The organism is Haladaptatus sp. CMAA 1909, assembly GCF_043952005.1.
Lineage (GTDB): Archaea > Halobacteriota > Halobacteria > Halobacteriales > Haladaptataceae > Haladaptatus.
In genome coordinates this window covers 110,040-547,998 of the sequence record NZ_JBIOAV010000001.1, presented here as the reverse complement: position 1 = coordinate 547,998, position 437,959 = coordinate 110,040, and the positions used below count along the sequence as shown (strand labels likewise).

At 62.5% G+C, this 437,959-nt stretch carries 479 protein-coding genes, 8 tRNA genes and 2 pseudogenes (1 of these 489 running past the window's edge); 233 read left to right on the top strand and 256 right to left on the bottom strand.

Annotated elements, in window-relative coordinates; translation table 11 throughout:
* Positions 1 to 158: 158 nt before the first annotated feature.
* A complete protein-coding gene (locus ACGYLY_RS03015; protein WP_231182702.1) occupies positions 159 to 410 on the bottom strand; it encodes a DUF5822 domain-containing protein in 252 nt (83 codons plus the stop codon).
* Between the two features lie 104 nt (positions 411 to 514).
* Between ACGYLY_RS03015 and panB the strand changes: the two genes are divergently transcribed.
* Positions 515 to 1,324 (top strand): 3-methyl-2-oxobutanoate hydroxymethyltransferase, encoded by an 810-nt coding sequence (gene panB, locus ACGYLY_RS03010; RefSeq protein ID WP_395283044.1) that lies wholly within the window; start codon positions 515 to 517, stop codon positions 1,322 to 1,324.
* 24 nt (positions 1,325 to 1,348) lie between these two features.
* On the opposite strand, the gene ACGYLY_RS03005 is transcribed toward panB, so the two are convergent.
* Positions 1,349 to 2,125 carry an alpha/beta fold hydrolase gene (locus ACGYLY_RS03005; RefSeq protein WP_395283045.1) on the bottom strand — a complete coding sequence of 259 codons (777 nt, stop codon included), beginning with the start codon at positions 2,123 to 2,125 and terminating at the stop codon, positions 1,349 to 1,351.
* A gap of 184 nt (positions 2,126 to 2,309) precedes the next feature.
* On the opposite strand from ACGYLY_RS03005, the gene ACGYLY_RS03000 reads away from it, so the two are divergent.
* The 3 genes from ACGYLY_RS03000 to ACGYLY_RS02990 all read left to right on the top strand — a co-directional run bounded on the left by ACGYLY_RS03000 (position 2,310) and on the right by ACGYLY_RS02990 (position 5,422).
* The gene (locus ACGYLY_RS03000) at positions 2,310 to 2,552 is read left to right on the top strand and encodes a hypothetical protein (protein ID WP_395283046.1); all 243 of its coding nucleotides are present in this window, start codon (positions 2,310 to 2,312) and stop codon (positions 2,550 to 2,552) included.
* Complete coding sequence (locus ACGYLY_RS02995; RefSeq protein ID WP_395283047.1) at positions 2,549 to 4,810, top strand: CDC48 family AAA ATPase; 2,262 nt, start codon at positions 2,549 to 2,551, stop codon at positions 4,808 to 4,810. Before ACGYLY_RS03000 ends, ACGYLY_RS02995 begins: the two co-directional genes overlap by 4 nt.
* Before the next feature lie 306 nt (positions 4,811 to 5,116).
* Entirely contained in the window at positions 5,117 to 5,422 is a 306-nt protein-coding gene (locus tag ACGYLY_RS02990; protein WP_395284166.1) for a putative quinol monooxygenase, read from the top strand.
* An 11-nt stretch (positions 5,423 to 5,433) separates the two neighbouring features.
* Here ACGYLY_RS02990 and ACGYLY_RS02985 read toward each other — a convergent pair whose 3' ends face one another.
* Positions 5,434 to 6,420 (bottom strand): medium chain dehydrogenase/reductase family protein, encoded by a 987-nt coding sequence (locus tag ACGYLY_RS02985; protein WP_395283048.1) that lies wholly within the window; start codon positions 6,418 to 6,420, stop codon positions 5,434 to 5,436.
* 185 nt (positions 6,421 to 6,605) lie between these two features.
* Between ACGYLY_RS02985 and ACGYLY_RS02980 the strand changes: the two genes are divergently transcribed.
* Complete coding sequence (locus ACGYLY_RS02980; RefSeq protein WP_395283049.1) at positions 6,606 to 7,241, top strand: helix-turn-helix domain-containing protein; 636 nt, start codon at positions 6,606 to 6,608, stop codon at positions 7,239 to 7,241.
* 132 nt (positions 7,242 to 7,373) lie between these two features.
* Here ACGYLY_RS02980 and ACGYLY_RS02975 read toward each other — a convergent pair whose 3' ends face one another.
* From ACGYLY_RS02975 to ACGYLY_RS02965, 3 genes are all read right to left on the bottom strand, one after another.
* The gene (locus tag ACGYLY_RS02975; protein ID WP_395283050.1) at positions 7,374 to 8,258 is read right to left on the bottom strand and encodes a hypothetical protein; all 885 of its coding nucleotides are present in this window, start codon (positions 8,256 to 8,258) and stop codon (positions 7,374 to 7,376) included.
* Positions 8,255 to 9,427: a DNA primase small subunit PriS gene (gene priS / locus ACGYLY_RS02970; protein WP_395284167.1), complete on the bottom strand. Its 1,173-nt coding sequence runs from the start codon at positions 9,425 to 9,427 to the stop codon at positions 8,255 to 8,257. Before priS ends, ACGYLY_RS02975 begins: the two co-directional genes overlap by 4 nt.
* Positions 9,428 to 9,535: 108 nt before the next feature.
* Entirely contained in the window at positions 9,536 to 10,024 is a 489-nt protein-coding gene (locus tag ACGYLY_RS02965) for a GNAT family N-acetyltransferase (RefSeq protein WP_395283051.1), read from the bottom strand.
* A 104-nt stretch (positions 10,025 to 10,128) separates the two neighbouring features.
* On the opposite strand from ACGYLY_RS02965, the gene ACGYLY_RS02960 reads away from it, so the two are divergent.
* From ACGYLY_RS02960 to ACGYLY_RS02950, 3 genes are all read left to right on the top strand, one after another.
* Complete coding sequence (locus ACGYLY_RS02960; protein ID WP_395283052.1) at positions 10,129 to 10,539, top strand: archease; 411 nt, start codon at positions 10,129 to 10,131, stop codon at positions 10,537 to 10,539.
* Between the two features lie 81 nt (positions 10,540 to 10,620).
* Positions 10,621 to 12,117: an RtcB family protein gene (locus ACGYLY_RS02955; protein ID WP_395283054.1), complete on the top strand. Its 1,497-nt coding sequence runs from the start codon at positions 10,621 to 10,623 to the stop codon at positions 12,115 to 12,117.
* Positions 12,118 to 12,211: 94 nt separating this feature from the next.
* Positions 12,212 to 12,751, top strand: a complete 540-nt coding sequence (locus tag ACGYLY_RS02950; RefSeq protein WP_395283055.1) for a hypothetical protein — start codon at positions 12,212 to 12,214, stop codon at positions 12,749 to 12,751.
* On the opposite strand, the gene ACGYLY_RS02945 is transcribed toward ACGYLY_RS02950, so the two are convergent.
* Positions 12,748 to 13,053 (bottom strand): hypothetical protein, encoded by a 306-nt coding sequence (locus ACGYLY_RS02945; protein WP_395283056.1) that lies wholly within the window; start codon positions 13,051 to 13,053, stop codon positions 12,748 to 12,750. The genes ACGYLY_RS02950 and ACGYLY_RS02945 overlap by 4 nt on opposite strands.
* A gap of 118 nt (positions 13,054 to 13,171) precedes the next feature.
* Here ACGYLY_RS02945 and ACGYLY_RS02940 point away from each other — a divergent pair, with 118 nt between their 5' ends.
* The gene (locus ACGYLY_RS02940; protein ID WP_395283057.1) at positions 13,172 to 14,023 is read left to right on the top strand and encodes a translation initiation factor eIF-2B; all 852 of its coding nucleotides are present in this window, start codon (positions 13,172 to 13,174) and stop codon (positions 14,021 to 14,023) included.
* A gap of 10 nt (positions 14,024 to 14,033) precedes the next feature.
* Here the strand turns inward: ACGYLY_RS02940 and ACGYLY_RS02935 are convergent, their stop codons facing one another.
* Positions 14,034 to 15,173: a Gfo/Idh/MocA family protein gene (locus ACGYLY_RS02935; protein ID WP_395283058.1), complete on the bottom strand. Its 1,140-nt coding sequence runs from the start codon at positions 15,171 to 15,173 to the stop codon at positions 14,034 to 14,036.
* Positions 15,174 to 15,264: 91 nt separating this feature from the next.
* Between ACGYLY_RS02935 and ACGYLY_RS02930 the strand changes: the two genes are divergently transcribed.
* On the top strand, positions 15,265 to 16,320 hold the full coding sequence (locus ACGYLY_RS02930; RefSeq protein WP_395283059.1) for a carbohydrate kinase family protein: 1,056 nt from the start codon (positions 15,265 to 15,267) through the stop codon (positions 16,318 to 16,320).
* 31 nt (positions 16,321 to 16,351) lie between these two features.
* Here the strand turns inward: ACGYLY_RS02930 and ACGYLY_RS02925 are convergent, their stop codons facing one another.
* Together ACGYLY_RS02925 and ACGYLY_RS02920 are read right to left on the bottom strand one after the other, a co-directional pair.
* Positions 16,352 to 17,299 (bottom strand): zinc-dependent metalloprotease, encoded by a 948-nt coding sequence (locus ACGYLY_RS02925; protein WP_395283060.1) that lies wholly within the window; start codon positions 17,297 to 17,299, stop codon positions 16,352 to 16,354.
* Positions 17,300 to 17,341: 42 nt separating this feature from the next.
* Positions 17,342 to 17,614: a hypothetical protein gene (locus tag ACGYLY_RS02920; RefSeq protein WP_395283061.1), complete on the bottom strand. Its 273-nt coding sequence runs from the start codon at positions 17,612 to 17,614 to the stop codon at positions 17,342 to 17,344.
* Positions 17,615 to 17,727: 113 nt separating this feature from the next.
* Between ACGYLY_RS02920 and ACGYLY_RS02915 the strand changes: the two genes are divergently transcribed.
* The 5 genes from ACGYLY_RS02915 (at position 17,728) to ACGYLY_RS02895 (ending at position 21,444) form a co-directional block, all read left to right on the top strand.
* On the top strand, positions 17,728 to 18,795 hold the full coding sequence (locus ACGYLY_RS02915; protein ID WP_395283062.1) for a M20/M25/M40 family metallo-hydrolase: 1,068 nt from the start codon (positions 17,728 to 17,730) through the stop codon (positions 18,793 to 18,795).
* Between the two features lie 58 nt (positions 18,796 to 18,853).
* A complete protein-coding gene (locus tag ACGYLY_RS02910) occupies positions 18,854 to 19,036 on the top strand; it encodes an LSM domain-containing protein (RefSeq protein ID WP_007977665.1) in 183 nt (60 codons plus the stop codon).
* The gene (locus tag ACGYLY_RS02905; protein ID WP_395283063.1) at positions 19,033 to 19,209 is read left to right on the top strand and encodes a 50S ribosomal protein L37e; all 177 of its coding nucleotides are present in this window, start codon (positions 19,033 to 19,035) and stop codon (positions 19,207 to 19,209) included. Before ACGYLY_RS02910 ends, ACGYLY_RS02905 begins: the two co-directional genes overlap by 4 nt.
* A 162-nt stretch (positions 19,210 to 19,371) precedes the next feature.
* Positions 19,372 to 20,835, top strand: coding sequence for an amidophosphoribosyltransferase (purF, locus tag ACGYLY_RS02900; RefSeq protein ID WP_395283064.1), 1,464 nt, complete (start codon positions 19,372 to 19,374; stop codon positions 20,833 to 20,835).
* 57 nt (positions 20,836 to 20,892) lie between these two features.
* Positions 20,893 to 21,444: a hypothetical protein gene (locus ACGYLY_RS02895; RefSeq protein ID WP_395283065.1), complete on the top strand. Its 552-nt coding sequence runs from the start codon at positions 20,893 to 20,895 to the stop codon at positions 21,442 to 21,444.
* 32 nt (positions 21,445 to 21,476) lie between these two features.
* Here the strand turns inward: ACGYLY_RS02895 and ACGYLY_RS02890 are convergent, their stop codons facing one another.
* Positions 21,477 to 21,653 carry a hypothetical protein gene (locus ACGYLY_RS02890; RefSeq protein ID WP_395283066.1) on the bottom strand — a complete coding sequence of 59 codons (177 nt, stop codon included), beginning with the start codon at positions 21,651 to 21,653 and terminating at the stop codon, positions 21,477 to 21,479.
* Positions 21,654 to 21,754: 101 nt separating this feature from the next.
* Positions 21,755 to 22,315: a DUF420 domain-containing protein gene (locus ACGYLY_RS02885; protein WP_395283067.1), complete on the bottom strand. Its 561-nt coding sequence runs from the start codon at positions 22,313 to 22,315 to the stop codon at positions 21,755 to 21,757.
* Between the two features lie 309 nt (positions 22,316 to 22,624).
* On the opposite strand from ACGYLY_RS02885, the gene ACGYLY_RS02880 reads away from it, so the two are divergent.
* Positions 22,625 to 22,709: transfer RNA gene (locus tag ACGYLY_RS02880), tRNA-Leu, on the top strand.
* 244 nt (positions 22,710 to 22,953) lie between these two features.
* Here the strand turns inward: ACGYLY_RS02880 and ACGYLY_RS02875 are convergent.
* A complete protein-coding gene (locus ACGYLY_RS02875) occupies positions 22,954 to 23,355 on the bottom strand; it encodes an acyl-CoA thioesterase (protein ID WP_395283068.1) in 402 nt (133 codons plus the stop codon).
* A gap of 139 nt (positions 23,356 to 23,494) precedes the next feature.
* Between ACGYLY_RS02875 and ACGYLY_RS02870 the strand changes: the two genes are divergently transcribed.
* On the top strand, positions 23,495 to 23,689 hold the full coding sequence (locus tag ACGYLY_RS02870; RefSeq protein ID WP_395283069.1) for a hypothetical protein: 195 nt from the start codon (positions 23,495 to 23,497) through the stop codon (positions 23,687 to 23,689).
* A gap of 18 nt (positions 23,690 to 23,707) precedes the next feature.
* Here ACGYLY_RS02870 and ACGYLY_RS02865 read toward each other — a convergent pair whose 3' ends face one another.
* Together ACGYLY_RS02865 and ACGYLY_RS02860 are read right to left on the bottom strand one after the other, a co-directional pair.
* On the bottom strand, positions 23,708 to 24,061 hold the full coding sequence (locus ACGYLY_RS02865) for a VOC family protein (RefSeq protein WP_395283070.1): 354 nt from the start codon (positions 24,059 to 24,061) through the stop codon (positions 23,708 to 23,710).
* A 78-nt stretch (positions 24,062 to 24,139) separates the two neighbouring features.
* Positions 24,140 to 24,343 (bottom strand): molybdopterin-binding protein, encoded by a 204-nt coding sequence (locus ACGYLY_RS02860; RefSeq protein ID WP_395283071.1) that lies wholly within the window; start codon positions 24,341 to 24,343, stop codon positions 24,140 to 24,142.
* 108 nt (positions 24,344 to 24,451) lie between these two features.
* On the opposite strand from ACGYLY_RS02860, the gene ACGYLY_RS02855 reads away from it, so the two are divergent.
* On the top strand, positions 24,452 to 24,973 hold the full coding sequence (locus ACGYLY_RS02855; RefSeq protein ID WP_395283072.1) for a multiprotein-bridging factor 1 family protein: 522 nt from the start codon (positions 24,452 to 24,454) through the stop codon (positions 24,971 to 24,973).
* 187 nt (positions 24,974 to 25,160) lie between these two features.
* On the opposite strand, the gene ACGYLY_RS02850 is transcribed toward ACGYLY_RS02855, so the two are convergent.
* On the bottom strand, positions 25,161 to 25,973 hold the full coding sequence (locus ACGYLY_RS02850) for an FkbM family methyltransferase (RefSeq protein ID WP_395283073.1): 813 nt from the start codon (positions 25,971 to 25,973) through the stop codon (positions 25,161 to 25,163).
* 197 nt (positions 25,974 to 26,170) lie between these two features.
* On the opposite strand from ACGYLY_RS02850, the gene ACGYLY_RS02845 reads away from it, so the two are divergent.
* Entirely contained in the window at positions 26,171 to 27,361 is a 1,191-nt protein-coding gene (locus ACGYLY_RS02845) for an alanyl-tRNA editing protein (protein ID WP_395283074.1), read from the top strand.
* On the opposite strand, the gene ACGYLY_RS02840 is transcribed toward ACGYLY_RS02845, so the two are convergent.
* Positions 27,358 to 29,394, bottom strand: coding sequence for a prolyl oligopeptidase family protein (locus ACGYLY_RS02840; RefSeq protein WP_395283075.1), 2,037 nt, complete (start codon positions 29,392 to 29,394; stop codon positions 27,358 to 27,360). The genes ACGYLY_RS02845 and ACGYLY_RS02840 overlap by 4 nt on opposite strands.
* Positions 29,395 to 29,523: 129 nt before the next feature.
* Here ACGYLY_RS02840 and ACGYLY_RS02835 point away from each other — a divergent pair, with 129 nt between their 5' ends.
* Complete coding sequence (locus ACGYLY_RS02835) at positions 29,524 to 32,220, top strand: AAA domain-containing protein (protein ID WP_395283076.1); 2,697 nt, start codon at positions 29,524 to 29,526, stop codon at positions 32,218 to 32,220.
* Positions 32,221 to 32,311: 91 nt separating this feature from the next.
* Here ACGYLY_RS02835 and ACGYLY_RS02830 read toward each other — a convergent pair whose 3' ends face one another.
* From ACGYLY_RS02830 to ACGYLY_RS02815, 4 genes are all read right to left on the bottom strand, one after another.
* Complete coding sequence (locus ACGYLY_RS02830; RefSeq protein WP_395283077.1) at positions 32,312 to 33,949, bottom strand: SLC13 family permease; 1,638 nt, start codon at positions 33,947 to 33,949, stop codon at positions 32,312 to 32,314.
* 493 nt (positions 33,950 to 34,442) lie between these two features.
* Positions 34,443 to 37,169, bottom strand: a complete 2,727-nt coding sequence (locus ACGYLY_RS02825) for an ATP-dependent helicase (RefSeq protein WP_395283079.1) — start codon at positions 37,167 to 37,169, stop codon at positions 34,443 to 34,445.
* A 114-nt stretch (positions 37,170 to 37,283) separates the two neighbouring features.
* A complete protein-coding gene (locus tag ACGYLY_RS02820; protein ID WP_395283080.1) occupies positions 37,284 to 37,694 on the bottom strand; it encodes an SRPBCC family protein in 411 nt (136 codons plus the stop codon).
* Between the two features lie 69 nt (positions 37,695 to 37,763).
* A complete protein-coding gene (locus tag ACGYLY_RS02815; protein WP_395283081.1) occupies positions 37,764 to 38,900 on the bottom strand; it encodes a succinylglutamate desuccinylase/aspartoacylase family protein in 1,137 nt (378 codons plus the stop codon).
* A gap of 443 nt (positions 38,901 to 39,343) precedes the next feature.
* On the opposite strand from ACGYLY_RS02815, the gene ACGYLY_RS02810 reads away from it, so the two are divergent.
* Positions 39,344 to 40,078, top strand: a complete 735-nt coding sequence (locus ACGYLY_RS02810; protein WP_395283082.1) for an MBL fold metallo-hydrolase — start codon at positions 39,344 to 39,346, stop codon at positions 40,076 to 40,078.
* A gap of 40 nt (positions 40,079 to 40,118) precedes the next feature.
* Here the strand turns inward: ACGYLY_RS02810 and ACGYLY_RS02805 are convergent, their stop codons facing one another.
* The 8 genes from ACGYLY_RS02805 to ACGYLY_RS02770 form a co-directional block, all read right to left on the bottom strand.
* Positions 40,119 to 40,658, bottom strand: a complete 540-nt coding sequence (locus ACGYLY_RS02805) for a hypothetical protein (protein WP_395283083.1) — start codon at positions 40,656 to 40,658, stop codon at positions 40,119 to 40,121.
* A 65-nt stretch (positions 40,659 to 40,723) separates the two neighbouring features.
* Positions 40,724 to 41,809 carry an mRNA surveillance protein pelota gene (locus ACGYLY_RS02800; RefSeq protein ID WP_395283084.1) on the bottom strand — a complete coding sequence of 362 codons (1,086 nt, stop codon included), beginning with the start codon at positions 41,807 to 41,809 and terminating at the stop codon, positions 40,724 to 40,726.
* Positions 41,810 to 41,867: 58 nt separating this feature from the next.
* Positions 41,868 to 42,560: a DUF4013 domain-containing protein gene (locus ACGYLY_RS02795; protein WP_395283085.1), complete on the bottom strand. Its 693-nt coding sequence runs from the start codon at positions 42,558 to 42,560 to the stop codon at positions 41,868 to 41,870.
* Between the two features lie 130 nt (positions 42,561 to 42,690).
* Positions 42,691 to 44,772, bottom strand: a complete 2,082-nt coding sequence (rqcH, locus tag ACGYLY_RS02790; RefSeq protein WP_395283086.1) for a ribosome rescue protein RqcH — start codon at positions 44,770 to 44,772, stop codon at positions 42,691 to 42,693.
* A 44-nt stretch (positions 44,773 to 44,816) separates the two neighbouring features.
* The gene (locus tag ACGYLY_RS02785; protein ID WP_395283087.1) at positions 44,817 to 45,230 is read right to left on the bottom strand and encodes a hypothetical protein; all 414 of its coding nucleotides are present in this window, start codon (positions 45,228 to 45,230) and stop codon (positions 44,817 to 44,819) included.
* Between the two features lie 69 nt (positions 45,231 to 45,299).
* Entirely contained in the window at positions 45,300 to 45,743 is a 444-nt protein-coding gene (locus ACGYLY_RS02780) for a VOC family protein (protein WP_395283088.1), read from the bottom strand.
* Between the two features lie 76 nt (positions 45,744 to 45,819).
* Positions 45,820 to 46,059, bottom strand: coding sequence for a hypothetical protein (locus ACGYLY_RS02775; protein ID WP_395283089.1), 240 nt, complete (start codon positions 46,057 to 46,059; stop codon positions 45,820 to 45,822).
* A 121-nt stretch (positions 46,060 to 46,180) separates the two neighbouring features.
* Positions 46,181 to 47,053, bottom strand: a complete 873-nt coding sequence (locus tag ACGYLY_RS02770; RefSeq protein WP_395283090.1) for a universal stress protein — start codon at positions 47,051 to 47,053, stop codon at positions 46,181 to 46,183.
* 195 nt (positions 47,054 to 47,248) lie between these two features.
* Here ACGYLY_RS02770 and ACGYLY_RS02765 point away from each other — a divergent pair, with 195 nt between their 5' ends.
* Together ACGYLY_RS02765 and ACGYLY_RS02760 are read left to right on the top strand one after the other, a co-directional pair.
* Positions 47,249 to 49,084, top strand: a complete 1,836-nt coding sequence (locus ACGYLY_RS02765; protein ID WP_395283091.1) for an SLC13 family permease — start codon at positions 47,249 to 47,251, stop codon at positions 49,082 to 49,084.
* Positions 49,085 to 49,169: 85 nt separating this feature from the next.
* Positions 49,170 to 50,165: a D-2-hydroxyacid dehydrogenase gene (locus ACGYLY_RS02760; RefSeq protein ID WP_395283092.1), complete on the top strand. Its 996-nt coding sequence runs from the start codon at positions 49,170 to 49,172 to the stop codon at positions 50,163 to 50,165.
* 128 nt (positions 50,166 to 50,293) lie between these two features.
* Here ACGYLY_RS02760 and ACGYLY_RS02755 read toward each other — a convergent pair whose 3' ends face one another.
* Positions 50,294 to 50,446: an HVO_A0556 family zinc finger protein gene (locus ACGYLY_RS02755; protein WP_395283093.1), complete on the bottom strand. Its 153-nt coding sequence runs from the start codon at positions 50,444 to 50,446 to the stop codon at positions 50,294 to 50,296.
* Positions 50,447 to 50,552: 106 nt separating this feature from the next.
* Between ACGYLY_RS02755 and msrB the strand changes: the two genes are divergently transcribed.
* The 4 genes from msrB to ACGYLY_RS02735 all read left to right on the top strand — a co-directional run bounded on the left by msrB (position 50,553) and on the right by ACGYLY_RS02735 (position 52,327).
* The gene (gene msrB, locus ACGYLY_RS02750) at positions 50,553 to 50,957 is read left to right on the top strand and encodes a peptide-methionine (R)-S-oxide reductase MsrB (RefSeq protein ID WP_395283094.1); all 405 of its coding nucleotides are present in this window, start codon (positions 50,553 to 50,555) and stop codon (positions 50,955 to 50,957) included.
* Between the two features lie 67 nt (positions 50,958 to 51,024).
* Positions 51,025 to 51,888, top strand: coding sequence for an MBL fold metallo-hydrolase (locus ACGYLY_RS02745; RefSeq protein WP_395283095.1), 864 nt, complete (start codon positions 51,025 to 51,027; stop codon positions 51,886 to 51,888).
* On the top strand, positions 51,885 to 52,040 hold the full coding sequence (locus ACGYLY_RS02740; RefSeq protein ID WP_395283096.1) for a hypothetical protein: 156 nt from the start codon (positions 51,885 to 51,887) through the stop codon (positions 52,038 to 52,040). The genes ACGYLY_RS02745 and ACGYLY_RS02740 overlap by 4 nt, the downstream gene beginning before the upstream one ends.
* A gap of 104 nt (positions 52,041 to 52,144) precedes the next feature.
* Positions 52,145 to 52,327, top strand: coding sequence for a hypothetical protein (locus ACGYLY_RS02735; protein WP_395283097.1), 183 nt, complete (start codon positions 52,145 to 52,147; stop codon positions 52,325 to 52,327).
* Positions 52,328 to 52,399: 72 nt separating this feature from the next.
* Here ACGYLY_RS02735 and ACGYLY_RS02730 read toward each other — a convergent pair whose 3' ends face one another.
* Together ACGYLY_RS02730 and ACGYLY_RS02725 are read right to left on the bottom strand one after the other, a co-directional pair.
* The gene (locus ACGYLY_RS02730; protein WP_395284168.1) at positions 52,400 to 53,602 is read right to left on the bottom strand and encodes an amidohydrolase; all 1,203 of its coding nucleotides are present in this window, start codon (positions 53,600 to 53,602) and stop codon (positions 52,400 to 52,402) included.
* A gap of 93 nt (positions 53,603 to 53,695) precedes the next feature.
* On the bottom strand, positions 53,696 to 54,475 hold the full coding sequence (locus ACGYLY_RS02725) for an enoyl-CoA hydratase/isomerase family protein (RefSeq protein WP_395283098.1): 780 nt from the start codon (positions 54,473 to 54,475) through the stop codon (positions 53,696 to 53,698).
* A gap of 107 nt (positions 54,476 to 54,582) precedes the next feature.
* Between ACGYLY_RS02725 and ACGYLY_RS02720 the strand changes: the two genes are divergently transcribed.
* The 3 genes from ACGYLY_RS02720 (at position 54,583) to ACGYLY_RS02710 (ending at position 57,268) form a co-directional block, all read left to right on the top strand.
* Positions 54,583 to 55,950, top strand: coding sequence for an NAD(P)/FAD-dependent oxidoreductase (locus tag ACGYLY_RS02720; protein ID WP_395283099.1), 1,368 nt, complete (start codon positions 54,583 to 54,585; stop codon positions 55,948 to 55,950).
* Between the two features lie 793 nt (positions 55,951 to 56,743).
* Positions 56,744 to 57,013 carry a type II toxin-antitoxin system HicB family antitoxin gene (locus ACGYLY_RS02715; RefSeq protein WP_395283100.1) on the top strand — a complete coding sequence of 90 codons (270 nt, stop codon included), beginning with the start codon at positions 56,744 to 56,746 and terminating at the stop codon, positions 57,011 to 57,013.
* 3 nt (positions 57,014 to 57,016) lie between these two features.
* Positions 57,017 to 57,268, top strand: coding sequence for a type II toxin-antitoxin system HicA family toxin (locus ACGYLY_RS02710; protein WP_395283101.1), 252 nt, complete (start codon positions 57,017 to 57,019; stop codon positions 57,266 to 57,268).
* A 167-nt stretch (positions 57,269 to 57,435) separates the two neighbouring features.
* Here ACGYLY_RS02710 and ACGYLY_RS02705 read toward each other — a convergent pair whose 3' ends face one another.
* The 3 genes from ACGYLY_RS02705 to ACGYLY_RS02695 all read right to left on the bottom strand — a co-directional run bounded on the left by ACGYLY_RS02705 (position 57,436) and on the right by ACGYLY_RS02695 (position 58,604).
* Positions 57,436 to 57,861, bottom strand: coding sequence for a type II toxin-antitoxin system VapC family toxin (locus tag ACGYLY_RS02705; protein ID WP_395283102.1), 426 nt, complete (start codon positions 57,859 to 57,861; stop codon positions 57,436 to 57,438).
* Positions 57,858 to 58,133, bottom strand: a complete 276-nt coding sequence (locus ACGYLY_RS02700) for a hypothetical protein (RefSeq protein ID WP_231182647.1) — start codon at positions 58,131 to 58,133, stop codon at positions 57,858 to 57,860. Before ACGYLY_RS02700 ends, ACGYLY_RS02705 begins: the two co-directional genes overlap by 4 nt.
* A 138-nt stretch (positions 58,134 to 58,271) precedes the next feature.
* Positions 58,272 to 58,604 (bottom strand): iron transporter, encoded by a 333-nt coding sequence (locus tag ACGYLY_RS02695; protein ID WP_395283103.1) that lies wholly within the window; start codon positions 58,602 to 58,604, stop codon positions 58,272 to 58,274.
* Between the two features lie 95 nt (positions 58,605 to 58,699).
* Between ACGYLY_RS02695 and ACGYLY_RS02690 the strand changes: the two genes are divergently transcribed.
* Positions 58,700 to 59,206 (top strand): hypothetical protein, encoded by a 507-nt coding sequence (locus ACGYLY_RS02690; protein WP_395283104.1) that lies wholly within the window; start codon positions 58,700 to 58,702, stop codon positions 59,204 to 59,206.
* A 27-nt stretch (positions 59,207 to 59,233) separates the two neighbouring features.
* Here ACGYLY_RS02690 and ACGYLY_RS02685 read toward each other — a convergent pair whose 3' ends face one another.
* Positions 59,234 to 59,584 carry a VOC family protein gene (locus ACGYLY_RS02685; protein ID WP_395283105.1) on the bottom strand — a complete coding sequence of 117 codons (351 nt, stop codon included), beginning with the start codon at positions 59,582 to 59,584 and terminating at the stop codon, positions 59,234 to 59,236.
* Positions 59,585 to 59,810: 226 nt separating this feature from the next.
* Between ACGYLY_RS02685 and ACGYLY_RS02680 the strand changes: the two genes are divergently transcribed.
* The 5 genes from ACGYLY_RS02680 (at position 59,811) to hisD (ending at position 64,337) form a co-directional block, all read left to right on the top strand.
* Positions 59,811 to 61,028, top strand: coding sequence for a glycoside hydrolase family 18 protein (locus tag ACGYLY_RS02680; RefSeq protein WP_395283106.1), 1,218 nt, complete (start codon positions 59,811 to 59,813; stop codon positions 61,026 to 61,028).
* 75 nt (positions 61,029 to 61,103) lie between these two features.
* Positions 61,104 to 62,087 carry an alpha/beta hydrolase family esterase gene (locus ACGYLY_RS02675; protein ID WP_395283107.1) on the top strand — a complete coding sequence of 328 codons (984 nt, stop codon included), beginning with the start codon at positions 61,104 to 61,106 and terminating at the stop codon, positions 62,085 to 62,087.
* Complete coding sequence (locus tag ACGYLY_RS02670; RefSeq protein WP_395283108.1) at positions 62,080 to 62,430, top strand: hypothetical protein; 351 nt, start codon at positions 62,080 to 62,082, stop codon at positions 62,428 to 62,430. The genes ACGYLY_RS02675 and ACGYLY_RS02670 overlap by 8 nt, the downstream gene beginning before the upstream one ends.
* Positions 62,431 to 62,535: 105 nt before the next feature.
* Positions 62,536 to 62,973 carry a hypothetical protein gene (locus ACGYLY_RS02665; RefSeq protein ID WP_395283109.1) on the top strand — a complete coding sequence of 146 codons (438 nt, stop codon included), beginning with the start codon at positions 62,536 to 62,538 and terminating at the stop codon, positions 62,971 to 62,973.
* A gap of 92 nt (positions 62,974 to 63,065) precedes the next feature.
* The gene (hisD, locus tag ACGYLY_RS02660) at positions 63,066 to 64,337 is read left to right on the top strand and encodes a histidinol dehydrogenase (protein WP_395283110.1); all 1,272 of its coding nucleotides are present in this window, start codon (positions 63,066 to 63,068) and stop codon (positions 64,335 to 64,337) included.
* A 10-nt stretch (positions 64,338 to 64,347) separates the two neighbouring features.
* Here hisD and ACGYLY_RS02655 read toward each other — a convergent pair whose 3' ends face one another.
* On the bottom strand, positions 64,348 to 64,884 hold the full coding sequence (locus tag ACGYLY_RS02655; RefSeq protein ID WP_395283111.1) for a rhomboid family intramembrane serine protease: 537 nt from the start codon (positions 64,882 to 64,884) through the stop codon (positions 64,348 to 64,350).
* 210 nt (positions 64,885 to 65,094) lie between these two features.
* Here ACGYLY_RS02655 and ACGYLY_RS02650 point away from each other — a divergent pair, with 210 nt between their 5' ends.
* Entirely contained in the window at positions 65,095 to 65,946 is an 852-nt protein-coding gene (locus ACGYLY_RS02650) for a formate/nitrite transporter family protein (protein WP_395283112.1), read from the top strand.
* Positions 65,947 to 65,951: 5 nt separating this feature from the next.
* Here ACGYLY_RS02650 and ACGYLY_RS02645 read toward each other — a convergent pair whose 3' ends face one another.
* A complete protein-coding gene (locus tag ACGYLY_RS02645; protein ID WP_395283113.1) occupies positions 65,952 to 67,133 on the bottom strand; it encodes an ABC transporter substrate-binding protein in 1,182 nt (393 codons plus the stop codon).
* Between the two features lie 280 nt (positions 67,134 to 67,413).
* Positions 67,414 to 68,598 (bottom strand): pyridoxal-phosphate-dependent aminotransferase family protein, encoded by a 1,185-nt coding sequence (locus ACGYLY_RS02640; protein WP_395283114.1) that lies wholly within the window; start codon positions 68,596 to 68,598, stop codon positions 67,414 to 67,416.
* A 192-nt stretch (positions 68,599 to 68,790) separates the two neighbouring features.
* On the opposite strand from ACGYLY_RS02640, the gene ACGYLY_RS02635 reads away from it, so the two are divergent.
* The 6 genes from ACGYLY_RS02635 to ACGYLY_RS02610 all read left to right on the top strand — a co-directional run bounded on the left by ACGYLY_RS02635 (position 68,791) and on the right by ACGYLY_RS02610 (position 73,059).
* Positions 68,791 to 69,507 carry a four-helix bundle copper-binding protein gene (locus tag ACGYLY_RS02635; RefSeq protein WP_395283115.1) on the top strand — a complete coding sequence of 239 codons (717 nt, stop codon included), beginning with the start codon at positions 68,791 to 68,793 and terminating at the stop codon, positions 69,505 to 69,507.
* A 176-nt stretch (positions 69,508 to 69,683) separates the two neighbouring features.
* A complete protein-coding gene (locus ACGYLY_RS02630; protein ID WP_395283116.1) occupies positions 69,684 to 70,367 on the top strand; it encodes a hypothetical protein in 684 nt (227 codons plus the stop codon).
* A 77-nt stretch (positions 70,368 to 70,444) separates the two neighbouring features.
* Entirely contained in the window at positions 70,445 to 71,389 is a 945-nt protein-coding gene (locus ACGYLY_RS02625) for a metal-dependent hydrolase (RefSeq protein ID WP_395283117.1), read from the top strand.
* A 76-nt stretch (positions 71,390 to 71,465) separates the two neighbouring features.
* Entirely contained in the window at positions 71,466 to 72,077 is a 612-nt protein-coding gene (locus ACGYLY_RS02620; RefSeq protein WP_395283118.1) for a hypothetical protein, read from the top strand.
* On the top strand, positions 72,074 to 72,721 hold the full coding sequence (locus tag ACGYLY_RS02615) for a hypothetical protein (protein WP_395283119.1): 648 nt from the start codon (positions 72,074 to 72,076) through the stop codon (positions 72,719 to 72,721). The genes ACGYLY_RS02620 and ACGYLY_RS02615 overlap by 4 nt, the downstream gene beginning before the upstream one ends.
* Positions 72,722 to 72,858: 137 nt before the next feature.
* Positions 72,859 to 73,059: a dodecin gene (locus ACGYLY_RS02610; RefSeq protein WP_395284169.1), complete on the top strand. Its 201-nt coding sequence runs from the start codon at positions 72,859 to 72,861 to the stop codon at positions 73,057 to 73,059.
* Between the two features lie 63 nt (positions 73,060 to 73,122).
* On the opposite strand, the gene ACGYLY_RS02605 is transcribed toward ACGYLY_RS02610, so the two are convergent.
* Positions 73,123 to 73,491 carry a HesB/IscA family protein gene (locus tag ACGYLY_RS02605; protein ID WP_395283120.1) on the bottom strand — a complete coding sequence of 123 codons (369 nt, stop codon included), beginning with the start codon at positions 73,489 to 73,491 and terminating at the stop codon, positions 73,123 to 73,125.
* 642 nt (positions 73,492 to 74,133) lie between these two features.
* Positions 74,134 to 74,218 (bottom strand) — tRNA-Leu (locus ACGYLY_RS02600).
* A gap of 88 nt (positions 74,219 to 74,306) precedes the next feature.
* Here ACGYLY_RS02600 and ACGYLY_RS02595 point away from each other — a divergent pair.
* From ACGYLY_RS02595 to ACGYLY_RS02585, 3 genes are all read left to right on the top strand, one after another.
* Entirely contained in the window at positions 74,307 to 75,113 is an 807-nt protein-coding gene (locus ACGYLY_RS02595; RefSeq protein WP_395283121.1) for an inositol monophosphatase family protein, read from the top strand.
* An 85-nt stretch (positions 75,114 to 75,198) separates the two neighbouring features.
* Positions 75,199 to 75,666: an Lrp/AsnC family transcriptional regulator gene (locus ACGYLY_RS02590; RefSeq protein ID WP_231182628.1), complete on the top strand. Its 468-nt coding sequence runs from the start codon at positions 75,199 to 75,201 to the stop codon at positions 75,664 to 75,666.
* Positions 75,667 to 75,709: 43 nt separating this feature from the next.
* On the top strand, positions 75,710 to 76,843 hold the full coding sequence (locus tag ACGYLY_RS02585; RefSeq protein ID WP_395283122.1) for a DUF63 family protein: 1,134 nt from the start codon (positions 75,710 to 75,712) through the stop codon (positions 76,841 to 76,843).
* On the opposite strand, the gene ACGYLY_RS02580 is transcribed toward ACGYLY_RS02585, so the two are convergent.
* The 4 genes from ACGYLY_RS02580 to ACGYLY_RS02565 all read right to left on the bottom strand — a co-directional run bounded on the left by ACGYLY_RS02580 (position 76,840) and on the right by ACGYLY_RS02565 (position 82,365).
* Positions 76,840 to 77,001, bottom strand: coding sequence for a hypothetical protein (locus ACGYLY_RS02580; RefSeq protein WP_231182626.1), 162 nt, complete (start codon positions 76,999 to 77,001; stop codon positions 76,840 to 76,842). The two genes, ACGYLY_RS02585 and ACGYLY_RS02580, sit on opposite strands and share 4 nt — an antisense overlap.
* A 154-nt stretch (positions 77,002 to 77,155) precedes the next feature.
* Positions 77,156 to 78,880 (bottom strand): YcaO-like family protein, encoded by a 1,725-nt coding sequence (locus ACGYLY_RS02575; protein WP_395283123.1) that lies wholly within the window; start codon positions 78,878 to 78,880, stop codon positions 77,156 to 77,158.
* An 87-nt stretch (positions 78,881 to 78,967) separates the two neighbouring features.
* Positions 78,968 to 79,792 carry a transcriptional regulator TbsP gene (tbsP, locus tag ACGYLY_RS02570; protein ID WP_395283124.1) on the bottom strand — a complete coding sequence of 275 codons (825 nt, stop codon included), beginning with the start codon at positions 79,790 to 79,792 and terminating at the stop codon, positions 78,968 to 78,970.
* Positions 79,793 to 80,268: 476 nt separating this feature from the next.
* Entirely contained in the window at positions 80,269 to 82,365 is a 2,097-nt protein-coding gene (locus ACGYLY_RS02565; RefSeq protein ID WP_395283125.1) for a hypothetical protein, read from the bottom strand.
* A gap of 106 nt (positions 82,366 to 82,471) precedes the next feature.
* On the opposite strand from ACGYLY_RS02565, the gene glyA reads away from it, so the two are divergent.
* From glyA to ACGYLY_RS02545, 4 genes are all read left to right on the top strand, one after another.
* Positions 82,472 to 83,719, top strand: a complete 1,248-nt coding sequence (gene glyA, locus ACGYLY_RS02560; protein WP_395283126.1) for a serine hydroxymethyltransferase — start codon at positions 82,472 to 82,474, stop codon at positions 83,717 to 83,719.
* A 62-nt stretch (positions 83,720 to 83,781) separates the two neighbouring features.
* Complete coding sequence (locus ACGYLY_RS02555; RefSeq protein ID WP_231182621.1) at positions 83,782 to 83,952, top strand: hypothetical protein; 171 nt, start codon at positions 83,782 to 83,784, stop codon at positions 83,950 to 83,952.
* A gap of 5 nt (positions 83,953 to 83,957) precedes the next feature.
* Positions 83,958 to 84,416 (top strand): hypothetical protein, encoded by a 459-nt coding sequence (locus ACGYLY_RS02550; RefSeq protein WP_395283127.1) that lies wholly within the window; start codon positions 83,958 to 83,960, stop codon positions 84,414 to 84,416.
* Between the two features lie 98 nt (positions 84,417 to 84,514).
* The gene (locus ACGYLY_RS02545) at positions 84,515 to 85,408 is read left to right on the top strand and encodes a bifunctional methylenetetrahydrofolate dehydrogenase/methenyltetrahydrofolate cyclohydrolase (protein ID WP_395283128.1); all 894 of its coding nucleotides are present in this window, start codon (positions 84,515 to 84,517) and stop codon (positions 85,406 to 85,408) included.
* Positions 85,409 to 85,432: 24 nt separating this feature from the next.
* Here ACGYLY_RS02545 and ACGYLY_RS02540 read toward each other — a convergent pair whose 3' ends face one another.
* The gene (locus ACGYLY_RS02540) at positions 85,433 to 86,149 is read right to left on the bottom strand and encodes a TFIIB-type zinc ribbon-containing protein (protein ID WP_395283129.1); all 717 of its coding nucleotides are present in this window, start codon (positions 86,147 to 86,149) and stop codon (positions 85,433 to 85,435) included.
* A gap of 294 nt (positions 86,150 to 86,443) precedes the next feature.
* Between ACGYLY_RS02540 and ACGYLY_RS02535 the strand changes: the two genes are divergently transcribed.
* The 3 genes from ACGYLY_RS02535 to ACGYLY_RS02525 all read left to right on the top strand — a co-directional run bounded on the left by ACGYLY_RS02535 (position 86,444) and on the right by ACGYLY_RS02525 (position 88,131).
* The gene (locus ACGYLY_RS02535; RefSeq protein ID WP_395283130.1) at positions 86,444 to 86,860 is read left to right on the top strand and encodes a hypothetical protein; all 417 of its coding nucleotides are present in this window, start codon (positions 86,444 to 86,446) and stop codon (positions 86,858 to 86,860) included.
* A 48-nt stretch (positions 86,861 to 86,908) separates the two neighbouring features.
* Complete coding sequence (locus ACGYLY_RS02530; protein ID WP_395283131.1) at positions 86,909 to 87,895, top strand: DUF1028 domain-containing protein; 987 nt, start codon at positions 86,909 to 86,911, stop codon at positions 87,893 to 87,895.
* A gap of 89 nt (positions 87,896 to 87,984) precedes the next feature.
* Positions 87,985 to 88,131 (top strand): hypothetical protein, encoded by a 147-nt coding sequence (locus ACGYLY_RS02525; RefSeq protein WP_231182616.1) that lies wholly within the window; start codon positions 87,985 to 87,987, stop codon positions 88,129 to 88,131.
* A 366-nt stretch (positions 88,132 to 88,497) separates the two neighbouring features.
* On the opposite strand, the gene ACGYLY_RS02520 is transcribed toward ACGYLY_RS02525, so the two are convergent.
* Together ACGYLY_RS02520 and ACGYLY_RS02515 are read right to left on the bottom strand one after the other, a co-directional pair.
* Entirely contained in the window at positions 88,498 to 90,744 is a 2,247-nt protein-coding gene (locus ACGYLY_RS02520) for a glycoside hydrolase family 3 N-terminal domain-containing protein (RefSeq protein ID WP_395283132.1), read from the bottom strand.
* A gap of 261 nt (positions 90,745 to 91,005) precedes the next feature.
* The gene (locus ACGYLY_RS02515; protein WP_231182614.1) at positions 91,006 to 91,284 is read right to left on the bottom strand and encodes an amphi-Trp domain-containing protein; all 279 of its coding nucleotides are present in this window, start codon (positions 91,282 to 91,284) and stop codon (positions 91,006 to 91,008) included.
* 116 nt (positions 91,285 to 91,400) lie between these two features.
* Here ACGYLY_RS02515 and ACGYLY_RS02510 point away from each other — a divergent pair, with 116 nt between their 5' ends.
* Entirely contained in the window at positions 91,401 to 91,673 is a 273-nt protein-coding gene (locus ACGYLY_RS02510) for a PadR family transcriptional regulator (protein WP_395283133.1), read from the top strand.
* An 8-nt stretch (positions 91,674 to 91,681) separates the two neighbouring features.
* Here the strand turns inward: ACGYLY_RS02510 and ACGYLY_RS02505 are convergent, their stop codons facing one another.
* Positions 91,682 to 92,923 (bottom strand): AI-2E family transporter, encoded by a 1,242-nt coding sequence (locus ACGYLY_RS02505; protein WP_395283134.1) that lies wholly within the window; start codon positions 92,921 to 92,923, stop codon positions 91,682 to 91,684.
* Positions 92,924 to 93,016: 93 nt separating this feature from the next.
* On the opposite strand from ACGYLY_RS02505, the gene ACGYLY_RS02500 reads away from it, so the two are divergent.
* From ACGYLY_RS02500 to ACGYLY_RS02485, 4 genes are read left to right on the top strand one after another with little or no spacing between them, the layout of a single operon-like run.
* Positions 93,017 to 94,288 carry an MgtC/SapB family protein gene (locus ACGYLY_RS02500; protein WP_395283135.1) on the top strand — a complete coding sequence of 424 codons (1,272 nt, stop codon included), beginning with the start codon at positions 93,017 to 93,019 and terminating at the stop codon, positions 94,286 to 94,288.
* 46 nt (positions 94,289 to 94,334) lie between these two features.
* On the top strand, positions 94,335 to 95,666 hold the full coding sequence (locus ACGYLY_RS02495; protein ID WP_395283136.1) for an aminotransferase class III-fold pyridoxal phosphate-dependent enzyme: 1,332 nt from the start codon (positions 94,335 to 94,337) through the stop codon (positions 95,664 to 95,666).
* 30 nt (positions 95,667 to 95,696) lie between these two features.
* Entirely contained in the window at positions 95,697 to 96,359 is a 663-nt protein-coding gene (locus ACGYLY_RS02490) for a helix-turn-helix domain-containing protein (protein WP_395283137.1), read from the top strand.
* 60 nt (positions 96,360 to 96,419) lie between these two features.
* A complete protein-coding gene (locus tag ACGYLY_RS02485) occupies positions 96,420 to 96,782 on the top strand; it encodes a hypothetical protein (RefSeq protein ID WP_395283138.1) in 363 nt (120 codons plus the stop codon).
* On the opposite strand, the gene ACGYLY_RS02480 is transcribed toward ACGYLY_RS02485, so the two are convergent.
* On the bottom strand, positions 96,779 to 97,102 hold the full coding sequence (locus ACGYLY_RS02480) for a hypothetical protein (RefSeq protein WP_231182607.1): 324 nt from the start codon (positions 97,100 to 97,102) through the stop codon (positions 96,779 to 96,781). The genes ACGYLY_RS02485 and ACGYLY_RS02480 overlap by 4 nt on opposite strands.
* Positions 97,103 to 97,141: 39 nt before the next feature.
* Positions 97,142 to 97,417, bottom strand: coding sequence for a hypothetical protein (locus ACGYLY_RS02475; protein ID WP_395283139.1), 276 nt, complete (start codon positions 97,415 to 97,417; stop codon positions 97,142 to 97,144).
* A gap of 146 nt (positions 97,418 to 97,563) precedes the next feature.
* Between ACGYLY_RS02475 and ACGYLY_RS02470 the strand changes: the two genes are divergently transcribed.
* Positions 97,564 to 98,469: an A/G-specific adenine glycosylase gene (locus ACGYLY_RS02470; protein WP_395283140.1), complete on the top strand. Its 906-nt coding sequence runs from the start codon at positions 97,564 to 97,566 to the stop codon at positions 98,467 to 98,469.
* An 11-nt stretch (positions 98,470 to 98,480) separates the two neighbouring features.
* Here the strand turns inward: ACGYLY_RS02470 and ACGYLY_RS02465 are convergent, their stop codons facing one another.
* Positions 98,481 to 99,278, bottom strand: a complete 798-nt coding sequence (locus ACGYLY_RS02465; protein WP_395283141.1) for a hypothetical protein — start codon at positions 99,276 to 99,278, stop codon at positions 98,481 to 98,483.
* A gap of 58 nt (positions 99,279 to 99,336) precedes the next feature.
* On the opposite strand from ACGYLY_RS02465, the gene ACGYLY_RS02460 reads away from it, so the two are divergent.
* The 8 genes from ACGYLY_RS02460 (at position 99,337) to ACGYLY_RS02425 (ending at position 106,272) form a co-directional block, all read left to right on the top strand.
* Positions 99,337 to 99,918, top strand: a complete 582-nt coding sequence (locus tag ACGYLY_RS02460; protein WP_231182603.1) for an NADPH-dependent FMN reductase — start codon at positions 99,337 to 99,339, stop codon at positions 99,916 to 99,918.
* A gap of 41 nt (positions 99,919 to 99,959) precedes the next feature.
* Positions 99,960 to 100,547 (top strand): thymidine kinase, encoded by a 588-nt coding sequence (locus ACGYLY_RS02455; RefSeq protein WP_395283142.1) that lies wholly within the window; start codon positions 99,960 to 99,962, stop codon positions 100,545 to 100,547.
* A gap of 8 nt (positions 100,548 to 100,555) precedes the next feature.
* On the top strand, positions 100,556 to 101,167 hold the full coding sequence (locus ACGYLY_RS02450) for a YIP1 family protein (protein WP_395283143.1): 612 nt from the start codon (positions 100,556 to 100,558) through the stop codon (positions 101,165 to 101,167).
* A gap of 28 nt (positions 101,168 to 101,195) precedes the next feature.
* Entirely contained in the window at positions 101,196 to 101,459 is a 264-nt protein-coding gene (locus tag ACGYLY_RS02445; protein ID WP_231182600.1) for a hypothetical protein, read from the top strand.
* 108 nt (positions 101,460 to 101,567) lie between these two features.
* Positions 101,568 to 101,819: a hypothetical protein gene (locus ACGYLY_RS02440; RefSeq protein WP_395283144.1), complete on the top strand. Its 252-nt coding sequence runs from the start codon at positions 101,568 to 101,570 to the stop codon at positions 101,817 to 101,819.
* 93 nt (positions 101,820 to 101,912) lie between these two features.
* On the top strand, positions 101,913 to 102,080 hold the full coding sequence (locus ACGYLY_RS02435) for a hypothetical protein (RefSeq protein WP_231182598.1): 168 nt from the start codon (positions 101,913 to 101,915) through the stop codon (positions 102,078 to 102,080).
* 301 nt (positions 102,081 to 102,381) lie between these two features.
* Positions 102,382 to 104,493, top strand: coding sequence for a DHH family phosphoesterase (locus tag ACGYLY_RS02430; protein WP_395283145.1), 2,112 nt, complete (start codon positions 102,382 to 102,384; stop codon positions 104,491 to 104,493).
* 117 nt (positions 104,494 to 104,610) lie between these two features.
* Positions 104,611 to 106,272: a tRNA uridine(34) 5-carboxymethylaminomethyl modification radical SAM/GNAT enzyme Elp3 gene (locus tag ACGYLY_RS02425; RefSeq protein WP_395283146.1), complete on the top strand. Its 1,662-nt coding sequence runs from the start codon at positions 104,611 to 104,613 to the stop codon at positions 106,270 to 106,272.
* A gap of 87 nt (positions 106,273 to 106,359) precedes the next feature.
* Here the strand turns inward: ACGYLY_RS02425 and ACGYLY_RS02420 are convergent, their stop codons facing one another.
* The 4 genes from ACGYLY_RS02420 to ACGYLY_RS02405 form a co-directional block, all read right to left on the bottom strand.
* Positions 106,360 to 106,857 carry a ferritin-like domain-containing protein gene (locus tag ACGYLY_RS02420; RefSeq protein WP_395283147.1) on the bottom strand — a complete coding sequence of 166 codons (498 nt, stop codon included), beginning with the start codon at positions 106,855 to 106,857 and terminating at the stop codon, positions 106,360 to 106,362.
* A 490-nt stretch (positions 106,858 to 107,347) separates the two neighbouring features.
* Positions 107,348 to 108,883 carry an aldehyde dehydrogenase family protein gene (locus ACGYLY_RS02415; RefSeq protein WP_395283148.1) on the bottom strand — a complete coding sequence of 512 codons (1,536 nt, stop codon included), beginning with the start codon at positions 108,881 to 108,883 and terminating at the stop codon, positions 107,348 to 107,350.
* Positions 108,884 to 109,071: 188 nt separating this feature from the next.
* Positions 109,072 to 109,581 (bottom strand): cupin domain-containing protein, encoded by a 510-nt coding sequence (locus ACGYLY_RS02410; RefSeq protein ID WP_395283149.1) that lies wholly within the window; start codon positions 109,579 to 109,581, stop codon positions 109,072 to 109,074.
* A gap of 63 nt (positions 109,582 to 109,644) precedes the next feature.
* Positions 109,645 to 110,457, bottom strand: coding sequence for a lipopolysaccharide core heptose(II) kinase RfaY (locus ACGYLY_RS02405; RefSeq protein WP_395283150.1), 813 nt, complete (start codon positions 110,455 to 110,457; stop codon positions 109,645 to 109,647).
* A 314-nt stretch (positions 110,458 to 110,771) separates the two neighbouring features.
* Here ACGYLY_RS02405 and ACGYLY_RS02400 point away from each other — a divergent pair, with 314 nt between their 5' ends.
* The gene (locus tag ACGYLY_RS02400) at positions 110,772 to 111,914 is read left to right on the top strand and encodes an acyl-CoA dehydrogenase family protein (protein ID WP_395283151.1); all 1,143 of its coding nucleotides are present in this window, start codon (positions 110,772 to 110,774) and stop codon (positions 111,912 to 111,914) included.
* A 207-nt stretch (positions 111,915 to 112,121) separates the two neighbouring features.
* Here the strand turns inward: ACGYLY_RS02400 and ACGYLY_RS02395 are convergent, their stop codons facing one another.
* Positions 112,122 to 112,655: a cob(I)yrinic acid a,c-diamide adenosyltransferase gene (locus tag ACGYLY_RS02395; protein WP_395283152.1), complete on the bottom strand. Its 534-nt coding sequence runs from the start codon at positions 112,653 to 112,655 to the stop codon at positions 112,122 to 112,124.
* Positions 112,656 to 112,674: 19 nt separating this feature from the next.
* A complete protein-coding gene (locus ACGYLY_RS02390) occupies positions 112,675 to 112,917 on the bottom strand; it encodes a glutaredoxin family protein (RefSeq protein WP_395283153.1) in 243 nt (80 codons plus the stop codon).
* A gap of 132 nt (positions 112,918 to 113,049) precedes the next feature.
* Between ACGYLY_RS02390 and ACGYLY_RS02385 the strand changes: the two genes are divergently transcribed.
* The 4 genes from ACGYLY_RS02385 (at position 113,050) to ACGYLY_RS02370 (ending at position 117,029) form a co-directional block, all read left to right on the top strand.
* Positions 113,050 to 113,532: a pyridoxamine 5'-phosphate oxidase family protein gene (locus ACGYLY_RS02385; RefSeq protein ID WP_395283154.1), complete on the top strand. Its 483-nt coding sequence runs from the start codon at positions 113,050 to 113,052 to the stop codon at positions 113,530 to 113,532.
* Positions 113,533 to 114,353: 821 nt separating this feature from the next.
* Positions 114,354 to 115,583, top strand: a complete 1,230-nt coding sequence (locus ACGYLY_RS02380; protein ID WP_395283155.1) for a Cdc6/Cdc18 family protein — start codon at positions 114,354 to 114,356, stop codon at positions 115,581 to 115,583.
* A 225-nt stretch (positions 115,584 to 115,808) separates the two neighbouring features.
* Positions 115,809 to 116,813, top strand: coding sequence for a bifunctional oligoribonuclease/PAP phosphatase NrnA (locus ACGYLY_RS02375; protein WP_395283156.1), 1,005 nt, complete (start codon positions 115,809 to 115,811; stop codon positions 116,811 to 116,813).
* Positions 116,814 to 116,861: 48 nt separating this feature from the next.
* Complete coding sequence (locus ACGYLY_RS02370; protein ID WP_395283157.1) at positions 116,862 to 117,029, top strand: hypothetical protein; 168 nt, start codon at positions 116,862 to 116,864, stop codon at positions 117,027 to 117,029.
* Between the two features lie 259 nt (positions 117,030 to 117,288).
* On the opposite strand, the gene ACGYLY_RS02365 is transcribed toward ACGYLY_RS02370, so the two are convergent.
* The 7 genes from ACGYLY_RS02365 to ACGYLY_RS02335 all read right to left on the bottom strand — a co-directional run bounded on the left by ACGYLY_RS02365 (position 117,289) and on the right by ACGYLY_RS02335 (position 123,250).
* Positions 117,289 to 117,762 carry a putative immunity protein gene (locus tag ACGYLY_RS02365; protein WP_395283158.1) on the bottom strand — a complete coding sequence of 158 codons (474 nt, stop codon included), beginning with the start codon at positions 117,760 to 117,762 and terminating at the stop codon, positions 117,289 to 117,291.
* Between the two features lie 123 nt (positions 117,763 to 117,885).
* Entirely contained in the window at positions 117,886 to 118,329 is a 444-nt protein-coding gene (locus ACGYLY_RS02360) for a hypothetical protein (protein ID WP_395283159.1), read from the bottom strand.
* Positions 118,330 to 118,453: 124 nt separating this feature from the next.
* A complete protein-coding gene (gene gcvPB / locus ACGYLY_RS02355; RefSeq protein ID WP_395283160.1) occupies positions 118,454 to 119,875 on the bottom strand; it encodes an aminomethyl-transferring glycine dehydrogenase subunit GcvPB in 1,422 nt (473 codons plus the stop codon).
* Entirely contained in the window at positions 119,875 to 121,263 is a 1,389-nt protein-coding gene (gcvPA, locus tag ACGYLY_RS02350) for an aminomethyl-transferring glycine dehydrogenase subunit GcvPA (RefSeq protein ID WP_395283161.1), read from the bottom strand. The genes gcvPB and gcvPA overlap by 1 nt, the downstream gene beginning before the upstream one ends.
* 253 nt (positions 121,264 to 121,516) lie before the next feature.
* Positions 121,517 to 121,900 carry a glycine cleavage system protein GcvH gene (gene gcvH, locus ACGYLY_RS02345; RefSeq protein WP_231185072.1) on the bottom strand — a complete coding sequence of 128 codons (384 nt, stop codon included), beginning with the start codon at positions 121,898 to 121,900 and terminating at the stop codon, positions 121,517 to 121,519.
* Entirely contained in the window at positions 121,900 to 122,994 is a 1,095-nt protein-coding gene (gene gcvT, locus ACGYLY_RS02340) for a glycine cleavage system aminomethyltransferase GcvT (RefSeq protein ID WP_395283162.1), read from the bottom strand. The genes gcvH and gcvT overlap by 1 nt, the downstream gene beginning before the upstream one ends.
* Positions 122,995 to 123,082: 88 nt before the next feature.
* Positions 123,083 to 123,250: a hypothetical protein gene (locus ACGYLY_RS02335; RefSeq protein ID WP_175424197.1), complete on the bottom strand. Its 168-nt coding sequence runs from the start codon at positions 123,248 to 123,250 to the stop codon at positions 123,083 to 123,085.
* A gap of 73 nt (positions 123,251 to 123,323) precedes the next feature.
* Between ACGYLY_RS02335 and ACGYLY_RS02330 the strand changes: the two genes are divergently transcribed.
* Positions 123,324 to 123,767 carry a hypothetical protein gene (locus ACGYLY_RS02330; RefSeq protein WP_395283163.1) on the top strand — a complete coding sequence of 148 codons (444 nt, stop codon included), beginning with the start codon at positions 123,324 to 123,326 and terminating at the stop codon, positions 123,765 to 123,767.
* Here ACGYLY_RS02330 and ACGYLY_RS02325 read toward each other — a convergent pair.
* A complete protein-coding gene (locus ACGYLY_RS02325; RefSeq protein WP_395283164.1) occupies positions 123,743 to 123,937 on the bottom strand; it encodes a hypothetical protein in 195 nt (64 codons plus the stop codon). The genes ACGYLY_RS02330 and ACGYLY_RS02325 overlap by 25 nt on opposite strands.
* A 327-nt stretch (positions 123,938 to 124,264) precedes the next feature.
* Here ACGYLY_RS02325 and ACGYLY_RS02320 point away from each other — a divergent pair, with 327 nt between their 5' ends.
* A complete protein-coding gene (locus tag ACGYLY_RS02320; RefSeq protein WP_395283165.1) occupies positions 124,265 to 125,023 on the top strand; it encodes a plastocyanin/azurin family copper-binding protein in 759 nt (252 codons plus the stop codon).
* Positions 125,024 to 125,077: 54 nt separating this feature from the next.
* Here the strand turns inward: ACGYLY_RS02320 and ACGYLY_RS02315 are convergent, their stop codons facing one another.
* Positions 125,078 to 126,769: a Na+/H+ antiporter gene (locus ACGYLY_RS02315; RefSeq protein ID WP_395283166.1), complete on the bottom strand. Its 1,692-nt coding sequence runs from the start codon at positions 126,767 to 126,769 to the stop codon at positions 125,078 to 125,080.
* A gap of 166 nt (positions 126,770 to 126,935) precedes the next feature.
* Entirely contained in the window at positions 126,936 to 128,528 is a 1,593-nt protein-coding gene (locus tag ACGYLY_RS02310; protein WP_395283167.1) for a S8 family peptidase, read from the bottom strand.
* 212 nt (positions 128,529 to 128,740) lie between these two features.
* Between ACGYLY_RS02310 and ACGYLY_RS02305 the strand changes: the two genes are divergently transcribed.
* The 6 genes from ACGYLY_RS02305 to ACGYLY_RS02280 all read left to right on the top strand — a co-directional run bounded on the left by ACGYLY_RS02305 (position 128,741) and on the right by ACGYLY_RS02280 (position 135,991).
* A complete protein-coding gene (locus ACGYLY_RS02305; RefSeq protein WP_231185079.1) occupies positions 128,741 to 129,223 on the top strand; it encodes an NYN domain-containing protein in 483 nt (160 codons plus the stop codon).
* Positions 129,224 to 129,279: 56 nt separating this feature from the next.
* Complete coding sequence (locus tag ACGYLY_RS02300) at positions 129,280 to 130,128, top strand: TatD family hydrolase (protein WP_395283168.1); 849 nt, start codon at positions 129,280 to 129,282, stop codon at positions 130,126 to 130,128.
* A 215-nt stretch (positions 130,129 to 130,343) separates the two neighbouring features.
* Positions 130,344 to 130,925: a DUF2150 family protein gene (locus ACGYLY_RS02295; RefSeq protein ID WP_231185081.1), complete on the top strand. Its 582-nt coding sequence runs from the start codon at positions 130,344 to 130,346 to the stop codon at positions 130,923 to 130,925.
* 44 nt (positions 130,926 to 130,969) lie between these two features.
* Positions 130,970 to 133,456, top strand: coding sequence for a hypothetical protein (locus tag ACGYLY_RS02290; protein WP_395283169.1), 2,487 nt, complete (start codon positions 130,970 to 130,972; stop codon positions 133,454 to 133,456).
* 81 nt (positions 133,457 to 133,537) lie between these two features.
* On the top strand, positions 133,538 to 134,875 hold the full coding sequence (hmgB, locus tag ACGYLY_RS02285; RefSeq protein ID WP_395284170.1) for a hydroxymethylglutaryl-CoA synthase: 1,338 nt from the start codon (positions 133,538 to 133,540) through the stop codon (positions 134,873 to 134,875).
* A 138-nt stretch (positions 134,876 to 135,013) separates the two neighbouring features.
* A complete protein-coding gene (locus tag ACGYLY_RS02280; RefSeq protein ID WP_395283170.1) occupies positions 135,014 to 135,991 on the top strand; it encodes an ArsR family transcriptional regulator in 978 nt (325 codons plus the stop codon).
* A gap of 704 nt (positions 135,992 to 136,695) precedes the next feature.
* Here the strand turns inward: ACGYLY_RS02280 and ACGYLY_RS02275 are convergent.
* The 5 genes from ACGYLY_RS02275 to ACGYLY_RS02255 form a co-directional block, all read right to left on the bottom strand.
* The gene (locus ACGYLY_RS02275; RefSeq protein ID WP_395283171.1) at positions 136,696 to 137,154 is read right to left on the bottom strand and encodes a hypothetical protein; all 459 of its coding nucleotides are present in this window, start codon (positions 137,152 to 137,154) and stop codon (positions 136,696 to 136,698) included.
* A gap of 142 nt (positions 137,155 to 137,296) precedes the next feature.
* Entirely contained in the window at positions 137,297 to 138,046 is a 750-nt protein-coding gene (locus tag ACGYLY_RS02270) for an archaeal proteasome endopeptidase complex subunit alpha (protein WP_395283172.1), read from the bottom strand.
* Positions 138,043 to 138,660 (bottom strand): proteasome subunit beta, encoded by a 618-nt coding sequence (locus ACGYLY_RS02265; protein ID WP_395283173.1) that lies wholly within the window; start codon positions 138,658 to 138,660, stop codon positions 138,043 to 138,045. Before ACGYLY_RS02265 ends, ACGYLY_RS02270 begins: the two co-directional genes overlap by 4 nt.
* 48 nt (positions 138,661 to 138,708) lie before the next feature.
* On the bottom strand, positions 138,709 to 139,011 hold the full coding sequence (locus ACGYLY_RS02260; RefSeq protein ID WP_395283174.1) for a hypothetical protein: 303 nt from the start codon (positions 139,009 to 139,011) through the stop codon (positions 138,709 to 138,711).
* Positions 139,012 to 139,127: 116 nt separating this feature from the next.
* On the bottom strand, positions 139,128 to 139,835 hold the full coding sequence (locus ACGYLY_RS02255; protein WP_231185087.1) for a helix-turn-helix domain-containing protein: 708 nt from the start codon (positions 139,833 to 139,835) through the stop codon (positions 139,128 to 139,130).
* 268 nt (positions 139,836 to 140,103) lie between these two features.
* Here ACGYLY_RS02255 and ACGYLY_RS02250 point away from each other — a divergent pair, with 268 nt between their 5' ends.
* A complete protein-coding gene (locus ACGYLY_RS02250; protein WP_395283175.1) occupies positions 140,104 to 140,715 on the top strand; it encodes a metal-dependent hydrolase in 612 nt (203 codons plus the stop codon).
* A 24-nt stretch (positions 140,716 to 140,739) separates the two neighbouring features.
* Positions 140,740 to 141,225, top strand: a complete 486-nt coding sequence (locus tag ACGYLY_RS02245; protein WP_395283176.1) for a GNAT family N-acetyltransferase — start codon at positions 140,740 to 140,742, stop codon at positions 141,223 to 141,225.
* 19 nt (positions 141,226 to 141,244) lie between these two features.
* Here ACGYLY_RS02245 and ACGYLY_RS02240 read toward each other — a convergent pair whose 3' ends face one another.
* The 4 genes from ACGYLY_RS02240 to ACGYLY_RS02225 form a co-directional block, all read right to left on the bottom strand.
* Positions 141,245 to 141,853 carry a GNAT family N-acetyltransferase gene (locus tag ACGYLY_RS02240; protein WP_395283177.1) on the bottom strand — a complete coding sequence of 203 codons (609 nt, stop codon included), beginning with the start codon at positions 141,851 to 141,853 and terminating at the stop codon, positions 141,245 to 141,247.
* A 92-nt stretch (positions 141,854 to 141,945) separates the two neighbouring features.
* Entirely contained in the window at positions 141,946 to 142,179 is a 234-nt protein-coding gene (locus ACGYLY_RS02235) for a flagella cluster protein (RefSeq protein WP_231185091.1), read from the bottom strand.
* Positions 142,176 to 142,775, bottom strand: a complete 600-nt coding sequence (locus ACGYLY_RS02230; protein ID WP_395283178.1) for a GNAT family N-acetyltransferase — start codon at positions 142,773 to 142,775, stop codon at positions 142,176 to 142,178. The genes ACGYLY_RS02235 and ACGYLY_RS02230 overlap by 4 nt, the downstream gene beginning before the upstream one ends.
* Positions 142,772 to 143,377, bottom strand: a complete 606-nt coding sequence (locus ACGYLY_RS02225; RefSeq protein WP_395283179.1) for a GNAT family N-acetyltransferase — start codon at positions 143,375 to 143,377, stop codon at positions 142,772 to 142,774. Before ACGYLY_RS02225 ends, ACGYLY_RS02230 begins: the two co-directional genes overlap by 4 nt.
* 141 nt (positions 143,378 to 143,518) lie before the next feature.
* On the opposite strand from ACGYLY_RS02225, the gene ACGYLY_RS02220 reads away from it, so the two are divergent.
* Together ACGYLY_RS02220 and ACGYLY_RS02215 are read left to right on the top strand one after the other, a co-directional pair.
* Positions 143,519 to 144,250 (top strand): bacterio-opsin activator domain-containing protein, encoded by a 732-nt coding sequence (locus ACGYLY_RS02220; RefSeq protein WP_395283180.1) that lies wholly within the window; start codon positions 143,519 to 143,521, stop codon positions 144,248 to 144,250.
* A gap of 130 nt (positions 144,251 to 144,380) precedes the next feature.
* The gene (locus ACGYLY_RS02215; RefSeq protein ID WP_395283181.1) at positions 144,381 to 144,614 is read left to right on the top strand and encodes a HalOD1 output domain-containing protein; all 234 of its coding nucleotides are present in this window, start codon (positions 144,381 to 144,383) and stop codon (positions 144,612 to 144,614) included.
* 114 nt (positions 144,615 to 144,728) lie between these two features.
* Here ACGYLY_RS02215 and ACGYLY_RS02210 read toward each other — a convergent pair whose 3' ends face one another.
* The gene (locus ACGYLY_RS02210; RefSeq protein WP_395283182.1) at positions 144,729 to 145,178 is read right to left on the bottom strand and encodes a pyridoxamine 5'-phosphate oxidase family protein; all 450 of its coding nucleotides are present in this window, start codon (positions 145,176 to 145,178) and stop codon (positions 144,729 to 144,731) included.
* Between the two features lie 90 nt (positions 145,179 to 145,268).
* Here ACGYLY_RS02210 and ACGYLY_RS02205 point away from each other — a divergent pair, with 90 nt between their 5' ends.
* Positions 145,269 to 146,156 carry a PhzF family phenazine biosynthesis protein gene (locus ACGYLY_RS02205; RefSeq protein ID WP_395283183.1) on the top strand — a complete coding sequence of 296 codons (888 nt, stop codon included), beginning with the start codon at positions 145,269 to 145,271 and terminating at the stop codon, positions 146,154 to 146,156.
* Positions 146,157 to 146,273: 117 nt separating this feature from the next.
* A complete protein-coding gene (locus ACGYLY_RS02200) occupies positions 146,274 to 147,764 on the top strand; it encodes a replication factor C large subunit (protein ID WP_395283184.1) in 1,491 nt (496 codons plus the stop codon).
* A gap of 81 nt (positions 147,765 to 147,845) precedes the next feature.
* Here ACGYLY_RS02200 and ACGYLY_RS02195 read toward each other — a convergent pair whose 3' ends face one another.
* Positions 147,846 to 148,391, bottom strand: coding sequence for a GNAT family N-acetyltransferase (locus tag ACGYLY_RS02195; RefSeq protein ID WP_395283185.1), 546 nt, complete (start codon positions 148,389 to 148,391; stop codon positions 147,846 to 147,848).
* Positions 148,392 to 148,454: 63 nt separating this feature from the next.
* Positions 148,455 to 150,122, bottom strand: coding sequence for a Na+/H+ antiporter NhaC family protein (locus ACGYLY_RS02190; protein WP_395283186.1), 1,668 nt, complete (start codon positions 150,120 to 150,122; stop codon positions 148,455 to 148,457).
* A 126-nt stretch (positions 150,123 to 150,248) separates the two neighbouring features.
* On the opposite strand from ACGYLY_RS02190, the gene ACGYLY_RS02185 reads away from it, so the two are divergent.
* Complete coding sequence (locus ACGYLY_RS02185) at positions 150,249 to 150,647, top strand: GNAT family N-acetyltransferase (RefSeq protein WP_395283187.1); 399 nt, start codon at positions 150,249 to 150,251, stop codon at positions 150,645 to 150,647.
* A gap of 99 nt (positions 150,648 to 150,746) precedes the next feature.
* Here the strand turns inward: ACGYLY_RS02185 and ACGYLY_RS02180 are convergent, their stop codons facing one another.
* The 4 genes from ACGYLY_RS02180 to ACGYLY_RS02165 all read right to left on the bottom strand — a co-directional run bounded on the left by ACGYLY_RS02180 (position 150,747) and on the right by ACGYLY_RS02165 (position 153,891).
* A complete protein-coding gene (locus tag ACGYLY_RS02180) occupies positions 150,747 to 151,553 on the bottom strand; it encodes an amino acid ABC transporter ATP-binding protein (RefSeq protein WP_395283188.1) in 807 nt (268 codons plus the stop codon).
* Entirely contained in the window at positions 151,535 to 152,365 is an 831-nt protein-coding gene (locus ACGYLY_RS02175; RefSeq protein ID WP_395283189.1) for an amino acid ABC transporter permease, read from the bottom strand. The genes ACGYLY_RS02180 and ACGYLY_RS02175 overlap by 19 nt, the downstream gene beginning before the upstream one ends.
* Before the next feature lie 18 nt (positions 152,366 to 152,383).
* Complete coding sequence (locus ACGYLY_RS02170; protein WP_395283190.1) at positions 152,384 to 153,211, bottom strand: basic amino acid ABC transporter substrate-binding protein; 828 nt, start codon at positions 153,209 to 153,211, stop codon at positions 152,384 to 152,386.
* A gap of 200 nt (positions 153,212 to 153,411) precedes the next feature.
* Entirely contained in the window at positions 153,412 to 153,891 is a 480-nt protein-coding gene (locus ACGYLY_RS02165; protein ID WP_231185103.1) for a COX15/CtaA family protein, read from the bottom strand.
* A gap of 335 nt (positions 153,892 to 154,226) precedes the next feature.
* On the opposite strand from ACGYLY_RS02165, the gene ACGYLY_RS02160 reads away from it, so the two are divergent.
* Entirely contained in the window at positions 154,227 to 155,306 is a 1,080-nt protein-coding gene (locus ACGYLY_RS02160) for a M24 family metallopeptidase (RefSeq protein ID WP_395283191.1), read from the top strand.
* A gap of 72 nt (positions 155,307 to 155,378) precedes the next feature.
* A complete protein-coding gene (locus ACGYLY_RS02155; protein ID WP_395283192.1) occupies positions 155,379 to 157,634 on the top strand; it encodes an NADP-dependent malic enzyme in 2,256 nt (751 codons plus the stop codon).
* Positions 157,635 to 157,861: 227 nt separating this feature from the next.
* Here ACGYLY_RS02155 and ACGYLY_RS02150 read toward each other — a convergent pair whose 3' ends face one another.
* Positions 157,862 to 158,254 (bottom strand): hypothetical protein, encoded by a 393-nt coding sequence (locus ACGYLY_RS02150; RefSeq protein WP_395291132.1) that lies wholly within the window; start codon positions 158,252 to 158,254, stop codon positions 157,862 to 157,864.
* Positions 158,255 to 158,474: 220 nt separating this feature from the next.
* On the bottom strand, positions 158,475 to 159,110 hold the full coding sequence (locus tag ACGYLY_RS02145) for a reverse transcriptase-like protein (RefSeq protein WP_231185107.1): 636 nt from the start codon (positions 159,108 to 159,110) through the stop codon (positions 158,475 to 158,477).
* A 130-nt stretch (positions 159,111 to 159,240) separates the two neighbouring features.
* On the opposite strand from ACGYLY_RS02145, the gene ACGYLY_RS02140 reads away from it, so the two are divergent.
* From ACGYLY_RS02140 to ACGYLY_RS02115, 6 genes are all read left to right on the top strand, one after another.
* Positions 159,241 to 160,866, top strand: a complete 1,626-nt coding sequence (locus ACGYLY_RS02140) for an ABC transporter substrate-binding protein (RefSeq protein WP_395283194.1) — start codon at positions 159,241 to 159,243, stop codon at positions 160,864 to 160,866.
* A gap of 30 nt (positions 160,867 to 160,896) precedes the next feature.
* Complete coding sequence (locus tag ACGYLY_RS02135) at positions 160,897 to 161,883, top strand: ABC transporter permease (protein WP_231185109.1); 987 nt, start codon at positions 160,897 to 160,899, stop codon at positions 161,881 to 161,883.
* Entirely contained in the window at positions 161,883 to 162,941 is a 1,059-nt protein-coding gene (locus ACGYLY_RS02130; protein WP_395284171.1) for an ABC transporter permease, read from the top strand. The genes ACGYLY_RS02135 and ACGYLY_RS02130 overlap by 1 nt, the downstream gene beginning before the upstream one ends.
* Entirely contained in the window at positions 162,938 to 164,125 is a 1,188-nt protein-coding gene (locus ACGYLY_RS02125) for an ABC transporter ATP-binding protein (protein WP_395283195.1), read from the top strand. The genes ACGYLY_RS02130 and ACGYLY_RS02125 overlap by 4 nt, the downstream gene beginning before the upstream one ends.
* The gene (locus ACGYLY_RS02120) at positions 164,122 to 165,441 is read left to right on the top strand and encodes an ABC transporter ATP-binding protein (RefSeq protein WP_395291131.1); all 1,320 of its coding nucleotides are present in this window, start codon (positions 164,122 to 164,124) and stop codon (positions 165,439 to 165,441) included. Before ACGYLY_RS02125 ends, ACGYLY_RS02120 begins: the two co-directional genes overlap by 4 nt.
* Before the next feature lie 95 nt (positions 165,442 to 165,536).
* The gene (locus ACGYLY_RS02115; protein WP_395283869.1) at positions 165,537 to 166,199 is read left to right on the top strand and encodes an HAD family hydrolase; all 663 of its coding nucleotides are present in this window, start codon (positions 165,537 to 165,539) and stop codon (positions 166,197 to 166,199) included.
* Here ACGYLY_RS02115 and ACGYLY_RS02110 read toward each other — a convergent pair.
* Both ACGYLY_RS02110 and glp read right to left on the bottom strand, forming a co-directional pair.
* Positions 166,158 to 168,110 carry a molybdopterin biosynthesis protein gene (locus ACGYLY_RS02110; RefSeq protein WP_395283868.1) on the bottom strand — a complete coding sequence of 651 codons (1,953 nt, stop codon included), beginning with the start codon at positions 168,108 to 168,110 and terminating at the stop codon, positions 166,158 to 166,160. The genes ACGYLY_RS02115 and ACGYLY_RS02110 overlap by 42 nt on opposite strands.
* A 55-nt stretch (positions 168,111 to 168,165) precedes the next feature.
* Positions 168,166 to 169,389, bottom strand: coding sequence for a gephyrin-like molybdotransferase Glp (gene glp / locus ACGYLY_RS02105; protein WP_395283867.1), 1,224 nt, complete (start codon positions 169,387 to 169,389; stop codon positions 168,166 to 168,168).
* 73 nt (positions 169,390 to 169,462) lie between these two features.
* Between glp and ACGYLY_RS02100 the strand changes: the two genes are divergently transcribed.
* The 5 genes from ACGYLY_RS02100 to ACGYLY_RS02080 all read left to right on the top strand — a co-directional run bounded on the left by ACGYLY_RS02100 (position 169,463) and on the right by ACGYLY_RS02080 (position 173,059).
* The gene (locus ACGYLY_RS02100) at positions 169,463 to 170,236 is read left to right on the top strand and encodes a GIDE domain-containing protein (RefSeq protein ID WP_395283866.1); all 774 of its coding nucleotides are present in this window, start codon (positions 169,463 to 169,465) and stop codon (positions 170,234 to 170,236) included.
* Between the two features lie 52 nt (positions 170,237 to 170,288).
* Positions 170,289 to 170,645: an Hsp20/alpha crystallin family protein gene (locus tag ACGYLY_RS02095; RefSeq protein ID WP_231185117.1), complete on the top strand. Its 357-nt coding sequence runs from the start codon at positions 170,289 to 170,291 to the stop codon at positions 170,643 to 170,645.
* Positions 170,646 to 170,651: 6 nt separating this feature from the next.
* Positions 170,652 to 172,322, top strand: coding sequence for an ABC1 kinase family protein (locus tag ACGYLY_RS02090; protein ID WP_395283865.1), 1,671 nt, complete (start codon positions 170,652 to 170,654; stop codon positions 172,320 to 172,322).
* Between the two features lie 59 nt (positions 172,323 to 172,381).
* Positions 172,382 to 172,756, top strand: coding sequence for a hypothetical protein (locus tag ACGYLY_RS02085; protein ID WP_395283864.1), 375 nt, complete (start codon positions 172,382 to 172,384; stop codon positions 172,754 to 172,756).
* 90 nt (positions 172,757 to 172,846) lie between these two features.
* Positions 172,847 to 173,059, top strand: a complete 213-nt coding sequence (locus ACGYLY_RS02080) for a hypothetical protein (RefSeq protein WP_395291130.1) — start codon at positions 172,847 to 172,849, stop codon at positions 173,057 to 173,059.
* A 128-nt stretch (positions 173,060 to 173,187) separates the two neighbouring features.
* Here ACGYLY_RS02080 and ACGYLY_RS02075 read toward each other — a convergent pair whose 3' ends face one another.
* Positions 173,188 to 173,418 (bottom strand): hypothetical protein, encoded by a 231-nt coding sequence (locus ACGYLY_RS02075; protein ID WP_395283863.1) that lies wholly within the window; start codon positions 173,416 to 173,418, stop codon positions 173,188 to 173,190.
* Between the two features lie 211 nt (positions 173,419 to 173,629).
* On the opposite strand from ACGYLY_RS02075, the gene ACGYLY_RS02070 reads away from it, so the two are divergent.
* The 3 genes from ACGYLY_RS02070 (at position 173,630) to ACGYLY_RS02060 (ending at position 175,999) form a co-directional block, all read left to right on the top strand.
* Positions 173,630 to 174,355 (top strand): helix-turn-helix domain-containing protein, encoded by a 726-nt coding sequence (locus tag ACGYLY_RS02070; protein WP_395283862.1) that lies wholly within the window; start codon positions 173,630 to 173,632, stop codon positions 174,353 to 174,355.
* A 73-nt stretch (positions 174,356 to 174,428) separates the two neighbouring features.
* A complete protein-coding gene (locus tag ACGYLY_RS02065; RefSeq protein WP_395283861.1) occupies positions 174,429 to 175,628 on the top strand; it encodes an acyl-CoA dehydrogenase family protein in 1,200 nt (399 codons plus the stop codon).
* Positions 175,619 to 175,999, top strand: coding sequence for a tautomerase family protein (locus ACGYLY_RS02060; RefSeq protein WP_395283860.1), 381 nt, complete (start codon positions 175,619 to 175,621; stop codon positions 175,997 to 175,999). Before ACGYLY_RS02065 ends, ACGYLY_RS02060 begins: the two co-directional genes overlap by 10 nt.
* 188 nt (positions 176,000 to 176,187) lie before the next feature.
* Here ACGYLY_RS02060 and ACGYLY_RS02055 read toward each other — a convergent pair whose 3' ends face one another.
* Both ACGYLY_RS02055 and ACGYLY_RS02050 read right to left on the bottom strand, forming a co-directional pair.
* Entirely contained in the window at positions 176,188 to 176,442 is a 255-nt protein-coding gene (locus ACGYLY_RS02055) for a hypothetical protein (protein ID WP_395283859.1), read from the bottom strand.
* Positions 176,443 to 176,720 (bottom strand): annotated as a pseudogene (locus ACGYLY_RS02050) (hypothetical protein).
* Positions 176,721 to 176,903: 183 nt separating this feature from the next.
* Here ACGYLY_RS02050 and ACGYLY_RS02045 point away from each other — a divergent pair.
* Complete coding sequence (locus tag ACGYLY_RS02045; RefSeq protein ID WP_395283858.1) at positions 176,904 to 177,971, top strand: aminotransferase class I/II-fold pyridoxal phosphate-dependent enzyme; 1,068 nt, start codon at positions 176,904 to 176,906, stop codon at positions 177,969 to 177,971.
* A 78-nt stretch (positions 177,972 to 178,049) separates the two neighbouring features.
* On the opposite strand, the gene ACGYLY_RS02040 is transcribed toward ACGYLY_RS02045, so the two are convergent.
* Positions 178,050 to 178,529, bottom strand: coding sequence for a DUF5518 domain-containing protein (locus ACGYLY_RS02040; protein ID WP_395283857.1), 480 nt, complete (start codon positions 178,527 to 178,529; stop codon positions 178,050 to 178,052).
* Positions 178,530 to 178,572: 43 nt separating this feature from the next.
* The gene (locus ACGYLY_RS02035) at positions 178,573 to 179,202 is read right to left on the bottom strand and encodes an RNA ligase partner protein (protein WP_395283856.1); all 630 of its coding nucleotides are present in this window, start codon (positions 179,200 to 179,202) and stop codon (positions 178,573 to 178,575) included.
* A gap of 455 nt (positions 179,203 to 179,657) precedes the next feature.
* On the opposite strand from ACGYLY_RS02035, the gene ACGYLY_RS02030 reads away from it, so the two are divergent.
* The 4 genes from ACGYLY_RS02030 (at position 179,658) to ACGYLY_RS02015 (ending at position 183,464) form a co-directional block, all read left to right on the top strand.
* Entirely contained in the window at positions 179,658 to 180,038 is a 381-nt protein-coding gene (locus ACGYLY_RS02030; protein ID WP_395283855.1) for a translation initiation factor IF-5A, read from the top strand.
* Complete coding sequence (gene speB / locus ACGYLY_RS02025) at positions 180,039 to 180,848, top strand: agmatinase (RefSeq protein WP_395283854.1); 810 nt, start codon at positions 180,039 to 180,041, stop codon at positions 180,846 to 180,848.
* A gap of 336 nt (positions 180,849 to 181,184) precedes the next feature.
* Positions 181,185 to 181,955 (top strand): Nif3-like dinuclear metal center hexameric protein, encoded by a 771-nt coding sequence (locus ACGYLY_RS02020; protein WP_395283853.1) that lies wholly within the window; start codon positions 181,185 to 181,187, stop codon positions 181,953 to 181,955.
* Positions 181,956 to 182,339: 384 nt separating this feature from the next.
* Entirely contained in the window at positions 182,340 to 183,464 is a 1,125-nt protein-coding gene (locus tag ACGYLY_RS02015) for a deoxyhypusine synthase (protein ID WP_395283852.1), read from the top strand.
* A 23-nt stretch (positions 183,465 to 183,487) separates the two neighbouring features.
* On the opposite strand, the gene ACGYLY_RS02010 is transcribed toward ACGYLY_RS02015, so the two are convergent.
* On the bottom strand, positions 183,488 to 183,877 hold the full coding sequence (locus tag ACGYLY_RS02010; RefSeq protein WP_395283851.1) for a pyridoxamine 5'-phosphate oxidase family protein: 390 nt from the start codon (positions 183,875 to 183,877) through the stop codon (positions 183,488 to 183,490).
* Positions 183,878 to 184,231: 354 nt separating this feature from the next.
* Between ACGYLY_RS02010 and ACGYLY_RS02005 the strand changes: the two genes are divergently transcribed.
* Entirely contained in the window at positions 184,232 to 184,555 is a 324-nt protein-coding gene (locus ACGYLY_RS02005) for a hypothetical protein (RefSeq protein WP_395283850.1), read from the top strand.
* 68 nt (positions 184,556 to 184,623) lie between these two features.
* Here the strand turns inward: ACGYLY_RS02005 and ACGYLY_RS02000 are convergent, their stop codons facing one another.
* Entirely contained in the window at positions 184,624 to 186,249 is a 1,626-nt protein-coding gene (locus ACGYLY_RS02000; protein ID WP_395283849.1) for an NAD(P)/FAD-dependent oxidoreductase, read from the bottom strand.
* A gap of 185 nt (positions 186,250 to 186,434) precedes the next feature.
* Between ACGYLY_RS02000 and ACGYLY_RS01995 the strand changes: the two genes are divergently transcribed.
* Positions 186,435 to 187,214, top strand: a complete 780-nt coding sequence (locus tag ACGYLY_RS01995; RefSeq protein WP_395283848.1) for a helix-turn-helix transcriptional regulator — start codon at positions 186,435 to 186,437, stop codon at positions 187,212 to 187,214.
* 43 nt (positions 187,215 to 187,257) lie between these two features.
* Here ACGYLY_RS01995 and ACGYLY_RS01990 read toward each other — a convergent pair.
* Positions 187,258 to 188,922: pseudogene (locus ACGYLY_RS01990) on the bottom strand (MFS transporter).
* A 149-nt stretch (positions 188,923 to 189,071) separates the two neighbouring features.
* Complete coding sequence (locus ACGYLY_RS01985) at positions 189,072 to 190,082, bottom strand: intradiol ring-cleavage dioxygenase (protein ID WP_395283847.1); 1,011 nt, start codon at positions 190,080 to 190,082, stop codon at positions 189,072 to 189,074.
* A 353-nt stretch (positions 190,083 to 190,435) separates the two neighbouring features.
* Between ACGYLY_RS01985 and ACGYLY_RS01980 the strand changes: the two genes are divergently transcribed.
* Positions 190,436 to 196,438 carry a PGF-pre-PGF domain-containing protein gene (locus ACGYLY_RS01980; protein WP_395283846.1) on the top strand — a complete coding sequence of 2,001 codons (6,003 nt, stop codon included), beginning with the start codon at positions 190,436 to 190,438 and terminating at the stop codon, positions 196,436 to 196,438.
* Between the two features lie 278 nt (positions 196,439 to 196,716).
* Positions 196,717 to 196,911 carry a cold-shock protein gene (locus ACGYLY_RS01975; protein ID WP_007977946.1) on the top strand — a complete coding sequence of 65 codons (195 nt, stop codon included), beginning with the start codon at positions 196,717 to 196,719 and terminating at the stop codon, positions 196,909 to 196,911.
* A 96-nt stretch (positions 196,912 to 197,007) separates the two neighbouring features.
* Here ACGYLY_RS01975 and ACGYLY_RS01970 read toward each other — a convergent pair whose 3' ends face one another.
* Complete coding sequence (locus ACGYLY_RS01970; protein ID WP_395283845.1) at positions 197,008 to 197,262, bottom strand: rhodanese-like domain-containing protein; 255 nt, start codon at positions 197,260 to 197,262, stop codon at positions 197,008 to 197,010.
* Positions 197,263 to 197,389: 127 nt separating this feature from the next.
* Positions 197,390 to 197,674, bottom strand: a complete 285-nt coding sequence (eif1A, locus tag ACGYLY_RS01965) for a translation initiation factor eIF-1A (RefSeq protein ID WP_342765871.1) — start codon at positions 197,672 to 197,674, stop codon at positions 197,390 to 197,392.
* Between the two features lie 250 nt (positions 197,675 to 197,924).
* Here eif1A and ACGYLY_RS01960 point away from each other — a divergent pair, with 250 nt between their 5' ends.
* Positions 197,925 to 199,433, top strand: a complete 1,509-nt coding sequence (locus ACGYLY_RS01960) for a phosphoenolpyruvate carboxykinase (ATP) (RefSeq protein WP_395283844.1) — start codon at positions 197,925 to 197,927, stop codon at positions 199,431 to 199,433.
* Positions 199,434 to 199,466: 33 nt separating this feature from the next.
* On the opposite strand, the gene ACGYLY_RS01955 is transcribed toward ACGYLY_RS01960, so the two are convergent.
* The 3 genes from ACGYLY_RS01955 to ACGYLY_RS01945 form a co-directional block, all read right to left on the bottom strand.
* Complete coding sequence (locus ACGYLY_RS01955; protein ID WP_395283843.1) at positions 199,467 to 199,919, bottom strand: ester cyclase; 453 nt, start codon at positions 199,917 to 199,919, stop codon at positions 199,467 to 199,469.
* A 74-nt stretch (positions 199,920 to 199,993) separates the two neighbouring features.
* Entirely contained in the window at positions 199,994 to 200,212 is a 219-nt protein-coding gene (locus ACGYLY_RS01950) for a hypothetical protein (protein WP_395283842.1), read from the bottom strand.
* A gap of 114 nt (positions 200,213 to 200,326) precedes the next feature.
* Positions 200,327 to 201,274 (bottom strand): SipW-dependent-type signal peptide-containing protein, encoded by a 948-nt coding sequence (locus ACGYLY_RS01945; protein ID WP_395283841.1) that lies wholly within the window; start codon positions 201,272 to 201,274, stop codon positions 200,327 to 200,329.
* A gap of 433 nt (positions 201,275 to 201,707) precedes the next feature.
* Here ACGYLY_RS01945 and ACGYLY_RS01940 point away from each other — a divergent pair, with 433 nt between their 5' ends.
* The 4 genes from ACGYLY_RS01940 to ACGYLY_RS01925 all read left to right on the top strand — a co-directional run bounded on the left by ACGYLY_RS01940 (position 201,708) and on the right by ACGYLY_RS01925 (position 204,180).
* Complete coding sequence (locus tag ACGYLY_RS01940) at positions 201,708 to 202,304, top strand: hypothetical protein (protein ID WP_395283840.1); 597 nt, start codon at positions 201,708 to 201,710, stop codon at positions 202,302 to 202,304.
* Positions 202,301 to 202,918, top strand: a complete 618-nt coding sequence (locus ACGYLY_RS01935; protein WP_395283839.1) for a signal peptidase I — start codon at positions 202,301 to 202,303, stop codon at positions 202,916 to 202,918. Before ACGYLY_RS01940 ends, ACGYLY_RS01935 begins: the two co-directional genes overlap by 4 nt.
* Positions 202,915 to 203,196 (top strand): hypothetical protein, encoded by a 282-nt coding sequence (locus tag ACGYLY_RS01930; protein WP_395283838.1) that lies wholly within the window; start codon positions 202,915 to 202,917, stop codon positions 203,194 to 203,196. Before ACGYLY_RS01935 ends, ACGYLY_RS01930 begins: the two co-directional genes overlap by 4 nt.
* A gap of 144 nt (positions 203,197 to 203,340) precedes the next feature.
* Positions 203,341 to 204,180 carry a fructosamine kinase family protein gene (locus ACGYLY_RS01925; RefSeq protein ID WP_395283837.1) on the top strand — a complete coding sequence of 280 codons (840 nt, stop codon included), beginning with the start codon at positions 203,341 to 203,343 and terminating at the stop codon, positions 204,178 to 204,180.
* A gap of 17 nt (positions 204,181 to 204,197) precedes the next feature.
* Here ACGYLY_RS01925 and ACGYLY_RS01920 read toward each other — a convergent pair whose 3' ends face one another.
* Entirely contained in the window at positions 204,198 to 204,848 is a 651-nt protein-coding gene (locus tag ACGYLY_RS01920) for an HAD family hydrolase (RefSeq protein ID WP_395283836.1), read from the bottom strand.
* A gap of 30 nt (positions 204,849 to 204,878) precedes the next feature.
* Between ACGYLY_RS01920 and ACGYLY_RS01915 the strand changes: the two genes are divergently transcribed.
* Both ACGYLY_RS01915 and ACGYLY_RS01910 read left to right on the top strand, forming a co-directional pair.
* The gene (locus ACGYLY_RS01915) at positions 204,879 to 205,181 is read left to right on the top strand and encodes a hypothetical protein (protein WP_395283835.1); all 303 of its coding nucleotides are present in this window, start codon (positions 204,879 to 204,881) and stop codon (positions 205,179 to 205,181) included.
* Positions 205,182 to 205,428: 247 nt separating this feature from the next.
* Positions 205,429 to 206,349 (top strand): TSUP family transporter, encoded by a 921-nt coding sequence (locus tag ACGYLY_RS01910; RefSeq protein WP_395284187.1) that lies wholly within the window; start codon positions 205,429 to 205,431, stop codon positions 206,347 to 206,349.
* A gap of 5 nt (positions 206,350 to 206,354) precedes the next feature.
* Here ACGYLY_RS01910 and ACGYLY_RS01905 read toward each other — a convergent pair whose 3' ends face one another.
* From ACGYLY_RS01905 to ACGYLY_RS01895, 3 genes are all read right to left on the bottom strand, one after another.
* Positions 206,355 to 206,666, bottom strand: a complete 312-nt coding sequence (locus ACGYLY_RS01905; RefSeq protein WP_395283834.1) for a hypothetical protein — start codon at positions 206,664 to 206,666, stop codon at positions 206,355 to 206,357.
* A 56-nt stretch (positions 206,667 to 206,722) separates the two neighbouring features.
* Positions 206,723 to 207,034, bottom strand: coding sequence for a hypothetical protein (locus ACGYLY_RS01900; RefSeq protein ID WP_395283833.1), 312 nt, complete (start codon positions 207,032 to 207,034; stop codon positions 206,723 to 206,725).
* Between the two features lie 62 nt (positions 207,035 to 207,096).
* A complete protein-coding gene (locus ACGYLY_RS01895; RefSeq protein WP_395283832.1) occupies positions 207,097 to 207,519 on the bottom strand; it encodes a pyridoxamine 5'-phosphate oxidase family protein in 423 nt (140 codons plus the stop codon).
* Positions 207,520 to 207,642: 123 nt separating this feature from the next.
* On the opposite strand from ACGYLY_RS01895, the gene ACGYLY_RS01890 reads away from it, so the two are divergent.
* The gene (locus ACGYLY_RS01890) at positions 207,643 to 208,221 is read left to right on the top strand and encodes a DUF6663 family protein (protein ID WP_395283831.1); all 579 of its coding nucleotides are present in this window, start codon (positions 207,643 to 207,645) and stop codon (positions 208,219 to 208,221) included.
* Positions 208,222 to 208,330: 109 nt separating this feature from the next.
* On the opposite strand, the gene ACGYLY_RS01885 is transcribed toward ACGYLY_RS01890, so the two are convergent.
* Positions 208,331 to 210,178 carry a S9 family peptidase gene (locus tag ACGYLY_RS01885; RefSeq protein WP_395283830.1) on the bottom strand — a complete coding sequence of 616 codons (1,848 nt, stop codon included), beginning with the start codon at positions 210,176 to 210,178 and terminating at the stop codon, positions 208,331 to 208,333.
* A 223-nt stretch (positions 210,179 to 210,401) separates the two neighbouring features.
* A complete protein-coding gene (locus ACGYLY_RS01880; RefSeq protein ID WP_395283829.1) occupies positions 210,402 to 212,006 on the bottom strand; it encodes an MDR family MFS transporter in 1,605 nt (534 codons plus the stop codon).
* Positions 212,007 to 212,250: 244 nt separating this feature from the next.
* On the opposite strand from ACGYLY_RS01880, the gene ACGYLY_RS01875 reads away from it, so the two are divergent.
* On the top strand, positions 212,251 to 212,373 hold the full coding sequence (locus ACGYLY_RS01875; protein ID WP_395283828.1) for a hypothetical protein: 123 nt from the start codon (positions 212,251 to 212,253) through the stop codon (positions 212,371 to 212,373).
* Positions 212,370 to 212,981 (top strand): TetR/AcrR family transcriptional regulator, encoded by a 612-nt coding sequence (locus ACGYLY_RS01870; RefSeq protein ID WP_395283827.1) that lies wholly within the window; start codon positions 212,370 to 212,372, stop codon positions 212,979 to 212,981. Before ACGYLY_RS01875 ends, ACGYLY_RS01870 begins: the two co-directional genes overlap by 4 nt.
* A 15-nt stretch (positions 212,982 to 212,996) precedes the next feature.
* On the opposite strand, the gene ACGYLY_RS01865 is transcribed toward ACGYLY_RS01870, so the two are convergent.
* The 3 genes from ACGYLY_RS01865 to ACGYLY_RS01855 form a co-directional block, all read right to left on the bottom strand.
* Complete coding sequence (locus ACGYLY_RS01865) at positions 212,997 to 213,425, bottom strand: universal stress protein (protein WP_395283826.1); 429 nt, start codon at positions 213,423 to 213,425, stop codon at positions 212,997 to 212,999.
* Positions 213,426 to 213,493: 68 nt separating this feature from the next.
* Positions 213,494 to 214,963, bottom strand: a complete 1,470-nt coding sequence (locus tag ACGYLY_RS01860; protein WP_395283825.1) for an MATE family efflux transporter — start codon at positions 214,961 to 214,963, stop codon at positions 213,494 to 213,496.
* The gene (locus ACGYLY_RS01855) at positions 214,960 to 215,568 is read right to left on the bottom strand and encodes a TetR/AcrR family transcriptional regulator (protein WP_395283824.1); all 609 of its coding nucleotides are present in this window, start codon (positions 215,566 to 215,568) and stop codon (positions 214,960 to 214,962) included. Before ACGYLY_RS01855 ends, ACGYLY_RS01860 begins: the two co-directional genes overlap by 4 nt.
* Before the next feature lie 163 nt (positions 215,569 to 215,731).
* Between ACGYLY_RS01855 and ACGYLY_RS01850 the strand changes: the two genes are divergently transcribed.
* Positions 215,732 to 216,331, top strand: a complete 600-nt coding sequence (locus ACGYLY_RS01850; protein WP_395283823.1) for a TetR family transcriptional regulator C-terminal domain-containing protein — start codon at positions 215,732 to 215,734, stop codon at positions 216,329 to 216,331.
* 6 nt (positions 216,332 to 216,337) lie between these two features.
* Here ACGYLY_RS01850 and ACGYLY_RS01845 read toward each other — a convergent pair whose 3' ends face one another.
* Positions 216,338 to 217,585, bottom strand: a complete 1,248-nt coding sequence (locus ACGYLY_RS01845) for an ABC transporter permease (RefSeq protein WP_395283822.1) — start codon at positions 217,583 to 217,585, stop codon at positions 216,338 to 216,340.
* Positions 217,582 to 218,325 carry an ABC transporter ATP-binding protein gene (locus tag ACGYLY_RS01840; RefSeq protein WP_395283821.1) on the bottom strand — a complete coding sequence of 248 codons (744 nt, stop codon included), beginning with the start codon at positions 218,323 to 218,325 and terminating at the stop codon, positions 217,582 to 217,584. Before ACGYLY_RS01840 ends, ACGYLY_RS01845 begins: the two co-directional genes overlap by 4 nt.
* A 219-nt stretch (positions 218,326 to 218,544) precedes the next feature.
* On the opposite strand from ACGYLY_RS01840, the gene ACGYLY_RS01835 reads away from it, so the two are divergent.
* Positions 218,545 to 218,688 carry a hypothetical protein gene (locus ACGYLY_RS01835; RefSeq protein ID WP_395283820.1) on the top strand — a complete coding sequence of 48 codons (144 nt, stop codon included), beginning with the start codon at positions 218,545 to 218,547 and terminating at the stop codon, positions 218,686 to 218,688.
* 37 nt (positions 218,689 to 218,725) lie between these two features.
* Entirely contained in the window at positions 218,726 to 219,640 is a 915-nt protein-coding gene (locus tag ACGYLY_RS01830; RefSeq protein ID WP_395283819.1) for an alpha/beta hydrolase, read from the top strand.
* A 9-nt stretch (positions 219,641 to 219,649) separates the two neighbouring features.
* Here the strand turns inward: ACGYLY_RS01830 and ACGYLY_RS01825 are convergent, their stop codons facing one another.
* Positions 219,650 to 220,120 (bottom strand): metal-dependent hydrolase, encoded by a 471-nt coding sequence (locus tag ACGYLY_RS01825; RefSeq protein ID WP_395283818.1) that lies wholly within the window; start codon positions 220,118 to 220,120, stop codon positions 219,650 to 219,652.
* Positions 220,121 to 220,215: 95 nt separating this feature from the next.
* On the opposite strand from ACGYLY_RS01825, the gene ACGYLY_RS01820 reads away from it, so the two are divergent.
* Positions 220,216 to 220,908, top strand: coding sequence for an SDR family NAD(P)-dependent oxidoreductase (locus ACGYLY_RS01820; RefSeq protein ID WP_395283817.1), 693 nt, complete (start codon positions 220,216 to 220,218; stop codon positions 220,906 to 220,908).
* Position 220,909: 1 nt separating this feature from the next.
* On the opposite strand, the gene ACGYLY_RS01815 is transcribed toward ACGYLY_RS01820, so the two are convergent.
* Positions 220,910 to 221,614 (bottom strand): YqjF family protein, encoded by a 705-nt coding sequence (locus tag ACGYLY_RS01815; RefSeq protein ID WP_395283816.1) that lies wholly within the window; start codon positions 221,612 to 221,614, stop codon positions 220,910 to 220,912.
* 2 nt (positions 221,615 to 221,616) lie between these two features.
* The gene (locus ACGYLY_RS01810; protein WP_395283815.1) at positions 221,617 to 221,862 is read right to left on the bottom strand and encodes a hypothetical protein; all 246 of its coding nucleotides are present in this window, start codon (positions 221,860 to 221,862) and stop codon (positions 221,617 to 221,619) included.
* An 85-nt stretch (positions 221,863 to 221,947) separates the two neighbouring features.
* Between ACGYLY_RS01810 and ACGYLY_RS01805 the strand changes: the two genes are divergently transcribed.
* Positions 221,948 to 222,781, top strand: a complete 834-nt coding sequence (locus ACGYLY_RS01805; RefSeq protein ID WP_395283814.1) for a ZIP family metal transporter — start codon at positions 221,948 to 221,950, stop codon at positions 222,779 to 222,781.
* A gap of 12 nt (positions 222,782 to 222,793) precedes the next feature.
* Here ACGYLY_RS01805 and ACGYLY_RS01800 read toward each other — a convergent pair whose 3' ends face one another.
* The 3 genes from ACGYLY_RS01800 to ACGYLY_RS01790 all read right to left on the bottom strand — a co-directional run bounded on the left by ACGYLY_RS01800 (position 222,794) and on the right by ACGYLY_RS01790 (position 225,349).
* Entirely contained in the window at positions 222,794 to 224,017 is a 1,224-nt protein-coding gene (locus ACGYLY_RS01800) for a choice-of-anchor W domain-containing protein (protein ID WP_395283813.1), read from the bottom strand.
* Between the two features lie 123 nt (positions 224,018 to 224,140).
* A complete protein-coding gene (locus tag ACGYLY_RS01795) occupies positions 224,141 to 224,608 on the bottom strand; it encodes a signal peptidase I (RefSeq protein ID WP_395283812.1) in 468 nt (155 codons plus the stop codon).
* 45 nt (positions 224,609 to 224,653) lie between these two features.
* Entirely contained in the window at positions 224,654 to 225,349 is a 696-nt protein-coding gene (locus ACGYLY_RS01790) for a TasA family protein (RefSeq protein ID WP_395283811.1), read from the bottom strand.
* Between the two features lie 287 nt (positions 225,350 to 225,636).
* Here ACGYLY_RS01790 and ACGYLY_RS01785 point away from each other — a divergent pair, with 287 nt between their 5' ends.
* Entirely contained in the window at positions 225,637 to 226,287 is a 651-nt protein-coding gene (locus tag ACGYLY_RS01785; RefSeq protein WP_395283810.1) for a transporter, read from the top strand.
* Positions 226,288 to 226,346: 59 nt separating this feature from the next.
* Here ACGYLY_RS01785 and ACGYLY_RS01780 read toward each other — a convergent pair whose 3' ends face one another.
* From ACGYLY_RS01780 to ACGYLY_RS01765, 4 genes are all read right to left on the bottom strand, one after another.
* Positions 226,347 to 226,856: a hypothetical protein gene (locus tag ACGYLY_RS01780; protein WP_395283809.1), complete on the bottom strand. Its 510-nt coding sequence runs from the start codon at positions 226,854 to 226,856 to the stop codon at positions 226,347 to 226,349.
* 49 nt (positions 226,857 to 226,905) lie between these two features.
* A complete protein-coding gene (locus ACGYLY_RS01775) occupies positions 226,906 to 227,415 on the bottom strand; it encodes an NUDIX hydrolase (RefSeq protein WP_395283808.1) in 510 nt (169 codons plus the stop codon).
* A gap of 42 nt (positions 227,416 to 227,457) precedes the next feature.
* On the bottom strand, positions 227,458 to 230,133 hold the full coding sequence (gene ppc / locus ACGYLY_RS01770) for a phosphoenolpyruvate carboxylase (protein ID WP_395283807.1): 2,676 nt from the start codon (positions 230,131 to 230,133) through the stop codon (positions 227,458 to 227,460).
* 74 nt (positions 230,134 to 230,207) lie between these two features.
* Entirely contained in the window at positions 230,208 to 230,537 is a 330-nt protein-coding gene (locus ACGYLY_RS01765; protein WP_395283806.1) for a transcription factor S, read from the bottom strand.
* A gap of 199 nt (positions 230,538 to 230,736) precedes the next feature.
* Here ACGYLY_RS01765 and ACGYLY_RS01760 point away from each other — a divergent pair, with 199 nt between their 5' ends.
* Positions 230,737 to 230,949, top strand: a complete 213-nt coding sequence (locus ACGYLY_RS01760) for a hypothetical protein (RefSeq protein WP_395283805.1) — start codon at positions 230,737 to 230,739, stop codon at positions 230,947 to 230,949.
* 216 nt (positions 230,950 to 231,165) lie between these two features.
* Here ACGYLY_RS01760 and ACGYLY_RS01755 read toward each other — a convergent pair whose 3' ends face one another.
* The 8 genes from ACGYLY_RS01755 to ACGYLY_RS01720 all read right to left on the bottom strand — a co-directional run bounded on the left by ACGYLY_RS01755 (position 231,166) and on the right by ACGYLY_RS01720 (position 237,249).
* On the bottom strand, positions 231,166 to 231,477 hold the full coding sequence (locus ACGYLY_RS01755; RefSeq protein ID WP_395283804.1) for a Duffy blood group: 312 nt from the start codon (positions 231,475 to 231,477) through the stop codon (positions 231,166 to 231,168).
* Positions 231,478 to 231,680: 203 nt separating this feature from the next.
* Complete coding sequence (locus ACGYLY_RS01750) at positions 231,681 to 232,082, bottom strand: hypothetical protein (RefSeq protein ID WP_395283803.1); 402 nt, start codon at positions 232,080 to 232,082, stop codon at positions 231,681 to 231,683.
* The gene (locus tag ACGYLY_RS01745) at positions 232,079 to 232,921 is read right to left on the bottom strand and encodes a hypothetical protein (protein WP_395283802.1); all 843 of its coding nucleotides are present in this window, start codon (positions 232,919 to 232,921) and stop codon (positions 232,079 to 232,081) included. The genes ACGYLY_RS01750 and ACGYLY_RS01745 overlap by 4 nt, the downstream gene beginning before the upstream one ends.
* 128 nt (positions 232,922 to 233,049) lie before the next feature.
* Positions 233,050 to 233,886, bottom strand: coding sequence for an RAD55 family ATPase (locus ACGYLY_RS01740; protein WP_395284186.1), 837 nt, complete (start codon positions 233,884 to 233,886; stop codon positions 233,050 to 233,052).
* An 11-nt stretch (positions 233,887 to 233,897) separates the two neighbouring features.
* A complete protein-coding gene (locus ACGYLY_RS01735) occupies positions 233,898 to 234,875 on the bottom strand; it encodes a beta-ribofuranosylaminobenzene 5'-phosphate synthase family protein (RefSeq protein ID WP_395283801.1) in 978 nt (325 codons plus the stop codon).
* A gap of 80 nt (positions 234,876 to 234,955) precedes the next feature.
* The gene (locus ACGYLY_RS01730) at positions 234,956 to 235,912 is read right to left on the bottom strand and encodes a glycosyltransferase (RefSeq protein WP_395283800.1); all 957 of its coding nucleotides are present in this window, start codon (positions 235,910 to 235,912) and stop codon (positions 234,956 to 234,958) included.
* Between the two features lie 163 nt (positions 235,913 to 236,075).
* A tRNA-Pro gene (locus ACGYLY_RS01725) sits at positions 236,076 to 236,146 on the bottom strand.
* 44 nt (positions 236,147 to 236,190) lie between these two features.
* The gene (locus tag ACGYLY_RS01720) at positions 236,191 to 237,249 is read right to left on the bottom strand and encodes a succinylglutamate desuccinylase/aspartoacylase family protein (protein WP_395283799.1); all 1,059 of its coding nucleotides are present in this window, start codon (positions 237,247 to 237,249) and stop codon (positions 236,191 to 236,193) included.
* Positions 237,250 to 237,365: 116 nt separating this feature from the next.
* Between ACGYLY_RS01720 and ACGYLY_RS01715 the strand changes: the two genes are divergently transcribed.
* Positions 237,366 to 237,734: a VOC family protein gene (locus ACGYLY_RS01715; protein ID WP_395283798.1), complete on the top strand. Its 369-nt coding sequence runs from the start codon at positions 237,366 to 237,368 to the stop codon at positions 237,732 to 237,734.
* On the opposite strand, the gene ACGYLY_RS01710 is transcribed toward ACGYLY_RS01715, so the two are convergent.
* The 3 genes from ACGYLY_RS01710 to ACGYLY_RS01700 are packed head-to-tail and all read right to left on the bottom strand — an operon-like array spanning position 237,731 to position 240,135.
* Complete coding sequence (locus ACGYLY_RS01710; protein WP_395283797.1) at positions 237,731 to 238,603, bottom strand: RNA-guided pseudouridylation complex pseudouridine synthase subunit Cbf5; 873 nt, start codon at positions 238,601 to 238,603, stop codon at positions 237,731 to 237,733. The genes ACGYLY_RS01715 and ACGYLY_RS01710 overlap by 4 nt on opposite strands.
* Positions 238,603 to 239,181, bottom strand: a complete 579-nt coding sequence (cmk, locus tag ACGYLY_RS01705; RefSeq protein WP_395283796.1) for a (d)CMP kinase — start codon at positions 239,179 to 239,181, stop codon at positions 238,603 to 238,605. Before cmk ends, ACGYLY_RS01710 begins: the two co-directional genes overlap by 1 nt.
* Positions 239,182 to 239,220: 39 nt before the next feature.
* Entirely contained in the window at positions 239,221 to 240,135 is a 915-nt protein-coding gene (locus tag ACGYLY_RS01700) for a DUF106 domain-containing protein (RefSeq protein ID WP_395283795.1), read from the bottom strand.
* Between the two features lie 145 nt (positions 240,136 to 240,280).
* On the opposite strand from ACGYLY_RS01700, the gene ACGYLY_RS01695 reads away from it, so the two are divergent.
* Positions 240,281 to 240,625 (top strand): SHOCT domain-containing protein, encoded by a 345-nt coding sequence (locus tag ACGYLY_RS01695; RefSeq protein ID WP_395283794.1) that lies wholly within the window; start codon positions 240,281 to 240,283, stop codon positions 240,623 to 240,625.
* Positions 240,626 to 240,632: 7 nt separating this feature from the next.
* Here ACGYLY_RS01695 and ACGYLY_RS01690 read toward each other — a convergent pair whose 3' ends face one another.
* Complete coding sequence (locus ACGYLY_RS01690; RefSeq protein ID WP_395283793.1) at positions 240,633 to 241,250, bottom strand: adenylate kinase; 618 nt, start codon at positions 241,248 to 241,250, stop codon at positions 240,633 to 240,635.
* 86 nt (positions 241,251 to 241,336) lie between these two features.
* Between ACGYLY_RS01690 and ACGYLY_RS01685 the strand changes: the two genes are divergently transcribed.
* From ACGYLY_RS01685 to ACGYLY_RS01675, 3 genes are all read left to right on the top strand, one after another.
* Positions 241,337 to 241,810: a hypothetical protein gene (locus tag ACGYLY_RS01685; protein WP_395283792.1), complete on the top strand. Its 474-nt coding sequence runs from the start codon at positions 241,337 to 241,339 to the stop codon at positions 241,808 to 241,810.
* A gap of 158 nt (positions 241,811 to 241,968) precedes the next feature.
* Positions 241,969 to 242,403 carry a universal stress protein gene (locus ACGYLY_RS01680; RefSeq protein ID WP_395283791.1) on the top strand — a complete coding sequence of 145 codons (435 nt, stop codon included), beginning with the start codon at positions 241,969 to 241,971 and terminating at the stop codon, positions 242,401 to 242,403.
* Complete coding sequence (locus tag ACGYLY_RS01675; RefSeq protein WP_395283790.1) at positions 242,403 to 244,628, top strand: amino acid permease; 2,226 nt, start codon at positions 242,403 to 242,405, stop codon at positions 244,626 to 244,628. The genes ACGYLY_RS01680 and ACGYLY_RS01675 overlap by 1 nt, the downstream gene beginning before the upstream one ends.
* Before the next feature lie 33 nt (positions 244,629 to 244,661).
* On the opposite strand, the gene ACGYLY_RS01670 is transcribed toward ACGYLY_RS01675, so the two are convergent.
* Positions 244,662 to 246,260, bottom strand: a complete 1,599-nt coding sequence (locus ACGYLY_RS01670) for a TrkH family potassium uptake protein (RefSeq protein ID WP_395283789.1) — start codon at positions 246,258 to 246,260, stop codon at positions 244,662 to 244,664.
* Positions 246,257 to 247,597, bottom strand: coding sequence for a Trk system potassium transporter TrkA (gene trkA, locus ACGYLY_RS01665; protein ID WP_395283788.1), 1,341 nt, complete (start codon positions 247,595 to 247,597; stop codon positions 246,257 to 246,259). Before trkA ends, ACGYLY_RS01670 begins: the two co-directional genes overlap by 4 nt.
* Positions 247,598 to 247,886: 289 nt before the next feature.
* Here trkA and ACGYLY_RS01660 point away from each other — a divergent pair, with 289 nt between their 5' ends.
* Complete coding sequence (locus ACGYLY_RS01660; protein ID WP_395283787.1) at positions 247,887 to 248,915, top strand: bifunctional oligoribonuclease/PAP phosphatase NrnA; 1,029 nt, start codon at positions 247,887 to 247,889, stop codon at positions 248,913 to 248,915.
* A gap of 18 nt (positions 248,916 to 248,933) precedes the next feature.
* On the opposite strand, the gene ACGYLY_RS01655 is transcribed toward ACGYLY_RS01660, so the two are convergent.
* From ACGYLY_RS01655 to ACGYLY_RS01645, 3 genes are all read right to left on the bottom strand, one after another.
* Positions 248,934 to 251,351: an amino acid permease gene (locus ACGYLY_RS01655; RefSeq protein WP_395283786.1), complete on the bottom strand. Its 2,418-nt coding sequence runs from the start codon at positions 251,349 to 251,351 to the stop codon at positions 248,934 to 248,936.
* A 157-nt stretch (positions 251,352 to 251,508) separates the two neighbouring features.
* The gene (locus ACGYLY_RS01650; protein ID WP_231185205.1) at positions 251,509 to 251,715 is read right to left on the bottom strand and encodes a hypothetical protein; all 207 of its coding nucleotides are present in this window, start codon (positions 251,713 to 251,715) and stop codon (positions 251,509 to 251,511) included.
* 119 nt (positions 251,716 to 251,834) lie between these two features.
* Positions 251,835 to 252,248 (bottom strand): hypothetical protein, encoded by a 414-nt coding sequence (locus ACGYLY_RS01645; protein WP_395283785.1) that lies wholly within the window; start codon positions 252,246 to 252,248, stop codon positions 251,835 to 251,837.
* 165 nt (positions 252,249 to 252,413) lie between these two features.
* Between ACGYLY_RS01645 and ACGYLY_RS01640 the strand changes: the two genes are divergently transcribed.
* A complete protein-coding gene (locus ACGYLY_RS01640; RefSeq protein ID WP_395283784.1) occupies positions 252,414 to 253,382 on the top strand; it encodes a succinylglutamate desuccinylase/aspartoacylase family protein in 969 nt (322 codons plus the stop codon).
* A gap of 756 nt (positions 253,383 to 254,138) precedes the next feature.
* On the opposite strand, the gene ACGYLY_RS01635 is transcribed toward ACGYLY_RS01640, so the two are convergent.
* On the bottom strand, positions 254,139 to 255,104 hold the full coding sequence (locus ACGYLY_RS01635; RefSeq protein ID WP_395283783.1) for an mRNA cleavage and polyadenylation specificity factor-like protein: 966 nt from the start codon (positions 255,102 to 255,104) through the stop codon (positions 254,139 to 254,141).
* 97 nt (positions 255,105 to 255,201) lie between these two features.
* Positions 255,202 to 255,381, bottom strand: a complete 180-nt coding sequence (locus ACGYLY_RS01630; protein ID WP_395283782.1) for a hypothetical protein — start codon at positions 255,379 to 255,381, stop codon at positions 255,202 to 255,204.
* Between ACGYLY_RS01630 and ACGYLY_RS01625 the strand changes: the two genes are divergently transcribed.
* A complete protein-coding gene (locus ACGYLY_RS01625; protein ID WP_395283781.1) occupies positions 255,380 to 256,084 on the top strand; it encodes a 5-formyltetrahydrofolate cyclo-ligase in 705 nt (234 codons plus the stop codon). The two genes, ACGYLY_RS01630 and ACGYLY_RS01625, sit on opposite strands and share 2 nt — an antisense overlap.
* A gap of 115 nt (positions 256,085 to 256,199) precedes the next feature.
* Complete coding sequence (locus ACGYLY_RS01620; RefSeq protein WP_395283780.1) at positions 256,200 to 257,258, top strand: nitrous oxide reductase family maturation protein NosD; 1,059 nt, start codon at positions 256,200 to 256,202, stop codon at positions 257,256 to 257,258.
* A gap of 61 nt (positions 257,259 to 257,319) precedes the next feature.
* On the opposite strand, the gene ACGYLY_RS01615 is transcribed toward ACGYLY_RS01620, so the two are convergent.
* The 27 genes from ACGYLY_RS01615 to ACGYLY_RS01485 form a co-directional block, all read right to left on the bottom strand.
* Positions 257,320 to 258,315, bottom strand: coding sequence for an AI-2E family transporter (locus tag ACGYLY_RS01615; RefSeq protein ID WP_395283779.1), 996 nt, complete (start codon positions 258,313 to 258,315; stop codon positions 257,320 to 257,322).
* 54 nt (positions 258,316 to 258,369) lie between these two features.
* Positions 258,370 to 261,111: a class I SAM-dependent DNA methyltransferase gene (locus tag ACGYLY_RS01610; protein WP_395283778.1), complete on the bottom strand. Its 2,742-nt coding sequence runs from the start codon at positions 261,109 to 261,111 to the stop codon at positions 258,370 to 258,372.
* Between the two features lie 126 nt (positions 261,112 to 261,237).
* Positions 261,238 to 262,707: a preprotein translocase subunit SecY gene (secY, locus tag ACGYLY_RS01605; RefSeq protein WP_395283777.1), complete on the bottom strand. Its 1,470-nt coding sequence runs from the start codon at positions 262,705 to 262,707 to the stop codon at positions 261,238 to 261,240.
* Positions 262,708 to 262,943: 236 nt separating this feature from the next.
* Positions 262,944 to 263,435: an uL15m family ribosomal protein gene (locus ACGYLY_RS01600; protein WP_395283776.1), complete on the bottom strand. Its 492-nt coding sequence runs from the start codon at positions 263,433 to 263,435 to the stop codon at positions 262,944 to 262,946.
* Positions 263,436 to 263,437: 2 nt separating this feature from the next.
* Positions 263,438 to 263,902, bottom strand: a complete 465-nt coding sequence (gene rpmD, locus ACGYLY_RS01595) for a 50S ribosomal protein L30 (RefSeq protein WP_395283775.1) — start codon at positions 263,900 to 263,902, stop codon at positions 263,438 to 263,440.
* Positions 263,902 to 264,543, bottom strand: a complete 642-nt coding sequence (locus ACGYLY_RS01590) for a 30S ribosomal protein S5 (RefSeq protein ID WP_231185218.1) — start codon at positions 264,541 to 264,543, stop codon at positions 263,902 to 263,904. Before ACGYLY_RS01590 ends, rpmD begins: the two co-directional genes overlap by 1 nt.
* Position 264,544: 1 nt before the next feature.
* Complete coding sequence (locus tag ACGYLY_RS01585; RefSeq protein WP_231185219.1) at positions 264,545 to 265,099, bottom strand: 50S ribosomal protein L18; 555 nt, start codon at positions 265,097 to 265,099, stop codon at positions 264,545 to 264,547.
* A gap of 2 nt (positions 265,100 to 265,101) precedes the next feature.
* The gene (locus ACGYLY_RS01580; RefSeq protein ID WP_231185220.1) at positions 265,102 to 265,542 is read right to left on the bottom strand and encodes a 50S ribosomal protein L19e; all 441 of its coding nucleotides are present in this window, start codon (positions 265,540 to 265,542) and stop codon (positions 265,102 to 265,104) included.
* The gene (locus tag ACGYLY_RS01575) at positions 265,535 to 266,242 is read right to left on the bottom strand and encodes a 50S ribosomal protein L32e (RefSeq protein WP_395283774.1); all 708 of its coding nucleotides are present in this window, start codon (positions 266,240 to 266,242) and stop codon (positions 265,535 to 265,537) included. The genes ACGYLY_RS01580 and ACGYLY_RS01575 overlap by 8 nt, the downstream gene beginning before the upstream one ends.
* A gap of 3 nt (positions 266,243 to 266,245) precedes the next feature.
* Complete coding sequence (locus tag ACGYLY_RS01570) at positions 266,246 to 266,782, bottom strand: 50S ribosomal protein L6 (RefSeq protein ID WP_395283773.1); 537 nt, start codon at positions 266,780 to 266,782, stop codon at positions 266,246 to 266,248.
* 4 nt (positions 266,783 to 266,786) lie between these two features.
* Positions 266,787 to 267,179, bottom strand: a complete 393-nt coding sequence (locus ACGYLY_RS01565) for a 30S ribosomal protein S8 (RefSeq protein WP_231185223.1) — start codon at positions 267,177 to 267,179, stop codon at positions 266,787 to 266,789.
* A gap of 2 nt (positions 267,180 to 267,181) precedes the next feature.
* On the bottom strand, positions 267,182 to 267,358 hold the full coding sequence (locus ACGYLY_RS01560; protein ID WP_007983484.1) for a 30S ribosomal protein S14: 177 nt from the start codon (positions 267,356 to 267,358) through the stop codon (positions 267,182 to 267,184).
* The gene (locus ACGYLY_RS01555; protein WP_395283772.1) at positions 267,355 to 267,873 is read right to left on the bottom strand and encodes a 50S ribosomal protein L5; all 519 of its coding nucleotides are present in this window, start codon (positions 267,871 to 267,873) and stop codon (positions 267,355 to 267,357) included. Before ACGYLY_RS01555 ends, ACGYLY_RS01560 begins: the two co-directional genes overlap by 4 nt.
* Entirely contained in the window at positions 267,870 to 268,613 is a 744-nt protein-coding gene (locus ACGYLY_RS01550; protein ID WP_395283771.1) for a 30S ribosomal protein S4e, read from the bottom strand. The genes ACGYLY_RS01555 and ACGYLY_RS01550 overlap by 4 nt, the downstream gene beginning before the upstream one ends.
* Entirely contained in the window at positions 268,610 to 268,966 is a 357-nt protein-coding gene (rplX, locus tag ACGYLY_RS01545; RefSeq protein ID WP_395283770.1) for a 50S ribosomal protein L24, read from the bottom strand. Before rplX ends, ACGYLY_RS01550 begins: the two co-directional genes overlap by 4 nt.
* Complete coding sequence (locus ACGYLY_RS01540) at positions 268,963 to 269,361, bottom strand: 50S ribosomal protein L14 (RefSeq protein WP_231185227.1); 399 nt, start codon at positions 269,359 to 269,361, stop codon at positions 268,963 to 268,965. Before ACGYLY_RS01540 ends, rplX begins: the two co-directional genes overlap by 4 nt.
* Positions 269,361 to 269,699 (bottom strand): 30S ribosomal protein S17, encoded by a 339-nt coding sequence (locus tag ACGYLY_RS01535; protein ID WP_231185228.1) that lies wholly within the window; start codon positions 269,697 to 269,699, stop codon positions 269,361 to 269,363. Before ACGYLY_RS01535 ends, ACGYLY_RS01540 begins: the two co-directional genes overlap by 1 nt.
* Positions 269,690 to 270,118, bottom strand: coding sequence for a ribonuclease P protein component 1 (locus ACGYLY_RS01530; RefSeq protein WP_395283769.1), 429 nt, complete (start codon positions 270,116 to 270,118; stop codon positions 269,690 to 269,692). Before ACGYLY_RS01530 ends, ACGYLY_RS01535 begins: the two co-directional genes overlap by 10 nt.
* Position 270,119: 1 nt before the next feature.
* Positions 270,120 to 270,326: a 50S ribosomal protein L29 gene (gene rpmC, locus ACGYLY_RS01525; RefSeq protein WP_395283768.1), complete on the bottom strand. Its 207-nt coding sequence runs from the start codon at positions 270,324 to 270,326 to the stop codon at positions 270,120 to 270,122.
* Positions 270,326 to 271,318 carry a 30S ribosomal protein S3 gene (locus ACGYLY_RS01520; RefSeq protein ID WP_395283767.1) on the bottom strand — a complete coding sequence of 331 codons (993 nt, stop codon included), beginning with the start codon at positions 271,316 to 271,318 and terminating at the stop codon, positions 270,326 to 270,328. Before ACGYLY_RS01520 ends, rpmC begins: the two co-directional genes overlap by 1 nt.
* Entirely contained in the window at positions 271,318 to 271,779 is a 462-nt protein-coding gene (locus ACGYLY_RS01515; protein ID WP_395283766.1) for a 50S ribosomal protein L22, read from the bottom strand. Before ACGYLY_RS01515 ends, ACGYLY_RS01520 begins: the two co-directional genes overlap by 1 nt.
* 3 nt (positions 271,780 to 271,782) lie before the next feature.
* A complete protein-coding gene (locus ACGYLY_RS01510; RefSeq protein WP_395283765.1) occupies positions 271,783 to 272,208 on the bottom strand; it encodes a 30S ribosomal protein S19 in 426 nt (141 codons plus the stop codon).
* A complete protein-coding gene (locus ACGYLY_RS01505; RefSeq protein WP_395283764.1) occupies positions 272,205 to 272,927 on the bottom strand; it encodes a 50S ribosomal protein L2 in 723 nt (240 codons plus the stop codon). The genes ACGYLY_RS01510 and ACGYLY_RS01505 overlap by 4 nt, the downstream gene beginning before the upstream one ends.
* Positions 272,928 to 272,929: 2 nt before the next feature.
* A complete protein-coding gene (locus tag ACGYLY_RS01500; RefSeq protein ID WP_395283763.1) occupies positions 272,930 to 273,181 on the bottom strand; it encodes a 50S ribosomal protein L23 in 252 nt (83 codons plus the stop codon).
* The gene (rpl4p, locus tag ACGYLY_RS01495; RefSeq protein ID WP_395283762.1) at positions 273,178 to 273,924 is read right to left on the bottom strand and encodes a 50S ribosomal protein L4; all 747 of its coding nucleotides are present in this window, start codon (positions 273,922 to 273,924) and stop codon (positions 273,178 to 273,180) included. Before rpl4p ends, ACGYLY_RS01500 begins: the two co-directional genes overlap by 4 nt.
* A 3-nt stretch (positions 273,925 to 273,927) precedes the next feature.
* The gene (locus ACGYLY_RS01490) at positions 273,928 to 274,944 is read right to left on the bottom strand and encodes a 50S ribosomal protein L3 (RefSeq protein WP_231185237.1); all 1,017 of its coding nucleotides are present in this window, start codon (positions 274,942 to 274,944) and stop codon (positions 273,928 to 273,930) included.
* Positions 274,945 to 274,948: 4 nt separating this feature from the next.
* The gene (locus ACGYLY_RS01485; RefSeq protein WP_395283761.1) at positions 274,949 to 275,791 is read right to left on the bottom strand and encodes a putative RNA uridine N3 methyltransferase; all 843 of its coding nucleotides are present in this window, start codon (positions 275,789 to 275,791) and stop codon (positions 274,949 to 274,951) included.
* Between the two features lie 213 nt (positions 275,792 to 276,004).
* Between ACGYLY_RS01485 and ACGYLY_RS01480 the strand changes: the two genes are divergently transcribed.
* From ACGYLY_RS01480 to ACGYLY_RS01445, 8 genes are all read left to right on the top strand, one after another.
* A tRNA-Gly gene (locus ACGYLY_RS01480) sits at positions 276,005 to 276,075 on the top strand.
* 1,005 nt (positions 276,076 to 277,080) lie between these two features.
* A tRNA-Gly gene (locus tag ACGYLY_RS01475) sits at positions 277,081 to 277,151 on the top strand.
* Between the two features lie 205 nt (positions 277,152 to 277,356).
* Positions 277,357 to 277,806, top strand: coding sequence for a pyridoxamine 5'-phosphate oxidase family protein (locus ACGYLY_RS01470; protein WP_395283760.1), 450 nt, complete (start codon positions 277,357 to 277,359; stop codon positions 277,804 to 277,806).
* Between the two features lie 73 nt (positions 277,807 to 277,879).
* Positions 277,880 to 278,512, top strand: coding sequence for a DNA starvation/stationary phase protection protein Dps (gene dps, locus ACGYLY_RS01465; protein WP_395283759.1), 633 nt, complete (start codon positions 277,880 to 277,882; stop codon positions 278,510 to 278,512).
* Positions 278,513 to 278,600: 88 nt separating this feature from the next.
* Positions 278,601 to 278,912 carry an MTH1187 family thiamine-binding protein gene (locus ACGYLY_RS01460; protein ID WP_231185241.1) on the top strand — a complete coding sequence of 104 codons (312 nt, stop codon included), beginning with the start codon at positions 278,601 to 278,603 and terminating at the stop codon, positions 278,910 to 278,912.
* A 50-nt stretch (positions 278,913 to 278,962) separates the two neighbouring features.
* Positions 278,963 to 279,895 carry a methenyltetrahydromethanopterin cyclohydrolase gene (gene mch / locus ACGYLY_RS01455; protein ID WP_395283758.1) on the top strand — a complete coding sequence of 311 codons (933 nt, stop codon included), beginning with the start codon at positions 278,963 to 278,965 and terminating at the stop codon, positions 279,893 to 279,895.
* Complete coding sequence (locus ACGYLY_RS01450; protein WP_395283757.1) at positions 279,892 to 280,377, top strand: hypothetical protein; 486 nt, start codon at positions 279,892 to 279,894, stop codon at positions 280,375 to 280,377. Before mch ends, ACGYLY_RS01450 begins: the two co-directional genes overlap by 4 nt.
* Before the next feature lie 169 nt (positions 280,378 to 280,546).
* Positions 280,547 to 281,224: an HAD family hydrolase gene (locus tag ACGYLY_RS01445; protein ID WP_395283756.1), complete on the top strand. Its 678-nt coding sequence runs from the start codon at positions 280,547 to 280,549 to the stop codon at positions 281,222 to 281,224.
* Between the two features lie 214 nt (positions 281,225 to 281,438).
* Here the strand turns inward: ACGYLY_RS01445 and ACGYLY_RS01440 are convergent, their stop codons facing one another.
* From ACGYLY_RS01440 to ACGYLY_RS01415, 6 genes are all read right to left on the bottom strand, one after another.
* Positions 281,439 to 282,005 carry a dihydrofolate reductase family protein gene (locus ACGYLY_RS01440; RefSeq protein WP_395283755.1) on the bottom strand — a complete coding sequence of 189 codons (567 nt, stop codon included), beginning with the start codon at positions 282,003 to 282,005 and terminating at the stop codon, positions 281,439 to 281,441.
* Between the two features lie 102 nt (positions 282,006 to 282,107).
* Complete coding sequence (locus ACGYLY_RS01435; RefSeq protein ID WP_395283754.1) at positions 282,108 to 283,754, bottom strand: GTPBP1 family GTP-binding protein; 1,647 nt, start codon at positions 283,752 to 283,754, stop codon at positions 282,108 to 282,110.
* 90 nt (positions 283,755 to 283,844) lie between these two features.
* The gene (locus tag ACGYLY_RS01430) at positions 283,845 to 284,828 is read right to left on the bottom strand and encodes a restriction endonuclease (RefSeq protein WP_395283753.1); all 984 of its coding nucleotides are present in this window, start codon (positions 284,826 to 284,828) and stop codon (positions 283,845 to 283,847) included.
* Positions 284,829 to 284,895: 67 nt separating this feature from the next.
* A complete protein-coding gene (locus ACGYLY_RS01425; RefSeq protein WP_395283752.1) occupies positions 284,896 to 286,317 on the bottom strand; it encodes a BGTF surface domain-containing protein in 1,422 nt (473 codons plus the stop codon).
* Between the two features lie 164 nt (positions 286,318 to 286,481).
* A complete protein-coding gene (locus ACGYLY_RS01420) occupies positions 286,482 to 287,009 on the bottom strand; it encodes a DnaJ domain-containing protein (protein WP_395283751.1) in 528 nt (175 codons plus the stop codon).
* 80 nt (positions 287,010 to 287,089) lie between these two features.
* Positions 287,090 to 287,596 (bottom strand): GNAT family N-acetyltransferase, encoded by a 507-nt coding sequence (locus tag ACGYLY_RS01415; protein WP_395283750.1) that lies wholly within the window; start codon positions 287,594 to 287,596, stop codon positions 287,090 to 287,092.
* Between the two features lie 133 nt (positions 287,597 to 287,729).
* On the opposite strand from ACGYLY_RS01415, the gene hmgA reads away from it, so the two are divergent.
* Positions 287,730 to 288,941: a hydroxymethylglutaryl-CoA reductase (NADPH) gene (gene hmgA / locus ACGYLY_RS01410; protein ID WP_395283749.1), complete on the top strand. Its 1,212-nt coding sequence runs from the start codon at positions 287,730 to 287,732 to the stop codon at positions 288,939 to 288,941.
* A 115-nt stretch (positions 288,942 to 289,056) separates the two neighbouring features.
* Positions 289,057 to 289,197, top strand: a complete 141-nt coding sequence (locus ACGYLY_RS01405; RefSeq protein WP_395283748.1) for a hypothetical protein — start codon at positions 289,057 to 289,059, stop codon at positions 289,195 to 289,197.
* A 42-nt stretch (positions 289,198 to 289,239) separates the two neighbouring features.
* On the opposite strand, the gene ACGYLY_RS01400 is transcribed toward ACGYLY_RS01405, so the two are convergent.
* Both ACGYLY_RS01400 and ACGYLY_RS01395 read right to left on the bottom strand, forming a co-directional pair.
* Positions 289,240 to 289,761, bottom strand: coding sequence for a DUF5817 domain-containing protein (locus tag ACGYLY_RS01400; protein ID WP_395283747.1), 522 nt, complete (start codon positions 289,759 to 289,761; stop codon positions 289,240 to 289,242).
* Positions 289,762 to 289,786: 25 nt separating this feature from the next.
* Entirely contained in the window at positions 289,787 to 290,368 is a 582-nt protein-coding gene (locus ACGYLY_RS01395) for an NUDIX hydrolase (protein WP_395283746.1), read from the bottom strand.
* Between the two features lie 172 nt (positions 290,369 to 290,540).
* Between ACGYLY_RS01395 and ACGYLY_RS01390 the strand changes: the two genes are divergently transcribed.
* Positions 290,541 to 292,328: a hypothetical protein gene (locus tag ACGYLY_RS01390; RefSeq protein WP_395283745.1), complete on the top strand. Its 1,788-nt coding sequence runs from the start codon at positions 290,541 to 290,543 to the stop codon at positions 292,326 to 292,328.
* A gap of 31 nt (positions 292,329 to 292,359) precedes the next feature.
* On the opposite strand, the gene ACGYLY_RS01385 is transcribed toward ACGYLY_RS01390, so the two are convergent.
* Entirely contained in the window at positions 292,360 to 293,064 is a 705-nt protein-coding gene (locus ACGYLY_RS01385) for an SDR family oxidoreductase (RefSeq protein WP_395283744.1), read from the bottom strand.
* 65 nt (positions 293,065 to 293,129) lie between these two features.
* Positions 293,130 to 293,852: a hypothetical protein gene (locus tag ACGYLY_RS01380; protein WP_395283743.1), complete on the bottom strand. Its 723-nt coding sequence runs from the start codon at positions 293,850 to 293,852 to the stop codon at positions 293,130 to 293,132.
* A gap of 147 nt (positions 293,853 to 293,999) precedes the next feature.
* Between ACGYLY_RS01380 and ACGYLY_RS01375 the strand changes: the two genes are divergently transcribed.
* Positions 294,000 to 294,716: a class I SAM-dependent methyltransferase gene (locus ACGYLY_RS01375; protein ID WP_395291129.1), complete on the top strand. Its 717-nt coding sequence runs from the start codon at positions 294,000 to 294,002 to the stop codon at positions 294,714 to 294,716.
* A 237-nt stretch (positions 294,717 to 294,953) separates the two neighbouring features.
* Here ACGYLY_RS01375 and ACGYLY_RS01370 read toward each other — a convergent pair.
* Together ACGYLY_RS01370 and trmY are read right to left on the bottom strand one after the other, a co-directional pair.
* Positions 294,954 to 295,026: transfer RNA gene (locus ACGYLY_RS01370), tRNA-Pro, on the bottom strand.
* Between the two features lie 50 nt (positions 295,027 to 295,076).
* Positions 295,077 to 295,673, bottom strand: coding sequence for a tRNA (pseudouridine(54)-N(1))-methyltransferase TrmY (trmY, locus tag ACGYLY_RS01365; protein WP_395283741.1), 597 nt, complete (start codon positions 295,671 to 295,673; stop codon positions 295,077 to 295,079).
* A 139-nt stretch (positions 295,674 to 295,812) separates the two neighbouring features.
* On the opposite strand from trmY, the gene ACGYLY_RS01360 reads away from it, so the two are divergent.
* The gene (locus tag ACGYLY_RS01360; protein WP_395283740.1) at positions 295,813 to 296,352 is read left to right on the top strand and encodes a hypothetical protein; all 540 of its coding nucleotides are present in this window, start codon (positions 295,813 to 295,815) and stop codon (positions 296,350 to 296,352) included.
* Between the two features lie 111 nt (positions 296,353 to 296,463).
* On the opposite strand, the gene ACGYLY_RS01355 is transcribed toward ACGYLY_RS01360, so the two are convergent.
* Positions 296,464 to 297,372, bottom strand: a complete 909-nt coding sequence (locus ACGYLY_RS01355) for a glycosyltransferase (RefSeq protein ID WP_395283739.1) — start codon at positions 297,370 to 297,372, stop codon at positions 296,464 to 296,466.
* Positions 297,373 to 297,610: 238 nt separating this feature from the next.
* Here ACGYLY_RS01355 and ACGYLY_RS01350 point away from each other — a divergent pair, with 238 nt between their 5' ends.
* From ACGYLY_RS01350 to rnhB, 3 genes are all read left to right on the top strand, one after another.
* Positions 297,611 to 298,906, top strand: coding sequence for a tRNA pseudouridine(54/55) synthase Pus10 (locus ACGYLY_RS01350; protein WP_395283738.1), 1,296 nt, complete (start codon positions 297,611 to 297,613; stop codon positions 298,904 to 298,906).
* A gap of 164 nt (positions 298,907 to 299,070) precedes the next feature.
* On the top strand, positions 299,071 to 299,280 hold the full coding sequence (locus ACGYLY_RS01345; RefSeq protein ID WP_395283737.1) for a hypothetical protein: 210 nt from the start codon (positions 299,071 to 299,073) through the stop codon (positions 299,278 to 299,280).
* Positions 299,281 to 299,358: 78 nt separating this feature from the next.
* A complete protein-coding gene (rnhB, locus tag ACGYLY_RS01340; protein WP_395283736.1) occupies positions 299,359 to 300,024 on the top strand; it encodes a ribonuclease HII in 666 nt (221 codons plus the stop codon).
* Position 300,025: 1 nt separating this feature from the next.
* Here rnhB and ACGYLY_RS01335 read toward each other — a convergent pair whose 3' ends face one another.
* From ACGYLY_RS01335 to secF, 4 genes are all read right to left on the bottom strand, one after another.
* Entirely contained in the window at positions 300,026 to 301,219 is a 1,194-nt protein-coding gene (locus ACGYLY_RS01335; protein WP_395283735.1) for a carboxylate--amine ligase, read from the bottom strand.
* Complete coding sequence (locus ACGYLY_RS01330; RefSeq protein ID WP_395283734.1) at positions 301,216 to 301,788, bottom strand: low molecular weight protein-tyrosine-phosphatase; 573 nt, start codon at positions 301,786 to 301,788, stop codon at positions 301,216 to 301,218. The genes ACGYLY_RS01335 and ACGYLY_RS01330 overlap by 4 nt, the downstream gene beginning before the upstream one ends.
* 124 nt (positions 301,789 to 301,912) lie before the next feature.
* Positions 301,913 to 303,460, bottom strand: coding sequence for a preprotein translocase subunit SecD (locus tag ACGYLY_RS01325; RefSeq protein ID WP_395283733.1), 1,548 nt, complete (start codon positions 303,458 to 303,460; stop codon positions 301,913 to 301,915).
* The gene (gene secF, locus ACGYLY_RS01320; RefSeq protein WP_395283732.1) at positions 303,457 to 304,317 is read right to left on the bottom strand and encodes a protein translocase subunit SecF; all 861 of its coding nucleotides are present in this window, start codon (positions 304,315 to 304,317) and stop codon (positions 303,457 to 303,459) included. The genes ACGYLY_RS01325 and secF overlap by 4 nt, the downstream gene beginning before the upstream one ends.
* A 131-nt stretch (positions 304,318 to 304,448) precedes the next feature.
* Between secF and ACGYLY_RS01315 the strand changes: the two genes are divergently transcribed.
* Positions 304,449 to 304,802, top strand: coding sequence for a hypothetical protein (locus ACGYLY_RS01315; RefSeq protein WP_395283731.1), 354 nt, complete (start codon positions 304,449 to 304,451; stop codon positions 304,800 to 304,802).
* Here the strand turns inward: ACGYLY_RS01315 and ACGYLY_RS01310 are convergent.
* From ACGYLY_RS01310 to ACGYLY_RS01300, 3 genes are all read right to left on the bottom strand, one after another.
* A complete protein-coding gene (locus ACGYLY_RS01310; protein WP_395283730.1) occupies positions 304,799 to 305,686 on the bottom strand; it encodes a carbohydrate kinase family protein in 888 nt (295 codons plus the stop codon). The genes ACGYLY_RS01315 and ACGYLY_RS01310 overlap by 4 nt on opposite strands.
* 73 nt (positions 305,687 to 305,759) lie before the next feature.
* Positions 305,760 to 306,578 carry a DUF63 family protein gene (locus ACGYLY_RS01305; RefSeq protein ID WP_395283729.1) on the bottom strand — a complete coding sequence of 273 codons (819 nt, stop codon included), beginning with the start codon at positions 306,576 to 306,578 and terminating at the stop codon, positions 305,760 to 305,762.
* Positions 306,579 to 306,677: 99 nt separating this feature from the next.
* Positions 306,678 to 307,637 carry a ribose 1,5-bisphosphate isomerase gene (locus ACGYLY_RS01300; RefSeq protein WP_395283728.1) on the bottom strand — a complete coding sequence of 320 codons (960 nt, stop codon included), beginning with the start codon at positions 307,635 to 307,637 and terminating at the stop codon, positions 306,678 to 306,680.
* On the opposite strand from ACGYLY_RS01300, the gene ACGYLY_RS01295 reads away from it, so the two are divergent.
* Together ACGYLY_RS01295 and deoC are read left to right on the top strand one after the other, a co-directional pair.
* The gene (locus ACGYLY_RS01295; protein ID WP_395283727.1) at positions 307,636 to 308,139 is read left to right on the top strand and encodes a phosphate-starvation-inducible PsiE family protein; all 504 of its coding nucleotides are present in this window, start codon (positions 307,636 to 307,638) and stop codon (positions 308,137 to 308,139) included. The two genes, ACGYLY_RS01300 and ACGYLY_RS01295, sit on opposite strands and share 2 nt — an antisense overlap.
* A 35-nt stretch (positions 308,140 to 308,174) precedes the next feature.
* Entirely contained in the window at positions 308,175 to 308,810 is a 636-nt protein-coding gene (gene deoC, locus ACGYLY_RS01290) for a deoxyribose-phosphate aldolase (protein ID WP_395283726.1), read from the top strand.
* A 28-nt stretch (positions 308,811 to 308,838) separates the two neighbouring features.
* On the opposite strand, the gene ACGYLY_RS01285 is transcribed toward deoC, so the two are convergent.
* Together ACGYLY_RS01285 and ACGYLY_RS01280 are read right to left on the bottom strand one after the other, a co-directional pair.
* On the bottom strand, positions 308,839 to 309,567 hold the full coding sequence (locus ACGYLY_RS01285) for a hypothetical protein (RefSeq protein ID WP_395283725.1): 729 nt from the start codon (positions 309,565 to 309,567) through the stop codon (positions 308,839 to 308,841).
* A gap of 304 nt (positions 309,568 to 309,871) precedes the next feature.
* The gene (locus ACGYLY_RS01280) at positions 309,872 to 311,083 is read right to left on the bottom strand and encodes a PQQ-binding-like beta-propeller repeat protein (RefSeq protein WP_395283724.1); all 1,212 of its coding nucleotides are present in this window, start codon (positions 311,081 to 311,083) and stop codon (positions 309,872 to 309,874) included.
* A 115-nt stretch (positions 311,084 to 311,198) separates the two neighbouring features.
* Here ACGYLY_RS01280 and ACGYLY_RS01275 point away from each other — a divergent pair, with 115 nt between their 5' ends.
* On the top strand, positions 311,199 to 312,452 hold the full coding sequence (locus ACGYLY_RS01275; protein ID WP_395283723.1) for a tRNA (N(6)-L-threonylcarbamoyladenosine(37)-C(2))-methylthiotransferase: 1,254 nt from the start codon (positions 311,199 to 311,201) through the stop codon (positions 312,450 to 312,452).
* A gap of 29 nt (positions 312,453 to 312,481) precedes the next feature.
* Here ACGYLY_RS01275 and ACGYLY_RS01270 read toward each other — a convergent pair whose 3' ends face one another.
* Positions 312,482 to 312,715 (bottom strand): hypothetical protein, encoded by a 234-nt coding sequence (locus tag ACGYLY_RS01270; protein WP_395283722.1) that lies wholly within the window; start codon positions 312,713 to 312,715, stop codon positions 312,482 to 312,484.
* Positions 312,716 to 312,975: 260 nt separating this feature from the next.
* On the opposite strand from ACGYLY_RS01270, the gene ACGYLY_RS01265 reads away from it, so the two are divergent.
* Positions 312,976 to 313,938 carry a hypothetical protein gene (locus ACGYLY_RS01265; protein ID WP_395283721.1) on the top strand — a complete coding sequence of 321 codons (963 nt, stop codon included), beginning with the start codon at positions 312,976 to 312,978 and terminating at the stop codon, positions 313,936 to 313,938.
* 89 nt (positions 313,939 to 314,027) lie between these two features.
* On the opposite strand, the gene ACGYLY_RS01260 is transcribed toward ACGYLY_RS01265, so the two are convergent.
* The 3 genes from ACGYLY_RS01260 to ACGYLY_RS01250 all read right to left on the bottom strand — a co-directional run bounded on the left by ACGYLY_RS01260 (position 314,028) and on the right by ACGYLY_RS01250 (position 316,127).
* Positions 314,028 to 314,498 (bottom strand): plastocyanin/azurin family copper-binding protein, encoded by a 471-nt coding sequence (locus tag ACGYLY_RS01260; RefSeq protein WP_395283720.1) that lies wholly within the window; start codon positions 314,496 to 314,498, stop codon positions 314,028 to 314,030.
* 83 nt (positions 314,499 to 314,581) lie between these two features.
* A complete protein-coding gene (locus ACGYLY_RS01255; protein ID WP_395283719.1) occupies positions 314,582 to 315,535 on the bottom strand; it encodes a cation diffusion facilitator family transporter in 954 nt (317 codons plus the stop codon).
* Between the two features lie 55 nt (positions 315,536 to 315,590).
* A complete protein-coding gene (locus tag ACGYLY_RS01250) occupies positions 315,591 to 316,127 on the bottom strand; it encodes an HIT family protein (protein ID WP_395283718.1) in 537 nt (178 codons plus the stop codon).
* Between the two features lie 51 nt (positions 316,128 to 316,178).
* Between ACGYLY_RS01250 and ACGYLY_RS01245 the strand changes: the two genes are divergently transcribed.
* The 4 genes from ACGYLY_RS01245 to ACGYLY_RS01230 all read left to right on the top strand — a co-directional run bounded on the left by ACGYLY_RS01245 (position 316,179) and on the right by ACGYLY_RS01230 (position 319,142).
* Entirely contained in the window at positions 316,179 to 316,304 is a 126-nt protein-coding gene (locus tag ACGYLY_RS01245; protein WP_395283717.1) for a hypothetical protein, read from the top strand.
* A gap of 79 nt (positions 316,305 to 316,383) precedes the next feature.
* On the top strand, positions 316,384 to 317,061 hold the full coding sequence (locus ACGYLY_RS01240; protein ID WP_395283716.1) for a potassium channel family protein: 678 nt from the start codon (positions 316,384 to 316,386) through the stop codon (positions 317,059 to 317,061).
* Position 317,062: 1 nt separating this feature from the next.
* Positions 317,063 to 318,736, top strand: coding sequence for a TrkH family potassium uptake protein (locus ACGYLY_RS01235; protein ID WP_395283715.1), 1,674 nt, complete (start codon positions 317,063 to 317,065; stop codon positions 318,734 to 318,736).
* A gap of 205 nt (positions 318,737 to 318,941) precedes the next feature.
* Complete coding sequence (locus ACGYLY_RS01230) at positions 318,942 to 319,142, top strand: hypothetical protein (protein WP_395283714.1); 201 nt, start codon at positions 318,942 to 318,944, stop codon at positions 319,140 to 319,142.
* 97 nt (positions 319,143 to 319,239) lie between these two features.
* On the opposite strand, the gene map is transcribed toward ACGYLY_RS01230, so the two are convergent.
* Positions 319,240 to 320,136 (bottom strand): type II methionyl aminopeptidase, encoded by an 897-nt coding sequence (gene map, locus ACGYLY_RS01225; protein WP_395283713.1) that lies wholly within the window; start codon positions 320,134 to 320,136, stop codon positions 319,240 to 319,242.
* A gap of 65 nt (positions 320,137 to 320,201) precedes the next feature.
* Positions 320,202 to 321,101, bottom strand: a complete 900-nt coding sequence (locus tag ACGYLY_RS01220; protein WP_395283712.1) for an isoaspartyl peptidase/L-asparaginase — start codon at positions 321,099 to 321,101, stop codon at positions 320,202 to 320,204.
* A gap of 125 nt (positions 321,102 to 321,226) precedes the next feature.
* Here ACGYLY_RS01220 and ACGYLY_RS01215 point away from each other — a divergent pair, with 125 nt between their 5' ends.
* Both ACGYLY_RS01215 and icd read left to right on the top strand, forming a co-directional pair.
* Entirely contained in the window at positions 321,227 to 321,928 is a 702-nt protein-coding gene (locus ACGYLY_RS01215) for a hypothetical protein (protein WP_395291128.1), read from the top strand.
* Between the two features lie 223 nt (positions 321,929 to 322,151).
* A complete protein-coding gene (gene icd / locus ACGYLY_RS01210; protein WP_395283710.1) occupies positions 322,152 to 323,417 on the top strand; it encodes an isocitrate dehydrogenase (NADP(+)) in 1,266 nt (421 codons plus the stop codon).
* Positions 323,418 to 323,605: 188 nt separating this feature from the next.
* Here icd and ACGYLY_RS01205 read toward each other — a convergent pair whose 3' ends face one another.
* The 5 genes from ACGYLY_RS01205 to ACGYLY_RS01185 all read right to left on the bottom strand — a co-directional run bounded on the left by ACGYLY_RS01205 (position 323,606) and on the right by ACGYLY_RS01185 (position 327,108).
* Complete coding sequence (locus tag ACGYLY_RS01205; RefSeq protein WP_395283709.1) at positions 323,606 to 324,175, bottom strand: hypothetical protein; 570 nt, start codon at positions 324,173 to 324,175, stop codon at positions 323,606 to 323,608.
* A 234-nt stretch (positions 324,176 to 324,409) separates the two neighbouring features.
* Positions 324,410 to 324,670: a lipoyl domain-containing protein gene (locus tag ACGYLY_RS01200; RefSeq protein WP_395283708.1), complete on the bottom strand. Its 261-nt coding sequence runs from the start codon at positions 324,668 to 324,670 to the stop codon at positions 324,410 to 324,412.
* Positions 324,663 to 325,682: an alpha-ketoacid dehydrogenase subunit beta gene (locus ACGYLY_RS01195; RefSeq protein ID WP_395283707.1), complete on the bottom strand. Its 1,020-nt coding sequence runs from the start codon at positions 325,680 to 325,682 to the stop codon at positions 324,663 to 324,665. The genes ACGYLY_RS01200 and ACGYLY_RS01195 overlap by 8 nt, the downstream gene beginning before the upstream one ends.
* Complete coding sequence (locus tag ACGYLY_RS01190; protein WP_395284185.1) at positions 325,682 to 326,677, bottom strand: thiamine pyrophosphate-dependent dehydrogenase E1 component subunit alpha; 996 nt, start codon at positions 326,675 to 326,677, stop codon at positions 325,682 to 325,684. The genes ACGYLY_RS01195 and ACGYLY_RS01190 overlap by 1 nt, the downstream gene beginning before the upstream one ends.
* A 95-nt stretch (positions 326,678 to 326,772) precedes the next feature.
* Positions 326,773 to 327,108, bottom strand: a complete 336-nt coding sequence (locus tag ACGYLY_RS01185; RefSeq protein WP_231185293.1) for a cupin domain-containing protein — start codon at positions 327,106 to 327,108, stop codon at positions 326,773 to 326,775.
* Positions 327,109 to 327,296: 188 nt separating this feature from the next.
* On the opposite strand from ACGYLY_RS01185, the gene tgtA reads away from it, so the two are divergent.
* From tgtA to ACGYLY_RS01165, 4 genes are all read left to right on the top strand, one after another.
* A complete protein-coding gene (tgtA, locus tag ACGYLY_RS01180; RefSeq protein WP_395283706.1) occupies positions 327,297 to 328,769 on the top strand; it encodes a tRNA guanosine(15) transglycosylase TgtA in 1,473 nt (490 codons plus the stop codon).
* Between the two features lie 500 nt (positions 328,770 to 329,269).
* Positions 329,270 to 329,695, top strand: a complete 426-nt coding sequence (locus tag ACGYLY_RS01175; RefSeq protein ID WP_395283705.1) for an SPW repeat protein — start codon at positions 329,270 to 329,272, stop codon at positions 329,693 to 329,695.
* 125 nt (positions 329,696 to 329,820) lie between these two features.
* Entirely contained in the window at positions 329,821 to 331,572 is a 1,752-nt protein-coding gene (gene arcS, locus ACGYLY_RS01170; RefSeq protein WP_395283704.1) for an archaeosine synthase subunit alpha, read from the top strand.
* A gap of 84 nt (positions 331,573 to 331,656) precedes the next feature.
* The gene (locus ACGYLY_RS01165) at positions 331,657 to 332,460 is read left to right on the top strand and encodes a GNAT family N-acetyltransferase (RefSeq protein ID WP_395283703.1); all 804 of its coding nucleotides are present in this window, start codon (positions 331,657 to 331,659) and stop codon (positions 332,458 to 332,460) included.
* A gap of 188 nt (positions 332,461 to 332,648) precedes the next feature.
* Here the strand turns inward: ACGYLY_RS01165 and ACGYLY_RS01160 are convergent, their stop codons facing one another.
* The 3 genes from ACGYLY_RS01160 to ACGYLY_RS01150 are packed head-to-tail and all read right to left on the bottom strand — an operon-like array spanning position 332,649 to position 334,367.
* The gene (locus tag ACGYLY_RS01160; protein WP_395283702.1) at positions 332,649 to 332,813 is read right to left on the bottom strand and encodes a hypothetical protein; all 165 of its coding nucleotides are present in this window, start codon (positions 332,811 to 332,813) and stop codon (positions 332,649 to 332,651) included.
* 48 nt (positions 332,814 to 332,861) lie between these two features.
* On the bottom strand, positions 332,862 to 333,932 hold the full coding sequence (locus ACGYLY_RS01155; protein ID WP_395283701.1) for an archaeosine biosynthesis radical SAM protein RaSEA: 1,071 nt from the start codon (positions 333,930 to 333,932) through the stop codon (positions 332,862 to 332,864).
* 15 nt (positions 333,933 to 333,947) lie between these two features.
* Positions 333,948 to 334,367: a VanZ family protein gene (locus tag ACGYLY_RS01150; RefSeq protein ID WP_395283700.1), complete on the bottom strand. Its 420-nt coding sequence runs from the start codon at positions 334,365 to 334,367 to the stop codon at positions 333,948 to 333,950.
* 392 nt (positions 334,368 to 334,759) lie between these two features.
* On the opposite strand from ACGYLY_RS01150, the gene ACGYLY_RS01145 reads away from it, so the two are divergent.
* Together ACGYLY_RS01145 and ACGYLY_RS01140 are read left to right on the top strand one after the other, a co-directional pair.
* Positions 334,760 to 337,210: a PQQ-binding-like beta-propeller repeat protein gene (locus ACGYLY_RS01145; RefSeq protein ID WP_395283699.1), complete on the top strand. Its 2,451-nt coding sequence runs from the start codon at positions 334,760 to 334,762 to the stop codon at positions 337,208 to 337,210.
* 255 nt (positions 337,211 to 337,465) lie between these two features.
* On the top strand, positions 337,466 to 338,680 hold the full coding sequence (locus tag ACGYLY_RS01140) for a trans-sulfuration enzyme family protein (protein WP_395283698.1): 1,215 nt from the start codon (positions 337,466 to 337,468) through the stop codon (positions 338,678 to 338,680).
* Between the two features lie 3 nt (positions 338,681 to 338,683).
* On the opposite strand, the gene ACGYLY_RS01135 is transcribed toward ACGYLY_RS01140, so the two are convergent.
* The 8 genes from ACGYLY_RS01135 to ACGYLY_RS01100 form a co-directional block, all read right to left on the bottom strand.
* Positions 338,684 to 338,953 carry a hypothetical protein gene (locus ACGYLY_RS01135; protein ID WP_395283697.1) on the bottom strand — a complete coding sequence of 90 codons (270 nt, stop codon included), beginning with the start codon at positions 338,951 to 338,953 and terminating at the stop codon, positions 338,684 to 338,686.
* Positions 338,954 to 339,022: 69 nt separating this feature from the next.
* Positions 339,023 to 339,487 carry a hypothetical protein gene (locus ACGYLY_RS01130; protein ID WP_395283696.1) on the bottom strand — a complete coding sequence of 155 codons (465 nt, stop codon included), beginning with the start codon at positions 339,485 to 339,487 and terminating at the stop codon, positions 339,023 to 339,025.
* The gene (locus ACGYLY_RS01125; RefSeq protein ID WP_395283695.1) at positions 339,484 to 339,654 is read right to left on the bottom strand and encodes a hypothetical protein; all 171 of its coding nucleotides are present in this window, start codon (positions 339,652 to 339,654) and stop codon (positions 339,484 to 339,486) included. Before ACGYLY_RS01125 ends, ACGYLY_RS01130 begins: the two co-directional genes overlap by 4 nt.
* Positions 339,655 to 339,711: 57 nt before the next feature.
* A complete protein-coding gene (locus ACGYLY_RS01120; protein ID WP_395283694.1) occupies positions 339,712 to 340,677 on the bottom strand; it encodes an aldo/keto reductase in 966 nt (321 codons plus the stop codon).
* A 116-nt stretch (positions 340,678 to 340,793) separates the two neighbouring features.
* Positions 340,794 to 341,060 (bottom strand): hypothetical protein, encoded by a 267-nt coding sequence (locus ACGYLY_RS01115; protein WP_231185304.1) that lies wholly within the window; start codon positions 341,058 to 341,060, stop codon positions 340,794 to 340,796.
* A 211-nt stretch (positions 341,061 to 341,271) separates the two neighbouring features.
* Positions 341,272 to 342,078, bottom strand: coding sequence for a ZIP family metal transporter (locus tag ACGYLY_RS01110; RefSeq protein ID WP_395283693.1), 807 nt, complete (start codon positions 342,076 to 342,078; stop codon positions 341,272 to 341,274).
* A 345-nt stretch (positions 342,079 to 342,423) separates the two neighbouring features.
* Positions 342,424 to 342,681, bottom strand: coding sequence for a hypothetical protein (locus ACGYLY_RS01105; RefSeq protein WP_395283692.1), 258 nt, complete (start codon positions 342,679 to 342,681; stop codon positions 342,424 to 342,426).
* Between the two features lie 345 nt (positions 342,682 to 343,026).
* On the bottom strand, positions 343,027 to 343,782 hold the full coding sequence (locus tag ACGYLY_RS01100) for a helix-turn-helix transcriptional regulator (RefSeq protein ID WP_395283691.1): 756 nt from the start codon (positions 343,780 to 343,782) through the stop codon (positions 343,027 to 343,029).
* 282 nt (positions 343,783 to 344,064) lie between these two features.
* Between ACGYLY_RS01100 and ACGYLY_RS01095 the strand changes: the two genes are divergently transcribed.
* Positions 344,065 to 348,894, top strand: coding sequence for a S8 family serine peptidase (locus ACGYLY_RS01095; protein ID WP_395283690.1), 4,830 nt, complete (start codon positions 344,065 to 344,067; stop codon positions 348,892 to 348,894).
* Between the two features lie 568 nt (positions 348,895 to 349,462).
* Here the strand turns inward: ACGYLY_RS01095 and ACGYLY_RS01090 are convergent.
* Complete coding sequence (locus ACGYLY_RS01090; protein ID WP_395283689.1) at positions 349,463 to 350,242, bottom strand: lamin tail domain-containing protein; 780 nt, start codon at positions 350,240 to 350,242, stop codon at positions 349,463 to 349,465.
* Between the two features lie 955 nt (positions 350,243 to 351,197).
* Here ACGYLY_RS01090 and ACGYLY_RS01085 point away from each other — a divergent pair.
* The gene (locus tag ACGYLY_RS01085; protein WP_395283688.1) at positions 351,198 to 351,479 is read left to right on the top strand and encodes a hypothetical protein; all 282 of its coding nucleotides are present in this window, start codon (positions 351,198 to 351,200) and stop codon (positions 351,477 to 351,479) included.
* 787 nt (positions 351,480 to 352,266) lie between these two features.
* On the opposite strand, the gene ACGYLY_RS01080 is transcribed toward ACGYLY_RS01085, so the two are convergent.
* Entirely contained in the window at positions 352,267 to 352,947 is a 681-nt protein-coding gene (locus tag ACGYLY_RS01080; RefSeq protein ID WP_395283687.1) for an IS6 family transposase, read from the bottom strand.
* A gap of 443 nt (positions 352,948 to 353,390) precedes the next feature.
* On the opposite strand from ACGYLY_RS01080, the gene ACGYLY_RS01075 reads away from it, so the two are divergent.
* Entirely contained in the window at positions 353,391 to 353,861 is a 471-nt protein-coding gene (locus ACGYLY_RS01075) for a hypothetical protein (protein ID WP_395283686.1), read from the top strand.
* 257 nt (positions 353,862 to 354,118) lie between these two features.
* Here the strand turns inward: ACGYLY_RS01075 and ACGYLY_RS01070 are convergent.
* Positions 354,119 to 354,270: transfer RNA gene (locus ACGYLY_RS01070), tRNA-Met, on the bottom strand.
* A 202-nt stretch (positions 354,271 to 354,472) separates the two neighbouring features.
* On the opposite strand from ACGYLY_RS01070, the gene ACGYLY_RS01065 reads away from it, so the two are divergent.
* Complete coding sequence (locus ACGYLY_RS01065; protein WP_395283685.1) at positions 354,473 to 355,594, top strand: hypothetical protein; 1,122 nt, start codon at positions 354,473 to 354,475, stop codon at positions 355,592 to 355,594.
* A 12-nt stretch (positions 355,595 to 355,606) separates the two neighbouring features.
* On the opposite strand, the gene ACGYLY_RS01060 is transcribed toward ACGYLY_RS01065, so the two are convergent.
* The gene (locus tag ACGYLY_RS01060) at positions 355,607 to 355,969 is read right to left on the bottom strand and encodes a DUF5830 family protein (RefSeq protein WP_395283684.1); all 363 of its coding nucleotides are present in this window, start codon (positions 355,967 to 355,969) and stop codon (positions 355,607 to 355,609) included.
* A gap of 85 nt (positions 355,970 to 356,054) precedes the next feature.
* Here ACGYLY_RS01060 and ACGYLY_RS01055 point away from each other — a divergent pair, with 85 nt between their 5' ends.
* The gene (locus ACGYLY_RS01055) at positions 356,055 to 356,699 is read left to right on the top strand and encodes a TVP38/TMEM64 family protein (RefSeq protein ID WP_395283683.1); all 645 of its coding nucleotides are present in this window, start codon (positions 356,055 to 356,057) and stop codon (positions 356,697 to 356,699) included.
* On the opposite strand, the gene ACGYLY_RS01050 is transcribed toward ACGYLY_RS01055, so the two are convergent.
* Complete coding sequence (locus tag ACGYLY_RS01050; RefSeq protein WP_256388496.1) at positions 356,696 to 356,818, bottom strand: HVO_2523 family zinc finger protein; 123 nt, start codon at positions 356,816 to 356,818, stop codon at positions 356,696 to 356,698. The two genes, ACGYLY_RS01055 and ACGYLY_RS01050, sit on opposite strands and share 4 nt — an antisense overlap.
* 195 nt (positions 356,819 to 357,013) lie before the next feature.
* Here ACGYLY_RS01050 and ACGYLY_RS01045 point away from each other — a divergent pair, with 195 nt between their 5' ends.
* From ACGYLY_RS01045 to ACGYLY_RS01030, 4 genes are read left to right on the top strand one after another with little or no spacing between them, the layout of a single operon-like run.
* Complete coding sequence (locus tag ACGYLY_RS01045) at positions 357,014 to 357,472, top strand: PGF-CTERM sorting domain-containing protein (RefSeq protein ID WP_395283682.1); 459 nt, start codon at positions 357,014 to 357,016, stop codon at positions 357,470 to 357,472.
* Between the two features lie 3 nt (positions 357,473 to 357,475).
* Positions 357,476 to 358,951: a molybdopterin-dependent oxidoreductase gene (locus ACGYLY_RS01040; protein ID WP_395283681.1), complete on the top strand. Its 1,476-nt coding sequence runs from the start codon at positions 357,476 to 357,478 to the stop codon at positions 358,949 to 358,951.
* A 40-nt stretch (positions 358,952 to 358,991) separates the two neighbouring features.
* Positions 358,992 to 359,267 carry a winged helix-turn-helix domain-containing protein gene (locus tag ACGYLY_RS01035; protein ID WP_395283680.1) on the top strand — a complete coding sequence of 92 codons (276 nt, stop codon included), beginning with the start codon at positions 358,992 to 358,994 and terminating at the stop codon, positions 359,265 to 359,267.
* A complete protein-coding gene (locus ACGYLY_RS01030; RefSeq protein ID WP_231185322.1) occupies positions 359,264 to 359,551 on the top strand; it encodes a hypothetical protein in 288 nt (95 codons plus the stop codon). The genes ACGYLY_RS01035 and ACGYLY_RS01030 overlap by 4 nt, the downstream gene beginning before the upstream one ends.
* An 87-nt stretch (positions 359,552 to 359,638) precedes the next feature.
* Here the strand turns inward: ACGYLY_RS01030 and ACGYLY_RS01025 are convergent, their stop codons facing one another.
* Positions 359,639 to 362,719, bottom strand: coding sequence for an adenosylcobalamin-dependent ribonucleoside-diphosphate reductase (locus ACGYLY_RS01025; RefSeq protein WP_395283679.1), 3,081 nt, complete (start codon positions 362,717 to 362,719; stop codon positions 359,639 to 359,641).
* Between the two features lie 349 nt (positions 362,720 to 363,068).
* Here ACGYLY_RS01025 and ACGYLY_RS01020 point away from each other — a divergent pair, with 349 nt between their 5' ends.
* On the top strand, positions 363,069 to 363,233 hold the full coding sequence (locus tag ACGYLY_RS01020; RefSeq protein WP_231185324.1) for a hypothetical protein: 165 nt from the start codon (positions 363,069 to 363,071) through the stop codon (positions 363,231 to 363,233).
* Here the strand turns inward: ACGYLY_RS01020 and trpG are convergent.
* The 4 genes from trpG to trpD are packed head-to-tail and all read right to left on the bottom strand — an operon-like array spanning position 363,206 to position 367,081.
* Positions 363,206 to 363,826, bottom strand: coding sequence for an anthranilate synthase component II (gene trpG, locus ACGYLY_RS01015; RefSeq protein WP_395283678.1), 621 nt, complete (start codon positions 363,824 to 363,826; stop codon positions 363,206 to 363,208). The genes ACGYLY_RS01020 and trpG overlap by 28 nt on opposite strands.
* Positions 363,823 to 365,445 carry an anthranilate synthase component I gene (gene trpE / locus ACGYLY_RS01010; protein ID WP_395283677.1) on the bottom strand — a complete coding sequence of 541 codons (1,623 nt, stop codon included), beginning with the start codon at positions 365,443 to 365,445 and terminating at the stop codon, positions 363,823 to 363,825. Before trpE ends, trpG begins: the two co-directional genes overlap by 4 nt.
* Positions 365,442 to 366,080, bottom strand: coding sequence for a phosphoribosylanthranilate isomerase (locus ACGYLY_RS01005; protein WP_395283676.1), 639 nt, complete (start codon positions 366,078 to 366,080; stop codon positions 365,442 to 365,444). The genes trpE and ACGYLY_RS01005 overlap by 4 nt, the downstream gene beginning before the upstream one ends.
* Positions 366,077 to 367,081 carry an anthranilate phosphoribosyltransferase gene (gene trpD, locus ACGYLY_RS01000; RefSeq protein WP_395283675.1) on the bottom strand — a complete coding sequence of 335 codons (1,005 nt, stop codon included), beginning with the start codon at positions 367,079 to 367,081 and terminating at the stop codon, positions 366,077 to 366,079. Before trpD ends, ACGYLY_RS01005 begins: the two co-directional genes overlap by 4 nt.
* Positions 367,082 to 367,247: 166 nt before the next feature.
* Here trpD and ACGYLY_RS00995 point away from each other — a divergent pair.
* Positions 367,248 to 367,321: transfer RNA gene (locus ACGYLY_RS00995), tRNA-Val, on the top strand.
* A 206-nt stretch (positions 367,322 to 367,527) separates the two neighbouring features.
* Here the strand turns inward: ACGYLY_RS00995 and ACGYLY_RS00990 are convergent.
* The 5 genes from ACGYLY_RS00990 to ACGYLY_RS00970 all read right to left on the bottom strand — a co-directional run bounded on the left by ACGYLY_RS00990 (position 367,528) and on the right by ACGYLY_RS00970 (position 370,021).
* Positions 367,528 to 367,680, bottom strand: a complete 153-nt coding sequence (locus ACGYLY_RS00990) for a hypothetical protein (protein WP_395283674.1) — start codon at positions 367,678 to 367,680, stop codon at positions 367,528 to 367,530.
* A 159-nt stretch (positions 367,681 to 367,839) separates the two neighbouring features.
* On the bottom strand, positions 367,840 to 368,022 hold the full coding sequence (locus ACGYLY_RS00985; protein ID WP_395283673.1) for a hypothetical protein: 183 nt from the start codon (positions 368,020 to 368,022) through the stop codon (positions 367,840 to 367,842).
* A gap of 1 nt (position 368,023) precedes the next feature.
* On the bottom strand, positions 368,024 to 368,647 hold the full coding sequence (locus tag ACGYLY_RS00980) for a hypothetical protein (protein ID WP_395283672.1): 624 nt from the start codon (positions 368,645 to 368,647) through the stop codon (positions 368,024 to 368,026).
* 228 nt (positions 368,648 to 368,875) lie between these two features.
* The gene (locus tag ACGYLY_RS00975; protein WP_395283671.1) at positions 368,876 to 369,544 is read right to left on the bottom strand and encodes a hypothetical protein; all 669 of its coding nucleotides are present in this window, start codon (positions 369,542 to 369,544) and stop codon (positions 368,876 to 368,878) included.
* 174 nt (positions 369,545 to 369,718) lie between these two features.
* A complete protein-coding gene (locus tag ACGYLY_RS00970) occupies positions 369,719 to 370,021 on the bottom strand; it encodes a lycopene cyclase domain-containing protein (RefSeq protein ID WP_395283670.1) in 303 nt (100 codons plus the stop codon).
* Positions 370,022 to 370,115: 94 nt separating this feature from the next.
* On the opposite strand from ACGYLY_RS00970, the gene ACGYLY_RS00965 reads away from it, so the two are divergent.
* Entirely contained in the window at positions 370,116 to 371,258 is a 1,143-nt protein-coding gene (locus ACGYLY_RS00965) for a CBS domain-containing protein (RefSeq protein WP_395283669.1), read from the top strand.
* Positions 371,259 to 371,377: 119 nt separating this feature from the next.
* Here ACGYLY_RS00965 and radB read toward each other — a convergent pair whose 3' ends face one another.
* On the bottom strand, positions 371,378 to 372,076 hold the full coding sequence (gene radB / locus ACGYLY_RS00960; RefSeq protein ID WP_395283668.1) for a DNA repair and recombination protein RadB: 699 nt from the start codon (positions 372,074 to 372,076) through the stop codon (positions 371,378 to 371,380).
* 87 nt (positions 372,077 to 372,163) lie between these two features.
* Here radB and ACGYLY_RS00955 point away from each other — a divergent pair, with 87 nt between their 5' ends.
* Complete coding sequence (locus tag ACGYLY_RS00955) at positions 372,164 to 372,892, top strand: hypothetical protein (protein ID WP_395284184.1); 729 nt, start codon at positions 372,164 to 372,166, stop codon at positions 372,890 to 372,892.
* A gap of 66 nt (positions 372,893 to 372,958) precedes the next feature.
* Here the strand turns inward: ACGYLY_RS00955 and ACGYLY_RS00950 are convergent, their stop codons facing one another.
* Complete coding sequence (locus ACGYLY_RS00950; protein WP_231185337.1) at positions 372,959 to 373,183, bottom strand: hypothetical protein; 225 nt, start codon at positions 373,181 to 373,183, stop codon at positions 372,959 to 372,961.
* Positions 373,184 to 373,208: 25 nt separating this feature from the next.
* A complete protein-coding gene (larC, locus tag ACGYLY_RS00945) occupies positions 373,209 to 374,591 on the bottom strand; it encodes a nickel pincer cofactor biosynthesis protein LarC (protein WP_395283667.1) in 1,383 nt (460 codons plus the stop codon).
* Between the two features lie 198 nt (positions 374,592 to 374,789).
* Here larC and ACGYLY_RS00940 point away from each other — a divergent pair, with 198 nt between their 5' ends.
* The 3 genes from ACGYLY_RS00940 (at position 374,790) to ACGYLY_RS00930 (ending at position 377,732) form a co-directional block, all read left to right on the top strand.
* The gene (locus tag ACGYLY_RS00940) at positions 374,790 to 377,012 is read left to right on the top strand and encodes a CDC48 family AAA ATPase (RefSeq protein ID WP_231185339.1); all 2,223 of its coding nucleotides are present in this window, start codon (positions 374,790 to 374,792) and stop codon (positions 377,010 to 377,012) included.
* A gap of 269 nt (positions 377,013 to 377,281) precedes the next feature.
* Positions 377,282 to 377,467 (top strand): hypothetical protein, encoded by a 186-nt coding sequence (locus ACGYLY_RS00935; protein WP_395283666.1) that lies wholly within the window; start codon positions 377,282 to 377,284, stop codon positions 377,465 to 377,467.
* Positions 377,468 to 377,555: 88 nt separating this feature from the next.
* Positions 377,556 to 377,732, top strand: a complete 177-nt coding sequence (locus tag ACGYLY_RS00930; RefSeq protein ID WP_395283665.1) for a hypothetical protein — start codon at positions 377,556 to 377,558, stop codon at positions 377,730 to 377,732.
* A gap of 272 nt (positions 377,733 to 378,004) precedes the next feature.
* On the opposite strand, the gene phoU is transcribed toward ACGYLY_RS00930, so the two are convergent.
* From phoU to ACGYLY_RS00905, 5 genes are all read right to left on the bottom strand, one after another.
* Positions 378,005 to 378,682 (bottom strand): phosphate signaling complex protein PhoU, encoded by a 678-nt coding sequence (gene phoU, locus ACGYLY_RS00925; protein WP_231185341.1) that lies wholly within the window; start codon positions 378,680 to 378,682, stop codon positions 378,005 to 378,007.
* 48 nt (positions 378,683 to 378,730) lie between these two features.
* Positions 378,731 to 379,531 (bottom strand): phosphate ABC transporter ATP-binding protein PstB, encoded by an 801-nt coding sequence (gene pstB, locus ACGYLY_RS00920; protein ID WP_395284183.1) that lies wholly within the window; start codon positions 379,529 to 379,531, stop codon positions 378,731 to 378,733.
* An 84-nt stretch (positions 379,532 to 379,615) separates the two neighbouring features.
* The gene (gene pstA, locus ACGYLY_RS00915; RefSeq protein WP_395283664.1) at positions 379,616 to 381,298 is read right to left on the bottom strand and encodes a phosphate ABC transporter permease PstA; all 1,683 of its coding nucleotides are present in this window, start codon (positions 381,296 to 381,298) and stop codon (positions 379,616 to 379,618) included.
* A 1-nt stretch (position 381,299) separates the two neighbouring features.
* Entirely contained in the window at positions 381,300 to 382,256 is a 957-nt protein-coding gene (gene pstC / locus ACGYLY_RS00910; protein ID WP_395283663.1) for a phosphate ABC transporter permease subunit PstC, read from the bottom strand.
* A 54-nt stretch (positions 382,257 to 382,310) separates the two neighbouring features.
* Positions 382,311 to 383,312: a PstS family phosphate ABC transporter substrate-binding protein gene (locus ACGYLY_RS00905; RefSeq protein WP_395283662.1), complete on the bottom strand. Its 1,002-nt coding sequence runs from the start codon at positions 383,310 to 383,312 to the stop codon at positions 382,311 to 382,313.
* A 322-nt stretch (positions 383,313 to 383,634) separates the two neighbouring features.
* Between ACGYLY_RS00905 and ACGYLY_RS00900 the strand changes: the two genes are divergently transcribed.
* Complete coding sequence (locus tag ACGYLY_RS00900) at positions 383,635 to 384,630, top strand: phosphate uptake regulator PhoU (RefSeq protein WP_231185345.1); 996 nt, start codon at positions 383,635 to 383,637, stop codon at positions 384,628 to 384,630.
* 109 nt (positions 384,631 to 384,739) lie between these two features.
* Here the strand turns inward: ACGYLY_RS00900 and ACGYLY_RS00895 are convergent, their stop codons facing one another.
* The gene (locus ACGYLY_RS00895; protein ID WP_395283661.1) at positions 384,740 to 385,117 is read right to left on the bottom strand and encodes a 30S ribosomal protein S8e; all 378 of its coding nucleotides are present in this window, start codon (positions 385,115 to 385,117) and stop codon (positions 384,740 to 384,742) included.
* A 91-nt stretch (positions 385,118 to 385,208) separates the two neighbouring features.
* Here ACGYLY_RS00895 and ACGYLY_RS00890 point away from each other — a divergent pair, with 91 nt between their 5' ends.
* Positions 385,209 to 385,655, top strand: a complete 447-nt coding sequence (locus ACGYLY_RS00890) for a DUF2240 family protein (protein WP_395283660.1) — start codon at positions 385,209 to 385,211, stop codon at positions 385,653 to 385,655.
* Between the two features lie 24 nt (positions 385,656 to 385,679).
* Positions 385,680 to 386,048, top strand: a complete 369-nt coding sequence (locus tag ACGYLY_RS00885; protein ID WP_395283659.1) for a hypothetical protein — start codon at positions 385,680 to 385,682, stop codon at positions 386,046 to 386,048.
* Here the strand turns inward: ACGYLY_RS00885 and ACGYLY_RS00880 are convergent.
* A complete protein-coding gene (locus ACGYLY_RS00880) occupies positions 386,045 to 386,725 on the bottom strand; it encodes an HAD family hydrolase (protein ID WP_395283658.1) in 681 nt (226 codons plus the stop codon). The genes ACGYLY_RS00885 and ACGYLY_RS00880 overlap by 4 nt on opposite strands.
* A gap of 72 nt (positions 386,726 to 386,797) precedes the next feature.
* Here ACGYLY_RS00880 and pyrF point away from each other — a divergent pair, with 72 nt between their 5' ends.
* Positions 386,798 to 387,595 carry an orotidine-5'-phosphate decarboxylase gene (gene pyrF, locus ACGYLY_RS00875; RefSeq protein WP_395284182.1) on the top strand — a complete coding sequence of 266 codons (798 nt, stop codon included), beginning with the start codon at positions 386,798 to 386,800 and terminating at the stop codon, positions 387,593 to 387,595.
* A gap of 45 nt (positions 387,596 to 387,640) precedes the next feature.
* Here the strand turns inward: pyrF and ACGYLY_RS00870 are convergent, their stop codons facing one another.
* Positions 387,641 to 387,970 carry a hypothetical protein gene (locus ACGYLY_RS00870; protein ID WP_395283657.1) on the bottom strand — a complete coding sequence of 110 codons (330 nt, stop codon included), beginning with the start codon at positions 387,968 to 387,970 and terminating at the stop codon, positions 387,641 to 387,643.
* A 6-nt stretch (positions 387,971 to 387,976) separates the two neighbouring features.
* On the opposite strand from ACGYLY_RS00870, the gene ACGYLY_RS00865 reads away from it, so the two are divergent.
* The 7 genes from ACGYLY_RS00865 to ACGYLY_RS00835 all read left to right on the top strand — a co-directional run bounded on the left by ACGYLY_RS00865 (position 387,977) and on the right by ACGYLY_RS00835 (position 394,626).
* Complete coding sequence (locus ACGYLY_RS00865; protein ID WP_395283656.1) at positions 387,977 to 389,548, top strand: amidohydrolase; 1,572 nt, start codon at positions 387,977 to 387,979, stop codon at positions 389,546 to 389,548.
* Between the two features lie 25 nt (positions 389,549 to 389,573).
* Positions 389,574 to 389,762 carry a hypothetical protein gene (locus ACGYLY_RS00860; protein ID WP_395283655.1) on the top strand — a complete coding sequence of 63 codons (189 nt, stop codon included), beginning with the start codon at positions 389,574 to 389,576 and terminating at the stop codon, positions 389,760 to 389,762.
* 155 nt (positions 389,763 to 389,917) lie between these two features.
* On the top strand, positions 389,918 to 391,051 hold the full coding sequence (gene nadA / locus ACGYLY_RS00855) for a quinolinate synthase NadA (protein ID WP_395283654.1): 1,134 nt from the start codon (positions 389,918 to 389,920) through the stop codon (positions 391,049 to 391,051).
* Positions 391,048 to 392,643, top strand: a complete 1,596-nt coding sequence (locus ACGYLY_RS00850) for an L-aspartate oxidase (protein ID WP_395283653.1) — start codon at positions 391,048 to 391,050, stop codon at positions 392,641 to 392,643. The genes nadA and ACGYLY_RS00850 overlap by 4 nt, the downstream gene beginning before the upstream one ends.
* On the top strand, positions 392,633 to 393,439 hold the full coding sequence (nadC, locus tag ACGYLY_RS00845; RefSeq protein WP_395283652.1) for a carboxylating nicotinate-nucleotide diphosphorylase: 807 nt from the start codon (positions 392,633 to 392,635) through the stop codon (positions 393,437 to 393,439). Before ACGYLY_RS00850 ends, nadC begins: the two co-directional genes overlap by 11 nt.
* A gap of 123 nt (positions 393,440 to 393,562) precedes the next feature.
* On the top strand, positions 393,563 to 394,330 hold the full coding sequence (locus ACGYLY_RS00840; RefSeq protein ID WP_395283651.1) for an inositol monophosphatase family protein: 768 nt from the start codon (positions 393,563 to 393,565) through the stop codon (positions 394,328 to 394,330).
* Positions 394,331 to 394,428: 98 nt separating this feature from the next.
* On the top strand, positions 394,429 to 394,626 hold the full coding sequence (locus ACGYLY_RS00835; protein ID WP_395283650.1) for an HVO_0649 family zinc finger protein: 198 nt from the start codon (positions 394,429 to 394,431) through the stop codon (positions 394,624 to 394,626).
* Here the strand turns inward: ACGYLY_RS00835 and gpmI are convergent.
* On the bottom strand, positions 394,623 to 396,143 hold the full coding sequence (gene gpmI, locus ACGYLY_RS00830; RefSeq protein ID WP_395283649.1) for a 2,3-bisphosphoglycerate-independent phosphoglycerate mutase: 1,521 nt from the start codon (positions 396,141 to 396,143) through the stop codon (positions 394,623 to 394,625). The two genes, ACGYLY_RS00835 and gpmI, sit on opposite strands and share 4 nt — an antisense overlap.
* A 165-nt stretch (positions 396,144 to 396,308) precedes the next feature.
* Between gpmI and ACGYLY_RS00825 the strand changes: the two genes are divergently transcribed.
* Entirely contained in the window at positions 396,309 to 396,452 is a 144-nt protein-coding gene (locus ACGYLY_RS00825; protein ID WP_395283648.1) for a hypothetical protein, read from the top strand.
* A 170-nt stretch (positions 396,453 to 396,622) separates the two neighbouring features.
* Positions 396,623 to 397,882 carry a DNA double-strand break repair nuclease NurA gene (locus ACGYLY_RS00820; RefSeq protein ID WP_395283647.1) on the top strand — a complete coding sequence of 420 codons (1,260 nt, stop codon included), beginning with the start codon at positions 396,623 to 396,625 and terminating at the stop codon, positions 397,880 to 397,882.
* Here ACGYLY_RS00820 and ACGYLY_RS00815 read toward each other — a convergent pair.
* On the bottom strand, positions 397,876 to 398,211 hold the full coding sequence (locus ACGYLY_RS00815; protein WP_231185361.1) for a hypothetical protein: 336 nt from the start codon (positions 398,209 to 398,211) through the stop codon (positions 397,876 to 397,878). The two genes, ACGYLY_RS00820 and ACGYLY_RS00815, sit on opposite strands and share 7 nt — an antisense overlap.
* 157 nt (positions 398,212 to 398,368) lie before the next feature.
* Here ACGYLY_RS00815 and ACGYLY_RS00810 point away from each other — a divergent pair, with 157 nt between their 5' ends.
* The gene (locus ACGYLY_RS00810; protein WP_395283646.1) at positions 398,369 to 400,213 is read left to right on the top strand and encodes an ATP-binding protein; all 1,845 of its coding nucleotides are present in this window, start codon (positions 398,369 to 398,371) and stop codon (positions 400,211 to 400,213) included.
* 53 nt (positions 400,214 to 400,266) lie between these two features.
* Positions 400,267 to 400,689 carry a universal stress protein gene (locus tag ACGYLY_RS00805; RefSeq protein ID WP_395283645.1) on the top strand — a complete coding sequence of 141 codons (423 nt, stop codon included), beginning with the start codon at positions 400,267 to 400,269 and terminating at the stop codon, positions 400,687 to 400,689.
* A gap of 232 nt (positions 400,690 to 400,921) precedes the next feature.
* Here ACGYLY_RS00805 and ACGYLY_RS00800 read toward each other — a convergent pair whose 3' ends face one another.
* On the bottom strand, positions 400,922 to 401,353 hold the full coding sequence (locus ACGYLY_RS00800; RefSeq protein ID WP_395283644.1) for a transcriptional regulator: 432 nt from the start codon (positions 401,351 to 401,353) through the stop codon (positions 400,922 to 400,924).
* A gap of 128 nt (positions 401,354 to 401,481) precedes the next feature.
* Here ACGYLY_RS00800 and ACGYLY_RS00795 point away from each other — a divergent pair, with 128 nt between their 5' ends.
* Complete coding sequence (locus ACGYLY_RS00795) at positions 401,482 to 402,069, top strand: hypothetical protein (protein WP_395283643.1); 588 nt, start codon at positions 401,482 to 401,484, stop codon at positions 402,067 to 402,069.
* A 379-nt stretch (positions 402,070 to 402,448) separates the two neighbouring features.
* Here ACGYLY_RS00795 and ACGYLY_RS00790 read toward each other — a convergent pair whose 3' ends face one another.
* Entirely contained in the window at positions 402,449 to 403,582 is a 1,134-nt protein-coding gene (locus ACGYLY_RS00790; RefSeq protein ID WP_395283642.1) for a KaiC domain-containing protein, read from the bottom strand.
* Between the two features lie 167 nt (positions 403,583 to 403,749).
* Between ACGYLY_RS00790 and ACGYLY_RS00785 the strand changes: the two genes are divergently transcribed.
* Together ACGYLY_RS00785 and mptA are read left to right on the top strand one after the other, a co-directional pair.
* Positions 403,750 to 404,574 (top strand): NAD(+)/NADH kinase, encoded by an 825-nt coding sequence (locus ACGYLY_RS00785; RefSeq protein WP_395283641.1) that lies wholly within the window; start codon positions 403,750 to 403,752, stop codon positions 404,572 to 404,574.
* A gap of 48 nt (positions 404,575 to 404,622) precedes the next feature.
* Positions 404,623 to 405,558, top strand: a complete 936-nt coding sequence (mptA, locus tag ACGYLY_RS00780) for a GTP cyclohydrolase MptA (protein WP_395283640.1) — start codon at positions 404,623 to 404,625, stop codon at positions 405,556 to 405,558.
* A 43-nt stretch (positions 405,559 to 405,601) separates the two neighbouring features.
* Here the strand turns inward: mptA and ACGYLY_RS00775 are convergent, their stop codons facing one another.
* Complete coding sequence (locus ACGYLY_RS00775) at positions 405,602 to 405,982, bottom strand: hypothetical protein (protein ID WP_395283639.1); 381 nt, start codon at positions 405,980 to 405,982, stop codon at positions 405,602 to 405,604.
* Between the two features lie 249 nt (positions 405,983 to 406,231).
* Here ACGYLY_RS00775 and ACGYLY_RS00770 point away from each other — a divergent pair, with 249 nt between their 5' ends.
* From ACGYLY_RS00770 to ACGYLY_RS00755, 4 genes are all read left to right on the top strand, one after another.
* Positions 406,232 to 407,605: an NAD(P)/FAD-dependent oxidoreductase gene (locus ACGYLY_RS00770; protein WP_395283638.1), complete on the top strand. Its 1,374-nt coding sequence runs from the start codon at positions 406,232 to 406,234 to the stop codon at positions 407,603 to 407,605.
* Positions 407,606 to 407,671: 66 nt separating this feature from the next.
* Positions 407,672 to 408,841 (top strand): anion permease, encoded by a 1,170-nt coding sequence (locus ACGYLY_RS00765; RefSeq protein ID WP_395283637.1) that lies wholly within the window; start codon positions 407,672 to 407,674, stop codon positions 408,839 to 408,841.
* A gap of 105 nt (positions 408,842 to 408,946) precedes the next feature.
* Positions 408,947 to 409,594, top strand: coding sequence for a DUF5828 family protein (locus tag ACGYLY_RS00760; RefSeq protein WP_395283636.1), 648 nt, complete (start codon positions 408,947 to 408,949; stop codon positions 409,592 to 409,594).
* Between the two features lie 71 nt (positions 409,595 to 409,665).
* Positions 409,666 to 410,106, top strand: coding sequence for a universal stress protein (locus tag ACGYLY_RS00755; RefSeq protein ID WP_395283635.1), 441 nt, complete (start codon positions 409,666 to 409,668; stop codon positions 410,104 to 410,106).
* A 9-nt stretch (positions 410,107 to 410,115) separates the two neighbouring features.
* Here the strand turns inward: ACGYLY_RS00755 and ACGYLY_RS00750 are convergent, their stop codons facing one another.
* Positions 410,116 to 410,700, bottom strand: coding sequence for a DUF6149 family protein (locus ACGYLY_RS00750; protein WP_395283634.1), 585 nt, complete (start codon positions 410,698 to 410,700; stop codon positions 410,116 to 410,118).
* 112 nt (positions 410,701 to 410,812) lie between these two features.
* Here ACGYLY_RS00750 and ACGYLY_RS00745 point away from each other — a divergent pair, with 112 nt between their 5' ends.
* The 4 genes from ACGYLY_RS00745 (at position 410,813) to ACGYLY_RS00730 (ending at position 413,216) form a co-directional block, all read left to right on the top strand.
* Positions 410,813 to 412,060, top strand: coding sequence for an NAD(P)/FAD-dependent oxidoreductase (locus ACGYLY_RS00745; RefSeq protein ID WP_395283633.1), 1,248 nt, complete (start codon positions 410,813 to 410,815; stop codon positions 412,058 to 412,060).
* Between the two features lie 134 nt (positions 412,061 to 412,194).
* The gene (locus tag ACGYLY_RS00740; RefSeq protein WP_231185374.1) at positions 412,195 to 412,404 is read left to right on the top strand and encodes a hypothetical protein; all 210 of its coding nucleotides are present in this window, start codon (positions 412,195 to 412,197) and stop codon (positions 412,402 to 412,404) included.
* Positions 412,405 to 412,478: 74 nt separating this feature from the next.
* Positions 412,479 to 412,736, top strand: coding sequence for a hypothetical protein (locus tag ACGYLY_RS00735; protein ID WP_395283632.1), 258 nt, complete (start codon positions 412,479 to 412,481; stop codon positions 412,734 to 412,736).
* Between the two features lie 66 nt (positions 412,737 to 412,802).
* Complete coding sequence (locus ACGYLY_RS00730) at positions 412,803 to 413,216, top strand: hypothetical protein (protein ID WP_395284181.1); 414 nt, start codon at positions 412,803 to 412,805, stop codon at positions 413,214 to 413,216.
* An 18-nt stretch (positions 413,217 to 413,234) separates the two neighbouring features.
* On the opposite strand, the gene ACGYLY_RS00725 is transcribed toward ACGYLY_RS00730, so the two are convergent.
* Positions 413,235 to 413,474: a hypothetical protein gene (locus tag ACGYLY_RS00725; protein WP_231185377.1), complete on the bottom strand. Its 240-nt coding sequence runs from the start codon at positions 413,472 to 413,474 to the stop codon at positions 413,235 to 413,237.
* Between the two features lie 179 nt (positions 413,475 to 413,653).
* On the opposite strand from ACGYLY_RS00725, the gene ACGYLY_RS00720 reads away from it, so the two are divergent.
* The 3 genes from ACGYLY_RS00720 to ACGYLY_RS00710 all read left to right on the top strand — a co-directional run bounded on the left by ACGYLY_RS00720 (position 413,654) and on the right by ACGYLY_RS00710 (position 415,414).
* Positions 413,654 to 414,187, top strand: coding sequence for a DUF5815 family protein (locus tag ACGYLY_RS00720; RefSeq protein WP_395283631.1), 534 nt, complete (start codon positions 413,654 to 413,656; stop codon positions 414,185 to 414,187).
* 70 nt (positions 414,188 to 414,257) lie between these two features.
* Positions 414,258 to 414,482 (top strand): hypothetical protein, encoded by a 225-nt coding sequence (locus ACGYLY_RS00715; protein ID WP_395283630.1) that lies wholly within the window; start codon positions 414,258 to 414,260, stop codon positions 414,480 to 414,482.
* A 44-nt stretch (positions 414,483 to 414,526) separates the two neighbouring features.
* Positions 414,527 to 415,414 carry a Vms1/Ankzf1 family peptidyl-tRNA hydrolase gene (locus tag ACGYLY_RS00710; RefSeq protein ID WP_395283629.1) on the top strand — a complete coding sequence of 296 codons (888 nt, stop codon included), beginning with the start codon at positions 414,527 to 414,529 and terminating at the stop codon, positions 415,412 to 415,414.
* Positions 415,415 to 415,418: 4 nt separating this feature from the next.
* On the opposite strand, the gene ACGYLY_RS00705 is transcribed toward ACGYLY_RS00710, so the two are convergent.
* Together ACGYLY_RS00705 and ACGYLY_RS00700 are read right to left on the bottom strand one after the other, a co-directional pair.
* Positions 415,419 to 415,625 (bottom strand): hypothetical protein, encoded by a 207-nt coding sequence (locus tag ACGYLY_RS00705; RefSeq protein WP_395283628.1) that lies wholly within the window; start codon positions 415,623 to 415,625, stop codon positions 415,419 to 415,421.
* Between the two features lie 65 nt (positions 415,626 to 415,690).
* Positions 415,691 to 416,572, bottom strand: a complete 882-nt coding sequence (locus ACGYLY_RS00700; RefSeq protein ID WP_395283627.1) for a homoserine kinase — start codon at positions 416,570 to 416,572, stop codon at positions 415,691 to 415,693.
* Positions 416,573 to 416,703: 131 nt separating this feature from the next.
* Between ACGYLY_RS00700 and ACGYLY_RS00695 the strand changes: the two genes are divergently transcribed.
* Entirely contained in the window at positions 416,704 to 417,717 is a 1,014-nt protein-coding gene (locus tag ACGYLY_RS00695; protein WP_395283626.1) for a DUF1611 domain-containing protein, read from the top strand.
* A complete protein-coding gene (locus tag ACGYLY_RS00690) occupies positions 417,714 to 418,751 on the top strand; it encodes a dipeptide epimerase (RefSeq protein ID WP_395283625.1) in 1,038 nt (345 codons plus the stop codon). Before ACGYLY_RS00695 ends, ACGYLY_RS00690 begins: the two co-directional genes overlap by 4 nt.
* Before the next feature lie 4 nt (positions 418,752 to 418,755).
* Here the strand turns inward: ACGYLY_RS00690 and ACGYLY_RS00685 are convergent, their stop codons facing one another.
* The 3 genes from ACGYLY_RS00685 to ACGYLY_RS00675 form a co-directional block, all read right to left on the bottom strand.
* A complete protein-coding gene (locus tag ACGYLY_RS00685; protein ID WP_395283624.1) occupies positions 418,756 to 419,535 on the bottom strand; it encodes a succinylglutamate desuccinylase/aspartoacylase family protein in 780 nt (259 codons plus the stop codon).
* 72 nt (positions 419,536 to 419,607) lie between these two features.
* Positions 419,608 to 419,877: a PRC-barrel domain containing protein gene (locus ACGYLY_RS00680; protein ID WP_395283623.1), complete on the bottom strand. Its 270-nt coding sequence runs from the start codon at positions 419,875 to 419,877 to the stop codon at positions 419,608 to 419,610.
* A 56-nt stretch (positions 419,878 to 419,933) separates the two neighbouring features.
* Positions 419,934 to 420,542: a DJ-1/PfpI family protein gene (locus ACGYLY_RS00675; protein ID WP_395283622.1), complete on the bottom strand. Its 609-nt coding sequence runs from the start codon at positions 420,540 to 420,542 to the stop codon at positions 419,934 to 419,936.
* Positions 420,543 to 420,671: 129 nt separating this feature from the next.
* On the opposite strand from ACGYLY_RS00675, the gene thrS reads away from it, so the two are divergent.
* Positions 420,672 to 422,594: a threonine--tRNA ligase gene (thrS, locus tag ACGYLY_RS00670; protein ID WP_395283621.1), complete on the top strand. Its 1,923-nt coding sequence runs from the start codon at positions 420,672 to 420,674 to the stop codon at positions 422,592 to 422,594.
* A 162-nt stretch (positions 422,595 to 422,756) separates the two neighbouring features.
* Positions 422,757 to 423,164, top strand: a complete 408-nt coding sequence (locus ACGYLY_RS00665; protein WP_395283620.1) for a hypothetical protein — start codon at positions 422,757 to 422,759, stop codon at positions 423,162 to 423,164.
* A 242-nt stretch (positions 423,165 to 423,406) separates the two neighbouring features.
* On the opposite strand, the gene ACGYLY_RS00660 is transcribed toward ACGYLY_RS00665, so the two are convergent.
* The 3 genes from ACGYLY_RS00660 to ACGYLY_RS00650 all read right to left on the bottom strand — a co-directional run bounded on the left by ACGYLY_RS00660 (position 423,407) and on the right by ACGYLY_RS00650 (position 427,409).
* Positions 423,407 to 424,471 (bottom strand): zinc-dependent alcohol dehydrogenase family protein, encoded by a 1,065-nt coding sequence (locus tag ACGYLY_RS00660; RefSeq protein WP_395283619.1) that lies wholly within the window; start codon positions 424,469 to 424,471, stop codon positions 423,407 to 423,409.
* Between the two features lie 881 nt (positions 424,472 to 425,352).
* On the bottom strand, positions 425,353 to 426,393 hold the full coding sequence (locus ACGYLY_RS00655; RefSeq protein WP_395283618.1) for a hypothetical protein: 1,041 nt from the start codon (positions 426,391 to 426,393) through the stop codon (positions 425,353 to 425,355).
* Between the two features lie 143 nt (positions 426,394 to 426,536).
* Positions 426,537 to 427,409 carry a PspA/IM30 family protein gene (locus tag ACGYLY_RS00650; protein WP_395283617.1) on the bottom strand — a complete coding sequence of 291 codons (873 nt, stop codon included), beginning with the start codon at positions 427,407 to 427,409 and terminating at the stop codon, positions 426,537 to 426,539.
* A gap of 54 nt (positions 427,410 to 427,463) precedes the next feature.
* On the opposite strand from ACGYLY_RS00650, the gene ACGYLY_RS00645 reads away from it, so the two are divergent.
* The 5 genes from ACGYLY_RS00645 (at position 427,464) to ACGYLY_RS00625 (ending at position 431,921) form a co-directional block, all read left to right on the top strand.
* Positions 427,464 to 428,060 carry an alpha/beta hydrolase gene (locus ACGYLY_RS00645; protein WP_395283616.1) on the top strand — a complete coding sequence of 199 codons (597 nt, stop codon included), beginning with the start codon at positions 427,464 to 427,466 and terminating at the stop codon, positions 428,058 to 428,060.
* Positions 428,061 to 428,509: 449 nt separating this feature from the next.
* On the top strand, positions 428,510 to 430,156 hold the full coding sequence (locus ACGYLY_RS00640; protein ID WP_395283615.1) for a CTP synthase: 1,647 nt from the start codon (positions 428,510 to 428,512) through the stop codon (positions 430,154 to 430,156).
* Positions 430,156 to 431,073 (top strand): glutamine-hydrolyzing GMP synthase, encoded by a 918-nt coding sequence (gene guaA, locus ACGYLY_RS00635; RefSeq protein ID WP_395283614.1) that lies wholly within the window; start codon positions 430,156 to 430,158, stop codon positions 431,071 to 431,073. The genes ACGYLY_RS00640 and guaA overlap by 1 nt, the downstream gene beginning before the upstream one ends.
* Entirely contained in the window at positions 431,073 to 431,393 is a 321-nt protein-coding gene (locus ACGYLY_RS00630; RefSeq protein ID WP_395283613.1) for a CTP synthetase, read from the top strand. Before guaA ends, ACGYLY_RS00630 begins: the two co-directional genes overlap by 1 nt.
* 123 nt (positions 431,394 to 431,516) lie before the next feature.
* On the top strand, positions 431,517 to 431,921 hold the full coding sequence (locus tag ACGYLY_RS00625; RefSeq protein WP_395283612.1) for a GNAT family N-acetyltransferase: 405 nt from the start codon (positions 431,517 to 431,519) through the stop codon (positions 431,919 to 431,921).
* A 426-nt stretch (positions 431,922 to 432,347) separates the two neighbouring features.
* Here the strand turns inward: ACGYLY_RS00625 and ACGYLY_RS00620 are convergent, their stop codons facing one another.
* Positions 432,348 to 433,019, bottom strand: coding sequence for an MBL fold metallo-hydrolase (locus ACGYLY_RS00620; protein WP_395283611.1), 672 nt, complete (start codon positions 433,017 to 433,019; stop codon positions 432,348 to 432,350).
* A gap of 72 nt (positions 433,020 to 433,091) precedes the next feature.
* Here ACGYLY_RS00620 and ACGYLY_RS00615 point away from each other — a divergent pair, with 72 nt between their 5' ends.
* From ACGYLY_RS00615 to ACGYLY_RS00590, 6 genes are all read left to right on the top strand, one after another.
* On the top strand, positions 433,092 to 433,325 hold the full coding sequence (locus tag ACGYLY_RS00615) for a hypothetical protein (protein ID WP_395283610.1): 234 nt from the start codon (positions 433,092 to 433,094) through the stop codon (positions 433,323 to 433,325).
* A gap of 1 nt (position 433,326) precedes the next feature.
* Positions 433,327 to 433,638 carry a cupin domain-containing protein gene (locus tag ACGYLY_RS00610; RefSeq protein WP_395283609.1) on the top strand — a complete coding sequence of 104 codons (312 nt, stop codon included), beginning with the start codon at positions 433,327 to 433,329 and terminating at the stop codon, positions 433,636 to 433,638.
* 70 nt (positions 433,639 to 433,708) lie between these two features.
* On the top strand, positions 433,709 to 433,909 hold the full coding sequence (locus ACGYLY_RS00605) for a hypothetical protein (RefSeq protein ID WP_231185401.1): 201 nt from the start codon (positions 433,709 to 433,711) through the stop codon (positions 433,907 to 433,909).
* Positions 433,910 to 434,015: 106 nt separating this feature from the next.
* Complete coding sequence (pdhA, locus tag ACGYLY_RS00600; RefSeq protein WP_395283608.1) at positions 434,016 to 435,062, top strand: pyruvate dehydrogenase (acetyl-transferring) E1 component subunit alpha; 1,047 nt, start codon at positions 434,016 to 434,018, stop codon at positions 435,060 to 435,062.
* Between the two features lie 153 nt (positions 435,063 to 435,215).
* Entirely contained in the window at positions 435,216 to 435,563 is a 348-nt protein-coding gene (locus tag ACGYLY_RS00595) for an ArsR/SmtB family transcription factor (RefSeq protein ID WP_395283607.1), read from the top strand.
* A complete protein-coding gene (locus ACGYLY_RS00590; protein ID WP_395283606.1) occupies positions 435,560 to 436,213 on the top strand; it encodes a hypothetical protein in 654 nt (217 codons plus the stop codon). The genes ACGYLY_RS00595 and ACGYLY_RS00590 overlap by 4 nt, the downstream gene beginning before the upstream one ends.
* 5 nt (positions 436,214 to 436,218) lie before the next feature.
* Here the strand turns inward: ACGYLY_RS00590 and ACGYLY_RS00585 are convergent, their stop codons facing one another.
* Positions 436,219 to 436,974, bottom strand: coding sequence for a sensor domain-containing protein (locus tag ACGYLY_RS00585; RefSeq protein WP_395283605.1), 756 nt, complete (start codon positions 436,972 to 436,974; stop codon positions 436,219 to 436,221).
* Between the two features lie 237 nt (positions 436,975 to 437,211).
* On the opposite strand from ACGYLY_RS00585, the gene ACGYLY_RS00580 reads away from it, so the two are divergent.
* Positions 437,212 to 437,808 (top strand): halocyanin domain-containing protein, encoded by a 597-nt coding sequence (locus ACGYLY_RS00580; RefSeq protein ID WP_395283604.1) that lies wholly within the window; start codon positions 437,212 to 437,214, stop codon positions 437,806 to 437,808.
* 2 nt (positions 437,809 to 437,810) lie between these two features.
* Positions 437,811 to 437,959, top strand: partial view of a hypothetical protein gene (locus ACGYLY_RS00575; RefSeq protein ID WP_395283603.1) — the start only. 490 nt of this gene lie beyond the right edge of the window; 149 of the gene's 639 nt are visible here — the first part of the coding sequence; the start codon lies at positions 437,811 to 437,813; its stop codon lies off the right edge, out of view.

The window sequence follows — 437,959 nt, the reverse complement described above, 5'->3', positions numbered from 1 at the left end:
ATTGGCCGCGAGATTATAGATACGAAATCTTATGGATGAGGGAATCGCCGACGCAAGCCGAGATGTGCGAGAACATGTCCGAGAAAGTACTGATCGAGAAATTCGCAGAAAAAGCGCCGTTTCGTTTGGAAACATGTATCAGTGTACGTTTTTGATTACTATCCTTTCTCCGGGGTCTGGTGGGTACGAGCGTAGAGAAATACGCCGATCGCCGTGAGGAACCACACTATCGCACCGACTCGAACGGCAAACGACACGCGCGATGCCCACGTCGGAAGCGACACTCCCGAGAAGAGCGCCAGAAACGCGACGATCGGCGCGCCGATGAGAATCGTGGTGACGAACGTGACCTGCATTACCCATCCGTAATCGATGCCGTCGGGAGTGTGGGTTTCGACTGGCTCGGGCACGGGTTAACCCGCGAACCGGACGGGCTTAAGCGTTGTCAGGTCCGATTCCGGTACTCGAATCACCGACCGGGTACGTTAAGCCGCAGGACCGTAGAGTTCGACGTATGCCAACGGTGAGGGACATCCGCGCCAAGGCGGGCAAAGAGCCGATTACAATGTTGACGGCCTACGATGCGCCGACAGCGGCCGTCGTGGACGAGGCCGGTGTCGATATGGTACTCGTGGGCGATAGCATGGGGAACACGGCCCTCGGATACGACTCGACGCTGCCGGTAACGGTGGACGAGATCGCCAGTCGAACCGGTGCGGTCGTCCGGGGGACCGAAGACGCCCTCGTCGTCGCCGACCTGCCCTTCCTCGGCTTCGGCTACGACGAGAAAAGCGCCGTCGAGAACGCGGGGCGAATGTTGAAGGAGGAGGGCGCGAACGCCGTCAAAATCGAGAGCGGACCGCACACCGTCGAACTGACGGAGACGCTTTCGAACCTCGGCATCCCGGTGATGGCTCACCTCGGACTCACCCCGCAGAAGGTCAACCAGTTGGGCCACCTTCGACAGGGTACGTCGCGGGAGGACGCCGACGAAATCCTCGAACTCGCACGGAAACACGAGGATGCGGGGGCGTTTTCGCTCGTCCTCGAACACGTCCCGGCGAACCTCGCGGCGTCGGTCACGGACGAACTCGACATTCCGACCATCGGTATCGGCGCGGGACCGGACACCGACGGACAGGTCCTCGTGATCAACGATGCGGTCGGATTGGGAGACTGGAGTCCGCCGTTCTCGAAGCAGTTCGGCGACGTTCGAGGCGAGATGAAGCGCGCGGTGTCGGCCTTCCGCGACGAGGTCGAGTCCGGCGAGTTCCCGGCCGAGGAACACAGCCACGTCGAAGAGGAACTGGACGACGTCTACTGAACGGCCAGCCGCTATTTTCCGGTCCTATCGACGCTCCGCGAGGAACTCCACGAGCGTCTCGTTGAACGCGTCGGGCGTTTCGAGCATGGCGAGGTGAGCCGCGTCTTCCAGTTCCGCGTACTCCCCGTCCCGTACGTTCTCGGCCAAAAATTCGTGGTACCACGGCGGCGTGAGCATGTCGTGTTCGCCGACGACGGCGAGCGTCGGCGCGGCGATGTCGTCCAACCGATCGCGCACGTCGAACGTGTGACAGGAGTGGAAATCCCGGCTCGTCACCCGTTGCCCGACGGCATACATGGATTCCTTCGAGAGTTGGACGTAGCGGTCGTCCGGATCGTGAAAGAGGCGGTCGGGGTCGTGGAGGAACTCGACAGCCCGGTCGAAATCCCCTTCCAACCAAGTGAGCATGTCGTCCAGAACCGAGAGCCGTGCGCCCGTTCCGGCGAGGACGAGCGCGTCGGGGTCGAATCCCCGGTCGAGAACGAGATGCATCGCGACCGCGCCGCCGAGCGAGTTGCCAACGAGCGTTTGCGCACCGGTCTCCTCGGCGACCGCCAATACGTCGCTCGCGTAGGCGGAGAGGGTACTCCATCCCGGGTCCGCGGCAACGTCGTCGGATTCGCCGTGGCCGCTCAAATCGACGGCGACGACGGGAAACTCGGACGCGAGGCGGGCGAGTTGCGCCTTCCAGATCTCGTGGGTTCCGCCGCTTCCGTGAACGAACAGGACGGGGTCCTCCTCGCCACCGCGGTCGGCGACGCGGTACGCGGTCGTCCGTCCCTGATGTGTGACTGACTCCATGTGTGTTTCATTCTCGTGCGCGAAGCATAAAGTTCGACCTCGGACTTCCGGCTACGATCGGGGGCGAAATCGAACCGTTCTTCGTGAACCGCATTTCGTTCCTAATTCAGGAATCGATGTACAGCGCCACCCTAATATACGAAAGGTTTATATACTATTGTAACTAACTACAGGTTAGCTAAAGATGACGCTCGAACGAATATCACAACACGAAGACAGTATTGCTCGCCACTACGAGTACGGTGACGAAGAGCTCATCGTCGCGGATTTCGGCATCGCCGACGTGTCGGTGGACGTGCTGGACGACGCGGCAATCGTCGTCGTGGAGCGCGACGGCGAGAGTTTCCAGAGTGAAATCGAACTACCGGAGGGTGACGCGCAAGCGTTTATCAACAACGGTGTCCTCACTATCGAGGTGGGACAATGAAACTTACAGTCAAACCGCTCAAGCAGAAGGACGCGGGTCGCGGACTCGCGGCGGTTGACCGACGCTCCATGGAGGAGCTCGGCGTGGAGAACGGCGACTACATTGTCATCGAGGGACGTGGGCAAGATCGTGCCGTCGCGCGGGTTTGGCCCGGCTACCCCGAGGACGAGGGTCGCGGCATCATCCGCATCGACGGGAAACTCCGTCAGGAGGCCGGCGTCGGCATCGACGACAAGGTCGGCATCGAGAAGGCCGACGTGAGCCCCGCGAACCGGGTGACGATCGCTCTCCCGCAGAACCTCCAGATTCGCGGGAACATCGCGCCCCACATCCGCGACAAGCTCAGCGGACAGGCCATCACGCAGGGGCAAGCGATCCCCTTCGGGTTTGGCCTGATGGGCATGGGCTCGGGACAGTCCATCCCGCTCAAGGTCGCGGAAACCGACCCCGACGGAACGGTCGTCGTCACCGACGCCACCGAAATTCAGATCAGCGAACGCCCCGCCGAGGAGGTAGCGTCCGGCGGCGGTGCCGGCGGGCAAGCGCGCCCCGACGTGACCTACGAGGACATCGGCGGTCTGGAGCGCGAACTCGAACAGGTTCGGGAGATGATCGAACTCCCGATGCGCCACCCGGAGCTGTTCAGTCGCCTCGGCATCGACCCGCCGAAGGGCGTCCTGCTCCACGGCCCACCGGGAACCGGGAAGACCCTGATGGCGAAGGCCGTCGCCAACGAGATCGACGCCTACTTCCGGACCATCTCCGGCCCGGAGATCATGTCGAAGTACTACGGCGAGTCCGAAGAGCAACTTCGTGAGGTGTTCGAGGAGGCCGAACAGAACTCCCCGGCCATCATCTTCATCGACGAACTCGACTCCATCGCGCCCAAGCGCGAGGAAGCGGGCGGAGACGTGGAACGCCGCGTCGTCGCACAACTGCTCTCGCTGATGGACGGGTTGGAAGAGCGCGGCGAGGTGATCGTCATCGCGGCGACCAACCGCGTCGACGCCGTCGACCCCGCGCTTCGCCGTGGCGGTCGCTTCGACCGCGAAATCGAAATCGGCGTGCCGGACCGTGACGGTCGCCTCGAAATCCTGCAGGTCCACACCCGCGGGATGCCGCTCGCCGACGGCGTGAACTTGGAGGAGTACGCCGACAACACCCACGGGTTCGTCGGTGCCGACCTCGAATCGTTGGCTCGCGAAGCCGCGATGAACGCGCTCCGACGCGTGCGCCCGGAACTCGATCTCGATTCGGACGAGATTCCGGCGGACGTACTGGAGTCGCTGAAGGTGACGGAGGCGGACTTCAAGGAGTCGCTGAAGGGCATCGAACCCTCGGCGCTCCGCGAGGTGTTCGTCGAAGTTCCCGACGTGACGTGGCAGGACGTCGGTGGCTTGGAGAACACCAAGGAACGTCTCCGCGAGACCATCCAATGGCCGCTCGACTACCCCGAGGTGTTCCAGGCGCTCGACATGGAGGCCGCGAAAGGCGTCCTGATGTACGGGCCGCCCGGAACCGGGAAGACCCTGATGGCGAAGGCCGTCGCCAACGAAAGCGACAGCAACTTCATCTCGATCAAGGGTCCCGAACTGCTGTCGAAGTGGGTCGGGGAAAGCGAGAAAGGCGTGCGTGAAGTGTTCAGCAAGGCCCGCGAGAACGCCCCGACCGTGGTGTTCTTCGACGAAATCGACTCCATCGCCACGGAGCGCGGCCGCGACGGCGGCGGTGGCACGCAGGTCAGCGAGCGCGTCGTCTCGCAACTCCTGACCGAACTCGACGGCCTCGAAGAACTCGAAGACGTCGTGGTTATCGCCACCTCTAACCGCCCCGACCTCATCGACGCCGCGCTCCTGCGTCCGGGACGGCTGGACCGCCACGTCCACGTTCCCGTGCCGGACGAGGAGGCGCGCCACGCCATCTTCGAGGTTCACACCCGCCACAAGCCGTTGGCCGACGACGTCGACCTCGAAGCCCTCGCGGAACAAACCGAGGGCTACGTCGGTGCCGACATCGAGGCCGTCTGCCGCGAGGCCGCCATGGCCGCGAGCCGCGAGTTCATCGACAGCGTCTCTGTCGAAGACATCGCCGACAGCGTCGGCAACGTCCGCATCACGGCCGAACACTTCGAGGACGCCATCGGCGAGGTGACGCCCAGCGTCACCGACGAGACCCGCGAACGCTACGCGGAGATCCAAGAGCGCTTCGACAGCGCGGAACCCGAACCGGAAGAACAGTTGGGCCGGACGTTCCAATAGAACCTTTTACGACGGTCGCGGTCAGGGACGACAGCCGTCGTCCCTGACGGCTTTCTGTAAAAGGTTCATCAAAAGCACTCCTCCTTCACTTTGACGAACGACTCGCTGAGCGAGTCGTTCGTCTCCATTCAGTCGTCGGCCCGGAAAATCGGAGATTTTCCGGAAGAGTTGCTAGTGACTGGTGGTTGCGTGGATAGCCTATCGCGCTGCTGTCAGCGGATCACGTGAACTGTAATTCACCGAACTGTTTTATCGAATCCGTTCATCGTGATGACTTGATGATAATCGTCCAGACGAGTATCCCCCATCGACCCCGAACGACGAGCGGACGCCTTGGAGACGATACGGACCGTCACCGAACGATCTCAAACGGAGGACGGCGTGGTCAACTACTGGGCGACGACCGACGTTCAGAATCCGAACCGGGTCCGATTCTTCGAACAGTACGAGAGCGTCGAAGCGGTGGAGAAACACGTCGAGACGGACCACTACGCACAGTTCAACGACGAACTTGCGGACTACGTCGATGGCGAGATGGAGACGATTCAGGCCCGCGTGGAGGACGTAGATACGGTCCAGTTCGGTGTCGAGGAGCTTCTGGCACAGGGGTAGCGGAAGGGCCGTTATTCGCCGTCCGGAACCAACACGACTTTTCCGGTGACCTCGCCGGAATCCAGTTTCTCGAGCGCCTCGCTCGCACGGGAGAGCGGAACCCGTTCATCGATGGTTGCCTTCAGTTCTCCCTCCGAAAGGAGTTCGAACAGTCGCATGACGTCCCCGCGAAAATACCTCGGCCAGCGGTTCACGTAGTAGAACGTCGCGTTGCGACCGTTCGGAAGAGCCTTCCAACACAGCAGTCGGGCGAAAACCGGAACGAACGGGCGCAGTCGGTGGCCCGTGGCGTCGAGCGTTCCGGCAACGCCGTACGAAACGAGCGTGCCGTCGGGACCGAGCATCCGCCACGAATCGACCAGACCGGGACCGCCGACGTGGTCGAACACGGCATCGACCCCATCGGGTGCGATTTCCGCGACCCGCGCGGGAACGTCGTCGTCCCGATAATCGAGCGCGATTGCCCCGAGTTCCCGCACCGCGTCCTGTTTTCCAGCCGACGCCGTTCCGATGACGCGAACATCGGAGAGTCTGGCGAGTTGCGTGAGCAGCGTCCCGACGCCGCCGGACGCGCCGTGAACGAGGACCGTATCCCCCCTCTGCACCTTCGCGACGCGGTGGAGCATCTGCCACGCCGTCACACCGTTCGTCACGACGGCGACGATCGCCGCGGGGTCAAGCCCGTCGGGAACAGGAGCCAGCGTTTCCATCGGGAGGAGGACTCGGTCGGCCCACGCGCCGGTTTCGGTGATTGCCGCGACCCGTTGGCCGACGTTCACGTCGGAGACGTTTTCACCGACTGCCGTCACCGTGCCGACGAGGTCGTAACCGGGAACGAAGGGAAACGTCGGCTGGTTGAAATACCGTCCTCGAAGCATCTGCACCTCCGCGAAGGAGACGCCGGTGGCTTCGACGCGGATGAGCGCTTCGTCGTCCTCAGGAGGGGGCAACGTTCGGTGCTGCGTGGTCAACACGTCGGCGGTTCCTACCCGTGACATCACGATTTCGGTGGATTTCACCGGCGTTCGATCAGTTCGTTTCGTAGTACCTCTCCTTCCCCTTTCCCGTCGCGTGTTCGTCGTCATGCATCAGTTGCTACGACGAGAGCGTGATTCATCCCTCGTCTAAACATGTTAAGGGATATATGGAGCGGTTGATTACCGCTCCCGGCCGAGGTGTAGTCATGGTCACTGTCCGACTGGAAATCACGCCGCCTCGACGGGAATGGTTCGCTCGGCTCTCCACCGAGTGCCCCGACGACGAGTTCACTCTTCTGACGGTGACGAGCGCACGCGACGGTCAGTTCGGCGTGTTCGAAGTCGAAACGGACGACCTCCCAGCAGTTCGCTCCACGCTCGACGGCATCGAGGAAATCACGTCCTACGAGGTGGTACACGCGGACGAACGAATCGCGGTCGTTCAATACACGACGACCGAATCCATCGTTCATCGAGCGACGGTCGATGCGGGCGTCGTCCCGGTGTGTCCAGTCACCGTCGTAGATGGGAAGATGGTCGCCGAGGCGACGGTCTCGCACGAACACCTCTCCCGACTCGGAGACAGCCTCCGGGATGTCGGCGCGACGTTCGAAGTCCTCTCGCTCACACAGTCGTTCGACGGCGACGAAGGGGTCCTCACGGACTCTCAACGGAAGTTCGTGGTCAAAGCCGTCGAGCGGGGCTACTACGACACCCCTCGGCGCTGTACGCTGACCCAGTTGGCAGCGGAACTCGGTATCACGACTGGTGCGGCGAGCGGCATGGCACACCGCACGGAAGAACGAATTATCAAGGGGTTCGTGAGCGAAGCGCTACCGTGAATTCGGCAAGTCACGAGCTCGGAACGAGTTATAGCACACCTGTGCCGAAGGTTGGATTTTTATGGTGTCGATTCTGAATGAGTTCCGTAAGTTGGGACTTTGACAAGAATCGATAGTTCGAAAAATCCGAACTCAATCGATCTGTTCCGCCGCGTCACGCTCGATGAGCGGCCCGGCGTTTTCGGCCGGGAGCGCGACCACGTCCTCGGCTTCGAGGTCGTATTCGCGCTCGTCCACGCCGAGAATCGAGCCGATATCGCGGGTGATCCGCACCGTCGTCCGGTCCGCTTCGAGGTCCGAACCGGACGCCCGAGCGGCATCGGAGTCTTCCGGTGCCGTGCCCGCGTCGCGGTCCGAATTTTCCGACGCCGTCCCGACCGACGCCGTCTCCGCCGGTGGATCCGGTTCCCGAGCGGTCCCCTCGTCGGGCGGCGACGGTTCGGGAGGTGTCGATTCGTCGGGGGACGATGCATCGTCTGCATAGTCGGCATCGTTTTCTCCCGCAATCGCGGCCGCTTCGTCGATCGGTCGGTCGTCGTCCGAAGCGGGTTGGGCGGAATCAGTTTCGGCGTTCGAAACCGGATTCGCGTCGCTCGCCGGTTCGTTAGCCGTCGATTCGACGCTCCCCTCGTCACCCGACAACACGTCGAGAACGGTCGTCTTGTTCGATTCGATACGTTCGACGAGGTCCGAAAACAGCTGTTGTTCCTCGCTCGTCAGTCCCTCCTCGTCGGCCGGAATCCCGGCCGCGGAGAGGCTTGCACGTTTGACGACCTTCCCGACACGGCGTTCGTACACCGCCTCGACCACTTCCTCCGCGGTCTTGATTTCGTCGGTGAGTTGGTTGACTTCCTCGGAATCGAATGGGTCGTCCGCCCGTTCGGCGGCCCGCTCGCGCTCCTCGCGAAGGCCGCGGATGTAGCTCCCGACGTCCGCGTAGAAGGACTCACGCAGATGCTGTAGGCTGTCCTTCGAGCGCTCCTTGCTCTGTACGCTGCGGAGTTCGTCGAGATTCATTCTTTCCCCTTTTCTGCCCGGTCACGCACCATGAGAAAGATGGCGACGTATTCGGGAATAGATACATTGCCTGCGGGGAGCCTAAAGCTTTCGCCGCCGAGCGAAAGTTCCGTCTCCGACGGCAGTTCGACCGTCACCTCGTGTGACGTGAACGTCTCAGGAATCGCATCACGGAGCGGGTCGAACTCGGACAACTCGTCGCGGGGAATCCGTTTCACTTCGAGTCCGCTGCCGCCGTGAAGGCTCTCCGGCAGGCGAATCAAGCGATGCGTGTCGGTCGTGACGGGTTCGTCCACCGACGCGCTTTGGGCCGCGAACACCTCGTCGGCCAGAATCCGCGCGAGTTGGTAGAACGCGGGATGCACGTCCACGTTCCCGCGGTCTATCTCCCGGCGGTTGTTCGTCGCGGCGTTGTACGCGCCCTTCGCCTTTCCCGACCCGATGCCGTCGAACTCCTGCAACCGTTCGAGGGCGTCATCTTCCTCCATCGACAGGAGTTCGTCCACGAACGAACTGACGTGCGCGTGAACCCGACCGCCCCATCCGCCGCTGGTGGGGAGGGTCCGTTTCTGCGTCGGATTCTTCAGGCCGAGTCCGGCGACCGTCTCCGTCTGCACCAGCGACTCGAACTCCACGTCACCCGCCCGAACGTAATCGACGATTTCCCGCCGTCCCTCGCGGTCCAATCCCTTGACCGCCTCGTCCCGGACGTGGACGTGGTAGCCCCGTCCCCCCGAGAAGACGATCGTCATGTCCTCGAAACCGAAATCCCGGTCGAGGATGTCGAGCAGGTCGAGCAGTTCGTCCTTACACCGCGCCAGCATCTCGGCGTACGGTGTTTCGGGCGTCACGCCCGGCAGGTGGTCCGCGTCCAAGTCGAACACGAGGTCGGCGCTCTGCCAGTCCTTCGCCTCCATCGTCCCTGCGCCGGGGTCGCGGTAGCGTCCGGCGGAGAAGTAGACGTGTCGCGGTCGCTCGCGTTCGAGAAAGCCGCCGAGGGTGCCGAGGTCGAGGAGCGAGTGGTGTCGAACCATCGTCGTTCCGGGCCCGGCAGTCCACGGGATGTACCCCCACTCGCGCTCGTCGGCGTCCGGCGGGAGCGCCGGCGCTACCGTTCGGTAGTGGTCCCGGAACCGGCCTCGAAGATACGCACGCGTCCGCTCTTCCATCTGTACGTTCATGAAACACCCGACTGATTAAAGCGTTGTTTCTTCGGATTTAGCGAACGCTGTTCGGAATACTATCGTTACACGCACGGATTCGCAAGCGAGCGTGAGTTAGCCGCGCATGAAATCGGAGAGGCGTTTAGCGATACCTTCCTCCTCGCCCAATCGGAGGTAGTAGGCACCGCCACCGTCCTCGTAGTAGTTGTCGATACGGCGCTCGACGTGGAAGCCGAGGTGTCGGTAAAATTCGAGCGCGTTTTCGTTCGTCGAGCGGGCGTGGCAGGTGACGGAAGCGTGATTGTCGGCGACCTTCGCCACGAGTCGTTGACCGAACCCTTCGCCCCGGAACTCGGGGGCGACGGCGAGAAAGAGGATGTACCCGTCCCGTCGAGCCGCCGCGAATCCGACGAGTCGCTCGCCGTCTTCACCCTCCGTGATGTAACAGTAAACCGTCGACCGCCGGTACGCGTCGGTGAAAAACCCCCGTCGTTGTTTCAGCACGCCTTCACGTTGCCGGATACGCTCTTTCAGTTGCCACGCCTCCTCGACGTAGCGACTGTCGCCCGGCCCGACGACGCGCGTGTCTATGTTTACGCTCACTGCGAGTGAGTAGCAGGCAGACAAATATAATTCCACCGGCATACGAATGCAGCGTGATTCAGGGAGTAGCAAGCCTAAAACCGGTAGCCAGCGTGTATCGAACGATGCACTACACGCTCCGAGAACACACCGCCGACATCGGAGTCGAGGCGACTGGAGAGACGATTTCAGCCGCGTTCGCCGCCGTTGCGGACGGCATGGCAGCGGCGATGTGCGACGACATTCCGACGGGTGGAACTCGCTTCGACATCGCCCTGCGCGCGGAAAGCCGGGAGGCGCTCCTCTTCGACTATCTGGACGAACTCATCTACCAGCGCGACGTCCGTGCCGTACTCCCCGTCGAAAACGAGGCGAACGTCACCGAGGAGGGACGGGAATGGTACGTCCGCGGAAGCGCACGTGGGGTCCCGCTCAGGAAACTCATGGCGCGGGAGATAAAGGCCGTCACCTACTCCGAGATGGCGATCGAGGAAACGGACGACGGGTGGCGCGCCTACGTCGTCTTCGACGTGTGAACCGGCGAGACGACTTCGAGGTCCACGACGCCGTGCCCGACCCCCGAAACGCCTTCCACCGCGTGCGTCGAAGTAGCACGCATGACGACGTACACAGCGGGGGACATCACCCTCGAACGGGTTCGTAAGTACGTGTGGGAGATTCCACGGGAAGGGGAGATGGGGACGCCCGCCCGCGTCCTCGCCAGCGAGGAGCTTCTCGACCAAATCGCGGAGGACAAAACGCTCCAGCAGTTGCGGAACGCGACCCAGTTGCCGGGCGTGACGAAATACGCGGTCTGCATGCCGGACGGCCATCAGGGGTACGGATTCCCCGTCGGCGGCGTCGCGGGAATCGATGCCGAGAACGGATGTATTTCGCCGGGAGCGGTGGGCTACGACATCAACTGCGGCGTCAGGATGATGCGGACCGACCTGACGATGGACGACGTGCGCGGCCACGAGGAGGAACTCGTGGCCGCGTTGTTCGACGCCATCCCGTCCGGGTTGGGCGGCGGCGGGGTCGTCGAAACGGACGTCGATACCGTCGAGGAGGTGTTGGACCGCGGAATGGCGTGGGCGCTGGAGAACGGGTACGCGACGGACGCGGACCTCGCACACTGCGAGGACGAGGGGGTTCGGGAGGAAAGCGATCCGACGGCCGTCTCGGAGAAGGCGAAAAACAGGGGCAGAGGCCAACTCGGGAGCCTCGGCAGCGGCAACCACTTCCTCGAAGTCCAGCGCGTGACGGACGTGTTTCGGGAGGAAGTCGCCGACGCGTACGGACTGTCGGAGGGACAAGTCGTCGTCCTCATCCACTGTGGTAGCCGCGGATTGGGCCATCAGGTCTGCACGGACTACCTCCGCAAAATCGAGAAGGAACACGCCGACCTGCTGTCGAAACTTCCGGACAGGGAACTCGCCGCTGCCCCCGCCGGGAGTCGACTGGCCGAGGAGTACTACGCGGCGATGGGAGCGGCGATCAACTTCGCGTGGGTGAATCGGCAACTCGTCATGCACAGAACGCGCGAGGTGTTCGAGGAGGTGTTCGACCGCTCGTGGCGAGCGATGGGGATGGAACTGCTGTACGACGTGGCACACAACATCGCCAAGAAGGAGGTTCATACGGTCGGGCCGAAGGGCCGACCCGAAGGGGATCGCGACGCCGTCGACCGCGAGGAGCGAGAACTGTTCGTCCATCGAAAGGGTGCGACGCGTGCGTTTCCGGCGGGCCATCCGGAAGTTCCCGGCGCGTATTTCGAGGTGGGGCAACCCGTCATCATTCCCGGCAGCATGGGGTCGGGAAGTTACGTGCTCCGCGGGGGCGAGGCGTCGATGGAACTCGGGTTCGGTTCGACCGCACACGGTGCGGGTCGAGTGATGAGTCGCACGCAAGCGAAGCGGGATTACTGGGGCGAGGACGTGCGAGACGAGTTGGAACGCGAACGGATTTTCGTCAAAGCCCGAAGCGGCGCGACGGTCGCGGAGGAGGCACCGGGCGTCTACAAGGACGTTGACGAGGTGGTTCGGGTTTCCGACGCGCTCGGGATCGGGGACACGGTCGCACGGACGTTCCCGGTTTGTAATATCAAGGGTTGAGTCGTCGTCTCGGGGGAATTTCGCCGTCCCGGAAATGCCCAATATTCCGTTTACTAATCAAAAGATTTTGATACCATCGTCACGAAACGACCGTATGCGACGACGAGCGTTGCTCGGTGCGATGGGAACGAGTGTAATCGGGGGCTGTCTCGGTGACGTTTTCCGCTTCTCGCGCGGCGAGCCGCGTTTCTCCATCGAGAACGACCCCGTTCCCGCGGGCCTCACGGCGACGCTCTCCGCGAAACTCATCTCCCCCGAAACGACGAATCGTCCGCCTCGGATTCGAGTTACGTTCGAGTACACGGGCGAGGAAGACGGCACGGTCGGATTCACCTATCCGGGGCCGTTCGCGGACACGGTCGCGGCGGGTTCCGACGGTGCGAAACTCGTACTCAAATACGAGGCCACCGCGGACGACCATCACGACGACTGCTGGTGGGCGACGGACACCTACGGGCACGGTGTGACCGAGCGTCGGCGGTTCGGTCCGGGAGACGATGCGGACGTCGAATGGGAGGTTCTGACGCACGAGGAGTCGGACGCCTGCTACCCGTCCGGAAGTTATCGGTTCTCCGACCGCTATCGAACGGACGAGAACGCGTACGAATGGGGATTTCGGCTTCGGATACGCTAAGTCCGGAAATCGAAGTTCGGCGCGTCCTCCGGTCGGAGCGGGACCTCCGGGTCGAGTTCTTCACCCTCCTCGTAGCGCACGAAGTTGAGGTAGTACAGTTCGCCACAGCCGTCGCCGTCGGTTTCGCTCGCGCCGCAGACGAGTTCCACGCCGTCCGCGTCCTCGAACTCGTCGTATGCGTTTGCGTACTCCCACCCGTCGAGCGGGTCGGGCGTGACAGATTTGTCGGCCAGACGGGCATCGCGTTGCAGCGTCGCGATGGCGCCGCAGTGAGGGCAGTAGTAGCGAACGGGAACGGTCATAATCCACGGTAAGCGTCGGGAGGAGGTAAACCGTTTGTCGCTTTCCGTCGCGCGGGAGTCGGCGAAACGGAACCCGAAACCCAGAACAATCTTGTAGCCCGGCGGACTTCGTTAGCCCATGATAGACGAGACTGTCGAGGAGATACAGGAGATGCAAACGCACAGCTCCTCGACCGTCGCGGTCAAGGCGGCGAGAGCGCTCTCCGACCTCGTGGACCGCGATTTCGAAACCGTCGAGGAGTTCGAGCGCGCGCTCGACCACAACAGCAGCGTGCTTCGCCGCGCGAATCCGTCCCACGCCTCGCTCGTCACGACCCAGCGCGCCATCGTCACGATGGTCACGGAGGCGGACAACGGGTCGGTCGAAGCCGCCAAAGAGCACACTCAGGAGGCCATCGACAGCGTCGTCGAACAGGTGGTCACAGCCAAACGCCGCGCCGCCGAGAACGCCGCGCCGCTGTTCGAGGACGGCATGACGATCATGACCCACGATTACTCCTCGACCGTGCTGGAAGCCGTCGAAACGGCCGTCGCGGACGGCGCGTACCTCGACGTGTACGTCATGGAGGCCCGGCCGCGCTACCTCGGACGCAAGACCGCCCGCGTGCTGGGCGAAATCGACCAAGTGGACGTGACGCTCATCATCGACAGCGCTTCGGGACACTACCTGCCCGAGTGTGACCGCGTGTTCACCGGAATGGACTGCATCGTGGACGAAACCCTCTACAATCGCGTCGGCACGTTCCCCCTCGTCGCCACCGCGAACGAGGTCGATGTCCCCGTTACGTCCGTCGGTTCCAGCGCGAAAATCGTCGGCGAGGCGTTTCGGTTCGAGAACGACTTCCGATCGCCGAGCGAGGTGATTCGTGAGCCAGCGGAGGGCTTTGCGGTCTGTAACCCGGCCTACGACGCCACGCCGACCGATCTCCTCGACTCCGTCGTGACGGACGAGGGGACGTGGGAGTACTGACGCTGACTCCTTATTCGACTTCCACCCACTCGCCGCTCTCGTCGCTTCGCTCGATGGCGTCCAACGTTTTCTGCACTTCCAACCCGTCCGCGAAGTTCGGGTGGTACTCGCCTCCGTTCTCCACAGCGGACAGGAACTCGTAGTTCTCGTGGACGAACGTGTGTTCCCACCCGATGACGTGGCCCGGCGGCCACCAGTGGTCGACGTACGGGTCGGACTCGTCGGTGACGAGAACCGTCTCGTAGCCGCGGTCGTCGCCGCGTAGGACTTCGAGTTCGTTGAGGCGTTCGAGCGAGAACTTCAGGCTCCCCTCGGAGCCGTGAATCTCGATGGCGTGGTCGTTCTTGTGGCCGTTCGCGAACCGCGAGGCTTCGAACGTCGCCATCACGTCGTCGTCCAACTCGGCCTGCGCGGAGTAGGCGTCGTCCACCGTGACCGGCTTGGTTTCGTGTCCGGCGGTTTCACCGCCTCCCGGAGACTCCTCCGGAGTCTCCCCCTCCACCGGGCGCTCGTCCACGAACGTCCGGAGGTGGCCCGAAACGCGCTCCACGTCGCCCACGAGGAACCGCGCGAGGTCGATGGTGTGTGCTCCGAGGTCACCGAGCGCGCCGCTTCCCGCCAGTTCCTCGTCGTTGCGCCACGACCACAGCGCGTCGGGATCGACCAACCAATCCTGGAGGTAGCGGCCTCGGAACTGGTGAATTTCGCCGAGGACGCCGTCGTCGATGAGTCCCTTCGCGTACTGGATGGCTGGGATGTACCGGTAGTTGAACGCCGTGGCGGTCGGCACGGCCGCCGATTCCGCGGCGTCGGCCATCCGCTCCGCGTTGGGGAGGTCCGCCGCGAGGGGTTTTTCACAGAGGACGGGAACGCCCGCCTCCAGCGCGGCGATGGACGGGTCCGCGTGGACGAAGTTCGGACCGAGGTTGTAGAACACGTCCACCTCGTCTACGACGTCCTCCCAGTCCGTACTCGTCTCGGCGAAGCCGAGTCGGTCCGCGGCCTCCGCGAGCGCCTCCTCGTCCCGCCCGATGAGCGTGTGTCGTTCCACGTCCGGTGCGTCCGGGAAGAACATCGGCAACCGCGCCAGCGCGTTCGCGTGGGCTTTTCCCATGAACCGATACCCCAGCACGCCGATTTTCAGCGTCATGATTGTCTTCACGTTCTCCGGGAAGGGATTTAGTCGTTGGTGACGGCGACCCCGCCGACCGCTTTTTCGTGACCGCGGCCGAACGGTCCGTGTGGCGTACGCCGAACTCCACGCGAAGCTATCGGAAAGACCGTCCCCGACCATCGTGACGTTCCCGGACGGGAGCGTCGATTCGTATTCGAGGAGTCGCTCCGAACGCGGCCGCTTGGATTCGATACGCGAACTTTCACGCGAAATGGCGCGCGGAAAGCGATCGTTCCACCTCGAACCGGAATCGCGCGAGAATGGCGGACAGGCCGTGAACATGGCGACGCAGGTCCACGCGCTGGGCGGCCGCGCCGAACTGTACGGCCATCTGGACGACCCGCTGTTCGAAGACCTCCCGTTTCGGACCGTCTCGATGGGCGATCCGGCGGCCGTGTCCGTCCTGGAACTCGGGGACGACGGCCTCCTCTTCGCGACGGAGTCGGACGATATTCGCGACTGGACGGCGGACGAACTGCGAACCGCGATGGGTGGCGACTTCGCGCCGATACGCGACGCCGACGGGGCGTGCTGCGGGAACATCGCATCGTTTCCGGCCCTCCTCGACGTGATGCGGTCGCTCGCCGGAGACGGTGGCAGCGAAGAGGGTGGCGCGTTCGTCCTCGATCCCGGCGACCTAACGGACGTGACGAGCGGGACGATAGCGGACTACTTTTCGGCGCTCTCGGACCTCGACGACGGCTTCGAAGTCGTCCTGAGCGTGAACGACGTCGAACTGGCCAGACTCCGTGATGCGGTCGGTGAGTCGGACAGGGGAGCGTCGAATAGCGAGGAAACCGAGGCGGACGGAGACGAATCGAAACCCGACTCGCTCGAACGGATTCGGGGCGAAGCGGGCGTCTCCGCGGTCGTATTCCACGGCAAGGAACGGGCGATCGCGGCGACCCGCGAGGGGACGTACTCCGTTCCCAACCTAACGGTTTCGACAGTCGAACGGACGACGGGTGCGGGCGACCGGTTCTCCGGCGGACTGACGTTCGGCCGTGCGAGCGGATGGGACTGGAAGCCGACGCTGACGCTGGCGAACGTCTGCACCTCGCGGTACGTCGAGACGGCGACCACCGTCGATACGGAGACGGTGCTGAGCGAGGAGTGGAAGTAAAACAGCGCCGTCCACGCGAACGAATCGCAGATTACACGCGGGCCAACCAGCGTTCGGGGTGGTCGAGTTCGTCGTCGGTCGGCAACATGTCCGGGCCTTCCCACACGCGGGTCGCCGTTTTCACGTCGCGCGCCGAGACAACGTGTTGGAAGAAGTCCTTGCCGCGCTCGTACTGTCGTCGTTTCATGCCCAATCCGAGCATGTGTCGGACGAGTTTCGACAGCGGGTTCATTCCCCTCCGTCGCGCCTCTATCTTCTCGCGGAGGTCGGAGTACTCGTCGTCGAACGCCTCGTCCATGAGGAGTTCCGCGTAGCCCTCGACGGCCGTCATGGCCGTGTCGAGTTGCTTGAACGCCTTTCGGTCCACTTCGCCGTGGGCGAGCGCCTCGATTCCCGTCTCCATCTCGTGTTCGAGGTAGTCGGAGAGCCACGGTGCCGCGCCGAACTCCGCGGCGTGAGTCACTTCGTGGAATGCTATCCAGCGGCGGAAGCGCGCGGAGTCGACCTCCAGTTCCTCGGCGATACGGCTGATGTTCGGGTGGACGAAGTACAGCGCATGGTCGTCGCCCTCGGCGAGGAGAAGCGGGTCGTACTGCCCGAGGACGTTGTTTCCGAGGAGGGCGAGCATGAACGACATCGTCCCGGTGTTGAGAACGCGGGCGACACCGGGGAGCACGTCCGGTCCGTACTCCTCGATGGGTTCCATCACGCGCTCGAACGTGGCGATGTTCGCGTCTATCCAGTGGTGCCGGTTCTGGATTTCGACGGTGCTCGGCACGTCGAAGGAGACGCCGGATACCTCCCGGACGCGGGTTCGGGCGTCGCGGACGTCGGTCGCATAGCCTGTCTGTTCCGCCGGAGAGAGGTCTATCGACCCGGGGTCCGTCGCCGCCTTCGCCGCGTCGGCCACCGCGGTCCAGTCGATGGGGCCGCTGCCGGACGCGCCGGTGACGGCACGGACGCTACGATAGAGATTCACACCGCTATGTTGGACTCACGCCGACAAAATCCTTCTGACTGCTCACTCCCGCCGTCGTTTCATCCGTTTCGCCAGCGCGACGACGATGATGAGGACGAGGAGCGGCCCGAGTTTTCCGGCGATGGATGGCGCTTCCTCCTCGTGTTCGCCGTGTTTTTCGTGTTTTCCGTGTTTGCCATGCTTTCCGTGCTTGCCGTGCTTTCCGTGTTTATGCCCCGACTTCAGCTTTCCTCGACCGAATCCGTCGGTCGATTTCGTCTCGCCAGTATTGAGCGTGAAGTCCGGTTCGTGAAGATGCAGTTCCAGAAACCCCATGCACACTCACTCAACGCTCGTCCTCTTATGCATTCTGGGAGAAATTATCGAAAAATCTAATTTTCATCGGCAGCTTCGAGAGATTGAAGGGACACGGCAGTACCAGTCCAACTATGGACGAGAACCGACGCACGTTTTTGAAAACGCTGCTGACGACGCCCAGTCCGTCCGGGTTCGAAGTGCCGGGCCAGCGCGTCTGGGTCGACTACGTATCCGAGTTCGCCGACGAGGTTCGAACCGACGAGTACGGAAACGCCGTCGCCGTCGTGGAGGGCGACGGCCCCGACATCGCGTTCGCGGGCCACGCCGACCAGATCGGTCTCATCGTCGCCGGAATCGACGAGGACGGCTTCATCCGAATCGACCGCATCGGCGGGACGGACCGCACCGTGACCAAGGGACAACAGGTCGTGATTCACACCGACGACGGCACCGTCAACGGGGTCGTCGGTCAGCGGGCGATTCACCTGCGCGACACCGCGGAGGACGAGTTCGAGGACATCGTCGAACAGCACGTGGACATCGGTGTCGACAGCGAGGCGGAGGCGGCCGAACTGGTCGACGTGGGCGACCCGATAACGTACACGGCGACCATCGAGGACCTGCAAGGAACGCGACTGGCCGGGCCGGGAATCGACAATCGCGTCGGGACGTGGGTCGCCGCCGAGGCGCTCCGCCGCGCGGCCGAACGGGATGTTGACGCGACGGTCTATGCCGTGAGTACGGTGCAGGAGGAAGTCGGTTTGCAGGGCGCGAAGATGGTCGGTTTCGACCTCGACCCAGACGCCATCGTCGCCATCGACGTGACGCACGCCATGGACAGCCCCGACGTGGACGGCGAGGAGCGCTTTTCCGACCTCACCATCGACCTCGGCGGCGGTCCGGTCGTGGCCCGCGGCAGCGCGAACCACCCCGAAGTCGTCGCGGCGGTGCGCGAGGCGGCGGACGAGGCCGGAATTCCCGTTCAACTGCAGGCGGCGGGCATCTACACCGGCACGGACGCCGACGCCTTCTTCACAGCCCGCGGCGGCACGCCGTCGCTCAACCTCGGACTCCCGAACCGATACATGCACACGCCCGTCGAAGTCATCGACACGGACGACTTGGACGCGTCCGCGGACCTCCTCGCGGAGTTCGCGGCGCGAGCAAGCGACCGGGACGGATTCGCGGTCGACATCTGACTGGAAACCCGGCTATCGTTCCGGTACGTTTATCAGCACAAACACTGGGTTTGTTGATATGAGCGGACGACCACTCGACGTTCTCGAAGCGTCGCTGAACTCGGCGGTGACCGTGCAGTTGAAAGGTGGGGAAGAGTACACCGGCACGCTGACCGGCTACGACCAACACATGAACCTCGTCATCGAAGACGAAGACACAACCATTATACGCGGCGATAACGTCGTTTCGATCACTCCATGACTGGTGCAGGAACTCCAAGCCAGGGTAAGAAGAACAAAACGACGCACGTGAAATGCCGCCGTTGCGGCGAGAAATCCTATCACGTGAGAAAAAGCGTTTGCTCGTCGTGCGGCTTCGGTAAGTCGAGCAAACGACGCGACTACGAGTGGCAGAGTAAAGCGGGCGACAACTAAGCGCCGGCTGCGGATTTTCTACCTCTCGATACCTCCCTTTCGACCAGCCGTCGGCCATTTCAAATCCCCGATACACATGGTCGTGCATATTTCTACGAAGATGGCGGGAGAATACGGCACGATAACGAGGGTTTTTACTACCGTCCCGCGCTACGGACAGCTATGTCATGTGGCCGGGACGGAGACCTCGGCGGACCGACCGAGAAATGTGGCGTCGTCGGCGCGTCACTCGCGGGTCGGGACGCGGCACGCCCACTCTACTACTCGCTGTACGCCCTCCAGCACCGCGGGCAGGAGTCGGCAGGCATCGTAACACACGACGGCTTCCAACAACACGACCACGTTTCGATGGGCCTCGTCGGGGACGCCTTCAGCAAGGAGGACATCGACGGCCTGAAGGGAAGCGCCGGAATCGGCCACGTCCGCTATCCGACCGCCGGAAGCGTGGACAAAAGCTGTGCCCAACCGTTCACCGTCTCGTTCAAGAGCGGGTCGCTCGCGCTGTCGCACAACGGCAACCTCGTCAACTCCGAGGAGATACGCGACGAACTCGCCGGAAAGGGCCACGCGTTTACGTCCGACGGCGACACGGAGGTCATCGCCCACGACCTCGCGCGCAACCTCCTCGAAGAGGACCTCGTTCGCGCCGTTAAACGGACGATGAGCCGACTTCACGGCTCTTACTCCCTCGCCATCATGCACGACGAGACGGTCCTCGGCGTGCGCGACCCGGAGGGCAACCGCCCGCTCGTCATCGGCGAAGTCGAGGACGGCTACGTCCTCGCCTCCGAGTCTTCTGCCATCGACACCATCGACGGCGAACTCGTCCGCGACGTGCGACCCGGCGAACTCGTCGTCCTCCGACCGAACGGGGCCGGCTACGACACCTACCAACTCGTCGAGCGCGACGAACCCGCCCACTGCTTCTTCGAACACGTCTACTTCGCCCGCCCGGACAGCATCATCGACGGCAACCTCGTCTACGAGGTTCGCCGCGAGTTGGGGAGAAAGCTCTGGGAGGAGAGCGGCATCGAGAGCGACGTCGTGATGCCCGTCCCCGACTCCGGGCGCGCGTTCGCGTCGGGATATGCGGAGGCCGCACAGGAGGACGGTTCGAACGTGGAGTTCGCGGAAGGGCTGATGAAGAACCGCTACGTCGGCCGGACGTTCATCATGCCGACGCAGGACGAGCGTGAACGGGCGGTTCGTCTGAAACTCAACCCCATCAAATCCACCGTCGAGGGACGAACCGTCACCATCATCGACGACAGCATCGTCCGCGGGACCACCTCGACGCAACTCGTCCAACTCCTCAAGGACTGCGGCGCGGAGGAGGTCCACATGCGCATCGGCGCGCCGCCCATCGTCGCCCCCTGCTACATGGGCATCAACATGGCCACCCGTGAGGAACTCATCGCCTCCGACAAATCCGTCGAGGAGATTCGGGAAGCCATCTCTGCCGACAGCCTCGGCTACCTCTCGAAGGAAGCCATCGCGGAGGCGCTTTCGGTCTCCCGATCCGAACTCTGTCTCGGCTGTGTTACGGGCGACTATCCCTACGACATCGACGGCGAGGAGACGGACCGCGACGTGACGCGTCCGGTCATCGAAGGCGCGAGCGACTGATTTCCCGGTACGGACGGACCGTAGTTTTAGGGTGCTTCGAGTGTAATCTCCCGTTCTATGCCGAGTTCGTCCGGCAGGGACGACCATCCCTGTCGCTCGACGCGTGCCGCCCGTAGCAATCGTCGGGGAAGTTGGTTCGGGCACGGACAGATAGCGACGACCGAAAAGAGCGGTTTCGGGCGATTTCTCGACGATCTCGTCTACGCCTTCGCGGACGTTTCGGTTCCGCTCATCCCCGCCCTTTTTTTCGTGAGCGTCGCCACTCCGAACCGGTTTTTCGGCCTGAAAACCTCCGCGTTGGTCGCGTGGACGACGATGGTTCTCGTTGCCGCCCTGATTCGCGGCGGGTGGCTCCCGCCGCTAGCGACGGAGACGCGAGGCTGGGTATCGTTGGCTCCCGCCCTGTTGCTGTTTCGAGTCGCCTACTTCAATGCCCTCCTCGCCGTCGCGACGTACGGCGGTGGAACGGTGGCGACTACGCTGGCGTTGCCACTCGTGTCCATCGGGGTTTCCCTGGTTGCGGCGGGCATCGGAATCGCCGCCTTCCCACGGCTTGCAGAGCTGTTCTGTGACCGATTCCTCGTTTCAGGGGTTCGTCCGAGCGACTAACGGCGTCCGCTACCGAACTCGTTTGTGCGACGTCATTCCTCGTGTAACAACCGCTCGATATCCGCATCGTTCAGCACGTCGAGTAGGCTCGCTCCGTTCTCGTACTCACGCCACTGGCGGGGTGTCAGGGAGGCCTCACCGTCGAGTGCTTCGAGTCGCTCCGCGAGCAGTTCGTCCAAATCGTCCGGGTCGTATCCCGGTATTGGCATGGGATAAAGCGTACGGCTTCGGTGCGCAAATATCGTGTGGCTAGAAACGGTTATTTCGCATTTAGAAGGCTTGTAACAGGACAATACGGTCGTTGAGGGAATCAATATACGACGTACAACAACGCGTAGACCACCACGCCGAGCGCGAAGGAGGTGAGCCACAGCGACGCCGCGATGCGTCCGACGCGGGGGTGGTTCGTCTTCGGGAGGTCGCGTACCGGGTGGGAAAGCGCGAGCAACAGCACGTAGTACAGCAGGGGAATGCACACCATCGCGAGGACCATGTGAATCGCCAGAACCGGCAGGTAGACGTACTGCTTTACGGTTTTCGGACCGGTAAACTCCGTCGGGCCTTCCAGCGAGACGCGGTAGAGGTAGAGTCCGAGGAAGCAGACGAACAGGACGATACCGGTCAGCATCCCGGCGCGGTGGCGTACGAGGTGGCCGTGTTGAATCGCGTGCCACGCGGTGCCGATGACGGTGATCGCGGCGACGCTGATGACGGCGTTGAGGTGTGGAATCGCTTCCAGAAACCAAGCGGGTGCGCGCGGAATCGCGTCCTCGGGGACGACGCCCAACACGGCACCGAACACGAGCGCGAGCGAGACGATGCTTAAAAGCGCGGTCAGCGCCGGAACGTTGTTTCGAACGGAGGTTTCCATGTTCGGTCTTGATGCTGGGTCAGTAAACCAGTTACTTCACGATTTTGTAGAGTCGGTCACATTCACAGGCCGGACATCGGTCGAACGGCAGGTCGAACGCACGGGCGCACTCGGGACAAACGTAGTCGACACGCGTATTTTTTAGGCGGGCGATGAGACCAAGCGACATCAATTCAGGATGGTATCCACGAATAATTAGCGTATTGGACGGACCTTGTCATGTCCGTGCGAACGCCTGCCTCCGCCGCGGAAAATGAAAGGCCTTTTATTATCCGGCCATCTACGATTGAGTGCAGACAGACGCAGCGAGCGTGGGTAGCCAAGCTAGGCCAACGGCGCAGCGTTGAGGGCGCTGTCCCGTAGGGGTCCGCCGGTTCAAATCCGGTCCCACGCATCGCACGCGCGGCTTCGCCGCGACATCAACGATGCAGGTGATCTCCTTCGTGGACATCACCCACGCACAATCCTACTGAAACAACACTCATCAGCAGTGGCTGGTTCGTTTCTATTCGACGTTTTTTCGGACAGTAACGGCGCTGACTCATAGGGGTCCGCCGGTGAGCGGTCGTCCAAACGTGAGATACGGTTTGCATGCCCGAGAGGTGATTTCGGCCGAAAAATCGGATCCGGTTCGTCGGCTATAAGCCTTCGTGTGTGGCGATTCGGTCGCGCCACTCGCTCGGAATCTCGGTGGGTTCGTCCGTCTCGCCGTCGAACACGACTTGCACGATTTCGGCGGTGGCGGCCACCTCGTCCCCGGTGAGAATCTCGTACTCCATGGTGAAACTGGTGTTCCCGAGTTCAGTGATTCCCATCCCGATGGTTACATCATCTTCGGCGGTTATCGACCGGTGGTAGTCGATTTCGAGGTGTGCGATGACGCCCCGAACGTCGTCCATCGTGAGGCCGAGGTGGTCCCGGAAGTAGTCCATCCGCGCCTGTTCGAGGTACGTCGCGTACACCGCGTTGTTCACGTGACCCATCGTATCGAGATCGCGATAGCGCACCTCGATGTCGGTCGTGTGGCCGAATTCGTCCATGAAACTCATAGCGGAAAGCGGCTAAACCATCTGTCGGTTCCGTCCCGAGAGGGTCGCGGCCCGGAGGTCGATGCGAACAGCCCCGAGGAACGGGTGTTCGACAGGCATGTATTTATCAGTTCGACTACTGCAACTAAACATGTCCTCAGAGTTCAAGGAATCGTACGTCATCTGGGGAATCGTCGCCGTCGCGGTTCTCACGCTCCTGTACAGTGTCTTGCTCGCCGGGCGCTTCCTCTCGTGGTTCGGCATCGCCCTTCCGCTCCTCGGACTGTACCTGTTCTGGCGGTTCGTTCGCGCCGTCGAACGAATTGCCGACGAAATGGAGCGATGATCAGGCCCCGCCCGGACGCTATCGACCCGACCCGGTTCCGCGGTCGAACGACTGCACTTCGACGGAGCGGCCCTCCGGGTCCTCGGCGAAGAAGTGGTAGATGTCGTACTTCGGATTCTCCTCCGGCGGGTCGCGTGCCCGGTCGGCGAGTTCGTCGTACAACGCGTCCACGCCATCCCGGTCGTCGGTGACGAACGTGAGGATGCCGTCGGTGTCCGCCGACTCGCGCTCGCAGAAGCCAAAGCGCAGGTTGTCGTACTGCAACACCGTACAGTCGGTCTGTTCGAGCCACACCTCTGCGCCGAGGCGGTCGGTGTAGAACGGGACGGTTTCGGCGTGGGATTCGCTGGCGAAGAAGACGATGCCGCTCATACGCGAGACGACGCGGCGGGTCGAAAAACCGGTTTCGACCCGTTCAGTCCGACCGCACCGGTCGATTCGACCGGCGCGTCAATCCGACCGGAGCATCACGTCGGTCGCCTTGACCACCGCGGTCAACTCCATCCCCTCCTCGATTTCCAAGTTCTCCGCCGATTCGCGGGTGATGACGGCCGCGACTTCTTCGCCGTTCACGTCGAGCACCACCTCTGCGGTCACGTCGCCCGTTTCCACTTCCACTACCACCCCGTCGAGTCTGTTTCGTGCGCTTAACATCCGAGTTCCCCCGGAGCGAACACGACGACACCGAGAATAAGCGTTCGGGCGGACTTTGCTCCGGTGAATAAACGCGATATTGAAATGTAGCCCCTTCCTAACGGGGGTATGGCAAAATATTCGACGGGGAACTCGTCCGGCGGCGGCAGCGGCGGTTCCTGTGAACTCTGCGGGAAGGCGTCCGACTCGCTGACCGAAGCGAGCGTCGCGGGCGCGACGTTACAGGTCTGTGATAGCTGTGCGAGCCACAATGACGCCGCCCAACCGACGAAATCGAAGCGCGGCAACGACGGGAACGCCATGAGCGAGCAGGACCGACGGCGCAGGGCGGCCCAACGAACGGCGAGGATGGACGACGCCCGAAAGGGCGATGCGCGCCATTGGGAGGAGGAGGGAACGAGTTACGACAGCGACCCGCTCCCCTATCTCGTCTCCGACTACGGCGACCGCGTCATCGACGCGCGACAGGAGGAAGGTCTCCAGCGCGGCGAACTCGCCGAGGAACTCGGGGTTCAGGAGAACGACCTCCTCGCCGTCGAACAGAACCGGGCGAACCGCGCGAGCGTCGGTGGGTCGGTCATCGAATCGTTAGAGGAGCGCCTCGGCGTTACGCTCTCGGAGTCGGCGTAGCGTTTCGTCCGCCCGTTTCGGAGAACGGGGTATGACCAGCGCGCCGACAGAACCGTATCACGTGACGGCCGTGACCCGCTCGGAGCGTGAGCCAATCGACCAGCAGGGGTACGCTCGGAGATCCGTATCGCGTGCGCTCGGAAGCGCCAAGACGATGGGATGGTGGTTTCGGAGCGGTGTTTTCGATCTACTGCGACTCCTTTTCCGCCCGGATGATGTACTCCTGTCCGCGGGTGTGTATCGTTTCGACCGTGAACCCGCACGCTTCGAGCCCCGTCAGGACCTCCTCCTCGGTCGAATCGAACTCGTCGAGGAACGTCGGATGGACTTCACAGTACACCAATCGGCAGTCGGGGCGTGAAAGCGTCGCTTCCATACCACGTATCACTTTGGCTTCCACTCCCTCGACGTCGATTTTCACGACCGTCGGGGCCGGCACCGAACCCCGTTCGACCAACCGGTCGCCGCGTTCGAGCGACACCCGTTGTGGCCCGGACTCCGAAAGTCGAGCACTCGCGGAGATCGCCGTTTCGCCCGCTTCGTCCGAGAGCGCCACTCGTCGAACGTCCGCCTGCAAGTCGTTTCGAGAGAGATTCGCCTCGATTTCGACCGCGTGGTTCGCTCGCGGTTCGAAGCTGACGACCTGCCCGTCCGTGAGGTGGGTAGCGGCCAAGCAGGTGTAGCTTCCGATGTATGCCCCGACGTCGTAAAATACGTCGTCCGTGTCCAGTCGAGAGAGCAAGTCGGCGATGACGGGGCGCTCGCCGACTAAGGTGTGATAGTGGCGAAAACTGCTCACCGACGAAGCGTGGAACGTCGTGCTGACATCTCCGACCTGTTGGGTGTACTCACCGCCGCTCGCACGATATAGCAACCACCAGTACGACCGTGAAAGGGTCGATTTCAGCCCGAGTCTATCGATGATACCCATGATCGGCCGCGTAGTGAGCACCGCTCGCCCCGCCCGGATCACGTTCATCTTGAGATTTGACGCAGGCATTCTTTGAAAGATGATTATTTTCCGACTATAAAAAACATCGGATCGATGAGATGAACCTCAACCGCCACGGTCGTCGGTGGCATCTCGAATCCCGTAGCAGCACGGGAGACGGAGCTGACGTTCGCGATGGTGGACCTACCGCGCTCGGTATCGAAGTCGGCGTAGCGTTTTTGTCCGCCCGTTTCGGAGAACGGGGTATGACCAGCGCGCCAACAGAGCCATATCGGACGAGTTTCGACGCGACGGTTGCGGCAATCGACGGGACGGACGTCGTTCTCACGGACACGTATTTTTACGCCGAGAGCGGCGGCCAACCGGCCGACAGGGGTACGCTCGGTGGGAGTTCCGTCGTGGACGTACAGAAGCGCGACGGCGACGTCGTTCACACGCTCGAAACCGACCCCGAGTTCGAGGAGGGCGACGAAATCGTCGGACGGGTGGACGAGGAGTTCCGCACCTACTGCATGCGGTCGCATACGGCGAGCCACGTCCTCTACGGCGCGGGGCGACAGATACTGGACGACCTCGGCTACGGCGGGTTCGACATCGGCGAGGGGAAGGTGCGCGTCGATTTCCAAACCTCGACGGACATCGACGACGACGTGCTGACGGAACTCGAACGCCTGACGAACCGCGCGGTGTGGGATTCGATGGCCGTCTCGTGGGAGGAGGTCCCGAAGGAGGACGCGCTGGCACGCGAGGACATCGCGTTCAACGCGAAGACGGAGGAGGGCGTGCTGAGCGGGTCGGACACGGTTCGCGTCGTGGACATCGACGGGTGGGACGTGGCGGCATGCGGCGGCACACACGTCGAGAACACCCGCGAAATCGGGCCGGTGACGATACTCGACCGGTCGAACCCCGGCGAGGGCATGACGCGCGTGGAGTTCGCTGTGGGGCCGCCGGCCATCCGCACGCGAGCAGCGGAGAAACGGAGCGCGCTGGACGCCGCGCGAATCGCCGGAACCGGAGTCGAGGACTTGCCGAACGAGGTGTCCCGCCTCACGGACGAACTCGACGCGTTGGAAGCCGAGTTGGCGGACGCGAAGTCGCAACTCCTCGGTGCGACCATCGAGGAACTCGCGGACGAGACGGTCGCCCGAAACGGCAACGAATGGCTCGTCGGCGCGGTGGAGGGCGTCGGCCCGAACGAACTCGGAGACACGGTGCGCGAACTCGCGGGCCAGACGGCCGACGTGATTGCCCTGACCGGGAGAGACGGTGCCACCTTCCTCGTGGTCGGCACCGACGGGGACGTCGAAGCGGGCGACGTGGTGGACGAGGTAACGGCGGAGTTCGGCGGCGGCGGTGGCGGCAGTCCGACGTTCGCGCAGGGCGGCGGCCTGTCGGCGGACCCGGACGACGTGGTCGCGTATCTGCGGAATTAGCGTTCGACGCCCAACTGCTCGAAGACGAACGTCCACTCGTCCAACTTCTCCCGAACGACCATCTCCCTCGGCTTGCCGACGCCGTGGCCCGTGTTTCGCTCCTCGCAGAGGAGAATGGGGGCGTCGCCGGTGTGTTTCTCCTGCATTTTAGCGGCCATCTTCCGCGCGTGGGCCGGATGAACCCGAGTATCCCCCTCGGCGGTTTTGAACAGCACGGCGGGATACGACTCCTCCACCACGTTGTGGTACGGCGAATAGTCGCGGATATACTCGAACGCCTCCGGGTCGTCGGGTGAACCGTACTCCGCGGTCCACGACGTGCCGAGAAGGAACCGATGGAACCGGAGCATGTCGAGGAGCGGCACCACGCAGAGGCAGGCGGCGAACAGGTCCGGGCGCTGTGTGATGCCCGCGCCGACGGTCAACCCGCCGTTGCTCCGCCCGTCGATAGCAAGGCGACTGGAACTCGTGTAGCCGCGCTCGATGAGGTGTTCGGCCGCCGCGACGAAGTCGTCGAAGGTGTTCTGCTTGTTCTCCTTTCGGGCCGCGTGGTGCCACTCCTCGCCGAACTCGCCGCCGCCGCGGACGTTCGCGACGGCGAAGACGCCACCGTGTTCGAGGAAGGGCAACGCGTAGCGCCGGAACGCGGGGGTCTGGCTGAGTTCGAACCCGCCGTAAGCGTACAGCAACGTCGGGTTGTCGCCGTCCCGTTCGACGCCGGCGTGAACCACGAAGAGCGGAACTTCGGTGCCGTCGGCCGATTCGTACCACTCCTGTTCGATCTGTAGGTCGGTTTCGATGTGGACCTCGGGCGCGTCGATTTCCGTCGCCCCTTCGCCGACGGCGTAGCGATAGACGGTCGGCGGGTGGTCGAACGACTGGAAGCGGAAGAAGCACTCGTCGTCGTCCCGCGACCCGTGGAGACTTCCCTCGTCTATCGACCCCATCTCGGGGAGCGAAACGTCCTCGACGTGCGTTCCATCGAGTTCGAAGGTGGCGAGTTCCGAGACGGCATCGCGTTCGTACTGGACGACTATGTGATCGCCGGCGAGAACGAACTCCCGGAGAATCGCGTCGTTTCGCTCCGGGACGACGCTTTCGAACTCCTCGGGCGAGTCGAACCCGTCGGGAGCGCCGACCGATTCGAGGTCCGCCGCGACGATTCGGTAGTTGGGCGCGTCGAAACTCGTCAGGAAGAACACCCTGTCGTCGCGCAAGTGCGGTTCGAAGATGGCCGCCTCGTCGGTCACGAGCGGTTCGAACTCGCCGTCCCGCTCCGTGTAGATGTCCGTCCACTCCCACCTGCGAGTGAGTTCGACCACGAGAAAGTCGCTCTCCGGGTCGGTGTGCAGGCCCGCCCATGTCTGTTCGTCGAGTTCGATTGGAAGTTCAGCGTCCTCGTCGCCCGCGTCGTCTTCCTCCAGTCGGTGATACGCGAGCGACTTGTCGAGTTGCCCGCCGTCTTCGAGCGCGCCGGTTCGGCCGTAGTAAAATCCCCCGTCGGTCCACGCGAACGATCGCTGGTCCGTTCGGCCCGTTTCGCGGAGTTCGTCCACGAGATCCCCCGTTTCCGCGTCCACGACGCGAACGTCGTACTGCTCCGTGTCGCCCTCCATGACGCCGTAGGCGACGAGCGACCCGTCCGGCGAGGGGACGAACCAGTCGAGGGTCTCCGTGGCGTCGTCGCGCCAGTCGTTCGGGTCCGCGAGGACGCGTCGCTCGCCGTCGAGTTCGTCCCGAACCGTCAACAGCGGAAGGTCCTCGTCGGCGGGCGTGTACCGCTGGAAGTAGCCGTTCGACGTCGGGACGATGGGAAAGTAGGTCGCGGTGTTCGCCAGCGCTTGGAACCGCGGTTCGAGTCCGTCGCGCGTCTCCCCGTGCAGGAACGATTCCGCGTACTCGTTCTGTGCGGCGACCCACTCTGACACGTCCTCGTCGTCGCCCTCCAACCAGCGGTACGGGTCGCGAATCTCCTCGCCGTGGAGCGTTTCGACGGTCTCACGCGCTTCGGTCGGTGGGGGAGTCCGTGGCATACTCGAAATAGTCGAAGGTCCGCCAAATATCTTGTCTGGAATCGATAACGCGACGAGAGGGACGTCGAGAGAGGAAGGTTCGCGGAGTAATCGACAGTATTTTTCCGTGAGAGCGGGTACGAACGGTCCGTGAATATACGGGGGACGGTAAGCGAACCGGGCGAGGCGCGAACCGTGAGTACGCAGTACGGGGAACGCGACCTCGCGGAGATACGCGTGCAACCGGACGACGACGTGCCGCGGACCGTGACGCTGTGGGGAAAGTGGGCGGAAACCGCAGAGTACCTCGAAGAAGGGATGGAACTGCTGGTAACGGACGCCGAGGAAACCGAGTACGACGGCGAGACGACGTACGCGACGGGAAAGGACTCGTACGTCGTGGTCGAACCCTCGTTCCTCGTGAACGTGACCGACGTTCGCTCGTGGGTGCAGTGTCCCCGGATGTACTACCTGAACAAACTGTCCGCGATTCCGCTGAACTACCCCGTCGTGAAGGGGACCATCGTCCACGAGGTGTTCGGCGACCTGCTCCGCGGCCGTGATTTGGACGACTCCATCGAGGAGCGCGTGGAGGAAGTCGGCCTCCAACTCGGCCTGCTCGGACGCGAGGCGGACGAGGTGGCGGGCGAGGTGCGACAGAACGCCCGCGCCATCGAAGGCTGGTTGGAACAGGGCGTCCTCGACGACACGGACGACTGGCGGAGCGAGTACACGCTCATCAGCGAGCAGTTCGGCATCAAGGGGCGCTGTGACGCACTCCGGCGCGGGATGCCGGTCGAACTGAAGACGGGGAAGAACACGAACCGCGACCCGCGCTTTCAGGACAAGATTCAGGCGGCCTGTTACGCTCTCCTCCTGCAGGAGCGCGGCGTTCCGGCGAACACGGGAACCCTGCTCTACACGAAGAACTCCGCGCTGGACCGCACGGAGGAGACGGGCGACCTTTCGCCCGCAAAGGAGTTCTCCATCGGAAAGGGCCTCCTCGAATTCGTCGTCAGGACCCGAAACGAAATCGCCGCGGCGGAGTTCGACATGGACGTGCCGACGGGGTACGAGGCGAACGCCAAGTGCGAGTACTGCTTCGAGAAGGACACCTGCATGGTCGTCTCCGGCCGCCTGGATCAGGAGTCCAAGGCGGGCCAAATCGGACGGCCGATTCCGGAGGAAGAGCGCGAGTACTTCCGCGAGAAGTACGAGCAGATAGAACGGGAACGCCGAGCGACCCACCGCGAGTACGCCAAACTGTGGGAGCAGACGGCACAGGAACGGGCGGACGACGACCGGGCGCTCATCGGCTTGGAACCGGCGGGACAAACGCAAATCGAGGGCGGGCGGTGGGAACTCCGCGCCCGCCGGACCGACGACGCCGTGTCGAAGATTCGGGAGGGAGACGTCGTTCTCGCCAGCAAGGGCAATCCCGTCAGCGGCCACGCGGAACTGGCGCGAGTACGGAAACTGGGCGATGAAATCGTCGTCACGACGGACGAACCCATCGAACTCCGACGATTGGACGTGTATCCTTCGGAGTTCTCCGCCGACGGAATGTTGACCGCGCTCCACGACGCCCTGCTCAAGGGCGACCAACGACGGAAGGACGTGCTGTTCAGACGTCAGGACCCCGATTTCGAGTCCGAAGAGCGGACGTTCATCGGGAACAACGACGCGCAGAACGCGGCGGTCAACCTCGCGGTGAACGCGAAGGACTGTGCGCTCATCCACGGCCCGCCCGGCACCGGGAAGACCTACACCATCGCGCGGACCATCCGCGCGCTCGTGGACGACGGCAACCGTGTCCTCCTCTCAGCGTTCACGAACCGCGCCGTGGACAACGCGCTCGAAGCGTTACGCGAGCAGAGCTTCGAAGACATACTCCGCGTCGGCACCGAAAGCGGCGTCCGCGAGGACATGCAGGACATCCGGTTGGAGCGGGGCGGCGACCCCGGTGAGCGCGTCGCCGAACTCGAAGGTGCGGGCGTCGTGGCGGCAACGACGGCGACCTGTGGCTCCCGAATCATGCGCGAACAGGCGTTCGACGTGGCGCTGGTGGACGAGGCCTCGCAGTTGACCGAGCCGGCCACGCAGGCGGCCATCAACCTCGCCGAGCGGTTCGTCCTCGTCGGCGACCACCACCAACTGCCGCCGGTCGTCCAAGCGACCGACGCGGAATCGGACTCCGAGGAAAATACGGACGGTGACGCCGTGGGGGGCGACCTCTCGACTTCCCTCTTCCAGCGACTCGTGGAACTGTACCCCGACGCGTCCGTGATGCTCGACCGCCAGTACCGGATGGCCCAACGGATTCAGGCGTTCTCCTCCCGCGAGTTTTACGACGGCGCGCTTCGCCCGGCGAGCGGCGAGGTCGCTGCCCAGAAGATAGACGACTTACCGACGGTCGACGCCGACTCCCTGCCGCCCGAACTCCGGCCCGGCGTCGCCTTCGTTGACCCCGACGGGAAGACCGCTGGCAACACGAACCCGGTCGAAGCCGAACGCGTCACGGAACTCGTCTCCCGGTTCGTGGAGGCGGGCGTCGCCCGCGAGGATATCGGCGTCATCGCGCCGTTCCGCGCGCAAGTCGCCGAGATTTCCCGGCGCGTCCACGACGCCGTCGCCGTCGATACGGTTGACCGGTTCCAAGGGTCGAGCAAGGAGGTCATCGTCGTCTCGTTCGTCGCCACGGGGGACTTGGACAGTCCGATATTCGACGACTACCGGCGCGTGAACGTCGCGCTGACCCGTGCGAAAAAGTCGCTCGTCCTCGTCGGTGACGAGCGGGCGCTTCGCTCCTCGCCGCTCTACGACCGGATGGTCGAGTGGGCGTCCTAGCGACGTGTTAGTCGTTCCGAACGAGTGTGATACGCCGCTAGTGCGACCGGACTGAAAACGAATCTGCCGACTGTACCGACCAGTGGTACCGTTACCAGAGGACGTGCGGCCAGACGAACTGGAACAGTAGCCAGATGAGGCCGGTGAGGACGACGGTCATTATCAGGTTCAACACGACGCCGGCGCGCATCATCTGTTCCTGTTTCAGGTACCCGCTCCCGAAGACGATGGCGTTCGGCGGGGTAGCGACGGGAAGCGCGAAGGCGAAACTCGCGGCGATGGCTCCGGAGACGGAAAGGAAGACGGCGGCGGCGACGTCGGTGAGGCCGAGCGTGGCCGCGAAGACGCTCCCGATGCTGATGAGGATGGGGACGATGATGGTCGCCGTCGCGGTGTTCGAGGTCATCTCCGTCAGGAAGATGACGAGGAGGACGACGATGCCCACGACGAGAACGATGGGCGCACCGGTGAGCGATTTGAACACGGAGTCGGCTATCCACTTCGTCGCGCCGGTGGTCGCCAGCGCGTCCGCGAGAGCGATGCCGCCGCCGAACAGGAGAATGGTTCCCCAGTCGATGTCCACCAAATCGTCCCACTCCATCGTGTCCGCCAGCACGAGGGCGGGAACCGAAGCGAGGCCGACGACGACGTAGTAGAGAGTTCCCTGATGGCCGTCGACGCCGAAGACGCTCGTTCCCTCGCCGCCGTACAGGGTCGTGAACCACGCGTCCGAAAGCGGAAGGTAGCCGTTGTCGATGAGATATTTTACGCCATCGCCCAACCCGCCGACCACCCACAGGAGAGCGGTGCCGGTGAAGATGAGCGCGACGCGCTTTCCGCGCGGACTCAACTCCCCTTCCTCTTCGAGGTACTGGCGAGCCATCTCGCGTGCGTCGCTCACGTCGTCGATTTGCGGCGGATAGAGGAGGTACGTGAGGACGTACCAGACGAGCGGAAGGGTGATGGCGACTATCGGAATTCCGATGAGCAGCCACTGGGCGAAGCCGATTTCGTAGCCCAGAATCTCGTTCAGTTGCGAGGCCAACACCGCGTTCGGCGGCGTTCCGATGAGTGTTCCGACGCCGCCGACGCTAGCCGCGTAGGCGGTTCCGAGGAGCATCGAAACGTGGAGGTTGGAGAACGCTTCGTCGTCTGCGGCGACGGTGCCGCCGTCGGGAGCGGGCGACGAATCACCCGTGTCGGCGGTGTCAGTCGTCTTCGCCGCTTCCACCGTTTCCTTGCCCAACACCTGCGAGAGGACGCCCAGCGCGATGGGCGTCATCATGGCCGCCGTCGCCGTGTTCGACACCCACATCGAGAGGAACGCCGTCGCCAGCATGACCGCGAGGACGAGACGGCGCGGCGACGACCCCATCACGGACATCAACCAGAGGGCGATTCGCCGGTCAATGTCGTACTTCTGGAGCGCGTTCGCCAGCATGAACCCGGCGATGAACAGGAAGATGAGGTGGTCGGCAAAGCCCGTGAGCGCCGCGTCGAGGTCGGCGTACACGCCGAATATCGTGAGAAGGACGGGTATCGACAGTGCCGTCACCGCCAGCGGGAGCGCCCCCGTGACCCAGAGAAAGCCCGCGAAGAACATCGTGGCGAACGCGAACTGCCCCCGGACGGAGAGGCCGCTTGGCGTCGGTGCGCCCGCGATAATCGCCGTTCCGACGAGCGCGAGAACGAAAAGTAAGAGTCGTTTGCGTGGATTCGTCTGTGCCATTGGTAGACATAGCCATGTAACACCAAGGATTAATCCTTTCGATTTTGGATAGATATTATAGTTGAAACACAAAAATATTCCGTTATTTCAATTTTTTCGTCCGGCTCGAAAATCAGTTCGCGGTTGTAGGGTTCTCGTTCGTTACCGAGTCCGTGACGTCGCCGTGGGATTCACCGGAGTTGCTAGCTCGCTCCGGTCACGAACAGTGTACTAAACGAAACGGCCTGCGTACCACATACACGGAGTGAAAACTGATATTGCTGGATAAGAGCGATATTTGCCATGGAAAGAAAAGCGAACAATAGCGCCCGAGATGAAATGTGGAGGGGCATCGGCGTGGGTCTCTCGCTCGGAACCGTAGTTGGAATCCTCTCCGGGGGCTTGGCCGTGTGGATGGCAATCGGGTCAGCAGTCGGTATCGCACTCGGCTCCGTCCTGAGTCGGAAACGTTGAGAAGTCGCCATCGGTACCGCTTCCGAGAAAACGCGGCGTCTTATTCCGACACCGTGGGCTCTTGCCCTGAAATGGAGTCCATGACGCGCTCGTGAAACTCCTGCAATACCGCGCTCTCGTCCTCCGCCAACACGACATCGCTCGCCATCAGCGTCGCCAGTCCGAACGCCCGTGGCGTCGGCGATTTTACGCGGTGTTGAACCACGTCGATGTCGCCCGCTCGCACCTTTTTCAGAACTTCCTCGACCGGTTCGAGCGCGAGTTTGTCCTCCACGATTTCGCGGTAGGTTTCCTCCATGACGGCGAACTCGTCCAGTTCGTCCGCGAACCCGAGCAGCATCTCGCTCGACACCTGCTGTTCGCTGGCCGACTTCTCGTAGCCCTTGTAGCGTTTCAGTATCATCAGCGAGCGCGTCGCGTTGATTCGGAAGTACCGCTGGAGGAGGTCCGTCTCCGAGAGCGCGGCGCGCAAATCCTCGCGCACGTCGTCCGGGTCGATATCGGCGAGGATTCCGGGAACGTCCACCTTGCGGTTGAGCGGCATCGAGACGGTGAAGCCGTTGTCCGCGACGGCGACGCCGACGTTCGTGTTGGCCGCCTGCGCACAGCGGTAGGCGACGACCCGCGAGAGGCCGTCGTTGAACCGTCGTCCGTAGTTCGAGTGGACGTAGTACCGGCGCTCGTACTCGTCGCGGTCCATCTCGATTTCGACCGTCAGTCGCTCGTCCGTGCTGACGCTCCCTTCCCCGGCGTAGCGGACCTGCTCGTCGAACATCCGCGCGATGGCCCGAATGCTGTTCTCGTCCAACGGGAACTCCCGAAGCCACACCCGAACCGCAGGTTTCCCCCGGTCGGTCAATCGCGAGAGGAGTTCGCCCTGAAACGCGGCGATTTCTCGCCCCAAATCGTAGGAGAGCGGCAGGCGCTCGGAGAACCACGACGGGACCGTCGGGCGGGCGCTGGTTTGGTCCGCGTACACCTTCGACCCGCGTCGGTAGCGGTACTCGAAGTGCTGCCCGCCGAGGACGAACACGTCGCCCTTTTCCAACGTGTCGAGGTAGCTCTCGTCCAAATCTCCGACCCACTCGTTGTCCGCGCGGGTGAACACGTCGCAGGTGAACGAGTCGGGAATCGTCCCGATGTTGGTCATGTAGATGACGCGGGCCAACCGTCCGCGTTTTCCCATCAAGGGTTCGCCGACGGGGAAATCGGGATAGTGGTACTCCCCGTCGGGCGGGTCGTTCTCGTCGTGCCACACCTTGGCGTAGACGTTTCTGTCCTCCATCCCGTCGTAGTCCGCCGTGAGATACCGGAGGAGGGAGTCCCACTTTTCGTCCGAGTAGTTCCGATAGGGGTAGGCCCGCCGGAGCGTCGCCTTCACGTCCTCCGCCGGGCGAACCTCGTTTATCGCCATTCCGTACACCTGTTGGGCCGCCACGTCCTGTGCGTTCTCGGGGACGAACACGCGGTCCACGAAGCCCTCCTCGGCCTTCTTCAGCATGACCGCACACTCGACCAGTTCGTCCCGGTCGAGCGCGATGACGCGGCCGGTGACGGTTTGCCCGAGGCGGTGGCCCGCACGTCCGACGCGCTGGAGCAGGGATGCCACGCTCTTCGGCGACCCCACCTGCACGACCAAATCGACGTGCGGCATGTCGATGCCGAGTTCGAGGCTGGTCGACGTCGTCACCACGTCCACCTCGCCGTTCTTCAGGCGCTCCTCGATTCGGTGGCGGGATTCCTTCGAGAGACTGCCGTGATGACACCCGGAGTTCTCCTCGTCGTAGTCGGAGAATTTCTCGCGGAGATTCTGGAGGACTCGCTCGGCCCCGGAGCGCGTGTTCGTAAAGACGAGCGTGTTCGTGTGGTCCCCGATCAGGTCGTGGAGTTGGTCGTAAAACCGCTCCTGGACGACGCCCCGCGGCGTGTGAACGAGGTCGTCGGTCGGACAGAACAGTTCGAGGTCGAACTCCCGGACGAATCGCGTGTCCACGATTTCGTACGGGCGACTCCCCCCGCCGGGTTCCTCCCTGCCGACGAGGAACTCCGCGATGTCCGAGAGCGGTTCGACCGTCGCGGAACACCCGATTCTCGTCGGCGAGGAGTCGACGATGGTTTCGAGGCGTTCGAGGCTGACCGACAGGTGGGTTCCGCGCTTCCCGTCCGCGAGGCTGTGGATTTCGTCCACGATGACGTACTCGACGCTCCGGAGTTTGTCGCGGAACTTCGGCGAGTTGAGCAGGATTGCCAACGTCTCGGGGGTCGTGTTGAGGATGTGCGGCGTCTCCTTCAACATCTTCTGTCTCGCCGTCTTGTCCGTATCCCCGTGTCTGATGGCGTGACGAACCTCGCTCACGTCGTCCATCCGCTCCCGTATCCCGGACAGCGGCAGTTCTAGGTTGCGATGGATGTCGTTGGCGAGCGATTTCAGCGGCGAGACGTACAAGCAGTACACCGAGTTCTCCAATCCCGTCTCCTGTTCCCGCCGAAACAGCTCGTTGAGAATCGCGGTGAACGACGCGAGCGTCTTTCCGCTCCCCGTCGGCGACGCGATGAGGGCGTTGTCGTGGCCGTGAATCAGCGGAATGGCCTCGCGCTGTGGCGGCGTGAAAAATCCGCCGTTCTCCGGGACGAACGCGCCGAACTGTTCGGCCCACCATTCGCGCACCGCGGGTTCGAGGAGGTCCAATGTCGCTTCGTCCTCGATTTCGACCGTCTCGGGGTCGAAATCGAACTCCTCGCGGGCCAACAGCCCTCTCGCGTCCATTTGTTCCGCGTTGGTGGCGGGCGGCAAAGAGGGTTATGCCAGCGGAGTGAAAGTGAACGGGCGTGCGGACGGTGAGGGCCATCGGATACGCCGAACTGCTCCCGTCTTCACTTATCAACCTTCGGCGGCGAGACGGTCCACGGTTTCGAGCGCCCGCCGACAGACGGGGACGTAACCGGCCGCCAGGAGCGGGAGTTCGAAGACGATTCGACTCCCCGTTTCGAGCGCTTCGACGCGATGGCCGGTCGCCGGAACGCCCGCGACGGACCACGTCCATCGAAACGCCTCGCAGGCCGTGATTTCGAAGGGCACCCAGATGCCGAACGGCGTCCGGACCCGCCCCGTGGAACCGACTCGAATCACGCGGTCGGTACACTCGACATCGGTTACTGACGGCCCCCACGTCGGCCATTCGGACGTATCGGTCAGCACCGACCAGACGCGATCCGGCGGGGCGGCGGTCGGTCGCGAGACGGCGATGTGACGGCCGGTCGGTCCGCGCTCGACTCGAACGTCGCTTGCCATACCCGCAAAACGAGGTGATGGACGAAATCGGTACTGCCTGCGTCCCCAACCGAGCACCGTCGAACGGCGTCAGCCGAGGAGCTGTCGCACGAGGGTCGCCCAGTCGGCGTCCTCGTTCTCTTCGAGGTACTCGTTGATCCGCTCTCGGTCGCTCGCGGCGGGGTCGTTCGACCCTCCGTCGTCGGAGCCACTGGAATCTTCACCGTCCGAGTCATCGTCGCTGGAACTCTCGTCGTCGGACGACCCGTCGCTCGACGAATCGTCAGACGAGGAACCATCATCGGAGGAATCGTCGCTGGACGAGTCGTCGTTCGAGTCGCCGCCATCGGACGACCCGTCGTCCGAACTGCTATCGTCGGACGAGTCCTCGCCGGACCCGTCCGAGGACGTGCCCGAGGTGCGGTCGATGGAGTACTGGCTGAGGAGGTACTCCACGATTTCGAGTTCCCAGTTGACGCGCGTTTCCAACGACGTTCCGTACCGCGTCGTTTCGACGATGAAGCCGGGCTTTTCGAGGTCTGAATTCACCTTGTGAATCAACAGCGGTCGGTCGCCGTCTATCATGTTACCGCGCTTGAATTCGTAGTAGTCCTCCCGGTCGCCGAGATGGTTCTCGTTCATGTACTCCGCGGCGTTCGTCGCGTTCCGTGCGGCGTCGTCTATCGTCGTCGGGTAGATGGCCTGACCGACGCCATCGGGGCCGACGTCCTTCTTGTAGATGCCCTTGGAGCTGTGTAGGTTGAACACGACGTCGGCATCGTGGTCGGTGATGACGTCCCAGATCGCTCGCGCGAGCGGCGTTTTCGGCTCCTCTCCCGGCGGGAACTGCCTGTTGAGGTTTCCGCTGTCGGTCGTGTAGGTGTCGTTCTCCAGCGCGGTCGGGTTCGACTTCGGTATCAGGACGAGTTTCCCTTCGTCTATCGACCAATCTCGCATCTTCGCGGCGGCCTTGTAGCCCGCCGGTTCGTTGCCGTGCATCCCACCGACGACGACGGCCGTCGGCCCCGACGTCCCCGAGTCGATGACGACGACCTCCGATTCGTCCTCCGTGCCTTCGCGAATCTTGTACGTATCCGACGATTGTGCGCTTCCGAGCCCCGTCGCCGAAACGCCGAGCGTCGTCGCCGCAACGGCGGCCGTTCCGGCTTGCAGGAACGTTCGCCGACTCGTCTGACTTTCCGAACTATCGTTCGTAAATTCCTTCATGAGCCGTCCATATCTACACCCCTATTGACATTTTGTTATAGGCATCCTTCGGGGATAATCCCCCAAGAAGGGAGCCATAAACGTTCGACGGCGGAAAACGGATTTCGTCATAACGACCGCTGGAATCGTCGTGTCGTCGGAGTTGATTCGTACTAAGCATCACCTGATGTGAACATCCGAAACGGTTCGATAGTCGCACCGAGAGCGCCGACGGGAGGGAGTACGACGACCCATCACCCCAGCGGATACATCTATCAGTAATATATGGTGTGTCAACGATTCGAGCGCGTGCAAACAACACGGAACCGACACCGCTCGGACGAAGCCTGAAAACGGGTTAGATGCCGTATTTCACCGCGTTCGACACGGAAATCGAACCGACGTACTCCGCCACCACACCGCACGACTGAACCTTTTTCACCCTCCCGCACTCGGGATTACACATGCGAATCACGTTTCTCGGTACGGGAAGCGCGATGCCCACCGGCAGTCGGTTCCAGACCGGTATCCTCGTCGAGGACGACGACCGTCGTGTTCTCGTGGACTGCGGCAGCGGCGTCCTCCACCGCCTTCAGCAGTCGGGCGTGGGATACGAAAACGTCTCGACGGTCCTCCTCACCCACCACCACGTGGACCACGTGTCCGACCTCATGCCCCTCCTGAAGGCCCGTTGGCTCGCCGGGGAAGAACAACTCGAAGTCGTCGGTCCGACCGGGACGAAAGCCCTCCTCGACGGACTGCTCTCCGTCCACGACTACCTCGACGGACGGGTGGATCTCCAAGTTCGAGAGATCACCGCCGGAGAGGAGTTCTCCGTCGCGGACTTCAGCGTCGAGGGGTTCGAGACGCGCCACTCGATGCAGTGTCTCGCCTACCGGTTCGAGGACGAGTTCACGTTCAGCGGCGACAGCGAGGCGTTCGAAGGGTTGGCGAACTTCGCGGACGGGTGCGACGTGCTCGTCCACGACTGTTCGTTCCCCGACGAGGTGGACGTGGCGAACCACCCGACGCCGTCGCAACTCGGCGAAGCGCTGTCGGGAACGGACATCGGCCGCGTCTATCTCACGCACCTCTATCCGCACACGGACGGTAACCACGAGGCGATGTTGAACTCCATCGCGGAACAGTACGACGGCGACGTGGGATTCGCGGAGGACCTCCTGTCGGTCGAACTCTGACGGCGTATTCCCGTCTCGCGCCGCTGCTCTGCTCGTCGTTCTATCCGTCCGTCGCCGCTTTTTCCGCAGTCTCACGCGTTTCGACCGACACCGACTTTTCGGGAAGCGAGAAGGTGGCGACACCGAGCGGTAGTTCCCGTCCCCGAATCGTGAACACCCGGCGCAGTCGTAACTCCCCGTCTATCCACAGGTCGCCGTCGCCATCGATACAGTGTTCGAGTCGGAGGGGTCCCTCCCCACCCCTTTCGATTTTCGTCGCCTCGACGTTCTTCGGCGGAGCATCGAAGTGGTCCGTCCAGACGAACGTGCAGGCGGTTTCGCCGTCCTTCGTGTGGCCCAATCGAACGCTCCCCCCGACGACGTGCGCGTCGAGAGTGCTGTCGTTGTCCAGCGTCAGTTCGACGGACACCGACTTTCCCGACCGTTCCGCGGTCAGGTCCCCGACCGAGAGGTCGTCCACCAACGGCCCGAACACCTGCTGTTCGTACCGATTCGAGAGTTTCAAACCGACGACGGGAACGAGACGAACGAGATAGTAAACGGCCACGATGGCCAACTTCGCAGTCAGATACAGAAACATCCGTCCGATATTTCGAGGAGGGTGCTGGTAAACGTTCTTGCCGAGCGAGAAAATTCAGCCGGAGCTCAGTTCAGTCGATAGCGCAGGAGCGCGGCGATGCCGCCGAGGTTCGACAACTGCTCGCCCGGCGCGAACTCGTGGGAGAAGACGGTCACGTCGCCGCCCTTCCGCTCCACGTCGGTGATGATTTCGTTCACGTCGATCTCCCACTCGCCGCCCGCTTCGTCCTCGCCGAGCGCGCCGCGTTCCTTGCGGAGTCGCTCGTCCAACACGAGCAGTCGCTCTACCGCGCCGAAGTCCGTCGCTTGCTTGACCTCCTCGATACCGTAGGCGGCTTTCGCGCCCTCGCCGATTCGTTTCATCAGGTCGTCGATGAGTTCGGCCTCCTCGGCGATGCGCGTTTCCGCTTGAACGTCGTCCACGGCCCCGCGTTTCAGCACCTCGTGGACGCCCCTGTCGCCGGTGGAACTCACGTCCACCGTCGTTATCATCCCGGTCAGGTCGGGATACTCCTCGGCGATGTGGTCGTAGGCGTCCTGTTTCGTGAATCCCGGCCCGGCGAGGATGATGGCGTCCACGTCGAGGTGAGAGAGCGCGGATCCCAACTGGTCGAACAGTTCGGTTCGCCCGCCGGCGTACTCGCCCTTTCCGGTCGTTCCGGTGAAGGACGTGTACTCGTCCGCCCCGTACTGGGCCACGGTGTGAATGTAGGCTTCGCCTTCCTCCACGGTGGCGATGGCTACGTCCGGGTTGTCCGTCGCTTCGACCGCGTCGTCGAGTCGGTCGAGTTGGTCGCGTTTCCACTCCTTCTCGATGGTTAGCTTCTCGCGCTCCTCGACGTTGAGCGTGTGGTGGAGGCCCAGTTGATCCTCCCGCGAGCAGTCGGTGATGACCCCGCCGACGCGAACGCGGTTGGCGAACCGATGGAACTCCACGTCCTCCACCCGCAGCGTGATGTGCATGTGCTCGCGCTCGCCGCCCGTGTCGCGCATCTGGTCGTCGGCCCGCTGGATGCGGCGGGTCGTGTCGCCCGACACGTCGTCGCCCGGTTCGAGGAGATACGTGAGATGCCAGAGGTCGTCCAGACTCTCGGGGACGAGCGTGATGCGCTCGCGGGTCCCGTCGATGGACGTACGGTCGTGTATCTGCATGGGTAGGAGTGTGACGTCCGGCGGTAAGTGCCCTGCTATTCGGGCGTTCGAAAAAGGATTAGACCGCCGGTCTGCTGTCTTCCACTTCGGGACCTTCGCGCAACCTGTGTTCGTCCGCTTCCGCGTAGGCGCGGCCGTAGATGTACGACGCCGTGACGTGGGCGTAGAAGCCGAGGAACACGCCGACCAGCCATCCGAGGAGCGGTATGACGGCGATGGCGCTCACGATGATACCGGTCACGACGACGACCGCCAGCGCGATGAGCCATCCCGTCGCGTACTCGCGATCGCGCAGGATGGGGAGGTACGACTCGTACTCGAACGCCGACCCCATGGTGTTCTTCTCCGCGAACCGCACGAGCGCGGCAGGAAGCGCGTACCAGACCGCGAGGCCCGACACGAACGTCAACAATGCCCCGAGGGCCATGACGAGGCCGCCCAGAACGCCGGAGTTGTTCGAGAGCGCCGCCCCACCGCCGATGAACACGGCGGCGAAGATGGCCGGTACGAGCAGGTAGACGAACGCGATGACCAGCGCTTTCAGTCCGTCCACGAACAGTTCAGTCCATTCGTCGAACTTCGGGGCCTCCGTATCACCCTCCGAAACCCGACGCAGGACGCGAATCATGTACCCTTCCACGACGATGGCCGGTATGATGAGGAACCCGAAGATGACGAGCAGACCGCCGACGAGTACCGTCGTCGCGGCGTCGTCACTGTCCTTCAGATACCGGATGCTTTCGTTGAACATTGATTTCCCCCTCGGGTCGAACCCACGGCTCGCCCGATACAGCCGAACAGACGGCGTCTGAGGGCTTAATCGTTTGCGCAGGAAAGTGGACGTGTCAGACCGGAGATTGCATTTTCGAACGAAAACTAATTCAATCCGTCATCCGACTGCCGCCCGCGGGCAGGAACTCCTGAATCAGGTCGGGACTCGCCACCTTGCGGACGAACGAGGTATCCTCGAACCGCTCGCGGAACTCGCGGTAGAGTCGCTTCGCGGCGTCGTTCTGGGCGTACTGGCCCGGTTCGACTTCGATGACGGTCTCGGCTTGCTTCTCGATGGCGGACGGCGGACCGCCGATGACGCGGGTGTTGGGTTCGACGGTGATGCCGACGGCCACTCCCACCGGCGTGTCCTCGAAGTATGTTCGGTCGCCGCGGATGGCGAAGCCACCCTTCTCCAGATATTCGCCGCTCTCGGGCGTCTTCGACACCTGATCCGGCGTGACCATGTAGGCGTCACCCGCGAAGCGTCCGTCCTTCCACACGGACGAGTAGGAGACGGCGAACTGGGCCGCCTCCCGTTTGCTCTGCTCGGGCACGTCCACGTCCGTCGACGGTTCGCTCGGGTCGGAGGTCTTCAGGATGGTGATGGGACCGCCGTGCGCCTGCGAGTGGAAGAACAGGTCGTTTCGATCCATGTACTTCTTGACCAGTTCCTCGTTCTCGTCGGCGTTGCGCCCGCCGAGGACGAGGAAGCCGTCGGAGGTGCGGAACCAGCGGAACCGCTCGTACCACTGTTCCTGTTTCCGAACCGGAATCGACGCCCGCGACAACCAGTCGATGTTCTCGGGTTCCGTCCGCTCCTCCTCGGGTTCTTCTTCCCACTCCTCGGCGCGCCGTTTGACTTCCTCCAACTCCTCGCGGGTGTCCTCGATGGCGGCCAGCGCGCCCTCCTTTTTCTCCTCGATTCGCTTGGCCTCCTGATAGAGGCGGTTGGCGTTCTTCTCGACGCCGTCGTCGGGAAAGAGCGTGACGTCGGTGTCGTCGATTTCGACCGTGACGGTCCCCTCGCTCGGATCGATTCCCTGCACCGCTTCCGCCGCCTCGATGCCGCGTTCCGCACCCTCCTCGAATCGGGCTTCGATGTCGTCCCACGGCGTGTCCTCGGCGCGGGCGTTTCGAACCGTGGCGAGGATTTCGTCCACGAACCCGTAGTTGGCGTAGAGGAGTTCCGCCTTCTCGCGCTCGGCGTCGGCTTGCCGTTCGAAGCCCTCGATAGCGCCCTCCTGTTGCTCGATGATGCGCTGTTGTTTCTCGATTTGGGCTTGGAAGTCGGGTTTCTGCGGTTCGCCCGCGTCCTCGTTTTCGGACACATCGAGGTTGGTGAAGTAGTCGTCCGCCGCCGCGTTGAACGAGTCGAACGCCTCCGAATCCCTGTCCTCGTACTCCTCGAGCGGGAACGGCGTCACGTCCGTTCGAACGTCGTCCTCGTAGTAGACCCGCGGGTCGAAGTCGCCGGTTTCCAGCGGTTCGCGGAGGCGTTCGATGGCGGCATAGAGACGCTCGTACTCGTCTTCACCGGCGTCCGTGATGTCCATGGCCTTCTCGACGCCGGCGCGGGTGCAGACCTCCTCGGCGTACAGGCCGCCGAAGTTGAGTTGCGTTGCCAGCGTCCGAACGACGTCGGTGTCCGAGTCGTTCATCCGGTACTCGAACTCCTCGTAGTCGATTTCGAGCGGGTTCACGCGCGAACTGGGAAACTCGTACTGGGACCCCGGCGCGACGGTTCTGGACTTGAGCCGAACGGTGTCGAGGCAGTCGATGACCTCGTTGTTCTCGTCCAACACTGCGACGTTGCCCTGTCCGAACAGCTCCGCGACGATGGTCGTATCGCCGTCCTCGCGCTTGAAGTGGAACTGGAGGATGCGGTCGAACTCGAACTGTTCGACGCCCGCGAAGTCCGCCCCCGAGAGGCGGTTGCGGAGCATCATGGCGAAGTTCGGCGGCCGACCCGGTGCGGGCGGGACGTGTTCCGGTGCGACGGTGTGGGCGCGCTTCACTTCGCCCACTTCCACGAGCAGTTCGAGCCGACCGCGGTCGAAATCGCGCATCTTCAGACGCAACAGGTCGTCGCCGTAGAGATACGCCTTATCGACCTTCGCGCCCTCGAAGGAACCGAGTTCCCGCGAGATGGCGGCGAGGTCGATGCTCGAAAGCTCTCGCTTTCTATCCATAATCGTCGTTTTCTCGGGCGAGAGGAAAGGCGTGTCGTTCGACGTCACCGCGGCGGGACGGTTCGCCGCGCGATCGCACCGGCGAGATAGGCCGGAACGCCGACCGCCAGCCCCCACGCGATCCCAGTTCCGACGCCCCACGTCAACGTCGGGGTCGGGAACACCGCGTCGAACGCGGCGATGGAGACGAAAAACGCCAGCGTCGGAGCCGTCGCGAGGGCGAGGCTCACGAGAATCCCGTCGTTCCAGTAGGCGACCAGCAGCGGCGGAATCGCCGCCAGCACGAAGAGGATTCGAAGGTCGAACCCGAACGTGAACGTCACGGGGAAAACCCGCGGCGGCGTGTGGACGAGAAACGTGAGGAGGAACAGACCGACCGCGACCGCGAGCAGTCGCTTCGAGAGGCGCGTATCCCGCCCCAGAACGATTTCACCGGGTCCGTGTTTCTCGGTCGTCACGACCGGAGTGTCTCGCGGTTCGGGATAAGCTTTCAGGTGAAACGGCGGTGTTCGGGTGCCGAACGTTTCTTACGCGTCGGACGACCCCATGACGTCCTCGAAACTGCGGTCCGTTTCGGCGCGCTCGGAGAACACGAGTTCGTAGCCGTCCGAGTCTCGAACCGTCGTTTCCCGCGTGTTCCACCCGGTTTCGTGCGGCGGAGTGACCACGTCAGCATCGTTTTCCTCGGCCCGCTCTGCTACGTCGTCGACGGCTTCGTCCTCAACCGTGAGGTAGATGGCGACGCCATTTTCTCGGGGAGGTTCCGCGTCCGTCTCCCCTTCGGTCTCGTCGGCAACGAGCATGACGTCCGCGTACTTTCGGTAGCGGACGTGGGCCATCGCTGGCGTCGAGTAGATGACGTCGAAGCCCAGCGCCTCGTACCACGCCGTCGATTCCTCGACCGAAGATACGGTCAACTGGGGAAAGAGCGGCATCGGATAGATATCGTGGTCGGAGTCGAACTCGGACATGATGAATCGACGGTCTCTGCAACGGGGGATAAGGATTGCCCGACCGAGAGGGGCGATAACACATCACAACCGTTCGTCACCGTCCCGGGACGGCGTACGGTCCGCCACGCCGCCGATTCCGTTTCCGCAGGTAGAACGCGTAGACGAGTATCGCCCCGATGAGCGGAGGAACGAAAAATCCGATGAAGGTTCCGACGGCCCACATGTCGGCGGTGTCCATATCTCGGTCTTTCGCGTCTCGATATATCCACACGGCACAGAGCGCGGCGAGCGGAATCGCGAGGAACCACTGAATGACGATTTGAATGCCTGCCATGGCGGGGGTTCAGACGACGCGAGCAAGTATCTTGTCGTCACGGTCCCGTTTCGTGTAGCCATCGACTCGTCATTCCTCTTCGGCCTCGAATTCGCCACGTTCGACCGACTCCTCCGCGTTCTCAGCCCGACTCCTCGCCCAAATCCCGCACCGTAAGCACCGGTTTCTCGGAGCGGCGAATCACCTTCTCGGCCACGCTTCCCATCACGAACCGATCGATTCCGGTCCTGCCGTGGGTTCCCGTCGAAATCAGGTCGATGTCGTGTTCGTCGGCGTAGTCGAGGAGTCGTTCGGCGGGTCGCCCACGGAGGAGTTCCTGTCTGGTTTGCACGCCCTCGCCCTGCACTCGCGAGACGGCGTCCTTACACGCCCGCTTTCCGTCGTCCTCCATCAGTTTCAGCAGCGACCCCGAACGGGCGATGCGCGAGTCGACGACGTAGACGACGTGAACGAAAGCGTCGTACTCGGCGGCGAGCGCGCCGCACTCCTCGACTGCACGCTCGGAACCCGGCGTCCCGTCGGTCGCCAAGAGGACGTTTTCGTACTCCGTCGCGGGGATTTCGTCACCGCCGCGAACCGTCAGCACGGGGCAGTCGGACAGTCGGTTGACTTTTCGCGCCGTACTCCCCACGACGTAGGTTTCGAGGCGACTGCGGTCCCCCGTCCCCATCGAAATCAGGTCGATGTCGTGTCCGTCCGCGTAGTCGAGGATTTCCCGGAACGGGACCCCCGACTCCATCGCCTCCGTCGCCGGAACGTCGTACTCGCGCGCTCGCTCGGCGACCGACGCGGTCGCTTCTTTTCCCTCCTCTTCGAGTACGTCCACCAACGTCGAAAGCCCTTCGTCGGCGTTGCCGATGCGTAGTTGCGGCAGGTCGATGACGTACAGCGCATGGACCGTCGCGCCGGTTTTCCGGGCGATTCGAAGACCGTGTTCTATCGCACCCGCCGTGGCGTCCCCTCCGTCCGTCGGAATCAGTATCGAATCGAACATCCTCCCCGTCCCATTCGACGGGCACGGACTTCAATGGATTTCCCCGCGTCGGCCAACGGAAAGATGTGACAACGAAATCACGGGATGGTTTTTCGCATGGCGATATGAACAATTGAGATAGCCATTTGTCAGTCTCCGACGAATGGACTGTGGGGTGGCACGTGAGCAACGCGACGCGTGACCACAGGGGTGCAAATGCTGATACCGCTTCAAACAGGTGTAACTATTCCACCGGTAACGGACAGTATGCTCGTCGTCCTCGGAATCATCCTCGTCGCGTTCATCCTGTTCGTGACGGAACTGTTTCCCGTGGACGTGACGGCACTCATCGTCCTCGTCCTCCTCATGATTCTCGGGCCGTGGACGAACGTGTCGCCGACGGACGGGCTTTCGGGCTTTTCGAACGAGGCGACCATCACGGTCCTCGCCATGCTCATCCTGAGCGAGAGCGTTCGGCGGACGGGCGCGGTCCAACTGCTCGGCCATCGCGTCACGGCGCTCGTCGGCGACAGCCAGTTCAAACAGATACTCGCGACGGTCGGCATCGCCGGGTCCGTGTCGGGATTTATCAACGATACACCCGTCGTCGCGTTGTTGGTTCCCTTCGCGTCCGACCTCGCCCATCGGGGCAACACCTCGCCGTCGAAACTGATGATTCCGCTCTCCTACGCCGCCATGCTCGGCGGCACCCTCACGCTCATCGGCACCTCGACGAACCTGCTCGCGAGCGGCCTCGCACAGCAACTGCTCGGGCGCTCGCTCGGCGTCTTCCAGTTCACGCCCGTCGGCGTCGTCGTCCTCATCACTGGCCTCCTCTACCTCGTCTTCGTCGCACCGCGGTTGCTTCCGGAGCGTGTTCGACCGCGGGAGACGCTCCTCGAAGAGTACGAAGTCGAGGAGTATCTGGCCGAACTGGTCGCTCCCGAGGCGTCGCCGCTCGTCGGGACGCCCATCGCCGACATCCCGGTCGAGGCCGGATTCGGCGGCGAAGTGAAGGAGGTTATTCGCGAGGACACCGTGCTGTCGCCCTTCTCCGAGGAACCGGTGGAACCGAACGACACGTTCCTCATCACGGCGAGTCGTGCCGGCCTCACCTCGCTCATCGAGAACGAAGCCCTGAACCCCCTTCCGACGGTCGGGCGCGAACCGGCGGTCACCGAGGAGGCGAGGAAGGACTCGGAGACCGTCCTCATCGAAGTGGTCGTCCCGACCGATTCGGCGCTCATCGGCGACACCATCGAGACGAGCACGATACTCGAACGCTACGACGCGACGCTCGTCGCACTCCAACGCGGCGACGTTCGACTGCCCCGAATCCGCGAAGCCGAGTTCACCGTCGGCGACCTGCTGTTGCTCCAACTGCCCGCCGACGAACTAGAGCGGGTGGCCGAGACGCGTGACCTCATCGTCGCCCGCGAAATCCCCCGCGAGGACTATCGGTACGACAAGATTCCGGTCGCAATCGCCATCCTCGCGGCCGTCGTCGGGTCCGCGGCGCTCGGGTTCCTCGAAATTCAGGTCGCCGCCTTGGCGGGCGTCGTGGCGATGGTCCTCTCGGGGACGCTCTCGCCGACGGAACTCTACGAGGGCGTGGACTGGACCGTCATCTTCCTCCTCGCGGGCGTGATTCCGCTCGGCATCGCGATGGAGAACACGGGGACTGCGGCCCTCCTCGGCGCGCTCGTCGCCACCTCGGCGCAGTACCTCCCGACCGTCGGCGTCCTCGCCGTGTTCTACGCGTCGACGGTGATTCTCACCAACATCATCAGCAACAACGCCACCGTCGCGCTCATGGTCCCCGTCGCCATCAACGCCGCCCGCGAAATCGGGGCGAACCCGCTCGCCTTCCTGCTAGCCGTGATGTTCGCCGCCAGCGCTGCGTTCATGAGTCCCGTCGGCTATCAGACCAACCTCTTCGTCTACCGGCCGGGGGGCTACCGCTTCACCGACTTCGCCCGCGTCGGTGCCCTCCTCCAGGTGATACTCGCCATCGTCACGCCGCTCGCGATTGCGGTCTACTTCGGACTCTGACGGGGTTGGCGACGAAGTCGGGACGACCACCCGGCGAACTGCCTCAACGGCCACCTCTATTTCCCTCCGCCGAGAACCCCGACGTATGACCGACCGCGCGACCGATTCGAACGAGAAGCAGACGACCGATTCCCCGACGGTTCTCGTCCTTCGGCGGGGCACTCACGGCATGCCGGTGTCCGATTACGCCGACGAACTCCGCGAGCGCCTGCCGAATCACGAAATCCGGCACGCGAGGACTCCCGACGAGGAACGCGAATACATCGCCGACGCCGGAATCGTTACCGGGATGACCATCGACGAGTCCCTCCTCGCCCACGCCGAGAACATGGAACTGTTCGCGTGTGCCTACGCCGGAACTGGCCACCTGCCGCTCGACGCCCTCGAATCGCGGGACGTCGCGGTGACGAACGCGTCCGGAGTACACGGGCCGAACATCGCGGAACACGTCCTCGGCGCGATGTTGACCTTCACGCGGAGGTTCCTCCGCGCCGGACGACAGCAGTCACGCCGCGAGTGGCGGCACTTTCAGGCCCACGAACTGCAAGGCAGTACCGTGACGGTGGTGGGATTGGGTGCAATCGGGGAAACGATCGTGGAGCGGTTGGACGCGTTCGGCGTCGAAACGGTCGGCGTCCGATACTCGCCCGAGAAGGGCGGTCCGACGGACGAGGTGGTCGGGTTCGACGACCTGCACGACGCGCTCGCCCGGACGGACTACCTCGTGCTGGCCTGTCCGCTGACCGAGGACACGCGCGGCCTGCTCGACGCCGCCGCGTTCCACACCCTGCCGTCCCACGCCGTGCTGGTGAACATCGCCCGCGGTGGGGTGGTTCGGACGGACGCGCTCGTTTCCGCGCTCCGGGGCAACCACATCCGCGGCGCGGCGCTGGACGTGACCGACCCCGAACCCCTGCCGGAGGACCACACGCTGTGGAACTTCGATAACGTCCTCATCACGCCGCACATGGCGGGTCACACGCCGGAGTACTACGCCCGTTTGGCGGACATCGTGGCGGAAAACGTCGAACACGTCACCGCGACGGGGTCGTACGACGACCTTCGAAATCAGGTTCAGTAAGTCCGTTTCGCCGACGAAATCGGGTCGCTTTCACTCACGGCTCCGATTCATCGGCCGCAAAAAAGTGGCAAAAGCGGAGTCCACATCGAACCACGGGTGCGGAGCGGTCCGCGGCGGTTCGTGCGGAACTACCAGATCTGGGCGGCGGGCGTCTCGCAGGTGTCGCAGACGACCGCCTCGTTTCCTTTGTAGGTGTCCCGTACCAGCGTGCCGTCGGGACACCACTGGCAGTCTTCTCCTTCGAGGCATCCGATGACGCCCTGTTCGGTCGTCAGACTCATATCGTCCCCACGTTCCACCCCTCGCGCTATGAATTTGGTGGCCTCCCGTATGGGAAATGCCCATTCGTGCAAGCGGTTTATCCCCCAGCAGTCACTACGTACTCTCATGAGCGAACAGTCGAATTCCGACCTCCCGAAGAGCGACGACGAGTGGCGCGAACGCCTGTCGGACGAGGAGTACCGCGTCCTCCGCGAGCGAGGCACCGAGCGACCGAACACCGGGGAGCATCTGGACCGAAAGGACGACGGAACCTACGTCTGTGCCGGATGTGGCGCGGAGCTGTTCGATTCGGACACGAAGTACGATTCGCACTGCGGGTGGCCGAGCTTCTACGACGTACCCACGGACAACGTCGAGACGCGACAGGACACCAGCCACGGCATGATCCGAACGGAAGTCGTCTGTGCCAACTGCGGCGGCCACCTCGGACACGTCTTCGACGACGGCCCGGAACCGACCGGGAAACGCTACTGCATCAACAGCGTCTCGCTCGACTTCGAGGACGAGTAGACGGCGGCAGCGACAGAGGAATCTGCCGAACCGCGGCTCTTTTCGTGGCGTTCGCTGACGTACCGCCATGGAGCTAACGCTGCTCGGGTCAGGCGGGAACTTCCCGACGCCGATGCCCACGTGCGACTGTCGGGTGTGCTGCGAAGCGCGGGAGAAGGGCGTTCCGTACTCGCGGGCGGGCAACGCCACGTTCGTCCACGACGCCGACGCGCTCGTGGACGCCCCGGAAGCCGTGTGGGGGATGCTGAACCGCGAGGAAATCCCCGACGTGGAGTACGTCTTCGTTTCACACCACCACAGCGACCACGTCCGAGGTTTGCGGGTCGTACAGGCGCTCGGCCGCGAGGGCTACCCGAAGAGCGACTGGGAAAAATCCGACCCGCCGACCATCGTCGTGAGCGAGAACACCTACGAACTGTTCGAGCGGGCGCACGGCGTCCTCGCCGAGTACGAAAACTGGGGCGTCGCCGAGTTCGAGTTCCTGAACGACGGCGAAACGCTCGCCCTCGGCGGCGTCGACGTCACCTGTTTCGGATGGGAAATCGAGCCCGGCGAGGGAACCCTCATCTTCGGCTTCCTGTTCGACGATGGCGAGTCGAAGACGCTCGTCACGCCGGACGAGACGAAGTTCCTCGACACCGCCCGCCTCCCGGACGACATCGACCTGTGGATTCGGGAGTGCGGCCTGTTCCGCGCCGACCCGCGGGGGAACCCGATTTTCACCGACGACCTCTGGGCGGAGGAGACGGAACTGGAAATCACGTTCGAGGAGACCGTCGAGCAGGTTCGGGAAGTGGGAGCAGAGCGGACGGTGCTCACCGAAATAGAGGAACTGTTTCAGCGAAGCCACGACGACTTCCGCGAACTGGAACGCGAGTACGAGGACCTCGATCTTCGGTTCGGCTACGACGGGATGGACCTGTCCGTGTGAGACGGACGGTCAGCGTGGCGCGCGCTGACGAGACGGTGAGACCAGCGGTCGGCCGAACCGTCTCGGTGAGCCGTGCGAGGGACGACCGACGGAGCGAAGCGGGGGAGGGAGTCGGTTGGGGAGGGTGTGGCCGCTGCGATGCGGTCGTGTGACGTCTGTATTCGTAGTCATCGAGAAACGACGGCCAGCGTCTCCGGAAGCGCCAGCGGTAATCAGCACGAAGAAAGTATTTGTAGTTTCTTCAACTAGAGCTGGCATGGATTTAGGGACGTATCTCAAGTGGAATGCTATCGTCGGAGGCGTTCTCTTGGTTCTGATACTGCTCAGCGGATTCGTACTGAACAGCCCCGTCCTCGCCGGCATCGTCGTTCTCGTGCTGGCGGTCGTTGCGTATCGATACTACCGTAAGATGGCGTATTTCGAGGGATACGACGACTGAACACGATCGTCCGTCATCCTCACACTGCGACGCTACTCGTGCGAGAAACTCCGAAATCTCCCTTCTACTTGCTCACCACGCGTACTCGTCGCGCGGGTCTCGGTCATCGCGGTCCGAGTCATAGGCGTGAATCCCGTCCACGAAGACGTGTTCGGCGTCGGACGCGATATCGAACGGTTCGCCGTCCCAGACGACCACGTCCGCGTCCGTTCCCTCCTCCAGCGTTCCGACGCGGTCCTCGATACCCAAAATCTCGGCCGGGTTGCGCGTGACGGTTCGAAGGGCGGATTCCTTCGGCAGGCCTTCGCGAATCGCCAGTCCCACACACACGTCCAGATGCTCCTGCGGGAGGACGGGGGCATCGGTCTGGATGGCGACCGTGACGCCCGCGTCGTGGAGGATTCCGGCCGTCTCGAAGGTAATGTTCGAGAGTTCGTACTTCGCGCCGGAGTACAGCGACGGGCCGACGATTGCGGGCACGTCACGCTTCGCGAACTCTTCCGCGATGGCGTGGCCCTCGGTTGCGTGTTCGATGGAGAGGTCGGAGATTTCGAACTCGTCCGCGATGCGAAACACGGTAGCGATGTCGTCGGCGCGGTGGGCGTGCACGCGAAGCGGGAGGTCGCCCTCCACGACGCGGGCGAGGTTTTCCATACCCAAGTCGCGGTCGAAGGGGTCGCCGTCCTCCCGCGCTTTCGCGCGCCGAGCGACGTAATCCTCGGCGTCCATGAGCGCCTGTCGGAGGGTCGCCGCGATGCCGGGACGGGTCGTGGGTTCGCGGTCCTTCTGGTCGCCGTGGAACCGCTTCGGGTTCTCGCCCATCGCGGCCTTCATCCCGTCCTCCTGAATCAGCATCTCGTCGGCGATGGTTCCGTAGGTCTTCATCGAGCAGATGATGCCGCCGACCACGTTCGCGCTCCCCATCCGGGCGCTGACTGTCGTCACCCCGCCCTGATAGGCGTGGCGCAGTTGCTCGTCACGGGGGTGGAAACCGTCCAGTGCGTTGACGTGTGGCGTCACCGGGTCGGAGAGTTCGTTCACGTCGCCGTCCTCGGGTTCGCCCCACTCGCCCATCCCGGCGTGGCTGTGCGCCTCGACGAGGCCCGGCGTCACCGGCTTTCCGCCCGCGTCGATGACCGCCGTGTCGTCCGGAACGTCCACCTCGTCCGCCGCGCCGACGGCCACGATTTCGCCGTCCTCGAACAGCACGGTTCCGCCCTCGATGACGCCCGCATCGGCGACGGTGTGAACCTCACCATTGGTAATTGCCTGCATGGCACAACCGTTTTCGAGCGGGAGGATGAGCATTTCGGTTCGAAGCATCGGTCGTCGTGGTCCGAGTGGGGAACCGATTCGTGCGGGAGACAGCTACTTCCCTTCGAACTGGGGGTCCTCGTCGCCGAAGAAGCACTCCAGTCCGCGCTCGTAATCCTCCGTCGTGGTCATTTTGGCGATGGAGTCGGTTTCGGCGGCCATCTGCGCCGAGAGGTCGCGGCCGGGACTGCGGTTGAACAGGCGCTTCGTCGCGCCGTAGGCCTTCGTCGGCCCGTCCGCGAGTTTTGCGGCCAGTTCGGTCAACCTGTCGTCGAAGTCGGGAGCGACTTCCGTCGCGAGTCCCATATCGACGGCCTTCGCCGGGGAAATCGGGTCGTCCAACAGGGCGATTTCCTTGGCCCGCCGTAGGCCGACGAGTTTCGGGAGGAAGAACGTCGACCCGCCATCGCCCGTCAACCCGACGCGCGGGTAGGCGAACTCCATCCGAGCGTCCTCGGCGAGGAGGACGATGTCGCCCGCCAACGCGAGGCCGAATCCGCCTCCGGCCGCGACGCCGTTGACGCCGGTGACGACGGGTTTCGGCGCACGCGAGAGGTTTTCGATGGCGCGGTGGAGCGAGGAGGCGATGCTCCTGAGCGCCCTGCCGTCACTCGCGTCGCCCGAGAGGACGGACAGGTCCGCGCCGGTGTTGAACACGCCGTCGGTTCCGGTGAGCACGATACACCGCGAATCGTCCTCGTACAGGTCGGCCGTGACCGTGCGCAGTTCGGACGCCATCGCGGCGTCCATCGCGTTGTGCGTTTCCGGGCGGGCCATCGTCACGTACGCCACGTCGTCGGTTCGCTCCACGTCGAGATGTTCGAACGCTGCCATACGATTCCTGCGGACGGGACCGACAAAACGATACCGCGACGGGGCGGAACAGATTCCCACGGCGGAAGGTTAAGAATTTAGTATCCCTCCTTGAGTAGCGTAGGAACATGGAGCGATTCGACGTTGCGATCGTGGGCGGGGGTCCCGCTGGGATGGCGGCCGGAGAACGGGCCGGAACGCACGGCGCGAGCGCCGTCGTCCTTGAACAGGGCGTCCCGCGCGAGGACCGCGAGTTCCTCGGCCCGGATTCGACCGACGCCGCCGGGATGCTCGACTACTGGGTGGACATCATGGACGAGGACTATCGGGAGATTCCCGACCACGTCATCCTGCAGGAACTCGACGGCGTGGACTTCCTCGGCCCGAACGAGTCCGCGACCCTCCGCGGTACCGGTATCGACTCGTCGTACCCGGAGATGGGCTTTACGTTCAATCGCGCCAGAATGGACGACTGGTTGCGGGAGCGCGTCGAGGACGCGGGAACGGAGTACCGCGTCGGCGTCGGCGTCAAACGCGCCGAAACCGACCTCGACGCGGAGTACCGCCATACCCTCCGACTCGCCGACGGCGAAGACATCAAGGCGAAATACCTCATTCTCGCCGACGGGCCACAGCGGCGGGTCACGCTCGGAACGCTCGACCAGTTCATGCCCGAGGGCAGTTCCGTGAGCGACTACCTCAGCCCACCCACGGCGAACCACATCGCGTATCAGGAGTACCGCGAGTTCCCCGAGGAGGTCTTCGAGAAGTCCCTGCTCAAGTTCTGGTGGGGCGTCATCCCCGGCGAGACGGCCTACCCGTGGGTCTTTCCGAACGACGGCACGGTGGCTCGCGTCGGCCTCACGATGCCCATCGGGATGACGTTGGACGACGTGGACGACCCCGAATCGTACGCCCTCCTCCGCTCCGACGACGAGGGCCTCCCCCGCGCCGGGGAGTTCATCCGCCGCCTCCTCGAACGCGAGTACGGCGACGAGTACGACATCGAGACGGACTTCCCGCTCGTGGAGGACCGCGGCAAGTCGAAGGGTACCGAAACCTACCCCATCTCCTCGACGCGGCCCATCGATTCGCCCGTCGAAGCGGGCATCGCCGTCGCCGGCGGCGCGATGGGTACGACCAGCGCGTTCCACGAGGGCGGCTACCACGTCGCGGTTCGGTCGGGGAAGATCGCCGGCGAACTCGCCGCGACCGACGACATCGAATCGTACAACGCCGAGTGGAAGGACGCCATCGGCCAAGAACTCCTGCGCAACATCGCGTTCGCCGATATCGTCGCGGAGTACGGCCCGGATGACTGGGACAGGACGTTTTCCATGGTGGATAACCTCCTCGGCGAGGACGGCAAGGGCCTGAACCGATCGAGTTTCTCCTCCGGTGTCCGCGGCGCGAAACTCGTCGCCCGCTACAAGAAGGCCAAATTCGGCTATCGGAAGGGCTACGTGCAAGTCGCGGAATCCGACTACGTCTACTGACCGTTCATCCCTGCTCTTTTCGTCTTCTCGCTTCTTTCTTCTCTTTTCGTCTTCTCGGTTCCTCTCCCGTTTTCATCTCTTCTCTCCCGTTTCCTTCTTCTCTCGTTTGCGCTTCGTTTCGTCCTCCTACCACTCCCCTCGAACCCGGAAGGCCCTTATCCGCCGTCCGTCTACTGTTTCGTGCGCACCTTAGTCCCCGCCGTAGTACTCCCACTTCGGGAGCGATGACCGCGCGGAGAACCCGGGTGTGCGACAGTACGAGTTGGTGAACTCCAAAATCACCACCGTGAGCCAGGGACCGCTGGTTCGGAAGTCGGTCGCAGTTACTGACGCGACCCGCTTCGACGGTTCAGCCGTCAAAAGTTGGCGATTCTATCGCTCGCCCGGCACGAGGGTTTGCCAGCCGACACGGCACGCCGCCAAGGGATGAGGCTGGATGTTAGTGTTCCGGGCGTACATCGACCTTTTACAGCGCTCGCTACGCTCGCTTGCAAAAGCACTCCTTCTTCACTCCACTTCGTTCCGCTCAGTCGTCGGCCTCGCTCACGTTCGTTCGAGTTAGTGAACCGACGACCTACCGGGACCTTCGGATCGCTCGGTTGCCGAACGATTGTCTTCTGTCCATCGACCAACCCTACTAGTAGAAGCTCGGACGGTAGTGTTCCGGACGTACATTTACTCCGTAGTGACAGGTGCGCAGTCGATCTCGAATCGTTCGCGGACCTAATTGGACACGTGTCCATCGTCCACTGGCCGAACGTTTATGCGAGGTGCCCCGCTATCTATCGGTAGAATGGCTAGTTCGAGCAGAGACAGGGGAAGTCATAGTGACGAGATTCGACTATGGCGCGAAGGTGATTCGTGGATTGCCAAGGATATCGAGACAGGGGTGACGACACAGGGGGAGTCCCGAAGGGATGCACTGGAAAACCTCGACGAAGCGGTTGCCCTCCACAACGACGAGATTGGGAGCAAACCAACCGAAGAAGATCTCCGTGAGATGGGCATCGATCCGGCCGACAATACGACCGGTGAGCAGGAACCACCGGAAGAACTCGAATGATCGATGGGCAGACGGACGTTTTCGGGTCAGGAAGTAGTGAAAGTACTGGTTAATGCCGGTGGATTCGAGTGGCGACGAACGACCGGAGACCACGCACAGTTGTATTACGAACATCCGACGAATGAAGACGATCGACGACGTGTTACCGTTCCGTTACACGACGAACTCCGAACGGGAACGCTCCGCGAAATCGCAGACAGTGCAGGTTCGAAGGAGTTCGATGCGTTCTGCGAGTGGCTCGACCGGAACTCGTAGCCGTGTATGATTCGTGCCGATTTTTGGCGTCTTCGAACAAATCCCACATCTCCAAAGTCTTTTGGACATATATTCCACTAATTCCTCGCAGTTCCCTTCTATCGAGTACTAGTAGAAATTCGTCCGGTAGCGTTCCGGGCGTACATCCTCACACCGGTAGTGTTCACTCAGCGATTCGGTGTGACTCGCTCGATGAGGCCGTTGAAGTCGTCGAAGCTCAACACCGCATCGATGCCGCGAGACTCACACAGACAAATACTGGTCGCGTCCGTGAAACCGAGGTTTTGGTCGTTGTATCTGCGAAACGTCTCCAGTGAAGCTCTCACTTCGTCAGGTTCGACGTGGATCAGTTCCAGAACATTTGGGAACGGGTCCTCACCGAGAATCCGACTGGCAACAGTGTCCGCGGCTTCGAACGAGTCCGTTCGAACTCTCGTGAGTGTCACCGTCTCGTCCAGCACGTAGTCGCTGGTGTACGGTTGTCCATACGCACCGTCCAGCAGTTCGTCGAACGCAGCAACCGCTTGCTCGTGGCGCTCTGCGTCCGTATCGTGATGCGCAAAGAGGACGCCGGTGTCGACGAAGACGCTCATCCGTACAGCACATCGTCGATGTCTTCTTCGGATGTGGTGACGTCGGACGAGACCATTCCCCCGTGAAACGTCTCTCGTTCGGCTTGGGAGACGGGAACGCGTTCTTCTCGGAACGAATCTACGAGATCCCATTTCGATTCGATGGCATTCTCGACGAGTCGTGCTAATATCTCCTGCTGAGTCACTTTGTTCCCCGTTTTCAGCCGAATTTCGGCCTGTAACCGTTCGAGACGGGATTTAGTGTCGTCGTCCATCTTCACCGACGTTGCCATAGTTATCGGTAGAATCTTCTACTGATAACGTTTGCTACCGAAATATCACCCGGACCGGTCGCTTCCGTTTTACGAGTAGGTTCTTCCCCGGTAGTGTTCCGGACACAGGACGATCAAATGGCGGACGATTTCTGTAGCTCAGTCCTGTCCGGTCTCGATATCGATCGCTTCGAACGTGACCTCCACCGTTTCGCCGTACCGGTCGCCGTTCTGCTTGTCGTGGCGGTGGAACTCGGGCGGTTCGATCGTCACGTGCATATCGTAGGTTCCGTCGGTCGGCACGGTGACGTTCCCGCCGTAGTGGTACACACCCGGGTGCCACAGGAACGAGAGGTCGAAGGGACCGAACTGTTCGCCGTCGCGCTCGAGCACGACCGAAACCCCGCAGTAGGGAACGAATCGGTGGTCCTCGCGGTCGGCGACGACCACCTCGAGGTGACAGTTCTCTACCGTCGTGTTCCACCCCGTCAAAATCGAGGGCGAATTTTCGACGTACCGTTGTGAATGAGTGAGATCCTCGTTTGACAGCGCTCGGTTTTATATCACCAAAAGGATATGGTTACACAATGGACGAATCGTTCGGACGGAGAACAGTACTCCGGACGATTTGCGGAGTCGTCACGGGAACCGGTGCGGGATGTGTGAGTCGGCCCTCCGGTGAGCGGAAACGATCGCCGACGCCCACCCCGTCTAGCACCGATGAGAAAGAACGGAACCGACGGAAAAATTGCCAGCCGGTGCCCGATTCCGATGGCGCTCCAAAGCCGTGGTTCGACCCCGACAGTTCGGTGGATATCGAGATCGGCAACGGCGTGCAGTCGGATATCGAAGCGACGCTAACGATCGACGACTCTCGGAGAGAAATATCGATCCCTGCCGAAGACCGGTGGCTTTCCGAGGACATAATCGACGACGGGGAGCGTCCGACGATCACCGTCGCCACGGAAAACCTCGAAGCGCGGCTCCAGTGGAAAGGCGAGCGGAACAACTCGGGAATCGCGGTTTTCGTCGTTCGAGAGAACCGTATCGACGCGACTTTTACCCGCAAATTCTGCTCGAAGTTCACCTCCTAATTCACCTCCTAAGGCCGACTGCGGGAGTTATCTCGTCCCGAACTCGATGGAAAACCCGCCCGGCGCTTCGACGTAGAAATCGTAGGTATTGTGGCGGGTTTTCACATCCGTCACGTCGTAGCCGTTCCCCTTCAACTGTCGGTGCTTCTCGTCCACGGACGACTCGCTATCGACGAAGAAACCGATGTGGAAACTGCTCGGATATTCGATTTCCTCCCCTTCCCGCCCCTGCATCAGGGTCAGGACGGTTCCGGTTTCGTCCGAGAGAATCGTGATGGCCGGGCTTCCGCCCCGCTTTTCCAACTCGAAATACTCCTGTAGGAAGTCCGCCGTTGCCTCGACGTCCGCCACCGTGAGGTTCGTGTGGTTCAGTTTCATGGCTGAAATCCGCGGGCGTGTGGTCGGCTTCGATCGCCGATTTTCGCCCGAATCCGCGTGAATATACGGGGCGAGTCGGGTTTATTCCTACGGGCCGTTTCCGCGGACTATGATTCGAATCGCGGCCCGCTGCTCGTGCGGTACCGCGGAATATGACCTTCGAAATGGAGATGGAATTACAAAACTAGGGTATGTATTTATTTATCATTCAATTATTACTACGGCTGTGAAATCCCAAAATAACGGCGTGGGACGGCGGCGATACCTTCGAGGCGCGGGCGCACTGACGACGGTGGCATTGTTCGGAAACACGGCCGAAGCAAGCGAACGGGGTCGCCGTGGACACCACCATCACGGGCGAGGGGACGGCCACCATCATCACGGACGGCGACCCGGCAAACGAATCGTCGGCTACTATCCGTCGTGGGCGGACGACTACACGCCCCACGACGTGCCGTACCACAAGCTGACGCACCTGAATTACGCCTTCCTCGAAACGGAGGCCAACGGCGAGGTCAAACTCGCCGTCACCGGGGATTCGGCTCCCGAGGTGCTCTCGGAGTTCGAGACGATAACGCACGAGCAGCATCGCACGTCGTTCATGCTCTCCATCGCCGACTTCGGGAGCAACATGTCCGCCGTCGCCGCGAGCGCCGACGCCCGCGAGCGGTTCGCGCGAACGGCCGTCGAACAGCTCCGACGGTACAACTTCGACGGCATCGACATCGACTGGGAGTATCCCGACGGGTCGGTTCGGGAGGACGATCCGGAGAACTTCACGTTGCTGTTGGAAGAGCTTCGCGGAAAGCTGGACGAAGCGGGGGAGGCCGACGGCCAGCGCTACGAACTCAGCATGGCGGCGGCGCCGATTCCGTCGAACATCGACCCGCTGGAAGTGGGGAAAATCGCCGACTACCTGGACTTCGTCAACGTGATGAACTACAACTTCTACGGGAGTTGGAGTTCCGCGACGAACTTCAACGCGCCGCTGTACGCGCCCTACGAGGACCCGACGTACTGGCAACGGCTCCTGACGGTGGACCACGCGATGCGGTACTGGGCCGACCAGCCGATTGCGCGGGACAAACTCGTCCTCGGCACGCCGTTTTACGGCTTCGCCTTCGAGAACGTCGGAAGCGAGAACGAGGGCCTCTTTCAACCGTTCGACGGCGCGGACACCAAGTCGTACGACGACATCCGGCAGCTCAAGGCGAAATCGCAGTACGAGTATCACTGGCATCACGACGCGCGCGTCCCGTGGCTGTACTCCGAGGCGGACGACGTCTTCGTCACGTACGACGACAGGCACTCGGTCATGGAGAAGTCGCGCTACGTCCGGGACAACGATTTCGGCGGAATGATGTGTTGGGAACTCTCCCACGACCCGAGCAACACGCTCATCAGCGCGATTCACGCCGCACTCCGCTGCTCGCATCATCGATAATTTCGACCTCTTCGATCTATATTTACATATTAACCTAGTATTAGATTTTGTTCGACCGAATTGGTACGTCATAGCATGAAAACTGACAGGCGAACGCTCCTTCGTTCCGTGGGTGGAACGCTCGCGACGGCGGGCGTACTGGGAACCGCGGCGGCGGCGGGTAGCTACACGAACCACTACTACGACGGCTTCGACTACTGGAAGTACGTTCCGGACTCGGCGGGGTCGAATCCCCCGCTCGTGGTGATGCTCCACGGCTGTTCACAGAGCGCGGACCAGTTCCGGCGGGAAACGCGGATGAACGACGTGACCGACCGGGATGGGTTCGTCGTCATCTATCCCGACCAGTACGACGCGCGGAACGCGGCCCGGTGCTGGAACTGGTTTTACGACGCGAACACGACCCGGGGCTACGGCGAGGCGGCCGTCATCGCCGGAATGACGGAAACGACCATCGACGCCGAGAACTGCGACCCCGAACGCGTCTACGTCGCCGGACTTTCGGCGGGCGCGGCGATGGTCCCGAACCTCCTCGCTGAGTACGCCGATATCTACGCGGCGGGCGGGATTCACTCGGGCTTGGAGTACGACGCCGCGGACACCGCGACGGGCGGGACGGCGGCCATGAGTTACGGCGGTCCGGACCCCTACGAGAAGGGCATCGACGCCTACGACGCGATGAAATCCTACGGCACCACGAGCGACCTGCCGACCATCGTCCTCCACGGCACGGCCGACACCACCGTTTATCCGATAAACGGCGAACAGGCGAAGATACAGGCGATTCAGACCAACGACCTCGCCCCGGACGGGGCGAACGACGGCGACGTGGACACGACCGCGGACAGCACGTACAGCGGTCAGGGACCGAGTTTGGACTACTCCGTCGCCGAATATCACGACGAGTCCGGAGACTCGCTCGTCGAGTACTGGCAGGTGGACGGCATGGACCACGCGTGGTCCGGTGGCGCTTCGGGCGGCGAGTTCACCGCGCCGGGAGGTCCGGACGCCAGCCGGATCATCTGGGAGTTCGTCTCGGATTACACGAAGGATGAGTGAGCAGGAACCTGAAGCGGCGCACGCTCCTGAAGTCCGTCGCCGCGACCGTAACCCACGATTACGCGTCGTCCGGCACGTATACGGCCACGCTAACCGGCACCGACGACGGCGCGACGGAGAGACGGGAACCGATTCCGTGTCCGTCACGCTCGGGGACAGCTTTTCCGACGACTATGGCACGGGCTATAACTACGAACACGCGGATGCAGGCCGCGCCTATCGGGACACCTCGACGGGCACCTACTACGCCGTCGGCTCGAACGACTACCTCTACTTCCCGGCCTCCACCAGCACGCGGAAGGAAACTTCCGAGGGCTACTACGAAGCCGTCAGTTCGTGTTGACGAGGAGCGGTGACGGCGCAACTGTCGTCGTTCGTCGGGTTCGGTTCTCTACCGGGGAAATCGGCCGACACAAAACCTATTTCGTCCGAAATCGACGTGTCTACGATGACAGTTCCCTCGAAGCCGTTGCTCTTCGGTCGAAGTCGGCACGTATCCCGGCGGTTCATCACGCTCGCTGGAATCGTCTGCCTGGGGGTCGCCGCGGTCCTCTGCCTCTTTGCAGTCGCCGGTTTCGCGTTCGATTGGTACACGGAATCGGTCCGAGCGGCGCTTCTCTACGGAATCGGCGCGATAGCGCTCGCCGGTGCGATAGGCAACGCGTATCTCAACGACGGGCTCGTCGTCAGCGTGTTGATCACGCTCGCAATCGCGCTCGGCTACGGACTCGCGGCCGCCATCCTCGTGAGCGCGAACGTGTTCGTCACCGACTCACCGCCGACGCTGCTCTTCGTCTATTTCGCCGCCGGTGCCGCCATCGTCGGGGTGGGAGCGTTCGCCTTCGGGGTCGGCATCCGGGAAGTCACGAAGAGCGTGCGTACCTGATAGCCGCGAGACGTCCGCGGATCTCGTTTTCTACCGAGGGAACATCGGCCGAGAGCGCAACGTGTTTTTCCGCGCGCTTCGAAACCCCGAGCATGAATCCGAAGCCGATAGCCGACCTCGGGCCGGACGAGCGGCGGGCGCTGTTCGACCGCGACGCCGGAATCGAGGGCGTGCGGAGCGACGTGCGCGACATCATCGACCGAGTTCGAGAGGAAGGCGACGTCGCGGTCCGGAATTTCTGCCGCGAATTCGACGGCGTGGAGGTGGGCAACATCGACATCACGGACGACGCCGAGCGCGCCTACGAGGAGATAGACGACGAGGTGCGCGAGGCCATCGAGGATGCGGCGGCGAACGTCCGCGAGTTCCACGAGGCGCAACTGCCCGAGGACTGGCGAGCGGACTTCGACGGGCGCGAACTCGGACGCCGATTCCGTCCCATCGAGCGCGTCGGGGTGTACGCACCCGGCGGGACCGCGGCGTACCCCTCCAGCGCGCTGATGGGCGTCATCCCGGCGAAGGTGACCGGCGTGGAACAGGTCGCCGTCGCCACGCCGCCCGGCGAACCGCAGAACGACATCACACTGGCCGCGATTCACGCCGCGGGAGCGGACCGCGTGTACCGCGTCGGCGGCGCACAGGCGATCGCCGCGATGGCCTACGGAACCGAGCAGATAGACCGCGTGCAGAAGGTCGTCGGCCCCGGCAACAAGTGGGTCACGGCGGCGAAAGCGGAGGTGCAGGGCGACGTAGCTATCGATTTCCTCGCCGGGCCGAGCGAACTGCTCGTTCTGGCCGACGAATCGGCCGACCCGGCGTTCGTCGCCAGCGACGTCGTCGCGCAGGCGGAACACGACGAGAACGCCTCGTCCGTCGCGGTGACGGACGACGGGGAGTTCGCCGAGGTCGTCGCGGAGGAAATCGAAAAGCAGGCGGGTGAACGCGAACGCGAGGACGTGATCCGGGCGGCGCTCGACAACGACGCCAGCGGGGTGTTCGTCGCCCGGTCGATGAGCGAAGCACTCCTCTTCGCCGAGGAGTACGCGGCGGAACACCTGTCGATTCAGGCCGAGGACGACGAGGACCTCCTCTCGCGCATCGACAGCGCCGGGAGCGTCTTCCTCGGTCCGTACACGCCCGTCGCGGCGGGCGATTACGCCTCCGGGACGAACCACGTCCTGCCGACCACGGGATTGGCGAAAATCACGGGCGGCCTGTCGGTCGATACGTTCCTCCGCTCGACCACCGTTCAGCGGTTGGACGGGGACGCGCTCGACTCCATCGCGGAGACGATTACCACGCTGGCGGAATCCGAAGGCTTGGACGCCCACGCGGAAAGCGTCCGGAAGCGATTCGAGAAGTAACGCATCGAAATCAGTTCCGTTCCCGCCACAGTAGCATAGCGCCGAGACACGCTCCGAAGAGAAGCGGTGGTCCGTGAATGTCGTGCAGGAGGGTGAGGAGGACGCCGACCGCTAGCCAGATCGGACCCCAGACCCGAACGCCGAGCGGCACCGAGTTTCCACGCCACAGGAGCCACACGGAGAGGCCACCGAGCAGTCCCGCACCCGCAACCGAGGCGCCCGACCCGTGGGGTTGCCACGCGTATCCGGCGAGTTCTCCGACGACCCCGCCGCCGAAGTACAGCGCTAACCAGTCGCGGTGACCGTAGGTTCGCTCGACTGCGACGCCGACGACGAAGATGCCGACGAACACGGAGAGCGTCGCCCACCACGGATCGGCTTGGACGAACAGCGGGGTGAAAAGCCGCCACCATTCGTCCGTCGAAAGGGCGTCCGGGTTCCGTCGGAGTGCGGGAAGCAGTCCGGGAACGACCGCGTGCAGAGCGGTCACGAAGACCGTGATTACGAGGACGACGATGGTTACGACCGGGAGGGAGGCGTCCGACATGGACCGTCGATTCGACACGATGGATGACGCCTACGAAGGGCCGGGGTAAATAGGGTGGCGACGACGGACCGAAATCGTCCGCCCGCTGTCGGTCTTCGAATGGATGGTGCTCGACGAACGGGCGAAACAGACCGACATTTGACGGGTAGGCACGGAGTGGCCACAATCGCTTTTGTCCGTTACCCCTTTCGGGGGACACAGCTTCATCTCATGGTCCCTTCCACATCCTCCGACGGTCAAACGGACGGATTGAAATCGTACGAGAACATCCTCGTCGAACAGATAAACATCGGCCTCGCGGAGCTACAGCGTCCGGCGAGCGGTCTCTTTCTGTCCGGGCTCTCGGCGGGATTGGACATCGGCTTCGGGCCGTTGCTCATGGCGGTGATGACCGGATTGATGAGCGGGTCCCTCCCGAAACCGGCCACGGAACTGCTCATGGCGAACATGTACTCCATCGGGTTCATCTTCGTGATTCTCGGCCGGTCGGAACTGTTCACCGAACACACGACGCTCGCGGTGCTCCCCGTCCTCGACAAGCGAGCGTCCCTCACGTCGCTCGGGCGGTTGTGGGTCGTCGTTTTCGCGGCGAACGTCCTCGGCGGCGCGCTCTTCGCCGCGTTCGCCGTCACGATAGCACCCCAACTCGGCATCGCGCACGCGGCGGCGTTCACCGAAATCGCGAAGACGCTGGTCAAACACGACTTCTGGATTCTCGTCGGGAGCGGCGTCTTCGCGGGCTGGCTCATGGGATTGCTGTCGTGGCTCGTCACCGCCGCACGGGACACCGTCAGCAGGGTGTTGATAATCTGGATCGTCACGACGGCCATCGGCCTCGCCCACCTGCCACACTCCATCGCCGGAAACGTGGAAGTGCTGATGGGACTGTTCCTCTCGCCCGAAATCACCGCGTTCGACTACGGACGGTTCCTCCTCGCGGCGACCATCGGGAACGCAGTCGGCGGGGTGTTCTTCGTCGCGCTCCTGAAATACGGCCACGTCACGCGGAACACGGACGAAGAGGAGATGGAAACCGCGCCGAACCCGGTCGAATCGGAGTGAGGAGATCAGAAGTCGCCGTTGACGATGTCCACGACGCGCTTGCTGTCGTATAGTTGTTTATCGACGCCGTACAGCAGTTTGGCGGTTCGTTGGGTGAGGACGAGGTTCGTGATGGGGCCTTGGTACAGGCCGCCCGCGCGATACACGTCGCCGTTCTCGACGGCGGTGAGTTTGCTGGCCGTGTTGTCGTTTTGGAGGAAGTCGATGACCGAGTTCTTGAACTCCTTCCGGGTCTTGTCCTCGTAGCCGCGAAGCAGGAGGACTTCCGGATCCACTTTCAGCAGCGTTTCGAGGTCGATGGCACCGCGGCTTCCGTGGAAGTCCTTGACGTCGGTATTCGCGAGCGCGTCGGAGACCCCGAGGTCGTTCAGGTGTTTGAACCCGGTTCCCTTCCCGATGATGTAGGGATAGTACTTCGTCGGCTCGTCGCCGACGCCCCAGACGACGGCGGCCGACGGACGCTCGCTTTTCTTGGGAACGACGCCGGAGACGTTGGACTGGAAGTCGGCGTGGAGGTCCGCGAACGCCTCGTAGCGGTCGTGTCGCTTGAACACCTTCGACAGCCTTTCGAAGCCCTCCATGAGGGTGTAGTATCGGTAGCTGTCGTGCCACGTGTAGTGCTGTGCGTAGATGCAGTTGCCGAACAGCGGCGCGATGTTCTGCGTGAGTTCGTCTACGTCCTCCTGTTTCCAGCCCTTGAATCGGTTCATCAGGAAGTTGGGGTCCATCACGTGGACGTCGGCGTCGAGTTGATAGAACAACTCCTTGCTCACTCCGTCCTGATACAGCGACACCATGTCGCTTTTGTCGACCGAGAGGCCGTCGATGGCGTCGTAGTACTGCGTGTGGTACCGGCCGGTGAGCCAGACGGCTTTCGGCGGTTCGAGGCCGAGCGCGATGCCCATATCGGCCCAACTACCGTTGTTGGCGACCCACTTCTTCGGGACGCTCTCGAACTCCACTTCGCCGACGGGAGCCATCGAGACGGAGTACGGGCCGTCCGTCGTCGTCGACTCCTCGGTGGTCGCGGACTCACTCGACGTGGTTCCCTCCGACGTCCCCGTCGTTTCCGACGGCGAAGACTCCGAGTCCCCACCGCTGGTACAACCGGCGAGGAGACCTCCTCCGAGAACCGCACCTGTACTCTTGATGATCGTACGTCGCGTACGTCCTTCGTTTCCGTTCATGGTTTTAGGCTCGCCTAAATCAATATAGTAGTTTCGAAATTTCGGTCGGCCTAGATTATATCGGCCGGCATTCAAAATCGTTTATGAACGATTTTTGTTTTATTAGTGGGGGATTCGGCGGCGAAGATGATTTGTATTATATTCGCACTCGATCATATCTGCTCACAACAAAGTTCGAGCAGGACGTCACCGACGACATCCTACGGAGAGATACCCATGTTCGGACGTGAGGCGGGATTTTCGTTTCGGTCGCACCATCGGAAACCCCGATAATCGCCGCCTATCGCCCGAGCGCGTCGCTCGTCGCCGCGAGTCCGGCCTCCACGTCCACGTCCGCGCCGTGCTCTCGGAGCGCATCGCCGAGCGCGCTCACGAGATACGAAACGGTTTCCGGGCGGGCGGAGTAACCCATACAGCCGATGCGGAAGATTTCGCCGTCCAAATCGCCGAGACCGGTGGCGATTTCGAGGTCGTACTGGTCGAGGAGATAGCTCGTGATGTCCGTGTCCGTGACGCCCTCGGGGACGCGAACGGCGTTGAGGCTGGGAAGCCAGTACTCCTCCGGCGCGTTCATTTCGAGTCCCATCGCCTCGACACCCGCCTTGAGCGCGCCCGCCACCTCTCGATGGCGCTCCCAGCGCGCTTCGATTCCCTCCTCGCTGACGAGACGAAGCGCCTCGCGGAGCGCGTAGACGTTCGTGATAGGTGCCGTGTGGTGATACGCCCGGTCGTCGCCCCAATACCCTTCGAGGAGTGAGAGGTCGAGATACCACGAACGCGGGGCTTCCTCGCGGGAGAGCACCTTCTCCATCGCGCGGTCGTTGAGCGTCAACGGACTCGCTCCCGGCGGACACGAGAGGCACTTCTGTGGGCCGGAGTAGGCCACGTCGATGTCCCACTCGTCCACCTTCAACTCGACGCCGCCGAGCGATGTCACCGAGTCGGCGATAACGTAGGCGTCGTAGTCGTGGGCGATACTCGTCAGTTCGGAAACCGACGGTTGAACCACGCCGGTGCTCGTCTCCGCGTGAATAAATCCGAAGACGTCCGGTCGGTGTTCCTCGAAGGCGGCCTGCACGTCGGCGGGGTCGAGCGGTTCGCCCCACGGTGCATCGACGTGGACGACGTCCCCGCCCGCTCGCTTCGCCATCGACTCCATTCGACCGCCGAAGTAGCCGTTAGTCGGAACCAACATCGTGTCGCCGGGTTCCACCAGATTGCCGATAGCGGCCTCCATGGAGGCGGAGCCAGTTCCGGAGACGGGAATGGTCCATTGATTCTCCGTTCTGAACGCGTATCGGAGGAGGTCTTGAACCTCGTTCATGACCTCGATGAACGACGGGTCTAAATGGCCGACCAACGGCGTACTCATCGCTCGGAGGACGCGAGGATGCACTTCGCTCGGGCCGGGACCCATCAGGGTTCTGTCGGGCGGTGTCAACTCGCCTACCGTGGGGTTTTCCATGCGTGGCCGTAGCACTCGGGGTGACAAAAATCCCGTCGTCTCGGCATTCGACGTCCAACGGATCGTTGATTCGCACAACGCGGCGTTTCTCGGGGCGAACGGTTTTTAAACGGTCGAAACGGTCGGTCCGGTTTATTCGGGTTATGGGTGTAAGACGGGATACCCCAGCACGGTGCTGGGTGGAGGAATACAATGACACAACAGGGACCCATGCAGCACTCGCAGGCGGGAATCGGAGGCGACCAGTACGGCCAATCACAGGGCTACGGGCAGACGAACGTCGGCCAGCAGGGCGGAATTCCGCACGGCGGCCGACGGGAGTCTCAACAGGAGTACGGCCAACAAGGGATGGAGTACGGCCAGCAGGGAACCGGCCAGCAGATGGGCCGACAAGAGATCGGCCAACAAGGCCAGATCGGTGGCCAACAAGGCCAGACCGGTGGCCAAGGAATGGGCCAAACTGGCGGCCAGCAACTGACACAACCGGGCGGCCAGTTCGACGACCAGTTGCCGGGCGAGATGCGCGTCGCGCTCGAAGACTTCGAGAAGGCCGCGAAGGTCTGTGATTGGTGTGCCGACAAGTGCATCGATGAGGGCCCGCAGATGGCCGAATGCATTCGGCTCTGTCGGGACGTCTCCGATCTCGGAACGCTGAACGCGAAACTCATCGCCCGAGATTCGGTCTTCGGGCCGGAACTCGCGGAAGTGTTCGCCAACGCGGCCGAGGAATGTGCGAGCGAGTGTATGCGACACCAGAACCCGCACTGTCAGGAATGTGCGTCGGTTCTTTCCCGGGCCGTCGGTTCTACCTACCGATTGCTCGACCAACTGCAGACGATGGAGCAGGGGACGACGATGCAGCAGGGAGGAACCCAGCAAGGGATTCCCGGTCAGCAATCGCAGTTCTAACCGCCGAACTTTTTCCGCACGTCGTAAGAGACCGTTCTCGCACCGAAACGACCCATATCCGGCATCGGCTACGTCTTTCATCCGAACGCTCCTACGGTTTCCGTTCGAACGGTCTGCCTCGTTTATGCCGACGACGAGCGAAGGGCACCTGCTCCAGCGAGGAGCGGAGAAGAACCATGACACAACGGTATCAGCAACCGCGAGAGCGATCGTTCGGACGGGAAGCCGAAACTGGACAGGAAACCCACGGACGACGAACGCCACAGTCACGGCAGGGGATGGACCAGCAGCCACGAACGGGACGGAAAGTCGGCGGACAGTCGCCGATGGGCGGGCAGCAAATCGGTGAGCAACCGTCGATGCGGGGACAGGGGATGCAACAGCCGATGAGTCAGCGAGGGGGAACGCAGGAACGACAGCAGGTCGGCGGACAGCAGTCGATGGGTCAACAACCTCAAGTCGGACGGACGGAGGAGGAAGTCGGTGCCAAGCCGAAGTTCGAAGACCACCTTTCGAGCGACGTGATGTTGGTGTTGGCGGACTTCCAGCGTCTCGAAACCACGGCCGAGTGGTGTGCGGACCAGTGCGTCGAACGCGGCCCGGAGTTGGGAACGTGCGCGAGGACGTGTCGGGACGTCGCCGACATCGCGCACCTCGGCGTCCAACTGATGTCGCGCAACCCGTACCGCCGCATCGACGTGGGCGAAGTGATGCTGAACACCTTCCTCGACGCTCGGGAGGAGTTGGGTCAGTACCGGTATCCGCCCGTGATGGATACCGTTCAGGTACTCGACCGGGCCATCGAGTCGCTCTCGAAGGGAATCGAGACGGCACGACACCAGGGCGTCGGCGTCCAGTAGACGTACCGACTCGGACGACACGAGTCAGCATATCGCTGGGACGAAGTTTATGAGGACCGAACGCGAAGAGGAGTTCCATGATGGTCGGCCACGCGCTGCTCGCCTTCGGGGTGGCGGCGCTCGTCGCCCAGCGATTTTGGTCCGCGGAGCGCGCGCTCGCGTTCGGGGTCGTCGCGGGCGTCTTCGCTACGATACCGGACGTCGATATGACCTACGCGGTCATTGGTCTCGCACAGGCCGGGTTCGGCGGTGTGTGGCACATGACGGCCGCGTTTTGGGGGAGTTCACAACTCGTCCATCGTGCCGTAACCCACTCGCTCGTCGTCGCCGCCGTCGCCGGCCCCGCGTTCGTCTTGGCCACGGGGAATTGGCCGCGCAAGATGGTTTCTGCCGGACTCCTGGCGGTGCTCGTCTGGGTCGCCCTCGGAACGAGCGGCCTCCTCGGCGCGGGTGTCATGCTCGTCTTCGTCGTCGTCGGAACGGTCGCCGCGCTCATCGCCGACTCGAACACCGACCTCGGGCCGCGGGCGTTGTTGCTCGCCGCCGTCTTCGGCCTCGCATCACACCCCTTCGGTGACGTGTTCACGGGGTCGCCGCCGCGGTTTTTCTACCCGTTCGACGTGACGCTGCTTCATTCACGACTCGCCCTTCTCTCCGACCCGACGCTGAACCTCCTCGCCATCTTCGGTTTGGAACTGGGACTCGCGTGGTTCGCCGCCGTCGTCTACTTCAGTCTCCGTGCCGGGAACGCTCGGCGGGAGTTGCGTGAACACGTCCACCCGCGTGCCGCGCTCGGCGTCGGCTACGCCTTGGCCGCGCTGGTGATTCCCGCACCGACGCTCTCGGTGTCCTACCAGTTCGTGTTTTCCGTACTCGCGGTCGGTGCCATCGGCGTCGGGCCGCAACTCCACCCCGAACGCCCGTTCCGTCCCGTTCGGAGCCCCACCGCATGGATGTGTACCGGCATGGCCGCGGTAACGCTCGCGGTCATCGCGTACGCCGGGATGTACGCTTTCTCCTGATTTTCACATTCGTCGATAGCTTCTCGGCGGTTGCGTTACCTACCCATTCTTACCGTTCCCGCCCATATTCGCTAGCATGGCACAGCGGGTCAGCCAGTTGGACGCGCTCGTCGAGGACAAGCGAGTCAACGCCGGACTGGCGTGGCTACTCATCGGATTTCTGCTCGTCGTTGCTATCGGCAGTCTGTTGCAGGACGACCTCCTGTGGATGCTGTTGGCCGCAACGGTCGCGGCCCTCGCGCTCGTTCCGCCCATCGCGTATCGAAACACCGAAGCGATGCTTCCGTGGGAGGTCCTCGTTCTCGCCGCACTCCCCATTCTCGGGCGGGAACTCGCGACGCTCGCGCTCACCACGCGAGTCGCGACGTACCTTTCCGTCGCCGCGCTCGCACTCATCGTGGCCGTCGAACTGCACGTCTTCACGCCGGTTCGGATGACGCACTGGTTCGCCGTCCTGTTCGTCGTCGTGACCACGATTGCGACGGCGGGCGTCTGGGCGGTCGTCCAGTGGCTTTCCGACGTCTACCTCGGAACCGAGTTCCTCGGCAGCGAGTATCAGTTGATGTGGGACTTCGTCTACGCGACGGCCGTCGGCGTCTTCGCCGGAATCATCTTCGAATGGTACTTCCGGCGGGTCATCCCGGCGGAAGAACGCCTCCCGGTCGAGATACAGGAGCACCTGCAATGAAGATCCGCGAGCGACTCGGAATCTCCGAGCACAGGCAGCGGCAGTTGACGCGGGTGATGGAGTTGAGCCTCATCGGAATCTTCTTCATCGGGATGGATCGAGGAAACCTCGGCATCATGATCAACAGCGCGCTGGCGTTCGCCATCATGCACGTCCCCGCCGTGCTCAAACGCGACTATCAGATTCCGATGGACGCGGGTCTGACGCTGTGGATCACCACCGCCGTCTTCCTGCACGCCGTCGGGACGCTCGGCCCCTACCAAAACGTCTGGTGGTGGGACCACGTGACCCACATGCTCTCCGCGTCCCTCGTCGCGGGGGTTGGCTATGCGACCGTGCGCGCACTTGACGCGCACAACCCCGACGTGTACCTTCCGCCTCGGTTCATGTTCGTGTTCATCCTCATGTTCGTCGTGGCCTTCGGCGTCATCTGGGAAGTGACCGAGTTCGCGGTGAGCGGACTGGGCAGCATCCTCGGCGGAAGCGCCGTCCTCACCCAATACGGACTCGAAGACACGATGCTCGACCTGCTGTTCGACACCGCTGGCGGCCTCATTACCGCGATTTGGGGTACCGCGTATCTCACCGACGTGACCGGTGCCCTCGCCGACCGTCTCGACACCCAAATGCAAGGCTCGGAGTAAAACGAACTCGGTACGATGGCCGGTTGCTGACCGCCTCCCGTTCGAACGCCGCGGCGGATAAGCCCGTGACACGGACCCCGAAAACCGTCACTGCGGCCGATGCGATTTTCACCACCGACGGAGAATCATACGACGTCATGGTGTTCAAGAAGATCACCCTCATCGGGACGAGCGACGAGAGTTTCGAGGAAGCCGCCGATACCGCCATCGACCGGGCGGAGGAAACCATCGACAACGTCAAATGGGTCGAAGTGGACACCCTCGGTGTCGAAGTCGCCTCGGTCGAAGGACGCGAGTATCAAGCGGAAGTGACCGTCGCGTTCGAACTGGACGAGTAACGCGAATCGAAAAACGAAGGATCGCCGACGAGACTGACGAAAACGGATATTTTTCGCGTCGAATCAGGTTCGGAAGCTCTCGCCACAGCCACACTCGGAAACCACGTTCGGGTTCTCGACGTGGAAGCCCGCACCTTGCAGGCCGGTTTCGTAATCAACGACGCTCCCCTCGATGTAGTTCATGCTCGCCGGGTCCACGAATACGCGCAGGCCGTAGTGGGTAAAAATCGTGTCGTCGGACTCGGGTTCGTCGTCGAATCGCATTCCGTAGGAGAGGCCGGCACAGCCACCCTGTTGGACGAACAGGCGAAGTCCGGCGACCGAATGGTCGAGTCCCTCGCCGTCCAACAGGGACAGCGCTTGCTCGGCCGCATCCTCCGTCACCTCGATTTGCGGGACATCCTCGCCGTTCGGCGCGGCATCGGTACTCATGCGTATGGATAGCCGTCCGAGCCTCATTAACGTTGGCCTGCTTGCAAAGAGTCGGTGGGGGCGAGAGTGATGGCGTGCTCGAAAGAGATCAGATCATCCGGCACGGTGTGATAGTGGGAGCTATACGAATAGAATCACTGGAATGAGGTTCCTAAAAACCCTCGCCAGATACTCCGAGTTATGTTTCGTATTTCGAGGCCGAAATTACTGCGACTAAGACCCTGAAAGCCCCCGACCGCTCACGGTCGCTGTGCGGGATATCCGCGCTCCCTCCACAACTCGCGCGGATAGTGGCCCACACGGTCGACTATGTGAACGCGACCGGACGGCCCCTTTCAATTCCACCCAACCGTCACCACACTGCGCCACATCCTCCCCAGCCGACTCCTTCGCATTCACTCAGTCGTCCCTCGCACGCTATCAGCGGGCGGCTCGGACGACTGCTATCCTCGCCGCCCTGCCAGCGCGCACCACACGAAAACCCGGGATGTACGAAGCTGAACAAATATCCTACCCGTTCCAGAGTTATCACTTTTCGATTCGGGGTACGTCGTTAGAAGTGTTGCGAGAGCCTGTGATTGGCCCCTTCGAGTTGTTGCGAGGGAAGAACGCTCTGCTGCGGTCTTCCCGCACTCGTGTGAGTGCGAGGGAAGGGAGTTGAACCCTTGGACCTCTACAGGAGCGGATCTTGAGTCCGCCGCCGTTGGCCGGGCTTGGCTACCCTCGCACGCAGTTCGTAATGCATCGTGGGGGTGTTAAAACGTTGCGAATCGAGAAACGACACTCCTTTTCCATGTCGCCCCGGCACTCGAACCATGACGAACGCCGAAAATCGCCTCGAATCGGCCGTCCGCGCCGCGAGAGCGGGAAGCGAAATCGCCGCCGAGGGCTTCCGCGAGGAGTTCGCCGTCGAGACGAAATCGAACAAGACGGACGTGGTGACGGAGTTCGACCGACGAAGTCAGCGCCGCGTCATCGAGGAGATACGGGACGAGTTCCCGGACGACACAATCGTCGGCGAGGAGGAGGACGCACTGAAGGAGGTCCCGGCGGAGGGCGACGTCTGGATCATCGATCCGATCGACGGGACAAACAACTTCGTGCGCGGGATTCCGCTGTGGGCGACCAGCGTCGCAGCGGTACGGGACGGGGAAACCGTCGCGGCCGCGAACGTCTGCCCGGCGTTGGGCGACACGTACACCGCGGACGCGAACGGGGCGTCCTTGAACGGCGAGGAGATGACGGTCAGCGACCGAACCGACCCCGAGACGTTCACCGTCTGCCCGACGATGTGGTGGGACTTCGACCGCAGGGAGGAGTACGCCGCGACGGTCGAAGGCATCGTGAAGCGATTCGGCGACATGCGCCGGTACGGGTGTGCCCAAATCGTCCTCGGAATGGTCGCGAACGGCGCGCTGGACGGCACCGTGACGAACATCGTCCCGAACCCGTGGGATACGGTCGCGGGCGTGTTCATGATTCGGCAGGCGGGCGGGACGGTCACGGACATCCACGGCGAACGGTGGACGACACGGAGTCGAGGGTTGGTCGCCTCGAACGGTGAGGCGCACGACGAAGTCCTCGCGGCGGCCCGCGGCGCCGAACCATATTTCGATAAATAGATTGTTAGAATTTATCATCGAAGTACCGTACGTTGACCGAGTTCAGGTGTACAATTATTTAGCAGTGGGGCTTCACGGTAGCGATATGAACCTGGATGACACGGACCGTGCCATTTTGAAAGCCCTCCAAGCGAACGCTCGAACGCCGTTCAGCGAAATCGCGCGACAGATCGACATGTCCAGTGCGACGGTACACGACCGCGTTAACCGGATGGAAGAAGCGGGCGTCATCACCGGCTATCACGCGACGGTGAACCCGAAAGAAGTCTCGCTCGGCATCTCCGCGTTCGTCGGCCTTCGCGTGGAACAGGGCCGCGAGAAGGACACACTCAAACGCCTCGAAAGAATCGAGGGGATTCAGGAAGTCCACCTCACGACCGGTTCGTGGGACGTTTTAGCGCGAGTGTACGCCGAAAACGCGGATAGCCTCCGCGAACTGATGTTCGACAACATCGCCCAGATGGACGGATTCGCCCGCTCACAGACGATGGTCGTCCTCGGGTCGCCCTACGAGAGCGAGGAACTCCCCCTCGAGATGAACATCGACGAGTGACGAGACCGGAACCCTAAAACCCGCTCGCTCCGGTTCGTGCGATATGGACACAGCAAGCGAGGAACCCGACAACGAGCGACTGTGGCTGGGGGCCGTCGCCGCCGCCATCGTCGCGCTGGTCGGCGGCGCGCTCGCGTTTCCGAAACGAGTGTACGACGGCTTCATCTGGCACTACTTTTGGGGCCCCGTACTGGCCGACGCGAAGAACGCATCGTGTGCCGTCCGCGTGGACGGCGCGACGAAGTACATCTACGACGCCGGAACCTGCGCGACGGCCCCGGGTCCGGTCGCGGAACCCGGCTACACCCTCGTCTCGGAGGTCGGCTACGCCGTCACGCTTATCATCGCGCTGATCGGCGTGGTCTATCTCCTCCGCCGTCTGGACGTCGGACAGGAGCGAGACCTCTTCTACGCGCTCTTTCCGTTCATGCTCTTCGGCGGCGCGCTGCGCGTCGTGGAGGACGCGAACGATGCCCTCGCACAGGCGGGCCAAAGTCCGATTCCGTTCCCGTGGAACACGCTCATCATCAGCCCCATCATCTATTTCACCGTCTTCGGCGTCACGCTCGCGGCCCTCGTCGTGAGCGTCGCGCTCGCCCGTAGCGGCGTCGTGGAGGACTACGAGTACCCGCTCGCGGGAATCGGAACGCTCGTCCTCGCCGCCACGATCGGGTATCTGGTCTTCTTGACGGCGACGACCGATCGCCTGACGTTCTATCCGCAGGTGCTCGTCGTCGTCCTCGGGGGCGCGACGCTCGTCACCGCTATCGTCTGGTGGGCGGTGAACCGATACGCTCCCGAAATCAACGCGGGAACGGCCGCGATGGGTGCGGTCGTCATCTGGGGGCATGCGGTCGACGGCGTCGCAAACGTCGCCGTTCTCGACTGGTCGGGCGCGCTCGGACTCGGCGGAGCGTATACCGCAAAACACCCCGTCAACCGCGCCATCATCGACATCACGACGAGCGTGTTCCCCGCCTCGGTAACGAGCGTTATCGGAACGGCGTGGCCGTTCCTCCTCGTCAAAATCGTCGCCGCGGTCGCCGTCGTCTGGGTGTTCGACGAACAGATATTCGAGGAGAGCCCCCGCTATGCCATCCTGCTCCTCATCGCAATCGTCGCGGTCGGACTCGGACCGGGAACCCGCGACATGCTCCGGGCGACGTTCGGAATCTAATCCAGTCGTCGCAACGTCGATTCGGGGAAATACCGGTCGCCACAGTTCCCGCACACCGCCGCTTCGACGTTCCGTGCGTTCAAGTGGTCCACGGAGACGGTTCGCTTCGACAACGGCGACCCACACGTGGCACACGAGAGGTCGAACTCGGTCGTCATACTGTCACTCCAACGAACGTATTTAGTATATTATGCATTATTGATACTTTCCTCTGATAGGCGTTACGGCCGAGTACAATATAAATCCATGTGCCATATTGTCACGGTTGGGATGGCGGTTTTCTCGCTAATTCGCCGCGCGCTGTCAACCAATTCAGGGATACGGATGCGGTTTCCGGTCGAGACGGGCCTCGAATCCGAGTTCCGCGGGGACCGTTCGCGCACGCTCGCCGAAAAACGCCTCCCCGGTGAACAGCGGTTGTGCCTCCGGTGCGAGGACGCGGACCGCCTCGAACCCGAGCGATGCCACGTCGCGCGTCGTCACCCGAGCGCCGTACACCGAAAACGCCTCGCTCGCCAGCGACACGACGGCTTCCAACTCTTTTTCCCCGTTCCGAATCCCCGAACCGACGCTTTCGCTCGGAATCGTCGTTTCCGGCGAGACGAATTCGCGGGCCGCTTCCGGGAACGACGCGTACTCGGCAATCGACCCCTCCGCCTCCGCCGCGTCGTCTCTCCCCATCAGGTTCAGTTCCGTCCAGTTCTGGAGGGCTTCCGCGAGGGCGGAACGGGCCGCCGCGTCCGGGTCCAGATCGGCACCGGACCCGACCGCGAACTTCGGCCACTCCCCGTCCCGATGGACCACCACCGCGACCACCGGAACGTCGATGTCCTGTGTGACGAGGAGTGCCGTCACGTCCAACCCCTCCGCGCGTGCTCGCTTAGTCAGCGTCTCGAAGCCGTCGTCCTCGACGTGCAGGCCGAGCGGTTCGAACGACGAGTACCACGCAAGCATCGTCGCGTCGCGCTCGATGACCTCGTACAACCCGGACGTCAGCGCCTCCGCCGTCGAGTTGCCCAACCCTAACCCGGTCGTTATGGACGGCTTGAACCGCGCCGACGGCGGCGGGAAATGGACGAATTCGGCCGGGAGGTGGACGAGTTCACCCGTCGTCAGGTTTCGACCCGACACCCACTGGAGTTTGTCGTCGTTCGGATCCGGCCACCCCGCCGGTCGAACGAACTCGGCGGGCGAAACCGCGTTCCCGAGGGCGGAGGGTCGCGCCGTCGCGAACTCCGATTCCCGATACACGCCCGCGCAGTAGCGCTCCATTCCCTCGCCCAGCGCCTTCATCAGCGCCTCGTCCCAGCCGTCCGCGACGCCCGCGGACTGCCCCGGTGCGCGAACGTCGCTGAATCCGCTCGTGTCCGTAACGGTCGCCAGATAGTACGGCACCGGAAACGACGACACCTCGCCGAGCGACTGGATGACGCCGAGGCGCTCGTCCAACCCCAGTTCGGCGCTCGAAATCGCCTCGTCCAGCGTCCGCTCCTCGTACCCGATACCGAGCGTTCTGTCCCGCGTTTTTCCGCACGTCGGACAGTTTGGGACCGGAAGCAGTCGTCGCTCCGCGTGGGGAACCTCCACGACGCCGCCGAGGATTTCCGACCCGTCCCCCGCCGCGAGCGCCGCCGCTTCCCGTCCCGCGACCGCACCCGCGAATCGCTCGGTGACCGAATCGTATCCGTCGTTTTCGGTGTCCGTCGTGCCGTCGTTACTCCCTTCCGCGTTGGCCGCTACGCGTGCGCGCAAGCAATCGAAACAGGGTGTTTTCGGCGAAAAACCCGAAACCGCGGCGTCGACGCCGGGAATCGACCGGCCGCCGATGCCGCCGAGTTCGACCCCGATCCACGGGACGTCCGCCCGATTCGCGCGTTCGAAGACGGACGCACCCACCTCGTCGATGACGACTGCGAGGTCCGCATCGTCGATGCCATCGACGGCGAGTTCCGTGACGGTTCCGTCCACGTCCGACAGCGCCGTTTCGACCGCATCGGCACCGGGGCCCCGACCGATAACGCCCAGCAGGGTGTTCATGAACGGGACGAGACGCGCGGGTAGCAAAAATACGGCGGATGGCTACCGCTCGCGGGGAGTAAAAAAACGGAAAGGAGTCGTGCTGAATCAGTTCAGCATGCTCTGTGCGACGCCGGCGAGCTGGTCGGTGTCCGCGTTCTGAAGGTCGTCGTTGGCGAGCTTCAGGCGGAGACGGGGACGGCCGACGTCGATGGGGACCTTCTCCGTGCCGATGAGGCCCATGTCTTCGAGCTTGGTCTTCGTTCGGGAGAACGTCGCCTTGCTCGCGATGCCGACGTCCTCGCCCCACTTGCTGATGTCGTAGAGGAGCGCCTCGTTTTTCGCCGCGACGAGGAGGCTGATGGTCACTTCGTCCAGTCCGTCGCCGTCACCGCGAGCGGTTTCGAGCGAGGAGAGGACGCTGTTGAAGTCGTCTTCCGCTTCGGGACTGATCTCCTCGCCGAGCGTCTCGCGGACGCGCGTGATCGGGGGCGTGCGGAGCGAGAAGTCGCTTGCGTCGTCCCAGAAGTTCGTGTAGGTGCCGTAGGCGGCGTCCACGAAGTCATCGTCGTCGGAGGTCAGACCCCCGACGCGGTCGCCCGCCGTCACGAGTGCAATGACGACGTCCTCGGTGACGAGGAGCGAGTTACCGGAGGAGTCCTCCGTCGTGCGCAGCGTGAGCGCGCCCTCGTCGATGAGGTCCGCGGCGTTGCTGGCGATGATGAAGTCCTCCATCACGTCTTTCAGAGTCCCTTCGTCCGCGAGCATGCGCATCTCGGGGAGGTCTCCGTCGTACTCGGTTGCGGCATCGATGAGGTCTTCGATGGCGCTGGCGGATGGGTTCACGACGAGCATCACGTCGGGACCCTGGTCGATAACCGTCTGCAGGATTTCGTGGACGCTTTGGTTCAAGAGGTTCGATTTTGTTTCCATGGCGGGACGGAAGAGATTCATCTATTTAATTTTAACGCTCGAAACCAACGGAAATCATAGGTTATGTAGCATGAACAATTAGTCAACGTCGTAATTACAACCGGCAATTTTGTATAATACCACCCTGATTGCCCAAATCTCTTCAATAGAATTGAATTTTAGTGTATGGCCGCGAGAGTGTTCAGAAGGCGTAATATCGCAATATTTTCCGGACGTCAAGCGTCGCTGACCGACGATAATCGCATAATTCCACCGAGTAATTGCTAATTACCAATTCCATATTGCGCGAACAGTCCGAAAGAATGAAGGTATGATGTGATGTATCAACATGCGTCATGCGAGGTAAAATTGAGGGTTGGATGATGGAGCATCCGTGGACAATCAACGCGGCATTCGGTCTTATGTTCGCGACCGTTATCCTTTCGGACTGGGGAATTTCTCCCTTGGAGAGTGCAGCGGGCACTCATGGGCCGTAATCACAGTATAGACTCCAATTCAGCGGACCAGTACAGTTCCCCATTGAAAATTATCGGTATTTTTGCCCGTGTGAGGAGCGATATGAGTTCAGCGCGGGTTAACGTGAACGTCGGAACGTTTCCACTGAGATACATCTCGTTCACTCCTTTTATATATGGCTGGTAATTGCTCCCGGGGTGTTGTTCGGTTACCAGCTGGTAGGAGAGTTCGAATTCGGAGGCACTGACGGCGGTCAGATCACCGACAGCTGGGAACGTGTTGTCACACTGTGTTAGTTGGTGCGTTCCGTCGCCGACGACGGCGTAATCCTTGTTCATCATGATCCGCCGGCGCGCCAGTTGTAACGCCCGCTGAATGCTGAACCCGTTTATCACCAACTGTGCGAACGAGACGCCGACCTTCCCGGCCTGTTTGTTGAGGACCTTGTTGAACGTCACGGCACCCGCCACGCTTCCCTTCTTGACCAACTCCATGCCTTGCTGGTAGGAACCGCAGGCGTTCAGGAAGAAGGTCTGAGCGTTGCTTTCATCGATACTCGATACCGAGAGGTGACCGTCCGTACATCGCAGTCCCGAGTCCTCGCAGTGGCCGATGTAGTGAATGAAATCACAGGGTTGTTCGAGCGTCTCGGCGAGTTCCCCTCGTGAAAGGTGCTGGCGAACCGTAACGTCGATGGGGAGGTCCTCCGACCGCTCCAGGTATATCTCCGCGACGTCCTCGTGTTCGTCGCCCATCAGATCATCGTTCAGTATCAACGTCACCGAGATGTCGCCGCTCGACCGGTCGAAGTACTTGAATCGGTTTTCGTAGGCGCTCGGATCCGCTTTGAACACGTCGATGGGAACCCCATCTGCAAGCCAGCCGTGAACTTGGCCCTTCTGTAACACCGGTTTCACCCGCTCGATCGTGGAGACGCCCTCCGTCGCCCGAGACGTATCCCGCTCGGCATTCCCCTGCGACGCCGGTGTCCGAGGGTTATCGCGGTAGAAATCGCCGAGCGATACGTCGAGGAGTTCGTCCTGTTCGAGCGGGGACGATTCCGGGAGATAGATGGCACTCAGGTTCGAGAGGAGGTACGGGAGCGCCGAAACGTTGTCCACCGATGGCTCGACGTACATGGACAGGTGCCATTCGGGGAGTCTCTCGTCGATGCGCTCGAAGTCGAGGAGGTCGTACTCGACGAACTGCTGACCGGGAGTCGCCTCGTACGTCGCTTCCGGGTCGATGTCGAGTTCGTCCAACAGGGACAATTCCGCGAGGTCCCAACTGTGCGGTCCCTCGTTCCGAACCAGACAGTCCAGAAAGAACACCCGCCGCAACATGGACGCGACCTCCGTTTGATACGACGGGAGCGGGTTGAAATCGTACGTGAAGTTGGCTTCGGGGACGACGAGCAGGGGAGCATCACACTCCTCCACGTGAACGTCCGCCTGTAGATAGTACGCGAGCGGCGCGGTGACGAACAGCGTCTCCAAGTCGTCGGGAACCCGTATTTCGATCCCGGAGTTCTTTTTCTGCTGTCGTACCGGTTCCGGGATGTTCAACTCCGCCCCTACCTCGAACCGCGGCGGATGGCCGCGGAGGGTCGGATATGACCGGTCCGGACCGGTCGTCTTGTGCGAGGAGGAAGCGTAGGAGATGGCCGTCGCCACGCCCTCGGCCGTCGGTGGGACGGTTATCGTATCCACGGGAATCTTGTGATGGCTTCGAAAGCCGAGCGTAACCGGGATTTTCCGCGGGAAATCGATGATTAACGAGCCGAAGTCGTCGGTCTTTCGAATGATCGCCGGCCCGGAAAAACGGAGATACGTCTTGATGTTTCCGTGGATGTTCGCCAGATATTGGCCGTCGGACAGTTCGAGGGGTTCGGTGTCGTTACCGTGTTCGTAGCGGGCACCCGTTTCGACTTCAGTGACGCTGACGAGGCTTGGCGGGAGGGACAGTTTCGAGGCACGGCCCGAGACGGATTCGTCGATCGGGCGGTTGATGGCTTCCGCCCCCGCTACCGTCTCCCAATCGGGCGCACGTACGGTAACGCCGGTTTTCGTCCGGTCGAACGCACGAACCCCGGATCCCGTTTCCTCCCACTCTATCATACCGGTAATAGAATCGTTATCTCACTGTTAGTTTATATTTCTGTCGGGGACGTATCCGTATTGCACGAAAGGTAAACTTATACGCCGTGGTGTCCGGGTGTTTCACATGGAGTACGATACCATCCGGGCGGTCGACCCGGACGTCGCCGACGCGCTCGAAGCGGAAGTCGAACGCGAACGCGACACGTTGGAAATGATAGCCAGCGAGAACTTCGTCAGCGAAGCGGTACTCGAAGCGCAGGGGAGTACGCTGACGAACAAGTACGCGGAAGGCTATCCAGGCGAGCGGTACTACGGCGGCTGTGAGCACATCGATACGGTCGAGAGCCTCGCCATCGAGCGCGCGAAGGAACTGTGGGGAGCGGAACACGTCAACGTCCAACCGCACAGCGGGTCCCAAGCGAACATGGGCGTCTACCTCTCCGTCCTCGAACCGGGCGACAAAATCCTCTCGCTGGACCTGACCCACGGCGGCCACCTCAGCCACGGACACAAGGTGAACTTCGCCGGGAAACTCTACGAGGTCGAACAGTACGAGGTGGACCCCGAAACCGGCTATCTCGACTACGACGAGATATACGCCCACGCGGAGGAGTTCGACCCCGACATCATCGTTTCCGGGTACTCCGCCTACCCGCGGCAGGTCGAATGGGAGCGGATTCAGGAGGCCGCCGACGCGGCGGACGCGTACCACCTCGCCGACATCGCCCACATCACGGGCCTCGTGGCGGCGGGCGAGCACCCCTCGCCGGTCGGCATTGCCGACTTCGTCACTGGGTCGACGCACAAGACCATCCGCTCGGGCCGCGGCGGCATCATCATGTGCGACGAGGAGTACGCCGACGCCGTCGATACGGCGGTCATTCCCGGCATGCAGGGCGGCCCCCTCATGCACAACATCGCGGGCAAAGCGGTCGGATTCCAGGAGGCCCTCGAACCCGAGTTCGAGGAGTACGCCGCCCGAACCGTCGAGAACGCGAAGGTCCTCGCGGAGACGTTCCAGGACCACGGCTTCGGCCTCGTTTCCGGTGGAACGGACACCCATCTCGTACTCGTCGACCTGCGCGAATCTCACGAGGACGTGACGGGCAAAGACGCCGAAGAGGCGCTGGAAGACGTGGGAATCGTCCTCAACGCCAACACTGTTCCGGGCGAGACGCGTTCCCCCTTCGTCGCCAGCGGCATCCGCGCCGGGACGCCCGCGCTGACGACCCGCGGGTTCGACGCTGACGACACCAAACGCGTCGGCGAACTCATCGCGCGTACGATCAATCATATAGGGGACGAAGACGTGAAGGCCGAAGTCGCGGAGGAAGTGCAGGCGCTCTGCGACGCGAACCCCCTGTACGAGTAATCGACTCCCGATTTTTTCCTTCGAGACGACACACCTAATTCGGCACGCCGTGAGTCACTACCATGCCGGAACAGCTAGCGGGCTTCAAGCGTGCCGACATCGTGTTCACCGACGGAACGTCCCTCGCGGACGTAACCGTCGCTATCTATCCGGGGTGGATTCGAATCCAGACCGAATCGGCAAACCAGTTCCATCCGCGCGAACAGGTCGATAGGATTCAGTCGAGTCGGTGATACCGATGACCGACGATTCGGACGTTCTTCGGGTGACGATACATGTGGAGGACGAGAGCGTCGAGTACGTCGAACGTGATGACCTAGTTCGCTTTCCGCGTGTTCGATCCGGCGATGAAACACTGGAGTACGGCACGATGCCAGTCGAGAGATGGGTCGAATTTCGGGCTGCCGAGGCCGCGAAGGATGCCGTCTGGGAAGAACTGGAGAAGCGAGTGAACGAAGAAATTTCCGGAGTCGCTATCGGGGTCGGCTCTACCGATGACGGTGCTACGACGGCCGTGAAAATGTACCACCAACGATGGCGGAACACCGACGGCACCGTTACGGAACCGTCGGTTTCGTTCGACCGGTTGAAAGAACTCACGCCGGAGAAAATCGCCGTAACCGCGAAATACCGCGACGAGACGTATTCGTGTTCGGTTCCCGTCGAATTGGACAGCGTGGTAGCGGAGTTCCTCTGACCCTCAATAGACACAATCGTGCATATATTCAGATTTTAAATCCCAGAAATGCGCACGAACCCGAATGTTGAAGGGGCTTCGAGTCACATTCTTCGGTAATGACGGACATCATCGACGGACGCGCGGTGGCGGAGGGCATTCGAACGGACCTCGGCGAGAGCATCGAGACGCTGAAGGACGAGGGTGTAACGCCCGGATTGGCGACGGTCCTCATGAGCGACGACCCCGCGAGCGAGACGTACGTGTCGATGAAACAGCGCGACTGCGAGGAGGTCGGTATCAACGGGATTCATATCGAAATCGACCCCGACGCTCCCGCCGAGGAACTGTACGACACCATCGACGACCTGAACGAGGACCCCGAAGTACACGGCATTCTCGTCCAGATGCCGGTTCCCGATCACGTAGATTCGAGGCAGGTCCTCCGCGCCATCGATCCGAAGAAGGACGCCGACGGCTTCCACCCGGAGAACGTCGGAATGCTCGTCGCGGGGCACCCGCGGTTCAAACCCTGCACGCCGCACGGGGTCCAGAAACTCCTCGAATCGGCGGACGTGGACCCGGAAGGGAAGGACGTCGTCATCGTCGGCCGGTCGAACATCGTCGGCAAACCGCTGGCGAACCTCCTCATTCAGAAAGCCGACGGCGGCAACGCGACGGTGACGGTGTGTCACTCCCGCACCGACGACCTCGCCGCGAAGACCCGCGATGCGGACGTCGTCGTCGCGGCCTGCGGCGTCCCCGAACTCATCGACGAGTCGATGCTCTCGGACGGCGTGACCGTCATCGACGTCGGCGTCAACCGGGTGGACGCGGACAACGAGAAGGGCTACGAACTCGTCGGCGACGTGGACTTCGACAGCGCGAAGGAGAAGGCGAGCGCCATCACGCCCGTTCCGGGCGGCGTCGGCCCGATGACCCGAGCGATGTTGCTCTACAACACGGTGAAAGCCGCCGGAGAACAGGAGGGCGTCGAGGTCGAACTACCGTAGTCGTCCGGTCGTCCGCGACTGCGACTACGCCAACCGCGAGAGCGTGTCCCGACTGCTCGCGAGTGCGTCCAAATCGCCTTCGTCGAAGTACCGCGCCAAATCGCGCGCCGCGGAGACGAGGGCTTCGGCTCTGTCGATGTCGATGCCGCCTTCGAGCGCCTGGGCGCGGCGGACGTGTTCACCAAAGGTTTCGAGCGTGTTTCTCCCCTCCCGGTCCACGTCGTGTTCCCTCGCCCACTCGCCCATCTCGCCGTGGTACTCCTTGAGCGACTCCGCGTCCGCCAGCCCCCGAATCTCGTAAATCGACTCGGGGAGGTCACGGGCGTCTGGTCGTTCGCCCTCGTCGGCCCCGCGGAGGAGCGAGAAGAAGTATATCTCCTCGTCGTCCGTCATCCGCATCGAGCGACTGAACAGTTCCCCGGCGTGCCGAAGTTCGCCCGCCGCGAGGTACGTGTCGTCCAACGGGAGGAGTTCGCCGCCGCTGATGAACCCGCGTTTTCTGCGGTACTCGCTCGCCGCTTCCGCCGCGCCGGTCGCGACTTCGCGAACGGGTTCCCTGTCGAGTGCGTCGCGTACGTCGGCCAGTTCGAGCGTCGCCGGACTGTCGGTGTGTTGCATCCGGTCCTCGTCCAAGCCGACGCTCTGCATGCTCTCGCAGTTCGGACAGGTGACGCTCCCCGTCTCGTAGTACGACCACTGGGTCCCACAGTTCTTGCACTCGCGGGTTCCGCGGACTTTCATGTCCCACGATTGCGCTTCCGGGGTAAAAACTCTCACGCGCGACGGACGTGAATCGGTAGCGCCGCGGACGCGAGCACGGACCACCCCGTAGATTTATCAGCGGTCACGAACTACGTGAAGGTACTATGTCGAGTGAAACACGCTCGGAGGATAGAGTAAGTCGCCTCGTGGCGGCTGGTCGAGAAATTCTCGGCCACGTGTCGCACTGCTGATTCTGCGGAGTATTCGGTCGGATCGGACGACTCGCTCGTTACCGAGGAGACGCGGGTCTCCGCCGAGAACTCGGACGACGGCGTGTCGCTGACCGTTTCCGGCGAGACGTACGACCTGACCAGACGCGAGGCCGACCGGTTGCGCGAAGCGCTGGGACGAGCACTGACCGAACGCCGCGAGTTCTTCCGCACGGCGGGCGAGTACAGGGATGACGGGAGTTACGTCGTCTCGCGCCGCGGCGCCGACTCCGCCGGGCATCGAAAGGTGTTCGAGCGGTTCGACGCGCTGGTGGACCTGTACGAACGACTGCCGGGGACGTTCACCGCGGAGGAGGTGGGCGAGCGCGGATTGACCGGCGGGCGACGCCACATACTCGTCCACCACCTCGCGGAACACCCCGATTTCGACTGCGAACTCGTCTCGCATCAACCGCTCACGGGACGGAAGGCGGACGAGGGAACGACGAGCTCCACGGAGGGAAGCGACACCGAGAACTGAGTTACCGAGTGGTGAACGCTTTTCGCGATGGACTCCCTCGTCCCGCGTATGACACGACCAGCAACGCCGCGACCGTCCACGTTCTCCATCGTCGCGCGCGACCCCGAACAGGACGCCGTCGGCGTCGCCGTCCAATCGAAGTTCATCAGCGTCGGGAGCGTCGTCCCGTTCGTCAGCGCGGACGCGGGGGCAATCGCCACGCAGAGCTTCGCCAACGTCGCGTACGGCCCGGACGGGCACGAACTCCTCCGACGAGGGAAGTCCGCGAAGGAGGTCGTGATGGAACTCACCGGCGCGGACCCGGAGTTCGAATCGCGACAACTCGGCGTCGTGAAATCGCCGGTCGCCATGCGCGACCAAGGTATCACCGAAGGGGCGGACGAAGCGGGCGAAACCATCGCCGCCTTCACCGGGACGGACTGCTTCGACTACGCGGGCGACATCCAAGGCGACCACTACACCGTACAGGGAAACATCCTCGAAAACCGCGAAACGCTCGAAGCGATGGCGGAGGGTTTCGAGGAAACCGAAGGCGGTCTGCCAGAACGACTCATCGCTTCGCTTCACGCGGGCAACGACGCCGGTGGCGACAAACGCGGCGAGCAGAGCGCCGCGCTGTACATCGCCAAGCCGGAGGGCGGGTACGAAGGACGAAACGACCGCTGGGTGGACGTTCGCGTGGACGACCACGGGAAGCCGATCGACGAACTGGAACGAATCTTCAAAATCTACGACGTGACCCTGCTGGAACGCGAGGAAGCCGACGAAACGCGGGAATTGACCGGCGACACGGCGGAACGTGTGTCCGAAACGCTGGTCGAACTCGGACTGTTCGACGGCACGCCGTCGGCGACGTTCGGCGAGGACGAACGCGGCGCGCTCGAAGACTTCCGCGGCATGAACAACTTCGAGAACCACTCGATCCCCGTGCTGGAGGACGCCCTCGCTCGCGGATGGGACGACGCCGACGGGGACGGCGAGGAGCGGATGGTCGATGCGCTCTGGCATGGCTTGTCCCGCCTCGACCGAAAGTAGTGGGCGAAGTCGACCGACCGCCGGAGATTCAGCTTACGCCCATACTCGCGCCGACATACATAACCCACAGAATCACGAACCGATACGATATGCGCGACGAAGAGGAGATACGAGAGCAGTACGAGTTCCTCAAAGAACAGCTCGAAAGCGACGAAATGAACCATCAGGGAATCCGCGAGATGTTCACGCATTACAAGCGGGCGTTGGGGTGGACGCTGGAGGAGGAGTACATCTGACTTTTTTCCAGCCAGTCAACGGCAGTTATCGAAATCGTTACCTTTAAGTCATTACACCGTATTGTTGCAGTTGACGCTTCGCTTTGGAGGGCCGAAGCGTCAGCGGGGACCAATTCAGGGCGGCAAGCGGTACGCGGGGTCTTTTCGCCCCCGCGTGTTCCGCTTTCCTTTCGAAAATCAATCGACGAGCGACTGCTTTCTGTAAGGCGACAAGCGCACGCGCAGTGTTTAATAATGCCCATTCCACTTTCCATACCCATCCTACTTGCCCCACGCGATGCGTCGCTATCGAATGACGGGTCGGACGCGAACCGACGAGAAGACGGGAAATGACGGGAGTCTACTGCTGGACGCCGGACCGGCCGGTCAGACGATCGAGAGCGATTCGGTCATGTCGCCGACCGAAAGCCAGTAGTCGCCGGTATCGACGACCAGTTCGCCGCGGGAGAACACGTCGCCGAGAACGTTGGCGAGCGGGAGCACTGTCGAGCGAACGTCGACACGGGCCGTCTCACTGGCGTCGAGGGAAACGCGCTCGAAACCGACGACGACTTCCTGCGGATACATGACTTCTCCGTGTTCGCGACCGCCGTAAACCGGGACGACCGTCTCGCCCGCCGTATCGCCCGTGTTCTGCACCGTAACGGAGACCGTGACGTCGTCCGTCGCCGCCTTCTGTGGCAGTTCCGTCGGGCTGATTTCGATGTCGCTGTACTCGAACTCGGTGTAACTCATCCCGTGTCCGAACGGGAACAGCGGCGTCTCGTGCGACCGTGGCGGGTCGGTGTTGCCCTCTGCGTTGAACTCGTCCGGCGGGAAATTGTTGTGGACGTTGGGGAGTTGCCCGGTCCCCTTTGGCCACGTGAACGGCAACCGACCGCTCGGGTTGGCGTCGCCGAACAGCGTCGCGGCGACCGCTGGCCCCGCCGCGGTTCCCGGAAGGTAGGCCATTAGCGACGCCGAGAGGTGATCGAACACCGACGTCCCGCGCGGACGCCCGGCCATGATGACGCCCACCGTCGGGGTGTCCGTCTCCGCCACCGTCTTTACGAGTCGCCGTTGTGCGTCCGGAAGGGCGAGCGTGTCGGTGTCGCCCTGTTCCTCCGCGTACGGTCCCTCGCCGAGGACCGCCACGACCACGTCGGCGCATTCCGCCGCGTCGCGGACCGCCTCCTCGTTCGAGAACTCGTGGAGGCCGGTCGGAACGTGCGTGACGGACGCCCCGGACGCTGCCTCGGAAATGCCGTCGAGAACCGTGGTCGCCGGTGGCTCCGTGTCACCGACGCCCTGCCACCCGAGCGACCAGCCGCCCATCTGGTTCGCCACGCTGTCGGCGCTCGGTCCGGTGACGAGAATCGACCCCGCGTCGGACCCGAGCGGAAGCGTTCCGTCGTTGGTGAGCAGGGTCATCGATTCCGTCGCCACCTCCCGCGCGAGGTCACGACCTTCGGAGACGACGTCTTCGACCTTCGAGGGTTCGGCGTAGGGGTCCTCGAACAATCCGAGATTCTCCTTGAACGCGAGGACGTTCGTCACCGCGTCGTCGATGCGTTCCATCGAGACGCTCCCCTCGTCCACGAGTTCGATGAGTCGTTGCTGGTAGCCCTCGGCGTCGTCGCCCTCGATGCCCGCCGCCGGGACCATGTACATGTCGATACCCGCGTCGATGCCCAATCGGGTCGCCTCCTTCAGGTCCTCCGCGAACCCGTGGACCTTTATCATCCGATAGAAGTCGTGCCAGTCGGTGACGACCATCCCCTCGAAGCCGAGTTGGTCGCGGAGGATGTCCGTGAGGAGTTCCTTCGACGCGTGTGCGGGAACGCCGTTCAACGATCCACTGTTGACCATCACCGTCTCCGCTCCCGCCGTGATTCCCGCGCCGTACGGAGGGAGGAACGTGCTCACGAACGTCCGGTACGGCAACAGGGCCGAGGTCCTGTCGTTCCCGTTCTCCGGTGCCGAGTATCCGGCGAAGTGTTTGACGCTGGCCCCGGTTCGCTTGTAGCCGTTCGTCTCCTCCTCGTAGCCGCGGACCTTCGAGGCGACCAACCGGGACGCCAGATACGGGTCCTCGCTGAATCCCTCGTAAAAGCGACCCCAACGCGGATCGCGCTGGAGGTCCGCGACGGGAGAGAAGTTCCAGTGGGTCCCCGTGACCCGCATCGTTCGACTCGTTATCGACGCCATCTCCTCGGCGGCGTCCGCGTCCCACGTCGCCCCGACGCCGTGGTTGTGCGGGAAGATGGTCGCTCCCTCGATGTTGTTGTTCCCGTGGACCGAGTCGATACCGTAGACGAACGGAACTCCGAGGCGAGTGTCCTCGACCATCGCTTTCTGCCGCACGTCGCTCTCGCGTGCGACCTCCTCGGGATCGAACGAGGGCAGGTACATCAGCGACCCAGGCTTGTACTTCCGGAGCGCCTCGGCCGGATTTTCGCTCGAAACCTCGCTCGCGGCCATCTGTGTCATCTGTCCGACCTTCTCTTCGAGCGTCATCTCGTCGACGAGGTTCGTCACCCGGTCGCTGGGGGTCGTCTGCGCCGTCGCGATGGCCGATTCGCCGAGGTAGCTAGCGAGCGCCGCCGTCAGCGCGATTCCACCCGACTGTTGCATGAAATCACGCCGCGATGAACCGCTTGTGGTATCCTTTCGCATGCCCCAAAGTCTGAGAAAAGGAAGGGGTTAAGATTTTTTCTCTATCCAATATACATTATTATTGAATGGGCCTAAATTTGAAATGGGTTCGGTCGGTCTGCAAGTCATCGTAGAACGCGAAAAACGATTTTCGAGGGTACTGACGCGACAGCGTGGCCGGACGGGTGTTCCCAGCGACCCTGATGAGCGCCGAGCCGGACGAACACGGCGGATTTCGAACTATTCGATTTCGAGCGTTCCGTCCGTGTCGTCTTGGCCTTCCTTCCATTCGAGTTCGAACTCGACGCTGAGTTCGTTTCGACCGGACGACGAACTCTCGCGTTCCGCCTTCACCTCGAACGACGGACGGTTCGGTGGGTCGAGCGTCACCGACTGACTCCCCGCATTCAGCGTTATCGACTCGCCTTCGTCGAGTTTGTCTGCGACGGCACGAAGGTAGTTGGCGATTTCGCTACGGCTTCGATCTTCTTCGGTTTCGAACAGGACTTCTTCGGGCATGTCACTAGAAACGACGCGGACGGTGATAAGTACGAGGCACCGCGGAGACGAGATACCCGTCGAAACTGTCGGAACCAATATTCTTATTGCAATCATACACGTCAACGATATTAATCATGCACGAGTTGACGGGATTTCAGCGGGACATACTGTACGTCATCGCCGGGCACGGCGAACCACACGGACTCGCGATTCAGGAGGATCTCGAGAACTACTACGACACGGAGGTACATCACGGGCGACTCTACACCAACCTCGATGCACTCGTCGACGAGGGACTCGTGGAGAAAGGCAAACGTGACGAGCGAACGAACTACTACACATTGACCGCGCACGGCGAAAAACACATCGAGGAACGCCGCGCGTGGGAAGCACGGTTCATCGATTGAACGGGTCGTCAGTCGGCGTCGTCGCCGTCGGTCGGTGTCGGGGACCGAACGGTCATCTCCTCGTCCGGAACCGGCGAGGTTGCATCGACCGATCCCGCTGATTCCGCCGATTCCGTCGGGTCGTGCGGCGGTTGCGGATACTCCGTTCCGTTCCGTAGATACGTCGGGTCGACCGCCCACGGTTCGATGGGGTTCCCGGTGATGAGTTCCGGCAGCACGATTTTCACGAAGTGAACGACGAGGACGAGTATCATCGGCCCGAGGAAGATTCCGTACCACCCGAACAACAGGGGGCCGAAGATGTACGCGAGCATGACCATCCCGACGTGGAGATTGCGCCCCGAAACGTACGGCCGTAAAACGAGGTCCGGGATGGTGTCCACGATCACGAGCGAAACGAGCGCGAATACCACGGGGAACCAGAGGATGCTGGGGTCGCGGGTCATCAAGGCCTCCGCGCCGATGACGCCGGTCACGGGGAAGTAGACGAGTTTCATCCCGACGACCGGAATCAGGCTGGCAACGCCCGTCAGCAGTCCGACGACCGTCGGATACGGGATTCCCAGTCCGGGCGGAGCGATCATGTCGAGGAGGTTGTAGGAGACGGCCCCGATGGTCCCCGTCATGAACGCGTTGAGGATGTTGCCGAAGAAGATGCTGTTGAAGTCCGAATCGACGCGATGGACGTACGCTTCGAGGACGCCGCCGCTGTCGGCGAACGTCCGGTGAAACCACCGCGAGAGTTTGTGGTCGTCGCGGAGGAGGTAGAACGCGATGGCGATCATCACGAACAGGTGGAGGGCTCCGTTCCCGACGAAGGCGAGGTATTTGAACGTCGAACCGAACGCCTGTTCGATGAGCTTCGTGTTGACCCCGTTTTCGAGGAGTCGTTCGGGGTTCTGGACGAGTTGGGAGAAGTCCCCGTACTGCTGTATCGGCTCTGGAAGTGTACCGAGATTGGCCGTCTGTGCGACCGTCGTGAGTTCGTGAAACGCGATGAGGAGCGTGTACGAGACGAGCAAAATCGCGGGGAGGGCGAGGACGAGTAACGCGACGGCGGCGGCGAGGCTTCGCGGGCGAATCCGCCGCTGAAGCCGACGGTAGACAGGCCGCGTCGCATAGTAGAGAAACAGACCGAAGACGAACGTCCCGATGAACGAATAAATAACGAACAGCGCCACGAGGCCGAGCATCCCGCCACCGGCCCACCACGCTGCCCGTGATTTGTCAATGTTCAATCCGGAGACCATACATCAGAAGTTTGCGGGCTGGGCTTAAAGATTTCGCGCCTGAGAGACAGATAGCAACAACCCTTTTAACCGACTACCGCCGTAGTAGGTGGAGTGCCCGGAGTAGATTCCATCCTCGCGTCGGCCACGTTGGAAAGCGATGTCGCCCGTATCGCGGTCGCCGGAGCGCTCGGTCTCTTCCTCGGATTGGAGCGCGAATGGTCCCAGAAATCCGCCGGGATTCGAACGTTCACGCTCATCAGCCTGCTCGGCGCGGCGTTCACCATCATCGACAAGGACGTGTTGCTCGCCTTGGGTGGTCTGCTCGTCATCGTCCAAGGAATTTTGCTCGCGGTGCAGGGCCTGATGGACGACGACGAGGACACCGGTCTCTCGCTCACCACGTCCGTCTCGATGCTCGTGACGTTTGGCGTCGGCGTGCTGGTCGCGGAGGGCTACATCCTCGTCGGCGTCACCGTCGCCGTCGTCTCGTCGCTCCTCCTCGTGTTGAAGCGCGAACTACACTCGTTCGCGTGGGGACTATCCCGGGAGGAACTGCGGTCCGCCGGGGAGTTCGCCATCCTCGCGTTCGTCATTTACCCGCTTCTCCCGCGCGGCGAAGTCACCTTCGGCGGCATCACGTTGAGTCCACGGCTCATCTGGCTGATGGTCGTGACCGTCGCCGCAATCGGCATCGCGAACTACGCGGTCGTCGAGACGTACGGCGGACGAGGGATCGCAGTCACCGGCTTTTTCGGTGGATTGGCTTCCTCGACTGCCGTGGTCGGAACGATGCTCGATCACGTTCGCCAGCAACCCGAGGCCGCGAGTTACGGCGTCGCCGCCATCCTCCTCGCCGACGCCGCGATGGCGCTCCGAAACCTCGTCATCGCGTTGGCGTTCACCGTCGGCAACCCGGACAAGACGCTCTACGGAGCCATCATCCCGCTGGGAACCATCATCGTCGGCAGCGTCGCAATCGCAGCCTACTCCGCCGACTGGTCCCAACAGATGGACATCGACCTCGAAAGCCCGTTTTCGCTCCGAAACGCCCTCGGGTTCGGCGTCATCTTCCTCCTCGTCGTGGTCGGCGGCGCGGTGGCGAAGAGCCAGTTCGGCCAGACGGGATTCTACGTCACCGCGCTCCTCTCGGGACTCGTTTCGAGCGCGGGCGTGACGGCGTCCGCGGTGACGCTCTACAGCGGCGGCAACGTGAGCCAACAGACCGCCGTCTTCGGTATCCTGCTCGCGACGGCATCGAGCATCCTCGTCAAAGCGGCGCTGACGATTTCCGCACCGAACAGGAAGTTCGCCTACCGAATCGCGGTTTGGAGTACGGTCCTGCTCGCCGCGTCGGGGGTCGCCGCGCTCTTCGCCGTGATGTGAGGTACTATAACGAATTTTTTAAAGCGGGGCTATCCGTACCCGCTACATGGACCGAGAAACGGCGGAGCCACGGGTCCGGGAGATGCCGGGCCAAAAAGCACGGGAATGGGCAGACTATCACCACCAGTTCGCCGCCCCGACGACCTACGTATACGATTTCGTGTGGGACCTGACCGAGGACGCGGAAGGTCCGTTTTGTACCGACGTCGACGGCAACGTTCTCCTCGATTTCACCAGCCACGTCGCCGCCGCCCCGCTGGGATACAACAACCCCAAAATCAAGGACAAACTCGACGAGTTTCCCCTCCCCGATCCGACGAAAATCGCCGGACAGGACTTCTACGCGGCGGGCGGATGGCCGCCCGAGGACCCCGAGTTCCCCGGCCCGACGCAACTGATGGAACGACTCGTGGACGTGACGAGCCACTACGACATGGACACGGTCTTCCTGTCGAACTCCGGCGCGGAGGCCATCGAGAACGCCATCAAAATCAGTTACAACCGCGGCGGCCACCGCGCGTTCAACTTCGACGGCGCGTTCCACGGGCGGACGCTCGGCGCACTCTCGCTCAATCGCTCGAAAGTCGCCCATCGCAAGGGCTATCCCGAGATTCCGGGCATCGTGAGCGTTCCCTACTGTTCCTGTGCGGGCGAGTGCAACTGCGGGTGGAAGACGAACGGTCCCGGCGGCAACGTAATCGCCGACAAACTCGACCCCGATCAAGGCGTCATCGACCCCGAAGAAGTCTCCTACATCATCCTCGAACCCGTGCAGGGAGAGGGTGGCTACCGCGTCCCGAACGACGAGTTCATCCGTGACATCGGCGAGATTCAGGACACCTACGATATCACGATTATCGCGGACGAAATCCAGTCCGGCATGGGTAGGACGGGCGAGATGTGGGCGGTGGATCACTTCGACCTGCAACCCGACGTCATCACCAGCGCGAAAGCCCTCCGCGTCGGCGCGACCATCTCGCGCTCGGACGTGTTCCCCGAGGAGAAGGGCCGACTCTCCTCGACGTGGGGCGCAGGCGACGTTCTCTCGTCGCTCCAGGGCGTACTCACCATCGACGCGATTCACGAACACGACCTCCTCTCGAACGCCGAGGAGCGCGGCCGGCAGGCGCGCGAACTCATCGCCGACGCCTCGCCGAAGTCGCTCGTGGACGTTCGCGGCCGGGGACTGATGCTCGCCGTCGAGTTCGATACGAAGGACCGACGCGAAGCTGTCGTGGACGCCGCACTCGAACGCGGCCTCCTCACGCTCGGCTGTGGCTACAAGACGCTCCGTCTCCTCCCGCCGCTCGACGTGACCGAGCGCGAGATCGACCTCGGCGTCAACCTCCTCCTCGACGCCATCGAGGACGTCGCGTAACGCTATATCCGTCCGCGACGTTTTCCTAGCATGAGCGTCACGGCCGACCTGTCGATCTCCGGTGACGAGTTCGTTCTCGGAACTGCCCTCCGTACCGACGCCGATGTTCACGTCGAACTGGAGCGTGTTGTTCCGTCCTCACGACAGGTCCTCCCCTTCTTCTGGGCTATCGGATCCGACTCCGAGACGTTCGAGGCGGACGTACGTGGAAATCCCAACGTGCAGAACCTCGTCGCGTTGGATCGAATGAAGGGACGCGTTCTCTACCGAGTCGAGTGGAGCGAGGAGGTCGAGAGTTTCATTCACGGAATCGCGGCGGTCGGTGCGACCATCCTCGAAGCCACGGGCGACAGACTCTGGCGGTTTCGACTTCGCTTTCCCGATCACGGCGCACTGTCCGAGTTTCACGACTACTGCGTGGCCCACGACATCCGCTATACCCTGGACCGAGTCGCGACCGAGATCGGGGCGGAGCGAGAGGAGTTCGGACTGACGCCGGAACAACGCGAAACGCTCGTGTTGGCGCTCGAAAAGGGTTATTTCGACGTGCCACGCGGCGTGACGCTGACCGAACTCGCCGACGAAATCGGCGTCACACAACAATCGGTGTCCGAGCGCGTCAGGCGCGGGACGGGAAGCGTCCTCGAAGCGGTACTCCTCGAAGCGGACGGGAACGAACCCGGAGTACCGTAAAAGTGGTCTGTAATAACAGGCAGTATTCCTATTCTCACAACACCGTTGTTCGAGGATACGATGGTGGAAACGAACGATAGACGACGGCCGGGAAAGGCAACAGCGACACCGAAACCGAAACCGCCGATGGCGACGTTCGATGATGCGGCGAGGACCTTTGGATTGGGGGTTCTCCTTCGTATCCCACCCGAGCTGCACGAGGCGCTTTCGTCCGACGCACGCCGGGAGGTCCTCGCGTACCTGTACGAAATCGACGGAGGAGTCACCGTCACCGAACTGGCTGACTACCTCGCTGCGACAGGTATCGAACACGACAGGGACCGCGCGGAAACGGCCCTCTATCATATACACCTCCCGAAGCTCGACGCGCTCGGAGCGGTTCGATGGAATCGGGACGACGGGACGGTCCGACTCGCCCGTTAGAACTGATATCGGCGCTCGTCGTCGCGCTGCGGGAACTGATCTGCACCCGTCATCTCCTCGAACGTCATGCCCGAGAGGAACTCGTCGTAGGTCACGTCGTACCCGCTCCTGAGGTGGAAGTCGAGGTTCCCGGAGTCCACCGTCGTCCGAAAGAGCAGGTGGACCGCACGACGGACTATCTCCTCGGGGTCGTCGGTGTCGAATGCGGTTCCCAACATGGCGAGTTCGTTGCGCGTTTCGCGGTCGAGCGAGACGGAAAATTCCTCGTCGAGCGACGAATAAGTGGCCTGTACGTCCTCCGTCAAATCATCTAAACTCATTGCCGTGAGGTCGGCCGGGAGTCGGAAACCGCTTTCGTTCTAGAACCGCTCGCCGCAGGTTCGGCACACGTCTCTGCTGGCAAAGTTGCGGACATCACAGGTCGGACAGATAATGTAGTGATACGAGTCGGGACTCGACTCACACGCAGACCGATTCCCACGACTCTCCTGGAGCGACCGACCGATGCCGGCGAGCATGAACGCACCACCCAGCGCCAGCCACACCGACGGCCCGCGGGCGAAGACGAGCGGTGCCGCCGGAACGACGATGATGACGACGCCGATGAGGAACAAGGTGGAGGGCCGTACGTGCATCTTGCGAACATTGAAACGACCGTGCAATAAGCCTTCAGATTGCACTCCGCTGTGCTAAATATTGTCGTGAAACGCATGACAGCGGTGGGACCGGTTCGTTTTCCGAAACCGCTATTCGTAAACCTCCGCCGTCCGAATCGTCACCGATGACCGACACGGCGTGGTCGATTTCCGACATCGACGCGGTACGCGACGCACTCGTTTCGTGGTACGAGTCGGACCACCGGACGTTCCCGTGGCGCGAGACTGACGACCCCTACGCCATCCTCGTCTCCGAGGTGATGAGCCAGCAGACACAACTCGGGCGCGTGGTCACGGCGTGGGAGGCGTTCCTCGACCGGTGGCCGGACGCCGCTGCACTGGCCGAGGCGGACCGCTCGGACGTCGTCGGGTTCTGGACCGGTCACAGTTTGGGCTACAACAACCGCGCGAAGTACCTCCACGAGGCGGCGAACCAAGTCGTCTCCGAGTACGACGGCGCGTTCCCGGAGACGCCCGAGGAACTCCAGAACTTGCAGGGCGTCGGACCGTACACCGCGAACGCCGTCGCCTCCTTCGCGTTCAACAACGGGAACGCCGTGGTCGATACCAACGTCAAGCGCGTCCTGTATCGCGCGTTCGACATGCCCGACGACGATGCCGCCTTCGAGGCGGCCGCGAGCGAACTCATGCCCGAGGGGGAATCGCGCGTCTGGAACAACGCCGTCATGGAACTCGGCGGGGTGGCCTGCGAGAAGACGCCCTCCTGTGACACCGCCGGGTGCCCGTGGCGCGAGTGGTGTCACGCCTACGAGACGGGGGATTTCACGGCCCCGGACGTTCCCACGCAACCCAAATTCGAAGGGTCGCGGCGACAGATGCGCGGGCGCGTCATCTCGATTCTGAAGGAGTACGACGAACTCCCGCTCTCGAAACTCGGCCCGCGCGTGCGAATCGATTACGGCGGCGATTTCGGCGAGGAGTGGCTCCGCGAGTTGTGTTCGGATTTGGAGGGGGATGGGTTGGTGGAGTTGGAGGAGCGAGACGAGTGGGTCGCAGGACTCCGGCGGTAGAGCCGCGTTTATCAGGCGACAGGGTCGCGCTTATCGATGATTTCCCGGAGAACCGACCGAATCTTCCGAAAGGTTCGCTCGTCCTCGAACTCTAGCTGTTCGGGTGGATTGTACACCAGAGACATCGCACCCATCAACACCCGTCCGACGAGACCCGGTATCGGGTCGGGACGCCACACGAGTGAGAGGGTCCGTGTCGTCTCGTTCCCGTGCACGGCATCGAGGTTCGCCAATCCGTAACAATCGCTGGTTCGAAGACGCCCGCTTTCGACACAGAGCGACGTGCCCGAGATGGAATAGTTTCGGCCATCTCGTCTCCATTCGACGCTCGTTCCCTCCGGTAGAACGCAGGCTCGTTGACTCGCTAGCGCGTCGTCAACGTCGCCGATGAAGACCCCTCCCGAGTCACGGAGCCAACAGTAGGTGTGATGCGGGACGGCGTAAAACAGCCACCTGTCTTCGTCGTGGAGTGCGATTTCGTTGACGAAGTGGGCACCGCACAGACCGTCGGAAAGCGACCACAACCGCTCGAATTCGCCCGCAGTTTCGGGACAGTCGCCGCGATACCACGCATCTCCTTGGGCATCCTCCGCCCACGAAAGTGAATCGCGAACCGCCTTCCACGTCTCCCGACAGCGCGGGGTGTCTTCGAACGTTTCTTCCAACTGATCGTGCTCGATTCGGACGAAACCCGTGGATGCACGGCGAAGTACGAGCGACAAAATCGTAGCGGTCGCCTCGTGATACGCTGCGGACTTCGCGAGCAGTTCGTGCGTGATCGGAAACGCCTCGAAGTCGGGGGCGGACATCGTTACGGCAGACTGTCAGTTGCGCAGCTATATTCGCGTTCCGCACTCATGTCAACCCATGACGAACCGACCACGCGTCGTAGCGATCTGCGGCAGTCTCGGCGAGGAGAGCACCACGCGGTTCGCGCTGGAAACCGCGCTCGTCGGCGTGGAGGAGGCCGGCGGGACGGGCGAACTCCTCGACTTGCGCGAGTTCGATTTGCCGATGTTCGACCCCAGTGACCGGAGCGCGGGCGACTCCCTCGAACTGAAACGTCGCGTGCGCGAGGCGGACGCGGTGCTTCTCGGGACGCCAGTGTATCACGGGTCGTACTCCTCGCCGCTGAAGACGGCGCTCGACTACTGTGGCTTCGACGAGTTCGAGGGAAAGACGGTGGGTCTCCTCGCGGTGGCGGGCGGCAGGTTTCCGGTCACGGCGATGGACCACCTCCGGTCGGTCTGTCGGTCGCTCGACGCGTGGGTGCTCCCCTACGAGGCCGCGGTGCCGAGTTCGCACAGCGCGGTGATGAACGGCGCGTTCACGGACGCGGAGTTGGAAGCCCGCGTCGTGGCGCTCGGGCGGCAGATCGTCCGGTATTCGCACATCGAAGCCTGCCCGGCGAGTTTCGAAAGCGGGGAAAATATCGGCGCAGTCGATTGAATGAGCAACCCTTTTGCCGTCGGATTGAGCGCCATTCGAGCATGCACAAAATAACGAACAGCGGGTGGGTCGAGGTCATCACCGGCTGTATGTTCTCCGGGAAGACCGAGGAACTGCTTCGACGGCTTCGGCGCGCGGAGATCGCGGGGCAAGAGGTGGCGGTGTTCAAACCCGCGCTGGACGACCGATACGGCGACGACACCGTCGGTTCGCACGACGGCAGTTCGTGGGAAGCGATCGTCGTCGAACCGGACGACGACGGCGTGTGGGAAATCCCGAGGGGGCTGAACGGCGAGCAGGTCGTCGCCATCGACGAGGCCAACTTCTTCTCCGCAGAACTCGTCGAGGTCTGTGAGTTCCTCGCGGAGGACGGACGACGCGTCGTCGTCAGCGGCACCGACCAGACGTTCCGCGGCGAACCGTTCGACCCGGTTCCGCAACTCGTCGCGTTGTCCGAGTACGTCGAGAAGCTACAGGCAATCTGTGCCACGTGCGGCGAACCCGCGACGCGAAACCAGCGACTCATCGACGGCGAACCCGCGCACGCGGACGACCCGACGATTCTGGTCGGGGCACAGGAGTCCTACGAAGCGCGATGTCGGAACTGTCATACCCTCCGGAGTGACTAGGGGAAACCGTGACGCAGTGGGTCGAAGATCCGACTGGTGGGCGCAACCGGGGACCGCAGGCCATCGTCCGCGCGTGGGTTGAAATCCTCGTGCGGCCGCGCCGCTTCTTCCGAACTGGCGTCGCACCGGGCGACCAAGCGCCGGGAATGGTGTTCGGCGTCCTCGTGACGCTGATCGAAGTCGCCACGCGAATGGCGACCGGCGGCTTGGACGTGGGCACCGTCGCGGGAGGTCCGCTCCTCACGGAACTCCTCGCACTGGTACTGGTCGGACTGTTCGTCGCGCCCGCCGTCCTCCACCTGACGGCGGCGCTCCAGACGGTCATCCTGATGTTGCTCGTTCCCGGCCGTGGCGGTATCAGCGAGACGGTGCAGGTCATCGGCTACGCCGTCGCACCGTGCCTGCTCGCCGGACTGCCGTTCCCGGCGTTGCGGGCGGTCTGTACGGTGTACGGTGCGGTGTTGCTCGTCATCGGCATACACGAAGTTCACGAGACCTCCTATCTCCGCGCAGCGGTCGTGGGCGCGCTTCCGGCCGCCCTCGTGTTCGGATACGGCTTCGGCGGGTTCGGTGCCCTCGTGGCGACGGTTCCGGGATTGGCGAGCGCCGTCCCGTGGTAATTAAGGGACGGACGCCGTATCGAAGGGTATGCTCAACCTCCGATTGGACGATTTTATGGTCGAACTGAAGGACGGTTCGTTGAAGAACGTCGGGCCTACGAACAAGAAAGCGACGGCGAAACTGTTCGACGTGGAATCGGCGGAGGCGCGCGAGTTCGGTGACAAGCGCGTCAAACTGGTCTTCGAGGACGAGGACGGCAACGAAGTGCAAGTCTCGTTGTTCCCCGAGGACGTCAGGAAGATAATGACGGATATCGAACGACTCGAAGACGACAGTCCGGTCTTCGAATAGCGACGGAAGGGACTGCCATCCGTCGTCCCGCCGAACCGTACGGACTCTTTTCCGTTCGTTATGTGACCAATAATAATATCGTGATACATTGTATCATGGGGTGAAGAGATGTCCACCCTCACCGACCCAAACGAGATGGACGGTTCGGAGGACGACGAGACGCGTCTCTCGTCTTCCTTCTCGTTCGTCTCCTCGATTCGCTTCATCGGCTTCTGGACGGCCGTTGTACTGCCGTTCCTTTACGTTCCCCTCCTCGCCAATGGACTCGAAACGCCCGGTCAGTTACAGACGTTTTTGCTTCTCTTGGCTGCGAACATCGTGGCCCTCCTCTTCGGTCACCACCACCGAAAACGGACGTAACGTGTTCGTCGTTCTTTACCGCCTGTTATCAGACGTCACATGTATCCGATTAGCGAGAGTATAACTATGCCGTCCCCAACCGAAGTCGTGACCATGTCCCAGTCAGCCATGAGCATTGGTTGCCCGCACTGTGGCTCGGCAGCGCACGTGGAGATCAGCCGTCGAAAACGAATCGAAGGGAGTTCCGACGACGACCAGTTGAAGGGGAAACTCGTTCACTGCCATCACTGCGGCGATGAGTTCTCGTTCTACTACTACTGATTCGCGCTCGGCGTGTCCTCCATCGGGGCGAACTGTCGGTTCGGCGCGCGTTCGGCGCGTCTCGTCCACTCGGGGGAAGAATGTAGAATGGTGAAGAAAACAACGAATATGATGATCGGTGATTCGCTGTTCGTATTCTTTCGTGAAAGTTGATTTTATCTACAATTTCGATCGCTGAGGAGATATTTATTCGTGTTTCATAGACGGGAATGATCGGGTGGTCATTCCGACCTGACGCGCCGAAAACGGCGTCGGTAATTCGACAACCGTTTTAGGCCGGGACTATTCTTTGCCAGTATAAATGGGTAACTGCGTCATTTGCGGGACGCCTGCTGACGGGCCGATTTGTTCGAGCCACGAGCAGGACGTTCTCTTTGAATTCCACGGTAGCAGCCCTGAACAGCTCACTCCCGGTCGATTTTACAAAGGCACCGTCGACGGTTTCGCCGATTTCGGCGTCTTCATCGACATCGGTGACCGCGTAACCGGCCTGCTTCACAAAAGCGAGTTGGACAGCAGGCTCGAAAGTCTGGATTGGGACCAAGGCGACACCGTGTACGTCGAAGTCATCGGCGTGCGCGACAACGGCAACATCGACCTCAGTTGGTCCATCCGCCAGTCCGAACGCGAGTTCCGCGGCAAACTCATCCAAGACGGAACCGACGTTCACCTGCCGAACGAGGACGCCGAGAGCGAAGAACCGGAGACGGAAGAACCGGAAACCGAAGGATCGTCCGCGGCCGACGACTCGGAATCCGATTCGAACGACGACTCCGCGTCGGAATCGACCTCCGAACCGAAATCCGAACCCACGCCCGAACGCACGTCGGACCCGTCGGCGACGACCGACGGGTCTGGTAACGCGGTCGGAAGCGCCACGGTTTCCGCCCAGACCGAGATACCGGAGCGAGTCACCGTCGAGACGCTCGGCGACCGAGTTGGCGATCGCGTCCGTATCGAGGGCGAAATCGTCAGCACGAGCCAGACGAGCGGTCCGACGGTGTTCGAACTCCGCGACGAAACGGCCGTCGTGGACTGTGCGGCCTTCAAGGAGGCCGGCGTCCGCGCCTACCCCGAAGTCGATACGGGCGACATCGCCCGACTGACCGGGGAAGTCGAACTCCGAAACAACGAACTCCAAGTCGAGACGGAGCAACTCGACGCCCTGACCGAAGAGGAGAAAACGACCGTCGAAAACCGACTGGCACAGGCGCTCGAAGACGAGGCCCGCCCCGCCGACGTCGACCTCCTCGGCGACGATTCGGCCGTCGAAGCGATTCGGGACGACATCCGTGACGCCGCCGGTGCGATTCGGCGCGCCGTCATCGAATCTCGCCCCATCATCGTCCGACACAACGCCAATGCGGAAGGCTACGTCGCCGGAGCGGCCATCGAACGCGCCGTCCTCCCGCTCGTGCGCGACGAACACGCACGAAGCGATGCCCAGTACCACTACTTCGATCGCCGACCGCTCGAAGACGGTTGCTACGACATGGAGGACGCGACGAAGGACGCGACCATCATGCTCGACAACCGCGAGCGCCACGAGGAGAAACTCCCCCTCTTCGTGCTCGTGGACGCCGGAAGCACCGTCGAATCGAGCGACGGTCTCTCGCTCCTCGACATCTACGGCGCACCCCACGTGGTCGTCGACACACACTACCCGGACACCGACGTCGCCGACACCGCGGACAGCGTCGTGAACCCGTTCCTCGGCGAATCGGGCGACGACGTGACCGTCGGCGTTCTCGGCGCGAACGTCGCGGCCCACGTCAACGCCGACGTGCGCGACGACGTCTCCCACCTCCCGGCAGTCAGCTACTGGGAGGACACGCCGAGCGAATACGTCGAACTCGCCGACGACGCGGGCTACGACGAGAATCACGTCACCGCGCTCCGCGAGGCGGTCGCGCTGGAAGCCTACTACCAGTCCTACGAGGACAAGCGCGAACTCATCACCGACCTCCTCTTCGAACACGCGAAGCGTGACCTCGCCGAACACGTTAGCGAGCAGTTCCGCACGAAGCTCGAAAACGAACTCGACACCGCCGAACCGAACCTCACGGTCCGCGGCGCGAACGGCGTCACCTTCACCGTCCTCGATACGGACGCCTACACTCATCGCTTCGACTTCCCGTCCACGGCGGTCCTCCTCGACGCGCTTCACCGCCACGACATGACCGGCCAGGCCGGTAGCCAGAACGTCACCCTCGGCCTCGCCGAGGACGAAGTTCACATCCGAAGCGACGGCGACATCAACGTCCGCGACATCGCGGATTCGGTTCGCGACCGCGCGCCGGAAGCCGGAATCATCCCGGTCGGTACGAAGGACGGCAAGTTCGAGTTCCTCCGCGGCGAGCGCAACGAGGCACTCGACGCCGTCATCGAAGCCGTCAGCGTAGAGTTGAACTGAGCTCGCCGGTTCACGGATCCTTTTTCATTTTCCCCCGGTTCGTCCCTCCCCATCATTCCTCGCGGAATCGGTCGTAGACGACACGCTTATCCGCCCGAACCAACCAAATATCACGTAATGAGTACCGAGACGCCGGACGCCACGGAGACGGAGGCGTTCGAGCAGGTTTGCGAGGAACTGATAGACCGTATCCTCGCGGGCGACGTGGAGCGCGACGACGTTGAGAGCGCCAAACTCGACGCCTGTTCGGAGTTCTCGTCGCCGAAAGTGCCGAAGAACTCCGAGATTCTCGATTTCGCTCCGGACGAGCGACGCGAGGAGCTGGAGGCGGTCCTCCGGCGCAAACCCGTCAGAACCGCGTCGGGCGTCTCTCCCATCGCGATCATGACCAGCCCCGAGCAGTGTCCGCACGGAAAATGTCTCTACTGTCCCGGCGGCCCCGCATCGGAGTTCTCCTCCTCGCAGAGCTACACGGGTCACGAACCGGCGGCGGCGCGCGGCGTGCAGAACGACTACGACCCGTACGGACAGGTCACGCTCCGTCTCGAACAACTGCGCCAAATCGGCCACCCAGTCGACAAGGTCGAACTCATCCTGATGGGCGGGACGATGACCGCCCGGAGCCACGACTATCAGGAGTGGTTCGTCAAGCGCGCGTTGGAGGCGATGAACGACTACGACGTGAACAAGGAACCCGAACCCGCAGAAGGCGAGAGTTTCGCCCAATCGCCCGACGAACACGAATTCCGGTATCTGGAGGACGTCATCGCCGAGAACGAGACGGGCGACATCCGCAACATCGGGACGACGTTCGAGACGAAACCCGACTGGTGTGACCCCGAGCAAATAAACCGGATGCTCGACCTGGGCGGCACGAAGGTCGAAGTCGGGGTCCAGACGACGTTCGAGCGAATCAACCGCGAGATGCACCGCGGCCACGGCGCACAGGCGTCCATCGAGGCGAATCAGCGCCTTCGGGACTCGGCGTTCAAGGTCGGGTTTCACATGATGCCCGGTCAACCCGGCATGTCGAAGGAGATGTGCGTCGAGGACTTCCGCCGAATCTTCGAGGACGAGAAGTGGAAGCCGGACTACCTCAAAATCTATCCCACGCTCGTCGTCCGCGGAACCGCGACCTACGACTGGTGGTACAAGGGCGAGTACGAACCGCTCCGCAACGAGGAGGCCGCGGAACTCGTCGCCGAAATCAAGTCGATGATTCCCAAGTACGTCCGCCTCCAGCGCGTCCAGCGCGACATTCCGGCGGACTTCATCGACGGCGGCGTCTGGAAGTCCAACCTCAGGCAACTTGCACGCCAGCGGATGGAAGAACACGGCTGGACGTGCGACTGCATCCGCTGCCGCGAAGTCGGCATGAACGACGAGGAACCCGAGAACGTCGAACTCGACGTGCTGACCTACGAGGCGGCGGGCGGCACGGAACACTTCATCAGCTTCGAAGATTTTGATAAAGACTTGCTTCTCGGCTTCTGTCGGCTTCGGTTCCCCGGCGACCCGGTCCGACACGAACTCGACGCCGCCGCCGTCGTCCGCGAACTCCACGTTTACGGCAGCGAGGTAACTGTCGGAGCGGCGAGCGAGGACACCCAACACCAACACCGCGGCTACGGACGAAAGCTGATGGCGAAGGCCGAAGAGATAGCCGCCGACGCGGGCTACGACAAGGTGAGCGTCATCTCCGGCATCGGCGCGCGGGAGTACTACAGGAACAAGTTGGGGTATCACCAGGACGGGCCGTACGTGAGCAAGCAGGTGTGACGACCGCGAGCGACGAAAGGCGCGAAGCGCCTCGCCAAACCCTCATCGTTTCGAGTGTACGAAGAAAAGCGGAAGACTGGGCGTCCGTCAGCCCTGCATCGGAACCGATTCCACGTCGTACTGCTCGCTGATGGATTTCAACTCGTCCAGCGCGTTCTCCTCCTCGCGGAGGTTTTCTTCGAGCAGGTCGGCGGCCTCGTCGTGACCGAGTTTGTCGGCCATGAAGGCCAAATTGCCGTAGGCCGCGATTTCGAGGTGTTCGGACTTCTCCGCTGCCGCCTTGTCGAACAGGTTCAGTACCTCCTGTTCGGGGTTTTCGTCCGTGAACTCATCGTGGTCCTCGATGAGTCCGTCGAGCGCGTACAGCTGTTTTTGCTCGGCGGCCACTCCGATGTGGTCGAACACGCTTTCGAGACGGTCCACGTGGTCCCTGGTTTCGCTCCGGTGTTCTTCGAACGCGTTCTGGAGATCCCCGTGGTCGACTTCGGTCGCCAGTTCGTCCAGCGCGTCGAAGAGTTCGTTTTCGACGTAGTACATCTCCTTCAATCCGGCCTGAAACAGGTCGTTCAGTGTCTCTCCACTCATAATGAATCAGCATGAGGATACACCGGCGGAGTTTCCCTAAGCGACCCTGTTGCACGTGCAACGGATTTATCAGGTCGTCGGGAGTGCTCTCGCCGTTTGTCCATCGTCGAGGAGGCCGAGTAAAAACCGACGCAAGTTGCACAGATTTATTACCGAGAAGGCAAAATGGATGAACGCCAGTGTACGACGCTTTTCTCGTCGTGTGTTGGCAACAACAACTGGGACTGTGCGCTTCGTTCCGTGGGAACTGGTCGGACCCACATCGGCTTCCGGAAGCCACCACCCACCCGTCCCGTCTCTCCGTCGTCTTCCACCTTTGCGAACCAAAATCGAAACACCGTCTTCTTCGAGAGACCTATTTTCGGAATCGTACGTGAATCGGGTGCGGCACGTGACCGTAGAAATCCCGTAGACGTGTCTCACCGGCGCGTTCCAAAGAAAGTTCGAACGGTCGATTGTGACGTCGTGACGACGAACGGTAGACGGGGGTTTACTCGTCCTCGGTCTTAATGTCCGCCGAGAGACCCTGTGCCATCTGGATGTCCTTCGAGTTGTTGAGCGTCCATGCCGTCCGCTCGGTGACTGCCTCGATGGCTTCGCGGGCGCTCGGGTAGCCGTTGCCGGACTTCTTCACGCCGCCGAAGGGCAACTGAACTTCCGCGCCGATGCACGGGAGGTTGCCGTAGGCGAGGCCGATCTCCGCGTTGTCGCGGAAGTAGTTGACTTGTCGGTAGTCCTCGCTGATGATCGCGCCGGCCAGTCCGTAGGGCGTGTCGTTGTGGATTTCGACCGCCTCTTCGATGTCGCCCGAGTAGCTCATCAGGGCGACGTGCGGGCCGAACACTTCCTCGTGGATGCAGCGCAGGTCGGGGCTGTAGTCAACCTCGTAGACGAACGGACCGACCCAGTAGCCGTCCTCGAAGCCGTCCGGAATCTCGTCGTCGTCGAGTTCCTCGCGGTCCACGAGCACCTCGGCACCCTCGTCCTTGGCGAGTTGGTTGTACTTGCCGAACTTCACGACCTGTTCCTCGTTGACCATCGGCCCCATGAAGGTGTCCTCGTCGAGCGGGTCGCCGACGGAGACTTCCTTCGCGGTTTCGACGTAGCGCTCCTTGAACTCGTCGTAGACGTCCTCGTGGACGATGAGGCGCTCGGAGGAGACACAGCGCTGGCCCGTCGTCTTGAACGAGGACATGATGGCGCTGTGGACCGCGACGTCGAGGTCCGCCTCATCGGTGATGACGATGCCGTTCTTGCCGCCCATCTCGCAGGCCGCGAGTTTTCCGGGTTCGCCGCCGACCTTGCCCGCGATTTTGTGACCGACTTCCGAGGACCCGGTGAACAGCACCGTGTCCACGCGCTCGTCCTCGACGATGGCGTTACCGGCGTCGCCGAAGCCTTGGATCATGTTGAACACGCCGTCCGGGATGCCCGCGTCCTCGAACATCTCGGCGATGATCTGCCCGCACCACGGCGTCTGCTCCGCCGGTTTCCAGACGACAGTGTTCCCTTCGACCAACGCGAGGGCCATGTGCCAGAACGGGATGGCGACCGGGAAGTTCCACGGGGTGATACAACCGATGATGCCCCGCGGCTTGCGGCGCATGTAGGCGTCCTTGCTCGGAATCTCGCTCGGGACGAGATCGCCGTGCGGGTGCCGGGCGTTACCCGCGGCCCACTCGACCATGTGCGCAGCCTCAACGACGTCCGCTTTCCCCTCCGAAATCTCCTTCCCACATTCCTTCGTGATGACTTCGCCGAGTTCGTCCGTTCGCTCTCGGAGTTCGTGGTAGATGTCCCAAAGGTACTCCGCTCGGTTGATGTACGAAAGTTCGCGCCATTCCTCTTTTGCCTCCTCCGCGGCGTCGAGGGCGGCTTGGACGTCCTCGGGTGTCCCGCGCTGGAACTCGCCGAGCGACTCCTTCGTCGCCGGGTTGACGCTCTCGAACGTTTCGTCGCCCGCGCCGTCGCGCCACTCGCCACCGATGTAGTGGCTGTAAACTTGCTCGCTGGCTTGTTGACTCATATCTTCGAGCAGAACTCGGACGGGTACGCTAAAAAAGACTCCCAATTCCTATCGAACGAGGTCAATTTTACCGGGCGTGGACGATGAAAATAGGGAGATATTTCCTCTGGCCGCACCGTTCGTTCTTCCACGCCTTCTTTTTACGCTTCCTCGTCACTCTCATCCTACGCTTCTTCGTCACTCTCATCCTACGCATCCTCGTCCTCCTCATCCCAGTACCCCACCTCGGCGGTAAGCGGGAAGTAACCGCCCAAGGTTCTCCCGGCGTGGTCACCCGGTGCCGACCCCGCGAAGACACCGATCTTCCCCGAATCGGGATACACCGAGACGTCCGGGTTGCGCATGGTCGAAAAACAGAGGTACCGAAGCGCCCCCTCGGAGTCGTTGACGACTCGTCGGGCGTACCGTTCCCCGACCGGAAGCGCGACGTAATCGCCCGCTTCGAGGTCCAGTTCGCCGGCCTCGGTTCGAAGCGTTCCCGCTCCATCGAGGACGAAAATCGCCTCTTCGTTACCGGTGTGGTAGTGATACGGCCACGATTTTTTGCCCGGCGGAAGTTCGTAAAGACTGCATCCCAGCCGTTCGCCGCCGGCCATCCCTCCGAGTTGTTTCCGCCGAATCGCAAAATCGGAGCCGTGTGATTCTTCGTCCCAGTCGAGGTTCGACTCGCTGATGATTCGCGGTCGCTCGTCGTTCATATCGTGACAGTCACCGACCGGAACGAAGAGCGTTCCGGTGATGTGAAATTTCCGTCAAGAACCTCAGTTTCCCCCTTCCGCGTCGGCGAGCTTTTCGATTTCGCCTTTGACGCTCACGGCGTCGAAGTCGTGGTCCGGGCGCATGTTCACGAAGTCGAGGAACTCGCGGGCGGCGAGGAGTTCCTCGGACGAGTAATGCTCCCGGGCGGCCACCACCGCGTCACGGGCACCGATGAGCGGCGTGAGCGACGCCAGCGCACAGGCGAGGTCGTACGACCGCGCTTCGTCGATTCGCTCCTCGTTTACGCTCGTCGCGTCGATGAAGTATATCTCCTCGTCGGCGACGAGGATGTTTTCGCCGCGCAGGTCGCCGTGCGCTAGATTGTTCTCGTGCATTCGAGACAGCGCCGCGAAGAGGTTCGTGGCGTACGCACGCACCTCCGCTTCGGGCATCTGCTCGAACGTCTCGAAGTCCGGGAGGTACTCCATCACCAGTACGCCGAGGTTGTCGTACTCGAACGACTCTATCGGTGCCGGGACGTTCAGCCCGATTTCGCGCATCTTCCGTGTGGCTTCGAGTTCGTGTTCGGCCATCTCGTCCGGTCCGGCGAAGTGTTCGAAAAAGCCCTCGGTGCCGCTACTGAACGCACCGAGGTTTCGAACACTGGTGAACAACGCGTGGACGAGTGAGTTCTGATCGGTGGTTATCTTGACGAACCACTCGTCGTCCACGACGCACGGCGTCGAGAGCCAGTTGTCGGCGTCGATGAACTCGACGCGAACCTCCTCGCGATCGTATCGTTCCGCGATTTCTCGAATGACCGCCTCGATACGCGGCCACTCTATCGTGCCGCGAACCAGTCGCCGAATACCCATCGAAGGTTGGTTAGTCTCCCCTATTGATAAAGACTCTCGCTGGCGAGGATAGTTCAGTTAGCGGATGGTGATTTCGGAGTTCGCGAGTGAGACGAGCGGAGGCTTGCAACGGCGTTGCTGCTGCGGTGTCCTCGTGAGCGAAGCGAACGAGGGCTCGCGACAACGGAGTTGTTGCGGTGGTCCCGTGAACGGAGTGAGCGGGACCTCGAAGCAACGTACGTTGCTTCGGTGTCTTCAGGAGCAGAGCGACTGAAGGCTCGCCATGTCGAAGACATGGCGGTGTCTTTATAGCGAAACCCGCGCAAAAATTGCACATGGATTTCAACCTTCCCGGCGAACACAAGATGGTGCGGGACACCGTTCGGGAGTTCTGCGACGAGGAGATAGAGCCGATCGCGCAGGAGATAGAGACCGAACACCGATTCCCCGCGGAGATTTTCGACGAACTCGCCGACCTCGACATGATGGGCGTTCCCATCACCGAGGAGTACGGCGGATTGGGTGGCGACCAGTTGATGTACGCCCTCGTCACCGAGGAATTGGGCCGGGTGTCCGGGTCCATCGGTCTCTCGTATGCTGCACACATCTCGCTGGCGTCGAAACCCATCGAGATGTTCGGCACGGAAGAACAGAAGGAGAGGTGGCTCACGCCGCTCGCGGAGGGAGAGTATCTCGGTTCGTGGGCGCTCACGGAACCGGGTTCCGGATCCGACGCCAGCGACATGGACACCACCGCGGTGAAGGAGGGTGACGAGTGGGTTCTCGACGGCACGAAGCAGTTCATCACCAACGCCAGCGAGGCGGGAAGCGTCCTCGTGAAAGCCGTCACCGACTCCGACGCGGGCTACGGCGGCATCTCGACGTTCATCGTCGACCCCGAGGAGGACGACGGGTTCGAGGTCACGACCATATGGGACAAGATGGGACTCAACGCCTCGCCGACCTGTGAAATCCAGTTCACCGACTGCCGGATTCCGGAGGACCGCCTGCTCGGCGAGGAAGGCGACGGTTGGGAGCAGACGAAGAAAACACTCGACGGGGGGCGCATCTCCATCGCCGCACTCTCGACCGGAATCGCGCAAGGTGCCTACGAAGCGGCCCACCGATACAGTCTGGAGCGCGAGCAGTTCGGCAAGCCCATCTCGAAGTTCGACGCCATCCGCAACAAAATCGTGGACATGGACCGCAAAATCGAGCGCTCGCGCCTGCTGACCCACAAGGCGGCGTGCAAGTACGACGAAGGTTACTCCGTCTCCCACGAGAGCGCGCTGGCGAAACTCGACGCCAGCGAATCGGCACGGAAAGTCTCCGAGGACGCCGTGCAGGTTCTCGGCGGATACGGGTACACCGAAGACTTCGCCCCGCAGCGGTTCCTGCGGGACGCCAAACTGATGGAAATCGGCGAAGGGACCAGCGAGATTCAGCATTTGGTTATCGGGCGCGAACTGGGACTGTAAGCCGAGAAACAAATCTTCGTCGGGAGCTGTTTTATCCTCTCACAAGAATCCCGACGTGAGCATCTACCAGACGCCAACGACGAGAATGATGAGCGAGAGCACTCGCTGCATCATGATGCGAGTGTTACTGAATTCGATGTTACCTTTCGCACCGTATCGCATTCGCATCTGGTATCGTGCCATCGTACGCAGTTTCAAGAGATGTCGTCAGTACGTCGGACTCTCTTCTTGCTCCCCGTCGCGCTTGTTGACCACGCGGGCAAAAACGAACAGCGCGTCGGAGAGTCGATTCAGGTAGGTAACGGCATCCTCGTTGATGCCCTCCTCGCTCGCCAGCGCGACTGCGCGGCGCTCGGCGCGGCGGCAGACGGCGCGGGCGTGGTGGAGGTTCGCCCCCGCTTCGCTTCCGCCGGGAAGGATGAAGGAGGTGAGCGGGTCCAACTCCTCGTCGTAGGCGTCCATCCACGATTCGAGGAGGTCGGCGTGTTCTCCGGTTACTTGCGGGTCGTCCTCGTCCGGGTCCGGGTTGGCGAAGTCGGCCTGCACGATGTGAAGGTGATTTTGGATTTCGCGGAGGTTCTCGTCCACGTCGTCGTGACCCGTCGGTCGGCAGCGTCCGATGAGGGCGTTCACCTCGTCCACCGTTCCGTAGGCTTCGATTCGCGGACTGGCCTTCGAGACGCGAGACATGTTTTGTAGGTCGGTCTGCCCCGAATCGCCGCGTCCTGTGTAGATTTTCATGCGAGTGAGTTCTCCATTTTTATTCGAGCGACTGCTGCACGTATTCGACGATCTTGTCGCTCTCGGCCATCGTGACCCCCGAATCCTGGTTCACGAGGACCGGGACGCCGCGTTGACCGCTAACGCGTTTGACCTCGTTCCGCTCGGAGTGGAGCGCTTCGACCCACTCCGTCTCGTATTCGATGTCGGCGTCGTCGAGCGCGTCGTGGACTTTTTCGCAGTACGGACACCCGTCGAGTGAGTAGAGGGTTATCGAACTCATACACGAGCAATGGGACGCGAGCGTAAAGTAAGCTACCGTCCCGGAACGGCTAGCTGCCGTCTACCGTCCTGGGATGGTTGCCGTTGCGGGGTAGTGGATACCTCTTTGCGTTCTCGCGTCGTACGCTCCTCGATGGTGGGGAACGACGTCGCGGAATTCGATTCGCTTCGAAGTCGACCGGAAACCGAACAGAGCTACGGAATCACCGAGGAGGCCGGAATGCTCTCGTGGACGTTCGTACGCGAGCAGATGGCGAGCGACGAGTACTACTGGATCTGTACGACGCGACCGAACGGCCATCCACACGCCCGTCCAGTGTGGGGCGTCTGGGTCGATGACACGCTTCACTGTGGCGGCGGAGAGCGTACCCGCTGGGTTCGAAACTTGCAGGTCGATTCCAGAGTCGTCGTCCATCGAGAGAGTGGCGAAGCGGTCGTCATCATCGAAGGTGCCGCAGAGCGCGTCACCGACACAGACCTCCAAGAACGACTCGATTCCGCCTACCAAGGAAAGTACGGAATTCACCACGAAACGCCCTTCTTCGCGGTGCGCCCGGAAACCGTCTTCGCGTGGAATGACTACCCGAACGATGCGACGAGATGGCAGTTCGAGTAATGCCGAAACGGTCTGATTCAGAGAAATCTGTCTGACACCCCATGTTGCCGCTGTAAGATCGGGGTAGAGGAGTTGAAGGCGGAGGAATCATCGAATGGTGTTGGCAAGCGTGTTTTTGAATCCAGAGAGAAATGTTTGCCAGTCGTCATATGGTTGAAACGGATGGTAAAATGATGACGAAGGAACATAATCAACGATAATTCGAAGACGAACGATTGATACACCTATGTCGAAGCAGTAGAATTAAATATCCGATCCGTTAACTGCTCCATAGGAGAGTCGCAAACCAACGATAGCGACTCGGTCGCGTCTTGATTCCAGTAGAAGTCCCCATTGCTCGTAAGGACGCTTTCGACGTTCAGCATCGGAAAAACGGAGTTTTCTTCGTCGAATTCCCCGACACACGGTTCCGCATACCCCACTACATTTTACCGTTATCCTATTTTCGCCCACGTCCCATCTCCGCTTCATCCCCACTTCAGCTCTACTTCGTCTCCACTCTCGTCCCAGCTACTCTTCCCCCAACCCCATCTTCACCCTCCTTTCCCCTCCACCACACCCCCAACTTACAACGGCAACCCGGAGTGTCCCAACTACAAAATCAAATCCACACGTATTTAAACGACGCTGACCGTTACAACGGCAACACGGTGTCCGTTCGACGCCATTCGACTGACGTTACAGCGGCAATCCGGTGTCGTTACAACGGCAATGAGGTGTCAGAAAACGGTGTTAGAGATCCCCTATCGTTTGTTTCTTATATTTACAACGGCATTGTGGAGGTAGTTTTATATGGCCCCTCCCGACATACGTGTCTATAGATGTCCGAGTCAGTGGATTATTTTGGCGACGATACGGCTATCTTCAACGATAAGGAACTCTTGCAGGTCTCACACCTCCCCGACGGCGACCGAATCATCGGACGGGAAGACGAACTCCGACGGCTCGGAACGGCGCTTCGACCAGCACTGAACGGCAACACCCCGAACAACATCTTTCTCTACGGGAAAACCGGCACCGGAAAGTCCCTCTGTACGAAGTTCATCAGCCGTCAGATGATGCAGCGTGCCGGTCGGAACGACGTCAACGCCGGGTTCGCCTACATCGATTGTCTACAGGATTCGACGGAAACACAAGTCGTCCAATCCATCGCCGCCCAACTCAACGACGAGGAGCGAAGCGGTACGACCATCCCGGAGCAGGGAATCAGCACCTCGATGTACTACAACCGACTGTGGACGGTCCTCGAACAGATGTACGACGTCGCCATCATCATCCTCGACGAGGTGGACAAACTCGAAGGAATCGGCGACAAAAGCGGTGACACCGCCGGGGACAACCTCCTGATGAACCTCTCGCGCGCGAACGAGGCCGGAAAAATCGACGAGTGTAACCTCGGTGTCATCGGCATCTCGAACAAGATCCGGTACAAAGACGAGTTGAACGAGCGCGTGAAGAGCAGCCTCTGTGAGCGTGATTACGTCTTCCCGCCGTACGACGCGACGCAACTCCGAGAAATCCTCGAATCACGGCGCGACGCCTTCGTGGACGGCGTTCTCGAAACCGACGTGATTCCGAAGGTCGCCGCGCTGGCAGCACGCGAACACGGCGACGCCCGCAAGGCGATAGACGTGCTTCGGTTCGCGGGCGAAGTCGCAGAGGAGGAGCGAAAATCCGTCGTTCGAGACGAACACGTCGACGTCGCACAGGACCGCGAAGGGGCGAACCGCATCTCAGAACTCATCTCCAAGCAACCACCGCACGCGCGCTACGTGCTGCTCGCGCTCGCCTCGCGGGTCCAACAGTCGAACGAGGAGGACCCCGAGATTCCGAACAAAGTCGTCCAGCACTCCTACCACCAAATCTGCGAACAGATGGACTCCGAACCCCTGAAGGAACGACGTGTTAGGGATTTGCTCACCGAATTGGAGTTTCTCGACCTCATCAAACAGGACCAGCGAGGGCGCGGAAGGGGAAAGGGAAAGCACACGGTCAACAGCCTGTACGACGAGCCAAAACTAGTCATTCAAGCGTGCCAGAACGACTTTTGAGACACAGCAACCGGCAGAGAGCCGAGAACCGAAGAGAGCGGCCCAGCGAGTGACCCGGCGACTTTCCGAAGAGGGAGCACCAGTCCCCAGCGAGTGTGATCGGAGCTTCACCAAACCCGTTTTCATTCCCCATCCTGATTTCGTATCGCAACATGTAGTTTATTTCCCAAAATCCCGTCGGATACCCAGCCACGCTTTGATGCTTTCTCGGGTCGAACAGCCAACATGACCCGCGCCCAGGAGTTAGTCGAGTACCTCGCGGGGGTCGAATCGCTCGCGGTCGTTTGCCACGATAACCCCGACCCGGATTGTATCGCTAGCGCGCTCGCGCTCTCGGTCATCGCCGAATCCGTCGGTGTGGAAAACGTGGAACTGTTCTACGGGGGAGCGATCTCCCACCAACAGAACCGAGCGTTCGTCAACCTCCTTCACGTCGAGTTGGACCATCTCGATACGTTCGACCCCGAGGAGTTCGAACGTGTCGCGTTCGTCGACCATTCGACACCTGCGGGCCACACGGAGCTCGACTCGGTAAAACCGGACATCATCATCGACCATCACTCCACGGAGGAACCATCGGCCGAATTCGTAGACGTACGCAAGGATTACGGCGCGACAGCGACCATTCTCGTCGAATATCTACAGGATCTCGGCATCGAGGTGAACGTCCAACTCGGGTCGGCGTTGTTGTTCGCGCTCCATCGCGAACGGATCGACTTCATTCGTAATCCGACGCCACACGATTACGAGGCCGCACTCTACGTCTGCCGGCACGCCGACCTCGAACTGCTGGAAGAGCTGTACGGCGCGGCGTTTTCCCCGGCGACGGTGGACGCCATCGGCGAGGCGATTCGAAACCGCGTCCAGCGGGGGGCGACGCTCGCCACCTCGGCCGGGCGAACGACCGAACGCGACGCGCTCGCGCAGGCGGCCGACTACCTCCTGAACGTCGAAGGCGTGGATACGGTGCTCGTCTTTGGCGTCGTCAACGGGTCCGTGGAGATGAGTGCGCGGTCCATCGACCCCCGGGTTCACGCGGGCAACGTCCTCCGACAGGCGTTCGGCGACGTCGGAAGCGCGGGGGGACACGCCGATATGGCCGGTGCACAGATTCCGCTCGGTCTGTTCGCCGACGCGGACGCCGACGACGAGGAACTCGTTCAGTTCGCGTCCCGGCGCGTGTTACACCGGTTTTTCGACTCGCTCCATCTCGAACGAGGCGAGGAGTAGCCGGGAGAAACCAGTATCTTCAACTTCGTCAGACACGGAGAGACAGACATGAGTCTCGAAATTCAACACGAATGCCCCGATTGCGAGGGCGAACAGACGTTTTGGCGCAGTGCGAGTACGAATCTCCACCTCGGTGAGAAGACGAAGTGGCAGTGCTCCGAATGTGATTACGCACTGGTTCGAATCAACGGCGACATCGACTCCGCGTCGGCATAACCTCGATTTTCGGCTTCTTCCGTCCGTTTTATCACTCAGTGACCACGTTTCACCGCTCAGTGACGACGCTCCCTGTCGCGCCGCACACCTACATAAATCAAATTCAGATATGTGAAATACGGTATCGCGTGATAGTGATACAGTTTCGGAGGATGGACTGTTTCAACGGTTGTTTCACGCAGACAGTGGTGTCCTCGTTTTTTGATGCAACCAGCAGGCCAAAATTTGGACGTATTATAACAACTCGGTGGTAAGCTGCTTAATCTTCGTTAGCAATGACGACGAATTGGAGCTGTTCCGAAAGCTGTTCGGACTGCCACTCTACTTCGGTATCCTCAGCGTCGGTGTCGGTCGGATTCGCGTCGATAACCGCTTTAATCGCGTAGATCGCAGCTCCTCTGGAATGGGCGTCAACGTGCGCAGTTGCGATAGCGTGCCCAGCAGCACGAGCGGCTTCACGGGTAGCAGTGTCCGTAGCTTCACGAGCTGCTGCGTGGGTTTCACGGGAAATATCTACGGCCTCACCCACTGTCACTTCACCGCGCGTCCATGCACGGGCCGCTTCGATCGCCTTCCGAGGACGGGGGTCGTCCGGACGCTCCTTCTCGAAGTGATGTAGAACATGCTCAGCACAATCAGCTGCCCAGAGGGCCAGGGCTTTCTGCGTTTCTTCGTCCACGCTATTGTACCCATCCCACTCGGGGCCCATTTTCCAACGCTCGGGTAATGCCATACTCGCTGGTGGAGTCGCCGAATTATAAGAACATACTCCAATCATGACACGCACTTACCGTACTCACGTTCCCGAAACATCTCCGATGACCTGAAATTCCGTAGATGCCCGAAAAAGGGTTCGTTACCGCTCACAGACGACGGACGCGTCATACCGTGCGACCTGCGTTCCGTTGTCGTGGAGTTCGACGTGCAGTCGCCCGGCGAACGGAGCGGTTCCGACGGGGCGGCCGAACCCGCTCACGTTCTCCCCGGCGAATACCGATGACTGCACGTCGAACAGTCGGTTCCCGTCCAACGTCACGTCGAGTTTCGAGACGTTCGTGTCCGAACGCCACTGCGTCGAGATGATGACTTCCCGCTCGCTACCGTGTATCGTCGGCCGAACGTCGATGAGGGCACCCTCCTTCGTTTCGTTCGTGACGGCACAGGCTTCCGACTGAAGTGTCGTCGTAGTCTGGGTGGTGCTAGATTGAGTGGTGCTAGATTCTTCTATCGCGGTGCCTGTCGTAGTTTGATCAGGAGTAGGGTGGGTCGACGTCGTCATCGTCGTTGCCGAATCGAACATCGAACCGTTACATCCAGCGAGGAACAGGTGGAGGACGAGAAGAGCGGTTTCAGGATTTGTTTCACCTCTCGGCAGAGGTAGAAATGAACGATATGTGTTGTGATACGAAACGACGTCGAGCGGATTAATCGTCCAGCGCGTGCCACGAAAGCCGCAGGTTCCGTGCCGCGCTCGCTTGGTCGATACGCTTTGCAGCCGTCGTTTGCGGTGCTGCTTCGAGCGTCTCGTCGTCCTCCTCGATGACGGCGTTGAACGCGTCGGCGAGTTCGTCCAGCGTCTTTCGATTCTCGATTTCCGTCGGTTCGGTCATCAGGGCCTCGGAAACGATTTCGGGCCACTTCGTCGTCGGCGGGTGGACGCCGTAATCGAGCATCCGTTTGGCCACGTCGGCCGCGTCCTGGTCGCCTGCGCTGGCGACGAACTCGTGGTGGAAGGGCGAGAACGGGACCTCGTAGTCGATTTGGGAGGCGAGGTAGTTCGCGTTGAGAACGGCTTTCGCGCTGGCGTCCGAGAGGCCTTCGTCGCCCAGTCGGGCGATGTAGGCGTATGCCTTGACCAACACGAGCCAGTTGCCCGTGAAACCGTGAACCTTGCCGATGGTGCGTTCGGGGTCGAATCGCTCGTACGTTCCGTTCGTCTTTTCGACCCGCGGGGCGGGCAGGAACTCGGCCAGTTTCTCGCCGACGCCGATGGGGCCGGCACCGGGGCCGCCGCCGCCGTGCGGCGTGGCGAACGTCTTGTGGACGTTGTAGTGCATGATGTCGAAGCCCATGTCGCCGGGTCGGGCGCGGCCGAGGAGGGCGTTCAGGTTCGCGCCGTCGTAGTAGAGCAGGCCGCCCGCACCGTGGACGATCTCCGCGATTTGCTCGATGTCGCGCTCGAACAGGCCGAGCGTGTTCGGGTTGGTGAGCATGAACAGCGCCGTGCTGTCGCCGGTCGCCGCTTCGAGCGCTTCGATATCGACGCGGCCGTCGTCCGCGCTGGGAAGTTCGACCACGTCGTACCCACCGAGCGCCGCGCTGGCGGGGTTGGTTCCGTGAGCGCTGTCGGGGACGATGATTTCCGTCCGCTGGTCGCCCTGTCCGTTCGCCTCGTGGAAGGCCTTCGCGACGAGGATTCCGGTGAACTCGCCCGCCGCTCCCGCGGGGGGTTGGAGGCTGACCGCGTCCATTCCGCCGATTCGGCCGAGGTAGTCCTGCAAGCCGTACAGGAGTTCGAGGGTTCCCTGGACGCTCCCCTCCGAACGGTCGGGGTGGACGCTCGCACCGGGGAGCGCCGCCACGTCCTCGGTGAACTTCGGGTTGTACTTCATCGTACAGGAACCGAGCGGGTACGGGCCGCTGTCGATGCCGTAGTTCATCTGGCTCAGTCGGGTGTAGTGGCGGGCCAACTCGGGTTCGGACAGTTCGGGCAGATCGAGGCTATCACGGGTCAACTCGTCGGGGAGCGACGACTCGATTTCGACCTCTTTTCCGTCCTTCTCGGACAGGAGCGGTTCGTACAGGTCCTCGTCGTCGTGTTCCCACTTCGCTTGCGTGTATTGCATTACTTCGCCACCTCCGCGAACAGCGTGACGAACTCGCCGACGGCGTGTTCGTTCACGTCGGTCACACAGACCTGTACTTCGTGTTCGCCGACCTCGTGGACCGCGAAGCCGCGTTCCTCCAAGTCGGCGACGATGGGCGGCGCGGGTTGGTCGGTGTGGGCGACGAACTCGCGGAAATGGTGGCGGTCGTTCACCGGCGCTTGCACGCCACTGATGTCGTCGAGTCGCTCGGCGAGGTCGTCGGCCAGCGTGACGCATTTCTCGGCCAACTCGACCAACCCGGACGACCCGAGATACGCGATGTGCATCGCGGTTCGGAGGGCGACCCACGCCTGATTCGTGCAGATGTTCGATGTCGCACGTTCCCGGCGGATGTGCTGTTCGCGCGTCTGGAGGGTGAGGGTGTAGGCGCGGTTGCCTCGCGCTTCGGAGGCGTCGCCGCCTTCGTCCCGTTGCGCCGTCGGCGCAACGCTTTCTTCACTGACGCCGACGAGCCGCCCCGGAACCTGCCGGACGAACTCCTCGCGGGTGGCGAACAGGCCGAGTCCCATCCCGTAACTCGTCGGCAGGCCGAGCGTCGCGGCGTCGCCGACGACCACGTCGGCACCCACCGCGGCGGGTTCCTGCAATAGCGCGAGCGCGACGGGGTCGGTACCGAGACAGAACAGGGCGTCGTTCTCGTGTGCGAGGGCACCGATATCCGTGAGGTTCTCCTCGATGGTCCCGCGCGTCGTCGGGTTCTCGGCGTAGACGAGAACCGTCTCCTCGTCTATCGATTCGGCGAGCGAGTCGAGATCCACGTTCCCGTCGTCCATCGCGTACTCGTCCACGATGAGTCCCGGCCCGTCGGTGTAGTTTTCGAGGACGCTCCGTCGTTCGGGGAGGAGCGAATCGGGAACGAGAACACGGTTCCCGCTGGTCTGCCGCACGCGTGCAGCGAGGAGTGCCGATTCTGCCAGCGCCGTCGCGTGGTCATACATCGAGGCGTTGGCGATCTCGAGGCCGGTCAGCTCGACCAGCATCGACTGGTACTCGAACAGCGCCTGCAGGAATCCCTGCGTGACCTCGGGTTGGTACTGGGTGTACGAGGTTAGGAATTCCGACCTGTCGGCGAGGTGGTCGACCAGCGAGGGGACGTAGTGGCTGTAGTGGCCGCGCCCCAGAAATTCCGTCAGATTACGGTTCTCGCCGAGCGTTCGCTGCAACTCGCGGTATGTCGCCTGTTCGGTACGTTTTTCGATGTCGAACTCGCCGTCGAAACGGACCGAGTCCGGGATGTCGAACAGTTCTTCTTCGCTTTCGACCCCAACCGCGTCGAGCATCGCGGCAGTCTCCTCGGCCGTGTGCGGTGCGTACGGGCTTCCCGTACTCGCGTTGCCTCCGGTCATTGATTCCGGCTAGGGAGCGCACCCTTTTAATATGCGAGGAAAGCGACCGCGCGAGTTGCACGATTGTGTATACATTCGTACTGTCGTCGCCGTGGAAGGCGGTAAAGTATGCACGGAAACGCAAACGAAGGGGGAATCTTCCCGGTCAGTCATTCGGATTCTATCGCGGGCAACGACGACGTCCGACCGTCCGCGGTCGCTCGGCTATCGTCGTGACGTCGGGCGAAAAAGCGAGTGACTCGGTCGGAGAGCGTTACTCTATCTGCTCGCGGTACTCGTCCGCGGAGAGGAGGTCGTCCAGTTCGCCCTCGTCGTCGAGTTCGACTTCGAGCATCCATCCGTCGCCGAATGGGTCCTCGTTGACGAGTTCCGGGGTGCTCTCCAACTCGTCGTTGACGGCCGTGACGGTTCCGGAAACGGGCGAGTAGAGGTCCGAAACGGCTTTGATGCTCTCGACGACGCCGAGGTCGCCTTCCTGTTCGAGTTCGTCACCTTCGGAGGGAAGTTCGACGAACACGACGTCGCCCAGTTCGTCCTGTGCGAAATCGGTGATGCCGATTTTTCCGGTTCCGTCGTTTACTTCCACCCATTCGTGCGATTCAAGATACTTGCGGTTTTCTGGTACTTCGAAGCTCATTATTTGTCTTTCAGAAACGGTGTGCTCTCAACCTTTGCCTTTTTCGACTGTCCGCGCACCATCACGCGGATGACGGTTCCGGGGTCCGCGTAGTCCGTCGGAACGTATCCCAGACCGATGGGTTCGCCGAGCGTCGGACTCATCGTCCCGCTCGTGACCGTCCCGATGATGGTGTCTTCGGTGCTCGTGATGTCGTAGCCGTGTCGGGGAACGCCCCTGTCCACGAGTCGGAATCCGACGAACGTCTCCTCGACGCCCTCCTCTTTCGCCCGTTCGAGCGCATCGCGGCCCACGAACTCCGTATCGAGTTTCACCGTGAAACCTACTTTGGCCTCGTACGGGTTCCGCGGGTCGTCTTCGTAGTCGAAATCCTGCCCCGAGAGGAGATAGCCCATCTCGGTTCGGAGCGTGTCGCGCGCGCCGAGCCCGCAGGGCTGACAGTCGAAGGCGTCCCAGACGGTTTCGGCCTCGTCCGACGGCAGGATGAGTTCGTATCCGTCTTCGCCCGTGTAGCCGGTGCGGGCGACCCAGCACCGAACGCCCGCGACGTTCGCGTACTCCGCTTCGAACTTCGAGAGGTCGGCGAGCGACTCGTCCGCGGCCTCGTTTACCGCATCGGCTGCGTCGGGGCCTTGGACCGCGTACATCGCGTAGTCGTCCGTCGCGTTGCGGATTTCCGCGTCCAGATCCCACTCGCTACGGAACCGCTTCCAGCGGTCGTGCATCATCTCGTCGTGGCCGGCGTTGGGGATGAACAGGAACTCCGCGTCGTCCTCCTCCGGCAGCCGGTAGAGAACGGTGTCGTCCATGATGATGCCGTCCTCGTCGGTTATCATCGCGTACTGGGAGTCGCCGGGCGACAGTTGGGTTACGTCGTTGGTCGTCAGTCGTTGCATGAGACGCCCGGCATCGGGTCCGCTGACCTCTATTTCCCCCATGTGGGAGACGTCGAAGATGCCGACGGAGTGCCGGACGCTCTCGTGTTCTTGCTTTATCGAATCGAATTCGACCGGCATATCCCAGCCGCCGAACTCGGTGAACGTCGCGCCCCGCTCGTCGTGTCGGTCGCGCAACGGCGGTTTCCGAAGGGGCATACCCGAACCCTCGAAGCGTAGTAAGTAATGTTTTGTTTTCTCCCCCGCGACTGCCGGGGTCGATTCGAGACCGTTGTCTCCTGCCTTCTCACGCCGGTTCGACGACGATTTGCCCGTCCCGCTTCTTGAACACGAGTCGGTCACCCTCTTTCACTTCCTCGCCCGCCTCTTCGAACTCCTCTCGAACCGCCTTGATGAGGCTGATTCGCCAGCGCTGTGTTACGGTCGTCGTGCCCAGTATCTGTTCGGACGTCATCTACACCCTCCAAGGTAATCGGTACCGTTATGGATTTGTAGCTATTTCGACTAAATAGTCACATATGACGATAATGACACAACGCCGCGTCCGTCGGATACACAACAGGGAGGCGAGGTGTGTCCTCGTCCGTGGGTGGAAGTCGCCGATCGAACCACTCGATACCGTCGTCGCGTTCGATGCGGGATTCGTCGCGACGTACCGAGGGGATACTCCGAATCTTCCCGTGTACGTCACGACGCCGAAGGAGGACGGGCGAGAACGACGACGATTCGATACGCGAACGCTGTTGGACGCCACCGACTACGTGGCACGGATGCTCTCCGATGGGGTGTTCGACGCCGTTTGGTTTCGCCAACACCCACATTTGGTCGATTGTCTCCATCCGATTCGCGTCGGCGCGCTCGAACGGCGATTGGCCGAGACGGCCGAGGGGTCCGGGGCGACGCTGGTGACGTGGACGGACGAGACGACGCCCGCCAACGACGCGGTTTACGACGACATCGTCGAGTCCTGAAGTCGGTCGAACAGTCGCGTCGGGTCGCCGTCGACGTCGGTACTCCCACAGGCCGGACATTGGACACAGAACGACCAGTCGCACGGCGTCGCGTCGGTGTTCGTGACACGAGCGGCGACGTCGAGAAGCAAGACGAACGAATCGGAGTGTTCACAGTTTTGACAGTTCATGGGTAGCGGACCGACTGGTGGATTCACGTTGTCGGTCGTCCCGGAGTGGTCCCGTTTCGCTACTTGAACGTTCGGGTCGTCTGGGGAGGAGAAGAAATAGGAGAAGTGGGAAGAGTGGGAGGAGAGGAGTAGGAGAAGTGGGAGGAGTGGGAGAAGTGGGAGAAGAGGAGTAGGAGAAGTGGGAGGAGTGGGAGAAGTGGGAGAAGAGGAAGAGTGGAGGAGAAGGTGTAGAGAGGAGAAGGGGAGGAAAACATTCGATTTTCAACAACTGAGAATCGGATACCGGTATTTTTTGCCGCGGACGTGTAGGTAACCCTGTATTTTCGCATGACCCCAAATCACGACAGACGGACGATGATGAAAGCGACCGGCGCGTTGGCACTCGGGACCTCCTTCGGCGGCTGTCTCGTGCTCGGTCAACCCGATTCGAACGGCGACGATTCCGAAGCGGATATCACCGTGATCGTCGGCAGGAACGGAAACCTCGGGTTCGAACCCCGAGACGTCACTGTCCTTCCCGGAACGACGGTGGAGTGGGTGTGGGACTCGGACACCCACAACATCTACGTGGACGACCAACCCGAGGGCGCGAACTGGCAGGGGACGCCCGGTAAAGTATCGAAGCTGTACGACGACGGATATCGCTACGCACATACCTTCGACGTACTGGGCAGGTACGAGTACTACTGCGCCCCGCACAAGGCGGCGGGGGCGACCGGAACGGTTACGGTCGCCGAATCGAAGGACGCCGACGCGGAACCGCCGGAAAACCACGCGACGAAAGCCGACCTTCCGGTCGAAGTCGGTCCCGAGGGGAACCTCGAATTCGCGCCCGGTACGGACCGTCCGCTCGCCGTCCCCGTCGGAACGGAAGTCACCTTCGTCTGGAAGTCGGACGGCAACAATCTCGTCGTCGACGTGCAACCCGACGGCGCGAACTGGCGGGGAACGCCCGGTGGGTCGAGCGGTCTCTACGACGAGGGATACGAGTACGGCCACACCTTCGACGTTCCGGGGTTCTACAAATTCCACAGCGCGCCGTACGAGAGCGCGGGGATGGTCGGCAAAATATACGTCACGGAGTAGCCCTCCGCCGGTTTCCGCCGGTTCCCGCCGATTCCCGCCGTTTCGCCCGTCGCGTCAGTCGTTGCTGGGAGTTGAATCGAGGCCGTATTCGGACGCGCGGGCGCGCCAGAACTCCTCGTAGGCTTCGTTGTCGGGGTCGTCGCGGACGGTGCTTTGGCCGGTGTCGACCCGGTCGAGTTTGAGGTCCACCTCTTGGAGCAGTCGTTCGCCGATGTCGTCGCTGATGACGCCCGAGTGCATGGCGTCCATGATGGCGCTCTTTTCCTGTTTGAGAACGCGGCGTTCTCCGACGAGGAGTTCCTCGCGGCGGAGTCCGGGATTCTCCCGGAGCAGTCGGGAGATGGCGGTGTTCAGGTCGTCCTTTTCGTTTTCGTACTCGCCGCGGAAGTCGTCGTACACGTCGCCCGGAAGGTCACCGCGGTTGTGTAGGCGCTCCGCGGCGTCGAGGGCGGAATCGACCGCCCGTGCGCGTCCGAGGAGGAGTTCGTACAGTTCCTCCGTCTCCGTCCGTGTGATGATTCCGAGGCGGTCGAGGAGGTTGCTCATCGTCAGTCCTTGGACGACGAGGCTGAACGCCGCGACGCCGAACACCATCGAGCGGAGTTCACCGATGTGCGGGAAGTCGCTCGGAAGTCCAAGCACCAGCGCGATGGGAATCGAGGCGTGCAGGCCGCCCCAGATCATCACGTGCTGGTAGGAGAACGGGATGTCGCGCCGACTGAATCGATTGACCGCAGCGGTGAAGGGATAGACGGTGACGGCGCGGACGAAGATAGTGAGAACGATGGCGATGGCGATGAGTTGCCAGTTGTTCACCATCTGGTGGATGGGCGTCTTCGCTCCGATGAGGACGAAGATGAGGGTGTTGACGAGGAACGCGGCGGTGTCCCACGTGTTGAACACCGAAATCTTCGTCTGTGGGCTCATGGCGTACTCCGCACCGCGATTGCCGATGAGCAGTCCCGCGGTGACGGTGGCGATGACGCCGCTGACGTGGAGGTAGTGTTCCGCGAGCAGGAAACTGCCGTAGGCGAGGATGAGCGTGAGGACGATTTCGGTCATGTGCTCGTCCAGATTGACCATGACGCGGTAGATGAAGTAGCCGGCGGCGAGGCCGACTATCAAGCCGCCGAGACTGGCGACGATGATTTCGAGTCCCGTTTCGGCGATGACCTCCGGCGAGATGAGTTCCGAGAGGTCCGTGTTCGGCGGCGTCTGAGTGACCAGCGTGAACAGGGCAGAGAAGACGACGACGCCGACGCCGTCGTTGAGCAGGCTCTCCCCTTCGACCAGCACCGACAGTCGTTCGGGTGCCCCCAGTTCCTCGAACAGCGCCAGCACCGACACGGGGTCGGTGGGGAGGATCATCGCGGCGAACAGCGTGGCGAGCAGGAGCGGATAACCGAACGCGTAGTGACCCAACACCCCGAGGACGAGAATCGAGACGATGAGTCCGGGAACGGCGAGTACGAGTATCGGGACGAGGTTCTCGCGGAAGCTATCGAGGTCGGTGGTCGCCGCGCCCTCGAACAGTAACGGCGGAAGGAGGACGAGGAGGATGAGGTCGTGTGTGAGCGTGATGTCGATGTTGAGACCCAGTATCGAGACGGCGAGACCCGCGAGGAGGAGGGCGATCGTGTACGGGAATCGTCCGACCTTGGCGACGAAGATACCAACGCTCGCCGCGATGATGAAGACATCGAGGAGGTTGATGAGTCCGGCAGTGATTCCAGTCGGCGCAACCATGGACGACGATTTGTCGTAACAACGGATAAACCGCGTGGTAGAATCACGGGAAGGATTCGCATTCGGAGTCGCCGTTGGCGGCGGGCGGTGGCCGGATGGCTGACTGTCACCGGCCGGTGATTCCACTCACGGGGAAGCGACGGGAGAAGGGACCAATCGAAGGAGGTTACTGGAATTCCGTGATGGTCATGGTGTAGCTGCCCGACCCGCTGTAGGAATCGACGTCGATTTGGAGATCCGTCGAGGTGTCGGGACTGTCGATGGTGACCGTCTCTTGGCTGTTCGTGCTGGTGGACGAATAGTCGTAGTTGCTCGGGCTCGCGGTGCTCGTCGCACCCGTGTTGAGATAGAGGTCGAAGTCGGCACCGCTCGGGCCGTCGAGTTCCACGACGATTTGACTCGGGTTGCTGTACTCCCACGACCACGTGTAGTCGGCGTAGTCGGCGTAGCCCGATAACGACCCGCTGACCGAATCGGACGTGGAACCGCCTCCGCCGCCATCGCCACCGTCGCCGCCATCGCCACCGCCGCTACCGGGCTGGGTGGTGACGGCGTTGTAGGCGTCGACGCGGCCACTTCCCTGCTTGTTCGAGGAGAGGCCCACATCGACGGCCGTGTTCTTGAGGTGGCTTCGAAGCTCCGAGTTGGTGAGATCCCACTGGGAGAGCGTCAGACCGGCGACGCCGGCGACGACGGGCGTCGCCATCGAGGTACCGGAGAGTTTCTCGTAGGAACCGCGCGCCTCGGTGGTCGTCGAGAGGATGTCCACGCCGGGCGCACAGAGTTCGACCTTGCTACCGTACTGTGAGAAGGAAGCGAGATTGCCGTTCGAGTCGATGGCGGAGACGGCGAGACATTCGCTGTATCCCGCCGGGTACGAGACGCTGCTCGATCCGTTGTTCCCCGCCGCCGCGGCGATGAAGACGCCGTTGTTGGACGCGTAGGTGACCGCGTTCTTCATCGTGCTCGTGTAGCCACCGCCGCCGAGGGACATGTTGATGACGTCGGCACCCTGGTCCGCGGCCCAGCGGATGGCGTCCGCGATGTCGGACGTGGAACCGCTGCCGCCCTCGTCGAGTGCACGGCCGTTGATGAGCGAGGAGTTACTCTGTCCGGCGACGCCGGTCCCGTTGTCGATGACGCCGGCGGCGATGCCGGAAACGTGCGTCGCGTGGTACTCGTTCTGCGGCGCGTCCGGGTACGGGTCGCTGTCGTCGTCGGCGAAGTCCCTGCCGGGATTGGATTTGTAGTTGGCCGCCAAATCCGGATGGTCGTACTGTGCACCAGTGTCGACGACTGCGATGGTGACGTCCGAGCTGCCGAGGGTCGTGTCCCACGCGTCGTCGGAGTTGACCATCTGCGGCGCGTACTGTTGGCCGAATTTGGGGTCGTTCGGCGTGAGGAGCGACTCGTGCGTCGCGTTCTCCTCCGCGTATTTGATGCCGTCACGCTGTTCGATGGCGTCGATGAAGCTCTGTCGAGCGGAGTCGGGCATCGCGCTCGGGAGTTTCACCGCCACGTAGCGCAGGTGTTCGTTCTTGTGAACGACGTTGACGTCCATCGGCGCGTTCTGCCTGACGGCTTGTTCGATGTCGCCGTGGCCGGCCGAGACGCCGACCAGAATCTCGTCTTCTTTCGGACCCGGACTACGACCCGGCGTCGCCACCGTAACGCCGCTGAAGGCCGCCGTCGCACCGACCGCACCGGTTGCTTTGAGGAATGTACGCCTGTCGAATCGCGATATGTTGTCGTCTGCCATACTGCGAATTGACAAAAACAGCATACATATTTAAATTTTATTCATTGTCGTTAATGAAATCTTTTTATTTGAGACAGTAAATAAATACGAATTTCAGGGAAACTAATCATATGAGCAGGTCTTATTACACGGATATAATTCGAGATGGGTCGAAACGCCGAACGCGAGGGCGAATCGCCACCGCTATGTCCCGCTGTCGTTTAGCTCGGTGCATGAGCGGCGGCTTGCGGTCTCTCCACGAGGAAGACGACGACGAACACGACCGAACGGTGGCGCTTTTCGTCGACGGTCCGAACGTCCTTCGGGACGACTTCGACGTCGATTTGGACGACGTTCGAACCGCCGGGCGGCAGCTCGGTCAACTCGCGACGACCCGTCTCTATCTGGACGAACACGCGACACCGGGACTGATTCAGGCGGCGGAAGCGCGCGGGTTCGAGGTCGTCATCACGAGCGGCGACGTCGACGTGAAACTCGCCATCGACGCGACGGAACTCGCGCTCGACGAGCGCGTGGACGTCCTCGCCATCGCATCGCGTGACACGGATTTCAAGCCCGTTCTCGAAAAGGCGGCGCGAAACGGCATCCGAACGGTCGCTATCGCGCCCGGCGAGTACGGGCGGTCCGACGCGCTCCAGAACGCGGCCCACGAGGCGTTCGTCATCGAGGACGAAGAAGCGGAGCAAGACGAGTAGACGACCGACGAGGGGTGAACCACGGGCGTTTTTTCCGTGGAACCCAACGTAGGCGTATGAACGACCTCGGAACGCCGGTACTCGACGACCACCTTCATTTGGACCCCGACCACGGCCGCGGTCTCGAAGCGGTCAAAGATTTCGCGCGGAGCGGCGGCACGCACCTCCTCGTCGTGAACAAGCCCTCGTGGCTGCTCGGCGTCGAGGCGGAGTCGGGCGACGATTTCCGAACGGTCTTCGACACGACGGTCGAGGTCGTGTCGCGCGCGAACGAAATCCTACCGGGACGCGCGTGGCCGGTCCTCGGCGTCCACCCCGGACTCGTCTCGAAACTCGTGGACGAACGTGAATTTTCTCCCGCGGACGCGCGCGACCTAATGCGGGCCGGACTCGAAGTGGCGGCCGAATACGTCGCGGACGGGCGTGCCCTCGCCCTGAAGTCCGGACGGCCACACTACGACGTGACCGACGAGGTCTGGGATGCGTCGAACGCGGTCCTTCGACGCGCGCTGGAACTCGGCGCGGAAACCGGATGCGCCGTCCAACTGCACACCGAGGCGACGGAGGACCTAACCGAAGTGGCGGAGTGGGCACGGGCGGCCGGGTTGGCACCCGAACGTGTCGTCAAACACTACGCTGGCGGCGAACTGGCGGGCGTGACGCCGAGCGTGATGAGCGACAAGGACCGTCTCGAACGCGCCGCCGAGCGCGGAGACCCGTTCCTGATGGAGACGGACTTCGTCGACGACCCCGACCGGCCCGGCGCGGTGATGGGGCCGAAAACGGTGCCACGACGCGTTTCGTGGATGCAGGAACGCGGGTACGACGAAGCGATTCGAACCGCACACGTTTCCACACCCGAACTCGTGTACGGAGTAAATACCGAAGCGACGCTTTCCGACTGAGTCGACTTTTACCAGCGAAGCATCGGTCTCTCTGACATTTCAACGGGAACGGGACGCGACCCGAATCTCGTCCCGTTCGTCCCGAAACGTCCGATATTTCTGATCGAGGGCGTTTCGGTTCCATCGTTCTATCAGCTTTCCCGTCGTTTCAAACCGCCTCGCGCTCCTGGGGCCGCCTCGGAGGATTTATGAATCGTGCTACGCAGGGAAGAGGTATGAGCGCTCCTCCAGAGGAGTTTTACTCCGAAGAACGCTGGCAGAACTGGCTGGACAGAATAAAGGACGAGGACGTCGACCCGGAGAACGAGGATTCCGCGCGTCTCCTGCTCAATCTGCAGGACGACGTGGCCATTGCCGTCGCCAAAATCGTCACCGCGTACGACGACGAGGACATCGACGAGGAGACGGCCCTCTCGGAACTCACCGACATTCGCGAAACCGTCCTCGGCGAGGTCGATTTCGAGGACGAGGAGAAAGCGATGCTCATCGACGGCGTCCAGACGAGCCTCCTGTGCGTGTTCTACGCCGCGGAGGAGTACGTCGCACACGGACCCGCCGATGAGGCACCCGTGGAGGAGTACATCCGCGAAGCGGAAAAAGCCGAATCGGCCGAGGATTTGGACTCGGCGCTCGGTCTCGTCGCGGCGGGCGGAACCCGCGTCTTCGCCGGCGACGAACTCGACATATCAGTGATGGAGGAAATGGAGTACGGCCTCGTTACGGAGTGGGCGAACGGTCTGGACAGCCTTCAGAGCGCGATGAGCGACCCGGAACTCGTCGAGGAAGACGACGAGTGAAAGAGTAACAGGTTTTTTATCCTTTTCCCGTATCTGTCCCATCCATGACGTTCCGGTCCGACGAGCGCGGCGTGACCGTACAGGTGGGAACGGTCCTCCTGTTCGCCACGCTCGTCGTTGCCATGTCGCTGTATCAGGCGACTGCCATCCCGAGCCAAAACGAGGGGGTCGAGTTTCGACACAACGAGCGGGTGCAGGGTCAGATGCAAGACGTGCGCAACGCCGTCCTTCGAACGGGTGCGACCGGAACGAGCCAATCGACGTCCGTAACGCTCGGAACGCAGTATCCGGGACACGTCCTCTTCGTCAATCCGCCGCCCGCGTCCGGGACGCTTCGAACGACCGAACTCGGAACCCTCAGCGTCGAAAACCTCACCGCCATCGACCCGGAGACGAAGGAGTATTTCGATGAAAGCAGGCACTCGTTTTCGACGCGAGCGCTCGTCTACGCGCCGAACTACGACCAGTACGGCAACGCGCCCGACACGGTGTACGAGAACTCCGTCGTCTACAATCGCGGACGGGACGGCAACGCCACGCTGACCGACCAGCAACTGATTCAGGGGAAACGAATTACACTCGTCACGCTCGCCGGAACTCTCTCGCGGTCACGGTCCGGTGCGATAAGCATCGACCCGCGCGCGCTGAGTCCATCGACCGAGACGCGCACGATCTCCGTGCGAACGAACGGGAGCGGCCCGGTGATTCGAGTCCCGACGACGCTCGACGCGGAGAAATGGAAGGACCTCCTCGCGGGACAAGAGTACGTACGAAGCGTCGACCCCGGCACAGGCGATTCGGTCGTGGTGACGCTCAAAGGGCAGGAAAACGGCACGAACGTCACCTACGACCTTCGAATGGCGAAGGTCGGCGTGGGATCGGGCACGACGGAGACGAACGCGACGTACATCACGAACGTCGGTCCGAAGAACGCGAGCGTCGACGGAACGACGACGCTCGTCGCGGAGGTGTGTGACGAGTACAACAACCCCGTCAGCGGCGTCACCGTGACACGAACCGACACCGGGGAAACCGAGACGACGGACGAACGGGGTCGTGTGGAGTTCGAGTACGACGTCACCGAGTCCGGCACGGGGACGGTTACGCTTTCCATCGGTGACAGTAGCCGAGAGCAGGTGTCGTTCGAGATTCACACGGGCGAGGGAACTACCTCGCCATCCGGTTCGTACTACGACGTCGAGTGGCGACCCGACGAGTTCGACGGAAGCGGCGTTTCGGACTGTAACGGAAACGACGCCTGTGTGAACGTAAGCGAGGGAACGACGGTTTCGCTCCCGGTTTCCGTGACGGCGGACGACGGGCCGGTTACGTCGGCGACGGTCGATTACGCCGTGAACGACTCGACGCTGGCGACGGTGACGACGAACGGCGAGACAGCGGCCGACGGGTCCAACGCCACTATGCTTCACGTGGAGGACGCCCGAAACGGCACGGTCACGGTGTACGCCGCGAGCGGCGACGATGTTGACAGCGCCACCATACGACTGATGAAACCGCCCAATTCATCGAACAACGGTAGTGGCGGTGGCGACCCCACGAACCTCAGTTACGTCGTGACGGACAACACGGACATCAGCGGAAACAGCGTTCACTACGAGGTATCGTACGACGTGTCCAACGCCGGGTCGTCGTTCGATTACGTGCGGGTCAACTTCACGAACCTCGACGAACCGGCGTTGACACAAACCAACGTAACGAACGACACCGCGCGGGGAATCATCCGATACGACGCCGGATACGGTCAGGGCGACACGTACAACATCACGATACAGGTGGTCGCAACGAACGGAAGCGTCCTCCGCTCGGCGTCGGTGGTAGACCAAGCCGACAGCACCGATCCGGACGGGAGCGGTTCGCTCGGTGGAGAGTCGAGTCCGGCGCTCGCCGGACGGTGGATAACCGACGAAAGTGACAACGAAGATGGTGGGGTGTATCAAGCCTCGTACAACGTGACGAATCGGAGCACGTTCAGCCATATCGAAATCGAGTTCCGGAACATCGACCACGACTGGGCGACCCAGACCAAGTCGTCGAACGACCCGCGCGGACGGGTATTCTATTCCCGGGGCGGTGCCGACGGTGACGAGTACCAAATCATCTTCAGGATCTACGATACGTCCGGCGTGAAAGTCGACGAGGTGTCCGTTTCCGACGACTCCGATGGCGTCGAACCGGCCGGAAACGAAAAACTCCGGAACGATTCGAGCCCGACGCTGACGAACGTCGCCGTGGACGACCGGAGTTCGCCGTACAACTCCTCGTTCGAAGTAGAGTACGACGTCTCCGACCCGGACGGAACGTTCGGAAGCGTCGAGGTCGAGTTCAACGACCAGACGGCGGACCTGAGCCGTGAGAATCACACGCGCACCACGCCGAGCGGGACGGTTCAACTCGACGAGTACGCGGACCACGGCAACAGCTTCGAAATAATCGTCCGCGTGTACGACGAATCGGGCGCTCTCGTGGACGAACAGCGGGTTTACGACACCGGAGACGGGACGGACCCCTGATTCGGACGCGAGGAGTTTCGACGACCGTCGATACTTTCATCGACAAACACTTATAGCACGTTAGACAACGTGATGGCAAGAATGACAGCCGTCGGTATCGACGCCATCGAAATCTGGACAGGAAAGCTGAAGCTCGACCTCCCTGAAACGGTCGCACCGGTAAAGGACAAGGACCCGGCGTACTACACGAAGGGATTGGGGCTGAACGCCAGTTCGTTCCCCGACGCGTACGAGGACATCGTCACGATGGGCGCGAACGCGGCCAATCGGTTGATGCAGCGCAAGGGACTGACGCCGGACGACATCGGTCGCATCGACGTGGCGACCGAGAGCGCGTTCGACAACTCGAAGCCCGTTTCGACGTACATCGCCGGATGCCTCGAACAGGTGTACGACGGCGACTTCCACCACGCGAACAAGGGCGAGCGCAAGTTCGCCTGCATCGCCGGAACGCAGAGTCTGGACGACGCCTACAACTGGATCAAGGCGGGCCGCAACCGCGGCCGCTCCGCACTCGTCGTCGCCACCGACACCGCGCTGTACGCCCGCGGCGACCCCGGCGAGGCGACGCAGGGTGCCGGTGCCGTGGCGATGCTCATCAGCGAGGACCCGTCCCTCCTCGAACTCTCGACCGAGCAGGGGTACGGCAGCGCCGACGAGACGGACTTCTTGAAGCCCAACCAGCAGTTCCCCAGCGTGGACGGCAAGCGCTCCATGCAGGTCTACCTCGCCCGCATGCGCGAGGCGTTGGAGGACTTCGAGCGCGCCGGCGGGGAGACCCACCCCGGCGATTACGTCTTCGGCCCGTACCACACGCCCTTCCCGGGAATGGTCCGCAAGGCGGGGCTGTTCGCCTTCCGTCACACGATTCGGGACACGGACATCGAGGAGGAACTCGCCGCCGAAATCGGCCGCCAACCACGTGAGCAGGATTACGACGACCGAGAGCAGTTCGAGGAGGCCATCAGCACGTACATGGACGACCTCAAGGCGACCGACCAGTATCAGGAGTGGTACGCGAACACCATCGAACCCACGCTCCGCATCTCGCGCGAGGTCGGGAACTGGTACACCGGGTCGGTCCACATCGCCCGCGCCTCGGCGCTCCAGTACGCCGCCGAAAACGACATGGAGATGGTCGGCAAGAAGCTCCTCGTCGGGTCCTACGGCAGCGGCGCACAGGCCGAAATCCACGCCGAAACCGTCCAAGAGGGCTGGGAGGAGGAAATCGCACAGCTCACTATCGACGAGCAGATTCGGAACCGTTACGATCTGACCTACGACGAGTACGAGCAGGTTCACGACCGGCACAACCACGACAAGCGCGTCGAACTCGACGACTTCACCGAGCCCGAAAACGAGTTCGTGTTCACCGGTCGCGGCGAGATGGACGAGCGAGTGTACGAGTACGTCGAATAAGCCGACGAGGCGCTGTTTTCGTCCCGTTCCGTCTTTCTATTTCCTTCCGGGAGCAAACGACTTATCCGAGTCGCACCCGTCCGTGCGACCGAGGAACACGCGCTCGACGTCGAATTCACGCCGACGGCATCCATCGAAATGACCGAAACAGAGCCCACACAGACAGGGGACGAACTGCCCGAAACCATCGGAATCGAACCCGAAGGGGACGACGACCCGACGGACGCGTTTGCAGTTCTCGGGAACGAAATCCGAATGGCCGCGCTTCGCGCGTTGCTGGACGCCGAGGCGGAGGGCGAGGAGACGCTCGCCTTCTCGGAGTTGTTCGAGGCGACGTCGGCGGACAACACGGCCGGCTTTTCGTATCACCTGCGGCAGTTGACCGACCACTTCGTTCGGAAGACGGAGCGGGGATATACCTTGACCTACGCCGGGCGGGAAATCGCCCGCGCGATTCGCGCCGGGACGTACACCGACAGCGTCGATTTCGACCCCATCGCGGTGGATGACCCGTGTCCGTTCTGCAAAGAAGAGCGACTGGAGGCGCACGGCGAGGACAACTACGTCGTGGTCGAATGCCGGGCGTGCGAACGCCCGACGCTCACGCTACCGTTTCCGCCGGGTGGCCACCGCGCACACGACCACGAGGGGCTTCTCCCGGCGTTCGACCGCCACCAGAGACACCGCCTCTCGCTGATGGCCGACGGCGTCTGTCCGGAGTGTAGCGCCCCCGCGAACGCCCACGTCGGGTATCACGACGCCGACGAGGGCGACGAGGAGGCGGCGAAAGCGGCGGAAGCGACGGAAAACGCCGACCGCCACCGTCGCCCGCAGGTCCGGTTCGACTGCGAGCGCTGTGGCTGTCGCCTTCGGTCACCCGTGACGCTCGCGGTGTTGGAGCATCCGGCGGTCATCTCGTTCTACCATCGCCACGGAATCGACGTGCGTGAGCGTCCCGTCTGGAACGTCGGCGACGAGTGGCGCGAACGCGTCGTCTCCGAGGACCCGTGGTGTGTGCGGGTTTCGACGGAACTCGACGGCGACGTCCTCGCGCTGTTCGTCGCGGAAAATCTGGAGGTCGTGGCGGTGCGCGAGACGGGACGGACGGCGTCCTGAGGGACCTACGGGAGTCTGCGGTTCGTCTTTGTTCGGCCGTGTGAGTCGGAGCTGCGGGTGTGTCCTCAAGAGCACCCTCGATACGAGCGGAAAAGTCGTACTTACATACCGTTCGGTGAAAACCGGTTTTCGATGACGGTACGGACCCTCCGGTGGCGATACTATCTTTACTCCCTCCCTGAGACACAAGGGCTTCTACTATCTGGATCCTCGTACTCCAAGCGCGTGGATTCACATATTCCGATGTTGGATTACTCGGGGCGCTTTACTGGGCGGTCCTCGTACTTGCAGAGGTTCTAGCTGTCACCCGCACGACCCCCGTATGTACGGGGTTTCGGTCATGAATACGATGTTTGCCGTTACACGACCCGAATCGGAGCAGTTTTGCGGACTGGGCTGCGGCCAATCGAACCGGTAGGTATCGAATCCGGGTACCGTGACTCGGATCGTCGTCGGTGTCCCGCGGATCGGATCGCTCGTCCAGTCACGTTCGTAGGCGACATGAAACCGTTTCGAGAATATGATTTGTCCGGACCCGTCTTCGACGCTGAGGTGGAGGCGAAGGGGGGAATGGATGTGGTTCGAAACAGTGACCTCTGCGAGCGGATGATGACCGGTAGGGGGATGCTTGCGACCGCTACATCCGGAGAGGAGTGTCACCGGTCCGATAGCAGCCCGTCGTAGCAGTGTGCGCCGAGTGACTGTCATCGGTACCGTCTCCTCGAATCCGCGGGGATCACTTGTACTCGTGGGTTCTCGACGGGGAAGCAATCCGCCATCGGTTGGACGAAGGCGGTTTCGTGAATGACCTGCCAGCGTCCATCCCCTTGAACCAGACGAATACTGAATATCGACTTCTCCGGTCTTACCTGCGACCGCATCCGTCTCGTCACGAGCACGCCCCCCTCGCCGGTGTCCGCACCGACGCAGTCGAATTCGGCGTTCGTGCTCAGCGTCTCGGCTCCGCTGTCACGCGCTTCACGAAACAAAGCTATGTTCTCCGCTCTGTTCAACGTTGATACCGTCCCGGTTTCGTCGATGTGGACGATTCTTAACTGCTCGTGATAGATGCGGTCGAGTACTTCGACGTCGAACTGACTGCCGTTCTCTATCAATCGCTCGACGGTGTGTTTGACGTCCGGAACGTTCGGTTTTTCGCTCATGATCCGAGGAGAGTACTACTGACGGTCTCCGTTGCGTAAAGGAAGTCCGAGTACTTAACGCGCAAGAAGGAGGAAATTTCCTAGCGTCCCGGTTCTAAAACCGGTTTGCGGGTCCGCTCGAAGAAGAAAACTCGCGGGGAGATTACGACGCCTGCTCGTCCAACAGGTCGAGCGAGTCGAGCGTTTTCCGCCGAGCGTCCGCGTCGAGCGTCTGGTACGTCGGCGCAATCGTCGCAACCGAAACCTCTTCGGGCGCGAGCGGGCCGTCTTCGGCCGCCGCGAGCGCCGAGAGGGCGAGTTCGATTCCGGATTGAACCGAACTCTGGGGGTCGTAGTTCGCTTCGAGGTACTCCCGAACCGTGTCGTCGTTCGCACCGATGGCCGTCGCCCGCCACTCGTGCGGCGTCCCCGATGGGTCGGTTTCGAAGAGGCGCGGTTGCGGGTCCTCTCCTGCCGTCGTCGGGCCGACGCCGCCAACTAGCAGCGCCGCGCCGAACGGGCGCGCGCCGCCCTGCTGAGTGAACTCCTGAACGTGGTCCGTGACGGCCTTGGTGAACGGGTCCACGCCGATCGGTTCGCCGTAGCGCAGACGGTCGGTCTGGGCGCGGCGACGGCCGAAGTCCACGAGGCGGCGGGCGTCGGCGACGTGACCCGCGCTGGCGACGCCGATGTGGTCGTCTATCTTGTGGAGTTTCTCGATGCCCTCGGCTTCGAGGAGGGGCGAGCGGACGTGCTTTCTCGCGGCCAAGACGACGCCGTCCCGAGCGCGGACGCCGACGCTGACGCTGCCGCGGCGAACCGCTTCGCGGGCGTACTCGACCTGATACAGTCTCCCGTCGGGCGAGAAGATGTTCGTCCCGCGGTCGTAGGCCTGCTGTTGCTGTCCGTTCATGCCGCCACCTCCGTGTACTCGTCGTACGCGTGGATTTCGACGCCGTCCGCGGTGACGGTCGCTATCGTCATGCCGTTCCCGCTGGCGGTATCGCGCTGGGTGGCGCTCTCGATCGCGTCGGCCGCTACGCGGCGGGCGTCGTCGATGGAGAGGCCGGATTCGTACTCGCGTTCGAGGACACCGTAGGCCATCGACATCCCGCTTCCACCGGCCACGTACTCGGCTTCCATGACGCCGCCCGCGGGGTCGAGGTCGTAGACGTGTGGACCGGTGGCATCGACGCCACCGAGGGTCGGTTGAGCACCGCGGTACGGACCGTTGCGGAGGAGGTTCCCGGCGAGCGTCGAGAGCGCGGCCATATCGATGGTCCGGTCGCGGCGCGTCTCGTAGAGGGTGGCTTCGGCGCGGAGCGTACGGATGTACGATTGCAGGTCGCCGACGCCACCGGCCATCGTCAGCACGGCGGTGGGGTGAACCTGCTGGACCTTCTGAACGTCCTTGTTCGTGACGAATCGGCCGCCGAGGCTGGCCCGGCGGTCCGCGCCGAGGAGGACGCCCTCCTCGGTCGTCAGCGCAACCGTCGTCGTCCCTGTCTTGACTATCGTATCGGACATGGAGAAAGGAAGGGGGTGAGAGCGGAAAAGTGTTAGCTAAAATATATTTTAGCTCGTGTCGGGCATCTCCCATTCGAGCATCTCGTTGACGTCGCCGGACAGCGGCCCCTCGACGAGCGTCCGAAACGCCCCGCGCCCCGCGAGCGTTCGGAGGTGGGTGACGAACTCCCGCCACTCGGCGGCGCAGTCGGTGTGGAGGAACCAGCGGTTGGCCGTCGGCCGGTGTTCGGGTGGACGGCGGGCGGGCGGCGCGACTTGGACGCAATCAGTCGGATGGGCGATGTTTTCGGCACACCACGGGCACGTAGAGGATTTCATCTCGTCCCTCTCCCGTGATTCATTCGTACTCATTAAACAATATAGACACATCAAAGATGAATCAACCCTGGCCTTCACCACGCCATCCTTTAAGATATCAGCATCTCGTCACAGTCAGCGTTCGGAGATGAATGCTGGAATGACGGAGATCACGGCGCGAGTTCGCGCATTGCGTCCAGCATGGTCTCCTTCTCGCAGTCCGTCACCGCGAGCGAAAAGCCGTCCAGTTGGGCCATCTTCGGCGCGTACTCCCAGAGTTCGTCCGGGTCGATGCCGTGGAGGACGACGGCGTTCGGCGTCGGGGTGACGACGCGCATCGCGACCAGGGGTGATTCCCCCCGCGTGACGTTCGTGAAGACGAGCGCACGGTTCGTGCTCTGGCCGAAGAGTCGATAGAACTCCTCGCTGGAGAGGCGGGAAATCGCCTCGATGCTGTCGATGACGGTGTGTCCGGTGATGCCCGCCGAGGTACCCTGCGCGAGTTCCGTCGCGTCGATGGCGTCGTAAAACTCCGAGAGCGGGACGCTCGTCGGATACTCGCGCAGGTCGTTGACGATGCTGCTGTCGAATCCCGCCGAGAGGACGCGGGCATACTGTCGGATTCGGTCGCCGCCGCGCTGTTCGTCGATGTCGAGGAGCGCCGTGACCGTCCGACGAACGACGCCGATTCCCGGATTTTCGCGGCGACCGCTCTCGTAATCGGAGATGACCGACGAGGAGACGTCGAGGTGGTCGGCGAGTGCCGTCTGGGACACGTCGAAGTCGGTGCGCCATTTGCGGAGCGTCGCTCCGGGGTCGTCGCTCAGCGTGATTTCGCCCGCGATTTGCTCGGCGAGCGTCCGGCGCGCATCTGTCATGCCTTCCGATGTGGGAGAGTCTCCGAAAAGCGTATCGAAACCGACCTTCGACGGGTGTCGAAAAAGTGGCGAGAGGAGAACGTCGAGAGGGAAAGGCACGATGGGCAATCTTGTCGGTTCGGTAATGACGGTATGGGGCGATTCTCATCGAAGAAAGCCGAGTGCCGATAGAGAGCAGTCCGACAGCAGTTGCCATCGGAAAGTACGCCGAGCCTACGGTGAAAGAATCCACCAAACTACTTTCTTGCATGCTGTCGTCCATCGTCCGATGCCATCGACGGTGGTACACGTCGCGGTGGGGGCGTTGCTCGCCACGTCGCTCCTCGCGGAACACTTCGACACGCGGGCGGGGCTCGTGGTACTCGCCGCCGCCGCGTTCCCGGACCTCGACACGCTGCTCGGCCTCTGGATAGAGGGTGGACACAGAGCCGTCTTTCACAACTTCCTCCTGCCGACGGTCGTCGGTATCTTGCTTCTCGCGGACCTGTTCGGGAAGAATCGAATCGGTGGGCGGTGGGGCGCCTACGGCGTTCGTGTGGCGTGGGTGAGCCTCGTCGCGTTCGTCGTCGCGGGAATCGGCCTCGACCTCGTGAAGAATGGCGTGAACGTGTTCTATCCGATTCACGACCAGTTCTACAGCGTTTCGGGGAAGATCAGCGTCTCGAACAAGCACGGACTCGTCCAGACGTTCCTCGAACCGAAGAGCCGAGGAACGACCCATACGACCCACTACGACACCGGATTCGACCTCGCACAGGGTCCCGACCCGCGGAACGAAGAGCGCACGTTCCCCATCGTCCGGAGCGGGCGACAACTGCTCCTCGGCGCGATGAGTTTCGGAATCTTCGGCTTTCGGGTCTGGGACTCACGTAACAAGTAAGCCCCCGTCGCGCCGACGGAACGTATGGAGATTCGACCCTACGAGGAAAGCGATGTCGAGGAGTTCTGGAAACTGAAACGCGCGTTCGAACTCGGTCTCGGTGCGGGTACCGGCGGCGACGACAAGCAGGTGGTGTACGAGGGCAAACTGACCGAGGAGTACCGCGAGCGATACCTCGATTGGGTGGAGCGGTGCGTGGACGAGGACGAACGGTGCGTCATCGTCGCCGACGCGGGTGACGAGTTGGTGGGATACGTCTTCGTTCTGCCCGAGGCGTTCGCGTTCATCTGGGACGCCGCCGTCCTGAACGAGATCTACGTCCGACCGCCCTATCGCGGGACCGGCATCGCCGACGAGTTGATGGACGCCGCCGTCTCGTTCGCGGACGACCAGACGCTTCCGCTCGACCGCCTCGTCCTCGACGTCGACCGCGAAAACGACCGCGCCGGTGCCTTCTACGACCGCCACGGCTTCGAACACTGGGGCGAGATGGTCGCGAAAAAACTGTAAGTCGTCTCCCCACTTCGATTCACGCTCTCCCCCTCTCCGACTCGGGCTTCCCCTCGCGCCACTCCTCGCGGAGGAGGCCGTACTGCACCATGTCGCGGTACGCGCCGTCGACGAACATGTACTTTCGGCGTCGGCCTTCCTCGGTGAAGCCGAGCGATTCGAGCAGGCCGCGGGAGGCGTCGTTGAAGTCGTACGCCTCCGCGCCCACCGCCGGGGCGTCGTACGTCCGAAACGCGTAGTCGATGGCGAGCGAGACGGATTCCGTGCCGTAGCCTTCGCCGTGAACCGTCGGAACCAACCAGTAGCCCAATTCGGGGCGCTTGTAGTCGGCGTCGGTCACGTTCACCTGCCCGATTCGGGTCACGTCGCGTCCGTCGTCCCCGGTAGCGGCCGTTTCGGCGTTCGCGTCGGTGCCGTCCCGTGCCCACTCGTCCTCCAAACAGATCAAAAACCTGTCGGCACCGTTCTCCTCGAGATGGTCCGCGAGTTGCCGTCGATTCATAACCGGATTGCCCATCGGATGGCGAATCTCCCGGTTCGCCAACGCGCGTTGGACGAACGGAACGTCCTCCTTCTCAACCGTTCTGAGCGTGACCCGCTCGCCGTTGGTGATACGTGCGCCCGGCATGCAGTCGAGTTCGAAAATCCAGCGGTTATAGCTTGTGAACGACGGGACGTCGAAGGGCAGGAACGGCGACGGGCGAAACGGCGGAAATCGCGTTAGTCGTGGGTGAACAGCAGCGTTCGGCCGTCCTCGCGTACGACGCAGAAGCGCATCGAACCGGTCGGCTGAAAGCTGTGGGCGCGTTTCTCGGTGGCGAACACCTCCGCGAACGGTTCGTCGCACGCCGGACAGGCGACGGCGTCGCGGTTTTCGAACAGGGAACTGTGTCCAGCATCCGTCTTCAACTTCAGGCGGTGGCGAACGGCGTGAACGTCGAACCCGTCGGTCACGAGTCGACCGCCTCCCGATACTGCTCTCTCGTGATGGTGTAGCGATGCATATCGGCTATTTCGGCGTCCATCGGAACCCAATTTCGGAGCAGGCAATCGTGCTGTCCGCCGTACGTTTCGACGTACTTCTCGATGGCGCGTCGGGACTTCTCGTTGCCCGCGTTGTGACCGACCGTGACGAGTTCCAAATCGAGGCGGTCGAACGCCAGTTCCAGCAACGCGCCGGCGCGCTCGCCGGAGTAACCGCGGCCCCAGAACCGCTTCGCGAGGATGAGGCCGAGACGGGCGCTTCGCTTCTCCCATTCGGGGAAGAGTGACGCCTCCCCCGCAAGTTCACCGGCGTTGGTTTCCCCGTCTCTCGGTCGGATCACGTACTGGGCGGCACTCCCATCTCGCCATCGTTCGTCGGCGTTTCGAATCCTGTCGTATGGCTTTTTCAACGACCGATAGGGAGACTGCGGAACGTGCTCGAACACCCCCTCCGCTTCGGGATCCGAGAACGGGTCGTGCAGTTCGCGGGCCGTGACGTTCTCGGGACGGAGTTGTTCGAGCACCAACCGCTCCGTCTCGATTCGCTCGGGGAAGAGGTTCGTCACGTCGTCTCACCCGCACGGCGTTCCTCCCACTGTTCGCGCGAGACGGTGAACCGGTGGGAGTCACGGACTTCGTCGCCGACCGGGTGCCAGTTTCGGAGGATACCGTCGTACTGTCCGCCGTGCTCTTCGACGTACTTCTCGATGGCGCGCCGCGACTTTTCGTTCCCCGCGAGGTGTTCGATGGCGGCGAGTTCCAAATCAAGACGGTCGAACGCCAGTTCCAGCAACGCGCCGGCGCGCTCGCCGGAGTAACCGCGGCCCCAAAACGGCTTTCGAAGCCACAGGCCGAGGGTTCCGGTTCGCTTCTCCCAATCGACGTGCAAGCCGGTGGTCCCGGCGATTTCGCCAGCGCCGTCCTCGCCCTCTCTGAGTCTGATAACGAACTCCGCACCGGTCGCTTCGTCTCGGTTCTTTTCCGCCCAGTCGATGAACTCCTTCGTCTCCTTCGGGGTGGCGTGCGGGTCCCACGACAGGTGTTCGGTTATCTCGTCGATGTCCGGCGCGTCGTGGCCGACGTACCGATACAGTTCGAACAGGTCCACGTTCTCGTGGGAGATGGCCTCCAGCAGGAGGCGGTCCGTCTCGATTCGCTCGGGGAACATGGTTCGACGGTGACGGCAAATGGAGAAAAGGTTTCGGAGTCCGTGCGTACTGTTCACACAGTCATCCGCCGGTCCGCCCGCCCACGACATGCTCTCACATGTCACGGAGTCTCTAATCGTCTCCGACCCGTACCGTCACCAATGACCCGCCACCAACCGCCCCAAGCGGAAGCGGTCGAATTGGTCCTCTCGCTCCGCGACGAGGGATGTTTCTTCATCGTCGCCTCCGAACGAGTAGGGTGTGAATTCGTCGGCGAGCGGGCGGTTCATCGGTCGGACGGGAACATGCTCGAATTCTTCACCGTTCGCGGCGCGGCACCGGAAACCGTTCTCGATGCAGTCGCCGACCGTCCGTCGGTTCTGGACGCCCGGGTCGTGAGCGAGCACGGGGACGCCGCGTTGATGCAGTTCGTCGTCACCGAACCCTGTCTGGCCACGACGTTGGCGTCCACGGACGCGGTGATACGGGATATTCGAGCCGAGGACGGAGAGGCACGCGTCGTCGCCGACGTTTCACCACACGGCGACGTCAGGGAGGTCGTAAATCGGGTTTCCGACCGTCACGCCGATGTCCGCCTCCTATCCAAGCGAACGCTCGGGGACACCCTTCCAGGGCTCTCAAATATGTCTCAAAGCGAACATCTGACGGCGGGGTTGACGGACAAACAGCTCACGGCGGTCGAAATCGCAACGCGGGAAGGATACCTCTCGTGGCCCCGCGAGAGTACCGCCGCCGAATGTGCGGCGGTGATGGACGTTTCCCAACCGACGTTCAGCCAGCACCTCTGGACGGGACTGGGGAAATTGCTCCGCTCCCTGTTCGGACCGGACGAGGAGGAAGGCAGGGGGACGGTGATGAACGACATCACATGACAAACCGTTCGCCATAGGCGACGCCGTGAGGTGGCTTCGCTTCTCAGGATACAACAGTAGGACCGACACTACCACGCTCCATCTGTCGGTCGATTCAACGATGCATACGTCAGACTCCAACAGAGAACCCATGAACCAACCGCACGGCAACGATTCGATCACCCGAGACGTCGTACGCGAAGTCGCGGCACGAGCGGACGTTCAGCCAAACGAACTCCCGCCGTTGTACGACTTCATCGACCCGGATGCCCTCGACAGGGTGGTCCACAGCACCGATTCCGACTTCGAACTGTCGTTTACGTTCGCCGGATATCGGGTGACTGTCGAGGGTGACGGGTCGGTCCGGGTCCATCAGGACGACTGACCGACCCCATCGCTGCACCGGGCGGAACGACTCGCGCCCGATTCCATTTGTCGTGTCTGTGAGGCGACTGTTTTCCGATACCCATTACGTGTACGGTAACATCCGACGACAGCGTTACGCTTCCGTATGAGCTTCCTTGCGACTCGTGATCCCCTCGGGATGGAGGTGGTAGAACCGGAACGAAACTTCCCGCGAGTCGCGGTCGAACAGGTCCACGAGCGGGATGTCCACCCGTTGCATCCCCTGTGTCACCTCCGAGTCGATCTCCGCCTCCGCCACTTCGTCCAGTTCTCCCGTGACGATGACGCTCCGCCACCCGTCGTCGACGTGGTCGTAGGTGACGAACGTGACCGGGTTCCCGACGACGTCCTCGCGTCCGTCGTCCGGACCGACCGCGAGGCGGAAATAAAAATGCGTTTCGGCGGCGTCGTAGCCGTACGACACCGGCACCGAGTACGGAGATTCGTCCGTCCCGGTCGGGAACGAGATGACCCCCGTTCCGCCGGTCGTGAGAAATTCGTCCCGCTCTTCGTCGTCCATTTGGACGGATTCGATGTCCCCCATGGCAAACGACCTACGTCACGCTGGTCGAAAAAAGTAGGTGGTGGCCGAACCGGGGATACATTCATCCCGTTCGTCGTGTCTCTTTCGGGTATGGCCACCAACCGATTTCACGTGGTGGACGTGTTCGCACAGGAGCAGTACGCCGGCAACCAACTCGCGGTCGTTCACGACGCGGCGTCGCTGACCGACGCGGAGATGCAGGCCATCACCCGCGAGACGAACTTCTCCGAGGCGACGTTCATCGACTCGCCGGAAACGCGAGACTGCGGATACGACGTCCGCATCTTCGACCCGGCCGAGGAGATTCCGTTCGCCGGCCATCCGACCATCGGCACGGCGTTCGTGATTCGCGAGTTCGTCCGCGACGACCGCCCCGACGAACTCACGCTCAACCTCGGCGTGGGACAGATACCCGTCCACGTGGAGCGCGACGATGACGGAAACGAGACCTTCTGGATGCACCAGATTCCGCCGACGTTCGAACGGACCTTCGACCACTCGCTCGCCGCCCGCATCCTCTCGCTCGACGAGGAGGACGTCGACCGACGGTTTCCGGTGCAACTCGTCTCCACCGGCCTGCCGACGCTCGTCGTTCCGCTTCGCTCGCTCGATGCGGTTCGACGGGCCGAGACGAACCGCGACCCGTACTACGAGGACCTCATCGAACCGCACGGGAACATGAACGTCGTCCTCTTCGCGCCGGAAACCGAGGACGGAAACGACCTCCACGCCCGCGTGTTCGCCGACTGCGCGGGCGTCCCCGAGGACCCTGCGACCGGCTCCTCGAACGGCTGTCTGGCCGCGTATCTGGTCGAACACAGCTACTTCGGCTCGGACGATATCGAGGTGTGCGTCGAACAGGGGTACGAGATGGGACGCCCCTCACTCCTCCACCTCCACGCGTCGAAGGAGGGCGACGACATCGACGTCCGGGTCGGCGGGCGCGTGATTCCGGTCGCCGAGGGAAATCTGCTGTAGCGAGCCCGACATCCGTGCCGTCGAACAGCGACCGAAAATACGCCAACCGCGGCCAGTCGACCGTCCGGTACGACAACCGTATCGTTAAGTTCCACGAACGCCGAGTGTTGACCAGTAATGACCGACTGGACGGAGAAATATCGCCCGACCACGCTGTCGGAGGTTCGGGGGAACAACAAGGCCCGGGACGAGCTTCGAAAGTGGGCCGAGACGTGGGAGGACCACGGGGATGCCGTCATCCTCCACGGCAGTCCCGGCGTCGGAAAGACCTCGGCGGCCCACGCGCTGGCGAACGACATGGGCTGGCCGACCATCGAATTGAACGCCAGCGACCAGCGGACCGGCGACGTGGTGAAGCAGATCGCCGGCGAGGCGGCGAAAAGCGGAACCCTCACCGGCGGAGCAGCGGGGCGACGCATCGTCATCATGGACGAGGCGGACAACCTGACGCACAACGCCGACCGCGGCGGGTCGCGGGCCATCACGGACGTGGTAAAGTCGGCGAACCAGCCGCTCATCCTCATCGCGAACGAGTTCTACGACATGTCGAACTCGCTCCGGAATGCCTGTGAGACCGTCGAGTTCCGGAACGTCTCGGCGCGGAGCATCGTCCCCGCCCTCCGCGACATCTGCCGACAGGAGGGCATCGAGTACGAGTCCGAGGCGTTGGAGGCCATCGCGGAGAACGACAGCGGCGACCTGCGCTCGGCGGTGAACGACTTGCAGGCCGTGGCCACCACGGGTGGACGACTGACCCGCGACGACGTGGTGACGGGCGAGCGCGATACGACCAGCGGCATCTTCGACTTCCTCGACGACCTCATCAAGAAACAGGACGCCGAGGGCGCGCTGAAAGCCTCCTACGACGTGGACGAGACGCCCGACAACATGCTGAACTGGATAGAGGACAACCTCCCGAAGGATTACGAGGGGCGGGAACTCGCAGACGCCTACGGCTACATGGCGAACGCGGATCGCTGGTTGGGCCGGGTTCGGGCCACGCAGAACTACAAGTACTGGCGCTACGCGAGCGACAACATGACCGCCGGAGTGGCCGCCGCGCGGCGGGGCGACAAGGGTGGCTGGACACGCTACGGGCCGCCGAGTTACTGGCGCAAACTCGGCAGTTCGCGGGGCAAGCGCAACACCCGCGACTACATCGCCCAGAAGATAGCCGAGGAGAGCGGCATCAGCATGAGTACGGCCCGGCGCGAGGTCATCCCGTTCCTCTCGACGATGACCCACCACTGCAAGAACCGGGAGTTGACGGTGACGATGGCGGCGCAGTACGATTTGGAGGAGAAACACGTCGCGTTCATCACCGGGAGCGGGAAGACCACGAACAAGGTGCAGGGAATCGTCGAGGACGCGGAGGAGTCCAAAGCGGCAGCGGCCGTCGAGAACTCCGGCGGCGCGTTCGAGGAGTTCGTGTCGGAGGGGGACGGGACGGAACCCGACGAATCGAGCGCGGACGACGAAATCGACGAAGTGGTTGCGGACGCGGACGAGACGGAGGTAGACGAGTCGAAGGCGGACGCGGAATCCGAGTCCGCAAGCACGGAGGAACGATCGGACGACGGTCAGTCCGGTCTCGGCGACTTCTTCTGAACGGTCCGTTTCTCGAAGTGGTCGCAACCGTCGAGAAGGGATTCGTTCCCGCGACGAACGGTGCCTGCAGTTTGAACCCGTTCAGGGACGGCACCGCTCCTCACGAAGGAGGCCGTACCGAACCATATCACACCACTCCCCGTCGGCGAAGGACGCGTCCCGTGACACGCCCTCTTCCACGAACCCGACCCGCTTCAGGACCCGCTTCGACGCCTCGTTCGTCGTCAAGGCGGATGCGGTGATTCGATGGAGACCGAGTTCGGAAAAGCCGTACTCGACCATGCACTCGGCGGCGGCGGTGGCGTAGCCGTTCCGCCACTCGTCGGGCGTTATCCAGTAGCCCAGTTCGGTGTCCCGCGTGACGTGCACCCACGGGTGTTCGCGGATGAGGCGGACGAATCCGACGGACGCTCCGTCCACACAGATGAGCAGGCCGATAGAGTCGTCGCTGCGACCCATCGTCCCGCCGAGTCGCCGTCGCGCCCAGTCCTCGTCGGCGGGACGGTGTGCGTGTCGGGTCGCCCGCACGTGCGGGTCGTTTTGATTTTCGTGGAGGAAGGCGATGTCCTCGTCCGTCGCGGGACGAAGCGTGACGGGATCGTTTTCCAGAAAGACGGAGCCGGGCATGACGATCGTGTTGCCATTCTGTAGTTATCAAACTTCCCAAAATTTTCCTTGGACCAACCGAGGTCAGTACGGGAAGATACGGAAGCCCTGCGGGAGGAAGAACCCGAGGAGGAAGAACAACGTCGCCGCGATGGCGGCACAGATGACCGCGTAGGGTATCTGCGTTCTGACGTGGACGAGGTGGTCGCTCCCGCTGGTCGACGACGCCAAAACGGTGGTGTCGCTGATTGGCGAACTGTGGTCGCCGAAGATGCCGCCGCTGAACACCGCACCCATGACGAGCGGGAGGTTCGCGCCGGTGGTGAAGGCGATGGGCATCGCGATGGGGAACATGATGCCGTAGGTGGACCACGAACTGCCGTCCGAGAAACTCACCATGCTGGTGATGAGGAACAGCGAGACGGGGACGAACTCCGGCGGCACGCCGGAGAAGTTGTTCGTGACGAACGAGGAGATGTCGAGGATGGTCACGGCGTTCTGGATGGAACTGGCGAACATGAGGATGACGGCGGCGAGCAGGATGCCCTTGAATCCGCGCGTCATCGCCTCCGTCGCGTCCTTGTTGCTCGGGATGTCTCCCTTCGCGCGGTACAGGACGAACGCGACGACCAACGCGGAGAAAGCCGCGAGGCCGAGGCTTACCCCACCGATGTTGAACGCCCACTTTCCGCCGTTCGGGAGCATGAGCCGATAGCCGCCGACGGAGAACAGCGTGGTCATCGACGGCGCGGTGAGGACGGGACTGCTCCGCCAGAACATCGCGCCGACGCCGACGAGAATCATCGTGGCGATGGGAACCGCGAAGTTGCGCCAGTCGGGGGTGGCCGTCTCGGCCATCTCGTACTCGTCCATCTCGCGGGATATCATCGGGTCGTGGTCGTCGGCGACGACGCCGCCGCCGTTCCGCGCCCGCGACTCCTCGCGGCCCATGCCCATGATGTTGGGAACGACCTGCCACGCGACCAGCGCGGCGAGGATGAGCGCGACCCACGAGTAGAAGCCGAAGAAGATGCTGTTGAAGAAGAGTGGCCATATCTGGTTCGTCACCGCGTGGGCGCTGTCGCCCTGCCCGGCGACGTACTGGCTCATCCCGTCCGGGAGTTTGTCCTGCTTTTGGGCCTGCACGAGCGCCTTGCCAATGAAGCCGATGAGCGCCGCGCCCCACGTCGAGTAGAACGCGAGGCGGGCGGCGGGACTGCCCGCCGAATCGACGTAGTAGGCCAACTTCGCCCGCGAGACGTCGTACTTGTCCGTCAGCGGGCGCATCATCGACCCGACCACCAGGCAGTTGAAGTAGTCGTCGATGTGGATGATGATGCCCGCGAGGAACGCCGCCTTCTCGGCGTCCGCCGCGGAGTCGGTTCGTGCGGTGAGCGCTTCGAGAACCCCGCGAAGCGCCCCGGAGCGAATCATCAGTCCTATCATCCCGCCGATGGCGAAGATGGCGAGCAGGACGTTTTCGACGTACCACGGGTCCGAAAAGAGCGGCGCGGTGGCGATTATCGTCGGGACGTGCTTCAGGCCGAACACGGCGCCGAGAACCGTGCCCGCGGTGCTGCCGACCATACTTCCCGGAACGCCGGCGGAGGCGGGCTTTATCGCCCCGTAGACCACGCCGGCGCTGGCGATACCGCAGAAGAGACCGATTATCGCGTCGCGCGAATACCACGCGAGGCTGATGGCGACCAGCGCCGGAACCACCGACCAGACTCCGGCATGAATCGTATCCATACCCTTGTTCCCGAGCAGTCGAACAAATGAATTTTGGGCGGTTGCGCGACAGACCCGCGACTGGAAGGCGGGGAAATTCGACGGGACCGAGCATCGTTATGACCGAAGAACCCGCAGAACAACGTGATGAGCGGGCTCACCATCCGTCGATACGAACCGTCGGACGACGAGCGAGTACGGGAACTTCACGAGGACGTGATGCGGCAGGAGGGGGCGTACGACGAGAACTTCCCCGACAGGGATCTGGAACGAATCGAGGAGGAGTACCTCTCGAACGGCGAGTTCCTCGTCGGTGAGGTGGACGGGAGAATCGTGGCGATGGGCGCGATACGGCCCGTATCGGAGGCGATGGCCGAACTTCACGAGACGACGGTCGCTCCCGTCGTGGAGCTCAAACGGATGCGGGTGGACCCCGCACAGCGGTTGTACGAGGGGAACGGCTTCGAGTACGAGCGACGCGTCGAACTCGACGCGTTCGGCGGGTCCATCGAGTTGCTTCTCTACCGAAAATCGTTGGCCGACTAACGCGAGCGTTCGCCCTCGGAATCGACGAGACCCCTTTCAAAATAGCGAAGCAAATCCCCCGCGAGTCGTCGCCGGGTCACGAGCGATATCGAATACCCGTCAGTGGACGCGTTCGAGGAACCGTTTAGCGCGGTCGGTCTCCGGGTGAGCGAAGAAGTCGGTGGGCCGCCCCGACTCCACGATTCGTCCCTCCGACATGAGGATGACCCTGTCGCCAACCTCGCGGGCGAATCCCATCTCGTGCGTGACGACGAGCATCGTCATCCCCTCCTCGGCGAGATTGCCCATCACTTCGAGCACCTCGCCGACGAGTTCGGGGTCGAGCGCGCTCGTCACCTCGTCGAAGAGCATGACGCTCGGGTCCATCGCCAGCGCGCGGGCGATGGCGACGCGCTGTTGTTGCCCGCCCGAAAGCTGGTTCGGATACTTCTCGGCTTGGTCCGAGAGACCCACACGGTCCAGCATCGCCGTCGCCCACTTCCTCGCTTCCTCCTCCTCGAATCCCTTGACGACCTGCGGCCCGAGCGCGACGTTCTCCAGCGCGGTCTTGTGCGGGAAGAGGTTGAAGCTCTGGAACACCATGCCGATGTGCTGGCGCAGGTGATTCACGTCCACCTCGGGGTCCGTTATCGACTCGCCCTCGATTCGGATGTCGCCGTCCTGTATCTCCTCCAAGCGGTTCGTACACCGCAACAGGGTGGATTTGCCGCTCCCGCTCGGCCCGATGATGACGACCACCTCGCCGTCGTCCACCGAGAGCGAAACGTCCTTCAGGACGTGCGTCTCGCCGAAGTATTTGTCAACCGACTCGTACTCGACTTCGGGAACGCCGGGGACGCTCTCACGGTCGGGGTCGCCCAGAGTTCCCTCCTCGTCCCCGGGAACGCTCATCGTTCCGTCCCCCACATTGACCGCGATTCCATGGTTCTGACGAGTTTGCCGAGCGGCACCGTGATGACGAGGTATGCGACGGACACCACGACGATGGGCGTCCACGCGTCGAACGTCGCGCTGTTCACGTTCCGGAAGACGCTGATGAGTTCCGGGATCGCCAGTACGGTCAGCAACGAGGTGTCCTTGACGAGGATGATGAGGTCGTTGCCGATGGCCGCGAGCGCGTTCCGCCACGCCTGTGGCAGGATGACGTAGCGCATCGAGTCGATGTACGACATGCCGAGCGACCGCGCCGCCTCGGACTGCCCGCCGGACACGGAGTTGATGCCGCCCTTGACCGCCTCGCCGATGTATGCGGTGTGGTTCAGCGTCAATCCGATGATGGCCGCGGCGAAACTCCAGTTCTCGAGCGGAAACGTGCTGTTCGTCCAGAGCGCCGGTACCCCGAGGTAGACGACGAACAACTGGAACAACAGCGGCGTTCCGCGGAAGAACTCGACGTACAGCGTTGCGATTCGCTGCGTGAATCCCGTCTGGGAGACGCGTCCCAACCCGACCATCACGCCGAAGATGAGCGAGAGGACGGAGGAAATGACGATTATCTGCAGGACGAGGATCAGCGCGTCGACGAACTGCGGCAGAATCGTCACGAGCAACTGGTAATCGACGAACTGCGTCAGAATCAGCAGCAGGAAGAACAGGACGCCGAGCGTGAACGCGCCCGCGATGACGATTCCGAGCCATCGAACCCGTCGGTCCGTCAGCCAACCCTCCTCGCCGTCCGCTGGACGTTCGATACCCCGTTCGGTGTAGGTCTCTGCCATGAGGGACTCCTGCGGCGCTTAGCCGCTGGTCGTGCCCCCTGGCGTCTGGAAGTATTTGTTGTACAGTTCGTCGTACGTCCCGTTCTGTCGGATGGTCGAGAGCGCGTCGTTGACCTGCTTTCTGAGTTGGTTATCGTTCTTGCGGAAGGCGATGCCGTAATCCTCGACGGTGAGCGTGAGATAGGGCGGTGCGTTCTCCTTTCCCTGCCTCTCCGCGGCCCCCTTCCCCTTCAGGAACGTCACTTGATCGTTCTGCTGCGCGAAGGCCGCGTTGACCGTGTTGTCGTTGATGACGGCCGCGGCTTGATTGTTCCCCAGCGCCGAGAAGGCGTCGGGAATCTGGTCGTAGCTGTCGATGGTCAGGTCGCCTCCGAACTGCTTTTTCAGCTGTTGGGCGGCGGCCTCACCCGTCGTTCCCTTCTGGACGGCGACCGTCTGGCCCTTCAAGTCCTGTAGCTTCGTGATACCGCCGTTTTTCAGGACGAGGACGGTCTGATACGCCGTGAAGTACGGGTCCGAGAAATCGACCTGTTTCGCTCGCTCCGGCGTGATGGTCATCGCGCTCATGATGACCCGGAAGTTCCCGTTGTTCAAGCTCGGGATGATGGTGTCGAAGCTCGTTTGAACGAACTCGTAGTTCCTCCCGAGTTGACCCTCGAAAATCGCCTTCGCGATGTCGACGTCGAAGCCGACGAGTTGGCCGGTCGTGGTTCTGTATTCGAACGGGCGATACGGAATGTCGGAACCGATTCTGATGGTGCCGCCGTTCTGTGCGCTCACGTTACCCGCGAAGGTCAGCCCAGCGACAGCTCCGCCGGTTCCCCTGAGAAAGGTCCGTCTGTGCATTGTGGTTCTCCCCCATCCCTACATAGTCAAACAGCCTATAGAAGGCTACTATCGGTTGTTGACTGGATTTCGGTAAAAATTTTCGCGACGGTCCGTTGGTCGTTCTTCCGCGAACCCTTGGTCGTTTGCCGACGGTTCGTTGGTCGTTCGTCGGCGGTTCGTTGGTGGTTTGCCGTTGGGTCGTCGGTAGTTCGCCGCCGTCAGTCGTCCGACGGATAGCCGCCGGGCGAATCCGCGGCGGGGGCCGTCGCCCGGTGCGGTTCCTCGTACGCCCACAGCGTCGCCGCGAGGAGCGACGAGAATATCACCATCGCGGCGGCGTGGTGGGCCGTTTGCACGAGCGGACCGTAGATGAGGACGGTCGCGCCGCCCAGCAGCACCTGCACCGGCAGGACGACCAGCGCGAGGGTCGTCGCGGCGCGGATTCGCGTGCTGTCGTAGTACTTCCACGCGCCGATGGTGGTTCCGAGGATGAAGAATCCGGTCACCATGGCGACGAGTCGGTGGAACCACTCGATGAAATCCGGAATGGTTTGCGGAAGGACGCCCCCACGACAGAACGGCCAGTCCTGACCACACGAAAGTCCCGCACCCATCGCGGCGGTGTACACGCCGAGCAGGATGAGGATGAACGTCAGTGCCGTCGTGAACGCGGCGAAGCGTCGAAATCGAGACCCCATCAGTTACACACCTCGGGTTGGTCGTCTCCTATCACAGTAATCCCCTTTCACGGGAGTTGGAAAGCGGCCTACTTAGGTCTGTCCGACTTTCCCGCGAACTGGGAGCGGGAGAAGAACCGTCCATCGGAACGTCGTTTCGACGAGGAAAGGGCGGAAGCTTTCAGCGGGGACCACGGGGCGGAGAGGACACCACCGCGGGCGAAATCGGGTCGGCTTCCGAACATTTTTGTATGTAAGTAATAAGTTTTGTGGAGGTATAATGTCCCGAGCGAAGCGACAACCACGAACGGATCCCAAGCACGCGTTTAATGGGGTGCGGTCACCATACGTCGCGTATGACGAAACGAGACCGCCTCGATGGCCTGCTTGCAGATCGCGACCTCGAATCAGTCTGGTTCGCACGCCCGAACTCGTTCGCGTGGCTCACGGGCGGGAACAACGTCGTGGACCGCGAGGGCGACGTGGGAGTCGCGGCAGTCGGCTACGACGGCGATACGCTTCGCGTGGTCACGGATTCCATCGAGGCGGGTCGCCTCCGCGAGGAGGAACTCCCCGACGACGTGTCGGTCGAGGAGTATCCGTGGTACGAATCGTCGCTCGGCGAGGCCGTCGCGGAGCACGCGACGACGCCCGCCGCGGCGGACTTCGACGTGCCGGGATTCGAGTCGGTGGACGCCTCGCCGCTCCGGGAACCGCTCACCGACGAGGATGCGGACGACTACCGGGAACTGGGTGCGGAGACGGCCGCCGCGGTCGAAGCCATCTGTCGGGAGTTGGAATCGGACGACACGGAACGGGAGATCGCGTCGGCGGTCCGCGGTGCGCTCTCCGCACGCGGCATCGAGACGCCCGTGGCGCTCGTCGGCGGGAGCGAGCGAGCGCAGAAGTACCGCCACTACACACCGACCGAGGCAAAACTGGGCGATTACGCGCACGTCTCCGTGACCGCGGAGCGGGACGGACTGCACGCGAGTTGTACGCGAACCGTCGCGTTCGACGCGCCGGATTGGCTCGCGGAGCGACATCGGGCCGCGGCGATCGTGGAGACCACGGCGCTCGCGGCGACGCAGCAGATAGCGGCGTTCGACGGGCGTGCCAAGGACGTGTTCGAGGCGATTCGAGCGACCTACGAACACGTCGGATACGAGGGCGAATGGAAGCACCACCATCAGGGCGGCGCGGCGGGGTACGCCGGGCGGGAATGGATAGCCACGCCAACGACGGATGACGAAATTCGACTGCCGATGGCGTACGCGTGGAACCCGACCGTGCAGGGTGCAAAGATCGAGGACACCGTTCTCATTGGGGAAAACGAAATGGAAATCCTCACGGAGACCGGAAACTGGCCGACGGAATCCGTGATGGCGTTCGACTACGAGGGCGCGCTTCCGCGGCCGGCCGTTCTCGAACTTTAATTTCGACGGACGTCGAAGGCAAATTCGACGCATTGGGATACCTTTTTACAGGCGGGCGAAAACGTACCCGGCATGGGACTCGACGAGGATTCACTCGACTACCACCGGAGCGACCCACCGGGGAAGATAGAGATTTCGACGACGAAACCGACGAATACGCAGCGTGATTTGAGTCTCGCTTACTCCCCGGGCGTCGCTGTCCCCTGTAACGAAATCGCCGAGGACGCCGGCAAGGCGTACTCGTACACCGCGAAAGGGAACCTCGTCGCCGTCGTTTCGAACGGCAGCGCCGTTCTCGGTCTCGGGGACATCGGCGCGCAGGCGTCGAAGCCCGTGATGGAGGGGAAAGGCGTCCTCTTCAAGCGGTTCGCCGACATCGACGTGTTCGACATCGAACTCGATCAGCAGGACCCGGACGACATCATTCGGACCGTGAGCGCGATGGAACCCACCTTCGGCGGCGTCAACCTCGAGGACATCAAAGCGCCGGAGTGCTTCGAAATCGAGGAGCGCCTGCGCGAGGAGATGGATATCCCCGTCTTCCACGACGACCAACACGGCACTGCCATCATCAGCGGGGCCGCACTCCTCAACGCCGCGGAGATAACCGACAAGGACCTGAGCGACCTGAAAATCGTCTTCTCCGGCGCCGGCGCGAGCGCCATCGCCAGCGCTCGCTTCTACGTTTCGCTCGGCGCACGAAAGGAGAACATCCTGATGTGTGACTCCTCGGGAATCATCACCGAAAACCGCGTGCGAAACGGAGAGGTCAACGAGTTCAAGACCGAGTTCGCCCGCGACGTGCCGGAAGGCGACCTCGAAACCGCGATGGAGGGGGCGGACGTGTTCGTCGGCCTCTCCGTCGGCGGCATCGTCAGTCAGAACATGGTGCGGTCGATGGCCGCGAACCCCATCATCTTCGCCATGGCGAACCCCGACCCCGAAATCGACTACGAGGACGCCAAGGAGGCCCGCGACGACACGGTCATCGTGGCGACCGGGCGTTCGGACTACCCAAACATGGTCAACAACGTCCTCGGCTTTCCGTTTATCTTCCGCGGCGCGCTCGACGTTCGCGCGAGCGACATCAACGAGAGCATGAAGGTGGCCGCCGCACGCGCGTTGGCGAAACTCGCCAAGAAGGACGTGCCGGACGCCGTCGTCAAAGCCTACGGCGACCAACCGCTCCAGTTCGGCGCGGACTACATCATCCCGAAACCGCTCGACCCGCGCGTGCTGTTCGAAGTCGCGCCCGCCGTCGCGGAGGCGGCGATGGAAACCGGCGTGGCCCGAAGCGAACTCGACCCGAAGGAGTACGTCGAGACGCTCGAAGCGCGCCTCGGCAAATCCCGCGAGATGATGCGCGTCGTCCTGAACAAGGCGAAGAGCGACCCCAAGCGCGTCGCCCTCGCGGAGGGAACGGACAGAAAAATGATTCGCGCGGCGTACCAGATGCGCGAGGAGGGCATCGCGGACCCCGTCCTCATCGGCGACCGCGAGGATATCGGGGCGAACGTGGACGATCTCGGCCTCGATTTCGACCCCAACATCGTGGACCCGGAGAACGGCGACAACGAGGAGTACGCCGACCGACTCTACGAACTCCGCGGCCGGAAGGGCATCACTCGCAGCGAGGCGGGCGAACTCATCGAGAAGGACTCGAACTACTTCGGCAGCGTGATGGTCGAACGGGGCGACGCGGACGCCATGCTGACGGGACTGACCCACCACTATCCGTCGGCGCTCCGCCCGCCGCTGCAAGTCATCGGCACCGCGCCGGACGTGAACTACGCCGCCGGCGTGTACATGCTCACGTTCAAGAACCGCGTCGTCTTCTGCGCCGACGCGACGGTCAATCAGGCACCCGACGAGGACGTGCTGTTCGAAGTGACCAAGCAGACTGCCAAACTCGCCCGGCGGTTCAACGTCGAACCGCGCGCCGCGCTCCTCTCGTACTCCAACTTCGGGAGCGTGGACAACGAGGGGACGCAGAAGCCGCGCAAGGCCTCCAAGATGCTCCGCGAGGACCCCGACGTGGACTTCCCGGTCGACGGCGAGATGCAGGCCGACACGGCGGTCGTCGAGGAAATCCTGAACGGCACCTACGAGTTCTCGGAGTTGGACCAACCCGCGAACGTGCTCGTCTTCCCGAACCTCGAATCGGGCAACATCGGCTACAAACTCCTCCAGCGTCTCGGCGGTGCGGAGGCCATCGGTCCGATGCTCGTCGGCATGGACAAACCCGTCCACGTCCTCCAGCGCGGCGACGAGGTCAAGGACATCGTGAACTTGGCAGGCGTTGCGGTCGTGGACGCACAACAAGAGTAATTACCGCGAGCGACGCGAGGCGCGGAGCGCCTCGAAGTGAACGGCGACGGAACGGAGCCGTGAACCGATCGAGCGACTTTTTGGTCTCTTCGTGAACGACCATCGAGAGTGAACGAATGGCTCGTCAGAGCTCTTCTTTGACGGTCCAGATTTTTTGCGCGAGTGGTACGTGAGAGCCTGCGGCTCTCGCGTTACCCGAGCGTAAAAAAGTGGGAACGAAAGGTGGTTTAGCCGACGCTCGTCTCCGTCATCTCTTTTTCCTCCTCGTCCTCCGAGTACAACCGCTTTACCGGGACGACGGTGTGCATCTTCGCCACGCCGCCCTCGTGTCGTCGCCACTTCGTCGAATCGTGAAGGATGTACTGCCGCGGGGCGCGCGCCTTCAATTCGGCGACCAACTCCGCGAAGCGCTCCGCGTCGAACCGTCCGTCGGGGACGAAATCGGTATCGACGACCAGCGAATCCCGGCGTGGAACCCGGTCGAGTCTGCCCTCGCAGACGCGCTCGAACTCGGACGCCAACGCGGGCAGGTCGGTGTCCAGCGGGAGTTTGACGTACGCCTGCCTGTAGTCCGGTCGATTCGTCTTCCGCTTCCAGTACCGCGAGATCCAATTCGTCATCCGCGTTCCCATTCGCGTGCCACCTTGGATTAACCACTCAAACGGGGATTGTAGTCGTTTCGCTGTCCCTATCTCCCCGATTCGTGAGTAATCCTAGCGACCGACTGAACGAAATCGAGCGGCGAAGTCCCGTCGAGTATCGTACCTCTCGGTCGGGTGACTGATTCCGCTATCGAACCGCCCCGAAGACGGCTCGGAAAACTGGGACGAAACGCGGGCGTTAGCCGCGGGCGTGCCTGTCGGCGCGTGACGGTGGCGGAATCTGCGTCTCGCTCGACCCCGGCGCGTCGGGGAGGAGACATCGCTCGGGTTCGCGGTTGACGTGGGCGTACTGGTCCGGTGCGTTCGCCAGCGGATGCGCGGGATTCTGCTCGCTTCGAATCCGCGCGGCCCGGAGTTCGCCGAACCCGGCAATTCTGGCGCGGATGCCCCGCCAGTGGTGCTTGCCCGCGAGCGGAACCGAGAACGGTTTCGGCGGTCGGCAGTCCGTCCGGTTGTGGGCGAGGACGGCGTTGTTGACGTTGGCGGCCAGTTGATCGTGGTCTACCAGCACGCCGACCCGTGCGTTTTTCGGCGCGCGGACGGCCAGTACGTCGAGTCCGAGGTGGAGCGCTCGGTACTCGGCCACGTTGTTGTCGGGAACGTCACCGTCGGGGACGGAGAGACGGGCGACGCGCCTGCCGTCGCGTGTCTCGATGATGACGCCGAGTCCACCGGCACCGGAGTCCCTGTCGAACGATCCGTCGCTCGTGACGTAGAAATCACGGTGATGGGTGTGAGGTGGGTGCGCGATGTGCGGGGTTGGCGACTCATCGAACAGATCTCGTAATGAGGGATGACGGCCGTTAACGGCCATATTACGGGCTTCAATGTCGAATTACTTAAATCTGCGGTTGAATTCGGTGGAAAAGCCTACGATAGAATAGAACACGGGTTGTGTTGTCCAATACCACAGATATATATGGAATTACCCGCCATGTCAGGGTATGCCCGACGAAAGACTAAATCGGCGCACGTATCTGAAGTTTGTAGGCGGCGCAGCGGCGTCGGCCGCCCTCGCAGGTTGTACCGGCGGTGGGGGCAACAACCAGAACCAAGACGGCGACGGAACCGGTGACGGTGAGACGTCGACTACCGAGGGCGACGGAAACGGTGGAACCCCGACGGGAGACTTCCCGGTCACCATCACGCAAGGACAGATGCCGTCCACGCTCGACCCGCAAAACCACCGGGAGACGACCACGGACAACGTCGTCCTCCAGGCGTACGAGGGCCTGCTCACGCGTGACGCGGAAGGGAAGATCATCCAGCAACTGGCGACGAAGTACGAGCGGAACGGCGACAAGACGGTCAAATTCACCATCCGCGAGGGAGTGAAGTTCCACAGCGGCGATACCTTGACCGCGGAGGACGTCGCCTTCAGCATCAACCGTATCGTGAAATCCGGCGTCGGCGGACTCAAAAGCCCCCAGAGCGACCAGCTTTCGGGTGTGAAGGGTGCGAAAGCCATGGACGGCGCGGTGGAAGTCACGTCCGACGGCGTGAACCCCATCGTGTTCGCCCTCTTCGCGTCCTACGGCGACATCATGCAGAAGTCGTGGGTCGAAAGCCACGACAAGAACTACATCGCGAAGAACATGAACGGGACCGGCCCGTTCAAGCTCAAGAACTACACGGAGGACGTGAAGGTCGTCTTCGAACGCAACGACGACTACTGGCAGGAACCGGCCTCGGTTTCGGAACTCACGTTCAACTCGGCGAAGGAGTCCAGCACGCGCGTGAACCAACTCGTCAACGGCGAGACGGACATCATCGTCAACGTCCCGCCGCAGGACGCGGGACGCGTGAAGGGGAACTCGAAATCCCGACTCTCGGCGGTTCCGAGTACGCGCATCATTTACAACGCGATGCGCTACGACGTGAAGCCCTTCGACAGTCCGAAGTTCAGGCAGGCGATGAACTACGCCATCGACCTCCCGAGCATCGTCAAGAACGTGCTATCTGGTTTCGCAGATCAAACCGGTCAGCCAACCTTGGAAGGGTTCACCGGCTACAACTCGAACGTCAAGCCGTACGAGACGAACAAATCGAAGGCCGAATCGTTGGTCGAGGAGAGTGGCAACGCGGGAGCGACGATAACCCTTCACACGCCCGTCGGACGCTATCTGAAGGACTTGGAAATCGCACAGGCGGTGGCCCAGCAGATAAACCAACTCAAGAACGTCAACTGTTCGGTGAAACAGCGTGACTTCAACTCGCTCGCTGGGGAGTTGGCCGACGGCGACATCGAAACCGGACCGCACTTTTACCTCATCGGCTGGGGTAACGCGACGTTCGACGCGAGCCAAACCATCATCCCGCTCCTCACCACCGACGGAGCGCTGACCTCCTACAGCAACGAGAAGGTTGACAAGCTGATGAAGGAGGCACAGAACATGCCGGACGGGGATAAACGAAATTCGAAACTCAAGGAGATAAACAAGATCCTCCATGATCAAGCGCCGTGGATCTACCTCAACCGGCAGTACAGCGTGTACGGCGTCAGCGAGCGCCTCAAGTGGACGGCCCGCCGTGACGAACGCATCGACGCATACGCCATCTCTCCGAAGTAGATGAGTTTGCAATCGATGGGGTGTTCATAGATGTCGATGGGACGATTCCTGCTCCGCCGGAGCGTTCAAGGGATCTTCGTCATCTGGGGGGTCGTGACCGTGGTGTTTCTGCTTCGGTTCGTTACGCCCGGTAATCCGATTACGGTCATCGCCCCCTTGGATGCAAGTCCGGAGTTGAAACGCCAAATTGCGGTCGAACTCGGCCTGAACCAACCGCTGTACGTTCAGTACGGCGAGTACATCTGGAACCTCCTCCACGGAGACATGGGCTACTCGTTCATCTCGGGAACGCAGGCCAGCACGCGCATCTTCGCCCGCCTTCCGGCGACCGTCGAGCTAGCCGTCGCATCGAGCATCGTCGCCATCGTGCTCTCGATTCCGCTGGGCGTCATCAGCGCGACGCGACGACACGACCCGGTGGATTACGCCGCGACGACGTTCTCGCTCGCGGGCATCAGCACCCCGAACTTCTGGCTCGGAATCATGCTTGTAATGCTCCTCGCCGTCGCGGGGCCGTTCCCGACGAGCCACCGCGGTATCGGATTCGTTCCCGCGGTGGAGATGCTGGTATCGCAGGGAAGCATGAACGGGCTCGTGACGTGGGCGAAACACATCTTCCTCCCGGCGATAACGCTGGGGACGTACTTCACCGCGCTCATCACGCGGCTCACGCGGAGCGGCATGCTCGACGAACTCGGGAAGACGTACATCCGTGCGTCACGAGCGAAAGGGCTCCCGGAGACGCTGGTGCGATACAAACACGCGCTCCGAAACACCCTCATTCCCGTCATCACCGTTCTCGGCCTGCAGTTGGGAACGCTCATCGGCGGCGCGGTTATCACCGAATCGGTGTTCGCGTGGCCGGGACTGGGAACGCTGGTCATCACGTCCATCAACGCCCGCGACTGGCCGCTGATTCAGGGGTCGCTCATCGTCATCGGGACCGGGTTCGTCCTCGTTAACATCTTCGTGGACTTCCTGTACGCGTACATCAACCCGCAGGTGGTCTACGAATGATGGACGACATTCGGGACGCCATCGGAAAGGCGCTCGGACGGGGGTTCTCCCCGCGCACGCTTCGCAACCTCAAGCGCGAGTATCGAAACAGCATGCTGGCGAAGATCGGTATCGTCGTCCTCATAGCTGTGGTGCTCATCGCGGCGTTCGCCCCGGTGATAGCCCCGCACAACCCGAACCGGCAGGATTTGGACAACTCGAAACTGCCGCCGTTGGGATTCAGCAAGAAGACGACGCAAACGGGGTCGGAGATGGTCGATGGCGAGATCAAGATAACGAACAACACGACGTACGTGAAGGCCCAGCCGTCACATCCGCTCGGAACCGACCAACTCGGGCGCGACATGCTGTCACGGGTGATTTACGGCGCGAGGACGTCGCTCCTCGTCGGACTCTTCGGGACGCTGTTGGCGATGCTCATCGGCGTGACCGTCGGTCTGGTCGCCGGATACTACGGCGAACTCGTCGACGACGCGCTGATGCGGAGCGCGGACATCATGCTCGCGTTCCCGTCGCTGGTGTTAGCGATAGCGCTGGTCGGCATGTTCAAACAGTCGGTCATCTGGATCCCCGACCCGCTCGTCGCCAGCGGCGTCGTGTCGGGAATGCCCGGGAAAATAGGGATTCCGGGAACTATCGTCATCGTCGTCGCGCTCGTGAACTGGGTCTGGTTCGCGCGCGTCTCGCGCGGCGAGGCCCTGACGGTGGTCGGCGAGGAGTACGTCAAAGCCTCCCGGTCGGTCGGTGCGAGGGACACGTTCATCCTTCGAAAGCACATCCTGCCGAACAGCGTGACGCCGATCATCGTGCTCGCGACGATTCAGATCGCGGCCATCATCCTCCTCGAAAGCTCGCTCTCGTACCTCGGATTCTCCGGGGTGAACCTCTCGTGGGGATTCGACATCGCACAGGGGAAGGACTACCTCGCCACGTCGTGGTGGATTTCGACGGTTCCGGGGCTGGCAATCGTCATCACCGTCATCGGCATCAACCTCGTCGGTGATTGGTTGCGCGACGCGCTCGACCCCGGCATCGAAGGCGAAGGGGGTGGCGTATGAGCGATCTGCTTCGCGTGCGCGACCTCTCGACCCGCTTCTTCACGGAGAAGGGGCAAGTCAACGCCTGTGAGTCCATCAGCTTCGACGTCCGGGAGGAGGAGGTGTTCGGCGTGGTCGGCGAGTCCGGGTCGGGAAAGAGCGTCGCAGCGCTCTCCATCATCGACCTCGTGGAGTCGCCGGGCAAAATCTCGTCGGGCGAGGTGTGGTACCGCAACGCCACGCTCGCCGGAGAAGTCGAAGACGACCGTCCTGAAGCGGTCGATGGCGAGTTCGTGGACATCCGCCAGTTGACGACGCGCGAACGCCGCGCCCTGCGCGGCCCGTCGTTCAGCATGATCTTCCAAGACCCGATGAGCAGTCTGAACCCGTCGATAACGGTCGGCGAGCAGATAGCCGAAGCCGTCGAGGTTCAACAGCGGGCGAACTCCAACCCGCGTTCGACGCGCTCGCGGACGCAGGGCTACGGACTGGGGAACCTCGTCGCGGGGACGATCTTCCCGTCCCAAAGCTACGTCAGCGAACCGAGTCGCGCGAAAGCCATCGAACTACTGGAGCAAGTCGGCATTCCCGACCCGGCCGAGCGCGCCGACGAGTACCCCCACCAGTTCTCGGGCGGGATGCTCCAGCGGGCGATGATCGCCCAAGCGCTCGCCGGGGAACCGGACCTGCTCATCGCGGACGAACCGACGACGGCGCTCGACGTGACGATTCAGGCCCAAATCCTCGACCTGCTGCGCGACTTGCAGGACGAGACGGGCATGAGCATCATGCTCATCACGCACAACCTCGGCGTCGTCGCGCGGATGTGTGACCGAGTCGGCGTGATGTACGCCGGTGAGTTGGTCGAACACGGCACCCTCGAAGACGTGTTCGACACGCCGGTCCATCCGTACACGCAAGGGTTACTCGGGTCGCTTCCGGACTTGGAAGACCCCGCGCCGCGCCTGCAACCCATCGAGGGGAACGTTCCCGACCTGTTGGATTCGGAGATGGGCAACCGCTGTTACTTCGCCGACCGCTGTCCGAAGGCGATGGAGGAATGTCTCTCCCACCCGGCGATGCACGATGCGGGCGGAAGTATCGAACACGAAGCGCGCTGTGTCCTCGCCGAAACCGAGTACGACGAGGCACGTGCGCTCTCGGCGGACTACTTCGAGGACGCTCAAACGGAGGAGAAACGATGACCGACCACCTCGTTCGCGTCGAAGAACTGCAGAAGTACTACTTCGAACAGAACACCCTGACCGACCGCATCCTCGGCCGCGAGCCGAAAAGCGTGAAAGCGGTCGACGGCATCTCGTTCGCCATCGAGGAGGGCGAGACGTTGGGACTGGTCGGCGAATCCGGGTGTGGCAAGTCCACGACCGGGGAAACCCTGTTGAGCCTCCGCGATGCGACGGACGGGAAGGTCGTCTTCGACGGCCGGAACGTCTACGACATGGACGACCTGACGGAGTTCAGAAAGCGGGCGCAAGTCGTCTTTCAGGACCCGTTTTCCAGCCTCGACCCGCGGATGACCGCGGGCGAAATCATCCGCGAACCGCTCGACGTTCACAGCGTCGGGTCGCGTGAGGAGCGCCGCGAGCGCGCCCAAAGCCTCATGGACCGCGTCGGCCTGTCCGCGGGACAGATAGACCGCTATCCACACGAGTTCTCCGGCGGGCAGCGCCAGCGTATCGGCATCGCCCGCGCGCTCGCGCTCGAACCCGAGTTCATCGTGCTGGACGAACCCGTCTCGGCGCTGGACGTGTCCGTGCAGGCGCAAGTGTTGAACCTCCTGCAGGACTTGCAGAGCGAACTGGGGCTGACCTACCTGTTCATCGCCCACGACCTCTCGGTGGTGCGCCACATCTCCGACCGCGTGGCGGTGATGTACCTCGGCGAAATCGTCGAGCTCGGGCCGGTGGACGAGATATTCTCCGACCCGCAGCATCCCTACACGAAGGCGCTGCTGGAGAGCGTGCCGCGCGCCGATACGAGCGAGCAGGAGCGCGACGTACACACGCTCTCGGGCGACGTGCCGTCGCCACGTAATCCACCGTCGGGGTGCCATTTCAGGACGCGGTGTCCGAACGTCATCCCGCCGGACGACATTCGGATTTCCCAACCCGCGTACCGCGAAGTGATGGACTACCGCGAACGCCTCGAATCGGGAGAACTCACCCTGAACGGCGTTCGGGAGTTGGCCGCCGGAGCGGAGAAGAAACCCGAAGAGGTGGACGACGAGGCGCTCGAAGCCGAGTTGTGGGACGAGTTGTTCGAGGAGGAGTTGGCGGGCGAAAACCGCGCGACCGTTTCGGAATCGTTCGACCGGTTCGTCGCCGGCGACCGGGACGGCGCTATCGCCGTGATGGCGGACCGCTTTGCGAGTATCTGTGAGCGGCAAAACCCGGTGCTCCAGAATCGCGAACATCCCGCCGCCTGCCACCTCTACGACCAACCGGCTCCGTCGAAATCCGAGGAAGAGACGGAACGGGAAGTGGAGTCCTCGGCGGACTGAATGGGCGGCCGCGACACGAGGAATTTTTTCACGCGACGAACGTTCGACTCTAGACGAAGACTTATAGCTGACGAAGCATTACTGTATGAACCCCAATGGTCGCCCGTGAGTACGATTTTTGGCTGCTCGATCTGGACGGGACGCTCATCGACATCGACCCGTCCTACGTCCGCTCGGTGTTCGGGCGGGTGAGTGACCGACTCGGTTACGAGTTCACCGACTACGAATCCGAAATCATCTGGCACGGCCTCGGCGGGTCGCGCGACGCCCAACTCCGGAAGTGGGGACTCGACCCTGTGGAGTTCTGGGAGGCGTTTCACGCCATCGAGGACCCGCAGGTCCGCGCCGAAAACACTTTCCTCTACGACGACGCCGCGTTCGTCGCCGACCTCGACTGCCCGGTCGGACTGGTGACACACTGCCAGCAGTTCCTCACCGACCCGGTGCTCGACGGATTGGACATCCGCGACTGGTTCGACGCCGTCGTCTGCTGTGACGAGCAACTGGGCTGGAAACCGGACCCCGCGCCGGTCGAACACGCGATGGCGCAACTCGGCGTCGGGCAAGGGGACCACGGCGTTCTCGCCGGAGACGGTTCGAGCGACATCGGCGCGGCGTGGAACGCGGGACTGGACGCGGTCCACGTCGAGCGCCACGACCCGACCCGCCGGAAACAGTGCGTCCTCGGAGATTACCGCGTGAACAGCTTCGACGAGCTATGGCCGAACACCCGGCAGACCTTCGATAACACCGACTAACGTCGAATCGAGCGCCGCGACCAGTTCCTCGACGCCCTCTTTTTCCTCGCGATTCGGATTGGCGAGGATTCGGACCCGCTCCTCGCCGAGCGGAACGAAACCGAGGTCGAGTTTTTCGGCGGTCGAGCGCAGGCCGAGTCCGGCGTCCGCCACCCCCGCCGCGACCTTTCTGGCCGGGCTTTCGTGGGCTTTCACCGTGAGGTCGAACCCGGATATCGATTCGACGAGGTCGCGGCGCGTGGTTCCGCGCTCCTCGGCGAGGTCGGCGACGGCGTTCCCGAGCGTGGTTCGGAGGCCGGAGTTCGTCCCGCGGTTGACGAATCGAAGGTCGCGGTCCACGAGGTCGGAAAGTCCCTCGATGTCGTCGGGATTTCCGGCGGGAACGACCAGTCCCCATTCCCGGAAGAAGGATGCGAGTTCGGTGCCCGCGTCGGCGGACAGCGATTTCGCATCATTCGCGGCTTCTCCGCCCGCACTTTCGGCGGAACGCGGTTCCGCCTCTCCGGTGACGACCGCGAAATCCGGCACGCCGCTTCGGAGGCGACGCAGGCCCTCTCGACTGCCGAACGGGAGATAGCGCGGCGAGTCGAGCGAATCGAGCAGTCGGGAGAGGGCGGGGTCGTCCTCGCCGACGCCGAGGACGGACGGCGGGCGGACCTCCGGCGAGAACAGTTGCACGGTGACCGCCTCGCCCTCGGCGAGGTACGCCGTGTCGGGATGCACCGTCACGACGCCGTCGGCTTCCACGAGGCTGGTCGTGGCTCCGCTCCCCTTGTCCACCGGGTAGGCGAGCGTGTGCCCGTGTTCGTCCTCGACCAAGCCAGTCGGCATGAGTCGCATTCGTCCCTCGCCGTAGCGCTCCTCGACGGCCATCCGGGCATCGACGATCGCCGTGGTCGGGTCGGGCAGTCCGGCCGCCTCGCGGATGGCCGGCGCGACGAACGTTCGGAAGATGGTCAACGCCGAGACGGGGTATCCCGGCAGACCGACGTAGGCCGAGTCGGGGAACCGACCGACGAGCATCGGTTTGCCGGGTTTGACCGCGACGCCGTGAAGGAGGAGTTCGCCGCGCGATTCGATGACGCGGTAGATGACGTCCACCGCGCTCGCGCTGGTCGAACCGGAGGAGAGGACGAGGTCGCACTCCTCGGACGCCTCCAACAACAGGCGCTCCATCTCGTCGTAGTCGTCGCCGGCGTGGGGGTAGAGGACGGGTTCGCCGCCGGCTTCCTCGACGGCGGCGGCGACCGTGTAGCTGTTCACGTCGTATATCTGCCCCGCTTCGTCCGAGAGCGGGTTTCCGGGGCGAACCAACTCGTCGCCCGTCGAGATGATACCGACGCGAGGGGTGCCACGGACGGGAACCTCGTCCGCGCCGAGCGCCGACAGCAGACCGATTTCGCGGGCGGTGAGTCGCGTTCCAGGACCGAGTGCCCGCTGGCCTGCAGCGATGTCCGCTCCGGCCAACATGGTGTGGTCGCCGGGCGTGACGGCGGTTCGGATTTCGACGCCCGGTCCGTCGTCGCGGTCCACGTAGTCAGTCCGTTCGACCATCACCACCGCGTCCGCGCCGGGCGGCATGACGGCCCCGGTGGAGATCTCGACGGCTTCGCCCTCTCCCACTTCCACGTCGGGTTCCGTCCCGGCGTGAACCTCCCCGACGAGGTCGAGGACGGAGGGGTCGGCCTCGTCGGCCTCGAAGGTGTCCCGCGCTTTGACCGCGAAGCCGTCCATCGCCGCCCGGTCGAATCCCGGCACGTCGCGGTCCGCGTCGAATCGCTCGGCCAGCACGCGTCCGCGTGCCTCCGTGAGCGATACCGACTCCGGTTCCGGCGTGAGGTCGAGCGATGAGATCGCCTCGTGTGCGTCCTCCGGTTCGGCGAGGTCGCGGAACTCCTTTCGGTCGGTCACGCGAATCCCCCCGCGGTGAGCGGGACGCTATCGGACGCGGGTTGTCCGATTGAAATCACGCCGACCACTCCCAGTTCGCGACCGCGACCGTCTCTCCTTCGGGAATCCCCTCGCGTTCTTCGGGCACCTCGACCCATCCGTCCGCCAGCGCGACGCTGGAGAGGACGCCGGCCCCGCTGGCACGCGTCGGGGTTGCGACGAGGTCGGCCCCCGTCCGATCCAGCGTCACCCGGACGAACGACCGGATTCCGGGTTCGCTTCGGATTTTGCGACCGAGTCGGGCGCTTTTGGTCGGAAGGTCCTCCAAGGGGAGGTTGCCGACCCACTTCAGCGCGGGACGGAGGAACTGCATCGCGTTGACGATGCAGGCGACGGGGTAGCCGGGAAGCATCAGGACCGGCGTCCCCTCGACGACCGCGAGCGCGACCGGATGTCCCGGTTTCAGCGCGACGCCGTGGACGACGACCTCACCCAGCGAGGAGACGACTTCGGGGAGCAGGTCGCGTTCCCCCACGGAGGACCCGCCGGTCGTGACGACGATGTCGTGGTCGAGGGTCGACTCGATGGCCTCGCGGAGGCGCTCTTCGTCGTCGGTCACGACGTCGTGATAGGTCGCGTTCCCGCCCCAACGCTCGACCAAGCGGGAGACGGTGAGGCCGTTCGTCTCGATGACCTCTCCCGGTTCCGGGTCGGACTGCACCAACTCCTCGCCGGTCGGGATCACGGCGACGCGCGGCCGGTCGTACACCGTGGCCTCGCTCACACCGGCGGATTTCACCATGCCGAGGTCGGACGGTCGGAGGCGGTGTCCGGCCTCGTACAGCGATTGGCCGACTTCCACGTCGTCGCCGACCGGCGCGACGTTTTCGCCTTCGGCCACGGCGTCGAACACCTCGACTTCCTCGCCGAACTCGTCGGTTTCCTCCATCATCACCACGGCGTCGGCTCCGTCGGGGAGTTCGCTGCCGGTATGGACCCGCACCGCAGCGCCGGGTACTATCTCCTCCGCTTCTCGAAGGATTTCCGGCGATCGCCCGCTAGCCCCGAAGGTGTCCTGCGCCCGAACCGCGTAACCGTCCATCGCCGCCCGCGAGTAGTGGGGCACGTTTTGCGGCGCGCTGATCGACTCCGCGAGGACCCGACCGTCCGCTTCGAGGAGCGGGACGGAATCGGTTCGGTCGTGACCGTCGACGATGTCGCGCAACCGGTCGCGGGCGGCCGACACGCGCGTCGTTTCCTTGAACCCGGACTGCTTTCTGTCCGGTTGGTGGTCGCTCATACGAACACGTTCGAGACGGCGGGCAAAAAGGAAGCGGGGAACACTTATCGTCCCGCCAACAACATCGTCCCGCATGGCCCTCCTCGACCATCCGTTCGCCCTCGCGCTCGTCGGCATCGCCGCCCTGCTCGGCTGTGTGATGCTGTGGTACGGCGGGCGTGAACTCGTCCTCGCGTATCGGATCGTAACCAACGACCCCACCGACGTCATGTCGCTGGGTGACGGCGGTCCGGTCGAAGTGGAGGGAACGGCCCGGCCACAACACGGGACGCTCACCTCGCCGTTCACCGAGACCCCCTGTCTCGCCTACGAGTACGAAGTCGAAGAGGAGCGAAACTCGAAGAACGGCCGTCACTGGGAAACGGTCGACTCCGGGCGAAACCACACTCCGTTTCGCGTCGAAGACGGTACGGCGAGCGCGCTCGTGGACCCGCGTGCGGCCGACTTTCGATTCAGCGCAGAACGGTCCATCGACGTTCGCGGCGGGAAACGGCCTCCCGAACGCGTACAGGAGTTCATCCGGCAGAACGAGGACGTCGGTTCAGAGGAGAAAAGCCTCGACCTCAAACTGTTCGAGTTGAACACGGGAAAGGACAGAAAGTACATCGAGCGGCGACTCGACCCCGACGAGTCGGTCCACATCCTCGGCGAAGCGCGCTACGACGCGAGTGCCGGACACGATGCGGGCGAGGTGAACGTCGTCATCGGCTACGGAGACGACACGCACTTCCTCATCTCCGATACGGACGAACGCGGTGCCGCGTGGCGGGTCGCGGCGAAGGGGCTTCCCTACGTGGTCGCCGGCGTCCTGTTTTTCGGCATCGGTGCGTTTGTCCTCGGGGTGTAAGACGACCAGCAAGACCGCACCCTTTTTCGGTCCTGCCTCCTAACACGGAACTATGTCAGCGCTGCGCGATGCGTTGCGAGAACTCCCGGACGCCGTGTTCGCGGACCTGTTGGAGAACGACGAGGCCTACCTCCTCGTTCTCGATATGCCCGGCGTCACCGAGGAAACTATCGACATCGACGTGACGAATGGCCGCCTCCGGATAGAAGCGCGGCGCGAAAAGGACGTTCCCGTCGAGTTCGACTACGTGAGCGAGGGGCGTCCGCTGTTCCTCGATGCCGAACTCCCGCTTCCACCGGACGCCACCGGTGCGGGTGCGGAGGCCACGGTCGCACGTGGCGTCCTCGAAATCACCCTCCCGAAACAGGCGTCGGCTCCGGACGAGTCGGTCCCGGTCACGAGCCGCTAACGGCGGGTGGTCACACTGGCATTCCTCCGCGCATACCGTCGGTTCGTCGTCGTCGCATGGCACTTCCTGCCGCTGCTGCTGAGCTACGCCCGCGACCGGAATCGGTTCCTGTTCTTCGGGTCGTCGCGCCGGGTGACGAGCGAGATGCGAATCGAGCGGGCGAACACGCTCCTCGAATCCCTCCTCACGCTCGGCCCGACGTTCATCAAACTCGGGCAACTCCTCTCCACGCGTCCCGACGTCCTTCCGCCCGAGTACGTGGACGAACTCTCGAAACTGCAAGACGAGGTGCCGCCAGCGCCGTGGGCGGACGCGGAGCAGGTCATCGAATCCCAACTCGGCCCCGTGGCGGACAACTTCGACGAGTTCGACACCGAGGCGATAAGCGGTGCGAGCCTCGGACAGGTGTACGACGCGCAAATCGACGACGAGCAGGTCGCGGTGAAGGTCAGACGTCCCGGAATAGAGGACTTGGTCGAAGCCGACCTTCGAGTCATCCGTTGGTCGCTCCCGCTCATCATGCGGTTCATCGGGCAGGCACGCGCCTTCTCGCTGGAAAACCTCGCCGACGAGTTCGCCCGCACGATTCGCGAGGAGATGGATTACGACCGGGAGGCGGAGATGCTTGGCGAGATACGGGAGAACTTCGAGGACGATCCCGATATCGCCATCCCGCGCGTCATCGAGAGTCACTCGGGGGCACGCGTTCTCACGATGGAGTTCCTCGGCGGGACGAAGATAAACCGCGTCGACGAACTGGACGAGAAGGGACTCGACCGCCACGAAATCGCCGAGAACCTCCAGCGGGCGTACCTCCAGATGATAATTCAGGACGGTGTGTTCCACGCCGACCCGCACCCCGGCAACCTCGCCGTCACCGACGACGGGCGCATCATCTTCTACGACTTCGGCATGAGCGGGCGGGTGGACGAGTTCATCCAGCGCAAAATCGTGGACTTCTACATCGCGGTGGCGAACCAGGACATCGAAGGAATCCTCGACGCTCTCATCGAGATGGGTACCCTCAGCCCGGAGGCCGACCGGGCGACGATGGGGAGCGTGATGGAACTCGCCATCGAGGACGCGCGGGGCGAGGACATCGAAACCTACCGCGTCCAGCAGATCGTCTCGCAGGTCGAGGACACGATTTACGAGTTCCCGCTCCGCCTGCCGTCGAACCTCGCGCTCGTGCTTCGTGTGGCGACGGTCGTTGAAGGGGTCTGTGTGACCCTCGACCCCGAATTCGACTTCATCGCGGTGGCGACGGAGTACCTCACCGACGAGGGGTACCGCGAGGAGTCCATCAAGAAGTACGTCTCCGAGACGGGCGACCAACTGCAAGCGTCGGCCCAGTCGCTCGTCCGGACGCCGCCGAAACTGGAGCGCACGCTCGACAAAATCGACCGTGACAACCTCTACGCCCGCGTCAGTATCGAGGACGACAACGACGTCTTCGACCTGCTGGCGAAGCGGCTCATCTTCGGCATCCTCCTCGCATTCGGCGGGTTGACGACGGCGGTGCTGTACGCGGCGGGTGCGTTCCCCGCCGCCGCGGTTGCCGGAGTCATCTCGCTGTTCATCACCCTCCTGCTCTACCGCTCGTTCCGCAAACGCCGCGGGATTCGGGCGACGCCGCAGTTCACGCGCCAGAACCTGCGGGAGCGACGCGGGGAGTAAGTAGAATTACCACCTCTGCTCCACAATCCTTTTGCGACCTCTGTTCATTCATTTGAACAATGACGACGACCGCCCACCCCTCCGCCAACAGCACGGACAGCCACTGGTGGATACTCCTCCTCCCGAGTCTGCTGTTGTCGGTTTCTGCCACGCTCGGTCTATCGGTTTCCGCGATCGCCTTCCGCCTCGAACCGTCGAGTACCCTCTCGTACCTTCCGCCGGTGGTCGGACTCGTTCTCGCTCTCGCGTACTTCACCGCCCCCGCCGCCGTCGCCGTCGGAATCCACTTCGACCGACGGTACATCGCGTCGGTGTCCGAGTGGGAACCCCGGTCCGAGTACACGCTCCTCGGCCTCGCCATGTGGTTCGGTATCGGCATCCCGTTCGCCCTGCTGTACCTCTACCGCCGTCACGAGTACGTCGGCGTTCCCTGAGTCGAATTCACGATATCTAGTAATTGGGATGGTGACTACCTATCAGTCACCACCCATACGTATTTATTCGCGAGCGTTCTGATACAGATCATGAACGTGCCCGCCGTGTACCGATCTTCGGAGTTTCGCCGACTTCTTTTGATTGGGTTTTCCGTAATCACGACGATTGCTTTGTCGTACGATTACGTGACAGCAAAGGGGATATCAGATGCGTTTTTCGTCATCATCGGATCCGGTCTGTTGCTCGCGGTACTCGTGACTGTTCCCGTACTGCTGTCTGATCGTGGGCCGGGTTTGGACTGATTAACGCGCTCCAATCAGCGTGAAGCCGGTTTCTTCTCCCCGAATCCATACGCGGAAGTAACACCACCCCGGGAGTCCCGGATCGATCTATGTGCAGTTCGTAGTGTCCACCATCAATTCGGAGCTATTCAAAAGATCCCGCCAAGAAGCATTAACACACCAACTCCTACCACGATGATACTAATGACCTGACTAAGAAGGACGCTCCAGTTTGCTGGCTCCACCTCATCCCACGGTGTTGTACTCCCAATCGAATCGATACGTTCACTCAACCGTGACAACTCATAGGCGTACCGGTACCCGAATACGCCCACAACTAGGAGTATAAGTCCAAAGAGTGTTTTTTCAGCCTCAATCATATTGAGTTATAGAACGTGGGTAATAAGGACTTTGTCGATAATTAGTATCATATTGTCACATTTTAAATCGATAAGCGGCAGTGGGTATTTCCGGTATCTTCTTTCGACCTGTGCGCCGGTCGTGGTGCGAATCTCTCGGTAACGAAATTCCACTCCGAGGGGCCACTTCCCGATGACAATCTCTACGAACCACTATGAATAACCACCAACCATGATCGGTCCCGAGAACGGTGAGGAAATACTCCATGTGTCGATTGACCTCTGGTATCCCGATTGCTGGGAAATCGAGGTTACGGAGCAAGTTGCGGCTGGATTTCTCGGATACGGAATATATTCGACTGGAGATGATGTTGCGACACTCTTTACGATATACGCAGATGACCAGGAGACGATTGCAGAAGGAATCGAAGCTACGAACGCATCAAAACATGTCCACTCCGTGTCCGAGATGGCCCCTGGCTTCCAGCGAACAACCGTGTCGAAACCAGGGAACGTAGTGCGGGAACTCCTCGTTAATCACGACGGACGCAAGCAGATCAGCCAACCTCTGACGTCTCGAGGGTTCGTCTGTACTGGTCCGATCGATATCCGGGATGGACGCGAATATTGGTCACTTGCCACAAACCGTGACCGGGAGACGGTTCAGACGAAATTTGAACAAGTCCGCGAAGAGATGAATGCGGAGATCAACATTCGTAGTATGGAACAAAGAAGCCATCAGCCCGCGACAAATGCGCTTCCTCTGGATCACCTCACGAAACGCCAGCTGGAAGTACTGCAACTCGCCCGCAAAAGGGGATACTACGAACACCCGAAAGAAACATCGGCCCGTGAGCTAGCGAATGAATTGAACATTTCTACGTCTACCCTGCACGAACATCTCCACAAAGTTGAAGCGAAGTTGTTGGGACAAAACGGACTCACACGGCTCTCGTAGGGGCTATTCTTCGAGGTTCGGATTAACTTTAGATGGTAGTATGCCTCTCGGTCGCAATCGAAGAAGACCTGCTATGTCCGGCTCCCGGTTTAATGGTTCGCCAGTACCGTACCCATCTATGGAATTCGAACTAACAGAGACCCAACGGTCACTTCGAGACGATGTTCGGGAGTTTGCAGAAACCGAAATTCGACCCGAAGTGAAACGGTTAGATGAGCAAGGCGAGTATCCCAGCCAAATCCTCGACGAACTCGGTAATCGTCGCCTCGCGGGATTGACGCTATCTGAGGAATACGACGGACGAGGAGAAGGTCTCGTCGAACTCGCGCTGATGATCGAAGAACTTTCAGCTGCGTGTATGTCCGTAGCGAGTGCCCTTGGACTGCATATCGGCGTCGCGGCAGTCATCGAGCGCTTCGGCTCCGAGGAGCAACGTGACGCATTCCTTCCCGAGATGGCGACGTTTGAGACAGTCGGTGCGCTCGGACAAAGCGAAGCCAACGCCGGGAGCAACAAATTGGAGATGGAAACAGCGGCCGAACGGCAGGGGAATAGATGGGTACTCAACGGCCACAAGCAATGGGTGACGAACTTCTATGACGCGGATTACGTCCTCACGTACGCGAAGACCGGACCCGATGAGGCCGCACCGCACAACATTAGCGCGTTTCTCGTGCCAACCGAAGAGTTCGATAGAGAGAACGACTGGGACACGTTAGGCGCAAACAGCGTTAAATCGCCGCGTGTTTCACTTTCAGACGTCCATGTCCCTGCTGATCGCCTCATTGGTGAGGAAGAAGAGGGATACACCGAACGTGGTGAAATCCACACCGGTGTGAACGTTCCTGCTCGAGGTGTTGGTATCGCTCGTGCTGCGCTCGAAGACACAGTTTCGTACACGAGTTCAAGAGAACAATACAGCCAGCATATCAGTGACTTCCAGGGCGTGCGATGGGAGATCGGCGAGATGGCAGAACGTGTCGACGTAGCTCGATTGCTCACACTTCGAGCGGCTGACCGCGCTGATCGGGGCCACGATGTAACACGCGAGTTTGCCATGGCGAAGATCAACGCAACGCAGGCCGCAGTCGACAATGCGAACAGAGCGGTTCAACTCCATGGCGGTCTTGGATACACTACCGAATATCACGTTGAGCGCTACCTTCGTGATGCGAAACTCCTGACGATAGCTGGCGGTCCAAATGAGGGTCACAAAGACACGCTTGCAAAAGCTGTGATCGAGCAGGACGAAAGTGATTCCGTATGCCGTTAGTTACAATTTCAGTGCTGGCAGGCAAGTCCGACGAGTATCGAAATACAGTCGCTAACGCGGTCAACACGGCTGTGATCGATACGCTTGACTTCCCACCAGGTGATCGCTATCAACTCATTCGAGAACTCCCTCCGCAGGATCTCGAGTTACAAGATCGGGACGGGGACCGAGCCGTGCTTGAGTTGACAATGCGTGCTGGCCAAGATCGCGAAGACAAACAGGCGTTTTACGCTCGTGTGACGGAATTATTAGACCAGGATCCGGGGATCTCTCCAGAAAATGTGATGATCGTCATCGCTGAGAATAGTGAAGAGGACTGGTCTTTCCGGGATGGTGTGGCCCAGTTTATAGCTGATAGCGAATCCGATTGAGAGCAAAGTGTACCCTCTATAATTAACATACAGCCGGATTCCTTCCGGCGAACATCCGAAGCAGAAGTGAACCAACCCCGGTACCCTCAATGAAATCTGTGGGTACAGTTACCGTCATCGAAGATACATCTCAAGCGAATCAACGACGTGATCGACGAATTCCTTCGTGACTCGACCCTACCACGCCATCAGATCTTCGATACGAGGGGAGTGGACTGCCCATGAGAGAGAAACGATTCGTACGGTACACCACCTGTTTTCCAGACAGCTGACTCTAAGGGAATCGAATCGCCGTACTCTTTCGTCAAGGGAGCGACAGCCACGTACTGCTCGTTGCCGAACGGATGCGATTCGTTGTTGATGATGAGCCACGGTCGTTGGCTCTCTTCGCCCAGTTTGAACGGGTCCGAACTTCGAACCACATCGCCACGTTCCGGTTGCATCTAGTCGTCTCGCTCGCTTGGATGCGATTGTCCGGAGCGACTGCATCCCATTCGTCAGGTTCGATCGCTCCTTCGTCTTGATTGAGCCGTTCCGTGATCGTGTGGAGAGCATACGCGTCTGCAACCCGATCAAGATCGTTCGTTATTGCCCAGTACTCTCCTCTGTGTCGCACGAGTTCACGCTGTTTCAACCGCGAGAGGGCTGTCCCAACTGTGTTCGGGTCCTCGTCGAGACTGGTTGCGATTTCCGACCGGGTGAACGCTTTGCGCCGAAGCAAGCGTTCTTTCTCCGACCGATTCGCACTTCCTCGTCGGCGTCCGTTTCCCCGCCGGTTCGACCATCGGTCACGACAGACAGTACGACCCGTCCAGAGAAATCCGTCCCGTCACCGCGATAGTTCTCTCAATTCCCTCCCTGCCACATTCCGTAGCTTTTCGACCGACCGCTTCCAACTCCGAGTATGAACATCGAACCCTTCGGCTTGGAGCGCTGGTTCGCCGAGTACGAACACGAGGCCGACATCATGCTGGCCGAGAGCGGCATTCGAAGTCTGGACGCCGACCGCTTCGATTTGGACCCCGGCGAGTTGGGTTACGTCATCCCGACGAACGGGAACCCCGAATTTCGGGCTGAGGTCGGCGAGCGCTACGGCCGGAGCGTCGACGAGGTGCTGTTCACCTGCGGGACGCAGGAGGCGAACTTTCTGGCGTTTCTGAGTCTGCTGGACGACGGGCACGCAGTTGTGATCACCCCAACCTACCAAGCGCTCCATGCGGTACCCGAGTCGATGGGAGAAGTGACCCGAGTGTCGCTCGAACCGCCGGAGTGGGAACTCGACGTGGACGCCGTCGCCGACGCGATTCAGGAGAACACGCGGGTCATCGTCCTCAACAATCCGAACAACCCGACGGGACGGTATCATCCGCAGGAGAAGGTGGAAGCCCTCTACGACCTCGCGGAGGATGCCGGGGCGTACCTGCTCTGTGACGAGGTGTACCGACTGCTCTCGCCCGACCCGGTTGACCCCGTCGCCAGTATGGGCGAGTACGGCATCAGCACGACGAGTCTCACGAAGGCCTACGGACTCGCCGGACTCAGATTCGGATGGCTCGTCGGGGCGGAGGAGGTTGTGAACGGCGCGTGGGAGTGGAAGGATTACACCACCATCTCACCGGGCATCATCGACCAGCACGTCGCCCGGCAGGCCCTCGGCGACCACGAGGACGACATCCTCGCGGAGAACCGCGAGTTGGCGGCGAGCAACCGCGAGCGAGTCCGCGAGTTTGTGGACGAGTACGGGTTGGAGTGGTACGACCCCGTGGGCGTCAACGGGTTCGTTCGGATTCCGGACGGCTTCGAGGACAGCGAGGAATTCTGTCGCGGCGTGGTCGAGGAAGAGAGCGTCGTTCTCGCGCCGGGGAACCTGTTCGGCTTCGACCGGTACTTCCGCATCGGGTTCGGACTGCCCGCGGAGGAGTTGGAGGACGGATTGGGGCGCGTCGAGTCGTTCCTCGACGGTCACGCGTAGCGGACGCGTTTCGGTAGTGTTCGGTCCGTTTCGGTGGTCCCGTCCGTTCACGTGAATACGTTCGAAGGGAAATTTCGGTTAGCCGGCCGAACCGAACATTCGCGACGAGTGGAGGCGCTCGTTGAGCCATCCACCGATACTGCCACCCACTCTGCCGACCAGCAAAACGATAGCAAGGAGGATGATGACGGAGACGAGTGCGAACCCGCCCGCAACCACCAATCGCAACGCGGATTCTCCAACTACATCGATGACGAGCGGGAAATTCCACGCGTCGCCGAACCCGATCGCACTTTGCCAGACCACTACCGGCAACCCCCCGACGAATCCCGTTATCGTACCCGCACGGGAACTCGTCGCTGACCGTGGCAGATAGACGTATCCCGCAATCACGGATGCGATCAGTAGCGCGGATACCTCACTGCTGCGAGGGAGGGTGTCCGGCGTGAGTATCCAGTTCACCCACACCGTCACGGGAATCGACGCGAGGCCGAGGAGGACCGCGAGACGAAACTGCTCGCTAGTCGCGTCGATGACGAGATTCCGAAGCAAGAGCATGGGAAAACAACTCCTGTAGTCTATCTTAACACTATCGTCGGAGTCACATCTCTTCGCTGGCTTCGAGATACGATTCGAGGAGCGGCGGGAAATCGCGACCGCGGAGGTAGCGCAGGCCGAAATCCTCGGCCCAGTTGATGATGCCGGTATCTTCGGTGACGACTCCGGCGTCCAGTTCGCGGGCGAGGATGAGCAGGTCGAAGTCCTCGCGGGAGTCCAAGACGCCGCGGCGGAGGGTCGAGCGGTACTGGCTTCGCAAGTCGGAGATGAGCGCACCCACATCGGTGTGGCCGTCCTCCGAGGCTTCCCTGACGGCGTCTTCGGACACGCGGAGGCCCTTGTCCACGCGCCCGCTCATCTCGTCGATGAACCGATAGACGAGTTCGGCGGGAATCATCACCTCGTAGCGGGCGGGATTCTTCTTGATGACCCACGTTTCGAGTTTCGAGAGGACGCTGTCGGAGACGCCGCGGTCTTCGAGGATGACCGTGAGTTCGCCGTGAACGGACGGGGGAATATAACAGGAGATGTTGAGCGCGAGTTTTGCGGTGGCGATGGAGTCGAGAAGGCGCTCGATCGCGTCCTCCAACTCCTCCCCTTCGGATCGAATCTCCTCGGAGAGGAAGACGGACGTATCGAGGACGAACCGCTGTTTCAGCGGGTGTTCCGGCATATGTGGCGATTCGCCTCGGTGGGTAAAAGCCCTTCCATGTTATTTGTTCACGTGTATCGTGGCAGAACTCCTGAAAAACGTTTATCATTATCGATGATCAATATACGGATGTCGCAGGAACCACGAGAACAAACCGGATGGTTTCCGTCGATTCGACGGAAACGCGGGGCAAACACCAAGTGGTCGGTCAAACGGCAACGAGGTCAACGCTCCGACGGAAAACCGAAGCGACGCAGTAATCGTCCGCAAAGACGATCGTGAAGGCCAAGTAACGGACGGCGTGAAAACGGCGTTCGTGAAACTGGTGGAAGCCAGCCACGGTCGTAGGCGTCGTGGAAAACGTTTCCCATCCGGGTTCTATTCGCGGTTCCTGTGCGTTCTTCGTTTCCACAACCTACGAGCGGACGCGACGCGTTTCCAAACGGTTTATACCGACGGGAGGGCAATTCCGCGACATGGCGAAAGAGCAAAAGGAAGTCCGCGAACTCAAAGAAGGCAACTACCTGATGATGGACGACGCAGCGTGCGTCATCAAATCCTACAGCACGGCCAAACCCGGTAAACACGGCAGTGCGAAGGCGCGAATCGAGGGGAAAGGCGTTTTCGACGACAAGAAGCGAAGCCTGAGCCAGCCCGTCGACGCGAAGATTTGGGTCCCGATCATCAACCGCAAACAGGGACAGGTCGTCAGCGTCGAGAGCGAAACGGTCGCACAGGTCATGGACCTCGACACCTACGAAACCATCACCATCAAGACGCCCGAGGGAATGGACATCTCGCCCGACGACACCATCGAGTACCTCGAGATGGAAGAGCAGCGAAAGATCGTACGCTAGATGTTTCCCGGCGCGTCTACCGACCGCGGACATGCGGACTTCGTGGTGGTGGGTGCGCCGCTCGACGTATCCACCACGTTTCAGCCCGGCACGCGGTTCGGTCCCGACGAAATCCGTAAATTTGCACGGACCTTCGACGACTACGACCGCCGAACCGGGCAGCGTTTTTCCGACTGTTCGGTTCACGACCACGGCGACGTGTACGCGTGGGACGACGCCGAGGAATATTTGGAGTACCTCGAAGGCGTCGTCACCGACGTGGTTTGGGACGACGCCGTCCCCCTGCTCCTCGGCGGGGAACACACCGTCACGGGGGCCGCCGTTCGCGCGACCGACCCCGACGTGTTCGTCTGCCTCGACGCCCACCTCGATTTGCGCGAGGAGTACGACGGCAACCCGTTGAGCCACGCAACCGTTACCCGACACGTCCTCGATATCGCCGACGAAGCCGTGATTCTCGGCGCTCGAACCGGCAGCGAGGAGGAGTGGGAACGCGCCGCGAAATCGGACGTAACCGTCGTGCCACCCGAAGACGTGGCCGACTGGACACCCGAGTTCGACGGGAGCGCGTACCTCAGCGTGGATATCGACGGCGCCGACCCCGCGTTCGCTCCCGGGACCGGCACGATGGAACCGTTCGGCCTCACCTCGCGAGAGATGCGCGATGTGGTGCGCGACGTGACCGAAACGGCGGACGTCGTCGGTTTCGACGTGGTCGAGGTAAACGACCGCGACGACGGCCAAGCGGCCTCCCTCGGCGGAAAGCTGTTGCGCGAGTTCGTGTTCTCACACGCCGAAACGACGGCGTGAGTCGAAGTAAAAACGAGTGTTTGTAGTCGTTTTTCGAAGAACGGTGAACGAGTCCGGACCGTAGAGATTTCTCTCCGTCGATGGTGTCACCCTGAAAAGCGGAAGAGGCGCTGTTAGAGCGCGCGCCGTACTTTGCGCATGATACGTCGCCTGAACCGTCGTGGAAGACGTCGCCACGTGGACATGGCCTTACGGAACTTGCTCATGATCGAACACCTCCGTCGTCGCTTTTCCCCGAGATGGGGGAGTAAATATCGTCCGCACTCCGCCTTAACCGTGCTGGCGGAGGGTCCGAAAGCCGAGGCATACAAGCCGCCGGAACCACGAAGGACAGGTATGAATCTCGCCGAACTCGTCCAGCGATACGACGACCGACTTCGAACCGACGATTTCGCCGACATCGACGCCAGCGCGAACGGACTGCAAGTCGGCCCAGACGACCCGGAATCCGTCGCCGTCGAACGCGTCGCGTTCGCCGTGGACGCCGCCGAACGGACCATCGAGGAGGCCGTCGAATGGGGCGCGGACGCGTTGGTCGTCCACCACGGACTCTCGTGGGGCGGCATCGAACGCGTGACGGGCCGCGACTATCGGCGACTCGCGCCGCTCATCGAGAACGACGTGGCGCTGTACGTCTCGCACCTCCCGCTCGACTCCCACCCCGAACTCGGCAACGCGGCGGGTATCGCCGACCTCCTCGGTCTCGAATCGCGGGAACCGTTCGGTCGGATGGGACCGGAGCACATCGGCCAACGGGGTCACGGCGACCTCACGATGGGAGAGCTGAGCGACCTGTTGGCGAGCGAACTCGATACCGGCGGGCAGGGGGTTCGGGAGTTCGACTTCGGCCCCGAGACGGTCGAATACGTCGCCATCGTCACCGGCAGCGGTGCGGACTGGTTGGACGAGGCCGTCGAAGTCGGCGCGGACGTACTGATTACGGGTGAAGGGAAGGGAAAGGTGTACCACGAAGCGCGGGAAGCCGAATTGAACGTCGTCCTCGGGGGCCACTACGCGACGGAGACGTTCGGCGTGCAGTCGCTCGAATCGCTGGCCCGTGAGTGGGGCATGGTGACAACCTTCATCGACGCGCCAACCGGTCTGTAACTACGCATTCTTCGGCTACAACTACCCTCGTCGTCCGGTACAACTACTTTCGCGGCGGTCTGTAACTACTCACATCGACACGCTGAATTTTCGCAATTCGTCATACGATTTCGTCGAAACAGGAGGTATTAAAAGGGGAGGCGACGAGGAAACGGACGTGTCCTGCGGGTATCAACGGCCCGAGAGGACCGCCGGAACCATCGAGGTCACGTTCCGGTCTCGCCGGACACGGGCCGCCGCCGACCGGCCCCGATAGCCGAACTTCGGTTACGGCTAATCGAAGCGTCTCTGGCCCTTGACCTCGCGTCACGCGCGCCCTCGTGGCAGTCGGCAACACAGTTTCTAACCGAGGCATTGAATCACCTGTAGCCGACACTGTGGCGTATGACTGACCACGATGAGCACGACGACCACGACGAGGACTACGATGAGGCGAATCACGACGACCACGGGAACCACGCGGAACACGAGCACCGCGTTCACCGCGAGGAGTTCCGTCACGACCCCATCGCCCACGCCGAAGTGCGTGCCGGGATGACCGTCGGCGAACTGGCCGACGAGTACGGGAACGCGGGAGTCGGTGCAGCGAACATCCATAAAGCCGTGGACATCTACGCCGAGATGCTTTCCGACGACGTGACCACCTTCTTCGGACTCGCGGGCGCGATGGTCCCGACCGGAATGCGGAAAATCGTCGCGGACCTCATCCGCGACGGCCACATCGACGCGCTGGTGACGACCGGCGCGAACCTCACCCACGACGCTATCGAAGGTATCGGCGGCAAACACCACCACGGAAGGGCACGCCCTTCCTGCTCACACTCGCAAAACACGGGTGAACACGGAAGGGACGAACAGGACGGCAAATCCATGCGCGAGCACGACGAGCAACTGCGCGACGAGGAGGTGGACCGAATCTACAACGTCTACCTGCCACAGGAACACTTCGCGCTGTTCGAGTCCCACCTCCGCTCCGAGGTGTTCCCGAACATCGAGGAGACCGTCACCATCCAGCGCCTGACGGAGGAACTCGGCCGCGCGAACGGCGAGGTGAACGAACGCGAGGGCGTCGAGGAGGACGCTGGAATCGCGGCAGCGGCCTACGAGAACGACGTCCCCATCTACTGCCCCGCCGTGCAGGACTCCGTCCTCGGATTGCAGGCGTGGATGTACTCCCAGACCTCCGACTTCCAGTTGGACGCGTTGACGGACATGACCCACCTCACGGACCTCGCGTTCGAGGCCGACAGCGCAGGTGCCATGGTCGTCGGCGGCGGCGTTCCGAAGAACTACGTTCTCCAGACGATGCTCGTCTCGCCGAAGGCCTACGAGTACGCCGTCCAGTTGACGATGGACCCGCCGCAGACCGGCGGCCTCTCCGGTGCCACGCTGGATGAAGCGCGCTCGTGGGGCAAACTCGAAAAGGCCGCGCGAAACGTCTCCGTCTACGCCGACGCGACGATTACGCTCCCGTTGGTCGTCGCCGCCGCGAGAGAGCGAATCGAGTAGTCGAAAGATCAGTACCGCGTTACTCAGTACCGCATGAACGTCCCCGACCCCACGTCGATTCTGACCAACGTGTTTTCCGGATAGGCGTCCACGTCCGCACCGTAGCGCGGGTTGATCCGTTCGGCGGCCTTCAGCGCCTCCTCTTTGTCCTCGATCACCCGCGCCGTCCCCAGCATCGTGACCTTCCACTCCGCCGTTCCGGCGATGTCCTTCTGGATGGAAACCGCGACTCGCGGGTTCTCGCGGAGGTTCTCCAGTTTTCGCCCGCCAGTGAGAATCGACACCGTTCCGTCGGCGTAGTGGTACCACACCGGCGCGACGTGTGGTCGTCCGTCGGAGCAGGTCGCGAGGTGCGCCATCACCGACTCCTCGGCGAGGAGAATTTCGGCTTCGTCGGGAAGAACGTCTGCCATAGTTGAACGACGACGGGGCGGGAAATGTGTGTTGTGGAACGCGGTGTGAAAATGTGTGTTATGGAATGTGGTGTGATGGATTTTTGTGCTGGAGCGGAGTAGGGTTGAACGGCCGATGACGAGAACGGCGTTCCGAACCGGCGTGGCGGCCGGTTATGACGAACCCTATGAGTGCCGAGGCCACCGCATTTACTCGTGTCGACGATTAGGTCGTTACCAACACGGATAGCACAATGAAGGAATCAATTCCGCGAACATGTTATTTTATAATTCAATCTAGAAAAGATTTATATTTATATACTATAGTTTATTTAATGCATATCAGGTAAAAATACAGAAGGCAGAAGGTCGTTTGTGAAAAAGGCCGCCGCGTCGTTAGTCGTCGGTGGTATAGCGGCGACCGGAACGGCCGCCGCCGCAACGGAAAACGAACTCATCGTGACGGCACCGGGCAACGGTAGCGGACAATTCGATATCGAAGTTCCGGATTCGGGTGCGGTATACAAGGACAAAGAGCTACTCGACCGAGACCATCTCGAAGTGACAAGTCACGGTACTGCGATTTCCCACGGATACGTCGGTAGCGGTCAGGACCGAATTCTCTTCGACGGCGACCCGGACGACGTGAATCCCATCGACGTTCCGGCCGATATCGAGACAGAAATCCGATCGCTATAGAAACGGAACTCGAACGAACAGCAACCGAACCGACATCCATTTTTTTTATTAATACGAGAGAACGCGGCTTACCCCATCTTGGGAAGCTGGAAGTCGAAGAGCTGCTCGCGGAGATGATTCGGTGATTCGGTTTTCCCCCACGTGATGAACGCGTCGACGAGTTCCGGATCGCTGAAATCGACGTGACGGGCATCCTCGCTCCCCCAGTCGTAGACGTGCTTCGGCAGCCACTCGGCGTCGCGCAGTTCGCCGAGGATGACCTCGGCAGCCGCCTTGGCCGACACTTCTCCGGCGGCGTAGCCGTCGAGTGCGTCCGACGTGGTCTCGAACATCGCACTCGCGTCAGGGGCAAACGGCGCTTCAACGCCCGGCCTACGTTCGGTGAGCAAGCTGTCGAACACCGTGCGCTCGCCTGATTCGAGATAGTCGAAACAGTGGCGCTGAATGTAGAGGTCCTCGAACAGCATCTGTGCGAGTTCGAACTGTGCCCACGCGTTCCAGACGGCGAAGTCACCGAGCGCCTTGTACGCGTTGCTGACAGTGGCGTCGACCGTCTCAATCTGCTCGCGGTGGAGGTCATCGAGCCGCTCGAAGCGCTCGGCCGAGAAGTCGTCGGCCTCGAACGCGTCCAACAGGAGATTCGTCGAGACGAACACCGACTCGAATGTGTTCACCAGACCGAGGGAGTACAGTGGGTCAACGAAGCCGTACGTACTGCTCGTCAGGAAGTGGCGATGACCGGACGAGCGACTGGCCGTGCGTTGCAGGCGTCCCGTCCGAACCCACGGCGTTGTCGGCTCGACACCGCCGAGGTGACGCGCGATACCGGGGAACCGCTCGACGATGCTGAAGAACTCCTCTTCGGGAGTCGCGGACTCGTCGGCCGGGTAGGCGTCGCGGTCGAGCACCAACCCGACGCTCGCCTTCGTCGCGTCCGAGCGCTCGAAGTTGTCGAACGGAATGATCCACATCCAGCCGCCGTCGAAGACGTGGTGGAGTGTGCCGTCGTGGAGACGGTTCGACTGTCCGGGGCGGTCCGCTTCGGCGATAACGTCGTCGAACGGCTCCAGTCCCTCGACGTGTGCGAAGATGGCCCGAGAGTCGGTGGTGAGCGCCGACGCCTCCTCGTGGTAGCCGCGCTTCTCGGCGAGCACCGAGTTCCCACCGGTTGCGTCGATATAGAACGCGGCCGTCGTCTCCCCGTCGTCAGTGGTGACGGTGACGTCATCGGTACCGATATCGACATCGACGATGGGCGTCTCGTCGACGTAATCGACGCCGTAGGCTTCGGCAGTCTCGACGAGGTAGTGGTCGATATCGGCGCGCAGGAAGTGGCTCTCGCTGTAGAGCGGCAACCGCGGTGGGATGAGTTGGTGGGCGTCGTCGCCGTCGAACGACTCGCCCTCTCGATGGTAGCTGAACGCGATCGAGTGTTTGATTCCGCACGATGATGTAATGTTGTTCACCACTTCGTCTGCGTCACTCAGATATCGGATCTCCGGGATGTCGAAGTATTCGCCGACGATCCACATCCACATCGAACTCTGTGGCAACAGCCCTTCTCCGATGGCGAAGCGTGGATGTGCACTCGCCTCGACCAACAGCACGTCCAACCCGGCGTCGGTGAGGATCGTTGCCGTCGTCGATCCGGCGATACCGGAACCGCCCACGATGACGTCGTAGTCGGTGGTCATCGTTTTCCTCCGTCCGTCGTTCTCGTCGCTACGATGCAAATGGACGTGTTACAGTTCATTATCATATCATTCATGACATGAGGTGGTTGATGTTCGCAGTTATAGCCACCGACAGGACAGTGTTTCACGGTTGAAACGATGGACAATTCCTGAAACGTTATGTCGGACAACACAAATGTATGCGTATGAACCAATCGGCGCTCGATGGGGACACCCAGTTGCTACGACGGGCCCCGATGCTGGCCGCCTGTCGTGACGGACCCGTGAGTCGTTCGACCATCGCAGAGCGTGCGGACTGCTCGCGGACGACGGCGTACCGAGCGACGACCGAACTCGTCGAACACGGTCTGCTCGAACAAGCCGACGGCGGCTATCTCCTCACCGGATTCGGGACGACGGCGCTCGATCGTATCGAGCAGTTTCGGGCAGCGCTCGACGGAGCCAGACGGCTTCGGCCGGTATTGGACTGTATCGATGCTCCGGTATTGCGCTCGAACACCCATCTGTTCACGGACGCGGTGGTCATGGAGGCCGACTCCGAGGCCCCCTACGCCATCGAACAACGGTTGGAGTCGATCATCGCCAACGCCAGCGAGCGCATCTACGGCGTTTCGACGAGTTTCGGCTCGCCGATAACCCTCACTCGAACCGTCGACCGTGTTGAGTCCGGGGTCGACTTCGAGTGGGGCCTTCCACGAGCGGTACTCGAACGCCTCGAAAGCCAGCACGGCGACTTGCACACACGGATTCGAACCCACCGGAATACCACTGTGCACGTCGTTGAGGATTCAGTGGTCGACTTCTCGCTCTACGACGACACACTCGTTCTCACAGGTTTCGGCGAGGACCGCGGGACGCTGGCTGCCGTCGCGGTCACAGATAACCACGATGCCCGTGCATGGGCCGAGAGACTCTACCGCCGATACAGACGCCGTGCCGATACACTCGATTCTATAGCGTTTTAGCTTTCTCACGTGTCGAATTCCGAAGTAATTCGGGATGGTCGGCTCATTCGTCGGCGTCCGGTATTCGCCGGGGCAAGAACGTCGATGCGATGAGTAGGAGCAACACGAACAGTACCAAGAGGAGCAGTGCCGCCCGTTGCGCGTCGAACATCGCGGCCTTAAAAATACTTTTGAGCAATCGTCGTTGCGGAGGAGCGAGTTGGTTCAGGAAGTGTCGCTGCGTGGCTTCGGTCGCCGTCTCCGCTGCGTCTTCGAGCGCGATCACCAACTCGTACCGTTGTTTCATCGAGACCGACACGCCGCGCGCTCGCAGGATGCCGTCGACGACGCTGCCGTAGAACCGTCCGAGAAAAAACGAACCGACGACCGCCGTCCCCAGCGAAAATCCGATCGAACTGCTCACGTTCAGGACTCCGGACGCCTCGGCGGAGTCCGCGGTGGGGACGGCCGACATCGTCATGTTGGTTATCTGTGCCAGTATGAGCCCGACACCGGCCCCGTACAGCGCCACCGGGATAACCATCCTGCCGATCGTCTGATCGGGTCCCGTCTGCTCGTACAACAACATCAGTCCGAAGCCCATAGATACGATGCCGACCTGGATGAGCGTCTTCGGCGAGATGAACCGACGCCAACTTGGCGTAAACGTCGCGAACAGGACCGACGCGAGGGAATACGGTAGCAACGCGACACCCGTTTCAAAGGCGGTGTATCCGAGTACTGCTTGGAGATAGACCGGGAAGATGAACATGAAGCCAGCCTAGATTACTGACCGAACGTTGTACGCGATGACACCGGATAAAAAAGAGCGGTTCGTCAGCACGTTCAGCGGAACGAGCGGTGATTTCCCGGCGCGTTCTATTCGGCGTTCGTACTGAACGAACGCGGCGAAGGCGAGCAGTCCGACCCCGAGGAACCAGATCGCCGGGGACGTGCCGAACGGGTTGAACTGCACGTCGCCGACGAAAAACGGCCGCCTCGCGAGGAGCCATCCGTACTTCCCGCTGAGAAGGAATCCGGTGACGAGCGTCGTCGCACCGACGATGGACAGAACCGTCCCACCCTTGTCCAGCGAACCGTGGGTTTCCGACAGCGGGTTTGGAGTCACGTACCGAACGAAGAGGAGAATTACCCCCACTCCGACGAGTTGGAGCGTAAAACCCCACCGCCAACTCGCGTACGTGGTCAGTGCGCCGCCGATAATCGGTCCAAGCGTCGACCCAACCCCGCCCACGCCGGCCAACAGTCCGAACGCCTTCGCCCGGTCATCGTCTTCGTAACTGACCGTCAAGACAGTGAACGTCAGGGGGAATAACACGGCGGCCGCGGAACCCTCGATGAACGACCAGCCGAGATAGAGGAGCGTCGTATTCCAGCTAATCGCCGCCACCAGCGTCCCGCCGGCGTAGACGATCAGTGCGACTGCCATTACACGCCGACTGCTATGCCGAGACGGCAGGGTACCGGCCGGGAGAATCAGCGCAGCGATCACCAGCGAGTAGAGTGCGACCGCCCCTTGAATCGCGGTGACCGTGGTATCGAACTCGTCCACCATCGTGGGAATCGCCACGTTCATCAGGGACGCGTTGATGACGATAATGAACGTCGTCAGACTGACGGCGATCGCTGGACCCCAGTATCGTACGCCCGCCTTTACAGCCGTAGAGGGATGAGACCTTCCGCTGGAAGCGGACCCATCTGAAGGCATGCAGCGATCTACCACTGTGACCCTCAAATAGCATAGAGCTAGTTAGTCACGGAAAGTCGGAGATACTGCCCTGCTCTTCGGGGAGAGAGGGTGTCAATTCGATTCAAGCGGCCGATGGTCGCCAAGTGCTTACTCGTGGCGGAAGGGGATTACGAAGATTCGTTCGCCGCCGAGCCGTTCGGGGGCGCAGAGCCGTTCATCGGACCCGAACCATTGGGCGGAGCGGAACCATTAGGCGGAGCAGAACCGTTCGGTGGGGCTGAACCGTTCGGCGGAGCGCCCCCTCCATGTGGGCCGGACGCCGAATCGTCGTCGCTCGTCTCCCCGTCCGTGTACAGCGCGACGTTGAGCGTGCCCGCGTACCCCGCGTTCGTCTTCGTGACATCGAGCACGAGTTGTGATGCGTTTCCCTGTTGGAAGATATTGTCATCGGCGTTGCGCGTGTCGCGCTCGTCGCGTTCGGCGTACGGTTCTTTCGTGTACACCTGATCGGTGAGGTCGTCGTCGAAGAACAACTGCGACGTGAACTCGTAGGCGTCCGTCGCGTCCTCCGACGAGCGGACCTTGAAATGGATGTGGACTGCCCGCCCCGGATACCAACCGGGGTAAACGGTCGTGAACGACGTTGTGCCGTTCTCGTCGGTGCTTTGAATCCCGCGAAGGAAGTCTTTGCCCACGGTACCCTGTGCTTCGACGTCGGAGTAGACCCCATCGGCGTTGGCGTGCCATACGTCGACGATGGCGTTTTCGAGCGGTACACAGCCGCTATCTGACAGCTCGTGGACGCTGAACCCAAGGTCAAGACGGGTTCCGGGCTGCTGGTCACCCGTCTCGGAGTCCGCTCGAATGTCCGAGCGACGGAGGTTCTCGTCGACGTAGTACGGCCCTTCGGTGAGTTCCGTCATGGCGACGCAGGCGGTCGTTCCGTTCCCCGTCGTGACCGTCGTGTTCGTCACGGTACCCGTCGCCGGGTAGTTCGAGTCCGATGTCGACATGGGTGTTGCGGTCGCGGTTCCTGACGACCCCGTCGCCGAACTATTCTCTCCCGAATCGCTCGACGTGGAACAGCCAGCGAGAAACGCCAAGGCGGGGATACCGCCGAGTGCAATCGCTTGTCTGCGAGTCAGTAACCGACCGGTCGGTTCGTCGTCGATATCCATATCTCGACCTCGTCGGGTATGCATATGGGAATTTGCCGAAATCATGCGGAAACAACCCGGAATTCGGGCACAAATTCTTGCCACAACGGTGATGTGACGGAGGAGTTCGGAAACGCTCGGTTCCAGTGACGGATTTTCTATATACGTGCTGGTATTCGACCGACTGAACACCCCAACAGATTTGTATCTGTACTGATTGTAGCGTATGAACTAGTCTTTAGTATCAAATCTGATAATTACGTCACACAGCCCCATTCACAATCATGACACGAAATCACGGCCGTACTCGTGCGGTCCTTTTGGTAACGGTATTGCTGCTATCGGTTGTCGCCGGTATTATCCCGCTTACGGGAATGAGCGAGGCAGCAGTATCCAACTTTGCCATATCCAAGCAAGACGAAATCGCACCCGGTAATCCGTTCGATTACGTCGCATTTTACGACACTGACAGTCAATATCTCTACGTCGTTATCGACGAAAACGGGGATGGAAAATACACTGCGGGCGAACATCATGTGAACGTTTCTGCAACAGAGAATCATATCGAGGCGAGTTTTCCAGGCAGTCAAACCGTTGGTTTAGATGGGACGTACGATGTGTACGCTATTGATGATAAAACGCTCGCTAACGGAACGCTCACCCCAGGAGACGATTTGACGGCCGGTCTTTCGGACCAAATCGACATCGACGCCAGTCCTCCGTGGGTGACCGACGTGAACCTCTCGAACCCGTCGGAACAAACGCTCGAATTCTCCTTCACGACGAACGAGCAGTTGAACGGCACGTCCGTCTCGCTCACCGGGCCGGAACCGGACACGTTCGTCAAGACCGACTTCATCGAAACGAGCGACAACGGGACGTACACGTACACCACCTCCTACGCGGGAAGCAGCGACGGGGACTACACCGCGGAAATCACACTGGCGAACGACACAGTCGGCAACGATGCGGGGAACAACCAATCCGCGGCGGAACTGAGCGACTCGGTGACGGTCGATACCGTTCCACCCGGATTGCTGGGCGTCGAGACGGCGGTCGGAAGCGATACGGCGGTGCTCACGTTCAACGAAAGCGTCGTCGATGGCTCCGGCAACGCCCTTTCCGCCGGGGATTTCCAGTTCATCGATAGCAACGGGGGTGGAGCGACGAGTATCAGTTCCGTGAGTCACACGGCGGGGACGAACACGGCGACGGTGACGTTCGACGCCGCCGTTTCGGCGACCGACCTCGGAAACGACACCATCGCCGCGAATGCGGGAGGCGTGTACGACGGGTACGGAAACGCCGCGGGAACGGCGGCGGAACCGCTTCGGGATACGGTGGGACCGAACGCACCGACCGACGCGTCCGCGTCCGACATCAACGCGAGCAATCAGGGGAGTTACGAGGTTTCGGTGACGCTGCCCGACGACCACGAGGCCGGGACGCTCCAACTGTCGCTCGACGGAGGAGCGATAACGACCAGTACGGACGTCGCGAACGAATCCGACCCCGATTCGAGCGACGATGTGGTCGTGTTTAGCGGCATCGACGCAACGGGCCTCTCCGAAGGGAGCGTCTCGATCGACGCGACGTTCACCGACTACGGCGGGAACTCGAACGCCGCTTCGGGACTGGCGAGCGTGACGAAGGACACCGGCCGTCCGACGGTCACCGATGCCAGCATCACGAACGCGCCGATAGGGACCTACGACGCCGGGACCGCACAGACCGTGACCGTCGAGTTCAACGAGAGCGTCGACGGGAGCGTGGCTCCCGCGGTTGAGGTGACGAACCTCAACCGGACGTACGCCGTCGGGGGGAGTTTCGACGACGCGACGACGTGGACCGGGACGGTGACCATCGTCGACGACAACGAACAGGGGACGGCGACGATTTCGATTTCGAATGCGGCGGACACGGTCGGGAACGTTATGACTTCCGACACGTCGAACACGTTCCAGGTCGACACCACGGGGCCGGCGAAACCGGATTCGACCGACGCCGCGAACGTCACGCTGAGCAATCGGAAGGATTACGACGTTACCGTTAACCTCGTCGCCGATTCCGAAGCCGACGAGGTGAGCGTCAAAGTAACGGACGGAACGACGACGGTGGTCGAAAACATGAGCATCGCTCCCGGAACGGAGACCGCGACCGTCACCGGCCTCGACGTCTCCCCGTTGGACGACGGGGCGATCACCGTGAGTGCGTTGGCACTCGACGGTGGGTACCCGAACACCGAGGGATACTCCGCGACGACGGCGGTGACGAAGGACACGAAGCGACCGAACGTGTCGTCGATAACCGTCGGCGACGGGGAAATCAACGATACCGACGCCGGAACGGGACAACTCGTGACGGTCACGTTCGACGAAGAGATGAATCGGAGCGTGAGTCCGACGGTAAAAATCGTGGACCTCGATCGAATGTACGCCGTCACCGGGAGTTTCGACGACGCCACGACGTGGACGGGGACGGCCACGATAGCGGATGATAACGAAACGACGACCGGGAACGTCACGGTGACGGGTGGGGAAGACGCGCTCGGAAACGGTTTAGTGACGGCGAACCGGACCGTTTCGGTCGATACGGAGACGCCGACGATAACCGGATTCGACGTGACCCACACCGGCGGTGGCACGGTCGAAGTGTCGTTCAACGCCAGCGAATCCCTCGATTCGGTGTCCATCTCCTTCGATACGCCGACGGGGACGACGACGCTGAGTTCATTCACGGAGAGCGGAAGCGGTCCGTACCGGTACACCGCGACGTATTCGGGAGGGGATGACGGTTCCTACACGGCCACGCTGGACGCGGCAAACGACGCGGCGGGGAACGATGGAGCGACGGGGCAGTCCGACACCGTAACCGTGGACACGACCCCGCCGTCGTTCGGGAATCCGACGCCGGACGCGACGACCGTCACGGACGACGGATCGGTGCTCTCGGTCGATATCGGGGACGTGACGGGCACCGTCGATGCGGCGTCGATTCGCGTTACGGTAACGGACGCGAACGGAACCCAACTCGCCGACGTCGGGACGGCCCACGGCGGCGTGTCCTACAGCGGTGGAACGCTCACCGTCGACCCAAGCGGGGCGGGAATAACGCTGGCCGACGGCGACGTGAACGTCACCGTCGCGGCGAACGACACGGCGGGCAACGCGAACGCGACCGACTTCTCGTTCGTCGTCGATACGGCGGCCCCGACGTTCGAAAACGCCGGTCCGGGCGGAACGGTGACGAACAATCAGACGGCGATTCACGTGGACATCGCCGATGCGACATCGGACGTGGACGTGGGAAGCGTTCAGGTGACGCTCCGAAACACGAGCGGACAACTGTTCAGCGGCGGAACCACCACCGACGGCGTCTCATTCAGCGGCGGGACGCTCACCGTCGACCCGACGGGGACGGGGGTGCCGACCCTTCCGAACGGTACCGTCACGGTAAACGTTTCTGCGAGCGACACGGTCGGGAACGGCGGAGCGACCGATTTCGAATTCGACGTGGACGTGCCACCGTTCGTGGGCGGATTCGAGGCGACGAAGGCCGGGGGCATGGACGTGGACGTGTCGTTCGATTCGACCGACGAACTCGACGCGGTGACGGTTGCGGTCGGGGGCGCGGAGAACGCGACGCTGACAGCGGGGGACTTCACAGCCACCCCGGACGGCGATGGCGGATACACCTACACCGCGACCTACACCGGGGGAACCGACGGGAACTACACGTTCGAGTTGGTCGCGGCCGACGACGGACGGACCGACGGCGCGACCGGGGAGACGACGACCGTGCTGGTCGACGAAACGGCACCCGCGGTGACCGTCTCGGCACCCGACGGCGGGACGGTCTTTCGCGGCGGGGAGACGACGACCATCGAGTGGTCCGCGACGGATTCCGTGAGCGTCGATACGGTTTCCATCGCGTACAGCACCGACGGTGGCGGGAGTTGGACGAGCATCGACTCCGATACGCCGAACGACGGAAGCGAGGACTGGACGGTTCCCGCCGTCGATTCCGCGTCCGTGCTGGTTCGCGTCAGGGTAACGGACACGAGCGGCAACGTGGGGACGGACGCGAGCGACGCGACGTTCGCCATCGACTCGACGGCACCGACGGTGGACGACTACAGCGTGGCGAACCCCGCCGGGCAGGACGTCGCCGTCTCATTCGACACCGACGAACGGTTGGGGACCATCGCCGTCGCTATCTCGGGGACCGAATCGACGACGCTGACGATAACGGATTTCGCAAAGACCGACCACGGAAACGGCACGTACACCTACGCGGCGACGTACGCGGGAAGTAGCGACGGGAACTACACCGCGACGCTGAACGGCGCGGGTGACGACGCCGGTAACGACGGATCGACCGGGCAGTTCGAGAACGTCTCCATCGATACGGCCGTGCCGACGGTTTCGAACTTCGACCTGCGCAATCCGGACGGCAGAAACCTCACGGTTGCGTTCGACAGCGACGAACGCCTCGGCTCGTTTACGGTCGCCGTCTCGGGAGCGGAGAGTTTTAATTCCACGTTGACGGACTTCTCCCGAAACGGGACGACCTACACCGCGACGTATGGTGTGGGGTCCGACGGGAACTACACCGCGACGCTCGTCGACGCATCGGACGAGGCGGGTAACGATGCCACGGCGGGTCAGACGGATTCCCTCGACATCGACACGACGCCGCCGACGATCTCCGACGTCTCCGTGTCGAATCCAACGTGTCAGGAGGTTCGCGTCGAGTTCGAGGGTTCGGAATCGCTCTCGTCCGTCCAGGTCGCCATCTCCGGTGCCGAAACGGCCACGCTGACCCGAAGCAACCCGTCGAAAAGCGTCGGGTCGTACGTCGTTACGTACATCGGCAGCGCGGATGGGACGTACACCGCGACGTTAGAGGAAGCCCTCGACGCCGCCGGGAACGATGGCGCGAGCGGCGAATCCGGGTCCGTTACCGTGGACGCGACCCCGCCGACCGTCTCGAACGTCACGGCCACGAACCCGAACGGCGGCGAAATCCGGGTTCGCGTCGAGAGCGCAGAATCGCTTTCGACCCTCGACACCAGCATCTCCGGTGCGGAGAACGCGACGCTCACGCTCGCCGATTTCAGCGCGAACGGCACGACCTACACCGCGACCTACAACGGAAGCACGGACGGGACGTACATCGCGACGTTGGACCAGGCCCTCGACAACGAGAGCAGCGACGGAGCGTCGGGGGAGGTGGCGAGCGTCACCATCGACACGTCGCAATCGAGCGGTGGCGGGGGTGGAAGTGGCGGCAGTGATGGCGGAAGCGGGAGCGACGGTGGCAGTGGAAGCGACGACTCCGGCGGAACCTCAAACGACAGTTCGGATTCCGATTCCTCGAACGCCGACCGCGCGCCCGAACCGGAACTCTCCGTCACGGTCACGCCCGGGGCGAACGAAACGACCGCCGTCACCGTCGAAAACGCCGACGCGAACCAGCAGGTCGGCATGGGATTCGAGAACGATACCGGTTCGGGCGGCGTGAACGTCAGCCGATTGAACCTCACCGTCGAACGCTCGATGAACTACGACCTGACCGTCAACGCCTCCGTGGGCCGCCTCGGGGAGGCGAGCGATTTCCGCGGCCACGCGGTCGGCTTCGTCGAAATCGACCACTCGATGCGCGATGCCGACGTCAACGGAGCGGACCTCACGTTCACGATAGATTCGCGTCGCTTCGAGGACGTCGGCATGGACGCCACCGACGCCGTGGTGTACCGCTATCACGGCGGGCACTGGAACGCGCTTCCAACCGAAGTAATCGGCCAAACGAACGGTTCCTACGTCGTGCGAGCGGACTCTCCCGGCCTCTCGGTGTTCGCCGTCGGACTCCGGGATGCCGACCTCCTCTCGGTGACGGGCGCGAGCCTTTCGGAACCGTCCGCTGCCGTCGGGACGCCCATCACCGTTTCCGCGACGGTGACGAACCGCGGAGACTGGCTGGCGAACGAGTCGCTCGCCGTAACCGCGAACGGGACGGAACTGACGGAACGAATCGTCACCGTTCCGGCGGGAGAGACGGTGACGGTCACGTTCGACGTGACGCGCGGCGGGCCCGGAACCTACGGCATCGCCGTCGATGCCGTCTCCGCCGGAACCGTGGCCTTCTCGGAAATCGATGAAGCCACGACGACGACTCGAACGACCACCCGGACAACGCAGAAAGCGACGACCACGGCCGCATCGACCGCGACACCGACGGTCCAAGCGACGGAAACGAGCGAGACGACGCCCGTCGGCGGTCCACGGCAGAGAAGCGACGGTCCCGATTGGTGGCTGTTTGCGGGAGGTGTCACACTCCTCGGGTCGGTGGCCGTCCTCGCGTGGCGTCTGCGGTAACGGCTTTCGAACCGTTTTCACCGCACTTACGCGCCGATTCGAGGTACCACGAGAGCGGTGCGCTGAGAAGACATACCACGCTGAGACAACGAATCTGTGGATATCACGGAAGTCAGCGTTCGTTATGCCGAATCGGTCACCGAAGACACGAATAACCCATCATACGTATCCATGTGACCAAAATACGGTTTCGTAATAGGGTATCCGTCTAAAAAAATTGATTTTTTGAAAACGAATGCGGAACCCTTAACCGTGTCGTGGGATTGTGTATAGTTGTAATGGCAAACGGTAAAGTTGATTTCTTCAACGACACAGGCGGCTACGGTTTCATAGAGACTGACGACGCGGACGAGGACGTTTTCTTCCACATGGAAGACGTTGGCGGCGAGGACCTTACGGAAGGTACCGAGATCGAGTTCGACATCGAGCAGGCCCCCAAAGGCCCGCGCGCGAAGAACGTCGTTCGGCAGTAAATAGAACGTTTCGCACCGTCGCCACACGGCGACAGGGCGCATTTTCGTTTCTTTCGACACTCTCCGGGTGAGCGATAGCTCCGTAGAGAGATCCCGCTAAAACGAGTTTTCCACGACGGGGTTCGGAACGGTCACCGGAAACGACCGAATCCGACAGCCGAGCGACCCGGTTCGATTACCGCGCCACGCACTCATGCCGCCCGTGAGCGTGGTGGTCTCGTACACCGGGAGGTTGTGACTACCGTCGATATGGTTCGATTGATACGCCTCCCGTGGCCGGATATCGAGGACGGACGGCGCGTCGGGGTCGTCGAGACGCTCGTCCAGTTCTCCGGGGCGAAGCTTGCTCACATCTCCCACGATCGCATCGTACGGCTAAATCCCCGGCGTCATCCCTGCGGACGAGAAAGCGACCGCTGCGTAACCCTGTGTTCCCGGAATCGACGGTGAGAAGATCCGTTTCAGTTCGCCGAAGGCGTCATTGAATGTGGCCTTCGCGGCGGAGTTGATCCGCGTCCTGATTCGTGTAACGCCACTCGATGTTGGCCTTTTCGTCCTGCCAGTCCCACGGCTCGATGAGGACGATGTCGCCCTCTTCGATCCACGTTCGGTATTTCATGCGACCGGGAATGCGGCCCATCCGTTCCTTTCCGTCGTTGCATCGGAGCTGTACGTGGTTGCCACCGTTGTGCTGGGTGACGACCGCGAACATCTCGTCTTTGTTTGGCATTCGGAGATTCCGACGCCCTGATTCTTCACTCACAGGCGAAATACGTGACGGACACGGTTAAGTGGTAGGTGTCTTTCGATACCGTTTGTCACGCCCATCGTCGGGACGGACCTCGTATCCGGCGTGTCGGACGGGGGACCAATGCCAATCGTTCACCCACTGAAACGAGGATTATTTACTCGCGTCCGAAATCACAATTCCGCCGATATCGGCGTTATGAGGCCACTAAGACGGTTGTAAACCGTGCATAATTATACGTCTCGGGATGGCCCGTTCAAGCACGATGTCAGACACTGGGCAGTCAGTCCAATCCCTGCAATCTACGCTCTCCAACCCGACAACGGCGAAAAACGTTCTTTATAACCCGTCTTCGGAGCAACTCCGCGAGTTCTCGCGTGAGTTGGAGACGACGGCCGAGTTCGGGTCCGCGTCGTACGTCAGTCGCGAACGATCGCGCAACTCGGACAGGACGAAGAACGCGGTGGACGAACAGTTCGATGCGGACGATTTCGCTCACATCGAGGATGCGATGGCGTACGCCCGAGAACACGAGATGCTCTGTGTCGACCGCATGATGGGCCGACACGACGACCACTCCTACCGATGCCGACTCTACGTTCCGAAGAAGTACGGTCGCATCGCGCTCGCGTGGGCGAACCTCTTCGAACCGGTCGACGGACCCGGCGAACCGGACTTCGTCACGATACAGGTTCCCGACTGGGACGACGTCGCCATCCGAATCCTCCCCGAGGAGGGACTGACCGCCGTCCTCGGCAGCGACTACACCGGCGAGGCGAAGAAGTCGTTCCTCCGATTGTTCATGTTCCACGCCAAAAAAAAGGGTGGCCTCGGACTGCACGCCGGCAGCAAACGGGTCACGCTTCGGGACGAAAACGACGAGCTTCGGGACGTCGGACAGGTGTTTCTCGGCCTCTCCGCGACGGGTAAATCCACGCTGACGGCTCACGGACTCTGGTTGGACGACCCCGAATCGGCGACGATGCTACAGGACGACGTGTGCGCGCTGCTCCCCGACGGGAGCGTCGCGGGCAGCGAAGGGAACGGCCTCTACGTCAAGACCATCGGTCTGGACGCCGAGGAGCAACCGGCGATGTACGACGCCGTGACCCACGAATCGGCAGTTCTCGAAAACGTGGACGTGGACGGGGACGGTACCGTCGATTTCGACAGCGACCGTCACACCTCCAACGGACGCGCCATCATTAGCCGCGACCGACTCGCTTCGTCGAGCGACGACATCGACCTCGACGGGGTGGATCAACTGTTCTTCATCACGCGCAACCCGACGATGCCGCCGGTTTCGAAGCTCTCCCCGGAGGAGGCCGCGGTAGCGTTCATGCTCGGCGAATCCATCGAAACCAGCGCGGGCGACCCGTCGAAAGCCGGGGAATCCATCCGGGTCGTCGGGACCAACCCGTTCATCGTCGGGTCGAAGGGCGAGGAGGGCAACCGCTTCTGCGACCTTATCGACGACTTGGGCGTCGAGTGTTACATCCTCAACACCGGCCACCTCGGCGGCAAGGATATCGGCGTCACGGAGTCGGTGACGCTTCTCCGCGAAATCGCCCGCGGGACGGTCGAATGGACGGACGACGAGGCGACGGGTCTCACGGTTCCGAGTTCGGTCCCCGGCATCGATATCGAGGAGTTCGACGTCGCCGACAACGTCTCCGACCACGAATCCGAGTTGGAGCGACTGCGAACCGAACGGGAGGTACATTTGGACACGTTCGAGGACCTGGACGAGGACATTCGGGACGCCGTCTACTGACGCAAGACCGCCGAAAAAACAGGTCGGCCGAACTCAGTCGGCCGTCCGTTCCCGTGCGAGTTCCGCGAGCGACGGGACGACGCCGAGTTGCCGGAACAACCCGAACGAGTCGTAGTTCGTCCACATCTCGGTGATCTTCCCGTCCTCCACGCGATACTCCTCCATCCCGGAGACGGTGACGTGTTTTCCCGTCGGTTTTATCCCCAGCAACTCCCCGTCCTGTGTCCCTTCTGCTGTATAACGGAGCATCACGGTGTCCCCGTCCGAAACGATGTCGTCGACGGTGTATTCCGCGTCCGGGAAGGCGCGGCGATACGTCTCGACGTATTCGCGATACTCATCGCGACCCGCGTCGCTCTCCGGCGACGACGGGTCGTGGAGGACGAAATCCTCGTGATACAGTTCGTCTATCAGTTCGACCCGCCCGTCTGACCATATCTCGTCCGGGTCGCGCCGGACGAGCCTCTCGTTCTCCTCTGCTGTCATTCCTCTCCCCCACGAACGGGTCGCCCTCGACGGTATTCAACGATGGGGCCCGTCGTCGCAGGACGTCCGGCGATTCAGTTCAGCGTCTCGACTTCCTTCGTCAAGTCACCCGGTTCGTCGACGGGGCCGTTCACGAACAGTCCGTGGCCGATTATCGCGACGGCGACGAACCCGGCACCGATGACGGACAGCGACAGCGAAATCGTCGTCAGATAGCCGACGCCCACGCCGAGGACCATACTGGCGAGGATGCCGGCCAGCACGAGGTCGTAGTACTGCCACGTGTAAGCCATGCTACAGAGTAGCACCTACTGGTCCGAATAACTAGGGGTGGGTGGAACGCTCCTTTAGTATCGCCCGAAAAGTGGAGAAACGGTCGTTGTAGCGTGTCCGCCGTACGGGAGCGATTACGCGCTACTGTCGGGTTGCCCGTTGTCGGGCGTCGGACCCAAAACCACGTCCTGGTCGGCGAGCGAGTCGAAGGCACCCGATGCGTACTCGTCCGCCCACGGGTTCTCCGGGTATCTGTCGTCGGGCGTGTCGTTGGGGTCGCGGAAACGCTCTTCGGGGTTGTGGCGCGACTGTTCCGCGTAGAAGTCGAAACAGACCCGAATGCTGTCGCTCTGGATTTCGTTGCCGACGTCCTTCGGGAGCGACCAGCGAACCGTCACGTACTGCGGTGTACCGTTCCCGAACGGGTCGATGGGTTCGCCGTCGGGGTACGCACCGCCGACCACGTCCGGGGAGTCCCCGTCGCGGACGCCGTCGAGGAGGACGGGAACGGACCCGTACTGCGGCGTCGTCGTCTGCGTCCCTTTGAGGTCGAGCGGTTTCTGGATGTAGCGGTCGTTCCAGAGGTTACCCGACTCCGGCCCGTCACCGACGGTCGCGTTCTCGTTATGGTCGTAGAACGAACGGAACTCCAGGTTCTCGTCCATCTCGCCGTATCCGTTGGTGTCTTGCCCTTCTGCGTCCAGTTCCGGGTCGTTCTGGCCGTTCTCCTCGGAGTGGCTGAGACGGCCGCGGAACCAGACCCACGCGGGGTTGTTCACGTTCAGAATCTCGAACCGAATCCATCCCTGGTCGCCGGGTTTGACGTCCCTGAGTTCCATGCCGAGTTCGGTGTTGTCGGTGTCTTGGGCCTCGACGACTCTGGGTTCGACGTCGTTGCCGTAGTGGTCCACTTCCCAGCCGATCTTCAGGTCGAGTTTGCCAGCCGTGAACGTCGCGCTGGTTCCTTCGTCGTCGTTCAGGAGTGCCATCGTACCCGCGCCGCCGAGTACAGCGCCAGCGCCGATACCGCCGAGGCCGAGGAGTGCTTTTCGTCGCGTCAAGTTGAACGTTTTGTCTGACATTGTAAATCTCCGTTCTTCAACACCGGAATCGCCCCGATCGTGGCGTGTCGCCGTGTCGAAGACGCAACCGAAGCGAACACCTGTCACCCCGTATATATATACTCGATAGTGGTTTCATAGACGCCGTATAGTGCCCCCATATACAGTGTATAGTGGGGATTCGGAGATTTAGGGTCGGGAGTTCGGTCGCCCATATACGGCGTATATGCGGACCACAATCCGTTGTTACTCGTGAATTTCATCAAATACGACAGGGGGTGAAACCGTCTCGCGCGTCTTGGAACCGCGCGGGCGTTCACTGGACTGTTATGAAAAATGCCATAGCAACTTCATAATTATATTACAACAGTTCAAGCTATCAATTGGACACAGAGATGACAACGACGAGTAGGGGGGCCAGTGACGGAACAGCACGAAACGGTTGGGTCCGCGTATGAGCACGGCTGCCTCCGTACCGGCCCGACCCGGAGAGACGAACGAACGCGAACGAAACGGGAAATCGGACACGCTCACACAGGAAACCGCATTCGAGATACTCAGCTGTCGGCGGCGGCGACACGTCGTTCACTACCTCCTTCAACGGGGTGAGCCGACCTCGCTGCACGAACTCTCGAAACAGCTCGCGGCGTGGGAGAACGAGATTTCACCGGAAGCGGTCACGTACGAACAGCGGATGCGCGTCTACACCGCGCTTCGACAGGCCCATCTGCCGAAGATGGACGACGCTGCCATCGTCCGGTTCGACGCGAACGGCGGAACGATACGGCTGACCGACGACGCGACGAAGTTGGAAGTGTATCTGGATATCGTCCCCCACGACGGACTCCCGTGGAGCAGTTATTACCTCGGACTCTGTGGCGTCGCCGCCGGGGTTCTCACGGCGGCGCTGCTCGAACTGTTCCCGTTCAACCTCCTCCCCGGCATCGCGTGGGGCTTCGTCGTCGTGGCGCTGTTCTCCGCCTCCGCGGTCGCACACAAACGACACGACGAGCGACACCAGCTCGGACGGGAGGGGAAGCCACCGATATGAGGGCGTTCGCCACCGTCCGAAACCCGAGACGAATCGCCCGTATCGGTGGGGGAGTCGTCCTCGCCTTCGCCCTCGTCCTCACGGCCGTGGTGGTGTTCCCGCAGATGGTGGGCGCGACCGGGAGCTACGTCGTGCTGTCGGGGAGCATGAGTCCGACGATACACGCCGGGGACGTCGTCATCTCCCGAAACGTCGAGACGGCGGAAATCGAAGTGGGCGACGTCATCGTCTTCCAAGACGGGTCCGTCCCTTCCGACCGGACGACCCACCGCGTCGTGAACGTGGTTCACCGCGACGACGGGGTGTTCTTCGAGACGAAGGGAGATGCGAACGAGAACCCAGACCCAAATCCCGTTCCCGCTAACGACGTTATCGGCCGCGTCTGGTTTCACGTACCGTACATCGGCCACCTCGTGATGTTCGCCCAGTCGCGGATGGGTCTCCTCTCGCTGGTCATCGTTCCGTGTCTGCTCCTGGTCGTCACGGAAGCGTACTCGCTCGTGAGCGCGGCGTTGGGCGGCGATTCGGAGGAGTCCAGCGAGGGGAAAAGCGAGCCTGCCGAACAGAGCGCATCGACGCCCGACGGCACGGAACCCACGGAGAAAATCGGATGATACGAGGATTCGACCACAGATTCGTCGTCCTCGCGCTCGCCGCGCTCTGTCTGGTGAGCGCGGCGAACACGCACGTCACGAACGGCCGATTTGCCGACAGCGAGACGGTTCGTTCGGGGGAGATCGTCGGCGCGACCGTCACGACGACACCGAGCGCCAATACGACGACCGCGAACGCAACCGATACGAACATGACGGTCGACCGGACGGCCACCGCGAAAACCACGACCACGGCGGGAACCACGACCGCCGTGAACACCGACACGGCGACCGGTTAAGTGACAAAACCGAAACCGAGTTCCGGAACGGTGAAAACGCAGAAACCGAGTTCCGATTCGGGCTAACCGAGGTATCGCCAGTTAGTCGGCCGCGATGGCACGGAGTAGTGGTGTTTTACCTCGCGGTAGGCCGTATCCGAACCGATGAACGACATCCCTGCTTTCCTCTCGACGGTCGTCGACGAACGGCCGACGGCAGTTTGCGAACTCGACGGCGGCGAAATCGGCACCGTCTATCGAGTCGAGTTCGACGCCCGAGCGCCGCTCGTGGCCAAGACGAGCGAGACGCCCCTCTCGGTCGAAGCGACCATGCTCACCCACCTCGCAGACCGCGGCCTTCCGGTCCCCGAGATCGTTCACGTGACGGACGACCTCCTCGTACTCGAACACGTGGACGGCGATTCGACGATCACCCCCGAAATCGAACGCGACGTGGCGGACTACCTCGCCGCCCTCCACGACGTGACCGCGCCGGCCTACGGGTTCGAGTGCGACACGCTCACCGGGTCGCTTCATCAACCCAACCCGTGGACGGATTCGTGGGTGGACTTCTACCGCGACCAGCGGTTGACGTACGCGGCGGGAGTCGCCAGCGAGGCCGGAGAACTCCCCGATTCGACGGTCGAACGGGTCGAAGCGCTCGCCGCCGACCTCGATTCGTTGCTGGTCGAACCCGAGGCACCCGCGCTGATTCACGGCGACGTGTGGACGACGAACCTCCTCGCGTCCGACGGGGACCTCCGCGCCTTCCTCGACCCGGCGGCCTACTACGCCCACGCGGAAATCGAACTCGCGTACATGGACTGGACGGGGACCGTCGGCGACGCCTTCTTCGACCGGTACGACGAACGCCGGGGCATCGATTCCGGGTTCGAAGCGCGCCGCGACGTCTACGTGTGCTATCCGCTCCTCTCGCACGTCTACCACTTCGGGGAGCGGTACCTCTCCGAACTCGACGGAACGCTGACGCGGTTGGGATACTGACGTCGGTCTCCCCGAACTCAGTCTACGATGTCGAGAATCTCGGGCAAGCCCTCGATTTCGTGCGTCGGGGAGACGGACAGGTCGTAGTCGGTGCGGTGCGGTCGGCGGATGAACGCGGAGTCCACGCCCGCGTTGTGCGCGGCGACCACGTCGCTCTCGCTGTCGCCGACGAACAGGGCGTCTTCCACGCCGAGGTCGGCCAGCGCGAGTTCGAGGAAGTGCGGGTTCGGTTTCTTGCGGCGGATTCCCTCGACGGTCGGCGGCCTGCCGTAGTACGTCTCGAAGTGACGGCCGAGTTCGAAGTACTCGAGCATGAACTCCACCGTCGCCTGCTGGTTGGAACTGACGAGTCCGAGCGGACGGTCGAACTCCGAAAGCGTCCCGATGTCCTCGTACGTCGTCGTCCGTCCCGCTCGAATCTCCCGGAGTTGGCTCTCCGAGGCGGCGCTGTCGCGGGCCTTCCAGAACGTCTCCGGGTCGAACCCGTACGCCTCACACACCCGCCGAAATCCGTCGGGGGTGGCGCTGTGCATCACCTCGTTCAAATGTTCGTCCGCCGGGTCCACGCCGAACTCCTCGAAGGCGGAAATCGCCGCTTCGCGGAGCAACGCGAGTTTCGGCGGTTTCACGAGGACGCCGTCGTTGTCGAACAACACCGCGTCGTACATTTGGTGAGTTTCGTCAGCGAGCGGAGGTATGTGTTCCCATTTCGAACGGCCGAAGTGAGTTTGGGCGTCGAGGGCGTATTCGGGTCGATGGACCCGGACTCCGACTTCTCGGACGAACAGGTGGGAAAACGCGTCGTCGCCGCCGACGGAACGCCGCTCGGAGACGTGACGGAGGTGCGAAACGGGACGCTGTACGTCGAGGTGGGCGCGGACCCGAACCCGGACACCATCGACGAACTCGGATGGGGCGGCGTCGTCAACCAGTCGGTGCACGAGTTGCGACGACAGTTCATCGCGACTATCACCGACCACGCGATACGGTTGTCGGTGTGAGACCGGATGAACGGGTCGGCGTCAGACCGATCTGACGGTCCACCGATTCGCAATGACTGCCGGTACCTCCGACGCACACTGAACTGCCATTTCCTCGTTTTCGACGATTTCGAAGCCTCCGCGACTGTCCTCGCCGAATCGGTACGTCACCGCTGGCGGAGACGGTTTCCCGATTTCTTCCACCTATCTACGCGGGGCGACAACCGCCGGTAATGCGAACGAAACCACGGACGTCGGGAGGAGGGTGCTGATGTCCGGCGAGTCGGCCGTCCGTCCCGAGGAGTTCGTCAGAAACCTGCGGCGATTCCGGTACCGGGAACTGCTGATGGCGTTCGCGACCGTCGCGGTGATCGTCGTCGCCGTCGGCCTCTTTCCCGGCGCAGGGAACGTGACGAACGGGCTGAAGACGAACGCGACGACGACGGACCTCGCGCTCTTCGTCGCCCTCATCGTGCTGGCCGCGATGGTCAAGGGAATGGTCGGGTTCGGGTTCGCGCTCATCGCCACGCCGCTCGCGGCGTCCGTAATGAACGTCGAAATCGCCGTCGTCGTCCTCGCCGTCCCGCCGTGGATGATAAACGTCTTTCAGGTGGGAGAGACGAACACGGGACTAGCCTACGTTCGCCGCGAGTGGTCGCTCATCGGCCTCGCGCTGGTCGGCAGCGTCGCGGGGGTGTTCTTCTTCTCCGCGTTCAAAACCAGCGCGTTAGTGACGTTCCTCATCGGCGTCGTTCTGTTCGGCTACGTCCTGTTTCAACTCGGCAAGGGGTTCGTCTCCGTCGAAGGGACGCACAACCCCGTCGCCCTCGGCATCGTCGGTCTCTTGGAGGGTTTCCTCCTCGGCGCGGCCAACCTCGGACCGCTCCTCCCGACCTATCTCCACACGTTCGAACGGGACAAAGAACGCTACGTCGGCGGCCTCTCGATGGTTCTCGGTCTGGTGTTCACGGCGAAAATCGTCCAGATGTTGGCAACCGGCGTCATGACCACCTACCACCTCTGGTTGGGTTCGACGCTCGCCGTCGTCACCCTCGTCGGCCTGTTCGCCGGGACCTACCTCCGGCGCGTCGAAATCGACGAGCGCAAGTTCAACTGGTTAGTCGTCGCCATCCTCCTCGTCATCTCGCTGAAAATCTTCTCGAAAACGATTCCGGCGCTGTTCTTCTGAGGAACTTACCGCACCGCGGCGACACGCCACTCGTCGTCCGTGATTCGCTGTTCGGCGATGGTTTCGCCGTCGCCCAACACGCGGACGGAGAAACCCTCGCCGTTCCGCTCCGTTTGGAGTCGAATCGTCCGCACGTCCGCCTCGACTTCGGTTCGTCGTTCATCCGGGGACCAGTCGTCGCGGATGGCCGTCAATCCGAAATCGCCGTACGAGAGACGGGTCGATTCCTCGATGGTGCCGTCGGCGCGAACCTCCGCGATGATACCCTCGCTGCTCTCGCTTTCCCGAACGAGGAGCGTGTAGGTCGTTCGTGACACGGACGGACCTTGGCACGCTTCGATTATGCCCGCCGGGGTTGCATACGCAGGGCGTTTTATTCCACCCGTTCGAGGACGATACCGTCCTCGAACCCGCCGCGCTCTGTCGCTTTCTCGGCCCGAAGGCGTTCAAGTTCGTCGCGGGAGACGCCCTCCCGCTCGGCCAGCGCGTACACGACTTCGAGCACGTCTGCTAACTCCATCACGCCACCCGATTCGTGGACTTCGGCGACTTCCTCGTCCAACTTCTCGGCGAGGCGTCGTTCGTACTCGTCCGAGTCTGCGGTGTGTGTCACCGCCGTTTCGTCGTTCTCCTCGATGATTTCGGGGATGGCGTCACGAACCAACTTGTCGTACGTTCGAGCCATAGATTTCGTGTCGAATTCCGCGTGCAAAAGGACACCGACTGTACCGCTATCGCCGTCGCTCGTCACGTCTTCCGGCCCGTCACCGACTCCATTCGGAGTTCGTACAGTTCCGGTTCCACGTCCGAGATCGACTCGCCAAACACCCGGAGCGGGACGAAACGCCCGTTTATCGCAGCGTCGTCGAGCGATTCCGACGCCGGTTCGAGGTGTCCTCTCACGAGGATGCTCCACGACTCGTCGCCCGCCGCCTCGTAGACCACGAAACTGGCCGTACCCGTCCCCTCCATGAACGACATCTTTTCGCCTCCCTCCTCGACGCCGAACCTGAGGAGGAGTCGTCGGCCGTCGTAGTGAAACGAGACGGGAATGGCGTAGGAGTCGGAATCACGCGCGAGCGAGAGGACGCCCGTGTTCGCGTCCCGTAGTTTTCCTTCGAGTTCCGTTTCGTCCATGCCGAACGTGTAAACGTACTCCACGTGCTCCATACGGGGAGTACGGCATGGACGGGTATAGGTCGGATGCCCCGAACGGCCACTCCCGACGGGGAAGGGAGCAGACGCGATATCGGATGCGAGCGTCTTTTCCCGCGTCCGGGCGGACCACTCAGTATGGAAACCGATCGCTTTCGCGTCCTCGCCAACGAGGGGGGATCACTTCGCCTATTGAATCGGGAGACGTACGAACCGGTCGTCACCGCCGCGGAGGGCCACGACGCCGACGTGGAAGGCCTCCACTCCGGTTATCGCATCGACGCCGACCTCGATTGGACGACGAGCGACCCGACGATTCGGTCGTTCTCGGTGGAAAATCGGACGCTGTACGCCTTCGTCGACGGAATCGACCCCGTCTTCGAGGCGGCACAGGGGGCGTGGACGGAGGCACAGATGGCGGGCGATTCGATGAACAGTCGCGTGACTCACAACACGGACAACGAAGTGAACGGCGTCCTCTACGTGTTCGCCGAAAACGGCAGGGGCGGAATCTTCGAGGCGTTCCGCGACGGCACCCGTCCGGTCGAACCGCTCGTGGACAGGGTGAACGAGGAGGAAGGAAACGACCCACGCGAGGTGTTCGTCCTTCGACCCGCGGAGGGGCGATACGTCATCGTCACCATCGCGCTCCGAAAGGGCGGGCAGTTCGCGGAGACGCTGCGGGACACGTACGACTGTCCGTCGCCGTCGGAGTGAATCGGAGAGCCGTCTTTTCTCCCCGGTCTTTCCTTCTCTGCTTCTCCGCTCTTTCTCACTCTTCTCTTCTTCTCCGCTTTTCGCCGCCTCTTTCCTTCCCTTCCTCCGGCTACAGCGTCCGGCCGAGATAGTCGGTGACGATGCGATACGAGCGAATCTTCTGGTCGGTGTCGGTCGAACCGTGCCCTTCCTCGCCGAGTTCCTCGTAGTCGAACTCCTCGCCGTCTTCCCATCCGCGCTCCTGCAGGGCGTCACGGTAGAGGCGGGCCTGCGAGACGGGACAGCGCGGGTCGTTGACCCCGTGAATCATGAGAATCGGCGACGCCGCCGACTCGACGTGGGTGAGCGGCGACCGTTCGCGGTACAGGTCCTCGTTCTCGTCGGGGTCCCCGAGTTGCTGTTCCAGGACGTGCTGGAAGTGCGGCATGGAGTCCTCGTACAGCCGTTCGAGATCGGTTATCCCGACCAATGCCAGCGAGGCCGACCAGAGTTCGGGATACCCGACGTGTTGGCTGTAGGCGCTGTAGCCGCCGTAGGAGCCACCGAACACCACGACGCGATCGTCGTCTATCCACTCGCGGTCCATCAGCCAGCGGCCACCGGCGGCGATGTCGCGCTGTTCGCCGCCGCCCCAGTCGCCGCGGATGGCGTACTTGAACTCGCGCCCGCGTCCCGTCGAACCGCGGTAGTTCGGCTGGAAAACGGTGTAGCCGCGGGAGACCAGAAACTGGGCGAATTCGTTGAACGACTGGGTGGACTGTGAGTGCGGTCCGCCGTGTACCATCACGACCGCGGGTTGTGCGGTCGCCTCAGGGTCGGCACCGGGTCGCCTTCGGGCGTCGTACAGCAGTCCGCCGATGGTCCAGTCGCCGGATTCGTAGATGACGTACTCCGCACCGACGAACGCCGTCGGGTCGACGTCCCCGTACTCAGCGTCGAGGAGTACGTCGTGTTCGTCCGTGTCGAGGTCGTACGCGAGGAGTCGCTTTCGCTCGTCGGGCGTCGTCTGCGTGAGAACGATGCGGCCGTCCGCGAGGAACGGCCGCTCGATCCCTTCGGCGACGGTCGTCACGCCCTCTGGGAGGTCCAATTCCCGTCCGTCTCCTGTTTTGAGGTCGTAGACGACCGGTACCGTCGCCGCCCGACGGGTTCGGGTGACGAGCGCGTAACGACCGTCCGAGGTGAACGTCGACGAGTACTCGACGGAGTCGCCGTCGCTCAACCACCGGACTGCATCCCGTTCGAGGTCGTAGACGCCGGCGCGGGGTTTGTCGTCCGCGTTGTCCTCGACCAACAGGGACGTCCCGTCCGGTCCCCAGTCGGCGACGTCCGTCTCCGAACCCGATTCGCCGACGTCGAGGCGACGCGGGTCGCTCCCGTCCGCATCGGCGACGTAGACGTCCCGATTGTCGAGGTCGTCGGTTTCGTTGGTCACGAAAGCGATTCGTTCCCCATCGGGACCGTACATCGCGTTCCATATCGGTTGGTCGTAGGCTGTCAGTTGCTCGGTTTCGCCGGATTCGGTTCCGTAGCGATACAGGTTCAACTGGTCGCCTTCGTCGCTCCCGTACAGCAGATGGCGACCGTCCGGGGACACGTCGAAAATGATGCCTTGGCCGTCGACTTCGACGAGTGTTTCGTGGTCACCGTCGGTCGTCAGCGCGTGGATGTCGTTTTGCTCGTCACCGTCGTCGTCGCGGTGGAAGTAGATCCGCTCGCAGTCCGCGTCCCAGCAGATGTGCCAGCGGGCGCTCTTCGGAACGTCGCCGTCGCTCAACCGGTCTAGCTCGCCCGATTCGACGTCGAGGACGCACAGTTCGTTTCGGCCGCTTCCGTCGTAGTAACACGCGACCCGTTCACCGTCGGGAGCCACCATCGGATGGTAGAACTCCGGGAGGGAAGCGAGCGCTTCGAGGGGAATTTCCAGTTCTGAGGCGTCGGTCGCCGAGTCGGACATAACGACCGGAGGTGTGCACCGAACGATAATAGTGTTATCCGACTGTCAGTCGAGCGGTTGGGCGTCCTCGGTGATGCCCTCGACCGCCTCGGCGTCCTGTCGGAGTCCCTTCCGGAGATAGTAGAACGCGCCGAGGTTGTCGGCGTTCATCGACGGGGATGGTTCGAAACGACCGTTTCGTCCGTCAGTCGCCCGTCGATGGTCGGTCGACGGCGGCGCGTCGTCAGTCGTCGGTTGCCGTCGCGTCGTCCATGGGTTCGGCTGCCCCTTCGCCTTCGCCCATCGAGACGTGGGCGTCTTCGCTGAGTTCGGCGTTGGGGAGCGTCAGTGCGACGACGAACGCCAGCGCGAGGACGCCGGTTCCGGCGAGGAACACGGTGTCGATGCTGTTCGCGAGCGCCGTCACGACGACGTCGTGAATCCCCTTGGGAAGCGCGTTGATGGTCGCGGGGTCGATGCTCCCGCCGGACGCCGCGACGCTTTCCGACCCGCCTTTCGAACCGAAGGCGTCGGCGAGGCGGTGAGTGAGTTGGTTCGTCAACAGGGCACCGAAGACGGCGACGCCGATGGAGCTACCGAGGCTTCGGCTGAAGGTGACGGAGGTCGTCGCGACGCCGAGGTCCTCGCGGTCCACGGCGTTTTGCACCGCGACGGTGAGGACGGGCATGACGAACCCGAGTCCCATCCCGGTGAGGAACATGAACGCGGTCGATTCCGTCGAGGTCGTCGCAGGACCCATGGTGTGAAGCAGCCAGTATCCCGCGGTGCCGACCACGGTGCCGATGACGGCGAACATCTTGTAGCGACCGAGGCGGGTCATGAGTTGCCCTGTCACGGCGCTCGTGACGAGCATGCCGCCGACGAGCGGGAACAGGAGTAGACCGGAGTTCGTCGCGCTCGCGCCGAGAACGGTCTGCAGGAAGACGGGGAGGTAGATGGTCGCCCCGAACATCCCGATACCGAGACAGAAGCTCAACGTCATGACGCCGACGACGGTGTGCCTGTCGAGCAGGTGGATGGGGAAGACGGGTTCGCTCACGCGCAGTTCCTGCAGGACGAACAGGACGCCGAAGACGACGGTACCCGCGGCGAGCGCGAGGATTTCCACGGAGTCCCACGCGTACTTGTCCCCGCCCCACGTCGTGACGAGCATGAGCGCCCCGACCGCGAAGACGAGGAGCGCGGCCCCGAGGTAGTCGATGTCGTGGTCGGCGTCCGGCGTCGGGAGGTCGAGTTTGAAGTGCGTGATGGCGATGGCCGCGAGTCCGATGGGGACGTTGATGTAGAAGATCCAGCGCCAACTGTAGTGGTCTGTGAGGTAGCCGCCGAGAAGCGGTCCGCCGATGGTCGCGACGCCGAAGATGAGCATCATGTAGCTCATGTACTTCCCGCGTTCGCGGGGCGAGAAGATGTCGCCGAGGATGGTCGTCGCCATGGCGATGAGACCGCCCGCGCCGATACCTTGTAGCGCGCGGAAGAGCGCGAGTTGGGTCATCGGGGCGACGACGTCGTTGATGGCGGCGAACTCGCCGGCGAGGCCCGAGAGGATGGAACCGATCAGGAAGATGGTGATGGACGACTCGAAGATGATGGAGCGTCCGTACAGGTCGCTCAGCTTCCCGTAGAGCGGCGTCGTCACCGTCACCGTCACGAGGTAGGCCGTGACGACCCACGACAGTTTGTTCGCGCCGCCCAGTTCGCCGACGATGGTCGGGAGCGCCGTCGAGACGATGGACTGGTCGATGGAGCCGAGAAGCATCCCCAGCATGAGGCCACCGAGGATGACGAGACGTTCACGACCGATGCCGTCGCTCGTTTCAGTACTCACGTCCGAACCCTCCGTTCGAAGGAAGCTGTCCGGGTTTCGAGGTGAATGAACATTCAGTCATCTATGGCTTACTGAACAGTTAGTCAACGATAAAGCTTCCGAGACAGGAATTCCCACGAGAACCGCAGTTTGGACACCTCGCTCGTATTCCGTCACTATGACCCGTTTCGTCCCTCGTTCGGAAGCACATCAGGGACTACTGAATGTTCATTCAATTTTTATATCTCGCGTTCGTAGGGCGCGTATGCACGAATTCGATGCGACGACCGTCACGCTCGGCGGGCGGTTCGCGGAACGGGGTTCCCTCGCCGTATCGTTCCGCTCGCCGACTCGAACGACCGTCCACAGCGGGTCTTCCGGCCGATGACGGAGACGCCGTCCTTCCTCGAAGATCCGACCGACACGCGTGACGCCATCATGCGGGCGACGTACCTCGCCCTCTGTAAGCACGGCTACGCCGATTTGACGATTCAGCGTATCGCTGACGAGTTCCCGAAGAGCAAGTCGCTCCTGTATCACCACTACGACGGCAAGGACGACCTCCTGCTCGACTTCTTGGAGTTCATGCTCGAACACCAACGCGAGCGGATTCCCGCCGAACGGACGGGAAGCGCCGACGAACACCTGAACGCCATCCTCGACCGTGTGTTCAGCACCCCGGTTTCGGACGACTATCGCGATTTCTCGCGCGCGATGGTCGAACTGCGCGCACAGGCCGCCCACGACGAGAACTACCGCGACCACTTCACGCGCAGCGACGAGTTCTTCCGCGAACTGCTCACGCGCGTCATTCAGTCGGGTATCGACGAGGGCGTGTTCCGCGACGTCGATGCCGAACAAGTGGCGGCGTCCCTCCTGATGACCATCACGGGGGCGATGACACAGCGCGTGACGACGACGGAGGAGACCATCCCGGCGGTTCGTGACGAACTCGACGCCTACATTCGCCGTCGGTTGCTCGCCAACGGTGAGTGAACGAAACGCGATAACTCAGTGGACGATGGTGACGGGAACCGTGGCCCGCCGCGTCACCGATTCCGCGACGCTTCCGAGAACGATTCTGTCGAGTCCGCTTCGACCGTGGCTTCCCATGACGATGCCGTCGACGTCGTTTTCCGTCGCGTACTCCACGAGGGTGTGTGCCGGGCGACCCATCAACCGTTCCGTTTCCACCGTCGCACCCGACTCCTCGGCCGTCCGCCGCATCTCGGAGAGGAGTTCGTCGGCCGCCGATTTCTTCGTGCCCTCGACGGAATCGTCGTAGAGGATGTCCCCGTACTCGTCCGAGGAGATCCAGCTACTGGGGTCGAGGACGTGAACGAGGACGAGGGTCGCGTCCGGATAGATGTCGAGTGCGTGTTCGAGCGCGCTATCCGACTGTGGTGCGTTGTCCACGGGGACGAGAATTCGTTTAGGCACGTTTCCGGTATGGATGCCGGCCGGTACAGGTGTTTCGGTGACGAGGGTGAAAACGCCCGAGGGTCGCGTCAGTCCGCGGGGGACGGCGTGTTGGCTTCGCCGACCTCGCTCGTCTTCCACGTCCCGCGTCGGAACCAGAGGAAGGCGAGAATCGCTGTCACGGTGTTCGAGAACGCGATGGCGTACCAGACACCCGTCGCACCCATGTCACCCACTTTGAGGAGGTAGTACGCCACGGGAATGCGGAACACCCACAGCGAGAGGATGGTGAACACCATCGCGGTGGTGGTATCACCTGCCCCACGGAACGCCGACGTGACGACTCGGAAGACGCCGAGGAACAGGAACGTCGGCCCGATGATGTGGAGGTACTGTGCGCCGAGTTCGATGACCCGTGCACGGTTTGCGCTGTCGCCGACGAATATTCCGACGACCGGTTCCGCGAACACCCACGCGAGGACGCTCACCACGGCGAGCACGACCGCTAGCGTCATCGACGCGTAGTACACCGCTCGCTCCGACCGCTCCGGTTTGTCCGCGCCGAGGTTCTGGCCGACGGCCGTCGTCGTCCCCTGTGCGAGTCCGATGCTCGGGAGGAAGACGAGCGAGTTGAGTCGGTTGCCGATACCGAAGGCGGCAACCGCGGGATTTCCGGCCATCGAAACGATGGCGGTCAGAAACGTGATACCGAGCGCCCGCATCGACATGTCCACGCTGGCGGGAGCGCCGATACGAACGATTTTCCCGATGGTCTCCGGGTCGGGAACGATGTTATCGGGCGTGAGGTGGATACCGACCCGCCCGCTGAACAGGATGGCGAGTCCGATGACCGCGCCGACACCCCGGGAGAGAACGGTGGCGATGGCCGCGCCCTGAACCCCGAACCCGGTGAATCCGGTGAGGTTGAGGAGGGTCGTCTGAAGGCCGCCGAGTCCGAGGGTCTCCAACAGCAGGTTGTTCGTGAACCCGTAGATGAAAAAGGGGTCGAGGACGATGTTGAGCGTCACGCCGAACGCCATCAGGTACATCGGCGTCTTCGTGTCGCCCCACCCGCGCAGGAGCGCTTGAAACATGAAGAAGCCGAACATGAAGAACACGCCGACGAACGTGGTCTGCGTGAACTCCACGGTCCATCGGTACACCTGCGACCCCGGCGTCGCGCCGATGAGCGAGACGAGGGTCGGCGCGACGAAGTAGCCGATGACCGCGAAGACCAACGAGGCGAGCATGGTGAACGTGATAGTCTGTCCGGCGACGTGGTCCACGCGCTCGTGGTTGCCCGCGCCCTTGTTCTGGGAGACGAGCGCCGTTCCGGCGATGGAGAACCCGGTTCCGAGACTGATGAGCAGGAAGACGAGCGGGAACGCGTACGAAACCGCGCTCACCGCCCCGGAGCCGATTTGACCGACCCAGAAGGTGTCGGCGAGGTTGTACACGACCTGCATCAACTGACTGGCGACGATGGGTGCCGACAGCAACAACAGCGGTTTGAACAGGTCACCGTCTGTGAGGTTCACGTCACGGTTTCCGGCGCTCATTCGCCGTCACCTCCGACGGTTATTCGACCGATAAAATCGTGAATCGCCGCTCGACCGACGTCGTTGGGGGCGTCGGTGCCGAGGACGACGCTTCGACCGCGAGCGCCGTCGAGGAGTATCAGCAGGTGCTCGGCGGCCCGGTCCGGGTCTATTTCCTCGAATTCGCCGCGCTCGACGCCGTCCGCGACGATGTGCGAGAACAGGTCCTTCAAGCGGGCGTCGTTCGTCCGAAACTGGTCCCGGAAGTCGTCGTTGTACGGCGCTTGCATCCCCATCTCCAACATGGCGGTGTCGAAGTCGGCGTGACAGTCCGCGTCGGGGAGGAGTGTTCCGACGGTAAACCGGAGCGTCTCTTCCCCGTTCTCGTGTCCCTCCGTCGAAACCGTTCGATCGAATTCGTCGAGCAGGTGTTCGAGAAACGAGACGAGCAACTCCTCTTTGCCGTCGTAGTGGTAGTGGAGGAGCGACTTGCTCTTCCCCAGTTCGTCGCTGATACGTTGCATCGTGAGGTTCGCATAGCCGTGCTCACAGAGTGCGCGATGTGTAGCGTCCATGACCGCTTCATGTGTCTCGGGCAGTGGCCCGGTCGAGCGATGTCGTTTCATCTACTTACTGAATAGTTAGTCACCTCCGTTAAGCGTTTTGTTGTTCGCCCGTCACAACCGTCCGACGACACGGTCGGGTTCCACGAGACGCACCGGAAATGCCGAAAACCCCGTTCGGTGGACGACCACAAGCGTTTTGCCGCGATAACTAGTTGTTTAGTTAATGGCAGAGCCATCCGACGGTGACGAGCGTTCTGAATCCGAACTCGAAATAATGCGGGCCACCTATCGAGCGCTCTGTGACCACGGCTATGCGAACATGACGATGCAGACGATAGCCGAGGAGTACGGTAAATCGACGGCGGCCATCCACTACTACTACGACACGAAGGACGACCTGCTCGCGGCGTTCCTCAGCTTCCTGCTGGACAAGTTCATCGACAGGGTTCACGAAGTCGAGACGACGGCCCCGAAGGAGCGACTCGACCTGCTGTTGGACCGCCTGTTGACCGACCGCGAGGGGAACCGCGATTTCATGGTGGCCATGCTGGAGATGCGCGCACAAGCCCCGTACAACGACGCGGTACGGGAGCAGTTCCAGCGCAACGACGAGTACACCTGCTATCTCCTCAAAACGGTCATCGCCGACGGAGCGGACTCCGGCGTGTTCACGGTGGCGGACCCGGAACACGCGGCGGAAGCGCTCATGCTCATCGTCGACGGGGCACGAACGCGCTACGCCTCCCTTGAGGAGAAAAACGCGCTCGAAGAGGCGCGCGAAACCGCACGGGAGTACGTCGAATCGGTGCTGATGGAAGAATAAAAAGGATTACTCGTGTCGGAGCGCGTCGATGGGGTCGATTCTCGCGGCGTTCCACGCCGGGTAAAGCCCCGAGACGAGTCCGACGCCGATACCGACGACAATGGCGATGGCGAACCACTTCGGCGCGAACGCGAGGTCGAAGCCGATGGCCTGCGCGGCGGCGTACCCGCCCGCGATGCCGACGACTGTTCCGACGACGGACCCGATGACGCCGAGGATGACCGCCTCGACGAGGAACAGTTGGATGATGTCCCGTTTCTGCCCGCCGACGGCCTTCATGATGCCGATTTCGCGGGTACGCTCGGTCACGCTCACCAGCATGATGTTGGCGATGCCGATGGCCCCGACGATGAGTGAGATGACCGCGATACCGGTGATGAAACTCGTGAACGTCCCGATGACCTCCTGAATCTGGTCCACCAGTTGCTGGTTCGTCTGGAGGGACACCTCGTAGGACGCGGGTTTGAGTCGGCTCGCGTCGGATTCGTTCGACAGGTACGATTTGACGGCGGGTTGAACGCCGTCCACGTGGTCGTAATCGACGGCCCGAACCGTGACCTGCGAGTAGGCCCGTTGCCGTTCGCCCGTCGTCGGACTCTTCACCGTCGTGCCGTAGAACGGGTCGGTCGGGACGTATATCTGGGGCTGTGCCGCGCCGAACGCGCTCGCGGTGGCAGAGGCGTTGAGGATGCCGACGACGGTCACGTTCCGCGGGCCGCTATCGAACTGAAGCGTGAGCGTGTCACCGGTCGTGACGTTCGTCGAGAACAGGGTCGCGGCCGGTTCGTTGAGGACGACTTCGTCTTCCCCGGGCGTGAACGTGCGTCCCGACTCGAACGAGTCGGCGGCGAACGAATCCGGCGTCGTCGCGGTCACGCTTTCCCAGCCGATGGTTTGCCCGTCGTGGGCGATGGAGGAAACCTGCACGTTCCCCTGCGGCACGACGGAATCCACGTTCGAGAGCCCCCGCAACTGCTCGACGTCGTGTTCGGTGAACACCGGCAGAGAACTCCCCTGCCCCTGTGGACCACCGGGTCCATCGTTGGAACTGGGCGGGCCGACGCTCGCCACGATGGACGGGTTGTCCTCGGTGGTGACCTGACCGACGACGGCGGCCTGAAGGCTCGCGCCGAGCGTGACGAACGTGATGACCGACCCGACGCCGATGATGATGCCGAGCGTCGTCAGTACCGAGCGGAGTTTGTGGTCACGGATGGACCGCCAACTCATCGCGAAACTCTGGCGCACGTTCATGCGTTCGCCTCCACCCGCCGCGGCGAATCGACGGTTTCGATGCGCTCTATTTCGCCGTCCAACAGGTGGACGATTCGGTCCGCGTGCTCGGCGACGACCCGCTCGTGGGTGACGAGGAAGATGGTGTTGCCCTCGTCGTGAAGCTCCTCGAACAGGGAGAGTATCTGGCCCTCCGTCTCCGTATCGAGGTTGCCCGTCGGTTCGTCGGCGAGGATGATGGCGGGGTCGTTCGCCAACGCACGCGCAATCGCGACCCGCTGACGCTGGCCGCCCGAGAGTTCGTTCGGACGGTGATCCAACCGGTCGCCCAGTCCGACCCGTTCGAGGAGGTCGCTCGCCCGCTCGTTGCGTCGCCTCGCCTTTACCCCTTGGAACACCATCGGCAGGGCGACGTTCTCCTTGGCGGTGAGCTTCGGCATCAGGTTGAACGTCTGGAAGACGAACCCGATTTCGTCGCCTCGGAGGGTCGTCCGCTTGGAATCGGAAAGCGTCGTCACCTCGGTGCCGTTCACCGTAATCGACCCGTCGGTCGGCATGTCGAGACAGCCGACGGCGTTCATCAGGGTACTCTTTCCCGACCCGCTCGGCCCCATGACGGCGGTGTAGGACCCGGTTTCGATGGTCAGGTCGACGCCGTCGAGGGCGTGAACGGGTTCGCCGCGGTGGTAGGTCTTGCGGACGTCGGTCAACGTCACGGCGGCCGTCTGTTTCCGTGTCGCGTTCGTGTGTATGTCTGGCATGAAGTCGTGATAGTGTGTTCGGTAGCGCGGCGGGTCCTCACGCGGCCGTTTCCGAGCGAGGTGAGGTATCTGCGAGTTTCGGTAACGCGTCGTGCACTGACTGAACATTCAGTCAGCTATAAACGTTTCCCGATACGTGTAACAGAGTCCGATTCGAAAAACCGGTTGCGGTTCCGCGGAGGGGCGGGTTTGACATTCACGGGAGTTGACGGCTTCGGTATGGGGGTATGTGACATCTGTGAACGACGGAAGTCGAACGGGACGCACCTCGTCGGACGAACCGGCGAGTTGTGGGTGTGCCGAGGGTGCATGATGCGGGCCGTCACGGGAAAGAAGGAGGAGCTATCGTTCGTTGACCCGTGAGACGACTTTTATGTTCCTCGTCGTCCTCTAGGAGATAATGACGAAGACACGGGGACGCGAGCTATCACGGTTGCGGTACGCGAGGAACGACGCCGATTTCGAGAGCGACGGAACGCGCTGTGCCGGGTGGCTCTACACGCCGGAGGGCGTCTCGAATCCGCCCGTCGTCATGATGGCACACGGGTTCGGAGCGGAGCGAACCTTCGGGTTGCCGGAAATCGCGAAGGAGTTCGTCGCCCGCGAGTACGCCGTCTTCCTCTTCGACTACCGGAACTTCGGAGACAGCGACGGCGAACCGCGAAACCTCGTGAACGCGGGTCGGCACGTCGAGGACTGGGAGGCGGCCATCGACCACGTCCGGGGACTGAACGCCGTCGACCGACGCAACATCGCGCTCTGGGGGACGTCCTACAGCGGCGGGCACGTCATCCAAGCGGCGGCCGACGACCATCGAATCACCGCGGTCATCGCACAAGTTCCGTTCGTGGACGGACGGGCCGTCGCCCGCGCGTCCGGCGTCAAAAAGATCCTGAAGGGGACGTTCGCGGGCGTCCGTGACCTCGTCAGGAAGTACACGTTCCGAGGTCCATACACGGTCCCCATCGCCGGATATCCCGAGGAATTCGCGGTACTCAACGCGCCGGGAGCGATGGAGGGAATGGAAACCATCGTTCCCGACCCGCCGGTGTGGGACAACGAAGTCCCGGCCCGCGTCTTCCTCGAAATCCCGTTCTACCGGCCGGTTTCGGTCGTGGAGGACGTGCCGTGTCCGTTGCTCTTCGTCGGGGGTCGGGACGACGACATCGTCCCCGTATCGTCGGTTCGGTCCGCGGCGGAGGCCGCCGACGCGACGTACGTCGAACTTCCGGTCGGTCACTTCGACGTGTACGACGATGCGCTCGATGAAGCGGTCGGCTACGAAGCGGCGTTCCTCGACGAGCACCTGCGATAGTCACGAAGATCATCCGAGGAGGTGGCCGAGCGTCCACGCGCCGCCCGCCGACACGAGGCCGAGGACGAACAGGAGGACGTTCGCACGCAGGTCGCTCGCGGGCACGATATCGAGGGTGAAGTTCCGCTCCGAGAGTGGCCAGAACGGACGGACGCCCATCGGCGTGATGACGTCCGCGAGCAGGTGGGAAACGATGGCGAGCGTGCCGACCAGTAGGCCGAACTCCGCCGCCTGCACGCCGCCGAGGAGGCCACCCGCGAGGGCGGTCAGTATCCCGACGGTTCCCGCGAACGCGATGGAGTGCGTCGGCCCTCGGTGTTCGAGTCGGGGAGTTCGCGTATCGAGGTCGGGAATCATCGTGAGGACGACGGTGATGACACCGCCGAGGAGGGCGTACGTCGGGGACCCGGTCGCAACGAGACCGCAACCGATGGGCGCATAGAGCGCGAGTGCCACGCCGCAGTGGCCCGGCTGATACATGGTTTTCACTTGCACTGCACGGGGGTTAACTGCAACGGGGGAGTTCGAAGGGGGACGACGACAATCGATTTTACGGTCGCCTCCGTCGTCCCCCCATGGACGGATTGACGGCGATCGTCACGGGTGGGACGCGAGGAATCGGTCGAGGAATCGCGGCGGCGTTCGCGGACGAAGGCGCGACCGTTACCCTCTGTGGACGGGACGTGGAGGAAGTCGAGGAGAGCGTCGAAGTCATCGAGGAACGGGGCAACACCGCAATCGGCCTCCGCGCCGACGTTCGTGACGAATTCGACATGGAGCGACTGATGGAAACCGCCGCCCGAGAGGGTGACGGCGGTATCGACGTGGTGGTGGCGAACGCCGGAGTCTATCACGGCGCGCCGGGCGAAACGCCGCTGACGACGGAATCCTACGCGGCCTTCGACGACACGCTTCGGACGAACTGTCGCGGGGTGTACACGACGATCCGGGAGTCGCTTCCCCACCTCGCCGAAGACGCCCGCGTCCTCGTTCCGACGGGGGGTATCGGCCACGAAACCCACGCAGGTTACGGTTCCTACGCCGTCTCGAAGGCCGCCGCGGAAGCGCTCGTCCGCGGCTTTTCGGCCGAACTCGACGGAGCTGTGGTCGGCGTCGACCCCGGCGTGGTCGGAACCGACATGATGGGCGGGAGGGGACGCGACCCGGAGGACGTGGCCGGACTGTTCGTCTGGGCCGCCACGGACGCACAGGAGGTAAACGGGGACATCGTCGGTCTGAAGCAGTGGCGGCAGGCGACGCGGGAGTGACTCAGTGGAATCGCTTGGGTGCGTGGACGTGAAACTCCATCTCCGGGCAGTACCGAACCCGCGGTTCGGCGTCGGGGGTCGGCAGACCGACGGCATCGAAGAGCGAACCGGCGCGGACGTCGGCCTCGGCGGGGTGAAGCGTCCACGGGTCGTGTTCGACGCGGGCGGTCATTTCGGCCTGCGGGACGAACAGCCGATAGCGCCCCGCGAGGAAGTCGGCGAGCGACCCGGATTCGGGGACGGTTGCGGTAGCATTCGGGCGATACGTCGCCTCGAATTCGACCGGGAGCGTTTCGGGATGGAATCGATGGCTCCGAACGCGATGCGTTCGTTCCGCGGTACTCGTCTCGTCCGTTCCGTCGGTTTCGACCGTAATGTCGGCGTGAAAGTACGGCAGGTGATACAGCCGTCGTGCCACGCGTGTCGCCAGCCGACTCGCCGTGTCGAGGCTCAAAAAGTAGACGCCGGTGGCGTCGCCGAGGCGGACGTAGGTTCTGAAGTTGACCTGCGGAAACGTCATGCCGAGCGCCCTCGGGGTGCCGGGAAGTCTCGCGTTCTCGATGGTCGAAGCGAGGGCGCTGACCCACGCCTGTCCGTCGTACCTGTCGAGCGCCAGCGAATCGGGAATCGCGTTTTCGAGCGGGGCGGCATCGACGGGCCAGTGGACGAACAGGCAATCGCGCCACGTGAATCGAAGGGCACGCATGGTCACGACCGCCAGTAGTACCAGCAGGCGAAACAGCAGAACGGGACGCCGAAGGAGATGGCGAGGACGGGAGCGAGCGCCAGCACGCCGAGCGACCCGGCGACGAAGGCGTCGAGGCCGAGACGCGAAAGCGTGCCGTACACCAGTTCACCCGCGAACGGAACGGTGAGTCTGAAGAGGAGGTACGCCACGAGGGTCTGTGCCGCGCGAACCGAAAAGCGGGCACCGCGAATCGTCTTCGTCTCCATCGTTGTTTCACGTGCCGTCGTCCGACAATAGCTTTGTGGTGGCCGACCGACGGACTTAACAACATTAGAGAGAAGATTAATAATCATGCCACGACTGTCACGGCTCGGCGTCGCCGGGTTCGTCGCCCTCGTCGTCCTCACCGGGGTGGGGGTGACGGCGGGGCTGTCCAAAGTCCTCGTCATCGCGTGGGTTGCGTTCGCGGCCATGGCCGCGGGTGCCGCGCTCTCGAAGGGGACGAGCGACTCCATGCACGCGAAAAAGCTCGTCTGGGCCTTCGGCTTGGCGAGCGGCGCGATGATAACCAGCGCCGCAGTTTTCCTGATCCCGAGCGCGATTTCACACCAGCCGGAGTTCGGCGGGTTCGGCATCGCCTTCGGGATTCTGGTCGGCTTTAGCGCCCACACGATAGGCCACCGAGCGACCCACCTCGACACCGCGCTCGACCACACGTCCGTCGAACTGACCGCCCACTCGTTCGCCGCGGGCGCCATCATCGGCCTCGTCTACGGCAACATGCCGGACCTCGGGTTGCTCCTCGGCCTCGCCATCGTCTCGCACAAGGGACCCGCCGGGTACGTCGCCGCCCACCGACTCCGAGACGGCGGAAATCCCGCCTCCGTCCTGCTCCTCCCCGCCGCCGGAATCGGGATTACGGCCATCGGTTCCGCGCTCCTCCAACTCCCGTCCAGCGCCGCGATAAACGGCCTCGTCTTCGGGTTCGCCGCGGGTGTCTTCCTCCACGTCGCCATGGACTTCCTCCCTCGCTGCGAACTCGGCGGCGAGGTGTACGAGGTGGCCCAGTTGAGCGACAACGCACACCACCTCCTCGACAAACTCCGGATGCACGCCGTGGCGAGCACCTCCCTCGGCGGTATCGTCGTGTTCGCCCTGTGGGCGGTCATCAGCGGGTCGGGATGACGGACCGAGTGGCTACCGAACGAGATACGGTCCGTTCCGTGGCGGGAGCCCCATCGGTTCCGGGGTGCGTTCGTCCGAATCGGCGGCCACCGTTCCCATGGCCGACGTCACGCGACCGACGCGCAGCCGATAGAACTGCGTGTCCTGCGACGGCTTGTTGCCGGACCACTGCATCCGCGCGTTCCCGCGGAGCGTGAACCCCTCTTCGAGCGAGACGTTCGACACGCGAATCGCGGCACCACCGTTGCTAATCTGTATGTTCTGTCCGAGCTGCCTGCCGTTGAGGCGAAGATTGTTCAGTTGCGTGGTCGACGACGACGGCGCGATGGCATAAAGCAGTAAATCTGTGTACGGACCGGTATCCGACGGCGCGTAGGTCAAGTCCCCTACCCCCTGATTCCCGTACACGACGGTTTGGGTCTGCGGGTCGTAGGTCAGCGTGAACGGCCGGGTTTCGTTGTTCTGCCAGTCCTTGTTGGCCCGGTTTTTCGGGTTGTTGACCGTCGGTCCCAACCGATGCTCGGTCACGCCGCTGCCCGGCCCCCCGACGCGTCCCTGCGCGAGGAACGCCTGCTCCATCGTGACCGAGGAGTACTCCTGCTGGGTGAGCGTGGTGACCACTGGGTCGGCGGCCTGTCCACCACCGGCTTGGAGCGCGACCCGCGTCGTGTCCACGTCGCGCCATCCGGTCGAAGAGACGCCCGAGTTCAGGGTGACATCGAGGTCGAAGACCAACCGGTCGCCGAGCGCAGCGGTCGAACCGGATGGGTAGAACAGTTCGAGGACGAAGTCGGTCGGGGTCGAATCGAGGGGTGAGGAAAGCCCGATCGTCTGCTCAGGTCCGGACGCGGCCGTAGCGTACGACGCGAACGACGAGGTGCTCCCGAAGAAGTATCCGATCGACGTGCCGTTCCGTTCGAGCGAGGCTTTGAGTTGCAGTTCGTCGTCGAGTTCGCCCCCGTCCCCGGTAGACGTGTTCGACTCGCCGGATTCCGTGGTTCCCTCGTCGGTCGTCACTGTGGACACGGCGAGACCGACCGACTCGCCGTCGACGCTTCCGTCGTTCGTGAGTCGGGTTCGTTTGACGTACGAACCGCCCGAGGCGAGCACCAAATCGCCGTCCGCGGGGAGTCGGTCGGCATCCGCTCCCTGCAGTTTGAGGTCGAGCGTCCCTTGGTCGGTTGACCCACCCGCCGAATCCGAGGTGGTGTACGTCGCGGTTCCCCGTCCCCCCATCGCCGACGAACCACCACCGACCGCAAACAGCCGCAATGCGCGACGCCTCGATATCTTCTTCATCGACTCACCGTGGATAGCCATCTCTCCCGCTCATTCATGAAGCTTTGTGCCGTGGGAAATTTATTCGTGTGTGACGAGAATATATCCGCCGACGATTACGAGGGTACCCCCGCCGACTATCGCGTAGAGGTACACGCTCCGCGAGAAAACCGGGTGGAGTAGATAGCCGTACAGCGGAACGGACAGGAGAACTTCGCCGCGAATCCGATGCGGTTTCACGACGAAGGAGTCCGGGTTCGTCCGAGCGTCGCCTTTCGTCACGAATCCATCGTTCGTCTCCCGAACGATTCGATGCGTCACGAGGTCGCCGTCCTGAACGAAGGTGATGGCGTCGCCGGGTTCGTAGTGCCCCGAATCGTACGTGTACACCACGCTTCCGGGGCGAAGTGCCGGCGTCATACTCCCGCTGAGTACGATGTAGCTCCCCAGTCCCGGCAGGATCGTGAACAGTATCTGCCCGACGATGGGAAGCAACAGGACACCGAGAACGATCCAACCGACCCGGGAGGGAGAGACGGACCTCATCATTGATACCAAGTCTTCAGTCGTTAAAATAAATTTGGCGCGTGAAGGTTACTGGCTACTGTCCTGATTGAGCGTGAAGTTGACGGCGATGTCGACTCCATCCGCCATCACGTCCTCGTCGGTGCCGGTCAGATTACCGGCCATATTCCCGCCCGTCCAGTAACCGGCGTTGTCGTTCGCGACTTCGAGGTCGAGAACGAAGTACGTCGTACTCGTGCTGTTCGGAGCAGGCGCTTGGAGGTCGTCGAGCGCTCCGGTCTGTGCGTTCACCTCCGCCAAGTCGACGTACCCGTTTCCGTTCGTGTCCGTCACGTTGGCGGTGATGTCGTCGACAACGGTACCCTGCGGATTCTCGTACTGCATCGTCTGTACGCGAATGAGGCTCGCAGTCTCCGCCGCGTTCAACTCGTTGCTGAGATCCGAGTCGTTCGGTTCGGCTCGGAGATCGTTCTCGGTATAGTTGAACCCTATTTCGAGGTGGTCGGCGGCCGTCGACCCCTCGTTCGTCAGCGCATAGGTGTGTGACACCTCGTCACCCGGTTGTGCGTTGACGAGATTGAAGTCCTCCGTCGTTCCGTTTGCACTTCCGTTGATAGCGAGGTCCATCGTCCCGGCCTCGACCGTGTTGCCCGTGCTCGAATCGGTGTCCGTCCAGAACGCCCACGTGCCGACGCCGGCGAGAATCCCGACGACGACGACTACCACCGCGAGTGCGATTTTCGTCTTTCGACCGTTTATTTGCATGTATGCAATCGATTACACAAGTATCCATATGTTAAATCTTTTCTAGAGATTAGTTCCTATTTTATATTACTCGAAATATCTTGCACAGATTCTAGAAATGATATATAATATGGCATCAGATTATAGTACACAGCTACTGATCGGAGAACGTATCACCCCGAGCGGATCCCAACACGATTCGGGTGTTGTCATCAGGGTTCCTAGGTCCGGCCAGCGGTGGTACGGCTCGTTTTCGGCGTTCCGGTGGAAAAGAGATATGACGTCACCGGAGAGATATAATGTGAGTAATGGTTCGGACCCATCTCCCCCTCCGGCGGACCGTTCCCCTCGGTATTGGAGCGTATCTCGTCGGATACCTCCTGACGTCCGTGGCGACGGCGGGCCGTACCGGCAAAATCATGGCCATCGAACTTCCCGGGAAGTATCTCGACGCGACGTCGCTCTCACATATCTTCGGGACATCGCCGCCGCGGTGGGTGCTTTCCGGATGGGTGTTTTACAACACCCATCTCGTACCGACGAGTCTTCCGACGGCGGATACGATCAACGGCTTCCGGTCGCTCACGAACCGGTCCTTCCTTGCGATGGCCGGCGGGCCGTTCTTCCTTCTCTATCTCGTCCCGCCCATCCTCCTGGTCGGCGCGGGATACGTGGCGGTTCGGACCGGAACGACGCCAGGTGCCAACGGACCGCGAAACGCCGGAGCCAGTATCGCGGTCGGATACTTCCCGTTGTTCGTCGTCGGTACCTTCGCCTTCGCTGCCACCGCTGCTAACGCCCCGGTAACCGCCACACCGGACGGTATCCCGGCGATTTTCCTCGGTCTGGCCTATCCCATCGTCTTCGGCGCACTCGGCGGGATGGTGGCGGAGCGGCGTTCCGGTGACGGGACGAACTCGCCCGCCAACGACGCCGAAACGGCGTCGGGAAGATACTGAGAACGGTCGCTGTGCCGTGCGGATTTCGCCAATCACAGGACGGCGAATTCCGCGAATCCTCAGAGTTCCCGAACCGAATCCGGGTTCTCCACGTCCCACAGATATTCGGGTAGAAAGGCGTCCAAGTGGTCGATGATTTTGCGGTCGCTTACGTTCATGCCCTCGCAGTGGTCCCACGCCGACTCGCGGATATCGACGTGCATCTCGCCGCTCTCCTCGCGGATGGAAACCGGATAAACGAAGCACCGGGCCGGTTTCCAGCCGTTTTCGGCCTGCAACTCACAGAGGCCGTCCTCGTGGAGGAAGTGACAGGCACAGCCGTCTTCCGCCGTCTCGTCGTGGTCTTTCTCCTCGCGGCGCACGAAATCCTCGCCGCGGAACTCGGTGGTCGCTTCGTTAAGGTCGGCGTGGTTTCCCAACTCGAAGTATTCGCGGTCGTACAGCATGACGCCGTGGTGACAACACCACGTACAGCTATCGACGCACTCGAAGGTGAGGTCGGGGTCGAACTCCACCACCGCCTCGCGGCCCGGATGCACTTCGACGCGAACAGGCGTGTCGGCGCTCACGTTCACCCCTCCGTCGCGTGTGCTGAAATGGGACACGGTTTTCGGGCGGTCACACCTCGTCGTTCAACACTGCCCGGACGAGCGCAGGTTGTATCGACTCGGCCGGAACATCGTCGAACCACCCGACAACTTCGATGGTTTCGTCTCCGACGCCGGGGTCGGTGGCAAGGGTTTCGCCCTCCGTCGGGATAGCGCGATAGAAAACCGTGTATCCCCCATCGAAGCGTTCGTCACCATGTTCGAAGTAGTCGTGCGTGACCCGCCACGGCCGCTCTATTTCGACGGGGACACCAGTTTCTTCAAGGACCTCACGGGACGCCGCCCGCTCCCACTCCTCGCCCGGTTCGACGCCGCCACCGGGAAGGCCAATCCCGTCCATCCAGTCGTTCTGAACGAGGAGTACCTCGCCGTCGTCGTTCGTGACGGCGACCACGACTGCGCCCTCGATACTCTCAGCACGCTCTCTCGCCATTTCGAACTCTCCGGCATCGAGGGACGTTACCATCCTCTCATAAGCAATCTCGTCACGTTCGAGGAGACGTTCGACGTAGCCGTTCATCGTTCCGAAATCGCACCAGTTCGATAAAAAATCCCCTCGACGCTATCCCGTGTTCTTCATCCCCGCCGCGACACCGGTCACGGTCAACCGGAGCGTCCGGCGCTCCGTCTCCGTGAGGTGCGACTGACGAAGCAGGCGCACTTGGAGGAGGTTGAGCGGGTCCACGTAGGGGTTCCGCCGGTCGAGGCTCTCCCGAAGCCACTCGCGCGAGAGGAGGTCATCGCGTCCGGTGATGTCCAACACGAGTTCGGCGGAGCGTTCGTACTCCGCTTCGAGTTCGGGGAAGAACTCCTCGCGCAGGTTCTTCGGCGCGAGGTCCGCGTACTCCGCCGTGATTTCGAGGTCGGTTCGAGCCAGCGCCATCGCGGCGTTGTCGATGGTGGTCCTGAAGAACGGCCACTCCTCGTACATCTCGCGGAGGGTTTCGACGTCGCCGTAGGCGTCCAATCCCTTGGCGAGCGAGTACCATCCCGGCAGGATACAGCGGCTTTGGGTCCACGAGAACACCCACGGAATCGCGCGGAGGTCCTCCACGGTCCGTTCGCCGGAGCGGGAGGCGGGGCGCGACCCGAGGTTCAGGTCCTCGATGACCGTTATCGGCGTCGTCTCCTCGAAGTACGAGACGAAGCCGTCGGATTCGAGCAGGTCGCGGTAGGCGTCGCGGGCGGCGTCGGCCGCGACGTCCATCGCTTCCTCCCACTCGTCGGGAATCGTCTCCTCGTCGTCCTCCAGTGCGGCGTATCGCGCCCGAATCTGGGCGTCGAGCATCTGTTCGACGTTTCGCTCCGCGATGACGGGGTTCGCGTACTTCTCCGCGATGGCCTCGCCCTGTTCGGTGAACTTGACTTGGCCCGAGACGGTTTCCCTGGGGAGCGCCAGCAGCGCCTCGTTCATCGGGCCGCCGCCGCGCGAAATCGACCCGCCGCGCCCGTGGAACAGGCGAAGGGTGACGTCGTGCTCGTCCGTGATTTCGGCGAGTCGCTTCTGATTCCGATAGAGGCTCCAGTTGGCGGCCAGAAAGCCGTTCTCCTTGTTCGAGTCGGAGTACCCGAGCATGATCTCCTGCGTCCCGCCGCGCGCTTCGAGTGCCGCGGCGTAGGCCTCGTTTTCGAACAGGGTGCCGACGATGCGCCGTGCGCCCGAGAGCGCGTACTCGGTTTCGAGCAGGGGGACCACGTCGAGTCCGGAGTAGCCGGGGAGGTCCACGATTCCGGCTTGGTCCGCGAGGAACAGCACTTCGAGGACGTGGCTCGCCTCCTCGGTCATGCTGATGCAGTAGGTGTCGATGGTCTCCGCGCCGTACTCGCGCTGCCAGACGGCCGTCTCCGAGAAGAGGGTCAGAACACGGCTCGCTGTCTCGGAAAGCCCCTCGGTGTCGAGATCGATGATGGGTTCGTCCTGCAGGATGGCGTCGGTCAGCAGTTCGACCCGTTCGTCCTCGTCCATCGAATCGTAGTCGAAGCCCTCGCGTGCCAGCGCCTCCGCGATCGCCGTGGTGTGGTTCTTTTGATGGTCGCGCAAATCGAGCGCGGCGAGCGAGAACCCGAAGGTTTCGACGCGGCGGCGAAGCGGGTCCACCTCCGTATCGACGACGCTCTCCGCGCCGTCCTTCCGGAGGCTGTCGGCGATGGCGTCCACGTCCGCGAGGAGTTCCTCGGCGTCGTGGTATCCGCCGGGGCGAACGTCGCCGACGCGGTCGATTCGCTCGCGCATCAGGGCGAGTTTCTGGCGGTACGGTTCCTCCGGGTAGCGCTCCGTCACGCGCTCCGCGATGGCGGGGAGTTGCTCGCGGTCGGTGTCGAGGCTCGAATCGAACAGACTGCTCGTCTCGATTCGGTCGCCGTCCTGACTCAGCACGCCGGAGAGGCGCTTCAGTTCGTCGCGGTAGCGCTCCAGAACGACTTCGCGCTGACGGTCGAGGGTTTCCGCCGTCACCTCGGGCGTGACGTGCGGGTTGCCGTCCCGGTCGCTCCCGGCCCACGACCGGAAGGCGAACAGTTCCGGCACGTCCACGTCGAACTCCTCGCCGACGGTGTGGTCGAGTTCGTCGTACACGTCGCCGACGATGTCGAAGAGGACGTTTTCGAGGTACCAGAGGACGTTCCGCGCCTCGTCGGCCACCTCCGGGCGGCGCTTTCTGACCTGTCGCGTCTCCCAGAGGCCGGTCACTTCGCTCTCCAAGCGGCGTTCCAATTGATCCTGCTCGCGGTCGGTCAATCTGCGCTCGTCGAGTTCCGAGAGGAGGACTTCGACGGAACGGAGTTTCGCCTTGACCGTCTTCCGGCGCGCCTCGGTGGGATGGGCGGTGAAGGTCGGAACGACGTTCACGTCCTCCAGCACTCGCTCGACGGTTTGCGAGTCCGCACCGTCCTCGGCGAGCGTTTCGGCGGTGGCCCGAAGGCTGTCTTCGAGCGTCCCGTCCTGCGTTCCCTCGCGGATGGCGCGCACGCGTTGACGTTCTTCCGCGAGGTTGATGAGTTCGAAGTACGTCGCGAACGCCCGCGCGACGTGCCCGGCCAACTCGGGCGGGAGTCGGTCGATTTCGTCGCGAAGTACGTCGCGGGACGCCGCGTCCCCATGTCGGTAGTCGATGGCTCCGGTTCGTACCGTCTCGACGGCCTCGAATGCCTCCCGCGACGCGAGTCGCGAGAGGACGTCGCCGAGCAAGCCAGCCAGTTCGCGGACGTCCTGCCGAACGTCCCGGGTATGTAATCGCATACCAGAGTGTCTGCACCACAGCACCTAAAACGTCGGTCTGCGGGTAAAATATGCGAAGGAGTTTGATATGATAATTAGTTGTATTCACGCCAGCGATAGCCGCATTCCTTGCATTTGAAAAACCGCGTCGGTGCCTCGTCGGCGGACGCGGTCTGTTTGATCGTGTACCACGCGACGTCGTGGCCGCATTTGTCGCAATGCACGTCCTTCGCGGTCGGTTTACCCTCGAAATCCGCGCCCTCCTCGGTCTCGATGACGTCCGAATCGTCCTGTGCCTCGGTGGAGACGAACTCGGCGGCGCGCTCCTCGTCCTTCGCCACCGTCGCCTGACAGTCGTCGTTCGTGCAGACCATCTTCGACCCCATCGTCCGCATCATGGAGCCACAGTCGTCGCAAAATTGCATACCACTGGTTGTATTTCGAGTGTGAAAAGCGCCACGTACGAAGACGACGGCGAAGAGACTGGAGTGGAAGCGGAGCGACTCCAGTTGTCCGATTCTGATTGGTCTGCGAGCACAGCAACTGCGAGGACGGTCCAAAAAACTGCCCATTCATTACGAACAGCAGTGGTTGATTTTGTTGTGATTTTTGTAGCCGAGCCGCATGAATTACTGCCCCGCCGTCGCGCGCCGTGCCCTTGACCAGTATCGTGCACCCCGTCCAACCGAGGGGCGCGCGGGCCAGCAGACCCTCGGCCAGCGATCGGCCGAGGGTCTGCTGGTTATCGCGCGAGGGATGAGTGAAGGAACGAACGAACGTGAGCGACCAGAGCGAATCGGCTGGGGAGGGTGTGGCCCGCGGTGCGGATGCGGTTGAGGGGAATGAAAGGGGCCACCCGTTCGCGCACCGCATGGTCGGCTGTACGAGCCACTATTCTGGCCTCTCCGCCACGTTCGGCCAGAATAGTGGCTCGTACAGCGGCCGCGAGCGGGTGGGGGCTTTCGAGGTCTTCCTCTCATAATTGCAATCGAAACAGACCCAACCGCCCGTGTTCGTGGCGATCGGGCACGACTTTCGTCTAGGAGTTGTGGGTCACCACGCGCCGCGCAAGAGAGCGTAGCAAGCGACCGCAGAGACGGCGGCAACAGCAAAGCCGAGGAGCGTCCCCATGAACAAAACCGCCGCGGTGACAACTGCCCAGAGGCAAACAAAGACAATAGCGTGTTCAAGACTATCGAAACGTGCGGCCGCGTAGGTCGAGACGAATGCAGTCGTGAGTAGAAGTCCGACTAGCGGCTGAGCTTCGACAAGAAACGTCCACGCAAGTATGGAGAAGGCTACGAGCCCTGCGGGACCGTCATAGGCAGAGACGCCAGTGAACGCCCTCGTTTCTGACTTCGGCATACGTAACAATATCCGTACAGGTGATAATACATTAAGGAATTCGACTTATTTGTGGCATGAGAGAATCGAAGCACCAATTACTGTCAGACGGGGCTTGTCCCCAGCAGTTAAAATTGGGACTGCACCAAAATCGACCCGTTAGCGTTGGTGTGGCTCTCGCTGAAGAGTTCGAACCGTCGTTCACAACGTCAACTCCCGATTTTCTACTCCTCCGTTTCGAAGTCGTCCTCGTCCGCAACCATCGGGCAGTCCGCCACTCGAAAGTGCTCGACGTCGGGCATCGACAGGATATCCGTCCCCTCGTGGGTACACCTGAGGTCCGGCGGGTCGCCGACGTGCGGACACCCGTGGCAGGTCGTCTTCGGAATCGTGCGAACGTCGCGGTCGTCCCATCCCGCCTCTCGGGGGACGCTCACGACCAGTTCGCCGCCGTCCTCGTTCAGCAGGTCGTCCCAGAGTTCGTCGGTGTCGACGTCACCGACGTCCACCTCCTCGAAGGCGTCATCGGCCCGTTTCGACTTCCGATTTCGACGTTCCTCGATGTCCGAGACGAGGCCGGAGAGCGGTTCGTCCGCTCCTTCCGGGTTCGGGGAACGGTCGCTCACTCCTCCGTCACCTCGGACAACAGGTCGGCAGCCTCGGGGTCGATGTCGACGTCCGGGTCGATGGTGTCGCCTTCCAGCGCCGGTGGACGACCGACGACGAGCCAGTTCGACCCGAAGAAGCCCTGCTTGGGTTCGATGTCCTCGAACGTCGCGCCGCAGTGCGGGCAGGACGGGTCGGTCAGCAGCGCGATGGTGACGGTCATCTCGCAGTCGCCACACTTGGCACTCTCGATGCCGTTTCGGTTGGCCGTTCGTGCGAGTTCGGCGGTGGCGGCCCGCGTCGCGTTCACCGTGGCGAGCATGCGGGCTTGGTCGCGGACCGAGACGAGCGCACGTGCGAGGACATCGAGTCGTCCGTCCAACTCGTCGGTCGTTTCGGCGAGATAGTCGAGGACCTCCTCGTAGTTCTCGAAGCCGGAATCGAGCCGTTTCCGGTTTTCCGTCACGCGTTCACGGAGGTAGTCCACTTCCTCCGCGACGGTCTCGAAGTCGCCCTCACCGTCCTCGTCGTTTTCGGCGTCCATCGCCTGCCGGAGTCCGTTCAGTTCGTCCCGCAGGTCCGGATGGTCGTGGTCCGCCGGGGCCTTCCCGTCCGTTTCGCGTTTGATCTGTACGACCCGCTCTCGGACGTCCGTCAGTTTTTCCATGAACTCCTCGCGGAGTTCGTCCAGTTCGTCGACATCCGCATCGTCCTCGTGGAGGGATCCGTGTGCTGCGAGTAGTTCGGAGAGGAGGCGCTGGCGGGAGACACCGAGTTCGTCGGCCGTTTCGGTCACCCACTGGGCAACCGACGTCGGCAACTCTACCGCTGGAACGTGGCTCGCGTCTTCGCTCTCCATTCGGTTGGATACCTACTTCTCATAGCGCTGACTTAACGTTTCGCCCTTCCCGGGGCGGAATTCCGAACGAAGTGGCGTCGTTTTGAGGATCGATACCGACCGTCGAATTTGCACCGCGGGAGTCCGACCTACCGAATCTTGCGGACATTGCTGATGTCCAACCCGTCGCTCCGTATCTCCGTTTCGAAGCGGACAATGTTCTCTTCCTCGATACTGGAGAGGACGCCGCGATACTCGCGGACGAACATGGTCCGGGCGCGTTCGTTGCCGCCGCTTTCCCACTCGAAACTGATGGTGCCGTCCGTCGCGCTCATCAGGGACCCCATCTGTCGTCCGGTCAGGCTCTCCTGTGCGACGAGGACGAGTATCAGGCCACCCCACGCCTTAGCCGCTTTCTTCATTCCTTTGAGGAGGATGACCATCTGGTTCCAGTCCACCTGCTCGTCGGGGAGCGCGGATAAGTCGGTCAGCGAATCGATGACGACGAGGTTCCCGGGTGCGTTCTTCGAGAGGTATTCCCCGAGCGCTTCGAGGATGCCACGACGCTCGTGACTGCTACCGAGGTCTGTGATGGTGCGGCGTTTTTGGACGTACCAATCGTTGGGAATCGGACTCAGTTGGAAGTATTCGGCCGAAAGGTCCTCGAACGAGATGACCTCCGACGCCGGTGAGACGATCGACTCGTCGATGGTGTGCGTGAGTTCGCCGACGATTTCGGGTTCGTTGGCGGTAAACGAGACGTAATGAATCTCGTCGGGAAGCGACGAGCGCGAATCGACTGCCCCGTAGTGGAGTTCGAACAGGTCCGAATCGGCGTCGCCGAGGGCGTTGATGGTCGCGCTGGTGTACGCGAACTCGCGTGCGCCCGCCCCGGCGTCGCCGGCCAACAAGACGACGCTTCCGGGCGGGGACCCGCCGTCGATGAGGGAGTCGAACTGCGAGACGCCGAACGGGATGCGGTCCATGTCTTCCTCTCTCATTCCTGACGTTTACCGTTTACGCTCGCCCCGGCGTTGCGCGCGGACGTGAGCAACACGTCCCCGCCGACGCCCGTGGAATCGAGTGCGTCGTGAGCGACTTCGACCGATCGGTCGGCCATCTCCAGCGTCGTCACGCCGTACACCGCGGGTCCCCACGACGACTGTCCCGCGCCGAATACCGCCGGGGCGGACTCCATCGCGGTGACGAGTTTGCCGACGGGCGGTCGATAAACGCCGCCCTGCTCGTCGGCGTACCACGCCCCGTTTCGGCGGCCGATTTCCGCGACGGCGGACCCGAACCGCTCCGGGTCCGCCTCCGCGATCGATGGAAGGACCCGCCGGAGGAGTATCGAAGAGATGTCCTCGGCGATGGTCGGATCCGCCCGTTCGACCACGGAGCGCATGCTCGCGTCCTCGTCGGTGCCGTTTCGTCCCGGTTCGGCGTCCGGGAGGACGAGGACGAATCGCCAGTTTTCGGGAACGTCGTGTCGTGCGACGACAGGCGGGACCGACCAGTCGCCTCGTGCGGGTCGGTCGGTGGTGAAACGCTCCGTGGGGTGTCCGGCATCGACGACGAAGCCGCCGCGTTCGAACGTCGAAACCCCGATACCGCTCCGTCCTGCCCTGTCGAGGGCGGGTGCGTACTCACGAACGTCGGGGTCGGTGCCGTACGCGTGTGCGACGGCGGCGAAGACTGCCAGCGCGAGTTGCGTCCCGCTCCCGAGGCCGACGTGTCTCGGTAACGTCTCGTGGACTCGCACGTCAGTGCCGGGGACGGACAGCAGATCCGTGGCCATGCTCGCGTACTCGCGCGCACACGAGTCGTCACAGCGAACCTCGCCCGCGGGCGTCGCTTCGACGGAGACGGTCGGCGAGGAAATTGCGACTCCTAACCCACCGTACAGTCTCTCGTGGGCGAGCGAGAGGTTCTGAAAGCCGAAGTGGAGTCGACCGCCGACCGTCACCTGTGCCATACCTAGCGGTCAGTCGAGAGGAGGATGGCGATTTCGGCAGTGGCAAATTACCGTGCTATCTCACGAACCCCCGAGACGAGCTATTCCATGTGGTCGAGGACGTACTCGGCCGCTCGGTCCGCGCCGTTTTCGTACTCGGGGGCCTCGGGCGGATGGCGCACCGCGCGGGTGACGTGCGGAATCGAGTGCTCGATCTGGAAACCCCGGAGACCGCGGCGTTCGATGACCCGCGAAACGCCGTGCTGTTCGTCGGTGAACGGGTAGATGATACACGGCGTTCCCGCCACGGCGGCCTCCATCACGGTCGAGTAGCCCGAGCAGACGACGACGTTCGCGGCCTGAATCCACGGGAGGAGCGACGGCACCGAATCCCATCCGTCGTGGCCGACGAGGGTCACGTCGTTGCCGTCCGCTTCCAGTTCGCGGGCGAGTTCCACGAAATTGGTCGTGTACGTGCTCGGGACGAGGAGGACGTCGAGGTCGTCGGGAGCCTCCGTGCCGTTGGGTTCGAGGGCGATGGGCGGGATGTGGACGACCCCCGGCGGGTCGCCACCGTCCGGCGGCCAGACTGCGGGATAGAAGAACGCGTGGGACACCGAAACCTGATAGCGATTGAGAATCCACGTGAACACCTCCTCGATGGCGGCGTCGTAGTAGGACGCGGCGTTGTGGGTGAGGACGTACAGCGGCGTGTCCGTGCAGTGGGCCGCCATCGCCGCGAACATGTCGTCCGTCACGAGGGCGGCGGGGTCCTCGCGGCGAAGCCACCGCACGAAGTCGAACACGCGCCGTCCGCTGTTCGGAACGCTCCGCGTCAACACGTCGAAGATCGACCCGCCCTGATAGTCACCGATGTAATCGACCGTCGCCGGACGATAGACCTCGTATCCGTTGTGTTCGATGAACTGGGACCCCGGACCGCCGCCCGCGAGGACGACATCCGTCTCCGGCCCTTCCAATGCCTGTGCCACCGCCAGCATCCGGGTCGCGTGTCCCGCACCTTCCGGATAGTGTGCGACAGCAACGGTCCGGCTCATGGCCAACTGTCTTCCCTGCCGTGGGAAGAATATTTGGATTTCCTGCTTCGGAAGAAAAAACCGAGCGACGACGGCCGAAATGGAGGGGTTCGGCCGCGCCGTGATGCGACGCTCGGCGCTCGTCACAGTTTTGCGACTCACGAAACAGTTCGTCGCAAAACAATGGGACCGCCGAGAGTCGAACTCGGGTCCTACGGACCCCATCCGCAGAGGATACCACTACCCCACGGTCCCGCTACGTTTCGAAGAAGGAGAGTGCCTATGTTAAGCCCTTCGTTTCATTCCTGCGAGCGAGGGACCACCAAGTCGCCGTCGTCCCGCACTGCGAGGCTCGTGACCGGGTCGTTTTCGTACGCTGCGACCCCGTGATAGCGTCCCACGACATACCCGTCGTGGTCCGTCTCCACCGTCGCCTTCGGTTCGCCGTGCGGCGTGACGATGTCCGCGATGACGTCGCCCACCTCGAAGGTGTCGCCGGCATCGACGCGATGGCGGACGATTCCGGCCGTTTCGGTGTGCGGGTGGACGGCGCGTTTGACGGGAAAGTCCACGGGCGCATCGAGGCCGGTTGGCTTCGGTTCGCCGGGCAGCATGTCGAGTTCGCGCATGACGTTCAACAGGCCGACGACGCCCTTCTCGCGGGTGTCCTCCTCGACCACCTCGAAGCCGCCGAGTTCGACGGTGAACGCGGGAATTCCGGCGCTGTTCAGCGCCGCACCCGCCGTCGAGCGCTGGAGGTTCTGCTCCACGTACTCCTCGGCGGCGTACTCGTTGATGACCGGGAAGTCGTAGGCGTCCACGAGGCGTTCGAGTTCGTCGGCGAGGTCACGGGCTTCGTCCTCGTCGCGCTCGGATCCATGTAGCACCCGATCCCGAATCACGAACGGAATCGACCCGACCTGCGCGGTGTGGAGGTCCACGAGCACATCCGCCGAGTCGGCGAACGCGTCGAACACCCGTTCGTCGATGAGTTCCTGGACGCGCGGCGGGCGCGACCCGTCCGCGTCCGGGTCGGGAAAGTAGCGATTCGGATCGTCGCCGTGGTAGTAGGAGGTGCGGGTCGTTCGGCGCAGACCGGCGGGGTTCAGATTGGGAAGACAGACCACCGTCCCGCGAATCCTCGATTCCAACCCCTCCCGCATGACGTCCTGTGCGGTGGCGAGTGCCGTCACCTCGTTGCCGTGAATCGACGCCGTTATCCAGAGCGTCGGGCCGTCTTCTTCGCCCTCCGCGATGAGGACGGGGAGGCGCTCGGGCGTTCCTGTGGGAAGGTCGGTGACGTCCAACCATCCCGTGACGAGTTCGCCGGGGGAAGATTCCGCGGTGCCGACTTGCATACCGGAAGGTGATTCGCACGCGGCAAAAAGGGGTGCGAAGCGGCAGAGGAAAACGGGAGCGGTGGGTGAGAAGGCGAAACGATGCGATGATGTAGTTCGAATGTCGACAGTTTCGAATGAATCCCCCGACGCTGCAACGAATCGGCTGCGTGCTGTACACCGTTCCGAAATCGGCGTTCGAGGACGCGAAACGTCACTACGAAGAGGTTCTCGGGCTGGAACGGTTGTGGGAACGTCCAGACCAAGCCGGGTTCGCGATGGACGGTCACGAGGAGGGAATCGCGGAACTCGTCCTCTCGACACAAGAAGAACTACCGCAGGGGATGGTCCACTACCTCGTGGACAGCGTGGCCGAATCGGTCGAATACTTCGGGCAAAACGGCTACGAAGTGGTTCACGGCCCCGAAGAAATCCCGGTGGGGAACGTCGCCACCGTCCGCAACGAGTGGGGCCACGAGTTCGACGTGATGGATTTCGAGTCCTAAACCAAAACGCGTTCCAGTTCGACGACCGTCCCCGACTCAGCGTCGGCATCCCCGACCATTCGGCCGAGACAGACCGCCGCGCCGTTCGGCGTGTGACAGGCGACGAGTTGGTCCTGCTCCGCTTCTTCGGCCTCGATGACGCCCGGCGCATACACTTGTGCGCCCTGTGCCACCTGTTCGGCGGCGTTCGGCGCGATGGTCACGCTCGGAAGGTGTGCCAGAGCGGCCTCCGCGGGGCGGACGATTTCCCGAAGCCAGTCGTCCTCGTCCTCCTCGCGCCAGCGGGCGAGCGCGTCCGAGAGGTCGTGTAAGGTCACGAGGTCGGTGTCGTCGAACGGGTCGGTCGCCGTCCGGCGGAGGTGGCCCATGTGCGCCCCGGTTCCGAGCGCGAGGCCGATATCGTGACAGAGCTTGCGGATGTAGGTGCCACTCTCGCAGCGAATCCTGAGGAGCGCCTTCCTGTCCTGTACTTCCAACACGTTCAAGTCGTAAATCTCGCGCACGCGAAGCTTCCGCGAGACGGCGCTCTTTCGGGGCGGTTTCTGATACAGCGGTGCCTCGAACTCGGCGACGATAGCCTCGATGTCGGCCGGAGCCGTCTCGTGCAGTTCGAGGACGGACACGTACTCCTTGGACCCTTCGAGGAAGACCTGCGAGAGGCGGGTCGCCGCGCCGGTCAACGTCGGCAGACACCCGGTGACTTTGGGGTCGAGGGTGCCCGCGTGGGCCGCTTGTTCGACTTCACAGAGGTCTCTCACCCACGCCGCAACTTGGTGGGCCGACGGGCCGGGCGGTTTGTCGAGGTTGACAACCCCAAATTCGAGTAGTTCCGCGGGCGAACGCTCGGATGGTGGGCCGCGAAGCGTCATCAGAAATCGTATGAGACGCCGGTAATCGGGTACTTTCCCTCGTCGAAGTCCGATTCGTAGTTCTCGACGGCGGTCGTCAGCATGGCGAGAACGTCGTCCGGGTTCCACCGCGCGGTGTTGATGCTCAAGTCGTAGATGGTGAGGTCGGTAATGTCGATGCCGTAGTACTCCTCGTAACGTTGGGCCTCGCTGCCCGCTCGGGCGCGGGTTTCGGTCGCCGCCTGCTTTTCCGATTTGTCCTCGCGGTCCGCGATGCGGGCCGCGCGCACGTCGAGCGGCGCGTCGAGCCAGATTCGGAAATCGGCGTACTCCCCGGCGAGCCACCCGGCGAGCCGAGATTCGAGGACGACGTCGTCGTCCTGCGTGGCGACCTCGCGGAGTCGCTTGTCCAGTTCGCGGTCTATCCCCTCGTCCTCCTCGGCGAGTTTGTTGAATTCGAGGGGCGTCAGGTCGCGCTCGGCGGCGAGTTCGCGGAAGATGTCGCCGCCGCTCACGTGATCCAATCCGAACGCGTCCGCGAGTCCGTGCGCAGTCGTACTCTTCCCACTCCCCGGTGGGCCTGAGACGGTCAATAACATATGTACCCTCGAACGGGAACCAAGAAAGAGGTTTTGAACTTACGTCGGCGTCGTCTGGATGTTCAGCGCCTTGCGAATGAGTTGCGTGAACGCCATCGAGCAGAGGAAGTACCAGATAATCCACGTCTGCATCGGGCCGATCGCGCCATGCGTCCATCCATAAGGCCCGCCGACGAGGGGGAGTACAACCTTGTGCGGAATGACTGCCGGCGTACCGTCGCCGATGCGCCAGTACATCCAGAGGAAGGCCGGGATGGTGATGAACATCGTCCAGACCATCGGGCGGAACTGCTCTTTGAACATGCCCGTCTGGTCGCCCATGGCTTCCATCTGTTCCTGTCGGATGCGCTCCATCGCCTGCTCGTCGCCCTTCTCCTTTGCCTCCTTCTGGCGCTTCTGGATGTCCTTCATCCGCTCCTGATACATGCCCATCTTCTCCATGTCCATCAGGTTGTCCTGCAGGAGCGTGGTGTACAGGCCAGTCAGCATCGCGACGATCATGATGACGACGTAGAACGGGAGCGCGGCGTCGATGGGACCGAGCACCACGTCGACGACCTGCCCGACGGCGGCGCGGATGTTGTTCTGGGAGTAGCCCAAGAACAGTCCGATGCTCGCCACCGCCGCGAGTTTGTCCCACTTCGACCACGAGGTGGTTTCGATGTCGTCCACGTCGCTCGACGAGGACGTCGTACTCGTCGTCGCCGTTCCGGAATCGTCGAGTGCGTCCGCGACCTCGTCCGGGTCCGCGAGTTCGAAGCCGTGGATGCCGTCCACGAGGATTCCCTTCTCTATCAGGCGACCCCACTGGCCGCTCGTGAGGTCGTCGTTGACGTCCCGCCACTCGACTTCGTCCGACCCTTCGTCGGTTTCCTCGTAGATGACCGAGAGGGCGTCGGCCATCGCCGGGTCCTCGGCGATGAGCGATTCTACTTTCTGCGCTGTCCGTGCCATTGTGGCACGTTTGGGATTCGGCGTTAATCAACCTTCGCCATCGACACGAGCGCGCGGCGAACGGACCCCACTGACGCGGGGAAACCGGCCGAGGGATGAACGGTTAGAGGATAAATTTTTTACCGTTGTCACGTAACCCGATGGCGTGAGCGAACTGAGTGAAATACTCCCCGAAGACGACTTCTGGCGTGTGGTCGTACTGGGTGGGTTTGCCGTCTTCTTCACGGGTGCCATCGAAATCGTCGCCTCGGAAGCGTCCTATCTCCTCGGAATCGTGGCCGTTCTCGGATTCCTCGTGTGGTACCTTCGGGACGGCGGTGAAACGGTCGTCGAAAAGGAAGCGGAAGAAACCGAACTCGACGCCGTGCAAGTCCTCAGGGCCCGCTACGCGAACGGCGACATCGACGAGGCGGAGTTCGAGGGGCGACTCGACACGCTCATCGAAACGGAAGCAGCGGAATCGGGGGAAAAAGAACTCTCCTTCGAGTAGACCGCTTTCAGGCCTCGTCCTCGACCGTTTCCTTGATTTCGTCCCACACCTCGTCGGGCGTCTGCTCGCCGTCGATGCGGACGAGTTCGCCCGTGTCGTCGTAGTGGTCGATGACGGGTTCCGTGTTCTCGCGGTAGACGCGGAGGCGTTCACGCACCGTCTCCTCGGTGTCGTCGTCGCGCTGGACGAGGCGTTCTTTTACCGCTTCGTCCTCGGCGGGGTTGTAATCGACGTGGTAGATGTCGCCCGTCTCGGGGTCGAGTCGGCGTCCAGTGAGGCGACCGACGAGTTCGTCCTCGGCCACGTCGAGGTACAGAACGACGTCGAGGTCGGTGATGTCGTCCAGATACTCCGCCTGCGAGAGGTTTCGCGGGTAGCCGTCGAGGACGTAGCCGTCGGCCTCGGCGAGCGCGGCTTGGACGATTTCGTTGACGACGGCGTCGGGGACGAGTTCGCCCTCGTCCATGAAACTCGCGGGAGTTCCGTACTCCGTCTCCATGTGCTTGTTCGCGCGAAGCGCGTCGCCGGTCGTGACGTGTTCGACGCCGAATTCCTCGGCGATTCGTGCGCTCTGTGTCCCTTTCCCAGCACCGGGGGCACCCAAAATCAGGATGTTCGGGTTCATGCACTCACCTGCACCGTCTTCGCATAAAGGCTTACGGAAACCGAGCGGAGCATCCGGTTTTTGAGGGCCGAGGACGAACGACCGGTATGACCCGATTCAGCGCTTCGACCCCGACTGAACGACGGAAACTCGTCGTGGACGCCATCACCGCACACCGCGAGCGCGGAAGCCCGTTTTGCACGCTGACCGCCGACCTCGAAACGGCGTCCGAACCGGACTTCGATTCCGAACCGAAATCAGCGGCGTCGGAAGCAGACGATGGCAGCGACGCGGGCGACGAGGACGGGACGGAAGAGGAACTCCCGCCGTGGATTCAGTTCGGCGACCGGACGCTCAACCTCGACTGTACGGACGAGGAGTTGGAGGCGCTCAAGACGCTGGTTGGAGAGTTCCCCGCGTTCAAAATCGAGCAGTTACGGAGCCCCGAAGATGCGGACGGGACGAACGTGCGAATCAGCGCGAAAGCCGACGCGAACCGCATCGCGCAGTTCGTAGACCGGGCGTTCCGCGAGGTGTACGGCTGTTCCGAATCGGTGACGGTGTGGGCCGTCGAAGTGTGATGATGTGGCTGGTTTCGTAGTCGTTATCACGCTCCTCGGAGATTACGGGGACGTATGACACATCGCCACGCCATTCGAGATACTCCCGATATCGAACACTGGACGGACGCGACGCGACGGTACACCCGACAGGTCATCGATACCGGATGGTACGTCACATGACGGGGCTGTTCGAACGAATCGTTCTCCCGGTTGCGAGCGAAGAGGATGCGGAGACGACCTGCGACGTGGCGCTCGGCCGCGTCGCCGATGCCGGCGGCCGCGTCGTCGCCGTTCACGTGGTCGAGAAGGGCGGCGGGGTTCCCGACAAGGCGTCGGTCGAACAGCGCGAAGAACGGGCGGCGGACATCTTTTCCGTCATCACGGATCGCTGTGACGCGGCCGGAATCCCGGTCGAAACGGAACTCACCTACGGCACGAACGTCGCGGAGGCCATTTTCGACGTGGCGGACGACGTGGACGCGACGGCGATAGTGTTCTCGCCGCGCAGCGGGAGTCGGTGGATACAACTGCTCACGGGGGACGTGGCGCACACGCTCGTCACGGAGACCGACCGGCCGATAGTCGTCCTCCCCGACACGGAGGCGAACTGATGGCGGACGAGGAACTCGCGAAGGACCTCGGACCGCTCGCCGCGCTTACCATCGGCGTCGGGACCATGATCGGCGCGGGTATCTTCGTCCTCCCCGGCGTCGCCGCCGCGGAGGCCGGACCGCTCGTCATCCTCTCGTTCATCGTCGGTGGCGTCGTCGCGGTACTGACCGCCTTTTCCGCGAGCGAGTTGGGCACCGCGATGCCGAAGGCAGGCGGCGCGTACTACTACATCAATCATGCGCTCGGCCCGCTGTTCGGTTCCATTGCGGGATGGGGTAACTGGATGGGGCTGGCGTTCGCCTCGGCGTTCTACATGCTGGGTTTCGGCCAGTACGTCACCGAATTCCTGTCCGTCCCCTCCGTCGGCTTCCTCTCGCCAGCACAACTCGGCGCACTGGTGGCCGGTTCGCTGTTCGTCCTCGTCAACTACGTCGGCGCGAAGGAGACGGGACGACTGCAGAACATCATCGTCGTGACGCTCGTCGGGATTCTGACGGTGTTCTCCGTCGTGGGCGCGTTCCACGCCGACCTGTCCACGCTTCGGCCGTTCGCGCCCAACGGCATCACGCCGCTGCTGCCGACGACGGGACTCATCTTCGTCTCGTACCTCGGCTTCGTCCAAATCACGTCCGTCGGCGAGGAGATTCAGAACCCCGGAAAGAACCTCCCGCGCGCCGTCATCGGGAGCGTCGTCATCGTGACGATCATCTACGCGCTGGTGTTGCTGGTACTCCTCTCCGTGGTCGAACTCGACGTCGTGGCGAACAACGACACCGCGGTGGTCGAAGTGGCAGGCATGCTGATGGGGTCCGCCGGAGCGGTGGCACTCACGTTCGGCGGCCTGCTCGCGACGGCTTCCAGCGCGAACGCATCGATTCTGGCGTCCTCGCGCATCAACTTCGCCATGGGTCGGGATAAACTGGTGAGCAACTGGCTCAACGACATCCACGACCGGTTCAGCACCCCGTACCGCTCCATCGGCGTCACGGGGGGTCTCATCCTCCTGTTCGTCGTCATCGGCGACGTGGAGGTGCTCGCCAAGGCCGGAAGCGTCCTCCACCTCGTTATCTACGGATTGCTCAACGTCGCGCTCATCGTGATGCGGGAGGCCGACACGGAGAGTTACCATCCCGACTATCGCGTCCCGTTGTACCCGTACACGCCGATTCTAGGGGCGATCACCTCGTTCGGCCTCATCGGTTTCATGGCGTCCGCCGACATCGCCGCGCCGATGCTCGCCGTCGCCTTCGTCGTCGGCGCGGTCGGGTGGTACTTCCTGTACGCTCGCGGGAAAACCGAAAAACAGGGTATCCTCACCGATCACATCCTCAGCCAACCCGAGACGATGCCCGAACCCGCCGTCTCCGCGGCCACGTCCGTGAAACCGGACGGCGGCGACTACCGCGTGATGGTGCCGCTGGCCAACCCGGAACACGAGACGGACCTCATCTCGCTCGCCAGCGCCGTGGCGAGCCAACGCGGCGGAACGGTCGTCGCGACGCACATCGTCCAAGTGCCGGACCAGACACCGCTCGCGAGCGGCGCGGCGCACGTCGAGGAACTGGACGCCGAATCGGCGGACCTCCTCGAACGGGCGCGAAACGACGCCGAGACGTTCGGCGTCCCCGTCGAAACGCACACGATCCTCTCACACCGTTCGTTCGAGGAGATATTCGACGCGGCCCAAACCCACGGCGCTGACCTCGTGGTCATGGGATGGGGCGAGGACAGCCACGGGTCCCCCGGACGGGCCGAGAGCGCCATCGACGAACTGACGAACGGGCTTCCGTGCGACGTCGTCGTTCTTCGCAACCGAGGGTTCGACCCCAGTCGCGTACTCGTTCCCACCGCTGGCGGGCCGGACTCCGCGCTCAGCGCGGCCATCGCACAGATGCTGCAAGCGGAGTACGACGCCGAACTCTCGCTCCTCCACGTCACGGACGAGTCGCGGGAAGCGGGCGAGGAGTTCCTCGCTGACTGGGCGACGGACCACGACATCTCCGACGCGAACCTCGTCGTCGTGGAGGATGACGACGTGGAAGCGGCCATCGAACGCGCGGCGGCCGACTGTTCGCTGCTCGTCATCGGCGCGACGGAGGAAGGACTCCTCGCGCGCCTGTTCCGAGGGTCGCTCGCGCTCGACATCGTGGACGACGTCGACTGCTCCGTTCTGCTCGCGGAAAAGCAACGAAAACGCTCGGTTCGGGAACGTCTCCTCGGGTAGCCGTCCCCCTCTTTTTGCCGATTATTCGAACGCCTACGACCGCCAGTACGCGCCGGTCAGCAGGACGAACACCGGGAAGATTTCCAACCGTCCGACCCACATCAGGACGACCATGAGGAGTTTCGCGCCGTTGGAGAAGGGCACGTAGTTGTTCATCGGCCCGACGAGTTGGAATCCCGGACCCACGTTCCCGAGCGTCGAAGCGATGGCGCTCATGGCTTCGAGCGTGGTGATTTGCGGTCCGGCCCGCTCGATGTCGAGGAAGAGGAGCAGCGTGGCGACGAGGAAGATGACCACGTAGAGGAGCGTGAAGGCGTAGATACCGCGAACCGCGCGTTCATCGAGGGCGCGACCGCCGAGGCGGACCGGACGGACCGCCTCGGGGTGGACGTTCGTGAACAGTTCCCGGCGGAACGATTTCAGGATGACGACCCAGCGAACGATTTTGATGGCACCACCGGTCGAACCCGCACACCCGCCGATGAGCATCGCGGCCAGCATGAGGTACTGGGCGGAACTGTTCCACGTGTTGAAGTCCATGCTGGCATAGCCCGTCGTCGTGACGATGGAGATGAGTTGGAAGGTAGCGTGGCGAACCGACGATTCGATGTTCCCGGCGACGGGCGGCCCGCCCGGAACGGACACCAACCCCTGATGGGTGTACAGCAGGACGGACAGAATCGCCGAAAGGACCGCCAAGATGCCGACGTAAAATCGGAACTCCACGTCCTCGAACAGGCGGCGCGGGTTTCCGTTCAGGACGTGCCAGAACAGCGCGAAGTTCGTCCCCGCGGCGATCATGAACGGAATGATGACCCACTGAACGATGGCCGAAAACGCCTCGATGCTCCGGGCCTCGGGGGAGAACCCGCCGGTCGCCATCGTCGTGAAGCCGTGGGCCACGGCGTTGTAGAACGTCATTCCGGGGGCGAGCGGCGTCCCGAGCGCCTTTCCGAGAACGTGGAGGCCGAACAGCAGAACGATTTCGAGCGCGGTGATGCCGAGGTAGGCCTTCCACAACGCCCGCGCCGTCTCCGCGATTCGCGGGGTGAGTTTCTGGATGCCGGGGCCGGGCGCTTCGGCGTCCATGAGCTGTGCGCCCCCGACGGACAGTTCCGGCAGAATCGCGACGGCGAGGACGACGATCCCCATCCCGCCGAGCCACTGGGTCAACTGCCGCCACATCAACAGCGCGCGGGAGTGCGTCTCGAAGGAGATGTCGCCCATCACCGTCGCGCCGGTCGTCGTGAACCCGCTCATGCTCTCGAACAGCGCGTTGACGGGGTGTGCGAGCGTGGACGGTCCCGACGTGACGGCGATGTACGGAAACGCGCTCGTCAACGAAACGCCGTTCCCGGCGATGACGTAGGGAAGACCGCCGACTATCGACACGGCGAACCACGTCAGTGCGACCATCAGAAACCCCTCGCGGACGCCCAGTTCGGGGTCGGGTTCGACGCGTTCGAGCGACCACCCGACGACGACGGCGATGGCGATGGTCGTGACGAAGGTCCCGATACCCTCCCCGTAGTACAGGCCGACGAGCAGCGGGAACACCAGCGGCACGGAGAGCCACTTCACGACCGTTCCGACGAGGCTCACGCTGGCCCGCCAGTCGATGCGAACGGTCATAGCGCGGCGCTCACCTCGGCGACCACGTCCCGATGGACGAACACCACGATGTGGTCGCCGCGTTTCACCGTCGTGTCGCCGCGCGGGACGATGAACTCGCCGTTCCGGGTTATCGCGCCGATGACGACCCCGTCGGGAAGGTCGGCGACGCCCTCACTGATGGGTCTATCGAGGAGGACGCTGTCGCCGTCGATTTCGATTTCGAGTACTTCCGCGCGGTCGTTCTCGATGAGCGCGATGTTCTCGGCGCGCTCCTCGCGGGTGAACCGCGTTATCTCCTCCGCCGTGACTTCTCGCGGATTTATGACCACGTCGATGCCCACCGTCTCGAACAGGGAGACGTACTCCGTGTTCTCGACGATGGCGATGGCCCGTTCCGCACCGAGCTGGCGAACCAGCAGGGACACGAGGAGGTTCTTCTCGTCGTTTTCCAGCGCCGCGACGACCACGTCGGCTTCGTCCACGTGTTCCCGCACCAGAAAGTCGGTATCCGTGGCGTCGCTCGCCATGACGACGGTCCCCGGCAACGCCTCGGCGAGCGTTCGGGCGCGGGTCGGGTTCTGCTCGATGAGTCGGGGGCTGAGGTCGCGGTTTTCGAGCAGTCGAGCGGTGTGGAAACCGATTTCGCTCCCGCCGATGATGACCACGTCCTTGTCCGTGTTGGATACCTCCTCGGGTGCGACTTCCATGGCGAACCGCTGGACGCTCTCGGGACTCCCGATGACGACAACCTTGTCGTCGGTCTGAATGACCGTCTCCCCGCGCGGGATGTCCACGTCGCCGTCGCGGATGAGGGCGGCGAAGGTGAGCGAGTCGAACCGGTCGGCCTGCCGAATCGTCTGATTCGCCAGCGGACTGTCGCCCCGTACCTCGAACTCCGCCATCTGGACCTTTCCGCCGGCGAACGGGTCCACGTCGCGCGCCGCCGGAAGGCCGATGACGCGGACGATGTCCGTCGCGGTCAGGAGGTTCGTACACACCAGAAAGTCGACGCCGAACGCGCCCGCTTTCGCGTTCTCCCACGTCTGGAGATAATCGACCTTCTTCACGCGCGCGATGGTGAACGGATCGTCCACGGTCTTCGCCGTCCCGCACACGACGAGGTTCGTCTCGTCGTCGTCGGTGCTGGCGATGACCATGTCAGCGCGTTCGATACCCGCGTCCCGTAACGTGTCGAGGGAGGTGCCGTCCCCCTGTATCGGGAGGACGTCGAGCGTGTACGTGAGCGATTCCACTCGTTCGCCGTCCCGGTCCACGACCACGACTTCGTGCGTATCGGAGAGGCTGGCCGCGATGGACGACCCGACTTCACCCGCGCCGACGATGACGATTCGCATACGTTCGTTCGTTTCTCGTGTGCCTCTCCACCGAGAATGTATCGTTCCGTTTCGCACGTCGAGTTCCGGGATGAATCGAACCCCGAAACGGCGACGAGAACGCCCGTATCGGATGCTTTCTCGCCGCCGCTTCGTTCGAAGGGGGAAGATACCGCCCGGTTCGTCGACGGTAGGCCGACACTGAAGTCACTACTGTCAATATCATAATCAATAACAACTACGGTCCTCGTCCTCGATGTCCCGTTTCACGTTCTCGACCGCAGTGTACGGTCGTGGACCTCGACGAACGATGTCCCTCGATACGCCCCACGTACGACCGATCGACCGATGTGATTCGCTGCTCTCCGTCCTCAACGGTGCCGACTCGCTCGCGGTCGTCTGTCACAACAACCCGGACCCGGACAGCATCAGCAGCGCGCTCGCACTCGCCGCAATCGCGGAGTCAGCGGACGTTTCCCGAATCGATCTCTACTACGGCGGCGAGATTACCCACCAGCAAAACCGGGCCATGGTCAACCTGTTGAACGTGGACCTCCGTCCCTTCACCGAGGAGTGTCTCGATTCGACCGACCTCGTCGGGTTCGTTGACCACGCGGTTCCGGGACAGAACAACTGCGTTCCCGTCGAACGCGTCCCCGACATCGTCATCGACCATCACCCGAACGAGGGCGTCGAAGGGACGCACGTCGACCACCGCGAACACGTCGGCGCGACGGCGTCCATGCTGACGGAGTATCTACAGGAACTGGACGTCGAACTCGACGCCCGATTGGCGACGGCCCTGCTGTTCGGGATTCGACGGGAGACGCTGGAGTTCACCCGGGGCGCGACGGAAGCGGAGTACACGAACGCCCGACACCTGCATCCGCACGCGGACGTGGACCTCCTCCGTCGACTCTCGGACTCGTTGTTCACCCACGAGACGCTCGATTCCATCGCCGACACGATTCAAAATCGGACCGTCCGCGGGTCGCACCTCGTTTCGCACGCGGGGCGAACCACCGAGCGAGACACGCTCCCGCAGGCGGCCGACTACCTCCTCAACCTCGAAGGCGTCTCGACGACCCTCGTCTTCGGCATCATCGACGAGACGGTGCATCTGAGCGCTCGAACCCGAAATCCGCGAATTCACGCCGGCGACCTCCTGATGACGGCCTTCGACGACATGGGAAGCGTCGGCGGGCATCAGGCGATGGCGGGCGGGGAGATTCCGCTCGGGTTGTTCGGCGCGCTCGAAGACCGGGACGACGCGCTGGTCGAACTCGTGAGCGAGGTGCTGACCGAGCGGTTCTTCCAAGAGACGTCCTGTAACCCGTAAAAACGAAAGGAGACCGTGTTAACGCAACCAGCGTGAAAGCCGGGACGTGATGCCGAGGTTGCGCTTCGCCATGATGATGGTGCTCTTGGAGCGCCATCCGACCTGTTCGGGGAGCGCACCGAAGACGAACTGTTGGAGCAGTCCCTCGCGGGTCGCGCCGATGATGGTCAGGTCGTGTTCGCCGGTTCGTTCGACGATGGTGTCGATGACGTCGTCGCCGGTCAACATCTCCGTCGCCACCGTCGTCCCGTCGCTGAACTCCGCCTTTGCATCGTCGAGTACCTTCCGCGAGTCCGTGCGCTCGCTCTCGCTCGCATCGGGGGTCACGACGTGAACGATTTCCACGGTGGCGTCGTTGGAGCGTGCGATGTTGTCCGCCACTTCGGCGGCGAGTTCGGCGTGCGGGCCACCCGCCGTCGGGACGAGGATGGATTCGACCTCACCCCCGTCCGGACCGATACGTTCGACCAACACGTCACAGTCGGCGTTCTGGACGACCTGGTCCACGTTGCTGCCGAGGACGATGTCACGGCGTTGGCTCTTGTGCTGGCCCTTCCAGCCCATGAGGACCGCGTCGCTGTCGTACTGCTCGACGGTGTTGAGGATGGCCTTCCCGACGTCGTGACCGATTCGAATCGTCCCGCTGACGGGGACGTCCCGGTCCTCGGCGATGTCCATCGCCTCGTTCAGCACGTCCCGCTGGTTGTCGATGAACTTCCGGCCTTCGGACAGCGGCGTCTGCTGTGGGACAGTGACGATGCTCATGACGAGGATTTCGCCGTTCCGGTCCCGCGCGATGTTGGTCGCGGTCCGCATCAACTGCGGGGCGCTCTCGGGGTTGGCGATGGGGACGACGATCTGATTGTCCGCCTCCGAGGGAACGCGCTCGGTGACGACCGTCGGCGTCTCCTCCTCGATCTGTTCCGCCTCCTTCTGCTTGGAGTAGCCGTAGTAGACGCCCAGACCGATTATCATCCAAACAGCGGTGGTAATGAGCGCCACGAACCCGTGGGAGTTCTGTCCGGTGAGTCCCGGTTCCAGTCCGAGTTCGTAGATGAGGAACGGGGTGAGCAGGACCTGCAAGCCGATGCCGATGAGCGGCGGCCACGGCATGTACGGGACCTTGTAGGTACGCGGCAGGTCGGGATGCGTCTGGCGCATCCGGATGAGCGTCCAGTTCACCTGCACGAACAGCAGGATGAACATGATGTCCGCCGAAGCCGCGACGCTCTCTATCGGCAGGGTGAGGGCCATCAGGATGATGAGGACGCCCGAGAGCAAAATCGCCCAGTGGGGCGTGCGCTTGTCGGGGTGAATCCGGTCGAAGAACGCGGGAAGCGCTCGGTCACGCCCCATCGCGAACGAAACGCGGCTGGAGGAGTAGACCGTCGCGTTCAGCGCGCTCATCGTCGCGGCGAGTCCAGCGAACAGCAGGAGGAACGCGCCGTACGGCACGAACTGCCCCGCCGCCTCGATGATGCCGAGTTCGCCGAGTCCGCCGAGGAGTTGCCACGTCGGGACGCTCGCCGCCGACCCGCTGGCGCCCGTGGCCTGACCGATGAGTTCGGCTGTCGGGGTGATGCCGCCGATGGCCGCGAACGCGACCAGCACGTAAATCGGGACGACGATGGCCATCGAGTAGAAGACCGCCTTGGGGACGTTCTTTCCGGGGTTGACGACCTCCTCGCCGGATTGAACGATGATCTCGTATCCTTCGAACGCGATGTAGGTGAATCCCATCGCGCCGATGATACCGACGATACCGTGGGGTGCGAAACTCGGACTGTCGAGGAACTTCGCCGTCCAGTTCGGGTTGTTGAACGTCGTCGCCAGTCCGAACGCGACGAAGATGCCGAGGATGACGACCTTGATACCCGTCACGATGACACCGGCCTTCCCCGTCTCCTCGGCACCGCGGAAGTTGATGTACGCGAACCCGATGACGACCAACGCCGCCAGACCCTTTTCGGCCATGACGGGCGTGATAAAGCCAAGGAGAGCAAACTCGTTCGGGAGACCCAATCCGATTCGGAGGAACTCGACGAAGAAGGTCCCGAAGGTCACGGCATATAGCGCACAGGCGACGGCGTGGGCGAACCAACTCATCCACCCGGCGTAGAATCCGTTCGGGTCGACGAGTGCTTCTTTCACCCAGAGATAGCCACCACCGGCCTCGGGGAACGCTGCGCCGAGTTCCGCGTACGAAACGGCGGTGAACATCGCGACGAACCCGTTGATAATGAACGCGACGGTCAGGGCCGGCCCGGCGATACCGGCCGCGAACCCCGTCAGGGCGAAAACACCCGCCCCGATCATCGCGCCGACACCGATAAAGGTGATGTCGAACAGACTCATGTCGCGGGAGAGTTCGGTTTCGACGGAACCGTTTTCCGTCGAACCGCTCTCCGCTTCTGCCTCTGTCGAACTATGGTCCATCGATATCACCTCGTATTCCAGTAAGGAAAGTTCTACCGCAATCGTTAGTAAACATTGTCATGAATAATTGTTATTAGATCTATTTTTCATCGAAAGAACCGGAGAGAGCCGTTTCAACGCTCGAAACGGACTCTATCATCGTCGTGATAGGCCGGCGCTACAGTTCCTCGTGAATCCAGTAGTGGGCGATTTTGGACGCATCGACCCAGTGGACTTCGTCGTCCGCGTCGATTCGAATGAACGGGTCGTCCTCGAACTCGACGTTGTGGGTGTGAAGTTCGAGTTCCTCGCCGCCGGCGAGTTTTATCATTATCTCTCCCTTCTCCTCTAAACCGTCTTCCAACCGCTCGTAGATGGATGTCATCGCAATGTTCTCCACCGAACTCAACGTCGGGTTCGTTCAAAAGATTTGTTGCCATTTCTGGAATTATAGTCGGTTTCAGTCGGTTCAGCGCCTTTAGCGCACGGGTTTGACTGTTTCGATTACGCGACGCCGTTGTCCCGAAGGAGGTCCGCGAGGACGTGGAAGTAGAGGAGGACGGCGGTGAAGACGGCGACTGGCGGCCAGAGGACGACCAAGATAGCCACGAGGATGCCGCCGATTGCGACGTGCGAGAGGATTCGCATGTGTTCCAGTTGCGCATTGTCCACGTCCTCGAACACCCAATCTTGGTCGCCGAAGGCGTCGGTCGGGTTCGCCAGACACGCACGGAGGTGCCGCCAACTTCCCGTTTCGAGTCGCGTGAGAACGAAGTGGTCCAAGTCGATGAAGACGCTCAGCAGGACGCCGTAGACGAACAGGGCGGCCAAAATCGGCGGACCGAAAAGATTCGAAAGCGGCACGAGCAACAGAGCGGAGACGACCGCGCCGATGAGGAAGTGTTCCCGCGAATACATCGCTCGAATCGAGGCGGCGGCGGGGCTAAAAGATGGCGTCCTGTACTTTCACCGGATGGCGAACGTTTTTATCTGTTCGCTCCATTTTCGTGCGAATAACCCCCACGGATTGCCGCCGACGAGGTTCGGTACGTTCATGGTGTTGCCATCGCAGTATTGCATCAAATGGAAGGACACACGGCGGAACGTGTCACGCTGGCTCGGCTTCCGTCGGGCGTCGAACTCGAAACGACCATCCACACCTATGACGGTGCCAAAGACGGTCCGACGCTCTACATTCAGGCGGCACAGCACGGGCGCGAAATCAACGGCAGCGAAGTGCTTCGCCGGTTTCACGAGGAACTCGATACGGAGCGCCTCGCCGGCCGAATCGTCGCGGTTCCCGTCGCTGACCCGCTCACGTTCGACCGGGTGTCGTACACGACACCCGAACAGCTAGACAGCATCAATCCGAACATGAACCGGGTCTGGCCCGGCGACGAGGAAGGAACGCTCCACGAACGCATGGCGGCGACCTTGTGGGAGTTCGCAAGCGAGGCGGACGCCATCGTGGACCTTCACACGGGAAGCCGGAACATGATGACCCACGTCGTCTTCATGGAAGGGGACCGGGAGTCGCGAAACCTGGCCGAAGCGTTCGGGACCGATCTCCTCCTCTCCGAGGAGGCCGGCGACGACGCCGACGTGGAGTGGTCGGAGCGAAACTTCGGCGGCAAGTTCCGTGTCGCGGCCACGCGCGAAGGGATTCCGTCCATCACGCCGGAACTCGCGCACAACAAGGAAATCGTCGAGCAGGCCGTCGAAACCGGATTGACCGGCGTCGTCAACGTCTGTCGCCATCTGGAGATGCTTCCGGCGTCGCCCATCGAAAACGGGGAGAAGGTACTGGCACGCAACCACCTCGGCCGCGTCGATGCCGCCGATTCCGGGCTGTTCGTGGTCGAGTCGAATCACGAACTCGGCGACACCGTCGAGGCCGGAGAGCGCATCGGCACCCTGTACGACCCCGCGACGTACGAAGTTCGACAGAACGTGGAAACCGACCGCGACGGCATCCTGTACGCGCTCACCCGCGAATCGACCGTCTGCGGCGGGGGGAAACTGCTGAGCGTCGCGCTGCTCCGCGAGGAGTGAGCGAGCGACGGCGATAGCTCCCCCAGTTTCGGAACGCGAGCCACTGCCACGCCGAGAATCCAGTCCGGACGAACCGGCGAGGAGATGCCGACGGCTTGGTCGTAGTAGCCGTTCGCGTCCCCTTTGGTGATGAATCCCGCGTGGGGGGCGGGACAGTTCCGCAGTTCGGCACAGTCGTCGGCACCCGCGAGATACGCCGGATTGCCCTCGTCGTACCAGTTTTCCCCCGCCGAAACCCAGAACCGCGCCCGGTGGAGGACGGGAATCGCCGACTCGTTTCCGTGGGGTCGATAGACGAGGACGTTGCCCGGACCGCCGAGCGTCTCGAACCCGTCCCGTTTTCCGTTTCGTGCGGAGACGACGCCGCTCCTGCTGTCCGGCGGCGTCACGCGGTTTTTGTCCATCACCACGACCACGTCGGACGTGTTGACGTGCGGCGACATGCTTCCGCTGATGACGGTGTACGCGGGCGGCCAGACGCCCAGCGTCGCGACGAAGAGCACGCTCACGACGAGAAGAAGTGCGACCGCGCTGGCGAGCAGTCGTCGGAGGCTGAACACGACACGGTGGGACGCGAACTACCAGCTTTGTTATCTCCCACCTGCAAAACGGAACGTGGCCCTTTCCGCCACGTCCACGGGGGAAAGTGGCGACAATACGGGCGATAGGTGTCACGATACGGCCGATAAGTATCGTTTCGGATACGACCCCGGAAGCGGAATGCGTCCACCGGAAATCGAACGCTACCCCTCGTAGTTACTCACTTCCGAAGTCGAGGAGCGACCGCTGATGACGCATCAACGGGCGGGCGTCGTATCCGAGCTTCTGGAGGTGTCCCGCGAACTCGTCGGCGAAGCCGTGCTGCGTGTAGACGACGTCGGGGTCCACCGCCTCCACGGTCGAGACGAGTTCGTCGAAATCGGAGTGGTCCGACAGCGGGAACGTCGCGTCGTACCCCCCGCGGTAGCGATACGAACTCCCGACCGCCCACCCGGAGAACCCGACCATCGACCCGTCGACGCGCTCGACGAGGTTCCGTACCCAGTCGGCCCGGGAGAGGTTCGACGGGAGCACGACGATTTCGTCGCCCGAAAGCCTGTCCGTCTCGAACGATTCCGCGTCGAAGGTGATTCCCGTCGTCGCCTCGATCGCTGCGTTCACCGTCCGAATCGCGTCGCTGACGACGAGCGGGCGATTCGTCGCCCGACGGGCCAGACCTTGGAGTTTCTGTGCGCGGCCGAGCGAGTAGCCGAACAGGAACAGCGGTTCATCGTGGTCGGTCAGCCAATCACAGATTTCGTCCTCCAGTTCCGCCTGTGACGGGAAGCGATATCGCGGGTCGCCGTAGGTCGTCTCCATCACCAGCACGTCGGCGGGGACGGGGTCGAACCCGTCGAGGTACAGCCTGTCCCGCGTCGAAAAGTCCCCGGTGTACAGATACCGGCGGTCGGCGTCGATAAGCGCCGCTCGCGACCCGACGACGTGGCCCGCCGGGAGGAGTTCGATACCCGGTACCGATTCGGCGAACTCGAATTCCGCGCCCGTCCGCGCCCGAACGAGCGCGGCGGTCTCGGCCGAACAGAGCACCGTCTCGGGGGTCCTCCGAAACGTGTGGTCGGCGTGGGCGTGGCTCACGAAGTTCACGTCGCCCACGGCGCTTCGGGAGTCCGCGACGATGATTCTGCCGGCCTCGATGTGAATTCCGTCCCGCAGTCGAATCACGATCGAAGTTGGTATGCGATGGGCTTGAACGCTCGGGCGCTCACTGGCCTCCGCGACGGGAGTAATCGGGTGCCGCTCGTGCATTCGACGAATGCGATCACGGGACGTCCTCCGAGGAAAAGGAGACCCTCACCGCGAACTCCGCGATATCGTCGGACAAGCCGCACGAAACGATCCAGTTCACCCGTTCGACGACTCCGAGACGCGTTCCGGAACCCTCCGTGGCTGGGGGCCGAAGCGTTGCGTTGAAGTCACAGTGAGGGGCCACTCCTGCCATGGACAAGGACGACCTCCGCGACCGAATCTGGACGCGGTTGGAGGAGGAGGGCATCGCTCGGTTCCCGTTCCCACCGCACGGCCGGATTCCGAACTTCGCGGGCGCTGGGGACTCGGCTGGCCGACTCGCGGAACTCCCCGAGTGGGAGAACGCGTCGGTGATAAAGGCGAACCCGGACGCGCCCCAGTTGCCGGTTCGGCGGCGGGCCTTGCGGGAGGGAAAGATCGTCTACATGGCCCAACCGCGGCTTCGTGACGAAAAGCCGTTCATGAAACTCGACCCGGCGGAGATCGAGGACACGGACGCCGCCGCGACGGTGTCGAAGATGGACGGCTACGCCGAACCGGTCGCGCCGGACGAGATGCCGCACGTCGATTTTATCGTCTCCGGCAGCGTCGCGGTGACGGAGGGCGGTGCCCGAATCGGGAAGGGGGAGGGATACAGCGACCTCGAATTCGCCGTGCTTCGGGCGTTGGGGGCGGTGGACGGGGGAACCACGGTCGCCACGACGGTCCACGAAGCACAAGTAGTCGAGGAAGCACCGGCGGTCGAGGCCCACGACGTTCCGATGGACGTCGTGGTGACGCCGGAGCGGGTGGTTCGAACCGACTCCGATTTCGAGCGACCGGAGGGCATCGACTGGGACGCGCTCCCGTCGGAGAAAATCGAGGAGATACCGCTCCTCCAGCGGTTGCAACCGTGACCGAAGGGACGGAGCGAGTATTCCGACACCGGTTGTCGCCACAACCGAAACGCAACGGGCGATTGTCGAAAAGTGGCGGGTAAATAACGAACCGTGAGCGAAACGAGGTTCGTCCATGCGCGTCAAACCGCCGACACGGACCGCCGCTTCGCTCATCGCCGTACTGGTCGCCGGGTTCCTCGTCGTTTCGACGGCCGTCGGAGCGCTCGCTATGACCCCCGATTCGGCCATCGGAATCGCGGCGGGGCAAGGGGGGACGGATGCGACCGAAGTCGACTCCTGTCGAACGATTTCGTCGTCCGGTCGCTACGTCCTCACCGCGGACGTTCGAAACGTGACGGTCGATACCTGCCTCCGCGTGACCGCGAGCGACGTGACCATCGACGGGCGCGGACACCTCGTCGACGGCCTCGGCGATTTCGGCACCACCGGCGTTCGCGTGGAGGGCGGGTCGAACGTAACGGTTCGGAACGTGGAAGCAACCGACTGGGACGACGGAGTCCGGTTCGCCGGTACCCGCCGCTCCCTCGTGGCAAACACGACGACGGCGCGAAACCGCGTCGGCCTGTCGCTGGTGTCGTTCCGCGATAGCAGGGCCGTGAACAACGTCGCCCGTTCGAACGCGGTGGCCGGCGTCTTCCTCGTCGGGAGCAGTTCGAACGTCACGCTCCGGAACACGAGGGCGAACGAGAACGCCTTGGTCGGCGTGCAACTCGTGGAGGCGACCGGAACCACCGTCACCGGAACGGTCGCCCGCGGCAACGAGTACGGCGTCGCCCTGTTGGGCGCGAACGGAAACGTCGTTCGCGACAGCACGGCGACCCGAAACCACATCGCCGGGATTTGGCTCTCGGCGGCCAGCGACAACCGAATCCGCGAGAACCGAGTCACGAACCGGTTTTACGGGGTGTATCTCGCGGACGGCGCGGAGAACAACACCGTCGAAGCGAACGACGCCGACGGAAATTCGGTCGGCGTTCGACTGCGAGCGAGCGACCGCAACGCGATTCTTCGCAATCGGGTCGTGGACAGCAGCGACACCGGAATCCTCCTCATTTCGAGCGACGGAAACCGAATCGCCGGAAACAGAGGGGACGGAAATCGACGAGGAATCGTCGTTTCGAAGTCCTCGTCGGGGAACGTCCGCTCGAACAACTCCGTCGGCGAAGCGTGAGACGGTGAGCGGGAGAGACGTGGTGGCGAACCGCACGAACCGCGTGCTCGTCGTACTCGTGTTACTCCTCGTACTCGCGGGCGAAGACGGTGACGAGCGACCGGAAGATTCCGAGGACGATCGGTCCGAAGAACAGTCCCATGAAGCCGAACACGTAGACGCCGCCGAAGATGCCGACGACGAGGATGCCGGGGTTCAGTTTCGCCTCGTGCCCGCTCACTAACGGCCGGAGGTAGTTGTCCGAAAGGCTGATGACGAAGGTTCCGTAGACGAAGAGGAACCCCGCCGCGATCGGCCGGTCGACGAGGAACAAGAAGAGCGAGGCGGGAAGCCAGACGACAGACGCGCCGATGAGCGGAAGCAAGGAGAGCACCGTCGTGACGACGGTCCAGAACACCACACCCGGAACCCCGGCGATGGCGAAACCGATGCCGGTCAGAATCCCCTGTACGACCGCGACGAGGAGGTTGCCGACCAACACGCCCCACATCACGCGGTCCATCTCGGAGTACAGTTCGTCCTGTACGTCGTCGGGGAGCGGCGTGCAGCGACGAATCCACGCGACGAACTCGTCGCCGTCCGTGAGGAGATAGTAGACCACGAACACCATCACGGTAAGACCGATGAGCGCGTTCGAGACGCCACCGAAGATACTGAGCGCGTTTTCGAACAACCGCGAGGAAATTCCCGCGGGAAGCAGTTCCTGTAACGTGCGTCCGTGGATGGTGACGCCGGTGTACCGTTCGACGAGGGCGATGAGTTCGGCGAACTGCGGGTCGCCTCGGACGATGGCCCTGACGAGCGTGACGGCCTGCTGGGCCGCGATGGCCGCGATGGCGACGACGGGGACGATGACGACGAGCGTGGTGATTCCGATGAGCGAGAGCGCGGAGACGCGGGAGCTAACCCGCGATTCGAACCTGATTTGAATCGGATGGAGGATGTAGCCGAGGAGAATCGCCGCCAGCACGTACTGGAGAAACGGTTTGACGAGCAGGACGGAGAGGAGACCGAAAACGACGATAAGGAACAGTAAAAATCCGCGTTGCCGATTCATGCCGGAAAAACGACGGGGGGAGGTATAAATCAATCCGATGACATCGGAAAGCAGTCACTCGTCGAACTCCATCTCGATCTCACCGTCGAGCGCGTCCAACCCCCGAATCAGCGGTTCGACGTCGGTCCCTTTCGCCCGACGGGTCTCCTTCAGCGTTCGGGCGATTTTCCCGAGCGTTTCGGCGTCGACATCGAGACCCAGCACGTCGATGACCACGTCGTCGATGACGGTTTGTCCCCGTTCGTCGCCCGCAGCGAGCGCCTCGAAGCCGTTCCGTGCCGCGGTGCGCTGTTCCTCGGTCAGCGCCGTCGGGTCCACGACGCGAAGGGTTCTGAGATCGGAGCCGGAGAGGTTCACCGCGCCGCCGCCGGTGACTCTGCCGTGGCTCTCCACGACGATCTTCGAGAGGCTGGAGTTCAGCAGGCCGAGCAGGAGCGTCGAATCGACGCGCTTCGGCCGAACGAGGAGAAACCGGTTGCTCGCGACGACGTTGCCGTCGGTGCGGAGGAAACGCCGCCGCGTATCCATCGCCTGCGGGCAGACGATAGGTGCGGTCTTCGCGTCCAACGGCCCCATGTCGAACCACGGGTCGTTGTTCGCGAGCGACGCGTTCGATCGGGACGGTTGGGTCGCCGCCCAGCGAAGGTAGGACGAAACGCCGTCGTAGCCGTCCCGTTCGAGCGACGACGCGACGAGGGTTGCACGGTCGGTTTCGGTCGTCCTCTCGTCCGTTTCCGTGGTGCCGGAGTTCGACACGACGCCCGCCACGTAGTCCGCCATGTCGAGCATCCACCGTTCCGCGTCGTCCGCCGTGTGTTCGTAGCCGTCGACTTCCCGGACGCTCTTGACTGCCGGGCGGAGAAACCGGCCTTCGATGGTTCGAGACCTGACCTCGTCGGCGTCGAGGATGAAAACCGGGTTCGCACCCGTCTTCTTCCCGCGGGTTATCGTTGCGAGGTCGGACAGGGGAACGGTTGCGTCGTATTCGACGACCGCCGTGTAGAGCGTGGGCGCGGTGATGTACCGCTGGAGTTTCTCGCCGAGCGTGGCTTCCAGATGCGACTGGCGGACGGCGATGGTTCGATGGCTCGACTCCCCACGGATTTTCAGGTACGTTCCCTCCCGAATCCCCTCGGTTCGGTCGATGACGGCGAGTGCATCCTCCGGGTCCATTCGCTCGTTGATGCGAACGAAGTTCGTCTCGGTGGTTCGTCGCGCCTCCGCGTCGTCGGTCCGCTCCAACAGCAACAGCACCGTGTCGACGAGGGCGTCCTCGAACAGTCGGTTCCGAAACCCGACCACGGCTTCGACCTTGTAGTGGTCGTAAAGGAACTCCTGCAACGAGGGGCCGTAATCCGCGGTCATCCACTTCGTCGGGAGGACCCACGCCAACCGCGCTCCTTCGCGGAGAAACCCCGTGACATGGGTCAGGAAATAGCAGTAGAGGTCGCTTCGACCGTCGATCTCCTTCTCACCGTCGGCGTAGGCACCTCCCGCGTCGCGGCCGAACCGTTCGAGATGGTCCCGAAAGTGCGCACGGTCGGCAGCGAGGGCCTCCTGTCTGACGTACGGCGGGTTCGCGACCGTGGCGTCGAACGGTCCGATATCGTCCGGGTCGAAGTCGAAAAAGTCGCCGTGGTACACGACGCTCTCATCGGACCGTTCGTACCCGTTCCGCGACGCGAGGTTCAGTGCCGTCAGGTGCAACGGGACCTCGTTGATGTCCACGGCCGTCAACCGCGACAGCAGTTCGCGGTGCGAACACGAACCCAACTCGTCCAACCGCTCGTAGGCGTGAACGGTGAGCGAACCGGTGCCGCTCGCCGGGTCGAGAACGCGGTCCGTCGGGGACCGAACGGCCCACCGAGAGAGCAGTCGGCCGATTTCGTCCGGCGTGTAGAACTGTCCGAGCGCCGTCCGCTCGTCGTCGGGGATGAGACGTTCGTACATCCGTCCGGCGATGTCGCGTTCGACCGTCGAGAGCGATTCGCCCTCGATGCTCGCCGCGAACGCACGCAAGCGCTCTTTCGTCCCCTCGTCGGTCGGAATCGCACCGAACAGGCCCGAACGCTCCTGCGCGGCCGACATCTCCGCGAAAACGGACCCGACTTCCCCGTCACCCGCTCCGTCGTCTTTCCGCCCACGGTCCGCGAGGACGAGGCGAGCCATCACCAGATACGCGTATCGCCGAGCGACGGTTCGGAACGTCTCCTCGATTTCGGGCCGGGCAACCGGATAGTCGTTCTTCCGCGCCCACGACAGCAACGAACCGCGAAATTCGTCGTCGTTCGCGAACGCCTCGCCGATACGCGATTCGTACCGCGGAACGAGGCTGGCGTGAAAACTCCTGCAACGGCCGACCATGAACTCCTCGTCGTTCCCGGGCGCTTCGTCGTCGTCCCGTAGCACCACCGCGTCGGCGAGTACCCGTTCGCCGAACGTCGCGAGGGACAGGGTACGCAAGTCGTACCACCGCCGATCGAACTCCGAACCGTCGCGGTCGGCGTCCGGTTCGGAACCGTAGAACAGGAAGGCGTCGGTTTCGCTGACCGTGACGAACGCGGACGCGCCGACGTTGCAGGCGCGTCGCCGGGTTTTCCGTATCACCGTCGGCGAATGAGGATCGACGTCCGCCGGCACGATCTCGAAGATTATGCCGCCGCGGCGAGGGGATGGAACGAGGAGTTTCCCGCCGGGCGATTCTTCGAGCGGAGTCGCGAACGGTGTGTCATGAGCGGAGATGTATTCCGCTAGCGCGGACCGAAGGCGGGCACGAAACGCGAACTCCGACACCATGTTTCGTTCATCCCCGTCACGAAGTAAGAAGGTTCCGCGAACTTCGACTCCGACGGGTGTTCGTGTCCCTCGGGACGCCCCCCGTGACAACAGAGAAAACGTCAATTCCGGTCTACAGCGACCGGGTTATCCGCCGAACATCTCGCGCATCATCGGATGCATCTCCATCAACTGCTCTTCGGCTATCTCCTCGTACAACTTGTACGTGATGGAGACGGCGAGCAGCAGCGACGTTCCGGAGGTGCCGCCGATGGTGCCGAGCATGTTCGCCAGAACGGCCAGCAGGCCGACCAGTGCGCCGCCGAGGACGGTAACTTGCGGGATGTAGCGTTCCATCACCTTCTCGATGACGCCGATGTTCTGGCGGAAGCCGGGAATCTGCATCCCCGAGTTCTGAATCTGCTTTGCGGTCGATTCGGGACCCATGTCGGCCGTCTCCACCCAGAAGACGGCGAAGATGGCCCCGCCGACCACCATGAACCCGAGGTCGATGCCGACGCGGAGCAGGACCTCCCACGCCGCGTGGCCGCCCGCACCGCCCGCCCACCACATCCAATCGTTCGGGCTATGGATTGGCGCGAAGTAGTAGAACAGGCCTCCCGTGGGGGCTCCGTTAGGGTAGGTCCCGAGCCATGCTGGCATGTCGTTCCCGAGTTGGCTGTCCAGGATGCGACCGAGGAACTGGATGTTCGCCTGCAGCGCGCGGACGAGGATCATCGGCAGGACGCTCGCGTAGATGAGTTTCACGGGGAAGCGACCGCGGGCACCTTTCACCCGCGCGTGGCTCAGCGGAATCTCGACCCGTACGCTCTCGGCGTACACGACGATGACGAAGATGAGTATCGTCGTCGCGAGCGCGAGCAGTTGGCCGCCGCCGATCAGCATGTACTGAACCCCGCTCGACGTGAGCAGGGACGGGACGTTCTGTGCGCTCCCGGTGATGATGCCGATCCACTGCGGAATGAGACCGACGTTGGAGCCGATCCCCTGCGGCGAGATGAGACCGCCGATGAGGCGCTGGCTGACACCGGCGACGATGAACAGCCCGATACCGCTCCCGACACCCCACTTGCTGACGATTTCGTCCATGAACAGGACGAGAATCCCGCCGACGAAGATCTGGGCGAAGATGAGCCATTTGACGCCCAACATGCCGATGCCGAGGCTCTGTGCGACGGCCGGGTTGGCAGGAAGGAAGCCTCCGATGAACACCATCGGGAGACCGGTCAGGCAGATCATCACGACGACCAACAGTTTCTGTAGGCCCTGATAGAGGACTTGGTCGCGCGGGTCGCTGGTGTCCAGTCCCAACAGGTCCGCACCGCCGAGCAACTGCAAGACGATGCTTGCAGTGACTATCGGTCCGATACCGAGGTGCAGGACTGTTCCCTGTCCACCGGCGAGGAGCGAACGGAACTGACCGAAGATATCAGCACTTTGGTTCGCTCCGTACAGGAAGACGTTTGTCAGGAAGAAATACAGCAGTAACACGCCTGCCGTCCACGTCAGCTTTCGCTTGAAGGGTATGTGTCCCTCCGGACGTTGAACGGCGGGCATTCGTGTGAGGACTGGTTCAGCAGTCTCTTTCCAACCCATGTTCAACATCAATTCGAACCTCCCTACATGTATCTCCTTCGACTCGCGTCATGGGGGAAATAGATAGGATAAAGTACGGAGACGCCTACACAATACGGTTTCGCGTTTTCGCCCTCCGTCGGCGCGAAAACATCGCTCCACGTCCTACCACGGACGGTAGGTGTCAGAAAATTCGACCAGAGAGATCATTGTCACTGTTCGGGAGAACACATCAAAAAATACGGTCGACGAACGGGTTATTCCGCGTCGTCTTCGTCGTCTTCGCTTCCGCCGAACTCCTCTTCTTCGGCTCGTTCGCTCAGCACGGCGTCGCCGCCGGCCTCCTCGATGAGTTCGACCGCGCTCGCCGAGAAGGCGTCCGCGGTGACGTCGAGGCTGTTGCGAACCTGACCGCTGCCGAGCACCTTGACAGCGTCGACGTCCCAGCCGTCGTCGACGACGTCGCGTGCGTCGAGCTGGTAGCCGTCGTCGGTCTCCTCGGCGACTCCCTCGGCCGCGTAGAGCGCGGCGTCCTCGTCGAGCTTCTGCACGGACACGGTGAGCACCGTCTCCTGTGCGTCTTCGGGTCGGGAGAACCCGTGCTTTCCGAGCGGTTCGTAGTTGTGGAACTCGTGTTTGGCGCGACCGGCGCGTCCGCGACCACCACGGTGTCCGGCACCGCGGCGGTTCTTGTGGGTTCCGCCCCCGTGCGTCCGCGAGCCACGCTGGCGTCGTTTCTTGCTCGTCATGGTTATCGCATCGCCTTGAGGAGCGTCGTGATCTCCTCGGTCGTATGTTTGCCGAGCTGGCCACCCTCTTTCGTGGGGTGTTTGATGCCCTCGTGTCCACCGCGCGGTGGGTGGAGTCGGAGGACGGGCGTCAGGCCCTGCTCGCGAAGCGTCGTCTCGTCGTCGAGGAGCGCACCCGCGAGGTCGGCAATGTCGTCGTAGTCGGTGTTCTCTGCGATCCACTCGTCGTCGACGTCGTCGCTGCCTTCGAGCGGCTGCGCTCGTTTCGAGAGAACCGTCTCCAGAACGTCCCGGTCGGGTTCCCCGTGGGCGACGAAGTCGTTGACCTTGGTGATCATCCCGCGGTAGGTCTCGGATTCCGGGACCAGCGCGCAGTGGTTCACCTTGTGGATGTTGAGCATCGAGAGGGTGTCACGGACGTCCTGGTCCATGTTGACCTCGCCGCGAATCTGGACGACTGCTTCCATCAGTCGGCCACCTCCGGTTCCTCGTCGGGGCGGGCCCGCGGGCCGCGCGCTTGGGAGGCGTTCTCCAGCGCGTTGTACGTCGCCTTGGCGAGGTTGAGGGTCGTTCGCGTGTTGCCGTGGCTCTTCGTCCACGCGTTCTCGATACCCGCGAGTTCGAGGATCTTGCGGACGGTGTCGGTCGCCGCGAGACCCAGTCCGGCGGGTGCCGGGATGAGTTCGACCTCCACACTGCCCGCCTTGCCGGTCGTCCGGTGGGTCAACGAGTGCGGTCGGTCGCTTCGGTCCTCCCACGACCCTGCGCCGCGGGGAACGTCGATGATGTTCAGCTTCGCGATCTCGATAGCCTTCTGGATGGCACCACCGACCTGATCGTCTCGACCTTCCGCGTAGCCGACGAAGCCGTCGCGGTTGCCGATAGCACAGACGCAGCGGAACTTCACCCGCCGACCTGAGTCGGTCATGCGCTGGACCATGTTGATGTCCAGCACTTCGTCTTCGAGGCCGGGGAGGAGCTGGTCGACGAGTTCCGGTTCCTTGAGCGGAAGCCCGGAGTTGAGCGCCTCCTCCATCGTCTCGATGTCGCCTTCGACGACCTTGCGGCCGAGACGGGTCTGGGGTTGCCAGCCGTTTCTGTTACTCATATTATTCGTCCTCCTGCAGGTTCGAGAGCACTTCGTCGAAGTGCTCGGGTAGTTCAGTGGCGTCGAAATCCCCGCTGTACAGCGGCTCGTCCAGCTGTTCAGCGTAGTCGGCGATGTGCTCGCCGCGGTTGCGCGACCAGTCCGCCATCACGCTTTCGTTGTGCGGGATGTCGAGGCCAGCGTCGATTGCACCTTCCTGTACTGCGAACGCCTTGCTGCCAGGCGTCGCCGTGTTGAGACCGATGTCGAGGACTGCCTCCTCGTACTCCGTGTCAAGTGCGCGTTTGCCGAGCAGGTATCCGGTGAGGTACGCGCTGGGGAGGTTGCCCGTGGGGGCTTCCCAGCCGTACTCCTCCAGATCGCCGGAGTACGCACTTGCAACTGTGTTGTCGCCGTCGGGACCCATCGTGACCAGCTGTGCCCTGACGTGCTGATTGCTCTTCCGAGCGACCAGACGTGGCTTGCCCGATTTCAGCAGGCGCAACCTTTGATGGTAGTCAGTCCGGACCTCACGGCGGCGGCGCATCGGCACCTTGTATCGTGGTCCAGTTGCCATTGTTAGTAGTTGTTCTCTATGTAGTTCAGCAGGTATTGCACGCTACGGAACTCCCCACCTTTGGACTTATCGTACAGGGTTCGGTACTGCGTCTGCGTGATTTCGCCCTCGGCACGGAGTTCGCGGAGCTTGCGTCGCTGCGCGCGGATTTGGTTCGTCCACTCCTCTTTCGAGTTCTTGCGGCCGCCCTTCTTCCCTTTGCGGGTTCCGGGTCCGGTTCGGTGACCGTAGGCGCGCTTCGCGTTGCGCTCACGGGCACGGCCGCGGGAGTTGCTCTTTGCGTCCTTCGATTTGATCGACCCGTCGTCGACGAGTTCGCGGATGTCCTCGCGGGTAATCGCGTCCGCGATGGAACCCTGTGCGTCGGGGTCGAACCAAACGCGGTTCTTCCCGACGTCGAGAACGTCGGCGGCGAGTCGCTTCTGTGCACTCAGGTCACTCATTGTCAACCTCCACTTCGACGTAGGTCGGGTTGAGCACGCGAATGCCGTCCTCTTCTGCGACTTCCTCGATACGCTCGCGCTTGCGAGCGCCGACTTTCGAGGCGATACGAACCGCTTCGGCGTCGCCGTCCACGCCGTCGAGGTCGTCGACGTTGTGGACGCGAACCTCGTCGAATCCGCTCGGGTGCTTGCCCCGGACGGCCTTCGGCGTGCGGTAGCCAGCCTGAACCATGTCGCCTTTGCCCTTGATGCCTCGGCGCTGCTTGCTGAGGTTTCCGCGGGGCTTGCGCCACGATTCCGGCGTGCGCTTTTTCTTGTGGTAGTCCTGTCGATTGAACTGCGGTTTGCCGGCGCGTTCTCGCTGCTTGAGGAGTCGCGCTTCCTCGTCTTCAAGATCGGGCGTCTTCTCGGTCAGCCCGCGGGGTTGCAGTTCGGTTTCGACGTCTTCGGCCGGTTCTTCCTCGGCCTCCGGTTCCTCCTCTTCGATTTCGGCGTCGGTCTCCTCTTCGACTTCGAGGCCGCCGACGTCCGCCTTGATACGGGCGGCGAGCGCGTTGCCGATACCGTCGACTTCCGCGAGGTCGTCTTGACTGGCCGCTTTGATGTCCTCGACGGACTCGTAGCCTGCCTCTTGGAGCGACTCGGCCTTGCTTTCGCCGACACCGCTGATGTCTTCGATCGATTCTGGTTCGTCTGCCATCTATCAGGCACCTCCCGTGGACGGCTTCTCCGTAATGTAGACGCCGTCCTGGAACACGCGCGTGTCTTTACCCGACACGCGGGTGAGTTGTTCGATGTCTGCTGCGGTTTGGCCGACATCCTCGATGCTCGGGCCGCGCAGGGACAGTTCCTCGTCGCTTACCTCGACGACGGTGTCCCCGTGGACGCCCGTTCGTCGCGGTGCTTTCTCTCCGAGGAAGTTCTCGATGACGACTTCGTCGCCTTCGGAACGTACCTGCATCGGGAAGTGAGAGTAGAAGACTTCCATCTTGTACTCCCACTCCTCGCTGACGCCGTGAACCATGTTTCGCACGTGGCTCTCGAACGTCCCCATCGTCGCCTTCGTTTTGGCGTCGGTGGCGTCGCTCTCGATGACCACTGCGCCGTCCTCGACGGTGACGCTGATGTCCGGGTACCAAAGCCGTCGCGTGACGGTTCCCTCTGGCCCTTCGACGGTCACGTCGAGGTGGTCCACGTCGGCGGACACCTCGTCCGGAATTTCGATTTCTACTCGTGGCATGATTCTAGTAGACGTATGCGATGACCTGGCCACCGATTCCCTTCTCGCGGGCCTCGTAGTGGCTCATGACGCCGTGGCTGGTCGTGACGACGAGCGCCCCGTAATCTCGGGCCGGGAGGAATCGCTTCTCCCACTTCTCGTAGTCGTCTTTGCCCACCGAATAGCGGGGCTTGACCGCGCCACAGTCATTGATAGCGCCTTTCAGTTCGATCTCGAATCGACCGGCTTTACCGTCGTCGACGAAGTCGAAGCCGTCGATGTACCCGTGGTCGTAGAAGACCTCGAGCACGCTGCCGATCTCGTTCGAGGCGGGCTGTACCGCGTGGGACAGATGACCGACACCTTCGGCGTTGTCCACGCCGGAGAGTGCGTTGCTGAGTGGGTCGTTTCCTGCCATAGTTATCGGTACTTCCTGAATCCCATGTCGCGTGCGATCTCGCGGAAGCACTGGCGACACAGGTTGATGTCGTACTTTCCGACCAGTCCCTGCTTTCGACCACATCGTTGGCACGTTTCGAGTTGGCCAGTGCGCTTGGTCGAATGCTCGCCGGTCGAGTCGTTCTCACTTTCGCTCATTCATCCACCTCAACGTCGAAGTTGGCCTGCAGGAACGCGAGCGCGTCCTCGGCCGTCAGACGGTGGTTCGACGGAATCTTGCGGGTGACTTTGTCGCGCTTGGCGACGCGGTAGCCCGGTCGAACGAGGTTGACGGTGACGTCAAGCCCGTAGATTCCGACGTTCGGGTCGTACTCCTGACTCGGGAACTCGGTGTGCTCGTCGATACCGAAGCTGAAGTTACCCGTGTCGTCGAACTGGTTCGACGAGAGGCTGACGAGCGGGAGCGCCGTTTCGAGGAACTCGTGTGCGTCCTCGCCACGGAGCGTCACCTTCGCACCGATGGGGTCGCCCTGACGGATGCCGAAGTCGGGGAGCGTGGATTTCGCCAACGTGCGGACGCTCTGTTGTTCCGTCACGTTTTCGAGGATCTCCTCGGCGTTGGCGAGTTCGCGACCACCTTCGCCGACGCCCATGTGGACGACGACCTTCTCCACTTTCGGCTCTCGCATTTCGTGGAATTCGGCTTCGCTCATTCGTCATCACCCGCAGACGAAGTCTGCTGTACTTCGGACTCGTCCGAATCACCCGTGAAGTTCTCGTCGATGACGACGAGGTACTCCTCGACGGTTTCGAACGCGGTGTCGTCGCCTTCGACTGCGACCGTGTTCGAACCGCTGCCGGGCGTCACCGTGATGTCGGTGACTTCGCCGATTTCGCCGGCGTGCTGCCCGCGAACGGCGGTGACGAGACTGCCCTCTTCGTACGGGAAGTGGGCGAGGATGTCCTTGTCCTCGTTTCCGACGACGATGGAGTCCTTCGTGTTGTAGTCCGAATCGGACTCGACACGGAGGTTGCTCCCGTCGTGGAGGTTGAGTTGCGTTTCGCCACCGGGGACGTTCGTCTTGTCCTCGATTTTCGCCAGTCGGCCGTCCGCCGCATCCTTGTCGATGGGGGTCAGCGCGAGGCGACCGCCCTCGTCGGGGAAGACGCGGTAGAACTCCTCGCGTTCGGTGAACGCGATGATGTCGAACATACCGATGGGTCGCTGTTCGTCACTCACTGATTGTCCGTTCACGAGAACCGCATCCTGATCGAGCGCGTAGCGGGCTTCCTTCTTCGAGGCAGCATAGCCCAGTACGTCCCGCATCAGGATGAGGAGCGGAACACCGTCACGACCGTGCGGGCCGGCGCCGGCCTTCACGGTGAACGTGGCGGTCTTTCGCTCGACCGGCCATGATTTCGGAACGGAGAGTCGTTTCTGATGGTTGCTCATTCGGAATCACCTTCCAGACGCGCCTCGCGGCGGTCATCTGACAGGTCGAGGTCGGTCACGCGAACGTTGCTTGCTTCGAGCGGTCGCGGGACCTCCTCACCGTCGGCCTTTTCGAGGGTAACGTCCTCGACGAAGACGACTGCCTTCTTCAGGTCGACGGAGGTGACCTCGCCTTCTTCGCCGGCGAAATCGCCGCGCATGACTTCGACCGTGTCGCCCGCGTTGACGCGGACGCTACGCCGGTCGAACTCCTCGCGGAGGTCGTCCGACAACGTCGCTTTGACCTGCTTGTGCCGCTCGTGAAGCGGTGCGCGTTCGGTCTGGTTTCGCTGTTTGCGTGGTTGTCGAGTCATACTATCATCGTAGCTGTGCTTGCGATACTTCCGAACCGCTCTGCGACTTCCTGCGCGATGGGACCCTTGATTTCGGTCCCTCGCGGCTCTTCCACGTCGTCGATGACGACGGCCGCGTTGTCTTCGAATTTGACACGCGTTCCGTCGGGGCGACGGATGGATTTGCGCTGTCGAACGATGACAGCTTCGAGCACCTGACGGCGCATCTCCGGCGTCCCTTTCGTGACGGACACGGTGATCTTGTCACCGATGCCAGCCTTGGGATGGCGGCTCTTCGTGCCGTGGTAGCCGGAAACGCTGATGACCTTCAGTTGTCGTGCGCCGGTGTTGTCGGCACAGTTGAGCAGGGAGCCTTTCTCCACGCCCTGGGTCACGTCGGCCTTCAGTGCTTCCATCAGTCGTCACCCTCCTCGGCATCTGCCAAGTTCTCGACGACGACGTGTGATTTCGTCTTCGAGAGCGGTCGGGTTTCTGCGATACGAACCGTGTCGCCGACTTCGAGCGACATGCATTCCGGCGCGTGGGCCGGAACGCGGGAGCGACGTTTCATCTGCCGATCGTATTTCGGCACTGTAACGTCGTACTCCCGCTCGACGACAACGGTTTTGTCCATGTCAGTGGAGGCGACTTCCCCCTCGATTATCTGACCGCGCACGGAAAGCGATCCGTGAAACGGGCAGTCCTCGTGGGAGCAGGTCCCCTCCGGTTCTGATACATTCAATCCTAACGCCATTTCGAGTTACCTCCAGTTTCGGTACGCAATGCGGGTCGTGAGAGCAAATTCGTGCCATCCACCGTAACGTAGGCTCCGCCCTCGCAGTTCCGGGGTCGCTCCCCGGAGTTCACCGAGCGTCGCTCGGCGGCTGAGCCAGACTGACCGGAGTTCCCTCCGGCAGTTTCCGACCCCCGTTTGGACGGAGTCCCCGTTCCTTCGCAGGAAACGGCGGCTTCATTTGTGAGTTCGAATTCGAACGTCGTGCCCTGCTTTGGTACCTGCCACGACCGAGACGCGGACTCGACGGTAAGCGTGCGCATCGTCTCGGCAACGACTCGCCCTTCGATGGCTTCGAGGGACGGATTCGCCGCCGAAACGACCCGTACGTACAGGCCGACGAGTTCGTGTTTCGTGAGCGTCTCGGGTGTCAGTGGCATCTTATTCGAGGTCGCCTTCTTCTTGCTGAATCGTCTTGATTCGAGCGATGGTTCGACGGAGTTCCTTGATGCGACCGGGGTTCTCCGGCGCACCACCCGCGGCTTTGACGGCCTTCGCGTTGAGCAGTTCCGTCTCGAGGTCTTCGAGTTCGGTCTCCCGCTCTGCGGGCGTCATGTCGCGGATTTCCGAGGTGTGGAGGATGGCCATTATTCTTCAGCCTCCTCTTCTGCCTGTTCCGCCTCTTCGTCTTCGTCCGACTCCTCCTCGCCCTCTCGCGGGCTTTGCCCGCTCGAACTTTCCGAGGAACCCTGCTCCTCGCCTTCCATCTCTTCGAGGAGTTCCTCCGCTTCCGCCTCGACGTCCTCTTCGAGTTCGTCGAGTTCTTCCTCGACGGACTCGGGTTCGGATTCGTCGGCGTCGGCTTCGGACTCGTCCTCGATGACTTCCTCGACGACCTCTTCGTCGACGTCGGCATCGCCGGGTTCCGGCGATTCTTCGTTCTCGTCGGCGCGGAGGTCTTCGAGTTCGTCCTCGCTCGGTTCCTCGATGAGGTCGGCGGCCTCGTTGGCCTCGACGGCATCGGGAACGAGTTCTTCGGGGTTCGCGCCCTCCTCGATCTGGAAGTCGTCCGGCAGGTCCGCTCCCGGCGGGATGATCTTCACGTCGACACCGATGGTGCCGAGTTTCATCACCGCGACGCCCTGACCGTGATCGACGATGGTCTGGGCGGGTTCGCCGTTGTGCTTGATGTAGCCGCGGTTGAACTTCTCAACGCGCGAGCGCGCACCCGTGACCTTCCCGGACAGGACGATTTCGGCGCCGAGTGCGCCGGAGTCCATGATGCGGTCGATGGTCGTGTGACCCGCCTTCCGGAAGTACCATCCGCGTTCGAGCGCGTTGGCGAGTCGGTCGGCGACGATACGAGCGTTCAGGTCCGGTTCGTCGACCTCTTGAACGTCGATCTGCGGGTCGTCGAGGTTGAACCGCTCACCGAGTTCTCGGGTGATCTTCCGGATGTTCTTCCCGCCCTTTCCGATGACCATACCGGGCTTTTCGGCCATGAGGACGATCTGTGTCCCCATCGGCGTCTTGGCGACGTCCATGCCGCCGTAGCCCGCTCGGCCGAGTTCTTCCGCGAAGAACTCGTCTATCTGCGAGCGCTGAAGCCCGTCTTCGATGAACTGATGTTCGTCTGCCATTAGTTGTCGACCTCCTCAAGGATGAGTTCGACGTCGACCTCGGGCGTGTTCCACGCGGATGCGCGGCCGAACGCTCGGGGTTTTCGTCCCTGCACTTCGCCGACCTTGTGGGCGGCGACGTGCATGATTTCCATCGATTCGCCGTCGAACCCTTGGGCGTCCGCGTTGCCGACGACGTTGTCGAGCAGTTCGATGAACGCCTTGCTGGCCTTCTCGGGGTAGCGACCCGCGTCCCAGCCGTCGATGTCCGAACGGTGGCCGACGCCGCTGTTGTGCTGCTTAAACGGCACCGACCGCTCTTCGTTCACGACCTGCTGGAGGTACGCTTTCGCGTCCCCGGCGGTTTTGCCCTTTATCGCTCGGGCAATCGCCTTGCTGTGCTTGTGGCTCATGTGCCGATCTCGGAGCATCCCCTTGGCGGTGGTGTCCGGGTCGGCATCGACGCTGTAGCTGATTCCCATGGTTTATTTGAGTGGCACGAACTTCGAGGAGCGGGTCGCACCGATTCCCGCCTGTCCGTGTTCGACCGAGTTGCGGGTCAGCTGGAACTCACCGAGGTAGTGTCCCAACATCTCCGGCTCGATTCGCACGCGCTCGAAGTCGCTGCCGTTGTAGACGGCGAACGTCTTGTCGACGAACGACGGGAGCACGGGCATGTCGCGCAGGTGCGTCCGAATCGGGCTGTTCGCCGATTCTTGCTCGGTCTTCTCCTGGGCCTTGTCGAGCAGTTTCTCCTGCTCGACGGTCAACCCGCGAAGGATGCTTCGCCGCATTCGTGCGGGCAGCAGTTCCGCGACTTCCTCAAGACTCATGTCCTGCAGTTCGTCGAGATCGTAGCCGCGATAGGTGAACTCACCCTCGCGTCCTGTTCGATAATCGCTTCCGCTCATTTGTTACCTCCGCGTCCGGTTCGCTTGGACGCGATGTCTCCGACCTTTCGTCCCGGCGGAGCGTCTCGGGAGACGCTCTTCGGGCGTCCGGGGTGCTGGCGGCCACCGCCACCGAACGGGTGGTCCACGGCGTTCATCGCCACACCACGCACGTTCGGCCACTTGGTGCCGCGTGCCTTCATTTTGTGATACTTGTTACCGGCCTTGACCATCGGTTTCTCCGTCCGTCCGCCACCGGCGACGACGCCGATGGTGGCACGGCACTGGGGCGAGAGTCGTCGGACTTCGCCGCTCGGGAGTTCCACGATGGCGGCCTCTCGGTCGTGCGTGATGAGGTTCGCACCGACGCCGGATGCGCGGGCGAACTTGCCGCCGTCACCGGGCTGGCGCTCGACGTTGCACACCGGAACCCCTTCCGGGATTTCGGCGAGCGGGAGCGTGTTGCCCGGCTTGATTTCGGCGGAAACGCCGACCTGAATCCCCTCTCCGACTCCGACGCCTTCGGGTGCGAGGACGAGTCGCTGGTCGCCGTCCTCGAACTCGATGGCCGCGACCGGAGCACTGCGGGCGGGGTCGTGTTCGATACCCACGACCGTCCCGGTGACCAAGTCGCTGTCTTCGGCGTTCTTGTGGCTCAGTTCTGCTTTGTATCGGTGCGACGGAGCACGGAAGGTCGGTCCTCCACGTCCACGTCGCTGTCCCTGAATCCTTCGTCCCATTATCAGAACACCCCGATTCGGGAGGCGACGTCCTGTGCGTCGTCGTCGTCCGACAACGAGACGGTCGCCTTCTTTTTACCGTTCATCGTGACTTGGGTGTTGATCTTCTCGATGGTGACATCGTAGCGGTCCTCGATCTCGTCGCGGATTTCCGGCTTCGTCGCGTCGAGCGAGACGATGAACTGGAGCTTGTTGTCGAAGTCCATCTCGTTCATCGCTTTCTCCGTAACCCACGGATATTCCACTACACTCATCGGTCCGCCACCTCTTCGAGTGCGCTTTCGGTCCAGACGGTCAGTCGTCCCGCCTGCGTTCCGGGCGCGAGGTCTTCCGCGTTGACCTCACGCGCCGTCGCGACGTCGGCACCCGCGAGGTTTCGCGCTGCGCGCGACGGTTCCTCGCTGGTGACGAACAGGATCGACTTCGGCGTCTTGTACTTGCGGCCACGGGTCTTCCCGCGTCCGGCACGGACCTTCTTGTTGTCCTCCGCGCGTGCGATGTCGGCGTCGATGCCGACCGCTTCGAGGAAGGAAACGACCTCTTGGGTCTTCACGAGGTCTTCGAAGTCGTCGCTCACGACGAGGGGGAGTTCCGTGTCCTCGTCGAAGTCGTGTCCGCGCTCAGCGACGCGTTCCGCGTCCGTGGTCGCCGCGATGGCGCTCCGGACCGCGAGTTTTCGCTCCTTCTTGTTGATCGAGAGGGAGCGGTCTTTCTCCGCTTTGGGCGGGTGTGCGACACGGCCGCCCACGGTGAACGGAACGCGAGCACCCCGTCCGTTGGTTCGCGGGACGTGGGCCATACCGCGGCCACTGCCCGGCGACTCGGCGGAGGTACGCATCCCGGCGTGGGGGTCGGTACCGTAGTCCTGTTTCCGGTTTGCCTGTGCGGCGAGCACGGCACGCTTGATGAGGTCGGTGCGGACGGTCGTGTCGAACACGTCCGGCAGGTCGACCGTATCTGCGTCCTCGCCGTTCAGGTCACGTACTGTTGCCTGCATGGATTATCCCTGGTTGGACTCCGTACTTACGTAGCGCACCTCGGGGTCGAGGCGCGGTTGGTCGGTTGGTCGAACGGCAGGGCGGAAGCGCACGAGGCGCTTGTTCGGGCCCGGCACCGAACCCTTGATGAGCGCGTACGGACCATCGACCTCGCCGTAGTTGACGAAGCCACCGTCGACGGAGGCCTCGTCGTCGTCGCCGAGGTCGATGAGACGCTTGTTGAGTTCGGTACGCTGGTGGTACCCCATCTGACCCAACTGCGGAACCGTCGAGCGAACGCGCGACGGATTCCACGGGCCGAGGTTACCGATGCGGCGTCTCCAGCCTTGGCGGGCGTGTTTGCCCTTCCGCTTCTGGACGCCCCATCGCTTGACGGGACCCTGCGTTCCTTTTCCTTTCGTGACGCCGCTGGTGTCGAGGTACTCGCCTGCGCGGAACACGTCAGTGATGTCGTGTTCCCCGCCGTCTTCGAGTAGCTCGAGGGCGAAGTCGGCGCGGTCCTCGAGGGAGCCGCCGCCGATTCGCGTTTCCATGACGTCCGGTCGTTTCTTCGGTACGTTCTTGAGGTCGCTGGGGACGGTGTGGGTGATGACCCGGAGGTCCGCCACGTCGCCCGCCTCGATGGCCGCGCGGAGGTCTTCCTCCGCACCGTCGGCGTCGTGGTTCTCCGGAACGTTGAGCGTGCGGCCGAGTTCGTCGTGGAACTCCGAACCCCACACTTCCGTCAGTGGTTTCTTCCCGTACGGCGTGTCTTCGTAGGCTCGAAGAGCGACGGCCCGCATCGGGGGCGTTTCGACGATGGTGACCGGTACGGTCTCCTCCATCCCTTCGCGGGGGGAGTTTGCCTCGTCGTTGACCATCACCACGTGGGTCATTCCTGCCTTGTAACCCGCGAATCCCTGCAGCGACGGCTGACCGTCACTGTCGGGCCACGAGTTGAAGCGCGGAACTTCGCTCGTCGCGCGCTTTCGGGGGCCGAAGCCCAGCGAACCTTTGCGTGGTCTGCTTGTTTCTGGCATCGTATCACTCGATGTTGAGGGTAAGGCTCGCGAGGGAGGCGAACATCGCTTCTTCAGTTCGTATGACCTCGCTGCCTTGATTCGGAACCGTATTCAGCCAGAGGTCGAACCGGGCTGGTACGCCGGATTCGACCGCGGAGATTCCTTCGGGGGACACCCCGAAGATCTCCGGCAGTCCTCGACCTGGCGAGCCGAACGCGACGGTCATTCCGTCGCGTTCGGTTCGCGTGACGACTTCACCGAGTCGTTCGACGGAGAGCGGTTCTCCGTAACGCGACGTGGCGATCGTAACGCCAGCATCGTCGCGGTCGAGGGCCGCCGAGAGGTCCATGCGCGTCACTGTGAGCCCCGGGATGGGGTCGTCCACGAGCTTCGCACGGACCGGTCTTCTCGAAGAGATCCTGACGGTAACGCGTTCCCCCTCGTCGACCGTCATTTGCGACGGAACGACGAGTGAGATCGGGTGTTGCAGTCCGCAATTGACCCGAACGCGCCCTTCAGGTCCGACCTCGGTCACGATTCCCTGTCTTAACGACCCCGAACTCTGTGATTCGAGGCCGGTCTGCGATGATGCGCGGAGCGGCGGTAGGATGCCCGCATACTCCAATTCGTCCCGCCTCCCGAATGCCTCCTTTCGAAGGTAGGGCGGTGTGGCGGCGTACTTCAGTATGGTTTCGACGAATCCAGCGCCCCACTTCCGTTCGCCTTCCCCGTCGGGGAAGACGACCAAGCGGTCCGCCCGGAACACGGTCGCCGCGCGGGCGACGTAGCCGATTTTGCGAGTTGCCTCGCGTTTGTCTTCGGCTTCCCGGACGAGGGACGATGGGACGAGTATGCTGACGGTCATACCGTTACGCTTCGACGCCTCATCACTAGACTGTAGCGAAGTTTTCGTACTGACGGTTAAAAGAGTGCCGCTTCGGATTTAGGCGCGTGACGTATTCACACGCCCCAAATCATCGAAATCAAGATGAATTTGAGAGTGATTTTCACACGTGCAGCACACCAACTCGCAAGTCTTATACAGTAGTCGGGAATACGAAAAAGTGCAAGCAACCCTGCGCTGGTAGTGTAGTGGTATCACGTGACCTTGCCATGGTCACAACCTGGGTTCAAATCCCAGCCAGCGCATTTCTATCGCGAGCAACTCGGCGAGCACACGCTACGCGGTGCTCGCCCAAACACGAGCGATGAAATCGTTCCGTGGATTTGAATGAGACCAGTCGCATGCCCGGAAGCGCAACGACCGGAGAGTGAGCATCCCGGAACGTCTTGCTCTGGTCCACAATCCCAGCAACCATACTCCTGCCGAATTTACAATCGCTACTGTACGCGAAAGAATTTCGAGACCGGGTTACTCACTACGGAGTTTACGCACGCCCTCGACGAAACCTCCGACGTTCAACAGAAGTAGCACGGTTGCCAACACCCAGCCGACTAACCCAAGGCCACGCGCTTCGAGCGCTGGCAGCAACCACAATACCGTAGCTATCAGTGCGAACGCAATAATTCCATTCCCGGCCCGGACGGTCCACCAGTATGCATCCGTTGTATGTTTGAGCATGGCTGAAGAGATCGTCCCCTCGTAGACCACCGAACAAGGTGGTTCGGGGCTATCGCCCCGTTCTACGCTTCTACCATATTCCAGCGAGTTTCAGGACGAACGCTGCGATGGCAGCGAGTTGAGCGAGGAGTTTCGCCCATTCCTGAATTTCGTTAGGGGGACTTGGTGGAGTCATTCCGACTCCACCTAATACTATACACTACATCGTATTAAAACATATCATTGTGTTGTCTGGAAAGCGGGCGATACATTTTCAAACGTTGCCCACGAAAAACGAAACGGACTTGGTGGAGTCAATCGGGGAGACTTCCCCGGTTTACCCATCACTCAACATCCTCAGAGAGGCTTCTCGGTTGGGCTGCTAACCCGTATGAGCAAGACTTCTATAATCGCTCTCTTGTCGCCGGAGAGTCGTACGACACCGCTTGTGTTGCCCACGTCTGAGTACGATTACCGCGACCTACCGCGTCGAAATCGTGTCTCCTCGAAACCACCCTATCACCTCGCTTGCGTAATGCATTTATACCCACGCGTGGCAAGATGGTAATGTCGCAACACGCGGCGAACGAAACGCGCTGGTAGTGTAGTGGTATCACGTGACCTTGCCATGGTCACAACCTGGGTTCAAATCCCAGCCAGCGCATTTTTCGAACTCACAACGACGAGTGCCGCGAGTCGTCTGTGAGAAAAATGCGCACTGGATTTGAATGAGACCAGACGCACGTCTGCGAACGTTAGTGAGTGAGCAGGACCGTCTGGGCGTCGTTCACAATCCCAGCCAGCGCACTTCTCCCGTTCGCGCATTGGACCCGCCAACAACTTTCTACCAGTGAGTAGTACTCACACCCATGCAAGGGCTTCGGTGGGTACAGATGACTGACGAAGAGCTGAACGACTTCCTCGGAATCGGCGGGACCGGTGTCGTCTCGTTTTCGACGCCCGACTCGGACCCGCCGTTCACGTTACCGATATCGTACGGCTACTACGCCGAGACGGGTGATTTCTACTTCCGGTTCTCGTTTCCCCCGAACAGCGAAAAGGAGGCGTTGCTCGACGACCCGATTTCGTTCGTCACGTACGAGAAGACGGACGGGGGATATCGAAGCGTCGTCGCGAGCGGGTATCTGGAGGAGGTGGCCGACCTGCCGTACGATTCGGCCGTGGCCCAGCGCATGTGGGAGGTGGATATTCCGCTGGTGGACATCTTCGAACGACCGCCCGAGGACGTGGCGTTTCGACACTTCCATCTCGACCCGGACAGTTTGACGGGCCGGAAGGAAGTGAGCTCGAAGGAATGACAGTACAAACGTCACGAAACTGCCCACAATACTCTTGCCCGAATCCGTCCTTCTGAGTATCGAGGTGGGGAGAATGAGTGACAGACAAGACGAACGACCGGCGCGGATGTTCTTCACACAAAACGACATCGCGGACGACGAGCGGCGGGCGCTCGTGGAACTGTTGAATCAGACGCTCGCGGACACGACGGACCTGCTGACGCAGACGAAGTACGCCCACTGGAACGTGAAGGGACAGAACTTCTACCAACTCCACCTGCTGTTCGACGAGTTGGCGGACGAACTGTTCGAACACGGCGACGATATCGCGGAGCGGGCGACCGCACTGGGCGGCGAGGCGCGGGGAACGGTTCGGATGGCGGCGACGAACACGCGGATTCCCGAGATACGGACGAACGCTGTGACCGGTTTGGAGTACGTCGAAGCGCTGGCAAACAACCTCGCGCTTCACGCCGCGAACCTCCGGGGTGGCATCGATGCCGCGATTTCACACGGGGATCAGGATACCGCCGACCTGCTGACCGAACTCTCGCGCGAGGTGGACAAATATCTCTGGTTCCTCGAAGCGCACCTCCAGCGGGAGCCGATACAGTCGACCAACGGGCGGAGGGAACCGGAAGCACCGCCGCAAAACCAAAATCAAAATCCGGAAGCACCGCAGCCGGAACCGCGGCGATACGAACAGGGACCGCAATCGACGCGATAGCGGTTTGGTTGCGGGTTATTTTTCGCACGTCGTCCGAAGCTCCGGTGCAACCCACACGTTCAGGGAGATCGGGAACGAGGGGGAACGTATGACGGTAATCGCACTGCTGTCGGTCGCACCGGTCACGGAGGGAAGCATGGCAAGCGAAGTCGCGAAGGCGGTCGACGCGCTCGACGAGTTCGACGTGTCCTACGAGACGAATCCCATGGGAACCGTCATCGAAGCCGATTCGGCGGACGAACTGTTCGCGGCGGCACAAGCCGCCCACGAGGCCGTCGACGGCGACCGCGTGAGTACGGTCCTCAAAATCGACGACAAGCGAGCGCGTGACCAACGAGCGCGCGAAAAAGTCGACGCGGTCGAAGCCGAATTGGGGCGGGAAGCGAAACGGGAGCGCTGACGCAGTCGCGAACCCGGAACGGTTTACCGGATGACCACCAATCCCGAGACATGGAGAGTCTCAACCGGATGGCGCTCGAACTCGTGGACGAGACCATCGACTTCGCGGACGAACTGAACGTCGCCGCGTACGAACTGGACAACGAGGCGACCGTTCTCGACTTCGGCGTCGAAGCGACCGGCGGGATGGAGGCTGGACTGCTCCTCGCCGAACTCCAGACGGCCGGACTGGCGACGATACAGACGCGGATGGACGACGTCGCGGGCGCGCCGATACCGCACGTCGAACTCACGACGGACCACCCGGCGGTCGCCCTGCTCTGCTCGCAGAAGGCGGGATGGGAACTGACGGTGGAGGACTTCGAAGGACTCGGAAGCGGTCCCGCACGCGCGTTGGTCGCAGAGGAGGACGAGTACCGCCGCGTGGGCTACACGGACGCGTTCGACTTCGCCGTCCTCGCCGTCGAATCCGACACGCTTCCGACGGAGGACGTGGCGGAACACGTCGCCGACCTCGCGGAGGTGGACCCGAACTCGGTCTACCTGCCCACGTTCGCCACCGGGAGCATGGCGGGGAGCGTCACCGTCGCGTCCCGTGCCGCTGAACTCGCAGTCTTCCGCCTGACCGAACTCGGCTACGACCCGCTCGACGTCCGCTCGGCGATGGGGTCCGCGCCGGTCGCACCCATCAGCTACGACGAGGAGACGGCCATCGGCCGGACGAACGACGCGCTCGCGTACGGCGGGAAGGTCCACCTCACCGTGGACGAGGAGTTCGATCGCTTCGACGAACTGCCATCGACGGCGGGTGACGAGTACGGCACGACGTTCGAGACGTTCTTCGACGAGGAAGGGTGGGACTTCGAGGAGATTCCCGAGAGCGTCTTCGCCCCGGCGCAGGTGACGGTGAACGTGGTAAACGGATCGACGCACGTCCTCGGTGAGACGAACGACGACCTGCTGGCGGAGAGCTTCGACCTGTGAAGTTCAAACCCGTCCCGAAAACGCCCGAGGACCTCGACTTCCTGAGCGACGTCCAGCGTGCGGTACCGCTGGTTCCCGGCACGGAGGACGACTGCTGTGCGCGGTTGATGCGACGAATCGGCTTCCAAAGCCGGGACACCGCGCGGACGTGGCTCACGTTCCTGCGGGCGCTCGAACTGGCCGAGGAAACGGAAAGCGGGTTCGTTCGCCTGCGCCGTGACCCGGACGAGGAGAAACTCTCCGAAGCGTTCCGAACGCGCGTGTACGGCGTCTCAACTGTCCTTGACGCGCTGCCGGAAGACGAACCGCTCGACAGTGACGCCGTATTCGAGGAGTTCAGCGAGGAGATTCCGATGTGGGAACGCCACAAGGACCCGACGCGGGTGGATGAAGTCTGGCGCGAACGCGTCGAAAACATGCTGGAGTGGGCGGTGCTGTTGGGTCTCGCGGAGCGGTCCGACGACGGCTATTGGCGTCCGTAAATATCAAAAACGAACCGACGCCCAGTTGTTCCCCTTCGAACACACCCGCCCGTGTCGCGTCGGGAGGGAAAAACGGATTTCGGAACCGAGGTTTTGCGAAGGAGCCCAAGTCCGGACACGAGACTCCACGATGGCACATTTTTATCGACCCGTTGTGTACGTATGGAGCGTGCCAATCGACACGCTGCTTTTCGACTTGGACGACACGCTGTTGGAGTACGAACAACGTTCGGAGGACGTACTCGCAACGTCGTTCGACCGTGTCGGAGTCGACCCGTTTTTCGACGTTCCGACGTACCACGCCCGTTACGACGAGTTTCTCGAAGCGGGACTGAGCGTGGACGAACAGCGAGCCGACTGTTTCGCGGCGCTCGCGCGGGAAAACGGCCACGGGGACGAGACGGGACGCCGGGTCGCGGCCGCATTCGCCGACGTTCGAGACCACTCTCGGGTTCGGTATCTGCCAGGTGCGTCGGAAACGCTCGACGCGTTGGCCGAGGAGCACGCCATCGGCATCGTTACGAACGGTGCTCCGGAGATGCAACGGACGAAGATGACCGCGCTCGGTATCGAACGGTACGCGGATACGGTCGTGTTTGCGGGCCACGATACGCCGGCAAAACCGAACTCCGACCCGTTCGAGCGTGCACTCTCCGAACTCGATACCGTACCCGAACGAGCCCTGCACGTCGGGAACTCACTCGATACCGATATCCCCGGCGCGAAAGCCGCGGGAATCGACGCGGTGTGGGTTCCAGCGGACCTCGATACGGTGCCCGACCCGGTCCCCGACTTCGCGTTCGAGACGCTTCATCCGCTCGCGGAACGGCCGTGGCGGACGCCGTAGATACGGACGGTAGCCCGAACCCGATTCGGGAGGGTTCGGCGAAATTCCAAACGATTTCTCGGCTCGCCTTGTAACGTGGTATCGAGCGGTTTCTCGGCCATCTATCGACGGTTCCGTGACCGATCCGTTTTCATGGACCTCGACTCCTCGGACCGAGCATCATCCTCTCCGGTTATCGGATTCCGAGAGAAGGCGGGACGCCTGACCGAGTAGCTCATCGAGTTACTGCAACTTCGTAGGTCAAAACCGCAAAGATGTCACCGTATTGTTCTACGTTCGTCAGTCTCAACGGCGGGTCGGTAATCCTGCGCGGCAGTAGCGGTGCGCCCGAACCGAGCGTGACGGGTGCGACGGTGAGAATGATTTCGTCGAGGAGACCGTTCTCGTGGAACTGTCCCACGAGATCACCGCCACCGACGAGCCAGACGTTCTTTCCGGCTGCTGCCTCCACCATATCCGCGTGGACGGGTGCGACATCCCCCTGCACGAAGTGAATGTTCGCCCCATCTATCTCCGGCAACTCCCGACTACTAAACACCCAAGCCGGGGTCTCATACGGCCATAGTTCCGGCTCCTCCAGCAGGTTTTCGTGTTCGATAATCCACTCGTACGTCATCGAACCCATTGCCAAGGCCCCGACCTGTTCTATGAACTGCGGGTAGTCGTCCTTCGCGCCCTCTATCTCATCGATCTCTCCGAACTGGAAGAGCCAGTCGAGGGAGTTGTTCTCGTCGGCGAGATACCCGTCGATACTCGTTGACGTGTAGTATTGCGTCTTCATCCTTTCAACCCCCGTTTAAAGGCCGTTCTGACGTATGAAGGCTGCGCTACCGATGCACCACGTGCTATCGTAAGAGCTCCAGAAGATCAACGAAGAGTTCGATCACTCGTTCGGATTCACATCGGTCACGGTGCCGACCCCTTTGCTCTGTCCCTCGCGGAAGACGAACCGCTGTCCCTCCTCGACGAGGTAGGGTCGGAACTTGAACCGGACTCGCGTCGTGCCCTTGTCGCCGGGAAGGAGGTGGCCACCCTCGGGTTCGAAGACGGCGGTTTCGCTGACCGTTTCCAAGTGGACGACGGGTTCGTAGCCCGTTCCGATTCGGGTCGGATGGTTGAGCACCATCACTTCGGCTTCGAACTCGCGGACGGGTTCGGGGTCGGAATCGGCGGGGAGCAGGACCATCCCGCGTTCGATCTCCGGTTCTCGAACTCCTTTCAGCGCGATGCCGACGATTCGGCCCGCCTTGGCCTCGTCCACGCGGTGATAGTGCATCTCGATGGAACGGACTTCGACGGTCCTGAACTGCCCGTCAGACATGGGACCGAGGAGCAGTTCGTCGCCCGTCTCGACTGACCCGGAATTGATGGTTCCGCTGGCGACCGCGCCGACGCCGGTCACGCTGTAGCTTCGGTCGATGTACATCTTGAACTCGCCGCTGTCGGCCGTCGTCTTCGGCAGTCGCTCGAACATCGTATCGAGCGCGTCGAGTCCGTCCATCGTGACCGCGCTGGTCAGCAGAATCGGGACGACGTTCTCGTCCACCTCCTCGATAGCGACGTCGACGCCGTGACGTTCGACGCGGAGCGGCACTTTGCCGACCTCTCGGAGCAGGTGTTCGACCTCGCGTTCGACCTCCGTGGCACGTTCCTCGCTCACCGCGTCGGTTTTCGTGATGGCGACGATGGTCGGGAGTTCGGTCGCGAGCAGGATGCCGAGGTGTTCGCGCGTCGTCTTCGTCGGGCCGTCGTCCGCCGCGACGGTCAGCAGGCCGTAGTCGAGTTTCTGTCCGACGAGGCCGCGGATGGTGGTGCGAAGCCACGGTTCGTGGCCCACGGTGTCCACGAAGGAGACAAGGCGGTCGCTCTCCTCGACCACCCGCGCGCGGTCGGATTTGCGATGCGGGTTGTCCATGCGGACCGGTCCGTCCTCGTCGTCGAAGCCGTACACCGCGTAGGAGAGGTCCGCGCTCAAACCACGTTGAACTTCGTGCGGTTGCACGTCGAGATAGCCCCGCGTCCCGCCTTCGCCGTCGTCTGCCTGTCCGGTGACGAGACTGCCGACCAGCGTGCTTTTCCCGTGGTCGACGTGACCCGCCGTGCCGACGACGATGTGTTCGCTGTCGATGTCGAGGACGGCCCCTTCCCGAATCGTGGCGACGCCGACCAGTCCGCCGTTCCCGTTCCGCGTCGAGGCGCGGATGCTGGTTTCGTTCGCGTCGATACCCCACGTTTGTACGTCCTCGATGTGTGCACCCGCCTCCTCGGCGAGCAGTGACAACACGTCCATCGATTCCGAAAACGCGTCCGGGTCGATACCCGCCAAGCCGCCGTCGTCGGTCACGCCGACGACGTACGTCGCCACGCCGTCACCGGAGAGGACACGGTGACGCAGTTGTGCGGCCAGACTTTCCATTCGCCCGTGGGCGAGGTGGATCTCCCTCGTGAGTCGTTCCTTGAACTCCACGCTGCCGCCCTCCTGCTCTCCTCGGTCGAGAGCGCGTTGTAAGGCGGCGCGGTCGGCGCTCATGGAGGCGAATTAGGGACCACAGGCCAAAAGGGTTGCCCGCGTTACAGGCTGGTTTACACGGCATCGGTACGATGCGTTCGGGAGTTATAATTAGGTCTCGACGGCCAGCGTTTCGTCGTGGGTGAACTTCGTTCGGACGTGGTCACGTCGAAGTCGCCCCGTCGTGACGATGGTCGCGTTCGTCGCGTCGTCGTCGATGGAGAAGACGAACCACACGCTCACCGACTCGTCGCTATCGAGGACGCTCGGCTGAAACCCCTGGGTGTCGTTGAGTGGCTGGTACCCTCGAAGCGTTCCGTTCGATCGGAGCGCGAAGTCCTGTGGTCGGAGGCCGAGCGAGTCACTCCCCGAGTTCGTGACGTTCATCGAGACGAGGAGAAATTCCTCTCCGTCATCCGGTTTGTACACGCCGTTGCCGCGTTCCGGGTTCACCTTCGAGACGCGTTTCGTGTTCCATCCGACGTCGAGCGCGCCCGTCGCGTCGCTCGGTGCGGTGGAGTTCGCGGTGACGTTCCATCCGCCGCTGGTCCGTACGTCGCCGCCGGTTCCGAGAATCGTGGGCGCGACGACGGCAGCGGCGACGATGGCGAGGAGGGCGACGAAGACACCGGCCACCGCTTTCCGCGGTACTCCGTTCGGGAGCGAGACGGGGAGTGAGAAGCCGTCCCCGTCTTCACCGTCTCCGTCGGAGCCATCTCCGCCCTCGACGAACCGTTCCACGAAGTCGTGAAGTTCGCGGGCTTCGACGATGGTTCGGAGTTTCTCGCCGTCGACCAACTGGACGCCCGTCTGCTCGCCGATCTTCTCCGCGTCCTCGCTGAACGTTCCCGGCGTGACGACGGCACCTTCATCGACGCCGTACTTCTGGCAGATTCTCACGAACTGCTGGAGGTCCTGTCCGCTGACGTTCTCACCCGTTTCGGGATCGGCCCAGATGAGCCCTTCTCCGCCGTCGCGTTGGAGGGCGACGAACGATTTACCGGACTTCTCCGTCACCGTCGTTTGCCAGCCCTGTTTCTTCCAGAGGGCGGCGACGAACTCCGGGAATTCTTCGTCGGGAATCTGTCGTATCATGGTCTGAAGCGGGTCTCCCGTTTTGTGCAGATATGGTCAATCATAGTATAAAAACCATCGGACACGTTCATCGCGTCCGGCGAAGGACGAGAACGGCCCCCGCCACGAGTGCCACGAGCGCGACAGGTACGTCGAATCCCGGCAGGCCACCCTCCGAAACCGACTGTGCGGTGATGGGTTGCTCGGTCTCGACGGGCGGAAGCGCCATTGTCGTGGTGGTCGCCGTTGTCGTGTTCGTGGGAGTCTCCGTCATCGTGGTTGTCGTAGGTTCTGTCGTCGTGGTCGTCGTGGTTGTCACCGTAGTCGTCGTAGTCGTCGTCGCGGACGTCGTCTGTCTTGCGGCGACGACGCCGGTAACGGTCCTGTCTTGGTCACGGAGTTCGATACTGAAGGAGGTCCCCGGTTCGACGCCGCCGAAATCGAACGTCGCGCCGAACGTCCGCTCCTCCGTCACCGTCGCCGTTTTCGGCCAGAAGAACGATTTCTTTCCCGTATCGTAGGCGGTCACGTTCACCGTCGTCCCCGGCGCGAGATTCGTCGTTCCACCGATTCTAGTTCGATCTTCGACGACCAGCACGTCACCCGAGTAGTCCAACGCGACGCGCCGCTCCTCGACCGAAAACGTCGTCGTCGCCCGCTCCGGTTCCGTCACCAATCCGTTTTCCGCGCCGATTTCGAACGTAACGTCGTACGCATCTCCGGCTTCGATGCCGTGTTCATCCGTGTCGAGGATGAGGTACAACACGTCGTTTTCGTCGTCCAGCATCATTCGCGTCGCTTCGTCGCCGTCAAACTCGTTCGGAACGGTGTTACGATGCGCGTTCGTTTCGCGGAAGTGAACGCTGACGTTCTCCCCGCTTCCGTCGAGCATCGACTTGTCGAGGAATCCCGACATCCCGGACACGTTGACGGCGAGAACGAACTGATCGCCTTTCGCAACCGTCCCGTTTTCCGTCGCTGACGCCGCTTTCCGTAGGTCGTCCGGGGTTTCGAACTCGTCGGGATTCACCGCCTCCGGTGTCGGCAACACTCCCGTCCACGCGTCGCCCGTCTCCCGTCGTTCGACCGTGAACGAACCAATGTCCTGTGTAACCCCACCGACCGTGACGTTCATATCGTACACGCCGGGTTGGAGCGGTCCCGATTCCGACGGAATCCGCACGTTCGGCGTTCCCCTGATTCCGCCCTTCCGCAACGAAATCGTCTCGTTCGGGTCGTCGGCCCGGTACGTGTTGAGGTCGAGCGTCGTGGTGCCCTTCGTCACGTTCACCTGCACCCAAAATCCCTGTTCGGGCGACCCGATGTTGACCGTCGCCGCTTTCGAGGCGTGAACGGTGATCGGAATCACATCGCCGCGGTCGTCGCCGGGGGATCGCGTTTCGAAGGTGGCGCTTTTTCCGGCCGCGCCGACGAACGAAATCGGTCCCACGAGGAGCGAACAGAGGAGGACGGCGACGACGAGCAGTGAAACGGCTCTATTGGGTCGCATCAGATGACAACCTCTCGATAAATGTTTGGAGGTATCGGATGAAACGACAGATTCCGGCACATACGTGGACCGATGGCCGGAGTCGGTAGTGTCGGCATGGTTTAGTACGAGATGTGTTATGAACCATCCATAATAAATTCGTCCGTCAGTACCGCGACTGATAATCAGCGGTCGGTGCGAACGCGTTCGTACGCCTTGTTGACACGTTTGAACGCTTCTTCGTTCCCGTCCGCTCGGTCGGGATGAACGCGTTTCACCTTCTCACGGTAGGCCTGCCGGACCGTATCCTCGTCCGCGTCGGCATCGACGCCGAGGATTCGATAGGCCTCCTTCGGACTCGGGCTGGGCCGTCCGCCGACCGTAGCGCGCCCGCCCGTCGCCCTCTCACCGGTCCGTGCTCGACCCCTTCCCGCCGCTTGCCAACGCGCTCGTTCGCGTGCTTGCTGTCGGGCCTGCTCGCGTGCCGCACCGGGCGACGGGCCGAACCCCCGACGCGGTTCTCGGTACGCCTCGCGTTCGACCTTCTTCGCGAGTCGACCCGTGGCGTGATACCACAGGATGGCCGTCGTGATGCCGAACGGGACCGCGAAAATGATGAGAACAGGGTTGTACGCGAATCCCAGCGAAACCATCGAGACCGTGATTCCGGCGAAGACGGCGGCCATGGCGAGCAAGAGACGCGACCTGTGCACGGTTTCGCTACGGGTGGATGGGTGTTAAGCCTCTCGCCGCCAGCAAGTTCGGCAATGACACCCGAAACGACCCGTTTCCGTCATTTCGAAAACTGGTGGTAGTAGACGACCGCATCGCACGTCCCACCCGTGAACAGGTCGACGACGCGCTCTTCGATCCGTTCGAAGCCGTTGGCCTCGAAGAACGCACGTCCGCGTTCGTTCTCGGTGAAGATGGGAGCCGACAGCTGCGTGAACCCGCGCTCGCTTACGTGGTCCTCTATCGCGGCGAGGAGGTCGCTTCCCACGCCAGTCCGCCACTCGTCGGGGTCGACGTAGATGCTCCGTATCTCGCTCTCTCCGACGCGTTCGGGGTCGATGTCGGTGGTGGCGTACGCGAACCCGACCAGTTCGCCGTCCGTGACTGACGCGAGAAATATCGCATCCTCGTCGCGGAGTTGTGCTTCGAGTCGGTCCGAACCGTACCACTCCTCGAACGCGACGTCCTGTTCCCGTTCGGAGAGGAAGCCGTAGGAGTCGTCCCACGCCGAACGCACGATACGGCGAACGTCGCTCACGTCGTCCACCGTCGCCGGTCTGATTTCCATACGGACTGAACACCCACGACGAATAAAATGGTTGCTGGCCATTTCTCGGGGACACTCGGGAATTCGGTCGACCGGCGGCGACCGCCCGACCGAATGAGCAACTGTTAGGGGATGGGACGACAACCGGCGAATCATGACCGATGCAGACGACCTCGCGGAGCGGGTACTGGCGGGAGACCTGCGCCTGCACGAACTCGAAGACCACGCGGACCACGACACGGCGACGGCGGCGCGCCGGGAACTCCTCGAATCGGAGACGGATGCGACGCTCGATACCGTCGGGCAGTACGCCTTCCCGGCCGAGGACGCCGAGACTGCCATCGAAAACATGGTCGGGACCATTCAGGTTCCGCTCGGTGTGGCCGGGCCGGTCGCCGTCAGTGGCGGGTCGGCCGACGGCGAGTACTACCTCCCGCTCGCCACGACGGAGGGGGCGCTCCTCGCCAGCGTCAACCGTGGCTGTTCCGTCATCGATTCCGCGGGTGGGGCGGACGCACGGGTGACGAAACAGGGGATGACCCGCGCACCCGTCTTCCGTGTGGAGGGTGTCGCCGAGGCGGAAGCGGTCGTGAACTGGGTTCGGGAGAACCGCGACGCGCTCGCCGAGGTCGCCGAATCCACGACCAACCACGGGGAACTGCTGGACGTGACGACCTACGTCGTCGGCGACTCCGTGTTCCTGCGGTTCGTCTACGACACCAAGGACGCGATGGGGATGAACATGGCGACCATCGCGACGCGAGAAGCCGCCTCGCTCGTCGAAGAGGAGACCCCGGCGAACCTCGTCGCGCTGTCGGGGAACCTCTGTTCCGACAAGAAACCGGCCGCCATCAACGCCATCGAGGGCCGCGGGCGGAGCGTCACAGCGGACGTCCACGTCCCGCGCGAAACGGTCGAGGAACGTCTCCACACCACGCCGGAGGCCATCGAGGAGGCGAACACGCGAAAGAACCTCGTCGGCAGCGCGAAGGCCGGGGCACTCGGGTTCAACGCCCACGCCGCGAACGTCGTCGCGGCGGCGTTCCTCGCGACCGGACAGGACGCCGCGCAAGTGGTCGAAGGGAGCAACGCCATCACGACCGTCGAAGCCCGCGACGATGAACTCTACGCCAGCGTCAGCATTGCCAGCCTCGAAGTCGGCACCGTCGGCGGCGGCACGAAACTACCCACGCAGGCGGAAGCGCTCGACGTGCTGGGTCTCCGCGGCGGCGGCGACCCCGCCGGAAGCAACGCCGACGCGCTCGCCGAAATCATCACGGTCGGCGCGCTCGCCGGCGAACTCTCCCTCCTCGCCGCGCTCGCGTCCCGGCACCTCTCCAGCGCCCACGAGGAATTGGGTCGATAGCGATTTCGACATTAAATACCAAACTGTTATTGCAGGAAATTTATTGTATTGGAGGACGATTATTACTCGGCACCCGCGGGAGCGACTCGCGGCGTGCCACACAATGGTGATTCCAATGGCAACTGCCCCCATTAAGGGGGACGCACCGATAACGAAATCCCGAGCGTATTACGTCCTTCAGTTCCTGAAACTGTTGCTCACCGTCGTCACGTTGCTCGTCGCCGTGTGGAAGGCGCTGACCGGTGCACTCCCCTGAGTCGGGCCGTCCCTTCGACGCCGACGGATACCGGATGCGGGTTCACATCCGACGATATCGTCCGCGACTCTCGCTGATTTCGCCGCGTCGAGCGAGTTTGGCGAGCGCCGTTTCGACGTACTCGCTCGAAACCCCGTGTTCGCTGGCGTATCCGACCACTTCCCCTTCAGTCGGCCTGTCGAGGGTCGTGACGGCGTCGATAACCACCTGTTTTTTGCTCGTGCCGGTATTCCGACGAGCGTCGCGGTTCGCGGCCTCGGTGACTTCCTCGGAATCGACGCCGGAACGGTCGAGGAACTCCTCGTCGTCCATTCCGGCCTCGTCGGCCTTCGAATCCATCTCGGAGAACGAGTCGAGTTCGGCGAACGCCTCGCCGTGTCCCTGCCGGTTGGCGAGCATGGACGCGCGCACCTCGCGGGCGTGGTCCTCGTCGTCCGTTTTCACGAACTTCTTCAGTTTCTCGAAGGTCCGGTGCTTCCCACAGCGCGGACACCGCGTCGTTTCGGGCCGTCCGTCGACTATCCACAGGTTGCTACAGCCGTTACAACCCACGACGCTGTACATACGTTTCGTTCCGCGCCCTCCCTGTTCAACCCTCCGTTCGCGGTGGGGTCTCGCCTTCGCCGAGGAGTTCGTAGTAGAGGACGCCGAGGACGGTTCGACCGTCGTACACGCCGTCGGCGGCTATCTCCTCGCGGAGCGCCTCGAACGTCGTCGTCGTCGACCGGATGCTCTCGTTGTAATCCAGTTCCTGCTCGCCGGTCGGCACGCAGTCGTACGCGACGAAGAAGTGATGGAGGCTGTCCGCGAACCCATTCGCCGGTTCGACGGTCGTGAGGTGGCGCACCCGTGCCGCCTCGTATCCCGTCTCCTCGACGAGTTCGCGTCTGGCCGCGGCAGCCAAATCCTCGTCGTCGGGTTCCACGCCGCCGACCGGTAACCCTCGCGATATGTGCGACACCGCCTGTCGCCACTCCTCGATGACGACGACGTCGCCGTCCTCGGTGAACGGGAGGACGACCACGCTTTCGGGTTCCGTCAGGTAGTCGAAGTCGGTTTCGGTGCCGTCCGGCAGGCGGACCTCCTCGTTTCGAACGTCGAACCCTGGACACGAGTAGGCGACGCCTGATTCGAGCGTCTCCCACGCGAGCGGGTCGTTCTGGGGAGCCATATCGGATTTGTTCCGAGCGAACGCAAAGGCACTTCGGTTTTCGAATGTCGATCGAACGGTGATTCACTACTATTGTCAAAAACTCCCCGGTAAGCCGTCGTTGCGCTCCCGTCTCGGCGGGAGAACAGTTGTCGCGTTTTATTCGACTCGGCGTGGAATCCTTTCGGGATTCATGAATTTCGAGCGGATCAGCAGACGCGGGGTACTCGCGGTAACCGCCGGGGCGGTGGGGACGGTGGGATCGGTTCGGACGACGTCCACGGCCGAAGCGGGGGGAACGAACGAGAACGGAACGAGCAGCCACGTCGTCATCTTCGGCGGCAGCCCCGATTCCGTCATCGAGTACGGACTGACGGTGAGCGGGCGACTGCGGAAGAGCGGGCGCAGCGGCGGCGCGCCCATCGCCGACCGATACGTCACCGTCGACGGGGAAGATAGCATCTCGAACCGAGGACGGCACGCCAGCGGAGCGGTCGCTGGCGGTGGCGACGCATATCGATTCACGGGACGGATAACCCGATTTCGGGTCTCCCTCTCCTCCGCCCGGCAGAACGAGGTCAGCGTCTATCTCGACGGTCGCCGGGTTCGACCGGACGAACTCGGCGACGCGCCCGCCGCAAGAACGCCCGTCGAGTTCCTCGACTGTAGCACCGCGCGGGTGACCGGAACGTTCCGAGGGGTTCGGCTACACACCAGTTTCTGGGACGAGGCGGGACTCGGCACGAACTGGCTGTTCCCGGGAGCGGTCAGCGGAACCACCGTTCTGCACCCCACGGCGGAACACGACCCCTATCCGTTCGCGATCGACTCGGTGAGCCTCGATACCCGGAAACTGAAGACGCCGGGGCAACCAGCGAAGTTCACGGCGGTCAATCCGTATGCGGGTCCGTGGTGTCGCGAGGGGGGTGCACCGAGTGGAACACTGCCGAACCACCTCGTCATCTTCGGCGGCAGTCCGGGTACCGTCATTCGGTACGAGTTCGCCGTGAGCGGACGGTTAACGAAGAGCGGGGACGCCGACGGCGCGCCCATCGCCGACCGGTACGTCACCGTCGACGAAGAGGACGAACTGTCCGGGAACCGCGCCCGAGGTGCGGTCGCGGGCGGCGGAGACGCTTACCGATTCTCCGGGGACCTCACCGCGTTCGAAATCGACGGCGGCGCGACCGTCTACCTGAACGGGCGACGGGTGAACCCGAACGAACTCGGCGGGGAAGGCGGCGGAACGAATGGAGGCGAAGGGGGAGACGGAGGAGGTAACGAAATGGAAGACGGAGGAGGTAACGAAATGGAAGACGAAAACGGAACACGGTCGAAGGGTATCGAATTTCAGGGTTGCGAAAGGGCGGTCGTGACGGGCGATTTCGAGCGGGTGACGATCAACACGTCGTGGTACGCGTCGGACGGCTTTGCCACCTCGTACAACGAAATCGGTCCGGTGAGCGGTCGAACGCGAATCGACAGGTCGAACGTCGGTGACATCGGGAAGTCCGGGTTCGTCATCGTCAGCGTCGCCGCCTACGAGTCGGGAAGCGCCGAGCCGACTATATCGAAGCGAAACCCGAACACGGAAGCGTGCGATCGGAAACTTCGTCCGACGACGGAAACGACCGAGACGGAAACCGAAACGGGGACACGAACCCGGGAAACGACACAGGAGTCGGAAACTGCTCGGCAGCAGACGACCGAACGAACGACGGAATCACAGGAGACGACCGATGCGTCCAGCACGTCACGAGAGTCGAGAACGTCCGCAGAGAGTACGGCGAACAGCACCCCCGAAGCGACGGACACCGGGGGCGGAACGCCGGGCGAAAGCGGGGACGGAACGAGCGAGAGTGGAGCAGACGCCGGAGGGGGGAGTGCAAGTGGAACGAGCGGGAGCGGAAGTGGAGGCGAAACGGGCGGCAGTGGAACGAGCGGGAGCGACAGCAGTGCGAGCGGAAACGAGAGTGCGTGAGTCCCCCCGTCTCCCGGGGAACGAGTCGAACTCAGACCGAATCCGTTAGACCACCATCGACGCGGATGTTCTGTCCGGTGACGTAACTCGCAGACGGTGACACGAGGTACGCGACGGTATCCGCGATTTCAGTCGTGGCCGCGGGGCGGTCCATCGGAATCTTCGCCCGCGTCTCGTCGTCCACCTCGTAGCTGTCCACGAAGCCGGGAAGCACAGCGTTCATACGGATTCCGTCGTCGGCGTAGCGGTCGGCGTACAGTTTCGTGAAGCTCCCGAGTCCGGCACGGAGGACCGAGGAGACCGGGAACTCGTGGCTCGGCTCGAACGCCGAAAAAGTGGAGATGTTGACGATCGCTCCCCGACCCTGTTCCCGCATGACCGGCGTGACGAGCCTCGCCGTTCGAACCGCGTTCAGGAGGACGAGATCGAGTCCGTCGTGCCATTCCTCGTCCGTGATGTCCAGCAGGTCCCCGGTCGCGGGGTGTCCTGTGTTGTTCACGAGCGCGTCGATGCGTCCGTATCGCTCCGTCGCGGCCTCGACTAGCGCGGCGAGGTCGTCGGTGTCCGTCACGGAACCTTCGAACCCGACGCCGCCGAGATCCTCCGCGACGTCGATCGCGGCACCGGATTTCGAGAGCAGGACGGGCGTGTAACCGTCGTCAGCGAGTTCTCGTGCGCACGCTTCCCCGATACCTCGACCGGCGGCGGTTACGACCGCCACTGTTTCCGAAGTCATATTTCATACTCATCGCCGACGGGTTTGTGCGTTCGGGGAGCGGTTCGAAAATTGACACTGTGGGATTACAACGAGACCTTCGAGAGGTCGGCTTCCAGTTCGTCCACGTGGTCGTTGAACGCCTCCACGAACCCCCGGAAGTCGTCCGCGAGTTCCCGGACGTCGGGTGCCGACGGAGGTTCGTACTGCGAGACGAGATACGTGCCGCCCTGTCCGCCGACGCGGAGGTACGAGGCCCTGCTCTCCTCTCGTTTCAACTCCCAGCGCTTGCCGTTGACTCTCGCCGTGAACGTGCCGTAATCGACGCCGTCGTAGCGATGGAGTTCGCCGGCCATCACGTCCGAAACCTCCCGAATCCGCCCGACGACGCGGTTTCGCTCGGAGACGACGGTGTCGGTCGATTCGACCCTCGGGAAGTCCGTCGAGACGTCGTCCAAGACGCCCTCCTTGGATTCGACGTGGGCGTTGTAGGACGCGACGAACGCGTCGTAATCCCGCATCGCCGTCGCGAGGTCGTCGGGGTCCGGCGGTTGTTTCGAGGAGACGACGTACGTCTCGCCGCCCGCCTTCCCCTCGAAGCGGAGGTACTGGATGTTCCCTGCCTCGTACTTGAGCGTCCACTCCCCCGCACTCGTTTTGAACGTCTCCTGCCCGTAATCACCGCCCTGCAACAGCGCGAGTTCGCGTGCGATGGTCCCCGCGTGGTCCGTGACCGCGGCGACGACTTCGTCCCGCTGTCCGGCGATTTCCTCCGTTTTCGTGATGTCGAATTCGATTCCCTCGGTCATGTTGGTGGGACTACGGATGGAGCGGGGTTAACCGTGATGACTCGGTGGTTCGAATCGCTCCGCTCGTCGGTGTCGTTCGACGATATCCGAGAACGAACGAATATGGATCGGAACAGTTACTGTAAAAGCAAACACACGACCGTATCCATGCCGCCCGACGAGAAACCCATCGCGGAGGACGCATACGACGAACTGGGGGAGACGTACGAGAAACACGAAGACGATCCCTACTGCGCGGATCTGGAGTTTCCAGCGATGGTAGCCCTCGTTCCGGAGGTGGACGGAAAACGAATTCTCGATGCGGGATGCGGCTACGGTCGGTACTCGGAGTGGTTGCTCGACCACGGAGCGGACGTCGTCGCCCTCGATGCGAGCGAGGAGATGGTCGAAGGAGCGAAGGAACGACTCGGCGACCGAGCGACCGTTCATCGGGCCGATTTGGATGGGCCGCTCGACATCGCGGACGACGGTTCGTTCGACGGTGTCGTCAGCGGGCTTTCACTGCATTACCTGAAAGATTTGCGGCAAACTTTCGCGGAGTTCGCCCGACTGCTCCGACCGGGCGGGTTCCTCGCGTTTTCGACCCACCATCCGCTCGATGACTATCTCGCGTACGAGGGAGTGAACTACTTCGAAACCGAGCGAGAGCGGATGACGTGGGCGACCGACAGTGGGGACGTCGACGTTCCGTTCTACCATCGACCGCTTTCGGAGATCGTCAACCCGCTCGCCGAAACCGGCTTCCGACTGGACGAACTGGTCGAACCGACACCGACGCCGGCGTTCGAGGAGAAGAAGCCGGAATCGTACGAAAAAAGGCTGAAACGACCGACGTTTCTGTGCGTTCGAGCGTCGCGGCGATAGGGACGGTCCGGCGCGAATACATGTGAGCGCATGTAAAACGGTCCGCTCGGCGGCGTTGAGTGTGGGGGATAAGAATGGGCCGACGCGAATTCGAACCGGACGAGACGTTCCGGGTCGCTCACTCGCGTTCGCTTCCCGGGCCTGCGTCTCGTTTACTCGAATTCGCTTGGCGATCCACTTTCCCGCATTCGAAACGCCTCGCTGTCGCTCGGCGGTTTGAGAATGCGGGAAAGGTAGTGGGCCGGCGCGAATTCGAATCGCGGTTACGGCCACCCGAAGGCCGAAGGATACCAGGCTACCCCACCGGCCCGCGATTGAAAGATGGAGTCACCCACCTTTAACGGTTGCGAAACGGGGGCGTCAGTAGTCGGTGTAGCCGTCCGTATCGAGGTAGTTGTGAGCGACCGTCACGGCGTGATTGCCGTGGAGGAGCGACGGACCGAGTCGGACCCGTGCGTCGGAGGCTTCCGTCAGCAGGTCGGCCTCCTCGTCGGTGAAGTCGCCGTGGTCGGAGAGGACGAACAACGGATTTTCCGGCGGTTCGAGGTCGACCACGGGCGTTCCCTCCTCGTGCAGTTCGACCACGGTGGCCTTCCCGTTCGCCTCGGAGAGAATCGTCTCGAAATCGCGCTTCGAGACGAAGACGCCGGGCGTGCTTTCGGCTTCCATGTGGCCGATGGCCTCGGATTTCGCCTCCAACGCCTTGCGGATGAGCGCCGCCGTGCTTCGCTCGTCGGGGTTGAGACGCCGGAGTTCGCTCCCCTCGAAGCGAATCGTCAGCTCGTCCTGCATGACTAAAAAGAGGCGCACGTCGCTTCGGAAATCGTGCGAGAGGAAGAACGCGCTGTTGACGCACCGACAGAGGGCGTCGAGTCGCCCCGCCCCGCCCGCCAAATCGTCGAGCGAGAAATCGGGCGTCGTCGGGGCGTCGTGACCGAGAACGATGAACTGTCGCATACCCCCACTCGTCCCGGCGGGCGTAAGTCGTTTCTGAACGAGGGCGACGGATGGGTTTCACACCGCTTCCCTCCCTCGTCGGCCCCAGCGCTTACATGACAGATAGTCGTCGTATCCTCGCCGAAGGAGCCAGTGAATCATGACCGACGAGACACGACACACACGACGGACGTTCCTCGCGGGAGCGAGCAGCGTCGTCGGTGCGACCCTCGCATCGACGGCGGTAACGGCACAGGACGGAACCACGACCGACCCGGCGCGGAACAGAACGACGCGACAGATGGTCGCCCGGCGGTCGAAACTGTTCGAGAACAACTACGCCGGGCAGTTCGTCATCGTCGCAGACGTGAAGAAAAAAGAGGCGAGTCCCGACGTCGTCTCGACGTGCGATTTCCCGAACTGGAACGCGAACGAAACGCGAGTGTACAACGGCGTCTTCGTCGACAATATCGGGAGGAAGAGCACGTCACAGCAGTCGGTGCGGACGGACCTCTACATGAACGGAAACAAAAAGCAGATCGAAATCGGCCAACCGTTCATCATCAACAACACTCAGACCTGCTCCGGCAACTACGTCGGCCTCGAAGCACAGTCGATACCGATGTACGCCGCGAACGGCCAGCCGATGGGACCGACCGTGACCGGAACCGAGCAGGAGAGTCCCGATTCGGGCGGGTGAGCGACCCGGGTGGAACGGCGAAAGAAGCGGCGGGCAGGCCGATTCGGTGTCCTCGACGGCCTCGCGGGCGTCACCGGTTTGGGGCTCAAACGCGCGTTCGACCGGGACTGATTACTCGCCTTCGCCGAAGTGTTCGTAGACCCAGCCCGTCGTGGCGCTGAGGCGTTTCAGGTACGCGATGAAAAAGAGCAGGACCACGTCGGCCTTCGACAGCGAGGTGCTTTCGGTGACGTTTTTGTAGAATCGAATCGGATGCGGCGGGAGGTAGTTTCGTGGGTTGAGAAGGCTCGGTTTCTGTACCCGGCTCGGATGGTAGCGTTGCATCTGCGCCCGGCCACGACCCAGACGGAAGTGCTTTTTCAGGAGCGCGGGAAGCGACGAGCGGGCGGGGTGATACATCGTAATCGCGGGTTGGTAGTGTTGACCGAATCCGGCGTCGTACACCCGGTTGCCGAACTCCTGATCCTCGCCGGAGAACAATCGGTCGTCGAAGTTCCCCACCTCGTCGAACACGGTTTTGCGGACGAAGAGGCACCCGGTTCCCGAGAAATGCTGTTCTTCGATGTACTTCTGGATCGGAAAGCCGAAGATCTGGTTGTATTTGGCGGTGAGCGTGTCCTTGTCCTCTTCGACGTAGATCTCGACGTTACACCCCATGTAGTCCCAGTCGTTCGACTCCATCGACTGGACGGCGTGTTCGAGCCACGTCTCCTCGACGGTCATATCCGCGTCGATGAACCCGAACAGTTCCCCCTTCGCTTCGGCGACCCCCGTGTTCCGAGCGGCCGCGGGACCTTGAATCTCGTCTTCCACCAAGAGTCGCACGCGGTCGGGATACTCCTCGCAGTAGCTCCTGATAACGTCCCGCGTCTCGTCGGTCGAACCGTTGTCCACGGCCAACACTTCGTAGTCCGTCGCCGAATATGTCTGATCGAGAACGGCGTCGAGAGTCATCCGAATGCCCCGTGGATCGTTGTAGACAGGAATGATAACGGAGACAAACGGCGGCTCGGAAGGCATATCGTCACACTGCGTCACCACGCATATAGCCCCTTCGATTCCTCACACAGCCTGCGTATACGCCTTGACAAATGAGTTTGCAACACTGTTTTTTCCGATGTAATGTCATTTTTGACTGATTTACATCATTCTAGAGGAGTTGGCAGAACAGTGACACGAGAAGGATTCGATGGTCGGGCCGTCCGGTTTGCCGTTCGAATCGGAAACCGGTTTACCGCGTGACTCCCACGGGTGAGACATGGACGTACTTTCGGCGGCGCGGCGGGTCATCGCGGAGGACCCCGTGTGCGATGCCTGTCTGGGTCGGCAGTTCGCCGACCGAAGCTTCGGGTTGACGAACGACGAGCGGGGTCACTCCCTCCGTGTCGCGGTCGCCTTGGAGGACGACGAGGATTTCGAGGAGTCGGACGGGGAGTGTTGGGTCTGTGAGGGACTCACCGACGAGTACGACGACTACGCGGAACGGGTTGCGAAAGCCCTCTCCGACATCGGATTCGAGACGTATCAGGTCGGGACGCGTGCACCGCCGCTGGTCGAGGAGAACGAGCGCCTCCTCCGCGAGTTGGCCGACCTCCCCGAGGACGCCGGCGAACTGTTCAAATCGGAGTTCAACCGCGAAGTGGGCAAACGGGTCGGGCGACTCACTGACACGGAGGTCGATTTCGAGCGCCCGGACGTGCTGGCACTCCTCAACCTCGAACGTGGGGACGTGGATGTGCAGGTGAACCCGGCGTTCGTCTTCGGTCGCTATCGAAAGCTGGAACGCGACATCCCTCAGACGAAGTGGCCCTGCCGGGAGTGCGGCGGGTCGGGCAAGCAACTCGCCGAGGGCGGCGGCGAGGAACCGTGTGACTACTGCGGCGGCAGCGGGTTCCTCTACGACGAGAGCGTCGAACAACTCACGACCCCGCCGGTCCTCGACGCGATGGACGGCGAGGAGGCCATCTTCCACGGCGCGGGCCGGGAAGACGTGGACGCCCTGATGCTCGGGACGGGCCGCCCGTTCGCCATCGAGGTGAAAAAGCCACGGCGACGGAACCCGAACACGGACGAACTCGAACGCGAAATCAACGAGTTCGCGGACGGCAAGGCTGAAGTCGAGGGACTTCGCCTCGCCACGCACGACATGGTCGAGCGCGTGAAGGGCCACGACGCCAGCAAGACCTACCGCGCGCAGGTCGAGTTCGACGAACCCGTCACGGAGGCGGCGCTCGCGGAGGCCGTCGAGGAGTTGGACGGCGCGACCATCGAGCAGTTCACCCCGAACCGGGTGGACCACCGCCGAGCCAACCTCACCCGCGTACGCGAGGTGTACAGTATCGAAGGGCATCTTGACGACGAGCGCCACGGCGAAGTCGAGATTCACGGACAGGGCGGCCTGTACATCAAGGAACTCGTCAGCGGCGACGAGGGACGAACCGAACCGAGTCTGGCCGGTCTCCTCGGCGTCGGCGCGGACGTAACCGCGCTGGATGTCGTCGCGGTGGAGGGCGAGGAGGCACCCTTCGACCACGACGATTTCCTGCTCGAATAACGGCGTACGTCCGCGTTTCCGGCGGCCGGATTTTTCACCTGAGACCCACCAAACCAATAGAATTAACTCCCCGCCGTTTGATATGTCGCATGAAGCAAATCGGGGTATCCGCCGAAAGGCCAGTGCAGGAACACTGACCCCGTTTGCTTCGAGGCTATCGAAGCATGTCCGACAACGAACCTTCTCCGGAAAAGCGTATCGCCATCAAACAGGTCGGCCTCCGGTTCCGCGGCATCGACGCCGACGACGTTGACAAGGAGCTTCTCGGCTCGATTCACGCCGTCCTCGACGAGCAGGGGTTGCCCGTCAGCAGCATCTCGGTCGAACCGCGAAAGCCGTTTGTTCCGCGGCAGTCGGGGCCTCATCGCCCCTGAACGGGAGCCGAACCGCATTTTTTGTCGCTCCGCCGCGTCCTCGACCGTTCCACAGCGTTGACCCGATCAGTAACGACCATGTGGTTCCGCGACCACCGTGAGAGCGTGTTCGGGGTAGACGAAGCGGGACGCGGGCCGGTGTTGGGGTCGATGTTCGCCGCGGCGGTCGCCATCGACGACCCGAATGACTTACCGGATGGAATCGACGACTCGAAGAACCTCTCGCCGGAGCGCCGGGAGGAGTTAGCTGCCGCGATTCGAGCGGACGAAACCGTCGGGGTCGGCGTCGCGGAGATCACCACGGCGAGAATCGACGACCCCGAGACGGACATGAACACCCTGACCGTCGCGGCCCACGGGGAGGCGATATCCCGAACAGTCTCCGATGGCGAACGCGGAATCGCGGACGCCTGTGACACCAGCGAATCCCGATTCGCTCGGCGGGTCGCGGCGGAAGTCGGCCCCGAGATAGAGATCGAAGCGGAACACGGCGCGGACGAGGCCCACGCCATCGTCGGTGCGGCGAGTATCGTCGCCAAAGTGGAGCGCGACGCTCACGTCGCCCGACTCGCCGAGAAACACGGCGCGGTCGGTAGCGGCTACCCGAGCGACCCCACCACCCGCGAGTTCCTCCGCAAATACGTCGAGGCGAACGGCGAACTCCCGGACTGCGCTCGCGTCTCGTGGCAGACGAGCAAGGACGCGCTGGCCGCCCATCAACAATCGGGACTCGGCCAGTTCTGACCTATTTTCCGAGGACCGCCGACACCGCCCGCCGCAACGGCTTCGACTCCGACGGCGCGAACTCCGAGACGAGGTTCGAAACGTCGCGCCGGAACGGTTCCGGGTCGTCCATCGACAGGTAGTCGAAGTTGGGGTCGGTGAGCAGCGAGCGCAGGACCCGAGCGACTTCCAGCGGGACCGACGGGCGCTCGACGTGTTCGTAGTCGTCGCGGAGGAGGCTCACGAGGTAGACGAGTTCCCCTCGGAGGATGTGACTGCCCGTTCCGACCGTGTAGCCGTAGTCCGGCCTCCGAACGCCGTTGGCCAGTTGGTAGTACCGATGGGGGAAATCGACCCCCGAATGAACCGCGAGTTGGAGCGACCCCCAGAAGCGCGGGTTCACCTCGAGCAGTTTGAACCGCTGGTCGCGCGGGTCGCGTCGGAACTCGGCCATCGCGGGACCGTGCCAGTCGAGCGCCGATAGGAGACGAACGCCGTGTTCGTGGAGGGTCGGGTCCGACACGGACTTGCGGAAGACGCTCGCCCCGCCGGAGTAGGTGTAGCTTCGAACCCGACGGTGCTGGAAGGTGACGACGGGTTCGCCGCGGTCGAACAGGGCGAAGAAGCCGTACTCGGTTCCGTCCGGGATGCACTCCTGCACGATGGGGACGTGGCCCATCTCGTCGGCGAGACGGTCCGCGTCGGGTTCCTCCGAGACGAACCGAACGTCGGGGTACGCCGTCTTGCCGTCCTCCACGCACACCGTGTACCGGGATTTGACGACCGTCTCCTCGCTCCAGTCGTCCCACTCCGTGAGGAGGCCGGTTTCGGGGACGGGAACGCCCGCTTCCTCCGCGCGTCGAAACAGCCGATTTCGGTCCCGGGCGGACTCCATCGTTTCGAAGTCGGGCCACGGCGTCCCGACGTGTTCCGCGAACTCGTCTCGGTGCTTCGAAAGGACGTAACTCTCGGGTTCCCGGAGCGGGACGAGGGTCTCCACGTCGGGACGCTCGGCAAGCGAGAGGAGGCCGTCCCGATAGCCGTCCAGGTCCTCCGTCGGCGCTGGAAGGGAGACCCGTTCGTCCACGTACTTCGACGTGAACGCCGGCGAGTCGGCCGATTCACCCGCCGCGATGACCGGAATTCCCTTCCGGCCGAGCGACCTGATGCACGCGAGGCTACTGCCCGCCGCGATGGCCGGGACGACGACGCTCATTCCTCCTCCACCGTCGCCAGAAACGCGTCCACCGCGTCCGTGACTTCGCCGTACACGCGACGGAACGTGTCCTCGTCGGCGTCGTACGGGTCCTCGATTTCGAACTCCGACGAAATCTCGAACGACCGGACGAAATGGGCCTTCCCGAGCGAATCGGGGTAATCCCGCTTCAGATACCAGTAGTTCCACGCGTCCATCAGCAACACGAGGTCACTCTCCCCGAGGAGCGTCTCGTCCACGCACTGTGAACGATGGTCGGTCAGGTCCACGCCGAACTCCGACGCGACGGTCACGGCGTCGTCGGGACTCGACCGCCCTTCCTTTTCGATGAATCCGGCGGAACGAACCGAAGAACAGTCGTACTCCGTTTCCTGCAGGCGTTCTCGAAGGTAGCGTTCGGCCATCGGACTCCGACAGATGTTTCCGAGGCAGAGGAAGAGGACCGCCGGTTCGGAGGGGAGCGTGCGCACCGCGCTGGTCGCATCTCGGGGGAGAGCGTCGGGACGCAACCGCAACCGCTCCATCTCCACGGCGAGGCGTCGTCTGCCGTGCTGGAGGTGTTCTAACATCGTCCCGCGTTCGACGTGGTCGCTGTTATAACTCGACCATCGTTTCGAGAGTAGACGGACCCTACGGTGTTCGTAGAGGTTGAATACCGCTTCGAACGAACGGGAAAAAGGTCGCGCGACGGCGTTACTTGTCCGTCAGCAGGTAGCGGAGGATGTCACCGTAGGCCGGTCGCGTGACCAGCACGCCGATGAGGACGCCGAGGATGGTGATGATGGCGAACCCTTGCAGGTCGCCGAGTCCGAGCACCGCCAGCGGACTCATCGCGATGATAGTCGTCGCGGCGGCGGCCCCGATGACCCAGAACGCCTTGCGGAAGCGCGACTGGAAGACGCGCGAGGAATTGACGGCACCTTCGCTCATCACCTCGTCGGCGATGATGATGAGGTCGTCCACCCCGGTCCCGATGACCGCGATGAATCCGGCGATGTGCGAGAGGTCGAGCGGGAGACTGACGGCGGCGGCAAAGCCGAGGAGGATGAACACCTCGGAGAGCGCGGTCAGAATCATCGGCAGCGCGACCTCGGGTTTCCCGTAGCGGAGGAACACGACGCCGCTGACGGCGAGGACGGCCGCGATACCGGCCAGAAGCGAGTCGAACTTGAACTGGCTCGCGAGGCTCGGTTTGAGGTAGGTCGTGGACCCGGCCTCCGTGTCGAGGGCCGCCGGAAGCGCACCGGCTTGCAGGTTAATCTGGATTTTACGGGCTTCGGAGGCGTTTCTCCCCGTCTGAATGGAGAACGTCGGGTTATTGACGAATTCGCCGTTGTTGATGGATTGTGCGAGGTCACCCATACTCACGCCGGACACCACCTTTCCGTCGACGACCGTGTAGAGACAGTATCCCGCCTCGTCCGCGGGTTTCTGTGGATATCGACATGCTCGGATTCCCTCCGAACTGGTGAATCCGCGTTCTTTCATCACGGTGGCGAAACGCTTCGCGGCGTCGTCGGTGAGCGAGACGCTGACGCTCCACGTGTTATCGACCTGTTGTGCGGGTCCGACGTTGGAGATTCCATTCTGGGTGATGGCAGTCGTGTTCGCCCCCGTTCCGTTGTCGGTCGGGTAGTGTGCGACGATGGAGACCTGCCCGCGCTTCGTGACCAACTCCTCCATCTCGGACTGGTTGGCGTTGGGCATCTCGATCTGGATGAAATGCTCCCCGTTCGTCGCGGTGACCTGCTGAACGCGCCCGCCGGAGAGTCCGGCCTTGGAAATCTTGTCGTTCAACGTGCGAACGATCTCCTCGCGCGTCTGTGCGGTCACGCCCTCGCGGACGGTTTCGTATCCGATGTTCTCCTTGTCGAGCGCCGACTTCAGCTGTCCCGTCGTGACGTTGTCCGCGAACACCTCGATGGTACTCTGGGTGTTCGTTCTCCGAATCCCCACGTCCGACTGGGTGACGCCGGGGATGTCCCCGGCGATTGCCTTTTGAACGTCGGTTCTGCTCGTCCCGTTCGGCCAAGTCACCTGTTCGGCGGTGACGCCGTTCACGGGTGCGCGGATTCGCGTCCCGCCGGCCAGTTCGAGTCCGTACTTCAGGTTGGTCGGGCCGGTGCTGTTCGTGGCGAGGTTACCGTTGCCGTTCCCACCCTGCGGGACGAAGAGCGCGAACGCGCTTCCGAGCAGGAGGACGACGAGCAGGCCGACGCGCCAGTTGTCACGGAGGCTCATCGCGCCACCCCCTCGAACTTGTACCAGCGAAGGAGGCTCAGGTTGAGCATGTACGTGTTCATCAGGTCGGTCGCGAGTCCCATCACGAGGACGACGCCGATTGACGTGAGCAGGCCGATTTGGAAAATGAACGCCACGATGGTCATCACCGCCATCGCGGCGAGCGACGTGACCGTCATCGTCACGCCGGTCCGCATCGCCCGGTACGTGCTCTCGTAGAAGTCGCCGGACCGCCGAAGGACGTGGTTGTTGAGCAGGATGTCGGAGTCCACGCTATACCCGATGAGCATCAGGAGCGCGGCCACGGTCCCCAACGAGAGTTCGATGCCGAAGACGTTCATCAGCGCGACCGGAATCACGATGTCGCTGAACGCGGAGATGACGACGGCGATGGAGGGAACGAACGACCGGAACATGAGAAAGACGATGAGGCTCATGCCCACGAACGCCGCCACGATGCCGTAGATGGCGAGCTGTTGGGAGTTGGACCCGAAGCTCGCGGACGTACTCTGTACGGAGAGCACCTCGTATCCGGCGCTGTTCGCTTGGGACGTGAGCGAACTCGTGTCTGTATCCTGGAACGTCACGATGTAGACGTTGTTCGACGTCGCCGACGGCGTCACCGACGCGACGTCCGAGTCAAAAGCAGTCTGAATCTGGGACTGCGACGCAGTCGTCTGCACTCTCATTTCGGTCCCGCCCGTAAAATCGATGCCCGGCGTCACTGGTGCGCCGGTGGTCACATACCAACCGGCGATAACAAGCAACGCCAGCACGAGAATGGCGAGGGGAATCCCCGCAAGTTGCCGATTCGAGTACCGGGTATAATCGACCTCCGGTACTTGAAACTCTACCATAACCGATGGGTGCGTGACGACCCTGAATAAGCCTTCTTAATTACTACTGGACAACCCATCAGGTAAAACCACCAACACGAAACGTGAAAACCGCGCGAAGGCATAATTGTCTCCGGCCCCTTGCACTACCTATGTCGGGGACGAACACGAAAACCGAGCGCGAACCGAAGGGCGAACAGGCGACCCGAGTCGTCGTCTCGTATCCGGAGGACCTGAGCGATTGGGGGCGCTTTCAGGTCGGGACGAGACACTTCAAGGCATACCTCGGGAAGACCAAAGGTGCCGTTCACGAGGGTGACGTCTGGGAGGAGTTCCTCGACGTCGGTTGTTGTGGCGACACGCTCGACGTGCCGCTTCGCGTCGAACGGGTCGAAGGGGGCGACCGGATGGGACCGGACACCACCATCGACTACGACGTTCGGGAAGCCTGTGGAATCCGCGGTGGCTGGCAGGTACAGAGCGCGGACGGACCGAACGAGGTTTAATACCGCTCGTCGAGGAACGCCTCGACGCGCTCGCGGGTCGGGGCCGTTCGCGCACCCGCCGCCATCGCCGTCAGCGCGCCGCAGGCGTTGGCGTACTCCAGCGCCCGCTCGTAGTCGTTCGAATCGAGCAACGTCGCGATGAACCCGGCGGCGAAGGCGTCGCCAGAACCGGTCGAATCGACCGACTCGACCCCGAATCCGGGGTGCGTGCAGACGCCCTTCGTCGTATCGACCCGCGCACCCCTACGTCCGTGCTTGATGACGACGACGCGACCGTGGAGTTCCGAGGATGGGTGTTCCAGATCGCCGTCGAGAATCGTCTCCGCTTCGCGGTCGTTGAGAAACACGATGTCGGAGTAAGCGAGCGCCCGCGAAAAGTCCCGTTCGGCGAGGCGACGGCCGGGGTCGAAGCTCACGGATAGGTCGGCCTCGGTCGCGATTCGTGCGAGTTCGGCCGCCGTCTCCGGGCGTTGGCTGGTGAGATGGAGGTGCTCTGCCCCCGTAACGTACTCGGGGCGGACGTCCTCGGGCGCGATGGTCTCGTTCGCCCCCTCGTTTCCGAGAACCATCACCTCGCCGCCCTCGTCCACGATGAGGTACTTCGTCGTGGTCTCGATACCCGCGACTTCGATGACGTGCGTGCAGTCCACGCCGGCGTTCGTGAGTTCGCGCCGAACCAACAACCCGTGTTCGTCGGACCCGATACTGCCGACTAAACCGGTGGAAACGTCCATGCCTGCGAGTGCCGCGGCGACGTTCGCGGCGCTTCCACCGCCGGAGCGTTGCTGTGAGGTGATGCGCGCCTCGCCGTCGGGTTCGGGCAGGGCGTCCACGCTCAGCGTCACGTCCCAGTTGATGTGGCCCGCGGTTACGACTCGAACCATGACATCCCTCCGGAGCGGTTCGTGGGCGACATACCGTTCGTGATACCCATCAGTGGTAAAAAATCCTGCCGACTTAGCCCGTGATGGCGAACAGGATGAGGTTGTGCGCACCCGGTCCCAATCCGACGGCGGCGACGACGCCCAAGAGGAGATAGCCCTCCGTCGGTTCTTCCGCGACGTAATCCGCGAACAGGAGGACGACGAACTCCGCGATGGCGAGTTTCACGAGGACGAACAGCCAACCGACGCCGACCGAGTTCGATATGGGAAGCGAATGGGCGATTTCGAGGATGGCTTGCGAGAGCGGCGTTTTCTCGCGGAAGTCGAGAACGTCGATGCCGACGGCCGTCGAGACGCCGTCCAACGCGTGGGCGAACAGCGTGAGGGCACCGACCGCACCGGTGATGATGGCGACGTCGGGATAGAAGAACTGCGTCGCCACCCAGAGGACCCCCGTCAGAACCACGGCGACGACGAGCGCGACGAACGGCCAGAACAGCCGGAGACTGCCGTGCTGGAACCCGTACCAGAACGCGACGAGGAGGACGACGACGACGCCCGACATCCCGACGCCGGCGAGGACGCGCGGGACGGGAACTCGAAGCCGATAGAGCGAGAGCAACCAGACGCCCCCGGCCAAAGCGAACGTCGTGAGGTAGACGGCGGGCGTTCCGAACAACGGAAGCAGGACGTCCGGAATCGGCGTGCCCGGAACCTGGTACAGCGCGTTCAGTCCCGCGCCGACGACCATCCACGGTGCGAGCGACACGATGGTCCGCTCCGAGATGGTCGGTTCCGCACGTCGAAGCGACCAGATGACCGCGACGACGACCAGCAAAAGCGGCAGAAGATACGATAGTGGGGGAAGCGCAAACCCGTCCGGCAGTACCATACTCCGACACGCGAACGGAGGTGTGGAAAGGTTTGCGGTCTGTGTGCTCCCTTCGCAAGGAGCGGAACGAGCAGACCGTCACCGTTTCGCCTGCCGGTTTTACGGCTCGTCCCACGGTTCACCGTTCTGTTGTTCTCCGAACATTTCTCGCATCAGCGTCACGATGCTTTCCGGCGGGAACTGTCCCCGTTCGGTGACGATGGCGTCCACGTATCGCGGCGGGGTCACGTCGAACGCCGGGTTCTCGACGCGGACGTTGCCGACCTTCGACCGTTCGTCGTCGGGAAGGATTTCTCGCGGATCGCGCATCTCGATTTCGACGGTGTGACCCGTCATGGTCCCCGGATGGAGTTTCAGCGTCTGTGCCGCGACCATGATCGGAACGCCGCGTTCACGGGCGTTCACGGCCAGACCCGAGGTACCGACCTTGTTGATGACGCTCCCGTCCGCCGCGATGGAGTCCGCGCCGACGAGCACGTGGTCGGCGTCGTCCAGATATCGGCGGGCCGCGTTGTCGACGATGAGCGTGACGGGGACGTCCCAGTCACGCAGCTGACGGGCGGTGATGTGGCCCTGTTTTCGGGGCCGTGTTTCCTTCACGATGGCGCTGATTTCCTTGCCGTCGTCCAGCGCGCGGCGGACGCAGGAGAGCGCGTCCGTCGAGTGGCAGTGGGTCATGATGGTGTCGCCGTCGCGGAGGCGGTTCGCGCCGATTTGGCCGAGGTTGTCCTGCGCTTGGTCGAGTTCCCGCCGGAACTCGACGACGGTCGAAACGATGCTTTCGCGCAGTTCCTCGACGGTATCCCCCTCCATTCCCCGCAGGACGTAGCGCAGTGCGTTCGGAAGGCTGACCGCGGTCGGTCGGGTCTCGTGGAGTCTCCGAGCGGCGGCGCGAATCTCGGCGCGGAACTCCTCCGGGGAGTCCGCCTCGCTGGCTTGGGCCTGTTCGCCGATGGCCGCCGCCGCGGCGTCCGCGATGGTCGCCGCGCCGCGGATTTCCATCTCGGCGATGTCGTCCGCGGCGGTGGCGACGGAGGGAGTTACGTCGGGGTCATTCATGTGCGATTCTATGGCGTTCGGGGTGAAAAAGATGGTCCGGCGGAAATTCTACCTTCACGGCAGTTGCACGGGGGACATGGATTTCGACACGCCGATAGCCGCCTCGGAGTCGATGATGCGCGTCGCCGAACTCGTCGCCGCCTACCTCCTCGTCGGCCTGTTCGTCGTCGGCCTCATCGATTTCGGGTTCCTCGCGCTCTCGTTTCTCCGCACCGGTCGGGCGACCGACCCGCAGGCCCTCCTCGAACTGATCGACATCGTCCTGTTGTTGTTCATCGTCGCCGAGATTTATCGGACGGTCATCGCCTACGTGGAATCCGAGGGCGAGGTTGGGGTCGTGCGAGCGACCGTGTACGCCGGAATCATCGCGCTGGTTCGGAAGGCGATCACGTTCCAAATCGACGGCTACCCGACGACCGCGGATGCCGCTATCGCCGCGGGTTCCTACGCCGTGTTGCTTCTCGGACTCGGAATAACGCTGTGGGTCGTGTCCCGGGGATAGCGGGATTTTTACCGGGGCGGGCCATCCACCCCGCTATGAACGAATCCGAACTCGCTGCAAAAATCGACCACACGGTGTTGGGACCGGAGACGACGCTCGCGGACGTGCAGGAGGTACTGGACGACGCCGAGGAGTACGGGATGAACGCCTGCATTCCGCCGTGCTACGTCGCGGAGGCCGCCGAGTACGCCCCGGACGTGACCCTCGCGACCGTCGTCGGGTTCCCGCACGGGCAGCACGCGACGGACGCCAAGCGCGACGAAGCCGTCGGCGCGTGGGACGACGGCGCGGACGAGTTGGACATGGTCATCAACGTCGGGCGACTGAAGGCCGGCGACCACGACGCGGTGCGGGCCGACATCGAGGAACTCGTCGCCGCCGTGCCGATTCCCGTGAAGGTCATTATCGAGACGGCGCTCCTCACGGACGAGGAGAAACACGACGCCTGCCGCTTGGCCAAGGAGGCGGACGCGGCGTTCGTCAAGACCTCGACGGGATTCGCGGACGGCGGCGCGGAGATCGAGGACGTGGAACTGATGGCGGAGTACCTCCCCGTCAAGGCGAGCGGCGGTATCGGCGCCTACGAAAAAGCGAAGGCTATGCTCGACGCTGGCGCGGAGCGCATCGGCGCGAGCAGCGGCGTCGAAATCGTCGAGGACTTCCGCGGGTAGATACCGCTGATTTCCGCGGAGTTCCCCTTCAGTCGTCGTCGCTCGGTTGCGGACTCGGAGTGCCCTGTCGAGCCCTGCTCATCCAGTTGTCGATGTGCTCGGCAACGTAGTCCCGTCCGCCCCACCCGAACGCGACGCCGGCACCGATGGCGATGGCGGCCGCGAGGCCCCACGCGAGGGCGCGAGCGAACAGGTAGAGGATACCCACGTCGATTCCCATCGTGTCCAGACCGATGACGATGGCGGTGAAGTACAGGAACAGTCGGGTCCCTGTAGCGAACCAATTGGTGTAGTCCGTGTGGGTCGCCGCTTGCGTTCGCATGATGGCGTCGCCGATGAAGTCGGCCACGACGAATCCGAGCACGATGACCAACAGTCCCGCGATAAGCGCCGGAAGGTACGAGACCGCGGTAGCGACCCACTGTGAGAGCAGCGGAATCGCCAACACGTTCGCCGCCGCGAGGATCGCGAGCGCGTAGATGAACCACGCGGTCAGTTTACCGAACGCACCCGATACCGCACCCTCGGTGCCGCCCAACATCCGTCCGAGCGGCGTGTCGAGCACCATTCTGTCGAGTTCTATTCTGTCGGCGATTCGGCGGACGACCGCGGCGGCCCCGCGACCGATAACCCACCCGATGAGCAGGACGACGACCGCTCCTACGAGTCGCGGCAGGAACGCGATGAATCCGCTGAGAGGGTCTTGTACCCACCCCGGTAGTCCACCTGCCTGTAAGATGATGTCGTATTGTGTCATGTTCGTTTTCTCCCCACGCTAATCGCGTGGTTCACACGGTTGGTTGGACTACAGCCAGTTTGTTGTTGGCCGCCTAAATCGGGGACAGTTCGGAGTAACGTCGAATGAGTCCGTTCGGTTTTCACGAGCGATATTGTCGGAGAGAAAAGAGATCCAAGAATCGGATGACGAAAATCCGACTATTGAAAGGGAAGCGAAAAGCCTCGGAAAAGTCAGCTTTCCCCGGGAATTGGGCCGCCTCGGCGTGCGAGGATACGGACCATTACCGTCGGATGTGAGACCGGTGACAGGACCCGACGGGCACTCAGTCCTCTCGGAGCGCGTACAGCATCGGCGCGTTTTCGCCCGGATCGGTGGCGGCGAACAGCGTTCCGTTCGCAACGGCGAACGCGTCCCGAACCGGCCCGTTGAGACGGATTTTCCACCGCTTCGCGCCGAATCGGGTGTCGCCGACCCCGGACCCGCCGCTCGTCTTGATGCCGTACACCGTCCCGCTTCCGTCGCCGACGTATACGGTATCGCCCGCGACCGCCGGTGAGCACGTGCTGACCTCGGAAAGCCCGAACGACCAACGAGACTCGCCGGATTCGGCGTTGACGGCGTGGAGTTCGTCGGCGGTGACGCCGAAGACGGTTCCGCCCGCGATGGCGAGGTGTGTAGAGACGTTTCCACCGCGGTCCGTCTTCCACCTCGTGCCACCCGCTCCCGCGTTGGTATCGAGACAGAACACTTGTCCCTTGAAGCAGGGGACGTAGAGCGACTGTTGGATGAGCGTCGGCGTGGCGGTGATGATGCTCGGGAGTTTCCGCCGCCACATCCGCCCGCCGTTTGTCGCGGAAAAGGCGTACACCTCACCCCAGTACGTCGTGGCGAACAGGGAGCGGTCGTGTGCCAGCGCCAGTGGCGCATCTATCTCCCCGTACACCTGTTGTTGCCAGCGTTCCTCGTTCTCCTCCAAATCGAAGCAGTGAATCCAGCCGTCGCTCGTTCCGACGAACAGCGACTCACCTTCGGAGTCGAGGCGCGGTGCGGCGGAGACCCGACCTTTTGTCTCGAACGCCTGCCGTTTCGTTCCCGATTCCGCGTCCACCGCCGTCACCGAATCGTCGGGACCGCTCACGTAGACGGTTCCGTCCCTGACAGTCGCTGCCGACCAGATGTTTCCGTCGCCCGACGGTCGGTGCTCCCAGCGTTTCGTTCCGTCCGTCGCATCGTAACAGACGATCTTCTCCGCGTCCGGGACGAAGACTCGCCCTCCGGCGACGACCGGCGGTCCGGTCGTCCTCCCGAGACTCGTCTTCCACGCCACGGAGGGAGCGGAACGCGGACCCCGTCCGTTCGGGTTGTAGCCGGTGTTTACCCCATCGTGTCCCGCCGTCGGCCAGTCGGTCCGGTCCCCGGCGGCGTAGGCCGCGTCGTCCGACCGAGATTCGGTGGACATACAGCCAGCAGTGGCCGAAATGGTCGCCACCGTGCCGAGAGCGGCGAGAAATTCCCGTCGTGATGGAGGGCGCATTACGCGTCGTTTTCGATAGGAAATAATAAGTTTTCTCCTCGTCGAACCTTGTACGCATCCCGATATGACCCGCAATCGTCGCCCTTTTGCTCGCGTAGCCGAAATCGAGGAGTGAATGGCCCGGTATCACATCGAAACGTACGGCTGTACCTCGAACCGCGGCGAGAGTCGCCAGATAGAGTCCGCGCTGCGCGACGCTGGCCACTACCGCGTCGAGGGTCCCGAGGAGGCCGACGTTGCGATAATGAACACATGTACTGTCGTGGAGAAGACGGAGCGGAACATGGTTCGCCGGGCGAAAGAACTGCAATCGGAGACGGCGGACCTCATCATCACTGGGTGTATGGCGCTGGCGCAGGGCGACGAGTTCCGAACCGAGGACGTAAACGCCCAAATCATGCACTGGGACGACGTGCCGACGGCGGTCACGAACGGCGAGTGTCCGACCCCCGGCCCCGGCGTCGAACCCGTGTTGGACGGCGTGGTCGGCATCCTCCCCATCGCCCGCGGGTGTATGTCCGACTGTTCGTACTGCATCACGAAGCACGCGACGGGGAAGATCGACTCGCCGTCCGTCGAGGAAAACGTCGAGAAGGCCCGCGCACTCGTCCACGCGGGGGCGAAGGAACTCAGGATTACCGGACAGGACACCGGCGTCTACGGCTGGGACCGCGGCGAGCGGAAACTGCACGTCCTGCTGGACCGCATCTGCAACGAAATCGAGGGCGACTTTCGGGTCCGCGTCGGCATGGCGAACCCGAAGGGCGTTCACGGCATCCGCGAGGAACTCGCGCAAGTGTTCGCCGAGAACGACGAACTGTACAACTTCATCCACGCGCCGGTCCAGTCCGGGTCGAACGACGTCCTCGGCGACATGCGCCGCCAGCATCAGGTCGAAGAGTACGTGGAAATCGTGGAGACGTTCGACGAGTACCTCGACTACTGGACGCTCTCGACGGACTTCATCGTCGGCTTCCCGACCGAAACCGACGATGACCACGAACAGAGCATGGCGCTCCTCCGGGAGACGCGCCCCGAGAAGCTGAACGTCACCCGGTTCTCGAAGCGCCCGAACACCGACGCCGCGAAGATGAAGGGCCTCGGCGGCACGAAAAAGAAGGAGCGCTCGAAGGCCATGTCCGAACTCAAGATGGACATCGTCGGGGCCGCCTACGACGACATGGTCGGCACCGAAAAGCGCGTCATGGTCGTGGAGGAAGGCACCGGCGACTCGGTCAAGTGCCGCGACGAGGCTTACCGCCAAATCATCGTCCAGCACGCCTCCGACCACGGCATCGAACCCGGCGACTTCCTCGACGTGGAAGTCACGGGCCACCAGACCGTCTACGCGTTCGGGACGCCTGTCTGAAGAACAGAGCTGTTCCGAAACCGGGTTTTTCAATAGCCGATTTTGAGAGCGTTTCGTGGAATCGGGTTATCCATTCTGGCGCGTGCTGGCGGGACGACGAGGACATTTCGTCCGAGTCGCCCCGGTGAAGCGCGCGAGGTCTTCGTGAGTGACGAAGAAACGAACGAATGGCTGGTCAGAGCGTCGCTCTGACGGTGGATGAGCGAAGCGAATCGGTTGGGGAGGACGTGGCTGATGCGGTGCAGTTGCGGTTGCGGTTTCATTGACGTCTGTATTTGCAGTCACAGAAGAACCAACTCCACTTCGTCGCGAGCAGGCGGGGGCTTTCTGGGACGTTTACTCAGTTGTTGCAATCACAATGAAATCAAGACCACTGCCTAGCGAGCGTGGCGGGGACTTTCGAGGATACCCAATCTCCACCGAAACCATCAACAATGGACCCACCAGAACGGAACCGAAGGAGACAGTTTCGGGATAGTCCCAGACAGAAAACATATATCCGATTACGTAAAATTCGTGACCGATGCCCTCCAATCGACGCCAACTCCTCGCCGCGGTCGGCGCGCTGTCGGCCGGACTCGCTGGCTGTCTCGGCGGAAATTCAGGTGGAACCGGGGACGAATCTCCCACGCCGACGGACACCAAGACCACATCGACCGACACCGCGAACGAATCGACGACCGGCGACTCCCCACCAGACACGACCACCGCGGAAAGTGCTTCGTTTTCCCTACCAGAATCGTCGGTGAAGACCCTCGGCGAGGTGCGCGTTGCCGTTGCAAACCCGACCGTCGCGAAGGGAATCGCCTACGAGTCCATCATGGGGTCGGGCGGAATTCTACAGTCGGACGGAAAACAGTTCGTCGTCGCCGAGGTGCAGAGCCAGCAGGGAAACGAAGTCGATGCCAAAGCCGACCCGGAGTACGACGCCTTCGAACTCGTCGTGGACGGCGATGCGTATTCGGCGGTCGAAATCGAGAAGCGGACGACAGGTGCCTACACGAGTTCCCTCGCCGAGCGCGGAGACGTCCGGTACGGCGACACGTATGCCACGGCCGGGACGGTCGGCTGGGTCGTCTTCGAACCGCTGTCGCCGTTGGACGCGAGCGAGGCCGCGATCCGCTGTCGGTACGGCGGCGAGACCGCCGAGTGGTCGCTGCCCGAGGAAGCGCTCGCGGAACTCGCCCGACCCGCGCCGAGATTCGAACTCGAATCGTTCTACGCGACGGTGGAGAAGTACAGCGTGGACGTCTCGTTCGTGGCGAAGAACGTCTCGGAGAACGACGGGGAGTTCCTCGCGGCGCTGTACTGGCCGACGACCGGCATCGCGGACGACGACGAGTCCACGATACTCAGACGCACTGTCGCCGCGGGCGAGAAACTGGAGTGGTCGGGGTCGTTCCAGACGGAGTATACCGACGGCGTGGTGGCGGCCCGTCTCGCCGGGAGCGTCACCGGCGAAATCGAAGTCGATTTGGAGAAATAGGCGGGTCTGAAACAGGAGGCAGACAGGTCTGAAACAGGAGGCAGATAGGTCGGAAACGGGAGGCCAACGGGTTTCGCCGTCGTTTCAGTTCACTTTTCGGACCCCTTTTGGGTGGTTTCGCTTTCACCGTTGCCCTTCCCTTCCGTCCCTTTCGTGACGGTGACGCACCCGACCATGCCCGCCGCTCGGTGGGGGTTGCAGTAGTAGTCGTACGTTCCGGGCACGTCGAAGGTGTAGGTGTAGCGATACCCCTGATTGTAGATTTCAGTTGCCGGGCCGGGCGTCCCGTTCCAGTCCGCGTCGGCGGGTTGGTCCTCCACGACGATGTTGTGGTTGTTCCCCTTCCACTCCCACGCGACGGTCGTTCCGGCGGTGACTTCGACGTTTTCGGGATCGAACTTCAGACCGCCGCCCGTACCGACGGCGACGGTGACGTCGGCGGGAGAATCGTCCGAACTCGAACCGCCCTGTCCGCCGGCGAGACACCCGCCGAGCGATGCGCCGACGAGGGTCAAACCGGTCGCTTTCAGCATCCGCCGCCTGTCGAGAGGGGTGATCATGGCTATGTACTCGTCGCTACCGGTTCCCGATAGAAAAGCCCGGCACTCGATTCCCGAACGATGAAAACGAAACGGATGAGTGCCTACTCGGACAACTCCTCCGGACGCTCGGACTCCTCTCGCGACGACGTTTCCGCCAGACGGTCGGCCTCGGCGTCGGGTTTCCACTCGCCGAGTTCCTTCGGGTCGACGTGGATGAAGGCGTCGTCCACCCGCGGGATGTCCTGAATGGAGTGCATGACCTCGGTTTCGATGTCGTGGGCCTCGATGAGCGTCCGGTCGCCCTGGACCTCGATGTGCATGCTCACGTCGATTTCGGGGCCGACGTAATGGGCGACGACGTCGTGAACCCCCTCCACGTCGGGGTGTGAGAGCGCCCGCTGGACGATGCTCGCGCGGAGGTCCTCCGGCGGTGCCCGTCCGACGAGGTAGTCCACGTTGTCCCGGACGATTTCCCACCCCGTGTAGAGGATGCCGAACGAAACGACGCCCGCCGCGATCGGGTCGAGGATCGGCAGGCCGATTCGAGCGCCGAGGACGCCGACGAGCGCCGCACCGGCCGTCAGAATGTCGTTTCGGTTGTCCAGCCCCGCCGCGACCAAGGCTGGCGAGTTGACGTCCTCGCCGACCCGGAGGCAGTAGCGGAAGAGGCCGTACTTCACGACCCCCGTCCCGACGAGGACGCCCACCGCGAGGACGCTCGTCGTCGACGCGACGTTCCCGGAGAGAATCGAGGTTCCGGCGCGGAAGAGGACCAATCCGCCCGCCGCGAAGACGCCGAGTGCAACGAACAGCGAGACGAACGGTTCGATTCGCTCGTGGCCGTGCGGGTGGTCGAAGTCCGGCGGTTGCGTCGTCAGATAGAGTCCCGCGAGGACGACGAGGCTGTAAATCGAATCCGCGAGGCTGTTGATGGCCTCGGACCCGACCGCGAGGCTGCCGGTCTGGAACCAGACGGCACCCTTGGCGACCGCTAAGAGGAGGTTCGCCGTGAGGATGATGGCACCCGCGGTACGAATCGCCCCCGTCCGATTCATCGTTCACAGTTGGGTCGCCTGCCGTATGGCTATGTCGGCGGTCGGAAGAATCCGTTCAGTCGTCGAAGGAAACCGCCGACTCGGCGTCCGGAACGGTCGCACCCTCCTGTTCGGCGAACGCGGCGTGGAGTTTCTCGTAGGTGTCCTCCAAGCCTTCCACGATGACCTTCGTGTCGGAGATGACGGGCATGAAGTTCGTATCGCCGCTCCAGCGCGGGACGACGTGCGTGTGGAGATGGTCGATCGAACCGCCGCTCCCCTCGCCGATGTTCAACCCGGCGTTGAACCCGTCCGGCGAAAACGCGACCTCCATCGCGTCGAACGCTCGCTGTTTCAGGCGTGCGTGTCCGAGGAGGGTCCCCTCGTCGAGGTTCGCGTAGTCGCTCTCGTGTTCGTTCGGGATGACCATCACGTGCCCCGGATTGTACGGGTAGTTGTTCAGCATGACGAACGCGTGGTCGTTGCGTGCGACGACGAGGTGTTTTCGGTCGTCATCCCGCTTCGGGAACTCACAGAAGACACATCCGTCGAAACTCTCGTCGCCGTCGCGTTCGACCCACTCCATCCGCCACGGTGCGAAGACCTGTTGCATACCGGGATATCACGGGGGAGCGGTTTAGGTTTTCAGACTCGATCGGCGGAGATGAAGCGGACGGAAGCGTTCGTCCCCGGAACCACGAATTCGGCGATAAACCGGCGTTACGGCGCGTTTAATGCGTCCATAATCGTTTCGAAAGGGAGTCTTACCGCGCCGTTCAGCGCCGAGTGATACCCTGTGACGATGTTTCGTTCGTATGGCCCAACAACAGTATCTTTTCAAGCGATGACTTCGGAGAGGCCCATAACGAATGTACCTCATCATCGTCGGTGCGGGCGACATCGGCTCGCAACTGATCAGCATTGCGACACAGAACAGCAACGACGTGGTGGTTATCGAAAAGGACGCGGAACGGGCCGAACGTGCCTCCGTCGAGTTCGACTGCCTCGTTCTCAACAACGACGCGACGATCCTCGACACGCTGGAGGAGGCCGGTGCCGGCCGTGCGGATGCGCTCATCAGTACGACGGACCAGGACGCGACGAACATCATGGTCAGCCTGCTGGGACAGGAACTCGAAATCCCGTCGCTCGTCTCGGTGGTTCACAACCCCGAACACATGAGCATCTTCCGCCAAATCGGCGTGAACGTCATCGAGAACCCGCAACGACTCATCGCCGATTACCTCTATCGGGCCGTCAAACGCCCGTCCATCAAGGATTACATGAAAGTCGGCGACAAGGCCGAGGTGTTCGAAATCACCGTCGATTCCTACGCCCCGATTTCGGGCCTCACGCTCTCGACGGCGGCGGACGACGGGTTGTTCGACGAGGGAATGCTCGTCGTCGCCATTGAGCGGGACAACAAAGTGATCACCCCGCGCGGGAACACGGAAATCAAGGGCGGCGACCTCATCACCGTCTTCTCCGAAAAGGGTGCAACGCCGGAGGTGACCGACATCTTCGGTCACTACGAGGACCACAACTGAGATGGTTCGACGGAAAACGGTCGCCGGAGTTCCAGCACACCTCGCGACCATCCTGCGGGACGTGGGTGCGCTCGTGTTGATGCAGGCGGCGATGATGGCGGCCACCGTTCTGCTCGCGTTGGCGTTTCGGGAGTGGTACGCGGCGCTCGCCTTTCTCCTCGCCGGGGGAATCACGGCCGGTATCGGCGGTGCGGCGCGGAAACTCTTCGAGGACGCACCGGACCCGGTGATGAAACACGGCATGGTCATCGCCGCGGGTGGCTGGTTCGCCACCGCGATTTTCGGGTCCTTACCCCTGCTCCTCACGGCGCACCTGACACCGGTTTCGGTGATGAACACCTACGTTCCGACCGGAGCGGAGTACACACCCATCGGGGTCGGCGGGACGACGACGATGTCCAGTCTCGCGTACTTCCAGAACCCGCTTCACGCCGTTTTCGAGAGCATGTCGGGATGGACCGGGAGCGGGTTGACGATGGCGGTTCACGAACCGACGCTTCCGCGGGCGATCCAGTGGTGGCGCTCGCTCATTCAATGGGTCGGCGGCGTGGGCGTCATCGTCCTCACGACGGCGATTCTCGCTCGGCCGGGAAGCGGAAGTTACGCGCTCTACCGGGCCGAAGCGCGGGAAGAGCGAATCCACCCGAGCATCATTCACACCGTCCAGACGGTGTGGCGTATCTTCCTCCTCTACACGGTGATTTCCGTGGCCGCGCTGTTCCTCGCCATCGTCGTCGCTAAGCCGCATCTGCCCCTGTTCGAAGCGTTTTGGCAGGCGCTCAATCAAGCGATGACGGGGCTTTCCACCGGTGGGTTCAGCGTCACGGACAACTCCATCCAGTCCTATAATTCGCCGCTGGTCGAGGCCGTGCTTCTCCCGATAATGACGCTCGGAGCCATCGCGTTTCCGATTCACTACGTCATGCTCCACGATAGGGACGCGAAACCCTTGGTTTCCGACACGCAGACGCGCTGGCTCTTCATCGTCTTCGGGGTGGGTATCGTCCTCCTCTCGATACAGAATATCGTCTCGCTTCCCTCCGCCAGCGCCGCCTTCCACCCCGACGGGTGGGTGGGGCTCGAAACCCTCGGACTGTCGCCGACGGCGGCGGACGCGGCACGGGACTCCACGTTCCAGTTCGTGAGCGCGCTGACGTGTACGGGCTTTCAGTCGTCCAACATCGGCGACTGGGGTCCGGGCGGAAAACTCATCGTCAGCGGCGCGATGGTGCTCGGCGGTGCCGCCGGGAGTACCGTCGGCGGCATCAAAATCATCCGCGGGTACATGATAAGCAAGGGAATCCAGTGGGAGTTCACGCGGGTGTTCCTCCCCTCCTCCGCGGTCATCAACACGCGGATCGGCGACCGGGTGCTCAAACGCGACCAGATGTTCGAGGAGTTCAGCGAGGCGGCCATCGTGAGCATGCTGTGGATAATCCTGCTTATCTCCGGGAGTGTCATCCTCGTCAACGTGTCGCCGGGATTCAGTTACGCGGACGCCCTGTTCGAAGTGGCGAGCGCACAAGGAAACGTGGGCCTTTCGACCGGCATCGTCAAGCCGACCATGTCCACGTTCGGTGAGGGAATGCTCATTTTGAACATGTGGGTCGGCCGCCTCGAAATAATTCCCGTACTCGTATTCATTCGGTCGGCATTGCTCGGTCTAAACCCCTGAACGAGTATATAAATAATTCGGCTGTTGTAGAGCGTTTCGCCTTCATTAACGATTCAGAGGCGTCTATAAACGAAATGGGACACTCAGAAGGCCCCAAATGGGTAAATCGCAAGACTGCGGTCGAATAAACGGTTCGAACTCCCCCCAACAGAGAGGGGTTTTTATGCTCGTGTCAACGGTTGTACGAACTGAACAGGAAGTCACTATGGCAACAAAAAATCAGGGGTTCTCGGCGATGGTGGAACTGTGCGACAACTGCGGCCGCGAAACGTCACACGAGGTCTTCGTCGAGATACGGACGGAGAGCAAAAAGCGCGAGAACGCCGAGTTTTCGCGGGAACCGTACCGCATTACGCGATGTGAGTCGTGCGGCGAAGAGAAGAGCCAACGGATGAATAACGCGTGACGACGCGTCGTACACACGCTACCTAGTGTACCGATTCTCGTTCTCCCGGTTCGCCGTCGACGAACGCATCAGTAGAAGAAGACTCAGCGATAGCTGATTATTCGGTGAAGACTTCACAGCCGTCTTCGGTGACGATGATGGAGTGTTCCTTCTGGCTGACCAGACGACCGTCTTCCTCCTTGAGTACCGGATAGCCGTGAACGATGTCGTTCATCTTCAGGCGGCGGAGTGCCATCTGTGGCCGGGACACGTCCAGCCATCGGGTCGCGAAGGGGAGCGTTCGGAACTCCTCCGTTATCTGTGAGAGCGCCTGACGGGCGCTTCGGTCGCGAACCGAGGATTCGCGTTCGAGGGCGAAGATCTCCTCTTCGGCACCCTCGCCGACCTTTCCGGTCCCGTCCGTGGCGAACGGTTCGATGGCGACCACGTCGCCGACTTGCAGTTCGACGCCGCGTTCGACGCCGAGGTTCGGGATGTTCGGCTCCGTGTGCTGTTCGTAGTGGGCGAGGCCGTGCCCCGAGAGGTTGACGACCGGATTGTAGCCGTAGCCCTCGATGACGGATTCGATTTCCGCACCGATTTCGCCCGTCTCGACGCCGGGTCCGGCGACTTCGAGCGCCGCATCGAGCGCTTCGGCGCTCGCGTCGGCGAGGTCGTCGTGACCGGAGAGGTCTACGGTGATGGCGGTGTCGGCGATCCATCCGTCCACGTGTACCCCGATGTCGAGGTTCACCATCTCCTCGCCGAACGTGGTCTCGTCGTCGATGGCCGGCGTCGCGTGGGCGGCCTCCTCGTCGATGCTGATGTTCACGGGGAACGCGGGTTTCCCGCCGAGTTCGCGGATTCGATCCTCCGCGAACTCCGCGACTTCGAGGTGGGTCACGCCGACGTCGACTTTTTCGGCGGCTTCCGCTCGCACCTGTGCGAGGATCTCACCGGCCTCTCGATGCTTTTCGTACTTTTCTGCCGAGAGGTCTACGTCCTGCTCGCTCATGGCTCGTCTTTCGCCCGAACGCCGGAAAGAGTTTGCGTTACGACGAAATCGAACGGCAATCCGAACTACCTGCTGACGCTCGTCTGCATCGCGTCGGTGTTGAACGCGCTCCCGGCGTTCCCGTCCCGGTCGAGGACGATGACGCCCGCCTCCGACCCGGTGAGTTCCGCGAACTCCTCGATGGCGCGGTCCGCGGCTTCCCCCGCGTCGTATCCCGATTCGAGGTGACGAACCGCTCGTCGGGTCAGGGTCGCTTTGGCGATGTCCTCGCCGGCACCGGTCGAACTCGCCGCACCCGCCGGGGCCGCGTAGAAGCCGCTCCCGATTTGAGGGACATCGCCGACCCGACCCGCGAGCGCGAGCCATCTCCCGCCGGTCGATGTCGCTGCAGCGAACTCCGTGCCGTCGTAGGCCACCGCACCGACCGTATCATGGTTGCGCGGGTCGCCCCCGTTCGACTCCTCCGCGGCGCTGCGTGCCGCGCTCCCCCCGAACTTATCGCGAAGCAAATCGAGGTGCTCGCTCGGCGACCCCTCGGGCGTGTCGTCCTCCGCCCACCGCTCTCGGCTCTTTTTCGTCCAGAGGTCGATGTCCGTTTCGACGCCGAAATCCGCCGCGAGGGAGACGGCGTGTTCGCCGCTGACGAGGACGTGCGGCGTCTCCTCCATCACGACTCGGGCGGCGCTGACGGCGTGTTCGACGCCGGGCATCGAACAGGCCGCACCCGCGTCCCGGTCGCTCGTCATGATACCCGCGTCGGTCCGGATTTTCCCGTCGCTCTGGACCGCGCCGCCGACGCCCGCGTTGAATCGGGGCGAGGATTCGAGGACGTGAACCGCCGCCTCGACGGCGTCGACGACCGTTTCCTGTTCGCTCCCCGTGGCGGCCGCCTCGTCGAGGACGCCCTGTCGGGGGGTCGGTTCGTCCGGTTCGCCGCCAGCACCGCCGTGGACGATGACGTTCATGCCCACCCTCTCGCGTGTGACGGCATAAAATCACGTCAAACGGCAGTCCGGGACGACCCCGCGGAGGTGACAGCGTAGAATATAATTGAAACCGAACGAAACCGTCAGTCAGTCAAACGATGCCGATGTACGAACGGGACGACGCAGACGGGGTTCGCGTTATCGACCGGTGGGACGGCGGAGTCGGCTGGCTCGCCCATCCCGAGGAGGAGGGCAAACGGGCGAGCCACGCGGTTCGCGGACCGGACGCCGGCGTCTGGCTGTTAGACCCGCTCGATGCGCCGGGCGTGGACGCCCTCGTCTCGGACCTCGGCGAAGTGGTGGGCGTGGCTGTGCTGTCAAACTGGCACGCGCGGGACGCGGGCGCATTCGCGCGGCGACACGACGTCCCGGTCACAGTTCCCCGTTGGCTGGACCGCATCGAGGAGTTGGTTGACGCCCCAGTCGAGCGATTCGGGACGAAACTCGGCGACTCCGGCTTTCGACTCCGTCGTCTCGACCCTCTTCCGGGGTGGCGTGAGGCAATCGCCTACCGGGAGCGGGACGCCACGCTGTACGTCCCCGACGTGCTGACCACGCTGCCCCCGTGGACCGTCGGCGACGAACGCATGGCGCTCGGCCTCCCACATCGGCTTCGACCGCCGAAGTCCGCCTTCGCCGACCTCGAACCCGAACGAGTTCTGTTCGGCCACGGTGCGGGGATCTTCGAGGATTCGACGACGGCACTGACGACCGCGTTCTCGGGCGCTCGTCGTCGATTTCCGCGGGCGCTCCTCACGTCCGGATGGAGCCAGATTCGCGCGGCTATCGGTGTAGCGTTGGACTGAAAAACGCGAACTATCGGGCGTCGATGGGACGCCCGTCGCGTACCGCGATACGTCCGAGAGCGAGGGCACGGGAAGCGAGAATCCCGATGGGGACACCGACTCTGACGACCGCTGTTACCCCCGAACCGTCTTTCGAATCCTCCCTTCTTTAAGGGCGTATAAGGCCCATACGGGGGAGAAACGGCAGGCCTTTTATCCTCCTCGTTCGGATGTTCACACGTTCATGAGCTACGAGTACGACAAGGTAGAAGTACCCGCAGAAGGGGCCCAAATCACGTACGACGAGGAGACAGGCGAACTCGACGTGCCTGACAACCCCGTCATTCCGATCATTCACGGGGACGGAATCGGAACGGACGTCGGCCCCGCCGCACAGAAAGTGCTCGACGCCGCCGCGAAAGCCACCGGCCGCGAAATCAACTGGATGCGCGTCTACGCCGGTGCGAGCGCCCGCGAGAAGTACGACGAGAACCTCCCGGACGACACCGTCGAAGCCATCAAGCAGTTCAACATCGCCATCAAAGGCCCGCTCACGACGCCCGTCGGAGCCGGGTTCCGCAGCCTGAACGTCGCGCTCCGCAAGACGCTCGACCTGTACGCGAACGTCCGCCCGACCTACCACCTCGACGGCGTTCCGTCGCCCGTCAAACGCCCCGAGGCGATGGACATGGTCTTCTTCCGTGAGAACACGGAGGACGTTTACGCCGGTATCGAGTGGGAAGCCGGCACCGACGAAGTCGAGGAAGTCAAAGCGTTCGTCGAGGACGAGATGGGCGAAACCGATGTCATCCACGACGGCCCGGTCGGCATCGGCATCAAGCCCATTACGGAGTACGGCTCGAAGCGTCTCGTCCGCGAGGCCATCGAGTACGCCCTCGAAAACGACCGTGATTCCGTCACGCTCGTCCACAAGGGTAACATCATGAAGTTCACCGAGGGCGCGTTCCGCGACTGGGGCTACGAACTCGCGAAGGACGAGTTCAACGACGTCACCATCACGGAGGACGAGCTTTGGGACGAGTACGACGGCGAACAGCCCGCCGACAAACTCGTCGTCAAGGACCGCATCGCGGACAACATGCTCCAGCAGCTTCTGACCCGCACGGACCAGTACGACGTCATCGCCACGATGAACCTGAACGGCGACTACATGTCCGACGCCGCGGGCGCGCAGATCGGCGGCCTCGGCATCGCCCCCGGCGCGAACTTCGGCGAGCACCGCTGTCTCGCGGAACCGGTTCACGGCTCCGCGCCGAAGTACGCCGGTGAGGACAAGGTCAACCCGACCGCGATGATCCTCTCGGGCCGCCTCATGCTCGACTACATGGGCTGGAAGGACGCCAGCGAACTCGTCTACGACGCCGTCGAGGAGACCATCTCCTCCGGCAACGTCACCTACGACCTCGAACGCCAGATCGAAGGCGGCACGAAACTCGCCACCAGCGAGTACGCCGACGCCATCGTCGAGAATATCGAAAAACTCTCATAGAGAGTTTTTCTGACCTTCGCGGCGAAGCCGCGAAGACATAGAGAAATTGGCGTAGAAAGTTTTTCTGACCCTCGAAAATCGGAGATTTTCGGTCCCTCAAAAAAGGAGTGAACGGAACGTCACTCTCGCACTTTTCCGAGCGTACCACATCGCTGAAATCGCGTTGCTACAGGGTAATCAACCTCGATTCAGCAGTCCTTTCTATCTTCTCCATCCGACGTGTCGGTACCGTCCGTTCCGTCGTCGGCGTTGTCATCTCCGGAATCGTTCGGTTGGCCGAGGTCCATCGTCGCGTCCGTGTCGCTTTGGACTTCACTGATGAGGTTCCCGTCGTAGTAGACGCTGATCGTCACCGACCCGTCGTCGGTAGTGTTGGTTTCGAGGTAGTTACCGTCGAAGGTCCCGGATTCTCCCTGAGTCGTCTCGTACCGTATCGTAAGGTCGGCGACAGAATCGCCGCTGCCGTCGTTGCGGATGGTAAAGGCCGCGAGGTCGTCCTCCGTATCGATGCCCAACGGGACGACAGTGAGGTACACATCACAGTTGCCCGGCAAGGTGGCGTTTTCACCGCTATCACAGGTGAATTCCTCCGCTGCGGGGGAGTCGTCCAGCGTAGTTGGACCGTCCGGCGATGCCGAGGTGGTGGTTTCACGATTCGCCTGGAGACCGAACGCGCTCCCGACGAACGCGGCGGCGATTACGACGGACGATAGCACAAACACGGTCACGACCGCTTTCGTTCGATTCGTTCCTTTCATGGGTTGACCTCAGGTATGATTGTCGTTCGCGTTCGGGCTCGACCGTGTGCGACCGTCGAGCCGTCACGGTAGAATAACTGTCACGACCCCTCATATTAACTAATGGTTAGTTAAAAAGACAATTTCACCATGTATAAATAAATTCGAAACTTGTCCGAAACGGTCCAGAACGCTTCGAGAGACGAAATACGATGCGCTAAATCGGTCGCACTTTCGAAGTTCGATTGCGACGCATTACGCGAGCCGAATCCGCGCCAGCGCGTCGCCGCGTTCGAACTCCTCGTTCTCCCCGACCAGTCGTTCGACCAGTTCCCCCGTCGCGGGGGCGGGCACGTCCACGCTCACCTTCTCGATCTGAATCTCGGCGATGGTGTCGCCCTCTTCGACGTCGCTCCCCTCGCTGACGAACCAGTTCGCGACGATGGCCTCCTCGACGTCCAGTGCGTCCTCGGGCCAGACCGCGGCCGAATCGACGGGAACGAGGTCCTCACTCATCGTTAACCGAGCGGATTGCCTCGATGATGTCGTCGGTCCCGGGGTTGACCTCCTGCTCCAGCGGGCGGGCGTACGGAATCGGCGTGTCCGGCATGGTCACGCGTTCGACCGCGGTGAGATCGGAGAGTCCGTTCTCCGCCGCGCGTGCGATGATTTCACCCGAAACGCCGAACGAGCGGTAATCCTCGTCCACCACGACAAGTCGGCCCGTTTTCGACACCGACTCGACTATCGTCCCGGTGTCCAGCGGTACCAACGAGCGGAGGTCGATGACTTCCGTGTCCACCTCGTCCGCGAGTTCTTCTGCTGCCTCGATGGCGCGGTGAACGTGCAGACCGAGCGTGACGACGGTTACGTCCTCGCCCTCCCGTTTCACGTCCGCCTCGCCGAACTCGACCGTGTAGTCCTCGTCGGGAACCGGCGTTTTCGGTCCTTCGGGTGCAGGCATCCACCCGATTCCCATCAGGCGTTTGTGGAACATGAAGACGACCGGGTCGTCGTCGCGGATGGCCGCGTGCATCAGTCCCTTGGCGTCGTAGGCCGTGGACGGCACGACCACTTTCATTCCCGGCAGATGGGCGAACGTCCCGTAGAGCGTCTGGGAGTGCTGGGCGGCGTCGTTGTAGGTACCGCCGACGGCCGTCATCAACACCATCGGGACGCTCACGCTCCCGCCGCTCATGTAGGTGTTCTTGGCCATCTGGTTGTAGATCTGGTCCATGGCGACGCCGAAGAAGTCGACGAACATCAGTTCGGCAATCGGGCGCATGCCGGACTGGGCCGCGCCAACCGCCGCGCCGATGAAGGCGGTCTCGCTGATGGGCACGTCCATGATGCGGTCGTGGTCGAACTCGTCGAGAAGTCCCTGCGTGCTGTCGAAAATGCCGCCATAGTCGGCGATATCCTCGCCCATGACGAACACGTCGTCGCTCTCGCGCATCTCGTGTGCGATGGCGTCCACCATCGCCCGACTCATCGTCAGTTTTCGTCCCTCCCCTGCCGTTTCCGACATCACTCACCACCTCGCAGAGTTTCCGCGTAGCCGTCCGGTGGATTCGTGAACACGTTCTCGTAGGCTTCCTCCGGGTCCGGTTCGGGTTGCTCTTTGGCCCACTCGATGGCGTCCTCGACTCGTTCTTTCGCCCGCGATCGGATTTCCTCGACGGTCCCCTCGTCCGTGCCGGTCGAGCGAAGGTCGGCTTCGAGTCGGTCGATGGAATCGAGGTGCTGTGCCCGTTCGGTGTCCGCGTCCGGGCGATACGCCTCGGCGTCGCCCATGAAGTGACCCATCCGGCGGTGGACCTGCACTTCCAACAGGGTTGGTCCGTTGCCGTCGCGGGCGCGGCCAACCGCTTCGCCCGCCGCCTCGTAGACGGCCGTCGCGTCGTCGTGGTCCACGCGGTGGCCCGGCATGTCGAACCCGTCCGCCCGCTGGGCACCGTTTTCAACGTCCGTCACGCGCCCCTTGGGCATGCTGATGGCCCAGTCGTTGTCCTCGACGACGAACACGACCGGCAGGTCGTGGACGCTGGCGAGGTTCAGCGATTCGAGGAACCCGCCTTGGTCGATCGCTCCCTCGCCGAGGAACGCGACGGCGACGCTGTCCTCGTTCCGCATCTTCGCCGCGAGTCCGGCACCGACCGCGGGGGGACAGCCCTCGGCGATGATGCCGCTGGCCGAGAAGTTCACGTCGGGATCGAAGAGGTGCATGTGTCCCCCCTTTCCTCGACAGAGGCCCGTCTCGCGGCCGAAAATCTCGGCTGTCATTCGTTTCAAGTCCACGCCCTTCGCGATGGCGACGTGATGGGGCCGATGCGGTCCCGTCACCGTGTCGTCGTCGCGGAGGTGCTGGCAGACGCCCGCGCCGGACGCCTCGTGTCCCGCGGCGAGGTGTAGTTCGCCCGGAATCGGTCCGGCCGAGATGTCGAACGCCGGTTGCTTCCCTTCGAGATACACCTCCTGTAGTCGCTCCTCGTAGTGACGCGCCGTCACCATGTTTTCGAGCATCTCCTCCAGTTCGGTAACTCCTATCATGGCACACTACCGCACGGATCTACGACCATCACGATAATAAGTTTAGTTTCGGGGCGGTACGAACGGCCTCACTTCCACGGCACGTCGAGTCGCGGGGGACTGAACACGTCGATGCCGCGAACCGGCGTGTCGGTCCTGTTCTCCGCCGCGTGCGGTTCGTCCCCCGGAATCGCGTACGAATCACCCTTCTCGATGACGAACTCCTCGCCGTCGACGACGAACGTCAGCGCGCTGTCGTAGATGAACCCCGTCTGTTCGTGTTCGTGGCTGTGTTCCGGCACGGTCGCGCCGGGTTCGATGTGGAAGTGCTGGATGCTCATCCGCTCACCGGCGGCCAGTTGGGCGAGATATACGCCGTCGGTCACTTCGGTCGCTTCGCGGTCCGATAGGGCAATCGAGTCCATGCGACTTCCTCGCATTCGACCCTCCTAAACCTCCGGGAGAGGGTTTAAATACGAGAACGAGGCCAACGTCCGTATGTCGCTCCCCCGAACCGATTCGTCGCCCGCCAGTTCCGTTCGTCCTGTCAGTCCCCTTCCCCCGAAAATCGAGAGCGGAATTCTTACACCGCCACCGTGGCTACGCGGCGGTAATGAAACGAGACAACTTCGAAATTCGCACCCAAGACGGGGCGGGGCGAATCGGGGAACTCACCGTCCCGCGTGCGGGCGTGACGGTCGAGACCCCGGCATTGCTGCCGGTCGTCAACCCGCATATGCTGACTGTCGAACCGTCCCGTCTCGAAAGCGAGTTCGGCGCGGACATCCTCATCACCAACTCCTACATTCTCTACAAGAGCGAGGATTTCCGCGACGAAGCGCTCGAAGTGGGTCTGCACGAACTCCTGGACTTCGACGGGGCCATCATGACCGACTCCGGGTCGTTCCAACTCGCCGAGTACGGGGAAATCACCGTGACGACCGAGGAAATCCTTCGGTTCCAACACGATATCGGGTCGGATATCGGAACGCCCGTGGACATTCCGACGCCGCCGGATGTGGACCGCGAACAGGCCGAGGAGGAACTGGCGACGACGCAAGAACGCCTCGAACTCGCGGAGACGGTCGACGTCGGCGAGATGCTCGTCAACGCGCCGGTGCAGGGTTCGACGTATCCCGATCTCCGTGAGGAGGCGGGCCGCCACGCGGACGGAACGTCGCTCGACGTATTCCCCGTCGGCGCGGTCGTCCCGCTGATGAACGAATACCGCTACGGCGACATGGTGGACGTGGTCGCGGGGGCAAAGCGGGGATTAGGCGCGGACGCGCCGGTCCACCTCTTCGGCGCAGGCCATCCGATGATGTTCGCGTTGGCGGTCGCCATGGGATGTGATCTGTTCGATTCGGCGGCCTACGCGCTCTATGCCCGCGACGGACGCTACCTGACGGTCCGCGGCACGGAGCAGTTGGACGACCTCGATTACTTCCCGTGTTCGTGCCCCATCTGTGCGAATCACACGCCAGAGGAGGTTCGCAACGAGGGCGAACGGGAACGCGAGCGACTGCTGGCGGAACACAACCTCCACGTCACGTTCGAGGAGATACGGACCATCAAGCAGGCGATTCGGACGGGTAACCTGTTCGAACTAGTCGAAAACCGCGCCCGCGCCCATCCCGCGATGCTCGACGGCTATCGCGCGCTCGGCGACCACGCCGCGCAACTCGAACGAACCGATCCGGCTTCGAAGGGGGCCTTCTTCTATCTCTCGGGCGAGAGCGCCGCACGTCCAGAGGTCGTGCGCCACCACCAGCGACTCTCGCGGTTGAACCCCGAGGGGAGAGTCCTCCTTACCGAGGGCAACCCGAGCAGTCGCTACGACGAATCGTGGAACGTCGTCCCCCCGTTCGGTCCGTTCCCCCGTGCGCTTTCGGAGACGTATCCGCTTACGGCGGAAATCCCCGATCGGATGGACGCCGCGGGATACGAATCGGCCGCCCGCGGCGTGGCACGGTTGGTCGACGAAAACCCGGAGACCGATTTCACGCTCGCACACGAAGGATGGCCGGAATCGGCGCTATCCGTGGTCCCCGAGTCGGTTCGGACCGTGGACCTCACGAGCGTCTGAGGTCCGACGGCCGTCGTCATTCACCGCCGATATAAATTCCATTAATTCGAAAGCGAAAGCATTGGGCCGTTTGCACGTCTTGATTCAAGCGCCGGAACGGTATGGTTCCGGCACTGGACGAGACTATCTAACGTGCCACGGACTCGCTGTGGAGGGCGTGTGCCGGATTCGTGGCATTCGTGTCGGCCCATCCGAGCCGATAGCGGCGTCAACTCACCCGGCTCGACGGCCACACGATTGTTCTCTCGAAGGGAGATCGTTTGTGCCTTTGTCAGCGTCGTTGCTTGAAATGGAATTTCGACGGTAAGTGGATCGTCCCATCGTGTGCGACGATACCGATGTTTCTCAGTTAGGATTATTCCGTCGAAAATAGGGTTTCTGAACGTTGTATCGGGTGGTTATGACTCGTAAAAGCGGCCTGCTATGGAAACCAAAATTCCCCTTCAGCGCAAGCCTCTAGCTATCGATACCGGGGCGATCCCGGTGTGAGGTGACTACAAATGAGTTCGAACACTCAATCGGCGCCCTCTCGATGGGCATCAGGAGCGAACGTACTGCTCGGGTTGTGGCTGTTCTTTATCCCGACGTTCGTTTGGTCGGCCAACGGATGGGCATTCTGGAACGACATCATCGTCGGGGCAGCCATCACCATCCTCGGAACGTTCAGCGCGTACAACGCGATGAACGGCGGGTCGACACAACAGGGAAGCAGCGGACTCAACACGCTACTCGGGTTGTGGATGATCGTCTCCGCGTTCATCTGGGGTTCGACCGCGTTGTTGTTCTGGAACGACATCGTCGTCGGCGTCATCGTCGCGATACTCGCCGGGTACGCGGCGTTCTCGGCGTCCAGCGGCGAAGCCGCCAGCGGAGAAACCTCCAGCGCCGAAAGGACGACCAACAACCCGACGCCGGACGATCGATAAGCACCCTTTTCGCCGACCCGACGGCCATCCGCGTTTTTGAAACCCACGTCCGATAGATTCTACGCAACACCTCCAACTCACGGAGTTACGCAAGATAGTTCAAGCCGCTTCCCCGAAGAACGGGTATGACCGATTATTTCGAGATTCACGGCCGCGATGGGGCGGCCCGAATCGGGGAACTTCGCCTCTCTACGTCGGTGACGACGCCCGCGCTGGCGGACGAGGTGATTTCCGACGGCGGAAGCCTCTGGTTCAAATCGCGAGAGTTGCCGGAGGGGGACGAGTCGAAACTGACCGTTCTCCCGCATCGAGCGTTCCCGAGCGGCACCGACGACGAAGTGATGAAGTCGTTCGCCGTGGACTATCCGGACGTCGAGTATCCGAGCGCCGCCGTCATCGCGCCCGAGACGGCCGAAGACTACGGGGCTGACGCGTACATCCTCTCGGGTGCGCGCGGCGTCGTCGGCCACGGGGCCGGATTCAAGGACGCCATCATCGACACCCGCGAGGCGATACCCGCCGACAGCGCGCTCATGCTGTCGGGCGTCGCCACGCCGGAAAACGTCGCCACGCTCGCGTACGCCGGAGTGGACCTCGTGGACTCCGATTTGGCCGTCGTCAAAGGAACCCAAGGGAAGTACCTGACGACGGAGGGTCAGCACTATTTGGACGATTTACACGAACTGCCGTGTTCCTGTCCCGCCTGCCAGCGCTCGGTGGACGAGTTCACGCGCGAACACTGCGTCGAACACAACGTGGACGCGCTTCGGGCCGAACTCGGAATCGTCCGCGAGCGAATTCGTGCGGGACGCCTCCGCGATTACATCGAAGGGCAGGCCCGCCACGAGCAGTGGCTCACGGCCGCATTCCGGGAGTTCGATCAGCAATGGAGCTACGTCGAAGAGCGAACGCCCGTCATTCGGAACGCGGAACTCGCCGCAGCGACGGAGGACAGCCTCCGCCGGGTGGAGATTCAGCGCTTCGCCGACCGGGTGACGACGCGCTATCGGAATCGATTCGACCGTCCGCTCGTACTCCTGCCGTGTTCCGCGAAGAAACCGTACAGCGAGTCACAGAGCCACGGCCAGTATCACGACGCCATCCAGTTCAAGGCGCACAAGGTGTCGATGACGAGTCCCATCGGCGTCGTCCCGCAGGAACTCGAACTGACCTACCCCGCACAGCACTACGACTCCGTGGTCACGGGACGCTGGAGCGAGGACGAAAAGGAGTTCGTCGCGGAAGTCCTCCGGCGGTATCTGGAGCGAAACGAATACCCGAGAATCATCGCCCACGTTCCCGAGGAAGGCTACCACGACGTGTGCGAGCGAGTCGAGGACGCCCTCGATGTGACGTTCGAGTACACCGTGGAGGACCACCCGACGACGACGGAATCCCTCGGCAATCTCGCCAGCACGCTGACGGGCGAGTCGAAGTACGGCAAGCGTGACCGCCAGCACAACACCGTTCGGGCTATGGCGGACTATCAGTTCGGCGACGGCGCGGGGGATGCGCTCTTCTCCGAACTCAACATCCAGAGTCGCTATCCGAAACTGCGGGTGCACGACGACGACGGCGAACAACTCGCCGCGATGGTTCCCCAGTACGGCACCCTCTCGTTCACGCTCGCGGGTGCCCGCCACTGGATCGAAAGCGACGCGCCGGTCAAGCGGGTCGAAATAGACGCGTTCGCGCCGCACGGGAGCGTTCTCGCGCCGGGAGTGGTGGACGCGGACGGCGACATCCGTCCCGGCGACGAAGTCGTCATCGAAGGCCCGAAGGCGTTCGCCATCGGCCGCGCCGAGATGAGCGGCCCGGAGATGGTCGAATCCACTCGCGGCATCGCTACCGAGGTTCGGCACGTCGAAGAAAAATAAATTTATTCGCTTTCGAGTTTATAATCCGAAGCGGGCTTTTTTAGGCGATAAATAATAAATCCCCTCGGAGTGGTATCCATTCCTATGGGAGTGCCCGCCGATCTCGAGTTCGAAGACGCGATTCAGGAACGTATCTACCACCACGTCGAACGAAATGGTTCTGCCACCGTCGAAGAGGTCCGCGACGAGGTGCGAATCGACTCCCCGTCCGGGTCGAAACCGGCCCGCTCGGGAACGACGGAGCCACAGGTGCGGATTCCGCCGGAGGAGTTCCACGAATCCGTCGCCGCGCTCGTCGATTCGGGACATCTGGTGCAGAACGAGGGGGAACTACACCTCGCGCTCGACGACGAAGTCGAGACGTACGAGGAGTCGGACCTCTCGTACTCCATCCGGCAGGCCCACCAGTTCGACTGGACGGGCATCGAGACGGCGATTCACGAGGTCGCCGACGAAGGGGCGTCGATTTCCGCACAGCGCGTCGCCGCCGACATCGGGAACGAGGGAGCGCTCCTGCGACACAACGACCGACGCTCGCGGCTGTTTTACGTCGCGACGGTGGACGGCGGCGAGAACGACGACGAAATCGCCGGGTGGGTCCACGTGGACGCGCCGGAACTCGACCAACTGCGCCACACCGCCGAACTGACGGTCGGCGTTCGCGGTCCCTTCCGCGAACACGGCATCGGCGGCCGACTGCTGGAGCGCGCGATGAACTGGGCGCGAGAATCGGGCTACAACAAGGTCTACCAGAGCCTCCCCGCAACCAACGAAACCGCCATCGAATTGCTGGAAGAGTACGGTTGGGAAACCGAGGCCGTCCGCGCGGACCACTACCTCGTCGGCGACGAATTCGTGGACGAGGTCATGATGGCACGAAAGCTCTGAATCGCGACGGCGAGAAGCATCTACACGTCGTCGTCCCGAACATTCGCAGTCTACCGGGAAATGAACCGTCCGTTCGTCGGCCGTACCCTATCTTCGTCGCCGAGAAACGAGTCGCCATCCGACCGAAGCCAACACCCCGACCACGAAAAGCAGGACGAGCGGCCACATGATGACCGGTCCGGCGTACATCAGCGCCGTACCTCGGTCGGCGAGTCCGTGGCTATCCACTGTGCCGTCCGCTCCGGATGGCGGATCTCCACCCAGCCGTTCGAACAAAACACCGTCTCGTAGGTACCTCCACCCTTCGTCATTCCTTCGGGCTCCCGCCCGTCCCCCCGGACGATGATTGGCATGGAGCGTACTTTGTTATCCACGCCGTAGCCCCGGTAAGTTCGTCCTGACTACCGTGCCAGCGGAAGGCTATAGCTCGTTTCCCGCTCCACGACCACCTCCCACGTGCGCTCACACTCACAGGAGACTTCGGAGAAGACGGAGGGGTCTTGGCGCAGGTCGAAATCCTTGATGGCCTTCTGGACGAGGTCGTCGCACTCGCCGCAGTTGTGCGCGCCACGGTCGCTACCGTGTCCAACGGGGTCGGAAACGACGATTGCCGGCGCGTCGGCGGTGTCCTCCAGTACCTCACAGACGCTCCAGAGCCACGGCGGACGGTAGCCGTTGCGGAAGTGGAGTTCGTCGATCATCGTGTAGCGTTGAACGTTGGTCGGGTTCATCGAGACGGTGTGGGCGTACTCGGCACATTTCCGGATGGACTCCTTCATGTCCTGTACGGCCTCCGCCTCCGAGAGGAATATCGGCTTCATCAGCAGATACGCCTTGATGCCCGCGCCGACGGATTCTGCGTTCTCGCTGGCCTGAATGAACTCCTCGAAGTCGAAGTACTTGTTCACGCAGTCGTGACGCACGCGGTCGTTGGCCGTCTCCAGCCCGATTGCCACGTCGGTTTCGAGGCCGACGCCGCGGAAGTCCCGCAGTTTCTCCGCCGTGACGAAATCCGGCAGGCTCTCCACGACGATTCGGTCGCGGTCGGCGAACGTCTCCGCGATGGCCCGTCGCGTTTCCGCGCCGACCTCGCGCTCGTCCAGGAACGACCCGGAGGTGTAGATTTTGATGAGGCCGCTTTTCTCGTCGGCACCTTCGCGTTCGTGTTCGAGACAGACCTCGATCTGGTCCATCAGGGCGTCGTGGCCGACGCTCCCGCCTTCGACGGACTCCGCGACGTAACCGCACATCGTACAGCCACCGGCGCGCGCCCAGCGACAGCCGCCGGTGTTGAGGATGATGGTGAGGCTCTGGTAGACGCCGTCGGGCGTGTTGTCCTCGTCCAACCACACCCGGGTCGGTTCGTGTGGGTCGTAGTGTTTCTCCTTTTTCGCGCGAATGTCGCGCATCACGGAGTTGTGGGCGTCCATCCCCTTGCCCCGCTCGTAGCTCTCGGGCGTCGGCGTACTCATTGTCGAAGAAAACGGTTACGAGCGTAAATCGGCTTCGTCTCGGCGGGCGAGGAGCCACCACCCGACCGCACCCACCGCCGCGCCGACAGCGTCCGCGCCGACGTCCAGCGCCGACGTGTGACGGAGCGGCACCGCCAACTGGGCGAACTCCATGGCGATGCCGAACACGACCGCGCCGGCTACCGCGAAGAGCAGTACGCGGCCGTACCGGCCACCGCGACGATTTCCGGATGCCGCGATGGCGATGGAGACGGCCAAAACGGCGTACCCCAGCGCGTGATACCACTTGTCCCGGCCAAAGAGGGCGAGCGGCCCCAACCGTTCGACGCCGACGTCGGGCGACGCGAACACCGAGAAGTAGCAGATAACGGCCGCCACGAGGACGACGACGAACCACCGTCGTCGCGTGGTCGCTTCGGCACGAACGGAGGTCATTCGTTCGACGGTTGGGTGGAAACCGGTTAAAGCGCGATGATTTCCGTCCGGAGTTCGGAGGGGTCCGACGGGGGGAACGGGTTAGTCCACTCGTGGTAGGGCGGGTAACTAATAATAAATTATCTGATATTTAACCAGTTATCGGCAACGCATTTGACATCATATTTCTTATATAATGTTCGCTCTAGAGACACCGATCCTGAATAGAGGTCGATTGTGTCGGTGATAGCTCGATTGTCACCCGAAGCCCGATAGTACAGTTATCAAACAGTACTATCCGCGTCAAATCCGCACATAATGTCCAAAATCTAACGTGTGAAATGGAGTGAAACCAACGAAAAAGCAATTATAAACCCGATAGCAAATATGGCGCTCTCGAATGAATAATCCGCATGTCCAAGGAGACAAGACGTACCTTCCTGAAGACGGTCGGCCTCGCGGCCGGTATCGCCGGTGTCTCGGGAGCGACCGCCTCCGACACTCCGAAAATGGGTATCGATCGAGTTCCCCGAGTCGGGGACGCCGAGACCAGCCTTTCGACGGAGCTGCCTGCGTCGGACTGGGCGACGTTCCAGTTCGACGCCCGGAACTCCGGCTACAACCCGGATGCACGCGATGTAGAGGGAACGCCGTGGATAGAGTGGAGCGAATCGCTAGCCGACGAACTGGCGAACGAGATTTCGACCCCGACCATCGTCGACGGAGTCGCGTATGTAGCGTCGGAGTACGGTCAGGCCGCCGCCTTCGACCTCGAAAGTCGAGAGTTCCTGTGGAAACGCGAGTACACGGACGGGTCCACCTACATCGACGAGGCACCGACTGTCACCGACGGAACGATGTACATCAGCCACGAATGGCGGGTGTTCGCGCTGGATACGGAAACCGGAGCGTCGCTGTGGACGTTCGAGAACCCCGAGACCGGTTCGCCCGCGAACGGCTGTGACGCGCCGCAACTCGGCGCATCCTCGACGACCGTGAAGGAGGGATCCGCTTTCGTGAAGATGCGAATCGGAACGCAAGCCTACGGGTTCGCCCTCTCGGCCGACACCGGGGACCTCCAGTGGAGCGTCGAGCTGTCCGGTGGGGACATCGAGTACTCCACCAACTACGGCGGTCAAATGGACACGGCGGACCACGTTCCGGCGGTCGTCGACGGTGTCGTCTACTTCGCGGAAGGAGGTACCGTCTACGCCTTCGATGCGGCTGACGGGGCGGGATTGTGGGAAACACCGGTACACGTCGGAGACGACGTGTACGGCCCGGAACCGAACGCACCGGCGGTCGTCGATGGCACCGTCTACGTCACCGTGAACTACCGCGATGATGGCGGTAGCAATCCCGAACGACGGACGTTCACGACCGCCCTCTCCGCCGACGGCGGGGAGATACGGTGGCAACGCGAACTCGCGGGTGACATCCATCTCACGTCACCGGTGGTCGCCGACGGAACGGTTTACGTTGGCGAGACCCAAGCGGTCTGGGCGCTCGATGCGGACGACGGAACCGTCCGATGGAAGGGCAGCGAGACGGACGAGTTCCGGTACACCACCGTCGCCGAACTATCGGTGGCCGAGTCCACCGTCTACTATCCGCGCGAAGTCGACGACGAGGACTCACAGGAGATAGCGGCGTTCGACACCGACGATGGCTCCTTGAAGTGGCAGGTCCCGCTGCGCGCGTCCGTGAACGCACCGTCGGGATGCGCGCTCGTCGGAGAGACGGTGTACGTCGTGGACGATATCGGTGTCCTGTACACTATCGGCGGACCGACGGAGGCGACCAACTGGCGACGTGCCCTCGACTTCGAGCGGAGCGAGTCGTTCAGAACGGCCAGCGCCGACGACACGTCCGTTTACGCCGCCACGAACGCAACGCTCCGAGCCTTCGATCGGGAAGAGGGGACCGAACGGTGGAGCGTCTCGCTGGGCGAGAACGAGAACGACACGTTTCGATTCGTCTGGACGACGGTGGTGGACGGAACGGTCTACTGTTCGCTCGGCGGGGACGGCGGCGGCAGCTACAACTTCGTCTACGCTATCGACGCCGCGACGGGGACGACGCTGTGGCACGAAAAGGCCCCGGACGGAACCGGGAACCCCGTCGTCGTGGACGATGCCGTCTACGTCGGTACCGAGAGTTCCTTCTACGGCAGTGCGTACGTGACCGCATACGACTCGGACGACGGGTCGGTGCGTTGGCGTTCGGAATTCGATTCCGACGACCCCTCGATATCGGTCGAGATGACCGATTCCGTGGCCGTACGAGACGGGACGGTGTACGCTGCGACCACCGAAGGGACGTACGCCCTCGAAACGACGGACGGGAGCGAAACGTGGACAGACGACCGGGACGCGACGGCGGTGGTCGCCGACGGCGACACGGTGTTCGTTTCGACCGACGAACCCTCCTCGACCGTCGGGAAGCGCATCGTTGCGCTCGATCCGGCGGACGGGAGTGAGATGTGGACATCCAACACCGGCGGAAATTCCCTGACGCTCGCCGACGATATGGTGTACGTCATCGCGGGGGAGGTCAGCGATGCGAAGGAACTGTTCGCGCTGAACGCCGACGACGGAAGCGAGCAGTGGACGTTCGATACGAAATACGCCTATCCGACGTACGGCTACGACTACGAGGCGACGCTGACCGACCCAACCGTCGAGGACGGGGTCGTCTACATCGCGAGCGATGACCGCCGGGTGTACGCACTCGATGCGGACGACGGCGATACGCTCCAGCGATTCGAACTGTTCGGAAATTCGCGGGACACGCCCGCGGTCCACGACGGTATCGTTTACGCCGTGGACGAAAACCGCGTCTACTCGTTCGACTACGAGGAGTAGCGACCGACGACACGGTTTCGACTCGGTTCGACCACCCGTCGGGATTCGTCGATGTCCCGAATCGCTTTTCGTCCGCGCGCGAGCGAAATTCGCCCGGAGATACCCCGATTCCCCGATGAGTTTAGCCCGAACACGTCCGTAAGATACCAACACTATGTTTCACAATAATTCACAGGGAACCGCGATTCTCGCGGCGCATGGCGACGTCTGCCGCATCGAAAGCTTCTAAGTCTGGTTCTCGAACGGGATGATGGTATGACCGACGAGTCCGGTGACTCCCCGAAATTCGAAACGATGGCGGTGACGCACGCGGAACAACCGCCGCACCACGAGCGAGCAGGTGACGTAACGATGCCAATCCACCTCGCATCGACCTACGAGGCTGGCGGGATCGACCCGGACGTCGGGTTGGAGGATTTGGACCCCGACGAGAACCAGTATCTCTACTCGCGACTCGCGAATCCGACCCGCCACGCGCTCGAAAAGCGCCTTGCAGCCCTCGAAGGCGGCGAGTATGGCATGGCCTTCGCCTCGGGTACGTCCGCAATCGTGGCCACGATCACGGCGTCCGTCAGCCCCGGCGACCACGTCGTCGCGTTCGACGACCTCTACGGCGGGACGAAGACGATGCTCAAGGAACTCTTCGGCGATCGTCTCGACGTGGCCGTCAATTTCGTGGACGCCCGCGACACCGACGCCGTCTCTGACGCCGTGTGCGACGAGACGGCGCTCATCTGGATGGAGACGCCGACGAATCCCCTTCTCCGACTCTGTGACATCGAAGCCATCGCCTCCGTCGCCGAATCGGTCGATGCGACCCTCGGCGTGGACAACACCTTCCTCTCGCCGTACTTCCAGCACCCGCTCGAACTCGGCGCCGACGTCGTCGTCCACAGCACGACGAAGTACCTGAACGGCCACAGCGACTCCATCGGCGGTGCCGTCGTCACCGACGACGCCGGCCTCGCCGACGAAATCGGCTTCCTCCAACAGGTGGGCATGGGCAACATGCTCGCACCGTTCGACGCTTTCCTGACCCTCCGTGGACTGAAGACGCTCCCCCTCCGCATGCGCCAGCACGAGTCCAACGCCGCCGAAATCGCGGCGTATCTGGACGAACACGACGCGGTCTCGACCGTCTACTATCCCGGCCTCGAATCCCACCCGCAGTACGACCTCGCCCAGCGCCAGATGGACGGCGCGGGCGGCGTCCTCTCGTTCGAACTCGACGGCGACTTGCCCGAGGTGGAACGCTTCGTGGCCGAACTGGACGAGTTCCCGCTGGCCGTCAGCCTCGGCGGCGTGGAGTCGCTCATCGAACACCCGGCGAGCATGACCCACGCACCGCTGACGCCCGAGGAGCGCGCCGAAATCGGCATCTCGGACTCGTTGCTTCGCGTCTCGGTCGGCGTCGAACACCCGAAGGACCTCATCGAGGATTTGGAATCGGCGTTCGACGCGCTCGAATAGGGGCTACAGGAACCAGTACGCGGCCATTCCCGCGGCGAACGAAACGGCGGCGAGGGCGAAAACCGCGATGGTTTGCGACGTGGACGCCGGTTCGTCGGCGGAGAAGTGGCGGGAGTCGCGGAACTGCATGATTCCGATAGCGACGAGAGCCGCTCCGCCGATCGAGCCGAGGGCGGCGTAGAGGGTGATGCTACTGGCACTGAGGAAGCAAGAGAAGACGGTCCCCAAGCCGATGAGGATGGATCCGATACCTCGCTTCTGGTGTCGTTCCATGGGTGGGTGTCTATTATCCAACTGTTTAACCGTTTGGCCGATACGAAACGACCATCTCGCCGAACGATTTTACGTCCGTTTCTCACCGAATGCCCCGGCGACGACGCCCGCCAACAGGAGACAGACGACCGTTCCGGCGAGTACCGGCGTCGCTCCATCGGCGACGAGCAGTCGGCCGAGTTCCGCGGGCGCGCGGTCGAGGCCGACGAACAGGGCGGCGGCACCGCCGAGGAGCGCGAGCGAAACTCCTGTCGTGAGGAGGCCGTGAAGGCCGCCGCGGGTCGAATCCCCTCCGGCGTACCGTCCCGTGACGTAGCTGCCGAGCGGGAATGCGAGCGTACTCAGGAGTGCCGACCCGTTCAAGAGGGTATCGAACACGCCGACGAAGACGAGGAGGGCGGGAACGAGATGCGCGCCGAGCGCCACGACCAGTCCGACAGCGATCGCCCCGCCGTCGATGCCGGACCGGGCGGACTGTCGGCCCTTCGCGCAGCGGACGCGGGCGAGCGGTGCGTCGGTGTCGTCGTCGCTCATGGCTCACGACGGCCGTTGCGACCGTAACGGCCGGGGCGGTCGGTACGGTCGTTGCGGTTGTTGCGGTTGTTGCGGTTAGTACGGCCGGTGCGGTTCCCGTGGGTCTCGACGGGGACGCGGCGCTCACTGGCGATGGCACACGGAACCGACGGCGAACTCCCGGTCATATCGTTGAATCGTTCGCAATCGGTCAAAAACGCTTGGTCCGACGTTCGGCCGACGACTTATACCGATTTTGCGTTCGTCAGTCGCTCGAACTGGTCGTCGGACAGGGACACGTCGGTCGCAGCGAGGTTCTCCTCCAACTGCTCGACGGTACGCGCGCCGATGATGGGCGCGGTCACGGCGTCGTGTTTCAGCAACCACGCGAGGCTGACCTCCGCGGGCGTCGCCCCGATTTCGTCGGCGACGGCCTCGACGACTTCCAGTACGTCGAAGTTCTCCTCGGTGAGGTAGCTGTCGCGGAACTGTTGGTCGGTCGCACCGCGGGTTCCCGCCGCCGGTTCCTCGTCTCGCGAGTACTTACCGGTCAGGAAGCCGCCGCCCAACGGCGACCACGGGACGATACCGATGTCGTAGTCCTCGCACATGGGGATGTAGTTCGATTCGATTTCGCGGTTGACGAGGTTGTATCGGGGCTGTGCGAGGCGGAACGGTTCGTACCCCATCTCGTTCGCCTTGGCGACCTTCCACGCGTTGGGTTCGAGCGTCGAGGTTCCGAGGTAGTTTACCTTGCCGTCGCGGACGAAGCCGTCCAGCGTACGCATGAACTCGTCGGCGGGCGTGTCGTCGTCCCATCGGTGGATGTAGAGGAGGTCCACGTAGTCCGTCCCGAGTCGATCGAGGATGAGGTCGATCTGTCGGCGCAGGTGTTTTCGGGAGAGGCCGCGGCCGTTAGGGTCGTCCTTCCGCGTCGGCCAGTAGATCTTGGACGCGATGACGAAGTCCTCCCGATCGCGGTCGGCGAGCCAGTTGCCGATGTATCTCTCGCTCTCGCCGTCGCCGTACATGTCCGCGGTGTCGATGAAGTTGCCACCCGCGTCGGCGTAGGCGTCGAGGAGTTCGTGTGCGCGGTCCTCGCCGATTTCGACCTCCCCCTCGTCGTTTTCGCGGCCGAATCGCCACGTTCCGAACGCGATTTCGCTCACTTTCGTGCCGGTGTTGCCCAACGAGACGGTTTCGAGTCCCATGTCCGGACGTATTCGTGGGCGACGGTTAAATCGAGCGAAGAAGGTGTGACGGAAGTGTGACGGAGGCGTGGTGCGGTGGAGGGCGGCCGAGCGGAGACGTGGGCGATTCCTCTGACTTATTCCTGACCGTAGGCGTGTCCGACGAAGAGCGCGATGATGTTGCAGCCAAGCAAAGCGAGAAAGAGGGTGCTCTCGGCGTCAGAGAGACCGTTCAGGAAGAGAAGCGGATAGAAGAATGGGCAGACGACGGCCGACCAGAAGCCAACGAATTGGATCGGCGTCGTCAGCGAGTGCTCGTTGAATCTCGCGTGCAATGCGATCCGTTTCCGGCGGTTGACGGCGGCCGATTCACCGTCGTTCTCGTAGATGGTTGTTCCCGGCATCGTAGCACACCCGTGCCCGGCTAAATCATTGCCGAGGGATATCTTATAATGGAACGAGCGTTGGTGTGAATTCACACCGTTTACGGTCGATGAACAGACCTGTCTATTCGGATATGCCGGTCACAAATCGTCCCATTCGATTTAAAATCGTTTCTGAGGTGGTGAACTGATCGGGAGTTCAAAGCGACGGGATGATGTGCACTAACTCCGTTCAGATGAACGCTAGCGGCAACATCAGCAGTACGCCGATGGTGAGACCCGAGAGGAGTTCCCGGTAGCCATCGCCTGGGAGGTTTTTACCGACTTCGAGCGCTTCGGGGATGAACTCCGAGAGGACGAGATAGATCATCGCCCCGGCGGCGAATCCGAACCCCATCGGCAGGAACCCGCGGGCGCTTCGCACGAAGTAGAAGGCGATGACGGCACCGATGGGTTGCGGGAGACTGGAGAAGATGGACCACCAGACCATTCGCCACTTGCTCACGCCCATCGCATGGAGCGGAATCGATATCGCTACGCCTTCCGGAATGTTGTGAATTGAGATGGCGAGCGTCATGAATATCGCCAGGAGCGGAACGACGAACCCGGCGAACTGATAGCCGCCCTGAAAACCGAGGTCGGCGAACGAGACGCCGATGGCGACGCCTTCCGGGAAACTGTGGACCGTGAGGACGCCGAGGATGAGGACGAGTTTCTTGAAATCCGCCTGTTCGTACTTCTTCGGGTTCACGTCCGCGCCGGAGATGACGTAATCGCTGACGACGACGAGGGCGACGCCCACCAATATCCCGATGACGACGCCCGACAAACTGCCGCCATTCGTGCTCGAAAGTCCCTCGGAAATCAGGCCGAAAACGGACGCAGACACCATGATTCCGGATGCGAGGCCCCAGAGCGCTACGTTCCAGCGGTCGTTTACGTCCGTGACGAGGAAGAAGGGGAGCGCACCGACACCCGTCGCGAGCGCCGTAATCAACCCCGCGACGAACACCAACACGAGATTAGCGAGAAGATTCATGGTCGATATTGGGATTCGAAGGGGATAATAGTTATCAATTTAGTTACTATTTTTGGTGAGCCTAAAACGGATTGGACGGGATTGGGAACTGTAGTTTGTGGAATGGGAAAATATGTTCTATGAATCCGGTTCGTCGCCGGGACACGTGCGACAGCACGCGCACGATGTGAAGAGAAAACGGCGACGAGCGAACCGACTACGAACGGACCGAAAGCGGCTACGAGCCCGGTTTTTAATCGTCGAGTAGAAGGGGAGACGGGGTGCAGGTGAGGATTTCGTCCCCATGCAATCCCGTTGGCGCGGTCAGCGCGTCGTTCAGGGCAGCGACGCGCTCGGGACGGGTGCTCAGTCGCGCTTGTAGCCGTGACCGACGACCATCGCGACGAGGTTGAGGACGAAGAGTAGGGCCAACACGTCAGCGGAGTCCGTAATGGAACCACCGTAGAGGAAGGGAAGGTATCCCAGCGGGAGGGTGACGGCGGCCCAGAAACCGATGAACTGAACCGGCGCTAGAAGCTTTTTACCGGCGGTTTCGACGGCGTGCCGGGCGGGGAACTCGAAATCCGATGCACCTTCCTTCTGTATCGTTGGAGGACTCGACATGATTTCTTTGGGATGTATCTCATCCTATGACTGGAGGGGTCATATAACGAGCCGAGAGTAAAGTGTAATTCACGACGTTTTATTTCGACCATGTCGATTCACACACTTTTCATAAAGCTCTGAAAAGCCCTTAGACGTTTCATAAAGGGTTCTCAGACGGTTTCTCTAATTCAAATTATACTACCAGATAAGTTATATATTCTCTGAACTCGGAGGGGAAATTTTGTAGTCGGAGGAATACGACTCCGACCAAATGATATCATTCTGACCATAGGTCGCTGCGGATATTCCGACATCTCGGGAGCTTTCGTGGACAGGAACGAAGACGGGGGACGGTCCGGGGCGCTATCGGTTCAAATCCGGTATCGTCTCCACCCGCTGACTTTCGGTCCGATACGTCTCGTACGTGGTCTCGGCCCACTCTACCAGATCGTGACTCTCACCGTCCAGACAGGCCCGAAGGTTTCCGAGTTCGTCGAACACCGACAGCAACACGCGTTCATCGTCGAGAATCAGTACCCCGAACGGGAGGCCGTCGGGAACGCGAAAGAGGCCGAAGTTGTCTATCGAACTCGACGGCCGTCCCTCGTTTGACTGCCTCGTCGCCGATTGGAGGCAGGTTTCCGAGGCGAGGAGTTCCACCTGCGTTCCGTTCGCGAGTAGTTCCCGACCGGCGTCCGCGAACAACGGACTGAGGATGGGAGTCATTCCTCGGAGGTGATCGGTCGATGCCGTCGTGAGAACGTCGATGAGATACGTTATCGTTCGATAGGGGTCGTTTTTCGTCGCGGAAACCATCCTCGCCTGTCTGGTGGCGTGTATCGGAAAGGTCTCGTTCGACGCCCCGAGGTACGTGAGGAACTCCTCGTACTCCTCGACCCACTCTATCGTGTGAATCAACTCCTCGTACGCGTCCAAGACGAGTTCACCGGCCTCGGTCAATCGGTACGCGCCGTCGACGCGTCGCGCCCATCCGTAGTCGGTGAACGTCCGGAGGCTTCGATGGACGGTCGAACGTGACATCGAGAGACGCTCTCCGAGCGTTCCCACCGTTTCCTCCGCCTCGCTCCGGAGGGCCTTCAGGAGGCGAATACGGTTCATCGAACTGGTGAGAAATCCTGCGTATTCGTGTGGTTTCATCCGTCTCCGGTAAAGGTCCCGTTCGTCCGTTTTACGGGAGGACGGGCCGAACGTTGGTTTTCATCCGATGCGAATCGTTGCATAGCGTGGGATGTCGTGTCGTCCACTGCGGGTCGTGTCGCTTGCCGAGTTAAATTCATGACCCAGGACATTTATTCAGTACGTAGCTATATATGAATTATGCGAATAATCCATAACGTGTTGCGCAGAAAACAAAAGATACTGGCACTCGCCCTCGTTTGGGTGGTAACGATTTCATGTAGTGCGCCGTTCGTCGGTGCCGCTACAACCGTACAGAACCAGAACAACGCGGTCCTCGACACGCAGGGTCAACTCGGCTCCGTGGGAACGTCGGTTTCCCCCGCCGCCGCGCCGATCGACCCCGCGCTGACGAAAGCGGACGGGACCGTAACGGTCGTCGTGAGGTTGGACGAAGCGAACCCCTCCGTGACCGCCGACCGCGCCGCGACGATAGAGACGCTGCAGACTCACGCGGAGCGAAGTCAGCGTCCCGTTCTCTCGTACGCGAAGAAACATACGAAGAGCGTGAGGGTTCTCAACCGTTTGTGGATCACCAACGCCGTCGTCCTCCGTGTCGACAAGGCCGACGTCGACCTGAAGGAGATAGCCAAAATAGACGGCGTGAAACGGTTGCACGAGAACTTCGAACTCTCCCTTCCGAAACCGGTCGACTCCAACAGAAACGACACGCCGGTCGGCATGTACGGGGGGAAAACGGACTCCGTCGGGACGACCGACTACAACACGACCTACGGTCTCGATCAGATCAACGCGACGGACGTGTGGGATTCCTACAACACGAAAGGGTCCGGTGTCAAAGTCGCGGTACTGGACACCGGCGTGGACGTCGACCATCCGGATATCGACCTCTACACCGAAAACGAGAGCGATCCGACCTATCCCGGCGGGTGGGCCGAGTTCGACGGCGAAGGGAACCAAGTTCCGGGTAGCACCCCCCACGACACGGACACACACGGAACACACACGAGCGGAACCGTGTCCGGCGGGAACGCCAGCGGCGAGTACATCGGCGTCGCACCGGACGTCAGCCTGATGCACGGCCTCGTCCTGTCCAGCGGCGGCGGTTCGTTCGCACAGGTCGCCGGCGGAATGCAGTGGGCGGTCGAACAGGACGCCGACGTCATCAGCATGAGCCTCGGTGCGACCGGCTACTACACCGACATGGTCGAACCCGTCCGGAACGCCGAATCGGCGGGAACCATCGTGGTCGCCGCCGCCGGAAACAGCGGCGAAGGAACGAGCGGTTCGCCCGGCAACGTGTACGAATCGTTCGCCATCGGCGCGTCGAACGAGGACCGAGGCATCGCCTCCTTCTCAAGCGGCGAGGAGATAGACACCGAGAACGATTGGGGAAGCGACGCACCCGCTTCGTGGCCGGATTCCTACGTCGTTCCCGACGTTTCGGCCCCCGGCGTGGACGTGAAGAGCTCCGTCCCCGGCGGCGGCTACTCGCAGTACTCCGGCACCTCGATGGCCACGCCGCACACCGCCGGTGCGGTCGCACTGTTGCTCTCCGCATCCGGCGACCTTCAACCGTCGCAGATCCGCGCCGCGTTCCGCGAGACGGCGGAAAAACCGGGGAACTGCTCCCCGAGTTGCACGCCGCGTGACGGAAACGATACCCGATACGGTTCGGGTATCATCGACGTGAAGGCGGCGACCGATACGGTCGCGCTCGAAAACGGAATCACCGGCACCGTCACCGACGGGAGCGGGTCGCCGATAGACGGCGCGACCGTCTCGCTCGGCAACGGACACGCGACCGAAACCAACGCGACCGGCAGCTACACGCTGCTCGAAGAACCCGGGACGTACGACGTCACGGCGAACGCGTTCGGCTACGAAGCCAACACCGCGACTGTGGACGTCGAAAACGGGACGTTCACGCAGCAGGACTTCTCGTTGTCGCCGGCGCTCGGCGTACGCATCCTCGACGGCCAACCCGACGCGGTCGAAGGGGGAGATTCCGTCTCCGTGAGCGCCGACGTGCGGAATCTGGACACCTACACCGTCGAACTCGCCGGCGACTACGACACGGGGAACGCGACGTTGTTCGTCAACGGCGAGCAACGCGCGTTCGGCGAGGCCATCGACATGGGTGGCTACTCCGGTGAACTCAACGTGACGGTCGAAACGACATCGGGAACGCACGGGTCGTTCTCGCTCGCCCACACCTTCGAGGGACCGGGCGACACCGTGGAGACGACGACCGGTTCGACGCAGGTCTTCGAGGAGTACACCACCATCGCCGTGGTCGACTCCGACGAGGGCTACGGCGACCAGACCGCGTCTGCTCTCGACGCGTCGCTTCCCGGCAACTACCAAGTGACCGTCGTGCAGGACGAGAACGCCATGGACGCCGTCGGGGAGTACGACTCGTTCGTCATGCAGGACCTCGACCCCTCCCAACTCGACGTGCAGGGATTCATCGACGCGACGAACGATCCGAGTACGGGCGTCGTCTGGCTCGAACAGTGGGGTGACGCGAGCGACACCGTCACGTCACGCTCCGACGCCGTCGGCGACCCGGCGGACACGGCGGACGAAGGGTTCGGGGCCGGAAACCCGTACTTCACCGTCACGAACTTCAGCCCCATCTTCGAAGGTGTCGGGTCGGTCGGCGACAACGTCACCATCCACACCGGTAGTTGGAGCGACCACGCGTGGTACGACGACTACAGCGGGCAAACCGTCGCGACGGTCGGCGACGACGACGGCACCAAAGGGTCCGCCATCGGCGTCGACCGACAGTCCGGAACCGTACTCGCGTCGTCCCTCGGTCGAACGTCCTACGTCCAGAACGAGGACTACACCGAGGAGGCGGACACGATACTGGCGAACGCCGTCCAGTACGTGAGTACCGCCCCGGCGGTCGTCGTCAAATCCGGACAGCCGCGACACGTGAACCTCGGCGAGGAGGTTCAGGTGAACCTGTCCGTGAACCAACTCCGCGACGTGCAGGTCGATTTGAGCGAGAACTCCACGCTCTCGGAGGACGAACTCTCGCTCTACATCGACGGTCGGGGACCGATACCGTTCGGCCTTCCAATCCTCGAACGACCACCGGTAACGTCCGACGACTACACCATCTCCGTCGTTCCGGACGAGGACGCAGTCGGGTCCTTCTCGCTCGAAACGACGGCGACGGCGGGTCCCGACGCGGAACGGGTCACGGTTCGAACCGGCCCGACGGCCGTCTACGACGCGCCGATAAACGTCCCCGAAGATGTGGCGTCGATTCAGGAAGCGATAGACCTCGCGCCGCCGGGCGCGGAAATCGTCGTCGGCGACGGCACGTTCACGGAGCAAGTGGACGTGAACACGCCGAACCTCACCATCCGCAGCGCCGACGGTGCCTCGCCGGTCATCGCGGCACCCGAGAACGCCACCGGAAGCGTCGTCAACGTCTCCGCACCCGACGAGACCATCGACGGCGTCACGGTCGATGCGGACGGACGGGCGAGCGGAATCACGATCGACGGCGCGGACGGCGCGACCGTCAGCGGCGTCACGGTCCGTAACGCGACCACCGGAATCGCGGTGGACGCCGGAAACGGTGCGGTCCTCGACGGGAACACCGTTCGAGATTCGTCGGTCGGTATCGCCGCGAACGCACCCGGTGCGTCCGTCACCGACAACACGGTCGAAGATGCGGCGACCGGACTTCGATTCGGAAACGGAAACGACGCGGCCAGCGCGACCGACGTGCGGGGCAACGACGTCGCCGCCGAAACGGGCGTTCTGATCGACGGCGCGGACGCCGAGTCCGTGTCGCTTCGGTTCAACGACCTCGAAGGGACGGACGTTGCGGTCGAATCGACGGCGGACGAAACGTTCGACGCGCGACTGAATTACTACGGCGACCGCGGTCCGGCGAACACGACGTTCAGCGGGGACGTCGTCCACGAACCGTTCCTGACCGCACCGCCCGAGGACGTCGATACCGACGCGCCGACGCAAATCGGTATCGACCTCGACATGCCCGCGACCGCGGGTGACGGACAGGCGACGTACTACACCGTGGGCGTTCCCGGCCCGACGGACCAGACTGTCGGCGATATCATGGGTTCGTTCGACGGAACGGTCTACGGCTACGACGCCGACGCGGGTCAGTGGGAGCAGTTGACCGCCGATTCGTCGGTCGACGCGCTCGACGTGCTGTTGGTCGCGACGACGAGCGACGCTCGCGCCATGCTGACCTTCGCGCACACGCAGGGACCGCCGTCTCCACCGGGACAGGCGTCCCTCGTCGAAGGCTGGAACTTCGTGGCGGCACCGCAGTACGCGGGTGCCGACGACGCGTTCGGCGTCTCCTCCGGGAACCCGACGCTCGTGCAGGAGTACGCGACGCAACCGACGAGCCAACCCGGTCCACGGAGCGAACTGAGCGGGACGTACGAACTCGGCAGTTCCGAACCCGGCCCGAACGTGAGCGCGTTCACCGGCTACTACGTCTACTCGGAATCGTCCGGCACGCTCCCGACGTACCTCACGAGCGACCCGACGATGGCGGAACTGTACGACGGACTGAACATCGCGACCGACGACCGCGGATTGCCGGAGAGTGACGCCTCGGTGACGACGATGAAGACGGTGTCGCCGGCGGACGTCTCGGTCGATGCGAACGGAAAGTCCGTGGAACCGCTTCCGACGCTTCCGTCGACCTTCTACGGAACCGTCACCGTGGACGGCGAACCGGCCGACGCCGGAACGACCGTCACGGTCAAAGTCGGCGGCGAAAAGCGCGGTACGTTCACGGTCGGCGAGGACGGCACCCTCGGGACCGCGAGCGGAACGGCCGAGAAACTCGTCGTCGCCGGAACGAAGGACGACGCGGGCGCGCCCGTGACGTTCTCCGTGGACGGCACTACCGCGGCGACCGATTCGAAGGTCACGTGGAAACCGGGACAGGTCGAATCGGTACATCTCACCGTCAAGTCGGGCAAGACCCTGCGAACGAGCGACGATTCGGAGGACTCGTCCGACGAGAAGAAGGAGGCGAACGACTCGCTCGAACTCCTGACCGCCTGATCACCGCCGTCGGTGATTTTCACGGCGAACAGGACGATGGGCGCGGCTACTTTTTCGCGGATGGAAACCTCCCGAGTCGAAAACGAGGAGCGGAAAGCAACGAGAGACGAACGGGGGTGGATTCGAACCACCGGGGCCACGGTGTGGCCGCCATCGACGTGAAATCATGACTGGCGCGCCGATGGTGCTCGTACCGACGAGCGACCCGTTCTCGCCCCGGAAAACCCCCCGGGGGGACCTCGAACCATCGTGTCGCCGAGAGATCGTCCGTACGTGGCTGTGACGGACCGAGGCGGCGATGGTTGCCGGCCGTATGCGAACGACGCGACAGGAAGACCGTTTCGGGACGACGTTCGCAAGAGAGCCCACGTCCGGACCGCGTATTGTTATGCGGTCCCTGAAAGCGGAAAAAGGGAGACGGAAGCGACTCGGTGTCACCCCTACAGTCGCACGAACGTGAGTATCCGCCTCGAAATCGAGAATTCAAAAGCCGAATTGAATGGAAAATAGCGGCGGCCGGACCGCCCGAACACACGGAACTCGGTATCGGAAAAATCGGTGGCCGTTCTCAACAGTCGTCGTCGCTCGACTCGTCGGCTCCCGAGTCCGACTCGGAACTGCTCGACATCTGCCCGCTCTCGTCGTCCGACCCACCGGAACCGTCATCGGTGGTTTCGTCCGACTCGTCGCCGCCGGACCCGTCAGTACCGTCGTCAGACGTGGTTTCCTCGCTGGTGGTCGTCGTCTCACCGTCGTCCGTCGAGGTGGTTTTCTCTTCTGTTGTCGTCTCCTCTTCCGTCGTTGTCGTCTCGTCCTCGGACGTCGTGGTTTCCTCTTCGGTGGTCGTCTCTTCCTCGGACGTCGTCTCGTCGCCCGCACCGTCGCCGCCACTGCTACCACTGTCACCGCCGCCCCCACTGCCGAACAGGTCGTCTTCGCTGTTGGCCACTTCGTTGCCGTCGGAATCGAGGAGCGCGATGACATCGTTACCGTCGGTGTCGATGACCTTCTCGTCGAACGGGTCTTCGACGACGACGGCGTCGTCCGGGGTCTCCCCCGCACCGGATGCGATCTTTATCGTATCCCGCGCTTGGATGCTCGTTCCGCTCGGAATCGTTCCTTCCTCGCCCGACCCGTCGGTCCCATACTCGAAGTCGACGGTCCAACCGGAGAGGTCGACTTCCGCGGCGGTCATGTTAACGAACACGACATATTCGCCCGTCGAAGATACCTCCAGCACTTGAAACTCCGGGGTGTCGCTTTCCTGCCCGAACGCCTGCGGTGCGCCCACCCCGATGGCGAGCGTTGCTCCGATACCGGTGAGAACTTTTCTCCGAGTGTGCTCCATGATACATCCAGTACAACACAAAATGTAGTCTTAAAATGTGTTGGCGGAATGGATTCATGTTCGTAATAATACCTAATAAATACGTAATTGGCAGTATTATTTAGTAGCACGAGGGAAACTCGTTCGAGTCATCGACAATCACAGTCCGAACTCGCTATACGCAGTGATGTGACGGTAGGACCTCTCTTCGGAAGAACACTTCTATGTGACCGGTTGTCATAGTCATCACGGCGATGACTGGTATCGTATCCGGTCATTAGGGAGAAAACCCACTATCCGATACATTCTGTGAATGGAAATATAATACATCAATCTTACTTTCAGATAGGATCGAAAACCCGGATTCGTTTTTCAATAGTTCCGAAATAGGGACGGTTTCACGGGTTGTCCGGAGTGCCGGCCGGGGATGATACTCCCCCGTCCCCAAAATGTCAGCATCAGATGACGAAAGCATGCCTGGGAAGGGCACGGAACACGAAGTTACGAATTCCGCTTTAATAGTATAAGTCAGCACCCGATTTCGGCCTCGACCCGTCATCGGTCATCCTCCGAGTAGTACGCGCCACCGTTTGGAAAGTGATCCGGACGCTCGGGACAGCCGTATCGGTAACCCATTTCGAGGCTCTCGGGGGTGCGGTGCAGCGAGCCCAGCAGGTCGAACAGCAGAACTCGTTCTTGCGTTCAACTGACCGCGCGTGCGAGGTGAGGCCGGGTAGTCGAGAACGCTCATTCATCGTCGCGACAGCCGCTTCGTGTGTCGTCGACGGGCAAGAACTCGGGAATCCCAGAACGGGGGTGACAACGGGAACTGTCTTCCCGGTGGACCCACATAATCACGGTGAATTCCATCCGTATTCGCACGAGCGAAGGCAACGAGTGGCGCTATGGCGCTCGAGAAATCGCCCTGATTAGGCGGCCAAGCTATACCGGCCGGGACCGTAGCACTAGGCTGGGAATGACCTTCGCGACGATCGATCTCGAGATCGGAAAAGAGGACGCACACGAGGTTATCAGTGAATCGGTGGACGGACTTCGAGCGAAATCGGTGAACGGCTCGATCGAATATCGAAACACTGGCGGAATGTTACTTGCGATCCTCTCAAACGCCGATGGGAGAAACGGAGTGAACGCAACACTCCGGTACCAGACCTCCGTGATCGCTCCGTTTCTCGCCCATGGTCGAGTGAAGGCACGAGAGATCAGAACAGCGGTTGAGGACTACCGTATACCCAATTAGCACTGAAGCGCATATTTTTGCACACCTCGCCTGGAAACCTAGTTTCATCGGGTAACTGAAACAGTAGTCAGATATAAAGAGCGTCGTGAACCGTCCGATCAGTTCAATCGAAGCAGTGACGAGTTATTCGCGATCGACTCGATTTGCACACGGAACTCGCGATAGATGTGTGCAATTTCGCGGATTCGTTTCTCGTCTTCTACAACCCCAAGGGGGGTGTGGGGATGCGATAGGGGAACCACCTCATAATAAGTGGAGTAGGCCAACCCCGGTACCTTTGTCTCGACCTGTGTACAGTTCGTGGTGCTGATCTACCTAATTATGGTTTGGCTCTGTCCCGTGTCGGGACCAAAGCTGCCATCCCGAGCCAAGCACAATAAGCGAGAAGCAAATAAGAGCAATAACTGCCCAGATATCTCCTTTGCCGATGGTGATTCTATACGCCTGTATAACCGCCGCGATACTGATTGAGACGATGATAAATAGCAGTCGGCGCTGAGATTCGCCGGACATTCTTACTCTAACACTACTACTGATATACACATATATCTACCTCAGTAAAACAATATACACACGCTCTCAGTTCAGCATGAATCCAATTTTCTGCCGCCTGATCTCATAAGCAGTAATAGACCCACCTCGGGTATCCTTGAGCCGATCACTGTACATTTCGTGGTACATATTTAGCGTATCAACTGCCGTTGATTTGGATGATCGAATTCGGCTGCTCCGAACAACCGGAGGAAAAGTAGTCTGCGTTCTGGGAGTTCGGTGCGTTTGGCACTGTCTAGTTTAGCACCTCCTCGACAGGCGTTCGGTTGCCGAGCGATTGATGTGGTCGTTGATGGTTATAGTAATGTACAAACTGTTCAAGCCACTGCTGGACGCTCGGCCGACTGCTCACCCACGACGTATGAAAGCGGTCGATTCGCTGCTTGAGCGTGTGAAACCATTTTTCGATGAGGTTTCGCTCGGTGTAGTCGAGCCGACCGCTCAATCCAATTCGAAAGAGGGCAGTCCGATAGCCGTAGCCATCAACGAGAAACACCGCGTCTGAGAGATCGTGTTTCTCGGCCAATTCAGCGAGAAACGCAGCCGCTTGATCGGTCCCATGCCGATCAAACACTTCGATACCGAGCAGCAGTTTTGTTTCGGTGTCTATTGCGGCGTACACCCAAGACCACTCGCCGTTGATTTTGACAGCGGTTTCGTCCACCGCGACCCGCGTCGGCGATGCCGACGGCGGGTCGGAAATGCTGTCAGCCAGCCGATGTACCCATTGAAAAATCGCTTGATTCGACCGTTTTACGCCGAGGAGCGCGAGAATCCCTTTTGTTTCCCTGAGTGAACAACCCGTCGCGTGGAGCCGGACGGCGAACGCCCTGATGGGCGTCGCCGTCCGCTCGCGCTCCCAACATTCAAGCCTAGCCGTGTCTAAACTCTTTTTGAGCAGGTTTGAGAGTAGCATGAATCACTAGCTCTTCAACCTGCTCGTCCTTATCTAGACAGTGCCACACAACCAGAAATTAATAAAATCAATTATTGAGTATGTCTGCATATATTGATCTTTCCGTCACGTAGCGACTTTATATATCTTCTAATATTACTATCCTATTATAATTGTGGATGCACTATAGAAGTGAGCTCGAGATTCTGAGTGTGAATTCTTGAGTAATAGCGCCATCGATGGGAATAGGAAATTTCTCTGCTTACTGGTGGTGTAATTGTTAGATTGGGACATTATCTTTCCGACAGCTGAACTTCACTAGAGATCTGGTGTGTCAACATCTGCTCAGTGCAAAATGGAGTAGTGATACCAGAGTTCTCTATTGAATAAAAGTTGTCGTGAATAAGTTCCCCTCGGAAATTCCATGCCCACCCTTTAACCCTCATTTTCCGGAACCATCGCGTATGACTGCTGACCCGGCTGGCTCAATCGAGAGATTGCGCGATCGCGTCGAAATATCCGACACGATTACCCCACAAGATCGAAAGAACATTCTCGCATTCAGCGACCGAATGGCCTTACTCCGAAGCGAATACTCTGATCAACGCCACGAGAAACTGCTCGGTCACGTCACTCGGATGGCCGAACAAATCGAGAATATCAACGATGCGCTCGACGATCGAAAGAAAGCCGAGGATGTCGTCCGCTGGATCAACCGCAACTACGACAACGAAGAGACGAACAAGGACTACCGAATCGCGTTTCGCGTGTTCGCCAAGCATGTCACCGACGGTGATGATACACCGGACAGCATCGATTGGATTCCTTCCGGCTACTCGAACAACTATGATCCGGCACCGAACCCGAAGAACATGCTCCGGTGGGATGCCGACGTCGAGACCGGCAGCGCTCCTACGCTTCACGCGGGTTCGTGAATCACACGCGTAGCATCGGTGTACATAGTCTTCGTCGTCTCCGAAGACGCGACAGAAGTGAGAGGAAACGTAGGCGCCACAGTGAAGACACTGATTTTTGTCCCGGTCGGGAACAAGTCGTGACGCCATCTAGAACTCACCCCTCTGTTTCTGGACTGGAAACGAAGGGCTCAGTAGCTGTGGCTGGCTTGTGGGTGAGAATTGGACGGGAAGTCGCCCTCGTCCTTTGAAGTTCACCTTCAGAACGAATGATAATATGCCCGGGGAGGGCTCCGAACCCTCGATCTCCGCATGTCCCAGATTCGAGACCTGGCGGGGCCTCACGGGCGCATGGGAGGCTTCCAAGGCCTGAGCGCCAAATCTCAGAACCCTATGAGTGCGGCGCTATGTCCAGCTAAGCCACCCGGGCTCGATTACGGATAGGCAACTGGTACTCTTTAAAGTTCCCATCTCAATCGGGGACGAGAGGGGGCTGACGGGTGTCGATTGCCACCGCGTCACGCGATTTTGGAGACGAAATATTCGGCGGAGAACTGTTCGAAAAATCACCCGTTTTGTTCTTGTCGTGTGTACCCATCGGTTTTAAGATATGCGCATGACCATTCCCCATCATGAACGTTCCGGGAATCGTCCAGTCCAGCCTTGGAGACGAACACGTGGCCGCGAAAGTGTCCCTCGGGGGCGAAGATGTCCTCTACGTGACACCGACGCGGACGCTTATCTATCGCGCCGACGGCCTGTTGAGCGACGAATCCGTCGAGGAGTATCCGCACGACGCGGAGCGAATCAGCGTCTCGGAGGGGCGTCGCAAATCGACCATCACGCTCGATTACGGCATCGACGGCACCGAGACGTTCAAGATTCCCACGAAACGGCTTCACGACGCGCTCCATCCCGTCATCGCGGGCGTCCTGAACGGCGCGGGCGTCACCGACTCGAACGAGCAAGTCCTCCAGACCTACCAGTTCAGCGAATTGACGCTCGTCCTCACGAGCGCACGCGTGGTAAAACACGTCGGCGAGGCGATTTGGGACACGGATTTCGAGCAGTTCCACTTCGCCGACGTCACCGGCCTCGACGTGGAGGAGGGAACCGTTTCCTCACAGATCATCATCGAGGCGGAAGGACGACCGCAGCGGATCAAAACGCCGAGCGAGCGAACGCGAGAAGTCCGTGAACGGATCGAACAGGGACTCCTCTCCTATCACGATGTGGGAAGCTACGCCGAATTCGAGCAGACGGTCGTTCCCGACGACCCGGACCCGGAACCCGACGAGAACGTCTCGTTCGCCGAGGACGACGACGTGTTCGGCGGCGTCGAACCCCTCAACGCGAACCCGCCGGAACTGGACGACAGCGGACAGATAGTCGAAACGCCCTCGGCGGACCCGCTCGGTGGCGGCGAAAGCGAGGTCGAAAAGGTGACCGGAGGAGGGGCGGGAAGCGTCGCCGAGACCGCACCCGTCGAGTCAGCACCTGCCGAATCGGTGACGGCCGATCCCGGAATCGCAGCAGAAGCCGCGGCAGAGGAGACACACGTCGACGGGTCGAACGCCGACGAGCCGACTGGATTCGCGGATTCGGGCTTCGAATCGGCGAGCGAGAACTTGGACGATCCGGTGGAAGCGCAACTCGCCGCATTGACCGAAACGGTCGAGCAGCAGAACGAACTCCTCGAACGCCAGCAGCAGACGATAGAACGTCTCATCGAGGAACTCAGCCGCGGGCGATAGGTCGGACGAACGTTATTCCCGGCCGGTCACTTTCCGGATACAGGACGACCCGAACGGGCCGAGTTCGCCAGCGTCGAGTTTGATGAAGTGGCCCGTCGAGATGCCGGTTCCACAGCGCCGGCAGGTGAAGTCACCCTCCTTGGTCACGACTTGGCTTTCGAAGCGGACGAACCCGCCGCCCGTCGGTCGAACGATTCCGTTTTCGCGCTCGATGACGCCGCGTTTTTCCGCCTCGTCGAGAATCGTCCTCGTCGTCGTCGGGTCGGTCGTGATGGTTTCGATCCGGTCCACCGCCTCCGCGACCGATAGTTCCGGATGTTCGACCTTGCTCAGCAGTTCGACCCCCATCGCCACGGGGTCGTCGTCCGATTCCATCGTCTACGAATTCGAGCGAAGCGGATTAAACGTTCCGCGCTCGGGTGGAAAGAACTTAGCCCTTCCCCTGACTACCGTCGGTCGAATGGAGTTCGCCGGGAATCGACGACAGGCGGCGGGTATCGGGGTGGTCGCGATGGTCGTCGTCGCCGGCGTCCTCCTCTCGCCGGAGTTCGTCCTGAAGCAGGTTCGGCACGTGACTCACGATCCACTCCTCGCCGCTGGACTGTTCCTCGCCGTCTATCTCGTTCGGCCGCTGTTCGCGTGGCCGACCACTGTCGTCGCCGTCGCCGTCGGATACGTGTACGGGCCTGTCGTCGGATTTCCGGTCGCGCTCGGCGGAACTGTGATGAGCGCGTATCTGCCCTTCGCGGCGGCGCGGTACTTCCGCATCGACTCGGGGTTGTTCGGCCGTCTGGGCGACTCCGGCGAGCGGTTTTTCGACGCGACCGGCGACCTTCGCGGCATGGTCGCCTCGCGTCTCGTGCCCGCACCCTCCGACGCGGTGTCCGCCGCCGCTGGACTGTCGAACGTTCCGGTCCGCTCGTTTCTCCTCGGCACGGCCATCGGCGAAACCCCGTGGATGGTCGTCGCCGTGCTCGCCGGCAGTTCGCTCGACACGCTCTCGGTACACGAAATCGGGGAGAACTGGCTCGTCGTGGCCGTCGTCGGTATCGGCGGACTCTTCCTCTTGGCCGGTCCCGCGTACCGATACGTCACCGAGGATTAGTAGAACGTGTCCGCGCAGTCGTAGACGACGCCGTGTTGCGGGCAGACGTACTTGCAGTGACGGTGGAACATCGACGCACCGCACAGCGGACAGGGCCGTCCCTTCGGCGTCTCCTCCATAGACGTGTAAGGATTTCCCACCCGTATCACGTTTTCCGTCCGCGCGAACGGTGCCGAATTCGCCGTCTTTTTCGCCACCAATTACGGAACGCATCCCGATTTTGGAAGAGATTTGGAAGAGAGTGGGTGGAAATCGGGGGAGAACGGGTGAGAGTTCGAAAAACGGCTATTTAATGGGGAAGGCTCGATTCGAACATGCACTCCAAACGCATGCTCGTACTGGCGGTCGTACTGACGATTTGTGCCGTTCCCGTGACGGTAAGCGCAGCGGCGAACGACGTTTCGAACGCGCCGCTCGCACAGCAGGAAACGACGACAACGGACACCATGGGCAACGGAACGATGAACGACAGCATGGACGACTCCATGACAACGACGACGGATTCGATGGGAGACGAGGAGATGACCACGACGGATACGATGGGCGATGACGAAATGACGACCACCGATTCCATGGACGACGAGACGACCGACGAGGAGATGACCACGACGGACACGATGGACGACGACGGGATGACCGACGAAACGATGACCGACGACGGCACGAACGACGGCGGGAGCGGAAACTCGGATACGTCCCTTCCCGGATTCGGCATCGGAGTCGCGTTGGTCGCGCTCGTCGCCGGCGCGCTGTTCGTCGCACGGAACCGGTGAACCATGACAGCCGACCAACCATCCGCGAACTCGCTCGTGGACGTGGCGACCGACGGAGCGATCGCCCTCCTCGCCGGCGTGGCCGCCGTCGCCGGGTCGTACGCCGTGGTCGGCTTCACCCCCTCGTTCGTCGCCGCGCCGGTCAGCGCGTTCGTGGTCGAAACCACGCCCAGCGCGGTCATCGCGTGGTCGATACAGACGCTCGGTGATCTCGGCGACCAACTCGGGTTCCTGCTGGCGCTCGTCCTGACGACCCTCCTGTTCGCGGTGACCGCGGCGGTCGGCGTCCGAATAGCGGACGCCGCCGACGTTCCCGCCGCGCCGGTCGCCGGCCTCCTCTGTGTCGCACCCGCGTTAGCGTTGACCGGCGCTCCCGTCTCCGCGCTGGTCGCCGGAGCGGGTGCCGGAATCGTCGTCGCGGCGTCCCGGTTTCGTTCGAACACGGAGGAACCGGTGTCCGAAACGCGACGGAGCCTCCTCCGGGCGCTCGTCGGAGCGGTCGCGGTCGGCGGCGTCGGCGGCGCGCTCGGGGCCGGACGCGGCGACGACACGCCGAAGCGAACCGGTCCGGTGAGCGGCGACGTCCGGTCGCTCCTCGACGAGGCCGATGCGAAATCGCTCGCCATCGACGGACTCGAAGGACTGGTGAGCACGGAGTTCTATCAGGTGGACATCAACAGCGTAGACCCGGTGGTGTCGGCGGACGACTGGGAACTCGCGGTGACGGGTGCCGTCGAGGAGGAGTTGCACTTCACCCTCGACGACCTGAAATCGATGTCCGAAGAACACCGGTTCATCACCCTCCGCTGCGTCGGCGAGTCGCTCAACGGGAAGAAGATGGACAACGCACTCTGGACGGGCGTCCCGATTTCGGCGCTGTTCGAGGGAACGACGATGCCCGACGAGTGCTGTGTCATGTTCCGCGCCGCGGACGACTACTACGAGGAGTTCCCCCTCGCGGCGCTCGAAGACGGCTTTCTGGCCTACGAGATGAACGGGAACCCGCTCCCGCGGTCCCACGGCCATCCCGTTCGGGCGCTGATTCCCGGCCACTGGGGCGAAATCAACGTCAAATGGCTCTCGGAAATCGAAGTGCTGGAGCAAGAAGCCGAAGGCTACTGGGAGAAACGCGGGTGGCACGGCACCGGACCGGTCAACACCGTCGCCAAACTCCACGCCGTCAATCATGTGGACGGCGGTCGGGTGCAAGTCGGCGGGCACGCTTACGCCGGAACGCGCGGCATCGAACGCGTCGAAGTGTCCACCGACGGCGGGGGGTCGTGGACCGACGCGAAGCTCTCCGAGCCGCTTCCGGGAACGGACGTGTGGCGGCAGTGGGAACACACCTACGAAGCGTCGGGGGCACACGACGTCGTCGTCCGCGCGACGGATGGACGGGGGAACCTGCAGTCGAAGGCCGAAGCGAACGCCTATCCGAACGGGGCGACGGGGTGGGTCTCGAAGCGTATCGAGCCGTAGATATATCTGGCTGCATGACTCCCAACCAAGTGACCGTTCGATGGACAAGGCGCTCTGGTACTTACTCACGGCGACACGTGGCGGTGAGAACCGCGCACGCATCATTCGCGCCCTCTCGGAGCGCCCACGGAACGCGAATCAACTGGCGGAATCGCTCGACGTGGAGTACAAGACGGTTCGCCACCACCTCGACATGCTCGTGGACCACGGCGTCGTCGAACCCGGAGACAACGCGTACGGAAAGCTCTACTTTCTCACCGACCGGTTCGAACACCATCGGGACGCGTTCGAGGAGATAATGGAACAGATAGAATGAACTCGATACAAATCGCAAGCGGGCTCGCGGTCGTGAACATCCTCCTACTGGCAGTGTTGGTCGCCGTGTGGGTACGAAGCTATCTGAAGTTCAGAACCTCGCTCGTTCTCGGCCTGCTGGCCTTCGCCCTCGTGATGCTCGCCGAAAACGCCGTCGCCATCTACTACTTCTTCGGCATGAAAATGTTCTACTCCGGCGACCCGGCGGTCCAACAGGCCGTGTTGGTTCTCCGCGCGCTCCAGTTGGTCGCGCTCGTGTTCCTGACGTGGGTGACGGTGAAGTAGCGGGAAACGTAAAATAAGAGAAGGGAAAAACGAGAGAGGCGGAAAGAAGAACGGACGGAAAAACGGACTATTTCCTTCGGAAGCTATTTACGAACACTCGCTCCAGCCACAGGACTCGCAGGTCTTGCAGCCTTCCGAGAAGTACAGCGAGAGCGACCCACATTCGGGACATTCCGGGCTTTCACCCGCGTCGATGAGCGACTGCGAGGCGTCCTTCTGTTCGGCTTTCGCCGCGCCGCCGTCGGTTTCGGTTTCGTCCGCCGTCTCTTCGAGCGTCTGCTGTTGCGGGTAGGCCTTCTCGATTTCGCCGTCGAGATAGCGCCGCATTGCGACGCCGATGGCGTCCGGGATGGAGTTGATCTGTTCGCCCTTGTCCCACGCGACCTTCGGACTGCGGATGCCCTGCAGGTCGGAGGCGATTTCGTTCGGGTCCACGCCGCTGCGGAGCGCGTAGCTGATGACCTTCGCCAACGCTTCCGTGAAGGAGTTGGTGAAGCCGCCGGAGTTGCCGATGGTGGCGAACAACTCGAACGGTTCGCCGTTCTCGTCCTCGTTGATGTTGATGTACATCTTGCCGTAGCCGGTGTCCACGCGCTGGGTCACGCCGTGGAGGACGTCCGGCCGGGGACGTTCCTGGGCGTACGCGCCGCCGGTGACGCCCTCGTCGAACAAGTCGTCGAGTTCGGTGCCGAGTGCGGCCCGAACCTCCTCGTTCTCGATGAAGCCTTCGACGCCGCCGAAGACCTCCTCTATCTGCCCCACGATGGTTTCGGCCGCTTCCTCCTCGTCGGCGAACTCGGCGTTGTCGGCGCGCGTGGTGAGTACTTGCTTCGAGCGCGTGCCGTCGCGGTAGACCGTGACACCCTTGCCGCCGTGGTCGTAGATGTAGCGGTACACCTCGTCCATGTCCTCCTTGCTGGCGGAGTTCGGGAAGTTGCAGGTCTTCGAGATGGCCGAGTCGACACCCTCTTGGCAGGCACACTGCACCGCGGCGTGTTGCTTGCCGGTCAGGTCGCCCGTCACGACGAACAGTTCGCCGATGGCGTCCGGGACGGTTTCCAACCCTTCGACGCCGGAGAACCGGTTGTTCGCCATCTGCGTCTGGGCCTCCTCCTTCACCGCGTCCACGTCGATGTCGTTCGCCTCCAGCGTGCGGAGGAAGTAGTCGTCGAACTCGACGAGCATCTCGTCGCCCTGCACGTCGTCGGAGACGTTCTTGTAGTAGGCGACGTTGTAAATCGGCTCACAGCCACCCGTGGTGTTGCCGACCATCGAGGTGGTGCCCGTCGGCGCGATGGTGGTCGTGTTGTGGTTGCGGACCGGGAAGCCGTCCTTCCACTTCTCGGCGTCGAGGCCGGTCTGGCCTTCGAACCAGTCGGCGTACTCGGTCGGGTTCGCGTACTTCGAGTCCTCCCAGTCGTTAAACGAGCCACGCGCTTCCGCGAGTTCGTGAGACGCCCACTTCGACTCGTGGTTGATGTGGGTCATCAACTGCTTGGCGATTTCGTTGCCCTCCTCGGAGCCGTAGCGGACACCGAGTTGGATGTAGAGTTGGGCAAGACCCATGACGCCGAGTCCGATCTTCCGCATGTCCCGGACCTTCTGTTCTATCTTCTCGACCGGGAAGTCGGACATCGTGACGACGTTTTCGAGGAATCGAGTACCATACTCGATGCGGTGGTCGAACTCGTCCCAGTCGATACCCTCTCGGAGGAAGGCGTCGACGGCTTCCGAGCGCGACCCGTAGTCGTCGCCGTTGTTCTCGTACCAGACGCGCCAGTCCGGCGCGTCGACGTCGGCGAGCGTCGAGAGGTTGATGTGGCCGAGGTTGCAGGCCTCGTACTCTTCGAGCGGCTGTTCACCGCAGGGGTTCGTCGCCAAAATCCGGTGGTCCGGATGTTTCTCGACATCGAAGGAATGCTCCTTGTTTACCCGTTCGAGGTAGATGATTCCCGGTTCGCCGTTCTCCCACGCGCCCTCCACGATGCGGTCCCAGAGGACCGTCGCGGGGATGGAAAGAACTTCACCCGGCGTGACGTAATCGCCGAGGCCGAACATGTCGTACATCTCCTCGGTGTGTTCGGTGGCGACGTGCGGTTCTTCGGTGCGCGGGTTGGTGAAGACGAACTCCTCGTCGTTGTACAACGCCTCCATGAAGTCGTCCGTCACGCCGACGGAGATGTTGAAGTTCGAGAGGTGACCCTCGGCGGCGTTCCGGAGGTGTTTCGGGACGCGGCCGTCGTCGTCGATGAGTTCGCGGGCCTCCTCCAGCGCGTCCTTGAACGACGTGTGCGTGTAGTCGTCGGGGTCGTTCAGGCGGAGCGTGTTTGCGAGGCTCACGTCCTTGTTCTTCGAGTGGATGAACTGGATGACGTCCGGATGCGAGACGCGCATGACGCCCATCTGTGCGCCGCGCCGGGCACCGCCCTGCGCGATGGTCTCGCACATCTGGTCGTAGGTGCGCATGAACGTGATGGGACCGGATGCGATGCCGCCCGTCGAACCCACCGCGTCGCCGTACGGTCGGAGTCGCCAGAAGGCATAGCCCATTCCGCCGCCGGACTGGAACACCTCGGCGGCCTCCTTGGCCGTCTGGTGGATGTTCGTGATGTCGTCGTCGGGCGAGTCGACGAAACACGCGGAAAGCTGTTGCAGTTCGTCGCCCGCGTTCATCAGCGTCGGCGAGTTGGGGACGAACGAGAGCTGTCCCATCAGTTCGTCGAACTCGTCCCGGACGGACTCCACGTGTTCGCGGATGTCGTCGGGGAGTTCGGGAACGACCGTCTCGTAGGCGAACTTGTTGACGTTGTAGACGGAAAGCGTCGTCTCCGCGTCGTCCTCTGCCGTCGTCCCTTTGCCGAACACCTCGGCCGCGAGTTCGTCGCGCCGCGGGTGGCCGGGTTTCAGCTGTTCCGGCGTGACGGTGAGCGAGACGCCCTGCTTTTCGGCTTCGTAGACGGCCTCCGCGAGCGCGATGTTCTTCGCGACGCGCGGGAACAGGTCGTCTTGGGATTCGACGAGGTTGCCGTCCGCATCCTTCCGGAGATACCGGGCCGGGAGGATGTTGTTGTAGGCGTTGCCCGTCATCCGGTCTTCGAGCGTGTCGCCCTCGGTTCGCTTCACCGGGAGGGTTACGTCGTCGGCGTCCGCCTCGTGCGCGCCGCTCATCTGTGCGCCACCACCGTTCGTTCGCTACTCTGCACGTCGATTCGCTCTTGATTTCTCACGTAGACCCGTTTCATTCGTGACGAAGAATCCATTTACCCCAACCCCAATTAAGTTTACTTTCTTTATTTCAAGTGTGGTTGAATAGTGATGCCTCTGCGTATTTTCTTCGGCCTATCTCTTAGTAAGACGCGGAGGAATATAAGAGTGTTCAGACCGGAGCGAAAGTGACCGGAAAGCCGATATTTCTTGCAGTAATGATGTATTACTTCGCTTCCTTCATGCGATTTTTGTCCGCACGAAAAACGACACTACCGATACGTTTACCAATCAGTAGGGATTCATTTCTCGCATGCTACCCCTCGCCATCGAACCCGTCGGAATCGTGGCGGCCGTCGTCGCCGTCATCCTGCTCGTCATGGCCATCCGTTTCGCCATCAGCGTCCTTTTTCGCATCGCCATCGTCGGCGTCCTCGTCGTCGCCGCGCTCTACGGCGCGGGCGTGCTGACGATATAGGGCGCGAGGAAGTTCGCGATCAACTCCCGCCCGCACGCCGTGAGAACGCTCTCGGGGTGGAACTGCACGCATTCGATGGGGTACTCTCGATGGCGGATCCCCATCACGAGGTCCGTCCCGTCGTGGGTCGTCGTCGCGCTCACCTCGAACGGGTCGGGAACGCTCGTCGTGACGAGCGAGTGGTACCGTCCGGCCTGAAAGCCCTGCTCGATTCCCTCGAAAACCCCTTCTCCGTCGTGTTCGACCGGGAACGCCTTCCCGTGGACCGGTTCCGGTGCGCGCCCGATTTCGCCGCCGTACTCGTGAATCGCGGCTTCCAACCCGAGACAGACGCCGAGCGTCGGTATCTCGGGGGAGAGTTCGCGGAGCACGGCCGCCGTGACGCCGACGTCGCGCTCGTTCGCCGGATGGCCCGGCCCCGGACTGATGACTATCGCGTCGGGGTCGAAGTCGCGGATATCGCCCAGCGACGCCGTGTTTTTCACGACGGTCGTTTCGAACTCCTCGCCGCTCGCCCGGAGCGCGTCCTCGGTGTACTCCACGAGGTTGTACGTGAACGAGTCGTAGTTGTCCACGAACAGCACGCGGATCATTTCGACACCTCCGCGAGTTCCGTCTCCGGCGGTCGTTCGAGCGCCTCCAGCGCGGCGAGCACGCCGCCCATCTTCTGTTCCGTCTCCTCGAACTCGGCGGACGGATCGCTATCGGCGACGATACCCGCTCCCGCCTGCACCGTGATTTCGTCCGTCGTTCCGTGCAAAATCGTCGCCGTCCTGATGGCGATGGCGAAGTCGGCGTCGCCCGTCCACGAGACGTAGCCGACGCCGCCGCCGTAGACGTCCCGAGGCGTCCGCTCGAGGTCGTCGATTATCTCCATCGCCCGGATTTTGGGCGCGCCGGTCAGCGTTCCCGCCGGGAACGACGCCCGGACCGCATCGAAGGCGTCGCGGTCGGCCGCCAGCGTCCCAGTCACGGTACTCTCGATGTGCTGAACGTGGCTGTATTTGATGACGTTCATGAACTCCTCGACGCTCACGCTCCCCGACTCTGCAACCCGTCGCACGTCGTTTCGGGCCAAATCGACGAGCATGGCGTGTTCCGCCCGCTCCTTTTCGTCGGCGAGGAGTTCGCCGGCGAGGCGACGGTCCTCCATCGGACTGCCGCCGCGGGAGCAGGTCCCAGCGATGGGGTTCGAGACGATTTCGCCGCCCTGCACCGACACCAGCGTCTCCGGACTCGCGCCGACGATGCTCAAATCGTCGTGACCGAGGAGGTACATGTATGGCGAGGGGTTCACGTCCCGGAGCGCCGCGTAGAGCGCTCGTGGGTCGATTCCCGCCTCGACGGTTCGCTTGCGCGAGATGACGCCTTGGTAGATGTCGCCCGCGGCGACGTGTTCGTTCGCCCGCTCCACGGCCGCTTCGTACTCCGCTTGCGGTCCCGCCGTCCCGTCCGTCGGGTCGTAGTCGCCGAACGACGGCGAGTCTGCCGATTCGAGCGCGGCGGCGACCCGCTCGCGTTCCGCAACCAACTCGTCGTAGCGTTCGTCGACGTCGTCGTCCGGCGAGATGAACGGCGTGAACACGAGCGAGAGCGACTCCTCCGCGTGGTCGAAGACGAGCGTTTTCGTACTCAGGACGAACTGCGCGTCGGGCAGGTCGGTTTCGGGGCGTTCGACGCCCTGTTCGTCCAACCAGAGGTCGTAGACGGCGTTGTAGGCGAGAAATCCGACCAACCCACCACAGAACCCTTCGTCGTTGGGGAACCCGCGACGTGGCGCATTCGGGAGCGTCTCGCGGAGCGCGTCGAGGACGTCGCCGTCGGACTCGTCGTTCATCCGCCCTTCCTCCCAGTCGTCGTCCAGCGTCGTCACGCGGGTTTCGTCCGGGTCGATGGAAACGACGGCGACGGGGTCGTAGCCGACGAAGGAGTAGCGCGCTCGCCTATCGTGACCGGTTCCGGAGCCGCCTCGTCCGGCGTCGAACGCGCCGTAGGGGTCGCTGGAGGCGACTTTGTCCGCGCTTTCGAGGAGGTAATCGTACTCGCCGCCGCCGAGCACCGAGTACGCGGTCAGCGGGTCGACGGCCACGTCGAGGTCGGCGGAGGCGTGGAGGATGGCACCCTCGTTACTGTTGTCGTCGTTGCCGTCTCCGTCTCCGTCGCTATCGCTGCTGCTCCCGTTCGCGAGCGCTTCGAACTGCTTCCTGTTCATTGGTGAATGGGTGCCTCTCGGCGTCGTTTCGCGTTCGTGACGAAGGATTCGACGGCGGCGTGGTCCTTTCGTCCGCCGCTGGATTCGACGCCGCTCGCGACGTCCACGGCGAACGGTTCGACCGTCCGAACCGCGTCCGTGACGTTCTCCGGCGTCAAGCCGCCAGCGAGGAGAACCGGCGACGAGAGCGATTCGGTGAGTTCGCGTGCACGGTCCCAATCGTGCGTCTCGCCGGTGCCGCCCGTTTCCGCCGCGTCGAGCAACAGCGCGTCGGCCACGCTGTCGTACCGCTCGGGGCGATCGGTCGCCGCGTCGATGGCACAAACCACGTCCGCATCGGCGTTCGCCGTGAGGTACGCGAGGTCGCCGACGCTGGTTCCGTGAACTTGGACGGCGTCCGGTTCGACGAGTCGGGAGAGTTCGACGGTCCGCTCCGTCGTTTCGGGCATCGTCACGAGGACCGTCGAGACGAACGGCGGGATTTCTCGGGCGAGTTCGGCGGCCCGGGTCGGGGAGATCTCGCGCGGCGAATCGACCGGCACGTCCACCAGCAGGCCGATGGCGTCCGCACCGGCGTCGATTGCGGCCGCGAGGTCCTCCTCGTTCGTCAGGCCGCAGATTTTCACGCGCGTCATGCCGAGAGCGCCCCCGTCATGGCGGCAAGTTGCTCGCCCGCGCTTCCCGAGTCGATGGCGTTCCGGGCCCGTTCGACGCCGTCGATGAGCGAATCTGCCCGTCCGGAAACGTAAATCGCGGCCCCGGCGTTCGCCAGCACGATGTCCCGTTTCGCGCCGCCGACGGTTCCCTCCACGATTCCGCGGAGGTCCGCCGCGTTTTCGGACGGCGACCCGCCCGCGACGGCGGACACGTCGTGTTCGCCGACGCCGAGGTCCGCGGGCGAGAGCGTGTACTCCTCGATGGTTCCGTTCTCGACTTCTGCGACCGTCGTTTCGCCGTGAACCGCGATTTCGTCCATGCCGGACCCGTGGACGACGAGCGCGTGGGAAACGTCCATGTGCGAGAGCGCGCGGGCCAGAACGGGCACGAGGTCGGGGTCGTAGACGCCGACGACCTGCGCGTCTGCCCCCGCGGGGTTGGTCAACGGCCCGAGGACGTTGAACACGGTGCGCATGCCGAGTTCCTTCCGCGGGCCGATGACGGCCTTCATCGCCGGGTGGAACACGGGCGCGAGCATGAAACCGATGCCCTGTTCCTCGATGGCGCGTTCGACCGCAGGCGGTTCGGAGTCCACGACGACGCCGACTTCGTCGAGCACGTCGGCGCTTCCCGAGGAGGAAGAGACCGAGTAGTTGCCGTGCTTCGCCACTGGGACGCCCGCGCCGCTGGCGACGATGGCCGAGGTGGTGGAGACGTTGATGGTGTTGTAGTCGTCGCCGCCGGTTCCGCAGGTATCCACAAGCGGCGTTCGGTCGGGCGAAATCGTCCGCGCCGCCCCGCGCATCCCCTGCGCGAAGCCGGCGATTTCGGCCTCCGTTTCGCCCTTGGCGCGCAGGCCGGTGAGGAGCGCGCCGATTTGGGCCTCCGTGGCCCCGTCGAAGACGGCGGACGCCGCCTCCCGTGCTTGTGCTACAGTGAGGTCCTGCCCGTCGGTGACGAGTTCGATGTAATCCTGCATAGTGGAACACCAATGAACGTGTTTGGGTTGTAATGAACACATACGTACATCACCATAAAGGTGTCGTCGGGAGGGGGTGTGGGTGAAACCGACAGACAGAACCGCGTTTCGAAACATTCAATTACCCTTGCGGGTAACTGATGAATGCGTTCAGACGAAGCCGACTGGGTTTGTGGTCTAGTTGGTTATGACACCTCCTTGACATGGAGGAGGCCGGCAGTTCAAATCTGCCCAAACCCATACTTTTCCGCGCTACCAACCGACGAGCGAAGCGAGTCGCGGTAGCGCGGAAAGTCTTCTTTGGGGAGTTTGAACCGGACGAGACGCATGCCCGCGGAGCGCAACGAAGTGGAGCGAGCAGGAACGTCTCGGCGAGGTTCAAATCTGCCCAAACCTCACTCAAAACCGGCTCTTTAGCAAGTGGTCCGCACAAAATCAACCGAACCCTAAATCGGCATCCGATGGCCGCACGGCCACAGATACATGTACTCGGGGTCTTTGACCGTTATCATCGTGACAGGTTCGTCACAGTACGGGCAGTCGTCGATGAGCGTTCGCTTTGCGGTACGCTTTTCTTGGGGAGAATCATTGTCGGACATGCTTCAGTGGACCTGAAGCAAGCAGGGTCGGAGCTTCCACCTCCGGCCGTTTGGCAAACCCTGTTGCTTCGTCCGACATATCATAGTGCGAGGAGTTAATTCTACTGGTCGCGAACGAGCCGGAAAACGACGAGCGAGCGGCGGAAGTTCCGATTTTTCCTACCCCTCGGTGTAGCCGATGTACAACTGCGGGACGATGACGGCCACGAGGAACATGGCGGCACCGCCGACCCACGTGGGGAGGTCGAACCAGTAGTCGTTGATCACCCGGAGCGCTCCGAGCGTCACCGGGAGGGCGACGAGGATGGCGAACAGGATGACCTTGTTCTCGTGTGAAACCATGTTAGCTCGGGACCGCGGTTTCCCGTCGAACGCTTCGTTTGTGGACCTCGTGCATCAAGCCGCCGCCGATGGCACCGAACACGATGGGGTAAACCGCTCCGACGAGGACGGCGCTGTACAGGACGTTTGGCCGCATCGGAAGTCCGATAGCGACCACGAACAGGAGGCTCCCGGCGACGGCGGCGGGGAAGTAGCCGAGGAATATCAGCGCGCCGGAGTAGCCCGTGTGCCAGATTGTGCGACCGTAGGAACCGTGTGCCGCCAGCGCACCCGCAAGGACGAGGACCACCGGCGGGACGAGTCGAAGCAGGGAGAGCGACCCACCGGCGTCGCTGATGATGTTCGGCTGGACGGGACCCGAAAGGGAGACGAAGTGGGCGCTGTAGAACAGCCACCCGACGCCCTTCCACGTCGGAACGCTCGCGCCGTGGTTCGCGAGGAACTGCGCGAACGTGGGAGGAGTCGAGGACGATTTTGCGACGAGAAGTTCCCCGAAGATGGATTGGAGGCGACCGACACCCCAGAGGAACGTGAGGAGGTAGCCGACGAGGAACGCCGGGAGTCCGAGCGCTCCCTTCAGGCGAGCGGGATATCGCACCGCGTCGTCTTTGGTTAGGGACGGCATGGTTGGATTTTTCACGGTGGGAGTATCTGCTTTGTGGAAATGATATGCATCCTGAAACGTCGGTTTCGCCGCGCCCACGGGGAGGCTACCGGTCGATAACGAGGGTTTCAGGGAACCGGTATGACTCGAAATCCCGTTTTTACACGTCGTTTCGAGACGTCAACAGTCGCGTATCGAAGTGGAAAAGCGGCCGCTAGTGAGTGGGGAGGAAGGGAGAACCCGGCCGTCCTATTCGGTCGCGATTTCCGGAGCCTGTTCGCCGGTCGACGGCGTGCGTCGTGCATCGTAGGTGTGCGCTACGGCGACGACGGTGAACGCGACGACGACGAGAAGAGCGAGCCCGATGTCGCCGATTCCCGCGAGCGGAGGTACTTCCAGCCACGCCGCGGTAAGCAGCGCAAATCCGACGCCCGCGATTACGAGGTAGCGTTTACACCACGAGATGTCGTCCCGCGTGTTGGTTTCGAGATATGGGTCGAGTTGTTCTGCCGCCGTGGAGAGTTCCACGATACCCCTGTTTTGGTTGTAATCCACGATTCCTGCGTCGTCGAGTTTCGGGAGGTGGGACTGGTAGAGAGCGGTGTAAACCCGTTTCCGTTCGGCCGCCGAAATCGCGCCGACGGTGGTGTCGTTCTCCCACGCGGCGACCTGTTCTGCAAGGTCGCTCAACTGGACGGTTTCCTCCGCCTGTTTCAGATAGTGAAGGGCGTACCGTCGTCGCTGGTTTTTCAGTACGTCGAAGACCATGTCGCGCGAGAGCGGCGTTGCACGTTCGTCGTGCGAACCGTTGGAGTCGAGGATATCCGAGACCTGCTTGGCAACCGTCGAGTCCGAGTCATCCGTTTCGTTATCGATATCGTTGTCACCCGCGCCGGAGGAGTCACCGATTGTGCTCATTACTACGCCACCCCGTGTTCGTAACCCAGCATGGATTCAAACATTACCGGGTTTGTTCTTTGTTATTCACCATTTACCAGCAGTAAACGGGTGGTTACAAACGACGGAAAAAAATTCGCACCTCGTCGCCGTCTGGTGGTAATGGGCAATTACTGGCCGATTCTTCAAGAATTCTCAACGGTGATGCAGGTTCTCGTGAATCCCCAATACGAGGGCCGGAACGACGACGATGAAGATGTGTTCTTCGAGGGGGATACCGATCAGTTCGATGCCCGTTCGAAGCGGAATGGCGAACACGCCGATCGTAAGGGTGTACCAGTCCCAGACGTAGGCCAACGGATACAGAACGAGGATGGTTTTACCGGCACGGGGGAGGGCATCCGCTCGAACGAGCAGCCAAAGGGCGAACGTTCCGAACACCAGTTCGCTGACAATATACGTGTAGGGGCCGAAGGCCACGCCGATGTCAGGGAGCACGTTCGATGGTACGGCGTGCGCCACAAAAAACCCGACCGAAATGCCCATCCCGCGACAAAGTTCAAGACGAATGGCCGCGTATTTCAAAACGCCGATGGATATCTCTGACATTGCGACCACCGATTACTTCGAAATCGAAGCAGAAGAGCGACTGGGTAAGGCCCGCTCGATGTTCGAAGAGGAGAACCCGAAAGGGATCGTGGTCACCGAAGCGGGCACGTACAGCGGTGTCATCACCCAGAAACAACTCCTTCAATCGCATATCGAGGATCAAACGAAGGTGGCGACGCTGACGAAACCCGCACCGAAGGTGCACCGCACCGATGACGTGCGCGACGTCGCCCGCGCACTCGTCGAAGGCGGGTCCAAGGTCGCACCCGTCTTCGAGGACGGTCAACTCTGGGGCATCATCGACGAGGACACGATTCTCGAAAGCGTCCTCGAAAACCTCGACGCGCTCACCGTCCAGCAGATTTACACCGAAAATCCGGTCACGATTTCGGAGGACGAGACGCTTGGCCGCGTCATCAATCTCATGCGCGAACACAGCATCTCCCGACTCCCCGTCGTGAACGAAAACGGCTTCCTCACCGGGATGGTCACGACCCACGACATCGTGGATTTCGTCACCCGGAACATGGACAAGCCGACGCGGGGCGAGCGGATGGGTGACAGCGATCGAATGCTCGACCTGCCGGTCTACGACGTGATGACCAGTCCCGTCGAAACCATCTCGCTCGGCGACAGCGTGCAGGACGCGGTGGAACGCATGTTCGAAAAGGACTACGCCGGACTGGCCGTGACGTCCGAAGACGACGACCGCGTGGTCGGCGGCATCCTCACTAAAACCGACGTGCTCCGTGCGCTCACCTACACCGAGGAGGACCACATGGACGTACAGATCACGAACATCGACCTCCTCGATACCATCTCCCGACAGGCGATCCGGGAGGGCGTCGAGGAGATCACGGACAAGTATCAGGACATGCAGGTGCGCCACGCGCACGTGCGCTTCCACGAACACAAGGAGAAACTCCGCGGAACGCCGCTCATCCAGTGTAAAATCCGCCTTCGTACCAACCGCGGTCAGGTCGCCGGATCCGGCGAGGGTTACGGGTCCGAACAGGCGTTCAACGTCGCCCGCGACGTGTTAGAACGCAACGTCCTCGAACTGAAGGGCGTTCAGAGCGACCGCGAGTACGAGGGGCAACTGCTCCGAAAGCTCAACGAACTGTAACTCGAAAACGACGAGACGACACGTAACCGGGGAGTCGTCCCGTCCGATCGGTCGGCCCGCTCTCGTTCACTGCTTTTCCCTTTCTCCGCAACGCGACCTCTCGGGCGTCCACCCGCTACTCAAACGCTTTCCTGGGTTCCTTCGAGTCCCGTGTCCGTGATTCGGAACTGGGTGCGGCCACCGGCGGGTTTCGACCGGTGTTTTTCGAGGGTCGCACGACGGTTGCCGCCCCGGAAGCGGTCCACGCGAAGGACGACGCCCGTCCAGTGTTCGAGCGTGTGCCCTCCGAGCGGTCGGGTGCCGTCCGAATCCGGGTCGGTGTACACCTGATTCGTCAGCAGAACTGCGATGTCGTGTTTGCGCGCGAGCGAGAGGAGATGCGTCACTTGGCGGGCGACCCCGCGAAGCGCCTCGCCGCCCTCTCGGTCCTCGCCGCGTTCGAGGCGGTAGAATCCGGTCGCGCTGTCGAGGACCACGAGGTCCGCCCGTTCCGCGAACTCGGAGACGTCCTTGACCGCCTCCTGCTGTTCCGCGAAATCGAGGGCCTCCTTGATGACGATTCGGGACGCGACTTCGTCGATATCGTCGGCGCGCGCAGCGGCTATCTGTTCGAAGCGGTCCACGGACAGTCCCTCGGTGTCGATGTACACCACGGTACCGCCGTCCCGTGCGGTTTCGACCGCGGTCCCCAGTGCGACGTTCGTCTTCCCGGCGGCGGGCGGGCCGTACACTTGTGTCACGGTTCCGCGCTCCAAGCCGCCCCCGAGCAAGTCGTCCACCGGCGGGCACCCTGTCGTCAGTTTCTCGGCGTCGGTCACATGCCGAGATTAGCGCTTCTCACGCAAAAGGTTCCGGTTTTCGAGGAGACCGAGGCGACTTTATTCCACCCGGTCGAAGGGAGCGTAGTGACAGTCGTCGTTGCGACGGAGGACTTCGAAGTGTACCACGACGTGGTGGGCGAGCTACGCGACAGGGGCGTCCGGTTCACGACGATCGAACCGAGCGGTGAACTCCCCGACGGCGCTCGGATCGTCATTCGCGGTGCGGACGACGAGGTGGCCACCGAACTGCCGACGGTCGTGGCGGACCCGAACCGTCCCCGAAAGGCGGTCGAGGAGGCGTTGGCCGTGCTCCGCGGCGAGAAGGGGCGCACCGTCATCGGCATCGACCCCGGAACCCGGCCCGGCATCGCCGTGCTTTCGGGGGACATGGTGGTCGCGTCGTTTCACGTCCCCATCGCCGACGCCGCAGACGTGGTTCGATCGGAGGCGAAGGGCGCCATCGACCCCGTGATCCGAATCGGCGACGGCGCGCGTCTCCAGGGCGCACAACTCATCCGCGAACTCGAAGACGTCCGGGTCGAACTCGTGGACGAAACCGGAACCACGCCGTATCTCGGCACCGGCGCGCGCGGCATGGGCGACGTGCTCGCCGCGGTCAACATCGCCAGATTGGACGGCGAAATCGTCGAGGACCGGGACATCGAACCCACGCAGGGTGAACTCGGTGTCATCAAGCGCCGGTCCCGCGAACACTCCGCCGACAACCGCGAAATCGACGAGGAGTTGGCTCGGCGGGTCGCCGCCGGGGAGTTGACCATCGAGGAGGCGCTAGCGGAACACCGCGAGGAGTAGGGGAGAGAAGCAGAGAAACCGGAAAGGAAAGGGGAGAGAAACCTGAAGGGGACGGGGAAAGCCGACTCAGAGTTCTACCAGAACCGTGTACCGATGCGTCTCGTCCGTCGGGCACTGGAGGTGTTCTTCCTTCACGATGGTGCCGGAGAGCAGTTGCTTACCGATTTTCTGGAACCTGTCGACGTCAACGTGTCCCTTCTCGCGGGCGATGACTTCGCTGTCGGGGTCGGTTTCGAACTCGTCCATTCCGTCACATCCCTCGTACGGACACTGGACGCGAACGCGGGCCATGTCGCGGAATACGCCCCATCGTCGGTTATAGGTTTTCGTGAATCGCCCCTTCCGCCCGCCGCATGACCTCTCGAACCGCGATCCCGGTCTCGGTCGCCACGGCCGACGCGTCCTCGAACTCCGCGCTCACGTCGTAGACTGAGCCTGACTCGTCGCTCGCCAGTTTGACGGTGACTTCGTACTCTTTCCCTTCGATGTCCAGCGTCGCCGTCTCGAACTCCCGACGGGCGATCCATCGGTGGCTGGCACCCGCCTCGCGGACGCCGAGCGTTCCGGTCTCCTCGGCGAGTTTCCACGCGACCCGTTCGGCGTCCTCGGGTTTGACGATGACCTTCACGACGTGGCCGGGGCGCGCTTTCTTCATCGTGGCGGGGAGAATCGAGACATCGCGTGCGCCCGCGTCCGCGAGGGTCTCCTGAAGCCCGCCCAACACCTCCGGCGACGCGTCGTCCAGATTGGTTTCGAGGACGGTGACGTCGTCGCGCACGAGACTACCGCTCGACTCGCCGGCGAGGACGCGCAACACGTTCGGATGTTCGGGGAAGTCGTGTCCGCCCGCGCCGTATCCCGAGCCATCGACGTTCAGCGTGGGCAGGGTCTCGACGCCGTCCGCGAAGTGGGCCAAAATCGCGGCACCGGTCGGGGTGAGCAGTTCCGCTTCCACGGGACCGCCGGTCAGTGACCAATCCGCACCCGCCGCGATTTCCACGACTGCCGGTGCGGGTATCGGGAACGTCCCGTGGCTCATCCCGACTTCGCCGCCGCCGGTCGCGAGGGGCGTCGTGACGATTCGGTCGGCGTCGAGGTCGGCGAACAGCAAGGATGCACCGACGATGTCCGCGATGGCGTCGTCTGTCCCGACCTCGTGGAAGTGCGTCGAATCGAGGTCGGTGTCGTGGACGCTCGCCTCCGCCTCGCCGAGAATCCGGAAGACGGCCTTCGCGTCGCGTTCGATGCGGGAATCGAGCGCCATGGATTCGAGCACGTCGATGACCTCGCGGTAGGTTCGGACCTGACCAGCGCCTTCCGCGTGTTGGTGGGAATGGTCGTGCTGGTGGGTGTGGTCGTGTTCGTGAATGTGGTGATCCTGATGCGCGTGATGACCTCCATCGTGGTCGTGATCGTGTTCGTCTCCGTGATGATGGTCGTCGTGCTCGTGACCATGGTCGTGGTCGTCGTCGTGTGCGTGAACGTGCCCGTGTTCCGATTCATCCCCGTCGTCGGTCAGAAGGACAGTGACGCCCGTCGCCGAAATCCCGTTTTTGACGACCGATTCGACGTCGTACTCCACGTCGAGGGCGTTCTCGACCGGTTCGAGCGCGTCCCGCGTCGCCCCCGCATCGAGCAGCGCTCCGAGGATCATGTCCCCGCTGGCTCCCATTCGTCCGTCGAACGCAAGCGTTCTCATACCACGTCCCTGTTCCGAAGCGCGAAAACACCTGCGGTCATGTCGGCACCACTATCCCTTTGTACTGCCCCCACGTAGTGTCAGCCATCGCACGCGGGTACTGTTCATCGCGGCCGGTGGGGTGGCCAAACCCCCCGGTAGCACAGGACTTATGCCTCGCGAACTATCACCCACAACTATCCCCGTGACTGAACAATCATGAACGAAGTGCAACTGGAGGTGGCGAAGGCGTATCCGAACGATTCGGGACGCGGTATCGCCCGTCTCGACCCGGACACGCTCTTGCATCTGAAGCTGAGCCCCGGAGATATCATCGAGATAGAAGGAGGAGATACGACTGCGGCCAAGGTCTGGCGTGCCGACCGGCAGGACTGGAACACCGATACGGTTCGTATCGACGGTTTCACCCGCCAAAACGCCGACGTCGGTATCGGCGAACGCGTCGAGATTCGCAAGGCGGAGGCCGACAAGGCCGACAAACTCGTACTCGCACCGCCCGAGGAGGCGAGCGTCCAGTTCGGGAGCGACGCCGCCGGAATGGTCAAACGACAGATTCTGAAACGGCCGGTCGTCGAACGCGACATCGTGCCCGTCATGTCGAGCACGAACCACCCGTTCATGCGCTCGCCGGGACAGGCGATTCCGCTCATCGCGGTCGAAACCGACCCGCAGGGCGTCTGCCTCATCACCGAGGATACGGAAGTCGAATTGCGGGAAGAGCCGATTTCGGGCTTCGAGAAGACCGGCGGCGGTATCACCTACGAGGACATCGGCGGTCTCCAGAACGAGATCCAACGCGTCCGGGAGATGGTCGAACTCCCGATGAAGCACCCGCAGATCTTCCAGAAACTCGGCATCGAACCGCCGCAGGGTGTGCTCCTCCACGGTCCACCGGGAACCGGGAAGACGCTGTTGGCGAAAGCCGTCGCCAACGAGACCAGCGCGAGTTTCTTCTCCATCGCGGGGCCGGAAATCATCTCGAAATACTACGGCGAGTCCGAACAACAACTCCGTGAAATCTTCGAGGACGCCGCCGAGGAATCCCCTTCCATCATCTTCATCGACGAACTCGACTCCATCGCGCCGAAACGCGAGGACGTGACCGGCGAAGTCGAACGTCGGGTCGTCGCCCAACTGCTCACGATGATGGACGGGTTGGAAGCGCGCGGACAGGTCATCGTCATCGCCGCGACGAACCGCGTCGATTCGGTGGACCCGGCGCTCCGCCGCCCCGGCCGCTTCGACCGCGAAATCGAAATCGGCGTGCCGGACGAGGAGGGACGGACGGAAATCCTGCAGATACACACCCGCGGGATGCCGCTCTCGGACGACGTGAACCTCCCCGGCCTGTCGAACGACACGCACGGGTTCGTCGGTGCCGACATTGAGAGCCTGACGAAGGAGGCGGCGATGAAGGCGCTCCGGCGGTACCTGCCGGAAATCGATCTGGACGAGGAGTCCATCCCGCCGTCGCTCATCGACCGGATGATCGTCAAGCGCGAGGACTTCCGCGGCGCGCTGAACGAGGTGGAACCCTCCGCGATGCGCGAGGTGCTCGTCGAACTCCCGAAGGTGTCGTGGGACGACGTCGGCGGCCTCGAAGACCCCAAGAGTCAGGTCAAAGAGAGCGTCGAATGGCCGCTCTCCTCGCCGGAAAAGTTCGAACGCATGGGAATCGAACCGCCGTCCGGCGTCCTGCTCTACGGGCCGCCCGGAACCGGGAAGACGCTCATGGCGAAAGCGGTCGCCAACGAGACGAACGCCAACTTCATCAGCGTCCGCGGCCCGCAACTGCTGTCGAAGTGGGTCGGGGAAAGCGAGAAGGCCATCCGGCAGACGTTCCGCAAGGCGCGGCAGGTCAGCCCGACGGTCATCTTCTTCGACGAACTCGACAGCCTCGCCCCCGGACGGGGACAGGAGGTCGGGAGCAACGTCTCCGAGCGCGTCGTCAACCAGCTCCTCACCGAACTCGACGGGTTGGAGGACAAAGGCGACGTGATGGTCATCGGCGCGACCAACCGCCCGGACATGATCGACCCGGCGCTCATCCGTTCCGGTCGCTTCGACCGCCTCGTCATGATCGGCCAACCCGACGAGGAGGGCCGCGAACAGATCCTCAAGATCCACACCGAGGACAGTCCGCTCGCGCCCGACGTGAGCCTGCGCGAACTCGCGGAGATGACCGACGGCTACGTCGGCAGCGACCTGGAATCCATCGCCCGCGAGGCCGCAATCGAGGCCCTGCGCGAGGACGACGACGCGGAGGAAGTCGAGATGCGACACTTCCGCGCCGCGATGGAGAGCGTCCGCGCCACGGTCACGGAGGACCTCCTCGACTACTACACCGACATGGAACAGGAGTTCAAGGGCGGGTCGTCCGGTCCGCAGCGCCAGACCGGCGGCCGCATCGGCTTCCAATAGAACCTTTTACGACGGTCGGAAGTCAGCGGTCGCGCGCTACGGCACGCGACCGCTGACAGCCTCCCTGTAAAAGGTTCATCAAAAGCACTCCTCCTTCACTTCGCTACGCTCCATTCAGTCGTCGGCCCGGAAAATCGGAGATTTTCCGGTGACGAACTGGTGCCCTAGCGGTTGACCATCCTTCTGATTCTCGTGGAAATTTCGTTTTCTCTTCTGTTCTCGGAACCACTATAGAGAAAAGATTTACTCGACCGATACAGACACGGGATATGAAATCTCCCTCCCGACGGTCCCTCCTCCGACGATTTGGTGTCCTCTCCGCGGGCGGTGTGGTCGGTGGGTTGAGCGGTTGTTCGGCGCTCGCTCGACCCGAAACGGCGCGCCTCGCGGAACTGATACAGCTCAATCTCGATGAACCCTCACACTGTTCACGTTCGGATTTCTCGGGACGGTGAGCGGGTTCATACCGCGAGCTATTCCCTTGACAAAGGGTCGGAGTTCGGAACCCGCGAAAATCCGGCACCGGTGATACAGGAGGAATGGATGTCCACGGCGGGTGAATACACCGTCGCGGCGCGAGTCGATGACCAGTCCGACTGGTACGAACATCGGTTTCCGGCGAAGAATCGGAAGGGAGACTGTTTTTCCGTGACCATCCGTATTCGTCACGGTGGAGTATTGGACATGCCATCGAACGAGACGGATTCCTGTGGCGAGTGAGCGAATGCTGCATCAAAAGTAGACAATCGGCAGGGGGCAAAGCCGCTGGTCGCTAGAATTCTCACCGCGAACGAGGCGAACGGCGAAGCCGTGAGCCGAGTGAGCGGACTCGGCGCGGACCGGGAGGCGCGAAGCGCCTCCGAAACGAACGGCGAACGTAAGTGAGCCGTGAGTCGAGGGAGCAACGAGGTTTTGGTGCAGATTTTTCCAGGGAGACGGACGAAGCCAGCGCGGTTCGCGCTGGCTTCGTTTCTCGACCGCAGAAAAAGGTGCTAGTATATGAGCTCGTCGTCGTTCTCGACCATGTAGAAGGTGCGAGCGGCGATGTTGACGGCGTGGTCACCGATGCGTTCCAAGTCGCGGATGGTCAGGAGGAGACGCGACACGTCCTGTAGGAGTCGCTCGATTTCCTGTTCCGTGTTCTCTTCGAGTTCGGTTTCGATGAGGTCACGGACGACGAGGGTGCTGGCGCGTTCACAGAGGTCGTCCAAGTCCTCGTCTCGGTCGGCAACGGCGTAGCAGTCCTCGGTGTTCTCGTTGTCGTAGGCCTCCATCGTCACTTCGAGCATGTCGAGCGTGACGGTCCCGAGTTCCTGAATGTCGACTTCGGGGAACCTATCTTGGTCCGCTTCGAGCGTGTACTCCCCGAGGTTGACGGCGAGGTCGGCGATGCGTTCGAGGTCGGTGATGATCTTGAACGATGCCGCGATCATGCGGAGGTCGGTGGCGACCGGTTGCTGGAGCGCGAACAGGTCGATACAGTCCTTTTCGAGTTCGAGGTAGAGTTCGTTCACCTCGTAATCGCCCTCGATGACCTCGTGGGCGAGTTCGCGGTCCTTCTGTTCGAGCGCGTTGAGGCCGAGACGGAGCCGTTCCATCACGACCTCGCTCATGTACAAGACGTTCTCTCGAAGGTCGGTCAACTGCTGCTGGTAATTTTTTCGTGCCATGGTGTGTCTGTTTAGTCTTCTGTATTTGAATTATGTGGCAGTAATAATCTACCCGAACTTTCCGGTGATGTAATCTTCGACACGTTGATGTTCCGGATTCTCGAATATCTTCTGCGTGTCGTCGAACTCCACGAGTTCGCCGCCGGTCAGGAAGACCGCCGTCTTATCGCTGATACGGGCTGCCTGTTGCATGTTGTGGGTGACGATGACGACGGTGTAGTCCTCGGCTAGTTCGGCGATAAGGTCTTCGACCTTCGAGGTCGCGACGGGGTCGAGAGCGCTCGCGGGTTCGTCCATCAAAAGGACTTCCGGGTCAGGCGCGATGGCGCGAGCAATGCAGAGCCGTTGTTGTTGTCCGCCGGAGAGTTCGAGGCCCGACTCGTCCAGTCGGTCCTTCACTTCGTCCCACAGTGCGGCGCGCTTCAGTGATTCTTCGACGATTTCGTCGTAATCCCCGTCCTTGTTCTGGATGTCCAACCCGTACGTGACGTTGTCGTAGATGCTCTTCGGGAACGGGTTCGGCTTTTGGAACACCATCCCGACGCGTCGACGGAGCGCCACTGGATCAACGTCGTCGTCGTAGACGTTCTTCCCCCGAAGGCTGAGTTCACCCTCGACGCGTGCCGCGTCGATGAGGTCGTTCATCCGGTTGATACACCGCAGGAACGTGGACTTTCCACAACCGGATGGACCGATCATCGCGGTGACGCGGTTCTCCGGGATTTCCATGTCGATGCCCCGCAGCGCTTGGTCACTGTCGTACCAGACCTTGACGTCCCTCGCCGTGATGACGGGGCGAGTGTCTGCACGATCGACACCGTCTGAGTCCACCTCCGTTTCGATGACCATCTCGTCGGTCGTCGAATTCGATGATTCTTCTGTACTCTCTTTCCGTCCCGATTCCTCGTTCTGCATGTTCTCTTGACTCATTGTTTATCCCTCTCTCTGAAACTTGTTCCGCAGTGCGATAGCGACGGAGTTCATCGCCAGCATGGCGATGAGGAGGACGACGACACCCGCCGGAACGACTCGCTCGAAGAATTCGGGCGTACCGTACGTTCCCGCCCACACGTAGATTTGCATCGGCATCGCGGTGACGACCGAATCGAACGTCCGGGGAACGGGGGCAACGTTCGCTACGCCGATCATGAGGAGCGGTGCAGTTTCGCCGATTGCACGTCCTAATCCGAGAATCGTTCCGGTAAGGATACCGGGGAATGCCCGCGGAAGGACGACGTTCTTGACCGTCTGCCATCGAGTTGCACCCATTCCGTAGGATGCCTGCCGCATGTCTTCTGGCACAGCCCGAATCGCTTCCTGCGACGAGATGATGATGATGGGCAGAATGAGCAACGACAGTGCTAAGCCGCCGACCACGATGGTGCCGGAACCGAACAGGTTTCCGGCGACGTAAATCGGCGAGAGGCCGAGCGGGTTCGCGATGGCCGGTGGCAGTACCGGAATACCGGGGCCGAGGTAGTTGACGAAGACGCCCGCCGCGAGCAGGCCGTACACGACGCTCGGGACGCCGGCGAGGTTCGAGACGTTGATCTTGATGATCCTCGTCAGTCGGTTGTCCGGTGCGTACTCTTCGAGGTACACCGCGGCACCGACGCCGAGCGGGAAGGACACCGACGCGACGATAAACATCAACAGAACCGAACCGACGATTGCGGGATACAGTCCCGAATCCGCGGCGGTAGTCGAGGCTTCCCCCGTGACGAAAGCCCAGTTGAGCCACGAGTGCGGTCCAGCAAAACTGAAAACGTCCACGAGGAACGCACCGAGAAGTGCACCGACGACGATAACGACTGGAAGGGCGAATCCGATGCGGTTTTCCGGACGATGGGAAACCGTGTCGGCGACGTACAATCCGACCGGAATGCCGGCCATGACCACGAGGAGAGGTGCAGGAACGGCACCGACCCCGATGGGTCCGCCGATGAGTGCCGCGAGCATAGTCGCGAACAGTGCGATTCCCGCTGCGATGTTGCCGGTTCGCTCCCCGTTCCATCTCCGGTTCACGTATCCACGCGATGCCAACGCCCCTATTGAACCGAACGTGAGCGCAATAGACATGCCGTTCGTCGGTATATAAAGTAGCCGAAGAATGCCGTAGGGGATGAGTGCGAACGAGACACCGAACGCCACCACCGTGAAAGCCAGCCATCCGAGGAACGGTATCTCGAAGTTGCTCCGGTGTATTCCGATGGCGAGTGCGAGCGGAACGGCAAAGGCGACGGAGTACGCGAACCACACGAGTGGGTAGACCACGTCGATGAACACCGTCGAGATTCCGAGGGCAAATATCGACCCCACGAGGGGGATTCCGAGCGCGACGAAGCCCGCCGAAAACGCGTTGCGATCGGTTCGGTTTAGATACCAACCGACGGCGAAGGTCGGTACGACGAACACGAGGAAGAAGACGAGATACCACCCCGGGTCGGCGGTAAACGGCTGGATGGCGTCGTTGGCCACGTAGACCAGCAACACTCCGAGTGCGACGATTCCGACGAGTGTCGCGGCCAGAAGCGCGTATCTGAACGCGGTTCCAACCGCTTGGTTGACTCGTCCGAACCCGTCCGTCTTTTCGTATCGTTCTGTATTGGCTGTCATTTCAGTATTCCTCCCGATAGCGCTCCGTGATCAGGTCACTGACGACGTTCATCACGAGCGTAATGGCGAACAAGGTGAGACCGACGGCGAACGCGCTCCGATACGCGAGGCCACCGCCGGCGAAGTCCCCCGTAAGCGAGTGGACGATTGCCGCGGTCATGGGCATGTTAGGCTGGGTGTACCCGAAGGGATTGATCGGGTTTCGAAGGAAGGAAACGCTTCCCGCGGCGACGACAACCGCCATCGTTTCCCCGATGGCGCGCGAAAGCGCGAGGATGTACGAGGAGAGGATGCCGGAAATCGAGGCGGGGATGACGATGCCGACGGACACGTCGAATTTCGTCGCACCCATCCCGTATCCGGCCTGCCGAAGGTCATCGGGGACCGCGCTCATCGCGTCCTCGCTGATGGACGCGACCATCGGAATGATCATGATCCCGACGACGATACCGGCCGACATCATGTTGAAGAACTGCACGTGGAATATCGGTTCCAACAGCGGCGTGATGTATATGAGAGCGAAGAATCCGTAGACGACGGTCGGCACACCGGCGAGGATTTCGAGCGTCGGCTTCAGTACCGACCGCGTCCGCTGAGATGCGTATTCGCTGAGATAGAGGGCCGTCGCGGTTCCGAGCGGGAGCGCGACGATTGCCGAACCGATGGTCACTTGGAGCGTTCCCGACAACGGGGCCAGAACGCCGAACTGACCGTTACTGGGTCGCCACTGCGTCCCCGTGAAGAATTTGAACAAGGACGTCGTCTCCCCACTGACGCCCAGCAGTCCCGCCGTCTCGCTGAAAAACCGCAGCGATTCGTTGAGCAGTAACAGTACGATACCAACCGTCGTGATTATCGACAGGAGTGCGCAAATAAAGAAGAACAGGCGCGCTAGTAACTCCCGCGACGAATTTTCCGTTCGTCTCGTGAGGCTTTGTGTTATCCGATCAGTACTCATTGTTCGTAATCTCCGGGCATACTCGAAAAGGCCTTCGTTTACCGATTTTCCCGATTAGTTACCGTTCGCCTTCTCGATCGACTTCTCGAGGGTGTTCATCTGTTCTTTCTGTTCACTGCTATCGAGCGGAACGTATCCGACGTTTTCCGCCACGATTTCCTTGCTCGTTGCGTGTTCTATCCAAAACTTCGCGAACGCTGCGACCTGATCTTCACCGAGTGCTGACTGTTTTGGGTACGTGAACAGTGGACGAGACAGCGGCTTATACTTACCAGATTTGGCGGTTTCCAGTGACGGTTTTACGCAGCCGTTACCGTTGTCGATACCGAGCGCCTTGACCTGACTTTTTGCCTTGCTGTAGTATGCAAAGCCCATGTAGCCGAGCGCGTATTTGCTATCCTTGACACCGTTGATGATGTTTTGGTCGTTTTCGCTCGCTTGATGGTCCATTCGGTGCTTGTTGTCCTCGCCGATGACCGCTTCGTGGAAGTAATCGAGCGTTCCCGACGCCTCCGTCGGTCCGTAGAGCAGTATCTTCTCGTCCGGCCACTCCGAGTTCACATCGCTCCACTTCGTGACTTTGTTGCTCCCGTCTTTCCAGATCTGCTTCAGTTGGTCGACGGTCATGCAATCGACGAAATCGTTGTCGTTGTTGACGATGACGGTCAGTGCGTCAGTGGCGACTTTGAGTTCGACGGGGACGACGTCGTTTTCCTTGCAGGAGGAAACCTCTTCCTCCTGAATGGGTCGGGAGGCGTTGTTGAACTCCGTCTTCCCCGGACAGAAGTAGTTCGCAAAGCCGCCACCGCTTCCGGTCGATTTGATATCGATTCTCACCTTCTCGTGTTCCTCGGTGAATCTCTCCTGCATCGCCTGTGCCAGCGGAAACACGGTGGAACTGCCGGAGATGCTAATCGAACCGCTCAGTCCACCGTCACCCTCGGAGCCGGTAGCTGCCGGATTTTTCGTACAACCTGCGAGCGCGGCGACCCCGGTTATTCCCGCTCCTGCAAGGAATTCCCGCCGCGAAACGCCGCTTGACGACTTACCTGACATACACTGAATCCCAAGAACAGAACGTAATAATACGTTGCTATTATTTCTATATACTGCTATGTATGGTACCCTTCTACGAATGTCTAACCGTAACACACCAACGACGAAAGCGCGCTATTCGGGAATATCCGAGGTTTTCAACGAATCCTATCTCTGTGTGCCCCGTATGTATTCTATAATTTTGGCTCATTGAGCTGTTGAAAAGATATCTCATCGGAGATTGTCCGATGGGATACCATATTATCTACGGAAATCATCTCTGTTCCGAACGAGTATATAGAGATAGTTGGATTTATAGTGTCCGCCGAACCAAGCAGTCGGTATGGAGACGCGCAAAGTTCAGGTGACGGGCGGTTCGACGTACACCGTTTCGCTTCCGAAGACGTGGGCGACGGACAACGGCGTCGAGGCCGGGAGCGTCGTCGAGTTCTATCCAGAGTCCGACTCGTTGTTGCTCACGCCGAAAAGCGAACGCGGACAGTTGGAAGGCTCTATAGATATCACGAAACTGCAGGACGAGGAGCTTCGCCGTGCGGTGTTCACGATGTACGTGAGCGGGTTCGACATCATCACGCTGGAGGCCACCCGCATCACGACCGAACAGCGCCGGACCATCAGCGCCGCGACCCAGAGCCTCGTCGGCCTGGAGGTCCTCGAAGAGACCGGGAACAAGGTCGTGATTCAGGACCTTCTGGACTCCTCGGAGCTCTCGATTCACAACGCGGTCACGCGCATGCGACTCATCGCGCTCTCGATGTTGGACGACGCCATCACCGCAATCGCCGAGAACGACGACGACATCGCGCGCGACGTTATCGAGCGCGATGAGGACGTTGACCGCCTCTGGTTCGTCGTCTCGCGCATCTTCCGGGCGACGCTCCGCACGGCGAAGGCGACGGAGGAACTCGGGATGAGCCGCGAGGTGTGTTTCGACTACCATTCGAGTGCCCGCCAGCTCGAACGCATCGCCGACCACGCCGCGAAAATCGGGCGGCTCACCCTCCAGTTGCCGGAGGTGGACTCGGACGTCATCCGGAGTTACGAGGAACTCCATGAGGACTCCACCGCGGTGATCGACACGGCGATGGACGCGCTCCTGATGGACGACAGCGAGAAGGCGACCGAAATGGCCAACGAAGCGCGCGAATCCATCCTCCACCTCGACGAACACGCGCGCGCGATCGACAAACTCCTCCGGGACCAGGACCCACAGCAGGCCCAACTCCTCGGTCTGGTCGTCGACTCGCTGTCCCGGTGTGCCGACTACGGCGGCAACATCGCCGAGACGGCGCTCCAGAAGGCCGCACCGCGCCCCTGAGAGCAGGCGACGATTTTCGCTTCGTATCGACGCTCGCGTATCGGCTCCATTCCCAAACGGGAAGAAGTGCCGTCGCTCCGCGGTTCGTGAATCGAAAAAGACGGGTCGATTATTCGTCGTCGACGAGGACGGCGTTGACCTGACCGGTCTGGCCGGGACGCGAGGTCACGCGGGCCGTGCCTTCGGTCGTGACGATGATGGCGCCCTTCGTGATGATGTTTCGGCGGGCGTAGTTCGGGTTCGCGCCGTTTTCGAGGACGTCCTGAATCGTCGCGCTGACGGTTTCGTCGCCGGTGGTGACGTTGGCGACGTCAGTCGTGAGCGCGCGAATCTTCGAGTTACGGCCGCGGGCGTCGGTCGTTCGGTAGCGCGGTTCGCCGACCTGCGTCTCGGTCGGTTCTCGGCCGAGTTCGTGCTTTTTCTTCTTTCGAAGGTCCTTCAGTCGTCCACCGGTCCGCTTTCGCGTGGAGCGTCCTTGGTCTTTCATATCGGGAAGGTAGCCTACGAAATACTTCAATGACTCGGTTCGCAATCCCACATCGGCAGATTTAGGCCGCCGTGTCCAGTTTCGCCGGACGATGAGTTTGCGGATCGCCGTCGCCGCGCCGTTTCAGCAGAGCGGCCGCGGACGAATGCGTGAAAGCGAGTTCGTGGTATCGCTATCGCTCGACAGGGACTGGTTCTCCCCCGACCAAGCCAAGCGGCTCGTGGACGTCGCCAGCGGACAGGGACTGCTGTCCCAGGAGGACGGCGAACTGGTCGCCGAGTTCGACACGGCGAGCGTCGAGATTCCCGACGACTTCGTCCCCGACGAGAGCCTGTTGCAGGAGCAATCGACGTTCGAGAAGGTCCTCGACAAGGTCGTCTCCCACGGGACGAGCAAACAGACCGCCGTCGCCGAAATCAACGAACTCCAGCGGGAGGCCGCCCTCACGGTCGAAGCGGCGGCGGTCGTCTACGCGCGACGGAAGGGTATCGACGTGAGCGCCGAGGCGGACGCGGCGCTCGCGGACCTCAAAACGTAAACCGCCGCCCCGCCAACGCCGGGTATGGTCGAGGATAGGATCACCGACGGGGTGCGCATCGCACAACTGCTCTCCTCCGAGTTCGACGGTCGGGAGGACCCGCCGCTCGATTCGGTCGCCGTCGTGAACGCGGACCCGGACGTCGAACCGAGCGAGGAGGGCACGCTGGCCTACGAACTCGAACGGAGGGGCGAACCGGCGGCGAAGGTGTTCGTCCACCCCGACCGGGTTCGCATCGAACTGTCCGATCACATCGAGGCCGTCGAGAGGAAAGCCGCGGAATCGGGCATCCGCGTCCGACCGAAGGCGGTTCGCCCGCCCCGCGTCCTCGTCTTCGTGGAAAGCGGCGCGGAGGTCAAACGCGCCGTGGACGCCGTAATCGAGTCGTTCTAATCGGGATCGGAACTACACGTGTCGAGCGACGCGATTATTTCAGGGAGCGTGTTGACGAGTTCGTCGCGGTCGACGTACGCGTCGGCGACGGGTTCCGGGTCCGGTCCGTCCGGATACAACACCTGCACCGTTCGGATTCCGGCCTCGTTCGCGCCGCGGACGTCCATCTCCGGGTTGTCGCCGACGTACACCATCTCGGCGGGAGAGACATCGAGGGCCTCACAGAGCGCCTCGAACGCGTGGGGATCCGGCTTTCCCGCGTCGAGTTCCCCGGTGACGACCGTCGCGTCGAAGTGGTCTTCCCACCCTAATTCGGCGAGTTTGCCTCGCTGAGCGGCGACCGGCCCGTTGGTGAGGAGGCCGACGCGATACTCCCGACGGAGTTCCGCGAGCAGGGACGGGATGTCGCCGAGCGGTGCCAGCGCGTCCAGAATCGCCCGCTGATACGCGTCGGTGAGTTCGTCCGCGCCCGCCTCCGGGCTATCCGCGAGCAGATCCGCGAAGATGGGCTTTCGCGATTCGCTCGTCAAGTGACGGCCGTGGGCGTCGAGATACTCCTGACGGGAAAGCGATGGAGCGTTCACCGCTTGGGTCGCGTCCGCGAGCAGTTTTTCCCGCGGTCTGTCGGTCACGGCGAGGGTCTCGTCGAGATCTAACCCGACAGCGGTCACGCACATGGGACATACATGGGACCGAAGTACCTTTACCAGTTCGATAACTCCATGACCCCCGACGGAAAATTTTCGACCGTGAACTTCTTCGACCGCCTCGCGGACCGCATCGCGGCGACGGACAGTATCGTCTCCGTCGGCCTCGACGCCGACATCGACCGGATTCCCGAACATCTACACGAGCACGACCTGCCGCGCTGGGCGTTCAACCGGCGCATCATCGACGCCACGCACGAACACGCGGCGGTGTACAAACCCAACGTCGCGTTCTACGAGGACGCCGACGGATGGGCGGCGCTCACCGAAACCATTGCGTACGCACACGGAAAGGACGTGCCCGTCCTCCTCGACGCGAAGCGCGCCGACATCGGCAACACGGCGCGCCAGTACGCGAAACTCCTCGATTCGGCCGACGCCATCACGGTCAATCCGTACATGGGCCGCGATTCGCTCGACCCGTTCCTCTCGCAGGAAGACAAGGGCGTCTTCATCCTCTGTCGGACCTCGAACCCCGGCGGGTCGGACATGCAGAACCTCAAACTCGCGTCCGGCGAGACCCTCTACGAGTGGGTCGCCTCGCTCGCCGACCTGTGGAACGGCAACGGCAACGTCGGCCTCGTCGTGGGCGCGACGACGCCCGACGAACTCGAAGAACTCCGCGAGCGTGTCCCGGACCTGCCGTTCCTCGTTCCCGGCGTCGGCGCACAGGGCGGCGACGTGGAAGCGGCGGCGACCTACGCGCTCGCGGACGGGGCGGGACTCGTGAACTCCTCGCGGGGCATCATCTTCGCGGGCGAGGACGCGGGGGAGCGGTTCGCCGAAGCGTCGGGGCAGGCCGCGAAGCGACTGAAAAAGCGACTGAACCGGTACCGATAGCCGCGATGTCGATAGCCACGATGTCGATAACCGCGGACCGCGCCGTCAGAACTGGTGCGTTTCGTCCTCGGTGTCCGGCGGGGTGATGTCCTCGCTGCCGGGGGCGTTCGGCGTCCGGTGTTCGTCCTCGCCGACGCCGAGTTCCGCGGCGCACTCGACGCAAAACCCGCTCTGTCGGTCCCAGTCGTCGTCGCAGACGAGGGCACCGCAGCGGTCACAGTCGTGTGTCGCTTCCTCCGTCTCGCAGATTTGACACAGGCCGGTTACGCTCATGGTCGTCCCGACGACGGCGACGCACATCAGTCTGCGGGCGGGTTCGGTTTCTCCTCGCGTTCTGCCGTACCCCGAACAGTTATCGCCGTCCGAACAGACCACGAAAGCATGACAGCGCCAGCGGATGTGATTCTCACGAACGCGGAGGTACACACCCTGACGGACGGCGACGAAACCGCCGAAGCGGTCGCCGTCAGAGGCGGGGAGATCGTCCGCGTCGATTCGGCCTACGAAGTCGCGTTCCTCGACGGCACCGAAACCGAGGTCGTCGACCTCGGGGGACGGGTCCTCCTGCCGGGATTCATCGACGCCCACACGCACATGCAGACGGCCGGGAGCTATCTCGTCAACGCCGACCTCTCGGCCGCCGACTCGCCCGGCGATTGCGTGAACCTGCTGGCCGAATTGGAGGCCGACCGCGAGTGGGTACTCGGCTACGGGTTCGACGAGAGCATGTGGGACGAATCGCGCTACCTCACCCGCGAGGACCTCGACGAGGTGAGCGAAACCCGCCCCGTCGTCGCGTTCCGCGAGGACCTGCACGTCGCCTCCGTCAACGGCGTCGTCCTCGACCGACTCGGCGAGGAGATGCCCGACAAGGACATGGAAACGGAGGACGGCGAACCAACCGGCGTCATCGTGGAGGACGCGGTCAACGTCGTGTACGAGACCATCGAACCCGACGCCGAGACGACGCGGGAACTCCTCCTCGCGGCACAGCGGGACGCCAACGAAAAGGGTGTCACGGGCGTTCACGACATGGTCCGCCGGTCGCGCGCGCCGAAGGTGTACCGCGACCTCGAACTCGACGGCGACCTGACGATGCGGGTTCGCATCAACTACTGGAGCGACCACATCGAGGCCGCGGACGAGATCGGCCTCGTGACGAATCACGGCAGTCAGATGGTGACGACGGGCGCGATAAAGTCCTTCACCGACGGCAGTTTCGGCGGCCGGACGGCGAAGCTCTCGGAACCGTACGCCGACGCTGGAGACGCCGCTGACGGTGATGACGTCACCGATACCGACGACGCGACCGGGCAGTGGGTGGTTTCGCCCGAGGAACTGGACGAAATCGTCGAACGGGCGGACGGCGCGGGCTTTCAGGTGACGGCCCACGCCATCGGCGACGAGGCCATCGAGGCCGTGCTGGACGCCTACGAGAAAACGGAGGACGCGGGCGAGAAGCGCCACCGCGTCGAACACGTCGAACTCGCGACTGACGAACAGATAGAGCGATTCGCCGAGTCCGGCGTCGTCGCGTCGGTTCAGCCGAACTTCCTGAAGTGGGCGCAACCGGATGGCCTGTACGACGCCCGACTCGGCGGGGAGCGACGGACGCGGACGAACCGCTACCGAACGTTGCTCGACGCCGGTGCCCACCTCGCGTTCGGGAGCGACTGCATGCCCCTCGACCCCCTGCTCGGGATTCACCAGACCGTCAACGCGCCCGTCGAGGAACAGCGCCTGTCCGTGACGGAGGCGCTCCGCGCGTACACGCTCGGGGCGGCCTACGCCGGGTTCGACGAGGACGACCTCGGAACGGTCGAGAAGGGGAAGCGGGCCGATTTCGTCGTCCTCGACCGCTCGCCGTGGGAACACGCCGACGACATCGAGAACATCGACGTGGCGATGACGGTGGTGGACGGAACCGTCGTCTTCGACGGGCGGAACGATTAAGCCGGGGCGACCCCCGATTTCCGTCATGTTCCTCCCCGCCCTCGACGCCGGAATCGGTGCCGTCCTCCCAGTGTTCTTGCTCCTCGCGCTCGGTGCCCCGCTCCTCCTCTGGTGGTTCATCGAGACGGAACGGAACCACGAGGAGGAAGAACATCGGGACTGGGAGAGCGCGGAACGTGCCGCACGGCGCGACACGCGGGACGACCGGCGATAACGAACGCAGGTGAAGGGCCGATTTTCTGGAGAGGTATCTTACGAATAGCCTTCGGTATCGTGGATGAGCTACTGGGAGAATCCGATAGCGCCAATTGAAGAGAAAATTTTTTCAATACTCGCTGTTGTCGGCTAGGATACTGTAGGTGACCCACCGTGCCAAAAATGGAGACAGCAAATCTCGAAACAGAACTCAGTCTGTTCAAATACGATAATTTAGAGCAACTTCCCTCGGAGTACCGCGGACTGAGTGAAAAAGAACGAACGGAGCGCATCGAGCGAGCGCTCGCCGAACTGGGGAACGACGTGGTCGTCCTCGGGCATAACTACCAGCGACGGGAGATCGTCGAACACGCGGACTTCATCGGCGACTCCTATCAGTTGAGCGTCCGGGCCGCGGAGGCGGACGCGAAGTACGTCGTCTTCGGCGGCGTCACGTTCATGGCCGAGTCGGCGGACGTCATCACGGACGACGACCAGACGGTCATCCTCCCGTCGATGGAGGCGTCGTGTCCGATGGCCGGGATGGCAGAAGCGTTGCAGGTCGATTCCGCGTGGGCGGACATCGAGGCCGCCGCGCCCGACGCGAACATCGTTCCCATCACGTACATGAACTCCTACGCCGACCTGAAGGCCTTCTGTGCCGAGCAGGGCGGTGCGGTCTGTACCTCCTCGAACGCCCACCGCGTCTTCGAGTGGGCGCTCGAACGGGGTGACAAGGTCCTCTTCCTGCCGGACAAACACCTCGGCGAGAACACGGCTCATCGCCTCGGATTGGAAAACGAGACGGCGATGTGGAACCCGTGGAACCCCGAGGAGCAGAACCCGGAGGCCGTGGCGGACGCGAAAATCGTCCTCTGGGACGGCTACTGCCAAGTTCACGAGCGCTTCGGCGTGAAACACGTCGAGCGAGTACGGGAGAATCACCCCGAGGCGAAAGTGGTCGTCCATCCGGAATGCCGCCGCGAGGTCGTGGAGGCGGCCGACGTCGTCGGAAGCACGGCGACCATTTGTGAGTCCATCGCGGAGGCGGACCCCGGCGAGACGTGGGCCATCGGGACGGAGATCCACCTCGTCGAACACCTCGACCGCTGGCATCCGGAGGTGAACGTCCTCCCCCTCTGCGGCGACGCGTGCATGGACTGCAACGCGATGCGCCAGATCGACCCGAACTACCTGACGTGGGTGCTGGAGGAGTTGGTCGAGGGGCGCGAGCGGAACGTCATCGAAGTCGCGCCGGACGAAAAGGACCTCGCCGAGTTGGCGCTCGACAGGATGTTGGACCTATGAACGGAGAGGTGAACGACGCCGAAACGACCGACGTGCTCGTCGTCGGCAGCGGCATCGCGGGCTGTAGCGCCGCGCTTTCCGCGGCGCGGGAAGGTGCGGACGTACTCCTCGCCACGAAGGCAACGCGGCCCGAAAACGCCTCGACGCACTGGGCGCAAGGCGGCATCGCCGTGACCCGCGACGACCCGGAATCGCTCCACGCCGACGTGCTGACGGCGAGCGCGAACACCGCTGACCCGGACGCGGTGAGCGTACTGGTCGAAAACGCGAACGACGCCGTCGAGGACGTGCTTCTGGACGCGCTCGGCGTCGCGTTCGATACGGACGGCGAGGGATTCGACTACGGGCGCGAGGCCGCACACTCCGAGGAGCGAATCCTGCACGTCGACGCCAGCACGGGACAGCACGTCCTCGGGCCGTTTCTGTCCCATCTGGACGGTCATCCCCGGGTGACGATTCGAGAGGACACCGCGGCGCTGTCGCTCGTGACGCACGAAGGACGGGTTCACGGCGCGGTGCTGGAACGCGAGGGCGAACTCCGCCCGGTCTTCGCGGGGGCGACGGTACTCGCGACCGGCGGCGTCGGGGCGCTGTACGGCCACTCGACGAACCCTCCATCGGCGACGGGCGACGGCATCGCCATGGCCGCGCTCGCGGGGGCGAAGACGGCGGACATGGCGTACGTGCAGTTTCACCCGACGGCGTACGAGGGCAACGACGCGGAACATCGTTCCGCGAACGGTCGAGTAGTGCGGAACACAGTTCCGCAAACCGTTCGAGCGGGCGAGCCCCGCGAGAAGACGGCGACGCCACGAGACGACACGTTCCTCGTCAGCGAGGCGGTTCGCGGCGAGGGTGCGGTCCTCCGAAACGCCGACGGCGAACGGTTCATGTGCGACGCGCATCCCGACGCCGAGTTGGCACCGCGCGACGTGGTGGCCCGCGCGGTTCAGCGTGAACGCGAACGAACCGGGGAGGTCCGCCTCGACACGACGCCGCTCGACTTCGCGGGGACGTTTCCGGACCTCGCCGAAAAGTGCGACGAGCGGGGCGTTCCGCACGATTCGATTCCGGTCGCGCCGAGCGAGCACTTCCTCTGCGGCGGCATCGACGTGGACGACAGAGGTCGAACGACCCTCGATCGCCTGTTCGCGGTCGGCGAGTGCTCCCGAACCGGCGTGCACGGCGCGAACCGACTCGCCTCGACCAGCCTGCTCGAAGGGTTGGTGTGGGGACTCCGCGCCGGGGAGACGGCGGCGAACGTCGAAACCGGCCCCGAACCGGTCGAAACTCCCGACCTGCTGAACAGCGACCCGGCGCTCCCCGCGGGTTTCGCCCGCGACAAGTTCGCCCGACTACGAACGGTGATGGACGAGTGCGTCGGCCTCTCGCGGACCCCCGCCGACCTGCGGCGAGCGACGGCAATGCTTCGGCGGTTGAAGGGCGAGGTGGACGCCTACGCCAGAACCCGTACCGCGCGGGACCTGTACGAACTCCGGAACGCGAGCGTCGTGTCGCTCCTCATCGCGCGGGACGCGCTGGACGCCGAGTCCGTCGGTTGTCACCACGTGGAGGAACTCCGTGCTGACTGACAGCGACGTGGAGCGATGGCTCCGCGAGGACGTGGGACACCGCGACGTGACGAACCACGTCCCCGGCGAGACGGTCGGGAGACTCGTCACGCGGGAGTCCGGCGTCGTCGCCGGAACGGACGCCGCGAGAGCCGTCTTCGACTACCTCGGCTGCGAGGTTCGTTCCGCGGTCGGAGACGGGAGCAGCATCGAAGCTGGCGACGCGGCCTTCGAGGTTCACGGTCCGGCGACGGCCGTCCTCCGGGGCGAGCGAGTCGCGGTCAACCTCGTCGGCCACGCGTCGGGCGTCGCGACGAAGACGGCGGAGGCAGTGGCCGCCGCCCGCACCGTCAGCGACGACGTGGCGATCGCGGGGACGCGAAAGACGACGCCCGGCCTCCGCGGCATCGAAAAGCGGGCCGTCGCGGCCGGGGGCGGCGATACGCACCGACTCACGCTCTCGGGGATGGTCATGGTCAAGGACAACCACATCGAGGAGATGGGGATGGACGGCGCGATAGCACACTTCCGCGAGTTGGCGTCGTTCGCCGCGAAAATCGAGGTGGAGGTGGAGCGTCCGGCGGACGGCCGCCGGGCGGCGGACGCGGGTGCCGACATCGTGATGTTCGACAACCTCCCGCCGGAGGACGTCGAGCGAGGCGTCGAACTGCTTCCCGACGGCGTCCTCGCGGAGGCGAGCGGCGGCATCGGAGTCGAGGACGTGCCGGCGTACGCCGGAACCGGCGTCGACGTGATTTCGCTCGGTGCGTTGACCCACAGCGCGCCGTCACTCGACTTCTCGTTCCGCACCGGGTGAGACGTCGGCGGCGGACGGTCCGTCGAGACGGTGTGAAACGGATGGAGGAAAAGGAGAGCGAAGGGAGAGAAATTGAAAGGGAACCACCGGGAGGGATTTCACCCCCCGGTGAAACGTATCCATATGGACGAAAATCGCCTCGATTCGTTCGAGGAGGTGGCGGTGCGGGCGTGCGATGCCGCGGGGGAGTACCTCGCCGCCGAGTTCCGAACGGAGTCGCTCGCGGCGGAGCACGGCCCGGACGACGTGAAAGCCGCCGCGGACCGGGCGGCGGAGCGCCGCGTGCTGGACGTACTGACCGACGCGTACCCGGACCACGCCGTCTACGCCGAGGAGTCGGGACGGCGGTCCGGCGCGGCCAACTACCGCTGGGTCGTGGACCCGCTCGACGGCACGAACAACTTCTGTTCGGGGATACCGTACTTCGGGACCGCAGTAGCGCTCCTCCGCGACGACGTACCGATTCTGGCTGCGGTTCGCGACCCGCTTCACGACCGCACCCACGTCGCCAAACGGGACGGCGGGGCCACCGTGAACGGCGAGCCGATTCGCGCGGAAAGCAACGTGGCGAGCGACCACGCCACGGTCGCGTTCGTCCTCGGTCTGGACGCCGTTCGGGACGAGGCGCTACGGTCGGCGGGCGACGCGCTGAACGCGGAAATCGCCGGGCGCTGCAAGCGAGTGTGGACGAGTTGGGCTCCCGCGCTGGACTGGGGGCTTCTCGCACAGGGGAAGATAGAGGCCGTCGTCTGCTTCCACCCGGACGAAGTGGAACAGCACGCGGGGTGGTTGTTGGCGGGGGAAAGCGGCGCGAGGCTGGCGAGCGAGGACGATCTGTATCTCGCGGCGGCGAGCGATGAGACGTTCGAGACGCTGGAAACGGTGCTTTGAACTCCAAGGGACTGGCGAGCGGTGACGGTCCCCCTGAACGTGGAAGCAAATTGTGAAAAATCGTTATAGTTATTGTTTCCCGTGCTAAACGTCAACACATGGCAGCCAAATCGAGTCGTTCGCCATTCGAGCGACTACGGCAGCATTACGAGGACAAGGAACGGAAATGCATCGAATGTGGCTACGTTGATACGGAGGGCCACTGGCGCGTCACGAAACGCGGACGTGAAATCCACTATCAACACATCTGTCCGCGCTGTGACGCCATCGACACGCGCGTCCTCCGGTACGGTTAGTTTTCCAACAGCGACTCGCCGGTCATCTCCGGCGGTTGCCCGACGCCGATGAGCGAGAGGAGCGTCGGCGCGAGGTCACAGAGCGACCCGCCCTCGCGAATCGCTTTTCCGTCGTCGTCGCCCTCGGGGGAGACGTAGACGAGCGGGACGGGATTGTACGTGTGTGCCGTGTGCGGGTTCTCCGGCGTCCCCATGTCGTCCGCGTTGCCGTGGTCCGCGGTGATGAGGACGTGCGCGCCGTGAGCTTCGAGCGTCTCCGCGAGTCGCCCGAGCTGTTCGTCCACCGCTTCGACGGCTTCGACGGCGGCGTCGAAGTCACCCGTGTGGCCCACCATGTCCGGGTTCGCGTAGTTAAGGACCAGCACGTCGGGGTCCTCCGCGTCGATGACCGAGATGGCCGTGTCCGTGACGCCCTCGGCGCTCATCTCGGGTTGCAGGTCGTAGGTCGGCACGTCGGGACTCTCGATGATGCGCCGAATCTCGCCGTCGAACTCGACCTCCCGCCCGCCGTTCAGGAAGTAGGTGACGTGAGCGTACTTCTCCGACTCCGCCAGTCGAAGCTGTGTCAGGCCGTTCTCCGAGAGCACCTCGCCCAGCGTCTGCTCGGGTTGGTGGGGCGGGAAGGCCACCGGCAGGTCGAACTCGGGGTCGTACTGGGTCATCGTCACGAACTCGACGTCGGGGGGATGCGTATCGAACGGCCATACCGGGTCGATATCCGCGATCATGCGCGTGAGCTGTCGAGCGCGGTCGGAGCGGTAGTTGAAGAACACCACCGCGTCGCCGTCTTCGAGCGCACGCCCGCCCCTCACGAGCGACGGGGCGACGAACTCGTCCGTGTCGCCGCGCTCGTAGGACGCTTCCACGGCCTCCACGGCGCTTCCCTTCTCGTACTCGGCTTCCCGATTCACGATGGCGTCGTAGGCGCGGTTCGTCCGCTCCCAGTTCCGGTCGCGGTCCATCGCGTAGTAGCGCCCCGAGACGGTGGCGATGTCGCCCGTTCCCTGCTCCTCGACCACGTCTTCGAGGCTGGCGAGGAAGCCAGCCCCGCTCTTCGGCGGCGTGTCTCGCCCGTCGGTGAAGGCGTGCGTCGTCGCCTCGACGCCCCGTTCCGCCGCGAGTTCGATGAGCGAGTAGAGGTGTTGTTGATCGGAGTGGACGCCGCCGGTACTCACGAGTCCCATGAAGTGAACGCGGCCGTCGTGTTCCGCCGCGTAGTCGAACGCGCCGTTGATGGCCTCGTTCTCGCCCAGTTCGCCGTTCGCGATGGCGTCGCTGATGCGGGTGTACTCCTGTCTGACGACGCGTCCCGCACCGATGTTCAGGTGGCCGACCTCGCTGTTCCCCATCTGGCCGTCCGGGAGGCCGACCCGCCGCCCCGTCACGTCGAGGGTTCCGTAGGCTCCTTCCCGCGCCAACCGGTCGAAATTCGGCGTGTCCGCGGCCTCGATCGCGTTCCGGCCGCCGTCTTCGCTGCCCAGTCCCCATCCGTCGAGCACGATGAGTCCCGCTCTCATGGGCGAACCGACGGCACCGCGTGGTAACTATTCTTCGCTCGCACGGCTGAAACGTAGATGCCTTCTCCTCGGCATTTTTCTTTCACTTTCACTCCGCGTAAGAATCCATTTAACTACGGTAGCGGTGCTGGTTACAGTCGCTCGTTCACAGGGACGGGTGATACTATGCCCAACAGGGCACCATCGAACGGGGTTTCCGTGGCGCTCATCACCGCCGGTGCGACGATCATCGCCAATCGAAACGACGTCGGTTGGATACTCATCGTCGTGGGGGTGATACTCGCGAGACGGAAGGCGGGCGACCGATAGTCACGCGGCTGTCGTTCGCCCGGAACTCAGCATTTTATAGGACCGAATACGTCGAACGCGCCGAGCGTTCTCGTCGAGCGCAAGCGTTCGTTCGGAAGCGGTGGCGTTCGATTATGTGTGCGAATCGGAGAACGATACCTTTTTTCGGGGTGGACCGGATTGAAGCGGGCATGACACTCGACCCCGTTCACTTCGACGGCATCGCCGAACTGGCGGACAGGATAGAGTACGAAGGGGAAGAGCGCAACCATCGTGACCTCGCACGGAGCGTCTGGGAGAACTACCTCGATCCGCTGTTTCACGAGGGAACCGAGATACTCGCGCCGCTGTCCGAACTCCGGCGGAAACGCGCGAACATCGAGGAGTTGGCGCTCGAAGCGGACCAGTTCGGGACGATGCACGGACTCGACTCGGGGACTATCAACCCGCAACCGTTCAAGAACGGGTTGGTGGTGGACGTGGCGCACGCGGCGATGAGTTCGTCGCCGTCGGACCTCGACTTACACGATTCGCGGACGGTCGTGAAGGCAGTCCACACGAACGACGTACAGCGGAACTTCGACACGGAGTGGGAACCATACGGCAAGAACAGCAAACGCCGAATCATCCACGCACCGCGCCGGGACGACTACGAGCAGGACATCGTTCACGCGCTGGCGCTGTATCGCACGGAGAGCAGACACGCGCTCGACCACGCCGAGGACGTTTCCGACCTCCTCCTGCTGGACGGGCCGATGTACCCGAAGGGGTTGCTCCGCTGGCGGAACAGGGGGAGGATACTTCCCGACCTGTTCGAGGAGTCGGCGGAGGTGCGGGCGATTCTGCAGAACTACGTCGAACTGGTGGAGACGTTCGCCGAGCGGGAGGTGCCGCTCGCGGGGTTCGTGAAGAACATCTCCGCGCGGTCGATAACTCGGGTACTGCGGGAGAAGGAAGGAAACGGGATACACGCCCCGTGGACGCACGACGCCGCCTTCTTCTCGCAGGTTCTCGAACGCGGCGAGTACGAAAACGGCGAGTACGAGCGGTTCACCGACGATCTGACCCTGACGAACTGGTTCGTCTCGCGCGCCGGGTCCGACGCCTTCTTCGGAGGCGAAAAGGCCGCACGGTACATCGACCGAGAGTACGCGGCAGAACAGTACGAAGTGACGTTCTGTGTCGTCTACGACCCGCGACGGCGGTTGCTGTTCAAGATCGAGGCACCGCGGATTTTCACGGCTGACGAGACGTGTCGGCGGCGTATCGAACGACAACTGTTGAAGGAGATAGCCATCTCGAAGGGACCGCCGACGGTCATCACGAAGGCTGATTCGCTGGCACAAATCGGCCGGGACAGCACGGAGTCGCTGATACGGAGCTTCGAGAAGTCCTTCGACACCGAACTCGACCGGAACTACGACGACATCCGCTGGGGACTCGACTACTGAAGTTCCCCTTTCTCCATCGAGAACTCGACGTCGTCGGCGTCCACGCCGATGCGAGCGAACTGCGTCCGAACGTGTTCTTCCGCGGCGGCGAGGGCTTGGTCGCGGGTGTCGAACCCGCGGGGCATCGGCGTCTCGAACGCGACGTGGACCTCCTCGCCCGATACCATCTGGGCGGTGCCGCCGCTCTCGACCTGATAGAACTCGTCACAGACCCAGACGTACGGCGCGTCTTCGTCCGGCGCGCCCTTGAACGAGGGTGAGCGTTCACCCCGTTCGTACAACGTCCCCGTGAGGGTCGTCCCGCCTGCCTCACCACGAACGAGCAACATACCCGTACGTAGGAGTCCCGAGAATAAAAGCCAAGTGGGGGAGAGGTGTCAAACCGTGAGAAGCAGCGCGGAAACGGTTCGTTTCCGTCCGTTACAGGAACACACAACACGGGGTCCGTGCGAAACACGTTTCACTCGCGCCCGAGATGGCAGGTCCATGAGCGATTTGGGCGACTTCTCGGACTACGGGAACGACACCGACGATTCGTCGACGTCGGAACCGTCGTCGGAGACGAACGAGGGGCGAACGGACGACGAGCGAACGGAGGCGACGAGCACGATGGAGGAGACCGACGATTTCGACCGGATGGACCTCGAACCGGTCGGCGACGACCGCGGCCTCGGGAGCCTCGCCGTCTCGGAAGGCCTCTCCATCGGCGAGGAGAGCGACGAAACCTGCCTCCGGGCGTACATCACCGCGCCGAACCGGGGCGACGTTCGAATCGGGAAGTACCTCCTCGTTCCCTATCCGGACGGCGAGAAACTGTTCTGTCGCATCACGACGCTCGAATACGCACAGGAGTTCCACAGCGACGACGCCACCGAGATTCACGCCCGACGGGCGATGCGCAACGGGCAGATAGACGAGCGGGACTACAAGTTCATGGCGACGCTCGAACCCATCGCCGTGCTCTTTTCGGACGACGGCGAACTGAAACGACGGATGACCGACCGCGTGCCGAAACCCGAGACGGTGGTTCGGCAGGCCAGCGACAAACGCGAGATCAAGACGGGACTGAAGATACCGGAGGACGGCGTGTTCCTCGGGCACCTCTCCGTCGGGGGCGAAAAAGTACGGACGGCGGCGGAACCGCCGACCATCGACTACCGCGTGAAGGACGACTACGACTCGGGCGACCCGCTGGTGTTCCGCCACTCGCTCGTCGCGGGGGGCACCGGATCGGGGAAAACCCACGGGGCGAAGAACATCCTCCGCCAATACCTCTCCGCGGAGCGCACGTATCCCATGGACGACGGCCGAAACGCCCGGATGGCCGTCGTGCAGTTCGACCCGCAGGACGAGTACGCCCAGATGCACGACGACAACCCGGCGGTGAACGCGGACGACGAACGCGCGTGGGAGCGCGAGGGGATCGCCCACGGCGGCCACGACGAAACCGTCGCGTTCGTCCCGAAAGTTGGGGGATCGACCTACGCCGCGAGCCATCACGAGGCCGAACAGGTCGAGTTCACGATCCCGTTCTCGATGGTCAGCGACAACCAGTGGCTCGTCGCGGGCGCGAGCCTCAACGACAACCAGTACGGCGCGCTGACACACCTCCTCAACCGGTTCTTCCGCAGTCGCGGTCAGTCGGGGACGTACCAGGACTTTTGCTCCTACCTCGACGACCCCTCGCTCCGCGAGGAGTTGGACGAGAGCGGCCGCGTCCACGAGGCGACGTTCGACGCGGTGAAACGCCGGGTTCGCTCCGTCCCGGGTGGCGTGTTCGACCAGTCGGCCAAATCCATCACCGAACTCGTCCCGCAGTTCGTCCGGTCCGGCAGGCTCTCGGTCGTGCCGACGTACCACCTGCCGTCGAGTCGGGCCAAGGAGATGGTCGTCCTCGCGGTGTCGAGCCTCCTCATCGATCAAAAGCTATCGAACGCGCCGGAGTACCCGACCATCAAGGAGACGCCGCTCCTCGTCGGGATGGACGAAGCGCACAACTTCCTTTCCGACGCGGACAGCGTGCAGGCCCGGAAGGTCATCGGCAAGTTCACCGACGCGGCGAAACAGGGTCGCAAGGAGCGACTCGGGTTGTTCCTCATCACGCAGGACCCGCAGGACATCGACGACGCGGTGTTCAAGCAGATAAACACGACCGTCGTCCTCAATCTGGGCGACGAGGACGCCATCAAGAGTGTGAACATCCCGTCCACGTTGGAGAAGAAGGTGCCGTACATGGAGAAGGGTCAGATGGTCGTCTACTCGCCGGACAACTCCGAACCCGTCGAAGTCACCGGGTTGCCGAAGTGCGTCACCCGCCACGGCCGCGATTGAATCGGTCGGACGCCGGACAAAAAGATATGTGAACGGCAGCCGTACTATTCGGTATGGCAAAGCGAATTCTCGTTCCAGTGGACGGGTCCGAACAGGCGACCGAAGCGCTCTCCTACGCGCTGGAGGAGTTCCCCGGTGCCGAAATCGGCGTCATCAACGTCATCGATCCCATCGACGTCGGTTACACCTCCACCGTCGGCATGCCCGGCTATTCGGAAGAGTGGTACGAGGAGTCGAAGGAGAACGCCGAAGCGGTGTTCGAGGAGGCACGGGAGCTCGCGGACGAGCACGGCGTCACGCTCACCACGAAGACCGAAGTCGGGCAACCGGCCCAGACCATCGTGGACTACGCGGAGGAGTTCGACCAGATCATCATGGGCAGTCACGGGCGTTCCGGCGTCTCCCGAATCCTCCTCGGAAGCGTCGCGGAAACGGTCGTTCGGCGCTCGTCCGTTCCCGTGACTGTTGTTCGATAATCTACCTGCGAAATTTTCATGGACCCCGGAAACAGCGGACGACAAGCCGACAGAAACGGAACATTGGCTCCCCAGAATTTCTAACCGGTGTCGGTTTGACGAGGTCGTACCGGAGACAGAAGATGAACAGCAACCGAAACGCGCCCTGTACACAAGACGATCTCTGCAACTCATCCTCGCTGAAAGTTCAATAAGGCTGTAGTAGGATACAACGAGACTACGAATCCGTAAATCAGATTTCCGTCCGTTCCGGCCGCGGCGCATCCTCGTACGTTCGGATCTTCTCGGGTTTCTCGACCCGAGCGTAGAGGTCTTGCCACGCTTCGGCTTCGTCGAGCAGGCCGTGGCTATCGAGTAATTGCCGACCACTCTCGGTAAGCCCGTAAAAGACGTGCGGAAGATCCCGACTCCGTTCGCCGACGGGGATCACCACCGTCTCCACGACGTCGACCTCGATGAGTCGCTGGAGGTGATCTTGAATCGTCGTGCGCTCGACGGGTGGATTCATGTAGTCGAGTTCGCTGAGACTCGGCAGTCCCCGTGGATGGCCGAGGATGTCCACGATGAGATTGTAGCGCCGCTTTTGCGTCACGACGTGTAATCGGTGGACGTTATCGTGGTTCCCGGCGGTGAACTCGGCGGTATCTTCGATATCGTAGGCCATCTCTGTCTCCTACTCGCAACGAGGGGAGCTACCGCGATAATTGTTACGGTGAAAAGCGGCACAGTCACGCCGTGCGCTTTCGACGATGAATCGAACGAATAAAGCCCATCGCATCGAGTCGAACTGTCATGGACGAGGACGAGTTGGATGCCCTCATCGAGAAAACCAAGCAGTATTCGGGGAAAGACTCGCTCTCACCGGACGAATATTACCGAATCAAGCAATTGTTGAACGACCCGGACCAGCTCAATCGAATTAGCACGAGTTCCGTGTCGTACCTTATCCTCGGAAACTACGACGACGAGGGCGATTTCAGCAAGAAAGACCGGCTCAAACTCGTTCGGCTTTCTCTCAACGAGCGCGATCCCGGTGCCTATGCATTCCTCATGGAGGAAATCGACGAGGCGTGGGGGAACGAGTTCATCACGAAATTCCGCATCTTGTCGGATCGTGTCGATTACATCGTCGGCGTCTTCGAGGACGATGCTGGTGGACACGCGAACGAAAGTGGAATCGTCGTGACCGAACTGTACCGATCACGGACGTTCGTTCTCAAGCGCGAATACGAGACCAAAGAGGAAGAACGCGCCGCGTACAATGCGATGCAGGCGAATATCTTCGCGATTCTCGACCGGACTGGCGGGCTGGCTCTGTGGACGGATCGGTTCGAACTGGTCGAGGAAGCGAAAAATCTTCCGACCGAGCCAGCAGAGTGACAGCGCCGTTTTCAGTCGTGCGAAACCATTAGAATGGGGCAAGCGGTAGATATGTCACGAATCAAGGTTCAGCGTGATTACTGTGCAATACAGGGGATACATTTAGCACGACATTTCTGTCATGCTCTCAGGGACCGAAGAGAGTAGTAGCTATCACGACCGCTGGAAACAGCCAACGACACAACCGCCAGAAACAGCAAGTGATACAACTACCAGTCGCTATCACGCCCACCGAAAAATCTCTGATTTTTCGGGCCGACGACTGAACGGAGCGTAGCGAAGTGAGGGAGGAGCGCTTTTGGTGCAGATTTTTCCAGGGAGCCAGCGGAAACGACGACGCGGCCGTCGTCGTTTCCGCCTGCGACCGCAGAAAAAGGTGCTAGAACAGATTGGCCTGCTGATACACGCTGATGCCCTCGTCCGTGATGTCGTAGGGTTTGATGTCGCGGGAGTGGTTCGCGTCCCGAATCTTCTGGATTTCGACGGCGAGTCGGGTTTCGATGAAGTCGTCCGTGCTCCGGACGTATCGGAGGACGAACACGGCATCGGTGAGGTATTCGATGATGCCGTGGCGGGAGGAGTAGGGGTTCTCGTCGCTGGCTTCGCTTGTGAGCATGGTGGTCACGCCCGCCTTCTTCAGACTGCGCGTGAAGTCGTAAATCTCGTTGCGACGGGTGGCTTGGCCCTGATACATCATTTCGAGGAGCGACACGGAATCGAGGACGAGCCTCGACGCGCCGAAATCGCGCACGAGTTCGGGGAGTTCGCTTCGGATGCTCGACAACGAGTTGGCCATCTCGATGGGATCCAGATCGACGACGGCGAGTCTCCCCTCCTCGATGTACTCGTCGTAGGGCCACCCCTTCTCCGTCGCGCTGTCCACGATTCGCTCGTGGCTCTCCTCCAGCGTGACGTAGACGGCGCTCTCGCCGTTCGAGAGCGCGTGGTTCAGGAACTGAAGCCCGAAGGTGGTCTTGCCGGTCCCCGCACCGCCGATGGCGACCATCAGCGTTCGCTCGGGGACGCCGCCCTGAATCATGCTGTCCAAACCGTCGATACCGATGTCGATTCGCGGGATCGCGGACTCGAACGCCTCGTCGTCGAAGGAATCGCCGTCATCGAAACCGCCGGATTCGCCGGCGCCGTCGAACCCACCGCTATCGAACCCGCCCGCATCGAACCCGCCGCCATCGCCGAAGTCCGGTTCGCTGTCACCGCCGGCACCGGGCGCGGACGCGAACGCGCTGGCGAAATCGTCGTCGAACAACGGCGCGTCGTCGGCGTTCGGTTCGTCGGCCGTGGTGTCGTCGGACGTCTTCACCGCCGACGTGTCGGTCACCGGTTCGGTGCCGGGAGCGTCCGCGTCCGTCGCGGAAGCGTCCGGAGATTCGGCGTTTTTCCCCGTCTCCTCCGTTCCGTCTTCCGATTCTTCGGTCGCGTTGCTGGTCGGTTCGCCGTCCGATTTCTCGTCGTCTCGGAGCGCGGCCTCGAACCAATCGTCGTCGTCGCTCACGTCGTCCCCTCCTCGTCGGTTCGGATTCGACGTTCGCCGCGAACCGACGGCCCGCTCGTCCTCGTCCGCTTTCGAGCGAAAGTTCTCATCGTCCTGTCACTGGCAGCCATCGTAAATTAATGTTCGTGTCGGCGGCTTTTTGAACGCCGGGAGAGAACGGGGCCGTGATGAACGTCGGCATCGTCGCACAACGGGGAAACGAGCGGGCCGCGACACTGGCGGGACGATTGCGAGAGACGCTCCGAGACGATTACGTGACGGTCAATCTCGACGCCGCGACTTCCGAGCAGTTAGGGGTCGAGGGCGTGGACGTGAGCCGGATGGCGGAAAACGACCTCGTCGTCAGTATCGGCGGCGACGGCACCTTCCTCTTCTCGGCGAGCGGCGCGGGTGGAACGCCAATACTCGGCGTCAACCTCGGAGAAGTCGGGTTTCTGAACGCCGTCGCGCCGGAGGACGCCGTGGCCGAAGTGGGCGCGGTCGTCGAGGAGTATCTGGAGTCGGGCGAGATTCCGTCGTGGGAGGTGCCACGACTTCGCGCGACCGGCGAGGGCGACTGGTCGGTCCACCCCGCGCTGAACGAAATCGTGATACAGGGAGCACAGCGCGGACACGGACAGGGAATCGACTACGATATTCACGTCGACGAGGTGGAGTACAACAGCGGACACGCGGACGGTTTGCTGGTTTCGACGCCGACGGGAAGTACGGCGTACAACCTCAGCGAAGGCGGGCCGCTGGTCCATCCGGGTGTAGACGGCCTGATTCTCACGGAGATGTGTGCCTCCCACTCGATGCCGCCGCTGGTGTTCGAACCGGACCACGAGGTCGTGATTCGGGTTCGGAACGCGGACGCCGCCGTCGTCGGCAGCGACGGAACGCAGGTCCGTATCGAACCCCCAGAGGCCATCACGGTCGCGCTCGCGTCCGAACCGGCCCGAATCGCCGGGCCGTCGCCCAACTTCTTCGAAGCGCTCGGAAAGCTCGAGTAGCTGCCGGAAACGGAAGCCTCTAATTCCGTTACTCACAATGAAACGACAATGAAAGGGCAACTACCCGACGTGCAGGCGACGGAACCGGACGTAACGGTCGGGTTGAATCGGGTCGGCGTGACCGGGGTCGAGAAACTGGTCGAGGTCGCCCGACCGGAGAAGCGACCGTACGTTCTCACCGCGAAGTTCGACGTGCTGGTGGACCTCCCGAGCTGGCGCAAGGGCGCGGACATGAGCCGAAACATGGAGGTCGTGGACGAGGTCCTCGAAGACGCCGTCAGCGAACCGACCTACCGCCTCGAAGACGTGTGCGGCGACGCCGCGGAACGACTGCTCGAAAAACACGAGTACACCTCGAAGGCCGAGGTCAGCATGGAGGCGGAGTTCATGGTGCGCGACACGACGCCGGAGAGCGAGCGCCCCACCCAAGCCATGGTGGACATCATCGCCAGCGCGACGGCGACGGAGGAGGAGACGACCGAGGAGATCGGCGCGCGCGTCACGGGCATGACGGTCTGTCCCTGCTCGCAGGGCATGATGAGCGGCCGCGCGAAGGAAAAGCTCCTCGACCTCGGCGTCGGCGAACGGGAGGTCAAGGAGTTCCTTCAGGAGATCCCGCAGGCGGGTCACTCCCAGCGCGGTCACGCGACCCTCACCGTCGAGAGTTCCGGCGCGCCCGAAGTGGACCTGCACGAACTCATCGAAGTCGCGCGGGACTCGATGAGCGCCCGGATTTACAACCTCGCGAAGCGCCCCGACGAAGATCACATGACGTTTCAGGCGCACGCCGACGCGAAGTTCGTCGAGGACTGCGTGCGCGACATGGCCCACGGCGTCGTGGAGACGTTCCCCGACCTGCCCGACGACGCCGTCGTGACGATGAAACAGAGCAACGACGAGTCCATCCACCAGCACAACGCCCACGCCGAGCGCGTGGCCGAGGTGGGGACGCTCCGCGAGGAAGTCGCCGAATCGAGCGAATAGCACGACTGTTTTTCGATCCGTTCGCTCATCGTGGCGCGCTACTTTACCGGCGACGTACGGCGTTTTGTGGAGTTCGTGGCTGCTTCGTGTTCGAGCGAACTCGTCCGCCGTGACCGCGACTGCTAGGGACCACGACCGCACCGCCACTGCGGACGGACGGCCGGAACCGCACGCCCGTCCGTCCGCTCGGCCCCTGACCTCCCCGGTGCTCGGATGCTCGCGCTGCGCCGGCGCGAGCATCCTCGTCGCGCATCCCGAAAGCGGGCGTGAAAACGCGCTTCGAACCGACCGTTCGACCGAACGGACGCGCCGGGAGGACGGTGAGCGCTCGCCGCGAAGCGTCCTCCCATGCGGGGAGGAATGGGGTCCCGGAGGGAGGGTGGTCGTGCGGTTCCGACCACCCTCCCGTATGCGGTGCGGTCACGGTCGCCCAGTAGTCTCGGTCCCGAAATCCTCCACAAAGCAATCGTCGGGGCGTCGCGGTTACGGTGCAGTCGCCGGTGCAGTGTAGTCGCCGCTGGAGTCGACGTTTTTGAGCTGAAATCCGGGCAGCAGCCGTTCTACAAGTCGAAATCGGTCCCGAGAGCCACCAAAACGAAACCCGTTCCGTCGTCACACCTATCGGATCCCGGGGTCGTAAGACGTATTCCACGCGACGACGAATCCGTCGTTTATGATAGGTATCGTCGGCGGGGGAATCGCCGGATTGGCCGCCGCCTACCGCCTCCAACAGCAGGGCTACGACGTGCAGATCTTCGAAGCGAGCGAGGACCTCGGGGGACTCGCCGCGACCTACGAGACGAACGGCGACCGCATCGAGAAGTTCTATCACCACCTCTCCGCCTCGGAAGAGACCATCATCGACCTCATCGACGAACTCGGACTGGGCGACGATTTGGACTGGCCCATCGGGAAAAACGCCTACTACGTGGACGGCGTCGTCCACCCGCTCGACAAGCCGTGGGAGATCATGGCCTACCCGCACATGAGCTTGTACGACAAGTTCCGTCTCGGCATGCTCACCCAAGAGATCGACGTTCGCGGCGGGATTCCGAAGTTCGACAGCTACGAACGACTGGAGGACTACGAGGACGTTCCCATCAAGGACTTCCTCTTGGAACACACCTCGCGGGGCGTCTACGAGAACTTCTTCGGCCCGCTGTTGGACGCGAAGTTCGGGAGCAAGAAGGAGAAGGTGAGCGCCGCGTGGCTGCTCGGCCGCATCAAGTTCCGCGGCGAGCGTGACCTCCTCCGCGGCGAACCGCTCGGCTACCTCCGCGGCGGGTTCGGCCGCCTCATCGACGCGCTGGTGGACGAAGTCGGCCGGGAGAACATCACCACCGGCGTGTACGTCACCGACATCGACACCGAGGACGGCGAAGTCGCGTCGCTGACGACGGAGGCGACCGAAAGCGCCGAAGTCGCGGCCGCCGACGGTGGCACCGCGGCCGAAACGCACGACGTGGGCGGCGTCGTCGTCGCCGCGATGCCGAACGTCCTCGAGGACCTGACCGGCTACGAGTGCGATATCGACTTCCAAGGTGCGGTCTGTGCGCTCGTGACGATGGACGAACCGCTGACGGACACCTACTGGCTCAACATCGGCCACGACGCGCCGTTCGGCGCGCTCATCGAACACACCAACTACATCCCGCCGGAGCAGTACGGCGGCGACCACCTCGTCTACGTCGCCAGCTACATTCAGGACTACGAGGAGGAGTTGTGGCGGATGGACGACGACGACGTCGAGGACCTGTGGCTGAGCCACATCGAGGAGATGTTCCCCGAGTGGGACCGCTCGTCGGTGACGAACTTCCGCCTCGCCCGCAATCCGCGCGCAGCGCCCGTGTACGAGCGCGGCTATCTCGACATGGTCGTCCCCTACGACCTCGGCGACGACATCGCCGACGGCATCTACTACGCCGGAATGGCGAGCAAGGCCCAGTACCCCGAGCGCAGTCTGAACGGCGGCATCGTCGCGGGCTACGAGTGTGCCGACCGAATCTCCGGGAAGAAAGTGGTCGTCAGCCCGAACAACGAGCAATAACGGTAATAACCACCCGGAGTACGCCATGGGTAGGGTCTTGTCCGTTCGTCGCCAGTATTACCCATCATGGTGGGGGCAGCGCAGTTGGGGGTCGTCGGTATCGGTGCGATAGCGAGTTTCTTTATGGCGTGGACGGTCGGTGCGGGATGGACGCCCTACGCGCCGGGGGTCGGCGCTCGGACGACGACGGTCATGCGGGCGGCCTTCTTCACCGGCCTGTTCGGGATACTGGGGGCGGTGTTACAGGGCGCGAACGTGACGGAAGCCATCGCGGCCGGACTGATAAACGGCGTGACGCTCACGCCGATCGCCGCCGTCATCGCGTTGATCGTCGCCGCCGGACTCGTCGCGATCGGAATCTTCGCCGGGTATCCGCTGGCGACGGCGTTCACGGCGACGGGCGCGGTCATCGGCGTCGGTCTGGCGCTCGGCGGGACGCCCGCCTACGCCAAGTACCAGCAGATTCTCCTGCTGTGGATACTGACGCCGTTGTTCTGCGGCGGCATCGCGTACTTCCTCGCTCGGATGATCCGGCGTGACGACGTGCCGGACGAGTATTCGATTCCCCTGTTCGGGGCAATCGTGGGACTCGTCGTCGCGAACTCGCCCTTCACCTTCCTCGCCCCGGAGTCGGGCGGGGCGTCGGTCGCGGCGGTGGCCGCGGAGAGTCTGCCGCTTCCGTCGCTCATCGGCATCGCCGTGACGACGCTGTTCGTCGCGCTCCTCATCGGCGGATTGCTGCTGTTGGACGTTCGCGCCGACGTGAAGAAGGGACAACGACACCTCCTGTTCGGCATCGGCGCGCTCGTCTCCTTTTCGGCGGGTGGCAGTCAGGTCGGACTCGCCGTCGGGCCGCTCGCGCCGATGGCGATTCCTATCGGCCTCTCGCTCGCCGTCGTCTTGCTGTTCGGCGGCGTCGGCGTGATGCTCGGCGCGTGGATGGGCTCACCGCGCATGATAAAAGCCCTCGCGCGGGACTTCTCGTCGCTCGGCCCGCGTCGGGCGACCGCCGCGCTCATTCCGGCGTTCGCCATCGCACAAACCGCGGTGCTGTTCGGCATCCCGGTTTCGTTCAACGAAATCGTCGTGAGCGCCGTCATCGGTAGCGGCTACGCGGCCGGAAGCGGCCGCGTCAGCCGAAAGAAGATGTCCTACACGGTCCTCGGATGGGTGGTCTCGTTGCTCCTCTCGTTCGCGTTGGCCTACGGTGCGTTCGTCGGCGTCGGAATGCTGTAGTCCGATGTATCGAGGCTAACGATTCGTCGGGGAGTGTTATCTCAACCCCGTAATGCCGAGAACCCGGCGAAAACGTAGATAGCCGTCGACGGCGTAGCCTATGACATGGAGGAGAGTATTGCTGGCTTCAAGGAGACGGGGGACTGGGTGGCCATCGTGGAACACGGCGAGCGAATCACCACGGCGCTGGACGAGGAGGGTGTCGAGGGGGAGAACTTCGACGATTGGAACGAGTGGCGGCCGAAAGCCCACGAACGACTGAGCGAGGACGTAAACGAGAAGACGGCGGAGCAGGCGAGTGCGTCGCGCGGGAAGGGAGAAAAGAAGGGCAAGTCCCCCACTGAAGACGCGGAAACGGCGCGAGAGGAGTTAGAGGATACGGTGTCCGAACTCGCGGAGGGTGACATCGACGACGCCGTCGAGGAGGGGCGCGACACCATCGAATACGCGACACGCGCGGCCGACACTGCGGGGCGAAAGGCGCTTCGAACCGTCGAGGAGACGGTGTACAAACACGTCATGACGCAGGTGTCGCCCGCCTACTTCGACAACGAACTGGTGAGCGCGAACGTCGAACGCGCCAGAAGCGGAAACCGATACACCTTCGAGGTGAACATCAACGACGATGGGCTCAAAGACCGCGTGAGCGACCGGTTGAAGCGATACGACGAGGAGATAGACCGCTGGCGCGGCGAGACCGAAAAGGAAACCGAATCCATCGAGGCCGCCGAGGGAATCGACCCGGTGGAGTGACGCGGTGCCTCGACCGCTGGCGAAGCAAATCGCCGCTATCCCTATCCGCGTGCGGCGCGTGCTTGTGTGTCATGTACGACCGAATCCTCATCCCCATCGACGGAAGCAACGCGGCGGCGAACGCGATTCCGTACGCGCTCGACGCCGCGAAGACGTACGACGCCGCCCTTTACACGGTCTCCGTCGTCGATGCGGGCGAGGCGGACGACGACGGGGAAAAGCGCGAGGCGATGTACGAGGAGTTCGAGAAGGAATCGAAAGCAATGGTGGAGGACGTGATCGAGCGGGCGGAGCGGGAGGACATCCGCACGACGGCGGGGTCCATCGCGGAGGGCAAACCGCACCGTGCGATTCGGCAATACGCCGACGAACAGGATATCGATCTCATCGTGATGGGGACGCACGGACGGCGTGGCATCCTCTACCCGCTTCGACGGAGCGTCACGGAAAAAGTCGCGCGACGGGCGGACGTGCCGGTGCTGATGGTTCGATTGGGCGAGGACGAAGACTGAACCGAGAAATCAGGCTTCGCCTTCGTCGACGCCGACCGCGTCCGAGATATCCACGTCCTCCGGTTCGTCCTGTCCGCCGACCCGGACTTCGCCGTCGTCGCCCTGAACGTACACGTCGTCGGCGAAGCCGCCTTCCGCGTGCGGGTGAACCGGGTCGTCTAACTTTTCCGGCGTGGATGGCGCTTCCGGCATCTCCGCGGGCGCGAACTCGCCCAGCGGGTCGGCGATGGTAATGCCGTGCTTCGAGAAGAACGTCTCGTAGCGTTCGTAGTGTTCCTCCAGTTCGTCGCTCGGGAACTCCATCATCTCGGTCCAGCCGTGGTTGTAGAAGTCGAAGTTGGACTGGATGTGCGTGATTTCGCGGGCCTCCGCCTCCGGCGCACCCTCCTGAAGCGCGGCGAGGTACGAATCCATCGTCGCGTCGAAGAAGGCGTCGAGGCGCTCGCGACGTTCCTCGCGGTGTTCCTCGTCGGCTTTTTTGAGGAATATTCCCGTGTGCATGTCCACCAGTTTCCACTTCACCACGTCGCTGACGACGGGCATTTCGAGGGCTTTTCTCGACGCGAAGTGGCGCGCGTTCTGACGGATTTTCATGCCCGTTGCTTGGGACGCGACGGTCTTCAACGTCCCGACTCGGGTATGTTGGCGTTTGACAACAACATCGAGATAGCAACCCACTTTAACCCCGACGCAGAACGTCTCAGTCATGAGCGAATCGTACGTGATCATCGGGGATGGCATCGCGGGCAGTTCCGCTGCCGAAACCATCCGCGAGGAAAAACCCGACGCCGATATCGCCGTCATCACCGACGAGGGCGAAGCACTGTATAATCGCATCCTCATCAAGGAGTTCGCCAAGGGCAAACTCCCCGAAGCGCCCATCTCCATTCACGAACCGGAATGGTACGATGAGCGCGATATCGACCTCGAACTGAACACGTTCGTCACCGACATCGACCCGGACGCACACGAGGTCCACACCCACGCGAGCGGGACGTACAACTACGACAAACTCCTCGTCGCCACGGGCGGGACGCCGACCCAACTCCCCGTCGACAACAGCGACGCCGACGGCATCCACCACTTCTGGACGTTTCAGGACGCCCGACGCATTCAGGAGCACGCGGAAGCGGCGGACACCGGAACCGTCATCGGTGCCGGTCTCCTCGGTATCGACCTCGCCGCAATCTGCGCCGCACAGGACGTCGAAGCGAAGTACATCATGCGCGGCAACCGCTGGTGGCGCTACGGTCTGAGCCTCGACGGCGCGGAGATCATTCACGACGCGCTCGAAGAGAAGGGCGTCGAAACCGTCCTCGAAAGCGGCGTCAACGGCTTCAAGACGGACGACGACGGCAACGTCGTCGCCACCATCGACGCCGACGACAACGAGTACGAGAGCGACTTCGTCGGCATCGCCATCGGCCTCAACTTCAACACGGAATATCTGCAGGGAAGCGGCGTCGAGACGGACAACGGCGTCGTCGTGGACCAGTACATGCAGACGAACGTGGACGACATCTACGCCGCCGGCGACATCACGCGGTACTACGACGTGATTCTGGACGAGTACGCCCAAAACGGGTCGTGGGGCAGCGCGAAACAGCAGGGCGTCGTCGCCGCGAAGAACATGGTCGCGGACGACGAGGTAGAGGAGTTCCGCTGGGTCTCCTCGTACTCCATCACCCACTTCGACTTCCCGTTCCTCTCCTTCGGCTTCCCGACGATAGGCGACGACGAATGCGAGGAGAAGTACAGCGACACCGAATGGCGTCGCCTCTCGTTCAAGGACGGCAAACTCATCGGCGGCGTCCTCATCGGCGACATCGCCCCGCAGGGCAAGTACAAGGACCTCATCCGCAACGAAGTCGAGTGTGCCGACCAGAAGGAAATCCTCCTCGAAAAGGATTTCGACCCGGAGAAGATCGCACAGCCACAGGAACAGGAACAGTAAGTTCGGAGCCCGGAACGGTGCGGTTTCGGTATTTTTGTCGCGAGCGATTCCACCGACCAGCGATTGTCGCGACGTGAATCATTAAGACCCCCTACGACAGTTGGTATCAATGACCACACCGGTCGGGAGATTTCGTGAAACCCAAAATAGCCGTCGAAGCCGTGGAGACGATTCCGAACGACGCCCGCGTCCGACACTACGACGAACTCGATTACGACGCGAAAGGGCACTTCCCGAGCGTCGTCGAACGTGGCGAACAACTCATCGACCGGGAGACGGCGGGCCAGTTCAGCGACGGCGAATTCGTCAAATACACCGGTTACTTCCGGGTACTTCTCGCGTAGCTCGATTTGGCATGTTTTTTCATACTATTTCCGCAACGCTTAATATGTACTAAGACAATTGGTAACATGTATCAATGGCTTCGAACAGCACGAGTAGTCTGAAGTCTGCACCGGCCGGAGAGACGGCAGCACTCATCATTAGCCGCACCGAAACCGTTCCAGCGGGCGTTCAAGTGCATCATTTCGACGAACTCGCGGAGGAGACACAGCAGGTGTTGGCGGAGTTCGACGGCGGCGAGAAAGTCGTCCGGATGACCGGTGCGTTGGCGGACGAGTTCGACAGGAACGCGCTCGTGGTGTTCAACGACTACTACCGAATCGACGTGGTCTAACCCGGCCCACGCGAACGAACAACCGAAGCCGTTTTCTCCCGCACGACGGGATGTAGGGACATGAGCATGAGCGGAAGCGGCGAGATGACGCTCGCCTTCGAGTTGTCTGCGCTCAAAGCGTTGGCGAGTCCCGGAACGGTGTTCGAAGACGCCCGACGCTGGACCCGCTACGTCGGCGTCATCTCCGACCAACCGACCTACGTGGTGACGAACTTCACCCGAAAGAACCGCATCCGGCAGGACTTCTTCTCCGGCCCGAAAGGCCGCGCCGAGAGCCTCGACAGCGTGAAATCGCAGTTCGACACCGACCGCCACGTCTTCATCGGCATCACCGACGAGGACCGCGAACTCGCCGAGGACCACGACTGGGAGTTCCTTCACGTCGAGGACGCCGCCGAGGCGGCCGAATGGGACATCGCGTCCGACGACGACGGCGAGGGAGGGGGCAACGAGGAGGACGTGCGCGACGACTGGCCGTAGCCGTCGAAGCGTATTCCATCAGAGTTCCGCCCGCAAACACCGTTTTCCCTCCTCGGTTATCCGATAGCAACACCAGTTCGAGTTTCGGACGAGGCCTCGATCGGCCAGAGAACGACAGCGAGTCGCGGTGACGCAGTTCGAAAGCGACAGGCGGCGCTCGATGTCGAGTCGAACCTGTATCCCTTCCGCATCGAGCAGTCGGAGGATTCGTTCGTCTATCGGGCGCAGTCGGTCGGGAACCCCGCTGGCCTGTGCCATGGACATCCGTATTTTTTCCACTATCAAATAGCTCGCTAAGAGGGGTATGTACCGAGGGCAGGAACGAGGGATCGCTATTGAGCGCTACCTCTACGGGGACGACACGTGTCATATTCGACGACGTTTCGACGACCGGGCGCAATCACGTCGTTTAAACTCGTCAGGGACCAACGGAGCGTATGGCAGAACCGCGCGTACCGGGAGGAGACGGTGCGACGCTCGACCTTCCCTGCGGCGAGTCGGTGCCGACCGGAACGCTCGACATGGGAATGCGCGAGTACGACTGTGACTGTGGCGAATCGCATGCGGTCGTCATGGACGTCCACCCGCCGTCACGCTTCGTCCCCGAATTTCTCGTGGACATCCTCCAAGAGACCATCGACACGACCGACGAAAACGTCGAATTCGGCACCCTGCACATCATGGGCGTCGTCATGGAGGAGTTCCCGGAGGAGGTCGTCAGCGAGGACGTCGCCGAAAACCCGGACCTCGGCTACGCGATGGTGTGGGTGACGGACTTCGACTCGCGGCGACTGCACGAGGTCGTCGTCGAACTCGTCGTCGAACTCATGGAACACGCCGTCAGTCATGCTGAGGACGACGAGGCGATGAGTCAGTTCGAGGCGGACATGCTGAATTTCGACGTTCCGACATTCGTGGACCAGTACCGAGCGGAACGTGACTTCTCCGGGCCGCACGACCGACCGGCGTGAGCGGGTCGTCGTCCGACAGGGGGTCGTTGTCTGACTGAATTTTAAGTACCTAACGGCCGATACGACTACCATGTCACTTCGGGGGAGTGCGTTCGAACGGATTCGGGAAGTCGTGACCGAACGGGGGGGCGGAGAGCCGTTGACGGCGCGGGAGATTCTCCACCTCCTCGACGAGAGCGACGACGCCCACGAGGAGTTCGAGAGTACGCACGAAATCGCGACCGTCCTCGGACGGCGGGCACAGACCGGCGACGTGACCGTGATTCGCTCCTCGCCGTACCGGTACGAACTCTGACCGGACGCGAAACTACAAGACCCCGCGACACGCCCTTCGAGTCGATGCTGGACGAGTTGCTCGGGCGCGCCGAGTTGAAAGAGCGAATCGACTCCCTCGAAGACGAAAATCACCACCTCGAACGACGGGTGGAAGCCGAAGAGGAACGCCGCGCCGAAGCCGTCACCGAACGTCAAAACGCCGAGGAGCGGGTCAACCGCCTCGAAAACCGCATCGTGGAACTCGAAGATCGGGTGGAGCGACTGCGGGACGACGAGGAGTCCGTCGAGTTCCGTGGTACCGAAACGCTCCACGGGGAGCGGGTTGACGAGGTGCTGGCCCGTCTCGAAAGCGTCGAAACGGGACCTGAGGGCGCGCTGACAGCGATGGTGGACGACGACGTACCGGAGGCGGTAGGCGACGCGTTCGGGGACCACGGGTCGCTCGTCGCACGGGCCGCGCCCTGTCTGGCCGTGACCGACGATGCGGGACTCGTCAGCGCCGCGCTCGTGCCGCCGCGTTCGCCCGAACCGTTCGTTTCGTGGAGCGCTGGCTTCGAGTTCGAGTCGTCGTGGTTCCGCCCGGAGGGTCGGTTCGCGTTCGCGCTCGTCCGTTCCGACGTGTTCGCCATCGGCGAGTACGACGGCCGGGAGCGCCTGTCCGTGGCGGGATTCGAAAGCGACGTGAAAGGAGACCACTCGAAAGGCGGGTTCTCACAGGCCCGATTCGAACGGATTCGAGACGAACAGATAGCCGACCATCTGGAGAAGTGCCGCGAGGAGATAGACGCCCGCGATGCGGAACGCCTCTACGTCGTCGGCCAGCGGACGCTCCTCTCGGAGTTCCGGGACGTGGCCGACGTGACCGACCCCGTGGACGCGACCGGAAAACCGACGGACGCGCTGGACGACGCCTTCTACGAGTTCTGGACGACGCGGCTGTTTCGGGTGTGAGCCGTCAGTCCAATTTCGCGTGAAACAGCAACCGCCCGCATTCGGGGCACATGTCCGTCTCGACCTCCTTTTTCTCGTTCATTCCGAGCGACCCGAGAAACCCCTCCCGTCGGTCGCTCGTCTTCACGTACGGTTTCCACGCGTCGCTCATGCCGAACTTGACCGGTTCGAGCGTAACACCGCAGTCGGGACAGCGGTCACTTCTCGTCATATCGGAACCGTTTCCGCGGAAAACCGTGGTCGTTACGCTTTTCCCGTGAAAAATCGAGGCGCGGTTTATCGCTCCTCTATCGTCGCTCCGCCGCCGATTGCGGTCGGATAGGCGCGTGCGTCCACGTCGACATCGGAGAACGCGTCCAGCATCGCGCTCGCGACGGCGCTCTGTCCGTCCCCGTGGCAGACGGCGAGGACGCTCGGTCCGGCCCCGCTGACCGCGACGCCCGTCGCGCCGGCGTCGAGTGCGGCGGTCCGCACCTCGTCGAACCCGTCGATGAGCGACGCCCGTGACCCCGTGACCGACCCGTCTTCGAGGCCCGCCCCGACGAGTTCCGGGTCGTCGCGGAACATCCCCGCCGTGAGCGTCGCCGCGTGGCCCACGGTGCCGACCAGTTCGTCGATTTCGACGGATTGGGGAACGACCCGCCTCGCGTCCCGCGTCGAGACGACGATTTCCGGCAGGCAGGCGACGACCGGAACCGACGCATCGACGTGCGTGATGGTGTCGTCCGTGACGACGGTGAATCCACCCAGAATCGAAGGTGCGACGTTGTCCGCGTGGGCCTCGCCCGAGACGGCGGCCTCGCCCTCCGCCGCGACGCGAACGAGTTCGCGTCGCGAGAGTCCGCGGTCGTAGAGTTCGTTCAGGGCGACCGCCGCGGCGGCCGCGCTGGCGGCCGACGACCCGAGCCCCGACGAGGGTCGGACCCCCTTGTTGATTCGGATGCGTGCGGGCGTGTCGAGTTCCTGCGCGACGACGCCCGCCGTGTTCTTCGCCGGTTCGGTCGGGATGTATCGTTCGCCGACGCCCGTGACCTCTATCGTCGTCTCCGCTGCCCGCTCGACCCGAACGATATCGGCGGGTCGTTCCAATGCCAATCCGAACACGTCGAACCCACACCCCAGATTGGCACTCGTAGCCGGTGCCCGCACTGTGACCATGCAAAGCCTATCGAAAGCACGGACAAAAACCTTCGCCTCCGGCGGGAAATTGCGCGCAGAGGGCGGCGATCCGCGCGGTTTGCGTTACCGGGAGAGACGGTTTTAAGCCGCCATGCCACCACCGCACACCCATGCAGGTTGCGATATTGGCACACGAGAAGTTCCCCGGCCGCGCGAAGACGGCGGTCGGAATTCTACGCTACGCCGACTACGAAGTCGCCGCGGTTCTCGACCGCGAACGCGCCGGAGAGCGCGTTTCCGACCACGTTCCGGACGTACAGGACGCTCCGATAGTCGCGGGAATGGACGACGTTCCGGACGTGGACGCGCTCGTCATCGGCATCGCACCCATCGGCGGCGGGTTCGACGAGACGTGGCGACCGGACGTCCGAAACGCGCTCGAACGCGGCTGTGACGTGATTTCCGGACTCCACTACTTTCTCGAAAACGACGAGGAGTTCGTCCGTCTCGCCGAGGAAAACGGCTGTGAGATTTGGGACGTGAGAAAGCCCCACGACGACCTCAGCGTCAGCCAAGGGGTCGCGGACGAGGTGGACGCGGAAATCGTCCTCACCGTCGGAACGGACTGTTCGGTCGGCAAGATGACCGCGACGCTCGAACTCGTGCGGGCGGCCCGCGACCGCGGCGAGAGCGTCGGTTTCATCCCGACGGGCCAAACGGGAATCATGATTGACGGGTGGGGCAACCCCATCGACCGCGTGGTGAGCGACTTCACCGCGGGGGCAGTGGAGGAGATGATTTTGGAGCGCGGCGACGAGTACGACTACCTGTTCGTTGAAGGACAGGGAAGCATCGTCCACCCGGCCTACTCGGCCGTGACGTGCGGGATTCTCCACGGATCCATGCCGGACAAACTCGTCCTCTGTCACGAGGCCGGAAAGGAGGTCATCCACGGCTACGAGTCCGTCTCCCTGCCGCCGATTTCGGAGTACGTCTCGCTCTACGAGGGCCTCGCCCGACCGGTACACGGAACCGAAATGGTCGCCGGAGCTCTCAACACGTCCGGTATCGAGGACGACGAGGACGCCCGCGCGGCGGTCGCGGAGTACGAATCCGCGCTCGGAGCGCCCGCGGCGGACCTCGTTCGGTTCGACGCCGACGCCGTGCTGGAGGCGATTCTGTGAGTCTCACGGCCGAGTTCGAGCGGATTTCGCTCCCGCTCGAACACGCCTTCACCATCTCGCGAGGCACGCAGACGGCCGCGGAAAACGTCGTCGTGAAAATCGAGGACGACGACGGAAACGTCGGCATCGGCGGGGCCGCCCCATCGAGACATTACGGCGAAACGGCGGCCACGGTCGAAGCGGTCATGCCGGACCTCTTGGACGTGGTCGAACGGGTGGACGACCCCCACGCGCTCGACCGAATCGAACGGGGAATGCGCGAAACGGTGAACCGCAACCCGGCGGCGCGCTGTGCGGTGAGCATCGCGCTCCACGACCTCGTGGCGAAGCGCACCGGACTGCCGCTGTATCGCTACTGGGGACTCGACGGGAGCCTGACGCTCGAAACGTCGTTCACCATCGGCATCGACCCGACCGACGTGATGGCCGAGAAGACGCGGGAAGCCGTCGAGGCCGGGTACGGCACGCTGAAGGTGAAGGTCGGCACCGACCGCGACGAGGAGATCGTCGGCGCGATTCGGAAGGAAGCGCCCGACGCGACGATTCGCGTGGACGCGAATCAGGCGTGGAGTCCGCGCGAGGCGGTGCGGAAGATCGACGCGCTCGCCGACTTCGACGTGGAGTTCGTCGAACAACCCGTTCCCGCCGAGAACCCCGACGGAATGGCCTTCGTCCGCGAACGCGCCGCACTCCCCATCGCGGCCGACGAGTCCTGCATCACGCTGGAGGACGTCCCGAAAATTGCGGACAAGGCCGACATCGCCAACCTGAAACTCATGAAGTGCGGCGGCCTCCGCGAGGCGATGCGGATGATTCACGCCGCGAACGCCCACGGCTTGGAACTCATGCTCGGGTGTATGGTCGAGAGCAACGCGAGCATCGCGGCGGCGTGCCACCTCGTTCCCCTGCTCGACTACGCCGATTTGGACGGATCGCTCCTCCTCGCGGAAGACGAGTACGAAGGCGTCCCGATGCCGAACGGCGTCATCGACCTCGAAACGGGACGCGCCGGAACCGGCGTTCGAAAACGGTAGGTCCTCAATCGACCAGCGTTCCGACCCGCTCCGCCCGAAAGCCGATCATGTCCTCGTAGCCGTGGGTGGACATCAGGACGGGATAGAACGCCCTGTCGGCGCGGAGTTCGGTTCCACCCTCGCCCTCCTTTCTGGCGAACACCTCGCCCTCCTCGACGCGGACGAAGTTCTCGCCGACGAACTCGTAGTCTCCCCCGTCAACGGCGTCGAAAATGCGATACAGTTCCGGGTCCCCGCCGTCCGAGAGCGTGTCGATAGCCCCGGTTTCGCCGAGGAAGTTCCGCAGGATTCGCTCGGCGTTTCGTTCGGCGCGCTCCGTTCCCCGAAGGCCGCATTCGACCGCGACGCCGTCCACGTAGTCGATGAGGCCACCGACGACGTAGCTGATGTCCACGACCCTGCCGACGCCCGTCGCCCGCGCCAACCGTTTCGTCCGGTCGTTCATCCGCGCGAGGAGCGCGAACGCCTCCGGGTGTGACCTCGTCGAGTGCAGATCGAGAACACCGCAGTCACGAATCTGGGGCAGGAGTTCCGCCGCGAGTCGGGATTCGTGCGTTTCTCCCTCGGGGTCGCCCGGAAACGCGCGGTTCAAATCCTCGTCGATGAACCGAACGTTCTCCGCGATGGCGGCCTCGTTGGCGATGACGAACCGAACCGGACGGGAAAAGGTCGGATTCTCCGCCAGCACGCGCTCGATGGCCGTTTTGCCACAGCGCTCGTTTCCGTGCAGGCAGGCGACGACGGCGAGGTCTGGCGTTCCATCGCCGCGGGTCTGAACGCGCATCGATGGTCATGGCACACACCCGCATGACTTGAGACTGTGGATTTCCGACGTGATTGGTTATTATCCGACACGTCACCGTTCCTTCTTCCTCTCGTGTTCCGTGTCGTGGGTCCGTAGTCGGACTTCCTTGTCCGTTATGCCGTGGATGGCTCTGTTCGGAAGCGGGTAGATGTCCTTCGCGTCGTCCTTCCACCCGAGGAGCATCTTGTACTCATCGAGGAGGCTGGGATGCGGGTCCACGTAGGCGACCCCGTTCCGGACATCGGTCACGATGCCGACCTTCTGATCGTCCACGTTGAACACCGGTTTGTCCACGTCCTCCGGTTTCGGTGATTTGCGCATAGGGTTCATTCGACTGTCACCACCATCAGGTTATCCGCCGAAGTGCGCGTCAGCGTTCACGTACCGTCGTCCGCGTAAACGTCGTCGCTGGGGTCGTACTCCATCTCCTCGGCGACCGTGCGGGCGATTTCCGCTCCGAACTCGTGCTCGACGACGTGAAACGCGAGGTCGATTCCGGACGTGACTCCCCCGGCGGTCAGGATATCGCCGTCGTCCACGACACGAGCGTCCACGACCCGTGCCGCCGAATCGCGGAGGTCGGGGAGGGCACCGGCGTGCGTAACGGCGGGCCGGCCGTCGAGCAGTCCGGCATGGGAAAGTAGCATTCCGCCGGTGCAGACCGCCGCGACCGTCGTTCCTCGGTCGTAAAGGGCAGCCAGTGCGTCCGGGATGTCTCCCCGTTCCGCTTCCGCCCGCGCTCCCGCCTCGCTCCTATCGTTCCATCCGCCGCCCGGCACGACGACGATGTCGGGAGAACACTCGTCCAGCGTCGCGTCGGGTTCGACGCGGAGACCGTGGCTCGCGGTGATTCGCTCCGTTTCCGCGAGCGTGCAGAGCGAAACCGCGAGGTCCGCGCCGGCGTCGCCCGCGTTCTCGAACACTTCGTACGGGCCGATGGCGTCCAACTCGTCGAATCCCTCGAAGAGGACGATTGCGATTTCCATTTCCAACCGTCGATAGCGTTTTTGGAGGTAGTAAACCCGCCGGTGGAGCGGATATCGAACTTCCCGTCCATCGTCGTTCCTCACGCCGTCTCAACACACTTATCTGGCGCGTGGCGCGTACCCAACCGCATGAGCGATATCGTTGTCACGCTCCCGGACGGCGCCGAACTCGACATGGAGGAAGGCGCGACCGTGGAGGACGTGGCGTACGAAATCGGCCCGGGACTAGGCACGGACACGGTGGCAGGTGTCGTGGACGGCGAACTCGTGGACAAGGCGACACCGCTGTCGGCGGACTGCCGACTCGTCATCGTCACCGACCAGAGCGACGAGTACCTGAGCGTCCTTCGTCACTCCGCGGCCCACGTTTTCGCGCAGGCGCTGAAGCGACTTCACCCCGAAGCGAAACTCACCATCGGCCCGTGGACCGACGAGGGCTTTTACTACGACATCGCGGGCGTGGAACTCGACAGCGACGACCTCGCCGAAATCGAGGACGAGGCACACGACATCATCGAGGAGGACCTCGACATCGAGCGCACCGAGAAGTCGCGCGAGGAGGCCTTCGACTTCTACGAGGACAACGAGTACAAACAGGACATCCTCGACACCGAGGCGGCCGACGAGGACACGATTTCCTTCTACGAACAGGGCGAGTTCGCGGACCTGTGCAAGGGACCGCACGTTGCCTCGACCGGCGAAATCGGCGGATTCACGCTGCTCGAAACCTCGGCGGCCTACTGGCGCGGCGACGAGGAGAACGACACGCTGACCCGCGTGTACGGGACGGCGTTCCCGACCGAGAAGGGCCTCGAACAGTACCTCGAACGCGTCGAGGAGGCCGAGGAGCGCGACCACCGCAAACTCGGCAGGGAACTGGACCTGTTCTCCATCGACGAGACGACGGGGCCGGGCCTGCCGCTCTATCACCCCAACGGGAAGACCATCCTGCGCGAACTGTCCGACTACGCGGGCGAACTGAACCGCGGTGCGGGCTACGACGAGGTGGAAACCCCCCACCTGTTCAGGACGGAACTCTGGAAGAAGTCGGGCCACTACGACAACTACGTGGACGACATGTTCCTCCTCGACGTGAACGACGAGGAATATGGATTAAAACCGATGAACTGCCCCGGCCACGCGACCATCTTCGACCAGCACAGTTGGAGTTACCGCGACCTGCCGATTCGCTACTTCGAGAACGGCAAGGTGTATCGCAAGGAACAGCGCGGCGAACTCTCCGGCCTCTCGCGCGTCTGGTCGTTCACCATCGACGACGGCCACCTGTTCGTCCGCCCCGACCAGATCGAGCGCGAGATTCGGCAGGTCATGGACCTCATCTTCGAGGTCATCGAGACGTTCGACTTGGACGTGGAAGTCGCGCTCGCCACCCGTCCCGAGAAGTCCGTCGGCAGCGACGAGTTGTGGGAGCACGCCGAAGAGCAACTCCGGTCCGTCCTCGAATCCAGCGGCATGGACTACGACATCGAGGCGGGCGACGGCGCGTTCTACGGCCCGAAGATCGACTTCGGCTTCGAGGACGCTCTTGGTAGGGTTTGGGACGGCCCGACGGTCCAACTCGACTTCAACATGCCCGAGCGCTTCGACCTGACCTACGTCACCGAGGACAACGAGGAGGAGCGCCCGGTCATGATTCACCGCGCGCTGTACGGTAGCTACGAGCGCTTTTTCATGGTGCTCATCGAGCACTTCGACGGCAAGTTCCCGCTCTGGCTCTCGCCCGAACAGGTCCGCATCCTGCCCGTCAGCGACGACAACCTCGGCTACGCCCACCGCGTCGCGAACGAACTCGACGACTTCCGCGTCGAAGTCGAGGACCGCTCGTGGACCGTCGGCCGCAAGATTCAGCAGGCTCACGACGACCGCGTGCCCTACATGATCGTCGTCGGCGGCGACGAGGAGGAGACGGGGACGATTTCGGTCCGCGACCGTCTGGAGCGCGAAGAGAAGGACGTCTCGCTTTCGGAGTTCCGCAAGCATTTGGAAGCGGAACGCGACGAGAAGAGTACGGAACTCGGGTTCCTCGACTGAGGCGACTCGTCCACTGTTTTTGCCGCTTCTGCTGAACGACTCGGTTGATGGCAGAGTTCATCGGTATTGATGCACAGCGGGCGATACCGGCCGTGTCACGTGCTTGTTTTCGGATTACGCACAGACCGCAAATACTTCATAGTATCAACATGAAATTTAGGTATGGGAACTGCCGAGCGAGGATTGGTCTCGTGGGTATCCGCGACCGTTGATTTCCTTCTGGCAGCGTGTGGGTTCACAATCGTGTTGTATCCGATGGTCTCGCTTGGGAACGCAGTTCTCGGGTCGCCCGCTTCGGCCTCAACAGTCGACTTGGTTATCGGTGTGCTGGCGGTCGGTGGAGCGTATCCCGTGGTTGCGGGGGATTGGTCACTCGGACAACTCGGCGAGTACGTGTTCGTCCTCACTGCCTCCGCATTCGGGTGGGGACTCCTCGGGATGCTGGTGATACTCGTATCGGGACGTACGTTCGCCGGGAGTAACCCGATTCCGCAAGCGATGGTTTTGGCCGCGGCCTCTCTGACTGCCTATATCGTCGTATACCGAACCCAACTGACGATTTTTAGCTAACTCAGATTTCATAACTCGGTCTCACGACCAGTCGAGCGGCACCGATAACTACACACACGTACCGAATGGCTGGGTCATCACCGACTGGCCGGAACAAACGATGAATACGTGATGACCACATCCTCTCCATTAACGCTCCATCCGACGGCGTCTCGTCGGATCTATTCGAAGCGTGCCGGAGGAAGGGGCGTATTCAGCAACCGCTCCCGGGAAAAGCGCAATACGAAACACCGGTGGTCCGATCAGAACTCGTCGATAACGGGAATACCGACGGTTTCGAAGTCCGTCATCGCGTCGAGTTTGTCCGAGGTGTCTGCGAGAGATACGGTCTCGGAGACCATCATCGCCGGATCGAGTTTCCCGTGTTCGATCATCCGGAAAATCTCGTCGTAGCGGGGACGGGGAAGGCCGATCGCGCCGATGAACTGGAGTTCCTGGGCGACGATTAAATCCGTCGGGAGTGGGACCTCGCCGCCTTCCTCGCTGGACGTCAAGCCGACCTGGATATGTTGGCCGCGTTTCCCAAGGCTACGGACCGAATTACGACACGTCTCGGCGATGCCGAGGGCATCCACGGAGACGTCGGCACCGCCATCGGTGATCGCTGCCACCTCCTTGGGCACGTCGGCGACCGCTCCCGCGTTGATGGTTTCGACGGCCCCCACGTCGGTTGCGACGTCCAGTTTCTCGTCGAACAGGTCGACGGCGATGACGTTCGCGCCGATGGCGTCGGCGATGTGAACGGCCGAGAGGCCGATGCCGCCGCAACCGTGGACCGCGAGCCAGTCGCCGGCGGTGACGTCCGCCTGGTGGACGAGCGCGTGGAACGACGTCATGAATCGACAGCCCAGACCGGACATCTCGACCGGCGAGACGCTATCCGGGAGGGGGACGACGTTGAAGTCGGCCCACGGGACGTGAAACCGTTCGGCGAACGCACCCTTCGATTCCGGGGCGAGCCCCAGCGGAATGCGGTTGTCACAGAGGTTGGAGTGACCGTTTTGACAGGACGGACACGTCCCGTCGCCGAGGCTGAACGGGACGGCGACGTGGTCGCCTTCACGAACGTGTTCGACTTCGTCACCGACTTCGACGACGACGCCGGCGGGTTCGTGCCCGAAGACGTGACCGTCCTCGAACCCCCTGGACTCCCAGAGCGGATCTCCCTGCCAGGCGTGCCAGTCGCTCCGGCAAATCCCACACGCATCGGTCTCGATCACGACGCCCGTCGGGTCCGGTTCCGGTTCGTCGATCTCCCTGATCTCCAGCGGTTCCCCCTGACCGGTAAACACTGCGGCGCGTACCATGCCATGTCGGTTGTTGCCACACACCATAATTATACGGGCTCAAGGATACAGAATCCATTCTCCTTGAGCACGCGAGAGTCAGTTACGTGCTCGATATGCCTTCCGTGTTCAGCACCCTCGTGACGACCGCGTACCGTGCGGACTATTGGATTCGTGGTCAGTAGTCGCCGATGGCTATATGTTTATTTGTTTTTATTTATTGAGTAGATGAAACCAGTTCGGTTCGTAACCCTCTGTTTCGTATATTGTGGAACAGTATTGTTGGCACAGGCCGCTTTCCTCTTTGAGTCTCCTATCGCAATCATCACACAACTCGGTGTAGGCCTCTCCATCTTGGGAACCGGACTCCTTCGACTGTACAATCCCGAGAAATATGAACAAAAGCCGACGGAGTACGGGCTATTAGCGTATGGAATGGCGATTCTCGCTCTCGTAATAACTGCGCTATTTCTCGCCCAAATAGTCGTCTTCTAGACGGAGACCTTCCCCGTCGACCTACGCTCTAGATTGTAGTCTTCATGCCTAACAGAGGTGGTGCCCGATTTTACAACCCACCATAACCGTTAGTATTCTTCAATCTATTTATGAAACTATGTCGAGTGCGATTCCGGACCGTGTGCGCAGGATGTACGATCCAGATGTTCGCATATTGGCAGTTATTTTAATGGGTGCCACATACAATTTGATGGTAATTCTTTCTAATCAAGATTTCGCAAATCCATACTATAACTTTGGATTTGCAGCGACTGTTTTCACCATCATATATTCCGTCGCTACCATCGCGTACGAACGGAAAACTGGTCGATAAGTATACGCTCTGTATCCACACGTCATCCCCGATAAATATCGAAGAAAGTATCGACCGTCTTCGTTCACTCTTCTCAGTCCAATTCGTCGCTGCGTTTCGTCTCCCGAAGGATGAACGGCCCGATCGAAAGCGTCCGCTTTGCCACGGTCGCAATCCTGAGGATGTAGGCCAGCAGGATGATGAACGGGACGACCGCAATCGTGGAGGCCAGACTCACCGTCAGCACGTCGTTGCTGATGCCGACGGTGGCCCCCGGAATCGCCTTCGCGTCGAAGTAAATTATCATCGCGATGGTGACGACGAGCGCCGGAACCGCCGTGTACAGCATGGCCCGCGAGAGGTTGACGAACTCCCACTGGAAGTAGAGCGTCTTGAAGTGCTCGCGCGACGGGCCGAAGAAGGTCAGCGATTCGATGATGTCGTCGAACGCCTCGTCCACCTCGTCCGTGAGGGAGTCGGCGTGTTCGTTGCGGATTTTCCGCGCGAGGAATATCTTCCACGAGTAGTTGAAGTTGAGGATGGCCGAGAGCACGTCGAACGTCCCAAACTGCGTGTCTTCGAGCGAGTCGCTCACCTCGTCGGCGTTCTCGGAGAGACCGTCGACGTAGCTTCGAATCTCGTCCTTCAGTTCCTCGTCCCGACTGGTGTCCACCGCGTCCGCGAGCGCGTTCGCCCGCGACTTGGTCTCGTCGAGGAGCGCCTGCATGAACGATGCGGGTTCCGGCGGTGCGGTCGGAACGTCGAGCGCGTCCTCGATTTCCCGCCGAAAGTTCATCGCGCCCTCCATCCGACTTCGCTGGTCGCCGACGGGGCCGAGTTCCTGCGAGAGGACGAGTTGATTGAGCGTCACGACGAGCGTCACGCCCGTGATGATCGCGCCGACGAAGCCCTGGAACAGCGTATCAACTGCGTCGTCGCTCGGCCCGATATACTGTTGCAGCGGCGACGGGTCGAGAACGCCGAGAACGAGCAACGACACGAAAATGGCGAGCAGGATACCCCCCGCGACGAACCACCGGTTCGCTTCCATCAAAATCCACAACTTGAGCCGACTTTCGTTGGCTCGCTCGCGCATCGTATCTCCGGGTTGCGCGCTCCCCTCGGAATCACTCATACGGGAACGAAGAGCAACTAGTGTGAAATAGGCACTTGCCGAACTCGGTCGTTCTTGCCGGAGGAAGGGACGATACGCTTCGTCGGCGGCGCTTACGAATCGGGCTCATCGGAAAAGTGGCGAATCGATTTCGGAGGAGGTGGCTACGAGTTGTTCTCCTCGGTGGCTTGCTCGGTTTCCGTTTCGGTCTCGGTTTCGGTTTCCGTTTTCGTTTCAGTATCGTTTTCCGTCTCTTCGGCCGCGACTTCGGCTTCGAGGTCCGAGAGGTCGATATCGTCGTCACCTGACGACGATTCCGATTCATCCTCCGTTTCGCTTTCGACACCCATGTCGGCCTTCAGGGTTTCCAACTCGGAGTCCACCTCGCCCGAGGATCGCATCTCTTCGAGTTCGCGGTCGAGGCTGCTTTTGTCCGAAAGCGCGTCCTCGAACGCGCCGGTGTCCTGCAGTTCGTCCATCGCTTCCGCACGGGCTTCCATGTCCTGCGTCTTGTCCTCGGCGCGCTCGATGGCCATCCCGACGTCTTCCATCTCGTCGCCGACGCCGGTCATCGCCTCCGAAACGCGGCTGTTGGCCTCGGCGGCCTCGTAGCGCGCCTTCATGCTCTCCTTCTTCGTGCGGAACTCCTCGATGCGGTTCTGGAGTTCGTCCTTCTTCTGGACGAGGTTGTCCTGCGTGTTCTGAAGCTGTGCGATCTGGCCCTCCAAATCCTCGATTTGGTTCATCTTCTGCTTTTTCTTTTCGAGGGCTTGCCGGGCCAAATCCTCGCGGTCCTGCTTGACCGCCTCGCGCGCCTGCTGGTTGTGCTTCTCGACGTTCTCTTCGAGTCTGCGCTTCTGGATTTCGAGGCGTTTCTTCTGGGTCGTGAGGTCCGCGATGCCCTGCTTTACGTCCTGCAACTCGTCGCGCATCTGCTCGTAGGAGTAATCGAGCGTCTCGGTCGGGTCTTCTGCCCGATTGAGGACGGCGTTTATCTTCGAGCGGACGACGTACGACATGCGTGAAAGTACTCCCATACTCCTATATTCAGAACCCGACCCTTAAAATCCTCACCAAGCTAACACGCCCGCATGGCGTTGAAGGAAGTCGTCGTTCCCGGCGTTCGTGACGTCCGTGCATCGTTGGACGAACCCGAAGACGGGTCAGAAACCATCGTTATCGCCTGTCCGCCCCATCCGCAGTTCAACGGCAACCGAAACGACAACCGACTCGTCGCGCTTTCGGACTACCTCGGGGAGCGCGGCGCGGCGTGCCTGCGCTTCGATTACGGCGATTGGGACGAGGGCTACGGCGAGCGCGAGGACGCGCGCAACGCCCTCCGCTGGGCGCGCGAGCGCTACGATTCCGTGGGCGTCTTCGGCTTCAGTTTCGGAGGCGCGATAGCGACCCTCGCGGGCGTGGACGAGAACGCGGCCGCCATCGCGCTGCTCGCACCCGCCTCACGACTCGCGGAGGATTTGGACGCCGTCGCCGCGCTGGACGACGTGGACGTTCCGTTGAAGGTCCTCTACGGCACGCGCGACGACACCGCGGAGTGGAAACCGCTGGTCGAGCGCGCGCGAGAACTGGGCTTCGAAACCGAGGAGTTCAGCGCGGACCACTTCTTCGTCGGGCAGGAACAGAAGGTGGCGGGACGGTTGGGGGAGTTTCTGGTCGAATCGCTTTGAACGGTGACAGACATGCTAGTTCTTGAGCGCTTCTGCTGATCGAGGCGAGGAAGGCGGAGAGATGATTCAGTCCTCGTGATTTCAGGTTCAGAACGCGTTGGTCGTGAGTTCGCCATAACTGCGATTGCAGACGTCAAATGACCGCACCGCTACCGCAGCGCGTGCTCGCGGCTGCACCGCTCGCTTGCGAGGTTTCTCCGAAACCTCGCATGATAGCCAGCAGGCCCTCGGACCTGCTGGCGCACGCGCCGGGATGGATGGCTGATTTCGCGCATTCTGACTTCCCGCCGTCCCGTACGCTGTCGGGCCTTTCACCGTCGCCCCCACTTCCGTTTTTTCGAACTCGAATTCATCTCAGGGCCGACCTTCGAAGTATCCAACATATGCCACGTCCTGTCGAACGACGACGCCTCCGAAATGGTTTTGAAGAACGGTTGCGGAAAGTCAGTATGCCGACTGACCCCGAGACAAACTACGACCCCGAGATGGGGAAGAAGTTCATTTTCGTCACAGGGGGCGTCATGTCCGGACTTGGCAAAGGCATTACCGCCGCGAGCACTGGGCGACTGCTCGCAAACGCCGGGTTCGACGTGACCGCCGTAAAAATCGACCCGTATCTGAACGTGGACGCGGGGACGATGAATCCCTATCAGCATGGTGAAGTGTACGTACTGAAAGACGGTGGCGAGGTCGACCTCGATTTGGGGAACTACGAACGGTTCCTCGACATCGACATGACCTTCGACCACAACATCACGACCGGCAAGGCCTACCAGTACGTCATCGAGAAGGAACGCGCCGGGGACTATCTGGGCAAGACGGTCCAGATAATCCCGCACATCACGGACGAGATCAAGCGCCGCATCCGCGAGGCCGCCGAGGGCCACGACGTGTGTATCGTCGAAGTGGGCGGCACCGTGGGCGACATCGAAAGCATGCCGTTCCTCGAAGCGCTCCGCCAGTTCGCCACGGAACAGGACGACGACGATTTCCTCTTGACCCACGTCACCCTCGTCCCGCACTCGAAGAACGGCGAGCAGAAGACGAAACCGACCCAGCACAGCGTGAAGGAACTCCGGAGCATCGGCCTGCAACCCGACGTGCTCGTCGGGCGCTGTAGCGACGGACTCGAACCGAAGACGAAGGAGAAGATCGCGCTGTTCTGCGACGTGCCGACCGACGCCGTGTTCTCGAACCCCGACGTGGAGGACATCTACCACGTCCCGCTCGTCGTCGAGGAAGAAGGCTTGGACGAGTACGTCATGGAGCAACTCTCCCTGACGGAGCAGGCGGTCCCGAGCGACGACCGAAGCACCGCGTGGCGCGAACTCGTCACGCAGGAAACCGAGGGCGAAGTCGATATCGCGCTGGTCGGCAAGTACGCGCTCGAAGACGCCTACATGTCCATCCACGAGGCGCTCAAACACGCCGGACTGGAGAAGAACGTGGACGTCAACGTCCTCTGGGTGGACGCGGACGAGATGGACGACGACCACGAACAACGTCTCAAGGAGGCCGACGGAATCGTCGTTCCCGGCGGGTTCGGCAGTCGCGGAACCGAAGGCAAAATCGAGGCCATCCGCTACGCCCGGGAACACGACGTTCCGTTCCTCGGTCTCTGTCTCGGCTTCCAGATGGCCGTCGTGGAGTACGCCCGAAACGTCCTCGGACTGGACGATGCGAACTCCGCCGAACTCGACGCCGACACGGTACACCCCGTCATCGACATCCTGCCCGAGCAGTACGAAGTGGAGGACATGGGCGGAACGATGCGCCTCGGCGCACACGAAACTGACATCGAAGCGGGAACGCTCGCGGAGCGGGTGTACGGTGCGACGAGTTGCACGGAACGACACCGCCACCGCTACGAGGTGAACCCCGAATACTTCGAGGACTTCGAAGGGGAGGACCTCGTTTTCTCCGGGCGCGCCGGAAACCGGATGGAAATCCTCGAACTGGACGACCACCCGTACTTCTTCGGGACGCAGTTCCACCCCGAGTTCCGCTCCCGACCCGACCGCGCGAGTCCGCCGTTCGTCGGCCTTCTCGATGCGGTCCTCGACGAAGCGGAGACGAGAGAGGAGGTAGAAGCCTGATGGTAGACACTGGTAAATTCATCGAGGAAGCAGTCGCGGAGATTCGAGAAGCGGTCGGCGACTCGCACGCAATCATCGCGCTGTCGGGCGGCGTCGATTCGTCCGTCGCCGCCGGACTCGCGTACAAGGCCATCGGCGACCAACTCACGCCGGTCTACGTCGATACCGGCCTGATGCGCAAGGGCGAGACCGACCAGATTCGCAAGACGTTCTCCTACATGAGTTCGCTGGAGGTCGTGGAAGCCGAAGACCGGTTCTTCGACGCGCTGTCGGGCGTCATCGATCCCGAGGAGAAACGGAAGGTCATCGGCGAGCAGTTCATCCGCGAGTTCGAGCGCGAGGCGCGCGTCACGGACGCGGAGTACCTCGTGCAGGGAACGATTTACCCCGACCGAATCGAGAGCGAGGGCGGCATCAAATCCCACCACAACGTCGGCGGCCTGCCGGACGTGGTGGACTTCGACGGCATCGTGGAACCCGTCCGCGACCTCTACAAGGACGAAGTGCGTGAGGTCGCTCGCGCCCTCGGCATGGAGGAGATAATCGCCGAACGCATGCCGTTCCCCGGTCCGGGACTGGCCGTCCGCGTCGTCGGCGAGGTCACGCCCGAGAAGGCACAGGTCGCGCGCGAGGCGTGCCACGTCGTGGAGGAGGAACTGGAGGAGTACGACCCGTGGCAGGCGTTCGCCGCTGTCGTCGGCAAGGGAACCGGCGTCAAAGGCGACAACCGCGTTCACGGCTGGATCGTCGCGGTGCGGTCAGTCGAGTCGCGCGACGGCATGACCGCCCGCGCACAAGAACTCGACTGGGACACGCTCCAGCGCATCCAGTCACGCATCACGGGCCAGAACGAGAACGTCGCCCGCGTCGTCTACGACGTGACACATAAACCTCCGGCGACCATCGAGTACGAGTGATGCGCGCAGTCATCGCAGGTCCGGACGACGGTGAACTCGGTCGCGCCCTCGAAGCCGAGGGCGTCGAATTGACGACTGTCGACGGTGTCGCCTCCCGCCCCGCGCTCGAAGACGCGGCCATCCACGACGCCGACCTGTTCGTCCTCACGGACGTCGGACAGGCGACGGCGATCGCGGTCGCGAAGGACGTGAACCCGGACGTTCGCGTCGTCGTCTACGACGAGGATTCCATCCCCGAATTCGCTCGGAGTCAGGCCGACCTCATCGTGAACCCGAACGTCCTCGATGTAAGTGCGGTCGCCGAGGAGTTGGCGGCCTGACGGTCGATAGAAGCGTCGAAAGCAGGGGATAGCGGCGAAAAGCAGGAGACGAACGCGGAGAAAGAATCGACGGTATCCGCCGAAATGGGCAGGGTTAATCCCCTGCTCCGACGAGAATTTTTCATGGGCTACGAAATCCGTGACGAACTACCGACTCCCGAGGAGTTCGTCGCCCTTCGCAACGCCGCCGACATGGCACCGCGAAGCGTGGAAGGAGTCGAACGAGGGTTGCCGAACTCGGTGTTCGGCGTGACTGCCGTCGTGGACGAAACCGGCGAGACGGTCGGCATGGCCCGCATCATCGGCGACGGTGGGTCGGTCTACCAAATCAGCGACATGGCGGTCCACCCCGACCACCAGCGACGGGGATTGGGCTCGCGCATGATGGAGCGGTTGATGGAGTATTTGGAGGAGAACGCGCCGGAACGGGCGTACGTCAACCTCATGGCCGACGTGGAGGGCTTTTACGAGCAGTTCGGCTTCGAGTACACAGCACCCGTTTCGCGCGGGATGTACCGACGGATGTGACGACTATCCGGATGTGTGACGACTACGGAGTTCGTTTGTCGTCGTTTGGTTCTGAAGTTGACTGAGATCGTTTTGTGGTGGCGCTATCGGGTCCCTTTCGAAAACGGCGGCCTCGAAAGCACCCACGAGTCAGAGAGCGAGTGTGTGCTATTGCTGTGAGCGCAAGTACAGACGTCACTGAAACCGCCACCGCACCGCTACCGCAAAACCACTCCCTCCCCAACCTATTGCGTTCCTCACTTCGTTGCGGTACTCATCCCTCGCACGAATTCACCGGGACGACACGGCCGATGGCTCACGGCGTTGCCGTTCGCTTTCGAGGTTTCGAAGAAACCTCGCTGACCTCGTCGCCCCGCCAGCGCGCGCCACGTTGTTCAGTCGATCAGTTGTGAGGATATTCCTATCGTCCTTCGCGCACTCGACGATTCACAACGAATCTGCGAGTTCGCGGAGGCGTTTGCTGCCGTCGCGGAGGAAGGGAACGCCGTGGCCCATCGCGGCCACCTCGAAGTCGGGGGTTCGGGATTCGAGCGAGACGATGCTGTCGCGGACCGCCTCGGTGTCGTAACTCATCGCCCACGCGGAAGCGGTCAGTTTCCCGTGGTCTTCGAAAACGAGGTCGCCGAGGAAGGCCACGTCCAGCGACTCGCTGACGTAGGCCATGTGGCCGGGCGAGTGGCCCGGCGTGGCGTAGGCCGTGAAACTCCCGACTTCGTCCCCGTCCGCGACGGCGACGACCTCCTCGTCGGGGCTGGTGAGGAGGGGACGCGTGGCAAGTTGGAACGCGCCCTTGTGGTTGTGCCAGTCGGGTGCGTCGGCCCCGGAGAGGAGCGGCGCGTCCGCTTCGCCGACGTGTATCGGCGCGTCGAACGGCAAGCGCGCGAGTGAGCCGACGTGGTCGAGGTCGTAGTGGGTTATCAGCACCCGGTCCACGTCGTTGATGGAGTAGCCCGCTTCCCGGACGCCGCGCATGATGTCGCCGCTGTCGAAGGGCGTCCCGGCGTCCACGAGGGTCAGGTCGCCACCGTCGTCGGCGAGATAGCAGTTTACGCTCCCGAGGTCGAGCCACCACACGTCGTCCGCGAGTTGCGTCACCATACGGGGAGTACGACGGCCAGCCACTTGAGCGTAAACAGGTGATTTTTGGTGATTGGAGACGCAGTGTAGGCTATGGGAACGCCACTGCCAACCGAGACGCGCGACATCGACCGATGGCGCGCGACGAAGGCCGTCATTCCGTTTCTCGCACTCGGGCTGTTCGACCTCGTCCTCATCCTCGGGTGGGGACTCAACCCGCTCTGGGGCTTCGCCATCCTGCCGCCGATGCTCTTCATCAGCGTGCTGGCGTGGATAAGCTTCAAGTCCGGTTTCATCGCCGATAACGCGGAGTACGCGGAGGAATAGCGTGTTGGACCGCACCCCCGACCTCGACCCGGACGACGGCGAGGTGCTGACGGAGGAACTGGTCGTCACCGACGACGTGCTCGTGAAAGCCTTCGCGCTGGGTCCCGACGCCGAACTCAGCCCGCACGAACACGGCGACAGCACGAACGTCTTTCACGTCCTCGCGGGCGAGGTAACGGTGATTCAGGACGACGAGGAGGAAACGGTGTCCGCTCCCGGCATCGTCCTCCACGAGCGCGGCGTAGTTCACGGCGCGCGAAACGATTCGGATGACGTGGCGATGCTGACGGCGAGTCTCTGTCCGCTACCGTGAACTCGTAGGCATGTTTTCGTCGGTTTGGGTGTGAAAGATATTTGTTCAGTATCGCCGACAGTAACTAGCGATGAACGATTCCCTCCGACGGTTCGCGCTCGGGTTGTACGCCCTGTGGCTTCTCACCACCGTCTTACTGATTCTCGGAAAGTACACACCGTTCCCGACGGTTCCGGGCGTCCACGACGCGGTCGTGTTCGGCGCGGTAATTCTGACGTTAGGTGGTGCCGGAAGACTCGCTCGGGACGGGTATCGGCGATTCGTTGCGTAAGTCGGGAATCCCTCGCCGTTGCAGTTCCGTCCAAGATTTCACGAACCCACTAGCCGACGTGACCGTTTTCGGAACGTCTTTGAAACCACGATACATCCCCGCTTGCATGAACCGAATCATCGGGGAACGCGAGTTGGACGAGACGCCGTTCTCCGCGGAAGAGGCACGGGAAACCTTCAGGCAGATGGTTCTCGCCCGGCGATTCGACGAGCGCGCGATCGCCCTCCAACGACGTGGCTGGATGAGCAGTTGGCCGCCGTATCGCGGACAGGAAGCCTCGCAGGTCGGTGCCGCGCTGGCGATGGCCGACGACGATTGGCTCTTTCCCACCTACCGCTCGAACGGGATGCAGGTGGCACGCGGCGTCCCCATCAGCGACATTCTGCTGTTCCGCCGCGGACGCCCGGAGTTCGACTCCGACCACGACGTCCCCACCTTTCCCCAAGCGATTCCCATCGCCACGCAAATTCCCCACGCGGCGGGCGCGGGCATGGCGATGAACTACCGCGGCGACGAGGACGCGGTGTTGTGTTACTTCGGCGACGGCGCGACGAGCGAGGGCGACTTCCACGAGGGACTGAACTTCGCGGGCGTGTTCGACGCGCCGGTCGTCTTCTTCTGTGAGAACAACAACTGGGCCATCAGCCTTCCGCGACACAAACAGACCGCGAGCGAGAGCATCGCCGTCAAGGCCGACGCCTACGGTTTCGAGGGCATACAGGTGGACGGCAACGACCCGCTCGCGGTCCGCGAGACGGTCGCCGATGCGCTCGGTTCGGCCCGGACGGGCAAACCCGTTCTCGTGGAGAGCCTCACCTATCGACAGGGTGCCCACACCACGAGCGACGACCCGAGCAAGTACGAGGACGTGGAACGGGAGCTGCCGGAGTGGCGAAAGGCCGACCCCCTCGAACGCTACGAGACGTGGCTCCGCGAGCGGGACCTCATCGACGACGAGTTCGTGGAGGAGGTCCACGACGAGGCGGACGAGAAACTCGCGGAGGCGGTCGAGGAGGCCGAAGCCGTCGAGGACCCAGACCCGCACGACGTGTTCGACCGGGTGTACGCGGACGTTCCGCCGCGCCTCCGGGAACAGCGAGAATGGCTCGACACGTTCCTCGAAGACAACGACGTGTACGAACTGGAACACTGAGACGACCCGCGTTTTTCCCGGGTCGCTGAACCGGCGACCGTGGCTGTCCGTTTAAGTCGTACGGGTTCGAACACCCACCGAGTTCATGCCCGTACCGACCGCCGGAACCGACCGTCGTCATCTCCACGGACGAACCCATACCCGCCGAGTGGAATGACCGAGGAGAGCGAGGTACGGGCCATCGCCGCGCTCCTCGAAGACGAGTACGCCCATGCCATCCTCCGCTACACGAGCGAGCAACCCATGTCCGCGAACGAACTGAGCGACGCGTGTGACGCGTCGGTCTCGACGGTGTATCGCCGCATCGAGCGACTACGGGAACACGACTTGCTCGCGGAGGAACTGGAACTCGACAGGGACGGCCATCACTACAAGACGTACAGGGCGCGACTCGACAGAATCGAAATCGAACTGTCCGACGGCAGGTTCGAAATCGAGGTCACGTATCGTGAGGAGAACGCCGCCGACCGGTTCACCGACCTGTTCGAGGGGTTGCGATGATTTCGACACTCCGGACGACTGCGACGGGCGGGTCGCCCCTCGTCGTCGCTCTCTCGCTCTTCTGCTTGTTCCTCACCGCCGTGCTGTCGCTCGCCGTCGCGGGACTGGTGATTCGCGGCTATCGGCGAAACCGGGACGGGGCGCGACTGTGGCTGGCGCTCGGGCTGATACTGCTCGCGACGGGTCCGATCGTGGTACAACTCCTCCTGACAAATCTCACCGGAATCTCGGCCGTCGGCCGGTCGGCAGCCGCCAACGCGAGCAAACTGCTCGGACTCGGTGCCATGATGTACGCGATTTATGGGGCCACGCGACCCCGGCCGCCACGGGAAAGGACCGAGAAGGCAGGGCTTTCCCTCTTTCCCCTCGCGGCCGCGAACGCGGAGACGCTCGCCCTCGGTTTCTCCGGAATCACCGGTATCGTGGGGTCGTTCGTCGCGTCGGTGGCCTACCGCGGCTACCGGCGCAACGAGAGCAGACCAATGCTGTATTTGGCCCTCGGAATCGTCCTCCTCACGGCGGTTCCCGCCGCGGTGAACGTCCTGTTGACCGCCTCGACGGGAGCGACCGACGCGGAAATCCTGCTGTCCCTCACCGTCCCTCACCTCTGCGGCGTGGTGTCGATTCTGTACGCCCTCACGCGGGCGTGAGCGGTTCAGTTACGTTCGGTCGGCATCCGTTCGGGCGTGTGCGACGTCCGCAACATGATTCGCGCGTATCGAGCCCAGAGACGAGCGAGGGCGTTCAGCAGCGAGAACGAACACAACAACAGGAACGCGCCGAGACATGCGACGAGGAGGGCACCCGGAAGCGTCTCCACGTGCCACGACCCGAGTTCGAACGTCGTCGTGAGACCGACGAGCAGGTTGTCCCACCCGAACAGGACATCGAGGGTGAAACGATGGGTCGGAATCGGGGAGAACGCGACGACCGACGAGCGGGAGTAGTAGAACGGCGCGAGCAGGAAACTCCCCGCCGTCGCCACCAGCCACCACATGAGACCGAATGCGAACGTCCCGTAGACGAACTCGCTGAGCAGGTACGCGACGGCCTTCCACGTGCGAGTGTCGGTGACGAGGTGTTTCGTTCGGTTCCAGAGGCCGGGGCGCGGTTCGGCGGGAGACGACGGGATTTCGACGCCGAGCAACGACCCGACGAGTCGTCGTTCGACGTCCGCCAACCCGACGGCTACCGCGAGCAACAGGACGACGAGCGGAATCCCGACGAGAACGGCGACGAGTCCGACGGCGAGCGGGAATCCGACGGACAGCATCACGAAGTAGGCGAGACCCAGCGGGAACATCAGCAGGACGTAACAGAGGTTACGGTACGTCTGAAGCCGCATCGGGGCGCGGAGCAGCCGTCCCAGACGGCCGGAGTCGTTCGCACGGGTCGAGGGGTGAACCGACATCGCGTTAGCCTCGGTGAGCGACCCTCAAATGTCTATCCGTCGCCGAAACCGTTCTGCGTGACGAGACGGCGAAGCGACGGAGTGAGAGTACGGAAGAGGGACGGAAACGCCACTCGGCACGGTTTCGACCCGACGGAGCTACTCTTGGTATATACCTGTTGTGGAGGCTCGCCGAGGCTGCGACCGTGCTATCCGGATTATCCCCGCCTCCGGAGACGGTGTAACCGGAGACGGACAATGACTGCAAAACGAACCGACCAGCGGCGACGCGACGCCACCGGGTCGCGGACCGAATGCGACCGAGCGAGAGAAGAACAGTTCGAATCGACAGCGATCAACCGACGAGGGTTCCTCCGGGCGGCCGGAGTCCTCGCCGCCGTCGGCCTCCTCGCCGGGTGTGCCAGTGACGGAAGCGACGATGGGGGAACGAACGGTTCAGGTGGCGGTGAAACTAGCGTGGGGGAGTGGCTCTCGGAGACGGACAACTACGAATCGGTGACGGATTTATCCAGGAAAGAGGCCGTTACCGTCGAAGTCGGCCCGTCGAGGAACGAGTACGCGTTCGAACCGGCGGCGATTCGAATTTCACCGGGGACGGCGGTCACGTGGAAGTGGAAGGGGAGCGGCTATCACAACGTCGTCGCGTCGGACGGCGAGTTCGAAAGCGGGCAACCGGAGCAGAAGGCGACCTTCCGACACACGTTCGACTCGACCGGGACGACGCTCTACTACTGCAAACCCCACGAATCGATGGGGATGAAGGGTGCCGTCGTGGTGGCGAGCGGGAACGAAGAGACCGACGCCGACGAACGGTCGAATCCGACGGGAGCGTGACGATGACGACCGATACGGCACCGAACGAACGGAGCATCTCGTCCCCGGAGTGGTGGACGGATCGACGAACGAAGTCGGCCGGAGTCGGCGGTATCGTCGGCGGTGTCGGTCTGCTCGCGCTTTCGTTCGGTCGAACCGGAGGCGGATTCGA

Coding starts and splice junctions, on each gene's coding strand:
- ACGYLY_RS02905 (WP_395283063.1), top strand. CDS start 19,033: ATGACTGGTGCAGGAACTCCAAGCCAGGGTAAGAAGAACAAAACGACG.
- ACGYLY_RS01190 (WP_395284185.1), bottom strand. CDS start 326,677: ATGCTCGAAAACATGGTGACGGCGCGTCACTACGAGGAGCGACTACAG.
- ACGYLY_RS00965 (WP_395283669.1), top strand. CDS start 370,116: ATGGATATCTCTGACATTGCGACCACCGATTACTTCGAAATCGAAGCA.
- ACGYLY_RS02985 (WP_395283048.1), bottom strand. CDS start 6,420: ATGTCACGGGTAGGAACCGCCGACGTGTTGACCACGCAGCACCGAACG.
- ACGYLY_RS02060 (WP_395283860.1), top strand. CDS start 175,619: ATGCCGTTAGTTACAATTTCAGTGCTGGCAGGCAAGTCCGACGAGTAT.
- ACGYLY_RS01790 (WP_395283811.1), bottom strand. CDS start 225,349: ATGCAAATAAACGGTCGAAAGACGAAAATCGCACTCGCGGTGGTAGTC.
- ACGYLY_RS00880 (WP_395283658.1), bottom strand. CDS start 386,725: ATGTGCGTGACCGCTGTCGGGTTAGATCTCGACGAGACCCTCGCCGTG.
- ACGYLY_RS02945 (WP_395283056.1), bottom strand. CDS start 13,053: ATGACCGTTCCCGTTCGCTACTACTGCCCTCACTGCGGCGCCATCGCG.
- ACGYLY_RS00930 (WP_395283665.1), top strand. CDS start 377,556: ATGTCCACGGCGGGTGAATACACCGTCGCGGCGCGAGTCGATGACCAG.
- ACGYLY_RS01530 (WP_395283769.1), bottom strand. CDS start 270,118: ATGCCACTGACACCCGAGACGCTCACGAAACACGAACTCGTCGGCCTG.
- ppc (WP_395283807.1), bottom strand. CDS start 230,133: ATGCGATTACATACCCGGGACGTTCGGCAGGACGTCCGCGAACTGGCT.
- ACGYLY_RS02250 (WP_395283175.1), top strand. CDS start 140,104: ATGCCATCGACGGTGGTACACGTCGCGGTGGGGGCGTTGCTCGCCACG.
- trmY (WP_395283741.1), bottom strand. CDS start 295,673: ATGCGACAGTTCATCGTTCTCGGTCACGACGCCCCGACGACGCCCGAT.
- trkA (WP_395283788.1), bottom strand. CDS start 247,597: ATGCGAATCGTCATCGTCGGCGCGGGTGAAGTCGGGTCGTCCATCGCG.
- ACGYLY_RS00990 (WP_395283674.1), bottom strand. CDS start 367,680: ATGTCCGACAATGATTCTCCCCAAGAAAAGCGTACCGCAAAGCGAACG.
- ACGYLY_RS02605 (WP_395283120.1), bottom strand. CDS start 73,491: ATGAGTACCGATGCCGCGCCGAACGGCGAGGATGTCCCGCAAATCGAG.
- ACGYLY_RS02805 (WP_395283083.1), bottom strand. CDS start 40,658: ATGTTTCTGTATCTGACTGCGAAGTTGGCCATCGTGGCCGTTTACTAT.
- ACGYLY_RS01930 (WP_395283838.1), top strand. CDS start 202,915: ATGATACGAGGATTCGACCACAGATTCGTCGTCCTCGCGCTCGCCGCG.
- ACGYLY_RS02635 (WP_395283115.1), top strand. CDS start 68,791: ATGACACAACAGGGACCCATGCAGCACTCGCAGGCGGGAATCGGAGGC.
- ACGYLY_RS02150 (WP_395291132.1), bottom strand. CDS start 158,254: ATGACGAATTGGATCTCGCGGTACTGGAAGCGGAAGACGAATCGACCG.
- ACGYLY_RS01505 (WP_395283764.1), bottom strand. CDS start 272,927: ATGGGACGAAGGATTCAGGGACAGCGACGTGGACGTGGAGGACCGACC.
- ACGYLY_RS01860 (WP_395283825.1), bottom strand. CDS start 214,963: ATGAGCGCCGGAAACCGTGACGTGAACCTCACAGACGGTGACCTGTTC.
- ACGYLY_RS00785 (WP_395283641.1), top strand. CDS start 403,750: ATGAACGTCGGCATCGTCGCACAACGGGGAAACGAGCGGGCCGCGACA.
- ACGYLY_RS02255 (WP_231185087.1), bottom strand. CDS start 139,835: ATGACAGATGCGCGCCGGACGCTCGCCGAGCAAATCGCGGGCGAAATC.
- ACGYLY_RS02460 (WP_231182603.1), top strand. CDS start 99,337: ATGACGAACCGACCACGCGTCGTAGCGATCTGCGGCAGTCTCGGCGAG.
- ACGYLY_RS01120 (WP_395283694.1), bottom strand. CDS start 340,677: ATGGGACTCGAAACCGTCTCGTTGGGCAACACCGGCACGAAAGTGAGC.
- ACGYLY_RS01805 (WP_395283814.1), top strand. CDS start 221,948: ATGCCACGACTGTCACGGCTCGGCGTCGCCGGGTTCGTCGCCCTCGTC.
- ACGYLY_RS02270 (WP_395283172.1), bottom strand. CDS start 138,046: ATGAACGGACAGCAACAGCAGGCCTACGACCGCGGGACGAACATCTTC.
- ACGYLY_RS02520 (WP_395283132.1), bottom strand. CDS start 90,744: ATGCAACAGTCGGGTGGAATCGCGCTGACGGCGGCGCTCGCTAGCTAC.
- ACGYLY_RS01360 (WP_395283740.1), top strand. CDS start 295,813: ATGACCGACGAGACACGACACACACGACGGACGTTCCTCGCGGGAGCG.
- ACGYLY_RS02595 (WP_395283121.1), top strand. CDS start 74,307: ATGACGAACGCCGAAAATCGCCTCGAATCGGCCGTCCGCGCCGCGAGA.
- ACGYLY_RS00590 (WP_395283606.1), top strand. CDS start 435,560: ATGATTTCGACACTCCGGACGACTGCGACGGGCGGGTCGCCCCTCGTC.
- ACGYLY_RS02385 (WP_395283154.1), top strand. CDS start 113,050: ATGGTGGGGAACGACGTCGCGGAATTCGATTCGCTTCGAAGTCGACCG.
- deoC (WP_395283726.1), top strand. CDS start 308,175: ATGAACGAATCCGAACTCGCTGCAAAAATCGACCACACGGTGTTGGGA.
- ACGYLY_RS02530 (WP_395283131.1), top strand. CDS start 86,909: ATGACACGACCAGCAACGCCGCGACCGTCCACGTTCTCCATCGTCGCG.
- msrB (WP_395283094.1), top strand. CDS start 50,553: ATGAGCGAACAGTCGAATTCCGACCTCCCGAAGAGCGACGACGAGTGG.
- ACGYLY_RS02630 (WP_395283116.1), top strand. CDS start 69,684: ATGACACAACGGTATCAGCAACCGCGAGAGCGATCGTTCGGACGGGAA.
- purF (WP_395283064.1), top strand. CDS start 19,372: ATGTCATGTGGCCGGGACGGAGACCTCGGCGGACCGACCGAGAAATGT.
- ACGYLY_RS01715 (WP_395283798.1), top strand. CDS start 237,366: ATGAATCCCCCGACGCTGCAACGAATCGGCTGCGTGCTGTACACCGTT.
- ACGYLY_RS02155 (WP_395283192.1), top strand. CDS start 155,379: ATGGGACTCGACGAGGATTCACTCGACTACCACCGGAGCGACCCACCG.
- ACGYLY_RS01600 (WP_395283776.1), bottom strand. CDS start 263,435: ATGACGAGCAAGAAACGACGCCAGCGTGGCTCGCGGACGCACGGGGGC.
- ACGYLY_RS02010 (WP_395283851.1), bottom strand. CDS start 183,877: ATGGCAGACGTTCTTCCCGACGAAGCCGAAATTCTCCTCGCCGAGGAG.
- ACGYLY_RS01660 (WP_395283787.1), top strand. CDS start 247,887: ATGTCCCTCGATACGCCCCACGTACGACCGATCGACCGATGTGATTCG.
- ACGYLY_RS01060 (WP_395283684.1), bottom strand. CDS start 355,969: ATGGAATCGGACGACGACCCCGTGGCGATGGGGGTCGAACTGCTGAGC.
- ACGYLY_RS01285 (WP_395283725.1), bottom strand. CDS start 309,567: ATGACACAATACGACATCATCTTACAGGCAGGTGGACTACCGGGGTGG.
- ACGYLY_RS02865 (WP_395283070.1), bottom strand. CDS start 24,061: ATGAGCGGCATCGTCTTCTTCGCCAGCGAATCCCACGCCGAAACCGTC.
- ACGYLY_RS00675 (WP_395283622.1), bottom strand. CDS start 420,542: ATGGAAATCGCAATCGTCCTCTTCGAGGGATTCGACGAGTTGGACGCC.
- ACGYLY_RS01515 (WP_395283766.1), bottom strand. CDS start 271,779: ATGGGAATCAGCTACAGCGTCGATGCCGACCCGGACACCACCGCCAAG.
- ACGYLY_RS02310 (WP_395283167.1), bottom strand. CDS start 128,528: ATGGCAGACGACAACATATCGCGATTCGACAGGCGTACATTCCTCAAA.
- ACGYLY_RS01110 (WP_395283693.1), bottom strand. CDS start 342,078: ATGAATCTTCTCGCTAATCTCGTGTTGGTGTTCGTCGCGGGGTTGATT.
- ACGYLY_RS02095 (WP_231185117.1), top strand. CDS start 170,289: ATGTCAGCGCTGCGCGATGCGTTGCGAGAACTCCCGGACGCCGTGTTC.
- ACGYLY_RS03005 (WP_395283045.1), bottom strand. CDS start 2,125: ATGGAGTCAGTCACACATCAGGGACGGACGACCGCGTACCGCGTCGCC.
- ACGYLY_RS00980 (WP_395283672.1), bottom strand. CDS start 368,647: ATGCCGTCCCTAACCAAAGACGACGCGGTGCGATATCCCGCTCGCCTG.
- ACGYLY_RS01250 (WP_395283718.1), bottom strand. CDS start 316,127: ATGCAACAGGTCTTCGCACCGTGGCGGATGGAGTGGGTCGAACGCGAC.
- trpD (WP_395283675.1), bottom strand. CDS start 367,081: ATGCAGGATTACATCGAACTCGTCACCGACGGGCAGGACCTCACTGTA.
- ACGYLY_RS01675 (WP_395283790.1), top strand. CDS start 242,403: ATGGCGGACGAGGAACTCGCGAAGGACCTCGGACCGCTCGCCGCGCTT.
- trpE (WP_395283677.1), bottom strand. CDS start 365,445: ATGAACAGGAAGCAGTTCGAAGCGCTCGCGAACGGGAGCAGCAGCGAT.
- ACGYLY_RS02640 (WP_395283114.1), bottom strand. CDS start 68,598: ATGGAAAACCCCACGGTAGGCGAGTTGACACCGCCCGACAGAACCCTG.
- ACGYLY_RS01490 (WP_231185237.1), bottom strand. CDS start 274,944: ATGCCAGAAACAAGCAGACCACGCAAAGGTTCGCTGGGCTTCGGCCCC.
- ACGYLY_RS01175 (WP_395283705.1), top strand. CDS start 329,270: ATGAGTTCGAACACTCAATCGGCGCCCTCTCGATGGGCATCAGGAGCG.
- ACGYLY_RS01825 (WP_395283818.1), bottom strand. CDS start 220,120: ATGTATCAGCCGGGCCACTGCGGCGTGGCACTCGCGCTCTATGCGCCC.
- ACGYLY_RS02675 (WP_395283107.1), top strand. CDS start 61,104: ATGAAAACTGACAGGCGAACGCTCCTTCGTTCCGTGGGTGGAACGCTC.
- ACGYLY_RS02240 (WP_395283177.1), bottom strand. CDS start 141,853: ATGCCGGGCGCACGTATCACCAACGGCGAGCGGGTCACGCTCAGAACG.
- ACGYLY_RS02940 (WP_395283057.1), top strand. CDS start 13,172: ATGATAGACGAGACTGTCGAGGAGATACAGGAGATGCAAACGCACAGC.
- ACGYLY_RS02485 (WP_395283138.1), top strand. CDS start 96,420: ATGGTGGAAACGAACGATAGACGACGGCCGGGAAAGGCAACAGCGACA.
- ACGYLY_RS00595 (WP_395283607.1), top strand. CDS start 435,216: ATGACCGAGGAGAGCGAGGTACGGGCCATCGCCGCGCTCCTCGAAGAC.
- ACGYLY_RS00580 (WP_395283604.1), top strand. CDS start 437,212: ATGACTGCAAAACGAACCGACCAGCGGCGACGCGACGCCACCGGGTCG.
- ACGYLY_RS00865 (WP_395283656.1), top strand. CDS start 387,977: ATGACAGCGCCAGCGGATGTGATTCTCACGAACGCGGAGGTACACACC.
- ACGYLY_RS02770 (WP_395283090.1), bottom strand. CDS start 47,053: ATGTTCGATTCGATACTGATTCCGACGGACGGAGGGGACGCCACGGCG.
- ACGYLY_RS01745 (WP_395283802.1), bottom strand. CDS start 232,921: ATGGAGAGCGAAGACGCGAGCCACGTTCCAGCGGTAGAGTTGCCGACG.
- ACGYLY_RS02045 (WP_395283858.1), top strand. CDS start 176,904: ATGAACATCGAACCCTTCGGCTTGGAGCGCTGGTTCGCCGAGTACGAA.
- ACGYLY_RS02205 (WP_395283183.1), top strand. CDS start 145,269: ATGGCCACCAACCGATTTCACGTGGTGGACGTGTTCGCACAGGAGCAG.
- ACGYLY_RS01955 (WP_395283843.1), bottom strand. CDS start 199,919: ATGACAGCAGAGGAGAACGAGAGGCTCGTCCGGCGCGACCCGGACGAG.
- ACGYLY_RS00585 (WP_395283605.1), bottom strand. CDS start 436,974: ATGTCGGTTCACCCCTCGACCCGTGCGAACGACTCCGGCCGTCTGGGA.
- ACGYLY_RS02655 (WP_395283111.1), bottom strand. CDS start 64,884: ATGTCGGACGCCTCCCTCCCGGTCGTAACCATCGTCGTCCTCGTAATC.
- ACGYLY_RS01255 (WP_395283719.1), bottom strand. CDS start 315,535: ATGAATCGGACGGGGGCGATTCGTACCGCGGGTGCCATCATCCTCACG.
- ACGYLY_RS02875 (WP_395283068.1), bottom strand. CDS start 23,355: ATGGACGAATTCGGCCACACGACCGACATCGAGGTGCGCTATCGCGAT.
- ACGYLY_RS02850 (WP_395283073.1), bottom strand. CDS start 25,973: ATGCCTGCGTCAAATCTCAAGATGAACGTGATCCGGGCGGGGCGAGCG.
- ACGYLY_RS02375 (WP_395283156.1), top strand. CDS start 115,809: ATGACCCGCGCCCAGGAGTTAGTCGAGTACCTCGCGGGGGTCGAATCG.
- ACGYLY_RS01055 (WP_395283683.1), top strand. CDS start 356,055: ATGGAGTTCGCCGGGAATCGACGACAGGCGGCGGGTATCGGGGTGGTC.
- ACGYLY_RS00835 (WP_395283650.1), top strand. CDS start 394,429: ATGGCAGCCAAATCGAGTCGTTCGCCATTCGAGCGACTACGGCAGCAT.
- ACGYLY_RS01045 (WP_395283682.1), top strand. CDS start 357,014: ATGCACTCCAAACGCATGCTCGTACTGGCGGTCGTACTGACGATTTGT.
- ACGYLY_RS02580 (WP_231182626.1), bottom strand. CDS start 77,001: ATGACGACCGAGTTCGACCTCTCGTGTGCCACGTGTGGGTCGCCGTTG.
- ACGYLY_RS02245 (WP_395283176.1), top strand. CDS start 140,740: ATGGAGATTCGACCCTACGAGGAAAGCGATGTCGAGGAGTTCTGGAAA.
- ACGYLY_RS01150 (WP_395283700.1), bottom strand. CDS start 334,367: ATGACCTCCGTTCGTGCCGAAGCGACCACGCGACGACGGTGGTTCGTC.
- ACGYLY_RS00805 (WP_395283645.1), top strand. CDS start 400,267: ATGGCAAAGCGAATTCTCGTTCCAGTGGACGGGTCCGAACAGGCGACC.
- ACGYLY_RS01005 (WP_395283676.1), bottom strand. CDS start 366,080: ATGACGCGCGTGAAAATCTGCGGCCTGACGAACGAGGAGGACCTCGCG.
- ACGYLY_RS02220 (WP_395283180.1), top strand. CDS start 143,519: ATGACCCGCCACCAACCGCCCCAAGCGGAAGCGGTCGAATTGGTCCTC.
- speB (WP_395283854.1), top strand. CDS start 180,039: ATGTTTCCCGGCGCGTCTACCGACCGCGGACATGCGGACTTCGTGGTG.
- ACGYLY_RS02080 (WP_395291130.1), top strand. CDS start 172,847: ATGAACGTGCCCGCCGTGTACCGATCTTCGGAGTTTCGCCGACTTCTT.
- ACGYLY_RS02780 (WP_395283088.1), bottom strand. CDS start 45,743: ATGTCCGAGTTCGACTCCGACCACGATATCTATCCGATGCCGCTCTTT.
- ACGYLY_RS02410 (WP_395283149.1), bottom strand. CDS start 109,581: ATGAACGACGAGCGACCGCGAATCATCAGCGAGTCGAACCTCGACTGG.
- ACGYLY_RS01875 (WP_395283828.1), top strand. CDS start 212,251: ATGCACGAATTCGATGCGACGACCGTCACGCTCGGCGGGCGGTTCGCG.
- ACGYLY_RS02130 (WP_395284171.1), top strand. CDS start 161,883: ATGGACGACATTCGGGACGCCATCGGAAAGGCGCTCGGACGGGGGTTC.
- ACGYLY_RS00895 (WP_395283661.1), bottom strand. CDS start 385,117: ATGAAAGACCAAGGACGCTCCACGCGAAAGCGGACCGGTGGACGACTG.
- ACGYLY_RS01735 (WP_395283801.1), bottom strand. CDS start 234,875: ATGGCACAGGTGACGGTCGGCGGTCGACTCCACTTCGGCTTTCAGAAC.
- ACGYLY_RS01405 (WP_395283748.1), top strand. CDS start 289,057: ATGGCAACTGCCCCCATTAAGGGGGACGCACCGATAACGAAATCCCGA.
- ACGYLY_RS02195 (WP_395283185.1), bottom strand. CDS start 148,391: ATGCCCGGCTCCGTCTTTCTGGAAAACGATCCCGTCACGCTTCGTCCC.
- ACGYLY_RS02795 (WP_395283085.1), bottom strand. CDS start 42,560: ATGTTCAACGAAAGCATCCGGTATCTGAAGGACAGTGACGACGCCGCG.
- ACGYLY_RS01710 (WP_395283797.1), bottom strand. CDS start 238,603: ATGACGCTTCGCGGCCCACCATCCGAGCGTTCGCCCGCGGAACTACTC.
- ACGYLY_RS02135 (WP_231185109.1), top strand. CDS start 160,897: ATGTCGATGGGACGATTCCTGCTCCGCCGGAGCGTTCAAGGGATCTTC.
- ACGYLY_RS02365 (WP_395283158.1), bottom strand. CDS start 117,762: ATGGCATTACCCGAGCGTTGGAAAATGGGCCCCGAGTGGGATGGGTAC.
- ACGYLY_RS01690 (WP_395283793.1), bottom strand. CDS start 241,250: ATGAACCCGAACATCCTGATTTTGGGTGCCCCCGGTGCTGGGAAAGGG.
- ACGYLY_RS01935 (WP_395283839.1), top strand. CDS start 202,301: ATGAGGGCGTTCGCCACCGTCCGAAACCCGAGACGAATCGCCCGTATC.
- ACGYLY_RS01960 (WP_395283844.1), top strand. CDS start 197,925: ATGTCAGACACTGGGCAGTCAGTCCAATCCCTGCAATCTACGCTCTCC.
- ACGYLY_RS00695 (WP_395283626.1), top strand. CDS start 416,704: ATGCAGGTTGCGATATTGGCACACGAGAAGTTCCCCGGCCGCGCGAAG.
- ACGYLY_RS02455 (WP_395283142.1), top strand. CDS start 99,960: ATGCACAAAATAACGAACAGCGGGTGGGTCGAGGTCATCACCGGCTGT.
- ACGYLY_RS01560 (WP_007983484.1), bottom strand. CDS start 267,358: ATGAGCGAAAGTGAGAACGACTCGACCGGCGAGCATTCGACCAAGCGC.
- ACGYLY_RS01380 (WP_395283743.1), bottom strand. CDS start 293,852: ATGACCGAGGGAATCGAATTCGACATCACGAAAACGGAGGAAATCGCC.
- ACGYLY_RS01335 (WP_395283735.1), bottom strand. CDS start 301,219: ATGAGCGTCGTCGTCCCGGCCATCGCGGCGGGCAGTAGCCTCGCGTGC.
- ACGYLY_RS00840 (WP_395283651.1), top strand. CDS start 393,563: ATGGACGAAAATCGCCTCGATTCGTTCGAGGAGGTGGCGGTGCGGGCG.
- ACGYLY_RS01645 (WP_395283785.1), bottom strand. CDS start 252,248: ATGTATTCGCGGGAACACTTCCTCATCGGCGCGGTCGTCTCCGCTCTG.
- ACGYLY_RS03000 (WP_395283046.1), top strand. CDS start 2,310: ATGACGCTCGAACGAATATCACAACACGAAGACAGTATTGCTCGCCAC.
- phoU (WP_231185341.1), bottom strand. CDS start 378,682: ATGGCACGAAAAAATTACCAGCAGCAGTTGACCGACCTTCGAGAGAAC.
- ACGYLY_RS02705 (WP_395283102.1), bottom strand. CDS start 57,861: ATGAGCGTCTTCGTCGACACCGGCGTCCTCTTTGCGCATCACGATACG.
- ACGYLY_RS01460 (WP_231185241.1), top strand. CDS start 278,601: ATGACGGTAATCGCACTGCTGTCGGTCGCACCGGTCACGGAGGGAAGC.
- ACGYLY_RS02200 (WP_395283184.1), top strand. CDS start 146,274: ATGACCGACTGGACGGAGAAATATCGCCCGACCACGCTGTCGGAGGTT.
- ACGYLY_RS01270 (WP_395283722.1), bottom strand. CDS start 312,715: ATGAAACCGCAACCGCAACTGCACCGCATCAGCCACGTCCTCCCCAAC.
- ACGYLY_RS01065 (WP_395283685.1), top strand. CDS start 354,473: ATGAACGTTCCGGGAATCGTCCAGTCCAGCCTTGGAGACGAACACGTG.
- map (WP_395283713.1), bottom strand. CDS start 320,136: ATGAGCGAGCAGGACGTAGACCTCTCGGCAGAAAAGTACGAAAAGCAT.
- ACGYLY_RS02820 (WP_395283080.1), bottom strand. CDS start 37,694: ATGGCAAGCGACGTTCGAGTCGAGCGCGGACCGACCGGCCGTCACATC.
- ACGYLY_RS02955 (WP_395283054.1), top strand. CDS start 10,621: ATGACGACGTACACAGCGGGGGACATCACCCTCGAACGGGTTCGTAAG.
- icd (WP_395283710.1), top strand. CDS start 322,152: ATGAGCTACGAGTACGACAAGGTAGAAGTACCCGCAGAAGGGGCCCAA.
- ACGYLY_RS00885 (WP_395283659.1), top strand. CDS start 385,680: ATGGTCGAGGATAGGATCACCGACGGGGTGCGCATCGCACAACTGCTC.
- ACGYLY_RS01670 (WP_395283789.1), bottom strand. CDS start 246,260: ATGACCGTTCGCATCGACTGGCGGGCCAGCGTGAGCCTCGTCGGAACG.
- ACGYLY_RS01625 (WP_395283781.1), top strand. CDS start 255,380: ATGGACAAGGACGACCTCCGCGACCGAATCTGGACGCGGTTGGAGGAG.
- ACGYLY_RS02380 (WP_395283155.1), top strand. CDS start 114,354: ATGTCCGAGTCAGTGGATTATTTTGGCGACGATACGGCTATCTTCAAC.
- ACGYLY_RS01240 (WP_395283716.1), top strand. CDS start 316,384: ATGTACCTCATCATCGTCGGTGCGGGCGACATCGGCTCGCAACTGATC.
- ACGYLY_RS02620 (WP_395283118.1), top strand. CDS start 71,466: ATGGCACAGCGGGTCAGCCAGTTGGACGCGCTCGTCGAGGACAAGCGA.
- ACGYLY_RS00745 (WP_395283633.1), top strand. CDS start 410,813: ATGAGCGAATCGTACGTGATCATCGGGGATGGCATCGCGGGCAGTTCC.
- ACGYLY_RS00985 (WP_395283673.1), bottom strand. CDS start 368,022: ATGGTTTCACACGAGAACAAGGTCATCCTGTTCGCCATCCTCGTCGCC.
- ACGYLY_RS02475 (WP_395283139.1), bottom strand. CDS start 97,417: ATGCACGTACGGCCCTCCACCTTGTTCCTCATCGGCGTCGTCATCATC.
- ACGYLY_RS01330 (WP_395283734.1), bottom strand. CDS start 301,788: ATGTTAGAACACCTCCAGCACGGCAGACGACGCCTCGCCGTGGAGATG.
- ACGYLY_RS02525 (WP_231182616.1), top strand. CDS start 87,985: ATGCGCGACGAAGAGGAGATACGAGAGCAGTACGAGTTCCTCAAAGAA.
- ACGYLY_RS02030 (WP_395283855.1), top strand. CDS start 179,658: ATGGCGAAAGAGCAAAAGGAAGTCCGCGAACTCAAAGAAGGCAACTAC.
- ACGYLY_RS01295 (WP_395283727.1), top strand. CDS start 307,636: ATGTGCGATTCTATGGCGTTCGGGGTGAAAAAGATGGTCCGGCGGAAA.
- ACGYLY_RS02435 (WP_231182598.1), top strand. CDS start 101,913: ATGTCCCAGTCAGCCATGAGCATTGGTTGCCCGCACTGTGGCTCGGCA.
- ACGYLY_RS00625 (WP_395283612.1), top strand. CDS start 431,517: ATGGGCTACGAAATCCGTGACGAACTACCGACTCCCGAGGAGTTCGTC.
- ACGYLY_RS02760 (WP_395283092.1), top strand. CDS start 49,170: ATGACCGACCGCGCGACCGATTCGAACGAGAAGCAGACGACCGATTCC.
- ACGYLY_RS02125 (WP_395283195.1), top strand. CDS start 162,938: ATGAGCGATCTGCTTCGCGTGCGCGACCTCTCGACCCGCTTCTTCACG.
- ACGYLY_RS01050 (WP_256388496.1), bottom strand. CDS start 356,818: ATGGAGGAGACGCCGAAGGGACGGCCCTGTCCGCTGTGCGGTGCGTCG.
- ACGYLY_RS02730 (WP_395284168.1), bottom strand. CDS start 53,602: ATGCAGGCAATTACCAATGGTGAGGTTCACACCGTCGCCGATGCGGGC.
- ACGYLY_RS02700 (WP_231182647.1), bottom strand. CDS start 58,133: ATGGCAACGTCGGTGAAGATGGACGACGACACTAAATCCCGTCTCGAA.
- ACGYLY_RS02665 (WP_395283109.1), top strand. CDS start 62,536: ATGACAGTTCCCTCGAAGCCGTTGCTCTTCGGTCGAAGTCGGCACGTA.
- ACGYLY_RS00815 (WP_231185361.1), bottom strand. CDS start 398,211: ATGTTGCTCGTTCGTGGTGAGGCAGGCGGGACGACCCTCACGGGGACG.
- hmgA (WP_395283749.1), top strand. CDS start 287,730: ATGACCGATGCAGACGACCTCGCGGAGCGGGTACTGGCGGGAGACCTG.
- ACGYLY_RS01390 (WP_395283745.1), top strand. CDS start 290,541: ATGAATTTCGAGCGGATCAGCAGACGCGGGGTACTCGCGGTAACCGCC.
- ACGYLY_RS02390 (WP_395283153.1), bottom strand. CDS start 112,917: ATGAGTTCGATAACCCTCTACTCACTCGACGGGTGTCCGTACTGCGAA.
- ACGYLY_RS02765 (WP_395283091.1), top strand. CDS start 47,249: ATGCTGATACCGCTTCAAACAGGTGTAACTATTCCACCGGTAACGGAC.
- ACGYLY_RS00795 (WP_395283643.1), top strand. CDS start 401,482: ATGGACGAGGACGAGTTGGATGCCCTCATCGAGAAAACCAAGCAGTAT.
- ACGYLY_RS01900 (WP_395283833.1), bottom strand. CDS start 207,034: ATGGCTCGAACGTACGACAAGTTGGTTCGTGACGCCATCCCCGAAATC.
- ACGYLY_RS01785 (WP_395283810.1), top strand. CDS start 225,637: ATGGTTCGGACCCATCTCCCCCTCCGGCGGACCGTTCCCCTCGGTATT.
- ACGYLY_RS01430 (WP_395283753.1), bottom strand. CDS start 284,828: ATGATACGACAGATTCCCGACGAAGAATTCCCGGAGTTCGTCGCCGCC.
- ACGYLY_RS02980 (WP_395283049.1), top strand. CDS start 6,606: ATGGTCACTGTCCGACTGGAAATCACGCCGCCTCGACGGGAATGGTTC.
- ACGYLY_RS02855 (WP_395283072.1), top strand. CDS start 24,452: ATGGCAAAATATTCGACGGGGAACTCGTCCGGCGGCGGCAGCGGCGGT.
- ACGYLY_RS01400 (WP_395283747.1), bottom strand. CDS start 289,761: ATGTACAGCGTCGTGGGTTGTAACGGCTGTAGCAACCTGTGGATAGTC.
- ACGYLY_RS01895 (WP_395283832.1), bottom strand. CDS start 207,519: ATGGAGCACGTGGAGTACGTTTACACGTTCGGCATGGACGAAACGGAA.
- mch (WP_395283758.1), top strand. CDS start 278,963: ATGGAGAGTCTCAACCGGATGGCGCTCGAACTCGTGGACGAGACCATC.
- ACGYLY_RS02275 (WP_395283171.1), bottom strand. CDS start 137,154: ATGAGCGAAAAACCGAACGTTCCGGACGTCAAACACACCGTCGAGCGA.
- cmk (WP_395283796.1), bottom strand. CDS start 239,181: ATGTTATTGACCGTCTCAGGCCCACCGGGGAGTGGGAAGAGTACGACT.
- ACGYLY_RS00900 (WP_231185345.1), top strand. CDS start 383,635: ATGGAGACGCGCAAAGTTCAGGTGACGGGCGGTTCGACGTACACCGTT.
- ACGYLY_RS01035 (WP_395283680.1), top strand. CDS start 358,992: ATGGACAAGGCGCTCTGGTACTTACTCACGGCGACACGTGGCGGTGAG.
- ACGYLY_RS01730 (WP_395283800.1), bottom strand. CDS start 235,912: ATGAGCCGGACCGTTGCTGTCGCACACTATCCGGAAGGTGCGGGACAC.
- glyA (WP_395283126.1), top strand. CDS start 82,472: ATGGAGTACGATACCATCCGGGCGGTCGACCCGGACGTCGCCGACGCG.
- ACGYLY_RS01555 (WP_395283772.1), bottom strand. CDS start 267,873: ATGAGCGAAGCCGAATTCCACGAAATGCGAGAGCCGAAAGTGGAGAAG.
- ACGYLY_RS02070 (WP_395283862.1), top strand. CDS start 173,630: ATGATCGGTCCCGAGAACGGTGAGGAAATACTCCATGTGTCGATTGAC.
- ACGYLY_RS00850 (WP_395283653.1), top strand. CDS start 391,048: ATGAACGGAGAGGTGAACGACGCCGAAACGACCGACGTGCTCGTCGTC.
- ACGYLY_RS02055 (WP_395283859.1), bottom strand. CDS start 176,442: ATGCAACCGGAACGTGGCGATGTGGTTCGAAGTTCGGACCCGTTCAAA.
- arcS (WP_395283704.1), top strand. CDS start 329,821: ATGACCGATTATTTCGAGATTCACGGCCGCGATGGGGCGGCCCGAATC.
- secY (WP_395283777.1), bottom strand. CDS start 262,707: ATGGGTTGGAAAGAGACTGCTGAACCAGTCCTCACACGAATGCCCGCC.
- ACGYLY_RS01425 (WP_395283752.1), bottom strand. CDS start 286,317: ATGCGACCCAATAGAGCCGTTTCACTGCTCGTCGTCGCCGTCCTCCTC.
- ACGYLY_RS02800 (WP_395283084.1), bottom strand. CDS start 41,809: ATGCAGATACACGACCGTACGTCCATCGACGGGACCCGCGAGCGCATC.
- ACGYLY_RS02935 (WP_395283058.1), bottom strand. CDS start 15,173: ATGACGCTGAAAATCGGCGTGCTGGGGTATCGGTTCATGGGAAAAGCC.
- dps (WP_395283759.1), top strand. CDS start 277,880: ATGAGTGACAGACAAGACGAACGACCGGCGCGGATGTTCTTCACACAA.
- ACGYLY_RS02830 (WP_395283077.1), bottom strand. CDS start 33,949: ATGGCACAGACGAATCCACGCAAACGACTCTTACTTTTCGTTCTCGCG.
- priS (WP_395284167.1), bottom strand. CDS start 9,427: ATGGAAGAGCGGACGCGTGCGTATCTTCGAGGCCGGTTCCGGGACCAC.
- ACGYLY_RS01230 (WP_395283714.1), top strand. CDS start 318,942: ATGGCAACAAAAAATCAGGGGTTCTCGGCGATGGTGGAACTGTGCGAC.
- ACGYLY_RS02290 (WP_395283169.1), top strand. CDS start 130,970: ATGACGTTCCGGTCCGACGAGCGCGGCGTGACCGTACAGGTGGGAACG.
- gcvT (WP_395283162.1), bottom strand. CDS start 122,994: ATGCCCCTTCGGAAACCGCCGTTGCGCGACCGACACGACGAGCGGGGC.
- ACGYLY_RS02335 (WP_175424197.1), bottom strand. CDS start 123,250: ATGACGTCCGAACAGATACTGGGCACGACGACCGTAACACAGCGCTGG.
- ACGYLY_RS01350 (WP_395283738.1), top strand. CDS start 297,611: ATGGACGTACTTTCGGCGGCGCGGCGGGTCATCGCGGAGGACCCCGTG.
- ACGYLY_RS01845 (WP_395283822.1), bottom strand. CDS start 217,585: ATGAACGTGCGCCAGAGTTTCGCGATGAGTTGGCGGTCCATCCGTGAC.
- ACGYLY_RS01835 (WP_395283820.1), top strand. CDS start 218,545: ATGGGGGTATGTGACATCTGTGAACGACGGAAGTCGAACGGGACGCAC.
- ACGYLY_RS02650 (WP_395283112.1), top strand. CDS start 65,095: ATGGTCCCTTCCACATCCTCCGACGGTCAAACGGACGGATTGAAATCG.
- ACGYLY_RS01500 (WP_395283763.1), bottom strand. CDS start 273,181: ATGAGTGTAGTGGAATATCCGTGGGTTACGGAGAAAGCGATGAACGAG.
- ACGYLY_RS00735 (WP_395283632.1), top strand. CDS start 412,479: ATGGCTTCGAACAGCACGAGTAGTCTGAAGTCTGCACCGGCCGGAGAG.
- ACGYLY_RS01945 (WP_395283841.1), bottom strand. CDS start 201,274: ATGTCAGACAAAACGTTCAACTTGACGCGACGAAAAGCACTCCTCGGC.
- ACGYLY_RS01650 (WP_231185205.1), bottom strand. CDS start 251,715: ATGACATCCATCTACGAGCGGTTGGAAGACGGTTTAGAGGAGAAGGGA.
- ACGYLY_RS02325 (WP_395283164.1), bottom strand. CDS start 123,937: ATGAACTGTCAAAACTGTGAACACTCCGATTCGTTCGTCTTGCTTCTC.
- ACGYLY_RS01185 (WP_231185293.1), bottom strand. CDS start 327,108: ATGGACTCGATTGCCCTATCGGACCGCGAAGCGACCGAAGTGACCGAC.
- ACGYLY_RS01130 (WP_395283696.1), bottom strand. CDS start 339,487: ATGAGCGACGACGACACCGACGCACCGCTCGCCCGCGTCCGCTGCGCG.
- ACGYLY_RS01415 (WP_395283750.1), bottom strand. CDS start 287,596: ATGGAAATCAGACCGGCGACGGTGGACGACGTGAGCGACGTTCGCCGT.
- ACGYLY_RS02840 (WP_395283075.1), bottom strand. CDS start 29,394: ATGCCACGGACTCCCCCACCGACCGAAGCGCGTGAGACCGTCGAAACG.
- ACGYLY_RS02610 (WP_395284169.1), top strand. CDS start 72,859: ATGGTGTTCAAGAAGATCACCCTCATCGGGACGAGCGACGAGAGTTTC.
- trpG (WP_395283678.1), bottom strand. CDS start 363,826: ATGATCCGCGTGCTGTTCGTGGACAACTACGACTCGTTCACGTACAAC.
- pdhA (WP_395283608.1), top strand. CDS start 434,016: ATGAACCGAATCATCGGGGAACGCGAGTTGGACGAGACGCCGTTCTCC.
- ACGYLY_RS01025 (WP_395283679.1), bottom strand. CDS start 362,719: ATGAGCGGCGCGCACGAGGCGGACGCCGACGACGTAACCCTCCCGGTG.
- ACGYLY_RS02040 (WP_395283857.1), bottom strand. CDS start 178,529: ATGCTCTTGCTTCGGAATCTCGTCATCGACGCGACTAGCGAGCAGTTT.
- rpmD (WP_395283775.1), bottom strand. CDS start 263,902: ATGGAAGCAGTCGTCCAGATTCGCGGCGAGGTCAACATGGACCAGGAC.
- ACGYLY_RS00760 (WP_395283636.1), top strand. CDS start 408,947: ATGGAGGAGAGTATTGCTGGCTTCAAGGAGACGGGGGACTGGGTGGCC.
- ACGYLY_RS02320 (WP_395283165.1), top strand. CDS start 124,265: ATGACCCCAAATCACGACAGACGGACGATGATGAAAGCGACCGGCGCG.
- ACGYLY_RS02615 (WP_395283119.1), top strand. CDS start 72,074: ATGAAGATCCGCGAGCGACTCGGAATCTCCGAGCACAGGCAGCGGCAG.
- ACGYLY_RS02295 (WP_231185081.1), top strand. CDS start 130,344: ATGAGCGCTCCTCCAGAGGAGTTTTACTCCGAAGAACGCTGGCAGAAC.
- ACGYLY_RS01810 (WP_395283815.1), bottom strand. CDS start 221,862: ATGGAGACGAAGACGATTCGCGGTGCCCGCTTTTCGGTTCGCGCGGCA.
- ACGYLY_RS02265 (WP_395283173.1), bottom strand. CDS start 138,660: ATGTCCGATACGATAGTCAAGACAGGGACGACGACGGTTGCGCTGACG.
- ACGYLY_RS02440 (WP_395283144.1), top strand. CDS start 101,568: ATGTCCACCCTCACCGACCCAAACGAGATGGACGGTTCGGAGGACGAC.
- ACGYLY_RS02815 (WP_395283081.1), bottom strand. CDS start 38,900: ATGAAGGAATTTACGAACGATAGTTCGGAAAGTCAGACGAGTCGGCGA.
- ACGYLY_RS01590 (WP_231185218.1), bottom strand. CDS start 264,543: ATGAGTAACAGAAACGGCTGGCAACCCCAGACCCGTCTCGGCCGCAAG.
- ACGYLY_RS00700 (WP_395283627.1), bottom strand. CDS start 416,572: ATGGTCACAGTGCGGGCACCGGCTACGAGTGCCAATCTGGGGTGTGGG.
- ACGYLY_RS02915 (WP_395283062.1), top strand. CDS start 17,728: ATGGACGAGAACCGACGCACGTTTTTGAAAACGCTGCTGACGACGCCC.
- ACGYLY_RS02755 (WP_395283093.1), bottom strand. CDS start 50,446: ATGAGTCTGACGACCGAACAGGGCGTCATCGGATGCCTCGAAGGAGAA.
- ACGYLY_RS02995 (WP_395283047.1), top strand. CDS start 2,549: ATGAAACTTACAGTCAAACCGCTCAAGCAGAAGGACGCGGGTCGCGGA.
- ACGYLY_RS02425 (WP_395283146.1), top strand. CDS start 104,611: ATGAGTACCGAGACGCCGGACGCCACGGAGACGGAGGCGTTCGAGCAG.
- ACGYLY_RS00890 (WP_395283660.1), top strand. CDS start 385,209: ATGAGTTTGCGGATCGCCGTCGCCGCGCCGTTTCAGCAGAGCGGCCGC.
- ACGYLY_RS02505 (WP_395283134.1), bottom strand. CDS start 92,923: ATGGTCTCCGGATTGAACATTGACAAATCACGGGCAGCGTGGTGGGCC.
- ACGYLY_RS01885 (WP_395283830.1), bottom strand. CDS start 210,178: ATGTCCGACTCGGCGACCGACGCCTCAGAACTGGAAATTCCCCTCGAA.
- gpmI (WP_395283649.1), bottom strand. CDS start 396,143: ATGAGAGCGGGACTCATCGTGCTCGACGGATGGGGACTGGGCAGCGAA.
- ACGYLY_RS00975 (WP_395283671.1), bottom strand. CDS start 369,544: ATGAGCACAATCGGTGACTCCTCCGGCGCGGGTGACAACGATATCGAT.
- ACGYLY_RS01375 (WP_395291129.1), top strand. CDS start 294,000: ATGCCGCCCGACGAGAAACCCATCGCGGAGGACGCATACGACGAACTG.
- ACGYLY_RS01395 (WP_395283746.1), bottom strand. CDS start 290,368: ATGGCTCCCCAGAACGACCCGCTCGCGTGGGAGACGCTCGAATCAGGC.
- ACGYLY_RS02735 (WP_395283097.1), top strand. CDS start 52,145: ATGGATTTAGGGACGTATCTCAAGTGGAATGCTATCGTCGGAGGCGTT.
- ACGYLY_RS01855 (WP_395283824.1), bottom strand. CDS start 215,568: ATGAAACGACATCGCTCGACCGGGCCACTGCCCGAGACACATGAAGCG.
- ACGYLY_RS01850 (WP_395283823.1), top strand. CDS start 215,732: ATGGCAGAGCCATCCGACGGTGACGAGCGTTCTGAATCCGAACTCGAA.
- larC (WP_395283667.1), bottom strand. CDS start 374,591: ATGAGAACGCTTGCGTTCGACGGACGAATGGGAGCCAGCGGGGACATG.
- ACGYLY_RS00825 (WP_395283648.1), top strand. CDS start 396,309: ATGCCCAACAGGGCACCATCGAACGGGGTTTCCGTGGCGCTCATCACC.
- ACGYLY_RS02920 (WP_395283061.1), bottom strand. CDS start 17,614: ATGGGGTTTCTGGAACTGCATCTTCACGAACCGGACTTCACGCTCAAT.
- ACGYLY_RS02115 (WP_395283869.1), top strand. CDS start 165,537: ATGGTCGCCCGTGAGTACGATTTTTGGCTGCTCGATCTGGACGGGACG.
- ACGYLY_RS00660 (WP_395283619.1), bottom strand. CDS start 424,471: ATGGTACGCGCCGCAGTGTTTACCGGTCAGGGGGAACCGCTGGAGATC.
- rpmC (WP_395283768.1), bottom strand. CDS start 270,326: ATGGCCATCCTCCACACCTCGGAAATCCGCGACATGACGCCCGCAGAG.
- ACGYLY_RS01775 (WP_395283808.1), bottom strand. CDS start 227,415: ATGAACGGCTACGTCGAACGTCTCCTCGAACGTGACGAGATTGCTTAT.
- ACGYLY_RS01040 (WP_395283681.1), top strand. CDS start 357,476: ATGACAGCCGACCAACCATCCGCGAACTCGCTCGTGGACGTGGCGACC.
- ACGYLY_RS01870 (WP_395283827.1), top strand. CDS start 212,370: ATGACGGAGACGCCGTCCTTCCTCGAAGATCCGACCGACACGCGTGAC.
- ACGYLY_RS01265 (WP_395283721.1), top strand. CDS start 312,976: ATGCCCTCCAATCGACGCCAACTCCTCGCCGCGGTCGGCGCGCTGTCG.
- ACGYLY_RS02430 (WP_395283145.1), top strand. CDS start 102,382: ATGGGTAACTGCGTCATTTGCGGGACGCCTGCTGACGGGCCGATTTGT.
- ACGYLY_RS01995 (WP_395283848.1), top strand. CDS start 186,435: ATGAACCAATCGGCGCTCGATGGGGACACCCAGTTGCTACGACGGGCC.
- glp (WP_395283867.1), bottom strand. CDS start 169,389: ATGAGCGACCACCAACCGGACAGAAAGCAGTCCGGGTTCAAGGAAACG.
- ACGYLY_RS01925 (WP_395283837.1), top strand. CDS start 203,341: ATGAACGACATCCCTGCTTTCCTCTCGACGGTCGTCGACGAACGGCCG.
- gcvPA (WP_395283161.1), bottom strand. CDS start 121,263: ATGACCGGAGGCAACGCGAGTACGGGAAGCCCGTACGCACCGCACACG.
- hmgB (WP_395284170.1), top strand. CDS start 133,538: ATGACAGCCGTCGGTATCGACGCCATCGAAATCTGGACAGGAAAGCTG.
- ACGYLY_RS02210 (WP_395283182.1), bottom strand. CDS start 145,178: ATGGGGGACATCGAATCCGTCCAAATGGACGACGAAGAGCGGGACGAA.
- ACGYLY_RS01385 (WP_395283744.1), bottom strand. CDS start 293,064: ATGACTTCGGAAACAGTGGCGGTCGTAACCGCCGCCGGTCGAGGTATC.
- ACGYLY_RS01140 (WP_395283698.1), top strand. CDS start 337,466: ATGACCGACGAGTCCGGTGACTCCCCGAAATTCGAAACGATGGCGGTG.
- ACGYLY_RS02540 (WP_395283129.1), bottom strand. CDS start 86,149: ATGAAAGTCCGCGGAACCCGCGAGTGCAAGAACTGTGGGACCCAGTGG.
- ACGYLY_RS01280 (WP_395283724.1), bottom strand. CDS start 311,083: ATGCGCCCTCCATCACGACGGGAATTTCTCGCCGCTCTCGGCACGGTG.
- ACGYLY_RS01115 (WP_231185304.1), bottom strand. CDS start 341,060: ATGCCGGGAACAACCATCTACGAGAACGACGGTGAATCGGCCGCCGTC.
- ACGYLY_RS01740 (WP_395284186.1), bottom strand. CDS start 233,886: ATGGACCGCATCCCGTTCGGCGTCTCGCAGTTCGACTCCCTCATCGAC.
- ACGYLY_RS02950 (WP_395283055.1), top strand. CDS start 12,212: ATGCGACGACGAGCGTTGCTCGGTGCGATGGGAACGAGTGTAATCGGG.
- ACGYLY_RS02000 (WP_395283849.1), bottom strand. CDS start 186,249: ATGACCACCGACTACGACGTCATCGTGGGCGGTTCCGGTATCGCCGGA.
- ACGYLY_RS01795 (WP_395283812.1), bottom strand. CDS start 224,608: ATGATGAGGTCCGTCTCTCCCTCCCGGGTCGGTTGGATCGTTCTCGGT.
- gcvH (WP_231185072.1), bottom strand. CDS start 121,900: ATGAGCTTCGAAGTACCAGAAAACCGCAAGTATCTTGAATCGCACGAA.
- ACGYLY_RS00750 (WP_395283634.1), bottom strand. CDS start 410,700: ATGAAAATCCGTCAGAACGCGCGCCACTTCGCGTCGAGAAAAGCCCTC.
- ACGYLY_RS00615 (WP_395283610.1), top strand. CDS start 433,092: ATGGGAACGCCACTGCCAACCGAGACGCGCGACATCGACCGATGGCGC.
- ACGYLY_RS00630 (WP_395283613.1), top strand. CDS start 431,073: ATGCGCGCAGTCATCGCAGGTCCGGACGACGGTGAACTCGGTCGCGCC.
- ACGYLY_RS00620 (WP_395283611.1), bottom strand. CDS start 433,019: ATGGTGACGCAACTCGCGGACGACGTGTGGTGGCTCGACCTCGGGAGC.
- ACGYLY_RS02910 (WP_007977665.1), top strand. CDS start 18,854: ATGAGCGGACGACCACTCGACGTTCTCGAAGCGTCGCTGAACTCGGCG.
- ACGYLY_RS02085 (WP_395283864.1), top strand. CDS start 172,382: ATGACGACGACCGCCCACCCCTCCGCCAACAGCACGGACAGCCACTGG.
- ACGYLY_RS02685 (WP_395283105.1), bottom strand. CDS start 59,584: ATGAAACTGAACCACACGAACCTCACGGTGGCGGACGTCGAGGCAACG.
- ACGYLY_RS01135 (WP_395283697.1), bottom strand. CDS start 338,953: ATGGAACGACACCAGAAGCGAGGTATCGGATCCATCCTCATCGGCTTG.
- ACGYLY_RS01125 (WP_395283695.1), bottom strand. CDS start 339,654: ATGACCGGGAGTTCGCCGTCGGTTCCGTGTGCCATCGCCAGTGAGCGC.
- ACGYLY_RS02215 (WP_395283181.1), top strand. CDS start 144,381: ATGAACCAACCGCACGGCAACGATTCGATCACCCGAGACGTCGTACGC.
- ACGYLY_RS02260 (WP_395283174.1), bottom strand. CDS start 139,011: ATGAGTACGAATGAATCACGGGAGAGGGACGAGATGAAATCCTCTACG.
- ACGYLY_RS02065 (WP_395283861.1), top strand. CDS start 174,429: ATGTCCGGCTCCCGGTTTAATGGTTCGCCAGTACCGTACCCATCTATG.
- ACGYLY_RS02300 (WP_395283168.1), top strand. CDS start 129,280: ATGAACGACCTCGGAACGCCGGTACTCGACGACCACCTTCATTTGGAC.
- ACGYLY_RS01680 (WP_395283791.1), top strand. CDS start 241,969: ATGACGGGGCTGTTCGAACGAATCGTTCTCCCGGTTGCGAGCGAAGAG.
- ACGYLY_RS01215 (WP_395291128.1), top strand. CDS start 321,227: ATGTACGAACGGGACGACGCAGACGGGGTTCGCGTTATCGACCGGTGG.
- pstC (WP_395283663.1), bottom strand. CDS start 382,256: ATGAGTACTGATCGGATAACACAAAGCCTCACGAGACGAACGGAAAAT.
- ACGYLY_RS02960 (WP_395283052.1), top strand. CDS start 10,129: ATGCACTACACGCTCCGAGAACACACCGCCGACATCGGAGTCGAGGCG.
- ACGYLY_RS00940 (WP_231185339.1), top strand. CDS start 374,790: ATGAACGAAGTGCAACTGGAGGTGGCGAAGGCGTATCCGAACGATTCG.
- ACGYLY_RS01820 (WP_395283817.1), top strand. CDS start 220,216: ATGGACGGATTGACGGCGATCGTCACGGGTGGGACGCGAGGAATCGGT.
- ACGYLY_RS00715 (WP_395283630.1), top strand. CDS start 414,258: ATGTCACTTCGGGGGAGTGCGTTCGAACGGATTCGGGAAGTCGTGACC.
- ACGYLY_RS02510 (WP_395283133.1), top strand. CDS start 91,401: ATGCACGAGTTGACGGGATTTCAGCGGGACATACTGTACGTCATCGCC.
- ACGYLY_RS00755 (WP_395283635.1), top strand. CDS start 409,666: ATGTACGACCGAATCCTCATCCCCATCGACGGAAGCAACGCGGCGGCG.
- ACGYLY_RS00935 (WP_395283666.1), top strand. CDS start 377,282: ATGAAATCTCCCTCCCGACGGTCCCTCCTCCGACGATTTGGTGTCCTC.
- ACGYLY_RS02810 (WP_395283082.1), top strand. CDS start 39,344: ATGCGAATCACGTTTCTCGGTACGGGAAGCGCGATGCCCACCGGCAGT.
- ACGYLY_RS01510 (WP_395283765.1), bottom strand. CDS start 272,208: ATGAGCGGAAGCGATTATCGAACAGGACGCGAGGGTGAGTTCACCTAT.
- ACGYLY_RS01580 (WP_231185220.1), bottom strand. CDS start 265,542: ATGAGTGACCTGAGTGCACAGAAGCGACTCGCCGCCGACGTTCTCGAC.
- ACGYLY_RS02190 (WP_395283186.1), bottom strand. CDS start 150,122: ATGGATACGATTCATGCCGGAGTCTGGTCGGTGGTTCCGGCGCTGGTC.
- ACGYLY_RS01840 (WP_395283821.1), bottom strand. CDS start 218,325: ATGCCAGACATACACACGAACGCGACACGGAAACAGACGGCCGCCGTG.
- ACGYLY_RS01195 (WP_395283707.1), bottom strand. CDS start 325,682: ATGTCGGAAACGGCAGGGGAGGGACGAAAACTGACGATGAGTCGGGCG.
- ACGYLY_RS01090 (WP_395283689.1), bottom strand. CDS start 350,242: ATGGAGCACACTCGGAGAAAAGTTCTCACCGGTATCGGAGCAACGCTC.
- ACGYLY_RS01085 (WP_395283688.1), top strand. CDS start 351,198: ATGACCTTCGCGACGATCGATCTCGAGATCGGAAAAGAGGACGCACAC.
- ACGYLY_RS02825 (WP_395283079.1), bottom strand. CDS start 37,169: ATGGACGCGAGAGGGCTGTTGGCCCGCGAGGAGTTCGATTTCGACCCC.
- ACGYLY_RS01200 (WP_395283708.1), bottom strand. CDS start 324,670: ATGAGTGAGGACCTCGTTCCCGTCGATTCGGCCGCGGTCTGGCCCGAG.
- ACGYLY_RS01700 (WP_395283795.1), bottom strand. CDS start 240,135: ATGGCACGGACAGCGCAGAAAGTAGAATCGCTCATCGCCGAGGACCCG.
- ACGYLY_RS01310 (WP_395283730.1), bottom strand. CDS start 305,686: ATGGTTCGAGTCGTAACCGCGGGCCACATCAACTGGGACGTGACGCTG.
- ACGYLY_RS00950 (WP_231185337.1), bottom strand. CDS start 373,183: ATGGCCCGCGTTCGCGTCCAGTGTCCGTACGAGGGATGTGACGGAATG.
- mptA (WP_395283640.1), top strand. CDS start 404,623: ATGAAAGGGCAACTACCCGACGTGCAGGCGACGGAACCGGACGTAACG.
- ACGYLY_RS02100 (WP_395283866.1), top strand. CDS start 169,463: ATGGCCCTCCTCGACCATCCGTTCGCCCTCGCGCTCGTCGGCATCGCC.
- hisD (WP_395283110.1), top strand. CDS start 63,066: ATGAATCCGAAGCCGATAGCCGACCTCGGGCCGGACGAGCGGCGGGCG.
- ACGYLY_RS00800 (WP_395283644.1), bottom strand. CDS start 401,353: ATGGCCTACGATATCGAAGATACCGCCGAGTTCACCGCCGGGAACCAC.
- ACGYLY_RS02490 (WP_395283137.1), top strand. CDS start 95,697: ATGAGCGTCACGGCCGACCTGTCGATCTCCGGTGACGAGTTCGTTCTC.
- ACGYLY_RS02315 (WP_395283166.1), bottom strand. CDS start 126,769: ATGGTTGCGCCGACTGGAATCACTGCCGGACTCATCAACCTCCTCGAT.
- ACGYLY_RS01205 (WP_395283709.1), bottom strand. CDS start 324,175: ATGAAAGGAACGAATCGAACGAAAGCGGTCGTGACCGTGTTTGTGCTA.
- ACGYLY_RS02020 (WP_395283853.1), top strand. CDS start 181,185: ATGAATCTCGCCGAACTCGTCCAGCGATACGACGACCGACTTCGAACC.
- ACGYLY_RS01980 (WP_395283846.1), top strand. CDS start 190,436: ATGAGCGAGGCAGCAGTATCCAACTTTGCCATATCCAAGCAAGACGAA.
- ACGYLY_RS00770 (WP_395283638.1), top strand. CDS start 406,232: ATGATAGGTATCGTCGGCGGGGGAATCGCCGGATTGGCCGCCGCCTAC.
- tgtA (WP_395283706.1), top strand. CDS start 327,297: ATGAAACGAGACAACTTCGAAATTCGCACCCAAGACGGGGCGGGGCGA.
- ACGYLY_RS02175 (WP_395283189.1), bottom strand. CDS start 152,365: ATGGCAGAGACCTACACCGAACGGGGTATCGAACGTCCAGCGGACGGC.
- ACGYLY_RS01620 (WP_395283780.1), top strand. CDS start 256,200: ATGCGCGTCAAACCGCCGACACGGACCGCCGCTTCGCTCATCGCCGTA.
- ACGYLY_RS00655 (WP_395283618.1), bottom strand. CDS start 426,393: ATGAGTGATTCCGAGGGGAGCGCGCAACCCGGAGATACGATGCGCGAG.
- ACGYLY_RS01520 (WP_395283767.1), bottom strand. CDS start 271,318: ATGGCAGACGAACATCAGTTCATCGAAGACGGGCTTCAGCGCTCGCAG.
- ACGYLY_RS02405 (WP_395283150.1), bottom strand. CDS start 110,457: ATGGGTATTCGGCGACTGGTTCGCGGCACGATAGAGTGGCCGCGTATC.
- ACGYLY_RS02725 (WP_395283098.1), bottom strand. CDS start 54,475: ATGGCAGCGTTCGAACATCTCGACGTGGAGCGAACCGACGACGTGGCG.
- ACGYLY_RS00640 (WP_395283615.1), top strand. CDS start 428,510: ATGCCGACTGACCCCGAGACAAACTACGACCCCGAGATGGGGAAGAAG.
- secF (WP_395283732.1), bottom strand. CDS start 304,317: ATGGTAGAGTTTCAAGTACCGGAGGTCGATTATACCCGGTACTCGAAT.
- ACGYLY_RS02585 (WP_395283122.1), top strand. CDS start 75,710: ATGGACACAGCAAGCGAGGAACCCGACAACGAGCGACTGTGGCTGGGG.
- ACGYLY_RS02645 (WP_395283113.1), bottom strand. CDS start 67,133: ATGAACGGAAACGAAGGACGTACGCGACGTACGATCATCAAGAGTACA.
- ACGYLY_RS02280 (WP_395283170.1), top strand. CDS start 135,014: ATGACCGAAACAGAGCCCACACAGACAGGGGACGAACTGCCCGAAACC.
- rqcH (WP_395283086.1), bottom strand. CDS start 44,772: ATGGATAGAAAGCGAGAGCTTTCGAGCATCGACCTCGCCGCCATCTCG.
- ACGYLY_RS01315 (WP_395283731.1), top strand. CDS start 304,449: ATGTCGGGGACGAACACGAAAACCGAGCGCGAACCGAAGGGCGAACAG.
- ACGYLY_RS02495 (WP_395283136.1), top strand. CDS start 94,335: ATGGACCGAGAAACGGCGGAGCCACGGGTCCGGGAGATGCCGGGCCAA.
- ACGYLY_RS02445 (WP_231182600.1), top strand. CDS start 101,196: ATGCTCAACCTCCGATTGGACGATTTTATGGTCGAACTGAAGGACGGT.
- ACGYLY_RS02890 (WP_395283066.1), bottom strand. CDS start 21,653: ATGCCAATACCGGGATACGACCCGGACGATTTGGACGAACTGCTCGCG.
- ACGYLY_RS01275 (WP_395283723.1), top strand. CDS start 311,199: ATGGCCCGGTATCACATCGAAACGTACGGCTGTACCTCGAACCGCGGC.
- ACGYLY_RS02710 (WP_395283101.1), top strand. CDS start 57,017: ATGGGCAGACGGACGTTTTCGGGTCAGGAAGTAGTGAAAGTACTGGTT.
- panB (WP_395283044.1), top strand. CDS start 515: ATGCCAACGGTGAGGGACATCCGCGCCAAGGCGGGCAAAGAGCCGATT.
- ACGYLY_RS01165 (WP_395283703.1), top strand. CDS start 331,657: ATGGGAGTGCCCGCCGATCTCGAGTTCGAAGACGCGATTCAGGAACGT.
- ACGYLY_RS00665 (WP_395283620.1), top strand. CDS start 422,757: ATGGGAACTGCCGAGCGAGGATTGGTCTCGTGGGTATCCGCGACCGTT.
- ACGYLY_RS00645 (WP_395283616.1), top strand. CDS start 427,464: ATGGCGTTGAAGGAAGTCGTCGTTCCCGGCGTTCGTGACGTCCGTGCA.
- ACGYLY_RS02225 (WP_395283179.1), bottom strand. CDS start 143,377: ATGTTCCCCGAGCGAATCGAGACGGACCGCCTCCTGCTGGAGGCCATC.
- ACGYLY_RS01105 (WP_395283692.1), bottom strand. CDS start 342,681: ATGTCGAGTCCTCCAACGATACAGAAGGAAGGTGCATCGGATTTCGAG.
- ACGYLY_RS01765 (WP_395283806.1), bottom strand. CDS start 230,537: ATGCAATTTTGCGACGACTGTGGCTCCATGATGCGGACGATGGGGTCG.
- ACGYLY_RS00685 (WP_395283624.1), bottom strand. CDS start 419,535: ATGCGCGTTCAGACCCGCGGCGATGGAACGCCAGACCTCGCCGTCGTC.
- ACGYLY_RS02480 (WP_231182607.1), bottom strand. CDS start 97,102: ATGAGTTTAGATGATTTGACGGAGGACGTACAGGCCACTTATTCGTCG.
- ACGYLY_RS01615 (WP_395283779.1), bottom strand. CDS start 258,315: ATGAATCGGCAACGCGGATTTTTACTGTTCCTTATCGTCGTTTTCGGT.
- ACGYLY_RS01760 (WP_395283805.1), top strand. CDS start 230,737: ATGAATTACTGCCCCGCCGTCGCGCGCCGTGCCCTTGACCAGTATCGT.
- ACGYLY_RS01535 (WP_231185228.1), bottom strand. CDS start 269,699: ATGGCGTTAGGATTGAATGTATCAGAACCGGAGGGGACCTGCTCCCAC.
- ACGYLY_RS01260 (WP_395283720.1), bottom strand. CDS start 314,498: ATGATCACCCCTCTCGACAGGCGGCGGATGCTGAAAGCGACCGGTTTG.
- ACGYLY_RS02120 (WP_395291131.1), top strand. CDS start 164,122: ATGACCGACCACCTCGTTCGCGTCGAAGAACTGCAGAAGTACTACTTC.
- ACGYLY_RS00725 (WP_231185377.1), bottom strand. CDS start 413,474: ATGGCACAGGCCAGCGGGGTTCCCGACCGACTGCGCCCGATAGACGAA.
- ACGYLY_RS00605 (WP_231185401.1), top strand. CDS start 433,709: ATGAACGATTCCCTCCGACGGTTCGCGCTCGGGTTGTACGCCCTGTGG.
- ACGYLY_RS02690 (WP_395283104.1), top strand. CDS start 58,700: ATGGACGAATCGTTCGGACGGAGAACAGTACTCCGGACGATTTGCGGA.
- ACGYLY_RS01685 (WP_395283792.1), top strand. CDS start 241,337: ATGACCCGATTCAGCGCTTCGACCCCGACTGAACGACGGAAACTCGTC.
- ACGYLY_RS02415 (WP_395283148.1), bottom strand. CDS start 108,883: ATGAGTCAACAAGCCAGCGAGCAAGTTTACAGCCACTACATCGGTGGC.
- ACGYLY_RS01720 (WP_395283799.1), bottom strand. CDS start 237,249: ATGCAAGTCGGCACCGCGGAATCTTCCCCCGGCGAACTCGTCACGGGA.
- ACGYLY_RS02515 (WP_231182614.1), bottom strand. CDS start 91,284: ATGCCCGAAGAAGTCCTGTTCGAAACCGAAGAAGATCGAAGCCGTAGC.
- ACGYLY_RS00720 (WP_395283631.1), top strand. CDS start 413,654: ATGGCAGAACCGCGCGTACCGGGAGGAGACGGTGCGACGCTCGACCTT.
- ACGYLY_RS02395 (WP_395283152.1), bottom strand. CDS start 112,655: ATGAAAATCTACACAGGACGCGGCGATTCGGGGCAGACCGACCTACAA.
- ACGYLY_RS02185 (WP_395283187.1), top strand. CDS start 150,249: ATGAGCGGGCTCACCATCCGTCGATACGAACCGTCGGACGACGAGCGA.
- ACGYLY_RS02860 (WP_395283071.1), bottom strand. CDS start 24,343: ATGTTAAGCGCACGAAACAGACTCGACGGGGTGGTAGTGGAAGTGGAA.
- ACGYLY_RS02420 (WP_395283147.1), bottom strand. CDS start 106,857: ATGAGTGGAGAGACACTGAACGACCTGTTTCAGGCCGGATTGAAGGAG.
- ACGYLY_RS02035 (WP_395283856.1), bottom strand. CDS start 179,202: ATGCCGGAACACCCGCTGAAACAGCGGTTCGTCCTCGATACGTCCGTC.
- ACGYLY_RS01345 (WP_395283737.1), top strand. CDS start 299,071: ATGTCCGACAACGAACCTTCTCCGGAAAAGCGTATCGCCATCAAACAG.
- ACGYLY_RS01755 (WP_395283804.1), bottom strand. CDS start 231,477: ATGCCGAAGTCAGAAACGAGGGCGTTCACTGGCGTCTCTGCCTATGAC.
- ACGYLY_RS01575 (WP_395283774.1), bottom strand. CDS start 266,242: ATGGCAGACGAACCAGAATCGATCGAAGACATCAGCGGTGTCGGCGAA.
- ACGYLY_RS01030 (WP_231185322.1), top strand. CDS start 359,264: ATGAACTCGATACAAATCGCAAGCGGGCTCGCGGTCGTGAACATCCTC.
- ACGYLY_RS01630 (WP_395283782.1), bottom strand. CDS start 255,381: ATGGCAGGAGTGGCCCCTCACTGTGACTTCAACGCAACGCTTCGGCCC.
- ACGYLY_RS01075 (WP_395283686.1), top strand. CDS start 353,391: ATGACTGCTGACCCGGCTGGCTCAATCGAGAGATTGCGCGATCGCGTC.
- ACGYLY_RS01655 (WP_395283786.1), bottom strand. CDS start 251,351: ATGGACCATAGTTCGACAGAGGCAGAAGCGGAGAGCGGTTCGACGGAA.
- ACGYLY_RS00810 (WP_395283646.1), top strand. CDS start 398,369: ATGAGCGATTTGGGCGACTTCTCGGACTACGGGAACGACACCGACGAT.
- ACGYLY_RS02015 (WP_395283852.1), top strand. CDS start 182,340: ATGACTGACCACGATGAGCACGACGACCACGACGAGGACTACGATGAG.
- ACGYLY_RS01890 (WP_395283831.1), top strand. CDS start 207,643: ATGGAAACCGATCGCTTTCGCGTCCTCGCCAACGAGGGGGGATCACTT.
- ACGYLY_RS00680 (WP_395283623.1), bottom strand. CDS start 419,877: ATGCGCAAATCACCGAAACCGGAGGACGTGGACAAACCGGTGTTCAAC.
- ACGYLY_RS01940 (WP_395283840.1), top strand. CDS start 201,708: ATGAGCACGGCTGCCTCCGTACCGGCCCGACCCGGAGAGACGAACGAA.
- ACGYLY_RS02775 (WP_395283089.1), bottom strand. CDS start 46,059: ATGGCAGGCATTCAAATCGTCATTCAGTGGTTCCTCGCGATTCCGCTC.
- ACGYLY_RS01145 (WP_395283699.1), top strand. CDS start 334,760: ATGTCCAAGGAGACAAGACGTACCTTCCTGAAGACGGTCGGCCTCGCG.
- ACGYLY_RS02400 (WP_395283151.1), top strand. CDS start 110,772: ATGGATTTCAACCTTCCCGGCGAACACAAGATGGTGCGGGACACCGTT.
- ACGYLY_RS00860 (WP_395283655.1), top strand. CDS start 389,574: ATGTTCCTCCCCGCCCTCGACGCCGGAATCGGTGCCGTCCTCCCAGTG.
- ACGYLY_RS02895 (WP_395283065.1), top strand. CDS start 20,893: ATGCCGAGTTCGTCCGGCAGGGACGACCATCCCTGTCGCTCGACGCGT.
- ACGYLY_RS01540 (WP_231185227.1), bottom strand. CDS start 269,361: ATGGAAGCACTGAAGGCCGACGTGACCCAGGGCGTGGAGAAAGGCTCC.
- ACGYLY_RS01160 (WP_395283702.1), bottom strand. CDS start 332,813: ATGCCAATCATCGTCCGGGGGGACGGGCGGGAGCCCGAAGGAATGACG.
- ACGYLY_RS02140 (WP_395283194.1), top strand. CDS start 159,241: ATGCCCGACGAAAGACTAAATCGGCGCACGTATCTGAAGTTTGTAGGC.
- ACGYLY_RS01220 (WP_395283712.1), bottom strand. CDS start 321,101: ATGAACGTCATCGTCCACGGCGGTGCTGGCGGCGAACCGGACGAACCG.
- ACGYLY_RS00710 (WP_395283629.1), top strand. CDS start 414,527: ATGCTGGACGAGTTGCTCGGGCGCGCCGAGTTGAAAGAGCGAATCGAC.
- ACGYLY_RS01565 (WP_231185223.1), bottom strand. CDS start 267,179: ATGGCAGGAAACGACCCACTCAGCAACGCACTCTCCGGCGTGGACAAC.
- guaA (WP_395283614.1), top strand. CDS start 430,156: ATGGTAGACACTGGTAAATTCATCGAGGAAGCAGTCGCGGAGATTCGA.
- ACGYLY_RS01470 (WP_395283760.1), top strand. CDS start 277,357: ATGCAAGGGCTTCGGTGGGTACAGATGACTGACGAAGAGCTGAACGAC.
- ACGYLY_RS02720 (WP_395283099.1), top strand. CDS start 54,583: ATGGAGCGATTCGACGTTGCGATCGTGGGCGGGGGTCCCGCTGGGATG.
- ACGYLY_RS00820 (WP_395283647.1), top strand. CDS start 396,623: ATGACACTCGACCCCGTTCACTTCGACGGCATCGCCGAACTGGCGGAC.
- ACGYLY_RS01440 (WP_395283755.1), bottom strand. CDS start 282,005: ATGAAGACGCAATACTACACGTCAACGAGTATCGACGGGTATCTCGCC.
- ACGYLY_RS02465 (WP_395283141.1), bottom strand. CDS start 99,278: ATGTCCGCCCCCGACTTCGAGGCGTTTCCGATCACGCACGAACTGCTC.
- ACGYLY_RS02145 (WP_231185107.1), bottom strand. CDS start 159,110: ATGGCCGTTAACGGCCGTCATCCCTCATTACGAGATCTGTTCGATGAG.
- ACGYLY_RS02625 (WP_395283117.1), top strand. CDS start 70,445: ATGATGGTCGGCCACGCGCTGCTCGCCTTCGGGGTGGCGGCGCTCGTC.
- ACGYLY_RS02545 (WP_395283128.1), top strand. CDS start 84,515: ATGACGGACATCATCGACGGACGCGCGGTGGCGGAGGGCATTCGAACG.
- ACGYLY_RS02470 (WP_395283140.1), top strand. CDS start 97,564: ATGACCGACACGGCGTGGTCGATTTCCGACATCGACGCGGTACGCGAC.
- gcvPB (WP_395283160.1), bottom strand. CDS start 119,875: ATGCAATACACGCAAGCGAAGTGGGAACACGACGACGAGGACCTGTAC.
- ACGYLY_RS00650 (WP_395283617.1), bottom strand. CDS start 427,409: ATGGGAGTACTTTCACGCATGTCGTACGTCGTCCGCTCGAAGATAAAC.
- ACGYLY_RS01355 (WP_395283739.1), bottom strand. CDS start 297,372: ATGCCTTCCGAGCCGCCGTTTGTCTCCGTTATCATTCCTGTCTACAAC.
- ACGYLY_RS02330 (WP_395283163.1), top strand. CDS start 123,324: ATGACACAACGCCGCGTCCGTCGGATACACAACAGGGAGGCGAGGTGT.
- ACGYLY_RS01920 (WP_395283836.1), bottom strand. CDS start 204,848: ATGTACGACGCGGTGTTGTTCGACAACGACGGCGTCCTCGTGAAACCG.
- ACGYLY_RS02565 (WP_395283125.1), bottom strand. CDS start 82,365: ATGATAGAGTGGGAGGAAACGGGATCCGGGGTTCGTGCGTTCGACCGG.
- ACGYLY_RS01800 (WP_395283813.1), bottom strand. CDS start 224,017: ATGGGGGGACGGGGAACCGCGACGTACACCACCTCGGATTCGGCGGGT.
- ACGYLY_RS01485 (WP_395283761.1), bottom strand. CDS start 275,791: ATGACCGTCAGCATACTCGTCCCATCGTCCCTCGTCCGGGAAGCCGAA.
- ACGYLY_RS02870 (WP_395283069.1), top strand. CDS start 23,495: ATGTCCTCAGAGTTCAAGGAATCGTACGTCATCTGGGGAATCGTCGCC.
- rpl4p (WP_395283762.1), bottom strand. CDS start 273,924: ATGCAGGCAACAGTACGTGACCTGAACGGCGAGGACGCAGATACGGTC.
- ACGYLY_RS01950 (WP_395283842.1), bottom strand. CDS start 200,212: ATGGCTTACACGTGGCAGTACTACGACCTCGTGCTGGCCGGCATCCTC.
- ACGYLY_RS01020 (WP_231185324.1), top strand. CDS start 363,069: ATGCTACCCCTCGCCATCGAACCCGTCGGAATCGTGGCGGCCGTCGTC.
- ACGYLY_RS01325 (WP_395283733.1), bottom strand. CDS start 303,460: ATGAGCCTCCGTGACAACTGGCGCGTCGGCCTGCTCGTCGTCCTCCTG.
- thrS (WP_395283621.1), top strand. CDS start 420,672: ATGAGCGATATCGTTGTCACGCTCCCGGACGGCGCCGAACTCGACATG.
- ACGYLY_RS02575 (WP_395283123.1), bottom strand. CDS start 78,880: ATGAACACCCTGCTGGGCGTTATCGGTCGGGGCCCCGGTGCCGATGCG.
- ACGYLY_RS00705 (WP_395283628.1), bottom strand. CDS start 415,625: ATGACGAGAAGTGACCGCTGTCCCGACTGCGGTGTTACGCTCGAACCG.
- ACGYLY_RS02590 (WP_231182628.1), top strand. CDS start 75,199: ATGAACCTGGATGACACGGACCGTGCCATTTTGAAAGCCCTCCAAGCG.
- ACGYLY_RS02160 (WP_395283191.1), top strand. CDS start 154,227: ATGACGAAACGAGACCGCCTCGATGGCCTGCTTGCAGATCGCGACCTC.
- ACGYLY_RS01100 (WP_395283691.1), bottom strand. CDS start 343,782: ATGAACCGTATTCGCCTCCTGAAGGCCCTCCGGAGCGAGGCGGAGGAA.
- ACGYLY_RS02845 (WP_395283074.1), top strand. CDS start 26,171: ATGACCAGCGCGCCAACAGAGCCATATCGGACGAGTTTCGACGCGACG.
- ACGYLY_RS02170 (WP_395283190.1), bottom strand. CDS start 153,211: ATGCACAGACGGACCTTTCTCAGGGGAACCGGCGGAGCTGTCGCTGGG.
- ACGYLY_RS00765 (WP_395283637.1), top strand. CDS start 407,672: ATGGTGGGGGCAGCGCAGTTGGGGGTCGTCGGTATCGGTGCGATAGCG.
- ACGYLY_RS01610 (WP_395283778.1), bottom strand. CDS start 261,111: ATGGTGTCGGAGTTCGCGTTTCGTGCCCGCCTTCGGTCCGCGCTAGCG.
- ACGYLY_RS01815 (WP_395283816.1), bottom strand. CDS start 221,614: ATGCGTGCCCTTCGATTCACGTGGCGCGATTGCCTGTTCGTCCACTGG.
- ACGYLY_RS02975 (WP_395283050.1), bottom strand. CDS start 8,258: ATGAATCTCGACGAACTCCGCAGCGTACAGAGCAAGGAGCGCTCGAAG.
- ACGYLY_RS02305 (WP_231185079.1), top strand. CDS start 128,741: ATGAGCGGCGGCTTGCGGTCTCTCCACGAGGAAGACGACGACGAACAC.
- ACGYLY_RS01235 (WP_395283715.1), top strand. CDS start 317,063: ATGGTTCGACGGAAAACGGTCGCCGGAGTTCCAGCACACCTCGCGACC.
- ACGYLY_RS02550 (WP_395283127.1), top strand. CDS start 83,958: ATGACCGACGATTCGGACGTTCTTCGGGTGACGATACATGTGGAGGAC.
- tbsP (WP_395283124.1), bottom strand. CDS start 79,792: ATGGAAACAAAATCGAACCTCTTGAACCAAAGCGTCCACGAAATCCTG.
- ACGYLY_RS01305 (WP_395283729.1), bottom strand. CDS start 306,578: ATGGTACTGCCGGACGGGTTTGCGCTTCCCCCACTATCGTATCTTCTG.
- rplX (WP_395283770.1), bottom strand. CDS start 268,966: ATGACTCGACAACCACGCAAACAGCGAAACCAGACCGAACGCGCACCG.
- ACGYLY_RS01245 (WP_395283717.1), top strand. CDS start 316,179: ATGAAGCGGACGGAAGCGTTCGTCCCCGGAACCACGAATTCGGCGATA.
- pstB (WP_395284183.1), bottom strand. CDS start 379,531: ATGGTCATCGAAACGGAGGTGGACTCAGACGGTGTCGATCGTGCAGAC.
- ACGYLY_RS02555 (WP_231182621.1), top strand. CDS start 83,782: ATGCCGGAACAGCTAGCGGGCTTCAAGCGTGCCGACATCGTGTTCACC.
- ACGYLY_RS02670 (WP_395283108.1), top strand. CDS start 62,080: ATGAGTGAGCAGGAACCTGAAGCGGCGCACGCTCCTGAAGTCCGTCGC.
- ACGYLY_RS01550 (WP_395283771.1), bottom strand. CDS start 268,613: ATGAGCAACCATCAGAAACGACTCTCCGTTCCGAAATCATGGCCGGTC.
- ACGYLY_RS00730 (WP_395284181.1), top strand. CDS start 412,803: ATGAGCGGAAGCGGCGAGATGACGCTCGCCTTCGAGTTGTCTGCGCTC.
- ACGYLY_RS01585 (WP_231185219.1), bottom strand. CDS start 265,099: ATGGCAACTGGACCACGATACAAGGTGCCGATGCGCCGCCGCCGTGAG.
- ACGYLY_RS01975 (WP_007977946.1), top strand. CDS start 196,717: ATGGCAAACGGTAAAGTTGATTTCTTCAACGACACAGGCGGCTACGGT.
- ACGYLY_RS02715 (WP_395283100.1), top strand. CDS start 56,744: ATGGCTAGTTCGAGCAGAGACAGGGGAAGTCATAGTGACGAGATTCGA.
- ACGYLY_RS01570 (WP_395283773.1), bottom strand. CDS start 266,782: ATGCCACGAGTAGAAATCGAAATTCCGGACGAGGTGTCCGCCGACGTG.
- ACGYLY_RS01155 (WP_395283701.1), bottom strand. CDS start 333,932: ATGAGTACGCCGACGCCCGAGAGCTACGAGCGGGGCAAGGGGATGGAC.
- ACGYLY_RS01435 (WP_395283754.1), bottom strand. CDS start 283,754: ATGAGCGCCGACCGCGCCGCCTTACAACGCGCTCTCGACCGAGGAGAG.
- ACGYLY_RS01985 (WP_395283847.1), bottom strand. CDS start 190,082: ATGGATATCGACGACGAACCGACCGGTCGGTTACTGACTCGCAGACAA.
- pstA (WP_395283664.1), bottom strand. CDS start 381,298: ATGACAGCCAATACAGAACGATACGAAAAGACGGACGGGTTCGGACGA.
- rnhB (WP_395283736.1), top strand. CDS start 299,359: ATGTGGTTCCGCGACCACCGTGAGAGCGTGTTCGGGGTAGACGAAGCG.
- ACGYLY_RS00905 (WP_395283662.1), bottom strand. CDS start 383,312: ATGTCAGGTAAGTCGTCAAGCGGCGTTTCGCGGCGGGAATTCCTTGCA.
- ACGYLY_RS02360 (WP_395283159.1), bottom strand. CDS start 118,329: ATGTTCGATTCGGCAACGACGATGACGACGTCGACCCACCCTACTCCT.
- ACGYLY_RS01080 (WP_395283687.1), bottom strand. CDS start 352,947: ATGCTACTCTCAAACCTGCTCAAAAAGAGTTTAGACACGGCTAGGCTT.
- ACGYLY_RS02075 (WP_395283863.1), bottom strand. CDS start 173,418: ATGATTGAGGCTGAAAAAACACTCTTTGGACTTATACTCCTAGTTGTG.
- ACGYLY_RS02885 (WP_395283067.1), bottom strand. CDS start 22,315: ATGGAAACCTCCGTTCGAAACAACGTTCCGGCGCTGACCGCGCTTTTA.
- ACGYLY_RS01830 (WP_395283819.1), top strand. CDS start 218,726: ATGACGAAGACACGGGGACGCGAGCTATCACGGTTGCGGTACGCGAGG.
- ACGYLY_RS02370 (WP_395283157.1), top strand. CDS start 116,862: ATGAGTCTCGAAATTCAACACGAATGCCCCGATTGCGAGGGCGAACAG.
- ACGYLY_RS02165 (WP_231185103.1), bottom strand. CDS start 153,891: ATGGGGTCTCGATTTCGACGCTTCGCCGCGTTCACGACGGCACTGACG.
- ACGYLY_RS02745 (WP_395283095.1), top strand. CDS start 51,025: ATGGAGCTAACGCTGCTCGGGTCAGGCGGGAACTTCCCGACGCCGATG.
- ACGYLY_RS01640 (WP_395283784.1), top strand. CDS start 252,414: ATGGAAGGACACACGGCGGAACGTGTCACGCTGGCTCGGCTTCCGTCG.
- ACGYLY_RS01300 (WP_395283728.1), bottom strand. CDS start 307,637: ATGAATGACCCCGACGTAACTCCCTCCGTCGCCACCGCCGCGGACGAC.